General features: G+C 38.9%; 489 protein-coding genes, 7 tRNA genes, 2 other RNA genes, 9 pseudogenes, 2 riboswitches and 3 other annotated features (2 of these 512 running past the window's edge). Of the genes and pseudogenes, 354 read left to right on the forward strand and 153 right to left on the reverse strand.

Annotated elements, in window-relative coordinates:
* The 3 genes from IC619_RS04390 to IC619_RS04400 all read left to right on the forward strand — a co-directional run.
* Positions 1 to 1,348, forward strand: partial view of a transglycosylase domain-containing protein gene (locus IC619_RS04390; protein WP_191139293.1) — the 3' portion only. It extends 1,340 nt beyond the left edge of the window; 1,348 of the gene's 2,688 nt are visible here — the last part of the coding sequence; the start codon falls outside the window, past its left edge; it ends in the stop codon at positions 1,346 to 1,348.
* 118 nt (positions 1,349 to 1,466) lie between these two features.
* Positions 1,467 to 2,504 carry a YkvI family membrane protein gene (locus IC619_RS04395; protein WP_191139292.1) on the forward strand — a complete coding sequence of 346 codons (1,038 nt, stop codon included), beginning with the start codon at positions 1,467 to 1,469 and terminating at the stop codon, positions 2,502 to 2,504.
* Between the two features lie 17 nt (positions 2,505 to 2,521).
* Positions 2,522 to 3,088 (forward strand): glycerol-3-phosphate acyltransferase, encoded by a 567-nt coding sequence (locus tag IC619_RS04400; protein WP_191139291.1) that lies wholly within the window; start codon positions 2,522 to 2,524, stop codon positions 3,086 to 3,088.
* A gap of 9 nt (positions 3,089 to 3,097) precedes the next feature.
* Here IC619_RS04400 and IC619_RS04405 read toward each other — a convergent pair whose 3' ends face one another.
* Positions 3,098 to 3,892 carry a DUF2797 domain-containing protein gene (locus tag IC619_RS04405; RefSeq protein ID WP_191139290.1) on the reverse strand — a complete coding sequence of 265 codons (795 nt, stop codon included), beginning with the start codon at positions 3,890 to 3,892 and terminating at the stop codon, positions 3,098 to 3,100.
* Between the two features lie 120 nt (positions 3,893 to 4,012).
* The gene (locus IC619_RS04410) at positions 4,013 to 4,861 is read right to left on the reverse strand and encodes an alpha/beta hydrolase family protein (RefSeq protein WP_191139289.1); all 849 of its coding nucleotides are present in this window, start codon (positions 4,859 to 4,861) and stop codon (positions 4,013 to 4,015) included.
* 259 nt (positions 4,862 to 5,120) lie between these two features.
* Between IC619_RS04410 and IC619_RS04415 the strand changes: the two genes are divergently transcribed.
* The 7 genes from IC619_RS04415 to IC619_RS04445 all read left to right on the forward strand — a co-directional run bounded on the left by IC619_RS04415 (position 5,121) and on the right by IC619_RS04445 (position 10,956).
* The gene (locus IC619_RS04415) at positions 5,121 to 6,080 is read left to right on the forward strand and encodes an ABC transporter substrate-binding protein (protein ID WP_191139288.1); all 960 of its coding nucleotides are present in this window, start codon (positions 5,121 to 5,123) and stop codon (positions 6,078 to 6,080) included.
* A gap of 35 nt (positions 6,081 to 6,115) precedes the next feature.
* Entirely contained in the window at positions 6,116 to 7,114 is a 999-nt protein-coding gene (locus tag IC619_RS04420) for a FecCD family ABC transporter permease (RefSeq protein WP_249669719.1), read from the forward strand.
* Between the two features lie 19 nt (positions 7,115 to 7,133).
* Positions 7,134 to 7,916, forward strand: a complete 783-nt coding sequence (locus tag IC619_RS04425; RefSeq protein ID WP_191139286.1) for an ABC transporter ATP-binding protein — start codon at positions 7,134 to 7,136, stop codon at positions 7,914 to 7,916.
* 5 nt (positions 7,917 to 7,921) lie between these two features.
* On the forward strand, positions 7,922 to 8,464 hold the full coding sequence (locus IC619_RS04430; protein ID WP_191139285.1) for a cob(I)yrinic acid a,c-diamide adenosyltransferase: 543 nt from the start codon (positions 7,922 to 7,924) through the stop codon (positions 8,462 to 8,464).
* Between the two features lie 17 nt (positions 8,465 to 8,481).
* Positions 8,482 to 8,862 carry an arsenate reductase family protein gene (locus tag IC619_RS04435; protein ID WP_191139284.1) on the forward strand — a complete coding sequence of 127 codons (381 nt, stop codon included), beginning with the start codon at positions 8,482 to 8,484 and terminating at the stop codon, positions 8,860 to 8,862.
* Positions 8,863 to 9,057: 195 nt separating this feature from the next.
* Positions 9,058 to 9,228 (forward strand): hypothetical protein, encoded by a 171-nt coding sequence (locus IC619_RS04440; RefSeq protein WP_191139283.1) that lies wholly within the window; start codon positions 9,058 to 9,060, stop codon positions 9,226 to 9,228.
* 243 nt (positions 9,229 to 9,471) lie between these two features.
* Positions 9,472 to 10,956, forward strand: coding sequence for a glycine betaine uptake BCCT transporter (locus IC619_RS04445; RefSeq protein ID WP_191139282.1), 1,485 nt, complete (start codon positions 9,472 to 9,474; stop codon positions 10,954 to 10,956).
* A gap of 89 nt (positions 10,957 to 11,045) precedes the next feature.
* Here IC619_RS04445 and IC619_RS04450 read toward each other — a convergent pair whose 3' ends face one another.
* On the reverse strand, positions 11,046 to 11,807 hold the full coding sequence (locus IC619_RS04450) for an AIM24 family protein (RefSeq protein WP_191139281.1): 762 nt from the start codon (positions 11,805 to 11,807) through the stop codon (positions 11,046 to 11,048).
* 10 nt (positions 11,808 to 11,817) lie between these two features.
* Positions 11,818 to 13,413, reverse strand: a complete 1,596-nt coding sequence (locus IC619_RS04455) for a bifunctional metallophosphatase/5'-nucleotidase (protein ID WP_191139280.1) — start codon at positions 13,411 to 13,413, stop codon at positions 11,818 to 11,820.
* Positions 13,414 to 13,823: 410 nt separating this feature from the next.
* Here IC619_RS04455 and IC619_RS04460 point away from each other — a divergent pair, with 410 nt between their 5' ends.
* The 4 genes from IC619_RS04460 to IC619_RS04475 all read left to right on the forward strand — a co-directional run bounded on the left by IC619_RS04460 (position 13,824) and on the right by IC619_RS04475 (position 16,010).
* A complete protein-coding gene (locus tag IC619_RS04460) occupies positions 13,824 to 14,363 on the forward strand; it encodes a peroxiredoxin (protein ID WP_191139279.1) in 540 nt (179 codons plus the stop codon).
* Between the two features lie 67 nt (positions 14,364 to 14,430).
* On the forward strand, positions 14,431 to 14,877 hold the full coding sequence (locus tag IC619_RS04465) for a TlpA family protein disulfide reductase (RefSeq protein WP_191139278.1): 447 nt from the start codon (positions 14,431 to 14,433) through the stop codon (positions 14,875 to 14,877).
* Between the two features lie 16 nt (positions 14,878 to 14,893).
* Positions 14,894 to 15,277, forward strand: a complete 384-nt coding sequence (gcvH, locus tag IC619_RS04470) for a glycine cleavage system protein GcvH (protein ID WP_191139277.1) — start codon at positions 14,894 to 14,896, stop codon at positions 15,275 to 15,277.
* Between the two features lie 304 nt (positions 15,278 to 15,581).
* Entirely contained in the window at positions 15,582 to 16,010 is a 429-nt protein-coding gene (locus IC619_RS04475; protein WP_191139276.1) for a hypothetical protein, read from the forward strand.
* A gap of 45 nt (positions 16,011 to 16,055) precedes the next feature.
* Here the strand turns inward: IC619_RS04475 and IC619_RS04480 are convergent, their stop codons facing one another.
* Together IC619_RS04480 and udk are read right to left on the reverse strand one after the other, a co-directional pair.
* Entirely contained in the window at positions 16,056 to 16,817 is a 762-nt protein-coding gene (locus tag IC619_RS04480) for a DUF3050 domain-containing protein (protein ID WP_191139275.1), read from the reverse strand.
* A 79-nt stretch (positions 16,818 to 16,896) separates the two neighbouring features.
* The gene (gene udk / locus IC619_RS04485; RefSeq protein ID WP_191139274.1) at positions 16,897 to 17,526 is read right to left on the reverse strand and encodes a uridine kinase; all 630 of its coding nucleotides are present in this window, start codon (positions 17,524 to 17,526) and stop codon (positions 16,897 to 16,899) included.
* A 171-nt stretch (positions 17,527 to 17,697) separates the two neighbouring features.
* Here udk and IC619_RS04490 point away from each other — a divergent pair, with 171 nt between their 5' ends.
* Positions 17,698 to 18,162: a PTS sugar transporter subunit IIA gene (locus IC619_RS04490; protein WP_191139273.1), complete on the forward strand. Its 465-nt coding sequence runs from the start codon at positions 17,698 to 17,700 to the stop codon at positions 18,160 to 18,162.
* A gap of 31 nt (positions 18,163 to 18,193) precedes the next feature.
* Here the strand turns inward: IC619_RS04490 and pckA are convergent, their stop codons facing one another.
* Positions 18,194 to 19,765 (reverse strand): phosphoenolpyruvate carboxykinase (ATP), encoded by a 1,572-nt coding sequence (gene pckA, locus IC619_RS04495; RefSeq protein WP_249669755.1) that lies wholly within the window; start codon positions 19,763 to 19,765, stop codon positions 18,194 to 18,196.
* 220 nt (positions 19,766 to 19,985) lie between these two features.
* On the opposite strand from pckA, the gene IC619_RS04500 reads away from it, so the two are divergent.
* Together IC619_RS04500 and IC619_RS04505 are read left to right on the forward strand one after the other, a co-directional pair.
* On the forward strand, positions 19,986 to 20,387 hold the full coding sequence (locus tag IC619_RS04500; protein WP_191139272.1) for a S1 RNA-binding domain-containing protein: 402 nt from the start codon (positions 19,986 to 19,988) through the stop codon (positions 20,385 to 20,387).
* 174 nt (positions 20,388 to 20,561) lie between these two features.
* Positions 20,562 to 21,332, forward strand: a complete 771-nt coding sequence (locus IC619_RS04505; RefSeq protein ID WP_191139271.1) for an SDR family NAD(P)-dependent oxidoreductase — start codon at positions 20,562 to 20,564, stop codon at positions 21,330 to 21,332.
* Positions 21,333 to 21,340: 8 nt separating this feature from the next.
* Here IC619_RS04505 and mnmM read toward each other — a convergent pair whose 3' ends face one another.
* Together mnmM and mnmL are read right to left on the reverse strand one after the other, a co-directional pair.
* Positions 21,341 to 21,922 carry a tRNA 5-(aminomethyl)-2-thiouridylate-methyltransferase MnmM gene (mnmM, locus tag IC619_RS04510; RefSeq protein ID WP_191139270.1) on the reverse strand — a complete coding sequence of 194 codons (582 nt, stop codon included), beginning with the start codon at positions 21,920 to 21,922 and terminating at the stop codon, positions 21,341 to 21,343.
* A gap of 60 nt (positions 21,923 to 21,982) precedes the next feature.
* Positions 21,983 to 22,945: a tRNA modification radical SAM protein MnmL/YtqA gene (gene mnmL / locus IC619_RS04515; protein WP_224749459.1), complete on the reverse strand. Its 963-nt coding sequence runs from the start codon at positions 22,943 to 22,945 to the stop codon at positions 21,983 to 21,985.
* A gap of 289 nt (positions 22,946 to 23,234) precedes the next feature.
* Here mnmL and IC619_RS04520 point away from each other — a divergent pair, with 289 nt between their 5' ends.
* From IC619_RS04520 to IC619_RS04650, 27 genes are all read left to right on the forward strand, one after another.
* A complete protein-coding gene (locus IC619_RS04520; RefSeq protein ID WP_191139268.1) occupies positions 23,235 to 24,122 on the forward strand; it encodes a DUF6612 family protein in 888 nt (295 codons plus the stop codon).
* Positions 24,123 to 24,435: 313 nt separating this feature from the next.
* The gene (gene pdhA / locus IC619_RS04525; protein ID WP_191139267.1) at positions 24,436 to 25,542 is read left to right on the forward strand and encodes a pyruvate dehydrogenase (acetyl-transferring) E1 component subunit alpha; all 1,107 of its coding nucleotides are present in this window, start codon (positions 24,436 to 24,438) and stop codon (positions 25,540 to 25,542) included.
* A gap of 1 nt (position 25,543) precedes the next feature.
* Complete coding sequence (locus IC619_RS04530; RefSeq protein ID WP_191139266.1) at positions 25,544 to 26,524, forward strand: alpha-ketoacid dehydrogenase subunit beta; 981 nt, start codon at positions 25,544 to 25,546, stop codon at positions 26,522 to 26,524.
* A 20-nt stretch (positions 26,525 to 26,544) separates the two neighbouring features.
* On the forward strand, positions 26,545 to 27,831 hold the full coding sequence (locus IC619_RS04535; protein ID WP_191139265.1) for a dihydrolipoamide acetyltransferase family protein: 1,287 nt from the start codon (positions 26,545 to 26,547) through the stop codon (positions 27,829 to 27,831).
* Position 27,832: 1 nt separating this feature from the next.
* The gene (gene lpdA / locus IC619_RS04540) at positions 27,833 to 29,260 is read left to right on the forward strand and encodes a dihydrolipoyl dehydrogenase (RefSeq protein ID WP_191139264.1); all 1,428 of its coding nucleotides are present in this window, start codon (positions 27,833 to 27,835) and stop codon (positions 29,258 to 29,260) included.
* Positions 29,261 to 29,954: 694 nt separating this feature from the next.
* The gene (locus IC619_RS04545; RefSeq protein WP_347239770.1) at positions 29,955 to 30,437 is read left to right on the forward strand and encodes a RepB family plasmid replication initiator protein; all 483 of its coding nucleotides are present in this window, start codon (positions 29,955 to 29,957) and stop codon (positions 30,435 to 30,437) included.
* Between the two features lie 251 nt (positions 30,438 to 30,688).
* On the forward strand, positions 30,689 to 31,093 hold the full coding sequence (locus tag IC619_RS04550; protein WP_191139262.1) for an acyl-CoA thioesterase: 405 nt from the start codon (positions 30,689 to 30,691) through the stop codon (positions 31,091 to 31,093).
* Between the two features lie 15 nt (positions 31,094 to 31,108).
* On the forward strand, positions 31,109 to 31,798 hold the full coding sequence (locus IC619_RS04555) for a DUF3891 family protein (protein ID WP_191139261.1): 690 nt from the start codon (positions 31,109 to 31,111) through the stop codon (positions 31,796 to 31,798).
* Between the two features lie 37 nt (positions 31,799 to 31,835).
* On the forward strand, positions 31,836 to 32,222 hold the full coding sequence (locus IC619_RS04560) for a VOC family protein (RefSeq protein WP_191139260.1): 387 nt from the start codon (positions 31,836 to 31,838) through the stop codon (positions 32,220 to 32,222).
* Positions 32,223 to 32,284: 62 nt separating this feature from the next.
* On the forward strand, positions 32,285 to 32,764 hold the full coding sequence (locus IC619_RS04565) for a TspO/MBR family protein (RefSeq protein ID WP_213260836.1): 480 nt from the start codon (positions 32,285 to 32,287) through the stop codon (positions 32,762 to 32,764).
* Positions 32,765 to 32,915: 151 nt separating this feature from the next.
* Positions 32,916 to 33,929 (forward strand): LPXTG cell wall anchor domain-containing protein, encoded by a 1,014-nt coding sequence (locus IC619_RS04570; protein ID WP_213260837.1) that lies wholly within the window; start codon positions 32,916 to 32,918, stop codon positions 33,927 to 33,929.
* Positions 33,926 to 34,501: a class D sortase gene (locus tag IC619_RS04575; RefSeq protein ID WP_224749461.1), complete on the forward strand. Its 576-nt coding sequence runs from the start codon at positions 33,926 to 33,928 to the stop codon at positions 34,499 to 34,501. The genes IC619_RS04570 and IC619_RS04575 overlap by 4 nt, the downstream gene beginning before the upstream one ends.
* Positions 34,502 to 34,514: 13 nt before the next feature.
* Positions 34,515 to 35,426: a conjugal transfer protein gene (locus IC619_RS04580; protein WP_191139258.1), complete on the forward strand. Its 912-nt coding sequence runs from the start codon at positions 34,515 to 34,517 to the stop codon at positions 35,424 to 35,426.
* Positions 35,423 to 35,683, forward strand: coding sequence for a hypothetical protein (locus IC619_RS04585; protein WP_191139257.1), 261 nt, complete (start codon positions 35,423 to 35,425; stop codon positions 35,681 to 35,683). Before IC619_RS04580 ends, IC619_RS04585 begins: the two co-directional genes overlap by 4 nt.
* Entirely contained in the window at positions 35,680 to 36,075 is a 396-nt protein-coding gene (locus IC619_RS04590; protein WP_191139256.1) for a TcpE family conjugal transfer membrane protein, read from the forward strand. The genes IC619_RS04585 and IC619_RS04590 overlap by 4 nt, the downstream gene beginning before the upstream one ends.
* Entirely contained in the window at positions 36,076 to 38,535 is a 2,460-nt protein-coding gene (locus tag IC619_RS04595; RefSeq protein ID WP_191139255.1) for an ATP-binding protein, read from the forward strand.
* A gap of 16 nt (positions 38,536 to 38,551) precedes the next feature.
* Positions 38,552 to 40,015, forward strand: a complete 1,464-nt coding sequence (locus IC619_RS04600) for a CD3337/EF1877 family mobilome membrane protein (protein WP_191139254.1) — start codon at positions 38,552 to 38,554, stop codon at positions 40,013 to 40,015.
* Positions 40,016 to 40,044: 29 nt separating this feature from the next.
* Positions 40,045 to 40,611 carry a hypothetical protein gene (locus IC619_RS04605; protein ID WP_191139253.1) on the forward strand — a complete coding sequence of 189 codons (567 nt, stop codon included), beginning with the start codon at positions 40,045 to 40,047 and terminating at the stop codon, positions 40,609 to 40,611.
* On the forward strand, positions 40,595 to 41,734 hold the full coding sequence (locus IC619_RS04610) for a peptidoglycan DD-metalloendopeptidase family protein (protein WP_191139252.1): 1,140 nt from the start codon (positions 40,595 to 40,597) through the stop codon (positions 41,732 to 41,734). Before IC619_RS04605 ends, IC619_RS04610 begins: the two co-directional genes overlap by 17 nt.
* Before the next feature lie 55 nt (positions 41,735 to 41,789).
* Complete coding sequence (locus IC619_RS04615) at positions 41,790 to 44,411, forward strand: type IV secretory system conjugative DNA transfer family protein (RefSeq protein ID WP_191139251.1); 2,622 nt, start codon at positions 41,790 to 41,792, stop codon at positions 44,409 to 44,411.
* Positions 44,412 to 44,445: 34 nt separating this feature from the next.
* Complete coding sequence (locus IC619_RS04620; protein WP_191139250.1) at positions 44,446 to 44,766, forward strand: hypothetical protein; 321 nt, start codon at positions 44,446 to 44,448, stop codon at positions 44,764 to 44,766.
* A 66-nt stretch (positions 44,767 to 44,832) separates the two neighbouring features.
* Positions 44,833 to 45,540: a response regulator transcription factor gene (locus IC619_RS04625; protein WP_430624091.1), complete on the forward strand. Its 708-nt coding sequence runs from the start codon at positions 44,833 to 44,835 to the stop codon at positions 45,538 to 45,540.
* Positions 45,537 to 46,586 (forward strand): sensor histidine kinase, encoded by a 1,050-nt coding sequence (locus IC619_RS04630; RefSeq protein ID WP_191139248.1) that lies wholly within the window; start codon positions 45,537 to 45,539, stop codon positions 46,584 to 46,586. The genes IC619_RS04625 and IC619_RS04630 overlap by 4 nt, the downstream gene beginning before the upstream one ends.
* Positions 46,587 to 46,706: 120 nt before the next feature.
* A complete protein-coding gene (locus IC619_RS04635) occupies positions 46,707 to 47,483 on the forward strand; it encodes an ABC transporter ATP-binding protein (protein ID WP_191139247.1) in 777 nt (258 codons plus the stop codon).
* A complete protein-coding gene (locus IC619_RS04640; RefSeq protein WP_191139246.1) occupies positions 47,461 to 49,341 on the forward strand; it encodes an FtsX-like permease family protein in 1,881 nt (626 codons plus the stop codon). Before IC619_RS04635 ends, IC619_RS04640 begins: the two co-directional genes overlap by 23 nt.
* 136 nt (positions 49,342 to 49,477) lie before the next feature.
* Positions 49,478 to 50,530, forward strand: coding sequence for a type III polyketide synthase (locus tag IC619_RS04645; RefSeq protein WP_191139245.1), 1,053 nt, complete (start codon positions 49,478 to 49,480; stop codon positions 50,528 to 50,530).
* Between the two features lie 15 nt (positions 50,531 to 50,545).
* Entirely contained in the window at positions 50,546 to 51,118 is a 573-nt protein-coding gene (locus IC619_RS04650) for an isoprenylcysteine carboxyl methyltransferase family protein (protein ID WP_191139244.1), read from the forward strand.
* Positions 51,119 to 51,217: 99 nt separating this feature from the next.
* Here the strand turns inward: IC619_RS04650 and IC619_RS04655 are convergent, their stop codons facing one another.
* Both IC619_RS04655 and IC619_RS04660 read right to left on the reverse strand, forming a co-directional pair.
* On the reverse strand, positions 51,218 to 51,592 hold the full coding sequence (locus IC619_RS04655; protein WP_191139243.1) for a hypothetical protein: 375 nt from the start codon (positions 51,590 to 51,592) through the stop codon (positions 51,218 to 51,220).
* Entirely contained in the window at positions 51,589 to 51,924 is a 336-nt protein-coding gene (locus tag IC619_RS04660) for a hypothetical protein (RefSeq protein ID WP_191139242.1), read from the reverse strand. Before IC619_RS04660 ends, IC619_RS04655 begins: the two co-directional genes overlap by 4 nt.
* Positions 51,925 to 52,205: 281 nt before the next feature.
* Here IC619_RS04660 and yunB point away from each other — a divergent pair, with 281 nt between their 5' ends.
* From yunB to IC619_RS04685, 5 genes are all read left to right on the forward strand, one after another.
* Positions 52,206 to 52,952, forward strand: coding sequence for a sporulation protein YunB (gene yunB, locus IC619_RS04665; protein WP_191139241.1), 747 nt, complete (start codon positions 52,206 to 52,208; stop codon positions 52,950 to 52,952).
* Between the two features lie 253 nt (positions 52,953 to 53,205).
* The gene (locus IC619_RS04670) at positions 53,206 to 54,828 is read left to right on the forward strand and encodes an ABC transporter substrate-binding protein (protein WP_191139240.1); all 1,623 of its coding nucleotides are present in this window, start codon (positions 53,206 to 53,208) and stop codon (positions 54,826 to 54,828) included.
* Between the two features lie 66 nt (positions 54,829 to 54,894).
* Positions 54,895 to 55,905 carry an ABC transporter permease gene (locus tag IC619_RS04675; protein ID WP_191139239.1) on the forward strand — a complete coding sequence of 337 codons (1,011 nt, stop codon included), beginning with the start codon at positions 54,895 to 54,897 and terminating at the stop codon, positions 55,903 to 55,905.
* A gap of 34 nt (positions 55,906 to 55,939) precedes the next feature.
* Positions 55,940 to 56,758 (forward strand): ABC transporter permease, encoded by an 819-nt coding sequence (locus tag IC619_RS04680; protein ID WP_430624098.1) that lies wholly within the window; start codon positions 55,940 to 55,942, stop codon positions 56,756 to 56,758.
* A gap of 32 nt (positions 56,759 to 56,790) precedes the next feature.
* Entirely contained in the window at positions 56,791 to 57,570 is a 780-nt protein-coding gene (locus IC619_RS04685) for a TIGR00266 family protein (RefSeq protein WP_191139237.1), read from the forward strand.
* Between the two features lie 45 nt (positions 57,571 to 57,615).
* On the opposite strand, the gene IC619_RS04690 is transcribed toward IC619_RS04685, so the two are convergent.
* Complete coding sequence (locus IC619_RS04690) at positions 57,616 to 59,379, reverse strand: UbiD family decarboxylase (RefSeq protein ID WP_191139374.1); 1,764 nt, start codon at positions 59,377 to 59,379, stop codon at positions 57,616 to 57,618.
* A 228-nt stretch (positions 59,380 to 59,607) separates the two neighbouring features.
* Between IC619_RS04690 and IC619_RS04695 the strand changes: the two genes are divergently transcribed.
* The 3 genes from IC619_RS04695 (at position 59,608) to IC619_RS04705 (ending at position 61,548) form a co-directional block, all read left to right on the forward strand.
* On the forward strand, positions 59,608 to 61,128 hold the full coding sequence (locus tag IC619_RS04695) for a sodium-dependent transporter (protein WP_191139236.1): 1,521 nt from the start codon (positions 59,608 to 59,610) through the stop codon (positions 61,126 to 61,128).
* Entirely contained in the window at positions 61,118 to 61,228 is a 111-nt protein-coding gene (locus tag IC619_RS04700; protein WP_191139235.1) for a MetS family NSS transporter small subunit, read from the forward strand. Before IC619_RS04695 ends, IC619_RS04700 begins: the two co-directional genes overlap by 11 nt.
* A gap of 83 nt (positions 61,229 to 61,311) precedes the next feature.
* Entirely contained in the window at positions 61,312 to 61,548 is a 237-nt protein-coding gene (locus IC619_RS04705) for a glutaredoxin family protein (protein ID WP_191139234.1), read from the forward strand.
* Positions 61,549 to 61,562: 14 nt separating this feature from the next.
* On the opposite strand, the gene IC619_RS04710 is transcribed toward IC619_RS04705, so the two are convergent.
* Positions 61,563 to 62,585 (reverse strand): M23 family metallopeptidase, encoded by a 1,023-nt coding sequence (locus tag IC619_RS04710; protein WP_191139233.1) that lies wholly within the window; start codon positions 62,583 to 62,585, stop codon positions 61,563 to 61,565.
* Between the two features lie 119 nt (positions 62,586 to 62,704).
* Positions 62,705 to 63,673, reverse strand: a complete 969-nt coding sequence (locus IC619_RS04715) for an ABC transporter substrate-binding protein (protein ID WP_191139232.1) — start codon at positions 63,671 to 63,673, stop codon at positions 62,705 to 62,707.
* Between the two features lie 304 nt (positions 63,674 to 63,977).
* On the opposite strand from IC619_RS04715, the gene IC619_RS04720 reads away from it, so the two are divergent.
* The 3 genes from IC619_RS04720 (at position 63,978) to lipA (ending at position 67,180) form a co-directional block, all read left to right on the forward strand.
* Positions 63,978 to 64,976: a FecCD family ABC transporter permease gene (locus IC619_RS04720; protein ID WP_430624099.1), complete on the forward strand. Its 999-nt coding sequence runs from the start codon at positions 63,978 to 63,980 to the stop codon at positions 64,974 to 64,976.
* A gap of 3 nt (positions 64,977 to 64,979) precedes the next feature.
* Positions 64,980 to 66,026 (forward strand): iron chelate uptake ABC transporter family permease subunit, encoded by a 1,047-nt coding sequence (locus tag IC619_RS04725; RefSeq protein WP_191139231.1) that lies wholly within the window; start codon positions 64,980 to 64,982, stop codon positions 66,024 to 66,026.
* Positions 66,027 to 66,274: 248 nt separating this feature from the next.
* The gene (gene lipA, locus IC619_RS04730) at positions 66,275 to 67,180 is read left to right on the forward strand and encodes a lipoyl synthase (protein ID WP_191139230.1); all 906 of its coding nucleotides are present in this window, start codon (positions 66,275 to 66,277) and stop codon (positions 67,178 to 67,180) included.
* 150 nt (positions 67,181 to 67,330) lie between these two features.
* Here lipA and IC619_RS04735 read toward each other — a convergent pair whose 3' ends face one another.
* Entirely contained in the window at positions 67,331 to 68,389 is a 1,059-nt protein-coding gene (locus tag IC619_RS04735; protein ID WP_191139229.1) for a serine hydrolase domain-containing protein, read from the reverse strand.
* 203 nt (positions 68,390 to 68,592) lie between these two features.
* Positions 68,593 to 68,681, forward strand: a riboswitch (yybP-ykoY riboswitch).
* A gap of 118 nt (positions 68,682 to 68,799) precedes the next feature.
* Here IC619_RS04735 and IC619_RS04740 point away from each other — a divergent pair.
* Both IC619_RS04740 and IC619_RS04745 read left to right on the forward strand, forming a co-directional pair.
* Complete coding sequence (locus tag IC619_RS04740; RefSeq protein WP_191139228.1) at positions 68,800 to 69,555, forward strand: TerC family protein; 756 nt, start codon at positions 68,800 to 68,802, stop codon at positions 69,553 to 69,555.
* A gap of 51 nt (positions 69,556 to 69,606) precedes the next feature.
* Entirely contained in the window at positions 69,607 to 70,734 is a 1,128-nt protein-coding gene (locus IC619_RS04745) for a cation:proton antiporter (RefSeq protein ID WP_191139227.1), read from the forward strand.
* 139 nt (positions 70,735 to 70,873) lie between these two features.
* Here IC619_RS04745 and IC619_RS04750 read toward each other — a convergent pair whose 3' ends face one another.
* Positions 70,874 to 71,542: a YhcN/YlaJ family sporulation lipoprotein gene (locus tag IC619_RS04750; RefSeq protein WP_191139226.1), complete on the reverse strand. Its 669-nt coding sequence runs from the start codon at positions 71,540 to 71,542 to the stop codon at positions 70,874 to 70,876.
* Positions 71,543 to 71,754: 212 nt separating this feature from the next.
* Here IC619_RS04750 and IC619_RS04755 point away from each other — a divergent pair, with 212 nt between their 5' ends.
* Positions 71,755 to 72,030, forward strand: a complete 276-nt coding sequence (locus tag IC619_RS04755) for a YutD family protein (RefSeq protein WP_191139225.1) — start codon at positions 71,755 to 71,757, stop codon at positions 72,028 to 72,030.
* Positions 72,031 to 72,072: 42 nt separating this feature from the next.
* Here the strand turns inward: IC619_RS04755 and IC619_RS04760 are convergent, their stop codons facing one another.
* The 6 genes from IC619_RS04760 to IC619_RS04785 form a co-directional block, all read right to left on the reverse strand.
* Positions 72,073 to 72,324, reverse strand: coding sequence for a hypothetical protein (locus IC619_RS04760; RefSeq protein WP_191139224.1), 252 nt, complete (start codon positions 72,322 to 72,324; stop codon positions 72,073 to 72,075).
* A gap of 67 nt (positions 72,325 to 72,391) precedes the next feature.
* Positions 72,392 to 72,670 (reverse strand): DUF3055 domain-containing protein, encoded by a 279-nt coding sequence (locus IC619_RS04765; protein WP_191139223.1) that lies wholly within the window; start codon positions 72,668 to 72,670, stop codon positions 72,392 to 72,394.
* Between the two features lie 95 nt (positions 72,671 to 72,765).
* The gene (locus IC619_RS04770) at positions 72,766 to 73,383 is read right to left on the reverse strand and encodes a MerR family transcriptional regulator (protein WP_191139222.1); all 618 of its coding nucleotides are present in this window, start codon (positions 73,381 to 73,383) and stop codon (positions 72,766 to 72,768) included.
* A gap of 339 nt (positions 73,384 to 73,722) precedes the next feature.
* On the reverse strand, positions 73,723 to 74,004 hold the full coding sequence (locus IC619_RS04775; protein WP_347239760.1) for a spore coat protein: 282 nt from the start codon (positions 74,002 to 74,004) through the stop codon (positions 73,723 to 73,725).
* A gap of 14 nt (positions 74,005 to 74,018) precedes the next feature.
* The gene (locus tag IC619_RS04780; protein ID WP_191139221.1) at positions 74,019 to 74,267 is read right to left on the reverse strand and encodes a hypothetical protein; all 249 of its coding nucleotides are present in this window, start codon (positions 74,265 to 74,267) and stop codon (positions 74,019 to 74,021) included.
* A gap of 87 nt (positions 74,268 to 74,354) precedes the next feature.
* On the reverse strand, positions 74,355 to 75,236 hold the full coding sequence (locus IC619_RS04785; RefSeq protein ID WP_191139220.1) for a DUF4349 domain-containing protein: 882 nt from the start codon (positions 75,234 to 75,236) through the stop codon (positions 74,355 to 74,357).
* 191 nt (positions 75,237 to 75,427) lie between these two features.
* Here IC619_RS04785 and IC619_RS17030 point away from each other — a divergent pair, with 191 nt between their 5' ends.
* The 6 genes from IC619_RS17030 to IC619_RS04815 all read left to right on the forward strand — a co-directional run bounded on the left by IC619_RS17030 (position 75,428) and on the right by IC619_RS04815 (position 80,427).
* Entirely contained in the window at positions 75,428 to 75,856 is a 429-nt protein-coding gene (locus IC619_RS17030; RefSeq protein WP_191139219.1) for a HepT-like ribonuclease domain-containing protein, read from the forward strand.
* A 13-nt stretch (positions 75,857 to 75,869) separates the two neighbouring features.
* Positions 75,870 to 76,499: a helix-turn-helix transcriptional regulator gene (locus tag IC619_RS04795; protein WP_347239761.1), complete on the forward strand. Its 630-nt coding sequence runs from the start codon at positions 75,870 to 75,872 to the stop codon at positions 76,497 to 76,499.
* A gap of 14 nt (positions 76,500 to 76,513) precedes the next feature.
* The gene (locus tag IC619_RS04800; protein ID WP_191139217.1) at positions 76,514 to 77,248 is read left to right on the forward strand and encodes a methyltransferase domain-containing protein; all 735 of its coding nucleotides are present in this window, start codon (positions 76,514 to 76,516) and stop codon (positions 77,246 to 77,248) included.
* Positions 77,249 to 77,419: 171 nt separating this feature from the next.
* Entirely contained in the window at positions 77,420 to 78,388 is a 969-nt protein-coding gene (locus IC619_RS04805) for an MBL fold metallo-hydrolase (protein WP_191139216.1), read from the forward strand.
* A 135-nt stretch (positions 78,389 to 78,523) separates the two neighbouring features.
* Positions 78,524 to 79,306, forward strand: coding sequence for an SDR family oxidoreductase (locus IC619_RS04810; protein WP_430624092.1), 783 nt, complete (start codon positions 78,524 to 78,526; stop codon positions 79,304 to 79,306).
* 53 nt (positions 79,307 to 79,359) lie between these two features.
* On the forward strand, positions 79,360 to 80,427 hold the full coding sequence (locus IC619_RS04815) for a phosphotransferase (RefSeq protein WP_191139214.1): 1,068 nt from the start codon (positions 79,360 to 79,362) through the stop codon (positions 80,425 to 80,427).
* Positions 80,428 to 80,463: 36 nt separating this feature from the next.
* Here IC619_RS04815 and IC619_RS04820 read toward each other — a convergent pair whose 3' ends face one another.
* Positions 80,464 to 80,790, reverse strand: a complete 327-nt coding sequence (locus IC619_RS04820; RefSeq protein ID WP_191139213.1) for a DUF3899 domain-containing protein — start codon at positions 80,788 to 80,790, stop codon at positions 80,464 to 80,466.
* A 227-nt stretch (positions 80,791 to 81,017) separates the two neighbouring features.
* Between IC619_RS04820 and IC619_RS04825 the strand changes: the two genes are divergently transcribed.
* The 11 genes from IC619_RS04825 (at position 81,018) to opp4C (ending at position 94,590) form a co-directional block, all read left to right on the forward strand.
* On the forward strand, positions 81,018 to 82,667 hold the full coding sequence (locus tag IC619_RS04825) for a peptide ABC transporter substrate-binding protein (RefSeq protein WP_191139212.1): 1,650 nt from the start codon (positions 81,018 to 81,020) through the stop codon (positions 82,665 to 82,667).
* 229 nt (positions 82,668 to 82,896) lie between these two features.
* Positions 82,897 to 84,525 carry a peptide ABC transporter substrate-binding protein gene (locus IC619_RS04830; protein WP_191139211.1) on the forward strand — a complete coding sequence of 543 codons (1,629 nt, stop codon included), beginning with the start codon at positions 82,897 to 82,899 and terminating at the stop codon, positions 84,523 to 84,525.
* Positions 84,526 to 84,633: 108 nt separating this feature from the next.
* Positions 84,634 to 85,563, forward strand: a complete 930-nt coding sequence (locus IC619_RS04835; RefSeq protein ID WP_191139210.1) for an ABC transporter permease subunit — start codon at positions 84,634 to 84,636, stop codon at positions 85,561 to 85,563.
* Positions 85,564 to 85,570: 7 nt separating this feature from the next.
* A complete protein-coding gene (locus IC619_RS04840) occupies positions 85,571 to 86,500 on the forward strand; it encodes an ABC transporter permease (protein ID WP_191139209.1) in 930 nt (309 codons plus the stop codon).
* A 16-nt stretch (positions 86,501 to 86,516) separates the two neighbouring features.
* Positions 86,517 to 87,533 carry an ABC transporter ATP-binding protein gene (locus tag IC619_RS04845; RefSeq protein ID WP_191139208.1) on the forward strand — a complete coding sequence of 339 codons (1,017 nt, stop codon included), beginning with the start codon at positions 86,517 to 86,519 and terminating at the stop codon, positions 87,531 to 87,533.
* A 2-nt stretch (positions 87,534 to 87,535) separates the two neighbouring features.
* Complete coding sequence (locus IC619_RS04850) at positions 87,536 to 88,507, forward strand: ABC transporter ATP-binding protein (protein ID WP_191139207.1); 972 nt, start codon at positions 87,536 to 87,538, stop codon at positions 88,505 to 88,507.
* Positions 88,508 to 88,861: 354 nt separating this feature from the next.
* A complete protein-coding gene (locus IC619_RS04855) occupies positions 88,862 to 89,875 on the forward strand; it encodes an ABC transporter ATP-binding protein (RefSeq protein WP_191139206.1) in 1,014 nt (337 codons plus the stop codon).
* Positions 89,850 to 90,830 carry an ABC transporter ATP-binding protein gene (locus IC619_RS04860; protein ID WP_191139205.1) on the forward strand — a complete coding sequence of 327 codons (981 nt, stop codon included), beginning with the start codon at positions 89,850 to 89,852 and terminating at the stop codon, positions 90,828 to 90,830. Before IC619_RS04855 ends, IC619_RS04860 begins: the two co-directional genes overlap by 26 nt.
* 116 nt (positions 90,831 to 90,946) lie before the next feature.
* Positions 90,947 to 92,620, forward strand: a complete 1,674-nt coding sequence (locus tag IC619_RS04865) for an ABC transporter substrate-binding protein (protein WP_191139204.1) — start codon at positions 90,947 to 90,949, stop codon at positions 92,618 to 92,620.
* Positions 92,621 to 92,688: 68 nt separating this feature from the next.
* Entirely contained in the window at positions 92,689 to 93,651 is a 963-nt protein-coding gene (locus IC619_RS04870; RefSeq protein ID WP_191139203.1) for an ABC transporter permease, read from the forward strand.
* 15 nt (positions 93,652 to 93,666) lie between these two features.
* Positions 93,667 to 94,590 (forward strand): oligopeptide ABC transporter permease, encoded by a 924-nt coding sequence (gene opp4C / locus IC619_RS04875; protein ID WP_191139202.1) that lies wholly within the window; start codon positions 93,667 to 93,669, stop codon positions 94,588 to 94,590.
* A gap of 56 nt (positions 94,591 to 94,646) precedes the next feature.
* On the opposite strand, the gene IC619_RS04880 is transcribed toward opp4C, so the two are convergent.
* Positions 94,647 to 94,868, reverse strand: a complete 222-nt coding sequence (locus tag IC619_RS04880) for a NifU family protein (RefSeq protein WP_191139201.1) — start codon at positions 94,866 to 94,868, stop codon at positions 94,647 to 94,649.
* 240 nt (positions 94,869 to 95,108) lie between these two features.
* Here IC619_RS04880 and cysK point away from each other — a divergent pair, with 240 nt between their 5' ends.
* The 4 genes from cysK to IC619_RS04900 all read left to right on the forward strand — a co-directional run bounded on the left by cysK (position 95,109) and on the right by IC619_RS04900 (position 97,824).
* Complete coding sequence (gene cysK, locus IC619_RS04885; protein ID WP_191139200.1) at positions 95,109 to 96,035, forward strand: cysteine synthase A; 927 nt, start codon at positions 95,109 to 95,111, stop codon at positions 96,033 to 96,035.
* 4 nt (positions 96,036 to 96,039) lie between these two features.
* On the forward strand, positions 96,040 to 97,170 hold the full coding sequence (locus IC619_RS04890; protein ID WP_191139199.1) for a bifunctional cystathionine gamma-lyase/homocysteine desulfhydrase: 1,131 nt from the start codon (positions 96,040 to 96,042) through the stop codon (positions 97,168 to 97,170).
* Positions 97,171 to 97,185: 15 nt separating this feature from the next.
* Positions 97,186 to 97,503: a DUF1462 family protein gene (locus IC619_RS04895; RefSeq protein ID WP_191139198.1), complete on the forward strand. Its 318-nt coding sequence runs from the start codon at positions 97,186 to 97,188 to the stop codon at positions 97,501 to 97,503.
* Between the two features lie 81 nt (positions 97,504 to 97,584).
* Complete coding sequence (locus IC619_RS04900) at positions 97,585 to 97,824, forward strand: DUF1450 domain-containing protein (RefSeq protein ID WP_191139197.1); 240 nt, start codon at positions 97,585 to 97,587, stop codon at positions 97,822 to 97,824.
* 184 nt (positions 97,825 to 98,008) lie between these two features.
* Here IC619_RS04900 and mqnE (IC619_RS04905) read toward each other — a convergent pair whose 3' ends face one another.
* Positions 98,009 to 99,109: an aminofutalosine synthase MqnE gene (mqnE, locus tag IC619_RS04905; protein WP_191139196.1), complete on the reverse strand. Its 1,101-nt coding sequence runs from the start codon at positions 99,107 to 99,109 to the stop codon at positions 98,009 to 98,011.
* Between the two features lie 18 nt (positions 99,110 to 99,127).
* Positions 99,128 to 100,240 (reverse strand): aminofutalosine synthase MqnE, encoded by a 1,113-nt coding sequence (mqnE, locus tag IC619_RS04910; RefSeq protein WP_191139195.1) that lies wholly within the window; start codon positions 100,238 to 100,240, stop codon positions 99,128 to 99,130.
* Positions 100,241 to 100,611: 371 nt separating this feature from the next.
* Between mqnE (IC619_RS04910) and IC619_RS04915 the strand changes: the two genes are divergently transcribed.
* Together IC619_RS04915 and IC619_RS04920 are read left to right on the forward strand one after the other, a co-directional pair.
* Positions 100,612 to 100,869 carry an aspartyl-phosphate phosphatase Spo0E family protein gene (locus IC619_RS04915; protein ID WP_191139371.1) on the forward strand — a complete coding sequence of 86 codons (258 nt, stop codon included), beginning with the start codon at positions 100,612 to 100,614 and terminating at the stop codon, positions 100,867 to 100,869.
* Positions 100,870 to 100,890: 21 nt separating this feature from the next.
* Positions 100,891 to 101,247, forward strand: a complete 357-nt coding sequence (locus tag IC619_RS04920) for a HesB/IscA family protein (RefSeq protein ID WP_191139194.1) — start codon at positions 100,891 to 100,893, stop codon at positions 101,245 to 101,247.
* 575 nt (positions 101,248 to 101,822) lie between these two features.
* On the opposite strand, the gene IC619_RS04925 is transcribed toward IC619_RS04920, so the two are convergent.
* Positions 101,823 to 102,821 (reverse strand): NAD(P)/FAD-dependent oxidoreductase, encoded by a 999-nt coding sequence (locus IC619_RS04925; RefSeq protein ID WP_224749466.1) that lies wholly within the window; start codon positions 102,819 to 102,821, stop codon positions 101,823 to 101,825.
* A 476-nt stretch (positions 102,822 to 103,297) separates the two neighbouring features.
* Between IC619_RS04925 and IC619_RS04930 the strand changes: the two genes are divergently transcribed.
* Complete coding sequence (locus IC619_RS04930; protein ID WP_191139192.1) at positions 103,298 to 104,488, forward strand: NAD(P)/FAD-dependent oxidoreductase; 1,191 nt, start codon at positions 103,298 to 103,300, stop codon at positions 104,486 to 104,488.
* A 213-nt stretch (positions 104,489 to 104,701) separates the two neighbouring features.
* On the forward strand, positions 104,702 to 104,860 hold the full coding sequence (locus IC619_RS04935; RefSeq protein ID WP_191139191.1) for a YuiA family protein: 159 nt from the start codon (positions 104,702 to 104,704) through the stop codon (positions 104,858 to 104,860).
* Positions 104,861 to 104,901: 41 nt separating this feature from the next.
* On the opposite strand, the gene IC619_RS04940 is transcribed toward IC619_RS04935, so the two are convergent.
* Positions 104,902 to 105,666 (reverse strand): chlorite dismutase family protein, encoded by a 765-nt coding sequence (locus tag IC619_RS04940; protein ID WP_191139190.1) that lies wholly within the window; start codon positions 105,664 to 105,666, stop codon positions 104,902 to 104,904.
* A 244-nt stretch (positions 105,667 to 105,910) separates the two neighbouring features.
* On the opposite strand from IC619_RS04940, the gene IC619_RS04945 reads away from it, so the two are divergent.
* Positions 105,911 to 106,180: a YuiB family protein gene (locus IC619_RS04945; RefSeq protein ID WP_224749467.1), complete on the forward strand. Its 270-nt coding sequence runs from the start codon at positions 105,911 to 105,913 to the stop codon at positions 106,178 to 106,180.
* Between the two features lie 31 nt (positions 106,181 to 106,211).
* Here the strand turns inward: IC619_RS04945 and IC619_RS04950 are convergent, their stop codons facing one another.
* Together IC619_RS04950 and IC619_RS04955 are read right to left on the reverse strand one after the other, a co-directional pair.
* Entirely contained in the window at positions 106,212 to 107,048 is an 837-nt protein-coding gene (locus IC619_RS04950) for a helical backbone metal receptor (RefSeq protein WP_191139189.1), read from the reverse strand.
* 16 nt (positions 107,049 to 107,064) lie between these two features.
* Positions 107,065 to 107,550, reverse strand: a complete 486-nt coding sequence (locus IC619_RS04955) for a divergent PAP2 family protein (protein ID WP_191139188.1) — start codon at positions 107,548 to 107,550, stop codon at positions 107,065 to 107,067.
* Between the two features lie 406 nt (positions 107,551 to 107,956).
* On the opposite strand from IC619_RS04955, the gene IC619_RS04960 reads away from it, so the two are divergent.
* Positions 107,957 to 108,041 (forward strand) — tRNA-Leu (locus IC619_RS04960).
* Between the two features lie 70 nt (positions 108,042 to 108,111).
* Here the strand turns inward: IC619_RS04960 and IC619_RS04965 are convergent.
* Entirely contained in the window at positions 108,112 to 109,821 is a 1,710-nt protein-coding gene (locus IC619_RS04965; protein WP_191139187.1) for an aromatic amino acid hydroxylase, read from the reverse strand.
* A 391-nt stretch (positions 109,822 to 110,212) separates the two neighbouring features.
* Between IC619_RS04965 and IC619_RS04970 the strand changes: the two genes are divergently transcribed.
* Entirely contained in the window at positions 110,213 to 110,926 is a 714-nt protein-coding gene (locus IC619_RS04970) for a serine/threonine protein kinase (protein WP_191139186.1), read from the forward strand.
* Positions 110,907 to 111,344: a CoA-binding protein gene (locus IC619_RS04975; RefSeq protein WP_191139185.1), complete on the forward strand. Its 438-nt coding sequence runs from the start codon at positions 110,907 to 110,909 to the stop codon at positions 111,342 to 111,344. Before IC619_RS04970 ends, IC619_RS04975 begins: the two co-directional genes overlap by 20 nt.
* A 64-nt stretch (positions 111,345 to 111,408) precedes the next feature.
* Here IC619_RS04975 and IC619_RS04980 read toward each other — a convergent pair whose 3' ends face one another.
* Entirely contained in the window at positions 111,409 to 111,879 is a 471-nt protein-coding gene (locus IC619_RS04980) for an acyl-CoA thioesterase (protein ID WP_191139184.1), read from the reverse strand.
* 256 nt (positions 111,880 to 112,135) lie between these two features.
* On the opposite strand from IC619_RS04980, the gene IC619_RS04985 reads away from it, so the two are divergent.
* The 8 genes from IC619_RS04985 to IC619_RS05020 all read left to right on the forward strand — a co-directional run bounded on the left by IC619_RS04985 (position 112,136) and on the right by IC619_RS05020 (position 119,185).
* On the forward strand, positions 112,136 to 112,645 hold the full coding sequence (locus IC619_RS04985; RefSeq protein WP_224749468.1) for a DUF3907 family protein: 510 nt from the start codon (positions 112,136 to 112,138) through the stop codon (positions 112,643 to 112,645).
* A gap of 157 nt (positions 112,646 to 112,802) precedes the next feature.
* Positions 112,803 to 113,543, forward strand: a complete 741-nt coding sequence (locus IC619_RS04990; protein ID WP_191139183.1) for a tetratricopeptide repeat protein — start codon at positions 112,803 to 112,805, stop codon at positions 113,541 to 113,543.
* A 247-nt stretch (positions 113,544 to 113,790) separates the two neighbouring features.
* The gene (locus IC619_RS04995; protein ID WP_191139182.1) at positions 113,791 to 114,183 is read left to right on the forward strand and encodes a DUF309 domain-containing protein; all 393 of its coding nucleotides are present in this window, start codon (positions 113,791 to 113,793) and stop codon (positions 114,181 to 114,183) included.
* Positions 114,184 to 114,274: 91 nt separating this feature from the next.
* Positions 114,275 to 114,844 carry a hypothetical protein gene (locus tag IC619_RS05000; protein WP_191139181.1) on the forward strand — a complete coding sequence of 190 codons (570 nt, stop codon included), beginning with the start codon at positions 114,275 to 114,277 and terminating at the stop codon, positions 114,842 to 114,844.
* A 1,046-nt stretch (positions 114,845 to 115,890) separates the two neighbouring features.
* Complete coding sequence (locus IC619_RS05005; RefSeq protein WP_191139180.1) at positions 115,891 to 116,181, forward strand: hypothetical protein; 291 nt, start codon at positions 115,891 to 115,893, stop codon at positions 116,179 to 116,181.
* 119 nt (positions 116,182 to 116,300) lie between these two features.
* The gene (locus IC619_RS05010; RefSeq protein ID WP_191139179.1) at positions 116,301 to 116,987 is read left to right on the forward strand and encodes a response regulator transcription factor; all 687 of its coding nucleotides are present in this window, start codon (positions 116,301 to 116,303) and stop codon (positions 116,985 to 116,987) included.
* Positions 116,987 to 118,390 carry a sensor histidine kinase gene (locus IC619_RS05015; RefSeq protein WP_191139178.1) on the forward strand — a complete coding sequence of 468 codons (1,404 nt, stop codon included), beginning with the start codon at positions 116,987 to 116,989 and terminating at the stop codon, positions 118,388 to 118,390. The genes IC619_RS05010 and IC619_RS05015 overlap by 1 nt, the downstream gene beginning before the upstream one ends.
* A gap of 108 nt (positions 118,391 to 118,498) precedes the next feature.
* Complete coding sequence (locus tag IC619_RS05020; RefSeq protein WP_191139177.1) at positions 118,499 to 119,185, forward strand: hypothetical protein; 687 nt, start codon at positions 118,499 to 118,501, stop codon at positions 119,183 to 119,185.
* 343 nt (positions 119,186 to 119,528) lie between these two features.
* On the opposite strand, the gene IC619_RS05025 is transcribed toward IC619_RS05020, so the two are convergent.
* A complete protein-coding gene (locus IC619_RS05025; RefSeq protein ID WP_430624100.1) occupies positions 119,529 to 120,587 on the reverse strand; it encodes an isocitrate/isopropylmalate family dehydrogenase in 1,059 nt (352 codons plus the stop codon).
* Positions 120,588 to 120,770: 183 nt separating this feature from the next.
* Here IC619_RS05025 and nagZ point away from each other — a divergent pair, with 183 nt between their 5' ends.
* The 10 genes from nagZ (at position 120,771) to acsA (ending at position 131,279) form a co-directional block, all read left to right on the forward strand.
* Positions 120,771 to 122,456, forward strand: a complete 1,686-nt coding sequence (nagZ, locus tag IC619_RS05030; protein WP_191139175.1) for a beta-N-acetylhexosaminidase — start codon at positions 120,771 to 120,773, stop codon at positions 122,454 to 122,456.
* A gap of 85 nt (positions 122,457 to 122,541) precedes the next feature.
* Complete coding sequence (locus tag IC619_RS05035; RefSeq protein WP_191139174.1) at positions 122,542 to 122,967, forward strand: DUF948 domain-containing protein; 426 nt, start codon at positions 122,542 to 122,544, stop codon at positions 122,965 to 122,967.
* A complete protein-coding gene (locus tag IC619_RS05040) occupies positions 122,964 to 123,353 on the forward strand; it encodes a YtxH domain-containing protein (protein ID WP_191139173.1) in 390 nt (129 codons plus the stop codon). Before IC619_RS05035 ends, IC619_RS05040 begins: the two co-directional genes overlap by 4 nt.
* Positions 123,354 to 123,479: 126 nt before the next feature.
* Complete coding sequence (gene ytxJ / locus IC619_RS05045; protein ID WP_191139172.1) at positions 123,480 to 123,833, forward strand: bacillithiol system redox-active protein YtxJ; 354 nt, start codon at positions 123,480 to 123,482, stop codon at positions 123,831 to 123,833.
* Positions 123,834 to 124,093: 260 nt separating this feature from the next.
* Positions 124,094 to 125,164 carry a bifunctional 3-deoxy-7-phosphoheptulonate synthase/chorismate mutase gene (locus tag IC619_RS05050; protein WP_191139171.1) on the forward strand — a complete coding sequence of 357 codons (1,071 nt, stop codon included), beginning with the start codon at positions 124,094 to 124,096 and terminating at the stop codon, positions 125,162 to 125,164.
* Positions 125,165 to 125,547: 383 nt separating this feature from the next.
* Entirely contained in the window at positions 125,548 to 127,272 is a 1,725-nt protein-coding gene (locus tag IC619_RS05055) for a hypothetical protein (protein WP_191139170.1), read from the forward strand.
* Between the two features lie 104 nt (positions 127,273 to 127,376).
* Positions 127,377 to 128,411: a catabolite control protein A gene (ccpA, locus tag IC619_RS05060; protein ID WP_191139169.1), complete on the forward strand. Its 1,035-nt coding sequence runs from the start codon at positions 127,377 to 127,379 to the stop codon at positions 128,409 to 128,411.
* A gap of 19 nt (positions 128,412 to 128,430) precedes the next feature.
* A complete protein-coding gene (locus tag IC619_RS05065; protein WP_191139168.1) occupies positions 128,431 to 129,123 on the forward strand; it encodes a 5'-methylthioadenosine/adenosylhomocysteine nucleosidase in 693 nt (230 codons plus the stop codon).
* Between the two features lie 125 nt (positions 129,124 to 129,248).
* Entirely contained in the window at positions 129,249 to 129,401 is a 153-nt protein-coding gene (locus IC619_RS05070; protein ID WP_191139167.1) for a DUF1540 domain-containing protein, read from the forward strand.
* A gap of 159 nt (positions 129,402 to 129,560) precedes the next feature.
* The gene (gene acsA, locus IC619_RS05075) at positions 129,561 to 131,279 is read left to right on the forward strand and encodes an acetate--CoA ligase (RefSeq protein WP_191139166.1); all 1,719 of its coding nucleotides are present in this window, start codon (positions 129,561 to 129,563) and stop codon (positions 131,277 to 131,279) included.
* A gap of 44 nt (positions 131,280 to 131,323) precedes the next feature.
* On the opposite strand, the gene IC619_RS05080 is transcribed toward acsA, so the two are convergent.
* From IC619_RS05080 to rpsD, 4 genes are all read right to left on the reverse strand, one after another.
* The gene (locus tag IC619_RS05080; protein WP_191139165.1) at positions 131,324 to 133,438 is read right to left on the reverse strand and encodes a transglycosylase domain-containing protein; all 2,115 of its coding nucleotides are present in this window, start codon (positions 133,436 to 133,438) and stop codon (positions 131,324 to 131,326) included.
* Between the two features lie 309 nt (positions 133,439 to 133,747).
* Positions 133,748 to 136,279 carry a transglycosylase domain-containing protein gene (locus IC619_RS05085; RefSeq protein WP_191139164.1) on the reverse strand — a complete coding sequence of 844 codons (2,532 nt, stop codon included), beginning with the start codon at positions 136,277 to 136,279 and terminating at the stop codon, positions 133,748 to 133,750.
* A gap of 329 nt (positions 136,280 to 136,608) precedes the next feature.
* Positions 136,609 to 137,013 carry an NUDIX hydrolase gene (locus IC619_RS05090; RefSeq protein ID WP_191139163.1) on the reverse strand — a complete coding sequence of 135 codons (405 nt, stop codon included), beginning with the start codon at positions 137,011 to 137,013 and terminating at the stop codon, positions 136,609 to 136,611.
* A 203-nt stretch (positions 137,014 to 137,216) separates the two neighbouring features.
* Positions 137,217 to 137,822, reverse strand: a complete 606-nt coding sequence (rpsD, locus tag IC619_RS05095; RefSeq protein ID WP_191139162.1) for a 30S ribosomal protein S4 — start codon at positions 137,820 to 137,822, stop codon at positions 137,217 to 137,219.
* A gap of 328 nt (positions 137,823 to 138,150) precedes the next feature.
* Here rpsD and IC619_RS05100 point away from each other — a divergent pair, with 328 nt between their 5' ends.
* Positions 138,151 to 138,738 carry an RNA 2'-phosphotransferase gene (locus tag IC619_RS05100; RefSeq protein WP_191139161.1) on the forward strand — a complete coding sequence of 196 codons (588 nt, stop codon included), beginning with the start codon at positions 138,151 to 138,153 and terminating at the stop codon, positions 138,736 to 138,738.
* Between the two features lie 60 nt (positions 138,739 to 138,798).
* Here IC619_RS05100 and IC619_RS05105 read toward each other — a convergent pair whose 3' ends face one another.
* From IC619_RS05105 to IC619_RS05115, 3 genes are all read right to left on the reverse strand, one after another.
* Positions 138,799 to 139,779: a serine hydrolase gene (locus IC619_RS05105; protein WP_191139160.1), complete on the reverse strand. Its 981-nt coding sequence runs from the start codon at positions 139,777 to 139,779 to the stop codon at positions 138,799 to 138,801.
* 359 nt (positions 139,780 to 140,138) lie between these two features.
* Positions 140,139 to 140,783, reverse strand: a complete 645-nt coding sequence (trmB, locus tag IC619_RS05110; RefSeq protein WP_191139159.1) for a tRNA (guanosine(46)-N7)-methyltransferase TrmB — start codon at positions 140,781 to 140,783, stop codon at positions 140,139 to 140,141.
* Between the two features lie 72 nt (positions 140,784 to 140,855).
* Positions 140,856 to 141,479, reverse strand: a complete 624-nt coding sequence (locus IC619_RS05115; RefSeq protein WP_191139158.1) for a DUF2238 domain-containing protein — start codon at positions 141,477 to 141,479, stop codon at positions 140,856 to 140,858.
* A gap of 161 nt (positions 141,480 to 141,640) precedes the next feature.
* On the opposite strand from IC619_RS05115, the gene IC619_RS05120 reads away from it, so the two are divergent.
* Positions 141,641 to 142,231, forward strand: a complete 591-nt coding sequence (locus IC619_RS05120) for a histidine phosphatase family protein (RefSeq protein ID WP_191139157.1) — start codon at positions 141,641 to 141,643, stop codon at positions 142,229 to 142,231.
* On the opposite strand, the gene IC619_RS05125 is transcribed toward IC619_RS05120, so the two are convergent.
* On the reverse strand, positions 142,203 to 143,126 hold the full coding sequence (locus tag IC619_RS05125; RefSeq protein WP_191139156.1) for a diacylglycerol/lipid kinase family protein: 924 nt from the start codon (positions 143,124 to 143,126) through the stop codon (positions 142,203 to 142,205). The genes IC619_RS05120 and IC619_RS05125 overlap by 29 nt on opposite strands.
* A 175-nt stretch (positions 143,127 to 143,301) precedes the next feature.
* On the opposite strand from IC619_RS05125, the gene IC619_RS05130 reads away from it, so the two are divergent.
* Genes IC619_RS05130 through nagA form a run of 3 tightly spaced genes read left to right on the forward strand, consistent with a single transcriptional unit; the run spans position 143,302 to position 145,423 of the window.
* A complete protein-coding gene (locus tag IC619_RS05130; protein ID WP_191139155.1) occupies positions 143,302 to 143,778 on the forward strand; it encodes a PaaI family thioesterase in 477 nt (158 codons plus the stop codon).
* A gap of 8 nt (positions 143,779 to 143,786) precedes the next feature.
* Positions 143,787 to 144,221 carry an NUDIX hydrolase gene (locus IC619_RS05135; RefSeq protein ID WP_191139154.1) on the forward strand — a complete coding sequence of 145 codons (435 nt, stop codon included), beginning with the start codon at positions 143,787 to 143,789 and terminating at the stop codon, positions 144,219 to 144,221.
* Positions 144,222 to 144,238: 17 nt separating this feature from the next.
* On the forward strand, positions 144,239 to 145,423 hold the full coding sequence (gene nagA / locus IC619_RS05140; protein ID WP_191139153.1) for an N-acetylglucosamine-6-phosphate deacetylase: 1,185 nt from the start codon (positions 144,239 to 144,241) through the stop codon (positions 145,421 to 145,423).
* Between the two features lie 22 nt (positions 145,424 to 145,445).
* Here the strand turns inward: nagA and IC619_RS05145 are convergent, their stop codons facing one another.
* Positions 145,446 to 145,943 carry a GAF domain-containing protein gene (locus tag IC619_RS05145; protein WP_191139152.1) on the reverse strand — a complete coding sequence of 166 codons (498 nt, stop codon included), beginning with the start codon at positions 145,941 to 145,943 and terminating at the stop codon, positions 145,446 to 145,448.
* Between the two features lie 165 nt (positions 145,944 to 146,108).
* Here IC619_RS05145 and IC619_RS05150 point away from each other — a divergent pair, with 165 nt between their 5' ends.
* On the forward strand, positions 146,109 to 147,239 hold the full coding sequence (locus IC619_RS05150; RefSeq protein WP_191139151.1) for an aminopeptidase: 1,131 nt from the start codon (positions 146,109 to 146,111) through the stop codon (positions 147,237 to 147,239).
* A gap of 70 nt (positions 147,240 to 147,309) precedes the next feature.
* Positions 147,310 to 147,801 carry a PaaI family thioesterase gene (locus IC619_RS05155; RefSeq protein WP_191139150.1) on the forward strand — a complete coding sequence of 164 codons (492 nt, stop codon included), beginning with the start codon at positions 147,310 to 147,312 and terminating at the stop codon, positions 147,799 to 147,801.
* A gap of 62 nt (positions 147,802 to 147,863) precedes the next feature.
* Here IC619_RS05155 and IC619_RS05160 read toward each other — a convergent pair whose 3' ends face one another.
* The gene (locus IC619_RS05160) at positions 147,864 to 148,043 is read right to left on the reverse strand and encodes an H-type small acid-soluble spore protein (protein ID WP_191139149.1); all 180 of its coding nucleotides are present in this window, start codon (positions 148,041 to 148,043) and stop codon (positions 147,864 to 147,866) included.
* Positions 148,044 to 148,135: 92 nt separating this feature from the next.
* Positions 148,136 to 148,504, reverse strand: a complete 369-nt coding sequence (locus IC619_RS05165; RefSeq protein WP_191139148.1) for a hypothetical protein — start codon at positions 148,502 to 148,504, stop codon at positions 148,136 to 148,138.
* A gap of 150 nt (positions 148,505 to 148,654) precedes the next feature.
* Here IC619_RS05165 and glsA point away from each other — a divergent pair, with 150 nt between their 5' ends.
* Positions 148,655 to 149,566 carry a glutaminase A gene (gene glsA, locus IC619_RS05170; RefSeq protein ID WP_191139147.1) on the forward strand — a complete coding sequence of 304 codons (912 nt, stop codon included), beginning with the start codon at positions 148,655 to 148,657 and terminating at the stop codon, positions 149,564 to 149,566.
* A gap of 269 nt (positions 149,567 to 149,835) precedes the next feature.
* Complete coding sequence (locus IC619_RS05175) at positions 149,836 to 150,114, forward strand: Fpa/YlaN family protein (protein WP_430624093.1); 279 nt, start codon at positions 149,836 to 149,838, stop codon at positions 150,112 to 150,114.
* A gap of 281 nt (positions 150,115 to 150,395) precedes the next feature.
* Here the strand turns inward: IC619_RS05175 and cax are convergent, their stop codons facing one another.
* Together cax and IC619_RS05185 are read right to left on the reverse strand one after the other, a co-directional pair.
* Complete coding sequence (cax, locus tag IC619_RS05180; RefSeq protein ID WP_224749469.1) at positions 150,396 to 151,466, reverse strand: calcium/proton exchanger; 1,071 nt, start codon at positions 151,464 to 151,466, stop codon at positions 150,396 to 150,398.
* 62 nt (positions 151,467 to 151,528) lie between these two features.
* Positions 151,529 to 152,284, reverse strand: coding sequence for an NAD-dependent epimerase/dehydratase family protein (locus IC619_RS05185; RefSeq protein WP_191139145.1), 756 nt, complete (start codon positions 152,282 to 152,284; stop codon positions 151,529 to 151,531).
* Positions 152,285 to 152,635: 351 nt separating this feature from the next.
* Here IC619_RS05185 and IC619_RS05190 point away from each other — a divergent pair, with 351 nt between their 5' ends.
* Both IC619_RS05190 and IC619_RS05195 read left to right on the forward strand, forming a co-directional pair.
* Complete coding sequence (locus IC619_RS05190) at positions 152,636 to 153,454, forward strand: NYN domain-containing protein (RefSeq protein WP_191139144.1); 819 nt, start codon at positions 152,636 to 152,638, stop codon at positions 153,452 to 153,454.
* Between the two features lie 247 nt (positions 153,455 to 153,701).
* The gene (locus IC619_RS05195; RefSeq protein ID WP_191139367.1) at positions 153,702 to 154,088 is read left to right on the forward strand and encodes an Asp23/Gls24 family envelope stress response protein; all 387 of its coding nucleotides are present in this window, start codon (positions 153,702 to 153,704) and stop codon (positions 154,086 to 154,088) included.
* An 80-nt stretch (positions 154,089 to 154,168) separates the two neighbouring features.
* On the opposite strand, the gene IC619_RS05200 is transcribed toward IC619_RS05195, so the two are convergent.
* On the reverse strand, positions 154,169 to 154,510 hold the full coding sequence (locus IC619_RS05200) for a YugN family protein (protein WP_191139143.1): 342 nt from the start codon (positions 154,508 to 154,510) through the stop codon (positions 154,169 to 154,171).
* A gap of 217 nt (positions 154,511 to 154,727) precedes the next feature.
* On the opposite strand from IC619_RS05200, the gene IC619_RS05205 reads away from it, so the two are divergent.
* The 6 genes from IC619_RS05205 (at position 154,728) to IC619_RS05230 (ending at position 159,954) form a co-directional block, all read left to right on the forward strand.
* Positions 154,728 to 155,921: a M20 metallopeptidase family protein gene (locus tag IC619_RS05205; RefSeq protein WP_191139142.1), complete on the forward strand. Its 1,194-nt coding sequence runs from the start codon at positions 154,728 to 154,730 to the stop codon at positions 155,919 to 155,921.
* 71 nt (positions 155,922 to 155,992) lie between these two features.
* Positions 155,993 to 156,439: a CBS domain-containing protein gene (locus IC619_RS05210; protein WP_191139141.1), complete on the forward strand. Its 447-nt coding sequence runs from the start codon at positions 155,993 to 155,995 to the stop codon at positions 156,437 to 156,439.
* 307 nt (positions 156,440 to 156,746) lie between these two features.
* Positions 156,747 to 157,073 carry a cupin domain-containing protein gene (locus IC619_RS05215; protein ID WP_191139140.1) on the forward strand — a complete coding sequence of 109 codons (327 nt, stop codon included), beginning with the start codon at positions 156,747 to 156,749 and terminating at the stop codon, positions 157,071 to 157,073.
* A 129-nt stretch (positions 157,074 to 157,202) separates the two neighbouring features.
* Positions 157,203 to 157,679 (forward strand): stage V sporulation protein AC, encoded by a 477-nt coding sequence (spoVAC, locus tag IC619_RS05220; RefSeq protein ID WP_191139139.1) that lies wholly within the window; start codon positions 157,203 to 157,205, stop codon positions 157,677 to 157,679.
* A 17-nt stretch (positions 157,680 to 157,696) separates the two neighbouring features.
* Entirely contained in the window at positions 157,697 to 158,716 is a 1,020-nt protein-coding gene (spoVAD, locus tag IC619_RS05225) for a stage V sporulation protein AD (RefSeq protein ID WP_224749471.1), read from the forward strand.
* A 143-nt stretch (positions 158,717 to 158,859) separates the two neighbouring features.
* The gene (locus tag IC619_RS05230; protein WP_191139137.1) at positions 158,860 to 159,954 is read left to right on the forward strand and encodes a S8 family peptidase; all 1,095 of its coding nucleotides are present in this window, start codon (positions 158,860 to 158,862) and stop codon (positions 159,952 to 159,954) included.
* 36 nt (positions 159,955 to 159,990) lie between these two features.
* Here IC619_RS05230 and IC619_RS05235 read toward each other — a convergent pair whose 3' ends face one another.
* Together IC619_RS05235 and mgtE are read right to left on the reverse strand one after the other, a co-directional pair.
* Entirely contained in the window at positions 159,991 to 161,304 is a 1,314-nt protein-coding gene (locus tag IC619_RS05235) for a hemolysin family protein (protein WP_191139136.1), read from the reverse strand.
* A 49-nt stretch (positions 161,305 to 161,353) separates the two neighbouring features.
* Positions 161,354 to 162,715: a magnesium transporter gene (gene mgtE / locus IC619_RS05240; RefSeq protein WP_191139135.1), complete on the reverse strand. Its 1,362-nt coding sequence runs from the start codon at positions 162,713 to 162,715 to the stop codon at positions 161,354 to 161,356.
* 262 nt (positions 162,716 to 162,977) lie between these two features.
* Between mgtE and IC619_RS05245 the strand changes: the two genes are divergently transcribed.
* Positions 162,978 to 163,406 (forward strand): hypothetical protein, encoded by a 429-nt coding sequence (locus IC619_RS05245; protein ID WP_191139134.1) that lies wholly within the window; start codon positions 162,978 to 162,980, stop codon positions 163,404 to 163,406.
* Positions 163,407 to 163,465: 59 nt separating this feature from the next.
* On the opposite strand, the gene IC619_RS05250 is transcribed toward IC619_RS05245, so the two are convergent.
* Positions 163,466 to 164,035 carry a protease complex subunit PrcB family protein gene (locus tag IC619_RS05250; protein WP_191139133.1) on the reverse strand — a complete coding sequence of 190 codons (570 nt, stop codon included), beginning with the start codon at positions 164,033 to 164,035 and terminating at the stop codon, positions 163,466 to 163,468.
* A gap of 153 nt (positions 164,036 to 164,188) precedes the next feature.
* On the opposite strand from IC619_RS05250, the gene IC619_RS05255 reads away from it, so the two are divergent.
* Positions 164,189 to 164,608 carry a YlbF family regulator gene (locus IC619_RS05255; RefSeq protein WP_191139132.1) on the forward strand — a complete coding sequence of 140 codons (420 nt, stop codon included), beginning with the start codon at positions 164,189 to 164,191 and terminating at the stop codon, positions 164,606 to 164,608.
* Here the strand turns inward: IC619_RS05255 and IC619_RS05260 are convergent.
* The gene (locus tag IC619_RS05260) at positions 164,605 to 164,925 is read right to left on the reverse strand and encodes a hypothetical protein (RefSeq protein ID WP_191139131.1); all 321 of its coding nucleotides are present in this window, start codon (positions 164,923 to 164,925) and stop codon (positions 164,605 to 164,607) included. The two genes, IC619_RS05255 and IC619_RS05260, sit on opposite strands and share 4 nt — an antisense overlap.
* Positions 164,926 to 165,221: 296 nt before the next feature.
* On the opposite strand from IC619_RS05260, the gene IC619_RS05265 reads away from it, so the two are divergent.
* The 5 genes from IC619_RS05265 to IC619_RS05285 all read left to right on the forward strand — a co-directional run bounded on the left by IC619_RS05265 (position 165,222) and on the right by IC619_RS05285 (position 168,008).
* Positions 165,222 to 165,479 carry a YlbG family protein gene (locus IC619_RS05265; protein WP_191139130.1) on the forward strand — a complete coding sequence of 86 codons (258 nt, stop codon included), beginning with the start codon at positions 165,222 to 165,224 and terminating at the stop codon, positions 165,477 to 165,479.
* Between the two features lie 243 nt (positions 165,480 to 165,722).
* A complete protein-coding gene (locus tag IC619_RS05270) occupies positions 165,723 to 166,202 on the forward strand; it encodes a hypothetical protein (protein ID WP_191139129.1) in 480 nt (159 codons plus the stop codon).
* A gap of 44 nt (positions 166,203 to 166,246) precedes the next feature.
* The gene (locus IC619_RS05275; RefSeq protein ID WP_191139128.1) at positions 166,247 to 166,618 is read left to right on the forward strand and encodes a YkvA family protein; all 372 of its coding nucleotides are present in this window, start codon (positions 166,247 to 166,249) and stop codon (positions 166,616 to 166,618) included.
* A 248-nt stretch (positions 166,619 to 166,866) separates the two neighbouring features.
* Positions 166,867 to 167,667 (forward strand): septum site-determining protein MinD, encoded by an 801-nt coding sequence (gene minD / locus IC619_RS05280; RefSeq protein WP_191139127.1) that lies wholly within the window; start codon positions 166,867 to 166,869, stop codon positions 167,665 to 167,667.
* A gap of 68 nt (positions 167,668 to 167,735) precedes the next feature.
* On the forward strand, positions 167,736 to 168,008 hold the full coding sequence (locus IC619_RS05285) for a cell division topological specificity factor MinE (RefSeq protein WP_191139126.1): 273 nt from the start codon (positions 167,736 to 167,738) through the stop codon (positions 168,006 to 168,008).
* A gap of 52 nt (positions 168,009 to 168,060) precedes the next feature.
* Here the strand turns inward: IC619_RS05285 and IC619_RS05290 are convergent, their stop codons facing one another.
* Positions 168,061 to 168,828: a hypothetical protein gene (locus IC619_RS05290; RefSeq protein WP_191139125.1), complete on the reverse strand. Its 768-nt coding sequence runs from the start codon at positions 168,826 to 168,828 to the stop codon at positions 168,061 to 168,063.
* A 559-nt stretch (positions 168,829 to 169,387) separates the two neighbouring features.
* Between IC619_RS05290 and IC619_RS05295 the strand changes: the two genes are divergently transcribed.
* Positions 169,388 to 169,816, forward strand: a complete 429-nt coding sequence (locus IC619_RS05295) for a hypothetical protein (RefSeq protein WP_191139124.1) — start codon at positions 169,388 to 169,390, stop codon at positions 169,814 to 169,816.
* Positions 169,817 to 169,859: 43 nt separating this feature from the next.
* Here IC619_RS05295 and IC619_RS05300 read toward each other — a convergent pair whose 3' ends face one another.
* Positions 169,860 to 170,099, reverse strand: coding sequence for a hypothetical protein (locus IC619_RS05300; RefSeq protein ID WP_191139123.1), 240 nt, complete (start codon positions 170,097 to 170,099; stop codon positions 169,860 to 169,862).
* A 425-nt stretch (positions 170,100 to 170,524) separates the two neighbouring features.
* On the opposite strand from IC619_RS05300, the gene IC619_RS05305 reads away from it, so the two are divergent.
* The 4 genes from IC619_RS05305 (at position 170,525) to IC619_RS05320 (ending at position 174,234) form a co-directional block, all read left to right on the forward strand.
* Positions 170,525 to 170,689 carry a hypothetical protein gene (locus IC619_RS05305; protein ID WP_191139122.1) on the forward strand — a complete coding sequence of 55 codons (165 nt, stop codon included), beginning with the start codon at positions 170,525 to 170,527 and terminating at the stop codon, positions 170,687 to 170,689.
* Positions 170,690 to 170,715: 26 nt separating this feature from the next.
* Positions 170,716 to 171,456: a TlpA family protein disulfide reductase gene (locus tag IC619_RS05310; protein ID WP_191139121.1), complete on the forward strand. Its 741-nt coding sequence runs from the start codon at positions 170,716 to 170,718 to the stop codon at positions 171,454 to 171,456.
* Between the two features lie 344 nt (positions 171,457 to 171,800).
* On the forward strand, positions 171,801 to 173,540 hold the full coding sequence (locus IC619_RS05315; protein WP_191139120.1) for a PGAP1-like alpha/beta domain-containing protein: 1,740 nt from the start codon (positions 171,801 to 171,803) through the stop codon (positions 173,538 to 173,540).
* Between the two features lie 223 nt (positions 173,541 to 173,763).
* Complete coding sequence (locus IC619_RS05320) at positions 173,764 to 174,234, forward strand: Ltp family lipoprotein (protein WP_224749472.1); 471 nt, start codon at positions 173,764 to 173,766, stop codon at positions 174,232 to 174,234.
* 498 nt (positions 174,235 to 174,732) lie between these two features.
* Here IC619_RS05320 and IC619_RS05325 read toward each other — a convergent pair whose 3' ends face one another.
* A complete protein-coding gene (locus tag IC619_RS05325; protein ID WP_191139119.1) occupies positions 174,733 to 175,878 on the reverse strand; it encodes an acyl-CoA dehydrogenase family protein in 1,146 nt (381 codons plus the stop codon).
* A 285-nt stretch (positions 175,879 to 176,163) separates the two neighbouring features.
* Between IC619_RS05325 and IC619_RS05330 the strand changes: the two genes are divergently transcribed.
* Positions 176,164 to 177,198, forward strand: coding sequence for an acyltransferase family protein (locus IC619_RS05330; protein ID WP_191139118.1), 1,035 nt, complete (start codon positions 176,164 to 176,166; stop codon positions 177,196 to 177,198).
* Positions 177,199 to 177,267: 69 nt separating this feature from the next.
* On the opposite strand, the gene IC619_RS05335 is transcribed toward IC619_RS05330, so the two are convergent.
* The 5 genes from IC619_RS05335 to IC619_RS05355 all read right to left on the reverse strand — a co-directional run bounded on the left by IC619_RS05335 (position 177,268) and on the right by IC619_RS05355 (position 182,955).
* Positions 177,268 to 177,948, reverse strand: a complete 681-nt coding sequence (locus IC619_RS05335; RefSeq protein WP_191139117.1) for a response regulator transcription factor — start codon at positions 177,946 to 177,948, stop codon at positions 177,268 to 177,270.
* A gap of 42 nt (positions 177,949 to 177,990) precedes the next feature.
* On the reverse strand, positions 177,991 to 179,730 hold the full coding sequence (locus tag IC619_RS05340) for a sensor histidine kinase (RefSeq protein ID WP_191139116.1): 1,740 nt from the start codon (positions 179,728 to 179,730) through the stop codon (positions 177,991 to 177,993).
* A gap of 222 nt (positions 179,731 to 179,952) precedes the next feature.
* Complete coding sequence (locus tag IC619_RS05345) at positions 179,953 to 180,393, reverse strand: MarR family winged helix-turn-helix transcriptional regulator (RefSeq protein ID WP_191139115.1); 441 nt, start codon at positions 180,391 to 180,393, stop codon at positions 179,953 to 179,955.
* Between the two features lie 219 nt (positions 180,394 to 180,612).
* Positions 180,613 to 182,052, reverse strand: a complete 1,440-nt coding sequence (locus IC619_RS05350) for an NAD-dependent succinate-semialdehyde dehydrogenase (protein WP_191139114.1) — start codon at positions 182,050 to 182,052, stop codon at positions 180,613 to 180,615.
* A gap of 42 nt (positions 182,053 to 182,094) precedes the next feature.
* A complete protein-coding gene (locus IC619_RS05355) occupies positions 182,095 to 182,955 on the reverse strand; it encodes a LysR family transcriptional regulator (protein ID WP_191139113.1) in 861 nt (286 codons plus the stop codon).
* Between the two features lie 371 nt (positions 182,956 to 183,326).
* Here IC619_RS05355 and IC619_RS05360 point away from each other — a divergent pair, with 371 nt between their 5' ends.
* The 3 genes from IC619_RS05360 to IC619_RS05370 all read left to right on the forward strand — a co-directional run bounded on the left by IC619_RS05360 (position 183,327) and on the right by IC619_RS05370 (position 185,214).
* On the forward strand, positions 183,327 to 183,986 hold the full coding sequence (locus IC619_RS05360) for a type 1 glutamine amidotransferase domain-containing protein (protein ID WP_191139112.1): 660 nt from the start codon (positions 183,327 to 183,329) through the stop codon (positions 183,984 to 183,986).
* Positions 183,987 to 184,225: 239 nt separating this feature from the next.
* Complete coding sequence (locus IC619_RS05365; RefSeq protein ID WP_191139111.1) at positions 184,226 to 184,555, forward strand: PadR family transcriptional regulator; 330 nt, start codon at positions 184,226 to 184,228, stop codon at positions 184,553 to 184,555.
* A complete protein-coding gene (locus IC619_RS05370; RefSeq protein ID WP_191139110.1) occupies positions 184,552 to 185,214 on the forward strand; it encodes a permease prefix domain 1-containing protein in 663 nt (220 codons plus the stop codon). Before IC619_RS05365 ends, IC619_RS05370 begins: the two co-directional genes overlap by 4 nt.
* Before the next feature lie 171 nt (positions 185,215 to 185,385).
* Here IC619_RS05370 and IC619_RS05375 read toward each other — a convergent pair whose 3' ends face one another.
* The 4 genes from IC619_RS05375 to IC619_RS05390 all read right to left on the reverse strand — a co-directional run bounded on the left by IC619_RS05375 (position 185,386) and on the right by IC619_RS05390 (position 188,784).
* Positions 185,386 to 185,814 (reverse strand): N-acetyltransferase, encoded by a 429-nt coding sequence (locus tag IC619_RS05375; protein WP_191139109.1) that lies wholly within the window; start codon positions 185,812 to 185,814, stop codon positions 185,386 to 185,388.
* Positions 185,815 to 185,882: 68 nt separating this feature from the next.
* Positions 185,883 to 186,392, reverse strand: a complete 510-nt coding sequence (locus tag IC619_RS05380; protein ID WP_191139108.1) for a MepB family protein — start codon at positions 186,390 to 186,392, stop codon at positions 185,883 to 185,885.
* Positions 186,393 to 186,743: 351 nt separating this feature from the next.
* Entirely contained in the window at positions 186,744 to 187,841 is a 1,098-nt protein-coding gene (locus tag IC619_RS05385) for a cytochrome D1 domain-containing protein (protein ID WP_191139107.1), read from the reverse strand.
* Positions 187,842 to 188,244: 403 nt separating this feature from the next.
* Complete coding sequence (locus tag IC619_RS05390) at positions 188,245 to 188,784, reverse strand: GNAT family N-acetyltransferase (protein WP_191139106.1); 540 nt, start codon at positions 188,782 to 188,784, stop codon at positions 188,245 to 188,247.
* Positions 188,785 to 189,633: 849 nt separating this feature from the next.
* On the opposite strand from IC619_RS05390, the gene IC619_RS05395 reads away from it, so the two are divergent.
* The 4 genes from IC619_RS05395 to IC619_RS05410 all read left to right on the forward strand — a co-directional run bounded on the left by IC619_RS05395 (position 189,634) and on the right by IC619_RS05410 (position 193,362).
* Complete coding sequence (locus tag IC619_RS05395; protein WP_191139105.1) at positions 189,634 to 190,116, forward strand: hypothetical protein; 483 nt, start codon at positions 189,634 to 189,636, stop codon at positions 190,114 to 190,116.
* A gap of 672 nt (positions 190,117 to 190,788) precedes the next feature.
* Positions 190,789 to 191,757, forward strand: a complete 969-nt coding sequence (locus IC619_RS05400; RefSeq protein WP_191139104.1) for a hypothetical protein — start codon at positions 190,789 to 190,791, stop codon at positions 191,755 to 191,757.
* A gap of 53 nt (positions 191,758 to 191,810) precedes the next feature.
* Positions 191,811 to 192,095 carry a DDE-type integrase/transposase/recombinase gene (locus tag IC619_RS16720; protein ID WP_430624101.1) on the forward strand — a complete coding sequence of 95 codons (285 nt, stop codon included), beginning with the start codon at positions 191,811 to 191,813 and terminating at the stop codon, positions 192,093 to 192,095.
* Positions 192,096 to 192,978: 883 nt separating this feature from the next.
* Positions 192,979 to 193,362: a hypothetical protein gene (locus tag IC619_RS05410; protein WP_191139103.1), complete on the forward strand. Its 384-nt coding sequence runs from the start codon at positions 192,979 to 192,981 to the stop codon at positions 193,360 to 193,362.
* Positions 193,363 to 193,834: 472 nt separating this feature from the next.
* Here the strand turns inward: IC619_RS05410 and IC619_RS05415 are convergent.
* A pseudogene (locus tag IC619_RS05415) lies at positions 193,835 to 194,176 on the reverse strand (manganese catalase family protein); the annotation flags it as partial.
* A gap of 729 nt (positions 194,177 to 194,905) precedes the next feature.
* On the opposite strand from IC619_RS05415, the gene IC619_RS17465 reads away from it, so the two are divergent.
* The 3 genes from IC619_RS17465 to IC619_RS05425 all read left to right on the forward strand — a co-directional run bounded on the left by IC619_RS17465 (position 194,906) and on the right by IC619_RS05425 (position 195,858).
* Positions 194,906 to 195,091 (forward strand): hypothetical protein, encoded by a 186-nt coding sequence (locus tag IC619_RS17465; protein WP_488212618.1) that lies wholly within the window; start codon positions 194,906 to 194,908, stop codon positions 195,089 to 195,091.
* Between the two features lie 61 nt (positions 195,092 to 195,152).
* The gene (locus IC619_RS17305; RefSeq protein ID WP_430624102.1) at positions 195,153 to 195,419 is read left to right on the forward strand and encodes a RibD family protein; all 267 of its coding nucleotides are present in this window, start codon (positions 195,153 to 195,155) and stop codon (positions 195,417 to 195,419) included.
* A 250-nt stretch (positions 195,420 to 195,669) separates the two neighbouring features.
* Positions 195,670 to 195,858 (forward strand): dihydrofolate reductase family protein, encoded by a 189-nt coding sequence (locus tag IC619_RS05425; protein ID WP_191139101.1) that lies wholly within the window; start codon positions 195,670 to 195,672, stop codon positions 195,856 to 195,858.
* Positions 195,859 to 195,996: 138 nt separating this feature from the next.
* Here the strand turns inward: IC619_RS05425 and IC619_RS05430 are convergent, their stop codons facing one another.
* Positions 195,997 to 196,158, reverse strand: coding sequence for a hypothetical protein (locus tag IC619_RS05430; RefSeq protein WP_191139100.1), 162 nt, complete (start codon positions 196,156 to 196,158; stop codon positions 195,997 to 195,999).
* 79 nt (positions 196,159 to 196,237) lie between these two features.
* Here IC619_RS05430 and IC619_RS05435 point away from each other — a divergent pair, with 79 nt between their 5' ends.
* A complete protein-coding gene (locus tag IC619_RS05435; RefSeq protein WP_191139099.1) occupies positions 196,238 to 197,764 on the forward strand; it encodes a recombinase family protein in 1,527 nt (508 codons plus the stop codon).
* Positions 197,765 to 198,044: 280 nt separating this feature from the next.
* Here the strand turns inward: IC619_RS05435 and IC619_RS05440 are convergent.
* Positions 198,045 to 198,681 (reverse strand): annotated as a pseudogene (locus IC619_RS05440) (FMN-dependent NADH-azoreductase).
* Positions 198,682 to 199,197: 516 nt separating this feature from the next.
* On the opposite strand from IC619_RS05440, the gene IC619_RS05445 reads away from it, so the two are divergent.
* The 9 genes from IC619_RS05445 (at position 199,198) to IC619_RS05485 (ending at position 214,099) form a co-directional block, all read left to right on the forward strand.
* A complete protein-coding gene (locus tag IC619_RS05445; protein ID WP_191139098.1) occupies positions 199,198 to 199,968 on the forward strand; it encodes a 2,3-dihydro-2,3-dihydroxybenzoate dehydrogenase in 771 nt (256 codons plus the stop codon).
* A gap of 26 nt (positions 199,969 to 199,994) precedes the next feature.
* Positions 199,995 to 201,179: an isochorismate synthase DhbC gene (gene dhbC, locus IC619_RS05450; protein ID WP_191139097.1), complete on the forward strand. Its 1,185-nt coding sequence runs from the start codon at positions 199,995 to 199,997 to the stop codon at positions 201,177 to 201,179.
* Between the two features lie 26 nt (positions 201,180 to 201,205).
* A complete protein-coding gene (locus tag IC619_RS05455; protein WP_191139096.1) occupies positions 201,206 to 202,813 on the forward strand; it encodes a (2,3-dihydroxybenzoyl)adenylate synthase in 1,608 nt (535 codons plus the stop codon).
* A gap of 72 nt (positions 202,814 to 202,885) precedes the next feature.
* Positions 202,886 to 203,758: an isochorismatase gene (locus tag IC619_RS05460; protein WP_191139095.1), complete on the forward strand. Its 873-nt coding sequence runs from the start codon at positions 202,886 to 202,888 to the stop codon at positions 203,756 to 203,758.
* A 39-nt stretch (positions 203,759 to 203,797) separates the two neighbouring features.
* Positions 203,798 to 210,955 (forward strand): amino acid adenylation domain-containing protein, encoded by a 7,158-nt coding sequence (locus IC619_RS05465; RefSeq protein ID WP_191139094.1) that lies wholly within the window; start codon positions 203,798 to 203,800, stop codon positions 210,953 to 210,955.
* A 12-nt stretch (positions 210,956 to 210,967) separates the two neighbouring features.
* Positions 210,968 to 211,189: an MbtH family protein gene (locus IC619_RS05470; protein ID WP_191139093.1), complete on the forward strand. Its 222-nt coding sequence runs from the start codon at positions 210,968 to 210,970 to the stop codon at positions 211,187 to 211,189.
* Between the two features lies 1 nt (position 211,190).
* Positions 211,191 to 212,606: an MDR family MFS transporter gene (locus IC619_RS05475; protein WP_430624103.1), complete on the forward strand. Its 1,416-nt coding sequence runs from the start codon at positions 211,191 to 211,193 to the stop codon at positions 212,604 to 212,606.
* Between the two features lie 70 nt (positions 212,607 to 212,676).
* Positions 212,677 to 212,997 carry an antibiotic biosynthesis monooxygenase family protein gene (locus IC619_RS05480; RefSeq protein WP_191139091.1) on the forward strand — a complete coding sequence of 107 codons (321 nt, stop codon included), beginning with the start codon at positions 212,677 to 212,679 and terminating at the stop codon, positions 212,995 to 212,997.
* Positions 212,998 to 213,028: 31 nt separating this feature from the next.
* Positions 213,029 to 214,099 (forward strand): bifunctional 3-deoxy-7-phosphoheptulonate synthase/chorismate mutase, encoded by a 1,071-nt coding sequence (locus IC619_RS05485; RefSeq protein WP_191139090.1) that lies wholly within the window; start codon positions 213,029 to 213,031, stop codon positions 214,097 to 214,099.
* A gap of 582 nt (positions 214,100 to 214,681) precedes the next feature.
* On the opposite strand, the gene IC619_RS05490 is transcribed toward IC619_RS05485, so the two are convergent.
* The 8 genes and pseudogenes from IC619_RS05490 to IC619_RS05525 all read right to left on the reverse strand — a co-directional run bounded on the left by IC619_RS05490 (position 214,682) and on the right by IC619_RS05525 (position 221,679).
* On the reverse strand, positions 214,682 to 215,503 hold the full coding sequence (locus tag IC619_RS05490; RefSeq protein ID WP_191139089.1) for an alpha/beta hydrolase: 822 nt from the start codon (positions 215,501 to 215,503) through the stop codon (positions 214,682 to 214,684).
* Positions 215,504 to 215,524: 21 nt separating this feature from the next.
* Complete coding sequence (locus IC619_RS05495; protein ID WP_191139088.1) at positions 215,525 to 216,316, reverse strand: ABC transporter ATP-binding protein; 792 nt, start codon at positions 216,314 to 216,316, stop codon at positions 215,525 to 215,527.
* A 12-nt stretch (positions 216,317 to 216,328) separates the two neighbouring features.
* Positions 216,329 to 217,285: a FecCD family ABC transporter permease gene (locus IC619_RS05500; protein ID WP_249669764.1), complete on the reverse strand. Its 957-nt coding sequence runs from the start codon at positions 217,283 to 217,285 to the stop codon at positions 216,329 to 216,331.
* A 58-nt stretch (positions 217,286 to 217,343) separates the two neighbouring features.
* Positions 217,344 to 218,348 (reverse strand): FecCD family ABC transporter permease, encoded by a 1,005-nt coding sequence (locus tag IC619_RS05505; protein ID WP_430624104.1) that lies wholly within the window; start codon positions 218,346 to 218,348, stop codon positions 217,344 to 217,346.
* Positions 218,349 to 218,370: 22 nt separating this feature from the next.
* A complete protein-coding gene (locus IC619_RS05510) occupies positions 218,371 to 219,342 on the reverse strand; it encodes an iron-hydroxamate ABC transporter substrate-binding protein (RefSeq protein WP_191139085.1) in 972 nt (323 codons plus the stop codon).
* Positions 219,343 to 220,902: 1,560 nt separating this feature from the next.
* Positions 220,903 to 221,139, reverse strand: a pseudogene (gene cotJC / locus IC619_RS05515) (spore coat protein CotJC); the annotation flags it as partial.
* 16 nt (positions 221,140 to 221,155) lie between these two features.
* Positions 221,156 to 221,419, reverse strand: coding sequence for a spore coat protein CotJB (locus IC619_RS05520; RefSeq protein ID WP_191139084.1), 264 nt, complete (start codon positions 221,417 to 221,419; stop codon positions 221,156 to 221,158).
* Positions 221,419 to 221,679 carry a spore coat associated protein CotJA gene (locus IC619_RS05525; RefSeq protein ID WP_347239762.1) on the reverse strand — a complete coding sequence of 87 codons (261 nt, stop codon included), beginning with the start codon at positions 221,677 to 221,679 and terminating at the stop codon, positions 221,419 to 221,421. The genes IC619_RS05520 and IC619_RS05525 overlap by 1 nt, the downstream gene beginning before the upstream one ends.
* Positions 221,680 to 221,851: 172 nt before the next feature.
* Between IC619_RS05525 and IC619_RS05530 the strand changes: the two genes are divergently transcribed.
* The 3 genes from IC619_RS05530 to IC619_RS05540 all read left to right on the forward strand — a co-directional run bounded on the left by IC619_RS05530 (position 221,852) and on the right by IC619_RS05540 (position 223,309).
* The gene (locus IC619_RS05530; RefSeq protein WP_191139082.1) at positions 221,852 to 222,076 is read left to right on the forward strand and encodes an alpha/beta-type small acid-soluble spore protein; all 225 of its coding nucleotides are present in this window, start codon (positions 221,852 to 221,854) and stop codon (positions 222,074 to 222,076) included.
* A gap of 143 nt (positions 222,077 to 222,219) precedes the next feature.
* Positions 222,220 to 222,750: a hypothetical protein gene (locus IC619_RS05535; protein WP_191139081.1), complete on the forward strand. Its 531-nt coding sequence runs from the start codon at positions 222,220 to 222,222 to the stop codon at positions 222,748 to 222,750.
* 232 nt (positions 222,751 to 222,982) lie between these two features.
* Positions 222,983 to 223,309, forward strand: a complete 327-nt coding sequence (locus IC619_RS05540) for a hypothetical protein (RefSeq protein ID WP_191139080.1) — start codon at positions 222,983 to 222,985, stop codon at positions 223,307 to 223,309.
* On the opposite strand, the gene IC619_RS05545 is transcribed toward IC619_RS05540, so the two are convergent.
* On the reverse strand, positions 223,306 to 223,677 hold the full coding sequence (locus tag IC619_RS05545) for a hypothetical protein (protein ID WP_191139079.1): 372 nt from the start codon (positions 223,675 to 223,677) through the stop codon (positions 223,306 to 223,308). The two genes, IC619_RS05540 and IC619_RS05545, sit on opposite strands and share 4 nt — an antisense overlap.
* An 82-nt stretch (positions 223,678 to 223,759) precedes the next feature.
* Here IC619_RS05545 and IC619_RS05550 point away from each other — a divergent pair, with 82 nt between their 5' ends.
* Both IC619_RS05550 and IC619_RS05555 read left to right on the forward strand, forming a co-directional pair.
* Positions 223,760 to 224,893, forward strand: coding sequence for a S8 family peptidase (locus tag IC619_RS05550; protein ID WP_191139078.1), 1,134 nt, complete (start codon positions 223,760 to 223,762; stop codon positions 224,891 to 224,893).
* A gap of 118 nt (positions 224,894 to 225,011) precedes the next feature.
* Positions 225,012 to 225,578 carry a DUF502 domain-containing protein gene (locus IC619_RS05555; RefSeq protein WP_191139077.1) on the forward strand — a complete coding sequence of 189 codons (567 nt, stop codon included), beginning with the start codon at positions 225,012 to 225,014 and terminating at the stop codon, positions 225,576 to 225,578.
* 47 nt (positions 225,579 to 225,625) lie between these two features.
* On the opposite strand, the gene IC619_RS05560 is transcribed toward IC619_RS05555, so the two are convergent.
* Complete coding sequence (locus tag IC619_RS05560) at positions 225,626 to 225,850, reverse strand: gamma-type small acid-soluble spore protein (RefSeq protein ID WP_191139076.1); 225 nt, start codon at positions 225,848 to 225,850, stop codon at positions 225,626 to 225,628.
* 75 nt (positions 225,851 to 225,925) lie between these two features.
* Here IC619_RS05560 and asd point away from each other — a divergent pair, with 75 nt between their 5' ends.
* The 5 genes from asd to greA all read left to right on the forward strand — a co-directional run bounded on the left by asd (position 225,926) and on the right by greA (position 231,429).
* On the forward strand, positions 225,926 to 226,786 hold the full coding sequence (gene asd, locus IC619_RS05565; RefSeq protein ID WP_249669722.1) for an archaetidylserine decarboxylase: 861 nt from the start codon (positions 225,926 to 225,928) through the stop codon (positions 226,784 to 226,786).
* A 41-nt stretch (positions 226,787 to 226,827) separates the two neighbouring features.
* Entirely contained in the window at positions 226,828 to 228,060 is a 1,233-nt protein-coding gene (locus IC619_RS05570) for an MFS transporter (RefSeq protein WP_191139075.1), read from the forward strand.
* 155 nt (positions 228,061 to 228,215) lie between these two features.
* On the forward strand, positions 228,216 to 228,689 hold the full coding sequence (locus tag IC619_RS05575) for a gamma-glutamylcyclotransferase family protein (protein ID WP_191139074.1): 474 nt from the start codon (positions 228,216 to 228,218) through the stop codon (positions 228,687 to 228,689).
* Positions 228,690 to 228,725: 36 nt separating this feature from the next.
* Positions 228,726 to 230,093, forward strand: coding sequence for an aldehyde dehydrogenase (locus tag IC619_RS05580; RefSeq protein WP_191139363.1), 1,368 nt, complete (start codon positions 228,726 to 228,728; stop codon positions 230,091 to 230,093).
* An 856-nt stretch (positions 230,094 to 230,949) separates the two neighbouring features.
* On the forward strand, positions 230,950 to 231,429 hold the full coding sequence (greA, locus tag IC619_RS05585) for a transcription elongation factor GreA (protein ID WP_191139073.1): 480 nt from the start codon (positions 230,950 to 230,952) through the stop codon (positions 231,427 to 231,429).
* A 67-nt stretch (positions 231,430 to 231,496) separates the two neighbouring features.
* On the opposite strand, the gene IC619_RS05590 is transcribed toward greA, so the two are convergent.
* Positions 231,497 to 231,886 carry a hypothetical protein gene (locus IC619_RS05590; protein ID WP_191139072.1) on the reverse strand — a complete coding sequence of 130 codons (390 nt, stop codon included), beginning with the start codon at positions 231,884 to 231,886 and terminating at the stop codon, positions 231,497 to 231,499.
* A gap of 651 nt (positions 231,887 to 232,537) precedes the next feature.
* Between IC619_RS05590 and IC619_RS05595 the strand changes: the two genes are divergently transcribed.
* The 11 genes from IC619_RS05595 (at position 232,538) to IC619_RS05645 (ending at position 245,462) form a co-directional block, all read left to right on the forward strand.
* Positions 232,538 to 233,677, forward strand: a complete 1,140-nt coding sequence (locus tag IC619_RS05595; protein WP_191139071.1) for a metallophosphoesterase family protein — start codon at positions 232,538 to 232,540, stop codon at positions 233,675 to 233,677.
* On the forward strand, positions 233,674 to 236,469 hold the full coding sequence (locus IC619_RS05600) for an AAA family ATPase (RefSeq protein WP_191139070.1): 2,796 nt from the start codon (positions 233,674 to 233,676) through the stop codon (positions 236,467 to 236,469). The genes IC619_RS05595 and IC619_RS05600 overlap by 4 nt, the downstream gene beginning before the upstream one ends.
* Positions 236,470 to 236,518: 49 nt before the next feature.
* Positions 236,519 to 236,881 (forward strand): hypothetical protein, encoded by a 363-nt coding sequence (locus IC619_RS05605; RefSeq protein ID WP_191139069.1) that lies wholly within the window; start codon positions 236,519 to 236,521, stop codon positions 236,879 to 236,881.
* 141 nt (positions 236,882 to 237,022) lie between these two features.
* Positions 237,023 to 239,173 carry a RelA/SpoT family protein gene (locus IC619_RS05610; RefSeq protein ID WP_191139068.1) on the forward strand — a complete coding sequence of 717 codons (2,151 nt, stop codon included), beginning with the start codon at positions 237,023 to 237,025 and terminating at the stop codon, positions 239,171 to 239,173.
* Positions 239,174 to 239,267: 94 nt separating this feature from the next.
* The gene (dtd, locus tag IC619_RS05615) at positions 239,268 to 239,708 is read left to right on the forward strand and encodes a D-aminoacyl-tRNA deacylase (protein WP_191139067.1); all 441 of its coding nucleotides are present in this window, start codon (positions 239,268 to 239,270) and stop codon (positions 239,706 to 239,708) included.
* 320 nt (positions 239,709 to 240,028) lie between these two features.
* Positions 240,029 to 242,026: a transketolase gene (gene tkt, locus IC619_RS05620; RefSeq protein WP_191139362.1), complete on the forward strand. Its 1,998-nt coding sequence runs from the start codon at positions 240,029 to 240,031 to the stop codon at positions 242,024 to 242,026.
* Positions 242,027 to 242,557: 531 nt separating this feature from the next.
* Positions 242,558 to 243,169: a hypothetical protein gene (locus IC619_RS05625; RefSeq protein ID WP_191139066.1), complete on the forward strand. Its 612-nt coding sequence runs from the start codon at positions 242,558 to 242,560 to the stop codon at positions 243,167 to 243,169.
* 12 nt (positions 243,170 to 243,181) lie between these two features.
* The gene (locus IC619_RS05630; RefSeq protein WP_191139379.1) at positions 243,182 to 243,589 is read left to right on the forward strand and encodes a hypothetical protein; all 408 of its coding nucleotides are present in this window, start codon (positions 243,182 to 243,184) and stop codon (positions 243,587 to 243,589) included.
* Positions 243,590 to 244,223: 634 nt separating this feature from the next.
* The gene (locus IC619_RS05635) at positions 244,224 to 244,589 is read left to right on the forward strand and encodes a hypothetical protein (protein WP_191139065.1); all 366 of its coding nucleotides are present in this window, start codon (positions 244,224 to 244,226) and stop codon (positions 244,587 to 244,589) included.
* A 121-nt stretch (positions 244,590 to 244,710) separates the two neighbouring features.
* Complete coding sequence (locus IC619_RS05640) at positions 244,711 to 245,028, forward strand: hypothetical protein (protein ID WP_191139064.1); 318 nt, start codon at positions 244,711 to 244,713, stop codon at positions 245,026 to 245,028.
* 185 nt (positions 245,029 to 245,213) lie between these two features.
* A complete protein-coding gene (locus IC619_RS05645; RefSeq protein WP_191139063.1) occupies positions 245,214 to 245,462 on the forward strand; it encodes a reverse transcriptase domain-containing protein in 249 nt (82 codons plus the stop codon).
* A gap of 104 nt (positions 245,463 to 245,566) precedes the next feature.
* On the opposite strand, the gene IC619_RS17310 is transcribed toward IC619_RS05645, so the two are convergent.
* Positions 245,567 to 245,998: a transposase gene (locus tag IC619_RS17310; RefSeq protein WP_191139361.1), complete on the reverse strand. Its 432-nt coding sequence runs from the start codon at positions 245,996 to 245,998 to the stop codon at positions 245,567 to 245,569.
* Positions 245,983 to 246,264, reverse strand: a complete 282-nt coding sequence (locus IC619_RS17035; RefSeq protein WP_191139062.1) for a transposase — start codon at positions 246,262 to 246,264, stop codon at positions 245,983 to 245,985. Before IC619_RS17035 ends, IC619_RS17310 begins: the two co-directional genes overlap by 16 nt.
* 340 nt (positions 246,265 to 246,604) lie before the next feature.
* On the opposite strand from IC619_RS17035, the gene IC619_RS05660 reads away from it, so the two are divergent.
* The 4 genes from IC619_RS05660 (at position 246,605) to IC619_RS17315 (ending at position 250,266) form a co-directional block, all read left to right on the forward strand.
* Positions 246,605 to 247,084 (forward strand): hypothetical protein, encoded by a 480-nt coding sequence (locus tag IC619_RS05660; RefSeq protein WP_191139061.1) that lies wholly within the window; start codon positions 246,605 to 246,607, stop codon positions 247,082 to 247,084.
* A 693-nt stretch (positions 247,085 to 247,777) separates the two neighbouring features.
* Positions 247,778 to 248,806 carry a YncE family protein gene (locus IC619_RS05665; protein WP_191139060.1) on the forward strand — a complete coding sequence of 343 codons (1,029 nt, stop codon included), beginning with the start codon at positions 247,778 to 247,780 and terminating at the stop codon, positions 248,804 to 248,806.
* 341 nt (positions 248,807 to 249,147) lie between these two features.
* On the forward strand, positions 249,148 to 249,369 hold the full coding sequence (locus IC619_RS05670; RefSeq protein WP_191139059.1) for a terminase small subunit: 222 nt from the start codon (positions 249,148 to 249,150) through the stop codon (positions 249,367 to 249,369).
* 654 nt (positions 249,370 to 250,023) lie between these two features.
* A complete protein-coding gene (locus IC619_RS17315; RefSeq protein ID WP_191139360.1) occupies positions 250,024 to 250,266 on the forward strand; it encodes a transglutaminase-like domain-containing protein in 243 nt (80 codons plus the stop codon).
* A gap of 316 nt (positions 250,267 to 250,582) precedes the next feature.
* Here the strand turns inward: IC619_RS17315 and IC619_RS05680 are convergent, their stop codons facing one another.
* On the reverse strand, positions 250,583 to 250,960 hold the full coding sequence (locus tag IC619_RS05680; protein WP_191139058.1) for a DUF423 domain-containing protein: 378 nt from the start codon (positions 250,958 to 250,960) through the stop codon (positions 250,583 to 250,585).
* Between the two features lie 195 nt (positions 250,961 to 251,155).
* Positions 251,156 to 251,406, forward strand: a binding site (T-box leader).
* Between the two features lie 55 nt (positions 251,407 to 251,461).
* Here IC619_RS05680 and hisS point away from each other — a divergent pair.
* The 7 genes and pseudogenes from hisS to IC619_RS05715 form a co-directional block, all read left to right on the forward strand.
* Positions 251,462 to 252,724 (forward strand): histidine--tRNA ligase, encoded by a 1,263-nt coding sequence (hisS, locus tag IC619_RS05685; protein ID WP_191139057.1) that lies wholly within the window; start codon positions 251,462 to 251,464, stop codon positions 252,722 to 252,724.
* 12 nt (positions 252,725 to 252,736) lie between these two features.
* Entirely contained in the window at positions 252,737 to 254,509 is a 1,773-nt protein-coding gene (aspS, locus tag IC619_RS05690) for an aspartate--tRNA ligase (protein WP_191139056.1), read from the forward strand.
* 86 nt (positions 254,510 to 254,595) lie between these two features.
* A non-coding RNA gene (gene ssrS / locus IC619_RS05695) (6S RNA) lies at positions 254,596 to 254,773 on the forward strand.
* 170 nt (positions 254,774 to 254,943) lie between these two features.
* The gene (locus IC619_RS05700) at positions 254,944 to 255,507 is read left to right on the forward strand and encodes a 5' nucleotidase, NT5C type (protein WP_224749504.1); all 564 of its coding nucleotides are present in this window, start codon (positions 254,944 to 254,946) and stop codon (positions 255,505 to 255,507) included.
* Positions 255,508 to 255,684: 177 nt separating this feature from the next.
* Positions 255,685 to 256,260 (forward strand): GNAT family N-acetyltransferase, encoded by a 576-nt coding sequence (locus IC619_RS05705; protein ID WP_191139054.1) that lies wholly within the window; start codon positions 255,685 to 255,687, stop codon positions 256,258 to 256,260.
* Positions 256,261 to 256,496: 236 nt separating this feature from the next.
* Entirely contained in the window at positions 256,497 to 258,212 is a 1,716-nt protein-coding gene (locus IC619_RS05710) for an AMP-binding protein (RefSeq protein ID WP_191139053.1), read from the forward strand.
* 208 nt (positions 258,213 to 258,420) lie between these two features.
* A pseudogene (locus IC619_RS05715) lies at positions 258,421 to 258,867 on the forward strand (RNA-guided endonuclease TnpB family protein); the annotation flags it as partial.
* Positions 258,868 to 259,097: 230 nt separating this feature from the next.
* On the opposite strand, the gene IC619_RS05720 reads toward IC619_RS05715, so the two are convergent.
* The 3 genes from IC619_RS05720 to IC619_RS05730 form a co-directional block, all read right to left on the reverse strand.
* A complete protein-coding gene (locus tag IC619_RS05720) occupies positions 259,098 to 259,382 on the reverse strand; it encodes a hypothetical protein (RefSeq protein ID WP_191139052.1) in 285 nt (94 codons plus the stop codon).
* Positions 259,383 to 259,665: 283 nt separating this feature from the next.
* Positions 259,666 to 260,187: a hypothetical protein gene (locus tag IC619_RS05725; RefSeq protein ID WP_191139051.1), complete on the reverse strand. Its 522-nt coding sequence runs from the start codon at positions 260,185 to 260,187 to the stop codon at positions 259,666 to 259,668.
* A 909-nt stretch (positions 260,188 to 261,096) separates the two neighbouring features.
* Positions 261,097 to 261,567: a GNAT family N-acetyltransferase gene (locus IC619_RS05730; protein ID WP_191139050.1), complete on the reverse strand. Its 471-nt coding sequence runs from the start codon at positions 261,565 to 261,567 to the stop codon at positions 261,097 to 261,099.
* A gap of 96 nt (positions 261,568 to 261,663) precedes the next feature.
* On the opposite strand from IC619_RS05730, the gene IC619_RS05735 reads away from it, so the two are divergent.
* The 3 genes from IC619_RS05735 to IC619_RS05745 all read left to right on the forward strand — a co-directional run bounded on the left by IC619_RS05735 (position 261,664) and on the right by IC619_RS05745 (position 263,183).
* Complete coding sequence (locus IC619_RS05735) at positions 261,664 to 261,972, forward strand: hypothetical protein (RefSeq protein ID WP_191139049.1); 309 nt, start codon at positions 261,664 to 261,666, stop codon at positions 261,970 to 261,972.
* 136 nt (positions 261,973 to 262,108) lie between these two features.
* The gene (locus tag IC619_RS05740) at positions 262,109 to 262,711 is read left to right on the forward strand and encodes a TetR/AcrR family transcriptional regulator (protein WP_191139048.1); all 603 of its coding nucleotides are present in this window, start codon (positions 262,109 to 262,111) and stop codon (positions 262,709 to 262,711) included.
* A 28-nt stretch (positions 262,712 to 262,739) separates the two neighbouring features.
* Entirely contained in the window at positions 262,740 to 263,183 is a 444-nt protein-coding gene (locus IC619_RS05745) for an SRPBCC domain-containing protein (RefSeq protein ID WP_191139047.1), read from the forward strand.
* 20 nt (positions 263,184 to 263,203) lie between these two features.
* Here the strand turns inward: IC619_RS05745 and IC619_RS05750 are convergent, their stop codons facing one another.
* Positions 263,204 to 263,830: a spore coat protein gene (locus IC619_RS05750; protein ID WP_249669724.1), complete on the reverse strand. Its 627-nt coding sequence runs from the start codon at positions 263,828 to 263,830 to the stop codon at positions 263,204 to 263,206.
* A gap of 369 nt (positions 263,831 to 264,199) precedes the next feature.
* Here IC619_RS05750 and IC619_RS05755 point away from each other — a divergent pair, with 369 nt between their 5' ends.
* Complete coding sequence (locus IC619_RS05755; RefSeq protein ID WP_347239763.1) at positions 264,200 to 264,958, forward strand: alpha/beta fold hydrolase; 759 nt, start codon at positions 264,200 to 264,202, stop codon at positions 264,956 to 264,958.
* Between the two features lie 93 nt (positions 264,959 to 265,051).
* On the opposite strand, the gene IC619_RS05760 is transcribed toward IC619_RS05755, so the two are convergent.
* Positions 265,052 to 265,483, reverse strand: a complete 432-nt coding sequence (locus IC619_RS05760) for a ferritin-like domain-containing protein (protein ID WP_191139046.1) — start codon at positions 265,481 to 265,483, stop codon at positions 265,052 to 265,054.
* Positions 265,484 to 265,554: 71 nt separating this feature from the next.
* Positions 265,555 to 266,880 carry an AAA family ATPase gene (locus IC619_RS05765; protein ID WP_191139045.1) on the reverse strand — a complete coding sequence of 442 codons (1,326 nt, stop codon included), beginning with the start codon at positions 266,878 to 266,880 and terminating at the stop codon, positions 265,555 to 265,557.
* 310 nt (positions 266,881 to 267,190) lie between these two features.
* Between IC619_RS05765 and cymR the strand changes: the two genes are divergently transcribed.
* The 16 genes from cymR (at position 267,191) to IC619_RS05845 (ending at position 281,810) form a co-directional block, all read left to right on the forward strand.
* Positions 267,191 to 267,610, forward strand: coding sequence for a cysteine metabolism transcriptional regulator CymR (gene cymR, locus IC619_RS05770; RefSeq protein WP_191139044.1), 420 nt, complete (start codon positions 267,191 to 267,193; stop codon positions 267,608 to 267,610).
* 33 nt (positions 267,611 to 267,643) lie between these two features.
* Positions 267,644 to 268,786, forward strand: coding sequence for an IscS subfamily cysteine desulfurase (locus tag IC619_RS05775; RefSeq protein ID WP_191139043.1), 1,143 nt, complete (start codon positions 267,644 to 267,646; stop codon positions 268,784 to 268,786).
* 58 nt (positions 268,787 to 268,844) lie between these two features.
* Positions 268,845 to 269,333, forward strand: coding sequence for a hypothetical protein (locus IC619_RS05780; protein WP_191139042.1), 489 nt, complete (start codon positions 268,845 to 268,847; stop codon positions 269,331 to 269,333).
* Positions 269,334 to 269,389: 56 nt separating this feature from the next.
* Positions 269,390 to 271,645 (forward strand): SF1B family DNA helicase RecD2, encoded by a 2,256-nt coding sequence (recD2, locus tag IC619_RS05785; protein ID WP_191139041.1) that lies wholly within the window; start codon positions 269,390 to 269,392, stop codon positions 271,643 to 271,645.
* Positions 271,646 to 271,737: 92 nt separating this feature from the next.
* Complete coding sequence (locus IC619_RS05790; protein ID WP_191139040.1) at positions 271,738 to 272,235, forward strand: PRC-barrel domain-containing protein; 498 nt, start codon at positions 271,738 to 271,740, stop codon at positions 272,233 to 272,235.
* An 18-nt stretch (positions 272,236 to 272,253) separates the two neighbouring features.
* Positions 272,254 to 272,454 carry a hypothetical protein gene (locus IC619_RS05795; RefSeq protein ID WP_191139039.1) on the forward strand — a complete coding sequence of 67 codons (201 nt, stop codon included), beginning with the start codon at positions 272,254 to 272,256 and terminating at the stop codon, positions 272,452 to 272,454.
* 31 nt (positions 272,455 to 272,485) lie between these two features.
* On the forward strand, positions 272,486 to 272,680 hold the full coding sequence (mprA, locus tag IC619_RS05800; protein WP_191139038.1) for an MprA protease, GlyGly-CTERM protein-sorting domain-containing form: 195 nt from the start codon (positions 272,486 to 272,488) through the stop codon (positions 272,678 to 272,680).
* Positions 272,681 to 272,785: 105 nt separating this feature from the next.
* Complete coding sequence (locus tag IC619_RS05805) at positions 272,786 to 273,859, forward strand: AI-2E family transporter (protein ID WP_191139037.1); 1,074 nt, start codon at positions 272,786 to 272,788, stop codon at positions 273,857 to 273,859.
* A gap of 323 nt (positions 273,860 to 274,182) precedes the next feature.
* A complete protein-coding gene (gene alaS, locus IC619_RS05810; protein WP_191139036.1) occupies positions 274,183 to 276,810 on the forward strand; it encodes an alanine--tRNA ligase in 2,628 nt (875 codons plus the stop codon).
* Between the two features lie 69 nt (positions 276,811 to 276,879).
* A complete protein-coding gene (locus IC619_RS05815; protein ID WP_191139035.1) occupies positions 276,880 to 277,131 on the forward strand; it encodes an IreB family regulatory phosphoprotein in 252 nt (83 codons plus the stop codon).
* Between the two features lie 14 nt (positions 277,132 to 277,145).
* Complete coding sequence (gene ruvX, locus IC619_RS05820) at positions 277,146 to 277,598, forward strand: Holliday junction resolvase RuvX (protein WP_191139034.1); 453 nt, start codon at positions 277,146 to 277,148, stop codon at positions 277,596 to 277,598.
* Between the two features lies 1 nt (position 277,599).
* Entirely contained in the window at positions 277,600 to 277,899 is a 300-nt protein-coding gene (locus IC619_RS05825; protein WP_191139033.1) for a DUF1292 domain-containing protein, read from the forward strand.
* Positions 277,900 to 277,931: 32 nt separating this feature from the next.
* The gene (locus IC619_RS17320) at positions 277,932 to 278,120 is read left to right on the forward strand and encodes a DUF1292 domain-containing protein (protein ID WP_369411252.1); all 189 of its coding nucleotides are present in this window, start codon (positions 277,932 to 277,934) and stop codon (positions 278,118 to 278,120) included.
* Positions 278,121 to 278,231: 111 nt separating this feature from the next.
* The gene (gene mltG / locus IC619_RS05835) at positions 278,232 to 279,278 is read left to right on the forward strand and encodes an endolytic transglycosylase MltG (RefSeq protein WP_191139032.1); all 1,047 of its coding nucleotides are present in this window, start codon (positions 278,232 to 278,234) and stop codon (positions 279,276 to 279,278) included.
* A gap of 145 nt (positions 279,279 to 279,423) precedes the next feature.
* Complete coding sequence (locus IC619_RS05840) at positions 279,424 to 281,277, forward strand: peptidoglycan D,D-transpeptidase FtsI family protein (protein ID WP_191139031.1); 1,854 nt, start codon at positions 279,424 to 279,426, stop codon at positions 281,275 to 281,277.
* A gap of 197 nt (positions 281,278 to 281,474) precedes the next feature.
* The gene (locus tag IC619_RS05845) at positions 281,475 to 281,810 is read left to right on the forward strand and encodes a hypothetical protein (RefSeq protein WP_191139030.1); all 336 of its coding nucleotides are present in this window, start codon (positions 281,475 to 281,477) and stop codon (positions 281,808 to 281,810) included.
* 44 nt (positions 281,811 to 281,854) lie between these two features.
* Here IC619_RS05845 and IC619_RS05850 read toward each other — a convergent pair whose 3' ends face one another.
* The gene (locus IC619_RS05850; protein WP_191139029.1) at positions 281,855 to 282,595 is read right to left on the reverse strand and encodes a sulfotransferase family 2 domain-containing protein; all 741 of its coding nucleotides are present in this window, start codon (positions 282,593 to 282,595) and stop codon (positions 281,855 to 281,857) included.
* A 125-nt stretch (positions 282,596 to 282,720) separates the two neighbouring features.
* Here IC619_RS05850 and IC619_RS05855 point away from each other — a divergent pair, with 125 nt between their 5' ends.
* The 3 genes from IC619_RS05855 (at position 282,721) to IC619_RS05865 (ending at position 285,457) form a co-directional block, all read left to right on the forward strand.
* Entirely contained in the window at positions 282,721 to 282,999 is a 279-nt protein-coding gene (locus IC619_RS05855) for a hypothetical protein (protein WP_191139028.1), read from the forward strand.
* Positions 283,000 to 283,009: 10 nt separating this feature from the next.
* Positions 283,010 to 283,564, forward strand: coding sequence for a hypothetical protein (locus IC619_RS05860; RefSeq protein ID WP_191139027.1), 555 nt, complete (start codon positions 283,010 to 283,012; stop codon positions 283,562 to 283,564).
* 108 nt (positions 283,565 to 283,672) lie between these two features.
* Complete coding sequence (locus tag IC619_RS05865) at positions 283,673 to 285,457, forward strand: M3 family oligoendopeptidase (RefSeq protein WP_191139026.1); 1,785 nt, start codon at positions 283,673 to 283,675, stop codon at positions 285,455 to 285,457.
* A 35-nt stretch (positions 285,458 to 285,492) separates the two neighbouring features.
* On the opposite strand, the gene IC619_RS05870 is transcribed toward IC619_RS05865, so the two are convergent.
* The gene (locus tag IC619_RS05870) at positions 285,493 to 285,687 is read right to left on the reverse strand and encodes a YwbE family protein (RefSeq protein WP_191139025.1); all 195 of its coding nucleotides are present in this window, start codon (positions 285,685 to 285,687) and stop codon (positions 285,493 to 285,495) included.
* 213 nt (positions 285,688 to 285,900) lie between these two features.
* Positions 285,901 to 286,111, forward strand: a binding site (T-box leader).
* Between the two features lie 53 nt (positions 286,112 to 286,164).
* Here IC619_RS05870 and argS point away from each other — a divergent pair.
* Positions 286,165 to 287,850, forward strand: coding sequence for an arginine--tRNA ligase (gene argS / locus IC619_RS05875; protein ID WP_191139024.1), 1,686 nt, complete (start codon positions 286,165 to 286,167; stop codon positions 287,848 to 287,850).
* Positions 287,851 to 288,238: 388 nt separating this feature from the next.
* Positions 288,239 to 288,415, forward strand: a complete 177-nt coding sequence (locus IC619_RS05880; protein ID WP_191139023.1) for a hypothetical protein — start codon at positions 288,239 to 288,241, stop codon at positions 288,413 to 288,415.
* A gap of 777 nt (positions 288,416 to 289,192) precedes the next feature.
* Here IC619_RS05880 and IC619_RS05885 read toward each other — a convergent pair.
* From IC619_RS05885 to IC619_RS05900, 4 genes are read right to left on the reverse strand one after another with little or no spacing between them, the layout of a single operon-like run.
* On the reverse strand, positions 289,193 to 289,390 hold the full coding sequence (locus IC619_RS05885; RefSeq protein ID WP_191139022.1) for a YwbE family protein: 198 nt from the start codon (positions 289,388 to 289,390) through the stop codon (positions 289,193 to 289,195).
* 34 nt (positions 289,391 to 289,424) lie between these two features.
* Positions 289,425 to 290,231, reverse strand: coding sequence for a DUF4097 family beta strand repeat-containing protein (locus tag IC619_RS05890; RefSeq protein ID WP_191139021.1), 807 nt, complete (start codon positions 290,229 to 290,231; stop codon positions 289,425 to 289,427).
* A 1-nt stretch (position 290,232) separates the two neighbouring features.
* On the reverse strand, positions 290,233 to 290,784 hold the full coding sequence (locus IC619_RS05895) for an HAAS signaling domain-containing protein (RefSeq protein ID WP_191139020.1): 552 nt from the start codon (positions 290,782 to 290,784) through the stop codon (positions 290,233 to 290,235).
* Positions 290,777 to 291,100, reverse strand: a complete 324-nt coding sequence (locus IC619_RS05900) for a PadR family transcriptional regulator (protein WP_191139019.1) — start codon at positions 291,098 to 291,100, stop codon at positions 290,777 to 290,779. The genes IC619_RS05895 and IC619_RS05900 overlap by 8 nt, the downstream gene beginning before the upstream one ends.
* Before the next feature lie 244 nt (positions 291,101 to 291,344).
* Between IC619_RS05900 and IC619_RS05905 the strand changes: the two genes are divergently transcribed.
* From IC619_RS05905 to IC619_RS05935, 7 genes and pseudogenes are all read left to right on the forward strand, one after another.
* On the forward strand, positions 291,345 to 291,593 hold the full coding sequence (locus IC619_RS05905; RefSeq protein WP_191139018.1) for an antibiotic biosynthesis monooxygenase family protein: 249 nt from the start codon (positions 291,345 to 291,347) through the stop codon (positions 291,591 to 291,593).
* Positions 291,586 to 292,307: pseudogene (locus IC619_RS05910) on the forward strand (tRNA(His) guanylyltransferase Thg1 family protein). Before IC619_RS05905 ends, IC619_RS05910 begins: the two are co-directional and overlap by 8 nt.
* Positions 292,308 to 292,328: 21 nt before the next feature.
* Positions 292,329 to 292,766, forward strand: a complete 438-nt coding sequence (locus IC619_RS05915) for an ATP-binding protein (protein WP_191139017.1) — start codon at positions 292,329 to 292,331, stop codon at positions 292,764 to 292,766.
* A gap of 172 nt (positions 292,767 to 292,938) precedes the next feature.
* Positions 292,939 to 293,286: pseudogene (locus IC619_RS05920) on the forward strand (sigma-70 family RNA polymerase sigma factor); the annotation flags it as partial.
* Between the two features lie 53 nt (positions 293,287 to 293,339).
* Positions 293,340 to 294,266 carry an alpha/beta hydrolase gene (locus IC619_RS05925; protein ID WP_191139015.1) on the forward strand — a complete coding sequence of 309 codons (927 nt, stop codon included), beginning with the start codon at positions 293,340 to 293,342 and terminating at the stop codon, positions 294,264 to 294,266.
* A gap of 232 nt (positions 294,267 to 294,498) precedes the next feature.
* On the forward strand, positions 294,499 to 295,329 hold the full coding sequence (locus IC619_RS05930; RefSeq protein ID WP_191139014.1) for an aldo/keto reductase: 831 nt from the start codon (positions 294,499 to 294,501) through the stop codon (positions 295,327 to 295,329).
* Positions 295,330 to 295,567: 238 nt separating this feature from the next.
* Positions 295,568 to 296,953 carry an amidase domain-containing protein gene (locus IC619_RS05935; RefSeq protein ID WP_191139013.1) on the forward strand — a complete coding sequence of 462 codons (1,386 nt, stop codon included), beginning with the start codon at positions 295,568 to 295,570 and terminating at the stop codon, positions 296,951 to 296,953.
* 56 nt (positions 296,954 to 297,009) lie between these two features.
* Here IC619_RS05935 and IC619_RS05940 read toward each other — a convergent pair whose 3' ends face one another.
* Positions 297,010 to 297,447: a helix-turn-helix domain-containing protein gene (locus IC619_RS05940; protein ID WP_191139012.1), complete on the reverse strand. Its 438-nt coding sequence runs from the start codon at positions 297,445 to 297,447 to the stop codon at positions 297,010 to 297,012.
* Between the two features lie 156 nt (positions 297,448 to 297,603).
* Here IC619_RS05940 and IC619_RS05945 point away from each other — a divergent pair, with 156 nt between their 5' ends.
* From IC619_RS05945 to IC619_RS05965, 5 genes and pseudogenes are all read left to right on the forward strand, one after another.
* The gene (locus tag IC619_RS05945; protein ID WP_191139011.1) at positions 297,604 to 297,822 is read left to right on the forward strand and encodes a helix-turn-helix domain-containing protein; all 219 of its coding nucleotides are present in this window, start codon (positions 297,604 to 297,606) and stop codon (positions 297,820 to 297,822) included.
* Between the two features lie 74 nt (positions 297,823 to 297,896).
* The gene (locus tag IC619_RS05950; RefSeq protein WP_191139010.1) at positions 297,897 to 298,049 is read left to right on the forward strand and encodes a hypothetical protein; all 153 of its coding nucleotides are present in this window, start codon (positions 297,897 to 297,899) and stop codon (positions 298,047 to 298,049) included.
* Positions 297,994 to 299,490, forward strand: coding sequence for a recombinase family protein (locus tag IC619_RS05955; protein ID WP_191139009.1), 1,497 nt, complete (start codon positions 297,994 to 297,996; stop codon positions 299,488 to 299,490). Before IC619_RS05950 ends, IC619_RS05955 begins: the two co-directional genes overlap by 56 nt.
* A gap of 37 nt (positions 299,491 to 299,527) precedes the next feature.
* Positions 299,528 to 299,626 (forward strand): annotated as a pseudogene (locus IC619_RS05960) (flagellar biosynthesis protein FliA); the annotation flags it as partial.
* A gap of 73 nt (positions 299,627 to 299,699) precedes the next feature.
* On the forward strand, positions 299,700 to 300,167 hold the full coding sequence (locus tag IC619_RS05965) for a DUF6376 family protein (protein WP_191139008.1): 468 nt from the start codon (positions 299,700 to 299,702) through the stop codon (positions 300,165 to 300,167).
* Positions 300,168 to 300,205: 38 nt separating this feature from the next.
* On the opposite strand, the gene IC619_RS05970 is transcribed toward IC619_RS05965, so the two are convergent.
* Entirely contained in the window at positions 300,206 to 301,705 is a 1,500-nt protein-coding gene (locus IC619_RS05970) for a recombinase family protein (protein WP_191139007.1), read from the reverse strand.
* Positions 301,699 to 302,169: a GNAT family N-acetyltransferase gene (locus IC619_RS05975; protein WP_191139006.1), complete on the reverse strand. Its 471-nt coding sequence runs from the start codon at positions 302,167 to 302,169 to the stop codon at positions 301,699 to 301,701. The genes IC619_RS05970 and IC619_RS05975 overlap by 7 nt, the downstream gene beginning before the upstream one ends.
* Before the next feature lie 38 nt (positions 302,170 to 302,207).
* Between IC619_RS05975 and IC619_RS05980 the strand changes: the two genes are divergently transcribed.
* Positions 302,208 to 302,489, forward strand: coding sequence for a sigma-70 family RNA polymerase sigma factor (locus tag IC619_RS05980; protein WP_430624094.1), 282 nt, complete (start codon positions 302,208 to 302,210; stop codon positions 302,487 to 302,489).
* 114 nt (positions 302,490 to 302,603) lie between these two features.
* On the opposite strand, the gene IC619_RS05985 is transcribed toward IC619_RS05980, so the two are convergent.
* Complete coding sequence (locus IC619_RS05985; RefSeq protein ID WP_191139005.1) at positions 302,604 to 302,771, reverse strand: hypothetical protein; 168 nt, start codon at positions 302,769 to 302,771, stop codon at positions 302,604 to 302,606.
* 596 nt (positions 302,772 to 303,367) lie between these two features.
* Here IC619_RS05985 and IC619_RS05990 point away from each other — a divergent pair.
* Positions 303,368 to 305,128: an ABC transporter ATP-binding protein gene (locus IC619_RS05990; RefSeq protein WP_191139004.1), complete on the forward strand. Its 1,761-nt coding sequence runs from the start codon at positions 303,368 to 303,370 to the stop codon at positions 305,126 to 305,128.
* Positions 305,129 to 305,145: 17 nt separating this feature from the next.
* On the opposite strand, the gene IC619_RS05995 is transcribed toward IC619_RS05990, so the two are convergent.
* Positions 305,146 to 305,370, reverse strand: a complete 225-nt coding sequence (locus IC619_RS05995; protein WP_191139003.1) for a hypothetical protein — start codon at positions 305,368 to 305,370, stop codon at positions 305,146 to 305,148.
* 201 nt (positions 305,371 to 305,571) lie between these two features.
* Between IC619_RS05995 and IC619_RS06000 the strand changes: the two genes are divergently transcribed.
* Positions 305,572 to 306,663 (forward strand): M24 family metallopeptidase, encoded by a 1,092-nt coding sequence (locus tag IC619_RS06000; RefSeq protein WP_191139002.1) that lies wholly within the window; start codon positions 305,572 to 305,574, stop codon positions 306,661 to 306,663.
* A gap of 38 nt (positions 306,664 to 306,701) precedes the next feature.
* The gene (locus IC619_RS06005) at positions 306,702 to 307,298 is read left to right on the forward strand and encodes a DedA family protein (RefSeq protein WP_191139001.1); all 597 of its coding nucleotides are present in this window, start codon (positions 306,702 to 306,704) and stop codon (positions 307,296 to 307,298) included.
* Positions 307,299 to 307,333: 35 nt separating this feature from the next.
* Here IC619_RS06005 and IC619_RS06010 read toward each other — a convergent pair whose 3' ends face one another.
* Both IC619_RS06010 and comER read right to left on the reverse strand, forming a co-directional pair.
* On the reverse strand, positions 307,334 to 308,167 hold the full coding sequence (locus IC619_RS06010; RefSeq protein ID WP_191139000.1) for a DUF1259 domain-containing protein: 834 nt from the start codon (positions 308,165 to 308,167) through the stop codon (positions 307,334 to 307,336).
* Positions 308,168 to 308,357: 190 nt separating this feature from the next.
* Entirely contained in the window at positions 308,358 to 309,185 is an 828-nt protein-coding gene (comER, locus tag IC619_RS06015) for a late competence protein ComER (protein ID WP_191138999.1), read from the reverse strand.
* 133 nt (positions 309,186 to 309,318) lie between these two features.
* Here comER and IC619_RS06020 point away from each other — a divergent pair, with 133 nt between their 5' ends.
* Positions 309,319 to 309,921, forward strand: coding sequence for a helix-hairpin-helix domain-containing protein (locus IC619_RS06020; protein ID WP_191138998.1), 603 nt, complete (start codon positions 309,319 to 309,321; stop codon positions 309,919 to 309,921).
* Positions 309,922 to 309,982: 61 nt separating this feature from the next.
* Here the strand turns inward: IC619_RS06020 and IC619_RS06025 are convergent, their stop codons facing one another.
* Positions 309,983 to 311,176: an ornithine--oxo-acid transaminase gene (locus tag IC619_RS06025; protein ID WP_191138997.1), complete on the reverse strand. Its 1,194-nt coding sequence runs from the start codon at positions 311,174 to 311,176 to the stop codon at positions 309,983 to 309,985.
* A gap of 220 nt (positions 311,177 to 311,396) precedes the next feature.
* Between IC619_RS06025 and dcd the strand changes: the two genes are divergently transcribed.
* The 6 genes from dcd to IC619_RS06055 all read left to right on the forward strand — a co-directional run bounded on the left by dcd (position 311,397) and on the right by IC619_RS06055 (position 317,726).
* A complete protein-coding gene (gene dcd / locus IC619_RS06030; protein ID WP_191138996.1) occupies positions 311,397 to 311,954 on the forward strand; it encodes a dCTP deaminase in 558 nt (185 codons plus the stop codon).
* Positions 311,955 to 312,024: 70 nt separating this feature from the next.
* Entirely contained in the window at positions 312,025 to 314,421 is a 2,397-nt protein-coding gene (locus IC619_RS06035) for a DNA internalization-related competence protein ComEC/Rec2 (RefSeq protein ID WP_191138995.1), read from the forward strand.
* A 436-nt stretch (positions 314,422 to 314,857) separates the two neighbouring features.
* Complete coding sequence (locus IC619_RS06040; RefSeq protein ID WP_191138994.1) at positions 314,858 to 315,415, forward strand: RNA polymerase sigma factor; 558 nt, start codon at positions 314,858 to 314,860, stop codon at positions 315,413 to 315,415.
* Positions 315,397 to 316,110 carry an anti-sigma factor family protein gene (locus IC619_RS06045; protein ID WP_191138993.1) on the forward strand — a complete coding sequence of 238 codons (714 nt, stop codon included), beginning with the start codon at positions 315,397 to 315,399 and terminating at the stop codon, positions 316,108 to 316,110. The genes IC619_RS06040 and IC619_RS06045 overlap by 19 nt, the downstream gene beginning before the upstream one ends.
* Before the next feature lie 13 nt (positions 316,111 to 316,123).
* The gene (gene holA, locus IC619_RS06050; RefSeq protein WP_191138992.1) at positions 316,124 to 317,140 is read left to right on the forward strand and encodes a DNA polymerase III subunit delta; all 1,017 of its coding nucleotides are present in this window, start codon (positions 316,124 to 316,126) and stop codon (positions 317,138 to 317,140) included.
* Between the two features lie 13 nt (positions 317,141 to 317,153).
* Positions 317,154 to 317,726 carry a hypothetical protein gene (locus tag IC619_RS06055; RefSeq protein ID WP_191138991.1) on the forward strand — a complete coding sequence of 191 codons (573 nt, stop codon included), beginning with the start codon at positions 317,154 to 317,156 and terminating at the stop codon, positions 317,724 to 317,726.
* Positions 317,727 to 317,785: 59 nt separating this feature from the next.
* Here IC619_RS06055 and IC619_RS06060 read toward each other — a convergent pair whose 3' ends face one another.
* Positions 317,786 to 319,072: a phytoene desaturase family protein gene (locus IC619_RS06060; RefSeq protein WP_191138990.1), complete on the reverse strand. Its 1,287-nt coding sequence runs from the start codon at positions 319,070 to 319,072 to the stop codon at positions 317,786 to 317,788.
* A gap of 254 nt (positions 319,073 to 319,326) precedes the next feature.
* Here IC619_RS06060 and IC619_RS06065 point away from each other — a divergent pair, with 254 nt between their 5' ends.
* Together IC619_RS06065 and IC619_RS06070 are read left to right on the forward strand one after the other, a co-directional pair.
* Positions 319,327 to 320,277, forward strand: a complete 951-nt coding sequence (locus tag IC619_RS06065; RefSeq protein WP_249669725.1) for an arginine deiminase family protein — start codon at positions 319,327 to 319,329, stop codon at positions 320,275 to 320,277.
* Positions 320,274 to 321,563, forward strand: coding sequence for an amino acid permease (locus tag IC619_RS06070; protein WP_191138989.1), 1,290 nt, complete (start codon positions 320,274 to 320,276; stop codon positions 321,561 to 321,563). The genes IC619_RS06065 and IC619_RS06070 overlap by 4 nt, the downstream gene beginning before the upstream one ends.
* Here IC619_RS06070 and IC619_RS06075 read toward each other — a convergent pair.
* Together IC619_RS06075 and IC619_RS06080 are read right to left on the reverse strand one after the other, a co-directional pair.
* Positions 321,555 to 322,319 carry a YqcI/YcgG family protein gene (locus IC619_RS06075; RefSeq protein ID WP_191138988.1) on the reverse strand — a complete coding sequence of 255 codons (765 nt, stop codon included), beginning with the start codon at positions 322,317 to 322,319 and terminating at the stop codon, positions 321,555 to 321,557. The genes IC619_RS06070 and IC619_RS06075 overlap by 9 nt on opposite strands.
* A gap of 51 nt (positions 322,320 to 322,370) precedes the next feature.
* Positions 322,371 to 322,997 carry a LysE family transporter gene (locus IC619_RS06080; RefSeq protein WP_191138987.1) on the reverse strand — a complete coding sequence of 209 codons (627 nt, stop codon included), beginning with the start codon at positions 322,995 to 322,997 and terminating at the stop codon, positions 322,371 to 322,373.
* Positions 322,998 to 323,423: 426 nt separating this feature from the next.
* Here IC619_RS06080 and IC619_RS06085 point away from each other — a divergent pair, with 426 nt between their 5' ends.
* Positions 323,424 to 324,743 carry a hypothetical protein gene (locus IC619_RS06085; RefSeq protein ID WP_213260838.1) on the forward strand — a complete coding sequence of 440 codons (1,320 nt, stop codon included), beginning with the start codon at positions 323,424 to 323,426 and terminating at the stop codon, positions 324,741 to 324,743.
* A gap of 18 nt (positions 324,744 to 324,761) precedes the next feature.
* Entirely contained in the window at positions 324,762 to 325,205 is a 444-nt protein-coding gene (locus tag IC619_RS06090; protein ID WP_191138985.1) for a 2-thiouracil desulfurase family protein, read from the forward strand.
* On the opposite strand, the pseudogene IC619_RS06095 reads toward IC619_RS06090, so the two are convergent.
* Positions 325,188 to 325,418: pseudogene (locus IC619_RS06095) on the reverse strand (GNAT family N-acetyltransferase); the annotation flags it as partial. The gene IC619_RS06090 and the pseudogene IC619_RS06095 overlap by 18 nt on opposite strands.
* A 156-nt stretch (positions 325,419 to 325,574) precedes the next feature.
* Positions 325,575 to 325,913, reverse strand: coding sequence for a hypothetical protein (locus IC619_RS06100; RefSeq protein ID WP_191138983.1), 339 nt, complete (start codon positions 325,911 to 325,913; stop codon positions 325,575 to 325,577).
* A gap of 410 nt (positions 325,914 to 326,323) precedes the next feature.
* Between IC619_RS06100 and IC619_RS06105 the strand changes: the two genes are divergently transcribed.
* Both IC619_RS06105 and IC619_RS06110 read left to right on the forward strand, forming a co-directional pair.
* The gene (locus tag IC619_RS06105; RefSeq protein WP_191138982.1) at positions 326,324 to 326,494 is read left to right on the forward strand and encodes a hypothetical protein; all 171 of its coding nucleotides are present in this window, start codon (positions 326,324 to 326,326) and stop codon (positions 326,492 to 326,494) included.
* 112 nt (positions 326,495 to 326,606) lie between these two features.
* Complete coding sequence (locus IC619_RS06110) at positions 326,607 to 327,077, forward strand: GNAT family N-acetyltransferase (protein ID WP_249669726.1); 471 nt, start codon at positions 326,607 to 326,609, stop codon at positions 327,075 to 327,077.
* Here the strand turns inward: IC619_RS06110 and IC619_RS06115 are convergent, their stop codons facing one another.
* Complete coding sequence (locus IC619_RS06115; RefSeq protein ID WP_191138980.1) at positions 327,078 to 327,422, reverse strand: helix-turn-helix domain-containing protein; 345 nt, start codon at positions 327,420 to 327,422, stop codon at positions 327,078 to 327,080.
* A 108-nt stretch (positions 327,423 to 327,530) separates the two neighbouring features.
* On the reverse strand, positions 327,531 to 328,043 hold the full coding sequence (locus tag IC619_RS06120) for a CcdC family protein (RefSeq protein ID WP_191138979.1): 513 nt from the start codon (positions 328,041 to 328,043) through the stop codon (positions 327,531 to 327,533).
* 123 nt (positions 328,044 to 328,166) lie between these two features.
* Positions 328,167 to 328,370 (forward strand) — a binding site (T-box leader).
* Positions 328,371 to 328,411: 41 nt separating this feature from the next.
* On the opposite strand from IC619_RS06120, the gene trpS reads away from it, so the two are divergent.
* The gene (trpS, locus tag IC619_RS06125) at positions 328,412 to 329,389 is read left to right on the forward strand and encodes a tryptophan--tRNA ligase (RefSeq protein WP_191138978.1); all 978 of its coding nucleotides are present in this window, start codon (positions 328,412 to 328,414) and stop codon (positions 329,387 to 329,389) included.
* A gap of 88 nt (positions 329,390 to 329,477) precedes the next feature.
* Positions 329,478 to 330,089, forward strand: a complete 612-nt coding sequence (locus tag IC619_RS06130) for a sterol desaturase family protein (RefSeq protein WP_191138977.1) — start codon at positions 329,478 to 329,480, stop codon at positions 330,087 to 330,089.
* 50 nt (positions 330,090 to 330,139) lie between these two features.
* Here IC619_RS06130 and rpsT read toward each other — a convergent pair whose 3' ends face one another.
* Positions 330,140 to 330,406 carry a 30S ribosomal protein S20 gene (gene rpsT / locus IC619_RS06135; RefSeq protein ID WP_191138976.1) on the reverse strand — a complete coding sequence of 89 codons (267 nt, stop codon included), beginning with the start codon at positions 330,404 to 330,406 and terminating at the stop codon, positions 330,140 to 330,142.
* Between the two features lie 160 nt (positions 330,407 to 330,566).
* On the opposite strand from rpsT, the gene gpr reads away from it, so the two are divergent.
* The 17 genes from gpr (at position 330,567) to IC619_RS06220 (ending at position 349,772) form a co-directional block, all read left to right on the forward strand.
* On the forward strand, positions 330,567 to 331,661 hold the full coding sequence (gene gpr / locus IC619_RS06140) for a GPR endopeptidase (protein WP_191138975.1): 1,095 nt from the start codon (positions 330,567 to 330,569) through the stop codon (positions 331,659 to 331,661).
* A 253-nt stretch (positions 331,662 to 331,914) separates the two neighbouring features.
* The gene (spoIIP, locus tag IC619_RS06145) at positions 331,915 to 333,072 is read left to right on the forward strand and encodes a stage II sporulation protein P (RefSeq protein WP_191138974.1); all 1,158 of its coding nucleotides are present in this window, start codon (positions 331,915 to 331,917) and stop codon (positions 333,070 to 333,072) included.
* A gap of 121 nt (positions 333,073 to 333,193) precedes the next feature.
* On the forward strand, positions 333,194 to 333,571 hold the full coding sequence (locus IC619_RS06150) for a DUF3679 domain-containing protein (protein ID WP_191138973.1): 378 nt from the start codon (positions 333,194 to 333,196) through the stop codon (positions 333,569 to 333,571).
* A 94-nt stretch (positions 333,572 to 333,665) separates the two neighbouring features.
* The gene (gene lepA / locus IC619_RS06155; RefSeq protein ID WP_283770934.1) at positions 333,666 to 335,483 is read left to right on the forward strand and encodes a translation elongation factor 4; all 1,818 of its coding nucleotides are present in this window, start codon (positions 333,666 to 333,668) and stop codon (positions 335,481 to 335,483) included.
* Positions 335,484 to 335,598: 115 nt separating this feature from the next.
* On the forward strand, positions 335,599 to 336,762 hold the full coding sequence (hemW, locus tag IC619_RS06160; RefSeq protein WP_191138972.1) for a radical SAM family heme chaperone HemW: 1,164 nt from the start codon (positions 335,599 to 335,601) through the stop codon (positions 336,760 to 336,762).
* Between the two features lie 149 nt (positions 336,763 to 336,911).
* On the forward strand, positions 336,912 to 337,943 hold the full coding sequence (hrcA, locus tag IC619_RS06165; protein WP_191138971.1) for a heat-inducible transcriptional repressor HrcA: 1,032 nt from the start codon (positions 336,912 to 336,914) through the stop codon (positions 337,941 to 337,943).
* 21 nt (positions 337,944 to 337,964) lie between these two features.
* On the forward strand, positions 337,965 to 339,506 hold the full coding sequence (locus IC619_RS06170) for a TCP-1/cpn60 chaperonin family protein (protein WP_224749477.1): 1,542 nt from the start codon (positions 337,965 to 337,967) through the stop codon (positions 339,504 to 339,506).
* A gap of 21 nt (positions 339,507 to 339,527) precedes the next feature.
* Positions 339,528 to 340,100 (forward strand): nucleotide exchange factor GrpE, encoded by a 573-nt coding sequence (gene grpE / locus IC619_RS06175; protein WP_191138970.1) that lies wholly within the window; start codon positions 339,528 to 339,530, stop codon positions 340,098 to 340,100.
* 42 nt (positions 340,101 to 340,142) lie between these two features.
* Positions 340,143 to 341,978 carry a molecular chaperone DnaK gene (dnaK, locus tag IC619_RS06180; protein ID WP_191138969.1) on the forward strand — a complete coding sequence of 612 codons (1,836 nt, stop codon included), beginning with the start codon at positions 340,143 to 340,145 and terminating at the stop codon, positions 341,976 to 341,978.
* A gap of 99 nt (positions 341,979 to 342,077) precedes the next feature.
* Positions 342,078 to 343,208: a molecular chaperone DnaJ gene (dnaJ, locus tag IC619_RS06185; protein ID WP_191138968.1), complete on the forward strand. Its 1,131-nt coding sequence runs from the start codon at positions 342,078 to 342,080 to the stop codon at positions 343,206 to 343,208.
* A 43-nt stretch (positions 343,209 to 343,251) separates the two neighbouring features.
* On the forward strand, positions 343,252 to 344,196 hold the full coding sequence (gene prmA, locus IC619_RS06190) for a 50S ribosomal protein L11 methyltransferase (RefSeq protein WP_191138967.1): 945 nt from the start codon (positions 343,252 to 343,254) through the stop codon (positions 344,194 to 344,196).
* A 17-nt stretch (positions 344,197 to 344,213) separates the two neighbouring features.
* Positions 344,214 to 344,969 carry a 16S rRNA (uracil(1498)-N(3))-methyltransferase gene (locus IC619_RS06195; RefSeq protein WP_191138966.1) on the forward strand — a complete coding sequence of 252 codons (756 nt, stop codon included), beginning with the start codon at positions 344,214 to 344,216 and terminating at the stop codon, positions 344,967 to 344,969.
* Positions 344,962 to 346,305, forward strand: coding sequence for a tRNA (N(6)-L-threonylcarbamoyladenosine(37)-C(2))-methylthiotransferase MtaB (gene mtaB / locus IC619_RS06200; RefSeq protein ID WP_191138965.1), 1,344 nt, complete (start codon positions 344,962 to 344,964; stop codon positions 346,303 to 346,305). Before IC619_RS06195 ends, mtaB begins: the two co-directional genes overlap by 8 nt.
* 477 nt (positions 346,306 to 346,782) lie before the next feature.
* On the forward strand, positions 346,783 to 347,460 hold the full coding sequence (locus tag IC619_RS06205) for a glycosyltransferase family 2 protein (RefSeq protein WP_191138964.1): 678 nt from the start codon (positions 346,783 to 346,785) through the stop codon (positions 347,458 to 347,460).
* A gap of 16 nt (positions 347,461 to 347,476) precedes the next feature.
* Positions 347,477 to 348,160, forward strand: coding sequence for a glycosyltransferase family 2 protein (locus IC619_RS06210; RefSeq protein WP_191138963.1), 684 nt, complete (start codon positions 347,477 to 347,479; stop codon positions 348,158 to 348,160).
* A gap of 284 nt (positions 348,161 to 348,444) precedes the next feature.
* A complete protein-coding gene (locus tag IC619_RS16725) occupies positions 348,445 to 348,765 on the forward strand; it encodes a polymorphic toxin type 44 domain-containing protein (protein ID WP_191138962.1) in 321 nt (106 codons plus the stop codon).
* A gap of 413 nt (positions 348,766 to 349,178) precedes the next feature.
* Positions 349,179 to 349,772, forward strand: a complete 594-nt coding sequence (locus IC619_RS06220; RefSeq protein WP_191138961.1) for a hypothetical protein — start codon at positions 349,179 to 349,181, stop codon at positions 349,770 to 349,772.
* Between the two features lie 76 nt (positions 349,773 to 349,848).
* Here the strand turns inward: IC619_RS06220 and IC619_RS06225 are convergent, their stop codons facing one another.
* From IC619_RS06225 to IC619_RS06245, 5 genes are read right to left on the reverse strand one after another with little or no spacing between them, the layout of a single operon-like run.
* Positions 349,849 to 350,529 (reverse strand): glycosyltransferase family 2 protein, encoded by a 681-nt coding sequence (locus tag IC619_RS06225; RefSeq protein ID WP_191138960.1) that lies wholly within the window; start codon positions 350,527 to 350,529, stop codon positions 349,849 to 349,851.
* A 33-nt stretch (positions 350,530 to 350,562) separates the two neighbouring features.
* Entirely contained in the window at positions 350,563 to 351,237 is a 675-nt protein-coding gene (locus IC619_RS06230; RefSeq protein WP_191138959.1) for a glycosyltransferase family 2 protein, read from the reverse strand.
* A 43-nt stretch (positions 351,238 to 351,280) separates the two neighbouring features.
* Positions 351,281 to 352,300 carry a sugar phosphate nucleotidyltransferase gene (locus IC619_RS06235; protein ID WP_191138958.1) on the reverse strand — a complete coding sequence of 340 codons (1,020 nt, stop codon included), beginning with the start codon at positions 352,298 to 352,300 and terminating at the stop codon, positions 351,281 to 351,283.
* Positions 352,301 to 352,304: 4 nt separating this feature from the next.
* The gene (locus tag IC619_RS06240; RefSeq protein WP_191138957.1) at positions 352,305 to 353,018 is read right to left on the reverse strand and encodes a glycosyltransferase family 2 protein; all 714 of its coding nucleotides are present in this window, start codon (positions 353,016 to 353,018) and stop codon (positions 352,305 to 352,307) included.
* A gap of 24 nt (positions 353,019 to 353,042) precedes the next feature.
* The gene (locus tag IC619_RS06245; protein WP_191138956.1) at positions 353,043 to 353,726 is read right to left on the reverse strand and encodes a glycosyltransferase; all 684 of its coding nucleotides are present in this window, start codon (positions 353,724 to 353,726) and stop codon (positions 353,043 to 353,045) included.
* A 145-nt stretch (positions 353,727 to 353,871) separates the two neighbouring features.
* Between IC619_RS06245 and IC619_RS06250 the strand changes: the two genes are divergently transcribed.
* Together IC619_RS06250 and deoC are read left to right on the forward strand one after the other, a co-directional pair.
* The gene (locus IC619_RS06250; RefSeq protein WP_191138955.1) at positions 353,872 to 354,294 is read left to right on the forward strand and encodes an NUDIX hydrolase; all 423 of its coding nucleotides are present in this window, start codon (positions 353,872 to 353,874) and stop codon (positions 354,292 to 354,294) included.
* A gap of 18 nt (positions 354,295 to 354,312) precedes the next feature.
* Entirely contained in the window at positions 354,313 to 354,984 is a 672-nt protein-coding gene (deoC, locus tag IC619_RS06255; RefSeq protein ID WP_191138954.1) for a deoxyribose-phosphate aldolase, read from the forward strand.
* Positions 354,985 to 355,075: 91 nt separating this feature from the next.
* Here deoC and IC619_RS06260 read toward each other — a convergent pair whose 3' ends face one another.
* Complete coding sequence (locus IC619_RS06260) at positions 355,076 to 356,017, reverse strand: Na/Pi cotransporter family protein (RefSeq protein ID WP_249669727.1); 942 nt, start codon at positions 356,015 to 356,017, stop codon at positions 355,076 to 355,078.
* An 86-nt stretch (positions 356,018 to 356,103) separates the two neighbouring features.
* Entirely contained in the window at positions 356,104 to 356,403 is a 300-nt protein-coding gene (locus IC619_RS06265) for a hypothetical protein (protein ID WP_191138953.1), read from the reverse strand.
* Positions 356,404 to 356,498: 95 nt separating this feature from the next.
* On the opposite strand from IC619_RS06265, the gene IC619_RS06270 reads away from it, so the two are divergent.
* The 17 genes from IC619_RS06270 (at position 356,499) to IC619_RS16730 (ending at position 369,952) form a co-directional block, all read left to right on the forward strand.
* Positions 356,499 to 356,843 (forward strand): histidine triad nucleotide-binding protein, encoded by a 345-nt coding sequence (locus IC619_RS06270; protein WP_191138952.1) that lies wholly within the window; start codon positions 356,499 to 356,501, stop codon positions 356,841 to 356,843.
* A 276-nt stretch (positions 356,844 to 357,119) separates the two neighbouring features.
* The gene (gene rpsU, locus IC619_RS06275; protein ID WP_191138951.1) at positions 357,120 to 357,293 is read left to right on the forward strand and encodes a 30S ribosomal protein S21; all 174 of its coding nucleotides are present in this window, start codon (positions 357,120 to 357,122) and stop codon (positions 357,291 to 357,293) included.
* 16 nt (positions 357,294 to 357,309) lie between these two features.
* Positions 357,310 to 357,753: a GatB/YqeY domain-containing protein gene (locus IC619_RS06280; RefSeq protein WP_191138950.1), complete on the forward strand. Its 444-nt coding sequence runs from the start codon at positions 357,310 to 357,312 to the stop codon at positions 357,751 to 357,753.
* 130 nt (positions 357,754 to 357,883) lie between these two features.
* A complete protein-coding gene (locus IC619_RS06285) occupies positions 357,884 to 358,078 on the forward strand; it encodes an alpha/beta-type small acid-soluble spore protein (RefSeq protein WP_191138949.1) in 195 nt (64 codons plus the stop codon).
* A 227-nt stretch (positions 358,079 to 358,305) separates the two neighbouring features.
* Positions 358,306 to 358,563 (forward strand): sporulation protein YqfC, encoded by a 258-nt coding sequence (gene yqfC, locus IC619_RS06290; RefSeq protein WP_224749479.1) that lies wholly within the window; start codon positions 358,306 to 358,308, stop codon positions 358,561 to 358,563.
* Positions 358,564 to 358,577: 14 nt separating this feature from the next.
* A complete protein-coding gene (yqfD, locus tag IC619_RS06295; RefSeq protein ID WP_191138947.1) occupies positions 358,578 to 359,786 on the forward strand; it encodes a sporulation protein YqfD in 1,209 nt (402 codons plus the stop codon).
* Between the two features lie 4 nt (positions 359,787 to 359,790).
* Positions 359,791 to 360,765: a PhoH family protein gene (locus tag IC619_RS06300; protein WP_191138946.1), complete on the forward strand. Its 975-nt coding sequence runs from the start codon at positions 359,791 to 359,793 to the stop codon at positions 360,763 to 360,765.
* A 12-nt stretch (positions 360,766 to 360,777) separates the two neighbouring features.
* Complete coding sequence (locus tag IC619_RS06305) at positions 360,778 to 362,934, forward strand: HD family phosphohydrolase (RefSeq protein WP_191138945.1); 2,157 nt, start codon at positions 360,778 to 360,780, stop codon at positions 362,932 to 362,934.
* 2 nt (positions 362,935 to 362,936) lie between these two features.
* Positions 362,937 to 363,407, forward strand: coding sequence for an rRNA maturation RNase YbeY (gene ybeY, locus IC619_RS06310; protein WP_191138944.1), 471 nt, complete (start codon positions 362,937 to 362,939; stop codon positions 363,405 to 363,407).
* A gap of 38 nt (positions 363,408 to 363,445) precedes the next feature.
* Positions 363,446 to 364,135: a diacylglycerol kinase gene (locus IC619_RS06315; protein WP_191138943.1), complete on the forward strand. Its 690-nt coding sequence runs from the start codon at positions 363,446 to 363,448 to the stop codon at positions 364,133 to 364,135.
* 50 nt (positions 364,136 to 364,185) lie between these two features.
* Positions 364,186 to 364,590 carry a cytidine deaminase gene (locus IC619_RS06320; RefSeq protein WP_191139351.1) on the forward strand — a complete coding sequence of 135 codons (405 nt, stop codon included), beginning with the start codon at positions 364,186 to 364,188 and terminating at the stop codon, positions 364,588 to 364,590.
* On the forward strand, positions 364,583 to 365,482 hold the full coding sequence (era, locus tag IC619_RS06325) for a GTPase Era (protein ID WP_191138942.1): 900 nt from the start codon (positions 364,583 to 364,585) through the stop codon (positions 365,480 to 365,482). The genes IC619_RS06320 and era overlap by 8 nt, the downstream gene beginning before the upstream one ends.
* An 86-nt stretch (positions 365,483 to 365,568) precedes the next feature.
* The gene (locus tag IC619_RS06330; RefSeq protein ID WP_191138941.1) at positions 365,569 to 365,703 is read left to right on the forward strand and encodes a YqzL family protein; all 135 of its coding nucleotides are present in this window, start codon (positions 365,569 to 365,571) and stop codon (positions 365,701 to 365,703) included.
* A gap of 17 nt (positions 365,704 to 365,720) precedes the next feature.
* Positions 365,721 to 366,467, forward strand: coding sequence for a DNA repair protein RecO (gene recO / locus IC619_RS06335; protein WP_191138940.1), 747 nt, complete (start codon positions 365,721 to 365,723; stop codon positions 366,465 to 366,467).
* 310 nt (positions 366,468 to 366,777) lie between these two features.
* Positions 366,778 to 367,659 carry a glycine--tRNA ligase subunit alpha gene (gene glyQ, locus IC619_RS06340; protein WP_191138939.1) on the forward strand — a complete coding sequence of 294 codons (882 nt, stop codon included), beginning with the start codon at positions 366,778 to 366,780 and terminating at the stop codon, positions 367,657 to 367,659.
* Positions 367,660 to 369,744: a glycine--tRNA ligase subunit beta gene (gene glyS / locus IC619_RS06345; RefSeq protein ID WP_191138938.1), complete on the forward strand. Its 2,085-nt coding sequence runs from the start codon at positions 367,660 to 367,662 to the stop codon at positions 369,742 to 369,744. It abuts the gene before it with no gap.
* Between the two features lie 64 nt (positions 369,745 to 369,808).
* Entirely contained in the window at positions 369,809 to 369,952 is a 144-nt protein-coding gene (locus IC619_RS16730; protein WP_249669728.1) for a hypothetical protein, read from the forward strand.
* Between the two features lie 274 nt (positions 369,953 to 370,226).
* Here the strand turns inward: IC619_RS16730 and IC619_RS06355 are convergent, their stop codons facing one another.
* Both IC619_RS06355 and IC619_RS06360 read right to left on the reverse strand, forming a co-directional pair.
* Positions 370,227 to 371,198, reverse strand: a complete 972-nt coding sequence (locus IC619_RS06355; RefSeq protein ID WP_191138937.1) for a reverse transcriptase domain-containing protein — start codon at positions 371,196 to 371,198, stop codon at positions 370,227 to 370,229.
* Between the two features lie 284 nt (positions 371,199 to 371,482).
* On the reverse strand, positions 371,483 to 372,400 hold the full coding sequence (locus tag IC619_RS06360; RefSeq protein WP_191138936.1) for a hypothetical protein: 918 nt from the start codon (positions 372,398 to 372,400) through the stop codon (positions 371,483 to 371,485).
* 306 nt (positions 372,401 to 372,706) lie between these two features.
* Between IC619_RS06360 and ccpN the strand changes: the two genes are divergently transcribed.
* From ccpN to rpoD, 5 genes are all read left to right on the forward strand, one after another.
* Positions 372,707 to 373,342 carry a transcriptional regulator CcpN gene (gene ccpN, locus IC619_RS06365; protein WP_191139350.1) on the forward strand — a complete coding sequence of 212 codons (636 nt, stop codon included), beginning with the start codon at positions 372,707 to 372,709 and terminating at the stop codon, positions 373,340 to 373,342.
* 33 nt (positions 373,343 to 373,375) lie between these two features.
* Entirely contained in the window at positions 373,376 to 374,197 is an 822-nt protein-coding gene (locus tag IC619_RS06370) for a pyruvate, water dikinase regulatory protein (protein ID WP_191138935.1), read from the forward strand.
* Between the two features lie 5 nt (positions 374,198 to 374,202).
* Positions 374,203 to 376,845: a pyruvate, phosphate dikinase gene (gene ppdK / locus IC619_RS06375; protein WP_191139349.1), complete on the forward strand. Its 2,643-nt coding sequence runs from the start codon at positions 374,203 to 374,205 to the stop codon at positions 376,843 to 376,845.
* A gap of 622 nt (positions 376,846 to 377,467) precedes the next feature.
* A complete protein-coding gene (dnaG, locus tag IC619_RS06380; protein ID WP_191138934.1) occupies positions 377,468 to 379,297 on the forward strand; it encodes a DNA primase in 1,830 nt (609 codons plus the stop codon).
* Positions 379,298 to 379,307: 10 nt separating this feature from the next.
* Positions 379,308 to 380,435, forward strand: coding sequence for an RNA polymerase sigma factor RpoD (gene rpoD, locus IC619_RS06385; RefSeq protein WP_430624095.1), 1,128 nt, complete (start codon positions 379,308 to 379,310; stop codon positions 380,433 to 380,435).
* A 96-nt stretch (positions 380,436 to 380,531) separates the two neighbouring features.
* Here rpoD and IC619_RS06390 read toward each other — a convergent pair whose 3' ends face one another.
* The 3 genes from IC619_RS06390 to IC619_RS06400 form a co-directional block, all read right to left on the reverse strand.
* Positions 380,532 to 383,357, reverse strand: a complete 2,826-nt coding sequence (locus IC619_RS06390; RefSeq protein WP_191138932.1) for a 1,4-alpha-glucan branching protein domain-containing protein — start codon at positions 383,355 to 383,357, stop codon at positions 380,532 to 380,534.
* Between the two features lie 55 nt (positions 383,358 to 383,412).
* Positions 383,413 to 384,861: a right-handed parallel beta-helix repeat-containing protein gene (locus IC619_RS06395; protein WP_191138931.1), complete on the reverse strand. Its 1,449-nt coding sequence runs from the start codon at positions 384,859 to 384,861 to the stop codon at positions 383,413 to 383,415.
* Between the two features lie 67 nt (positions 384,862 to 384,928).
* On the reverse strand, positions 384,929 to 385,252 hold the full coding sequence (locus IC619_RS06400) for a hypothetical protein (protein ID WP_191138930.1): 324 nt from the start codon (positions 385,250 to 385,252) through the stop codon (positions 384,929 to 384,931).
* 263 nt (positions 385,253 to 385,515) lie between these two features.
* Here IC619_RS06400 and IC619_RS06405 point away from each other — a divergent pair, with 263 nt between their 5' ends.
* The 6 genes from IC619_RS06405 to rnpB all read left to right on the forward strand — a co-directional run bounded on the left by IC619_RS06405 (position 385,516) and on the right by rnpB (position 391,775).
* Positions 385,516 to 386,655 carry an acyl-CoA dehydrogenase family protein gene (locus IC619_RS06405; RefSeq protein ID WP_191138929.1) on the forward strand — a complete coding sequence of 380 codons (1,140 nt, stop codon included), beginning with the start codon at positions 385,516 to 385,518 and terminating at the stop codon, positions 386,653 to 386,655.
* A gap of 126 nt (positions 386,656 to 386,781) precedes the next feature.
* A complete protein-coding gene (gene hppD / locus IC619_RS06410) occupies positions 386,782 to 387,897 on the forward strand; it encodes a 4-hydroxyphenylpyruvate dioxygenase (RefSeq protein WP_191138928.1) in 1,116 nt (371 codons plus the stop codon).
* 92 nt (positions 387,898 to 387,989) lie between these two features.
* Entirely contained in the window at positions 387,990 to 389,414 is a 1,425-nt protein-coding gene (locus tag IC619_RS06415; RefSeq protein WP_191138927.1) for a M1 family metallopeptidase, read from the forward strand.
* Positions 389,415 to 389,471: 57 nt separating this feature from the next.
* Positions 389,472 to 390,176 (forward strand): tRNA (adenine(22)-N(1))-methyltransferase TrmK, encoded by a 705-nt coding sequence (locus IC619_RS06420; protein WP_191138926.1) that lies wholly within the window; start codon positions 389,472 to 389,474, stop codon positions 390,174 to 390,176.
* Entirely contained in the window at positions 390,167 to 391,273 is a 1,107-nt protein-coding gene (locus IC619_RS06425) for a Nif3-like dinuclear metal center hexameric protein (RefSeq protein ID WP_191138925.1), read from the forward strand. The genes IC619_RS06420 and IC619_RS06425 overlap by 10 nt, the downstream gene beginning before the upstream one ends.
* A gap of 95 nt (positions 391,274 to 391,368) precedes the next feature.
* Positions 391,369 to 391,775: RNase P RNA component class A (gene rnpB / locus IC619_RS06430), an RNA gene on the forward strand.
* A 44-nt stretch (positions 391,776 to 391,819) separates the two neighbouring features.
* Here the strand turns inward: rnpB and IC619_RS06435 are convergent.
* Positions 391,820 to 392,794, reverse strand: coding sequence for a beta-propeller fold lactonase family protein (locus IC619_RS06435; protein WP_191138924.1), 975 nt, complete (start codon positions 392,792 to 392,794; stop codon positions 391,820 to 391,822).
* 153 nt (positions 392,795 to 392,947) lie between these two features.
* Between IC619_RS06435 and IC619_RS06440 the strand changes: the two genes are divergently transcribed.
* The 4 genes from IC619_RS06440 to IC619_RS06455 all read left to right on the forward strand — a co-directional run bounded on the left by IC619_RS06440 (position 392,948) and on the right by IC619_RS06455 (position 395,448).
* Positions 392,948 to 393,238 (forward strand): hypothetical protein, encoded by a 291-nt coding sequence (locus tag IC619_RS06440; RefSeq protein WP_191138923.1) that lies wholly within the window; start codon positions 392,948 to 392,950, stop codon positions 393,236 to 393,238.
* An 82-nt stretch (positions 393,239 to 393,320) separates the two neighbouring features.
* Positions 393,321 to 394,385, forward strand: coding sequence for a M42 family metallopeptidase (locus IC619_RS06445; RefSeq protein WP_191139348.1), 1,065 nt, complete (start codon positions 393,321 to 393,323; stop codon positions 394,383 to 394,385).
* Between the two features lie 134 nt (positions 394,386 to 394,519).
* Entirely contained in the window at positions 394,520 to 395,134 is a 615-nt protein-coding gene (locus IC619_RS06450; protein ID WP_191138922.1) for a DedA family protein, read from the forward strand.
* 26 nt (positions 395,135 to 395,160) lie between these two features.
* The gene (locus tag IC619_RS06455; protein ID WP_191138921.1) at positions 395,161 to 395,448 is read left to right on the forward strand and encodes a 2Fe-2S iron-sulfur cluster-binding protein; all 288 of its coding nucleotides are present in this window, start codon (positions 395,161 to 395,163) and stop codon (positions 395,446 to 395,448) included.
* Positions 395,449 to 395,462: 14 nt separating this feature from the next.
* Here the strand turns inward: IC619_RS06455 and ftsW are convergent, their stop codons facing one another.
* A complete protein-coding gene (gene ftsW, locus IC619_RS06460) occupies positions 395,463 to 396,620 on the reverse strand; it encodes a putative lipid II flippase FtsW (protein ID WP_191138920.1) in 1,158 nt (385 codons plus the stop codon).
* Between the two features lie 216 nt (positions 396,621 to 396,836).
* On the opposite strand from ftsW, the gene IC619_RS06465 reads away from it, so the two are divergent.
* Complete coding sequence (locus IC619_RS06465) at positions 396,837 to 397,112, forward strand: hypothetical protein (RefSeq protein WP_191138919.1); 276 nt, start codon at positions 396,837 to 396,839, stop codon at positions 397,110 to 397,112.
* Between the two features lie 51 nt (positions 397,113 to 397,163).
* Here IC619_RS06465 and IC619_RS06470 read toward each other — a convergent pair whose 3' ends face one another.
* Positions 397,164 to 398,381, reverse strand: coding sequence for a cation:proton antiporter (locus IC619_RS06470; protein ID WP_191138918.1), 1,218 nt, complete (start codon positions 398,379 to 398,381; stop codon positions 397,164 to 397,166).
* A gap of 465 nt (positions 398,382 to 398,846) precedes the next feature.
* On the opposite strand from IC619_RS06470, the gene IC619_RS06475 reads away from it, so the two are divergent.
* The 6 genes from IC619_RS06475 to IC619_RS06500 all read left to right on the forward strand — a co-directional run bounded on the left by IC619_RS06475 (position 398,847) and on the right by IC619_RS06500 (position 403,386).
* Positions 398,847 to 399,536 (forward strand): zinc metallopeptidase, encoded by a 690-nt coding sequence (locus IC619_RS06475; RefSeq protein ID WP_191138917.1) that lies wholly within the window; start codon positions 398,847 to 398,849, stop codon positions 399,534 to 399,536.
* A gap of 81 nt (positions 399,537 to 399,617) precedes the next feature.
* Positions 399,618 to 400,181, forward strand: coding sequence for a YhcN/YlaJ family sporulation lipoprotein (locus IC619_RS06480; protein WP_191138916.1), 564 nt, complete (start codon positions 399,618 to 399,620; stop codon positions 400,179 to 400,181).
* A gap of 139 nt (positions 400,182 to 400,320) precedes the next feature.
* Entirely contained in the window at positions 400,321 to 400,599 is a 279-nt protein-coding gene (locus tag IC619_RS06485; RefSeq protein WP_191138915.1) for a DivIVA domain-containing protein, read from the forward strand.
* 14 nt (positions 400,600 to 400,613) lie between these two features.
* The gene (gene dacB, locus IC619_RS06490; protein WP_191138914.1) at positions 400,614 to 401,927 is read left to right on the forward strand and encodes a D-alanyl-D-alanine carboxypeptidase/D-alanyl-D-alanine endopeptidase; all 1,314 of its coding nucleotides are present in this window, start codon (positions 400,614 to 400,616) and stop codon (positions 401,925 to 401,927) included.
* 85 nt (positions 401,928 to 402,012) lie between these two features.
* Positions 402,013 to 402,483, forward strand: a complete 471-nt coding sequence (locus tag IC619_RS06495; protein ID WP_191138913.1) for a DUF4190 domain-containing protein — start codon at positions 402,013 to 402,015, stop codon at positions 402,481 to 402,483.
* Between the two features lie 264 nt (positions 402,484 to 402,747).
* Complete coding sequence (locus tag IC619_RS06500) at positions 402,748 to 403,386, forward strand: O-methyltransferase (protein WP_191138912.1); 639 nt, start codon at positions 402,748 to 402,750, stop codon at positions 403,384 to 403,386.
* Positions 403,387 to 403,450: 64 nt separating this feature from the next.
* Here the strand turns inward: IC619_RS06500 and IC619_RS06505 are convergent, their stop codons facing one another.
* Positions 403,451 to 403,723, reverse strand: coding sequence for a PGPGW domain-containing protein (locus tag IC619_RS06505; protein WP_191138911.1), 273 nt, complete (start codon positions 403,721 to 403,723; stop codon positions 403,451 to 403,453).
* 94 nt (positions 403,724 to 403,817) lie between these two features.
* Between IC619_RS06505 and IC619_RS06510 the strand changes: the two genes are divergently transcribed.
* From IC619_RS06510 to IC619_RS06545, 8 genes are all read left to right on the forward strand, one after another.
* Positions 403,818 to 404,384, forward strand: a complete 567-nt coding sequence (locus IC619_RS06510; protein ID WP_191138910.1) for a beta-class carbonic anhydrase — start codon at positions 403,818 to 403,820, stop codon at positions 404,382 to 404,384.
* A gap of 29 nt (positions 404,385 to 404,413) precedes the next feature.
* Positions 404,414 to 404,884, forward strand: coding sequence for a peptide-methionine (S)-S-oxide reductase MsrA (gene msrA / locus IC619_RS06515; RefSeq protein WP_191138909.1), 471 nt, complete (start codon positions 404,414 to 404,416; stop codon positions 404,882 to 404,884).
* Between the two features lie 75 nt (positions 404,885 to 404,959).
* A complete protein-coding gene (locus tag IC619_RS06520; RefSeq protein ID WP_191138908.1) occupies positions 404,960 to 405,748 on the forward strand; it encodes a ParM/StbA family protein in 789 nt (262 codons plus the stop codon).
* Complete coding sequence (locus tag IC619_RS06525; protein WP_191138907.1) at positions 405,745 to 405,975, forward strand: hypothetical protein; 231 nt, start codon at positions 405,745 to 405,747, stop codon at positions 405,973 to 405,975. Before IC619_RS06520 ends, IC619_RS06525 begins: the two co-directional genes overlap by 4 nt.
* Positions 405,976 to 406,126: 151 nt before the next feature.
* Positions 406,127 to 407,287 (forward strand): cysteine desulfurase family protein, encoded by a 1,161-nt coding sequence (locus tag IC619_RS06530; RefSeq protein ID WP_191138906.1) that lies wholly within the window; start codon positions 406,127 to 406,129, stop codon positions 407,285 to 407,287.
* Complete coding sequence (gene thiI, locus IC619_RS06535; protein ID WP_191138905.1) at positions 407,284 to 408,483, forward strand: tRNA uracil 4-sulfurtransferase ThiI; 1,200 nt, start codon at positions 407,284 to 407,286, stop codon at positions 408,481 to 408,483. The genes IC619_RS06530 and thiI overlap by 4 nt, the downstream gene beginning before the upstream one ends.
* A gap of 88 nt (positions 408,484 to 408,571) precedes the next feature.
* On the forward strand, positions 408,572 to 410,239 hold the full coding sequence (locus tag IC619_RS06540; RefSeq protein WP_191138904.1) for a M20/M25/M40 family metallo-hydrolase: 1,668 nt from the start codon (positions 408,572 to 408,574) through the stop codon (positions 410,237 to 410,239).
* Between the two features lie 44 nt (positions 410,240 to 410,283).
* A complete protein-coding gene (locus IC619_RS06545) occupies positions 410,284 to 410,973 on the forward strand; it encodes a TerC family protein (RefSeq protein ID WP_191139347.1) in 690 nt (229 codons plus the stop codon).
* A 63-nt stretch (positions 410,974 to 411,036) separates the two neighbouring features.
* On the opposite strand, the gene IC619_RS06550 is transcribed toward IC619_RS06545, so the two are convergent.
* Positions 411,037 to 411,108 (reverse strand) — tRNA-Gln (locus tag IC619_RS06550).
* Positions 411,109 to 411,336: 228 nt separating this feature from the next.
* Here IC619_RS06550 and IC619_RS06555 point away from each other — a divergent pair.
* From IC619_RS06555 to IC619_RS06625, 15 genes are all read left to right on the forward strand, one after another.
* Positions 411,337 to 412,458, forward strand: coding sequence for an ATPase, T2SS/T4P/T4SS family (locus tag IC619_RS06555; RefSeq protein WP_191138903.1), 1,122 nt, complete (start codon positions 411,337 to 411,339; stop codon positions 412,456 to 412,458).
* Complete coding sequence (locus tag IC619_RS06560; protein WP_191138902.1) at positions 412,412 to 413,455, forward strand: type II secretion system F family protein; 1,044 nt, start codon at positions 412,412 to 412,414, stop codon at positions 413,453 to 413,455. Before IC619_RS06555 ends, IC619_RS06560 begins: the two co-directional genes overlap by 47 nt.
* A gap of 16 nt (positions 413,456 to 413,471) precedes the next feature.
* Positions 413,472 to 413,801, forward strand: a complete 330-nt coding sequence (locus IC619_RS06565; RefSeq protein WP_191138901.1) for a competence type IV pilus major pilin ComGC — start codon at positions 413,472 to 413,474, stop codon at positions 413,799 to 413,801.
* Positions 413,789 to 414,238 (forward strand): hypothetical protein, encoded by a 450-nt coding sequence (locus IC619_RS06570; RefSeq protein ID WP_191138900.1) that lies wholly within the window; start codon positions 413,789 to 413,791, stop codon positions 414,236 to 414,238. The genes IC619_RS06565 and IC619_RS06570 overlap by 13 nt, the downstream gene beginning before the upstream one ends.
* Entirely contained in the window at positions 414,231 to 414,596 is a 366-nt protein-coding gene (locus IC619_RS06575; RefSeq protein WP_191138899.1) for a type II secretion system protein, read from the forward strand. Before IC619_RS06570 ends, IC619_RS06575 begins: the two co-directional genes overlap by 8 nt.
* Positions 414,536 to 415,060, forward strand: coding sequence for a ComGF family competence protein (locus IC619_RS06580; RefSeq protein ID WP_191138898.1), 525 nt, complete (start codon positions 414,536 to 414,538; stop codon positions 415,058 to 415,060). Before IC619_RS06575 ends, IC619_RS06580 begins: the two co-directional genes overlap by 61 nt.
* Positions 415,050 to 415,430, forward strand: coding sequence for a hypothetical protein (locus IC619_RS06585; RefSeq protein WP_191138897.1), 381 nt, complete (start codon positions 415,050 to 415,052; stop codon positions 415,428 to 415,430). Before IC619_RS06580 ends, IC619_RS06585 begins: the two co-directional genes overlap by 11 nt.
* Positions 415,431 to 415,465: 35 nt before the next feature.
* A complete protein-coding gene (locus tag IC619_RS06590; protein WP_191138896.1) occupies positions 415,466 to 415,942 on the forward strand; it encodes an NUDIX hydrolase in 477 nt (158 codons plus the stop codon).
* 152 nt (positions 415,943 to 416,094) lie between these two features.
* A complete protein-coding gene (locus IC619_RS06595) occupies positions 416,095 to 416,292 on the forward strand; it encodes a tautomerase family protein (RefSeq protein ID WP_191138895.1) in 198 nt (65 codons plus the stop codon).
* A gap of 111 nt (positions 416,293 to 416,403) precedes the next feature.
* Positions 416,404 to 417,150, forward strand: coding sequence for a MerR family transcriptional regulator (locus IC619_RS06600; protein WP_191138894.1), 747 nt, complete (start codon positions 416,404 to 416,406; stop codon positions 417,148 to 417,150).
* A gap of 2 nt (positions 417,151 to 417,152) precedes the next feature.
* Positions 417,153 to 417,680 carry a shikimate kinase gene (locus tag IC619_RS06605; RefSeq protein ID WP_191138893.1) on the forward strand — a complete coding sequence of 176 codons (528 nt, stop codon included), beginning with the start codon at positions 417,153 to 417,155 and terminating at the stop codon, positions 417,678 to 417,680.
* A 197-nt stretch (positions 417,681 to 417,877) separates the two neighbouring features.
* Positions 417,878 to 418,078, forward strand: a complete 201-nt coding sequence (locus tag IC619_RS06610) for a YqzE family protein (protein ID WP_191138892.1) — start codon at positions 417,878 to 417,880, stop codon at positions 418,076 to 418,078.
* A gap of 191 nt (positions 418,079 to 418,269) precedes the next feature.
* Entirely contained in the window at positions 418,270 to 419,358 is a 1,089-nt protein-coding gene (gene ispG / locus IC619_RS06615; RefSeq protein ID WP_191138891.1) for a flavodoxin-dependent (E)-4-hydroxy-3-methylbut-2-enyl-diphosphate synthase, read from the forward strand.
* A gap of 260 nt (positions 419,359 to 419,618) precedes the next feature.
* Complete coding sequence (locus tag IC619_RS06620) at positions 419,619 to 419,828, forward strand: DUF378 domain-containing protein (RefSeq protein WP_191138890.1); 210 nt, start codon at positions 419,619 to 419,621, stop codon at positions 419,826 to 419,828.
* Between the two features lie 251 nt (positions 419,829 to 420,079).
* The gene (locus tag IC619_RS06625) at positions 420,080 to 420,523 is read left to right on the forward strand and encodes a hypothetical protein (RefSeq protein ID WP_191138889.1); all 444 of its coding nucleotides are present in this window, start codon (positions 420,080 to 420,082) and stop codon (positions 420,521 to 420,523) included.
* Between the two features lie 374 nt (positions 420,524 to 420,897).
* Here IC619_RS06625 and IC619_RS06630 read toward each other — a convergent pair whose 3' ends face one another.
* On the reverse strand, positions 420,898 to 421,281 hold the full coding sequence (locus tag IC619_RS06630) for a hypothetical protein (RefSeq protein ID WP_191138888.1): 384 nt from the start codon (positions 421,279 to 421,281) through the stop codon (positions 420,898 to 420,900).
* A gap of 398 nt (positions 421,282 to 421,679) precedes the next feature.
* Between IC619_RS06630 and IC619_RS06635 the strand changes: the two are divergent.
* From IC619_RS06635 to IC619_RS06700, 14 genes and pseudogenes are all read left to right on the forward strand, one after another.
* Positions 421,680 to 422,153 (forward strand): annotated as a pseudogene (locus tag IC619_RS06635) (VOC family protein).
* A 25-nt stretch (positions 422,154 to 422,178) separates the two neighbouring features.
* Positions 422,179 to 423,165, forward strand: coding sequence for a hypothetical protein (locus IC619_RS06640; protein ID WP_191138887.1), 987 nt, complete (start codon positions 422,179 to 422,181; stop codon positions 423,163 to 423,165).
* Between the two features lie 121 nt (positions 423,166 to 423,286).
* Positions 423,287 to 423,997: a gamma-glutamyl-gamma-aminobutyrate hydrolase family protein gene (locus tag IC619_RS06645; RefSeq protein ID WP_191138886.1), complete on the forward strand. Its 711-nt coding sequence runs from the start codon at positions 423,287 to 423,289 to the stop codon at positions 423,995 to 423,997.
* An 83-nt stretch (positions 423,998 to 424,080) separates the two neighbouring features.
* Complete coding sequence (locus IC619_RS06650; protein ID WP_191138885.1) at positions 424,081 to 425,169, forward strand: beta-propeller fold lactonase family protein; 1,089 nt, start codon at positions 424,081 to 424,083, stop codon at positions 425,167 to 425,169.
* Between the two features lie 152 nt (positions 425,170 to 425,321).
* Positions 425,322 to 425,511, forward strand: a riboswitch (cobalamin riboswitch).
* A 146-nt stretch (positions 425,512 to 425,657) separates the two neighbouring features.
* Positions 425,658 to 426,167 carry a DUF4430 domain-containing protein gene (locus IC619_RS06655; RefSeq protein WP_191138884.1) on the forward strand — a complete coding sequence of 170 codons (510 nt, stop codon included), beginning with the start codon at positions 425,658 to 425,660 and terminating at the stop codon, positions 426,165 to 426,167.
* Entirely contained in the window at positions 426,095 to 427,558 is a 1,464-nt protein-coding gene (locus IC619_RS06660; RefSeq protein ID WP_191138883.1) for a prenyltransferase/squalene oxidase repeat-containing protein, read from the forward strand. Before IC619_RS06655 ends, IC619_RS06660 begins: the two co-directional genes overlap by 73 nt.
* Positions 427,555 to 428,262, forward strand: coding sequence for a DUF4430 domain-containing protein (locus tag IC619_RS06665; RefSeq protein WP_191138882.1), 708 nt, complete (start codon positions 427,555 to 427,557; stop codon positions 428,260 to 428,262). The genes IC619_RS06660 and IC619_RS06665 overlap by 4 nt, the downstream gene beginning before the upstream one ends.
* Positions 428,262 to 429,122, forward strand: coding sequence for an energy-coupling factor transporter transmembrane component T (locus IC619_RS06670; RefSeq protein WP_191138881.1), 861 nt, complete (start codon positions 428,262 to 428,264; stop codon positions 429,120 to 429,122). The genes IC619_RS06665 and IC619_RS06670 overlap by 1 nt, the downstream gene beginning before the upstream one ends.
* Positions 429,123 to 430,730, forward strand: coding sequence for an ABC transporter ATP-binding protein (locus IC619_RS06675; RefSeq protein ID WP_191138880.1), 1,608 nt, complete (start codon positions 429,123 to 429,125; stop codon positions 430,728 to 430,730).
* A 113-nt stretch (positions 430,731 to 430,843) separates the two neighbouring features.
* On the forward strand, positions 430,844 to 431,407 hold the full coding sequence (locus tag IC619_RS06680) for an ECF transporter S component (protein ID WP_430624105.1): 564 nt from the start codon (positions 430,844 to 430,846) through the stop codon (positions 431,405 to 431,407).
* A 128-nt stretch (positions 431,408 to 431,535) separates the two neighbouring features.
* Positions 431,536 to 432,507: a VanW family protein gene (locus IC619_RS06685; RefSeq protein WP_191138879.1), complete on the forward strand. Its 972-nt coding sequence runs from the start codon at positions 431,536 to 431,538 to the stop codon at positions 432,505 to 432,507.
* A 144-nt stretch (positions 432,508 to 432,651) separates the two neighbouring features.
* Positions 432,652 to 433,644 (forward strand): 3D domain-containing protein, encoded by a 993-nt coding sequence (locus IC619_RS17045; protein WP_191138878.1) that lies wholly within the window; start codon positions 432,652 to 432,654, stop codon positions 433,642 to 433,644.
* A gap of 146 nt (positions 433,645 to 433,790) precedes the next feature.
* A complete protein-coding gene (locus IC619_RS06695) occupies positions 433,791 to 435,230 on the forward strand; it encodes an SEC-C metal-binding domain-containing protein (RefSeq protein ID WP_191138877.1) in 1,440 nt (479 codons plus the stop codon).
* Between the two features lie 114 nt (positions 435,231 to 435,344).
* The gene (locus IC619_RS06700; RefSeq protein WP_191138876.1) at positions 435,345 to 435,527 is read left to right on the forward strand and encodes a hypothetical protein; all 183 of its coding nucleotides are present in this window, start codon (positions 435,345 to 435,347) and stop codon (positions 435,525 to 435,527) included.
* Between the two features lie 47 nt (positions 435,528 to 435,574).
* On the opposite strand, the gene IC619_RS06705 is transcribed toward IC619_RS06700, so the two are convergent.
* Positions 435,575 to 435,901, reverse strand: coding sequence for a hypothetical protein (locus IC619_RS06705; RefSeq protein ID WP_191138875.1), 327 nt, complete (start codon positions 435,899 to 435,901; stop codon positions 435,575 to 435,577).
* Between the two features lie 165 nt (positions 435,902 to 436,066).
* Here IC619_RS06705 and IC619_RS06710 point away from each other — a divergent pair, with 165 nt between their 5' ends.
* Positions 436,067 to 436,927: a PHP domain-containing protein gene (locus tag IC619_RS06710; RefSeq protein ID WP_191138874.1), complete on the forward strand. Its 861-nt coding sequence runs from the start codon at positions 436,067 to 436,069 to the stop codon at positions 436,925 to 436,927.
* 35 nt (positions 436,928 to 436,962) lie between these two features.
* Here IC619_RS06710 and IC619_RS06715 read toward each other — a convergent pair whose 3' ends face one another.
* Together IC619_RS06715 and IC619_RS06720 are read right to left on the reverse strand one after the other, a co-directional pair.
* Positions 436,963 to 437,397: a GNAT family N-acetyltransferase gene (locus IC619_RS06715; protein ID WP_224749487.1), complete on the reverse strand. Its 435-nt coding sequence runs from the start codon at positions 437,395 to 437,397 to the stop codon at positions 436,963 to 436,965.
* 13 nt (positions 437,398 to 437,410) lie between these two features.
* Positions 437,411 to 437,920, reverse strand: coding sequence for a 2'-5' RNA ligase family protein (locus tag IC619_RS06720; protein ID WP_191138872.1), 510 nt, complete (start codon positions 437,918 to 437,920; stop codon positions 437,411 to 437,413).
* Between the two features lie 154 nt (positions 437,921 to 438,074).
* Here IC619_RS06720 and IC619_RS06725 point away from each other — a divergent pair, with 154 nt between their 5' ends.
* Positions 438,075 to 438,596, forward strand: coding sequence for a phosphatidylglycerophosphatase A family protein (locus IC619_RS06725; protein WP_191138871.1), 522 nt, complete (start codon positions 438,075 to 438,077; stop codon positions 438,594 to 438,596).
* Positions 438,597 to 438,754: 158 nt separating this feature from the next.
* Positions 438,755 to 439,699: an RNA polymerase sigma factor SigJ gene (sigJ, locus tag IC619_RS06730; protein ID WP_191138870.1), complete on the forward strand. Its 945-nt coding sequence runs from the start codon at positions 438,755 to 438,757 to the stop codon at positions 439,697 to 439,699.
* Between the two features lie 62 nt (positions 439,700 to 439,761).
* Here the strand turns inward: sigJ and IC619_RS06735 are convergent, their stop codons facing one another.
* A complete protein-coding gene (locus IC619_RS06735; RefSeq protein ID WP_191138869.1) occupies positions 439,762 to 440,556 on the reverse strand; it encodes an ankyrin repeat domain-containing protein in 795 nt (264 codons plus the stop codon).
* 508 nt (positions 440,557 to 441,064) lie between these two features.
* On the opposite strand from IC619_RS06735, the gene IC619_RS06740 reads away from it, so the two are divergent.
* The 5 genes from IC619_RS06740 (at position 441,065) to IC619_RS06760 (ending at position 441,504) form a co-directional block, all read left to right on the forward strand.
* A tRNA-Met gene (locus IC619_RS06740) sits at positions 441,065 to 441,140 on the forward strand.
* Between the two features lie 4 nt (positions 441,141 to 441,144).
* Positions 441,145 to 441,221: transfer RNA gene (locus IC619_RS06745), tRNA-Asp, on the forward strand.
* A gap of 30 nt (positions 441,222 to 441,251) precedes the next feature.
* A tRNA-Met gene (locus IC619_RS06750) sits at positions 441,252 to 441,327 on the forward strand.
* 10 nt (positions 441,328 to 441,337) lie between these two features.
* A tRNA-Ile gene (locus IC619_RS06755) sits at positions 441,338 to 441,413 on the forward strand.
* 16 nt (positions 441,414 to 441,429) lie between these two features.
* Positions 441,430 to 441,504: transfer RNA gene (locus IC619_RS06760), tRNA-Val, on the forward strand.
* Positions 441,505 to 441,599: 95 nt separating this feature from the next.
* On the opposite strand, the gene IC619_RS06765 is transcribed toward IC619_RS06760, so the two are convergent.
* The 10 genes from IC619_RS06765 to IC619_RS06810 all read right to left on the reverse strand — a co-directional run bounded on the left by IC619_RS06765 (position 441,600) and on the right by IC619_RS06810 (position 447,678).
* Entirely contained in the window at positions 441,600 to 442,760 is a 1,161-nt protein-coding gene (locus IC619_RS06765) for a site-specific integrase (protein ID WP_191141183.1), read from the reverse strand.
* A gap of 16 nt (positions 442,761 to 442,776) precedes the next feature.
* Positions 442,777 to 443,817: a replication initiation factor domain-containing protein gene (locus IC619_RS06770; RefSeq protein ID WP_191141182.1), complete on the reverse strand. Its 1,041-nt coding sequence runs from the start codon at positions 443,815 to 443,817 to the stop codon at positions 442,777 to 442,779.
* A gap of 468 nt (positions 443,818 to 444,285) precedes the next feature.
* A complete protein-coding gene (locus tag IC619_RS06775) occupies positions 444,286 to 444,435 on the reverse strand; it encodes a hypothetical protein (protein WP_213260839.1) in 150 nt (49 codons plus the stop codon).
* Positions 444,436 to 444,589: 154 nt separating this feature from the next.
* Positions 444,590 to 446,014 (reverse strand): FtsK/SpoIIIE domain-containing protein, encoded by a 1,425-nt coding sequence (locus IC619_RS06780; RefSeq protein ID WP_191141180.1) that lies wholly within the window; start codon positions 446,012 to 446,014, stop codon positions 444,590 to 444,592.
* A gap of 12 nt (positions 446,015 to 446,026) precedes the next feature.
* Positions 446,027 to 446,176, reverse strand: coding sequence for a hypothetical protein (locus tag IC619_RS06785; protein ID WP_191141179.1), 150 nt, complete (start codon positions 446,174 to 446,176; stop codon positions 446,027 to 446,029).
* Positions 446,177 to 446,188: 12 nt separating this feature from the next.
* Positions 446,189 to 446,353: a hypothetical protein gene (locus IC619_RS06790; protein ID WP_191141178.1), complete on the reverse strand. Its 165-nt coding sequence runs from the start codon at positions 446,351 to 446,353 to the stop codon at positions 446,189 to 446,191.
* Positions 446,354 to 446,380: 27 nt separating this feature from the next.
* Positions 446,381 to 446,734, reverse strand: a complete 354-nt coding sequence (locus IC619_RS06795) for a single-stranded DNA-binding protein (RefSeq protein ID WP_191141177.1) — start codon at positions 446,732 to 446,734, stop codon at positions 446,381 to 446,383.
* A 246-nt stretch (positions 446,735 to 446,980) separates the two neighbouring features.
* Entirely contained in the window at positions 446,981 to 447,145 is a 165-nt protein-coding gene (locus IC619_RS06800) for a hypothetical protein (protein WP_191141176.1), read from the reverse strand.
* On the reverse strand, positions 447,146 to 447,349 hold the full coding sequence (locus IC619_RS06805; RefSeq protein ID WP_191141175.1) for a hypothetical protein: 204 nt from the start codon (positions 447,347 to 447,349) through the stop codon (positions 447,146 to 447,148).
* 35 nt (positions 447,350 to 447,384) lie between these two features.
* Positions 447,385 to 447,678, reverse strand: a complete 294-nt coding sequence (locus IC619_RS06810; protein WP_191141174.1) for a helix-turn-helix domain-containing protein — start codon at positions 447,676 to 447,678, stop codon at positions 447,385 to 447,387.
* A gap of 237 nt (positions 447,679 to 447,915) precedes the next feature.
* On the opposite strand from IC619_RS06810, the gene IC619_RS17180 reads away from it, so the two are divergent.
* Together IC619_RS17180 and IC619_RS06820 are read left to right on the forward strand one after the other, a co-directional pair.
* On the forward strand, positions 447,916 to 448,704 hold the full coding sequence (locus IC619_RS17180) for a GntR family transcriptional regulator (RefSeq protein ID WP_191141185.1): 789 nt from the start codon (positions 447,916 to 447,918) through the stop codon (positions 448,702 to 448,704).
* Entirely contained in the window at positions 448,704 to 449,249 is a 546-nt protein-coding gene (locus tag IC619_RS06820; protein WP_191141184.1) for a 2-C-methyl-D-erythritol 2,4-cyclodiphosphate synthase, read from the forward strand. Before IC619_RS17180 ends, IC619_RS06820 begins: the two co-directional genes overlap by 1 nt.
* Positions 449,250 to 449,522: 273 nt before the next feature.
* On the opposite strand, the gene IC619_RS06825 is transcribed toward IC619_RS06820, so the two are convergent.
* From IC619_RS06825 to IC619_RS06870, 10 genes are all read right to left on the reverse strand, one after another.
* On the reverse strand, positions 449,523 to 450,683 hold the full coding sequence (locus IC619_RS06825; RefSeq protein ID WP_191141183.1) for a site-specific integrase: 1,161 nt from the start codon (positions 450,681 to 450,683) through the stop codon (positions 449,523 to 449,525).
* Positions 450,684 to 450,699: 16 nt separating this feature from the next.
* The gene (locus IC619_RS06830) at positions 450,700 to 451,740 is read right to left on the reverse strand and encodes a replication initiation factor domain-containing protein (protein ID WP_191141182.1); all 1,041 of its coding nucleotides are present in this window, start codon (positions 451,738 to 451,740) and stop codon (positions 450,700 to 450,702) included.
* Positions 451,741 to 452,208: 468 nt separating this feature from the next.
* Positions 452,209 to 452,358, reverse strand: a complete 150-nt coding sequence (locus IC619_RS06835; protein WP_213260839.1) for a hypothetical protein — start codon at positions 452,356 to 452,358, stop codon at positions 452,209 to 452,211.
* 154 nt (positions 452,359 to 452,512) lie between these two features.
* On the reverse strand, positions 452,513 to 453,937 hold the full coding sequence (locus IC619_RS06840; RefSeq protein WP_191141180.1) for an FtsK/SpoIIIE domain-containing protein: 1,425 nt from the start codon (positions 453,935 to 453,937) through the stop codon (positions 452,513 to 452,515).
* A 12-nt stretch (positions 453,938 to 453,949) separates the two neighbouring features.
* Positions 453,950 to 454,099 carry a hypothetical protein gene (locus IC619_RS06845; RefSeq protein WP_191141179.1) on the reverse strand — a complete coding sequence of 50 codons (150 nt, stop codon included), beginning with the start codon at positions 454,097 to 454,099 and terminating at the stop codon, positions 453,950 to 453,952.
* 12 nt (positions 454,100 to 454,111) lie between these two features.
* A complete protein-coding gene (locus tag IC619_RS06850) occupies positions 454,112 to 454,276 on the reverse strand; it encodes a hypothetical protein (RefSeq protein ID WP_191141178.1) in 165 nt (54 codons plus the stop codon).
* A 27-nt stretch (positions 454,277 to 454,303) separates the two neighbouring features.
* Positions 454,304 to 454,657 carry a single-stranded DNA-binding protein gene (locus IC619_RS06855; protein ID WP_191141177.1) on the reverse strand — a complete coding sequence of 118 codons (354 nt, stop codon included), beginning with the start codon at positions 454,655 to 454,657 and terminating at the stop codon, positions 454,304 to 454,306.
* 246 nt (positions 454,658 to 454,903) lie between these two features.
* Positions 454,904 to 455,068 carry a hypothetical protein gene (locus IC619_RS06860; protein WP_191141176.1) on the reverse strand — a complete coding sequence of 55 codons (165 nt, stop codon included), beginning with the start codon at positions 455,066 to 455,068 and terminating at the stop codon, positions 454,904 to 454,906.
* Complete coding sequence (locus IC619_RS06865; protein WP_191141175.1) at positions 455,069 to 455,272, reverse strand: hypothetical protein; 204 nt, start codon at positions 455,270 to 455,272, stop codon at positions 455,069 to 455,071.
* 35 nt (positions 455,273 to 455,307) lie between these two features.
* Positions 455,308 to 455,601 (reverse strand): helix-turn-helix domain-containing protein, encoded by a 294-nt coding sequence (locus IC619_RS06870; RefSeq protein ID WP_191141174.1) that lies wholly within the window; start codon positions 455,599 to 455,601, stop codon positions 455,308 to 455,310.
* Between the two features lie 237 nt (positions 455,602 to 455,838).
* On the opposite strand from IC619_RS06870, the gene IC619_RS17185 reads away from it, so the two are divergent.
* From IC619_RS17185 to IC619_RS06890, 4 genes are all read left to right on the forward strand, one after another.
* A complete protein-coding gene (locus IC619_RS17185; RefSeq protein ID WP_191141185.1) occupies positions 455,839 to 456,627 on the forward strand; it encodes a GntR family transcriptional regulator in 789 nt (262 codons plus the stop codon).
* Positions 456,627 to 457,172 (forward strand): 2-C-methyl-D-erythritol 2,4-cyclodiphosphate synthase, encoded by a 546-nt coding sequence (locus IC619_RS06880; RefSeq protein ID WP_191141184.1) that lies wholly within the window; start codon positions 456,627 to 456,629, stop codon positions 457,170 to 457,172. Before IC619_RS17185 ends, IC619_RS06880 begins: the two co-directional genes overlap by 1 nt.
* Before the next feature lie 664 nt (positions 457,173 to 457,836).
* Positions 457,837 to 458,235 carry an ArsI/CadI family heavy metal resistance metalloenzyme gene (locus IC619_RS06885; RefSeq protein ID WP_191139967.1) on the forward strand — a complete coding sequence of 133 codons (399 nt, stop codon included), beginning with the start codon at positions 457,837 to 457,839 and terminating at the stop codon, positions 458,233 to 458,235.
* 39 nt (positions 458,236 to 458,274) lie between these two features.
* Positions 458,275 to 458,622: an ArsR/SmtB family transcription factor gene (locus IC619_RS06890; protein ID WP_191139968.1), complete on the forward strand. Its 348-nt coding sequence runs from the start codon at positions 458,275 to 458,277 to the stop codon at positions 458,620 to 458,622.
* Positions 458,623 to 459,060: 438 nt separating this feature from the next.
* Here the strand turns inward: IC619_RS06890 and IC619_RS06895 are convergent, their stop codons facing one another.
* From IC619_RS06895 to IC619_RS06905, 3 genes are all read right to left on the reverse strand, one after another.
* On the reverse strand, positions 459,061 to 459,207 hold the full coding sequence (locus IC619_RS06895) for a low molecular weight phosphatase family protein (protein ID WP_191139969.1): 147 nt from the start codon (positions 459,205 to 459,207) through the stop codon (positions 459,061 to 459,063).
* Positions 459,208 to 459,306: 99 nt separating this feature from the next.
* Positions 459,307 to 460,020, reverse strand: a complete 714-nt coding sequence (locus tag IC619_RS06900) for a sulfotransferase family 2 domain-containing protein (protein WP_191139970.1) — start codon at positions 460,018 to 460,020, stop codon at positions 459,307 to 459,309.
* A 95-nt stretch (positions 460,021 to 460,115) separates the two neighbouring features.
* Positions 460,116 to 460,673: a putative glycolipid-binding domain-containing protein gene (locus IC619_RS06905; RefSeq protein ID WP_191139971.1), complete on the reverse strand. Its 558-nt coding sequence runs from the start codon at positions 460,671 to 460,673 to the stop codon at positions 460,116 to 460,118.
* 99 nt (positions 460,674 to 460,772) lie between these two features.
* Here IC619_RS06905 and IC619_RS06910 point away from each other — a divergent pair, with 99 nt between their 5' ends.
* Positions 460,773 to 461,210, forward strand: coding sequence for a DMT family transporter (locus IC619_RS06910; RefSeq protein WP_191139972.1), 438 nt, complete (start codon positions 460,773 to 460,775; stop codon positions 461,208 to 461,210).
* 14 nt (positions 461,211 to 461,224) lie between these two features.
* A protein-coding gene (locus IC619_RS06915) for a CPBP family intramembrane glutamic endopeptidase (protein WP_191139973.1) crosses the window boundary here: on the forward strand, positions 461,225 to 461,373 show its 5' end (the start). Its footprint extends 685 nt past the window's final position; 149 of the gene's 834 nt are visible here — the first part of the coding sequence; the start codon lies at positions 461,225 to 461,227; its stop codon lies beyond the right edge, outside the window.

Genomic DNA, 461,373 nt, shown 5'->3' on the forward strand with positions numbered 1-461,373 from the left:
TATACTGAAAGATATTGATTATCCTACAGATGTTCGGAATTGGAATCCCTCAAACTACACGGGTGGAGCGCAAGGTAATGTGACGATGGAGAAAGCCGTCCTAAAATCATTGAATAAATCAGCGGCTTGGACACTTGCTGAAAAAGTTTCTCTGTCACGAGCTGTTGATGTGGGAAAAAAACTGGGGCTCCCCATTTTAGAGGCGGATATCGGCTACTCACCGCTAGCATTAGGTGGGATGTCAAAAGGTGTAACGACGGTGCAGATGGCACAAGCATACTCCGTTTATCCAAACTTTGGATCATATATTCCGGCACATGCTGTCAAGCAAGTGACGTACAATGATGAGGATAAAGAAGAAATTAAGCCTGACAAACCACTAAAAAAGGTAACCGTATTTGACCCGAAGTCTACGTACTACATGACACGGATGCTTGAGAAAAATATACAAAGTGGTACCGGGGTAAAAGCAAAAATAGCTGATGGTAGGGCATTAGCTGGTAAAACAGGGACAACTAACGGAAATAAAGAAGGATGGTTTGTTGGATATACGCCTAATTTAGTTGGTGCTGTGGATGTTTTTTATCCTTTAAATGATAAGCCAAAAAATCTTGGTGTAGGTGGTGGGGGTGCTCCAGCCGCCATCTTTAGTGAGATTGTTTCAGAAGCAGTTGCAGGTACAGAAAAACAAAGCTTTAAAAAGCCTAAAGATGTAGCAGAACCTAAAAAACCATTTAAATTAGAAGCACCACAGTTAAAGGCTTCTAAAGGTGATGCTGTCGTCCATCTGAGCTGGCAAAAGCAAAACGAACGTGTGAGCTATCGGATAGAACGTTATGATGATGAGGGGGGGAATTGGCAAGAGATCGGTCAAGCTCCTGGCGGATCAACGGCTTACTCCGACACCAATATTCAAATCCCTGAATTGGAAGATGGCTTTCTAGATGGGCTTGAGAATATGTTTAGGAAAAAGGAAAAAACATATCATTATCGTGTGATTGCGATTGATACACAAGCGAAAGAAAATGATGAGCGTGAATTGACTTCCAATGAAGAAAAAGTAACTTTTAAAGCTAAGAAAAAAGGAAATGATGATAACGACGGCGGAAACGACGGCGGAAATGACGGCGGAAACGACGGCGGAAATGACGGCGGAAACGACGGCGGAAATGACGGCGGAAACGACGGCGGAAACGACGGCGGAAACGACGGCGGAAACGACGGCGGAAATGACGGCGGAAACGACGGCGGAAACGACGGTCGTGGAAATGACGGTCGTGGAAATGACGGCCGTGGAAACGGCGGCGGAGGAAACGGCGGCGGAGGAAACGGCGGCTTTGGATTTTAATCTATAAAAAGAAGCGGTTGACAGTTGATGTCAACCGCTTCTTTTTATCTAAGTGGTTCTAAGTTCGTCCCTCTTTTCATAATTTGGTTGCAGGACAAGTCGCGTAGGGGGATGAATAGTGACGAACCGATGGATGAATTCGCTAAAAATAGGTTTTACTTATATTGGTACAGTAGTAGGGGCTGGTTTTGCATCAGGACAAGAAATCTTACAGTTTTTCAGTTTATTTGGATGGTGGGGTACAATCGGCATAATGGTGAGCACCGTGTTGTTTATCTGGTTAGGCACACGGATGATGTTAATGGGGCATCTATTACAAGCCAAATCTTATGAAGAAGTGAATCACTATCTATTTGGAGAGCGTATAGGACACTGGGTTTCTATATTTGTGGGTATTACATTATTTGGTGTAACGACAGCAATGATGGCAGGAACAGGTGCGCTATTTGAAGAACAAATCGGTCTCTCATTCCATGTGGGTGTTATCGGGACAGCTGTGTTAGCTTACATGGTCATCATTCGTGGCATGGAAGGAATCTTGTCTATCAATGCACTGGTTGTGCCACTTATGCTCCTTTTTATGTTATTGATTGGGATTCATAGCTGGCAAACGAGAGACTTTTCTCAATTGGCCCAATTGGAACCGAGCAATCATACTGGAAATTGGTTGTTTTCAGCTTTAACCTATGTCGCTTTTAATCTCGCGATGTCACAAGCTGTATTGGTACCATTAGGGGCCGAAATTTCCGACAAAATTACAATTCGAATTGGTGGATGGATAGGTGGAGTAGGGCTAGGACTGATGTTATTGATCGGTCATATCGCTATGCAGCTACGTCTTGATCAAATGATATCGTTAGATATTCCGATGGCTCTTGTAATTGAAGTATTAGGAGTAGGCATTAAAATGTTTTTTTTACTTGTGATGTGGGGAGAAGTATTTACGACATTGATCGGAAATGTTTATGGTTTAGCGGCTAATCTCGAATCTGCTGTACCCATGGGAAAGAAAAGATTAATGGCCCTCATCTTTATTTGTGCATATGCGTTTTCATTACTAGGCTTTCCAACATTGGTTAGTTATTTATACCCCTTATTTGGATATTGCGGCATGTTTATCATCGCTTTGTTAATTGTTCGGAAGTTACCAGCTTAACAATTGAGGTGTTTTCTTTGTTAAATTTTTTTGCTATCATCATCGCTTATTTAATCGGAGCGATTCCACTTCATTGGTGGGCGTTATCACAGCATCGAAATCCATTCGGGGTGATTCAGGTGGAATCGCTCCATAAAGAGGAAAGTTTTTTACTGGTATTAATTGATTTTGTGAAAGGGATGGTAGCCGCTCTATTGGGGTTGCTATTGGGCAGTTGGTTAACGGCTAGCTTATGTGCAGTTGGAGTGGTCTTAGGGAGCATGTACCCCATATTTGAGCAGTTTCGGGGTCGTCCAGGGCTTCCTACAGCAGGTGGAGCATTATTTATATTAAGTCCGATCTTAATTGGAATTGGGATTTGTATTTATATGCTTAGCTTATTTTCCACGCGGTATTTGTTTTTATCTACCCTACTTACCACAATCTCCATTATTATTTTGGGGATCGGGTTAGCTACAAATCTTTATGTGTGGTTTCTGATTATTACAATAAGTATATTGGTTTTATATAAGGAACGTGACCAATTTAGTAGGTGGAGGCGCAGATGGGATATGCCTATTCGCTTTCGTAATCCTTTTAAATAGCGGTTAGGATCAGTCTGATCCTAACCGCATATGAACACGATAACCACTATGTTTACGCATATTAAATACGCCTTTATCAAAAATAAGATATTGCCCTTTGATTCCAATTAAAGTTCCCGTAATTTCAGGCTGTTTATCTAGACTGAGGGATGTGATTTTAGGCGGTGGATTAAAATGAGGGAAGTTAAAGGTATAGAGATGAGGGTGATCTATGATAAAAGAACGATAGGAATTTGGAATATGTTGGATTATTTCCGCTCTTTTAGCGACTAAATCAATCTGATCATCATATTCATTTTTTAACATTTTACGCCAATTTGTTTTATCCTTTATAATTTGGGCGAGTTTTGATTCAATCACACCAGAATCCAGGCGTGTTGGAACTTCCATTATTGGAATTGCGCGAACCGCGCCTTGGTCAATCCATCTTTTTATCCTATTTTCTTTACGCGTAATGCCTACTTTCATATCACTACTTAATGATAAATAAACAATATGTGCCTGCATACATGTGGAATCGCCAAAAGCGGTATCACGACAAGTCCCATGATGATAGTGGCATTGCTCGGGCTTAACCATGCATAAATCGTTTTGTGGCAATGATTTAAAACAGGGGTAGCAAGAACCGCTATTATACGTTTTAGGAATCAGGCGATTACAGTGTATACAACGAATTTCATTCTGAAAAGTAAGGGTAATGGGTTGCTGGATATAGTCATTTAAATAGATAGATCGGTTAAGAAAATAACGAATGGGATTATCTATTTCATAAGTCATAGCTGTTAAATAGTCAGAATAAATCATGAATAATTGTCTCCTTTGACGGACTTTCATTTTATTGTACCTGAAGTTATGTATCGTATGGAGATGAAAAATGTGACTACTCATTGAGCATGTCACATTTTGTGGAATGATTCGATTCTTTTACGATGATGAGGTTAAATGAGATTGGAAAAAGTTAATGGTCTCATGAATCGCTTCTGCTAAAGGTTTTGTGATCTCTTTAAAAGGATGTGTGGCACCAAAGGTGTGACCCGTTTCCTCGATCCAGTGTAAGATGGAAGATGGACATTTTTGATGGAGTTGAGATACACCTTCGCGAAGCTGGAGTACATCTTGATCTGCCTGAATAAACTGTAATGGACAAGGGAACTGATGGATGCGCGCTAAAATTGAAAATGCATCTTGATTCTTCTCAATATCTTCAATGATCTCTTTTTTCATGGGCATTTTTTGATTGGTTCGGGCATTTTCAATATAGGCCTCTCCGTTACGATTAAGCTCTTCTATTAGCGCATTACTAAAAAACTTCGCTTGACTAATGCTATTCCAAACCGTTACCGCTTGAATCATTGTGGGATGATTTAAAGTATAGATTAAACTATTCCCTCCTCCACGACTATGCCCCATTAGACCGATTGCATTTAAATTCATATGACTTGTAAAAGGAAGTTCGCTATTTTTGAGGGCTTGTAACACGCGGTGCAGATCTTCTTGTTCACTAGAAAAGGTCAGCATGCTAAATTTGTCTAGTTCTGTAAAGTGTTCTAAATCAGCACCTACACCATTCATAGAAAAATTAAAAGTGATTACAGCGAAGCCAGCTAACTTTAGTTGATCGGCTAAGGAAGGAAAGAAGCCCCAATCTTTAAATCCTTTGAAACCATGACACAAAACGAGGACAGGCACATGTTCGGCTTCTGTGGGAATGTGTACGTCTCCACGAATGGTTCGATCCTGACCGGAATATTTGATTTCAAATGCTTTTTTCATGCGAATACACTCCTTCTAGTGTAAATTGAAACGCTTTCATCCTTACTATATAATGAATGAGTATACGATGAATAGATCGAAATATTTTGTTTAGATCAATATGATATCAATTGATCTTTAGGATGGGTTCAGACCTCCACTTCTATAAGTGGAGCTTTAATCAGGTGGAGTAGCGTCTCCACCTGATTCCCCGATGTTTCAGACTTGGCTGAAACGGGTTTACTAGCTATTTGTAGGAATGAAGGAGAGAGAATACAACATGTACAATTTACAGCAGAAACGTATTTTTGCACTAATGATGACATTCGTTCTTATGCTAAGTTTGGTAGTAGGATGTACAGCTCAAGAGGGCGAATCAGTACAGACTAAAACCCCACAGAAACCACGCTCCATTCAGTACCCTATCCATCTTACGGATCAGGCGAATCATAAAATTACGATTGAGTCGGAGCCGAAACGAATTGTTTCTCTCATTCCAAGTACGACAGAGATTGCTTTTGCACTCGACTTGAAAAATGAAGTGGTAGGGGTTACGGCAAACGATGACTACCCTGAAGCGGTAAAGGATTTACCTAAAGTAGGAGACTTCACTATTAATACGGAGCAGGTCGTAGCGCTTAAGCCAGATTTAGTTTTAGCCAGTAATTTAAACAGCAAGGAGACCATCGATCAACTGGGGAATTTAGGTCTTAAAGTGATTGTAACAGATGCAAAAAGTATAAAGGATGTTTATCAATCGATTAATGTGATTGCACAAGCAACCAATCGCAAAAAAGAAGCTGACGAATTAGTTAAGCAAATGGAAGATAAAAAGCGTGAGATTTTTACAAAGGTGCATCAGATTGCTCCACAAGAAAAGGATCGTAAACAAGTATGGATAGAGATTGATCCGACTCTGTATACTGCTGGTGGTGGGACGTTGCTCAATGAACTACTAACCATTGCTGGAGGGGAAAATGTGGCAGAGCAGGAGCAAGGGTGGCCCCAAATTAGTGCAGAACAAGTGGTGAAATGGAATCCAGATGTCATATTTTCTACATATGGATCAGATAAAGAAATATATAGCCGTAAAGGTTGGAATGCGATTACTGCGGTTAAAAATAAACAGGTTCACGTGATTGATCCAAACTTGGTCAATCGCCCTGGCCCGCGTTTGGTGGAGGGATTAGAGAGGATGGCCCAAGCACTCTATCCTGAACATTTCCAAGCAACTCAGTAATTATGAAAAGAACTTATTTAGTTGGAGGGGGATTATTGATCGTTCTCCTCTTTTCCATTTCATTTACGGTATCATCAGGCTCTGCTGATGTTGCCTTTCATACCGTATGGCAGGTAATCGGATTTGAAATATGGGGAGACGTTCGGACGGGTATCGAAGTGGACGAAGCGATAAGCGCAATTATTTGGCAGATTCGACTACCGCGTGTTTTGTTAGCAGCTTTAGTAGGTGCTAGTTTAGCTTTGGCAGGTGTGATTTATCAAGGATTGCTCAAAAACCCATTAGCAGATCCCTTTGTACTAGGTGTTTCATCTGGTGCCGCACTTGGGGCCGCGATGGCCATTTGGATCGGTTGGGGAATCAACTGGCTGGGGCAATGGCATGTGCCAACCTATGCTTTTGTCGGTGCTTGCTTGGCGTTGTTGATGGTATTGAAATTAGGGCAAGGCCCTTATATTAAATCGGAAAGCTTCATCTTGGCTGGAGTGGTGATACAAGCTTTTTTAGGCGCTGTTTTAACGTTTGTATTATCGGTTACACCTGAAAATTTGTTTCGTCGCATTCAGTTTTGGTTAATGGGGAGTTTATCTTTTAGAAACTGGGAACATTTATTTGTGCTCTCAATTGTATTATGTATTGGCTTTATTGTGGCTTTGATCTATAGTCGCGAGTTAAATTTATTCTTACTCGGAACTCGTTCAGCGGCCCATTTAGGGGTGTCCGTAAATACGATCTACTGGGGATTGCTATTATTAGCTTCCGTTATAACAGGAGCTGCTGTCGCGGTATCTGGAACAATTGGCTTTGTAGGGCTTGCGATCCCACACATGATCCGCTTGGTCACAGGAGCAGATCATCGTAAGCTAATCCCACTCGCAACGCTTTCAGGTGCTATTTTTCTGGTGTGGTGTGATTATATCGCACGTACCGTACTCAGTCCGATTGAGATACCATTGGGGGTTATAACCGCTTTCTTTGGAGCCCCATTTTTTGCTTTTCTTTTAAAAAAACGTCAAGATCGTTTATCAGCATAAATAAGGAGAGGTATTTCATTTGTTGGTAGCGAAAGGTTTACAAAAATCTTATGACCATTTACCTGTTATCAAAAATGTCAACTTAAGTATAGATGTTGGCAAAAGCATAGCCATTATTGGTCCGAATGGCAGTGGAAAAAGCACCTTGCTGAAACTGCTTATTGGTGAAGAACGACTCGATCGTGGAATGATTTCATTTTTAGGAGAACCCTTAACTCGCTTTTCTCATAAAGAACGAGCCAAATATATCGGTGTTTTACCACAAACAGGACTGCCTGAAATCTTGTTTACTGTTTCTGAGATTGTCGAAATGGGTAGATATCCATTACAGGGGAATAAGCTGTGGTTGTCAGCTGACGATAAAAATAGGGTAGCAGATATGATGGATGAATTGGAGCTAACGGCTTTTACGCATCGATTTTTAACCGAAATGAGTGGCGGTGAAAGGCAAAGAGTTGCCTTGGCAAAAACGATGGTTCAAGAACCGAAGTTAATTGTACTCGATGAACCCACTACCTATTTAGATTTGCAGTACCAGCTTAGTATTTTAGATAAGTTACACCAGTGGAAAAACCAGCGAAATACCACCTTACTAATGGTTTTACATGATATCAATTTAGCCGCGCTATATTGTGATGAAATCATCATGTTGAAAAAGGGCGAAATTTATCAGCAGGGTTCACCTAATGATGTGATCCAAACGGACCATATTAAGGCTGTATATGGAATTGAGCCCCTAATCATTGCACATCCAACCAAAGGAGTACCACAAATTTTTTTAAACGGGTATGCAGGAGGGTGAGTTATGTGAAAATATATACACGAACTGGCGATGAGGGAAAGACGGCTTTGGTAGGCGGGAGAGTTAGTAAAGATGATATTCGTGTTGAGGCATACGGAACAATAGATGAGTTGAATGCTTTCGTAGGTAATGCGATTTGTAAAATGGCTATGGATAAGCATAATGATCTTAGACAACATTTAACTGAAATCCAACATGAACTATTTGATGCAGGCGCCGATTTGGCCCAAGTGAGCAAAAAAAGAACTTATCAAGTCACTGCAGATAAGGTAACACGATTAGAAAATTGGATCGATCAATATGATACAGAATGTGCACCTTTGCAACGTTTTATACTGCCAGGGGGAACCGCTTTAGCGGCTGCTCTTCATATTTGCCGTGTTGTGGCACGAAGAGCAGAGAGAAGAACGGTTACACTAACTGAGGCAGGAGATACAAATGTGGAAGTGAGACGCTATTTAAATCGTCTATCTGATTTCTTCTTTATCGCTGCTCGCGTGGTAAATGTGAGAGCACGAGTACAAGATATTGAGTATGATCGATCCTAAATTAGAGGAGTGGTGGTATGAACGTTACGATGTATCTTTATCCGAAATGCGGCACGTGTCGTAAAGCGAAAAAATATATGACAGAGCATGGCGTTGAATTGAACGAAATTCACATTGCAGAAAATCCTCCGTCTAAAGAAACCTTGGAGGATCTGATTGAAAAAAGTGGGCTACCAATTAAAAAATTCTTTAATACGAGTGGAAAAAAATATCGTGAACTTGGTTTATCGCAAAAATTAAAGGATATGAGTCAAAATGAGCAAGTTGAACTGTTAGCATCGGATGGCATGTTGATCAAACGTCCAATCGTTACCGATGGGAAATGGGTAACAGTTGGATTTAAGGAAGAAGAGTTTGCTGACGTGTGGATTAAGCAAACGGCTCATAATGATAGATGAATCCGGTAAACCTACCCATAAGAATGATTATGGGAAGGGAACGAATGATTGATGAGAATAAAAATATGTTTAACCTGGCTTTGTCTATTATTAAGCTTCTGTGTTTGGAGTGTTCCAGCGTATGCTGAGCAGCAGGACCCACCATATGAAGATCGAATGTATTCACCTGAGGATTTCAAACGAAGTGAAATAAATTTGCGTAAACAAAGGATAAATAAACATCCTGATGTGAATCCAACTCAAGTTGCCTTACGTGAGCAGCAACAGCGCGCCATCCGAAATAAAGGTTGGATGTACGGATTTCTACTTCTGGCAGGTGTTATTGTATTTTTTGGTATTCGCTATATGGTGGCAAACAGAAAATAGAGCAGAGAAGCTAAGATGCTCTGCTCTATCCTATGAAAACGAATTATTTTAATAATTCAAAGTGAGGGGGTAACCATATCCAGGTAAGAATAGGAGGAATTGCATGTTTTCCGCACCAAGCGGGTACGATATGAGAAGTGAGTGCTTATTATGTCAATTTAGCTAATTATAACTTCATTATCGGGTGTGTTACAATAAATACGTTTAATTATACCTTATATTATAATCGGAAAGGATGTAATGATGTCTAAAAAGTTTACAAGTGTGTTTATAATATCAGTAGCCATAACTATGATCTTTGTGTTGTGGGGCGTCATTTCGCCAACTGGCCTAAATGATATGACTTCAAACGTGCAAAATGAGCTAAAAGATAAATTTGGGTGGCTGTTTTTACTAGGGGCTTCCATCTTTCTATTTTTCTGTATCTATTTGATTTTTAGTAAGTATGGTCAGATTAAACTGGGTAAAGATGATGAGAAGCCAGAGTATCATCTATTTACTTGGTTTGCCATGTTGTTTAGTGCTGGAATGGGAATTGGCTTAGTTTTTTGGGGAGTTGCGGAACCGCTTTATCATTATTTTTCACCTCCGGAAGCTACACCGGAAACAACACAAGCAGCTCGGGAAGCGATGCGGTATACCTTTTTTCACTGGGGATTACATCCATGGGCGATTTATACTGTACTCGGATTAGCACTTGCGTATTTTAAATTTCGAAAAGGAGCGCCTGGCCTGATTAGCGCTGTGTTTTATCCTGTGCTTGGAGATAGAGTAAAAGGCCCAATCGGCGTATTCATTGATATTATTGCTGTATTTGCTACAGTTTTTGGTGTTGCTACTTCGCTAGGGTTTGGCGCATCGCAAATCAATGGCGGGCTCTCCTATTTATGGGGGATTAACAATTCATTTGGAGTTCAAAGTGGGATTATTATCGCAATCACGCTCCTCTTTATGCTATCCGCTACAACAGGTTTAAATAAAGGCATTAAAATGTTAAGCAATCTAAATATGTGGTTTGCACTTCTATTGCTCGCATTTGTCATCATAGTGGGCCCAACTAAGTTTATTATGAATACTTTTACCTCTTCTCTAGGTACATATATACAAAATCTACCTGTCATGAGTCTTGATTTAGGGGCATTTAATTTAGCGAAACGGGATTGGGCGCAAAGTTGGACGATCTTCTATTGGGCTTGGTGGATTGCATGGGCTCCTTTTGTAGGTATGTTTATTGCGAGAGTGTCCAAAGGAAGAACAGTACGAGAGTTTGTACTCGGTGTTTTGTTTGTTCCTACGCTTTTTGGTGCCTTGTGGTTTTCCGCTTTCGGTGGTTCAGGTCTCTTTTTGCAAATGAGTCAAGGAGTAGACTTATATGGGATTATGTCACAAAACGGTACAGAATCAGCACTTTTTGCGATGTTAGATCAGTTTCCATTCAGTATCATTACCATGCTCCTCTCATTGGTTTTAATTAGTACCTTTTTCATCACTTCAGCTGACTCAGCTACATTTGTACTGGGTATGCAAACGACAAATGGATCGCTAAATCCATCAACAGGAGTTAAGTTAACATGGGGCTTCATCATTGCTGCATCTGCCATTGTATTACTCCTTTCAGGTGGATTACAGGGATTACAAACGGCTTCTATTATTGCCGCTTTCCCCTTCTTATTTATCTTGTTGGGCATAGTCATTTCTTTAATGAAGTCGTTTCGTGAAGAGTTGTGATGAAGTGAACTGGTTTCAGCCTTGGCTAAACCGATCCCTAAAGATTAAAAGCAAGCGCCTGCGCATGATGCTCGCAGGCGCTTGCTTTTTTAGGGTTGAAGATTTCGATTCGCGCGTTCGTATAGAAACTGAGTAGGAGCTAGCCAAACTGTACCTGTACCCGTGAAGGTTTGTAGGAGACCTTCGCCGCTAGTAACGGAACCGATAATGGATTTGCTCGACTTTTCTACCGTAAATTGAATATTACCAGAACGTAGCAATGCAAAGTTACCGTCTACTTGGAGTCGCTCATTATCAAGCTCTAGCTTTACAATTTCTTGATAAGGTACTGGTGATTTCAAAATACAGATCCCTGTCCCACTTAACTTGGTTTGGAATAAACCTTCTCCACCTTTGACGGCTGAAGAGATGTTCTTTTGTGTTGCAAGACCAACATGAATAGCAGAATCACAGCAGTAAAACATACCTTTATCCACAATAACTTCCTCATTGTTTAATTCATAAGGAATAAAATGGTGAAAGCTCGGTTCTAAATAAATTTCACCTTGCCCCGTGTAAACGGGTTTAAAGAGGGATTCATTTGTCAGCATAGATGTCGTTAATTTATTAATGAGCCCCTTGGTTCCTCCCATTGAGTTATCCATGCTGATTTGACCTTTGAGAAAGTGTAGCGAGCCAGCTTCGATCATGACGGCTCCATTGTTTAGTTTGATTCGTACTTGTTTTAAGCGCATCCCGCTATTTTGTGAATAGTAAAAGTCCCCAAGTTCGAGTGGCTTGTATTGTAGTACCTCAAATGTACTATAAATACTGGGAACGGTTTCAATGATGTCAAATGGCTGTTTTTCCATGTTGACCTCCTTATGTTTGAGGAATGTATTTCTGAATACGACCTTCAATATCAGCAGTAAACGGCTGTGGTTGTTGCTTAATATAAGATATGATGGCATCTAGATCTACAGGCCCTATTTCTTTATTTTTCGCCTCCTTAAAAACGGTAAAGTTATCACCTCCACCAGCAAGGAAAGCATTTGCAGTTACGGTATACGTTTCTGTATCATTTATAGTCGTGCCATCAGTTTTCTTCAAGGATAGGATTCGATCCTCTGACGGGGACTCATCCCATGTGTAAGAAAAGCCTGAGATTTGTAGCATATGAATACGATTGGGATCGGCCCATTGCTGGTTTAATAGCTGACGAATTTGCTTCCCTGTTAACTCCATTTTTACAAGATCATTTCCAAAAGGTTGTACGGTGTATAAATCACCCCATGTCACTGCACCTTTATTAATATCCGCACGAATACCCCCAGGATTCATAAATGCAAAATCAGTTCCCATCTGTACACGTTGCGAGTCTGCGATCAAGTTGCCAAGCGCTGATTCACCAGCCTCATTGCCGATCTTGGTAATATCTTGTGCAGCTTGTCCAATTTCTTGATTAATAATGGGTTCCACTCGTTTTTTTGCACGATCTACAATTTTTTGAACGCGCTTATGTGGTTGTTTTCCTTCATGGAAGGTGGTAACGATCTCACTCTTTTTCTGAATAATATCTTTTGTCTTCCGATCTAATACGAGATCTACATCAGCAAAAGCAGTTCCATAGCTATAGCTTTGAACGACTAATTTGTTACCAATTTTACCATTTAAAACAGAATGGGAGTGTCCGGCGAAAACGACATCTACTTCATCATCCATCTTCTCTACAATCTCTTTAATCGGCCCTGTAATTTGATCGTCAGTTTGTTTTCCACCTTCATGAGCGAGTACGATAATCGCTTCTACACCTTTCTTTTTCAGACGCTTTACTTCACGATTGACAGCATCAGCTTCATCTGTGAACGTTACACTCTTAACATGTTCGGGTATCACAACACTTGGTGTTGTTTGCGTGACAATCCCGATAAATCCAACTTTAATGCCATCTACCTTCTTAATGGTAGATGGTGGCAAGATGTGCTTACCTGTCTGATTATCTACGACATTAGCGCATATGTAAGGAAATTTGGCGCCTTTATAGTAACCTGTTTTTTCATGGTAACCACCATAAATGAGCCTTTTCATTTCAGCTACACCTTCATCAAATTCGTGGTTTCCAATACCACCTACATCAACCCCGATTTGATTAAAGAAGTCGACCGTAGGTTCATCTTGTAGTAGTGAGGAGGTAGGGGAACTTGCACCCACCATGTCTCCAGCGGTTACAATGAGGGAATTACGAACTGCTTTTTCTCTTTCTTTAATATAACGGGCTAAAATGGGTGCGGTTCCCACAGGTTGATCATTTACTTTACGAACGGTGTCTAATTGCCCATGGAAATCATTTAAACCTATTAATTGAAGGTCAACATAGCGGTTATCTTGCTTGCCATATGGTGTTGCAGCGATGAATAAAGGGGATACGAAAATCGTGATGAATGCAAGGGTCATGATAGGAAAAGATCGTTTGAACATAATAAGTCTCCTTTAATCATAAACTTGGACTCCATATCTAAGAGGATAGCGCTTAATCTACGAAGGCCCTTCATTATATTACCAGTAATTTTCACATTACTAAATATCCTTTTATAAAATGAAGCCCACTTTTTGAAAGTAAGATCACTTACCTTACATATCTTTTAAACGAGAAGGGAAATCCTATAAATAGAGTAGATTTGCGTAGCTCGTGTATTGACAAAGTTTTTCATATTATAATGACTATAAGATAGTATTGACTTTAATTTTAGTGACATGATATCTTAGAGTTATGTCAAGATGTGAAACGAATTTTGCTATCTCTGAACAAGGGATATGAAAATTCTTGACATGTGTACCTGCATAACTGCTTTTGAAAAATACATAACAATAAGAGGGGGAATCACCTTATGACACAACGTCTTGTAGGACTTCCAGCTCCAGATTTTTCAATGGAGAGCACTAAAAACCTAGAAACATTAGAAGAGAAAGTATCACTTAAAGATTATGAAGGAAAATGGTTAATCCTTTTCTTCTATCCATTAGACTTTACATTTGTATGTCCAACGGAAATTACGGCACTCTCTGATCGCTTCGAAGAGTTTGCAGACCTTGATACAGAGATCATTGGAGTAAGCACAGATAGCAAGTTCTCACACCGTGCTTGGATCAACACGCCACGTGATGAAAATGGTCTCGGAGAGATTAAATTTCCATTAGGTGCAGATACGACACATCAAGTAAGCCGTGATTACGGTGTATTAATTGAAGATGAAGGTGTCGCGTTACGCGGTTTGTATATTATCGATCCAGAAGGTATCGTACGTTACCAAGTGGTTACAGATAATAATATTGGACGAAGCGTTGATGAAACCCTTCGTGTATTGCAAGCACTTCAAACTGGCGGCTTGTGCCCATCTGACTGGAAGCCAGGTCAAAAAACACTTTAATTTTAAAAGCTACAAAGGGCCTAACGCTATTCGTTAGGCCCTTTGTCACTACGAGGAGGGGACAATTATGGCGCTCAGATTGCGAACTGATATGCCCAAAATTGAAAATGTGACAGAATGGGTAAATGGAAGTATTTCGAATGAAGATTTATCAGGTAAAATCGTTTTGGTCCATTTCTGGTCTATTAGTTGTGGGTTGTGCAAGGAAAGTTTACCAGATATTAACCAGATGCGGGAAGACCTCCCACATGTTTCTTTTGTTGGAATTCACATGCCTCGCTCTGAAAAGGATACAGATATTGATGCGGTTAAAGAAACCATTTCAAAATATAACTTGAAGCATCCACAAGGCATTGATAATATGCATAGTGTAGTTGATGCTTTTGAAAATCAGTTTGTTCCTGCTTTCTTCTTGTTTGATAAAGAAGGTAAACTAAGACATCGATCAGCGGGTGAAAAAGCATTATCTATGTTGAAAAAGCCATTAGAACGCGTTTTGGGAGAATCTGAATAAGCGGAGGTAGCAAACGATGAATTTACCAAATGAACTACGCTACAGTGAAGAACATGAATGGGTAAAATCCGAAGATGAAAATAAAGTCCGTATCGGAATTACGGATTTTGCCCAATCTGAGCTTGGAGATATTGTTTTTGTGGAATTGCCAGAAGTGGGCGATGAAATAAAAGTGGATGATCCATTTGGTAGCGTAGAGTCTGTAAAGACCGTATCAGAGCTATATGCACCAGTAAGCGGTAAAGTAGTTGCAATAAATAGTGAGTTAGAAGATTCACCAGAAAATGTAAATGATTCTCCTTATGAGGGTGGTTGGATGATCGTAGTTGAATTATCTGATGCCTCCGAAATGGAAAATCTGCTCGATGCCGAAGGCTATAAGCGTGTTATTTCCGAGTAATGATAGTCAACATACTCGCTTTCTGATAAGAAGGCGAGTATAGGGTTCTACGATGTGGAGTCATACGGCAATACGAAAGTGAATAATATGAACGAAGGAATCGTTCTAGTAAACGGCAGAAAAGTACATACATGAAAGTTCATAAAATAAAAGGAATGAAAATTTAAAAATTAAGAAAATATTGAATTTGTAATCTTTTCCATAGGGTTTATCCTACCGTTTTTTATGATACAATAGAGACATAACGTAAAACGTTATGAAGTGTTATAATATTTCGATCATCATTGGGAAGAGGAGGGGTTACATGAGTTATTGTTGTGGAGCATCGATGATTGGTTTTATTGGTTCATTACGAAAGCAGCAAGTATTGGTTCATCATGTACCTTTGCTTTACTGTCCGGTATGTCATGATGTAAGCGTGAATCCAAGTGTACGAGATGAATTTGAGCTAGTTGTGGAACATGCGAATCAGGATCGTGTAAAAGAAGTGACCCTTCGAGATGAGATCACTCCCGATATGATCAATGAATGGAGAACGGTCTGCGTCAGCTTTCAGGAAGACGATGATTTTCTGCCTATTCTATATGAACAAATCGATTCTGCTTTAGATCTGCTTCGGGTAGCTAAGATTATACAGGATAAGAAGTGGAGCGAAGAGCTTAAATTTCGTTTAAAAGTACTGACTGAACGATTGAAAACATCTGGTCGTTCCGAGAAAATGGTCGATAGATAAGGGGACAGCCAACACGCTTTTTCAGGTGTTGGCTGTTATTTGGCTTTAAAGGGCTTTCTCTTTAATTTCAGTAAGTACCCCATCCCATAGATGGATGCGTGCTGTAAGAGCGGTTTGTGCGATTTCCTCTGCATCACGATAAAACTGCGGTTTTTCTTCACATAATGAATGAAGCAGCTTTTGCGCCAAAGGCCCATGTTCATCCCCATCTAACTCAATATGGCGATTTAAATAATATTTTAGTCGAACAACGGAGGATTGTTTTTGTTCCATCTCATGAATTAAGATGGAAAACATATCGGGTATGAGATCCTCTCGTCCAAAAAAGAAAGCAGATGCGACTTCATGCGGCTTTCCATGTAGGGCAAGTTCAATATTCTGTTTGACAAAAGAAGCACATGATTGGGGAATAAGTGGATGATCTAAGGCTTTGATGGGGTCAATGCCCTCTTGGAGGCGCTTTAGATATTGAGTAATGGGTGTGGTATCAGCTCCTACTTCGGTCATGGCCTCGATATAGAGTTCGAAGTGACTGATATATCCTCCGTTTCCGTCCTCATCGGTTTCTTCTCCGATTACGATTTCATTAATGAAGCGGGCATAATTTGCGTGTGGAGCGGGTAGCCAAGGAATAGACATGCTGGTAAGCGAATTTTGTAGCTTTTTTAGTAAACTCATAAAATCCCATACTGCAAAAACATGATGCTTCATAAAAACGCGGATGCGTTCTGGTGTATCAAGGTGTTTATACATAGGATGTTGTAAAAGTTGACTACGTATCGATTCAATTTGATTCATTGCTATCATGGTTTAAACCTCCATCACAGAAATTACCCATACAAAAGCTAGGCTCTTTTTATCATAAAAAAACCAGCTCCAGCTGGTTTTATACGGTATCTAAGGAATGTAGGTGTGTGCGAATTTGATTGATGAGTAGATTAATCGCGACTACATTACGTCCACCTTCAGGCACAATTAAGTCAGCGTAACGTTTACTCGGTTCAACAAATTGTAAGTGCATAGGGCGTACCACTTTTAAATATTGTTCCATCACGGATTCAAATGTTCGGCCTCGTTCTTTAATATCTCTATCAATGCGACGTAATATGCGTACATCTGCATCTGTATCGACAAATACTTTAATATCCATTAAATCCCGTAATCTTTCATCGTCTAAAATGAGAATGCCTTCTAAGATGATGACGTTTTTAGGTTCTAAGGTGATGGTTTCTTCAGCGCGAGTATGCATTTTATAGTCATAGACAGGCTTTTCGACGCTTTCATATTTTAATAGACCATATAAGTGTTCAATGAGAAGGTCATTGTCAAATGCAAGTGGATGATCGTAGTTTGTTTTAATGCGTTCCTCTAGGGAAAGATGTGATTGGTTTTTATAATAGGAATCCTGTTCAATGTAAACAACAGATTCACTAAACTGCTCCACTAGTTTTCTTGTTACAGTTGTCTTACCAGATCCGGTTCCACCGGCAACTCCAATTACAGCAGGTCTTTGCATAAAAGATACCCTTTCTATTCTTCCGTTCTATATATCACCTTGCTGATCATACCAATAAACCTTTTTTTTTTCAAGAATAATGAATAAGAAGAACTTGTTTTTTGTGTGACATCAGTAGATGTGGGATATGCTAATGGTGAAGTCAAGTGATCTAGATGAGGAGGAATGACCATGTTGGAGAATTATGTACAACAAGATTTGCTTTTACTTGAAACACAGGCAGAGACCAGAGAAGAGATCATTGATCGTTTAGCTGAATTGATGGAGCAGAGAGCGTGTATGCAAGATACAGAGTCATTCTTAAATCGTGTATATGAAAAGCAGAAACAAGGTGTTTCATTGGTCGGAGATATAGCGGCAGTGGCATATGCTACTTCGGATACTGTACCAGAGACACGTATCGCTTTCGCGCATTTGACCAATCCGATTTACTGGGAAGGTAATGCTAATGTGTCTTATGTCTATCTAATTGCTTTTTCGCAAGATTTACGTGATGAACAAAAAGATTTAATACATCGTGCCTTGTCACAGCAATTGATGGATGAAGCATTTATCAAAGCGTTATATGAGGTTGAAGAGGTAGATGATTGGATGGCACTAACCACACAGCAGAAAAAACAAACAAGCGGTGTGTGAGAATAAACTCCGCTTGTTTACATATTAAGCATTATACTTTAGGACCAGCGTTTTTAATCGTATCACTCGCTTGTGTGAACTTAGCAAAATGCTGATGAAACAGACCTGCTAACTCTTTTGCTTTCATATCATAAGCTTCAGGGTCTTTCCAGGTGTTGCGCGGGTTTAATAACACACTTGGAACACCTTCGCATTGTGTTGGAATTTGTAAATTAAAAATGGGGTCTGCGATATAGCTTTCCTTTACTAAAGAGCCCTCAATAGCGGCAGAGACCATACGTCGTGTATATCTTAAATTCATCCGTTTTCCCGTTCCATACGGTCCACCTGTCCAACCTGTATTAACGAGATAAACTTGCACTTGGTGCTCTCTGATTTTCTCACCCAGCATTTCTGCATACACATGGGCCGGACGTGGTAAGAAAGGCGCGCCAAAACAAGTGGAGAATGTCGCTTCGGGCTCGGTTACGCCACGCTCAGTACCTGCTAACTTACTTGTATAGCCGGACAAAAAATGGTACATAGCTTGATCGGCATTTAATTTAGATATTGGTGGTAAAACACCAAAAGCATCAGCGGTTAGAAACAAGATGACATTGGGTGTTCCTGCAATTCCAGGAATTACGCTATTGGGGATATATTCAATAGGATATGCGGCACGTGTATTTTCAGTTCGTGTACCATCATGAAAGTCGGGCGTACGTGTATCGTCAAGAATGACGTTTTCTAATACAGTACCAAAGCGAATAGCTTGCCAAATTTGCGGCTCTTTCTCCTCGCTTAAGCCGATACATTTAGCATAACATCCACCTTCAAAGTTAAAAACGCCTTTTTTTGACCAACCATGCTCGTCGTCTCCGATTAGCGCACGTTCAGAGTCGGCAGATAAAGTTGTCTTACCGGTTCCTGATAGCCCGAAAAATAAGGCAACATCATCATTTTTACCTACATTAGCAGAACAGTGCATAGGTAACACACCTTGTTCAGGTAACAAATAGTTCATTACACTAAAAATCGATTTTTTCATTTCTCCTGCATAATGTGTTCCGGCAATAATCACTAATTTTTTAGTAAAGGATACTGCAATCAAAGTTTCCGAATTCGTATCATCTTCTTGCGGATTAACTTTAAAGTTTGGGACATTAATAACAGTAAAAGCAGTCTGGTGTTCCTGTAACTCTTGTTCAGATGGTCGAATAAACAATTGATGCGCAAACAAATTGTGCCATGCGTATTCTGTAATCACTTGGATCGGCAAGCGATGGTCAGGATCTGCTCCTGCAAAACCATTGAAGATATACAGTTCTTTTTCTAACAGATACTGCTGTAAACGTTTATAAATGCGTTCAAACTTCTCTGGTGCCATGGGTTGATTGACTGCACCCCAATCGATCTGATCAGAGACGGAAGAATCGTTTACTGTAAATTTATCTTTTGGAGAACGACCTGTAAAATGTCCTGTAGTCGCTCGGACTGCTCCATTTGCTGTCAGTATTGCTTCTTCACGTCCGACTGCGTGCTCGATCAGTTCCGCCGGAGTTAAGTTAACATGCGTTTTACCTTTAAGGTTAAACAAAGAAATATTTGTCATGGGTGTCATCATACTCATTCCTTACGTCCACCTTTTTCTATTCTTTGAAGGGGTTATGCGAAATGTGTTATATCAATTCAAGAAAAAGTATAACATATATAAGGAAATTTGCACCACATAAATTTCATTGCGTATGAGTATGATGTGAAAGAAGTACGGATATGGCCCATTGACTTTTCAATGAATAAATGGTACTTTTGAACAGAATGAAATCCACTTCGGGAGTGTTATAATGAGTGAGTTAAAGGAAGGGGCCGTCGTACAAGGTGAAGTGATTTCCACAAAACCTTTTGGTGCCTTTGTAAAATTAGAATCAGGTGAAACTGGTTTGGTTCACATCTCACAAATTTCTGCAAAGTATGTAGAAAAAGTTGAAGATGAGTTAGCAGTAGGTGCAACAATTAAAGCAAAAGTTTTATCCATCGATTCTTCAGGAAAAATTTCCTTATCGATAAAGGCGTTAAGTGATGATCGACCTGCACGTGAGAGCAAAGGCGGAGATCGCCGAGGTGGAGATCGTCGTGGTGGGCGTGGCAAAAGCCCTGGCGACTTTGAAGATATGATGAAAAAATGGATGAAAAGCAGTGAAGAACGCTTAAGCGCACTTGCAGCAAAACAGAAAAAAAATCGATAATTAGCTTGCTTACATGTATATGATTTCGGGCATCTTTCCTTTTAGGGAGGATGTTTTTGTTTGTTTTTTTTGTGATATTTGACTAGCTTCATTCCAATCGATCCAACCTTTTGGTTTAAATGTTTATTAGTACATGGAGATAAAGGGGATAATAAATCAAGAGGAGTGTTATTAATGCGTAAAACAGCTTTAATTACAGGTGCGACGACAGGGATTGGATATGAATTAGCAAAATTTTTTGCAATGAATGATAACGACTTAATCTTAGTTGCACGTGATCGGGGCAAGTTGAGCCAAATTGCAAGTGAATGGAGATTGGAGTATAAGGTTTGTGTTGACATAATCGCTGTAGACTTACGTGATTCGCAAGCTCCTCAAGTGATTATGGAAAAATGTGCAGATAAGGAAATTGATATTTTGGTTAATAATGCCGGAATGGGTGTATATGGCAATTTTACAACAAATAAATTAGAAGATGAACTTAGCCTAATACAAGTAAATATCTCGGCGCTCACGCATCTTACAAAAGAAATAAGCAAGCAAATGATTAAAAGAAGACAAGGGAAAATTTTAAATGTAGCGGCGGCCTCTGCTTTTATACCTAGAAGCGTAATGGCTGTGTATGATGCAAGTAAAGCTTATGTGGTCGCTTTCTCGGAAGCATTAGCTCATGAATTGAGTAAGGATCATATTACAGTAAGTGTGCTTTGTCCAGGACCTACACAAACGGAATTTGATCGGAAAGCCAATATTGGAAATCATTCACAAACGAAAATGACAGCAGAGGAAGTAGCTAAAATTGCTTATCGCGGTTTAGTTGAAAATAAAAGGATCATTATACCAGGAACGCAAAATCGCTTGCGTACGGGTACAGTAAGCATTTTACCACGAAAAGTAATTGCGAATATTTCACGTAAGATGCAAATATCATCCAAAAGAAAGTAAGCTAAGCTTTAACCTTTCTTCTGGATGATAACAAGTGAGGGAGCGTGTTTGCGATTCAGCATTTGATGCCATACAATATCAAACTGCTGTGGAGCAAGATGGGAAGCCCATGCGACCACTGCTTCCGTTTCTTCTTTGCCTCCAGGGTGTCCAGTATACAGCGCGACTGTTATGACACCACTAGGTGCTAGCCACTCAGTGCTCGCTTGCAATGCAGCTAAAGTAGATGTCGTCTTTGTGACCAGTTCTTTATTGCCACCAGGTAAATACCCCAAATTGAACATGATGGCTTCCACTTTTCCTTTATAGGATTGTGGAAGTTCTTTTTCTAAATATTGATGGCTAGCCTGAATCAACTTCACAGGATGTGAGGGTGCTTGGGAGCTTAGAAGAGCTAGCGTTGAATCAATTGCTAGGGATTGAATATCAAATCCAAAAACGATTCCTTCCGATCCCACTAATTGTGCTAGAAAAAGGGTATCGTGTCCATTCCCTACTGTCGCATCAATGGCAATACCCCCTTTGGATAAGGATTGCTTTACATAGGCATGAGCGGTTTTTAAAATCGCGTGTAAATGCAAAATAAACATCCTTTCCCAGTGGAATCACAACTTTCAAATGAAAAAACATCAAAATCAACCGGATTGATTTTAGCGTGTGGTCGCTTTTATGCCTTGCCACGAGTTGCGTTTTTTCATTTCATCATCAATCGCGTTTAATACTTCCCATTTTTTTGTACTCCACATCGGTCCAATTAATAAATCGGGCGGGCCATCTCCGGTGATGCGGTGAATAATCACATCTGGAGGAAGTTTTTCTAATGAATCTGCAATCAGACGTACATACTGATCTTTTTCTAAAAATTGCAGTAAACCATCTTCATATTGTTTTACCATGGGCGTGTTTTTTAGTAAATGCATCAAATGAATTTTAATTCCTTGGATATCCATTTTCGCGCATGCATCGACGGTCTCCATCATCATTTCCTCGGTTTCTCCTGGAAGCCCATGGATAATATGTGCGCAAGTACGAATACCATGTTTGCGAAGTTTTTCAACTCCCTCTAAGAAACAATCGAAATCGTGACCACGATTAATCAGATCTGAAGTCTCTTCATGGATCGTTTGTAATCCCAGTTCTACCCATAAATAGGTTCTTTGGTTTAATTCAGCTAAATATTCCACTACATCATCGGGTAGGCAATCAGGTCGCGTGGCAATATTTAAGCCAACTACGCCTTCTTGTTCTAAGATCACTTCATACATGTCCCGTAATTGTGCAACTGGCGCATAGGTATTACTAAATGCTTGAAAATAGCCTAAGTATTTTGCTTCGGGCCATTTGGTATGCATACGTAATTTCACATCATTAAATTGTTTTAGTAAATCATCTCTGCGGTTGCCTGCAAAATCACCAGAACCACGTGCACTACAAAAAGTACACCCGCCTATGGCTGATTTTCCATCACGGTTTGGACATGTAAAGCCACCATCTAAGGCCACCTTAAAAATTTTTTGACCAAAGATTTGGCGAAGATGATGATTCCATGTATGGTAACGCTTATCCCCCCATAATAGAGGTGTATCTTGTGCAGGTAAGTTTTGAAGCGTCAAAGCAATCATCCTTTTTGCTGAAGGTTTATCGTCATATGTTATAAGCGGGTAGCAGAACCTATTATACATGATTTTTTAGGATTATGTTAATGGCGTGTATCATAAGGGAAATCAGAGACGAAAAACGAGAGGGCTCTTGATGGTATTCAATTTATAAATGAATTCAAAATTGGCTAATATACAAAATGCACGACACATAGAAAAATCATGCGAATAAAAGATTATAAAATTCATAATTTCTGATAAAATAATCTAGAAGCCATTTTCATAAAGGAAAGCAGGAGATAGGATGCGTGATAAACACCGTTTGATTTATGCCGCAATTACCGTTTCATTATTCTTATTGTCGGGCTGCGGTCTGCTATCCAATAGCGATGGTAGTCATGCAGAAACAGTGAAGTCAGAGAAACCGGAAAACCCAAAGGAACTAGGTGTAATAACAGTAATTGATCGAGCGGTCAAACAGCAAGAAGAGAAAAAAGGTTTAGAACTCGAATTTAAAATGGACCAAAAGATGGATATGATGGTAGAAGGCCAAAAGCAAAACTTAGATATGAGTATGGATATGTGGATGCAAGGGAGCCAGAATAGTGAAGATTTACATATGAAAGGAAACGCCAAGATTAATGGAGGGCCGATTCCGCTAGATATGGAAATGGAAATTTATCAAGTAGACGGCATGGTGTATACCAAAATAGGAAAGATGGGTTGGATGAAGGAGAAAGAGGATCAAGAAGGTGAAAGTGTCCAGTCACCACAGTCTTCTGATATAATGACCACTTTAGCTAAAATGTTTAAGTCAATTGGTGGAGAAGCGATACCTAAAGGGATTATTATGACAAAGGAAAATGGACATTATCGGGTAGAAATAACAAAAGCGTTCTTTCTCAAAAATCAAGAAATGCAAAAAGAATTGCTGTCAATGGTGGAGTCGCGTATAGAGGATTTAAAGAAAGACGGCGTGCAAATTAAAGAGGACCAAATTCAGTTTAACGAATTTAATCAAGTTGTCTATATAGATGAAGATACCTTTGAATATGACCGTATGGAGTTGATTTCAAACTTTACGATTCCTACGGAAAAAGACGGGGATGTTAATCTTGAGCAAAAAATTGATGCTCAATTTAAAGGTGAATTTAAAGGAGAAATCGTTGTTCCTGAAGAAGCGAAAAAATAAGATTAAAAAGCTCCGTTTCCTTAAAGCGGAGCTTTTTGTATGTATACACGGGAAAGAAGTTCCACAAAAAAGGTTTTGTGGTCTAAATTTTGGGAAATCATTGGTAGAGTAATGAAATATACCCGTTAGGTAAAGGATAAGAGATGAAGGTGTATTGACAAAAAAGGACTAAACTGTAATATTAAATATAGAATAGTTGTTACATATAAATCATTGTTATTTATAGCTTTTTATCCATCTGTTATAATACAGATTTAAAAATAAATAGTACAGATAGGAAGAAAGATGCAATTCAAACAGGGGTGAATAATTGATGGCAAAAACCAAACAAAGAACGGAAGGTTATGGCAGTGCAGAAGTAAAATTGCATGAAATTGAAGCACTTACCATACTATCACCAGAGGGTACTGTTCAAAATGAGGCATTAATGCCTGAATTAACGGATGAACAACTGATCGAGTTGATGAAAAGGATGGTCTTTACAAGGGTATGGGATCAGCGGGCAACAGGGCTTGCGCGTCAGGGTCGTCTTGGGTTTTATGCGCCTGTAGCGGGACAGGAAGCGACGATGATCGGCAGTCAGTTTGCGCTAGAGAAAGAGGATTTCATCCTGCCGGGCTATCGAGATATTCCTCAGTTATATTGGCATGGCTATCCCATGTACCAGGCTTTTTTATGGTCACGTGGTCATCAACATGGAGGAGAAATACCAGAAGATGTAAATGTCATGCTTCCACAAATTATTATCGGCGCACAATATGTACAGACAAATGGCGTGGCAATGGCATTTAAGCGTCGCAATGAAAAGCGTGTAGCGATTACATATACAGGTGACGGTGGGAGTTCACAAGGAGATTTTTATGAAGCGTTAAACTTTGCTGGAGTTTATGATCTGCCTGCCATTTTTGTCGTTCAAAATAATGGGTACGCAATCTCCACACCACGCGAAATACAAACCAAAGCAAGCTCTATTGCACAGAAAGGAATTGCAGCAGGAATTCGTAGCATACAAGTAGATGGTATGGATGTATTGGCTGTTTATAAAGTAATTGCGGATGCGGCTGAACGCGGTCGTAATGGAGAAGGACCTACTTTGATTGAAGCGATAAACTATCGTTTAGGCCCACACTCTATGTCAGGAGATGATCCAACACGCTATCGTAGTAATGATGAACAAACGGAGCATGAACAGACAGAACCACTGGTACGCTTCCGTAAATTTCTAACTGAAAAAGAGTTATGGAATGATGAGTTGGAAGAGCAAATCATTGAAGAAGCCAAACAAGAAGTAGCAAATGCAGTCAAAAAAGCAGATAAATATAAAAAAATGAAGATGGAAGATCTAATTGATTCTATGTTTGAAACCACTCCTCCCCACTTAGAAGAACAAAAGAAGCGCTTTTTAAAGGAGGATCAGTAAGATGCCACAAATGACAATGGTGAAAGCGATTAATGATGCGCTACGTGTAGAGCTAAAACGAGATGAAAATGTATTGATATTTGGTGAAGATGTTGGGAAGAATGGCGGTGTATTTCGCGTTACAGAACATCTACAAGAAGAGTTTGGTAATGATCGGGTTATGGATACACCACTTGCGGAATCAGGAATTGGGGGATTGGCAGTAGGATTAGCTGTACAAGGCTTCCGGCCAGTGGCTGAGATGCAGTTTATCGGATTTATCTTTGAGGCATTAGACTCCATTGCTGTACAAGCACCGCGGATGCGCTATCGTTCAGGTGGCCGATATCAAGCTCCGATTACGTTTAGAGCACCATTTGGCGGTGGTGTGAAGCCACCAGAATTACATGGGGATAGCTTAGAAGGAATCCTTTGTCAGACACCAGGTATAAAAGTAGTGGTACCGTCCAATCCTTATGATGCGAAAGGACTTATGATTTCAGCGATCAGAGAAAATGATCCTGTTTTTGTATTGGAACATCTTAAATTATACTTCTCTCAAAAAGGTGAGGTACCTGAAGGTGAGTATACGGTTCCGATTGGCAAGGCGAATACAGTAAAAGAGGGATCAGATGTAACGATTCTTACATATGGAGCCATGGTTCATACGTCGCTTAAAGCGGCTGAAATAGCAGAAAAAGAACGTGGTACGAAGGTTGAAGTGATCGATTTGCGTACCATTAGCCCATTAGATACGGAAGCTATTGTAGCATCCGTTAATAAAACAGGCCGTGCGATTGTCGTACAAGAAGCTCAAAAGTCAGCTGGGATTGCGGCTGAAGTGATGGCTCAAATAAATGAGCACTGCATTTTAAAACTAGAAGCTCCCGTAGAGCGTGTCACAGGTCCAGATACGGTTTTAGGATTTCCACTTATTGAGGAAGAGTGGCTACCAAGTCCAGCCAAAATTGTAAAGGCAATCAATCGAACACTTGATTTCTAAACGTTGGGAGGATATGGAATATGGCATACGAATTTAAATTGCCCGATGTAGGAGAAGGAATTCACGAAGGTGAAATCGTAAAGCTACATGTAAAAGAAGGCGATACAATTAATGAATTTGATATCTTCGCTGAAATTCAAACAGACAAGGCAGTGGTAGAAATCCCCTCCCCTGTAACAGGTACTATAAAAGAGCTAAAAATACAGGAAGGAGAAATCGCAATTGTTCATTCTACGATTGCGATTATGGATGTTGAGGGTGAAGAAGTAGAAGAAACAGAAGAAGAAACAGAAGAAGAGACAGAAGAAGAGACAGAATCTAAAGAAGCAAAAAAAGAAGAGAAAAAAGAGAAGGCAGAAGATAAACAAACTTCTTCCGCTCCAAATCAAGCGCATTCTGCCACGCATATCTATGCGATGCCCTCGGTTCGTAAATTCGCACGTGAGCAAGGAATAGATTTAAGCCAAGTTAAAGGTTCAGGAAAAAATGGACGGATCTTAGCAGAAGATGTAAAAGGCTTTAAAAACGAAGAACCAGCAGGAAAAGAAGAAAAGCAACAAACGAAGACAGAAGTAAATACCAAATCGACAGCACCTATAGCTGGAGAAGAGGAGCGCGTGCCATTACGTGGTATACGCCGAGTAATTGCTAAACGAATGGTGGAAAGTAAGCACACATCTGCCCACGTCAATATATTAGATGAAATTGACGTTACAGAATTGATTGAGCTAAGATCTTGGGGCAAAACAATAGCCAAAGATCGTAATACCAAGCTAACTTATCTTCCATTCATTATGAAAGCGGCGATTGCGGCCTTACGCGAATTCCCTATGTTAAATGCTTCAATTGATGAAGAGCGGGAAGAGATCATTTTCAAACATTATTATCATATCGGGATGGCGGCTGCTACTGATCAAGGTCTTGTTGTGCCTGTCATTCACGATGCAGATCAGAAGTCAATCTTTGACTTGGCTGATGAGGTTACCGATCTAGGCCTTCGTGCACGTGATATGAAGTTAAGTCCAGATGAAATGAAAGGAAGTACGTTTACAATTTCTAATCTAGGTGGATATGGAACACAATTCTTTACCCCTGTCATTAACCAGCCAGAGGTCGCGATTCTAGGAGTTGGAACTATTCAAGAAAAGCCGGCTGTGCGTGAGGGAGAAATCGTGGTTAGATCCTTAATGTACCTTTCTTTGACGTTTGATCATCGTTTAATAGATGGTGATGTTGCTGCTCGCTTTTTAGGTAAACTGAAACAGCTATTAGAAAACCCAAAACTCTTGATGATGGAGATGAGATAATATGGTAGTAGGAGATCTGGCGCAAGAAGTTGATGTGATCGTTATTGGTGCTGGACCTGGAGGCTACGTAGCGGCTATTCGTGCAGCACAGTTGGGGAAAAAGGTTACGATTGTGGACAAAGATACAGTTGGAGGCGTATGTTTAAATCGAGGTTGCATTCCTTCAAAAGCGTTTATTAGTGCAGGAGAACGTCTAGTGGGGATTCAATCAGCCGGTGAGATGGGCATAGAAGTAAGTGGTGAAGTCCAAGTGAATATGGAAAAATTAGTGGCTTGGAAAAATGGAGTTGTTAAAAAGCTCACCAATGGCGTTCAGCAATTACTAAAAGGAAACCAAATTGAAGTGGTTTCAGGCGAAGCTTATTTTAGTGGTTCAAACAGTGTTCGGGTTTCAAGTGACGACGCAAGTCAAACCTATAAATTCCAAGACTGTATTATTGCTACGGGTTCTAGCTCAGCTGAATTAAAATCTTTACCTTTTGATGGAAAAAGAATACTTTCATCCACAGATGCCCTGAACTTAACAGAAGTGCCTACTAAATTAGTGGTAGTGGGTGGCGGATATATTGGACTAGAACTGGGAACTGCATTTGCAAAATTAGGAGCAGAAGTGACAATTTTAGAAGGTACGAAGTCGCTCTTGCCCGGTACAGATTCGATGTTGACGAAAATGGTTGCGAGAAAGCTAAAAAAATTAGGCGTTAAAGTGGTTACAGAGGCGATGGTGAACAGTGGAGAGGTAGACGGTGACACGGTTTCGGTTGAAGCTGACGTGAAAGGTGAAACACAAACTTTTACGGCTGATTATTGTTTGGTAGCGACAGGGCGTAAACCAAATACGGCTGAGATTGGTTTAGATGTTGCCGAAGTTCAACTGGATGAGCGTGGCTTTATACAAATCGATAAACAATGTAAAACCAATATCGACCATATTTATGCAATTGGAGATTGTGCTGGTGGGGATCTACTTGCCCACAAAGCCAGTTATGAAGGCAAAGTGGCGGCTGAAGTGATTGCAGGTCAAAATAGTGAAATCGATTACCAAGCGATGCCGTATGTGATTTTTAGTGATCCAGAAATCGCTTATACCGGTTTGTCTGAAGCTGAAGCCAAGGAGCAAGGATTCACACCTGTAACGAGTCGTTTCGCTTTTCAGGCAAATGGGCGTGCACTTTCGATGAATCAGACAGATGGTTTTGCGCAAGTGATTGCCGATGAGGAAAGTAAACAAGTATTAGGGGTTCAAATTGTAGGTCCAGAAGCATCTACATTAATAGCAGAAGCAGTATTCGCCGTTGAAATGGGTGCACATGTTGATGATTTAGCACTCACGATCCACGCCCATCCAACCCTATCAGAAGCCTTAATGGAAGCTGCTGAGGGCATATCGGGGCATGCGATTCATATGGTAAACAAGAAGAAAAAATAATGGACAATTGAAAAGTGTGATTAAATATTAGTCGTTTCGATCGAGGGAAATATCGAGCGTGCCACATGAAAAAATCATGAACATCGACACGCTTGCTTGAATATGCAGATCAGCCCTATTCTTAGGTGTGATCTGCTTTTTTATTGATATAAAACAAATACCTATAACAATAAAATTCAATAGTGTTGATTATCCAAATTTAGGAAGTGTATTTTGAGCGGAAATGCCTTTGAGCCGTACCTAGCGAAGCCAACAACCTGTTTGACCGATAGGGAGTTTTGGGAGCGCTGTAAGGTTTTGGCGGAGCGGTCTTTTTAGCTGCTTTGCAAGGCGAAAGTGCATGGAGAGCAAAGTACACGACGCTGAAATGGAAAAATAATGCAAATGAATACGCTTGAATAAAATTATAAAAAAAATAGCTTGTAAAATCTCTAAAAAGAGGAAGGAAATTGATCATCGTTTATGGAAATGTGTAAGTCCCTAAATGAAATACTGTAAACAGCTTGTTGATCGGCAAATTAACTGAGGTGAGTAAGGTATTATTTCAGTCGTGTTGATGACTCAAAATACACCACAGTCAAATGGGGAAATCATGCAAAATACTTCCTTATTCACTTAAAGAAGAGACAGATGACGAATGCAGGAAGCACTTCTATTTAACGGAATGAATGAAGGAGGAAAATAAACAGTGAAAATGGGAGAGCTCATTCCAGTTTTGAATCAGTGCAACGTGAAAATTCGTAATCTAGAAGTTAATAAAATGGACAAAGCTCAATTGCGATTTGTTTTTCAATTGGTAGATATTATTTTAAAAAGTCAAATTGATGATTCCAACTGGGGCAGGCAGGAATTTAAACAATATCAAAGTAGCTATACACGCAAGAAAATTTTAAGTATTTGGAAAAACGGCCGTGGTCAATGGCTTTCACGTATACACTTTGCGAATAGCTCGGAAGAAGTATTAATTGACTTATATGAAGAAATAGAACCATTACTTTTTCATTGTTGTCAGGAGGAGTATACGAAAGTAAAACATAAAGATAAGTGGATCGCTTTCCGTATATTTTTGTGGCACCAAGAATGGATTACTCATCATTTGCGTCTCTTTCAAGATAAAAAATATTGGACAGAGTTGATTGATGTGGTAGAGAAAATGGATGAAAAAATAGCGAGATAGAGAAAAATAAAAGAGGGTCAAGTTTCTTGTAGCGCACATGATGATGTGGATTCGTGTTAGTGGTTAAACTTTGTGTTTTAGGTGTGTATGAACCAAGGGTAAATAGGCATCGTCGATCAAATGGACAATTCATACACTTGTAAGGCTTACTTATGTATAGGTTCAAAGATTTGATCAGAGTTTTTACGTGTATCATTAAGTAGAAAACTCTGTTTTTTGGTATGCTAATTTATAAAAGAAGGAGAGAGAAAATGAAAACAAAAATAATGATTGAAGTTAGGCCGACAGAAATTGATAATATGGGACATGTGAACAATGCCAAATATCTTGAATATATGGAATGGAGCCGTGAAGATTGGTACAACAAGTCCCATTTGCCGTTTCAAACTTTTGCAGATATGGGAATTGGAACGGTTACCGTTCATATTTCGATTAATTATCGTAAAGAAGCTACTTTGGGACAACATCTAACGATATCGACTGAGCCGATAAGAATAGGAAGAAGTAGTTATGTACTAAAACACGAAATAGTTAACGAGAAGGACGAATTAGTAGCAGATGCAGAAGTAACGAGTGTAACGATAGATTTAGCATTACGTAAATCAGTAGCACTTCCTGAGCAACTGCGCACCCGATTCCAGTCAAGTGGATCATAAATAGGAGGCGTATCTATGATTGTGCGATTGATGAGGGAACGTTTTATAGTTGTTGAGCAACATAAACATGGCTTAATAGCCGGAGAACTCGCGCGCCATATGTCTTTCACACCTGTACCGTTAAATTCTGTTTTATATGCGATTGCACAACATGATCGAGGTTGGCAAAAACTAGATGAAGAAATGAAGTGGGATGAAAAAAAACAAATGCCCTATTCTTTTGCTACTTATCCACAAACACCCAAGATAGCTGCCTATACAAATGGCATTGCGGAAGTTGAATCTGTAGATGCATATGCGGCATGTTTATGTAGTCTTTTTTATGCTACTTTTTTTAAAGAGAAATCAGATCAAGAGGCGATACAGTTTAGGGATAGAGAGCAAGAAAGACAATTGCGTTTAATGACACATATGCCAAAAAAGGATCGTGACCAATTAAAGACCAATTTGGAGCTCCTTCAATTTTGCGATGATCTCTCACTCTCTTTATGTTTTAATCCATTTGGAGAAGCTGAGCATCCTTGGTTTAAAAATGGGATTATGTTCCAAGGAGAAACATATAATTGGAAGTGGATAGATGCAAACCACTTAGTATTAACCCCTTCTTGTTTCGGTTCCTTGTTTTCTGTGTGTATTCCTTATCGAATTGTAAATCAAAAACGTCAAATTGTAGAAACGGGTATGAAGCGTTTATATATAGAATAAAAGGACTCCAAACTAAACAGCTAAAAGAGGTTGAAAGGTGAATATATCTGGCTTTAATCATCTCACTTTAAGGGTAAATAACATAGAGAAGAGTTTGTCTTTTTATATAGGGATTTTAGAAGCACAACTGGTACATCGTGGTAGGCGAGACGTATATCTAACATGGGGAGATATGTGGATTTGCTTACTTGAAAAGCCAGATCTTCAGCAGGTACCTAGCTTAGGGCTGGACCACATTGCATTTACGGTAGATGAAGCTACTTTTCATACTTGGAATCGGGAATTACAAAGGAAAGGTGTATCCATCGTGAGAAAAGCAGTCTTTCGTGGTGGGGGATGGTCATTGCAATTTGAAGATCCTGATGGTATTTGTTTTGAGTTGTTTACAGGAAATCTGGAGACACGCATGAAAGATTGGAATTAACCACTTCAGCTGAAATGATGTTGTGCACGATTGTACGGTACTTTAAGGGAAGAGGGGTTTCATTGATTAAACAAAAATGGCTTTCACTCGTCGTATTTATCGTTTTATGCTTCACTGTTTCGATCTTAGGCGCTCTATTTACGGAAACGGGTGCTGGCTCTTGGTATGATCAATTGGTAAAACCAAGCTTTAATCCTCCTAATGCGGTTTTCGGTCCAGTCTGGACCGTGCTATACTTATTTATTGCGCTATCTGGCTGGTTGATTTATCTCAAAGAGCCGAGTCCACTCCGTACCAAAACAATGGTTATTTTTATCGTTCAGCTATTGTTAAATTTCGCTTGGTCCCTCATATTCTTTGGTTTTCAACAAATTGGAGTGGCTTTCTTTGATATCGTGGTGCTATGGCTTGTTATTCTCTTATATATACAGACTGCGCGGCAACTTTCTAAAGTGGCAGCATGGTTGTTTGTTCCATACGCATTATGGGTGAGCTTTGCTACCTTGTTAAACGGCGCAATCTGGTTATTAAATGTTAGCTAATTATACTAGTTGTTGAAAATCGCGGATGCGTTACTGGAAAAAAATACACAATTTAGACCAGAAACTTGTGGGTTTTTGTTGAAGCAAACTTAATTTTTGTAATATTATAGGAGGTATAAGGTACTATGGTAGTTGCCAAGGAGGGCAAAAAATGAATACTTCGAAAGGAAGAAATCGTAATCAAACGTCTTTGATCAGAACGCGAGGTTCCTCCTATCGTGACTTATTGAGACAATTTGATTTAGAGGAAAATGACCCGAACCGTAGGAACCGCAGAAAAAAACAATTCATACGACCCGCACGATTATCCAATGCTGCCGCCACGGTCTCCCTTTGTCTTGCAACAGGTATGTCGATTGGTATCGGAACAGCTTTTGCGGATAAAGAAGTCGTTCCAAGTGAGAAGCCACTGGATGAAGCACCTGCCAAAATTAAAGTAGAAGAGCAACAAGTTGAATCGGTAGAAAGAGAGGTAGAGCGTTCAATCTCAGAAACAAAACCGAGTGAAGGATCGGACAAAAAAATAAAGGAAGAACCAACTACACAACAAGTGAAAGAAAAGCCTGTTGAACAAACGCAATCTAAGCCTATCGAAGAGATTCCAAAGCAAGAAAATACAGCTAAGCCGGAAGCATCCAGCACAGAGACTGGAAATACAGCTAAGCCGGAAGCATCCAGCACAGAGACTGGAAATACAGCTAAGCCGGAAACATCCAGCACAGAGACTGGAAATACAGCTAAGCCGGAAGCATCCAGCACAGAGACTGGAAATACAGCTAAGCCGGAAACATCCAGCACAGAGACTGGAAATACAGCTAAGCCGGAAACATCCAGCACAGAGACTGGAAATACAGCTAAGCCGGAAACATCCAGCACAGAGACTGGAAATACAGCTAAACCGGAAACATCCAGCACAGGGACTGGAAATACAGCTCAAACGGGTCAATCAGATAAAAACGATGGAGCAAGTGCAACCAACCCAAGTACCCCTACAGAGTCAAGCACAGCCGATGAGCCGAACTCGGATCATGATATACAAACAGTGGATGGCGGGGAACTTCCAGATACCGCTGGTAATGACATGAATGGTGTGTTAATCGGAGGGGTCTCGGCGTTAATTGGTGGTGCATACTTTTTACGGCAGCGAAAGGTTGAAAAAAATTGAATGTCAAAAAGTGGGCCGCATCCCTGATGATTATAGTGGGAGCGGCCTATGCGAGCTATTCGGCCCTTCATTTTATATGGCAGAGGCAAATTGTGAATGAGATAAAACCTGTAGCTTCTAAACCTGTTGTGATCGACAAGAAAAAGCAGTTGATATGGGAGGAAAGACCTACACAAGGGGAGCATTTTGCTGATCTGATCATTCCAAATCTAAATGCACAAATTCCGATTATTGAAGGTACAAATGAAGATGAGTTGGAACAAGGAATCGGGCATTATGCAGGAAGTGTATTGCCAGGTGAACATGATAATTCAGTGTTATCAGGACATCGGGATACCGTTTTTCGGCGGATTGGAGAACTTAAAGTGGGTGATGAAATTCATGTGCGTGCACAGCAAGATACATTTGTTTATCGCATTACAAAAACATGGATTACCAAGCCTGATGATCGAACGGTGATCGTATCTCATGATGAACCCATCCTAACACTAACCACTTGTTATCCATTTCAATATGTAGGAACAGCACCAGAACGTTACATCATTCAATCTAAGCTTGTAACATCGAAATAGGGGAGGGAGTATATTGCGATCCCATATGAAGCAAAAAGGAATGCGTTTCCTTTTTTGGGGGGTAATTTTATACACAGCGTTAAGTACAACCGTGGTCTGGTTGTTGCAATTTCAATTAATCCCTAGCCCATCATCCTCAAACCCAGTGCAAGCAGAACAGCAGGAGCAAAAGCCGGCTATAAATGTGAGTGAGACCGCTTTTGCAGAGCAATTTACACGGGAATATCTATTTTGGACGAGAGGGAATGAAGAGGCCAGAGCAGAACGGTTAAAAAGCTTTTGGAAACCGAAGATGGATGTGCAAGGTGGACTGTCCTTTGATGATGCCGCATGGAATTCTTATACAAGGAACGTAGATGTATGGGAAGTAAAAGAACGAGCGGATGGGAGTAGTATCAAAGATTTGATCGTCTTCGCAGAGACTGTGCTAACCAACGTTAACAATGAACAACAACAAAAGCGTGTAGATCGCTATCTAGCCGTTGCGATTAGGCCAGCAGGAGAAACTTATATAGTAGTGGAAACGCCTCATTTCGTGCCAGCTCCGATTGCTACAGTGACAGAGTCAGTTGTAACCGAAGAAGAAGTAAAAAAGGCTGTACCTGATCAGATTCGTCTCGAAGTAGAAAAATTTGTTACATCATATTGGAAAGTATATACAACAGGTAGTCCAGAAGAAATTGGGTATTTTCATAAAGATAATACACCTGTAGAAGGTTTAACCGGGGTCGTTCGTTTTGAAAAACTGGAAAATTTAAAGGTATATCAAAATGAAGAAGATATATACGATGTTGAATTTGACGTACGGTTAACGGACTTAGCATCTGAAGCTGAGCTGATCACGCATTACACCGTTCATCTCATACAAGAAGGGGATCGCTGGTATCTCACACAAATAAGAGAAGGGGAGGTTGATTCGAAGTGAATTTTTATACCATGTGGTTACTGGCTGAAGGACCAGGTAAAAAGTTGCAAGAAACGGTTGGGGGGGAAGTGGGCGCGCTTTTTTTTCTAGCTGTGATTATCATTAGTTTAACTTTATTTTGGAAACGTGCATTTACAGCATTTATTGGATTTGCCTTATTTGCGATGCTGGTTAGTGTTTTTATCTTCCAGCCACAATTAATCTCTTCCTTGGGGTCAGATGCATTTAAATGGTTGTTTGAGGCGTATCTCAAATGAGGCAGATACGTATTTATAATCAAGTTTTTCGTGTAGAAAAAACGGTTTATTCCATGCAAGGCGTCCATCTACCATTTCCAGTCTCTTATCGTCAGATGGCCTTTTTTGTGGGGGCATTGTTTATCATGATCCTTTTGAATAAATTTCCACCCATTAGTTGGATCGACTTGTTTTTGGTCAAATTTATTGCGATTCCGGTACTTGTAGCATGGTTTTTCACACGAAAAACATTAGATGGAAAAGCACCACATCGGTTCCTATTACGTTATCTCGAACACTTTTTTGCTGCACATCATTTTGCACGTTATCGTGAGCTCGAACACCCGCATAGAAGCGGTTATCAATATGCGCATGATATCGCATACAGAAAGACAACGCGAGGTGAGTCATAGATGGCGCGTATCATATTTCCAGTTAAATATTTTGAACATAATTTAGTGTTTGGGGTAGACGGTGCTGTTTATGCCTACTATGAACTTCAACCCTATCACTATGATTATCGATCAGAAGATGATCAGCTCAGCTTACATGCAAACCTAGAAGCTTTTTACTGGAATATCCATTCAGAAACGCATGCATTGGTGGTACCTGTTAACCAAAGTTTAGCAGAGCTGCGAAATGATATGAACCGGCAATTATCGGAAGAACTAGCAGAAACCGGAAATCAAATCATTGATTTAAGTGTGGATCACCTTCAAGGAAGGGAAATTCATCAAAATCGCTTTTTTATTGGTGTAAAACTAAAACCAGCTTCAATTCGGGGAGAGTCATTTTTACGTCAATTCTTATATAACTTGAAAGATTTTAAGCGCTATCTTCTCAATCAATCGGGGACAGATATGGATGAGATATATGAAGAAGAAATTCATGCTTATCAGATTCAAGAAGAGCTGATTTATTCACGTTTAACAAGCTATTTACGTGCGAGACGGGTAGTTAGCGAAGATATCGAATGGCTAATCCGACGTAATTTTTATCGTGGGATTGGCGAAGCACCGATCAGAAATGATTGGCAGCCTTTTACTCAGACCATAGAAATAGATGGACGCCGCGCTAAGCGTCCAGACCGAGATGTTTTAACCTTGACAGAAGGGCGATTTGATGACTCGCATGGACGGCGTCTAATTGTAGAACAACATTTAGATGGTGGAACTAAAAAAGGATATATGGCGTTTCTTACGATTTCGCATATCCCTGATAAAACCAATTTTCCAGGAACCGAGTGGATATACCAACTTCAAAAATTGGCTTTTCCAGTTGAAGCCTCCATACGGACTACTACAATCGAACACGGTAAAGCGTTAAGTCATGTTTTAAATAAGAAAAAAGAATTAAAAGCCGAAGATGAGCATGCGATTGAGAGCGGTGAAGAAACAGCCTATCACATTTTAAATAGCCGCCAAGAAGCAAGTGAATTAGAAAGTAATTTACGAACAGATAAATTCCCGCTACTTCGTACCTCTATTGTGATTTGTCTATCGGCAACCTCGATGGAAAAATTAGACTTACGCATTCAACTGGTAAAAGACTTATATAGTGATGATATGATTCAAGTTGAAGTTCCCTATGGGGATCAGTGGAGAGGATTTAACGAGTTCATTCCCGGTGCAGATCGTCTGATCACCGATTATATTCAATATATGGAACCAGCAGCCGTAGCGGCTAGTATGCTGGGTGCAACCAGGCAGTTAGGAGATGGACAAGGACATTTAATCGGGATGTCTGGTAACCTACCAGTCTTCTTTCAGCATGATCGAGGTCCTAAAGATGAGAAGTTAAGTTCTACTGCTTCAGCGGCTTTTATTGGTTCGCTGGGAGCAGGAAAGTCCCTAGGTGCTAATTTATTGGCCTATCAAGCGCTATTAAATGGTTCTAAAGTACTCATTTTTGATCCCAAGGATGAACGCGCACATTGGCCCCAAATGTTACCTGAGCTGCGTGGGATTACAAACGTTGTAACCTTGCGTGCGAGTGAAGAAGACAGAGGGAAATTAGATCCCCTTATGGGGGTGCGTTCGCATAGTGATAAAGTAGCTGCAGCAGAAACGGCCAAACGCATTTTACAATTTATCGTGCGCGCAGCTGATGGCACTTATGAAGCGATTGTCATTGGAAAAGCGGTCGACTATGTGTTAAAGCAACCCGCACCCTCAATGATGAAAGTGATTGAAACGTTACAAGAGAGTAAAAAAACAGCGCCGGAAAAAAGACAAGATGTGTTAGAAGAGATCATTGATGTTTTAAATTACCTTGCTATTTCTGGACAAGGCCAACTGCTCTTCGGTGATGGGAGCCAAAAGGCAATCGATTTATCGCAACCGCTCACGATTTTACAAGTAGAGGACTTAAAACTTCCAGAAGAAAGTCAAACCAACTATGGTCGGATGTCTATCGCCTTACTAATGGCCATATCTGATTTTTCACGGCGGTTCTCTAATCAATCATCTGATCATTTTAAGTTGGTCTTATTTGATGAATCGTGGCGATTAGCTAAGGTTCGCGAAGGTAGATCGATCTTGGAAGAGCTGGTGCGAACCGGCCGCAGTAAAAATGCAGGAATCTATCTGATTAGCCAAAACGCAAAAGATATGTTGGGTGAAGAGATTCGTTCCAACTTAGGCTGTCGGTTTGTGTTTCGATGTCGCGATCAAAAAGAGGCAGAAGCGGCCTGTCAAATATTAGGTATAGAAGCTAACGAGACGCATATTGAACTCGTTCGTAACTTACCTACAGGTCATTGTCTAATGGCAGATCTTGAAAAACGAGTCAATGAACTCGAAATGATGGTACTGGATCAACGACTCTTCCGTGCATTTGATACACGTCCGGGCACACCCAAAATACAGATATGAGAAAGGAGGGAGGGTCATGTGGAGAAAGTGGGGGAAACGGATTGGTATCATAAGTGCGCTATGTATTCTCTTCATTTGTAACGCGAGTACGGTATATGCCGAGCCAGAGACAGAAAGTGAAGGATACAATTTAATTACGGATGTACTAACCGTATTCCCCGATGAACAGGTAAAAGAGGCTGAAAGCAAAGGGTATGAAACGCAGTTTGTCCAATATGAACCGAGCCGCTATAACTTAGAAATTTTTGTGGAGGAAAAATCATTTACTGATTTTGATGGCAAAATTAGTGATCAAGCTTATGTCTTTATGAATGAGTTGAACAACTTTATTTGGCAAGGGCTGGTTACGTGGAATTTTACGGTGATCATGATCGTCGAAAATGCTTTTTCACTAGATATCGTAGATCAATTTGCAGATGCGGTTGAAAAAGCAGTGCAACAATTGGCAGGTTTTACGGGTTCAGGATATGGAAGCACAGGGATAATGGGTAATTTTTTAACCCTGATGATTATTATCGCGGGTGCGTGGATTGCATATACCGGCTTAGTGCAAAAAAAGGCGGGCGATGCCCTCACGGGGATGTTATCCAGCGTTTTGATTTTAGTGTTAGGGCTCGCGTTTTTTGCTAATGTAAGTGGTGTCATGCGCTATTTTAACGATATTAGTAGTGGATTAAGTCAAGAGTTGATGGGGGTAGGCATCCAGTTTCAAGAGGAGCTAACGGATGATGAAAATAGTTATCCAGCTGAAGTATCTTCATTAGTCATCTCCGATAAATTGTATGACATGATGATTTATGAGCCTTATCTCATGCTGCAATACGCCAAAACCTCTGAAGATCCACTCCTGACAACCGATCGGATCCAAAAAATTTTAAAGCATAAGCCGGGAAGTACAGCACGTGATCAAGCGGTTAAAGCGGAATATGAAGGAACTGCTGGAGCAGGACCCAATGGTATGGTGAGTACGCAAGGTGTTTTTCAGCGCTTAACACTGCTCATGTTGCTTTGTGTTTCACACCTTATTTTGGGGTTACTATTTTTTATCATTGCAGGAACGATGCTGGTTTACCAATTTTTATTTGTCCTCATCTCACTCTTTGCTCCCTTTGCCTTTCTAATGGGTTTAAATCCAGCTTGGTCTAGTGTGGTGACCAATTGGTTTAAAAAATTCATCGGTTTTCAACTGATTAAACTGATTATCGGGGTGTTCTTTAGTATGCTCCTCACCGTTTCCCAATTTTTATACCAAATGGCGCCACCATCAGATACGGGGTATGTGTGGACCATTTCGATGCAACTCATTTTAGTGGTTGGAGTGATCTGGAAACGCGATGAACTCTTCAGCATTATGAAAGCGCCGATGGGGAAAGAGAAGAAGGGTGGAGGCGATTTAAATGTCGAAGTGCCGATACAATATGTGACAAAATATACGGATCGTATAACAGATCAAATTCAGAGGTTTAAAGTGAGAAAATAGCATTCTCGATGAGAATAGGGAGGATATCGATGTTTAACACCCAATTACCAAGTGGAAGGAGGCGTTTGTTCCTCCTGATCTTATTCGTCTTTATTATTGTGGGGTTTTCAACTAAATATTTTTTGTATGAATGGGGTTTAGTCGCTCAAGAAGAGTCACGGCCAGTTGAAAATGAGGTTGAGCCAGAAGCGGCGTCATCAAGTAGCGGCTATACGGATATGGAAATTACGGAGGCTAAACAACAAGCTGAGATTTTTTTACGCTTATACACCACCGATCAAGCTAACTCCGAAGCTAGTCGCCTATCTGCTATACAAGAAATCACGACGCCTGACGTATATGAATGGATTGTGGCTGAAACAAAAAATGGCCGACCGCTTGCGGAAACCCCGATACGATCTTTTCGCCAATTTGGGCAAGTGGGATGTACAGCCGAGCGGTTAGGGGTAGTATGTTTAATCGAAACAATTATCGAAGAAAAAAAGCAAGCAGTGGATCCCATCCTAATAGAACGTGTATATCAATTACAGTTAGAAAGAAAAGAAGCACAGAAATGGGTAATCAAGGAGGTGGAGGTACGTGGGAGCTTGGAATAATCAAGTGAAGCAGTTGCAAAGGCGGATGCAGCCTCTCCCACCTAAAAAAAATGTTGGCATAAAAGGAGTTGTCGGTGTTGTCATTTTCATTCTCCTGGGTGTGCTATTTGTCTTTATTCTACTCGTCACGAACTTATTTCTTACGCTGTTTACAACACCGCCTCCGATGTCGTCCTATAAAGACTGGGAAATAACATCCGATTTTCCAGCTGTGGGCCAAAAATATCTGCCTATTTATCAAGAGGCTGGCCAAAAATATGGTGTCCCGTGGCATATATTAGCAGCGATTCATAAAGTGGAGACGGATTTTGGTCGCAACTTGAGCAAAAGTAGTGTAAATGCAGAAGGTCATATGCAGTTTATGGATAAAACGTGGGTAGGGTGGAGTTATCCCGGCGGGACACGTTTAGGCGACTTACCTGATCATGTCGATGTAACGAATCTTGACTTAATCAAAAAATATAAAGGATACGGTGTTGATGCAGATGGAGATGGTGTAGCGAACCCCTATGACCCTGTCGATGCGATTCATGCTGCTGCCAAATATTTGGCGGCCAATTACCAAGATGGAGAAGATTGGTTTGCCCGTGACGGTGCGATTTGGCAGTATAACCACGATTATGAAAATTATGTACTGAAAGTAAAATCTTATGCGGAATCCTATGCAATGCCTGTTCAGAAGGGGCAAGATATCGAAGTAGCAGCAGGTTCATTTATCTGGCCGCTGGAAGGCGGAAGGATTACATCTAAGTTTGGTAATCGATTTCATCCCATCAAAAAAGTATATCAATATCATTCGGGGATTGATATAGGAAAACCGGCGAATAGTCCGATTTTTGCTAGTCATAGTGGCGTGGTGATCGAGTCGCGTTCTTCAACGGGATATGGTTGGAAAATAATCATTGATCACGGGAATGGCTATCAGACCCTGTACGCCCATATGGAAGATCACGACGTGAAAGTGAGGGCAGGGCAACGTGTACAAAAAGGAGATGTGATCGCCTTAGTGGGAAGTAATGGCTGGAGTACCGGCCCGCATTTGCATTTTGAAGTGCGGCTTAATGATCAGTTATTAGACCCACTTACTCTTGTTCAACCAACGATTACCACACAGCGGGAGTAGAAAATACACAACTGGCAAATGGATAGGCGGATAAAAAATGGAAAGGTGGGAGATGATGTTTCCGTGGAATAATTTGCCCAATGGTGAAGATAAAGTGTTGGGATGGGTAGCTAAAATCTTTATGGGGTTGCTCGTAATAAGTGGAATTGGATTAGGCTTGTTTCAATTGTGGGTGTTTCTCGATCAAAAATTAGATAATGCCAAAGACTCACCTACAGCGACCGCAGCACTGGACGACATGTTGAGCTCCGCGTGGGGTTTTATCTTATTATGGTGGCCGCTTCTTATGTTTATTTTGATTATCGGCGTTTGCATTTCGGTCGGCAGTCGGTATGTGATGAAATCAAAGTATCGTCAGCGAGCTACAAAGGGTGTTAAATATTTGCAAATTTTGCCGTCTAAAGATGTCCGGCTAGAGTTAGAAAAAATTTCGGAGCTCACCCGTACTTTTGGCCGGATGGCTAGACCGTGGCAGTTACGCTGGAAATATGGCATTCCTTGGTTTCGCCTGCGGTTTGCGATTCCGCCAGATCGAAACGAAATAGGGATCTATCTGGCTTATCCACAAGACAAAGAAAATAGTGTGAAAGATACCTTACGAAGTGTATATGCTTCGGCAGAAATACACGATTTAAATGCGGATCAGTTTCCTTCACCAACGACAGGTGGGACGGGTGGTCATTTTCTCTTTCACTTTGGTCGACGTAAAGGGTTACCACTGGCATCACTTCATCAGCAAAAACAGAGTCAGTTGGGAAGTATTTTAAACTGTTTGCGTCCTGGGACATATCTCGATCTCCACTTTGCACCCGTACGTTGGAAAGACCTAGAGGATCGAACAGATGATGCGTATGACAGCTTAAAAAGTAAAAAAATGAAAGATATGGATCCCGAAGAAAAAGCACGTCGCGTAAGTTTGACACAACGTATGACAGGGCGTGAGCTTACTTTTACCGTGAGACTCTCCTTGTGGTCTAATCACGAAAAGGCTGATTCTGTGGTTCGTTCTACAGCTGAATCGATTGAAACAGCGGTGAACTACGATGGTGCGATTTGGTTTTTACGCCAAAAATATTGGAATCCATTAGCAGATCAAAATTTAGTCCCCCTTCCATGGCCATTTACAACGATGACTTGGACATCGGATGAAATTTCAACCTTATTTCATATTCCACCGGGGGATCATTATATTTATACGGAACCCAAAGAGAGCAGTGATGCTCGTGGATATGTGCTTCATTTGCAAGAAAATCAACGTTCAATCGCTGCCGATGAGTTAAATGAAGGTGTTTTAATTGGAAATATTCATCATCCGATGGGGAAACGTGAGGTGCGTGTCAATCACGAACAATTAGCAAAGCATTACATCTTAACAGGTGCTAGCGGTATGGGAAAATCGAGCTTATCTGTAGAAATGATTCAATCGATATTAGATGATTGGTTAGCCGATCCAGACCAACACCCCGGCTTCACCATTATCGATCCAGCGCGTGAACTTGTTCCCATCATCGAAAATCGGTTACGTATTGCTGAAAAAATGGGAGTCTCGCTGCCTAAAGACAAAATTCATCACTTTAACTTGGCTCAAGATACGAAATATGTACCCGCCTTAAACCTGCTGCACAAAGTAGAAGGTATGACGAGTAACATGCTGGCCCAACAAACGGCAAAAGTGCTGGTCACAGAATTGAGTAGCAATGAAGAATCTTTACTCCGGTCCCGCCGGTTGATGGGCGTAGCGATACAAAGCTTACTAGAAGATGAGGAGCCACATACGATTCTAGGGATCGATGATCTATTTCGTAATTTAGACTTCCGTAATAAAGTCCTGAAAAAAGTGAAAGATCCGTATGTGAAGCGGTTCTGGTTAAACTCAGATGAACAAGAGTTGAAACGCGACGCCGAGCCGGTACTACACCGAATCGATCGATTACTGCAAAAACCAAAAATGCGTCGTATCTTATGTCAAAAAAATATGACACTTGATATTCAAAAATATATGGATGAAGGTCACTTGGTATTTATTGATACTTATGGCATGAAAGATTATGATTTGCGTGTGACTGTAGGTCATCTGATTAATCAGTATCACCAAGTCTCTAAACGAAGAGAAGCAGGGGCTAGATTTCATCATTTATTGATTGATGAAGCACAAATGTTGGAGCTACCATTGCTGACCGAAATTTTATCAGAGGATCGTAAATATGCATATGGAATTGGGATGATCACCCGTGAAATTGATCAGCTCAAAAACCAAGACTTATTACAAGCGATCCGGACCAATATTGGGATGATTATAAGTTGTGGTCAGACCGAAGGATCTGATGAAGTAGAGGCATTGACCAGAGGATATCTAAAAGCTCCTTTTTTGGAACGTTTACCGGAGCGACATGCAGCCTTATATATGCGTGGAAAACGGAATCAACGTAGCGAAGTCAAAACATGTGTCGTCCAAAATGAACCCCCGGATGTTTATAAAGCAGATGGGACGAAGGCGGATTATCGTACACATGAAAAGGATCAACTGATGCTGTGGGGACTGTCATGGGGTGAAGAGATGATGGAGACCGCTACAGAAGTGAGACCGATTGCAGATGTTGATGAAGAGATAAAAGATTATATGAGCAAGACCCTACTCTCACCACGTCAGTCTACAGATACAGCAGAAGGTTCGTAATAAATTTTCTAGTAGTGAAATGGGGTGAGGCAGAATGTTTGGGTTTTTTAAATCTCTCTTTCGTTTCTTAGGTAGTTTATTTTCAGTTGTAGAAATGTTTTTTTTGTCTTTTTTAATAGGTAGAAGTTTTCATTCGGCCTCTTTAGCGATAGTTGTATTTGTTACATTAGCGGTTACCTTATATTTTTGGGCTATCTTTACACGTATGATTGCATGGGGAATCGTTGGTTTTATTGTCCCATTTAATCAAACCCCCGATGAGTTTTTTTACAGTGTATTTATCGGTGTGCTATGTGTAGGCATACGCTTTGCAGTTGGATATGTTTATCAATATTTACGAAAATTAACGGCATAGTTTGCGTAAATCCCCTCAATTCACTTTGAATTGAGGGTAAATTTTGAGTAAAAAGGGAGTATGAAAATGTCGTACAAAGTACTTATTGTAGAAGATGAACGCAAAATTGCGGATGCCATTCAAATTTACTTACAACCATATGGTTATGAAGTTTATGTGGTAGAAGATTTCACCTGTGTGGAAACGTATTTTGCTGAAGTAAACCCTCATCTTGTACTCTTAGACGTGAACTTACCCTATGTGGACGGGTTTTATCTGTGTCGTAAAATACGAGAATCTTCAGCAGTACCGATTCTATTTTTATCAGCTCGTAATGGAGATATGGAAAAGATTATGGGGATGGATAGTGGTGCGGACGATTATATGACCAAACCCTTTCTATTAGAAGTGCTACATGCTAAAGTAAAAGCTTTACTTCGCCGTACTTATGGAGAGCTAGCTCACGTAAACCCGTCCTATTTACAGATTGGGGAATTAAAACTAGGGATAGAGACCTTGCATCTTTGTTATCGAGACAAAGAGGTGCAAGACTTAAGTAAAAATGAATGGAAGCTACTTCATTTGCTGATGAGTAAACCGGAGCAAGTGATAACCAGGGAAGAATGCTTAACCGCCTTATGGGATGATCAGACATTTGTCGATGATAATACGCTCACTGTAAATGTTACGCGAGTTCGTAAGAAGTTAAGGGCGTTAGGATTAACTGATGTTATTGAGACGAAGCGTGGAATCGGGTATCAGTTCCATTCTGTACTAGTAGGTGTAGCCCAATGAGCCAGGTATTATATGTATGGCTACAAGCAAACCGCTCCTATATGCTATTTTATTTGGGACATACCTTTTTCCTACTCTCTTATTTTTTATTGCTATTTTCTTTCAAACCTATTGTTTACAAACAGGTATGGGAACAGCTACCATACCTCTTTATGGCTTCCTTTGTTTTTTTTGTCCTATTTTTTACTGTGCAATTGATGCGCAAATATGATTTTTATAAAGGACTGCTTCAGATGCACAGCGAGAAACCTAAATTTTCCCAGATGCTTTTTCCAAATGTCGTGCATGTAGAAGATAAATTGACTGTGCAGGTGTGTCAATCTATTTGGCAAGTTTCGCAAGGCGAAATGGAAAAGATCAAGCAACAACAGAGTGAGCAATTAGAAATGATTTATTTGTGGATTCATCAGATGAAGACCCCGTTAGCTACGTTATGGCTAACGATGCAAGCCAAACAAAATTTGGTGGCTAGTGATGTTGAAGAAGAGGTGCATGCACTTTCGGAAGGATTCGATCAGATGCTCCATGTAGCACGGATTGCTGATTTTCGAGCCGATTACCAAGTAGAGCTCTATCATCTTCAGCCTTTGCTTCGAGCAGCGATTCACGACAAGAAAAAACAGTTTATCAAACATCAAATTTTCCCGGAATTTAAGCTTCCTGATGACGATATCTATATTTTAACCGATGAGAAATGGATACAATTTATTTTCAGTCAGATCATTCAAAATGCGATTAAATATACATCATATATAAATAAGAATAGCAAGATTCGGTTTACCTGTAATGTAGAGCGGGATCAGGTGCAAGTGAAGATTACAGATAAGGGACCCGGTATTCCAGCACATGACTTGCCACGTGTATTTCAGCCCTCATTCACCGGAGCAAATGGACGAGAATATCCGCAAGCCACAGGGTTAGGGCTTTATTTAGTCAAACAAATATGTGATCGGCTGGAGCATGGAGTGGAAATTGAATCGATGGTAGGAAGCGGAACAACTGTTATACTTTCTTTTCAGCGTGGCAATATGGAGCTACATCGATAAGTTTTCATCAGGCTTACAAATCTGTAAGGGAACGCGAGTAGCTTGTAAGTCAAATCGATGGGAGGAGTAGCCCTTTCCATTGTAAGATAAGGTTATCTTCTTAGGAAAGGTAGTGATACCATGAGCGTACTCGTGGCGAAACAGGTGACGAAAACATATGGACAAGCGGGAATCGGTGTTCCATATCAAGCGTTAAAAGGAATTGACTTAACCGTAAATAAAGGTGAGTTTGTAGGAATCATGGGGCCTTCTGGAAGCGGGAAGAGCACATTGCTTCAGATACTAGGATCCATCGAACAAGCTACAACAGGGGATGTATACATACAGAATCAACATTTGGATGAATTAACTGATGTGAATCGAGCACAATTTCGCAAGTCACACTTAGGATTTATTTTTCAAGATTTTCAGCTATTAGATTTTTTAACAGTAGAAGAAAATATGCATTTACCACTGGCGTTAAATCAAATCAAACATAAAGATAGTCAGCAAAAAATAGCAAAAATGGCAGATATTTTAGGTGTTCGTGAGATATTAAAACATCGCCCGCATGAACTATCAGGTGGACAAAAACAACGCGTTGCTGCGGCACGTGCACTCATTCATACTCCTGCTGTCGTCCTTGCGGATGAACCAACTGGTAATTTAGATTCCAAGTCAGCCAAGTCGCTGATGCAAGCACTCGTAAAATTAAATCAGCAAGAACTGGCTACGATTGTGATGGTAACGCATGATCCTTACACGGCTAGCTTCTGTGATCGTGTGGTTGTAATCAAAGATGGACAGCTTTTTCATGAACTCTATGCGGAAAAAGAGCGCAGCAGGTTTCATCAACGCATCGTACACGTGATGACTGCGCTGGGAGGTGAACACGATGCATTATCGTACCTTGGCTAAAAAAAGTTTACTTTTTCATGCACGGTCTTATCTCGCTTATTTTTATAGTTGTATCTTTACCGTAATCCTCTTTTATCTCTATACTGCGCTGTTATATCACCCGATATTGGAGGATAGTATGGTTTCGGAGGCATTTGTGGGACTCATTTACATGGTTGAGGTAATCATTGGACTATTTGCGATTCTGTTTTTAGGATACTCTCAATCTGCTTTTTTGCATAATCGCAAGAAAGATTTAGCTGTTTTCCAAGTGTTAGGGATGTCTGTGAAACAAATGACACGATTGGTGTTCTGGGAAAACTGTATGATCGGTTTCATTTCAATTGTAATCGGTATCGGTTTAAGTATAGCTTGTTCTAATTATTTTTTTCTAGGGATTTCTAAGGTATTGCGATTTCAAGATCCGATTGTGGCATCTTCCCCTGGGGTACCGGCTTTGGTTACTGCAATCACCTTTTTGTTTATTTTCATTTTGTTGTCGTGGTGGAGCCGTTTTTCATTCCGTAAAGTATCGATTCGTTCCCTTTTTCATGTGCAGACGGCAACCAAAAAGGAGCCTCGCTTTTCAATCTGGTTGGTCGGATTAGCACTAATCAGCATTGCGACAGGATATGGATTAGCCTTAAGCAGTTCTCTATCACAGCTTGCACAGTTGTCATTAATGATTGGGGTACTTTTACTCATTGGCACCTACTTTCTTATTACACAAACAAGCGTATGGTTTGTGGATCAGATGACCAAAACGTCAACGGTACAAGAGCGATCTTTGTGGTTTTTATTTTTTACCAATCTCAGGTATCGTTTAGCCGATCATACCAAGATTATTTTTATGGTATCAATCTTAACAAGTATCGTGCTAAGCGTGGTGGGGATTTGTATTATGTATGGAGTAGAGTCTGAACGTGTAGCGGAAAAACAAGCCCCTTTCCATTTATCTGTGATTGATAAGGAGAAGGTGATGAATAAACAGGTTGTGGCTTTAATGAATAAGCATGAAATGAAAGTAAAAGAGGAGATTCATCTCCCAATCCTTACGGATGTAGATGAGTATAGCCAATACGCCGTCATTTCAATTCAATCGTTTAATCAATTGCGGAAAAACCAGCGCCAACCCCTTCTTCAGATTGGAGATAAAGAAGCTGTCTTGGCCAAAAATAGTGGAATATGGAAAGATGATCTGCAAAGCGTCACCCCTTATAGGTATCAGCTTTCTGGTTTAAAACAAAAACCAGCGCTTAAGATTACCCATGAATTAACAGGAATCTACTTTAATGAGCATGACCAAACGAGGTTTTTATTGATTGTTTCAGAGGCGCAATTTCATGCATTCAGTCAACAAGTTCAGCAAGCTGACCAACAAGTTCAAATACATGGTTATCAATTTAATGACTGGCACAAAAGTAAAGTCCTATTTGAGGAACTGAGTGATCAAACAAACTTGATTAATGGTACTTATTTATTTCATTCCTTTTTGCTAGCGGTTATTTCACCCCTTACTTTCGTGAGTTGCTTTATTGGGGCATTACTACTACTTGGATTGGGTAGTATCTTATACTTTAAATCTTTTACAGAATTAAGTTTAGATCGTAATCAGATGCAAGTTTTAAATAAGATGGGCTTAAGTTTTGCTGAAATACTTCGTGTGTATCGTAAGCAAATCAGTGTATTATTCTATAGGCCATTTGTGGTGGGGAGCTGTCATGCGGTGATTGTCATGTATGCATTTAGTTTCTTATTTGATCAAACCCCATGGCTCATGATTGGATTGGTGATGGGCGGGTACTTGATCCTTTATAGTGGCTACTATAAATGGACGGTCTATCATTATCGGAAACAAGCTTCCGTATTTTTAACGTAGATTTGGTGATGATAAAGGTATCTGAATTCAGAAGTATCGATTATCCTAAATATCCAGCGATTGAACTCGTTTCAGCCAAACCTGAAACATGCAAATCGATACGCTTGATCTGAATGGATATAACTGGGGGATTTATATGTCTAGGATTATTTCTGTAGGTACCGCTTATCCACCACATGTCATGAATCAAAGTGAGGCACGAGCATTTGCTAAGCGCCATTTTCAACATTCATTTCCACACATTGATCGTTTACTACCTATCTTTGAACATACAGCAATCGAAGAGAGAAGATTTAGTAGACCACAGGAATGGTTTGAAAAAGAACCTTCTTTCTATGAGCGGAATCAGGCTTATATTGAAGTCGCTTGTCAACTTGGAGAAGAGGCGATTCGGAAATGTTTATCTTTATCTAACACCGATCCGACTGAAATTGATCACATTTTTTTTGTCTCCACTTCGGGGTTAGCTACACCGAGTATTGATGCTCATCTGATCAACCAGCTTAAAATGAAATTGAATACGAAAAGAACACCAATTTGGGGACTAGGATGTGCGGGTGGGGTAGCAGGATTAGCACGAGGGTATGAATATGTACAAGCTTTTCCCCATGCCAAAGTTTTGGTGGTGGCACTTGAATTATGTAGCTTAACCTTTCGTTCTCAGGATTTTTCTAAAAGTAACTTAGTAGCGACTGCATTATTTGCAGATGGAGCTGCAGCTGTTCTATTAGCAGGAGAAGAAGCAGGCATTGAGATTGGCCCACGTATTTTAACGACGCAAAGTCATCTATGGCCAGATTCATTTGATGTAATGGGATGGCAGTTACAAAACGATGGATTAGAGGTTATTTTTTCGCGCGATATTCCTTCACTTGTGCGACAAGAGGTAACTCCTGTAGTCGATCGCTTTTTACAAGAAAATCGGTTATCACGATCTGATATGAGTCGATGGGTGATGCATCCAGGTGGATTAAAAGTGTTACAAGCTTATGAAGATGCTTTTGAATGCCCGCGGGAGGTATTTGATCATGCTTATGAGGTATTACGACAATTTGGGAATATGTCATCAGCTACGGTGCTGTTTGTGTTAGAAAAGGAATTAAAAGAAAGTCATCAATTTGGCAGTTATGGGCTTATGGCTGCATTAGGACCCGGTTTTAGTGCAGAATTACTATTATTACAATGGTGAGAGGGGGGTTCAAATATGGATATGAAGGGATTGCTAATTTTATGGTTGGTCGTCATCATGCAAAGGCTATGGGAGCTTGTCAGAGCAAAGCGAAACGAGAACTGGATACGAAAACAAGGCGGTATTGAAATCGGACAGGGGCATTATCCACTCATGATGGCGTTGCATGTATGCTTTTTTATTTCTATACTTATAGAAGCTCGCTATGTAGCGACTGAAGTCCCATCGTGGTGGATGATCCCCTTACTATTGTTTATGGCGACACAAGGACTTCGTATGTGGAGCATTCGTTCATTAGGCCAGTATTGGAATACGCGTATATGGGTGTTGCCGGGAAAACCGCCGCAAGTACAAGGACCGTATCGCTTTATGCGACATCCCAATTATGTGGTGGTTATGCTGGAGATGATTCTCTTTCCAGTCATTTTTGGAGCGGTTTATACAGCCTTAATATTTTCAATCTTAAATGCCGTAATCCTTGTTTTTATTCGGATACCTATGGAGGAAGAGGCACTTGCACGATTTTGTGGATATGAAGAAGTAATGATTGCAAAACGTCGCTTTTTCCCAATTAGAATTAAAAAATAACAGGGGTGTCGATATCCATCATTTTCGTCAAAACCTTACCGTTATTTCAAAAGACCCTTTCAGACAAATCATTTTTCACATTTTGGTTAAACGACATGACTATTCTTTCTTATATAATTGATCGTTTCGATTTCGAATGCGCTGATAAATATCTTTTGTATTACGCGGTTTTTCTGTCAATCGGATACCTACTGCTAGAAAGTAGATGGTTTGATTATCAGGATTGTACTTGTAAATTAAGCGCATATTAGGACGCTGTCTTTTCCCCGGTCGTGCGATGGGGAAAAATTTTTTTTTACGGTAATCCGTCAAAGGTGGATAAATTAGTTTTGCTGCTTTATGAGGGAATCGAATAATATGTTCAATCGTTCGATCGATTTGCAGAAGACATTCATGTCCCTTTTTCTTACCTAATTCATGAAGTAAAAAAATCAGGTCATCAGAAAAATGTGGATGATATATTTCGTGTATCATGGGGATGAATCATCTCTATTCGTAAAGTGTTGCAAAAAGGTAAGTCGAGAAGTTGATCCTGATCTCCTGATCCAGTGTTCATCAGGTAAATCCATACGATAGGCAAACTGGTTTGCATATTCAATATCTTCATAGCGATTTTCTAATTCTTTCAGTCGTTGAATCATCTGCTCATATACATCGATATCGAGCAAAACAGCACGAAGCTTATCGTTATGAATTAATCCCATGGTATGATATAAAGTGAGCATCTCATCAAAAAGTTGGTGCATACTGAGTATTGCTAATTCATTCGATGAGATGACTCTCTTATTTGTAAATGGATTAGACAAGAAGATCCCTCCCTCTTCTTCATATATGCAGTTTGTGAGGATATTGTGAGAAAATGAATGGCTATCAAGAAGGTAAATATCTCATACAATGGGGTATTTTAGATAATCAACTGTGTTACCTAATACTAGTATACAGAATGAGATTGAAATTTGAAATAATTAATTATTTTAACGCATTAGTGTATTGTAGTATAAAAATAACCTTGTACTAGGATCACATAAAGGATAAATGGGGATATATTTCCTTCCTGTAGCATAATGATGGACGAGGAGGAAAAATGATGCGTTTTAGACGAAGCAGAGGGATTATCAGCCAACGTCCACATTATTTTAAAGTTAGAAAACGAAAAAGTTTTTGGGTATTTATTTTTGTTATTATTATTGCGATCCTTTTTCAAGTATTATGGATGATAGAAAAGAATTTACAGCCTATTCTCATTGTAATTGCGAAAACAGAGGTGAAAAAAATTGCACAAACAGCTATGACTAAGGGAATACAAGAGATTCAAAAAGAGCATGGTGAAGAATTGAATCAAGCGATGCAAATTGAAAAAGATCGCAATGGTACCATATCCTCTATTCAAATTAACAATGCTGTTCAAGCCAAAATTTATAGCACGATGACCAATACGATAAGTAGCGAGATGAAGCATTTGGATGATCACCCGATTAAAATATCGATTGGACAAATGTTAGAGAGTAATATTTTTTCGGAATTTGGGCCGGATATACCCATTGAAATGTGGCCTAAAGGTGCAGCTATCGTTAATGTGGTGCCCAAGATGGAGGCACAGGGCATTAATATGGTTCGTGTAACTTTGATGGTGAACGTGCATACTGAAATGGGAATGGTTGTTCCTTTTTCCAAAGAGAGTATACCCGTAGATTTTCAATACCCAATTGCAGATGCATTGGTGGTAGGTGATGTGCCAGAATATTATTTTTATAATGATCAAAATGGCGTTATGCAAAGAGGTGAATTGAATTCGCCTGTTGTCCCACCCACACCAGAAATTAAAAATCCTTGACGAAGGGGTTAACATGCAAGAGTAGTAGTGTCTTAAACTGCCTTGCATAAAATAGAAAAATCATAAAAATCGACGTACCTAATTCGAGCAGTGCTGCTTAAAACTGATAATGTTTTTACGTGAGTAAAAAAGATTTACAAATAAAAAGGATTTTTATCGGAAAATATAGAATATAACGAGTGGGATAGGTATGTAAATTTTCAAGCAGGTGCAAGGTTTACTTAGAAATTTTTGTTGATAGGAGGAAAAAGAGATGTTTAAAAAGAGTTTTCTGATCATTTCGATTGTCATGATCATGATTTTATCTGCTTTTGTTACGGGTTGTGTAGATAAACAAAATGCAGGCGATGCTGCTGCAAAAACGCTCATTTATGGACGGGGAGCGGACTCCATTTCTTTAGATCCTGCTCAGGTAACAGATGGGGAATCGCTTAAGGTGACAAGACAAATTTTTGATACGCTTGTTCAATATAAAGAGCACAACACAGAAGTAATTCCAGCACTAGCCGAAAAGTGGGAGCAAAGTGAAGATGGGAAAACCTGGACTTTTTATTTGCGTAAAGGTGTCAAGTTTCACGACGGTACGGACTTTAATGCAGATGCTGTAGTCTATAACTTTAATCGTTGGATGGATCCCAAACATCCAGAGCATAAGGGTGGAGAATTTCCATATTATGCGTATATGTTTGGTGGTTACCTAGGTGATGACGGTCATGTGATTAAAGCTGTCACAGCGGTCGATGCCCATACTGTGAAATTTGAGCTAAACTTTACTTCAGGGCCGTTTTTAAATAACTTGGCAATGCCACCCTTTGCGATTGCTTCGCCAACTGCTGTCAAAGCAGACCCTGTTGAATTTAATCAAAATCCGGTTGGGACAGGTGCCTTTAAAATAGCGGAAAATGGTTGGAAAAAGAATGACGCAATTACATTGATCAAAAATGATAACTTCTGGCAAAAAGGCTTTCCACTCATGGATAAACTCATTTATAAGTCAATTCCAGATAATGCAGCTCGGTTTACTGCACTACAAGCTGGAGATATTGATATGATGGATGGCATGAATCCAGATGATTCCAAAACTGTCAAACAAAATGATGCCCTAGCACTTCATATACGTCCAGGAATGAATATTGCCTATTTAGCTTTTAATACGGAGAAAAAACCATTTGATAATCCCAAGGTGCGTCAAGCCCTCAATATGGCTGTAAACAAACAGGGGATTATTAATAGCTTTTATGCCAATATGGCAGAGCCAGCAATTAACCCAATGCCAAATGTATTGTGGGGTTACAACGATTCGGTAATTGATTATGAGTACAATATTGAAAAAGCAAAACAATTACTAGCTGAGGCAGGTCATCCAAATGGCTTTGAAGTGGAATTTTATGCGATGCAAGATCCGCGTCCTTATATGCCAAATGGTAAAAAAGTAGCTGAGTATATGCAACAGGATTTTGCTAAGATTGGTGTTAAAACTAAAATCGTATCTTATGATTGGCAAACCTATAAAGATCGAGTTGGAAAAGGTGAGCATCAAATGGCTTTATTTGGTTGGATCGGAGATAACGGCGATCCTGATAACTTTTTGTATGTGTTATTAGATAAGGATAATACACGTACACCTGATGCTGGTAACATCTCGTTTTATCGAAGCGAACCGCTTCATAGCATTTTAATTGAAGCACAACGATCGACGGATCAGAGTGCAAGATCTGCTCTTTATGAAAAAGCACAAGATATCATCAAAAAGGATGCCCCCTGGATTCCGCTTGTTCATGCGACAGTACCAGAAGCAGCGCGCTCTGATGTGAAAGGTTGGAGACCACATCCAACTGGATCGGAACCCTTGTATAACGTATCTATCTCAAAATAAAGCGTAATGGTGTGGTGGCATTGCTGATTTATGGGCAATGCCATTTTTTCAAAAGGAGTGGTAGGTTTGTATGCTTATATCATAAGAAGAATGCTCATGTTAATCCCTGTTTTGATTGGGATGTCTATTATTACGTTTTCAATCGTACATGCTATACCTGGTGATCCAACTAAAGTCATACTAGGAGATAAAGCGACACCAGAACAAGTTGCACTGGTTAAAGAAAATCTGGGTTTGGATAAGCCATGGTATACGCAATATTTTCAGTATATGAAAGGAGTCTTAACGGGAGATCTCGGAACTTCTTTAATTACGAAGAGGCCCATTTCTGAAGAAATACGCCCTTTTTTAGCAGCAACTTTTGAATTAAGCATGGTGGCCATGCTGTTTGCTTTCATCTTCGGAATTAATTTAGGGGTTCTTTCAGCGTGGAGACATAACTCTTGGTTAGATTACGGTACGATGATCATCGCACTTATTGGGGTCTCGATTCCAGTGTTTTGGTTAGGTTTAATGGAGTTGTGGTTCTTTGCTCAATATCTGGATCTTCTTCCTTCCTACGGGCGCGTTGATCCACGACTTGGATTTGTAGGAATTACGAATTTTTATCTATTAGACTCGATTTTATATGGAGATGTTACATACTTAAAAGATGTAATCATGCATCTCATTTTACCAGCGATCGCTTTAGGAACAATACCAATGGCGATTATCGCACGAATGACACGCTCCAGTATGCTTGAAGTCATGCACTCGGACTATATTCGGACTGCACGAGCCAAAGGTTTATCAGAATTTTGGGTGATCTATAAACATACTTTAAAAAATGCATTTATGCCTATTTTAACCGTAGTTGGATTGCAAATGGGATTATTGCTTGGTGGAGCCGTATTGACAGAGACCATTTTTAGTTGGCCGGGTGTTGGAAGTTATATATATAACGCGATCCATGCGCGTGATTACCCTGTAATTCAATCTGGAATTTTGGTTTTAGCGACGATTTTTGTATGTATAAATCTACTTGTAGATCTTTTATATGGTTGGATCGATCCTCGGATTCAATATGAAAAGGAGTGAATTTATGACTACCCCAACAACCACACGAGCGATTATGGGAAAACAATTTCTAAGCCATCGTTCTGCAATGATTGGTGCTATGATTGTTACCCTATTTTTGTTGCTAGCTATTTCAGCTCCTTTGATCACACCATACGATTATACGGAGCGTAGTCCAGATTTACTTACTGCGCCATCGGCACAACATTGGTTTGGTACAGATGAGATGGGGCGTGATATATTTACAAGGGTGATATACGGTACCCGAATTTCACTGTGGGTAGGTTTTTTTGCAATATCGGGTTCCATCCTAGTAGGAAGTTTACTCGGTTTAATTGCTGGATATTATGGTGGTATTCGTGATACATTCATTTCAAGATTATTTGATATTTTATTGGCATTTCCCAGTATCTTACTCGCCATTTCAATTGTAGCGATGCTAGGGCCAGGCTTAAATCATGCACTCTTAGCCATCGCAATCATTAATATCCCTACTTTTGGGCGATTAATGCGCGCACGCGTAATAAGTGTTAAAACGGAAGATTATATTGCAGCAGCACGTGCGATTGGAATGAAAGATGCACGCATTATCATGCGTCATATTCTTCCTAATAGCTGGACCCCTATACTGGTCCAAGGAACATTAGGTTTTGCAACTGCAGTAATTGAAGCAGCAGCTCTTGGGTTTCTAGGTTTGGGAGCTGAACCACCTGCGCCAGAGTGGGGTACGATGTTGTCGGATGCACGACAATATATCCAATTAGCACCATGGACGATGATTTTTCCAGGGGTTGCGATTATGCTGACTGTGCTCGGATTTAATTTGTTGGGAGATGGCTTACGCGATATATATGATCCCAAAATGAAAGTGTAAAGCAATCAATACGCCAGAGAGGAAAGCTGAATATGGGAAGTGCACATGAGATCGAATATAAAATTTACGGTGAAGATATGCAGTTTGTCGAAATTGAATTGGATAATAATGAAAGTGTGATCGCAGAAGCGGGAAGCTTGATGATGATGGAAGATGGCATACGGATGGAAACCATTTTTGGTGATGGAAGTGGAAAAAGTGGAAATGGATTAGTAGGGAAGCTTTTCGGAGCTGGAAAACGCTTATTGACCGGTGAAAGTTTATTTATGACCGTATTCACACATGAAAAGGAAGGGAAGAGCCATGTTTCATTTGCAGCACCCTACCCTGGCAAAGTGATTCCACTTAATTTATCAAACTATGGGGGTAAAATTATCTGTCAAAAAGATGCTTTCCTTTGTGCTGCTAAAGGAGTTTCCATCGGAATAGCCTTGCAGAAAAAACTTGGGAAAGGTTTTTTTGGTGGTGAAGGATTTATCATGCAAAAATTGGAGGGCGACGGTTTAGCCTTTATTCATGCTGGGGGAGCGATCATAGAAAAAGAGATTGCTGTAGGGGAGAGCTTACGAATTGATACAGGTTGCTTGGTCGCCATGACGAAGACCATTGATTACAATATTGAGTTTGTAGGTGGTATCAAAACCGCCATGTTTGGTGGCGAAGGTTTATTCTTTACAACATTGCGAGGCCCAGGTAAAGTTTGGATACAATCTTTACCCTTTAGTAGACTGGCTAGCCGTGTGTTTGCTGCTGCTTCTGGAGATAAAGGTGAGGGGAGTATACTTGGATCGATTGGAAATCTATTTGATTGAAAACAAGCCCAGTAGGAATTGGATCTTGCTGGGCTTGTTTGATCTTTAACTTTTAAAATAGGTATTCCATCGATCATCGACAAGTTTCACAACGTCTGAGTCTGGTACTAATTCATCTGGATACCCCGGCTTCATACGAGCATCGATGATAAGCGGGAATGTGTAACTGGCATGATTTCGAATCAGTTCTGCTTTTGCATAGATATCATGAGCTGGATCAAAACGTGTAAATACCGTCCAAAGAAAGGGCGTTTGACCTGATGCAATGGAGATATCATCTACGATAAAGATGAGAGGCCATTCTTTAAGTGATTCATGTCCTTGTTGCAAAAGTTCATTTGCAATCTCTGGTGCATCTGAGAAGGGAGCTGTTTCTAGTAAGAGTACACCTTTACAGTAGGAAGCAATGTGATGAACACCTCTTAGATCGGGACCGCTGTATTTTACAGGGAGTTCCCGTTTTTTGTCACCTGTGCCAAGTAAAATGGCCTTACTCCCATGATTCAGTCGACGGCCTGTATAATCGAGTGTATCGATTGATGTGTTTCCAATCACAAATAAGTCGGTAGCTGGATCAAATCTTTCCAATACGGTTTCTATGAGAAGTGGGAAATTTTCCAATGGAACGGATTGATCGGTTACGATTAGGAATTTGGTTAGCGTTAGTTGGCCTTCTCCTAAAATCCGAAAAGCATTTGCCATTGCTTCACGTTTATAGCTTTCACGAACTACAGCCGCTGCTAAGGCATGAAAGCCAGTCTCCGCATAGGTCCATAAATCCCGAACACCAGGCATTGCCATTGGAAATGCTGGGGAAAGAAGTCGTTGTAAAAATTCGCCCAGGTAGTAATCTTCTTGTCTGGGTTTACCTACGATAGTAGCAGGGTAAATAGCATCTTTGCGGTGGTATACTTCATTTACTTGCAAGATGGGAAAGTCATGCGCTAAGGAGTAGTAACCGTAGTGATCACCAAAGGGCCCTTCTAAACGCCTTTCATGTGGCAATACGGATCCTGAGATGACAAATTCTGCATCCGCAATATAGGGATATTGCCCTCCTTCTGGACGGACAATCGGCAATTTTTGCCCCACAATCAAGGATGTGAGTAGTAGTTCGGGCAACATTTCAGGTACAGGTGCGATGGCAGATGCGATAAGTGCGGGTGGCCCTCCTAAATGAACGCGTACAGGGAGTGGTTCATTACGCAATTCAGCTTCATGATGGTGAAAGCCCCCCCCTTTATGGATTTGCCAATGCATGCCTGTCGTGTTTTCATTAAATACTTGCATACGGTACATGCCTAAATTATGTTGCTTTGTAATAGGATGCTCCGTATAAACCAATGGCAGAGTGAAAAAAGGTCCACCATCCTCCTGCCATGAGGTGAGGACAGGTAGTTGTGTTAAATCAGGACTAGTTTGTTTTATTTCCAGTACGGGTGCTTGAGAAGCAGGTATTTTTTTTAAGCCTACTTTAAGTAAGTCTTTAATTAAGCCACGCTCTGACCAGATTGCTTTAGGTGAAGGGGGCATTAGTTTGTGCATGAGATCAACGGTTTGTTGCATCAACAGTTCCGGCCTTGTCCCAAAAGCAAGCTGAACCCGTCGTGAGGTGCCAAATAAATTGGTTACCACTGGAAAAGAACTTCCTTTTACATTCGTAAAGAGGAGCGCAGGCCCTTCATCTTCGATGACTCGGCGGTGGATTTCTGCTAGTTCCAGATGGGGATCAACTGTTGTTTCAATCTCTACAATCTCTTTCTCATTTTTTAATTGGTTGATAAAGCTTCGTAAGTTTTTATGCATGATGTACCAACTCTCCTGTGTGAGATTCAATTGTTATTATAACGAATGATCATACACTAATGTAATGGGAATGGCATAAATCAATATTCCTTGAAATAATTATTTTTTGTGATTTTAAAAAAATGAGTGATTAATGAGATAAATAGTAGTATAATTCTGATTAAGGGGTTTTATTCTGATTAATCAACCTTAACAAATAATTTAGTTTAGTCAAACTAAGGAGGATTGGAAATGGAACAAAAAGAACAATGGGGTTCACGTTCAGGCTTTATTCTAGCCGCAGTTGGCTCCGCTATCGGCTTAGGAAATATCTGGAGATATCCCTATGTCGTCTATGAAAATGGAGGGGGTGCTTTTCTACTTCCCTATTTAATCGCTTTGTTTACAGCGGCGATCCCAATCTTATTAATGGAATATGCAATTGGTCATAAAAAGAGAGGATCAGCACCACTCTCTTACAAACGATTATCTGATCGCTTTGAATGGATCGGTTGGTGGCAAGTACTTGTTTCTTTTGTCATTATCACCTACTATATGGTAATAATTGGTTGGGCGGCAAGTTATACGTACTTTTCTATGGGAACACAATGGGGTGATGATACCCAATCTTTTTTCTTGAGCCAATACTTAAATGTGGGTGAAGATTTCTGGAGTTTTGGCGGTATACAGTGGCAAATTCTTATTCCTGTTATTCTGGTTTGGGCACTTGTATATTGGGTTTTGCATCGTGGTGTAAATAGAGGAATTGAATTAGCAAGTAAAATATTAATGCCATTACTCATCGTCCTTTTGATTATTTTTACCATAAGAGCGATTACCTTGCCAGGTGCAATGGACGGGTTAGATGTCTTATTCACACCTGATTTTAGTAAAATGTTGAATACGGATGTGTGGTTTGCAGCATATGGTCAAGTATTTTTCTCTTTAAGCTTAGGTGCTGGTATAATGATCACCTATTCTAGCTACTTAAAAAAGAAAAGTGATTTGGCTAATAGTGGTATGATTGCTGGTTTAGCAAATAGTGGGTTTGAGTTTTTAGCTGCCATTGCCGTTTTTGGAGCACTAGGCTTTCTGGCTGTTCAGCAAAATGTAGCCGTTACCGAAGTTGTATCCAGTGGACCAATGCTAGCTTTTGTTGTATTCCCCAATATTATTAATGCTTTTCCAAGTCTTAATTCACTTTTTGGTGTGTTATTCTTTGGGACGCTCGTTTTCGCAGGGTTTACATCAGCAGTTTCTTTATTAGAGCCAGGTATATCCGCCTTTAAAGAAAAGATGAATATAAGTCGTAAAGCAGCTGTGAATTGGATTTGTGGATTAGGGTTATTGGTTAGTATTGCTTATACAACACGTAGTGGTCTTAGTTTACTCGATATCGTCGATAATTTTGTGAATAAATTTGGTATTTTGTTTAGTGCACTCGTTGCGATGATTTTAATCGGATGGGTTGGAAAACAATTAAATCCGCTACGCGATCACATCAATTCAGTATCTGATATTCAAGTGGGTAAATGGTGGATTGTCATGTTGAAATTTATCAGTCCGCTCATCCTCAGTTACATTTTGATCAGTGGTACAATTAGTGAGATTAATGAACCTTATGGTGACGGTGGCTATCCAATTAGTGCACTCTCGATATTTGGTTATGGTTTAGTGATTGCCTTAATTATAGGTGCATTTTTATTACAGATGAAAAAATGGCCACCTATACAATCTTCTGATGAAAAGGAGAGACATAAACATGGGGCTTAGTGCTTGGATTATGTTTATTCTAGGTGCAACTCTGCTCTGGGGCGGATTAGCCTATTTCCTATTTGTCGCTTATAAATCTGATAAATCGAAAGCGAATTAAGATGTAATGCGAACACCTTTACGCCGTACGGCGTAAAGGTGTTCGCATTTGTGCTAAAATAATGCTTAGAAAGGAGGAGAGCAATGGAGACCATTATTGTTTATTCAAAGCCACATTGTATTGAGTGTAATGTTTTAAAACGGTTCTTAAATGACCACCAAATTCAATATGAAACAAGGGATTGTAGTTTGAACTCCGCTTATTTGGAAGAAGTTAAAGCACTTGGTTTTTTAGGCGTTCCCGTAACAGTCATTAAAGGAAAAGCGATTCAAGGGCTTCAACCGGATCTTATTTTAGAGCAGATCAATCGAAATCAATAATGCGGCTGTGTAGATTATTTATGAATAGAGGTGTTGCGACTTTCCTTTCTCTTTTTATGCGCATTTTTTTCCCACTGTTTTAATTGTGGATAAGGATCAAATGAGTAGGTGTTTTTTCCGTTAAATTTATAAATACCATAGTGCAGATGGGGAGGAAATTTACCCGCAGTTCCAGGAGGGCCATAACCAGATGAGCCTACTGAACCAATTAGTTGACCGGGCTTTACAATGTCTCCCTTTTGCAATCCCTTTTTAAAACCGTTTAAATGCGCAAAGTAGTGGTAGTTGTTATTCGTATCACGAATACCGATACGCCAACCTCCAAAGCGATTCCAACCGATCAACTCCACATACCCGTAACATGTGCTTTGGACAGGCGTACCATAGTTTGCAAAAATATCTGTTCCTTCATGAATGCGTCGCCCTCCCCACCCCCGCTTCGCACCCCAAGTGTTTCGATAGGAGTAAGAATAACCAGGTGATATAGGGAAGGTGTGTTCGTTTAATTGGAGTCTAGGATACTTTTGGAATATCTTAGCAATATGCGTAATGACATCAACTGTAGTAGGATGAAGGTAATAATGCCACAGTTGACTACGAACATGACTTTCAGTCATTCCATTTTTGGTTAGGAATTTAGATACACTAATGAGTATATCTAAATCATGGTTGGGATCTGCGATGCCATCTCCGTCACCATCATGACCTATGCCATTGAAAAATCGGATAGACGCTGTATTTTTGTCATTCAGATCGGGATTTAATAAACCTGCCCATTGATGGCTCGGCACTTCTATCGCGATTGTTCGGCTATTTTTTTGAGGGTCCTTTGGGTGTAGATGGATATTTTTTTCATAAATATCCATTGCGGCTAAATACTCCCATGGGACACCCGTGATTCCTTGCATCGTTTCAAACATTTGGCGTTTTGTCTCGTACGGATCATTTTCAACTGCATAAAGTGAAGCGGGTGAAAAAAGTGTAAAAAGGCACACCAGTGATACGAGGCTAAGCCATAGATAACATTTTTTATACATGCTTAATCACCATCTTATTAGGAAGCTATTATGCTTAGTCTGCCTTTTTCTACGCCAAAATATGAGATACATAAAAAACCAAGATGCCATCTGCATCTTGGTTTGTGATTGGGTAATGCTTATTTTGATTTCAATTCTGTGATTGTTTTATTTAGATCTTCTAACATGATTTGGGCAGCTAACACACCACCAGCTGTGTTCCAAATGACGTCATCTACACGGAATGCCTTTTCATTTTTAACCGCATTTAAATTTTTCCACAGCGGATTTGAGGTAATTTCTTTTTCTGTTTGATCTCCAGTTTCACCTGCTTTTGGTGAGTATGTGAAGTAGAATAGGATATCGCCATCCATTTGAGGAATTTGCTCATGGGTTACTTCTACAGCTAAGTCTTCTTTTTGCTGATTTTCTGGACGAGCAAATCCTAAATCTTTAAGCAAAACGCCAGAAAAACTTGCTGATTGATAAATACGCATGGTTCCAGGTAAGAAGCGGACAACTGATACTTTTTCATTTAATAAATCACCAGCATTTTCTTTCGTTGCTTTGATTTTTTCGTCGTATTCAGCTAAAACTTTCTTACCTTCTTCTTCTTTATTAAGGGCTTGAGCATAAAGTTGGAAGTTATTTTTCCAATCGCCACCCAATGATTCGGCGAAAACAGTCGGTGCGATAGCGGAAAGTTGTTCATACACTTTTTCCTGTCTTACTTTATTACCGATAATTAAATCTGGTTTAAGTGTAGCAATGGTTTCTAAGTTAGGTTGCATTTCAATTCCAACAGGCTTTGTGTCGCCTAGTTTATCTTCCAAGTGTGGATACCAGGTTTTACCGGAGAATGATTCTACGGCACCGACAGGAGTTACTCCCATGGATAGTACAGCTTCTAATCCTTCATTAGTCAAAACAACAATTTTTTGCGGGTTTTCTGGTACTTCTGTTTTACCCATTGCATGTTCAATCGTTCTTGTTTTACTACCTTCATTAGCTGGTGTTGCTTCATTCGTCGTATTGCTACATCCTACTACCATGATGGATAAGATCGTTGTTAGGATAATTGCAGATAACCATATTTTTTGCTTTCGCATCTTTCAGCGCTCCTTATGTATCATATCAATGATAATCATTATCATTTATCTATAATCATATTATAGGGTAGATCGTGCAAATGTCAATCTTTTTATTACAATGATTTTCATTTTCATTGACAGTTTTTATGCCTGTAACATAGACTTAATTCGCGTGGTTATAATAGAAAATTGTTGCATTTGCTCAGCAGTGTTGATTAATCAAAAATATGCGATAAATGATGGGGTGAAATCATGAAAATCGACACACTAATCCACGAGATTCACTTTGAATGGATAAAAAGAGGTGAAAAATTTGAATGCGATACTAACTTCTAAAAAACAGCTATGGAGTGGGCTTGTGATTGGAACACTACTTGTCCTCATCTTAATGGCACTCAGTATAAGTGTTGGCATCACAGAGATTCCGATGACAACGGTCATTGAATCATTTATTAACATGGATGGTTCTAATGAGCATTTAATTATTCAAGATACACGAATTTCTCGTACCCTTTTGGCAGTAATTGTAGGAGCGAGCTTAGCGATAGCAGGAGCTATGATGCAGTCCATTACGGGCAATCCACTCGCTTCACCGGCAACATTAGGCGTGAATGCTGGAGCGAGCTTATTCATTGTATCTATGGTGGTATTCTGGTCGATATCAGCTATATCCATCTTAGTTTATGCTGGATTTTTCGGCGCTTTTCTATCAATGGTCATTGTTTATATATTAGGATCAGGAGGAAAAGAAGGCTTAACACCTCTTAAATTAACACTAGCAGGGGCAGCTATCGCTGCTTTATTTACTTCTATGACACAAGGATTGTTAACAACAAATGAACGAGGCTTAGAAGAAGTGTTATTTTGGCTAACGGGTTCGGTACAAGGAAGAAAACTAGAATTAGTGGCACCGATCTTTCCATTCATGATTGTGGGTATGATTTTGGCTTTTATGTTAGCTAAATCACTTAATGTAATCACAATGGGAGATGATGTCGCTAAAGGTTTAGGACAGCGTACTGGATTAACCAAATTATTGGGAGGACTTGCTATCACATTATTGGCGGGAGGGGCAGTTGCTGTAGCAGGGCCTATTGTTTTTGTTGGCTTGACCGTACCGCATTTGGTGAAAGGGCTGGTCGGGCATGATCATCGTTGGATCATTCCGTATTGTGTCGTTGTGGGTGCGATTTTGCTATTGGTATCGGATATTGGTGCGCGATTTATTATGAATCAAAAAGAAATACCAGTCGGAATCATGACTGCAGTAATTGGTACTCCTTTCTTCATTTGGATTGCACGTCGGAAGGTAGGTGAATAAAAGGTGAAAAAATATCATTCCTTCCGGATAGGAGATGATAAAATCTCCTATTTATTAGATAAGAAAGCAGTAGGTGTCATGGGGCTACTCACTATATCTACCTTTGTTATTCTAATCCTTTGCGTTGCCATGGGTACTGAATATATTCCTTTTCTAGATGTTTTACAGGTCTTATTGGGACAAGATTCAACATCGACCTTTATTATTAAGGAACTTCGCTTACCAAGAATTTTGGTTGCGCTATTAATTGGTTGTGCTTTAGCTGTTTCGGGTGCCATTTTGCAGTCGGTTGTTCGCAACCCGTTAGCAGCACCTGATACACTCGGAATAACAGGGGGGGCTGCTGTAGCTGCTGTCTCTTTAATTACTTTTTTTAGTGATGGGATGAATGGATTTTCGATTAGTGAACAGTGGATTCCAGTTGCTGCTTTTGTAGGGGCAACAGTAGTTGCTGCACTTATATATCTATTTTCTTGGAAAGATGGCGTATCTCCATTTCGTTTTATCTTAATTGGTATTGGGTTTTTCACATTGACGCAAGCAGTTACCAATCTCATTATGCTACTAGGGCCGGTTTGGAGAGCTTCACAGTCACAAATCTGGCTGACCGGGACAATATACGGAAGTAAATGGGAACATGTGTATATTTTATCACTCTGGCTAGTCATACTATTATTACTCACCTTTTTACTCGGTAGAAAAATAGGGGTACAAGAATTTGGTGATTCCGTAGCAATTGGTCTGGGCAGTAAAGTACAGAGAGAGCGATTTATTTTATTGTTGATCAGTACAGCACTGGCAGGAGTAGCCGTTGCTTTTGCAGGTGCAGTCTCTTTTGTAGGGTTAATTGCTCCCAATGCAGCAAGACGATTAGTGGGTGGATCGTTCGGTCCTTTCGTTTTCACCTCAGCATGTTTAGGTGCGATGTTTGTCTTGTTAGCTGACTTGCTGGGTCGTACCTTAGTAGCAAATGTAGAAATACCGGCTGGCGTTTTTACAGCACTGATCGGGGCACCTTATTTTATCTACCTACTATATCGGTCAAGATAAAAGGAAAATTTTGATTAATAAACAGGACTGCATAGATGTTCTTTGAATATGTTATGATGATATAGAAGTTCTATTTCGGTAGATGAATTGATCAATTTCCTACAGTAGTGTGGAAGGTGTGATCTCCCTACTTTCATTTTGGCGATCGAAAGGGAGAAGCTTTTGTGTAGCAATCTTATTAACTTCTTTGCATAATTTTATATCACGATTGTGATAAACGGTAGGATGAACGAGAAGGAGGTAGTGTTGTGACTACTGAACAATCTACACAAAAAAGAGAACGAAAACCAGAATGGTTAAAAGTTCGATTAAATACAAATGAAAATTTTCAAGAACTAAAAAAAATGATGCGCAACAAAACGTTACATACTGTTTGTGAAGAAGCAAGATGTCCCAATATCTATGAATGCTGGGCAAATCGAACAGCTACTTTTATGATATTAGGGGATATTTGTACCCGTGCATGTCGTTTTTGTGCTGTAAAAACAGGTTTACCTACTGAATTAGATTGGGCTGAACCAGACCGCGTAGCTGAAGCAGTTGAGCAGATGGGAGTTAAGCATGCTGTTGTAACATCAGTGGCACGAGATGACTTAGCTGATGGGGGTGCGGCCATTTTTGCTGAGACCATTAAAGCAATTCGTAGTCGAAGCCCACTTACGAGCGTAGAAGTGCTTATTCCTGATTTTATGGGGAATTGGGATGCATTGAAAGTCGTCATGGATGCAAAACCAGATATCCTGAACCATAACATTGAAACGGTAAGACGGCGCTCTGATCGTGTGCGGTCCAAAGCGAAGTATGATCGTTCGTTGGAACTGTTAAGACGTGCTAAAGAAATGCAACCTGATATTCCAACTAAATCAAGTATAATGGTTGGTGTAGGAGAAACCTTTGAAGAGGTGATTGAATCTATGCAAGATCTGAACAATCACCAAGTAAATATTGTAACACTGGGGCAATATCTACAACCTACACGGAAACACCTAAAGATCGAGAAGTATTATACACCAGATGAATTTAAACAATGGAAAGAAATTGGGTTAGATTTGGGCTTTTCGCATGTTGAATCAGGCCCGCTTGTACGAAGTTCATATCATGCACACGAGCAAGTTAAATCAGCAAAAGCACAAGATGAACAAAATATGGCTTAAAATGGACGGCAGTAAATGGATGATATATCTCATTTACTGCCGTTTTTAATGGTTAAAGATCAGACGCGTCGATTTAACAAAATAAAGAAGTGTGTTTTGAGCGGAGTAGTCTGGAACAAGTGTATGACGGTAAGATGGAAAAATATGTGGCTAAAGATAGTCAATTAGATGTTTTTTGATATGATAGAAGAGCGTGAGCGGAAATTGCTTGGCTAGCATGGGCCGTATATTAGAAAAGTAGATAAGACTAATTCTACGCTTTAGGAATACAGAGTTTACACAATAACATCCGCCCATTTCACCTATATGTCGCCAATAGGTTTGATTATTCGCGATAACGCGCCCGTAACCATAATAGTAACGCTTTGAGGAATTTAAAGAAGTTTTATTTTTTTGAAACATCATGTAAATGGTATCTGGACTAACTAACTTTGTCCAATTCAGATTAAACTTAAATAGATCCGTTACAGTTGAATACATGCCACCTGCTGCTTGTAAATGAAAGCGGGACTCATCAATTGGAACAAGTATATTGCTAAATTGTACGTATTCTTCTGTCTTTCTTGAAATGCCTTGCATGGTATTACTAAAACCAGTCTCATGTAACTGTAGCGGCTGTAGAATACGCATTTTAATATAGGACTCAAATGAATAACCTGCTACTTTCTCAATGATCTTTCCTAAAATCATGTAATTAGAATTACTATAGATATAACGTGTTCCTGGTTTTGCTGAAAAACCGAGTGAATGAATAGATTTGTATGAAGGGTTAGCAGTTAAACCGGATGTATTGGTTAACAGCTGATGAATGGTGACTTGAGATGAATATAAGGACTTAGGTAATAAATGTGGCGTATACAGATTAACACGATCATTGACATGTAGCTTTTTTTCTTGCTGTAAAATCATAATAGCCAGTGCAGTAAAAAGCTTGGTATTTGAAGCAATACGAAATTTGGTATTTGTTGAAAGTGGGATTGAAGCTTTGTAATTTCTCATTCCATACTGATTTAATGACAGGATTTTTCCTCCAGATCCCAACTTTCCGATGAGGATCACGCCACTAAATTTTTGTGGATGGGAAACCCCTTTTTTGGTGAATTCTGTAGTTGTACGGTTGTTTAAACGATACTTCTTTTCAACGATGCTTGTCATAGGGTGTGTAAAGGGGCGCATAATCATGTCTAATTGTTTAGAAATGATAAGCATAACCTCCTCAGCAAATAAAGAAACTTCTATAAGTGGAACTTTAATCAGGTGGAGTAGAGTCTCCACCTGATTTTACTATGGGAAAATCAACCCACTGGAACTTATATATATGTATATGCTAAAAAATCTTAAAAGATTGTGCTTTATTATGTATATTCATCTGATTAGGTTTCAACCAAGTGAGAATTGGGAACAGTTGATATGAACATGTCAAAGGGGAGTAGCTCATAAACAAAGTCGTCATTACGGGATGAATGTCCCCGGCTTTGTTGGCAACGGATAATCAGTTGTTGGCGAGACCTTTGCTCAAAGAGCAAAGGTCTCGCTTTGTCTTTTTATAGAGATTTGAGCTCCCGCTTCTGTATATGGAGTACGTTTTATGACTTAAGCAAAATAAAGGGGTAGATGGTATGGATTATGCAGTCTTGATAGAGTACGGTTGGATTTTGCTTGTGCTGATTATATTGGAAGGAATTTTAGCAGCTGATAATGCCTTGGTGATTGCGATCATGGTGAAGCATTTGCCAGAGAAAGAACGGAAAAAAGCACTATTTTATGGATTAGCTGGCGCTTTTGTTTTTCGATTTCTCTCTCTATTTGCCATTTCGTTTCTCATCCATGTGTGGCAACTACAAGCGATCGGTGCATTTTACCTCTTTGCGATTGCCCTTAACCATATCATTAGAAAATGGTATTTTAAAAAATCAACAAGTACTACAAATACAAAGGCCAATCAATCTGGTTTTTGGATGACTGTATTAAAGGTAGAAATAACAGATATTATTTTTGCTGTAGACTCTATCCTGGCAGCAGTAGCATTAGCAGTAAGTTTACCTCGTACATCTCTACCACCTATTGGAGGTATTGATGGCGGACAGTTTCTCGTTGTTTTGGCAGGGGGACTAATAGGCTTGATTGTAATGCGATTTGCTGCTACTTTTTTCAGTGGTCTATTAGAAAAGAGACCTGGTTTAGAAACCGTAGCTTTCTTAATAGTAGGATGGGTCGGTGTGAAATTAGCAGTCTTTGCATTTTCGCACCCTAAAGTAGCCATATTTTCTGAATCATTTCCGAGTTCGTTCGGATGGAAAATCACCTTTTGGTCCGTTTTGCTCGGGATTGCGATTATAGGTTGGTTCTCATCAAAAGATAAGCGTGCTGCATAGTGCATGATTTGGAGGTAACTGAGAAACATATACAAAAGGGGAGATAAAGATATGCTCATTATCGAATTAGCAGTGATTTTATTTGCTTCTAAAGTTGCGGGAGACGTGAGTGTAAGATTGGGCCAGCCTGCAGTTTTGGGGAAATTACTCGTAGGTATTGTATTGGGACCTGCTGTATTAGGGATTATCACTAATACCGAAATTCTGAGTGAGCTTAGCCAAATTGGTGTGATCCTTTTGATGTTTATCGCAGGTCTGGAAACGGATCTGGCACAATTAAAAAGTACACGTAAAGCTTCAAGCTACGTTGGGGTACTTGGTCTTATTTTCCCTTTATTAGCGGGATATGGTGCGGGTATTTTAATGGGATTACCTCAGCTCCAGGCGATATTTTTAGGTCTCTTACTTTCAGCAACCAGTATTAGCATTTCCGTTCAAGCATTGAAAGAAATGAACAAACTTAAGTCACGAGAAGGAGCGACTATTCTAGGAGCAGCAGTAATTGATGACATTTTGGTTATTGTTTCGCTTGCTTTTCTGATGAGCTTTGCTGGTAGCGATGTTCATATGGGAGAAGTGATTCTTTTAAAAGCAGGTTTCTTCATCATTGCCATTGTCGCTGCTTGGAAAGTGATTCCTTGGATAATGAAAGTTTTAGCTCCTTTGCGTGTTACTGAATCTGTGATTTCAGCTGCGCTTATTATCTGCTTTGTCTATGCATTTGTAGCTGATTATGCAGGGGTAGCTGCCATAATTGGTGCTTATATTGCTGGGGTAGGAATTAGTCTTACGAACTATAAGCACGAAGTTTTTGAGAAAGTAGAAACGATTGGGTATTCCATTTTTGTCCCTGTTTTTTTCACTTCGATTGGTGTTACCGTAGAATTGATCGGTATTGGGGATCAGTGGGGGCTCATCTTACTCCTAAGTATAATTGCGATTGCTACTAAATTGATTGGACCGGCCATTGGGGCAAAGCTCGCTGGGTTTGGGTGGCGTAGTTCTCTTGGCATTGGTGCAGGAATGGTATCTAGGGGAGAAGTTGCGCTTATCATCGCAGCAATCGGCTTAGAAACAACGCTTCTCAGCAAAGAATTATTTGCTGTAGTGGTCGTCGTGATCCTCATTACCACTCTCGTTACCCCCCCGATGATGAAAAGGTTTTTTATGGCGCGATAAGGTGTAGTCAGGAAGGGGTCAGACCCCCACTTGATTCCCTATGTTTCAGCCTTGGCTGAAACAAGTTCACTTATCGACACCTCTAACAATAAACAAAAGAGATGAGGTCAGTAATGGATCCCATCTCTTTTTATGATCATTATTTTTGTTTAGGATTAATATCAATAATCCCTTTTGGTTCTAGGGAACGATTTAACTGAGGTGGCGATTCATCGCCCATCTCTCGCAATAATTGTTCTAAATCACCGCGCACACCCTCTACATCAGCAGAACCTCTCATTCGCATTCCGACGGAATCAATTTGGGATTGGAGTTCTTTATCACTCGTACAATTAATTTTGTAGAAGCGTGGCGTTAAACTTTCAGCGGTTCGGATCGCCTCTTTCGTTGCATTAGTGGCAACTTGTGCGTTTCTAGGTTGTATTCCAATAAACACATGATCATCGGTTACTAAAGTGGTTGCTTCTTTGACATCAGGATGAACGGTGATCAGTTGAGCGATTTGTCTTGCTAGCAACGGCCGATCGATTGTAATTTTAGGGGCAACTGCTTCACCTTTCACTTCGTTTGTAGGGCTATAGTGAAAGTACCCGATTTGATTCTGACCACTACCGTTTACATTTTCTTGACCATTCATCTGATCATGATTACTTGTGCGGTTAAAACGAGATGGTGCTTGATCATCATGATAGAGAGACTGTACATTATCGTTCGAATTTGCTTGATTCATATTTGAATCTGTATTAGGAGAGCAAGCGATCATGGTAATAATGAGTAAAAATGTCATGAAAGGTGATAAATAGCTCATCTTTGACTTCATCTCCTGTTTTAAATATTGACCTTTCGATTAGACTTAGCATGTCCGTTATTTTGATTTATACCCCAGATATTTTTCACTAAGTAGATGATGGATAAACAGGATATAAACATTTATACGTAGAAGATGAGGAAAGCCATCTTGTATGGGAAATATGTTAAAATAGGGAAAGAAGTTGAAAAGGAAAGTGAAGGTTGAATGGAATGGATCGAATCGATATACAAGGGCTTAAATATGAACTGATTACGGATCATAAAGATGCTTTTAATACGGTAATGTTTAAGAAGCGATATAGTGAAATATTATCGAAATATGATTATATTGTAGGTGACCTTGGGTATGGTCAATTACGTTTAAAAGGATTTTTTGATGATAGTCACCAAAGTGCTACGAACGAATCTAAAATTACGTATTTACAAGAATATCTAAACGAATTTTGTAACTTCGGATGTGCTTACTTTGTTTTAAAAAAGATATAAGCAAAGTCCCGCCTAGCTGAGCGGGACTTTGCTTATATCGCGCTATTCATCTTGGGGATCATCATGTGTGGGGTGACTACCAGGGAACTGTCGTTTTAACCCTGCATGAAATTCACGAACTTCATAGGTGAAACGTGGTGAAGCATGTTGTCCTTCACGCCAAGGAGAATCTTTTCCCAATCGCGCTTCATTCGTAGCAGCCCCGACTGGTCCTTCTGGAAACTCTTCAGGAACCAATTCATCTCGTTGTGACTCAACTGTGCCTAAATCACGCCACTTTTTTTGTTCATTCATGTGTGTACGCACTCCCCCCTCTATATATAACATAACCGATTTTGCTGAAATTATGTTCTACATAGGGTTAAGAGAGTGTATATAAAAATTGTCGTAACTCTTCTGCCTCTTCATCCGCCATTTGGTAAACATGTTCTAAGTAGCCAGGTTCATCTAGATCATCTTTCCCAATAATTGCAAACCGATTTGACAAAAGATTTAGTACGAGCAATTTGCCGTAAAATCGACCCGACGACGTTATGGCTAAGTCAAATCGGGCAGTCTCTCCCATAAAGCTTACGAATCGCGTTTTTGTATTTTCTGCTTCATCATATAAAAACATCAGGTTATCCACTGTTATGATCATGCTCCTTTTTCGATTGTTCGGTTCATATTATAACATGGAAATTGTAGATAAAAGCGTATTATCCCTCTGGAAGGAGATGAATATGACCAAAACATCTAAAATATACCTAGAAAGCGTGCTTTTTTCTGGCGACGTGGGAGTAAACCTTGCTCACTAGCGGATGCAGTTAAACGCTGCGTAAAAGTGGCATTGCGAAGCTCCATTCTAAGCTGATCTTGTCTTTTTCGAATATCATCAAACATTTGTTGCACTTCATTGGCATGAACCGTTTCATATGAGACAGAGACTAATTTATGTTCCATATCTTCTAATGAATCGAATAAGCCATACATATGTCCTTCTAGTCTCTCCATACGTTCAAACAAATCTTCCATCATATCGCCAACGCTTTCCATCGTCTCCATTAAATGATTTAATGATTTTTCAGTATCTTGTTGCAGATTTTTATAACTTTCTACTGCTTCTACTTGCATCTTACCTTCGCGCATTAAATCTTCTCTTACTTGTTTCATTGAGGCTTGCGGCTCTTGTAAGCGCGCTTTGATTTCTGTTAATCGCACTAAACTTTGTTCATCTAGAATATAGTGACCTCTCTCATTCCAATCTGGCTTAACATACTCTTCAAAAGTGTCAATCCATTTTCTAATTGTTCTTGCATGTACACGAAGGTGATCAGCAGCTTCTCTTGTTGAAATACATACTTCTTTTTCCATTAGGTCATCCTCCTGAAAGTTTTATTTCACCCTACATTTGTCAAATGATTGTAATTCCAGTTTTGTAGTTAGATATTTGTGTGCGCTAGAAATCATTTATTTTATTAGCAGATTGGTACAACTTTAAATAAAATACACAGCCTATAAGAGGAATTGGACAGTTGTAAATCTTCATTTCTCTCGATTTATATAAAGTAAGTAGAAGTACTTGTGTCTACGATTTCGATGTATGTAAAAAAATTCCTTCTTCATGACAAAGGAAGCCACCAGTTGACAAAATTAGTGATGTAAAAACAAAAGACCGGATTCTCTTAGGGAATCCGGTCTACATAAAAAGGCTCATGCATAGGGAAATTGCGCTTGGTCTTGTGTAAATTGGTTTGCTTTATCCGTAATCTTTTGCTCTTCCACCGGTTCGATTTGATACCAGCCTTTTTGTTGCATTAAGTTAAATAGATCTCTTTGCGTTTGATGAACGCTACTTAGTATTTGAAATTGAGATTGATAAAGTGTCTCATTACTTGCTTCTTGCGTTGCGATGTTATAACCATTAGCCAAATACTTTTCCAGTGACAAAATATCTGTTAAACGATCACGATCAGACATCTGCTTCGATTGCACGATAAAATCACTCCTTATTGGGTGTAGGTATGATTGGGTGAGTTTTGTTGTTGCATCGTTGCCATAAGTCCACCCGTAGCTGACTGTAGTTGTTGTAGTAGCGTGATATAATGTTGTTGATGCATTTGTCCCACACTGTCAATCATCTGTTTTACTTCTGTGTCTTGGCATTCATTAGCATAATGTGCGCATTTTTTCATGGCTAACATTTCCCACGAAAGCTCATCAGCTAAATAGTTTAGGTCTTTACTTGTGATCTGCAAATTAAACCCTCCTTTAATCCATTACAACTGTAATATTTACCCTTCAGTCCAAAAGTATGCTTTTGACTTGAACGGCTTTAAGCGTGGTTATTTACTTTTGCGCAGATAACGTATGAACAGGTAGGTGATTAAACCAAGTAGAGAAATCGTAATGAACCATGGAAGAAGTTTAACCATAAAGATTAAACTGCTGGCAATTGCCGATTTAAAATTTACCCAACCTGAAGCTAAAGCTTCATGAAGTTGTTTATTTAATGCAGTGTCGGTGTTCAAAGCATTCTTAGGCTGATGAATTGAAATATGAAAAGTGGCGTAGTCGACTTGGTTAGTCAGATATTGGATACGCCCTTTAATCTGTTCGATTTCACTTTGTGTCATGTCAAGTTGTTTGGAAATGCTAAGCAAATCACTCGTCTTATCTGCTTGATTCATTAAATTGAGTAATCTTTTTTCCATCGCTTCTTTCCCATTAAGACGTGATTTCAGATCGACCATTTCCTCTGTGACATCGGTTCCTGTAACATGGATGTTCGGTCGTTGCGTTCCAGACATTTTTTGAATATCAGTTAGAAAAGATTGGAAATGTTGATGTGGGATGCGGATGGTTAAATGACCAGATATGGCTTCAGTCGAATGGTTTTCTGAGCTGTTAACAAGATACCCTTGATAAGCAGGAAACCTTTTTTCTAGTTCCCGTTTACTTCTCTCAAAGTTGGTAACAGTAAGTTGGATATTAGCGGTATATACCACTTGCGTTGTAGGGGACTGTTTAATCGGCTGCTGACTAACAGATAGGGGCTCTTGTTTGATCATCTTGTCAACTTGATCAGGAGAAGTATCCGATGGCTGCTGGACAGATTGCTCTGTGCTTTCTAGACTCATTTCATTACTTGACTGCTCACAACCTATGGTTAAGAAAAACAACAAAATAATCAGCATAGGGGTGTACCTTAGTTTATAATGAGACATAGAATCCTCCTTATTTATGAAAGTGGAGTGGGTTCAGACCCCCGCTTATAGAAGTGGGGCTTTAATCAGGTGGAGTAGAGTCTCCATCTGATTCCCCGATGTTTCAGCTTTCGCTAAAACGCGTTCACTTTACTATTAGACGCATTGATATGAAGTTTAGTTGCACAATAACCAGTGGAGGTCATAATACTGTGATATATGAAGTAGATGTAAACCGCATAAAGAAACAACTAGAGGTATTACAATTGTGTGGTCTTGTGATTTCTGATTTAGAAGGTCAACCTGTCAATCACATAAATCGATTTGCGCTTGAACGTGCTTTGCATGTTGCGGTTGAGTGTATGATTGATGTAGGAACTGTAATGATAGATGGCTTTATAATGAGGGATCCCGGAGGATATCATGATATTGTTGATATCTTAGAGGATGAACGTGTGATAACATCCAAACTAGGGGAATGGATGAAGGAGCAAGTAACAATTAGAGAGCAATTGGTACGATATTACCATGAACTAGACGAGGAAAAGGTAGAAAAGATGGTATCGGATCATAAACTGTATGCGCAATTTTGTAGTGAGGTACTTCATTATATCGAGCAAGAGCTGAATGAGATGATGTGAAGGAGGTTGGATGATGAAAGAAGGAGGTACTAGAAATGAGATTTTGTACATGCTAAAAGTGGAAGCGCCACTTACAGTGAGTGAAATGGCTGAAAAACTAGGCATTACAGAGATGGCGATCAGGCGTCATTTAAATACCCTGGAAGCGGAAAACCTCATTTATGGTAAACAATTTCGCCAGTCAATGGGTCGACCGACTAAACGATACTATTTAACATCAGATGCCGAAGAAGTGTTTCCTAAAAGTTATCAAAGCTTTACACTCGATCTTTTAAAAGATATCGAAGAGGAAGGTGGAGAGCATAAAGTCGATCGCTTATTTAAGCGCAGAATGAAACGGATAACAGATCAATACGATGCGACATTTTCAAATTTGACATTGGAAGAACGTGTAAGCAAATTAGCCGAAATTCAAGATCGTAAAGGGTACATGGTAAAATGGAAAAAGCTTGAAGATGGAAGTTATGAACTGATTGAATATAATTGTCCGATTTCACAAGTAGCCGATCAATATCATCAAGCTTGTGATTGTGAACTGGGCTGGTTCAAGAATTTGCTTGAAACCGATGTTACGCGGTTGGAATGTAAGGCCAAAGGTGGACAAAATTGTATCTATCATGTTAAGCAACAGACGAAAGAATAGAAGGAGGAAAAACAGTGTCACATTGGTATGAAAAAAGCTTCGGTGAGGATTATTTATTGGTGTACAAGCATCGTTCTAAACAAGATGCTTCTTTCGAGGTGAGTCAAATTATCGAATGGATCAATCTGACAAAAGAAGACTTTATATTAGATTTGTGCTGTGGTACAGGTAGACACACGCTAAATTTTGCAAATCAAGGCTATAATATTATGGGTATGGACTTATCAGAAGTATTACTTTCATACGCTGTACATGAAAGAGATAATCATGGGGTTCCTTTTATACATGGAGATATGCGTCATCTCCCATTCGTGGCAAACTCATTTGATGTTGTTTTAAATTTATTTACTTCATTTGGTTACTTTCAATGTGATGGTGACAATCAGAAAGTATTGACGGAGATGGCACGTGTCCTAAAACCAAACGGACGCTTTTTTATTGACTATTTAAATCGAGATGCCGTTATCGACAATCTAGTTCCAGAAAGCTCAAGACAAGAGGGTGAAACATATATTAAAGAAAAACGCCGTATTGAAGGGAATAGTGTGATTAAAGATATAACCATTGTGGATCATAAAGGGCAACGTGAATATTTAGAACATGTAAAAATGTATACAATCGATCAAATGAAAGAAATGTTAGATAAGGCAGGTTTAACAATTGAACATGCTTTTGGTAATTTTAGTGGTGCGTCCTATTCAGTGGATAGTGAACGTATGATTATGATGGGGAGCAAGCAGACAAGATAATCAATCTAATAAACGGCAGTCGTGAGGCAGTCTATTTTGAGCCAAAATAGACCGATTGTAAAGTTTGGTTAAAGTGCATGAAATGCAAAGTACATGAGATTTCATATGGGAAAACCACGCAAATTACAATGCTCAATAATTTATTAGATAGAATCAATAGGAGGGAACAATTTGAATAGATGGGAAGATATTATTGAAGTTCAATTACCGCTACCTTTTGCATTAAAAATAATTAACGCATTTTTAATAAAAGGGAAGAATGGCTACACCATAATAGATACAGGGCTACATATTCAGGAAGATGTTGATAAATGGGAAGAGGTCCAATCTCAGTTGGGCTTCAAATGGGATGAAGTCGAAAAAATTGTGCTCACCCATTATCATCCTGATCATTATGGTTTGGCAGGAACTTTACAAGCGTGGACAGGTGCACCTGTATATCTATCAGAGACTGACTATAAGCATGCACAATTGTTTCTAAGCGATAATGGTGATATGCCTGAAGCGATGGCTTCTTTTTTTTCTAGGCATGGATTAGAAGTCGAATTTGTCGAAAAAATTCCTGCTCATTTACGAAGCTATCATCGGTTTGCTGAGCCTCATCCTTCTCCATCTTTTATTAAAGCTGGCGACACCATTTATTTAGGAGACTATGAATATCAAATTCTACATACACCGGGTCATGCTGACGGACACTTAAGTTTCTATGATCCTGCTCGTAAGTGGCTGATCGGTGGAGATTTTTTATTACCCCGTATTTCACCGAATATTAGTTTATGGCCGAGATGTGATCCCAATCCGCTAGAAACCTATCTTTCTACCTTGCGTCAGATGAAGGAAATCCCCGTACAAACGGTTTTTCCGTCGCATGGTAAAGTGTTTCATCACTATGAAAAACGGATCGACACGTTGTTGGTACATCATAAACATCGGTTAGAGGAAATGAAGAAAGTATTGTTGCGTACGAAAGCAACAACTGCCTATGAAATATGCAAACAGGTATTTGGTGAGAAATTAAGTATTCACAATTTACGATTTGCTTTATCGGAAGTTCTTGCGCACTTAGAATATCTACGTGTGCAAGGTGAGATACAATCCATCACAAAAGATGGCAAGGTCTTATATCGCATCGATTGTTAAAAAGCAGGGTCACATAACCAGCGTGTTGATTCACTATTTAAGATCAGTAGTGTCCATTAACCAAAATATACGGGCTACATGGAAAAATCGACACGCTTGTTTTGTAATGTGTATCGACTATGACCATGGAAGGAAATGGATAATATGAAAAAAGTGGCTCTAATTACAGGGTGTTCTGGAGGGTTAGGTAAGCTGGCAGCATTGATACTAGCACAGAACGATTGGCAAATTGCTTGCAATAGTCGTCATCGAGATCAGAAAATGGACAACTTACTGCAGCAAATAAAAAACACAGGTAATAAGGCATTTCCGATATATGGAGACGTGAGTAAACGTGAGGATAGCTTTAGAATCGTACAAGAGACATTCAAACAGTTTGGTAAGATTGATAGTCTCATCCATACGGTTGGACCATTTATTAGAGAAAGAAAAATGTTTGTTGAACATTCAGATGAAAATATCATGGAAATGATTAATGGTAATCTGTTAAGTGCATTATGGATGGCTAAAGCGGTTCTTCCACACATGCGTGAGCACAAACAAGGAAGAATTATTTTTTTTGGTTTTGGTCGTGTGCAAGAAGCTCCTGCATGGCCAGATCGTTCCGTTTATGCGGCTGCCAAAAGTGGTCTAGCTTCATTTACGAAGACGCTTTCGGTAGAAGAAGCGCCATTTGGAATTACGGTAAACATGGTTTGTCCAGGTGATATCGTAGGTGAGAATAAGGAGAAGTATATTGATCAGATAAATGGATTACCAGATGGAGAAACACCACGAGGAAGACCGGGATCAGGAGAAGATGTGGCGCGTGTAATCCGGTTTTTAGTTGAGGATTCATCTGATTTTGTAACGGGAAGTTTGATTAATATAACGGGAGGATTAGACGTCATACATCCGATTTCCAAACGATTGAAGTAGGCACCTCTCCCCATGCTTTGCATAACATAATGCAAAATGATGAGGTGACTTAAATGACCAGCTTAAACCGGAAGATCGGAGCGTGGACTGGAGAAAAAAGATTGCCTGAACTACTTTCAGTCCAATATGGATTAAAATTACAAGAAGTAGAGCCGGTTGAAGGTGTATTGAAATTATATACCAATGAAGGCATATATGTGCTAAAACGGGTACCTAAGGAGATGACGGAATATCTATATCTGCTTATTGAGTTAGCAGAGCATACACCATTTGTAACCGTTCCGATCCATACAATCCGAAATAAACCGTATTTTGACGGGTTTTGTCATCGGTATTGTTTATTATCGTGGACGGATACATACTCGCCGCGGAGTTTTCAACATGTAACGGATTGGATCGCAGCGACAGAAGCAATAGCAGACTTGCATGCGCAAACACGTAATTTTAAAGAAAAGAAAAATTATAAATTAATCCAGAAAGATCATACATGGAAAATAGAATGGGAAAAAGATTATAAACAAATCGAAATATTCAATGTCGCAGCGAGGTATACACCCAATCCTACGCCACTTGATCATCATTGGTTAAAAGCCGCAGCCTATACGACTGGTTTAGTAGAAAGTATTATCCAGCATTATGAAAAGTTAAATGGAGACGAAGCGTGGCAAAATTCCTATGCATTAGGGAAGGTTTGTCACGGTAATTTACATCGGAAAAATATTTTGTTTGATCAGCAGAATCAGATCAAATTTATAGATTGGAATCAAGTGCGACTAGATAGTAGGATGTACGATCTCACAAAATGGATATGGTATGCGTACGGAAAAACAGGATCATTACCAATGATGAAACAAATCCTACAGCGGTATCATCAAAATGTTCCCATACAAGAATCAGAATTTACTTTGATGTACCTACGAAGTTTATATCCTGAGCAACTTATTCACACTTTGAAGTTGGCCTACCATGAAGGGAGTGACAATAGCAAGGATTGGGGAAGTAAAATGAAACAAATTATGGAACAAGAAAAACAAAAGGTAGATGTCCTCAAGCAATTGATGCCACAAATAGAAGAAAATTTTGTTGTACAGATTCCACTTGTTACTTGGATACATCAATGAAATCCTAAGGCTCTAGAGCCTTAGGATTTCATGCTTTTAGTCCATATAAAAGAAAAGAGAGCTGAAGCAAAAAAGGAGGCCACAAACGAAAAAGATAATGATAAGTGGGCTCATCCATTCTGTATCCGCTTGCTCTTGAAAAGATTCCTTTTTTTTACTCATCAACATACGCCAAGATTTTTTAAAAATAGTAAAAAAACCACCATGCACTACATAAAAAAATCCTGCAAAAACTAAAAATAAAAGACCCAGTAGGAATATATAATTGGCAAAAATGAGGGGATTGAAATCTGAAGCCAACCAAGTAATAAGCATGGTGAGGCTGGTGATCCCCATGATGTATAGCAATAATTTTTTTGGCACAAGCAGGACCTCCGCAGATTGGGGATGAAATCGATGAACTTATATTACACCCTGCATTAAAAATGATGGAGATGATATGCCACCTGATGAAGACTTGGGGGCTTCATCCCACTACAAAAGATCAATAAACTGATTTCCATCATAGCTTTTCATAGACCTGACATCAATTATTATTTATACTAGGGAGAAAGAAATCAAGTTTAAATGCATAGAGAGGAGAGAAATGTTTGTTCACACGAAAATTTTGTATAGGACTTGCTCTAAGCATCGTGCTCACAGGATGTAGTTTTTCTTCAAACGGTAAAGCGGATATAAAGGGGTTTGCGGAAAATCAAACCTTGCGCCTTACGGAACAAAAAAATATTGCTACGTTAGATAGTGTGAAAGCATCCGATTCAACTTCTATGAATGTACTAAATAATGTACAAGAAGGCTTAATGAGAATGGGAAAAGACAAAAAACTTGTTAATGGTATTGCAGAGGATGTTGAAACGAACAAAGATAAGACAAACTACACTTTTAAGTTGCGTAAAGACGCGAAGTGGAGTGATGGCACCCCTATTACAGCCCATGATTTTGCATATGCATGGAAACGAGCGATTAATCCCAAAGAACCTACGGACTATGGATATATATTCGCACCCATTGTCAATGCAGAAAATTATTCAAATGGGAAGGTTAGTGTAGATAAAGTCGGAATTATGGCACCAAATGACCACACTTTGCAAGTTAAGTTGGTGAAACCGCAAAACAACTTTTTAAGTTTGACGACCTTGCCTGCTTTTTTACCGCAAAAAAAAGATTTAGTAGAGAAGGCGAAAACGAAATATGGAACGGTAGAGGGTTTACAGAATATGGTTTATAGTGGCCCATTTAAAGTAGATTCGTGGGCTAATAATAAAGTGGTCTTATCTAAAAACGAAGAGTATTGGGATCGTCCAGCAGTCAAGTTAGAAAAAGTAGAATTATATATTGGGATGGATATTCCAACGGGTATCAATTTATATAATACCGATCGAATTGATGCTACCGCTCTCGATCAAGCATATGTAGAAGTTTATAAACAAACACCAGATTTTATCTCCGTAGAACTTGCAAGTTCGAATTATATACTACTACGCATTAATCACAAAGAAGGAGAAGCGTTTTTTAAGAATACGAATATCCGCAAAGCGATTAATTTAGCAATTGATCGTGATGTACTGGCTAATAAGATCATGAAAGACGGCTCAAAACCTGCAGGTGGGTTTGTTCCTCCTTCACTAAATGGTGTCGGCAATGAATCATTTCGAAAACATGGTGAAGTGGTTAAATATGATGTGAGCAAAGCGAAAGAATATTGGAAAAAGGGATTGGAAGAATTAAAGCTGAGCAGTGCACCTGAAGAGATTCAGATGATTTCCTATAACAGTACGGCGAAAAGAGACATGGCTGTTGCCATTAAAGAACAATTAAGACGAAACTTAGGTCTAAATGTTTTGTTGGATGCCCCTCCTTGGAGCGTTCATTTACAAAATTTAAGAGAAGGTAATTATCAAATGGGCATGTTAGGCTGGGGAGCAGATTATAATGATCCAATTAGCTTCTTAGAGATCTTTCAATCGGATGCGGGTATGAACTGGGCAGGTTTTAGTAATGCTGAATACGACAAATTGCTTGAACAGGCGAAGTCAGAATCGAATCAAGCCAAGCAATATGAGTTATTAAAACAAGCAGAACAAATCCTTGTGGGAACAGAAGGAAAAGGGCAATCTGCTATTATTCCGCTTATTTACGCATCCAATGCTTATATTCAAAAACCGCATGTTAAAGAACTTTACAGACATGCTTATGGACCAGAATACTCACTAAAATGGGCTTATTTAGTTAATGAATAAGATTTTCCAAAACATAGGTCTTTACAAAATGGGTATTTATGTTTTAAATATTACTAAGGCAAAGAAATGCGAGTGTAAATTATTTGTTTGAATTATGTGAAATTTACACTGATTTCAAACAGATTATGACAAGAAGTCAGGTCATGTAGCAATAATTTTCTTTGTTTCGGTAAAACCTAATTTCGAAAAGGTTATACCATACTTCATAACATTTTAAGGGGGAAACAGAATGAGAAATTGGAGAAAGCTAACATCCACATTTGCTATTTTATTAGTAGCATCCTTAGTATTGTCTGCTTGTTCTTTTGGCGGTGGAGATAGTGGTGATGCGAAAGGTAACGTAATCAATTTAATTGAAACCGCGGAACCACCTAACTTAGATAGTGCAAGATCTACTGATAGTGCATCTTTCACAATCTTGAATAACGTAAACGAAGGACTTTATCGTTTAGATCAAGATAGCAAACCAACACTTGGTATGGCAGCTGAAGAACCAACTAAAAGCGATGACAATAAAACTTATACGTTTAAACTCCGCGATGCAAACTGGAGCGATGGCAAACCTGTAACAGCGAAAGACTTTGAATATGCATGGAAGCGTGCGATGAATCCAGACACAGCTTCTGAATACGCATTTATCATGAATGCAATTGACAAAGCTGAAGAATACAATGCCGGTAAAGCGAAAGCTAAAGAAGTTGGCGTTAATGCAATTGATGACAAAACACTTGAAATCAGACTTAAGCAAGATGTTCCTTATCTAAAAGACCTACTTACATTTGGTACTTTCCTACCACAACGTCAAGATATTGTTGAAAAACATGGTGAGAAATATGCACTTGATCCTGACAAGATGGTATTTAACGGTCCATTTGTATTAAGCGAATGGAAACATGAAAGTAGTTTCACATATAAGAAAAACGATCAATACTGGGAAAAAGATGTTGTGAAATTAGATACGGTTAACGTAACGATTTCTAAAGACGCAACAACCAGCATGAACTTGTACAATACAGGTAAAGTGGATTACACAGGTGTTGGTTCAGAATTTATCGATTCAAATAAAGACAAGCCAGAGTACTTCTTACAACCTGAAAGTACTGTATTCTACACCGAAATGAACCAAATTAAAGAAGATAGCATCTTCAAAAATGCGAAGATCCGTAAAGCGGTTATGATCGGGATTGACCGTCAAACAGAAATGGATAAAATCTTAAAAAATGGAGTTCCAGCAGCTGGTTTTGTAAGTCCTGCTATTCGTGGAAACGATGACAAGAAATTCCGTGAATTAGCGAAAGTAAATATTGAGTACAACCCGCAAGAAGCGAAAAAATTGTTTGATGAAGGTTTGAAAGAATTAGGTCTTGATAAAGCACCAACAGTTGAGATTGTTGGGGACGATACATCAGGAGCGAAAGATGATTTAACTTTTGTTAAAGAACAATTAAAGCAAAACCTTGGATTAGAAGTGAAAATTACTTCTGTACCCTTTAAAGAGCGCTTAGAGCGTGGTAAAAAAGGTAACTTTGACTTACTTCTTGGTGGATGGGCCGCTGACTACAACGATGCGATGTCCTACCTCGAAATCTTTACAACAGGCTATTCTTATAACCGTGGTAAATGGAGCAACAAGCAATATGACGAGTTAGTTAAGAAGGCACAAGCAAATGAAAACTTCGACGAGCGTCTAGAGCAACTGTTAGAAGCAGAAAAAATTATGATCGAAGATGCTGGTATTGCTCCAGGATATTTCAGAAGCTCACCATCCTTAATTAACCAAAAGATTAAAGATATGCATTGGCATGCAATTGGTCCTGATTATAGCTTGAAATGGACTTATGTAGAAGAAGGTAAGTAAATCAATCTATTTAATTAAATAGAGAACGACCATGTGAGCTGAAGGTATATATCGCGGTTTGATATATACCTTCAGCCTTGCACTTAATTTGAAAGGATGTGAGGGAATGTGCTAAAGTACACACTGAAACGCTTATCTTATATGGTTGTAACCTTATGGATTATCGCGACAGTAACGTTCTTTTTAATGCATCTATTGCCTGGTACACCACTTAAAAATGAAGAGAAGTTACCAGAACACATTAAAGAGCAAATCATGGAAAAATATGGATTGAATGATCCGCTACCTGTCCAGTATTTAAACTTTATGGGTGGACTCGTGCAGGGTGATTTAGGTGCTTCGTATACGCAAGACGGCCGTGAAGTATCGGGTATGATTGCTGAAGGCTTTCCAGTATCCGCATTTATTGGTGGACAAGCGGTTGTATTTGGCTCTATTGTCGGCTTACTACTTGGTTTAATTGCCGCCTTAAAACGGGGAACTTGGATGGATAACTTATCTACAATGATTGCAGTGTTTGGGATTTCAATTCCGAACTTCGTTTTAGGGGCCTTGTTAGCCTACTTTGTGGGAGTTAAATGGGGGATTTTACCTGTTGCGCTATGGGAATCATATGCTTCCTCTATTATGCCATCGTTTGCACTTGCACTCGTGGTTGTTGCCATCATCTCTCGCTATATTCGAACGGAAATGGTGGAGGTATTAGATGCTGAATATATGAAAACCGCAAAAGCGAAAGGTCTGCCACGTCGTACAGTCGTATTTAGACATGCTTTGCGTAATGCACTTATTCCTGCTATTACCATCTTAGGTCCATTGACTGTCAATATTATTACGGGGTCACTTGTGATTGAACAAATCTTTGCTTTACCTGGAATTGGAGAGTACTTCGTAAAATCAATTGTAAACAACGACTATACGATGATTACAGGAATTACAATTTTCTATAGTATATTAATCGTCTCGGTCATTTTCATAGTAGATATCTTATATGGAATTATTGACCCACGGATTCGACTATCTGGAGCAAAGGAGTGATCATAACATGAATACGTCTGAAAAATTATCTCCAGATCTGTTTAAGCCCGCACAGCTGGATAGCAGTGAAGGCGAACAGATCCGCAAAGAATCAGTCAGCTATTGGCAAGATGTGATACGCCGCTTTCGCACCAATATTGGGGCGATTGTTGGACTTTCCATTATTATTCTGTTTATTGTGATGTCCTTCGTCGGTCCATACATGAATTCGTATGATATTTCAACGCAAAACTACGATATTCAAAATCTCGAATCGTTTTCTGGTGATCATTACTTTGGAACAGATAAATTTGGTCGTGACTTGTGGACCAGAGCGTGGTACGGTGCAAAAATTTCGCTTTTAATCGCTTTTTTAGCAGCTTTTCTGGATGTGACGATAGGCGTTACGTATGGGGGAGTCTCAGGATATTATGGTGGACGAGTCGATAACATCATGCAACGTTTCCTAGAAATTTTGTATTCGATTCCTAACCTGATTATTATTATTTTGATGCTACTGGTATTTGAACCTGGAATTATACCGATTGCTTTGGCATTATCCATTACCGGGTGGGTACCCATGGCTCGAATTGTACGGGCACAAATGATGAAATTAAAATCACAAGAGTATGTACTTGCGGCACGTACACTTGGTGCGAGTACCTATCGCATTATGACGAAGCATCTAATTCCAAACGTGATGGGTCCGATCATCGTAGCGGTAACCTTTGCAATCCCAAGTGCTATCTTCTTCGAGGCGTTTTTAAGTTTTATTGGATTAGGTTTACGACCGCCTGGTGCTAGTTTAGGGGTACTATTAAACGACGGAAATAAATTATTACAAATTTATCCTTACCAACTATTTTGGCCCGCACTGATCATCAGTTTAATTATGTTGTCGTTTAACTTATTAGGTGATGGTTTGCGTGATGCACTAGATCCTAAAATGCGGAAATAAAAAGGGGGGAGATTTAATGACTAAGGTATTAGATGTGAAAGACTTACATGTTTCGTTTAATACATTTAACGGAGAAGTACAAGCAGTTCGAGGCGTTACATTTGATGTAACAAAGGGTGAAACGGTCGCTATTGTGGGTGAATCAGGTTGTGGAAAGAGTGTAACCTCACAAACGATTATGCGTCTTATTCCAAACCCACCTGGCTTTATTAAAGAAGGTCAAATCGTGTTTGAAGGACAAGATTTGGCCCAGTACAGTGAGAAGCAAATGGAAAAGGTACGTGGAAATGATATCGCGATGATTTTCCAAGATCCTATGACTTCCTTAAACCCTACGATGACAGTAGGTCGACAGATCACAGAAGGGCTTATCCAACATCAAAATATGAGTAAACAAGAAGCCCATGAAAAAGCGATTGAAATGTTACGTTTGGTAGGCATTCCATCTCCCGAGTCGCGTATAAAACAATACCCACATCAATTTAGTGGTGGAATGCGGCAACGTGCCATGATTGCGATTGCACTTGCGTGTCAACCGAAACTTTTGATTGCGGACGAACCGACAACAGCACTTGATGTTACGATTCAAGCACAAATAATTGACTTGATGAAAGATCTTCAGAACAAGATTGATACCTCTATTATCTTAATCACACATGATCTTGGTGTTGTAGCGGACATTGCTGATCGTGTTGTGGTAATGTATGCAGGTAAAGTGATTGAGACTGGAAAGCTGGATGAAATCTTTTATCAGCCGAAACATCCATACACATGGGGTTTGCTTGCTTCCATGCCGAGATTGGATCAAGATGACAATACGGAGTTATTACCGATTCCAGGTTCTCCCCCTAATTTACTCAATCCACCTCCTGGTTGTCCGTTTGCAGCGCGTTGTCCACATGCCATGAAGGTGTGTACGGAACAAATGCCAGAGACAACAGAGGTTTCGACAACGCATCAAGTAGCTTGTTGGTTGGATCATCCACTGGCACCGGATGTTAAACCACCTGCTGGCGCAGTGAGGGGGGAATAAGGATGGCATCTAAAGAAAATGTCATATTAGAAGTAAAAGACTTGAAAAAACATTTCCATATTGGTAAACAAGTTGTACAAGCAGTAGATGGTGTCACATTTGATGTTATCCGTGGTGAAACATTGGGACTTGTAGGAGAGTCAGGTTGCGGAAAGTCGACCATCGGTAGAACTTTGATTCGTCTATATGAAGCGACTTCTGGTTCCGTTAAGTTTAATGATCAAGATGTTTATAAATTAAAAGGTAAAGGGTTAAATCAGTTTAACCAAAAAATGCAAATGATTTTCCAAGACCCTTATGCCTCGCTTAATCCAAGGATGAAAGTTTTAGATATCATTGCTGAAGGTATCGATATCCATGGCTTAGCTAAAGGCGAAGAGCGTCGTAGGCGTGTGGTTGAATTGCTTGAAGTAGTAGGGTTAAACGCTGAGCATGCTGACCGCTTCGCACATGAATTTAGTGGTGGACAACGCCAGCGTATTGGTATCGCACGGGCCTTAGCGTTGGAACCTGATTTTATTATTGCGGATGAACCGATCTCTGCGTTAGATGTGTCGATTCAAGCACAAGTTGTGAACTTGATGAAAAAACTACAAAAAGAACGCGGACTTACCTATTTATTTATTGCCCATGATTTATCCATGGTGAAATATATATCTGATCGTATTGGTGTCATGTATTTGGGTAATTTAGTGGAGTTATCGGATAGCGATAGTTTATATGATGAGCCGCTACATCCTTATACACAGGCCTTGTTATCTGCTGTACCTGTGCCAGATCCTGAGGTTTCGCGTACACGTGAGCGAATTATTCTAGAGGGGGATGTACCAAGTCCAATTAATCCTCCGAGTGGTTGCCGCTTCCGTACACGTTGTCCACATGTGATGGATATCTGTGCGCAAGAGGTTCCAGAATGGAAAGAAGCTAGACCAAAGCATTGGGTTGCGTGTCACCTATATAATGAGGATAAGTAAAATCAAAAATAAGCCTATTTCTCTATTGTACATTGATAGAGAAATAGGCTTATTTAAGTAGATTACGAAGCTATCTGATACTTTATTTTGATTTATTACCATAATAAGGTTATAAATAAAGACTTGCAATTTGGTACAAACATTCTTAAAATTACTGATAATAGTTGAATATGAATAGCAAAACAGGCATATGAGTTTAATAACGAATTTAATTTCTGATATATTAAAAATGTGAGAAGGAATTTGTCGAAATGGGTAGAATATAATAATTATATGCCAGTTTGTTTCTTATATTCATAATTTTATTTCATTATATGTGATGAGATGATGTATAAAATGACAGGAGGGTAGCAGATGATAGATGAAAAATTGCTCATAATAAATGATTTAAAAACGGCTTTTTCAACTAGTATGGGATCCGTTACAGTAGTTGACGATGTTTCTCTTTATATTAAAAAGAAAGAAACGCTTGCTCTGGTGGGTGAGTCGGGATGCGGAAAAAGTATGACCTCACTATCTATTATGCAATTATTACCAGTTAATGGAAAAATTATGAATGGCGAAATTATATTTAATAATCATAATCTAGTTGAACTGTCTGATAAAGAAATGTCGAAAGTTCGTGGAAATGATATTGCAATGATATTTCAAGAGCCTATGACTTCGCTAAATCCTGTTTTAACGATTGGAGATCAAATCACGGAAGGGTTGCTTTTGCATCGAAAATTATCAAAAAAAGAAGCAAAAGATCGAGCGGTTGCCTTGTTAAAACTAGTCGGATTTTCGCGTGCAGTAGAAGTGATGAAGGAATACCCCCATCAATTATCAGGAGGAATGCGACAAAGGGTGATGATTGCGATGGCGATGAGTGTGGATCCATCATTACTAATCGCAGATGAACCCACTACAGCCCTTGATGTAACCATTCAAGCACAAATACTTGAATTAATGCAAGAATTAAAAGAAAAATTTGATACCTCTATTCTGTTAATTACACATGATTTAGGTGTTGTAGCAGAAATGGCCGATCGGGTTGTGGTGATGTATGCTGGGGAAGTTGTTGAAGAAGCGGATGCCCTTTCCTTATTTGAAGATCCTTCCCACCCTTATACGCAGGGATTGATCAAATCCGTACCCTCATTAGATGTACAGCAAGAAAGACTGTATTCTATTCCTGGAACCGTTCCTGCTCCTAATGAGGTGACTGTGGGGTGTCGCTTTGCACCACGCTGTGCTCAAGCATGGGAAAGATGTTCTAAAGAAAAACCTAGTCTATATCAAAGAAAAAATGGACATCAAGTACGTTGCTTTTTGTATGAACTAGGAGAAGGGACGAATTACAATGAGTCAGGCGCTACTCACAGTTAAAAATTTATCTAAACATTTTCCGATAAAAGGTGGAGTATTTAGACGTACGGTTGGACAGGTAAAAGCAGTCGATAACATCAGTTTTTCAGTAAATAAAGGAGAGACTTTCGGCTTGGTCGGAGAATCAGGATGTGGTAAATCTACAACAGGCCGAACGTTAATCCGGTTATTGGAGCCTACTGCGGGAGAAGTTTTATTTGAAGGCAAAGATATTGCACGATTAGCGAGGAAAGAGATGCAAGCGGTAAGAAGAGATCTTCAAATGGTATTTCAAGATCCCTATGCATCATTAAATCCGCAAATGACGGTAGGAGAACTAATAGAAGAGCCTATGAAAGTACACGGGCTATATAATAAGCAAGAGCGTCAAAAAAGAGTGAAAAAGATGATGGATCTTGTAGGATTAAATGCACAATACATCACTCGTTATCCTCACGAATTTTCTGGAGGACAACGACAAAGAATTGGTATTGCGCGGGCACTGTCGCTAGAGCCGAAGTTGATTATAGCAGATGAACCGGTGTCAGCATTAGATGTATCGATTCAATCACAAGTGGTCAATTTAATGGATGATTTGCAAAAAGAGTTGGATTTGACGTATATCTTTATTGCACATGATTTAAGTGTGATTAAACATATTTCTGATCGTGTTGGTGTCATGTATTTGGGGAGAATGGCCGAGATTGCACCAAAGCAAAAGATTTATGATCAACCACTCCATCCGTATACAAAGGCTTTACTATCAGCAGTACCCGTTCCAGATCCAAAGGTGAAAAAAGAACGAATCATCTTATCTGGGGATGTACCAAGCCCATCTAATCCCCCTAGTGGATGCGCCTTCCATCCACGATGCCCTAAAGCGTTTGCACGTTGTAAAACAGAGAGACCACAGCTTCTTGATATCGGTGAGGAACATTTTGTAGCCTGCCATTTATACGATGTTGATGAAGGCTAAAACATCGGGGGATCATGGGATGAAGCGTTTTGATCCTATTGTAAGGAGGTGATAGAACACGTATTTCGACTATAAAGTGTACTACGATTTGAATCAATCATTAAGGGGGAGTAATTGTGAAAAAAAAGTTATCATTTCTGAGTATTTCATTTATTTTGGTTTTATCGGTATTTTTATCAGCTTGTGGTAACAAGCAAGATGCAGGAAGTGGTAATGGTGCCACTGGTGAACCCCAAGATGGTGGCAAAGTCACATTAGCAATGTTTAGTGCACCTCAAGGGATATTTAATCCGGTGTTTTATGAAGATCAGTATGATGCCTATGTGCTGGAGTATACTTTTGATGATTTATTTGGCTATGATAGCAATTTAAATATTTCGACGGAGAAATCATTAGGAGATAGCTACAAGTTTGAAAATGATAATAAAACACTAACCATCAAAATGAAACAAGAGGCGAAATGGCATGACGGTAAACCGGTCACCATAGACGATATGATTTTTGCTTGGGAAGTGATTGCGGATAAAGAATACACCGGTCCTCGTTTCTCCAATATCTCCATGATTAAAGGGGCACAGGAAAAGAAAGATGGTAAAGCAGACAAAATAGCAGGGATAACAAAAATAGACGACTATACAGTTAAACTTGAATTGAATCAAGCACAGGCTAACACCATTTCGGAAATATGGGACTATCCACTTGCGAAGCATTTATATGAAGGCGTTCCGATCAAAGATATGCCAAATGCTGAACCAACGAAGAAAAATATAGTAGGAAATGCCGAGTTTAAAGTGAAAGAAATTAAGGCGAATGAGTATGTCGTATTGGAACGTAATGATGATTATTGGAGAGGAAAAGCGCATTTAGATCAAATTGTATTAAAAGTAGTTAACCAAGATGTTGCAATTGGGGCATTAAAGAAGGGTGACGTCGATTTTGTACCTCAAATTCAACCAAAAGAGTTCGATGATTTAGATAAAAATGACAATGTAGAGATCAAAGAAATTGGTGACTTCGGTTATCAGTATATGGGGATTAACCATGAAAGCACCAAATTACAAGATCAAAAGTTACGCCAAGCGTTAGTATACGGGATTGATCGTGCTGCTATGGTGAAAGGACTACTGAAAGGACATGGATATGTACTCAACCAACATATTCCTAAAGTAAGCTGGGCTTATAACGAAGGCTTAGATGATGCTTATCCTTATGATGTTGAAAAAGCAAAATCAATTTTGGCAGAGGCTGGATATAAGGATTTAAATGGGGATGGCTTTGTAGAAGGTAAGGATGGAAAAGCATTTTCACTTAAATTAGATTATCCAACCGGAAATCCAGTGCGTGAACAATCAGCGCCGATCATTAAAGAAAATCTAGAAAAAATAGGCCTAAAGATTGATTTACAACAACCACGTGAAGTCGCTTCACACTATGATGCTGTCGAACAAGGAAAAACAGAATTGTATCTAGCGGGATGGGGTTTAGTTCCTGATCCTGATCCATCTGGTATTTTCCTCAGTACCGATACATTTAACTATCTACGTTATAAAAATGCGGAGAGCGACAAGTTAATTAAAGCGGCAGTAACAAGTTCAGATGCTTTTGACCAAGCCAAACGAAAAGAAATGTATAAAACGTGGACTGAAAAAATTAATGAAGATGTGCCACAAGTATTCTTATATGGTCAAAACCGGATTGAAGCTTGGAATAAGCGTGTTAATGGCGTAACCTTCGACTGGAGAGGTGCGATTGAATCACCTGATGCGATTGATTGGTGGGTAGCGAAGTAAGCTGAATCGAAGGGTGGATGTAGAAGGTTTAAGGGCTTCTACATCCCTTGTATATAAGGAGGGTTGATATGTCTCAATATATCGTGCGTAGATTTCTAATCTCTATTCCAGTCATCATTCTTATTTCTGTTATCTTGTTTAGTTTAGTGCAATTAGCACCAGGAGATGCCTTCAGTGGGCAATTTGACCCGAATATTGATGCTTCATATTATGAGAAAATGAGAAAAGATTTTGGATTTGATAAGCCTCCAGTTGAGCAATACTTCATGTGGGCGTCAAACTTCATACAAGGAGATTTTGGTATCTCGTTTCGGCATAAAGTTGAAGTCTCTGAAATGATTGGCAATCGAATTGGAAATACTTTTTTTCTTGCGATTACGGCTATGATTATCACATATATATTGGCTATCCCGATCGGAATTTTTTCTGCAGAACGTCCTTACAGTAAAATAGACTATACCATTACGGGGATTTCGTTTGTGGGTTTGTCTATCCCTACGTTTTATGGGGCACTGATTGCCATCTATCTCTTCTCTTTTTATTTAGGATGGTTTCCGTATAGTGGTACTGAAACAGTGGGAAATGACTATACCGGAATGGCCTATATTTTGGATAAATTACATCATGTTTTATTGCCTGCATTTACTTTAGCCTTTCTATCGATTGCAGCCTATACCCGTTATATTCGTGCAAGTGTTTTAGATGCCAAGCAACAAGATTTTGTACGTACTGCTTTTGCTAAAGGTTTAGATCAAAAAGTAGTCCTTCGTAAACATGTGCTACGCAATGCATTGTTGCCTCTAATTACCTTATTCGGTTTAGATTTAGGCTTACTCGTTTCAGGGGCTATTATTACAGAATCCATCTTTTCTTGGCCAGGATTAGGTCGTTTATTATATGAAGCAACGATTAATCGTGATTACCCGATTCTCATGGCGGGATATATGATTATCGCGATCTTTGTTTTAATTGGGAATCTGATCGCAGATATTTTGTACTCTGTAGCAGATCCACGCATTCGATATGATTAAGGTGGTGACGGATACATGTCAAACCCCAATATAAAAATAGATGAGAATACGAAGACACCTATAGGGTCTCATAAAGCGATTAAAGGACAATCCCCTTTTCAACTTGCTTTTACTCGTTTTCGTAAAAATAAAGGAGCTCTAATTGGATTGATCATCTTAACGTTGATCACATTGATTTCAATAGCAGCTCCAATCTTGATTCAAGTAGATCCATCAGCGACAGATCTTTATAATACAAGTGCTGAACCAAGTAGTGAGAAATGGCTAGGAACAAATGATGCTGGACAAGATGTATTTGCCCGCTTAATATACGGTGGGCGTATCTCCTTATTGATCGGATTTGCCACGATGATGCTCACCGTTTTGATTGGGGGGACATTAGGTGCTTTAGCAGGCTATTTTGGGAAATGGGTAGATATGGTTATTATGCGTCTGACAGATGTATTGTTAACCTTGCCGACACTATTAATGGTTTTATTTTTAGTGGCACTACTCGAACGTACCAATGAATGGATTCTCATCATTGCGTTAGGATGTACGGCTTGGGCTTCAACAGCTCGTATTATTAGAAGTGAATTTTTATCACTCCGTGAGCGAGAGTTTGTTTTAGGTGCAAAAGCGATTGGTGCCAATGACTTTTACATCATTGCGCGTCATATGATACCCAACGTGTTGGCTCCACTAATTGTGGCAGCAACATTGCTAGTTGCAAATATGATCTTGGTAGAATCAGCACTTAGTTTCCTTGGTATGGGAGTTCCACCTACTACGCCAACATGGGGTAACATGTTAAATGAAGCGCTAAATATGCGTGTGATTGAAGAACAGCCATGGTTATGGGTACCGCCTGGTATTATGGTTGTACTTACCGTATTATGTATTAATTTTATCGGTGATGGGTTAAGGGATGCTTTTGATACCAAGTCGACACGACGTTAAATTCCAATAAAAAACCACTTTCGCTATTGTGAAAGTGGTTTTTTATTGGGTCGGGCTTATAAGACTTGTTCTACTTCTTTTACTTCCGGGATTTCTTCCATTAGTGCACGTTCGATTCCTGCTTTAAGGGTAATGGTTGAACTTGGGCAACTACCACAAGCCCCCAATAAACGTACACGTACAACACCATCTTCGATTTCTACCAATTCTACGTCTCCACCATCACGTTGAATAAAAGGACGTAATTTATTCAGTACTTCTTGTACTTGATCTTCCATGTTTAAATAGGCTCCTTTCGTCTATGCAAGTAAACCCAATACCGGATACTAAGCAACTTAGGTTAGTGAGAATATCTATCAGTTTAATTGTAGATATTTTTACTAATAAAATCAATGGGTTGAACAGGATAATATCTGGAAGAAACCATTCTTTTTTATGTAGCTACTTTTCTCGCCACATAATAATTGTTAAGATAAAGGCTAGAAGGAAGCGAATCGAAAAGCAGAGGAGGTACATAGATGGGAAAAAAGGTTGAAGATATAAGAGAATTAATTGGAGATACACCCCTTATTCGTTTAAAGAGAATGGGGTTGCCAGAGTCTGTGTCTTGTTATGCTAAACTAGAAGCATTTAATCCTGGTGGCAGTGTGAAAGACCGCTTAGGTTTAGCTCTAATTCAAGCCGGTGAACGTAGCGGAAAACTAAAGCCAGGTGGTTCTATTATTGAACCAACAGCTGGAAATACAGGTATTGGATTAGCATTAGCAGCTGTAGGTACAGATTATCAAGTTATTTTTGTGGTACCACAAAAATTTTCCGAAGAAAAGCAAGAACTGATGCGAGCTTTAGGTGCCAAAGTAATCAATACACCAACTGAAGCCGGCATCAAGGGTGCAATTGCTAAGGCGCAGGAGCTAGCGGCTGAAATTCCAAATTCTTACTGTCCGCAACAATTTAGTAATCCAGCTAATCCAGAAGCGCACTATGAGACAACCGGGCCTGAAATTTGGGAGCAAATGGATGGAGAAATTGATATCTTTATCGCTGGAGCAGGATCTTCAGGAACGTTTATGGGAGTGGCTAAGTTTTTAAAAGAAAAGAACCCCAGCATTCGAACGGTGATCGTAGAGCCAGAAGGTTCAATTATAGCAGGAGGAGAGCCTGGTCCACACAAGACAGAAGGAATAGGAATGGAAGTAATACCCGACTATTTTGATCGGTCTTATATAGATGAAGTATATACAGTAACTGATGAGGAAGCATTTCCTTTGGTCAATCAATTAGCCGGGCAGGAAGGGTTATTGGTAGGTAGTTCTTCAGGTGCGGCGATGTATGCAGCATTAAGAGAAGCAGAGAAAGCACCTACAGGATCAAATATTGTGGTGATCTTTCCTGATAGCAGCGAACGTTATCTAAGTAAAAAAATATATCAAGGCGGGGTGTAAGAAGATGAAACTGGATACAAAAATGATACATGGCGGCGTGTTTGGTGATCCGCATACTGGAGCGGTAAGTGTACCGATCTATCAAGTATCAACTTATAAACAATCTAAGGTTGGAGAACATGCGGGTTATGAGTATTCTCGTACCGGTAATCCGACGAGAGATGCTTTAGAAAAATTAATTGCAGATGTTGAAAACGGTGCCCGCGGACTCGCTTTTTCATCAGGAATGGCTGCGATCTCCACATTGTTATCCTACTTTAGTCAGGGAGATCACATTATTATCGGGGATGATGTATATGGTGGCACCTATCGTGTGATTACGAAAGTGTTTACGCGATTAGGCCTTGAAGCCTCCTTTGTGGACACGGGTGATATAAACGCTGTGAAAAAGGCGATCAAGCCCCATACACGCGCCATCTATATGGAAACGCCAAGTAATCCGCTTTTAAAAGTAACAGATATTAAAGAACTTTCCACCTTAGCAAAGCAAGCAGGGCTATTTTTATTTGTAGATAATACTTTCTTAACACCGTATTGGCAAAACCCTCTGGATTTAGGTGCTGATGCTGTATTGCATAGTGCGACTAAATATTTAGGTGGTCATAGCGATGTTGTGGCTGGTCTCATTGTTACGAAAGAGGAGAAATTTGGAGAGGAATTACATTTCCTTCAAAACTCAATCGGTGGTATACTTGGACCGCAGGACTCATGGTTACTCATCCGTGGAATGAAAACATTAGGGCTTCGGATGAAACAACATGAGCTAAATGCTCAGCAGATTGCCAAGTGGTTACAAAATCATGACCAGATTGGTCGCGTATATTATCCTGGTTTGGCGGATCATCCAGATCATCATACTGCTAAGACACAAGCACGTGGTTTTGGCGCAATCATCTCCTTTGATGTTGGAAGTGCTGAAGCAGCAGATCGTTTACTTGAACAGACAAAGTATTTCACCTTAGCTGAGAGCTTAGGAGCTGTGGAAAGTTTAATCTCGGTTCCAGCACGGATGACACACGCATCTATTCCTGCTGAAAGAAGAGCTGAACTTGGAATTGTGGACGGGCTAGTAAGAATTTCTGTAGGGGTTGAAGATGTAGAAGATTTGATTGCTGATTTAGATCAAGCGTTATGATAAAAGGGGTATATCATGACAGTTGAAATCATTGTGTATGGTGCAGAAGAAATTTGTGCGAGCTGCATAAACTTACCTTCATCAATCGAGACGACCTCTTGGTTAGATGCTGCCTTAGGGCGAAAGTATGGAAACCAAGTTAGGGTACGCTATGTAGATATTGACCAACCTATAACAGATGAAGAAATTGAAATGGCAAATAAAATTAAAAGAGAAGATTTGTGGTATCCCGTCGTGGTGATTGATCATCAAATTGTTACAGAAGGAAACCCGAAACTGAAAGCTATCTATCAAGTATTGGATAAGATAGGTATTGTAGACAGGCATGAATAAGAGATAGCTTGGTCATAATTGACCAAGCTATCTCTTATTCGGAAAAGATCATCATAAATGGATGAAGAGAGGGATAGGGGCATGCGACCACTTGTCGAGTTTTGTGTAAATAACTTAACCGAAGATGTACTCGCAATTAAAAAAGAATTAGAGAAAGATTTTGAATTAGATGTGCTAGAATATGGATGTTTAGGCAGTTGTGGAATCTGTGCAGAACAGCCGTTTGCGATGGTTGACGGTGAAGTGATAAGAGCTGCTACAGGTGCGGAGCTACTCGAGCGTATTTACAAACTGATTGATGAGAAGGAAACATATATTTAAAAACAGTCGTGTTAATTTGCACGATTTTTCTATTTTACCGTCATCGCAAAAGTCCCTGTCATTCAAATCTTTCAGGTTTTGGCTATGCTAATAAGTTACGGAGAGAAGGTATTTCCTCCACTCATTGGACACGACTCTTTTTGTTCATAAAAAAAGCAGGTATAAATGAATATACCTGCTTTTTTTATGAATAGATTTTGATGGGATGATAAAAAGTATCTCTTTCGACTGCAGTACGGTTAGCGCCATGAATTAACCAAACCAATTCATCTATGGTTAGTGCAGTTTGTGTTAAAGCGCCTGCTGCATGACTAATTCTTTCTTCAATTAAGGTGCCATGTAAATCAGATGCACCAAACTGGAGAGAAAGCTGAGCGAGTTGCGTACCAATATTGATAAAATAGGCTTTGATGTGCGGGAAATTATCCAGCATGAGTCGGCTAATGGCCATCGTGCGCATATCATCCATTGCAGATGTGCGACGACGAATGGACGCATTTACACTTTTAGGTTGCATAGCTAGTGGTATGAAAACCATGAAGCCACTCGTTGTATCTTGTAACTCACGCAATCGAATCATGTGTGTTAACCGTTCTTCTGGTGTTTCTATTGAACCATATAGCATCGTTGCATGTGTCTTGAGTCCAAGCTCATGGGCAATTTGATGCGCTTTTAGCCAATCATCCGTACTTGCTTTATCAGGACTCATTTTTGCACGATAACGCTCAGTTAAGATTTCGGCGCCACCACCAGGCAATGTATCAAGTCCCGCAGCAATCAAATCTTGTAAGACCTCTTTCATTGTGCGACCCGTAATACGAGCAAAAAATTCAATTTCAGCCCCAGTATAAGCTTTAATGGCAACCTGAGGGTAATGTTTTTTTAAGATCGATATTGTGTTGAGATAATAATCAAAATCAACTTGGTGGTTATGTCCACCTACAATATGAAATTCTTTTAAACCTTCCGTATATCTCTCCCCAACATACTGTAATAATTCTTCAGGTGACATTGTGTACGCAGCCTCAGAATTTGGATCTTGACGAAAGCCGCAAAAAGCACACTTTGCTTCACAAACATTAGTAGGGTTAATATACAAATTTTGTATAAAATAAACGTTATTTCCGTTTTTCTTTAAGTTAACATGATTAGCAAGTTGCCCAATTGTGAGCAAATCAGGTGATTGATATAAAGCTAGTCCGTCTTCGAGTGTTAGACGTTCCCCGCTTTGAACCTTGGCAATAATATCTGTCAAGGTAGGGTCAGCAGAAGCAATCAATGACATCTGAAGTCCTCCCTCATCTTATTCATATCTTTTTATTTCATGATATAATGTATCTCTTTCCACAGGGATACGACCAGCTTCAAGAATCATATTGATAAAATCTTGCTTGGGTGTGACATGACTAGATCGAGATCCTGCAGCATGTACGATCTGTTCTTCCATTACGGTTCCATCCAAATCATCTACTCCAAATTGAAGAGAGACTTGTGCTAACTTAAGACCAATCATCATCCAAAAAGCACGGATATGTGGAAAATTATCTAGCATTAAACGAGCCACAGCTAGCAATTTTAAATCGTAGATACCAGTTGTATCACGGCCATGCAGATTAAACTCATCAGCTAACTTCGTATTGTCAGGATGAAAGGCAAAACCAAAAAATGCTTGGAAGCCATTTGCTCGATCTTGGTGGTCACGTAAGCGAACGAAGTGGTCAATGACATGCTCAGGTTTTTCAATATGACCGTACAAGATAGACGCATTTGATTTCATACCAAGTTGATGTGTAATCTCGTGAATTTCAAACCATCGATCTGCACTTGTTTTGTGACCTGATATGACCTTACGTATTTCTGGATCAAAAATCTCAGCTCCACCGCCTAAAATAGAACCTAGGCCTGCATCACGTAGACGGGTTAAAGTTTCGTCAACACTTAATTTGGAAACACGTGCCAGATAATCGATTTCCACTGCAGAAAAAGCTTGTACATGGATATGGGGATTATGTTTTTTGGCAAGTCGAATCATTTCTTCGTAATAAGAAAAAGGGAGTTTTGCATTGACACCCCCTACAATGTGTAACTCAGTAAATGGTTTAGTTGCAATTTCTTTCATTCGTTCTTCAAGTTGTTCAAGTGATAAAGTATATGAATTTGGATGATCAGGCTTTACTCCGAAAGCGCATAATTTGCAATCTAAATAGCATACATTTGTATAATTTAAGTGTGTATTCACAATAAAATATGCTTTATCTCCATTTTTCCTTTTTCTCACTAGATCAGCCATTTGACCAATTGTAAGTAGGTCCGGAGATTTCATTAGACGAACGCCATCTTCAAAAGAAAGCCTTTCTCCTTTTTCCACTTTTTCTTTAATATCTTCGAGATCATGCCTAATATGTGTGGTTGACATTCGACAGAATTCCTTTCGACAGTAGATATAAGTGATGGTCATCACTCAATACGACGAAGTCTATCTCATTCTATCATAAAGAGTGCGTGAAAGAAATCACATTCTAAGTTTAGGTGGGGTATCGCTAACAATATAACCCGTACAGAAAAATAATCACACATCAGAACGTGAAAGGGGTCAGAATTTAGAGGGATGTGTCAAGAGTGAATTGCAATTGATGTCAAAAAAAAAGAACTAGTCTATTAAATTGTAAAAATTAGGGCTTTTATTTTGTGATTTGTCTGTGTATACTAATAATAGTACATTTGTTCGAGTTGCTGGTACAAAAATAGAGAAAAAAGGGTCATAAGGAGGCGGATCCATTGTGGACGATGGATTTAGAGGAGCAAATTGAAGGGTTGCGAATGGAAATGGAAGATACGGCTATGCGGTTGGGACTAGGTCATCCCAAGGTATACCAGTTAAGTTTAGAGCTTGATCGTCTTCATAATTTATGGGAAAAAGAAAAGCAAGGCCAAGTTTGTCTATACGCTTTTGGAACGCACGATTCTAAAATAAAAGAACCAGCTGTTGGAGAATGGGTACATCTGATGGTGGTTGTATCTGAAGCGAAATCCCCTGTATACTAAAAGTGAAAGGGGGCATGAAGAATGATCACACTTACAGAGCCTGCTGCTCATAAAGTAAAAGAAATGCTTCAAGGTCAAGATAATCCGGGTGAACTATATCTCCGTGTTGGTGTACAGTCCGGAGGTTGTAGTGGTTTTTCTTATGGAATGGGATTCGATAGCGACCGATCCGAACATGATATCACTTTGGAGATTCATGGTGTCAAAATTATCGTTGAAAAAAAGAATGAACCTCTGCTGAAAGGCACCATTATTGATTATAAAGAATCGATGATGGGTGGGGGCTTTAGTATAGAAAATCCCAATGCAAGTGCGACTTGTGGTTGTGGTTCGTCGTTTCGAACTTCAGAACATGCAGGTACACCTGGCGATTGCTAAACACGAGTGGCGAAATGCTCCTTTTCAATATTGAAAAGGAGCATTTCATATTTAGGCGAAAATAGACTAACTAAAATATTTGATTTGTGAGATAATGAACATGTATAGGAGATTATAAAACGTTGTAACATGAATCAGACTAGTCTCTTAACAAGTGTGTTGATTGACTAATCGAACCACTTGGTGTTTGAAAGTGATTGAAAATCCTTTAAACGGGAAAATGATTAATTATGGAAGTGTTGATTCATTTGTGAATGAATTCACTTGTAGTAACTTTTGGTCATAACAGTTGGGACAATAGGTTAGATGCACACAAGGGGAATGACTGGATAGGACTGTCTCATATGGACTGTAGTCCGACCAAAACTGAGAAACAGGACCATCGTCGTGCATAGCATTACCACAATGGGAACATATAGCATGAAACAGCTGTAGCCCATTACAGAGCGGACAAATCATCCTTGTTGAATCTCCTTCCATGATGAGTGTAGCAAAAGGTAGTAATAAATAACTAACACATACCAAGATATGGGTAGTGTTAGTTATTCGAATGATAAGTATACAAATAGTGGGAGTTAAAGTTTTAGATTGGAACTGTGAGCAGGTTGGAGTCTGGCATCTGGATCGATATATAACTTAGCGTGATTTACTGCGATGGGAGCTTCCCCAAAACCGGTAGCGATTAGCTTTACCTTCCCAGGATAAGAAGCGATATCGCCAGCACTATAAATGCCAGCAATATTGGTTTCCATCATGGAATTGACCCGAATACTACCTTTTTCAATATTTAGCCCCCATTCTTTAATCGGGCCTAGCGATGAAATAAAACCGAAACTCACAATGACTTCATCCACAGCAAAAGTTTCACATAGTTCTTTTTGATGAGATAAAGTGACGCCTTCAATGCGGCTATTACCATGGAAACAATTAATTTCTCTAGGTGTTATCACTGTAATATTTGAATTTTTTAATTGTTCCACACTATGTTCTTGTGCACGAAATTGATTGCGACGATGAATCAATTTAATACTTTTAGCAATAGGCTCCAGCATGAGCGCCCAATCTAATGCAGAATCTCCTCCACCAGCAATCAAAACGTCTTTGCCTACAAATTTGGATTGATCATTAACAAAATAGTGCAAATTTGTCTTTTCGTATTTTTCGCAATTTAGCAAGTCGATCTTTCGTGGTTCAAAAGCCCCGCAACCAGCTGTAATAATGATCGATTTGGTAAAGTAAGTATTCTGGGTTGTATTTATTTCAAAATGGCATTCCTCATGCTTCGTAATATTGATTACTTTCTCATTTAAATGGTATTGGGGTTTAAATAGGCTAGCTTGATCGATAAGATTATCGATAAGTTGTTGCGCAGTCACTTTAGGAAAGCCTGCGACATCATAGATATACTTCTCAGGATAAAGTGCAGATAATTGACCACCTAATTGAGGCATACTCTCTATTACTTTCACAGAAGCGTGTCGAATACCAGCATAAAAGGCAGCAAATAAACCAGTTGGACCTCCACCAATAATAATAATATCAGTTAATTCGGCATTTTTTTCAGCTAAATTCAATAAATGCACCTCCAAGTAAATTGAATAAAAATTGAGAAAGTAGGTGATGCGTATCGATTCACATGAATTTTCCATCCTACTGTCGTGTATTTTGCTCTCCTTGCACTTTCACCAAAAACCTTACGACGAGCCCCCGAATTGCCTGTCAGTCAAATCGGAAGGGATTTTGGTTCAAAATACACTGCCTAATCTTGGTTCATCGACACTATTGATGCAACATACTAGGAACTTGTCTATCTTATAACTTTATTGTAACGTATTTTCTAGTTTTTTCCGAGGGATATAATTACCAGTCTATATTGCAGGCAAAATCGGATAGGAAGAAAAGAAGTGGATACAATGTGAACAAAAACTCTTGCCAAAAGTACGTGAAAAACATATCATATACAATGGCATCATTTTATATGAACGTTGATTTAATAGAAGTAAAGTTTGTGATAACTTAATCATACTATGTAGATGGATGTGAGTGAACAATGAGTACACCCAAAATCGTTATTCTTGGAGCGGGCTATGGTGGTCTGATGACAGCCAAAGGGCTACAAAAAGAATTAAATTATAATGAGGCTGAAATTACCCTTGTAAGTAATCATAGCTATCATTACATTACGACTAAACTGCATGAACCGGCAGCAGGAACTTCGCATCATGATCATGCACGGATTCCGGTGCAATCAGTCATCAATACCAAACGCGTTAAATTTGTCCAAGATCGTGTAACAGCAATTAAAACAAATGAAAAAGCTGTTCATTTGGAAAGTGGTAAAACGCTAGCATATGATTATCTAGTAGTTGGAATCGGGAGCGCTCCTGAAACGTTTGGTATTAAAGGCTTATTGGAGAATGCCTTCTTTATCCGTAATATAGATGGTGTGCGTGTGTTACGTGAGCACATGGAATACAGCTTTGCTAAATATCAAACTGAGAAAAAAGATGATTTAATTACCATCGTTGTGGGCGGCTGTGGTTTTACAGGAATTGAATATGTGGGAGAACTGGTTGATCGCATGCCAAGTCTCTGCCGAGAGTACGATATTCCTTTAGAAAAAGTTCGTATCGTCAATGTTGAAGCAGCGCCTACTGTACTACCTGGATTTGATAAAGATTTAGTCGATTATGCGGTTAAATACTTAGAGAGTAAAGGCGTAGAATTTTTACTGAGCACACCGATTGAAGAATGTACAGAACAGGGTGTAATGCTTAAAGGTGGCCAGGAAATCAAGGCAGCAACGGTTGTGTGGACAGGTGGTGTGCGTGGAAATAAGATGGTTGAAGAGGCAGGCATCGAAACGATGCGTGGTCGTGTAAAAGTAGATGAATTCCTACACGCACCAGGTTTTGATAATGTCTTTATTTTAGGAGATAGTTCTTTGGTTTTCCCGGCAGATGGAGAGCGTCCATACCCTCCTACAGCTCAAATGGCAACACAACAAGGACAAGCGCTAGCTAAAAACCTATCTGCTAAGATACGTGGACGCGAGATGAAACCTTTTAAATATGAAGCTAAAGGAACCGTAGCATCTCTAGGAAGCAAAGAAGCGATTGGCATGGTAGGGAATCGCAAATTGATGGGTGGTTCAGCTTCATTTATGAAGAAAATTATTGATATGCGTTGGCTGTTTTTACTGGGCGGTATTTCGCTAGTAATTCGTAAAGGGAAATTTTAGGTTAGGATATAAAAAGCTTTGTAGGATGCATACTTCCTACAAAGCTTTTTCACATAATCAGTAGCTTTTCTATAAAAAAAGAAGGAAAAAAGAAATGATAACGCTTACATAAACGTTCATAACATTTAAAACTTAAATATGAAACTTTGCAATGGAGGTTATTTTCGGTATAATGTTCAGAAAATACAAATATTAATTTAGGGGGATTTATATATGTCAACGAAGACATTAAAACAAGCTGGGAAATGTACGTACTGCAATGGAGAAGGTTATGTACAATTACTTTTAGGTGGATCAGAAACCTGTCATGCTTGCCATGGAACAGGAAAAAAAGAAAAACCCATTTCATATAAATTTACGGAATATTTATGATAGAAAAAATGAATCAGCCTTAAGAGGCTGATTCATTTTTTTTATAGCGTATTTAAGGTGCTATCAATATCTTCTTTGCCTATACAAGTAAACATGGGCACATCACGTAATGTGTAACGGCTTGCTTCTGTTTCTCGTAATTCCTGAACTAAATGTAAAAAGTCTTTGGCATCGTCTGTTTCAAAGGCAACAACGAACTCTTGATCGTCTATACCAAAGCTATAAGTTGTGTTTAGTTTCACACTTGGGTATTTACTTCCGACTTGAATATGCTCGTCCATCATGCCTTGACGGGTTGGAAAAGAGAGTTGATACCAATCTCTTGTTTTAATAAATGGATAAATAAACAAGTATTTGCTACGGCCAGGTATAATATGTGTTCTAGGGTTTTGGTGTTCAGGGTCCATTTTATCTACATAAACACTTCGCTTGGTAATTGAAAGATAGGAATACGTAATGGTTAAGTATTGTCCAAGGCCAGTATGCATTAATTGACTCGTCATTTCATGAAAAACTTCTAGATCATTGGCAATTCTCCATAGCATAAACTCTGCATCAGAGCGGATACCTACTAGAGAATATGGCAATACAAATATGCCAGAACGTTCTTGGTACTCTTTTACGATTCCAGCAAACTCATTCTTACCTTTGGTTTGTTCATCTATGGGTAAACGACGCCAAGCTGGGTCTACCTTAAAAAAAGTAAAGTTGACAAATTGAGTGGGAAGACTTGGACGACTTGCTCCTTCCGTGTTTGCTTGAGCTCCAGGTCTTCCAGTAAATGGGGGTCTTCCTTGTGGACGCATGCTTATTCCTCCTTGATTTCATTCCATTTATAAGTGAACAAGAAAGTAAACGTTTTATTACTTTAGTCACATAAGTATGGCTTGCAATAGGCAAGTTTTCTTTATTGTAACGGACTAACAGGGAACTAGCAAACCTCCACCAGGCGATTGTCAACAGATTGTCGTTGTTTTGAAGACCAATTCATTGACCGTCTTTGGTCTGGTTTAGTAAAATAAATGACATGAGAAAGAAGGAGGAAATGGCATGCCTGGAATACAAATTGCTCAGATCATCATTTCTATACCGCTATTGTTTGTCCTCTTTTTTGGCATTGGCTTTGTGCTAAACATGATTTTAAAAACAACATGGCTACCGCTGCTCGTATTTTTGGGAGTAGTTATTTATATCGGTATGGGCTTAACACAAATTTTTACTGTCATTAATGCAATCTTTTTCTTTTCTGGTTTAGCAGGTGCAATCGGCGGAGTTTGGACAATTAAAATACTGAGAGAAAAAGGGTATCGCATGTTTTAAAAGATGATCACTTTAGTAGAAAACCTTTTCGTTAGTGTTTGCGATGAGGTTTTTTTCTCGTGTCTACAAAAGGGTTATCTTCAGTCAGTGCTGTAAATCGATCTGGATATAACAGATGTGCTAGATGCTTAATTCCCATCAATAGGCGGGGGGACGGGCGACAATACCACCCTTCTTCTAAGATGTGAATGTTTTTTTTATGAGATAAGTTAGTATGATTGAAGGGTGGTCTTTCGATAATCATAGACTTTTTTATGCGATGGATCGGTATCCCTGTCCAAACGATCAATGCAAGATCAGGCTGTCTCTGTGCGACTTCTAACCAAGTGGTTTGATATGCTTCAACGTCTTGATCCGCAAAGATGTTTTCAGCTCCAACTAAGTTACTGATTTCGGTCAACCAATTTAAACGACCAGGGGAAAATACAGGTTTTGGCCACCATTCCCAGTATATGTTAGACTTAGCGTGATCGCGTGGAATGTGGTCTTGTATTTGCCTAATTTCCTGTAAAAACGCGTTTGCCATGTCAGCTGCTTGTGTTTGCATCTTCAACGCCTTTCCGAGTGTATAAAAATCATTTGCAATTTCGGAGAGCCGCTTAGGGTTTAGAATGATGTAAGGGATATGCTCTTGTTGTAGGCGCAGTATGTTTTTTTCCATACCTGGAACGGATAAAGAAGCAATAACAAGATCAGGTCTTAATTTTTTTATTTTTTCGATATCAATATCTAAATCCGGACCCAACCGAGGAAGTTCACGCCATTCCTCAGGCCAGTCGGAATAATCATCCAATGCGATCACTTGATCTCTTATTCCAAGATAATACAACATTTCTGTATTGCTTGGACAGATTGAGACGATTTTCATATTAAGCCTCCCTGTATCATAGATACCATATCCAATAGAGGAGCAATGCAATGGAAATGCCAAACCAAGCACCAGTAAATACTTCAATGGGCTGATGGCCAAGAATTTCTTTTAATTTCACGGTTGTTTCTTTAGATGGACTTTCTTTTAAGTTTTTTAGTTCGTTGACAAGGGTAGTAAAATCATTAACTAATTGATTTAATATTTGGGCATGCATCCCAGCTTGTCTACGAACACCTGTAGCATCGTACATGACAATGATTCCTAAAATCATGGCAATAGCAAAAGAACTGGAGTCCCATCCCTTTGTTAATCCAATAGAGGTGGCAAGTGATGTGACGGCTGAAGTATGACCGCTAGGCATACCGCCAGAACTTAATATCCAATTCCAGTCCCATTTTTTTGAAACCGTATAGTTCCAAGGAACTTTTAGAAATTGCGCTAAGAAAATAGCGAGTAGCGCAGTCCAAAGTGGAAAATTGTTTAGAAGCTGGTCTAACATTACGCGATAGGCATCCTTTCATTGTTCATACGTAAGTCAGGATTTGTATGATTAAATTATGATTCATATGACGCAAAAGGAATAAGTGTGGTAATTTGCATGATGTTTCCATTGGATCGTCGTGCACGCCTATAAGGCGGCTCTGCAAAACCTTTACGGCGCTTTCAAAACGATCTATTGGTGAAACCTATTTTTTAGAACTTGGCAATGGGAAGTAAAGGCTCAAAACACACTTCCTAATCAATAAGAATGAAACAGGAACGACTTTATTATAACGTAACTTGAGGCTTTATTGTTTATTGACTTTATTAAATGTCGTTTAATTTTGGAGTAGCAGGCTTCAATCTAAGTATAGATTGACAAGTTTTTCTCTTCGTGATAGTATATATCCAGTTGTTAAATTTATGCCAGTGTGGCGGAATTGGCAGACGCGCACGACTCAAAATCGTGTTCCTTCGGGAGTGTCGGTTCGACCCCGACCACTGGTACCAAAAAAAACCAAGATGTGGCTATGGCCGCATCTTGGTTTTTTTATCATAGAGAGTAGGATAAAACTACTCTCTATGATTGTTTCAATAAATCTAGTCCACGTTCAATCCACATTTTCAACTCCGGCTTTTCCTCTGCAATACGATGTAGGGTTCGATTTACATGTTGTTCGAGTCGTGCATGCTTGTGGTTAGAAGTTTGAGCAAAAAGCTCTAAAATTTCAATTCGCAAAAGCCAATCTTGAGGGTATTGATCATCTAAGGTTTGAATGATATTTTCGATAGCGTGCATATCTGCCTCTCCCTCACGAATTTCGCGGATGGCTTGATACAAATGATCCAGTGTAGAAAGAGATACACAAGATGTCGCATCTAATTTTGTGTCAGTCGCCTCTGTTTCATCTTGAAAAAAATGCTCTGGATCGGCTGCACCTGCAAAAACAGATGAAATATGGCTACCGATAGCTAAATCATAGGTTCCCCACTCAGGATGAAACAGAATTTGCTCTTGGTAAGAAACCGTACAATCGATTAGCGATAAGAGAAGAACTTGTCCATTTTGTTCAAACCATTGCACGATTCGTCCTTCTACACAAACACCACTCTCATATTGAATGGTTATTTTACTATCGGGCTTTAAATCGGTGCTGATAGGCGTAATGCACTTGCCTATTGGGGCTCCAAATCCATCAGCATGTGTTTCTTTCCCATGATGCGGGATTTGAGAGCCGTGGTAAGATAACGATGTTGGCCCTGTCGTTTTTAGATAAATAGCTTCTCCAGTGCCATCATAAATAAGATCAGTAAATGTCCCAGTAACTTGTAATCCGGTATGATACTGTGCTGTTGCCGTGTCTGCTGAACGAAGTGCTTTACGTAGGCCTTCTGTTCCGCCAGTTTGAAAAGCCATTCTTTTACTTAGTTGTTCAACAGCATCTACTAATTGTTGGAAACTGTCGCATACAAACAATTGTGGTTGAGGTCTGGTCACATCATAATCTGTATCAATGATTTTTTCGAGGTCAAATGGTATTTTTTTTATTTGATCTGATAAACAGTTTTGTCCTTCTCCCATTGATGACAGTAGACCTGCTCCATAAATTTTAGGTTGTTCACAGCTACCAATTAATCCATACTCTACAGTCCACCAGTACAGCCTTGAAATAAGAGTAGCCTCAGACACTTCAGTTACTTGTGCGATTTTTTCTTGCAGGAGTTGCTCTGCTTCTTTTATTTGATCCGGTGTTGAGTCCGGTTTCTCCATTAACTGTGATAATAAACGGGTTGCCTTAAAAACTTCTAATTCTTCTTGATTGGAAAGTGCTTTAGCACCAATCTCTCCAAAACGTTTAACATAATATGCGTATTCAGGATCACACAAGATCGGTGCATGTCCTGCAGCTTCATGAATAATATCTGGCGTAGGTGTATATGCAATATGGTCTAATGTCCGCAAATCGGTTGCGATTGGGAGCAGCCCATGGGCCTGGAAATCAAAAAACGCAACACCGGGTATTAATCCATCTATGGGGACAGCGCCCCAGCCAAAAGGTTTTAAACACGCGTCCATCTCTTCTACTCGTGGGATGCGATCGATTAAAATACCAGATTGAAACAATCCATCTTGATAAGAGGCGTGTGAATGCTTTTTAAAATAGTGGTAATTTTGCCGCATTACATAACGCCAGACGGCCTGATTAATGGGTGTATATTGTTCATAGTCCTGCTTGGAAACATAGCGCTTTAGATGAGCTGGTATGGGATTGACTAAAGTTGTTGTCATTTTCTGCACGCTCCTTTTAATGGTCAAATAAAAAAAACTTTCTTCCCAATTAGGGGCGAAAGTTTCCGCGGTACCACCCTATTTGACAAACTATTTCTAGCTTGTCCACTCTTATCGTGATTCATCCTGATAGCGCAAGTGTAATTCAATCGTGATCTTACCCGGATTCGCAGCAACCATCCGGTCTCTGGGGCTGTAAGCAATCAGATCTAATGAGCTTGCAGATGAATGTACTATTTGATTTAATGCTTGTGTGCTTCTAAGTGTTAAAGTGATTATAATCGAAATTAGGTTGCTTGTAAAGATGTACATACAAAAAAACACACTACTCCTTTCGTATAAAGATTTGTTATGCTATTTGTATCAAGAGCCTACACACAGGGGGAACGAAATGGACTTACATGATATAGAGGAGAAGTTAAAAGAGATTCGCTTTCGCGTAAATCCTAAAAATCAGTTGGTAACCATTCATGCCATTCCAACTGAATTTAATCTGATCGGATTTGGGACAGATGCAGTAGTCGTACAGCCGAATCGTGCAAAGCAACTTGTATATAAATTGTTTGCAAATGAGAATACACAAATCAAAAGAAGAGAAGCAGAAGTGTATCGGAAACTAAAATTATCTCCTTATTTCCCTAAGTTTCACAAAGAAGGCGATAATTATTTAGTCTTAAGTTATGAAGCTGGATTAACCCTTTACCAATGCTTGGAATTAGGTGTTGATATTCCAATTACCTTAATTGAGGATGTGACAGCAGCAATCGATTATGCCAAAAAACAAGGATTAAACCCAAGAGATATTCATTTAAAAAATGTAATACTACAAAATGGTAGAGGGAAAATTATTGATGTATCAGAATACAGTCAAAAAGGGAATGATTATCGCTGGGAGCATCTTGTGGAAGGGTATCATCAATACTATTCGCTGATACGCGGAAAAAAAGTGCCTAAATGGTTAATAGAACGGGTAAAGAAAAAATATCTGTCCATCTCAACACATGAGGATGTGCCTCATAAACTGTTTGAAAAAATAAGTAGTGTGTGGAGCGGCGTAATCATTCCAAGGGAAAGGAAAGATATAGATGCACAACAATCCAAATGAGTTAGAAAGAAAAAAAATGCTTGATGAGGCTCGCCATATTGCAGTTGTAGGATTATCAGATAAGCCTGAAAGAACAAGCTATATGATTGCAGAAGCTTTACAAAAAGCAGGTTATCGCATTTTTCCAGTAAACCCTAAACTTACGGACTTTGTACTAGGTGAGAAGCCATATGCTTCTCTGACTGATATTGAGGAGAAAATCGATATTGTAAATGTTTTTCGGCGTAGCGAGACCGTATTTCCAGTAGTAGAAGAGGCTGTAAAAATAGGTGCAAAGGTAGTATGGATGCAACAAGGTGTTCAACATGAAGAGGCAGCAACTTATGGTGAAAATCATGGTCTTACAGTGGTTATGGATCGTTGTATCAAAGTGGATCATGCCATTCTTCTAAAAAAAGGGAAGCAGTATCAAAATTAACTTAGCAATACCATTCCTGTTTATAATATGAAGGGGAGATGATTTGACTGTCTCCCCATTTGTACTATAGCTCAATAAGTTCGTATGTGCGAATAGCATTTCTTACGTCCTCAGAAAACGGCTTACCTTTACCGATGGTAGGATCAATATGTACGATGGTTCCACGTCCGATGGCTGCAATAGTCTTTCTTTGTGGAAGCGTAAGTGCATATTCAATATCCAAGCTGCTTTTGCCAATCCTACTTGTTCGAATACCCAATAATAACTCGTCATCAAAGTGTGCTTGCTGTAAATATTGACATTCGAGGCTAGCCGTAACGATCGTGCCTTCTTTCCCATCCGGATTCATAAGTGAAGTAAGCGAATTTAATTCTTTAAAATAAGCGAGACGGCCATATTCAAAATAACTGAAATAACTGACGTTGTTGATATGTCCAATCATATCCGTATCAGAAAACCGTACTTGAATAGGGGTATAAAAGCGAAACTGTGTGATCCACTCTTCTAATTGGAGTGGTGGCCATTGTGATGACATATGTAACCTCCAGTTATTGTATCTAGATTAACTTTTATCTATGCGAAACTATACCTAGTATAACATTTTTTCGCAAAACACATCGAGGCTTCCTCACTTACAGAAATGGGAATCTGAGCCGACCTCAAAGGACAAAAGGAAAAAGGGGAAAATCGATACACTTGAGATAAAATCCCTTTTTTTAAGCTGTGTAATTGTGTAATGTGTTATACTAATTTGAGAGAAAAGGAATGAAATCAAAGGGGGCAATTTAATTATGCCTGCGGAAGATACAAAACAGTTGTGCTGTACTGTAAAAGAAAATATGAAGAAAATTAATACACTACTTGAAAATTTCCTGAATGAATATTCAGTGAAACATATTTTAGATCATTCAGTAGATGGAGATTGTAATAATGAAGCATATATTCGTCAGTTTCTATCTGACTTAAGGCACTTAAGTGTAGCGTGTGAACTTGGCTATGAGCGAGTGAGCTTAGTGCTTAGGCGAGCGCACTTTAATCCCGAATTTGCCGATAAGGTGTTAAGCGAAATTATGCATACGAGCATATACAAATTCTACTACCCCAAAAATGAGGTTTATGAAGAAGATGGTCGGTATTCATATACCAGCTTTGATGCCATTAAATTTAGAGAGACACCGCCTAAACCCTTAAGGGAATTGATCATACAGCTGTCCAAAATTTTTGAGGTATTACGTGATGAGCTGGACTACTATGAAACCGATTATATTACGCGAACAACAATGCGAAACATGAATCCTTAAGATACAAAATCAGGCATTTTAATTAATCGAAATAAAGAAGTAATTTTTTTTCCGCGACTTAGCCAAGCTGATCATGCGATCGGATATGGAAAAGAAGCTATACTGTTCATGACTAACACGCTTATCGATTAGATTTTGATGCTGAGGGGGTATATGGATGGACCATTTGATTTTAGATATATATTCTGAATCTACAACGGAAAAAAAATTTGTAAGGTCAAGTAGTTATAAGAGACGCAGAAATCGCATTGAACGTTTAATACAAAAAGACCCTAAGATCGATCACTTTTTAATGCTTGCACAACTAGAAATTCGCAAACAACAACATACTGAGGCATTAGAGGTGCTAGAATCTGCTCTTCAAATCGATCCTCATTATGAACCGATATTGGTACTTTATGCCCAGTTGTTAGCTTGGAATGAGGATGAAAAAGCAGAACAAGTTTATCAGAAGTTGTTAACCCTTCAGACTAATCGTAGCGAAATATACCGAGAGTATGCAAGATATTTGATAGAACGGGAAGGAACAGTCAACCAAATTCAGCAATTATTATTTAAAAGTCTTGAATTAAAACCTCAGGATGCGGTTTCTCATATTTTACTGGCAGAGCTGTTCTTGAGAGAAGGAAGATCTAGCCAAGCACTTTTGCATCTAGGCTTAGCCAAACAATATCGCATTCACCATTCGGTTTATTTTGTTAAAATCGCTCACATTTATAGAATGCTAGGTGTACACGATGAAGTAAGAAATCATTTACGCATGGCGATTCAAAAAGATCCTAAGAATAAAAAAATACGCAACATAGCAATGCAAATTTTAGGAGAAGAAGAACAATTTAAGCGCCATTCGATATGGAAGCTTTGGAAGAATGAAAAATCGGATAAAATGTTGAAATGAACATTTATTTGATTGACTTAAAAAGGGAATAAAAATAGATGGAAATGGCGCAGACTAACATCGACAAAATTCGGATTACATGGTAAAATGAGACTTGTAGGCAAGATTGACCTTCTTGCTTACGCTACCATGCTTCTTTTTACTCCTTAATCTTGACCCTCTTTAATGTGACCAGGGACTGAAGCCTGGTCTTTTCTTTTTTTCTTGATGAATATGAAATTGAAGAAAGTAAAGGGATGTGTTGGCTTTGTCTCAAAACTATCACCCGTTATATAAAGCTTTTTTTGAAAATTACCATGCTGAAAAGTATTGGGATGCGCATGAAGTGTTGGAGGAGCTCTGGCAAACACAAAGAGAGAATGATTTTTATCATGGACTGATTCAAATTGCAGCGATTATGCATCAACTTCGCCGCGGAAAAGTTCGCGGGGCACGTAAGCTAGCAGAAAGTGCAAAACGTTATTTAAAATCTTATGCTCCGGTGACAGAGGGTGTAAATGTTAGCCGAATACTCTTGTGGTTAGATGATTGTTTGCTTCGATTGCCTCATCATGTTGAACGGATGGAATTAATAGAGCTAGATCAATTAAATATACACATTTGTGATTTGCCACATATACATGCACAAAATCCAGAATAAACCGGTCGTTCTTGCGCTCGGTTTTTTTATTTCTAACATAAATAGTAAAGTCTTTTTTGACATATATATGGAGAAAGGATGGTGATGAAGAATGAAAGGAAGACGGTGGACTGATGATGAAGATTATGTTTTGAAGGATAAAGTATTACGATACATTCGTTCTGGTAAATCACAACTTGATGCATTTGAAGAAGTAGGTAAACAACTTAATCGCACTCCGGGAGCATGTGGATTTCGATGGAACGCAGTTTTGCGGGAGAAATATTTAAAAGCATATCATGAGGCAAAAAAGACACGTGTACGTGTGCAATTAGAGCGAGATAAAAGTCAAAAAATTAAATCGATAACCGAAGCCATACATCACTTAAAGCAGTATGAATTAGAACGTCACACTTTAATCACCAATATTGAAGATTTATCAAAAAAAATCGAAGATGTAGAGCAAGAACGCCAACAATTACTGTTGGAAAAACAAGCACTTTCAGGTGGAAAAAAACAACTGAAATGGCAACAAGAAGGTGAGATCCAACCTTATCAAAATCTCCTCAAGTTATTGGAGTGGTTAAAAAAGATGGAGGATAAAAGCGAAAATCAAGAACAAAGAAATATAAAATTGGCAGTTTCAGCTGAAACGATTGATAAGGATAGACAAAAATATTAACAAATTGTGGTGTTATCGGTGTACGCTCCATCGTTTAAATCATGGGACATCAATAAATGAGAAGCCTGAGCTACAGGCTTCTCATTCTGATTCATTCGACTATTTAGCAACCACCGCCATAATATCCCCAGCCGCAAGCGAAAACGAAGATAACTGGGATTACTAGTAAGAAGATGAGTAGCTGTCTCCAGCCGAAGCCTCCATAACCTCCCATTTTTCAACCTCCTTTCTTTAAATTTATTTTTTTAGAAGGATTAACATCCTCCCTTATATCCCCAACCACAAGCGAAGACGAAGATTACAGGGATAATTAATAGAAAGATGAGCAATTGTCTCCAACCGAATCCATAACCATAACCATTACCCATTAGAATGATCCTCCTTTCATCATCTCATGATGTCCCGTTTAGCAACCACCGCCGGCGTAGCCCCAACCACAAGCAAAGACAAAGATTGTTGCGACTACAAGTAGATAGATGAGCAGCTGTCTCCAACCGAAGAAACCATAAGCTCCGCCCATAAATATCCCCCTTATCAAATAATTTAGTATCTGCACTATTGCACGCATCCAGATGTTTACTCGCCAAAATGATTGTTAAATCCTAGCTGATGAGGAGTTTTAGCACGTAGCAAAATACTGAAGATTGATGAGTAGCAACTCACGCAGACCTACTTGACCTGATGCTAAACTGGATGTTGAAATCTGAGTTTATTTGAGTTGTGTATTACTTAAGAGAATTATTGGCAGAATCTAATCAGTCCCACTTCTGTTTTGTCATCCAGCTTGCTCTACATTATGCCTCAAATGTACTTGAGGTACAGGCGCACGCCCTAAATCCCAAAATTAGACGATGAACTAGCAGAGAGGAAAGGATGAATGAGTGAATGGATAGAGAACATTCTTCATCTTGGGGCGACCAACATGCTTGGTTACAAATAAAGTATGTTGTGTTTTTAATTTAGTTCATTGTTATCTAGATCAGTGCCCAAGCAAAGTAGTGTAATTATTCATATGTTAGGGAGAGAAAAGCAAAGGAGGTTCGTTTATGAATGAAAATTTATCTATGAAAGATCTTACCCAAATGATTAATGGGATTATGGGCCAAAAAGTCCTCTCTGAACAACAATTAGAACGTATCATGGATGGTGCTAAATTAGCACATCAAAAAGGTGGTATGCCATCCGTTTTAGAATATTTAATGAAAGTGACGCAGGCTGATGTTGATATGAAAGATTTAAAGAAATTTGCAGATGATGTTCAGCACAATCCGAATATGGGGATGGATATTTTAAAGGGGAATAAAAACATCAAACCGAATAAAAGAAAAAAACGGTAGGACTATACCTACCGTTTTTTATTTGGCATAGCACTCGTGAAGACACGAGATGAATGATGAAGATTTGTTTACCTATGATAAAATAGGTAAACAAATCTGGCAGAGCGGGGGAATGAAAATTGAGGTTACTTATTGCTGAAGATGATACGAGTGTATGTGAAATGTTAGATTTATTCATGAGAAAAGAAGGATATCAGGTTAGCTTTGTACATGATGGACAAGCTGCGCTTGATCATTGGAATAATCAAGATTTCGACCTCATTATTTTGGACTGGATGCTCCCCAAAATGGATGGTGTAAGGGTTTGTCAAATCATTAGACAATCGTCAGATGTTCCGATTATCCTCTTAACAGCTCGAACTGGGGAATCTGATCAGGTGTTAGGATTAGAGCTCGGAGCGGATGATTATGTCACAAAGCCATTTAGTCCACTTGCCCTTATTGCGCGTATTAAAGCAATCCTAAGACGTTCTCAACGTGAGCAGACATCTCTCACGGAGCATAAATTGAAATCAAAATATTTTTTAGTTAATGAGGAAATGCGTGAAATCCTCTATGATGGCGAAGTCATAGAGGATTTGACCCCTAAAGAGTTCGAGTTACTAAAACTTTTTATTCAGCACCCTAAACGCGTGTTCTCTAGAGAAGAGCTGTTATCTCGTGTATGGAACTACGACTTCTATGGAGATGAGAGAACGGTTGACGCGCACATTAAGCGATTACGAAAGAAAATTATCCGAGATCATCATCAATGGATTCAAACTGTCTGGGGTGTAGGCTATAAATTTGTAGAGGATGAAGACTAATGACGCTTTTTCGCAGAATGTTTTTAGGTCACGTCACAGTCCTCATAGTGGCTATTTTTTTAATCTCGACACTCCTTAATTACAATGTGGAACGCATTTTAATGAACGAGGATCAGCGCAAGGTCTCGTTAGGGATGAATCGACTAGTGAGCAAAGCTGAAAGAAGAGCAGGAAATAGAGGGGCCATACGTATAGAGAAACTAAAAGAGCTTGAGTATGGCTTACAAGTGGATGGGATTTACCTCATCATTTTAGATCCAGATAAAAATCCCTTATATTACGATGAGAATTCAATATCAAATAACGAAGTGCGTGAAGTGATCGATCAGATTCGAAAAAATGAAGACAGCCATAGTTTGAATCAAAAATTACAAGGTGAAAATTTTCAATCTCAGCCCCTTCTATTAGAAGAAGGTATGGGAAATTTAATCCTATATCTTCCTAATGGTAGAAATCAACAAGTAATGTCAGAAATGCGGTACGCTTTGTTCGTAGGTGCTATGATTGCCCTTCTGGTATCTGTCATGATCAGTTTTTGGTTATCTAAAAGATTATCAGTTCGTATAAAAAGCTTGCGTGATGGGACAAAAAGTATTAAATACGGCAACTATGATGTAAGAATTCCGACATTGGATGAAAACGATGAAATCAAAGAACTTGCAGAAGACTTTAATGAGATGGCCAACCAACTTGCATTAACGCAGCAAGAATTACAAGCCTTTGAACAGAGTAGAAGTCAGTTTTTATTAGATATTTCACATGAACTTAGAACCCCACTCACTTCGATACGGGGATGGTTGGAGGCGCTAAGAAAGGGATATGTAGAAAAAGAAGAGCAGTCCCGTGTATTTGCCAATATGGAAAAAGAGACTTTACGCCTAACAAGATTGATTCAAGAGTTGATGGATCTTGAAAAAATAAGATCGGGAAAAATGGAACTAAATAAGCAATTGTATCATGTGGATCAACTCTTTTCGCTTGTACATGATCAGTTATACTGGATGGCAGAAGATAAGGGGCTGAAAATTAAGCTTGAATTGCCCACTGGAGAGCAAACAGCGATTTTCGGAGATTACGATCGTATCTTACAAATATTAGTTAACTTAACGCGTAATGCCATCCAATTTACCGAACAAGGAAGGGTTACATTGAGAGCGGAGCAAAGAGAAACAGAGACGATTGTATCTATTTGTGATACAGGTCAAGGCATGTCGAAAGAAGAGCAAAAAAAGATTTGGGAGCGCTTTTTTAAAGTAGACCCATCACGGGTACGTAAAGGTGGAGAAACGGGTCTTGGACTAGCTATTGTCAAGCAACTTGTGGAAGCACACGGCGGTAAAATATTTGTTCAAAGCGAAAAAGAAAGCGGCAGTTGTTTTATATTTGTCTTACCAATGTCTTAAAGGTTACCGATGTGTGTCATTTAAAAGTCATAATTGGTGACTAAGATAGAAGCATATCAAACAAAAAGGATGTGCTTTAGATGTTATCCATGAAAAGCTGGAATTGGATTGGCAACAGTAGGCTTAGGTACAGCTTCTATGACATTTGCAGACTCCACGATACAAACAGAACAAAAAAGTAGCGATCATAGAAGCAAACACCTTGAAAAGAAAGAGGAGAAAATGTCTGAAACCATTACAAAAGTTGCTTCCTATTTGAATAAAAGTGAAGAAGAACTGAAGCGTATGATTGAAAAAGATAAAACTTCATCCCGTGCGTTAGCACTGTCAGCCATTCTTTCAAAGAAATCTGGGGAATCATTAGAGGATATGATGACAAACGTACAGGAGCTGAAGGGTAAAAAAGAACGAAAAGAACTTGTTGAAAGCTATGGCATTTCAGATGAAGAATTAAAAACTGAGATGTTTAAAGTACACCCTGTATCGGAAGTGGCCTTGAAAAATGTCGCCACTTATATGGGAATCACTGAAGAAGAAGCAAAAAATCTTGTGACTAAGCAGAAAGTATCTATACGTCAATTAGCCTTAGCAGACATTATTTCCAAGAAGTCGGGTCAGTCGCTCGATCAGGTATTTACTAAAATGGAAGAGCTGAAAGGTCAAAAAGAACGTAAAAAAGCCTTGCTTGAAAGCTATCAACTTGACGCCAACGAAATTGAGGAAGAAATGAAAAAGGCATTACCTCACGCAAAAAGAAAAAAGCATGGCGAGAAACGCGGGGAGAAGCATAAGTGAACGACTCACCACTAAAAGCATAGCATCCTACACCCATCCACGAAGGCACATTCCATGATTCGCTACACAGGCATCATTTTACGGTCGGACTGTTTCTTCCAACCAACCCAATAGGATTCAGTTATTAAAGATCACTCGTTTTTAGTGTTTTCGCACTATGGGACTTATCATAGCAGATTTTGTTGCTCTAAGCACCTCAAAAAAACAGGAGGTATCGAGCAACGCTCACTTTCATCTATCCCATTGAAATGGGAAGGATTCTCGTTCGCAAATCCTAAATTAAAGTAAGCGTGCGCATCATTAATGATGCGCACGCTTTTTAATTGGTGGTTAACAAGCGGAATCAAAAACCTTGTAAGGTATTCCAAACTTCCAATTTGGTTTGAACTTTATTAATGACTTCATTGGTAAACTCAGTAGTGGTTGCATTACCTGTTAGATCAGAAGTGCGAATTCCGTCACGAACAGTTTCGATTACAGCTTCATAAATGGCTCGTGATGCTGCAGTTGCTTTACTATCGTTAAAGTATGTTAAAAGTGATGCTGACGCAAGGATCATGGCCATTGGGTTGGCTACATTTTTTCCAAATAAGGATGGAGCGGTACCATGAGGTGCTTCAGCCATCACGACCTGGGGATTAAAATCTTCATCAAAGCCCATGAGAATCGATTCAGAACCAGCAATAGAGCCAAATAATTGTAAAACAAGGTCACTAAGGCAGTCTCCATCACGATTTAGAGCTGGAATAACCATCGGATCTCCAGCATTACTAATTAATAATGCATATGTGGCATCGATTAACTGCGGTTCATAGCGTACTTCTGGGTAACGTTTACTAGCGGCGTCCATTTCTTCTTTTAACATCCCCTCATACACAGGACTTACTGTATACTTAGGGCCACCAAAGACTTTTGCGTTGGTTTTTTTAGCATGACGGAAAGTAAACTCGGCTACAGCACGACATGTTTTACGGTCGATCTTTTCTGTACGATAAGCATACTCTTCTAAACCATCACCTTCACGCCATTCTTCTGCACCGTATGCATCCCCCGTAGCCATACGAATAACAGAAATAGGTGCATTTGTACCTGCTACAGGACGCACGCCTGGGATTCGACGTCCTGTGCGAATAATGACTTTACCATCGATTTCTTTTCGTAGGATGGCGTTGGGGCTTCCGACATCCCCTTGTTCTTCTGGTGTAACGGTTGCTGCTTTTAATCCAAAGCCTGTACGTGTCATCGCTTGGGCAGCCTCATGTACCACTTGATTATCTGTTTTTCTACGATTTTCTAAGCTTAGGTCATAGGTTAAAAAATCAATTTCAAACCCAATGACGTTTGGGTCTAGTACACGTAGGGCTTCATCTAGCAACTCCTGACCTGTTTGATCACCTTTCATTACTACAACTGATTTGATGCTCAACAATCTCACCTCTGTCTATATTTGCGTCCTTGTCTATTATACTCTGCATAAACCGTAGTTACTAGACGAAGATAAGTAAGACAAATTTTGATCATTTTCCGAAAAATGATTCATTGCCGGATTATATGGGTTAAAATGGGTAAAAGGAGTTGTGGAAGGGTGAAAAAAAGAAATATAGGCTTACGGGCTACATATCTAGTAGTCACTATTATCATACTTATTTCTCAGACCTACTGTAGTCAGCAACAGCAAAGCCAAACTAGAATCGAACCAGATACGACACAAGAGCGAAGAGAGATGCTATCTTTAGACGAAAAGATTGGGCAAATGTTATTAGTCGGATTTCAGGAGGAGGACGGTGTACCTTCTACCCAATTTAATGCACATGCCGAGCGCTTAATCGAAGAATTACATGTAGGCGGTATTCTCTTATTCGGGCGTAATGTTGATGAACCGATGCAAATCGCTCAATTGACAAACAAACTTCAAGATAAAGCTAAGATTCCACTCTTCATTGCGACTGACCAAGAAGGAGGAAAAGTAGCGCGCATTCAAAAAGGCATAACAACTTTCCCAGGAAATATGGCGATTGGTGCAACTGGTGACCCTCAATTAGCTGCTTTAGCTGGAAAGGGAATGGGGGCTGAATTACAGGAAATAGGAATTAATTTGACATTGGCACCGTCAGTTGATATTAATAATAATCCTAAAAACCCCATAATCGGTGTGCGTTCTTTTGGAGAGCGTGCAACTCATACTGCTGAAATGGCAGATGAAATGATAGCCGGATTTCATGAAAGCAATATATTAACTGCAATTAAACACTTTCCTGGTCATGGAGATACAGACGTCGACTCGCATATTGATCTGCCTCAAATTAATCATTCGCTTGAACATCTGATGCAAAATGAGTTAATCCCCTATCAAAAGTTGATCGAGCAAAATCAAGTAGATATGATTATGAGCACACATATTACATTCTCTCAAATCGAGCAATCTAAAAAATTACCTGCAACGCTCTCACCTGCCATTCTCACTGACTTATTACGAAAAAAGATGGGTTATAATGGGGTTGTGGTAACAGATGATATGGAGATGGGGGCGATCGTAAAAAATTTTGGAGTTGAGGAAGCGGTTGTTAAAGCGGTTGAAGCAGGTGCTGATATCATTCTTATCGGACACAGTTGGGAGCACCAACAGAAAGCGGTGAAAGCGCTGAAGCAGGCTGTAGACAGTGGTCGTATCTCAGAAGAACGGATTGATTTGTCAGTAAAACGGATTCTGGATTTAAAAGCGAAATCATTAAATAGTCGTTCAATTGATCACCAAAAACGCCAGATTGATGTAGAGCGAGTAGCCACTCGATTGCCATTAACCGCATCTCAAAAGTATGCGCAAAAGATCGCAGAAAATTCCATTACGGTGGTGCAGGATCGACAGAAAGTGTTACCAGTTGAGAAAGATCATGATGTTACTTTTTTCACCATGAAGAACGAACAAACTTGGAATACTGTGCTTGCAGCAAGTGGGGTACAAAATAAGGTCCATTTAATTGACAAAAATTTTGTTGTGCCAACTTCGCTGAAATCAAATACGGTGGTAATTGGAACTTATCAATTGGATGCGAATGAAAAGATAACAAACTGGATTCAACAGTTAGTAAAACATAAAAAAAGAGTGATTGTTTTAGGTTTAGATACACCGTATGAGCAATCCTATCTACCTGAAGAGGTGACTTACATCGCATTATACAGTACTACAAAAGTATCACTTGAAGCCGGCTTGAGGGTTGTTTGGGGGGATTTAAAAGCGAAAGGAAAACTTCCAGTAACCCTTGATCAGTGAATTTTTTTGAATTTGGAAGAATATCTAATCATTGTTTTTTATTCGCTGTGAGTGGGTAATAAGTAGTTAGAGGAGGAGTATAAATATGATTATTGAAATAAGTATTGCGGTTATTGCATTTGCAGTTGTCATATTTGTTATCTTTGCCATTAGATCTCTTATATCCGTAAATAAGACCTTGGAGAGTGTAGACAAAACATTAAATGACTTAAAGGGAAAAGCTGAAGCGGCGGTAGAAGAATCAACGCACACATTAGCAGAAACACGGATGTTAGTAGAAGATATTCGGCAAAAGTCAAAGCAGACAGATCAGATTTTTCATTCTGTTTCCGAAGTAGGAGAGACGATTCAAGGCGTTTCCACAAGCATTTCTAAAAATGCCGAATTACATAAGGATCGTCTAGCTAATGTGATCGCGTTAGTTGGAGCGGGTCTTGATCTTACTCAAAAATGGAGGAAAGATAGGCATACACAGGGGAAACAAACTGCAAACGGGAGGAATTTAAAATGAGTAGAAAACCAGATGCTTTGAAAGCGAAAGATTTTATAGCCGGTGCGGTTATCGGCGGGGTTCTGGGTGCTGCTCTCGCATTGCTTACTACACCAAAAAGTGGTCGTGAAATGCGAGAAGAATTAAATGAGAAGTGGGACGTTGCCAAAGATAAAGGGCTTAAAGTTTATCATCAAGTGAAAGAACAAGCAGATGAGGTAAAAGAGCAAGTACAAGATAAAAAGATCGTTTCAAGTGGTTGGATGGATCTTCCTACATCAAAGAAAGAACCAGAACAACAGGATGAAGTTCAGGCGCACACAGAAACCGCATCAAGTGAACCGGAAATAAAAATGGAACCCACATCAAGTGAACCGGAAATAAAAACGGAGACTAAACGCGTGTGATCTTTTAAAGTAAGAGGGTGGGAGATGACTCCCACCCTCTTATCCATCTATTTTTACGCGTAGGATGAATGATTCCCCTGATTATGCTCAGCGAGTGGCTCATGTATCAAATGAGGAGGATTAAAATTGAATAAGACATTGCGGCTTGAAGATCAAGAGCAACTTGAACAAATTTTACAGCGTTCTGAAGAAAACCATATACTTCTTTTTAAACATAGTACCAGATGCCCAATAAGTGAAAGAGCATATGGACAGCTCAATCAATTTATACAGAGGGAAGAAGCCAAGCAGGTAGAAGTTGCACTTGTCTATGTCGTAGAGGATCGTGCTCTTTCTAATGAAATTGCAAGTAGGTTTGAAGTGAAGCATGAATCGCCACAAGCTCTTCTTATACACAAAAATGATGTCATATGGCATACTTCACATGGTAATATTACAGATGAAAACTTGGCAAATGTAGTTAAGAAAATGATTGGATAAGAGTTGATACAGTAGATATGTTAGATCATTTTAGTCGTATGAGGAAGTTTATTGTGCCTCTATTTAGCCTCAAGGAGGGGATCTCAACGCACAATAGACTTCCTTATTTTGGATGATGCATATTGGTTTGTGCCGAAAAGTGCTACACTTAAGCAATATACTAGTTGTTTAAATTTTCACGCAACGAAAAGTAGATGACAAACCCTTCTTTTTTCGATATAATTACCAAAATCTTAGTGGAGTTGAGAGGAGCTAGAAGGGTGAGTAATCGACCATTAGAAGAATTACGTACTCAGTTAGATGAGATCAATATGGAATTGTTACATTTGTTAAGTAAAAGAGCATCATTGGTACAAGAAATTGGAGAGGTAAAGAAAAGGCAAGGCGTAAATAAATTTGACCCCGAACGTGAAAAAAAGATGTTAGATCAATTAGTGGCGCAGAATCAAGGGCCATTTGACAACCATACCGTTCGCTATTTATTTAAACAAATCTTTAAAGCATCTTTAGATCTTCAGATAGATGATCAGAAAAAAGATTTACTGGTAAGTCGTAAAAAGCAAGCAACAGATACAATGATTCAACTGGGAACGACAAAGGTAGGAAATGGAACGCCTCAAATTATTGCGGGACCTTGTTCGGTTGAAAGTGAAGAACAAGTTTTTGCTGTAGCGAAAGTACTTAAAGAACAAGGTGTTTCGATCATGAGAGGTGGTGCATTTAAGCCACGCACATCACCATATGATTTCCAGGGCTTAGGGGTAGAAGGCTTAAAGATTTTACGAAAAGCAGCGGATCATTATGACTTACAAGTAATTAGTGAAGTTGTAAGTCCCAGTGATATTGAGATGGCGACTGAATTTGTAGATGTAATTCAAATTGGAGCTCGTAACATGCAAAACTTTGAATTGTTGAAGGCTGCTGGAACGGTTAACACTCCTATATTGTTAAAACGTGGATTGGCAGCCACGATAGAAGAGTTTTTATTTGCAGCAGAATATATCGTGAGCAATGGTAATGCCAATGTGATGTTATGCGAACGGGGAATACGTACGTATGAGAAATGGACTCGTAACACACTTGATATTTCGGCTGTTCCAATCTTAAAAAATGAAAGTCATTTACCTGTATTTGTAGATGTCACACATTCTACAGGAAGAAGAGACATTCTACTTCCATGTGCAAAGGCTGCGCTTGCTGCAGGAGCAGATGGCGTGATGCTCGAAGTTCATCCTAATCCTTCGGTGGCATTGTCAGATGCCAAGCAACAATTAGACATTCCATCTTTTGAAGCTTTTATGGCAGGAATAAAGCAGTCTATAGACGCTTAACGATAAAAAATACAGTGGTTTTTAGCTATGTTAAAAAAGTGGACAGCAAAAGTCTGTCCGCTTTTTTGCTATACAATGATTCATTTTGTGCTACACTTTACATAACAAAAGATACCAATAAAACCAGTGGTACTAGCTGATTGTAATGAGATGAGATGAAATGAAATCTATTTCGGCTGGAATGTCTACAAGTGTCACTTCTTTGTCAGGCCAGCGTACATGGTAAACGAAATCACACATTCACGCTATACCACAAATGACTTGTATGTTGAAGCCTCTGTACGATACGTATTCATCTTTGAGGCAGGTTCAGCCAAGGCTGAAACGTGTTCACAATACATACATGAACGATATGGGATATGAGCATGGAGGAGGAGATATGAGTGAATATAAGGAGTATATTGGAAGAAGCTTCAGCAAATCTATTAACACCACATGAGCTGTATCATTATTTTTCCAAACATGTACCGAAAATATTTGTATTATATCAAGTGTTAAATGGAAACAAAAAACCATTTCTAGCGAGAGGAAATGGCCCACACAGTAAGTATGTAATGGGTTTCACAGATATAGAAGCTGCGCGACAGGTAAGCGTAGCCCATCCTTCATATGTAAAGATGTATGAGGAGCCTATGTTACCGTATTTAATCAAAGCTTATCGTTCAGAAGCTGATGGCATTGTTTTAAACGCTGGTTTACCGTCGCGGTTATTTATCATGAAAAAACATCTTCTTATGCTCATCCAAGTTTACGCCGTGCAGCAACTTGCTCATTCATTTGGAGCATATGTACCTTGTCAGAATGAAAATATGTTACTTGGTGAGTATACTAATGGAAAGTATAGTGTCGCGATTTATTTGACAGAATCGGATGCCCAGTTTATCACACAAAAAACAGGTGGAAAAGTTCAGTTGAAATCTTGGCAAACCATTCAAGAGCGTTGTCTTCAATTAGAGGCTGACGGTCCTTTCTTGCACTATGGGTTACCAGAACAAGCCATGTTGCAGATCGAGCAAATGAAAACAATAATGAATGGGACTCATCAAGGGTATACGGTGGGCACTGCATCAGAAAGAAATTTTATAGTTATTAAAGACACAAATCAACATGTGAAAAAGTCAGAGACCTCACACGATAGTGAAAATCGTCTGCTTTTACAAGAGGATCACTCGGTTCAAGAAATTCAGCGTGTAGAAAAATCGAACCCAAAAGAAGAGATGGTCACTACAGCTGAAAAAGATATTGTACAGCAAACGGCAGTTACAGCTGAAAAAGATATTGTACAGCAAACGGCAGTTACAGCTGAAAAAGATATCGCACAGCAAACGGACGTTACAGCTGAAAAAGATATCGCACAGCAAACGGACGTTACAGCTGAAAAAGATATCGTACAGCAAACGGCAGTTACAACTGAAAAAGATATCGTACAGCAAACAGAAGCTTCAACTGAAAAAGATATCGTACAACAAACAGAAGCTTCAGCTGAAAAAGATATCGCACAGCAAACGGCAGTTACAGCTGAAGAAGAAATCGTACAACGCTCATCTGCAAATCGTGATGTAATACCACAATCCGATTCGATTAAGCACGGTACATCGCTGATTGACTCGGATAGCAATATGGATGTAGATCAGGATGAGAGCAGAAAAAAGAATGATGAGCTTTCTCAGCCAACTAATCACTACGATCATCATCGTGATGAAATAAACCAAAAGCTTCTCATCTTAGAACAAGCCGTTATCGAAGGACAGGGAACTGCAAACGGCTGGGAAATATGCCGGGCTTTAGCAGAATTGAAAAAGATTTGGGTAGTAGTAGATCCAGATCAAAATATGGTGATATTAGCAGGGCAAGATCAAAGTCCGATTGTAGACTTTTTTACTTCAAAAGAGAAAGCGCAGCGTCTAATTGATAATGCGATCGCAAAAAACAGTAGCTTGCCTGAAATGAGCCCAAAGTTAATTACAGCGAAAAAACTGTATCAGGCTTTGGCCCCACGTCAACCGATTGTATGGATTAATCGGGGATCTAATGATGGATGGACCAGTGTAATGGGAGATACTTTACCCTATGTTTTGCAATTAATTTCACAGCTGAAATCTGTCTAAAAGAGCAGAATGAGAATTCTGCTAATGCGCGAACCAATTGTTCCTGTATGATTGGATGGAACAACAAAAGGAATAAAACAATCAAAAATTAGGTGTGATGCATGATGGAAAAAAAAAGTGAAGCCATTACCATATATGATGTTGCTCGTGAAGCTGGGGTTTCTATGGCGACTGTATCACGTGTAGTTAATGGAAATCCAAATGTGAAGCCATCCACCCGTAAAAAAGTTCTAAATACAATTAGAGAATTAGGGTATCGCCCTAATGCGGTTGCGAGAGGGCTAGCAAGTAAAAAAACCACAACAGTAGGTGTTGTGATCCCTGATATATCAAATGCCTTTTATGCTGAATTGACACGAGGTATTGAAGATATTGCTACGATGTATCACTATCATATCATTTTAAGTAATTCTGACCTGAATCAGGAAAAAGAATATCAATTGATTAATGCTTTCTTTGAAAAACAAGTAGATGGTTTATTATTTTTGGGTGGGGAATTGACCAATTTGCATCGTGAGACTTTTTCTGCGAGTACTGTTCCAGTTGTTTTAGCAGCAACTGAGGATGATACGGCTCAGCTCCCATATGTAACCATCAATCAAAAGGAAGCAGCAAAAGAAGCAACACAAGTGCTACTTGAAGAAGGTCATGAGCATATTGCTTTTATTGGTGAAGCTTTATCTGATCCTGTAACTGGATATCCTCGTTATTCAGGTTATAAGGAGGCCTTACTAGAGCAGGGGAAACCCATATCCGAAAAGCGAATTCGTATAGGAGATGGTCGTTATCGTTCTGGATATCAATTAATGACAGAGCTGATAAATGAAAATCCGGATCTTACTGCAGTATTTGCTACCAGTGATGAAATGGCAGTTGGAGCTATACATGCCGTACAAGATCAGGGGAAAAAAGTTCCTACCGATATATCGGTAATCGGGTTTAATAATATTCCTTTGTCATCCCAAGTAAGACCGCTGCTTAGTACAATAAATGTGCCTATGTATGACATTGGAGCAGTAGCAATGAGGCTACTCACAAAGTATATGAATCAGGAACAAGTTGACACGAGTCAAGTATACTTACAACATCATATCGAAATTCGCCAATCGAATCGAGTGATGCTAAAAAAAGAAACCTAGTTGAGATGGAGAGAATAAGATGCCGATTGGAATTATTGGAGCGATGGATGCAGAGATTGTACGTTTGCTAGAAAATATGGATGATGTTAAGCAGATACATATACAGGGGAATACGTATCATCAAGGACAGCTTGCTGAACAAGAGGTTGTATTATGTAAATCCGGTGTAGGAAAAGTGAATGCAGCGATCTGTACACAGCTTTTAATTACACAATTTAAGGCAAAAGAGATTATCTTCACTGGAGTAGCAGGTGCGATTCATGAAGATCTAGATATTGGTGACATTTGTATATCAAGTGAGTGTCAACAGCACGATGTCGATGCGAGTTCGCTAGGTTTTGAAAAAGGAATCATTCCTTATCAGGAAAGCTCTATTTTTAAAGCTGATCCTGAGTTGATTCGTTTGGCTGAAGAAGCAGCAAAATCGATACCAGATGTAAAGGTGCTTACTGGAAAGATCTTATCGGGTGATCAGTTTATTTCTAATGTGAAGACTGTGGAAAATTTGTACCGGGCTTATAATGGGATTTGTGTAGAAATGGAAGGCGCTGCAGTAGGACATGTGTGTTCACTTGCAAACATTCCATTTGTCATTATTCGTTCGATGTCAGATCGAGCAGATCATTCTGCTTCCTTTAACTTTGTGGAGTTTACCAAGCTAGCGGCTGAACGTTCATGTCATATGGTACAACAAATGTTAAAAGAAGCTTAATGCGTAACACTTCGATTGTTATGGAAAAGAATGTATGGAGAGCAAAAGCACGCTTTTATCACATGTAGAGGATTAAATTGTTCATAACTGTACATACTACTTAATAGTCGAAGGGAGGGTTTTAGATGCCAAGTAATGTAAGTTGCGAAGTGGCTAATTGCACATTCAATATGCAAGGTAACCGCTGTGGTGCTGATGAAATCATGGTTATCAGTCATGTTGGAGGTCAAGCACGTGAGCAAAAAGAAACTGATTGTAAAACCTTCCAGCCTAAGTAACCAGATAGAGACCTCACAGATTTTTTGTCTGTGGGGTCTTTAATGGTTATAGAGAGTTGTTGGTGCTTACTAAGATGAAAATTTAGATTAATTATAATTGTGTTATAATAGAGTTGTGTCGCATCATTCTAAATGGATTAGATGATAGGGGTGTACATAATGGATCATTATAATCGCTATAAAGTTCAGACTAAAGATAACCAATTGATGGATTACGAAGAAAAGACGAAAACATTTGATTGGTCGCAGGTAGAAAAATCATTCAGTTGGAATGAAACAGGAAAAGTAAATATTGCATTTGAAGCGATTGATAAGCATTGTGAATCAAATAAAAAAAACAAAATTGCGCTAATGTATAGTGATTCAATACGGAAGGAAGCTTATACTTATCAAGCATTAAAAGAGCATTCCAACCGAATGGGAAATGTTTTTCGTGATATTGGTATACGTAAGGGTGATCGCATTTTTATCTTTATGCCGCGGGTGCCCGAACTATATTTTAGCTTTTTAGGCGCACTTAAGATCGGGGCAATAGTAGGACCCTTATTTGAAGCTTTTATGGAGGAGGCAGTTAAAGATCGACTTGCAGATAGTGAAGCGACCATGCTGATCACTACACCAGAATTATTAAAGCGTGTTCCACTTCATGAACTACCTCATCTTAAACATATCTTACTATATGGAGAGAATATAGAGGTGAAATCAGGTTTTTATGATTTGAATGCAGAATGGCAACAAGCTTCACCACAGCTCAAAATAGAGTGGATGAACTTAGATGATCCAATGCTGATTCATTATACTTCTGGATCCACTGGAAAGCCCAAAGGCGTGCTACATGTACATCGTGCGATGATACAGCAGTATCAAACCGGCAAATGGGTACTTGATCTAAAAGAGGATGATATTTATTGGTGTACAGCGGATCCTGGGTGGGTTACAGGAACGAGTTATGGTATTTTTGCACCATGGCTAAATGGTGTGACAAATGTAATTCGAGGAGGCCGTTTCAGTCCAGAGGATTGGTATAAGACCTTAGAAAAAAATAAGATTTCAGTATGGTATAGTGCACCAACGGCATTTCGGATGTTAATGGCGGCTGGAGAGCAGATTGTAAAGCAATATGATTTATCAACGGTGCGTCATATATTAAGTGTAGGTGAACCATTAAATCCTGAAGTCGTACGGTGGGGGCTGGAGACATATGGAAAACGCATTCACGATAATTGGTGGATGACTGAAACAGGAAGCATCTTAATCGCTAATTATCCGCAGATGGAAATTCGAGCTGGATCTATGGGAAAACCAATACCTGGTATTCATGCTGCCATCATTGATGATGATGGTACAGAACTTCCGCCCTATACCATGGGCAATCTCGCTATTCGTACCCCATGGCCTTCTATGATGCGTCAAATTTGGAAAAATGAAGAAAAATATAAAGCATATTTCCGCATTTCGGGCTGGTATTTATCAGGGGATTCAGCCTATATCGATGATGATGGTTATTTTTGGTTTCAAGGTAGGCTAGATGATGTGATTAATACATCTGGTGAACGTGTGGGACCTTTTGAAGTTGAAAGTAAATTAGTCGAACATCCAGCTGTAGCTGAAGCAGGTGTGATCGGCAAACCGGATCCGATTCGGGGACAAATAATAAAAGCATTCATATCATTAAGACAAGGTTATTTTGAATCAGAAGAACTAAAGGAGGAGATTCAAACCTATATCAAACATGGTTTAGCCGCCCATGCGGTTCCTCGTGAAATCGAATTTAAAGATAAGTTGCCTAAGACGAGAAGCGGAAAAATTATGCGACGGGTTTTAAAGTCATGGGAACTGGGGTTACCTACGGGAGATTTATCAACAATGGAAGATTAAAAAAAGATGCTCTCATTTGTGAGGGCATCTTTTTTGGTATTATGTTATGGATTATTTGAGCGATTTTCTTCTTTTTTCTTATCTTTTGGTTCTTCTTTTTTCACAACACGATTACATTCAAAACAGCGGAATGGTAAGCTTGGTTGTGGTTTAAATTGAGAACCGCGCTTAATAAGATCCGGATTTGCTTTAGCTGCGGCCTTAAAAAAGATGGTCCATGCATTCTTGGCTAGATTTTGATTGCCTGGGGTATTGTAGTCATAACCAGACCATACACCCATAGATACTTCTGGTGTATAACCTACGAACCATAAATCATGCTTGCTTGTTGTAGTCCCTGTTTTACCTGCAACATTGTAGCCACTTACTTGACTACCGATCCGTCTACCCGTACCTGAAGTCACAACATTTCTAAGCATACGTGTAAGTTCATAACTCGTTTGTGGGCTAAAGATTTTCTTAGGCGAATGTGATTTTGCAAAGTCATAAATGATTTCACCATCATGAGAAACAATTTTATTTATGGTGTGTGGCTTATTATACATGCCATTATTGGCAATCATAGCATAAGCAGCGGTCATATCGGAAACTCTATACCCAACGGTAGCGCCACCCAGTGCGGCTGCTTCATAGTCATTCTTATGGCGAGTAATATTCATGGGGCTTGTGTAGCTATACCCCTTATTAATACCCAGTCTACGGAAAACTTTGATGACAGGAATATTATAGGAGTGCTGTAAAGCTTGTGCAGCAGTAACACGACCATGATTGTTATTCCCACCTGAATTGTTATAAGGTTTATTTGTACCGGCTTTCATAATGGGTTCATCTATTATAATTGAACCTGAAGATAGTAAGCCCTCTTCCATGGCAGGACCATATACCAGTAAAGGCTTGATTGCCGATCCGGGCTGGTTTTTAGCTTCAAAAGCATGATCCATCTGATTTTGATCAAAATTGGGTCCTGCATAAAATGCGAGTACTGCACCTGTTTTATTTTCCATCATGACGGCACCGACTTGTTCTTGGCGTGTGGCACCTTTAATTGGTTTAGTAGGAAAGCTTAAGGATTGATCCGCATTATTTATGGCTTCATACATTTTTTGATCAATTGTGGTATAAATTTTATAACCACCTTGACGAACTTGCTTCCGATAATCTTCCCGATCTTTTTTACCGTCATCTAATTGACTTAAAATTTCAATGGCTTCGTTTTCAACAGCTTGGATAATAAATGGATATTTTTCATATCCGTTCGGGAAATCACTTCTTTTGGCCAATGAAGATTTTATATCGAAGGCCATGGCTTCGTCGTATTCAGATTTTGTAATTTTATTGTACTTTAGCATTTGATCTAGGACGAGACGTTGACGCTCTAATCCGAGCTTCAGTTTGTTTTCAGCGTCTTTTCCAAATGGGATATATGCATTGGGACGTTGTACCATGCCTGCAATATAAGCCGCTTGAGCAAGATGCATTTTATCAATGGATTGATTAAAGATTCCTTTAGCTGCAGCTTTTACACCATACATATTCTTACCGTGTGCTCCATTTCCGAAGTAAGCACTATTCATGTAAGCGACAAAGATCGTTTCTTTTTCATAATATTTCTCAATGCGGATTGAATTTACAATTTCCACTGCTTTTCGCTTGTATGATTTTTCTTTCGTAAGCAATTCATTTTTTATCAGTTGTTGTGTAATTGTACTTCCACCGGTAGAGACATCACTGTCTGAAAAATCTTGCCATGCTGCACGAAGTAATGAGCGTGGATTAACACCATTATGCTGATAAAATTCCCGATCTTCAATGGCAAGAAATGCATTTCGCAAATGAGGACTAACTTCGTCAATGTCTTTAATCAGTATTCGTTCGTCAAAGGTGATCATATCACCAATTTTAACCGGTTGTTTTCCTGTAAAGTAAGCAGAACTGGTTTGAGACCAACCGGTCAGCTCTTTTTCAAAATCTTCTTTCACACGTATTTTTTCATCTTTTGTTAGGGCTGACACGAGTCCTGCACCTACACCAACAACCCCAACAGCCGTGCACAGGATTAATACAAACATGGTAAAAAGTATCGTAGTAGTAATTTTGAGAACCTTTCTCCATCCACGTCGTTTTGGATGTTGGACAGATTTGGATTCATTATTCTGCATGCAACCATCCCTCTCTTTCAATGCGATTATCATTATATCACAGGATTTTTCGTATAGTTTATGGCAAATTATTAAGAATTTTATCTTCCTAACCCAATATCGTAGAGACTAATTGAACAGGCTTAGCCGTTCAATTTGATAAAATATCAGAAGATTTATGTGTCCATTAAACCATGATAGGAGAACTGACCTTTTAGAGATAAAGGGGGAGATTAGTGAATCAAGTGTTCGATATTTGAGGAGCAGCAAGGTCGAAGCGTAAAGTGAATAGAGATGTGATGGGGGACTTAGCCCCACCACAAATAGATTTTAAGCAAATCTTCTCAAGGCTTTATGCGATGAGGAGTTTTCTAGCTCCTCGGTAGAAGAATCAGATCCTTCGACCGTATCTTGCTCGGAGAGCGTTTCACTATCAGCTGTATCACCATTGCCAGGTCCGCCTGGTGTATTTCCGCCGTCGTCACCGCCGCCGGAACCACCATCATTACCACCGCCGGAACCACCATCGCTACCGCCGCCGGAACTACCATCGTCACCGCCGCCGGAACTACCATCGTCACCGCCACTGGAACCACCATCGTCACCACCGCCTCCTAAATCATCACCAGGGCCACCAGGACCACCGGGAGGGGTGGGGGGACGAGGATTTGTGGGTGTTGGAGTGACAGGAGAATCACCGTTTTCTTCCTCATTCTCTTTCTCTTCTTCTTTTTTCTTTTCTTCCTCTTCTTCTTTCTTTTTCTTTTCTTTATATTTGGTTATGCTTTCGCAATCCAAGCAACTGACATATTTTAAGCTACCACCAGGATTTGTAAAGCTAGCATTTTTGTCAAAATAGTTGGGTGATGCAGTTGCTGCAGCTTTAAAAATATTAATCCACGCTGTTTTAGCAATATTCTTGTTCAGAGTCAGCTTATGGTTATAATCATAACCGCCCCAGACCCCCAGCGAAATTTGCGGCGTGTATCCTATGAACCAAACATCACGATATTCATTCGTTGTACCGGTCTTACCCGCGATTGGATAACCGCTTAAGCTCGCTCCAATCCGTGATGCTGTTCCGCCCGTAACCACCTGTCTCATAATTTGGGTGGTGGCGTAAGATGCTTGTGGTGAATAAATTTGTACCGGTTTTTCGTTATAATTCCAAATCTCTTCCCCGTCTTGATCGACAATTTTGGAAATGAGATGAGGTTTATTATAAGAACCATTATTGGGAAATGTTGCAAATGCAGCGGTCATTTTTGCAACGGTGAAACCATTTGTAACCCCACCAATTGATGCGGATTCTCCATCATTTGGATGAGGAGGGATCCCCAATTTACGCATATAGTCAAAGCCAGTTTCGTGACCTAATGCATTAAATATTTTAATGGCAGGGATGTTAATTGAATGTTTCAGAGCTGTTGTAACAGACATAATTCCGCTGTATCTTCCATTTGCATTTTTATAAAACTCTGATGTACCACTTTTTTTGATCGGTTCATCTAAAATGTTCGTGCCAGAAGAAATAATGCCTTGGTCCATTCCAGGTCCGTATACAAGTAGGGGTTTGATGGTTGACCCTGGCTGGTTCGTTGCATTTAAGGCATGATCTTTTTGGTTTTCATTAAAATCTTTGTTACTACCAGAAACAAAAGCGAGTATGGCACCTGTTTTGTTTTCAATAATGGTAGCGCCGATTTGCTCTTGTCCCTCTACACCTTTATGCGTTTTTTTATGAAATTGAATTCCTTTAGTCGCTTCTCGGTTTACGGCTTCATACATCTTTTGATCAATCGTAGCGTATATATGATATCCGCCAGTCATCACTTTTTTCTTATATTCCTGTAACGTAACCCCATATTTTCCTTCTTTACTTAGGGTTGCAATATTAAGTCCATCTTTCTCCATCAAAATTTCGGCTGCTTCAGCTTCTAGTTGATGCATAATAAAGGGATACTCAGAGTAGCTGTTTTTAAAAGCTTCGGGCTTAGCTAATGCGCTTTTCAGATCAAACTGAAGGGCTTCGTCGTGCTCTGCTTGCGTAATCTTTTTGTTTTCTAACATCTCATTTAAAACGAGCTTCATACGTTCTAATCCAAGTTTCTGCTGTTTTTCTCCTTCAAATGGATTATAGTCTATCGGACGTTGTACCATTCCTGCTATGTATGCAGCTTGAGGGATGGATAGATCTTTCACTTCGACATTAAACAAGCCTTTTGCAGCGGCCTGGACGCCATACAGGTTCTTGTTATTTGCACCTGAGCCAAAATATACACTATTCATGTAGTGAACTAAGATTTCATCTTTTTTGTAAAGAGACTCTAATCTCAAGGATAGTATGATCTCTTTTGCCTTACGTTCTATACTTTGTTCTCTGTTGTTTAAAATCACGTTTTTGACTAATTGTTGTGTAATCGTACTACCACCAGAATTAGGAAAGATATCACTTACTTGTGATAAGGATGCTCGGATGATAGAACGGGGTACAATTCCATTGTGTTCGTAAAAATCACGATCTTCTGTCGAGATAAAGGCATTCACTAAGTGAGGACTGACGTCCTGAGTAGATTCAATCAAATTTCGATTATTACCTTCTAAACGGAATGATCCAATTAGAATTGGATTTCCATCTTTATCTGTGTTTTGAAAATAAGCATAACTATTTTGAAAAAGTCCATCTAATTTTTTCTGGAAATCGTCAGCTTCTCTTACTTGTTCATCTTTAACGATTGCTGTGACCATACCCGTTCCGACACCAATACCTCCCACGCCTAGGACAAGTATAGCTACCAAAAGTGTAATAAAAGTATAAAATGTATAACGTGCGATCCGCTTACCACGGGATAACTTATACATGGTGATGTTAACCTCCTTCAGGATTCGTTCATATTATATCACAACAGTATATACTGATAGATTCGTGAAAATACAAGTGATGAAAAATTTTATTCACCAGAGTTGGCCAGTCGTATCGATTCACTAAAATGAGGAAGTGCATGGAGAGCAAAATACAAGACCGTAAAATGGAGAAACTGCGGCAGCTTTTGCGAGTGTAATTCATCCTTTCAGTTATGCGATCGATTAATGCTTCTAAGATCTTATTCGTAGCGCGAGTTCATTTTGATGTAAAGTATACAAAAAAAACCAGTCATATGACTGGCTTTCGGGTATATTTATGGTAATTGTTAAAATTCAACAAAAAAAGGTTGTTTCGATTCATCGAGGCAGTATAAAATACGTTGCTTAATATTTAACAAGGGGATGAGACGTATCGCAGTTTCAATTGGAAAAAAAGCCACATCTTCAAAATGACTTCCCGGTTTAATTTTGCCGCCTATTGATTTAGCTACAAATAAGGTGTAACTATTTCCTGCTTTCACATGTTGAAAAATTCCGCAATAGCGGAGTAACCTAATTTCTACACCTGTGCTCTCACGTATTCTGCGAATGGCAGCAAAGCGAATTGATTCTCTCTCATTTACGTGCCCGCCTGGTAATTCCCAACCTCTCTGGGCGTGCTTGACAAGGAGAATCTCACCATGAAGATTGAGAACGACCACGCCAGCAGTCAAAATGTGTCGAGGAGTCATCAGATCACCTGACCTTTGGGTGGGTTCTAATATCTGCTTGAAAAGAGTGGAGGTATAATGGAAAGGGGAAATAGGAGAATAGACTATATATTCATTTTAACAAATTTGACAAGTTTTGTGAATATGAATTATCTTATTTCACATGAGAATAAAAGAGAAGAGCCAATGTCTCGAGAGACATTGGCTCTATTTTATTAAACAGCTTAACGAGAGTAAAACTCAACGATTAAGGTTTCATTTATTTCAGATGATAATTCTGAACGTGCTGGAAGACGCGTATAGGTACCTTCTAATTTGTTTTCGTCAAAGGAAACATATTCTGGTAAATAAGTACGTTCTTCTAAGGATTCTTTTACAATAGTAAGATTGCGACTCTTCTCGCGTAGACCAATCACATCACCTAATTTAACTTGGTATGATGGACGGTCTAATTTCTTACCATTTATTGTAATATGACCATGAACAACTAATTGACGTGCTTGGTTACGTGTACGTGCAAATCCAAGGCGGTATACAAGATTGTCTAGGCGAGACTCGAGAAGTTGCATAAAGTTTTCACCATGAACACCTTGAATCTTACCCGCGCGATCAAAAAGATTGCGGAATTGCTTTTCATTCATTCCATACATTAAACGAAGCTTTTGTTTTTCTTGCAATTGAATACCGTATTCGCTTAATTTTTTGCGTTGTCCGCCAGCCCCGTGTTGTCCAGGTGCGTAAGGGCGTTTAGCTAACTCTTTCCCTGTTCCTGATAGTGAGATTCCGAGACGACGACTTAGTTTCCATTGAGGTCCAGTGTAACGTGCCATAATTAAATAGCTCCTTTCATCATTTGCCAATTGTATTTTGCAAATGACAGGTTTTTTTACTCGCATATTTACCACGGATTTCCGGATAGCGGCGAAAAACCGGGTACCCATAAAGGGGCGAATAAGTGAGGGTGATCCCTTCACCTATCTTCTGCGTGCTATCCTCAGTACCTACAAGGAGGGTGTTGAGCCATACAAACCATTATTATATCTGTTTTGGAGAAAAAGTCAAATGAGCAGGGGGGCATAGATACTTTACATGTTTTTCATAAACAAAAGCGATTCTGTTTAATTTTTGTTAAAATGAATGATAATAGAGGTGTTATAAATGCGTAATCATAGCGACATGATTAGAAAAAGTAAATTTTTGAGTAAGGTTATGCGTCACGAACCAAGTATCATTGGGGTCTTACCGGATAAGAATGGGTGGATTGATGTAGATTTACTTCTCGATAGATGCAATCACTACGGTATAGAATTGGATCTGAAAACATTAAAATATATCGTAGAAAGTAATGATAAAAAAAGATTTGCTTTTAGTAAAGATCAGACAAAAATTCGTGCTAGTCAAGGGCACTCGATCAAGGTCGACTTAGAATTAAAACCGCTCACTCCTCCAGAGTATTTATACCACGGGACAGCTAAACATTTTTTGAAGTCAATTTTTAGAGATGGATTGCTACCTGGCAAAAGAGAGTATGTACATCTAACACGAGATATCAAAGCTGCAAGTCTCGTAGGAAAAAGACATGGAAAACTTATCTTGTTAAGGGTTTTAGCGGAAGAAATGCATCATGAAGGGTATTTTTTTTATCGTTCAGAAAACAATGTCTGGTTAACCGCTACAGTTCCTGCTCGATTTATCAAGCAAATCGAGCAGGAGTTGGATGGCGTGCATCTCTCTACTAATCCCTAGGTCTAAGTCTTGCCATGTGATACATTACTGCTTGCAGATCATAAACACACATGGGATGAATTAGAGTTGCTTTAAGTAGGCACTTATTTTATCTCTAAATGATGAATTTACAATTAATTGTTTGATTAGTTTTTTATAACTCAGTTCAACTAATTTAGCACGTAGAACATCTTTTTGGTCTGAAAAGAAAACAAATTCGATTAAGTTTCCTTTTATATCTTCCACATATAATGCAATTGTGAGAACGAAAGCTGTAGATCCACCTTTACCTCCCATTGTACGAATTTGATCCATATGATGATTCATCTCTAATAAGGATTGTAAATGGATTTTCTCACCTTCGGTAAAGTTCGTTCCACGATTTATAGTGGCCATTATTTTTGCATAATCGCTAGTTGAAGCACGAGGAAGTCGATCTGACCATAGTTTTTGAAATGACAATGAGGTATTCAAATTCTCTGCTGGAGCAATACGATTTTCATTTTTTAATTGAAGGTGTATGATTTTCGTTGTATCTCGATAAGTATCCATTGACATCTCAGCCATGTTTTTAAAGATGATATCGTCTGACAAGTTAGTTTGTTCTCTTAGATAATGAGGGACAAGATTAGCTGACGGGCTTAGGAAAAACAAGGGATCGTGTGAAGGTAAGTCAAGATCGATTATTAACTGATTAATATTAGAAATACCTAGCCTGTCTAATAGGTACTCTGTGTTGGCGTTAGAACTGTATTTGACCATCCCTATGACGACTTCATCTAAGGATACGGATCCTTTTCCAACTGATTGAGTCGAAAGCCATTCTTCATGTGCACCGCCATCTGTACCTTGTATGTAGTATTTTCGTAAATCATTTAATGGGATTTGCTCATTGGGATCTAATTTTTTGCGATGCACTTCTCGAATATAGGCGATTGCAAGGATAATTTTTACTGTACTAGCTAGTGGCATGGATTGATCAGCATTGTGAGAGATATGATTTTTACCATTTATATTCACCGTAAGACCAAATCGATCAGGTGTTTTTTTTACCAATTTCATGATGAGATAGGGATTTCTTAGATATATTCTAAATGATATATATAATATAAAAAGGCAGAATAAGAGAAGTGTAACCCAGAGTATACCTATCATGGAATCAAACCCTCCATTATTGGAAGTCTTTTAATTTCAATAAATCCCCACTGTATGAGGCACTTACTTTACTAGATGCTGTGGCCGAGGTTGTTTATTTTTGACATCATAGCTACCCATTTTCTGACCGAGAGCATAAGGTCGTTTATGGCCCATTGGATGGAGCACTATGGATTTTATGGCAGCCACATATTGCAAGAAAAGTATACACAAATATGTATTAAGCTTTGAGAAAGGGAGGCGTAAAGATCTCTCCCTTACTGTATTTACTTACACGGTTTCACCTTTACGTAGTAAATGGGGTTACCACGACTAGCAAATTTTTCTTCATATTCTGTCGTAATGTTTTCACTAGCATAGATGGAGTGATGTAGATCACGGCTAGACGCTAAGAACTCAAATCCATTGTCTGTAAACATTTCGAGTGAGTACTCATAGAGGGATAAACTGTCGGTTTTAAGAATCAGATCACCATCAGGATGCAATAATTGTTTATACTGATTCAAAAAAGATGGTGCGGTCAGACGGCGTTTAGCATGACGAGCTTTGGGCCAAGGGTCGCTAAAATGAAGATAGAAACGGTTTACTTCTCCTTCAGCAAATACTTCAGTAAGTTCAAGGATATCCATCCATAAATAACGCAGATTTTCGTTTTCTGTTTCAGTTCCTTTCAGTACGGCCTTAACAAGTGGTTCTTCAATTTTCTCGATGCCGATCCAATTCATTTCAGGATATGCAGAAGAAGCCTTTGCTAAAAACTGACCTTTTCCAGTTCCTAATTCAACATTTAACGGATTATGGGGGTTGGAGAAACGACTCTTCCAACTCCCTTTATGATGATTTGTTGCAACATCAACCAGTGGATGATTCATTAGAATTTCTTTTGCATGTGGGTTTCTTCTTAATCGCATTTCATTCTACAACCATTTCTGTAATTATTTTTTTTCGTTACTAGTGTAACATGAGTCCCTGTTGGATTCACTTCAATTTTTTTCTTTTGATTTAAATGATGCCAGTTGTTGGTTTTGTAAGGGTTGCCAGGCAAGGTAGGAGATCATAGCCCCCACAATAGCCATTACAATGTCCCAGTGAGAATCCCATACGTCGCCTTGTTCAGCAAGAAAAACGTGTATATTGGTTCCCGCTATATAGGGTATAGAAAATTCAACCAGTTCATATCCTGCTGCAATAGCTAGCGTATAAACAAAAGAAGAAAGGGTAACCCAATTGGACTTCATAATTTGTTGGCGTATGAAATATTCGCGAGCACATAAGTAAGTAAACATACCTAGAAAAATATGACCAAAACGATCAAAATGATTACGTGATTCTCCAAAGCGATCACTTAGGAAGTGAAAAAATGGCATTTCTGCATAGGTGTAGTGGCTACCGATAAGCATCGAAACGATACTAAAAAATGCGATACAATATGTGATGTTTGTCCATTGGAAAAAGCGATAGCTAACGACAAAAAGGAGGAGTAGAATAAATGTAAAGCTGGCTTCATAAAACCACATCGTTCTGTGAAGTGGACCATAGCCTGACCAGATCATGATACCGATTATAAGAAGTAAAAGAATAGGGGGGAGCTTTCTGTCCAAATGCATGGTGTACTCCTTATCAATGATTCTCTCTAACCATTAGCTTAGCCTAATGGATACTTGCTTTATGCATGGACATTTTTGACATACGAAAGTTGTACAGCTAAACGACAGATTAAAGTAGAGGCGTATCTTTTTCACTCATTCAGCATAGAGGAGAATGCAAAATGAAAACAGAGTTATATTTGATTCGACATGGTGAAACCACATGGAATGCTGAACGTCGCTTTCAAGGCCATGCAGATATTCCGCTTAGTACAGACGGCATTAATCAGGCAAAGCGACTAGGAAAATATTTACTTAACCAAACCATTGATGTTGTATATGCTAGTGATTTGATGCGAGCTTATCAAACGGCGCAACATGTAGCTGTTTTGCATGGACTAAAGGTGAATAAGACGGCACATTTCCGTGAAAGAAATGTGGGAGAATGGGAAGGGCTGACGATAGACGAGCTATCATCGCGATTCCCCGATTGGGAACAAGTGAGTCCCCATGGTGGTACATACGGTGTAGAAAAAACGGTAGATGTAGAGAAGCGAATGGTAGATCAGCTGAATCAAATCGTGACGAATAATACTGGGAAACGGATTGTAATTGTAAGTCATGGTATGGCTTTAAATGTATTACTAACAGGGATTTTAGGAGAAAGTCAAAAACAACGAATACAAAATACAAGTATCACACATCTGATACATTCGGCATCGTCTGGTTATACATTACTACGGCTTAATCAGATTGATCATCTTCAGAATTGATAGGATTCAAATAGTCGTCTCCAACCCACATCCGTAAATGTCCCGGCAAAGTGCGAATGAGCGAAGGGGTTTTTGTGGTTTTTTCTCCATCACAATCGATTTGTTGTGCTGGTGTCGTACTAATTTTGATTTCTTTTGTCCGAAAAAAATCTAAACTTTCATTTTGAGGTTGATCACGAGTAATATGTGAGGAAAACATAGCCGTTATCGCCTCTAATGAAAATGTTTTAAAAACGAGCACATCTAATTGACCATCTTCTACGGAGCTTAGTGGAAAGTAAGCTTTTAGTCCACCAACATAGGCTCCATTTCCGATCAGCACCATTTGGGCTGGCCCTTGGTATTGATAATCGTCACTTTGAATTTCCACTTCAAATGATTCAGACTGGTCGAATTGTTTCCATGCACTCAAATAATAAGCAAGTCTCCCCCATTTTTTTTTCATTTCTGGTTCTATCTCATTTGAAACCTGGGTAATTAGACCGATTCCCCAAAAATTGAGGAAGTAACTATCATTATGCTGGGCAACATCAATCTTTCTTTCATTTCGCTTCATGATTTGGTCGATCGCCTCTACTGGATCTTGTGAATAACCTAATGTACGTGCAAAGTCATTACATGTACCACCAGGTAGGATGGCTAGCGGTGGGCGTCTAGATAGCGAAGCTAAACCATTTATACAAGTATGTACCGTCCCGTCTCCGCCTGCAATGATCAGCAAGTCTGTATAGGGGGCCACTTCCTGAACGAATCTAAAACCATCTTCCTCTTGCTGAGTGTAATGTACCGCTACTTCTGGAGCGATTGTTTGAAGCTTTTCTAAAATAAAATCTAATTGATCGTGTAATTTTTGATTTCCGGCTTTTGGATTCATAATGAGTGTAATATGTTGCATCAGAATTCACCTACTTTGAAGGATAGGATATATTTTCTTTACCTTCTTATTCCCTAAAAAGAGGAGTTCACACCTTAATCTGAGTAACTGTTCATAATGATCAGTTGCGAACCCGTCATTCATCCGATAAGATAAGAAAGAGAATATGTTAAAAAGATAGGACGACAAGGGCATTATGACATTACAAGGATTATATCAAGAACTATCAGATCTAAATGAAACGGAAGTACAGACGATTTTTAAGATGGTGCAAGCACTGAAGCGAACTCGTGTTAGTCCGCTCGCATATATTGAAGAGTTGATGAATTTTCGAGCACTTGGTTTTGATCATGAGAAGAATAAATATATCCATCGTATGTTAATTACGGATGAACTAACAAATCGCTATCAGATACTACACGGTGGTGTAACGGCTACGTTCATTGATACTGCAATGGGCTCGACTGTTTTTCAAGATATGGGTGATGATACGCGAGTCGTCACGCTTGACATGTCTGTTAACTTCTTAGCTCCTGGCGAAAATGGGTGGTTAGATGCTGAGACTGAAATCATTAAAAAAGGCAAGACGGTACTCGTCATGGAAACTAAAGTAAATGATGAAAGGCAAAGACTGATTGCCAGTGCGTCGGCCACCTTTTTTCTCTTGAAATAGGTGAAAAAATGAAAAAAAAACCGTATAAAATTGCTGCCAAGGCGATTATTTTTCAGGGAAGTAAAGTTTTAATTCTACGAAAATCGTTTGCAGAACGAAATGCGAAAGATACACATGGTTGGGATTTTCCTGGTGGTGGATTAGAGCCAGAAGAGCCTCTGATGGAGGCGTTAGCTCGTGAAGTAATGGAAGAGACTGGGCTACAGGTGAAAGTGATTGCACCTGCTTATGTTTATGATGAAATTCAGGAAGAAAAGCATTTGTTAATCATTAAGTTTGCTTGTGATAAACCACAGGGAAGTGTTGTATTAAGTCCCGAGCACGATAGTCATCATTGGTTTTGTGTGGATCAATTAGATCAAACGCGTGTGCCGGAATGGATGAAAGAAGAAGTGCGACGTGCATATCGCGTTTATAATGAATTTCGCCGTAGTCATCGCTAATACAAGGAGTGCTTCGTATGGCGTATCTCAATTCATTTTCACTTGTTAATGGTGAAATTTATGCTGAAGAACGCTGGATTCCTCATGGATTTGTACGTGTTAACGCAGGTAAAATTGTATCGGTGGGATCGATGTCTGAATATGATCGAGCCCCGTATGAAACCGTGATTGAGATTCCTGTCCGTGCAAAAGTTGTACCTGGATTTATTGACGTACACCTACACGGAGTAGCAGGATCAGACTTCATGGATGGAACACAACTTAGCTTGCACACGATAAGCGAGGCATTACCAGAAGAAGGTACGACTAGCTTTTTAGCAACAACGCTTTCACAAAGTCCAGCGATGATCGAGCGAGCAATGGTGCATATCAGGCAATGGATGACGCAGTCAAATTTTAAGGGTGCACAATGTTTGGGCCTTCATCTAGAAGGTCCTTTTCTGCATCCGCAAAAAGCAGGTGCACAACCTGTGCAGTGGCTGACTACTCCTGATCTTAGTCTAATCAGAAAATGGCAAAAAATGGCTCAAGGTGCTATAAAAATTGTAACCCTAGCACCAGAACTAGAAGGCGGAATGACGCTTATTCGTATGCTTACTCAGATGGGAATAAAGGTTTCGATAGGTCATTCAAATGCTACTTATCAAGAGGCAATGTTTGCCTTAAATTGCGGAGCCTCTCATATCACACATTTGTATAATCAGATGAGTGGACTCCATCATCGTGATCCAGGCATCGTAGGAGCTGCTTTTTGGCATCCTAACTGTACCGTAGAGTTGATTGTAGATGGCATTCATGTATGTAAAGAAATGGTTCAGTTGGCTTATCAGCAGATAACAAGTGAACGCCTAATTTGTATTACAGATGCGATGCGTGGAAAAAAACAAGCGCCAGGTATGTATGATTTAGCTGGTCAACAAGTACAAGTGAAGGGTAAACAAGCCATGCTTCCTGATGGGACATTGGCAGGGAGTTTATTATCGATGAATGAGGCATTAAGAAGTTTGTATCAAATGACAGGGTGTTCTTTAAGCGATGTGATCCATACTGCAACCAGAAATCCAGCACAAATGCTGGGTATATATGGACGAAAAGGTAGTATAAAGGTAGGAAAAGATGGTGATTTGGTGATCATGAATGAAAATTTTGATATACTAGCCACGTTTATTATGGGAAAAGAAATATATACAAAAAATCAGTAGAGCAACTCGGTGCTCTACTGATTCACAGAATAGGATCCCAATTTGTATGCTCTAATAATATTTGGCAGTATGCTTCTAAGAATTTCTGATCTTCTTCACTAAAACGATCGGGTTGTGGGCTATCGATATCAAGAACCCCAATCCATTTTCCATTAACAGAAAGTGGGATTACGATTTCTGCACGAGATGCGGCATCACATGCGATATGACCTGGAAATTGATGGACATCTGCAACACGCTGGATTTCCTTTTTTTCAATAGCGGTACCACAAACTCCTCTTCCAGGTTGAATACGGACACACGCAGGTTGACCATTAAAGGGACCTAATACCAATTCGCCTTCTTTTAAGAGATAGAAACCAACCCAATTTACTTGATCCAGTGCATGGAAAAGATGTGAGGATGTGTTTGCTAAATTTGCTAACCAATCGGTTTCATCCTCAAGTAAATGTGAAACTTGATCCAGGATATTTTGATAGCGAGATGCTGAATCCGTTTTTGTTTCTTCAAAGTAAAACATATTTACCCTCCTCTTTCGTTATATGAATCATACCCTACATTCATTCATTACAAAACTTATCTGGTAAACATTCACTAATTTTCACTACACATGTTAAGATAGAAATAGTTTCATGTAAACCATGATGCTTAATAGAAAGATTTACATAACAGAAAGGTGATAAAAATGAAAGATGGACGTGTAACCAAGTTAGCCAATATTTTAGTTGAACATTCTTGTCAAGTGAAAAAGGGTGAGAAAGTATTGATTGATGTTTTTGGACCTGATCGTGATCTTCCGAAAGCATTAGTTGCAGCCGTTTATAAAGCAGGAGGATTTCCATATGTCCAACTGAACGACCATAGTATTCACCGCTCCTTACTGCAAGGGACGAGTGAAGAACATATGAAGACGTGGTCATACCATGCTTTAGAACAGATGAAAGATATGGATGGCTACATTGGCATTAGAGGGGCCAACAATGTAAGTGAACTAAGTGATATTCCTGATGATAATATGCGTATTTTCCAAAGTGTATTTAATCATCCTGTCCATAGCGAAGAACGTGTCAAGCGAACAAAGTGGGTAGTTCTTCGCTATCCAAATGATTCGATGGCGCAGCTTGCCAATATGAGTACGGAAGCCTTTGAAGATTTTTATTTTAATGTTTGTAATGTGGACTACAAACGTATGGCCATTGCCATGGACCCATTAGCAAAGCGGATGGAACAAACAGATCGAGTACACATTAAAGGACCGGGTACCGACTTGAAATTCTCTATTAAGGATATTCCGGTTGTTAAATGTGCAGGCGAAAATAACGTGCCAGATGGTGAAGTGTATACTGCACCTGTTCGTGACTCGGTTAATGGTGTCATCACATTTAATACCCCTATGGTATACATGGGATCTACTTTTGAAAATGTTCGTCTGGCGTTTAAAGACGGAAAAATTATCGAAGCAAGTGCAAATAACACCGATCGGATAAATGAAATCCTTGATGCAGATGAAGGTGCTCGATATATTGGTGAATTTAGTCTAGGTGTAAATCCTTTTGTTGATCATCCAATGAAGGATACATTATTTGACGAAAAAATTAATGGGAGCTTCCACTTTACACCAGGCCAAGCATATGAAGAGGCTGATAATGGAAATCGTTCCTCTATCCATTGGGATATGGTATGTATCCAACGTGCGGATTACGGTGGTGGTGAAATTTATTTTGATGGTGAACTCATTCGTAAAGATGGTCAGTTTGTTACGGAAGATTTAATTCCATTAAATAAAGAACATCTGAAACAAAGTGATTCATTTTAAGAAAATGTTGTAGGATGAGGCCTTCGGTGTGAAGGTCTTATCCAATTGTAGATCAAGGAGAAGAAATCAAATGGAGCTTCAAGATGAACTATTACAAGTCATAGCAGAGGGATCCGATGAAGAAAAAGAAGTGTTGGCATTAGCGATACAAGCAATCAAACAAAAGCGGGATCGCAACAGTGCTTTTCTGTCTGGGTTTATGGGCCTTAAAGGTGAATTTGTCGACGAAGATACCTATGAATTTCAGATTCCAATCACTTCTTATTTATTGAATCGGGCTGGTATTGTGCATGGAGGTATGACTGCTACACTAGCTGACTCAACCATGGGCTCATTAATTAATAAAAAACTACCAGAAGGTTATGTGGCTTTAACCTCCGAGATGAAAATCAATTATTTAAAGCCAGGTGTTGGTGAAAAGTTGATCTCACGAGCGAAAATTTTGCAGTTAGGAAGTAGTCTCGCAGTTGCAACATGTGAGGTCACAAACGAAAAAGGAAAGTTGATTTGTTTTGCTAGTGGTACATTTTTTGTGTTCGCAAGAAAAAAGAACGGAAGATAAAAAACCATGCTCCAATATTGGAGTATGGTTTTTTATCTCTTATGGGATGATTGTGATTTCGATTAAACTTCTTTCAGATCATCAACTTTCACCTGCATTTGGTGTACAGGATTCAAGATGGAATGTACAAGTGCCGTTTGGCTACAAGAATCAAACTTTTTAATCCAAACAGGTGTACCGTGAAAATGGACTTCTATTTTTTTCTTCTCTCTCAGGATTTCCTTCAGACGTTCGCTATCCATCTTTTAACCCCTTTCTTTGTAAGGTAGCCTACGCAAAAAAGCATGTTGATAAACACCTATATTTCCCAGGGAATCAATCTATATATCCGCAATTATTTTACGATTTCAAAATAGGAGATATGGTCGATTGGTTTTTCTTTGTTTCGTCCATCTGCATAGTATAAAAGAGCAGGTCCTCCAGCTGAGATGGGCTTGCCATCTTTAGCAAAACACATCCAAGCCTCTTTTGCTTCTTCGTGTGTAAGTGTGACAGAAGGTTGTCCATGACGATGACATATTACTTGGCTTGCTTTAGGATCAGGTTCAGCATTACTTAAAAATAGGCCTAATTTCACTGCTAATCCTTCTACTTGAGTAAGATAGTCAGACAGTTCAACTTTACGATCATCAATGATCCAAATAGAGGGATCGAGTGTGATGGGGTATTTGACAAGCCCTTTGACTAGGATAATCTCATTCATTTTATCACCTTTTCAATATGAATCTGTACACATTATACAGGAGTATAAGGCATATGAAAAATATACGCCATTATCGGAAAGGATATTTATGAGTACAGATGGTGGTCACGATAAGAAAAATTAAAAATGCCGGAGGAGGATGGATGAGAGATGAAAAACGAATTACAACAATTAGTTGAGAAATATCGACCGTTATGTGAACAAGGCAAGTTAGCAGACTATATACCCGTATTAGGAAAACAAGATCCACGAAGTCTAGGTATAACTGTTATGACAGCAGATGGACAAACCATATCGGCAGGGATGTGTCCGACTCAATTTACATTGCAAAGTATTTCTAAAGTCATTACGCTCATTTTAGCAATCATGGATTGTGGAGAAGAAGAGGTTTTTTCGAAAGTAGGGATGGAGCCAACAGGTGACCCGTTTAACTCCATATATAAAATGGAGGTATTTGCACATACACGTCCACTTAATCCAATGATTAATGCGGGAGCGATGGTGGTTTCTTCATTGATAAAAGGGGATAGCATTGAACAGAAAGTGACTCGAATCATTGCGTTAGTCAAACAACTTACGGGTATCAGTCAGGTGGGTGTAATGGAGGAGGTATACGAATCAGAATTAGAACATGCACATCGTAACCGCGCATTGGTACATATTATAAAGGAAATGGATCTAATTAAAGATGTAGATATGACCTTACATACTTATTTGCGGCAGTGTGCCATCCGTGTGGATTGTGAAGGATTAGCCAAAATTGGTCTATGTCTCGCACAGGATGGAAAAAATGAAATGGGTGAGCAAATTATTAAACCTACGATCGCTCGTTTAGCAAAAACTTTCATGGTAACTTGTGGGATGTACAATGCGTCTGGAGAATTTGCAATTCGGGTAGGAATACCTGCTAAAAGTGGTGTTTCTGGAGGGATACTTGCAGCAGTTCCACATAAAATGGGAATAGGGATTGTAGGACCAGCTCTGGATCAAAAAGGGAATAGTATTGGTGGTGTTGCACTTTTAACTGAACTTGCAAAAAGGTGGAACTTAAGTATATTTTAAAGGAGTTATGTTCTTATATTGATGTATGATTTTGCTAACTGTCAACCTAGCATCCGACACGCTTAATTTTGGTTAAACGAAGCAAACCGTAAATGAGCGATCTGAGTATGTGCAAACGGGTATGGCTATGATAAGATGAGGGTGTACAGGAATTAATTGGTTTGCTAGACATGCTATATAACCTTTTGCAAACAGGTGTTTATCATGATAAACTAGCTTTAACGTAATGGAGACCGTTTGTCTGGAAACGGTCATGGGGGGGCTTTAAATTGACCATGCCGACACAGACCGATTTGAATTTGCGTGCTATGCAACTCTTAAAAGAAGACGCAGAAAAAATCGCGCAACTGATCGCAGTACAACTAGATAACTTAACATTACCAAAGTGTCCATTATATGAAGAGGTACTAGACACGCAAATGTTCGGACTTTCTCGGGAGATTGATTTTGCTGTTCGAGCGAGACTAGTGAATCGAGATGAAGGTCAACAAATCATTCATGATTTAGAGCGGAAATTGGCCGATTTATATTCTAAAATTCTCCCCTAATCGATAAATAAATGAATGAGTACGAATGAAAAGACCCATACTGTAGCGGGTCTTTTTTTGTTTTCATGAATCATGGGTAACATGATCTAGTAGTTGAATCATACTTTTTGTTAAGTATTGTTGATCTAGTGTATATAGTTTGATGGAGCTTTTTTTTCAGCTGCTTCGCAAGGCGAAAGTGCATGGAGAGCAAAATATACGACGTTTAAATGGGGAATAATGTAAATCAATATTCTTGCAAAAAAAGACTTTCTTCTATTCAAAGGAACTGTCTTTTTTGTTTAGACAACAAAAAAGACAGTTCCTAAAATGACATAAACGATCAATAATAGAATGCCTTCATACCAGTTGGTAGAACCATCACGCGAGATTGATGAAGCAATGAAAGCCGCTACAGCAATTGCCACAATTTCATATGTGGTAAAGATAATATCCATTGGTTTACCCAAAAAAAGACTGATAAATACGAGAGCAGGAGCCACAAAAAGCGCGATTTGTAGACTACTTCCAACTGCAATTTCTACCGCCGCACCAATCCGATTTTTCATGGCTAAAAAAATGGCTGCACTATGCTCAGCGGCGTTACCGATAATCGCAATGAGAAATGCCCCTACAAACAATTCCGACCAGCCAAGTGCTTCAGCTACGGATTCGATATTATGAACTAGCCATTCACTCTGAATCGCAACAAATACAGTGGAAATGACAAGAAGGAGTATGGAAGTACGTTTTGACCATTCCAAATGGGCATCTTTTTCTTTTTCGTCAAAGTTAGGTATGCCATCAATGGAATCACCTAGCTCTTTTTTGTGTGTAACCATTGAGAAATACAGCCATAAAAAATAACCGATTAGGAGTACTGACGCAATCACGATACTTACCGTATTGACGGTATCAGTTGTCATGTTTTGTAGAAACACGGCGGGTACAAACAAAGCGATTACAGCAAGCATCATTAAGGATACATTGTGTCCAGCGAGCATCGAATTAAATTTTTGAACTTTGAATTTTAGTCCACCAAAAAAGAGACTAAGACCTAAGACGAGTAACAAGTTTCCGATAATTGACCCTGTAATACTAGCTTTGACCATATCAAATAAGCCTTCTTTTAACAGGAAGATCGAGATGATTAATTCAGCGGCATTACCAAAAGTGGCATTTAAAAAACCACCTAGTCTTTCACCAGCATATAATGCCACGCTTTCAGTTGCCTTACCGAGCAAAGTGGCCCAAGTGAGCAAAGATAAGCATGCCGTGATAAATTGCATAACTTCACTTTCAATAAAAAAATGGGTGAAAACGCTGAGTAGTGTGGTAGTGAATATCAAGATATATAATGTTTTCTTGTTCAACAAACTCACCTCACCCATATTGTTCGCAAAGGAGTTATGTCAATATACGCTACGGTGTATCGTTAATCGAATAGTTCAATTTGGCATAACTCAAATGCATCTGATTGTGGATTGTATCCTACTAGCTCTTTGGTCTCTTCAAGGCTTAAGCGTTTGAATCGGTTATTGGAAACCCCATTTAAGATGCAAAAAGGTGGTAAATGTTTAGCATTTAGCGTTTGAATGATGAGGTGGTTAAAATCTTCTGGACTTATGTAAGCACTCATATCTCTAGCTGACATCGGTTCTTTGCTACTCTTGAAGTCATCATAAGCCGCAATTCGTATTGCTATAGCTTGCATGCCCTCTGAATATGCGAAGTATGAGGCAACAGCCTCTGCAAAGCTCTTACTTACACCATACATGTTTTTAGGTCGAATAGGGGAGTGACTATTGCTCTGATAATCAAGTGGATGACCTTCTACTACCTGTGCACTCGATGCGACAATCACTTTAGAGACCTGATTGTCTTTTGCGGCCCTGAAGATATTATAGGTACCCTTAATATTATTTTCTAGTAAAGAGTGATAAAAATCAGCATCTGGTGAAGGATCGCCTGCTAGATGTATGACAATATCAACTCCTTCACAAGCTTTTTTACATGCGGATAAGTCAGCAACGTTAAGATCGACTAGATCTGAAGTGACATCTTTTAGGTGGTTCAATTCGGTCGTATTTAAATCGGCTAAGCGAAATACATGTTCTGTATTCGCTTTAAGTGATCGACTCAAGTTGCGTCCTATTTTTCCAGCTGCACCGGTAATTAAAATTTTGGACATGTGTATAGCTCCTTAATCGTAATAGATTTGTAGTCAAAAACTGTGCATCAGAACCTACTATCTTATAAAGTGGTATACTATGGTTCAATTATTACGAATATAAATGCAAGTTACAAGTATTTGCAAGTCAAAAAATATGTCGTGTTGATAGAGGAAAAAATAGGATTAACCCAGTAGAAGTATAAATACAGGTGTATTTGGAAATAATAGGTATAAGCAAGTGTTTTGTCGTATTTTATATGTTTTTTACCCATTTTGTATTACCAAATTTTAGAGCAGGAGATAATAGGGATAGCTCGAAATAGTGAGATATACAAAAAATAGGAAATTGTAGCAGAGAGGAGGGTCTACATGGACGCACGAATAAAAGATACAGCAATATTTATTGACCTTGAAAATGTTTACTACGGGTTAAAGAAATATCATATGGACCCAGATCACCCTGAGGAGCAACATAATTTATTTTTACAATTACAAAACCATTATAGTAAAGAGTCGATTCGCATGATAGAAGCCTATGCTGATTTTGAGCAAATGGAATTATCGATGATGAGTCTACAAAAAAAGCGTGTACACATTCATCAAGTTTATGGAAATGGTCGTGAAGGAAAAGAACGAAAAAATGCTGCAGATATTCAGCTGTGTTTAGATGCGATGGAGGTTTTATATCAAATTCCAGAAATCAAAACATTTGTTATCGTAAGTGCTGATCAAGATATGATACCGCTTCTGGATCGATTGTGGTCAAAAGGGAAACGAGTGGAGTTGTTTTGTCTCTGTGATGAAAGTTTATCAAAGACTGCACAATTACATGAATTTTGTGATGATACTCATAATTTGTTTGAGTTTCTTAATATCCACCACTTTCAAAACCTATCTTCACTAGATCGATTAATTCATAATGCTGTTGTACACATTTATGAGTGGTATCATGATCCGAATAACAGGGGTAAAAGTTATGGCAGTACCTGGATAAAAAATGATTTTGTAAAGAAGTTTCATGTCAGTGAAATTGAAGCAAATCAGCTATTTACGAAACTTTTGAAAGGGAAGTATATCTCTCCAATTGAGATTGAGATGGAAGCGCGTGTATACTATGGTTATAAAGTGAATTTAGGACATCCTCAAGTTGAAATGATTGTTAAAATTGCAGGGTATAAAGTAAGTTAGGTGGGAATCAGGTGGAGTAGAGCTTCACCTGATTCTCCAATGTTTCAGCCTTGGGTGATATGAGTTCACCTAAAAAATCATGAAAACGACATGCTTGGTTGGGAATATATTCTTCTGAATGGATATGTGTTAAACTAGTTTAAAGGATGATGTATTTCCTTATCGTTTCACATTCCATGATTTTATAAGAAGAATAATTGTCAGTCAGATGAATTAGAGTTGTTAGGAGGTTTATTTCTTGGCAGACATGAATGAAAATAATAATGGATTTGTACGGATTTCGGATGATGTCGTTGCTGTAATTGCCGGTTTAGCTGCTGGGAAGACAAAAGGTGTCTCCAGCATGTCAGCAGGAGTGACAGAAGGTTGGGCGAAACGAGTAAGTGGGAAAAACATGACTAAGGGCGTTATGGTCGAAGTTGGACAAATGGAAACAGCAATTGACTTGCGAATTGTGGTCGAATATGGCGAAAAAATTCATGAAGTAACGAGAAACTTACAAGAAGAAGTGAAAGAAGCGGTAGAAACGATGACAGGGCTTCGCGTTGTAGAAGTAAATGTTAAAGTTGAAGGGATAGAAATGAAAGAGCCTACAGAAGAGAGCAAAAAAGTAGTAGAACAAAGAGTGAAATAAGAGAGAGCCCTTTTTTCAAATCAGTTTTTGAAAAAAGGGCTCTTGTTCACATCAGATCGGGAAGTTTTCCTTAGCATACCTTATATGAGGGCAGCTTCCATCTCTTTTAACTTTTCATTTACTGTCGTTAGCAGATCTTTAGGGATTTCTACAGAGTCATCTAAGCCGTGAGGGAAGAAATGACGTGCAAATACGGGTGTACCAAGCTCTAATAAGGCTTTGGGGTGTTCTAGTTGCTTGTCATTAATCACGGTACCACGAAGGCGTAAATAATACTCTTTGCCATCATGATTATACTTATAATCATACGTGGCTTTTTCGTAATCCCAAGCCCAGCGTACGAAACCTAAGCTTTTGAGAACTTTTTCAGTCTCACGAAACTCTTTTTTTATCCCTTTTGTTTTGATTTCATTTAATATCATAATTGTCAGACCTCCCATAGCCGAGTGCTATTCTTACTAATGATAGTATGAACTTTTCGTTCATGCAACTCATGGAACGTGACAGATGTGCGAAAATGATCGTTTTCCTTCAAAATCTGTTTATGATTTAAAGGTGAAATGTGCTAAGCGTTTCATTTCGTCATGCTTGTGCTTTGTGAATTTCTAAGCTGTTTACTTCATAATAAGGAGCGTCATTATGATCAATCTAGAAGTAAATATCAATCAGTTATTTCCACAGTTAGTTAAATGGCGGCGTCACTTTCATCAATATCCAGAGTTGTCATTTCAAGAAATTCATACGGCTGAATCGATTAAAAAACATTTATCAGATTTAGGTTTAGTTGTAAAAAAACATGTGGGAGGTGGTGGCGTTACAGGGTTTTTGCAAGGTGGAAAACCTGGACCGACCATTGCACTCAGAGCAGATATGGATGCTCTTCCGATTCAAGATGAAAAAAAATGTGACTATCACAGTCGTGTGCCAGGTGTGATGCACGCCTGTGGCCATGATGGTCATATGGCGATGCTAATGGGAACAGCAAGTATTTTAACTTCTGTGAAAAAAGAGCTAAGTGGCAATGTATTATTTTTATTTCAGCATGCAGAGGAGCAATTACCCGGTGGTGCCATTCAAATGATTGAGGATGGGGTATTGGATGATGTCGACTTAATTTATGGCATTCATCTGTGGACGCCTTTGCCAAGTGGTGTAATCGGTGTTTGTGAAGGAGAAATGATGGCTGGAACCGATTCTTTTGAAATTGAGATTATGGGAAAAGGTGGGCATGGTGGATTACCACACGAAGCTGTTGATGCAGTTGTTGTGGCAGCACATGTTACGGTTAATCTACAAACCCTCATTTCCCGTTATACAGATCCTTTACAAGCAGGTGTGATTTCGATTGGAACCGTTGTAGGGGGACAAGGTTTTAATGTCATAGCAGAACGTTGTAAGCTAACAGGTACTACACGTTCTTTTAGTCGTTCAATGCGCAGTGAAATATTAAGTAAGATGGAGTTGGTCATTAAGCATACATGTGAAATGTATGGTGCTACTTACCGATTCTCTTTTATTGAAGGTTATCCACCGGTTGTTAACCATCTTCAAGAAGCTAGACAGGTTGCTAAATCTGCTAGTAAGATTTTTGAACAGAAGCAGATTTGGGAACTGCGCCCAGTCATGGCAGCAGAAGATTTTTCTTATTATTTACAAATTAAGAAAGGGTCTTATATCTTCATAGGAGCAGGAATGAAGAACGAAAGTGCAAATCAACCACATCATCATCCTCAATTTGATTTTGACGAACAAGCAATGAAAACGGGCGTAAAATTATTTTGTCAAATCGTTCTTGATCATTTGAAGAGCGGAATGAATCCAAGCATAGAATGAACCTGGTAGAAGTGGACAGGTATCTTTTTTGAGCATATGGAAAGTCTAAGCGATAAGGAGGTGTATGCATCATGGCAACTTTACGTGATGTAATGACAAGCAATATTCAGTCTGTTACTGCACAAGATAATGTGTATGAAGTAGCGAGTATGATGCGCCAAAATAATATTGGTATGGTACCTGTTTTGGAGAATGGCGTATTAAAAGGTGTCGTAACTGATCGTGATCTGGTGACACGAGGAATTGCCAATAAAAAAGCAAACTCAAGCTCCATTTCAGAAGTGATGTCGAATCAGTTAGTGGTGGGAACGCCAGATATGACAGTAGAAGAGGCTGCGCGTATCATGGCTGATGCCCAGGTGCGCCGCTTACCCGTTGTCGAAAATAATCAGATCGTAGGTGTCGTCTCTCTAGGTGATTTAGCTTTACAACCTACTGCGCAAGATGATGCCGCGGTAGCCTTGAATGAAATATCTGAAACACATAATCCACAAGCGTCAAATGACTTGCAGGCCTAATCTTGCTATAAAATTTCACTCTTCCGCCGAAGAGTGAAATTTTATAGCAAGATTAGTTTGTATATAATAAATAATTAGAAATATATTAGCGTATGCGTTCAGACACCTACTTTTACAAGTGAGTCTTTCATCAGATGGAGTAGAGTCTCCACCTGATGAAAGGCTTAGCTGAAAGGCGTTTGTTTTCCGACGTGTCAAAAAGCATCTCTTTCTTTTGTGTAAAATGAGGAAAAAGGTCTAGATCACTTGAATCTGAATTGAAATTCAAGTTAAAATGTAAGCAAAGAGACCTAGGAGGTTGCTACAGATGAAAAAACCCTATGTCATCCATAAGGATGATCGGGATAGTATTCAGATGGGAAGTAATGTTAAGATTACATATCTACGAAAATCGGAAGGCGAGTACAGTATTTTAGTACATATGAAATCTGGTGGTTCCTTCCCGATGCACGAGCATGTGGGTGGAGAGGAAATCTTTGTGGTTGAAGGTACTGTGCAAATTGGAGAATTAGAACTTACGCAAGGAGACTATTTTTACTCACCGCCAGGTTATTGTGAAGAAGCTAAAGCAAATCACGAATGTACCATGCTGATTAGCTCAGCTAAAGGTTTACAGACGTCCTTAACAAAATAGATCAAAATAAAGGAATCCGAATTAACATAATGGTTAATTCGGATTCCTTTATTTTGTGGAGATACCACACATAAAGCTCTACTCGTAGTCACATATTAAGATTGTAAGTTGAATTGAGGAGAGATCAGGATGCCAGATACAAACGATCAAATGCAAAAACAACGTGAAGAACAATACAAAGTAATTGCCAAGAAACATCAGCCCAAACCAAAAGTGTGGATCAATTCACTGAAAGCTTTTGTGGTGGGGGGATCTATTTGTATGTTGGGACAAGGTATTTCGAACATGTATGTCACCTTTTTTGGGTTTAAACCTGAAAAAGCAGGAGATCCAACTGTAGCTACATTGATTTTTATATCTTGCTTATTAACGGGATTGGGCGTGTATGACAAGATTGGACAATGGGCAGGCGCTGGGACGTCCGTACCTGTCACAGGTTTTGCTAACTCAATATGTTCAGCTGCATTAGAGCATCAGTCTGAAGGTTATGTTTTAGGCGTTGGTGGCAATATGTTTAAGCTAGCAGGAGCTGTTATTGTTTTTGGAACCGTCGCTGCTTTTTTTGTAGGCATTATTCATACGCTAATCATTCCTATATTTCAATAACCATGAGGAGATAAATGATGCAAAATACGCGTAAAATTGGTAAAAGCTCCTGGGTGTTTAAAGAAAATATACGTATTCAAGCAAGTGCAGCAGTTGCAGGGCCGATGGAAGGTAATGGTAAATTAAGTCATAGTTACGATTTGATTTATGATAATCTATATGCGGGCCAAGACACCTGGGAACAAGCAGAGCGAAAAATGTTAGAAGATGCAGTGGAAACAGCAATTAAGAAAGCGGATCTGACTTCTGAAGAAATTGATGTTTACTTGGCTGGTGACTTACTTAACCAAAATATCAGTGCTTCATTTTCAGCTAAAGCAGAAAAAATACCCTTTATTGGCATGTATGGTGCCTGTTCATCATCCATGTTGACCTTATCCGTCGCTGCTACATTAGTAGAAGGTGGATTTGCTCGCTATGCCTTGGCCGGTGTAAGTAGTCATAACTGTACTGCAGAACGACAGTATCGTTATCCTACCGAGTATGGAGGTCAAAAGCCAAATACTGCACAATGGACAGCAACCGGGGCGGGAGCAGCGATTATCGGGATCGGTGGGACAGGACCTCGCATTCAATATGCTACAATTGGAATCGTGACAGACCTAGGTATTAAAAATCCGTTTGATATGGGGTCTGCAATGGCACCAGCAGCTGCAAAAACAATGCAAACCCATTTCGAAGATACTGGAAGAAAACCGAAAGATTATGATTTAATTGTAACGGGAGATTTGGCCTCAATTGGTGCTCCAATTCTCAAAGAACTACTAAGTAATGAAGGCTATAAATTAGGTGAACAATACCAAGACTGTGGTTTGATGATTTATTCGCAAGACCAAGAAGTGTTTGCAGGCGGCAGTGGCTGTGCAAGTAGTGCAATTGTCACATATGGTCACATCTTACAGCAAATGATGCTCAAAAAATATAAAAAAGTGCTCGTAGTAGCAACCGGGGCGTTGTTAAGTCCCATTTCGTACCAGCAAGGTGAGCCAATACCATGTATTGCACATGCTGTAGCAATAGAAATGGATGAGACATAGGTTTGTGGTTATACACATTCCTATGTTTTTATTTTCTTTAACAACGAACCAGTAACTTATTCTTTCGTATATTTTAGATGAGTTTGCACATCCGTACATACCATATTCTCCTTTCTATCATAAATAGATATAGAGGTGATATTATGGTAGGGAGTGCACCCAAAGAATTTATGTATCATTTTATTTACCGTAATATTCCTGATATAAAAAATATAAAAAAAATAGGCGGCAATATCCAATATATTGGCAAATATACAAATAGTGTTCAGGCTAGTTTTACAGCACCACTATCACTTAAGAATGGCTTTCAAGACCCCAATTTAGTCCATATTGAAAGAGATGATCAAATTTCCTTGCCCGCTTATCAAATACTAAATCCTAGCCTCTATCAAGAAGAAATAAGAATCGTACCTGCTCAGAATGCGAAAATGATATGCCCGTGGCATATAAAAAAAGTGATAGGTCTTAAAAGATTGGCAAGTGGATCTGGTGTACGAGTGGGGGTTGTCGATACCGGTATTGACCTCAGTCATCCAGATCTAGCACAAAATATTAAGGGTGGGATTAATATTCTTTCACCCTCCCGAGCACCCTATGATTTTAATGGTCATGGTACACATATAGCGGGAACAATTGGTGCTGCTTATGGTAAGGGATTAGTAGGTGTTGCTCCCAGAGTTTCACTATATCCCATTAAAGTGCTAAATCGGTTTGGATCGGGTAGTGTTAGTAATTTAGTGAAAGGTATTGAATGGGGTATCGCGAACCATATGCACATTTTAAATGTAAGTATAAGTGGGGGAATGGTGATCCCGACAGTTTTGGTAAAAGCGATTCAAACAGCAACACAAAAAGGAATCATCATTGTGTCTGCAGCAGGAAATGGCGGGAACGCAAGAGGTGAAGGAGATTCTGTAGAAATTCCGGCACGAATTCCTGGAACGATTTCGGTGGCAGCTGTAACCAAAAATATGAAGAGAGCAACTTTTTCAGCGACTGGAAGAATAGATATTTCTGCGCCTGGGGTTAACATACTAAGTGCTTATTCTAGAGGGCGTTATGCGATTTTAAATGGGACTTCCATGGCTGCAGCACATGTAAGTGGTGTACTTGCAATTTATAAACAGATTTTACCGGAAATTGGAATTCACCAATTGAAGCGCGTTCTTTTTAAACGCTCTATACCCTCTCACGGAAAAACAAGACATTATGGACATGGATTTGTACAAGCAAGATAGGGATTAACCCCAACTAAGTTTTACAAATAGTTGGGGTTAATTTGTATCTAACGGTTTCACTAATAATTGTGTAATGCTTCTCCCATTCATCTCATGGACAATAAATTTGTAGGAGCCATAGGAGACTGTAGATCCTACTTCAGGCATTGTTTGTAACTGAGAAAAAAACCAGCCTCCAATACGGTCATTATCAGTATCTTCTATGGATAGTTGAAAATGATCATTCACCTCTTCGATAAGTAAATGTGCATCTACAAGTGTACCCTCTTGTGCTAATTTGAAAAAAGGTTGTTCATCATCAAATTCATCTTGAATTTCGCCTACAATTTCTTCAATGATATTTTCTAATGTAATGAGTCCAGATATGCCCCCATATTCATCTACTACAATGGCCATTTCGGTTCTCTCTTGTTGTAACGTACGCAAGACATCTTTAATTTCTAAAGTCTCGGGAACGAAGACGGGTGTACGCGTGATCGCTTTTAAATTGGGTTCGTTACCTTCCAGAATTTGTTCATAAACATCGCGTATATGTATAATGCCGTGCACATCATCTTTATCTTCTCCACAGAGGGGGAAGCGAGTAAAATGTGATTTTTTGATCGTCATTAAGTTTTCTTGAAAGGGATCGTTCTGATAGATACAGATCATATCCACACGAGGAACCATAATTTCACGAGCAACACGATCACTAAAATCGAATATGTTGTCAAAAAGTGAAAGCTCAGTTTGGTCAATTATGCCGCTATGGTGGCTATGTTGAACCAACATACGAATTTCTTCTTCGGTATGTGCCGATTGATGGTCGGGTGCTAATTCTACTTTCAACCACTTTAATATTTGATTTGCAGATTCATTCAAGAACCAAATGGTTGGCTTAAAAATAATGAAAAAAACGCGTAAAGGATATGCGATCCACAATGTTGTCGCTTCAGAACGACGAATGGCTAGTGACTTGGGTGCCATCTCACCTATTACAATGTGTAAGAAAGTGATCAAGGAAAACACGATACCGAATGAAATGACATGGGTGATCGTTTCTGAGATGTGGAGTTGACGTAATAAAGGCTCTATTAAACCTGCTAGGAAGGGCTCTGCAACCCAACCTAAGGCGAGAGAAGCTAGTGTAATACCTAGCTGTGTTGCAGATAGATAAGCATCTAAATTTTTCACTAGCAGTTGTGCCGTTTTTGCTTTCGCATGACCTTCACGTACCAATTGTTCGATACGAGTTGCTCTTACCTTTACGATGGCGAATTCAGATGCCACAAAGAAGCCGTTTAAAAGGACTAAAAATAATACCAAAATAAGCTTTAAAGTGATGATGAGTATATCTTGAATTTCAGCCATGAGAAATACCACCTTTTACTTTCTTTGATCGTAACGGTCGAGCAACTTTTTATAATAGGTACTGAATGAAAAGCGTGGCAAGACCATAATAAACCATTAACGATAAAACATCATTTAATGTTGTGATCAGGGGTCCAGATGCTACAGTTGGATCAATTTTAAATTGATTGAGAACAAGTGGAATTAAAGTACCAACTAAGGTACCAATTAATAAGGTGAAAAATAAGGAGCCACCAACTACGACCCCTAATTCAATGCTATTTTTCCAAATAGAAATCATAATGATGATGAATACACTACATATAAGGCCAATAATACCGCCAACAAATCCTTCTTGGCGAATAATTTGACGGTAATTCTTTTCACTAACTTGTTGATTCGATAATCCTCTAATAATTAGACCGAGTGATTGTGTAGCCGTATTACCTGTCATACCAGCAATCATAGGCATAAATAGCACCAAAACAGGTAATGCGTCCATTGTCCCTTCAAAAAGAACGAGTAGGTTAGCAGTAGCCATACCAATTACTAATAACAGCAGTAACCACGGAATCCTACGTCTTGCTGAAAGGAGTGGATGTACAAAAATTTCTTTATCTGTTACACCCACAGCCGATAGATTTGAAATATCTTCTTGCGCTTCTTCAATGAGTACATCGATTACATCATCTACAGTAATAATCCCTAACAATCGATGATGTTCATCTACAACCGGCAATGCCAAAAAATCATACCGCTCTAATATTTGAGCAGCTTCTTCTTGATCCATATCAGCAGGGACTGAGATCACACGTTCATACATAATGTCATCAATTGTGGTTTCCGGAGAGGAAATTAAGATATCTCTTAATGAAACAACACCAACCAGGGTACGATCAAAATCAAGCACATATAAATAGTAAACAGTTTCAGCTGTAGGAGCTTCTTTTCGTAAAAAAGAGATGACGGTTTCTACAGTATGCGAACGAAATATGCTGACATATTCGTTAGTCATAATACCGCCAGCTGTATCCTCTGGATAACGAAGTAACGCCCTAACTTTATCAGCTTCACCAATTTCCATATCGGTAAGCAATTTTTGTGCTTTTGTATCATCTAATTCAGCTAATAGATCGGCTGTATCATCAGATGGCATGAGATTAAGTACATCTGCCGTTTTCTTGGCACCTAAGGCAATAATGACTTCTTTTTGTTCTTTGAGATCTAATTCTTGCAGTAAATCTGCAATTTCGTTGGACATAAGTACAGTAAGCAAACGTCGACGATGAATTTCATTTAAGGAAAAAAAGTATTGGCCTAAATCATAAGGATGAAGTTCATCGATAAAAGTTCGAATCGATTTTAAATCACGCTGTTGTAAATAGCTAATAAGTTCCTTCATTTCTTCTAGTTCTCTCGTTTTAACTTCCATAAGGCTCCTCCCCCTTGAAAGTAGTCACCATTCATCAGAAGAGAAAAACATCTTGAAATAGTGTGTATCACCTAGCATCAGCTTATCCGATAGGATATTTTGAAGTACATAATTGCAAGCTTTTTTCTCTTCCCTGAGTACCGCTCTTATTTTTCTGTAAAAAGTAAGCCAGTGTGCTTCGTTATACATAACCAACTTAACATAAGACAAGTTCAAGAAGACATATAGTGAATAAGAGATATTTTGATTAGGAGGTTTTATCATGTATAGTAAGCCACCCTGGCAAGGCTATCAACCATTTGTTTCAGACTATGGATACGCAAATTTTCAATATCCTTCGATGATGCCGTACTATCCAACAAATTATGGTTATGGCATACAGCCACATTATGGATCATATTCAGGTTTTGGACAACAACCTCATTATGGACAAGGAAATATGCCCTATTATCATGGACAAGGGAATATGCCCTATTATCCACAACAAATGGGGGCACCATTCATACAAGAAGGACAACCGTGTGGTCGATGTGGTGAGCCGACTCAAATGACTTCATCTCCTTCTATCATGCCTCCAAATCCTATCCATACTCATCAGGAAACAGAAGATTTTACTCAGGTATGGGAGTCTCCTGAGTCTCCACAATCACCATGGATTAGAGCATACCAACAATTGGAGAAAAAAGAATAGATTAGCATCCTGATTGACATAAAAAAAGGAGAGCTACTTGTGCTCTCCTTTCTCCTTTATCATTTGCTGTTTGGTTGTGAAAGCATTAAATCTACTTGATTCCATTTTTGAATCCCTTCTATACAAACAGTGGTAATTGGATAAGAGATCACTTGTGGAACAAATGCACCTTTAGGTGGTTTTTTTTCCTCGGCCATGATGGTCAGTTGATCTCCACTCTCAACTAGGTCATTTACACGTACGGAAAATCCACCCGTGTTCCTTTCACCTAAGGCTACAACAATATAGGTGTTTCCTTCATGATGAATTACTTTCGTTCCGCCATTGCCAGAGCGCTGTAACTTCTTCGCTTCGGGCTTTATAGCATCAGGTAACTTAGAAAAAGTGAGCTCTTTATATGGTATCTGCTTTGAAATATCACCCATTTTTTGTTCACTTCCCTTAGCGTCAGTGGTTTGATCTTCTTTTTCTTCAACTTGATCAGCTGGCATTGTGCTTGTTGTCTCTTGTTCTTGCTTATCTTCTAACGCCGCATTTTCTGATTCAACAGGTTGGGGTGTTTCTGTTGATGTATTTGAACATCCGATCATGAAAAATAAGAAAACACATAGACATATGAGTCTCTTCATGTTGGACTCCTCCCAATCTTCTCTCATTTACTATAACAGACGGAGCGCATGAATAGAAAGTTGCGCTGAGGAGAAAGTTTATCACAATGCGATATAACAATTTAATCATAATAGAACAATTATGTTACTATTAAGGTCAGAGGAGGGGAGAACGTGAACCATCTCAATATGACAGATATTCTGTTAGATGTATATGATTTAGCAGATCAAATAAATGAATCAGATGAAATGCATCATTATTTAAGGTGGAAGATGGAAGTAGAGAGAGATGAAGAGGCACAGAAGTTAATAAAGAAATTTCAACATGTTAAAGAACGTTTTATGGAGGCACAGCGATTTGGTATTTTTCATCCCAATTACCATCAGGCTAAAGAAGAAATGGAAAGCTATCAATCTGAATTAAAGGGACATCGTAGTATTGGTCAATATTTGGCTGCTGAGGATGAGTTAGATCGATTACTATCTGAAGTGATGAAAATCCTTGCACATACGGTTTCCCGTACAATTAAAGTGCCACTTCATGATCCTAGTTTAGCCGGACAAGCTAAACGTTCTTGTAGTAGCGGCTCTTAATCACGAAATAAAATACAATTGGGGCACTGATTGCCACAGCAGAAACTCTTTTGATTTGGAGATCGGATCGAGAATTTGTAAACCAATCCGTTCGAGCTAGAGCGGATGTATAACCATTGGATTGTCCAAATTGTGCCAGAGGTAAATCCCTCAATTACCTTATCTAACCAGACTTCTAATGCATGCTGACCACTATGATCTTGAAGCTTAAAGTATAAAAAAGGTACGCCGGCGAAAATTTTCATGTCTAAGGATTGATAAGGGATATCCGGTTGTACGAGTAAATATTGAACAAAAGGCTGGATTGGATGAATCATCTTATGTACTCCTTAGTGGATAAGTAAATTGTGTCTGCCTCCTCTATACATGTCAGAATAGACTTGCCCGTAGCCAAAATGCCCCGTAACGGGTTCGTACGAAAGGGTATGGCGAGCAAAGATCAACTCGTCCCTCCTACTTATCATAACGCGAGTGAAGCATAAAGGGAATACGAAGAAAGAATCATGACTGATCTCACATCTTCTTGATGTTTATATTTTTGAATGATACGATGAAAACAGTACGAAACGTTCCCATCGGGCTTTTTCGCCACGTATAGAAGGAGAAGTGAGTTATGAATATGGCGCACAGAATGGGTTTAGTGGTTTGGATGAAAGACTTAAAAGCCGCACATTCGTTGGGACGCTTTGGCAATGTACATTACGTATCTAAACGAATGAAATATGTTTACCTATATATTGACGGTGATAAAGTGGATCAGGTCATACGTCAAATCGATCGACTTTCATATGTACAGAGAGTAGAAAAATCTCAACGATCAAACATCTGCTTAGATTTTGAGCGGAATGAAACACAACTTTATACGAAGTAATTAGGGAAGGAAGAACACTTGTCATATCAGATTAGGGCAAGTGTTCTTCCATTTGTAGACTTTCTATATTTAGAGGACGGATACTGAATTGCATATTTTATGTTCTTCACCTGTTTAATTATGATTTTTTGTTGAGAATGTAGCTAGTTGTTTTACAATGGAGATTGAGCATAATCCTGCACGGTTAGCATGGAAGCTTACAACCACCTGGAAACGAAATATAGAGCTAGAGGAGAGAGTGAAATGAGTTTTTTTAACGAATTGAAGCAAAAAATTGAAAAAGGTGTAGAGACGGCAGGGAAACAATCGCAAAGAATGATTGAAATCAGCCGATTAAACATAAAGATTAAAGGGAAAAGAGATAACCAAATGGAAGAAATGCTTTCGTTAGGAAGGGAACTATATGAAAATTGGGAACCTGATAAAGAACCGATTATTACGAAGAAGGTGAAAGACAAGCTAAAGCATATCAGAGAAATTGAAGGTGCGATTAACCAACTCACACAAAATTTAGAAAAACTTAAAGCAGCTGAAATCAGAGTAAAGGCAGAAACAGTAGAAATAGAAAATGAGGTAGGCGCACGTGTCTCTTCTGTAAATAGTGAGTCAGAAAAAAAAGAGCATGTTTTACCCGAATCAATGGTTTATATCTGCCCATTTTGTGTAAACCAAATCAATATGAGCGATGCGAAATGTTCACATTGTAATCAGCAATTTTATTAGAATCAAGGGATGTATAAAAATATTTTTCAACCGAGGTGAGTGGTATGAAAAGCAAAATACTAACATTGCTGAATTCATTACGAGCAAAAGCGCTAACTTCATCAGGAGAGAAGAAAATTGTAGATGGATTTAATATCAAAGTGAAAGAAGCAGGTGGCATAGAAAAAATTGTGGATAAATTAAAAGTCATGTATGCCTACTTTCGTGATAAAGATACGAGCTCCATGAAAAAAGGGCTTGTGGGAGCTGCTTTACTTTACTTTTTATTACCCACTGATGTTGTCATGGATTTTATTCCAGTCGTGGGATATATCGATGATGTAACAGCTGCAATGTTTGTGTGGAATATGCTATCAAAAGAACTGGATGATTATCGAGAGAAAGCAGATCGACAAATGATTGATATTAAGAATTAAAAGGACAGTGGTGTTGAATATCCAAAATAAACGACGATCAAATGAGAAGATCATGCAAATCAACATGCTTGTTAAAAGAAAGAATTGGAGGGAGAAAAGACTCTCCAATTCTTTCTTTCGTTATGATGCCATCTTTGCTAAAATAATGGTAAAATGAAGCAGTAAATTGGACTATTTTTGTCGAAATTTTATAAATAAATCTTTGCGCTTGAATTCATTAAGTGGGTAAGAAAGGGGAATGTGGCGTTATGAATCATAGAGCAGTTGCCATTACTGTGACTAGTGGAAAAGGTGGTGTTGGTAAGTCTACGACTGTAGCTTCTCTTGGGCTCGGATTAACACAACTGGGTTATAAAGTTTGTCTAGTAGATACGGACATTGGGCTACGGAAACTAGATCTCATGCTAGGTTTGGAAAATCGAATCGTTTATGATCTCGTTGATGTTATTGAAGGTGTAAGTAATCTGCGCCAGTCACTTGTAAGACACAAAGAGTATCCCGGATTAGCACTTCTTCCAGCTGCGCAGACACGGTACAAAGAAGAAGTTTCACCTAATCAAATTATTCATTTAATTGAGGACTTAAAAAAAGAATTTGATTATATCATCATCGACTCTCCAGCTGGTATAGAGGGTGGTTTTCGCAATGCAATTGTGGCAGCGGATCGAGCGATACTTGTAGTAAATCCTGAAATTCCTTCAGTGCGTGATTCTGACCGTGTGATCGGTTTGCTTGAATCTGCTAACTTAGCGCATATCGATCTGATTGTAAACAGGATCGAACCGGGTATGGTGAAAGATGGGGATATGTTAAGCGTAGAACGTGTACAAAATCATTTAGCTATCAATCTTCTAGGTGTAATCCCCGAAGATAAGCGTATTATTCGGTCATCTAATACAGGCTCACCTGTCATCCTAGATGAAAAATCCTTGGCAGGGAAAGCTTATGCAAATATTGCTAAACGGATTATAGGCGAAGAAGTTCCTTTTTTGGAATTAGAATCCCCTACATTAATTAAGCGATTAAAAAAAATATTTCATATCGCATAATTGGAGTTCCATGAGACTAGAGGTATCGTTCGTACTAATCGTTTGAATAACAGGGAGGCGTATTGTGTATGTCGTTTTTAAATATGTTTAATCGGGGGGATAAGGAGCAACCTTCAGCTGTCACGGCTGATGATCGCTTATCTTTAGTTTTGAGCTATCAACGTACTGATATTGACGAGCGTAAGATCAAAATGTTTCAAGCTCGCTTAATCGAACTATGCGATGATTTTGGCTATGATGTAGTAGGGCAAGTAGAAGTCATACCACAAGCCCGAGAACGAACTACGATCATTAATGCAAGTATACCGGTTAGGAAAAAAGATACAGTGGAAGAAACATAGCAAGCATGAATCGACTCATCGGTTCGTGCTTGCTATGTTTTTTTGTTCTTTTTTAAAGAAAATTACGATTTTGTAAGTGGAGCTCAAGAAAATCGGTAATGACATTTGGAAATGTTTTATCTGTGGGTAGTGTAAACAACGCGATTGTTACTCTTGTACATCCGAAAACACGCATGAGATTTAGTAGTTTATCTTGTGCAATTGTATTCGGTTTTCCATATCGATCTTCAAAAGCTTTTAAGACCATCTTCTGCTCAAGTGAAATCTCCAGATTGGGAGATAATTCAGGATTGTTCTCTAAGAATGAATGCTCTAATTCTGCATTTACTTGTTGATAAGCCTCATCAATAGATCGAATTGTAGGTGGATTAATTTCCCAATCGGGAATGGTACGCTTACGACGAGGCCGTTGTGAAGGAAGTTTGGAAAACAGGTTAGGAGATTTTTTTCGTAGCGTATAAATTCGTTGATATATAGCACCGCTTGTACGTTGTAATTTATCTTCTATTTCACGAATCGCTTCAGCTAAAGGGCGATTTTCATTTAAATACTGGTTTACTATTTCAATTACTACTTTCTCTTCGGAATCATCCCAGCTGTTTGAGCGATCTTTATCTGTTTGTTTAAGGAAAAGATCGGGGCGTTCCAGCTTTAATTTACGTATATGCGACATCACACCCGCATAACCTCGGTTTAATTTGTCTGCAATTCCTTTAATCGTATCTCTTTCACGTAAACCTGCTTGCATCGACTGATTAATGGTGTCGATGATATATGTATTTTCCTCCTCTGAATATTTTCCCTTTTTTGTATCGATCATGAATGATACTCCTTCCGAAAATCAGGTTGCGCACTTTTCTTTTAATATAACAGATGCAATTGCCTACAATCTACTATTGCTATAAAAATTACATAAAAAAAAGATATATATAAATTAGATACAATTAATTAGATGTTAATAAATATAAAAAATAGACTAAGACCATCCTTTTATAATAGACGTAAGGTGGACTTATCGATCCTCAGTGGATCGATTGAACAAAATGAGGAATTGGAGCATCCACGACGTGGCATATTGAAAAATCATGTAAAAGAACACGCTTGATAGGCCTTAAGCGGGTTTTAGTGAATTTATTATCTCAGATTATGAAGAAAAGAAGTATAAGTTCGTTTCAAAATGGTTATACACTTATAATAGAATTTACTCTTGAGCAATAAAAAATTACTCTATCTCTTTCATCCACAAAATCGTTTCACTTCGATCAAATGCTTTATCTTATTTGTGGGTCAGCAATACGTTTGCTATTTGGTTTGACGATGTAGAGCACACATCTGACTGAGATAGATTTGTTTATCCTGATCATAAAGGAGTCTTAGTTATGGAGCAATTATCTGTCAAAGAAATTAGCTCTCTACTCAACACGAGGCGGTCAATTCCTCAAAAAAATCCAAAGATCCCCCATAAAGATTGGGGAATAGCTATGCATGCTGCCATTGTTATTTTATGGGGATTACTCATTTATCCTGACCTGGATCCTAGTATAAAATCAGAGAAGAAACATAGAACGGTCTCGGTAGAGCAACTACTCTTCTTATTTCGTGATTACTTCGGTGATAAGCAAGAGTGTATGGAAATGTTAAATCTGCTAAAAAATCATGATTACATTCGGATGAAAAATGAAGATGAAATCGAAAGTGGTACAGGCTTGTATGTAGCAGTAGATGCGGCCAAAATGTATACTTATTTGCGTTCATCAGTACTCGTTAGACAGCTGAATCAGACACTTGAGCGTAATAGAAAGCATTAAAAAAAGTAGCCTTGTCCATGGATTGAGTGATCATGGTGCAAGGTTACTCGTTTTTTAGTGAGTCCAAAAATAACTTTAGCGCATGACGCTGGGATGGGGATAGCTGTAGAGCGACTTCAACTAAATGTTGGATATCTTGAGGTAAACTTGATATAGGCTCGGATGTTGACGATAGATTACTCTGCTCTTGACCAAATTGATTAATCAACTGTTCGATTAAGTTTCTAGATTCATTAATATGCGTATATGTTTGAATTAAAAGCTTCTCAGTGGGTTGCTTCATAACGATTCATCCTATTTCTCATTTGTATGAAGTAGATTTTCAATTTCCTTTCTGATACGAATTAGCTCGTCCGGACTTAGCTTATGGAGATCTCTTATCATCATCTCCAATTTAAGGGAACGAAACTCTTCCAAAAATGATGGTAAGTATTGTGGATTCACAGACACGACCAAAACTCCTTTCATGATTCAACATAAAAAAATGAAATCTATCATATATAGACTATCGGAATTTCATTCTATCAAAAAAACGACAAAATGCAATGCAGAACATTTGTACTTTATGTCGCAATTCTGATATAATTGAGTAAATTCAGAAATATAAATTGCACAGGTAAATGGTTTGAAAACATATTCTAACGGGTATAGAAACGATGGGTACATGCTGGGGCTATCTTTTTTAAACTTATGAAAAGAGGTGCTTTCATGTTAGAGCAACTAAAAGTGCTGGAAGAACGATTCTATACGATTAAACAAGAATATCTCTTAGCGAAAGAGCGACATGAGTTTTTAGCACAATACGATCTTTTCGAGGAGTTAAAACAATTGAATAAACAGAAAAAAGAGTTAAAGAGTAAACTCTCGGAGTGATAGATTGAATTGTATTTTGTAACCAAATGATTGTCTTTGATTATAATAGCAAGCGTAATGAACCACAAATCATCTATAAAGATATGGATCATGCTTACCAATTGAACGAACCGCCATCTGACAAGGAAAATGGCGGTTTTTGTCATGAAAAGAATAGATGTGATAGTATTGTAATAGATGACAACCAATATATGAGTGGAGATGCGCGTGTGAAAATGATTCGAACGATGGCTTATCTGGTACTATTTGCAGGTCTACTAGGTATAGGATGGCTAAATATATATAAAGAAAATGATACATCTGATCCTATAAGCATGGCAGAATATTTGGCAGAACAACAACAAGAGTGGCAAGGGACAAAAGCCCCGGCTTTCACGCTACCCACACTTACAGGAGAGCAAGTTTCATTTGATTCAACTTCTTCCAAGCCTACTATTATTAACTTTTGGACGACTTGGTGTGCGGAATGTAAAAAAGAAATGCCTGTGTTTGAAAAACTGTATCAAGAGTATGGAGCAGATATAGATTTTATGATGGTTAATATGACGGCTGAGGATAATCGTGAACAAATTGATAAATATCTGAAAGAAAATAGATTGACATTTCCAGTCTTATTGGATGAGCAGGCAAAAATGAAAAATGCTTATGATATACCGGCCTATCCCACGACATATGTCATCGATCAAGATAACGAAATTATAGCTTTGCGCATAGGTGCATTAGAAGAATCACAACTAAGAAATCAGATACAGCAGCTACTAAATTAAGAAGAGGGAGGCCTCTTTTTTTTGGATATAAAAACTAGTAGTCAAATCATGTTGTGCATGGTAGAATGAAAACGCTTCCAATACAGGGATATTGCTCAGCAAACAATAGCTTAATATTAAGGCGTATCAGAAATGAGATTCAATTTAAGTGAACGGGTTCATACGTATTGATTAGAAGGTAAAGTCCAATCAATCGACACGTCAGAAAATGAATGATGATGAAAACAGCCCTAGTATTTTTGTTTAGAAAATATGAAAAAAGCAATTGATCATTTCATATTCATTCATTATAATGTATTTATAATCAATAGATTATAAATTAAATAGAGGAGTTGGTATATTTGGTGAATTGGTGGAAAAGAGCATTGCTCTTCTTTTTTATTGTGGCACTTGTTTTCCCTATCTCGACAACAGAGGCTGGTTCAGGTGAAGAAGTAGATCTATCCAAATTAAATGGTGTGATTGAACAAGGAAATGTATTAAATGCCAGCGAAATTGCAGACTGGGAGAAAAAGACAAAAACGGGCTTAATTCCAGGAACTTGGTATGTAGGGAAGACGCCTCCTAATGTGGATGAGAGCAAGCCACCAATTTTATTTGTATCTGGCTTAACTTCCAATGCACTTACCTTTATTGATGAAAAAGGTAGCATGTATGATGTAGCCTATGAGAAGGGGTATCGGACTGCATTTGTTCAACTCAATGATGCCGCGGGATCTTCATTTGCTGCTTCGCAGTGGGCAAATGGTGAAATTTTAGCGGAGCAAATTAAAGAAATTTATGAATATTATGGTGAAAAAATTAATGTAGTTGCACATAGCAAGGGTGGAATTGATACGCAAACTGCACTTAATTATTATGATGCTGATGATTATGTAAATCATGTCGTTACGTTAAGTACTCCCCACTATGGTTCGAATTTAGCGAATTTATCTTATAGTTGGTATGCCAGTTGGTTAGCGGATTTGATTGGACAACAGACAGATGGTACCTACAGTTTACAAACAGGTGAAATGGATAAATTCAGACAACAGACTGACAATCTTGAAAGCGTTTACAATAATCAATTTTATACTGTAGCGGGTAAAGGTTGGGGGAAATTTGGTTCTAGCTTATGGTTGGGTGGAAGTTACCTATGGGCATATGGATCTAATGATGGAGCTGTAAATGTTTGGAGTGCCAAGCTTCCTTATGGAACGCACTTGCATACTGGAAAAAAACTCAATCACAATACTGTGAAAAATGGAGATGCTGTTTTTTCAAAGATAGAGTCTGTCCTAAGTCAACCTTCTACGAAACAAGTAGCAGTCTTGAAGTCCCTAGCATCAGCAGCGATTTCTACTACAAATCAAACAAAATCATTTATGTCTAATACAAATCAAACAGAATCATTTATGAGTGAAGGTCCAGAAGCTCAAAAAGATGAGCAGTATATACAAGGAGGTCAACTTCGTAAGAAAAAGTGGTTAACAAAAGAAGTGGCCGTTCAAACGGGGATTACAGAAGCGAATTTCTCAATCTTAACGAAGCATAATGCGAAAGTGGTTCTCATTTCGCCAAGTGGTAAGAAGTATACGAAAAGAAGCAGTGCTTATCAAAGCGGTGAAGCTGGCGATGTGTTTAAAGGGGCACGCTTACAAGCATTTAAAATTGTAAATCCCGAAGCCGGCACATGGTATGTAAAGATCAAAAATCAAGTGCAAAAGAAAGATGCTTATTTACTTATCGTGAACTTCCAAGGTGAGGACACGACAAAAGTTTCGATTCAAAATCAACCGAATCAAGAAGAAGTTCCTGTAGAAGTTGAACTAAAAGATGCTGTAGATTATGACTTAGATACCATCAAGGTAAAAATGAAGGTGATTAATCCAGATGGGAAACGCGCCAACAAAGTCTTAAAAAACACAGATTACATCAATTTAGAGAAGAAGAGTAAGAAGGGTAAGAAAAGCAATTTCACAGGTAAGTTCAATAAAAAGAATAAATCAGGTGTTTACAACATTACGACAGAAGTTGAAGGAAAACTAAAGAATGGAAAAGCATTTAAACGCACTGTAGTTGAATCAGTATATATCGATAATTAAAAATGAAACAGCTCACTATTTTATTCAAGTAGTGAGCTGTTTATTATTCTTTTATTCATAGGATTTTTGTGTGTCATCATCATAAAATATAAGTAGTGTTCCTACCCTTTAGCTACCATTTAAGAAGATCATTAATTTATTTATTGAACTAAGAGGGGATTTTTGGTATTATAATATATAACAGAAAATTGTTTACATAATAATAAAATTGGAGGAGTCTGAATTGAAAAAAGGTTTATTGATTGGTTGCGGATCTATTATCTTATTATTAATTCTTATGGTAGCATGTACGGCGGCAATCATGGGTGATGATGAGCCGAATTCGACACCAACCACAAGTAGCGAAAACAAAAAAGAAGAACCTGCTTCTACTGAGGAAACGAAAAAAGAAGAACCTAAATTGTCTGTATCAGAAGAAAATGCACTTAAAAAGGCAAATTCTTACATTGACTATATGGCCTTTTCAAAAAGTGGTCTTATCAAACAGTTAGAATTTGATGGTTTTAGTAAAGAAGACGCTACTAAGGCTGTTGAAAGTATTGAAGTGGATTGGAAAGAACAAGCTGGATTGAAAGCAAAATCTTATTTGGACACGATGTCGTTTTCAAGAAGTGGTCTTATCAAGCAACTAGAGTTTGACGGGTTTACTAAAGAACAAGCTAATTACGGTGCTGATCAAGTCGGCTTGAAATAATTAAAAGCGATGAATAACGAATCAACTAAGGCTGACTGTCAAAGTCAGCCTTCAGATTGTGGCACAACGGAATCACCAACCGATGCTTGTCAGAGGGATCGTAATGCTAAAAATTATCCAATATAGCTGAGAATACTCTCACCTCTTAGCGTTAGCGAAGGTGGTGAGTCGTTCACTAGTGGTATTTGGAAGTTGCGTATTCATAAGGTGATCGACTGTTCCATTGAGCATGCAACCTTTGTACCCTTAATATATAGTTGTGGTGCATATATCACGTGTGTCAAAGGTAGATAGTTAACCGAGTTAAACGAATAAGCTTGATAAACAGCTCCTTGAGTTGGTCGTAAGTATATCCAATGGACTTAGACGACCCACAAGAGGGACACCTAAGTCCATTACAATAGATTTTTTAGATAAAGAACTTGGGTATAAATTTGTGATAAACCCACTTATTCCATTTTATCAGTGGAATTTATTTTGAATTATAAGGATCACATGTTACAAACCCAGGTTTTTAGCTATGATCATTTTCATGATTTCATTTGTTCCCGCGTAAATTGCAGAGACAGGAATATCTCGGTATCTTCTTGCAATTGGATATTCTTCCATATAGCCATAACCTCCATGTAGTTGCAAACATTCCCCAGTTACACGTTTGGCCATCTCAGTAATCCAAGCTTTAGCCATTGATACTTGGGTAACGACATCGACTCCCTGCATATGCTTCACAATAAGATCATCGATATAGGTTCTACCTATGGATACTTCAGTAGCGAGGTCAGCCATTTTAAATTGGATATGCTGTTGTTTACTTAGGGGTTTGCCAAATGCTGTACGGGTTTTTACATAAGCGAGTGTCATCTCCAATGCATCTTCAGCGGATACTTGAGCCATTAACGTAGCTAATAATCGTTCTGGTTGTAGTTTTTCCATTAAATATTTAAAGCCTGAACCCTCGATTCCAAGTAAATTTGCTTTTGGAACTCTACAATCATCAAACATAAGCTCAGCTGTATCTTGTGAATGAAGCCCGATTTTATCCAACTTTCTTCCTCGCGAAAATCCGGGCGTGTCCGCTTCAACCACCAACAGGCTGATTCCTGCATGCGCTGGTACTGCATGAGGATCGGTTTTGCAGACGAGGATAATTAAATCAGAATGTATACCGTTAGAGATAAACGTTTTTTGGCCATTAACGACGTAATGGTCTCCATCAAGAATGGCTGTCGTTTTAATATTGGCTAAATCTGAACCCGTACCTGGCTCAGTCATTGCAACGGCAGTAATCAATTTTCCGCTTGTACAACCGGGCAACCACTTCTTTTTTTGCTCTTCATTCCCATAATGATAGATATAGGGTACACAAACGTCACTATGTAAACTAATTCCCATCAGTCCGGTACCCATACGCTCCAATTCTTCTACCAGAACGACAGAATAGGCGAAGTCTGCTTCAATTCCACCGTATGATTCTTCTAACCATGGACAGAGGAAACCTTGTTCACCCATCTTTATCCAAAAATCACGAGGGACAATCCGATTTTTTTCCCATGTATCAAAGTAGGGCTTAGCCTCTTTATTTAAGAATTTTCGTACGGATTCGCGTAAAATCTGGTGTTCACTTTGTATATAGGGTGTGTTCAAATTGATCGACTCCTTTGGAAGATTTGAATGTGAGCTGTTCTTATTTTATCAATTTAATAAATAAATAAATAGATTAATTTTCGGGTCTTTCTATACTGTATTTATCCAATCCTTCTCCCGATAAATACATTCATCAAATATAGGTGTATAAAAAACAACGAAAGTTGGATACAAACTTAACTTTATTGGAATTGGAGTCATTTTGGACATCGTTACCTGAAAAACACAAGGAATACACATTTACGCTATACAGTAGATGAAGAAACTTGAAGGGAGATGTTCCAAATGAAAAAATTAAAGCTACTACAATCTTTTCGTGCCATTGCACCAGTCATGATCCTTTTACTTCATGCATCACATCTATTTGAAGTGAACTTCATGTACATGTTAGATATAGAAAAGACAGGGGGAGTTGATTTATTTTTTGTCATGAGCGGTTTTCTCCTCTATTACATTTATCAGCGAAAATTTGGTGTGCAAGGAGAGACAAAGCGCTTTCTTATAAAAAGGGTTTCTCGTATTTATCCCCTTGTATGGATTCTTACGATCTTCTTTTTTATTGTATCTGCCATGTTAGGAACAATCTTTCCAACGTGGACTAGCTATTCGTGGAACATGCTACTTGATTCGATGTTAATATTACCCAACACTGAACATATTTTAGATACGACTTGGTCTCTTTCCCATATTATATTTTTTTATGGGATTATCGCTTTAATCATATGGAAACCTGTATTAAGAATACCGTTCCTAATCATTACGTTGTTTTGCAGTATTTTATTTCTTATGCCATCAGAATTGGAAATGGGTTGGCTAGGATTAGTACTTAACTTATACAACTTAGAGTTCTTGCTCGGATGTTTGGCAGCACAAATTGTACTAAAAAAAAGATTGGCAGGGGGATATGCATTCCTTATTGCAGGTATTAGTGGGTTTATGTTTACGTGGTACTATATGATGGATGGAGAGTGGGAATTTATCCCTTTAGAAGTACTCTTTGGTGTTTCTAGCTTTTTCTTAATTTTGGGTGGGGCAGCTTTAGATCGAAACAAAGACATTCGCATACCAAAATTGTTTCAAGTACTTGAAAAGTCTTCTTTTGCAATTTATTTAATTCACTATCCGCTATTATTAATCTTTATCTATTTCTATGATTTGCATGGTGTAGATGAATATGTTTCATCTACATTTGTGTTTACAGCTAGTGTTATGATAACGATTGCGATCTGTATTGGAGCGCATTACTGGGTAGAGCGCCCTCTGGATCAAATGGTACAACGATGGATTAGACCAAAACTAGATAAAGTTGATTCAAATTGACCACAATTCAAATCACCAGCTTTGAGCCATGGGTTTAAGCTGGTGATTTGAATTGCAGTCTCATATTATTTAACAGTCCTTTTCAAATTGGTATCCAAATCCAAAAACCGTTTTGATATGGAAAGACTCATCAGCAAGATGATTTCGCAGCTTTTTTATATGCGTATCTACGACGCGTTCATTCCCTATAAAATTGATTCCCCAGATGTGGTTCAGGATATTCTCTCTAGTAAGTACACGTCCAGGATTTTTTATTAAATAAAGTAAAAGTTCATACTCCTTTTTGGTTAATATCAAAGGTTTATCTTTTACCCATACTTCATGGGTTTGGAGGTTGACGCGAATATTGCCTGCTATGAGTTGATGCGTAGGTTGGATGTAGTCTGCTTTTACACGCTCAATTAAAACTTTTGCTTTCGCTACTAAAATAGCTGGTCGAAAAGGCTTAGTCACGTAGTCATCAGCCTTTAAATCGTATCCTTTAAGATGATCTTCATCAGTAGACAGAGCGGTCAGTATGATGACGGGTATATTCGATTTTTTTCGTATAATTTCTAATATATCCCATCCACTCATTTTGGGTAACATAATATCTAATATAATAAGGTCGATTGCATGTTTTTCCAGAATATGAAATGCCTGCTTGTCATCCATGGCTTCAAAAACTTCAAAGTTAGCGTGAAGGAAATAGTCGCAAATGATGGTTCTTAACTTTTGATTATCTTCAATGATTAAAATGGAGTCGGGCATTATGCTTTGCTCACTTTCTAGAACAAGATTAAAAATAAATGATTATGTGATCGTATTTGTATGTTTATTTGATCGAAAGATGATATAAAACAAGAGCCCTGAAGAAGTGTTTTTTACACCATACTCGTAAGTATGTTGATCCAGTATTTGTTTGACAAGATAGAGTCCGATTCCTGTTCCAGTAGGGATTCGCGTTCGTGATAGATCACTTCGATAAAATAATTTCCAGATATGTGTTTGCTCTTCTTCAGTTAGGTGTACCCCAGTGTTTTGAATTGTAAAATAACACCCTTCTGTCAATGGTTTCATTTCAATATAGACGGAAGATTTATTAGGTGAATGTTGAATCGCATTTAGATACAGATTAACTAAGACTTCTTCAATGTTTTTTTTATTGGCTTGCAGTTCAAAAGGATACAGTTTGACAGAGGTATGGATCTCATGTTTATCAGCTAAGTACTGTAAGTTAGCAATGATTTCCTCGATAAGGGCATCGAGACGAAAATCTGATCTCTCTTGCTTTGTCACAACTTCTTCGATTTTGGAGACGTGGAGAATTTGTTTTATTTTACCCTCCATTTCGTCTATCTCTGACATGAGTTGGCTTAGATATCTACTGTCCTTTATATCATATATCCCATCTAGTAAACCTTCTAACATCCCTCGAATAATCGCTAAAGGTGTTTTCATTTCATGTGAAAAGTGAAGCATATACTCTTTACGTAATCTTTCACTACGTCGTTCCAGTGCGATTTCTTCTTTCATCTGCGTATTCGCTTGGTGTAGTTGTTTAAGCGTCTGGTTAAGTGTAATAGATAACGTATTTAGATTCGTAGCTAATTGTCCGAGTTCGTCTTCTGACCGTATGTCTAATTGCTTATCAAAGTTCATTTGTGCCATATATGATGCGGTTTGATTCATCTGAATAATAGGCTTTGTTACTTTCCGTGAAAAGAATAGCGCAATTAGAATCGATAACAATAGAACAGCACCCAGGAGATAGAGTGTAAATTGACGTAAAATAGCTAGTGAATTATCAATCTGTTCTTGCGGAATCAAACTAAACAATAGTGTTTCGTCATCTTCTGTTTCGATGGGGTGCATCACAATTACAAATGCTTCTCCATGGTGGGTAAAGGATTTTTCATCTACTTCTTGAACGTCTTTGTGGTCTTGTAAGTAGGACATAGCGTTATGGATTAAGATTGCATCTAGATCGCTGTTGGCATTCTGTCTCATTGTTTTTTTAACAATGGTTCCTGTGAGTTTCACGGGTGCGAAGCGCGTATTTTGTACGAGCGTTAAAGGCTCTGTTTTGGAGCTATATTGGGACATGTAAATCACATTATTATCCATGATATTTCCTGTCACAACAACTTGATCTCCAGGTTGAAGTTCGGCAAATGCAGCAGCAAAGATATTATCTCTAGGAAACAAAGTATACTGCTCATCTGATTCTAACGTTTGAAATATAAAATGCGTCTGCTGTATCAGATCAGAGTGGTCATTCTCAATTGTACCCTCACGATAAAGAAGCACAGGAGTATCTGTACTTTCCTCAAGTTCTTCCAAAAATAGATCAAGCCCCTCATTATTTTCATCTTCAAAAATGGCGGGCAATTCAAGAGAAGCGATGTAAAGCTCTTTTTCTAATATCTCTACCTTTGCATTAATATAATAGTCTTTTAGAAAAGTGTGTTGTAAAATCAATTGGAGGGCGATAAAGAATAAGAAACTGGATAGAGTGAGTATAAACAACTTGGCAGTAATTGATTTTCTCATTTTTTCCTCGCAATTTAGTGTGATGGGTGACGGCAATATCCTGGCTAAAACAATTCTAACAATTGGATTGGAATTAAGTATGTAATAGATATGTGCAGGATCGTGTTCATGCAAGAGGGATTTGAAACTTCACTTGTAGAAGTGGGGCTTTAAATCAGGTGGAGTAGCACCCCGATTTAAAGCCTTAGTGTCGACTGAGCCCAAACGAATTAATGGGTGTTCTTAGGAACTTTGTCTTAATTGATGCAGTAATATCTTGATACTGCGATTATGCTCTTCAAATTGCTTTGGGGTTAAACCTGTTTTCTCAAAGATTTGATGTGGTACAGTGCTCACTTCTTTTTGTAAGTCAGCCCCTTTATCAGTTAACGAAACAAGTACACGCCTTTCATCATCTTCTGAGCGCTTACGTGTCACCATTTGTGCTTCTTCAAGTCGCTTTAACATAGGCGTTAATGTACCAGAGTCGAGATAAAGCGCTTGTCCTAATTGCTTTATCGATAAAGTTCCATTCTCCCACAGGGCAAGCATAACGAGATACTGAGGATATGTGAGATTAAACTTTTTTAGATAAGGAGTATAAAGTTTGGTAAATTCCCGGGAACAAGCGTATATCGAAAAACATAAATGATTGGATAACAAGAGCGGATTTTCTATTTTCATGATATAAACCCTCCATACAATGACTCCTCTTATATGATACCCTTATTATAACGATCACAATAGAATCGTGCAAAATGCATTTTTTGTAATGAAAGGTACTGACACACTACAAAAATAAGATGGATCACCAAGTCAAACATTTAGGATAAGGGGTGGATTACAAAATTTTGCTTAGTTGATCAGACTCACACTTGCTCCTACAATCATCTTCTTTCTTTATTATAAAAAATTTGGGCTTCGTAGTGATACATATTTCGTTTCTAAATAAGCTTCTAAACCCTCCTGGCCACCTTCACGTCCTAACCCGGATTCTTTGTACCCACCGAATGGTGCTTGTGCAGTAGAAGGAAGACCGTCGTTCAGGCCTACAATGCCATATTCAAGTCCTTCTATAAGACGGGTAGCTCTTCCGATGTGATTGGTATAGACATAAGCTGCTAATCCGAAAGGTGAGCCATTTGCTTTTTGAATCGCTTCTTGATCAGAAGAAAAGGTTTGGATAGGGACGACTGGACCAAACGTCTCCTCTTGTTGAATGAGCATATCGTCATTTACATCAATGAGAACAGTGGGTTGGAAAAAGTAAGAGTCTTGTGCATGACGATTCCCACCTGTAGTAATAAGTGCACCTTTTTCTACTGCATCTTTAATTTGCTGTTCAATTTTTTGTACAGCATTTTCATGAATGACTGGTCCTATGTCAACACCAGCATCTAATCCATTCCCCACTTTAAGATGGGCTACTTTTTTGGTAAATAATTGAATAAAATCTCCTGCAATCTTTTCATGAACATATATGCGATTCGTACTAATACAGGTTTGCCCTGCATTACGAAATTTATTTTGTAGCACTTGATTTACAGTATCTTCGAGATCAGCATCTTCTAATATAATGGACGGTGCATGTCCACCTAGTTCTAAGCTTAAGTTTTTCATAGTGGTAGAAGCTTTTTGCATGATTTCCTTACCAACAGGTGTTGAACCTGTGAAGGTCACTTTTCGAACGCGAGGATCAGTTAAGAATACATCTCCGACCTTTCTAGATTGAGTTGATGTGACTAGATTTATAACACCTTTTGGCACCCCAGCTTCAACAAATAATTCGATGATACGGATAGCGGTAAGTGGTGTTTCGGCTGCTGGTTTTACAATTGCTGTGCATCCAACTGCTAGAGCGGGCCCGATTTTACGTGTAATCATAGCAGCAGGAAAATTCCATGGCGTTATAGCAGCAACTACACCCACCGGTTCTTTTTTGACCATAATTCTTTTATCTGTTTGGGAAGCCGGAATCGTTTTTCCATATACGCGCGATGCTTCTTCACTATACCAGCGTATAAAATCTGCGGCATATTGAATTTCTCCACGTGCTTCTTGTAAGGTTTTCCCTTGTTCCAATGTCATTAAGTAGGCGAGTTCTTCTTTGATAGCCACCATTTTATCGTAAACGTCTCTAAGCAGCTCTGCGCGTTCCAATGCTGTTTTACGAGACCAAAGTGGAAAAGCATCAGAAGCGGCCTGTATGGCTTTTTGCACATCTGATTCTCCTGCATCTGCTACATGTGCAATAACTTCTTTCGTAGCAGGATTATAAACAGGAAATGTTTTCCCTTCTTTCGCTGGAATCCATACACCATTTACGTATAATTTTTTGTTCATTTATAATCGCTCCTTTATGAAATGGATGTTGTTGTAAGGTTTTCATTCATGCATGAATGTGTACATTTTCTCAACTAATGCCTCGTCTTGTGCGATCAGTGAGATTTTCCTTTGAATATTAAATCCAGTAATAGGGAGAACCCGGATCATTTCGGAATGTAGGCTTTCTTTAAAAATAGTTGGCAGTATAGACTTTCCTAAATTAGCTGAAATAAACCCTAGAATGCTTTGACCAAATTCTAATTCAGTTGAAACATTAAATTGTGTATTCCGTTGTTTAAAGCCTTGTTCGATCAGAAGTCGTATATCACATGTAGAAGGAAGCGTTACGAAAGATTCATGTTTAATTTGTTCAAATGAAACGGTACTCTTTTCTTGAGCTAAAGGATGACTAGCATGTACAAATAGTTGAAATGCTTCTGTGAACAAGGGTGCTGAGGTATATGGATGTGAAAGAACAGTATCATCACATAAAATAACATCAATATCACCTTGTTCCAATCTATCGATCAATTCTGTAAAACTGTGCGAGATTTTAATGTTAAATTTGATATCTCGTGTACGACTATTGAGTTGAGCCAACTTTCTTGGTAAATAAAAAGTTGAAATACTCGGCCATGATCCGATCGTGATGGTTTTGCTTTGTTCGGAGCTTGTAATTTCTTTACGTAATTGTTGTACCTGATATAAAATTTTGGGAATATATCTTAATAAAATTTCTCCTTCTGGAGTTAACGCAACGCCAGTTGCAGATCGAAGGAACAATTGAGCGTTTACATCTCTTTCTAAACTACGTATTTGTTTGCCAAGGGCAGGTTGACTAAGATGTAAAACCTCACTCGCTTTGGTGAGACTCCTTAACTCAGCAGTAGTTTGAAAGGCGATCAGCCAATCGATTCTCATGGGATTCACCTAAATTTCTATCACCATCATCCTAGTGAGATCATGGCTTATAAGTTGTCTGTTTACGAAGGGAAATCATAAAAATAGCTTATGCATTTTTATTAAATCTTATAGTTAATCATGAATCAAAATAGCATGTTTAAATGCAAATGATGTTGCATATCCAGATTATAAGTAAATGAATATGGTTTTACCAGAGGGGGAAACGTATTGTTTGTACTCCTAAAACCTATTGGAAGTTCTGGTCTATTGGTCATGATGATAGAATGTACTCATGCCAGACATTCACACATGTGAAATGAGCATGTTGGTCTAATTTTAATAAGAGTGATTGGGGATAAATCAACTCACTCCATAGGAGGATTATAGAAATGGCAAAAATTTTAATGGTAATTTCCAATGGTGTGCAAGTGAAGAATTATAAAACAGGTTACTGGAGTGAAGAATTTAGAGTCCCTTTGACTAAATTCGAAGAAGCAGGTCACCATGTCACGATTGCATCATCTAGAGGTGGAGACGGTACTGTAGATCAAATCAGCTTAGATAAGCAATTTGATCCTAATAGAGAATCTTATGAATTTGAAAAGCTAGGCAGAAACAAAGATACCGTTAGCATGTCCAGTTTAAATGGTAGGGACTTTGATGTCATTCTCTTTGTAGGTGGACATGGACCCATGTTTGATGTAGCCTATGATCCCAATGCACATCGTTTAATTAATGAAGTTTACGATAATGGTGGAATTGTAGGTGCCGAATGTCATGCACCAGCTGTACTCGCTTTTACCTATCGTGATGGAAAATCTATCATTGCGGATAAAAAGGTGACTGCGTATCCAGATGCATATGAACCAGACGGTGTGTTTGAATTTTTACCATATAGCGTGGAGCAGGAGCTAACCAAAGTAGCCACTTATGTAGCAGAATTAGATCATCCAGCTTTAGCAATCTGGGCAGATGCTCAAATCGTCACCAGTCGTGACCAAAATTCATCCGAAAAGATTGCGGATGAAATTCTTAAGAAGCTTCAATGATAGGTAGCGTCGCTATAAAAACCTAAGCTTTTTTAATAAAAGCTTAGGTTTTTTCTATTTAGTGGATGTTAAAAACTAAGGATGGGTTTGGACTCCACCCATAGAAGTGGCGCTTTAATCAGATGGTGGTTCCCCCAGAAAGAATTCCTTATTCTGTTTTTTGAGAGATGAACTTTGTTAAACATATGTTGCTTTACTACATATGTTGTTATACAATCTATATAACAGGAGGTGAATTCATGAACAAGGAGATTATGAAAGGAAGTATCGATATACTTATTTTGTCAGTTATTCAACAGGGAGATACATACGGATATGAAATCATGCAAATGATACGGCAAAAAAGTAACGACCTCCATCAAATGACCCAAGGTACACTATATCCTGCTCTAAAAAGATTAGAAAATAAGGGATACCTTACGTCATACTGGGGTGAAGCCCCGGATACGGGTGTAAAGCGAAAATTTTATTCTCTAACGGAGGGTGGAAAAAAAGCATTGGCCCAAAAAGTAAAAGAATGGGATCAAGTAACAAACATTATAAAACAAGTTCGAGGAGGATATGCATGAGAAGCTTTAAAGCCTATATTAATAAAATCTTAAATCATATCGATGCACCTCAAAATGTCAAAGAAGAATTAGCTCATGAATTTATGGACCATCTTCTACAGATTAAACGAGATAAAATAGAAAGCGGTTATTCCGAGGAAAAGGCCATTCAGCTAGCAAAAAAAGAATTTGGTCAATCCTCGGAACTTGCTCCAATGCTACAAAAAAGTATCACACCTTTTAGAATATTTGGAAAAGTGATGACATGGATACTTTTTGGTATGTACTTTACTTTATTGATCTATTGGTTTAGTAATTCAATTTCCAACTATGGCATGCATGATTTTAACCCATTTGATGATGTGAAATATTTGATGTTACATCCTATTAACGTCATGGCTGTAATAGTGGGTTATGGAGCACTTAGTGTCTTTTTAGCTATTTTATTTAAATCAATGAGGAAATTCACACTCAATCTAACAATGAGTATTCTTATCATACAGCTGATCAATACCCCTTATTATGTATTACACATACGTTCGTTTACGATGTCAGGTTTTATTGATCAATTGGGTGGTTTTATAATCGGTTTTCTGATTTGGTCAGTTGTAAATTATTTGAGTGTGATTTTGAAGCGAAATAGAGCAAATAAAAGTGATGAACAAATGAAATCGGATTAAACTAAGGATAAGCAATAGTTAATTTCTTAATTTTTTGTTTTATATTACTTAGTTAACTTTATATAAATTATATTCATTAAAGAGGTGAAGCAAAAGCCTAATTCCTTGAAAAATAGAATGAGGAATTAGGCTTTTGCTCTGTAACAATCACGTCCGATTGATGAAATAAACTTATTTTTTTATCCATTCCATTATATACTCTTGCTTATTTGTTTGCTCATCTGTTAATTCTTTTTTTATCGTAAAACCATTCTTTTCGTAAAAACGTACTGCTGATAAGTTTTCTTTATACACCTTCAACTGAATGATATTTCTTCGTCTTTTTTCAAAATTCAAAAGTTCTTTTCCAGCCCCCATATTTTGATAGGTGATATCAACGAAGAGCGCTGCCAAATAATCTTCTACCATCGAAATAAATCCTACAACTTTTTTCTGACGAGTCATGACATGTGTTTCTGACATCGGAATATACTTTTCTTTCATTTCTTGTAATTTAGATTCCCAATAACTGGAATCTATAAAATCGTGTGCTTGCAATGAACCTTTGTACCAAATGTCAACCAAAGTATCAATATCATTATCGCTATATGGTCTTATCATAAAATCCCTCTATTCCTGGCCTTGTTTTGAAATCATAGTTTTTTGCAACTGCTCTCATTTGCATAGGGTTAAAGTGAATACAGCTCTATTAATCTATCTCTAGGTAATTTACTCGGATCGCGCATATCAATAAAATAGGGTAACTGCCATCTTTGGGTTTTCATGGCTTGTTTACTAGTGAGTTTATCCCAGCTGGGATAAACTCTTATTGCCATCTTTCCCTTTGTTGAACTGGATCTAAGAATACTTTGTTTGAAAAGAATGTCTTTTGGGAAAACAAATTGTCCAAACGCATTATTATCTTTAAAAGTAGTGATAACGAATAAATCAGGCGCTTCTTCATAAATATAAGGTTGGTTTTTATTATTTTCATCTTTTTGCCATAATGCAACAAACTGTCCTGCTTTAGTAGGTGTTGCATTCGCAACTCTGAAACGAATTGTTCTCGAAGATAATCGAAAAATACCAGCTCCATACTTAGCATTTTGCTTTTCTTCTTGGACCGACTCTACCGTTAAGTCATGTGGTTCATAAATCAATTTTGTTACATAATTTAATGCAGTATAAAATTCATTCATTAAGCTACCCTCAAATTTCCAATAAAATGGCCCGATTATTGAACAATGGTCCTATTCTAGCGGGCATAGAACACGATGATGCGACAGGATGTATTTGCTGTAAAAGTAACAAATCCACCAAAGGCAGTACCTGTGAAAAAGGAGCTTCTGGCATTTGTAATGAAACGACTGTATCCATAGATAATGGGAAGTATGCCATCATCCGCTTAGGCGAAGCGTTCTTTAACTTACACTTTTAGAAGAATAGCGAACACTATACCGCTTGGAAAGCGTATCGGCGTTCCAGTGATAACAAGACCGTTCCAAGTCGCGTGGCTGGATAGAATCCTAGCGGCTTCAGCCGTGGGAGTGTCAAACCGAAGTAAATGCAATTGCTCCTGCCCCTATAAATCCACCAGATATGCTAAGGTCAATTAAAGCAATGACTGCATGCGTCTTCACATCTATTACGATGATGCTTCCAGATCCACTAATATCTATGATATAGGCGTACTGGCTATCCGGTGTAAACGCAACTGGACCACCACTTAACAGTCCTGGAATGCCACTACTTGCAATCACAGCATGTGTCTTGGTATCAATTACAAATACTGTGCTGGCAGTTATATTTGCTAAATATGCATAGTGCCCATCTGGTGTCACTGTTAATTCAACAGGAATTTCTCCAAAACCAGGTCCTGCTGCAACTGTCGCAATCACTTGTTCTGTTTTTGTATCAATCACTGAAACAGAGCGTAATTCACCCGGAGCACCGACATTGGACACATAAAGTGTCTGACCATCTGGTGTAATATCAATATAGTAAGGAGATATATCTACTAAAATCGTAGAAACAATGGCATGATCCTTTGTGCTAATCACAGAAATCGATCCTATTACACCCAATTCACCCGTATTGATCACATAGACAAACTGCCCATCTGGTTTCATCACAATAAATTTAAAGGGAGTAATACCTATAGATTGAATATTAACGTTAATCGTGGCAATAATCGTGTTTCTTTTCGTCTCAATGACAACAACTGTACTATTATTCACATCAATCACATAGACAAATCGACTGTCTGGCGTAATACTAATGTCACTAGCTCTACTATATATTCCTAATGTTACCGTTGCAATCAGAGAAAAATTCTTTGCATCCACCACCGTGACTATTCCTTCTTCACTGGCAGCTACATAAATATATCTCCCATCTGGTGATACAATCACTTTTAGTGGATTACTTCCTACTGGTACACGTGCAATCAATTGGAAACTTTTAATTTCAAATACGACTAAAAAAGAACCGCCATCACCATTTGTCGTCACATACAAAAATTGGTTATCTGGTGAAATCGCAACATCTGTCGCCATATCAAGCGTATTAAGTGTCGCAATAATTCGTTGCTGGGCAACATCAATTACGGATACATTGTTTCCAGAACCATTTGCGGTAAACCCGAGCATCTGATCAACCCCTTGCTTTCATGATTTTTGTCTGATTTTTCTACATATCGATATATGCCTCGTTTTACAAATATACAGGAGTAAGCTACTCGACATGACACTGAGTTGGCTCTGGTGCAAAAAAATAGAATAAAAAAGCAAGCAATATCTCCTGTAGATTAGGATGATCAAACTACTGCACAGTAGGCTAATGGTGGTACGTTTTTTGAATTAGATGATTTAGATCCATTCTTTGAATTAACTTCTATTGCTTCAATTTTATGAATTCATAGCACGATGGATCAACAAAGATAGATGGAGTGAGGTATTTTGTTAGCATGGGACCTTATATCTTCTCATAAAAAAGAAGGCTTCTTCCTCGGCCTTCTTTATAATGCAACATTGCGAAAATGTGTCAATAGGATTATCTTATTTTATTAATTCGTTTTTTTTCTCGACTCAAATAATAATAGACCAGATTTTCTCGCAATTCAGAAGCTCTTTGAAAGCCAAGTTTATTCATTAACTTTTGTGATCGTTCGTTCGCTTGTTCAACTGTTGCATCGATAACATCTAACCCCATTTGTGTAAAACCAAACGCAATGATTTGCTGTAGAACTTCGAACATAATTCCTTTTCCCCACTGATCTCTAGACAGGTCAAATCCAATTTCTGCGGTAAATATGTTGTTTGAATTTCTAAGATAATGGAAACCACATGTTCCAATAAATGTATCGTCTTCTTTAGTAAATATCCCCCAACGACATCCTGCATCTTCCATATGATATTGAATGATAGTTACAGCCTGTTCAATATCCTTACAAGGTTCAATATCCAAGTATTTTGTAATATGCTCATCAGAAAAGTGATTATTTATTACTTCAGCATCAGCTAAGGTTAGTACTTTTAAATAGAAGTTATTTATTTCAATAAGTGGAAATTCAGTTTCTTTAGGTAATAACACGGTCTTTCTCACCTTTCAATTTTGAGCAATGCTTGTCGCTTAACCCCAAATAGGAATTTTCCGGCTAGCGTATTCCAGTGGTGTTGATTATCCAACATTTACACCGCTAAAATGAAAATTATTCAAATAAAAATGCTTGTTATTGCATTTTTTCTGAAAAAATAAGAAAATGTTCCAGAAAAGAGGGGGAGCTCATTTTTTAAGTGAAAATCGCGTAATCGTTGTCGTTACTGGCGTTCTCGAACATATATCATATCACAGCGTGTTTTGTTAGGGAAATCTAGCCAAGCGAGTATCTTACATCGTATCATAAAATAGTAGCTTAATATATTATGAGGTAAAATGCGTTTAAATACCTCTGACATTCGACTCAAGACGCTGTATTGAGTTGAGTGGAGTGTATGGGGGAGGTTTTCGAAATGATTGTAAAATACCTTAAAATCAACTTCATAGGTTCATTTTCATGAATTTTCAAGAAAAGGAAATAAAATTGGGATTGGATAGATTAGCCGACCTCTCCTGGGCTACATCTATTTTTCGTCTAATATTGTTTCTTGGGTAGTCGTTTCTAATTTCGATTTCCGTATTCCACTTGTGGTTGCCTGTGGAGATGTAACACTTCCGTCCTGATTGTTGTTTTCATTACTCAGTACACTTTTAGAAATAGAGTCTACAATATTTTCGTGAGCATTTTCATCATCTCTAGCTTGGACAATTCTTTGGTTGTGCCCTGGTTTGTATTGAGATGAGGATCAAATGTTGAAAGGCGTTACATTTTAATTCCTACGACATACAATACATGTATAAATTCAAAATTTACCAAATCTCATTATCGAAGGAGCCTTAGACATGAAGAAAATAACCAAAACAAACACTTGTCCTGTTGGAAAAATAAAAGACGACTATTCCATATTAGGATCCAAACCCCCTAATATCCAAGGGTTTTGGCGGCAACAACTACTTGGCATTCGAAGAGAAACACCTCAACAAAAAGTGACTCCTTATAGCTTACAGAGTGCCTTTGGGACGTGGGATATATGTCAAAACAATCGATTTACGACAATCGATTTGTTAAATAACATCGAAGCTGACGAGGTATTTATTGGAGTATGGCAACCCATTATTTTAAAAGGAGAGGTAGTAGATTGGCAATTGATTACCGCTGCTGACTCTGACAACGGAATATTTTTCGTATCCGTTCTAAAAAGAGATCAATTTCAAACACCTGTACAGTTAATGTTAACTTATACTGAGTCTGGTTTCTCTTTTCAAAATCAGATTCCCGATCAGAAACAAACTGTATGGTCAGGAACTCTTAATCGTATTAAATAAGATTATGATCTTTACAAACAAGAAAGTCTGGTTCTCTTCTGCGGCAAAACGAAACAAGCGTTCCTTTAAAGGAACGCCTTCATAATGGCTTCCTCAATCTTGGAACGAAAATAAATCCCACCATGGTATCTAGTCTGCGATTTGGTACACGAAAAGAAGCTAGAATATTAATACTTTCACCAGCAAGAAAATGAAAAGACTTTTCCTGTCAGCAGTCATAAGACTTCGCAAATTTAGGTGTAATTTCAATTGGCATCTTATCCTTAATTTGCACTATAATTGTTAGACACCTAATAATTGGACAATACAAGGTTTGAATTGTAATATCAGGAGAGATATACTTCGATTTCAAATCATTCCTTTGCTTCTTTCATCTCCGAATTGATCCTCTGCTTTCTTTGCCTATCCAATTCACCGCATTTATTCATAAAATATTTAAAATTCAGCATTGAAGAAGGATAAGTATTTATACAAAGTATACCTATAAAAACCAAGGGAATTGTGCTTTCAATGAGTTATTTAGGTAGAGTCCGCTTGTTTTTTGTGCGATTACCGATATAGAAATAGTGAAAGCATATACTGTTTTGATTTGAATGGATATAAACGATTAATTGATATCATCCGAGATTAATATGAATTAATTACTTCATATAAGAAGAGAGTGGGTTGGTAATGGACCGTATTAATTTTTATTATGGTGCTCAAAACCAGTATGAGGATGTAACAGATGTTGTGAAAAAACGATGCTGTATGGATAATATAATCGGCATTCACAAAAACGATTATAAAAACCTATTTTGTAACTATTCTGCTGGAGACCATAAGCATTTAAAAGTTAATATCCCTTATCAACATATAGGTCCTGTATATATCAAAAATGAAACTAGCTTTACTTTAAATTTAAATCACTTCAATACGATGCCTCCTATTCATATTGTTTATTTTATTAACACATTCATCTCCCCTTACTATGAAAATTTAATGCGGACGCATTTAGAAGAGCTAATTGCTACAGGGTTGTGTAAATATGGAACGCTCTATGTTGAGGCTTGCGGTAGTGACTTCGCAAAAATAAAGAAGATCGTTTATTCTGTGCTGCCTACTGCTCGCGTTACTTGTCATTCAGAAAACAATCATGAGTATTTTGGAATACGCAAAGTTTGGCAGTTAGCCCAAAAGAATGCTGGTGTGGTTCTGTATTTTCATTCCAAAGGAATTAGTAAGCTTCACCTTACGCCACGTAATCCATATGAGTCTAGATACCTGTTTCCTTTAGTTATTAAACAATGGAGAAGGAATATTTCATTAATGATGATGTTTGAGTCTATAAATAAATTAGGCATTTCAGCTGGTGGTCTTGGATGGATATGGATGAATTATATGTGGGCGAAATGTTCTTACCTAAGGAAGGTAGAACGTCCAATCATTACGGAGCGACGTCATTATTATGAGGATTGGATTTCTAGGAAATTATCAAACATAGCCCCAAATGACACCCCAGGCTATGATTGTTTTTCACTAGTCTACAGCGTGAAAAATAACTTATATCATATTGGATCTACTTCAAGCCCGAAGGAATTGTTCTCTATCCTTAAAAAAAGGAAGAATGTGGACAAGGTTAGGTACTGGTATAAAAACTGAAAAAGGCATGATTTAATGGGAATGTCTCTACCAAACCGTGGATTCAAAAGGGAATACAGTGTGAGCGAGCAAAGAGTTTAAAAAGTAGGTTTATAAAGGCATTATCTTTTCCACATCACCCAACTCCTTATGCCATTGCTACAGATCAAAATCTGGCGTACTCTCCAGCGGTTGAACAATTGAAGATAGAAAAAATAGTCTCTAAAAGTTATAAGCACAGAAAAAAGAAATACTTGAACAATATTGAAGAACAGGACGATCAATTCATCAAAAGGAAAATGCGCTTAATGTTAGGCTCTAAATCCTTTCGAACCATCTATCCTCTAGTGAGCAGATAGGTGGATCGAAAGGGTTTAATTGATCTGTGCCAAACAGGTAATTACACGATAATAGAGGTAGAGTAGGGCGGATTGAAAGATACGAGCTTATTTTGCTACTTATATTTAGAATGATTCGATAAAAAGATATAAAATTAAATATTTATATCTTTTAAGCATTCAATTCCATATAGGTAACATCAGATTTTTCTATCTCAATTCACAGTTTTTGCGAGCGGGAATTAGGCTGGGGATGAAAGTGAGGTTGCTCGGTATCCTCTATGGGGATGCTTAGAGCAACCCTTTTTGGTAATATGAATTCATGAGCGGTGCTTATCGTGCTTGTCTTAGGCTTTGTTCCTTGAAATGTGATCGTACTGGGTTTCAGTGGGAAAAGAAGCTACTACTGTGTAAAACGATTAGCGTTTGAAAAAAAGGAACTAGAACACGGATAACAGGTGTTCCGCCCATGTGGGTACATTTCTAACTACCCAAGATAAGGGGTGTTGTGAGGCCCAACATAATGAATACTACAGGTACATGGATGATTATCTTAATGGATGGAACCTAGCATCGCCCATTGACCACCTTGGAACTTGGAACTAGCTATATTGCAGGGGTTCCCTCTACTTCTACACAATGGTTAATCGTTAAGCCTCGCTGGAAACAGTGTTCAGAGGTGGCGAGAGCGGATTGGAAACGCTGTACCTCCTTCTGCTGTGCACAAGCAATTGGAGTTACTATGCTCAGAACTCTGATGTCAGCACGTGATGGTGTTTGGCTCATGGATAGCTGAGACATCTGGATAAAGCTAACAACAATTGAGGACGATGCATATATCCATCGGGCATAAATATCTGAAATATGGTAAAATAATAAAAAATAGGATCAGGAGCGGATCGGCATGGGTGAGCTGAACGAGATTAAAAAATTGATTATGAATTTACAGCATGATATGAATGAGCGTTTGGATAGCATTGAGGAAAAATTAGATCATACAGCACAAAGAGAAGAATTAAAAGCTGTTGCAAATACTTTAGAATATATTAGTGAAGAAACTGCGGTAAGTCTGGAACAAAAACAACAAACAGGAGATGTGCTTCTGAAGGCTCATATTGATTATGTTCAAAAGGACATCAAAGAACTAAAAGAAATTGTCGTCAGTGGTTTTGAGAGAACCGGGGAGAATTTTCAACAGATATACGAAATCATGCAGACGCTCTCGCAAACACAAGATAAGCACCAACAAGAGATTAACATATTAAAACGAGCTAGCGGTAATGAATAGGGAGCAAAAGTAATCTTTTTCACTTGAAACAGAGTGTGATTTGTGTTGAGAGTCCCTAAAAATAGGGCCTCTCTTATTTTAAGTTGCTCGGTATTTAATCTACAATCTCGATCATGCCAAACTCTTGATGCAGCACGTGGAGCTAATCCCATTTCTTTCTGTAAATCTATTCTACTTTCGATCTTGTGTTGCGTTTCAAACTACCTAAGAAAAAGAGCAAAGGATTTCTAAGCGAAAATATTCTCACTTCATTTGAATGATAAATATACTTTAGTATAAACTGAATGATAACAAATACAAGGAATTACATAAACGAGGTGCTGGAGTGGAAATGATTTACAATATATTTCAAAAATTATGATATATAATATTCCAGGCATCAATTATGATTTCAATGAGGTTAATCGTGTATATGCAAATTTCAAAAAGCGTAATTTAAATCGCTACGTTATAATTAACGGGATTGTCTGACCTAATAAAATCGCTTCTGATCTTGATATTCTTTTACCAGTTCCACTGCTTCTCGGAACCGCTGAGCATGAACCACTTCTCTCTCTCTTAGAAATTTGAGGCTATCATTGATATCGGGGTCATCAGATAAATTGATTATATTTTGATAAGTGGCTCTTGCTTTCTCTTCTGCGGCAATGTCTTCATACAAATCCGCTATGGGATCCCCTTTTGCTTGAATATAAGTGGCAGTAAAAGGATCACCGGCGGCATTTTCGTAAAAAAGCGCATTCTCATGGTTGGCATAGCGGGCACCAAGTCCGGCTTCTTTTAGTTGATCCGGGGTTGCATCCTTGGTTAACTTATTTTCGTGTGTGTTATGGATACCTTTGAAAAAGCCCTTAATTCTTGATGTTTTGAGGTTCAACACTTTTTTTGACCTATTTCGAGCATGTGAAAGATATGATCAAGTTTTAATCGAAGGAGGAGAGATGAAGATAAAAAAATAGTTCATCTGCAAAGTTTGTAATAAAGAGATTGCGATTCAATCGTACATTTATGAAAAGTTGTACTACTACCTTAGCCTATGCTTGTCATGTAGAGGAAAAGAGAAACCACGATTTTGTAACCGTGGTGAATATGTCGACTTTAACAATCTAAGATTAATGGCAGCTAATCATTCCATCACCATAGAGGGCCGAATATGGAAATGCAATAATTTCACTTTCAGTACGAGCTATAGGGTATGTCAATGGAATGAAACAAGTAAAACCAACATGGAAGTGTGTAGGATTCATAATGATGCACCGTGTAAAGGCAATTTTTAGTTTTATTGTTCTCCACGTGCTGGAACGTATCAAGTCATGAAATGGAATTAAACAGCTACAACGGTTACGTGAGTAAAAGGTGTTGAAGATACAAAACGTATCGGAACACAAGCAGTAGGTAACTTTCCTAAAAAAAGCTTACAGGGCCTGTAGTAATATGGACGGATCGAAGAATTGTAAAATTTCCATAAGGAGGGTGATGGAATTAGCGACATTCCTATGTAAATGCGGTGAAACTCTTTCAAACTCAACTGGCACCTAATGATGTGGAAATACATGTTTATACGGATAAGGAATGGGATGAAATCATAAATGTGGATGTCACAGATCCTATTGATATTCAAGATGATGAATACGATGGATGGCGATGTCAAAAATGTGAGAGAATCTACGTTTTTAGATCAGGAGAAAATACAGTGATAAGAGTATACAAAATTGAGGAATCAAATTAAAGTAGATTGCTAATATATATATAAATTACCATGTCTATATTTCTAATATTTTCTTTTTATGATGGAGCATGATAATACGCAAAGAGAAGCAGTGGAATTTCACAAACGGACCGGCTTACCTCTTGTGACTTTAAAGACTGCTATGTCATTAGATGGAAAAAGTGCGAGATCAACAGGAGACAGCAAATGGGTAACTAATGAGTCATCAAGAGAAGACGTTCATTTCATGCGTCACTATAATGACACGATTATGGTTGGGATTGGGACTGTTTTGAAACACCGTCCAAAGCTCACCACACGTTTGCCACATGGTGATGGTAAAGACTAGATATGTATTGTAGCGGATAGCTTGTTACGTATTCCGCTTGATGCTCCTCTGATGAGCACGGCAAAAGAAACACCGACTTGAGTTTTTTGTACGAATCAAGCAGCCAGGGAAAAGGAATAACAACTTTTGGAGAAGGGTGTAAGCGTGATTCGTATAGGCGATGATTCACATGTGAATTTGAAGGGAGTAATGAAGTATTTAGGAGAAAACGGAGTAACATCTATTTTGCTGGAAGGAGGGGGCAACTGAATTGGTCAATGATTGCGTCCCAAAAGTTGTGATTTTTATTGCTCCTAAGCTACTTGGTGGAAAAGAAAGCATTACCCCTATTTCCGGTATAGGGTTTAACCGAATGGCTGAATCTGTACAATTAACAAATATAACTGTGCGTAGATTAGGCGAAGATATTTGTATTACTGGAGATGTACAAGGCATATAAATAAATGATAAATAGAAGGATGTATCTATAAATAGGAGATACATCCTTCATCCTATAGATTCTCAAATAACGATGTACTTATTAAAAGTTAATCGCTCGTATTAATGGTATTTTCAATATTTATAGTGATGATGTGGGTTAATTATTTGTATTTTTGGATAATAGGACTTCGATTAAGCTAACGATTTCTTTTAACTGCTGTTTTTTTTCTTCTTCAGTTTGCTTAATGGCTACGATATGAATAGTGGAACTTCCGATTTGATATGTTTTGTCAAAGTCCAAAAGATTGCTGGGGGTCATTTTGGTCACCTCTGTACAATACATATGCAGGAAGTAGGTCGGGACTAGCCTATCAATTACGATGGTGAGGTGATTTATTATGGATCGAGTTTGCATGTACTTACGCAAAAGTCGAGCTGATGTTGAAGCAGAGGCCCGTGGTGAGGGAGAGACATTGACGAAGCATAAAAAGGCATTGCTTCAAATTGCTAAGCGCCAAAAGCTAAACATAATCAAAATCTACCATGAAATTGTTTCAGGTGAAAGTTTGGTTAATCGCCCAGCAATGATGCAGCTACTGCATGAAATTGAAAGAAAGAAGTATGAAGCTGTTCTTGTTATGGATATGGATCGATTAGGGCGTGGGAATATGCGTGAGCAAGGGATTATACTCGAAACCTTTCAGAAGTCAGGCACCAAAATTATAACGCCACGCAAAATGTATGATCTACAAGATGAATTTGATGAGGAATACAGTGAATTCGAAGCATTTATGGCTAGAAAAGAGTTGAAAATCATTACGCGACGCCTCCAGAGTGGACGCGTGCGGTCTGTTGAAGATGGGAATTATGTAGGGCCAAGACCACCATACGGGTACCAAATTAAAAGTGATCAGTCAGGAAGGTATTTAATCCCCGATCCGGATCAAGCGCCGATCGTAAAAGAAATATTTAATTGGTATACAGAAGAAAGAATTGGAACACTACATATCGCCAAACGCCTAAATGAAATGGGTATTCCTTCATACAGTAAGACGAAATGGAATTCAAATGGGGTATTAAGTATTATTAAAAACGCTGTTTATATTGGAAAAATCCAATGGAAGAAAATAGAGCGGAGAAAAACACCTGATCATACGGGCCGCAAATATATGATGCGTCCAACAACGGAGTGGATTGAAGTAGAAGGGAAGCATGAGGCGATAGTAGTTTGCACTGTTTTTAATAAAGCCCAGGAAATTCGAACCAACAGAAGAAACTCTCCTTATCAATATGCATTGAAAAACCCATTAGCCGGTCTTATTATATGTGATCAATGTGATGCAACAATGGTTTTAAAGTTTTCACGCTACAAAGTTGCACATCTTGTCTGTACCAACAAAAAAAGGGGGGAATCATGTAACAATAAGAGCATCCGTTTAAATTATGTGGAGTCACGCCTATTAGAGGCTTTGTATGACTGGCTTAAAGCATATAAAGTACAAATAAATGTGAAAGAAAAAAAAGATCGTGGTAAATCCCAGATATTTGAGCTGGCACTACAGAACTTAGTACAACAAGAGAAAGAGTTAGAAATTCAAAAAGGTAACCTTCACGATTTACTGGAAAAAAATATTTATGATGAGGAAACGTACATGGAGAGATCGAAAAATATTGCACACCGATTAAAAGAAGTGCGTACAAAAATGGAAGAGAATAGAAAGAAACATAATTTTGAAAAAGAAAAAGAGCGAGCTAAAAATAATGTCATACCCAAAATTACGCACATCTTAGACACTTACCATCAGATTGAAGATCCAAAACATAAAAATGCGCTCCTCAAAAGTGTAATCGACCGCTGTCTGTATCATAAGGAAAAAAATCAAAAAAATGATGAGTTTACGCTAATTGTTTACCCTAAAATTTAGGTATTCATTATATACATACGTCACCTTAAGAATATGTGTATAATGAATACCTTTAAAATAAATAAGGGGATTCAATGAAGTAATAACGATCTAATGGCTACGACTAAAAACATCACGGAATGTGAGCACCACTCATGAAGTCCTATTCCCAAAATAGTTACTCTAAGCTTCCTCAATAGGGAGAACGGAGCATCACTCGTTTTCATCCCAACCTTTAAGAAGTTGGGCTTCTCCGCTCGCCAAGTCTGTAATTTTTGGTTAATCGGATACTTTTAGCTGATTAGAATGTCTCAGCCGCTTTTATGGCTTTTCCTATCGCTTCCTCTTTAATTTGCTCTGCTTTATCAGGCATGTAGGCCATCCCCTCTACAAATATACCTTCAAACGATTGTATACCCATAAACTTCATGACTTTTCCTAAATAGGCATGTCCAGTTTCCAAATCCTTACCAGGTCCTTCCGAGTAAATACCACCACTTGCTTGGATATGGAAAGCTTTTTTATCTGTTAAAAGTCCGACTGGTCGATTTTCCGTATATTGAAATGTCTTGCCTGCTATACAGACTGCATCGATATAGGCTTTTAATATCGGTGGAAATAAAAAGTTCCACATGGGTGATACGAAGATGTATTTATCTGCTTGTACAAACTGGTCAACGAGCTCGTTTAAACGACTGACTTTCGCCTGCTCTTCTGCTGTTAATAAATGAAAATCATTTCCGTTTTGTAACTTTCCCCAGCCTGAAAAAACGTCTTTATCAATTTAGGGGGTAATGTTCTTGGTAAAGGTCCAAATGGATAATCTCGTCTTCAGGGTGGTGTTAGCGATACGAATCAATTAGAGTTTTTCCTACAGTTAAACTATAAGATTGAATATGCTCATGGGGGTGGGCTGTGATATAAAGAACTTGGCTCATGTTCTTTCTTCCTCACAATGTAAAATATTTTTGATACAAAGACACATCGTTGCACCTTGTTTATTAGAATGAAAGTATATACGTTACCCTTTTTGAACAGAAGTATACGTCCATTTTAACAGAAGAAACACATTTAATCTTCTCATGTACACTGACCAAACTAAAAATGAACGGTTGTAACAGGTGCAATGTGTATACGAATCAAAACTTGCAACGAAAAGTGTTTGAATAAATCTTTTGACATTTTTTGTTGAGATTGTTATTATATACATATGGTGATAATGAGAATCGTTATCATAAAATCGCACTATACGTCTAACAGTTAATTAAACACGAGATAGATGAACCAGTCCCATTGTCTGCAATCAAACTTTAATCGAGTTTATTAGGGCTTCAAATACCATATAAAAAATATTGTTCCGCTTATAGATTTATGAAGAGGATTTGGATTTACTTCGCATGACTCGTGTAATGTTCACTTGTAGATGTCATTAAACATGAAAGAGGTAATATTTTATGAGATCTAAAGTTGCTTTAATTACAGGAGCTGCAAGAGGTATTGGAAACAGGGTTGCAAGTGAACTGGCTAAGAGTGGAATGCATGTCGCTTGTTTAGATCAAGATAGTGGATTGTTACATAAGCAGGTAAGAGACTTACAATCTAACGGTTATACTGCTTTTCCATATGAAATTGACGTGAGTGATCCGGATCAAGTGGAGCAAACGATTGAAAAAATTGAGCGAGATGTTGGTCCGATAACGTATTTAGCTAATGTGGCGGGTGTTATGCATATGGGAACTGTCGATGCTCTTTCAAATGATGATTGGACCCATACGTTTTCAGTAAATGCAACGGGAGTCTTTAACCTTTGTCGTGCCGTGAGTAAGCGGATGATTCCTCGTAGGGAAGGTGCCATTGTAACTGTCGGATCAAATGCAGCCAGTACACCTCGAATTGGGTTTTCTGCCTATGCTGCTTCAAAAGCTGCAGCTACAATGTTTACCAAATGTTTAGGGTTGGAACTTGCTCCTCATAACATTCGTTGTAATGTTGTATCTCCAGGTTCGACTGAAACCGAAATGCTTCAGTCTGTTTTGACTGGTGAAGATAGCGTACAACAATTTATTAAAGGTGTACCGGAGTCCTATCGATTAGGAATCCCTCTACAGAAAATCGCGCAACCGATTGAAATTGCAAATACAGTGCTTTTCTTACTTTCTGATCAAGCATCACATATTACCATGCAAAATATTTCCGTAGATGGGGGAGCAACGCTAGGCGTATAAAGAAAATAATGGTGGAGGTAAGATAGATGAATCGTTTAACAATGGTTAAAGATAAACCAACTCGGTTGGTAAGTGACTACGAAGAAGGGGATTTTTATTTAGCTTCACCCGAAGGAACGATTTTGGGTAAGGGGTGCGTTGAAAAAGTAGCTGTTGCATTGAATAAGGGAGAGAACGAATCATTAAGCAAGGAAGTCCGAAAGGCACTAGATAGGGCACAAAAAAATGGATTTCATAACCCAATTGTAGTAGGAGCAGTTCCATTTGAGTCTGGAATAGACCCAGAACTTTCGATTCCAGAAAAGGTTGCATATGCTAAACCGTATCGAGGTGATCGAACCTCTTTTAAAACCGAAATGAAGTTTGATCATAATGAGCTAAAATCCGTGCCCAGCTCAGAGGTATACATAGATGGAGTAAAGCGAGCACTAGAGCAAATTAAAAATCAAGACTATCAAAAAGTAGTCCTATCAAGATCCCTACAGGTCCAAACGAAGGGTCGAATAGAAGTTAAAGAAATTTTGAAAAGATTATCGGACCGGAATGCAGATGGCTATACATTTGGTGTTCATTTATCTAATAAACAAAATAGTACAACATTTATTGGGGCAAGCCCTGAACTTCTTGTCTCTCGACGTAAGAACCGGGTAATCGCCAATCCACTTGCTGGATCGAGAGCACGCAGCCTTGATCCAGAAGAAGATGAAAGAAGAGCAGCCGAACTCATGATATCCGAAAAAGATTTACATGAACATGCTTTAGTAGTAAATGAAGTATGCAAAGGATTAGAGGGACTATGTCCTGAATTGGATGTTCCAGAAAATCCGTCATTGATAAAAACGGAAACCATGTGGCATCTATCAACGGTGATTACAGGAAAACTTTCTAATCCCGAAATGAGCTCTCTAGATTTGGCAATGGCTTTACACCCCACACCTGCAGTTTGTGGATATCCAGCTGAAGCTGCCTATCAAGCGATTCGTGAAATAGAGCCATTCGATCGCAATTATTTTACTGGCATGGTAGGCTGGTGTGATGCACAGGGTGATGGTGAATGGGTGGTTGCGATCCGTTGTGCAGAAATAAATGAGAATTCAATGACTTTATATGCGGGTGCCGGGGTTGTTGCTGCTTCTAAACCAGAAGAAGAATTAGCTGAAACAGGTGCTAAATTCCAAACCATGTTAGATGCAATGGGATTACAAAAGTAGATGGCAAGGGGAAGGTGAGAATTAAAATGTTAGCAGGATGTACAGCATGGCCCCTTGAGATTGCAAATGCATATCGTCAGGCTGATTGTTGGCGTGATGAAACATTTGGTTCCATGTTAAGAAATAGGGCTCAAATCTATGGTGATCGCATTGCCATTACCAGTGAAAATCAACATGTAAGTTATCGAGAGCTTGATGCTAAAGTAGATCAACTAGTAACCGGGTTTGTCAATCTAGGGATAAGAAAAAATGATCGTGTTATTGTACAGTTGCCTAATGATATTGAATTTTTCCAAGTGTGTTTTGCATTGTTCCGTTTGGGGGCTCTACCTGTACTAGCTTTACCGACTCATCGTTATAATGAAATTTCGTATTTTAGTCAATTTGCTGGAGCAGTTGCGTATGTCGTACCTCAAACTTATTTAGGTTATGATTATATGCCGATTGCACGGAGAGTACGAGAAGAGGTTTCTAGTTTACAACATGTAATAGTAGCCAATGGATATACGACGGAATTTACGTCTTTGTCAGAACTATACGTTCAAGCACAAATGAATCAATGTGAAGTGAAAGCAGGAGATGTTGCCTTTTTTCAGCTATCTGGTGGAAGTACGGGATTATCCAAACTTATTCCTAGAACACATGATGATTACATATACAGTTTGCGTATGAGTAATGAAGTTTGCCAAATAACAGAAGAGAGTGTTTATCTAGCGGTGCTCCCCGTCGCGCACAATTTCCCTCTTAGTTCTCCTGGCGTTCTAGGAATCTTGTATGCTGGTGGCCGTGTGGTGCTTTCGACTAGTCCGAGTCCAGATGTTGCTTTCCCACTTATTGAGCGAGAACGTGTGACCATTACGGCTATGGTTCCACCGATTGCACTTATCTGGTTAGAGGCGATAAAAACGCGAACCTTTGATTTTTCTAGTCTAAAAGTATTACAAGTGGGAGGGGCTAAATTGAGTGAGGAGAGTGCCAAGCGCATTCAACCTGCTTTTGGCTGTGTTTTGCAACAAGTATATGGAATGGCAGAAGGGCTTGTAAATTATACGCGTTTAAATGATTCTGAAGATGTGATTTTTCAAACACAGGGGCGTCCAATGTCTCCTTTCGATGAAATCCGAATCGTGGATCATAATGATCAAGAGGTAGAGCAGGGAGAAATTGGAGAATTATTAACGAGAGGCCCTTACACGATACGTGGATACTACCTTGCGGAAGAACACAATGCGAAATCCTTTACGACGGATGGCTTTTATCGTACGGGTGATTTAGTGCGTTTGAGTTCAGAGGGTAATATTATTGTTTCTGGACGTGCTAAAGACCAAATTAACCGTGGAGGAGAAAAGTTTGCAGCTGAGGAAGTCGAAAATCATCTCCTTGCACATGCTGATATTTTGGATGTAGCCATTGTTTCAATGCCGGATGCTTTTCTAGGAGAGCGCTCATGTGCTTTTATTATTAAACGCGGGCAAGCACCTACGCTTGCAAAGATTAAATCATTTTTACAAGAACGTGGTCTAGCTATATATAAGATTCCTGATCGTGTTGAGATTGTAGATACTTTTCCGTTAACACCACTTGGAAAAGTAAGCAAAAAAGCACTGCGACAGCGCTTTTTTAAACAGACATAAAAAATGAATTACAGATGGGGAGATTTTTCTCATCAAAAAAATGAAATCATCAAGTAAAAAGGAAGTGAATGTATGGGAATTCCAACAATTAAGTCCTATCCAATGCCAAAAGAGAATGAACTACCCAAAAATAAAGTGTCATGGGATATCGACCCAAACCGCGCAGTATTACTTATTCATGATATGCAAAAATATTTTTTAAAAACGTTTGAAAGTGAACAATCACCAGTTGTTCAGTTAATACAAAACATTCAACTCATAAAAGACGAATGTGTAAAAAATGGGGTTCCTGTTGTCTATACGGCCCAACCCGGGAATCAAGACCCTGGAGACCGTGCCTTATTGCAAGATTTTTGGGGGCCGGGGTTAAGAGATATCTCCGAACATACAGCCGTTGTCGATAAACTAGAACCTACTGAGCAAGATCTTGTACTGACAAAATGGCGTTATAGTGCATTTCAAAGAACAGACCTACAAGAAATCATGCATAAACAGGGGCGTGATCAGCTCATTATTTGTGGTGTGTACACTCATATCGGATGTCTCCTAACAGCGTCTGAAGCATTTATGAGAGATATCCAAACTTTTTTTGTGGCCGATGCAGTAGCGGATTTTTCTTATGAGGACCATATAATGGCTTTGAAGTATGTGGCATCGCGCTGTGGATTTGTTACAACAACGAATCATCTATTAGAAAAATTCAAGTCAGAACCGCAGATCATTACATTAGATCAATTAAAAGAGCAAGTTGCAGAGCTTTTAGACGAACCGCCCAATGCTCTTTCAGAATCGGAAAACTTAATCGATCGCGGGCTAGATTCAATTCGTATGATGAGTTTAATCGAGGAATGGCGCCAAATTGGAATACAAGTTGATTTTATGTCCATGACTGAAAATCCAACCTTATTGCACTGGATGAATTTATTATCCTACTCGAAAACATAGATCTAATGTTTAAAAGTCATTTAATTAGGAGGCGAAGATATGTCACAGACAGAACACCATCGACGTGCCCTTACAGGTGCTCAATCTGGTATATGGTACGCACAAAAGCTAGACCCCCACAATCCGGTTTATAATACGGGTGAATATGTAGAAATAAAAGGATTCATTCATGAGCAACATTTTGTAGATTCCATCCAACAAGTTGTTATGAATGCTGATGCCTTGCATATGAAATATGGAGAAGATGAAGAAGGCCCTTGGCAGCAAATACAAACAGAAAAAAAATTCCATTTTTCGTATCGAGATTTGAGTGAAGAGCCAAATGCTTGTAAAGAGGCGATGGATCAAATGAGAAAAGATCTACAAAAGCCGATAGATCTTTTCTCGCAACCCTTGTATAATCAAATACTCTTTAAAATAAATGAGGATCATTTTCTTTGGTTTCAGAAAATGCATCACATTGCACTGGATGGGTTTGGATTTACGCTACTGGCTCAAGCTGTTGCGAAAGTATATTCTGCAACGATTTCAGGAAGAACGTATACAGAACCATTGTTTGGTTCTTACCAAGATGTATTAGAAGAAGATTTTCAATATCGAGCGTCTACTAAACTTTCCGAGGATCGCCTCTTTTGGAAGAAACAATATGCGGATCAACCAGAAGTAGTTAGTCTTACAAATCACACTCTGAAATTGCCTAGGCAAACGATTACGGTGTCAGGTCTATTGGCACATGCTGATCAGGAAAACTTACGTAAACTAGCTTCGGATTGTAAGGCGAGTTGGCATGAGATTCTCATTGCATCTATGGCAATCTATATCCACCGCTTAACCGGATCGAAAGACGTGATTTTAAGTCTTCCGATGATGGGACGATTGGGTTCCTCTGCTCTTAAAGTACCTGCAATGGTCATGAATTTACTCCCTTTGCGTTTACGCATAGGTACAAGTATGAGTATGAGGGAACTGATCAAGCATATTCAAATGGAAATGCGTACGATAAGAAAATATCAGCGCTATAGACATGAAGAAATGCGCAGAGATCTACATTTGCTAGGAGATAATAAGCGACTATTTGGGCCGCAAATCAATATTATGCCATTTGAGTACTCGCTTGATTTTGCTGGTGTAAAAGGAACAACACATAAATTGGCAACAGGACCAGTAGAAGATTTATCTTTCAATATCTATGATCAACAATCCGGTTCTGGTCTAAGGATTGACCTTGATGCCAATGCGGATATGTATGAGGAAGAAAGTATACGGTTACACTTGCAGCGATTTATACATATGGTTACAAGCATGACACGGGTAAACACTGATGTGAGTGTCGGTAAGGTTAATTTATTATTACCAGAAGAGAAAAAATGGGTGATTGAGGACTTCAACCAACCTTTAATGTCATTACCTGAACAAGACTTAGTCCAGATGTTTGAAGCGCAGGTATACGCAGATGGTAAAGCTGAAGCTCTAATTTGTAATGATGTAACATTGAGCTATAACGAATTGAATCTACAGGTGAACCGTCTAGCTGGTTTACTTACGGATCATCAGATAGGTCCAGGCCAGTTTGTTGCAATTGCTCTGCCGCGATCGGTTGATATGGTTGTGGCGATGTTAGCTGTTTTAAAGACGGGAGCCGGTTATTTACCGATTGACCCTACTTATCCAACGGATCGCATTGCTTATATGTTACAAGATACAAAGCCTGTTTGCGTTATTACCAATAAGGATACGCATACCGAGTTACCTCACTATGAAGGTAATCACTTCATTTTGGATGAAGTGGAGTTTATAAACAAACTGACACAATCTGATAAAAAGACATTTGTACCGGCTCATTTGATTTCCCCATCACATCCTGCGTATGTCATATATACTTCGGGTTCGACTGGAAAACCGAAGGGCATTATGATTAATCGAGGAAGTTTAATTAACTTTTTGGAAGATATGCGACTGAAATTTCATTTGGATCAAAGGGATCGCTTTTTGGCTGTTACGACGATTTGCTTTGATATTTCCATACTAGAAATTTTTCTTCCACTTTTAAGTGGAGCTACATGTGAGATTGCACAAAGAGAAATAGTTCAAACCCCTGCACTACTTGCTAAGCAAATTGTTAATCGAAAAATAACTATTATGCAAGCAACTCCCACACTTTGGAAAACGCTTGTAGCAGATTATCCTAGTGCGCTACATCATTTAAAAGTATTAGTTGGTGGAGAGGCACTCCCGCATGCATTAGCTCAAGCGTTACGGGAGCTTAACTGTGAAGTCACCAATCTTTATGGTCCTACTGAAACAACAATTTGGTCATCTGCATATCACCTTTCAGAGTATCCTGATGATCCACCTCCTATCGGAAAGCCGATACTAAATACACAAATGTATGTATTGGATCATGCTTTAAATCCACTTCCACCCGGAGTAGCAGGCGATCTTTATATCGCTGGAAAAGGCTTGGCAGATGGGTATCTCGGTCGTCCTGACTTAACAGCAGAACGCTTTGTAGCCAACCCATTTGGTCCTCTAGGTACAAGGATGTATCGCACGGGTGACATTGCACGTTGGAGCAAAAATGGAACACTTGAATATATAAACCGTGCAGATCATCAAGTGAAAATTAGAGGATATCGAATCGAACCTGCTGAAATTGAAGCAGCGATTGCAAAATACAATACCGTGCATCAAGTGGTCATTATGGTTAGAGAGGATACAGCGGGAGATAAACGAATTGATGCCTATATAGTTCCAGTTTCAAAAAGCGAGCTGGACGTAAACGGACTTCGTCAATTTTTGGGCTATTCTTTACCCGACTATATGATTCCAAGTACATTTGTGGAGTTAGAAGCGATGCCACTTACGCCTAATGGAAAATTGAATCGTAAAGAGCTTCCAGTGCCTTATATTCAAACGCATGATAGGGGGCGTGAGCCAAGAACGCCTCAAGAAGAGATATTATGTGATTTGTTTGGCGAAGTACTGGATATAAAGCGAGTAAGCATTGATGATCGATTTTTTGATTTAGGTGGTCACTCCCTCTTAGCGGGTAAACTGATGAATCGAATTCGAGAAATTTTTGGTGTTGAACTTGGAATTGGGACATTGTTTGCTTCTCCTACAGTATCTGAACTGGTGAAACAATTGAGCCGAGGAAAACCATTGCGACCTCCTATCGTAAAAGTGGAAAAACCGTCTAAAATTCCACTTTCGTTTGCACAAAATCGTCTCTGGTTTCTTCATCAAATGGAGGGGCCAAGTCCTACATACAATATTCCTGTTGTAATGGAATTAAAAGGGAAATTAGATCGTGATATCTTAGATGATGCCTTATTTGATTTGGTAAAAAGACATGAAGTTCTTCGTACTATTTTTCCGGAACAAAATGGCGTGGCACAACAAATGATTTTGGATCCAATGGATGCTAAACCTCAGATTCATGTTACATCTTGCACAGAAGAATCATTACAGAGTGACAAAAAAGCAGCGGTTGGGTATGCATTTGATTTGGCTAAAGAACCATCGTTTCGTGTTGAATTGCTAGAACGATCAACTGATCATCATGTTCTAATTCTACTACTCCACCATATTATTGGTGATGGCTGGTCACTTCATCCATTAATCAAAGATCTGGAATATGCTTATAAAAAACGTTATCAAGGACAGGCGCCTGATTTTGAAAAACTTTCTGTGCAATATTCCGACTATGCGATATGGCAGAATCAGTTACTAGGGAATGAGGAAGATCAAAATAGTTTAATATCCTCTCAGATGGATTACTGGAAGCACACCTTGGAACATATACCTGACGACCTAGAATGGAAACGAGATTATCCACGTCCTGCAGAATCGACTTATCGGGGAGAAACGCTAACTTTTCAAGTGAAACCCGTACTTCATCGTTGTCTTATCGAGTTGGCTCGTGAAAATGGAGTCAGTTTATTTATGGTGTTACAGGCTGGTTTAACCGCACTAATGACTCGACTAGGAGCGGGATCTGATATTCCATTGGGCAGTCCAATTGCAGGGAGAAATGATGATCATATTAACGATTTGGTCGGATTATTTGTTAATACACTTGTGTTACGTACAGACACATCCGGCAATCCGAGTTTCCGAGATCTAATGGGCCGAGTACGAAAAGTAAACATTGCAGCTTATGAAAATCAAGATCTCCCATTTGAACGAATTGTAGAAGTGTTAAATCCCCCTCGATCTCGGGCAAAGCACCCTTTATTTCAGATCATGTTAGCATTACAAAATACGCCTGACCTTGAATTGGATTTACCTGAAATAGATACGGACATTTCGATATCCCATACAGGCACAGCCAAATTTGATCTTACCTTAGAGTTTAGAGAGACTACAGATGAGGATGGAATGCCGAATGGATTAGATGCTTTTCTAGAATATAGCACGGATCTATTTGAGAAAAGCTCAATGGACGAATTTGCTGAGCGGTTGATACGATTTTTGACAGCTGTAAGTGAAAATCAAGATCAACCTATTGGGCAAGTTAAAATCCTAGGTGACTCTGAATACCAGGCCCTCGTTCCAATCGTACAGGATTATGAAAAAGTAGATCATACGCTGATCTCTTTGTTCGAAGAACAAGTTAATATCCACCAAAATGAAATTGCACTTTTTTTTGAAAACGAAAAAATTTCATATACGGATATAAATACAAGAGCAAATCAGGTTGCGCACCGCCTCATCCAAATGGGAATAGGACCGGAGCAGTTTGTTGCTCTCGCTGTACCCCGATCAATTGAAATGGTTGTAGGTTTGCTAGGGATCTTAAAAGCTGGAGCTGCTTATGTTCCACTAGATCCTGCCTATCCAGTCGATCGGCTAGCATTTATGATTGCGGATGCTAAACCAACATGTTTGCTAACGATGACGGAGACAAAGACCAGCTTGCCGGATATCAAAGACATTCCAGTGGTTGATCTGAGAGTAGTTCAACAAGAACAATTTTTACTCTTGCACAATCCAAACAATCAGGATCGTGTACAGCCTCTTATGTCAGCTCATCCAGCTTATGTCATTTATACTTCCGGATCGACGGGAGTACCTAAGGGGGTTGTGGTTCCACATCAAAATGTCATGCGGCTCTTTGAAGCAACAAAGAATTGGTATCAATTTAAGTCAGATGATGTGTGGACCCTTTTTCACTCTTATGCATTTGATTTTTCAGTTTGGGAATTGTGGGGAGCGCTACTTTATGGTGGTCGGCTTGTAGTTGTACCACACGATGTAAGCCGTTCACCCCGTGATCTACTTGCTCTATTGGTGAAGGAAAAGGTTACCGTTTTAAATCAGACTCCCTCAGCTTTTTATCAATTAATACAAGCGGATCGAGAGAACACTGAAATTGGTCAATTTCTGCAATTGCGCTATGTGATTTTTGGAGGAGAAGCACTAGAAACTAGTCGATTAAAAGATTGGTATGACCGGCATCCCGTAAATCAACCCAAATGTATTAATATGTATGGGATAACTGAAACAACAGTACACGTTAGCTATTTAGAATTGAATTCTCCAATTGATGATATGAATGGCAATAGTCTAATTGGAAGTCGCATACCCGACTTAGGTGTGTATGTATTGGATGAGTGGTTACAGCCTGTACCGATTGGTGTTAAAGGTGAGATGTACATATCAGGGAATGGATTAGCACGTGGCTATTTAAACCGTCTAGGATTAACTGCTGAAAGATTTATTGCTAACCCCTTTGGTCCTCCTGGATCTAGGATGTATCGAACGGGTGATCTTGCACGCTGGCAGTCCATCGGTAAGTTAGATTATCTAGGTAGAGCGGATCAACAGATTAAGGTTCGAGGTTTTCGGATTGAATTAGGAGAGATTGAAGCAGTTATGAATGACTTTTCTGAAATAGACCAAGTGGCTGTGGTTGTTAGAGAAGATCAACCTGGAAATCAGCGTCTCGTAGCTTATTTTGTAGGTTCATCTACATCAGAGTGTGATCGTGGACAACTGCGTCAATATCTATCCAGCCGTTTACCTGAATATATGGTTCCTTCTTCCTTTGTGCAGATTGGATCTTTACCGTTAACGCCTAATGGAAAGTTGGATCAGAAAGCTTTACCAGCTCCTGACTTTGCAGCAGAAGTGTCAGAAAGCTTACCCAGAACCCCGCAGGAGGAAATGTTATGTCATCTCTTTATGGAAGTTCTGAATCTACCGCGCATAGGAATAGAGGATAGTTTTTTCGAATTGGGCGGGCATTCTCTGCTTGCAGTTCAATTAATGACACGTATTCGTGATGAGATGGGAATTGATCTTAATATTGGAACCTTGTTTACTTCTCCTACTGTAGCAGGTCTTGCAGAAAAGTTAGAGATGGGAAATAATCAAAGCTCATTAGAAGTATTACTCCCCCTCCGAGAGAAAGGTGAACGATCACCGTTATTCTGTGTTCACCCTGCAGGTGGACTCAGTTGGTGCTATGCAGGGTTAATGTCATCACTTGGTCGAGAGTATCCGATTTATGGTCTACAGGCACGTGGTATTGCTCGAAAATCAGATCTACCACAGTCTATCAATCAGATGGCAGAAGAATATATCAGACAGATCAAAACGGTTCAGCCTGAAGGGCCATACTATTTGTTAGGTTGGTCGTTAGGCGGCAATGTGATTCATGCTATGGCGACGCACTTGCAAGCACTGGGGGATGAAGTTGCCCTTGTTGCAATGCTTGACGCTTATCCTAGTCATTTTCTGCCCATTAAGAATACACCTGATGACGAAGAAGCATTGATTGCACTCTTAGCTCTTGGAGGTTACGATTCAGAGGAGCTTGGAAATCAACCCTTAGACTTACAAGGTGCCCTCGACATTCTACGAAAAGATGGCAGTGCACTCGCAAGCTTGAAAGATGAAAACATATTAAACTTACGAGAGACCTATGTGAATTCAGTAGGAATCTTAAGTCGTTACAGTCCAACGGTTTACAATGGTAATCTTCTGTTCTTTCGATCAACGATTATTCCAGAATGGTTTGATCCCATTTCACCAGATTCATGGAAGTCTTATGTGAATGGTGAGATCGAGCAATATGATATCGTTTGTCGACATAAAGATATGTGTCAACCGGAGCCGTTAGCCGAGATTGGAAGCATTTTAGAAGAGAAATTAAGAAAACTAACAAGCAACTTTACGGTCAGTCAAGTTTAGGAGGTTAATAAGATGAGTAATCCATTTGATGAGGTTTCAGGTCATTTTGTTGTCCTGATGAATAAGGAAGGACAGTATTCACTATGGCCAGCATGGATTGATATACCAGCAGGATGGAATGTTCAATATGGGGAAGATAGTAAAATAAACTGCCTTGAATATATTAATACACATTGGAAAGATCTGGCCCCTAGGCATTTGCAGAAAGTAAAAGAGATTTCTTATGAAAATTAGTATACAGAAAGATGTTAGTAAAAAGCGTATAGTCATGATAGTTTATGTACTAGCGATGTTTATGGCTGCACTTGATGCAACGATTACAAATGTAGCATTGCCGTCTATTGGAGCGACTTTTCAAGTGCCTCCTGCAGCAACAGGTGCAATAAATGTCGGCTACCTAGTGAGTCTGGCCATGTTTTTACCCGTTTCGGGTTGGCTGGGTGACCGGTTTGGCACAAAACGTGTCTTCTTATTTAGTTTAATGACGTTTACGATTGCTTCTTTATTGTGTGCAGTGGCACCTAACCTTTTTATGCTTAATGTATTTCGTGTGATTCAAGGTGCTGGTGGAGGATTACTTACACCTGTGGGAATGGCTATTCTTTTTCGAACATTTTCACCAGCAGAACGTCCAAAAATTGCTCGTATGCTTGTGCTTCCCATTGCGGTTGCACCAGCGCTTGGGCCGATAGTGGGTGGAATACTTGTAGATTCACTTTCATGGAGATGGATTTTTTATATCAACTTACCCATTGGTCTATTGGCTATTTTCATAGGTCTATTATTTTTACATGAGCATGTGGAAGAAAAACCAGGGCGTTTTGATATAAAAGGTTTTCTCTTATCTGTACCAGGCTTTTCGATGTTGATCTATGCATTAACACAGGGTGCTTCAAAAGGGTGGAACGCTCCTGAAGTCGTCATTACGGGAGTGATTGGTCTTATATTAATGGTAGTGTTGTGTGTCGTGGAATGGAATACAAGTGAACCGATGCTAAACTTACGGTTGTTTAAAGATCCTGTGTTCCGAAATATGTGTATGATTTCATTTTGTTCGGCAGCCGCATTATTTGGGATGTTGTATGTGTTTCCCTTAATGTATCAGAATGCATTACAAGCTTCGGCTACGGATACAGGGTTAACAACATTTCCTGAAGCACTAGGGTTAATGCTTTCTTCCCAAATGCTTCCTCATTCATTAAAAAGACTAGGTGTCAAACGATTAATGATTGTTTCATTGATAGGATCTATCGTTGTCTTTACACTAATTGCAATCTCAGTCTCTGCAAACCCTTGGTTTATTCGTTTTCTTATGTTCAATGTTGGGATATTTTTAGGGCATGCGGTTGGAGCAGTACAGGCAACTGCATTTCATAACATTTCTCTTTCTTCTATGGGAAGAGCGACGACTTTGTTTCAAGTGCAAAATCGTTTAGGATCAGTAGTAGGTGTAGCTATTCTAGCAAGTGTGATGGGAGTAATGGAGGGACAAGTGGGAAGTCAACAAATCGATTTAATGACGTATCAGTGGTCATTATTTGGTTCTGCAATATTTTTATCCCTTGCTCTTGTTGTAGCAATTAACTTGAAGCAGCTGGATACAGTACCTACAAAAGCGATGCCTGTAAAAGCTCCAGCTAAAGCCAATTAATTTGTAATAATTAAGTGTTTATAAGCTCTACGCAAAGAAGAGGTTCTGATAAATAAGGGAGGATATCAATATGTATGTACAAATAAAAAAGATAAAAGTGACAGAAGGTAATGCAGAATTATTTGTTCAACGCTTTTCAAAAGAAGGCATTATTGAAAAGCAGGATGGTTTTGTAGATCTACAAGTTATGGTGAAAAAAACTAGAAAAGAAGAAGAAGTCATTATTATGGTTCGCTGGGAATCATACGACTTATGGAAAAAGTGGGAGACAAGTGAAGAGCATTTAGCAGGTCATCGAGCGAATCGTGGAAAACCAAAACAAGATTATGTAATTAGCTCTGAGAACGCTTACTATGATCTAAAGGTGAATAAAAAACACAGTAGCAGATAATAGAAAAGCTTTACAATGTGTGATAAAGGGGATGATATCATTGTCTAGCATGATGGGTTTGAAAGATCGGATTGACGAGATTGATAAAGAATTGTTACATCTTGTGTATAAAAGATGGGAACTGGTTCGGGAAGCCGATCAAAACATTAGCCCGAATATGGGATATACTTCCATGGATAGTTGGACACGATTTGTAAATGATTTTTCCGATACCGATCGGGCAAAAGCAATTAAACACTTTATGACGGAGTGTGGGAATTTCAAGTGGGAGTCAAATAATGGAGTAGAAACACAGCAAAGAACCATGCTATATTCTCGAGAGTATCAACCAGAGAATACAGTAGTTAAGGTAAATGGAATATCAATTGGAGATGGCTCTTTCAGTTTTATTATGGGACCATGTGCAGTAGAGAGTGAAGAGCAAGTCTATCAAGTTGCAGACAAACTAAAAAAAAAAGGTGTACGATTTTTAAGAGGTGGAGCGTATAAGCCACGGACATCTCCTTATGATTTTCAGGGCCTTGGTCTAGAAGGCTTAAAAATACTGGCTAAAGTAGCGCGAAGGAAAGGTATGTCTGTGGTTACTGAAATCATGTGTGAAGAGCAACTTTCTGCTGCATTGCCATTCGTAGATGTCATTCAAGTGGGCTCGCGCAATATGCATAACTTCCCTTTTTTAAAAGCGCTTGGCCGGACAGATAAGCCAATTTTACTTAAAAGGGGACTTTCGGCAACAATTGAAGAATTTAAATTGGCTGCAGAATATATCCTGTTAGAGGGAAATGCTAATGTGATTTTATGTGAGCGAGGTATTAGAACCTTTGAAACTGCAACTCGTAATACATTAGACATTTCGGCTGTGCCGATTTTATTACAAGAAACACATTTACCCGTTATTGTAGATGTTACGCATTCGACAGGTCGAAAAGATTTATTAGCTGCAGCAGCCAAAGCTTCAATAGCCATTGGTGCTGTAGGTGTTATGGCTGAAGTACATCCGAACCCATCAGCCGCTTTATCGGATGCCAAACAACAAATGAATTTTAATGAATTGGATCTCTTTATGAAAGATATCCACGACTATATGTATTCAAAGGTGTAAATGGATCATTGCCCTTTGAATAGAAAGTTGAGGAGGAAAGACTTAACCTGTTTTTGAAAACGGCTCTTTGTAAGCTAAGAGCCGTTTTTCTGTACGTCTAGTAACACTTCTCGTCGACTTAAGACTCACGATTTTTGGAAGGGAGAATAATGGGATAGTTTCATCCACTAATAAAAATTCATAATAATAAATCTAATGAAAATATCAATCATTTATAGATCAGTAATGTCAAGATGATTCACGAGTAAACATTTAAAATGTTTATATTATAATGATTTTATAGGAAAAATAAGTTAGGGAAGAGGCCGCCATTTAGAGACACTAGCCACAGAAATCGACTCTTTATTCAGAGAAGAGCTTGACTTGTGCAAATACCCGTTATCTAAACAAGATAGGGGGATAACGCACTATCAATGTTTATGGTTATCAAGAGTTGAAACGAATTGTATAAGCTAACAACGTAAGTGTTCTGTATAATGGATGAAATTAGTCGCTTATAAAAAAGGGAATTTCATCACATGTAGTGGAATCTCCTACAGATTCCACGGTGTTTGATCTGTGATCGAAGTAAATTCATGGGTATTATTTGTGTTTTTGTTCAATAAACCGTAAGGCTCTACTTAATATGGTAGGAACAACAGATAGGTGATTTTCTTCTCCAGCATTATAAAACCCTACTTTAAAGTAAGGGTGTGTAATGGAGGTTAACTGATCGTATAAAACCTTTGCGTCATGAATCATATGATCTCTCTCTAAGGCACCAACGGATAAAAAAAGGCCAATCTTAGAATTGAGAGATGGCAGGAAAGCCGAGAAACTACTATTTCTTTTTAGGATGTTTCTATCATTCCACCATATGGAAGGGCTGCTTGCAAGATAGGTTTGAAAACAGTTAGGTCTGGAATAAAGAATCTCTAAAGCCAATAATCCACCAAGAGAATGACCAAAAATAGATTGCTGGTTTTGGTCCACAGGGTATTTCTGGCTAATAAACGTTTTTAACTCGTTTTCAATAAAAGATAAAAAGTACTCTGCACCACCCGTTTCCGGCCAATCCATGCCTTTAGGATGAGGAGGTAAGTTTTCCTTTGTTAGGAAAGTAAAATCATAAAATCGACGCTTATGTTCAAAATCTTGATCATTCGGATATCCAATACCTACCACAATGGAAGGTGGAATTTTTGTTCTATCGGGTCTTGTTGATTGGAGTCTGACTTGTTCTTTCACAGTGTAAAAAAATGCGTTACCGTCTAACACGTAGATAACGGGAAAACCTGCTATGGGAGGTTCAACTTTAGGAACTGAAACTAAAATATGATAGGGTAGATTTTTATGTTTGGATTGTACATGCCAATAGGTTATAGGGTTAGAGAGTGGTTCCGTTTCTTGAAAAACATGGTTCATGTGGTATCATTCCTCCTTGTTCTAAACAGGCAGAGTACTTTCGTATCCATAGCAAACGGGTGAACCATTATGTGGATCAGTCATTACTCGAGCACGAATCTGAAAAACCTGTTCTAAAATCTCTGTTGTAATCAGTTGAGCGGGGGTTCCCTTTGCAACAATGCTCCCTTTTTTCATAGCGACAATCTCATGCGAAAATCGAGCAGCATGGTTAATATCATGTAAAACCATAACAATTGTACAATGAAAGTCAGCATTTAAGCGTTCTATAATTTGTAGTACTTCTAATTGATGAGCGAGGTCCAAAAATGTTGTTGGTTCATCCAATAAAATAATCTCTGTTTTCTGTGCTAGTGCCATAGCCAGCCATACTTTTTGTCTCTGTCCGCCTGATAAATTATGGAGTTGTCGATCTCGAAAAGAGAGCGTGTGGGTGATTTCCATCGACCATTCAATAATATCCTTATCTTCCGAGGTCAGCTTATTTATATTCTTTAGATGAGGATATCTTCCATAGGATATGAGCTCTTCTACATTTAGCTCAGAAGGTGCTATTGGATTTTGAGGAAGAAGAGCTAGGTGCTTTGCAATTTTTTTTGTTGGAATTGTTGTGAGTTCTTGGTCCTGTAAATAAATTTTTCCACTTTTGGGTTTTAAGATACGGCCTATAGTTTTAAGAAGTGTTGATTTTCCACATCCATTTGGACCAATAATGCTAGTTACGACTCCTTTTTTGATATCTAAGTCTAAGTCTTGAAAAACTAAATTTTGCTCATAACGGGTTGTTGCTTTTTGTACACTTAGGATACTCATACTAAATCCCTCCTATTTTTTAACTTTGATTAACAAATATAGAAAATATGGGACTCCAACAATTGAAATTACAATTCCTACTGGTAATTCAATGGGGCTGAAAATTGATTTTGCAATATAATCACTTGTAATAACAAGTAGCGCTCCAATGATACCACTAATAGGTAAAGCATAGCGATGCTTTATTCCGACAAGTTGTTTTGCAATATGTGGAGACATTAGACCAATGAACCCAATGCTGCCAGATACAGAGACACATGCGCTAACCAACCCTACACTACTTAGTAATAAGATGGATTGCTCTTTTTCCACTGAAACACCAAGGTTTTTTAAACTGGTTTCTTCTAATTGAAATAAGTCGAGTAAATATGCTTTTCGAAAAATAATAGGAATGAGAAGGAATAACCAAGGGAAGATGGATAAAATATAGTGCCAATTTGCATTGTAAACACTACCGGAAATCCACACTGTAGCCATTTCAAAGTCAGTAGCTTTCATCTTCAGTGATAAAAACACGGTGAATGCACCAAATCCTGAACTAATTGCAATTCCTGAGAGTAATAAGCGTTGTGGCTCGATTCGTCCTGCTTTCCACGAAAAAAAATAAATCAATGTGGTTGCGACGATTCCACCAATGAGACCAAAGAGAGGTTGGATCATAATAGCTTGCCAACCAGTATCACTAATCTGATATTGAAAGAAAAACATAAAAACGACGATGGCAGCCCCTGCTCCAGCGTTAATTCCTAATATGCCAGGATCAGCTAAACCGTTTCGTGTAATCCCTTGAACGACCGCTCCAGCTATTCCAAGTGCAAATCCGACTAATCCTGCAAGTAGAATTCTGGGTAGTCTAAAGTCAAAGATGACCGCATCATGCTCTGGACTAGAATTGAGACGCAGAAGCGTATTAAATACTTCGCGAATTGTAAGATCGAATGTGCCACTTGTGAGGCTGATATAAATCATGATGAAAATGAACAAAATGGTTATGAAAAGTATACGTACATAGCGAAAGCGTTCCGGGTTAATCATGGCTCTTTCCTCCTTTGATGCGAATTAAATAAAGGAAGAAAGGGATACCAATCATGGATGTTACTACTCCTATAGGTGTTTCAAATGGGTAGTTCACAAACCGGCTGAGCACATCGCATAATGCTAAAAATACTCCACCTATTATACCCGTACATGGAATGATCCACTTATAATCGACTCCTACTAGATAACGTGTAATATGTGGAATAATCAGCCCAACAAACCCTATCTTTCCTACTAGTGCAACAGCAGTCCCTGTTAACAAAATGACAGCTAGCATCGCCATACCTTTGACAAGGGTGGTGCGTTGCCCTAATGTTGTTGAAATGTCTTCTCCTAACGAAAGAATGGTAATTGATTTACTAATAATCAATGCAATAAGGATTCCGATAAGGCCAAACCATAAGCCAAACTCGATTGAGGCGATATCCATCTGATGTAATCGTGCATGATACCAAAAGCTTATATTTTGAGAGATTTGAAAATAAGAAGCGATAGCTGCCGAGATGCCGCTTAAAAATGAACCAATCACTGTGCCAATTATGGCTAATCGAACGGGAGATAAACCATGATGTAAAAAAAATCCAAAACCAAATACGATACTTGCTCCTAATGCAGAGCCGAGCATTGAAAATATAATTAATTCAAGTGGAGTTGGAGAAGGAATAAACACCATACAGAGTGTGATGACAAATGCTGAACCGTCTGTCACTCCCATAATAGAAGGGGATGCAAGATAATTCCTTGTCATACCTTGCATAATGGCGCCTGATATTGCGAGCAATGCTCCTACAAGTAAGGCTCCTAAAACACGAGGTAGCCTAGATGTTATAATAATTGCATGATCAACGTTTTCTTGGTCATAATGAAAAAAAGCATTCCATACGGTGTAAAAATCAATAGATTTAGCACCGTATAGAATCGAGAGTATTACGGTTGTAATAATTAATATAGGTGATGTTATGATAATTGTTTTTATAGTGTTTTTTTTATTTATCATAATAGGAATGTACCTAACTTTATTTTGTTGACATAGCTTTTACAGCTGCGTCAATAAACTTGCTTTTGCTCCAAGCTGTACCACCTTGAGCCATCGGATCCACACTATTTATATAAACTTGGTTATCTTTGACGGCTTGGATATTTTTCCATATCGGATTGTTTTGCAATTCTTCAAGTGCTTTTGGGCTTTTTGAGTTTTCGTGTTCAGCAAATTGTAGAAATAAGTAATCTGGGTTCAATTCTGCAAATTTTTCTAATGAAATCATATCTTGAGCTTTTACAGCTTTTATTTCTTTTGGAATCTTAATCCCTAGATCATTATAGAGAACAGGGTTTAAATAGACATCGGAATGATAAAGGTAGATATTACCGCGTCGGATACGTGCAACGACAACCTTTTTATCACCAATAGACTCTTGGATTGACTGTTGTATTTCTGCTGCTTTGTCTTTATATTCTTTAATCACTTGATCAGCTTGATCTGTTTTACCTGTAAGTTGACCCATCAATTTAAGGTTGTCTTCCCAATTGATTGAAACGTGAGATACTGGAATCATAGGCCCAATTTTTTCTAACTTTTGTTTTACATCAGGCTGGAATTTTGTTGTTCCTAAAATAACATCAGGTTTTAACGATAAGATTTCTTCATAATTGGGTTGCATTTTTTCTCCAATTGATTTGGCACCTTGCAAATCACTAGCTAAGTATTCGGGGAGCTTACCTCCAATTGTAGTCGCTCCTATTGGTTTTACTCCAAGAATGGCCGCATCTTCCATAGCTTCTAAGCTTGCAGTTACAATTTTGTCAGATGGTTTAGGTAAGGTGTATTCTTTTTCTAAATATGTAACTGTCTGTGTTTCAGATTTCTGAGCTTCATTTTTGTCAGTGCTTTCTGTGATTGTCTCTGCATTATTGCTACAAGCCACTAGTAGTAAAGAAAATACCACGATGAGGCTCGATAAATAATAGAATTTGCTAAATTTCTTCATAAGTTCTCCTCCAGAACAATCTAGTATTTAATCAGGTCTTCATCTATTCCTTTGTCCAAGCTAAAATGGAATAAAGTGTAATGCAAATAACTCCTCAATGCACATACGCTTTGATTAATGTGTAGTAAAATGGATAGCCCATATTTGCACTCATCCATATTAACACCGCACAATAAACAATAGTGATAATCATTATCAATGATACATATAAAAATGCCTATAGTCAATATAAGCTTAAAAATTAACCTTAATAGAGATGAATAGATAAATAAATAAATATTAAATAACTTGAGGTGAGAAAATCGCTTTGTAAAAATTGGATTATCGTAGCTCAAGTAAGGTTGTGCCTATGTTTGAAGCGCTCACACGGTAGATATTCTCTGGCTGTCACTACCGTAGGAGCAACGCTTCCATCTACCATGCTTCACTTTGATCCTAAGGTTTTTTAGGTCATCCAACTTTAATTGGATATTTTTGTTAGCATATTTGCTCATGTGCTGTAAAATATAATATTTTGATTCATGTATGATGAATTTGCGAAAACGGACAACCGTACAATGGACGATGTAAGAGTAAAAACTGGGTACAAATGAAACTCTTAAAATTAGATGAGTGATTCAGAAATGAGCGTGTTTGATTACGTTTATAGGGTGGGTTTTATAACAGAAATACTTAAAAACTAAATTTTACATTAAATTGGTTATTATTAATCTTAAAATATGCCCTATTGATAAAGAAAAGCAATACATTTATTAAAGGTTAAGGGCTATGGTATGGCTGAATCTGTACAATCATGAGATGTTTTTTATAAAAAATTTTGCGAAGATCTTTTTATCACTGGATATGTACAAGACATAATAATAGTTGGTAAATAAAAGGATATAACAATCAAGTAGGAAATACTCCCCTAATTTTATATTATTATAAATATTTAAAAATATGAATAGATTATATATGCATCTACAATATGTAAATAGTATTTAAGGCTTGATTATGTGTATTTTTAGATAATCACATTTTGATTAAGTTAACGATTTTTTAACTTCTGTTTGCTTAAGGGCTACGATATAAATGGTGGAATTTCCAATTAGATACGTTTTGTCAAAGTCCAAAAGGTTGATGAGGACACTTTGACCACCTCTGTACAATATGTATGCAGGAAGTAGGTCGGGCTATTATATCATTTACGATGGTGAGGTGTTTTTTTATGGATTGAGTATGCATGTACTTATGCAAAAGCCGAGTTGATGATGAAGCAGAGGCCCATTGTGAAGAGACACAATGACCAAGCATAAAAAGGAATTCCTTCTAATTGCTAAAAACCAAAAGCTAAACACTTTATATAGTCTATCACGCAATTGTTTCAGGTTAAAGCCTGCTCAGTCGTCCAGAAATGATACAGCTATTACATGAAGATAAAAGTAAGAAGTGTGAAGCTTTGCTTGTTAAGGAACGGATTAATTGGGGCATGGGGATATGTGTGAGCAAGGGATTATACAAGGAATTTTCCAGAGTTCACGCTAATTGTTTATCCTAAAATTCAGGTATCCATAACACACACGTTAACTTATACACCATTGTCGCAATCATCTCTAAATGTGCAAACTCTTCCGTTCCGATATCGGTTAGTAAACCTTTTACTTTATCAGGTAAGGTATATCGTTGATTCAGGTAACGTAAAGCTGCTGCTAGTTCACCATCGGCACCACCATATTGCTCTATTAAATATTTAGCCAGCGTAGGATTGCACTGGCTTACACGTACAGGATACTGTAATTTCTTCTCATAAACCCACATAGAAATACTACCCTCCTTAGATTTCCCATGGCCAGGGGCCTGTATTCCAACCATTTGGATATTGATTGAAACTATGTCCATAATTCATAAGTGGACCGTAACAGGACTCATAGTTGTGGGCAATCTCAGTTCTTTTTTGTGCATACCAATTGTATTGCTTTAACGCATCTGGATCGTTTGGATGTGTATCAAGATAAAGATTAAGTTCTAGGAGTACGAAATCAACTTCTTGCAATTGTTTCAGCATGCGTAATTGTTGTTCTGTCTGTTGTTTGTCCATTAGTCTCCTCCTTTACCACTTGCTTGATCATAAGGACTGTAAAAAATAGGCCACAAAGTGCCATAACGTAATGCTTGCTTTGGAGAATATTGAGGTAAGTGAGGAGGTTGGAAGCCGACATATTGGTTAGGAGCTACAATATACGATCGTCTGTAAATTGGAGGACAAGGGTCATATGGACTTGCATAGGGATACCAATAACGAATCTGATCTAAATAAGGATTGGGTGGTTTTGCACCAGGTTGAGGTGATTGGGTCACTTTCATCACTCCTTGTAGTTTCAAATTAATTCCTATGATAAGAAAATGACTTTAAGTTATGTTTATGTGTAGCCTTACTGTTCATTCCACCCTTAATATCCATATTTTCCTATGCATGGTTTTCTCCGAAAATCACATTCTATAGGTAGAAACAAACGAGGAGGTGAACAACATGCAAACACAACAACCGCAACAAAATCGTCAAAGTAGCTCTAACCAACTAGTTGTGGCAGGAGCTGCACAAGCACTTGATCAAATGAAGTATGAGATTGCTCAAGAATTTGGTGTACAGCTTGGACCTGATACTACAGCTCGTGCAAACGGGTCTGTCGGTGGAGAAATTACAAAACGTCTTGTGTCTATGGCGGAACAATCGTTATCTGGTGGGCAATACTAACAATTGAATAATTGGATTTAGGGGAGTGGTGATGACCATTCCCCTTCTCTCTTTCAAGGGATTGACAAGGAGAGCTATTGAATCATTTCTGTTCCTTAGCTTATACTTAAAGCATCTTGTACAAGTTGAAGGAGCAAATAGATATGAAAGTTTTCCCGCATGCCTGTAAGATTAATATCCATCGATCGGTTCGAGAGATGACAGCTGATAAGTTGCAAGCTTTACTTAATCGACTGCTGAGTGAGCAACAAATGACATTATTTGGCTCGCTTGATATTGACAAAGAAGAGTTGAGAATTTATGGATATATGCAAACTGCTGATATAAATGAAGAGACGGATCAAGCGTTATTCGAATTTATTACACTTGAAGATCAAACAAGAATGGATATAAAAGAGAGCTTTGATCAATTAAGGATTAGTCATGAAGCACATTTTGATATTATCGATGAAAAATATGGGGCACTTTCTTATGGTGTGCATTACCTTACATTTGAAAACAAGCAAGATGAAGGTGAAACGACTTACTTCTTGGCCGAAACGGATGGCGTTTCTGAGCCCCTTGCTTGTGTTGCGGAGTTTTGGCCCAAAGTAATGGAATTAGGAAGAGATACGGATTTTGGGACAGGTTGCACTTCATCTATAGATTTCCGAGAACAATTAAAAAATATGTAAGGGGCTTAGTCCATCTCCTAAGATCAGTAGTGTGGATCAACCAAAATACATGTCGATTTATATGATGAAATCATACAGATTAAGACGCCTTTCATAAGATCAACTTTCACAAAGAGGCTGTAGCATTTCCGCTACAGCCTCTTTTGGTTTTCGATGGGTAAACAACGTGTGCATCTCCCTATCGGTTACATACAACTATTGGTAAGTCGACTATGACAAAGGAGAGAGATTAGTGGAACAAAAACCTTCACTACAACCGTTTGTAGATATGATTAATTCTTTGACTGGTCAAGAAACGATGACCCCTCAAAAAATGAATCAATTTTTACAGGGGGCAAAACGTCGATATGATAAGGCGGGAATGGATGGGTTTATAAACTATTTGCAGAAAATGATTCAAGCGCCTGTTTCAGATGATTATATAAAAAATATTACCAATCAAATGAAAACACCGGAGGGGTTAAAAGATTTGGTGAAGAATATGGATGTCCCCCTCGATATTCCTGTGAAACATAATAATAAAAAGGTCAACCTTCGGAATAGAAAAAAAGGAAATTAAATTTTTGATCTCCTATTCTTCATTACATCCGATACAAGCTGGCGTAATCCTGGTGTAGAGACCATATTAAAAAAAGGATCTAGGTTTTGTGTGCTTTTACTGGTACTGCTACCTGAAACAGGTTTGGTTTTTGCTCCGTCTTGGGCTTTTGCTTGTGTCTGGTTTAACTTGGCTAGAGAAGTAATTAGTTGTTTAAGTACATCTCGATTTTTAGAGGCGACAGATAGTGTCTGAAGTGCTTGCATAAATTCATCGGCTTGACCAGCTCGTTTTGAAAATAGGTTTGTGATGCTCTGTAGCTCTTTTAAAGATAATCCTTCAGAAGAGCCAGAAGTAGCGTTTGTCTCCTTCTTGTTTTGTTGATTCACTTTGTCACTCAGCTCCTATCCAGTTCAAGTTAGTTAACTATATTCACACAGAAAAGAAAGAGTGAAAGTGGGAGTGAAGCGTATGATTAATCCACATTGGTTACTCCCCACAATGAGAGTAAATCAAAACCATACAAGGGTGAAAATGAGGAAAATATTTAACATAAAAAGTGGGGTTCACTTAGACCGCTATTTACAAGAAATGAGAAGATCAGGTGTGCACCCAATTCGTTATCTCTCTCATTTGGGTATGATGATCGGGGAGTATGTTTCACCGACATCTTCATATGGGATTGAAAGACATCCTGATATTGAGCACATGGAGGCAGATATACGAATTACCATTAATGAACCTTATATAGGTGATGTAACAATGATTCAACAGCAGACATTGCCGTGGGGGATTGAACAGATACAAGCTCCTAAGGCATGGTCTTATTCCAGAGGTAACGGGGTACGAGTTGCGGTGATTGACACTGGTATAGCAAGTGAACATCCGGCAGTTCGCGATAATTATCGAGGCGGAATTAATATATTGTCTCCTTATTATGCTCCAAAAGATTATAATGGTCATGGTACGCATGTAGCGGGCATCATAGCGGGGCGTGATGCAGATTTAGGATTAACAGGGGTTTCACCACGAACACATATCTATGCTGTAAAAGCCTTTAATCGGAAAGGAAGTGCCAACCTATCTGACTTATTAAGCGCTATCAATTGGTGTATTGATAACAATATGCAAGTGATTAATATGAGCTTTGGCATGGAAAAGCTGAGTGAATCATTACGACAAGCGATCCAAATCGCGTATCAGAAAAAAATCATCATGATTGCTGCAACAGGAAATCGCGGATTCACTTCAAAGATCGACTTTCCAGCTCGTTATAACGAAACAATTGGCGTATCTTCAATTTCAAAAGAAGGCAAACTTTCGACGTTTAGTAATATGGGTCAAGGATTTGATATCGCAGCTCCAGGTGATAAAATACCGTCTGCATGGTTAAATAATACCAAGAGAGATATGAGTGGAACTTCGATGGCCGTTCCGCATGTAAGTGGAACTGTAGCACTACTCCTTTATTTAAACCGTAATCTATCCCCAGAAAACATGCGCCATTTATTGAAGAAATCTTCTAAATCATTACAAAAGAAAAATCGAATTCCTACGCTTAATGCTTATCAGGCTGTTCAACTATATGATAAATCATATCGATGACCAATTAGAGCTGCTTCGACAACGAAGCAGTTTTTTACATAGGTTCATCTTTAAATATATGGTAGACTAAGAGAGTTCAAATTTAGCTAAACATGTATATGCCATATGAGGTGGATAAATGAAACGCTTAAGCCTTTATTTTTTTAATGGATTGTTGGTTATCCTTCCGATTGCATTAACCATCTATTTATTGCACTATTTCTTTAATCTCATCAATGGATGGGGTGTATACTGGTTAGGTAGCTTTCCAGATCAATGGAAATTTCCTGGAATCGGCATGATTATCATCATTTTATTTGTGTTGTTCGTCGGATTTTTAACCAGAATCTGGGTTACAAAGAAGCTGATCGATTGGTTAGAGGGGTTGATTGGACGGGTTCCTTTAGTTAAAAGTTTGTTTCAACCCTTGAAAGATACCATTACATCACTTTTTGGGGAGAAAAAATCGTTTGATACAGTGGTCTTAGTACCTCTTGCAGATTCAAAACGTCTCGGGTTTTTAACTGTGAAAACACCTATTTTTAATACACATGACGGAAAAGAGTATGTAGGTGTTTATTTTCCACAAAGTATGCAGTTCGCAGGAGATTTACACTGGTATTTGCGCGAACAGGTAGAAGTTATAGATATCACAGTAGATGAGGCTTTACGAATTTTGATATCAGCAGGAGTAGCTAAAAAATAAATCATTCCATCTGCTTGGGGCAGATGGAATGATTGGGAAACCGTGATCTAGTACTGATTAGGCTGATTTTGCGTAGCATTTTGGTTACGGTTTTTAGCCGCTTGAGATTGCTGGTTTTGTTGGCGCACTTGTTGTGCGTTTGTTTCAGAAGCATACTCTTCTTGATAGCTGTTGTAACCACCAGCACTTTGAGCAGCTTGTTGATTTTGTTGACGCACCTTTTGTGCGTCTGTTTTTGAAGCTTGTGGTTGTTGTTGATTGTAGTTTGCCATGTGTATCACCTCCCCGTCAAATATCATGCCCCCTTCTGCATTTAATATTCTTTTTTTTATGAGAGGAAAATAGAGATGAAAATGAACGATAAATTCATAATGTACGGGCTAAAGCTATTGCCGAAGAAAAGATTATCCCGCTTTATCGGTAGTATGGCTAGAAAGTCCTTTAGTCGTCACTTTATTCGTTTATACATGCGCCTTTTCTCAATTGACCTATCGGATGTGAAAAAACCCATTCATGAATTTGAGCATTTATTAGACTTTTTTATCAGGGAACTAAAGCCAGGCAGTAGGCCGATCGCATCGGATCAGAATGCAATTGTGAGCCCAGTTGATGGAGTGATCTCCCAATTTGGTACGATTCGTAATGGGGAACTCATTCAGGCAAAAGGGATTAACTATACATTAGAAGAACTACTAGACGGAAATCGAGCATACATTGACCAGTTCAATGGTGGGCAATTTATAACCATATATTTAAGTCCAAAAGATTATCATCGCATTCACGCCCCTGTTTCTGGACAAGTAAAGCAGATTTCTTACTTTCCGGGCGCACTATATCCTGTAAATGAAGCGGGGGTACGCTTAATTCCAGGATTATTTGCGAAAAATGAACGCTTGGTTACATTTATTGAAAGAGAGAGTGGTCCTGTTGCATTAATTAAAGTAGGGGCAACGAATGTGGGGAGTATTCGTTTATCTTTCGATGATGAGATCATTACCAATCCCGCACGGGAAAAGCAGAAGCTAGATAAATTATATCAACCCCCCATTCCATTTGCTAAAGGTGATGAGGTAGGCTGGTTTGAATTTGGATCAACCATTATTTTGTTATTTAGACCAAATCAAATGAAGTGGATGAACGCTATTGAAGAAGGCAAATCAGTTCGAATGGGTGAGTGTATTGCTCAATCGGATATCTCGAATTCATAAGAAGTAGATGAATGGGTAACCCTAAGACTGGTGATTTGAAGATGAAAATCTTAGGGAATATTGATCGCTTGGATAAAGAAGCATGGTTATTACTACTTGAAAATGGCCTATTTCACATTGCAAGTGCACTTTCAGACACTTTTGTAAACGTATATTTGTGGAAAATTAAACACGACTGGATACTGATTAGTTGGTTTAACTTTACCCATTACTTAGTTGGGGCACTTACTTTTATTTTAGCTGGATGGTTAACCAAAAAGGTAGATCGTGTTATCGCTGTGCGCCTTGGGGTGCTCATGTTATCGATTTTTTATGTAAGTGTACTATTTCTTGGAAAACAGTCCGTTCACTATGTTATTTTGCTTGGGGTAATAAAAGGACTGGGGTCTGGCTTTTTTTGGATGGCCTATAATGTTCTTTATTTCGAGATTACTGAAAGACACAATCGTGATATTTATAATGGAATAAATGGGCTTATCTATTCAACTGCGGGAATTATTGCACCCTTTATATCGGGGCTCATTATTACGAAGATTAATCATTTCACAGGCTATCGCATCATATTCTCCATCTCTCTATCTGTTTTTATAGCGGCCGTGTTTGTTAGTTTTTTATACAAACGACGACACGCAAATCGATCCTATCAATTGAAAAAGGTGATTGATCTTTTAAAAGATAAGAAAAACCATTGGTATTGGGTTAGTTTAGCGATGGTTGCACAAGGATTACGTGAAGGTAGCTTTATCTTTTTAATCGGGCTTTTGGTCTATGTAACCACAAAAAGTGAGCTTACTTTAGGGACTTATTTAACGATTGCATCACTAGTTTCTTTGCTGTCTTTTTATGTTGTAGGTAAATATTTAAAACCAAAAAGGCGGAATGCATTTATTTTTTTAGGTACCCTGATGATGGCATTTGCTTCAGTGCCTTTAGCTTTTCATGTAAATCAATGGACTGTATTTATTTTTGGAGTTGGCTCAGCGCTTTTTTATCCTTTTTATATGTCTCCCCTTACCTCTACCGTGTTTGATGTGATCGGTGAGAATCAAGACACGGCTAATTTAAGAATTGAATATGTGGTGGTACGAGAGTTGGCACTCACACTTGGAAGACTGGTAAGCATACTCCTATTTATCTGGTGGGTGAATGAGTCTTCAAGCTTGTTACACATCAGATGGTATGCTTTTGTGATCGGGTTTGTCCAATTATTTGCATGGTTAGCCATAAGAAAAGTACCATTGCTTGCAGAGTCTTTTTCGAGACCCAATCGTTAAAAACCGCTTTTAATCTTTTCACGGATTAGAAACGGTTTTTGCTTTTTTATATATGAAGTCACGTAAATCGATATACAGAGAAGTGGATGTAATAGGGATTGAAATCGAAATATGGTAAGATGAGGGTATATAGAATACATATGAGGAGGTTAGGCATGTTATATTTTGCTTATGGATCTTGTATGGATGAAAAGAGCTTTGCTGAAACTGTTGGAATGAATCATTTTACAACATTAGGCAGGGCTGTTCTATCAGATTACACACTCGTATTTAATTGGTGTAGTCAAAAAAGTGGAACTGGGGTAGCAGACATCATACCGAAACCCGATGAATGGATGGAAGGGGTATTATATCAGTTAGATGATCTTGCCTTACCACCATTAGATCGACGCGAGGGTGTCCATGAAGGGATTTATTACAGAAAGCGTATACAGGTAAAGTACAATCATCAAGATCTTAAAGTAATGACCTATTCAGTAGTCAATAAATCAGATCAAGAGATCAAACCAAGCGTCTCTTATTTACAAAAAATTTATAATGGTACAAAAAAGCACTTGAGTCCAAATTACTTACAAAAATTAGTGGAAAAATGGGAAAAACAATTTGGCATTTCTAGCTTTAGAGGATAAGATAATAAGAACATATTGAGGGAGGGAAGTGTAGTGATGGATGTTAAACAGATAGTCAGTGAACAGAAAAAGTTTTTTGATCAAAAAGGAACACGTGATATAGAGTACCGTATCCGTAATTTGGAAAAATTAAGGGATGCGATTAAACGTTATGAACCAGATATTGTTAATGCGATAAAAAAAGATCTAAATAAGTCTGAATTTGACACTTATTTGACTGAGATTGGGTTTGTGCTTTCAGAAATTAAACATACGATTAAGCATTTACGTCGATGGGCAAAACCTGAGCGTGTAGGGACTTCTAAGCTATTATTAGGATCAAAAAGTACTATTTATAAAGAACCTTACGGTGTAACCCTGATTATTTCACCATGGAATTATCCCTTTCAGCTATTAATATCACCGCTAGTCGGTGCGATTGCTGCAGGGAATTGTATCATCATGAAGCCATCAGAATTTACTCCACATGTTTCACAGTGTATCGGTCAGATGATTGAAGGGATTTTTGACCCCCATTATATTACTGTAATTGAGGGTGATGCTGAAGTTAGTCAAGCCATTATGAAAGAACCTATTGATCATATTTTCTTCACAGGAAGTGTGCCAGTAGGGCGTATCATTATGGCTGAAGCAGCTAAAACATTAACACCGCTTGTGTTGGAGCTCGGTGGTAAAAGTCCAGCTATCGTAGAGTGTGATGCCAATCTAAAGTTGACAGCTAAACGCTTAGTTTGGGGAAAGTTTGTCAATGCTGGTCAAACATGTGTTGCGCCAGATTATTTGTTGGTACATGAGCGAGTGAAGGATGAGTTATTAGTATTGATGAAAGAAGCGATCATTGAATTTTATGGTGATAAACCTTTAGAAAATGAGAACTACACACATATTGTAAATGAAAGACACTTTGATCGTTTAGCAAAGCTACTTGAGGGAGAAAACGAATTTTATTGGGGAGGAGATAAGAATAGAGAAGCGTTAAGTATTGAGCCGACCATAATAGATGGTGTGGATTGGAAGCATATTACCATGGAAGATGAAATCTTTGGGCCTATTCTACCTGTCCTCACTTTTAATGATTTGGACAAAGCGGTTGCCGAGGTCAAACAATTACCTAAACCGCTGGCACTCTATATTTTCTCAGAAGATCGACGCAAACAACAATTTATATTGGAAAGTGTACCCTATGGTGGTGGATGTATAAATGACACCCTGATCCATCTGGCAACGCCACATTTACCTTTTGGTGGAATAGGACCAAGTGGAATGGGTGCTTATCATGGCAAGTTCAGTTTTGATGCTTTTACACATCAAAAGGGGATCGTAAAACAGACGACCCGATTTGACGTTCCAGTTCGTTATCCCTCATTTAAAGACGGATTGAAGTGGTTAAAAAAATTACTATAGCAGATGTATATAGTAAAATCATGTAAATCGATAACTTGCTTTTATGACATGTATTGAATCGATCTAAAAATAGTCATTCAATTGACCGCTTACAGCATACACGATTCTTAAAGTGTAGTTGGGCGGTCAATTATGGATCTAAGATAAAAGATAAAGTTGAATAAATGGAAAATTTATATTTATATAAATAATTCCGTGAACAAATAAACATTAAATAAGTTGACCTTTATTATTTGATCTTGGGAGTGGGATATCCCTGAAGCGATTTGAACGGTGCAAATGAGCTCACAGAGTTACTTTTCGCATAGATAAAAAGGAAATAGGCACGAACTTGTCGAATGTTATTGTAATTTTTATGGATCGAAGATGTTAAGAATGTATATATTGAATAAAATCGGCTTTGTAGAAGGGATGATGTCACATATCAGTATAAAAATTTTTTTGATAATACTTGGATCAATAACGTAAATGTGCTAATATATTCAGCAGTCCATCTGGTGAGCTGATAAGATTTTATTTGGATCCATTTATGCCTGCAAACTCGTGATTTTAATCGTGAGGGAGGGGTATTCCATTCGCTCGTAAACGGTTCAGACGGGTTGTCTGGTGGCTAACAAGATTATGTATAAACTTTAGGAGCTGTGGAGCTAGCCTACTTGGTGATCGTAGGAATCATTCGACTTTAGTCGTGTGAGGTTCATTGTGTATAAAAAGTACCTGTTTGCATATGCATATAAAATTGAAAATACCTGCTCATACAATGTTAATTTTGGATCTTCATTTTTTGAAGTAGTCATTCTTTGTACGAGAACATTTACAAGCCGTAGTTTGCTTCATTTACAAGGAGGAAGTCTAGATGTCACAAAACAACAAAGATGTTTTTTTCACTGAAGAGGGCTTAGAAAAAGTTAAGCAGGAACTGGAGCATTTGAAAATTGAGAGAAGACATGAAGTAGCACAGCGATTAAAAGAAGCAATTGCACAAGGTGACCTAAGTGAGAATGCGGAATATGATTCAGCTAAAGAAGAGCAAGCCTTTATCGAATCACGTATCCATACCCTTGAAAACATGATTCGTAATGCCAAAATCATCAGTCATGAAAACCAAGATAAAGATACGGTTAATGTGGGATCAAAAGTCACCATTCAAGAGGTGCCAGATGGCGAAACTGAAGTTTATACAATTGTAGGTAGCGCAGAATCAGACCCGCTTTCGGGTAAGATCTCAAATGAATCCCCAATCGGCGCAGAATTAATCGGAAAGAAAATCGGAGATATTGCCAATGTACCTGCTCCGGCTGGAACGATTGAATTTAAAATTGTGAAAATTGATTAGACGACATGCCCCTTTTATGAATAAAGGGGCATGTTTAAACTAGATTAGCCATAGAAAGCTAGACCACTTATCTTTTCGTTTTCAGACTTTTTATGATAGGTGCTAACGGTTGTTTAGAATGGAATCTTAACCATTCACCTGTCGGTTTTCTTAGCCACAGTTGATGGGGCTCGTTCCAAGTTTGTGCCGGAATGATGATGACCTCTTTTACAGGAAAAGGAATAGAGGATTGAGTAGGTGACACAAACGGGAAATTGCTCTTAATGAGATAATATTGACTAGGTTGTGAAAATGAAGCAGCGATAGGTTGATCGACAGCAGATAGGATTTTATCAACTTCCGATGATATGACATAAGATTGTGAAACTAACTGTTTATGATGATTATGGATGTGATAAGCTTTGATGGATTCTAGAGAAAGATTGTGGGCTGTAATTGTATCAGGGTTGGATGACAATACAATGCTAAATGATAAGATAATTGAGATATAGTAAATAGCTTGTTTTATACGGATCACCTCATAATAGATTAAATCAGTCGTGTTGCTTAACCAAAATACAGGACGGTAAATTTGAAAAATCCAGTAAATGAATATCCTTGCTGTGAGGGATATCCTATGTGCTTAGCACACATGTACCATTAATTTGGAGCAATTCGTGACCTGATTAAAAAATAGTCACAAATTGCTAGAGAAAATATGTTATTATTATATAGTATGTATAAATTTTAAAACATTATACATGGAATCTTGTAGGTGTAAGTGTTTAGATATAAGGCCTTATTTGCTATGAAGTTTAGTTTTGCATGCCATATTTCGTGGTTTTGATCATTGAATAAACTTGAGGTGCTGATTACCTAAAACACATCATGTTTAGATGATGAAATTGTGAAAAACAACATGTTTCCTAGGAAAGGGAGTTGGTAGTAGTCAGATAGGTGCATACCCAATCCAAAGATCCGTGTTCGTTAATTATTTAAATGAGCCTTGCATTTATTTATACATAAATAAACGATGTAGGAAACCGACTGTGGTAGCATAATTGTGTTCAAAATTTTAATGATTTTGTAATGATTATACACAATAGGGGACAGAAAGGGTGAGATCAACTTGAAGTCGTTAAACTTTGTACATACAGCGGATTTGCATCTTGATGAACCCATCCGTGGCTGGAGGGGGACAAAGGAAGAGGCATGGCAGCGAATGGAGGAGTACCGACTTACTTTCCAGAAAATAATATCGTATGTTGAGGAAAATCAAGTTCCTTTTTTGTTCATTGCGGGCGATTTTCTTGAACATGGTCATGTGAGTCACTCAACTTTTGAATTCGTTCGAGATCAGTTTAAGCGGATTTCAAATACAAATGTATTGATATCACCAGGTAACCATGATCCACTTCGATCTGATTCGATTTACTTGTTAGAAAAATGGCCGGAAAATGTTCAAATTTGTTCTACAAAATGGGAAAAACACGGATTCCAAACGTACAACTTAAATGTGTATGGCAGGGGGTTCTCTGACTTTTCAGAACCAAATTGGATTGTACCTCCTCGTATAGAGAATGAAGGGTATAATGTATTGCTTTTACATGGTGATTATCATAAAACATACACAGGCTCATCCTATTTTCCATTCTGTGAACAGAACATTTTAAACCTATCCATAGATTACGTTGCGTTGGGGCATATTCATAAGGCTACTCAATATCAATTAAATAATCTGCGAAATACAGTGATTCGCTATCCTGGATCACCAGAAGCACTAAATTGGAAAGAGACAGGAACCCGATCGATATCACATATTCGTATTGAAGGTGAAAACGTATCTGTACAAGAAGTTCCGATTCAAACTCGAACCTATGAACGATACATACTGAATATACAAGGTATTAAGACAAAAGAAGGGCTGTTAAACCATATCTTACAAAGTGAAGCATGGGAATTACGAAATGGCTATCATTTGATTGAGTTAAACGGAAGACGGGATCTGGATTTAAAACTAGATCGTTATTCATGTCATTGGCTAAGTGCACAGCTCCTTAAAGAAGGGTTTCATGCTGCACATTTTGTTGACCATACAAAACCTGACTTTGATCTGGCATATTATCGCGCGCAACCAGGTGTGATCGGGATGTTTGTTCAGAAAATGGAAAAAGAGATACGAAATCAACCGGAAAAAAGCAATTTTTATGAGCAGGCTTTATATAGAGGACTTGATGCGTTGTTGTCAAAGGAGAAGATCATGGCATGAAATTAAATCGTGTAAAATTTCGTGGCTTTGGTCGTTGGGTCGATCAAGAATTCCGTTTTGAAAAAGGAATTAACCTGGTGGAAGCGCCAAATGAGGCAGGGAAATCTACCTTAGTACAAGGAATCTTAGCATTATGGTTTGGTAGTAAAAAAGAAGGATCTCTCCTCAGAAAAAAAGCGGATTGGTATGATCGTTATCTCCCATGGGAGTCGGATCAATACGGTGGGGAGATTGAGTATGTATTAAATGAAGATCGTTATCGTTTAATTCGAAATTTAATATTAAAAAAAGAGTCGGAGCAGCTAATTAATTTGACATATGCCAAGGATGTTACGAATGATTATCAGATGGATCGTAAAAAAGATCACCGTTTCCTAGAGACAAAACTAAAGTTGTCAGGTGAAAGTTTTCGTCAGATTGCATGTTTAAACTCGATTACACTTGGACAAGAAAAAAACAGGCAATTACAACATCACGATGCCATGATGGTAGAAAAGTTAAAAAATGCGACAAATCAAAGTGGCCATATCGATGTCCAAGCTACGATTACAGAGATAACAAAGCAAATTAATGATTTGGGTACGATAAAAGCAGAAGGAAAACGGATTGCTCAATTGAACAAAAGCATAGAAGAAAAAAAAGCAAGCCTGGATTTCTTGAAAGAAAAGTATACCCAGTATCATCAGGAAAAAGCAACATTAATTCGTACACAATTGATATGCCACAATCTCGAAACGAAATTAAAGGAATATCGTGTTTATGAAGAAGGATTAAAACAAGAGGAAAAATTACAATATGAAATAACGCATCTACAATCTATACTTAATCCATTTAAAGAGAAAGTGGCACAATATCAAAAAAAATGGGCAGAGATTCAAAAATTAAAAGAGGAGCTAGAGAAAGCGAAACCCCCTCACTTTGTGCAATATGAGGAGTATTACGAGCTCGTACAAAACCAGAAGAGAAGAAGAGAATTAGAAAGCGCAATCGAGGAAATGTCTATTCGCTTACAAGAAAATAAAGTTTCTATAGCAGAAATTACAAATCAACAAGATGGATCGTTTCCATTTGATTGGGAAAAAGCACAAACTGTTTTATATCAATTAAAAGAGTTTAGTAAGCTTGATGTACAAAACCAGGAACTATTGGATCATCTCGAGCTGAATATGAAAGAAGATGCTCCACTAACAGAGTTGCAAAAAGACTTAAATAAACTAGATGAGCTCCGTCGAGAAGAAGCTTCCTATCGTACTAAAAAGAAGGTACTCAATCATCAAATTGCAATAAAAATTGAAAAAGATAGTGAGCCATTACTGGATTCGTCAAATGGAATGAAATGGTTCTATTTTTCAGTAGTTGGATTTATCATTACATTATATGTGATGATAAAAATCCCATTAGCTTTTATATTCCCTGCTATTCTAACCTACTACACCATTACAAAATGGTCCCGACTACGAGAAGGATCTGTTTTACAAAACGAGAAGGATTTAGAAAAATTTAGTGACTTACAATATGATGTTAAAAATCTAGATGATAAATTATGTGTCAACTTCCAAAAACAAGATAATTTGCTAAATAAGTGGAATGTAAAAACAGTGGATGATTTATATCGCAAAAGAGATCTACATCAAGATGCCTCTCGCGTACGGGAGCAAGGAAAAAGAGTTTTAGCGCATAATGAAGCCGAGATGAATCGCATTCGGTATGAAGTGGAGCATTGGATGAGTCCATATGTCAATCAAATACCACAATTTGAAGTGGACAAATATATGCTACTTACTCAATCTATTATTGACGAACAATATCAAAAAAAGGTCGAATTCTCTAGATTGGAAACCGAAAGAAGACAAATTGAAGAAGATTTAAATCATAGTCAAATGAGATTACAAGCATGCATGCATTTTCTCAATGACTGGAAAGTTAGATATGGGGAAGATCGCCTTGAGCAGGTGAAGTTTTGGTTGGAGCAACAAGATATTCAGAATCAGTTATCGATTCGATTAGAAGAACATGAAAAGCAATTTCAAGATATTGAACGAATTTACACGGCAGAGAAATGGAAAGAGAGATATGAAGATATCAGTTTACAAATAAAAGAAATAGAACAACGACTAGCAAAGCTGAAACATAATCGTTTGGATATTTCTGATCAACCTCATGCAGGTCAGGCATTAAAAAAACAGTTAGAAGAAGAAAAGCAGAGATTAAACCAAATTGAAGGCAGCTTAAGTAAATTATCCGAATGGGTTGAGGATATATCTAAAATAGAAACAGAAATTAATGTAGCACAAAGAGAACTGGATGCTTTGAATGAAGAACGAGACCTGCTTATCTGTGTCAAAAACACCCTGTTAGAATCTGTGGGGGAAGTAAAGGATCAATTATTACCGCAAATTGTTCCTCATGCTAACTTTTGGATCGATAAGATCACGGATGGTCGTTATCAAGAGATATTCTTACAATCGGGAAATCAAATTAAGATGGATACAGTCGTTCCTGAAACGGGAGAAAATAAGTCGATCGAACATTTAAGTAGAGGCACGATAGATCAAATGTTTTTTGCGTTTCGACTCGGTTTAGTTCAATATTATTCAGAACAAACCTCAACACCGCTCCCCTTATTTTTAGATGACTGTTTTATTCATTTTGATGAACTACGCATGCGAAAAGCGTTGATATTATTAGGTGAGCTATCTAAAGAGCATCAAATTATGATATGTACTTGTCAATCTCGTGAGCGGAAGTTATTAGAAGAAATGAGGATTAAGTTTCATTCCATTCACATATAGCACCTAATCATATAAGATATATAGGAAGATGAAGCAAAGGAGGGTGTGTGTGATGGAAACAATAGGTGAATTTTTATATAGTTTATTAGCAGGTATCGGTAAGCTTTTACTAGTAGCTGTTATTGTATGGATGATCGGACTGATTATATTATTATTTCGAGAATTATTTCGAGCTGGTGACTTAAATATTCGTACTTATTTATATAAAGTATGGAAAATGTTGCTAGTGTGTAATGAGTTTATCGCATATGGTTCTTTAATTGTAGGACCTATTATGGCTTATCGCACAGAAGGAGATGAACGACTTGGATATATCATGTTATCCATTTCTGGATTAATCCTATCTGGTATCTACATCTATATCCGAAAACGCGTAAAAGGCATAGATTTATTTAAATTCAACCAAAAATAATTTGATGAGAAAAAGCCCTTCCCATCATTGGGAAACGAGAAGGGCTTTTTCTATTGTACGATGAACTTTTCACACCTTTACTTTCCGAAACGGTTGAGTAATAATAGTAGGAAACTTAAGTAGAGTGCGGATGTGAATGAAATGGCGATCGAGCAATTGATTACCAAGGCAGAAAATTATTTAGCAAAAGAAGATATCAATTCTGTAAAGAAAGCATACCAATTTGCTGATGAATCTCACGATGGTCAGATGCGAAAATCAGGGGAGGCCTATATCACGCATCCAGTAGCGGTTGCGGAGATTTTGGTCGACCTGCGTATGGATCGAGCTACGATTGTAGCGGCTTTATTACATGATGTGGTAGAAGATACCGGCATTACATTAGATGAAGTTGAAGCGCAGTTTGGTAAAACCGTTCGCTTATTGGTAGACGGTGTGACAAAGCTAGGAAAAAGAATGAAGTATAAGTCAAATGAAGAGCATCAAGCAGAAAATCATCGTAAAATGTTTGTAGCTATGGCTCGTGATATTCGTGTGATCTTGATTAAGCTAGCCGATCGTTTGCATAATATGCGAACGATTAAACATATGCCGGAACATAAACAAAGAGAGAAGTCGCGTGAAACTTTAGAGATATTCGCACCCCTTGCGCACCGGCTTGGAATTTCCAAGATTAAGTGGGAACTTGAAGATATTTCACTTCGCTACTTAAAGCCCCGTCAATATTACCGAATCGTCCATTTGATGAAACAAAAACGTGCTGAACGTGAACAATATATGGATGTCATTATCGATACCATTAAACGAAAGCTTGATGAGATGGATGTAAACGTCCAAGATATTTCAGGTCGTCCCAAGCACATCTACAGCATCTATCGAAAAATGACCATTCAGAAAAAAGAGTTTAATGAGATATATGATTTAATGGCTGTTCGCGTTATTGTAGAAAGTATTCGCGATTGCTATGCTGTGCTGGGTGTTATACACACCGTCTGGAAACCCATGCCCGGCCGATTTAAAGATTATATTGCAATGCCTAAAACCAATATGTACCAATCTTTGCATACAACAGTGATTGGTCCAAATGGTGAGCCGATTGAAGTGCAAATTCGGACGATGGATATGCATCGTACTGCGGAATATGGTATTGCTGCGCACTGGGCCTATAAAGAGGGCGAAACGATTGAAAAAGGAAATTTTCAAGAGAAACTAAAGTGGTTTCGGGAAATGATGGAGTTACAACAAGAGTCGACAGATGCCCAAGAATTTGTTGAAAATCTTAAAGTGGATTGGTTTTCAGATGCTGTTTTTGTATTTACCCCTAAAGGGGATGTCATTGAATTGCCAGTGGGATCGGTTCCACTCGATTTTGCTTATCGTATTCACACTGAAATTGGAAATAAATGTATTGGAGCAAAGGTGAATGGCAAGATCGTTCCGTTAGATTATAAATTGAATACGGGAGATATCGTCGAAATCCTCACCTCGAAGCATAGTTATGGTCCTAGTCGTGATTGGGGAAAGCTTGTTAAATCATCACAAGCACGCAATAAAATTCGTAGCTGGTTTAAGAAGCAACATCGTGAAGAAAGTATTGAACAAGGAAAAGAAATGGTAGAAGCATTACTGAAAAAATATGATTTTGATCTGAATAAAGTATTAACACCTGAACGGATATCAGAAGCAACACAGAAGTTTAACTTTAACGAAATTGAAGATCTTTATGCGGCAGTTGGCTATGGAGGCATTTCTACTGCACAGGTTGTTCATCGCTTAACGGATGGATTAAAAGTAGAGACGCCGATTACCTTACCTGAAGTTAAGGCGTTGCCACCAGGGAAAAGGAAAGAAAGTCAAGGGGTCCGTGTAAAAGGTGTCGACAATTTATTGGTTCGGTTATCGCGGTGTTGTAACCCTGTTCCAGGGGATGATATTGCAGGATTTGTAACACAAGGTCGCGGTGTTACTGTTCACCGTACAGATTGTCCTAACTTTAATGATGTACCAGTAGAGCGTCAGATTCCAGTCGAGTGGGATAGTACCTCTGTGCATCAATACCAAGTAGATGTGGAATTATCAGGATTTGATCGAACAGGGTTACTAAATGATGTCTTACAGGCGATTAATGATTCGAAAGCTTCTCTTGTTGCGGTCACTGCTAAATCCGATAAACGGGGTATGGCAACCATCCATACACGATTCAGTATTCAAAATATGCACCACTTAAAATCGGTTGTAGAAAAGCTTAAAAAGGTACGCGATATTTATAGTGTGAGAAGGATTATTCAATAAAATATCTAGACTGAGGGGTTATTTTTCAGTGTCGACTGAAAAATAACCCCCTCGCTGTGTGTAGTCACATGGATCAATAAAGGGGGATATCCACATGAAAGTCGTGTTACAACGGGTAAAAGAAGCAAAGGTTTCCGTTCATCAAAAGATAGTGGGTTCGATAGGTCCTGGTTTTCTGTTGCTCGTCGGTATTACAGAGACGGATACCTTGCACCAAGTACGGTTTTTATCCGAAAAAATTGCGCATTTGCGTGTGTTTGAAGACGAAAATCAAAAAATGAATCACTCCATTTTAGATGTAGGTGGGAGTATTTTGTCAGTATCCCAATTTACGTTGTACGGTGATTGTCAAAAAGGTCGACGTCCTAACTTCATGCGAGCTGCTCGGCCTGAGCAGGCATTACCGCTATATGAACAATTTAATGAAAGTTTACGTTCATTAAGCATTCCTGTTGAAACGGGCCAGTTTGGCGCTATGATGGAGGTGTCACTTATAAACGATGGCCCTGTCACGCTAATTTTAGAGAAAGATTAAGTGCAGACAAAGGATATGCTATAATGACGGAGGGTATTCTAAGAAAAATGATATGAAGGCAGTAGTGTTGATTATCCAAATTTAGGAAGTGTATGTTGAGCGGAAATGCCTTTGAGCCGTACCTAGCGAAGCCAAAACCTGAAGGAATAAGCGGACAACCAGCTTGACCGATAGGGAGTTTTGGGAGCGCCGTAAGGTTTTGGCGGAGCGGTCTTTTCAGCTGCTTTGCAAGACGAAAGTGCATGGAGAGCAAAATACACGACGCTAAAATGGAAAAATAATGCAAATCAACACGCTTGATATGAAGGGGGAAATCGTTGATGCATACTGACCAACTAACGATTAACACACTACGTTTGTTGTCGATTGATCAAATCGAAGCAGCCAACTCTGGACATCCAGGCTTACCGATGGGGGCTGCACCAATGGCTTATGAATTATGGGCTAAGCATATGAATCATAATCCGAAAAACCCAGACTGGTTTAATCGTGATCGCTTTATTCTTTCTGCAGGACATGGATCAGCTCTCTTATATAGCTTACTACATGTTTTTGGATATGGCGTAACGATCGATGATTTAAAGCAATTTCGCCAATGGGGAAGTCTTACTCCTGGGCATCCAGAAGTAAAACATACCCCAGGTGTAGAAGCGACAACCGGACCACTCGGACAAGGCATTTCGAATGCAGTGGGAATGGCTATGGCTGAAGCACATATGAGAGAAACTTATAATCGCGATCAATTCTCGATTATTGACCATTATACATATGTTTTATGTAGTGACGGGGACTTGATGGAAGGTGTGGCTTCAGAGGCATGTTCGTTGGCTGGACATCTTAAATTAGGCAAGTTAATCGCATTATATGACTCAAATGATATCTCGCTTGATGGCGATTTAGAGCAAGCTTTCACAGAAAGCACGCAAAAAAGATTTGAATCTTATGGTTGGCAAGTCATTCGTGTAGAAGATGGAAATGACACAGCTGCAATCAGTCAGGCGATTAAAGAAGCAAAATTAGATGCTGAACGTCCGACATTGATTGAAGTTAGAACGGTTATTGGTTATGGTAGCCCTAATCGTGCAGGTTCATCTGAAGCTCATGGTAAGCCATTAGGTAAAGAAGAAGTAGTAGAAGTACGTAAATCCTATGAATGGGAGCATGAGCATGATTTTCATGTGCCAGATGAAGTGAAACTTCAGATGGAGTCGTTTCAGCAAGAAATGTCCAGTAAAGAGGATGAATGGAATCGCTTGTTCGAACAATATTCAGCTCAATTTCCTGAATTAGCACCGCAACTCAAGTTAGCGATGAAAGGCGATTTACCAGCAAACTTCAAACAAGAGCTACCAAGCTATCAAGTGGGAGATAAAGCACTGGCAACACGTGTTGCCTCTGGAAACGCCATCCAGGCATTAGCAAAGAAAATTCCATTCTTTTTAGGCGGATCAGCGGATCTCGCCTCATCCAATAATACGATGATTAAAGCGGACCGTGATTTCTTAAGCTCTGACTATGCAGGGCGTAATATTTGGTTTGGTGTGCGAGAGCATGGAATGGGAGCGGCTTTAAACGGGATGTTGTTACACGGTGGTATACGTGTATACGGTGCCACATTTTTAGTGTTCTCGGATTATCTTCGCCCAGCAATTCGATTAGCTGCACTATCTAAGCTACCGGTTGTCTATGTCTTTACTCATGACAGTATAGCCGTGGGAGAAGATGGACCAACACATGAACCCGTTGAGCAAATTGCTTCGCTCCGCCTCATTCCGGGACTAAGAGTCTTACGTCCAGCTGATGCAAATGAAACGACTGCAGCTTGGGCTTACGCGATGGAACAAAAAGAACATCCAGTCGCTTTAATTCTAACCAGACAAGGACTACCCATCCTGCCTGGAAGTGTAGGTATTGAAAGTGAAACGATTGCAAAAGGTGCATATATTGTATCTGAAGCAGAAAAGAATAACCCGGATGCCATCATTATTGCAACGGGATCAGAAGTAAGCTTAGCAGTCGAAGCACAACAACAGCTCGCTTCACAAGGCACACAAGTTCGTGTTGTCAGCATGCCATCACGAGAAATGTTTGATGCACAACCAGAAACTTACCGTGAATCGGTTTTACCAAGCTCAATTAAAGCTAGAGTTGCAGTAGAAGCCGCACATCCAATGGGTTGGGATCGTTATGTAGGTGACCATGGCCGTGTCATTGGAATTGATCAATTTGGGGCCTCTGCTCCAGGGGGCTTTGTGATGGAGAAGTACGGGTTTAGTGTGGAAAATGTGGTGAAGCATGTAAAGGAAGTATTAGCTTAATCATAATGGAATGAATAAAAGACGATTGAAGTGATCTACTTCAATCGTCTTTTCAATGTGTACCCAACAATGGCATGTTTGATAAGGCGAAAGTATTGAGTGATGAAGGTAGGGATAACCAATAAACATAGGTAACAAAATCACATTATGAGTTAGTCTAAATTGTAAATTATGATTAGTATCTATTTTCACATGTAATTTATCGTTGTGAATTAATTTTCATCCTAACTGCTACATATTAGGTTATTTACAATTAACACCATCCAGAGTAGAATAAATTGCTATTAAACGATGGATTATTGATTAGACACATTTATAGCACTAGTATGGTTATTACGTAAGCATTTCTTCTCCATTTTTTCGTTTAGGTAAATAGGATTCTATTTTCTGTCATTGTTTATCTGTAAGTTCTTGTCTATTCATAATTTATATCATACTCTATTTCTTATATTTTTTAAAAGAAGTATATATATGATTTTTGAAATAGGCTCTCATTAATGATTAGCAGGTTAATAAAGGAGATAATCGTAAGTGAATAAAAGTAAAAGGATTAAGGATATCATCTACCAGTATTATCCTCAGAATTATAACTGGGGAACTGATTACATCAACTCACTAGAATATCGAAAGCAGCTTCAAGTAAGGAAGAACATGCAAGAAAATGTGGAAAGAAAAGGTAAGATAACGAAATTATTAGCCCAAATCTTTAAAAGGTTTATGGTTGTAGATTGGAGTAATATAGAAGAATACAATTGCTACGAATTTAGAATCTTAATTCACCAAGATCAACCTATTTGGGATGATGATATACAATTAATCAAAAAATTAAATGGAGTTCGATATGATTTGATGCTTTTCATTAGTATTCTAGAAAAATATTATCACTTCTTTTTTGTGGAGACTACTTTTGACGAAAGGAAGAAAGATACATGGTCTTTTCGAAGATTTTTCGAGTGCCCTGACCATATCGTATCATTAGTAGATGTTATGAACACAAAGCTTAAGAAAGATGGTTATTGTGAGCTATCTTATAAGGATGTAAATGAAGTAGTGGATGATGTAGAAACAGAATTATTAAACCGCGGGGAAGTAAAAGTTTTTTCATGTTTATTTACAGATCTTTATCCCTATGAAGATCTGTAAAGTTGAAAGATCATGGATCATGTTAAAGAGCAGGAAATTGTAGAATCATTTTTTGTCAACCGTGTCAAAGCTCGTGTCAATTTTGAATTGTCATCATCTAAGAAAAGATATAGCGCCTTAAGTAGGTTATGTGGATATCCGTTTTCAATAAAAGAGAAGTATTTGATTAAGGTATCGGAATCAAATTTTCATGGTATAGTTCTGCTAAAATTGTTGAAAAAGTATGGTGCCGGTGATCAATGTTATGTTATATCATTTAATGATGAAATTGATGGTAGGTATTTAAAATTAGAAGAGGCAATAGAAAAAGCAGTAGGAAGTGGATTTCCTTCACTTATTTCATGTATTCCGGACAAACTTGCTTATGTAGAAGGTGAACAAAGTTATGGGCCGCCAGGACGCTATATCATTTATAAATAGTAAGTCTATTAACGTGGAGTATAGTTCGTGTGGAGTTTCTATCAAGAAATATTTTAAAAAAGCAAGACGGTCATCAAACACACATCAGCATTGGAATGGATCATTACTTGTGAAGTGGTTTGCGAAATCTTTCCAAATGGGAAAGTAACGCTTTTAGATTATGATGAAAATAGCATTATCTATACACTTACCTATGAGTCATGGATGAGTAAGGAAAGATTTATGATACGCATGAAGAGTAAATAAAAACCCCGAACTTCCATCAAAATGATAAAAGTTCGGGGTTTTTCATACCGCCATTATGAAGGTAAGATGGGTTATCGTATGATTCAAAATCACTTGGCCCATGAGGGCCATCACTACAGCAAATACATGAAGGAACTTGGTCTCTGTTCGATTGTTCACAAGAGAAAACCTTCTTACCAGAAAAGAAAGCGCCATCAAGCTTTTCAAAATCATCTTCTTAACCACATACGGGAGTATGTTGCATCTAAGTGTGAAACAAATGTAGATGCAATAGTAGAAGAATTCTCATATCAGTAAGAATGATGGTATCGTAATTGCTAGTTACACCTATTCGTATGACGAAAATGGCAACCTAACCGATGATGGCGAGAAGAACTATGCATGGGATGTGGCAGGACGACTGACTGCCATCAAGAAAAAGTCGGATGGAAGTACCATCGCTAACTATGACTATGACTATGACGGACGTCGAATTCGTTCCAATGTAAATGGAACCATCACCAATTACGTCTATGATGGGGATAGCATCCGTGTTCTCTATGAGACCAATGCATCCAATCAGATTACACGTTACTACACCTATAATAAAGGAAGAGGGTGGAAGCATAGCTTATTTAAAATTTATCCTAATCATAATAATCATGGAATACACTGGCAAAAAAATAAATGGAGCTATTATAAAGGTAAGTATACAAGGAGTAGCAAAGGTACAAAAAGATGGACATGGTGGGGAAAAAGAATTCGGGGTCGCTGAGTTACATTTAAAGCATCGGTTTGTGAACAGATAGGGATAGCGGTGTAACTGATTACAGACGAATTTAATTTTGGAGTGAGTTGTGGTGTTGTCAATTGAAAAGTAGGAAAAAAAAATATGCATGGGAATTTTAGGTTTTTGTAATGAAGACGAAATGAACTTAAATAGTCTAGATGTTTTTTGGTTCGAACCAGATGATTTCTATATGGCAACATTATGTGAAAATGGAGATTGGGTGGTATGGAGAAATACGGGAGATAATTTATGCCACGATCCAATTTCATTCTCAGCATGGATAGAAGCTGCTATTTTTTTACATAATGAGAGTAGGAGGTTAGATGCAGAATGGAACCCAATTTTCTTCGGCTTTAAAGAAGGCATTGATCCATTTGAAAATGAACCAGATTTTGAGTTCTATCGAGAAATATCAGGTGATTGAACAACTGAAATCATTTAGTAAGTTTATAATATCGAAAACTTATGAATGCTACATGCTATGTAATGAATAGTGGTGCAGATATTTAAGAAGATTTATGATATGCGTGAAGAACAGATAGCAAAACCGAACTTTTATCGATATGACAGAAGTTCGTTTTTTTTTCATACTTAAAGGCACCCATACAAATGCCTGATGGAGAATTAAGAGAGCGGAATACTGGTGGACCCCCCCAAGGTGGAGTGATTAGTCCAGTACTCGCAAATCTCTTCATGCATTACGCATTTGACAAGTGGATGGAGAAACAGAATTTACGGAATCGATGGGTGAGATACGCTGATGACGGAATGATACACTGTTTCACTAAAACAGAAGCCGAAAGGCTTCTCTCATTGTCGGGAAAGTCTCTTTTTTATTATGGAGATAGTTTCCCCTGATAATAAGGCAATCAAATATGTCTCGAAAATTAAAATACAGGCCTTAAAATCGATTTTAGAAAGTCAAAATTGAAATGAGTGACTCGTACAATCAGTAGTGTCGATTAACCAAAAATTGGTGAAAGACTTTCTTCCGCATTGTAGTACCGTAAGGCATTGTAAACAGAGACAATCCAACTTGTTGGAAGAGTTCCATGCTGTAATACGAAGAGGAATATGATCCGATTAAGTTTTTCAAATTGATGATTTGACTTGCAATGGAGGTAGAGCCATTGTCCTATAAAATAGGTAATAAGAGCCGCGTACATTTGACCATAAACAGCATTAGGTGTGGCTCCAAATAAACGAGTTACGTTTAGGTTTTGTTTGATCCACCGAAAAAAGATCTCCACACTCCAACGCATACGATAGAGATCTGCGATCTCTTTTGGAGTAAGATTGATTAAATTTGTGATAACGCGAATAATTTTCCCGCGATTATCTACAAAACTAATGATTCGAAAACGGACATCTGTCGGTTTTATGCCTGACCCGATGTTGGCATAACTATCTCTGTAACATTATCCTCATCTTCAATAATGAGATTGTTCTCATCGTGAAGGATCACATTATTTTTTAAGCGAATAACAAAGATTCGTCCAAATTTTTTAAGTGTTGTAAAATCCTTATATGAGCTATAATCGCGGTCAGCGACTAATACTTCTTTTTGTCTAGCGAAGTTCGTTAGATACTTTGATTCATGTTTTTTGGCGTTTGAAACATCCATGTCTACAGGTAATTCGGTTTGCAGGTCAATTTTCACGAATATCTTGCAAATTAAATTAACAAAAAATGAAATAAGAGATATTACTAAACATGCCGGTCATCAATGTTCTTACCGAATCCCTTCTCACAGATCATTTCATCAATGCCGTATCAGTTTAATACTTCGATCTGTAAATCAAGGTCTTGGTGTGCAGTTGACACATGGGCAGAACCATAAATGGTTCCTCTAACATCCCTCCATATGCTTAATTTTAGATGTTGTTTTAGGGGGATTTTTCTACTGTGACCAAAATTACATCATTATGTGATTAAATATGTTAAATTGAATCGAGTGAAAAAGTGTATTCGTAACTATACATACTAAGAGGAGAATACGAATGAAAAAAATCATTTCAAAATATGTTAGTGTGTTTGCTGTGACTACGTTGTTGCTGACTAGTGGTCTAGGGTTTACACAAAATGAAGTTTTAGCTAGTGAATTTAATTATGCACATTATGCCGAAGCGGTTATTGAACCCGGTATGTACAAGGCTTTTAGTGAGACTCAAGTCAAGTTTACGGAAGGAGATGTCGTCACAATCAGGTATTCAAATCCGGGCGAGCGTAGTTTCCGTGTGTATCTAGGAAGAGGAGAGAACACTAATGAAAAACCGTATTATGCATACCGGAGTATGACAGATAAATATGTCCCAAGAGAGTCAGAGCTTGGTTTATATAATTTCACCATACCGAAAACTGGAACATACACAGTATTTATTCAATGTGTTCAAAGTGAGCGGAATCTATACCCTCGTAACGACAATTGCGCTGGCTGGGTTGACGTAGAAAAATATGTAAATATAGAAGATTTGGGTTGATAATAAATTTTTTCAATAATATATGATATTTATGCATTATTTCATTTACATATAGTGAATGATGAAAAAATAATTTTTCATAATGACAGTGCGAGCAGTCATAAGAAAAATTCCTATGCAAGCGCACTTTCATTTTAACAGACTGACAGAATCTCTTATATAGTAATGAGAAACAGAGTTCTTAGTCATATATAATCGCATGGATATTCGAGATAAAACCAGCAAGCAACCGTAAATACTTGTAACACAAGGACTTTATTCTGCTCAATCAAGGTATACCTTACCTGAATAATTTGAAATGTAGTAGTTTCAAAGCTTGGATTTGTTCAAAGTGGGTTGTTTATTTTACATTTTATGGTTGCGTCTCAGTCGTCAGTGTCTGGTTCTACTCCTAATAAAAAAGGTGGGATTCTTCTATTTCTAGAGGACAACCACCTTTTTTTGAAGCGTGATTCCATTCCTTATTCATCGTCACTGACTCTCTTCTTCAATATCTCGATATCTTCTTGTTGGTATCCCTGCACTTTTTGCACAGGAATATACGGACTCGCATTCCTTTCGCACAAGACGGATACCATCAACGATAACCAATCGCTCACTTTTTCTACGCAATCAAATAGAGCTGACAATTGCAATATAGGACATCTCTGCAGCACATATAATGTTATAACAATGTGTATCGGAGGAATGAAGATGTCTTTTGTTTATGTTTTGAGTCAAGAGAACATAGAAAATCCCCCTGGTAATGTATATGTAATCGATACGAGCACACATGCTGTTATTTCAACGATAAGAATGAGTGAAGTACCGAACTCAATTGCCATCACTCCAAACGGACAATTTGCCTATGTCGGAAACACAGTTTTAATGGGTGGTATACAGACTATTTCTGTAATCGATATTAAATCGAATTTCGTAATCGCTGTCGTTGAATTAGATAGTTTACCAAGTTTCATCGTCATTTCACCCGATGGTCAATTCGTATATGTGGAAACGAATGATGGAATCACTGTGATTGATAGCAAAAAAAACTTGGTAACAGCTACAATAACGATAAATACGGGAATAGCAGTGACATTTGCAATTACTCCAAATGGAAAATTCATCTACTTTCCAGGTTTTGATACTGTTTCGGTGATCGATACCAAATCAAACCATATCATCGCTACCATAGAGACAGCAGGTAATACAGAAGAATTAGCCATCACTCCCAATGGAAAGTTTGTTTATGTTGTAGATGAGGCAGAACAAATCGCAGTGATTGATACAAAGACGCAATCCATAATCGCCACAGTAAATATTGAGGAACGGATTCAAAATATTGTCTTTACTTTAGACAGTCAGTTTGCTTATGTGTCAGATAATGATACAGACACAATTTTCGTTATTGACGTCAAAACGCATGCCCTCATTGCAAGAGTTCGAGGCAAAATGGGAACTGGCAACCTAATCATTACTCCGAATGGGCAGTTTGTTTACGTAGTGAATGAGTTTTCTACTGCTATTACAGTCGTCGATGTCAAAACACATGCTGTTATTGCTACTACTCAGGTTGTTGGAAATCCCATAGATTTAGTCATTACTTCAGATAGCCAGTTCGTTTACGTAGTCAGTATATTAAACCAAGCAGGCATCGTATCGGTCATCGAAGTCAAAACACACTCCGTTATCGCAACCGTTGAAGTGGGACTAAATCCAGTCGCCATCGCTATCACGCCATGAACCAGCCGGGGATTGACGAAACGAATTCATCTTAAAGAGGCGAACTTAACCGTTTTTTTTATTTCTATATAAAAATCAAAATAGATATAATGGGAAATTTGGGTATTTAGTGGCTATGTAAGCTGAATTTTCGTTTTTTTTCAATAATTTGTTCCATAATTCATCCCTAGACCTACTCGTCCATGATTGTGAAAGCTCCTCTCTTTTTCTCCATTCTGGATAAATATTTTTAGTGTATCAGTACAAGCACTGTATGAATTCGTAGGAGAAAACGGAGAAGCAATAAAGCTCAATAGAAATGTCAAAAGTGCTAGAGATAAGGAGGAAAGGTGACATGTGATATGACAAGACTGACACCGAAACAGCAAGCGTTTGTGAAAGCGTACTTGGTTGATTTATACACAACACAAGCGGCTATTCGAGCAGGATACAACACAAAAACAGCCGATCGCATTGGGGCTGAAAACCTCAGAAAACCTCAAATTGAAACTACCATTCAGCAAGCATTGGACGAACATGAAGCTCGAACCGAAGTCACAGCAGACATGGTACTAAAACAGTGAGCAAAGATGGCGTTTGCTGATATCAAGGACGTTGTGACATCGGAGAATGGGGACTACAATCTTGTACGAAGCATTGACTTCCTTTAATATCCTGTCGAATAACCTTTGTACTTGCTTCAGTGGTCTGTTAAAACCAAAGTACTCTTGCATGAGAATCCTCCTTATGGCTGTTCGCACTTCCATTATGATGGATTCTATTTGCAAGGGCTATTCTATTTATTTAACTAGCACCACGGGTTCTAGTTTATTCGATACAAATTAAATGTCTTTTTCAGTTATGAGCTTTTGTAAACTTTAAATAAGCATGTTAGTCTGTTTCATGAGGCTACCTCGCTTTGTTGTGGTGTGGGAACTAACAACTTATACAGCGAGTGGCCTTTTTCCTTTGTATAAAATATCCATAGTATGCCTAATCGACACTACTGTTGTAATATATACCTTTTACACGCTTAACTTATATAGAAGCAAAGGTGCTACAAAAGTATTTGACTATTTAGATGAAATAGAACCGAACTATTGTATACCCATTTCAATTGACGTAAACGAGTATTTACGTACTAGAAAGGTAGCTTCGTGGGTACAAACTTTTATCCAATATAGCTGAGAATACTCCTACCTCTTAGCGTTAGCGTAGGTGGTGAGTAGTTCACAAACATATTCTCTAAAAAAGCATTATGTCTTGAGAGGGCTGTAGCCGTTTGTGCTTCACTACTAGCTTTAGGGTTTCCAACTCAAGTGGTAATTGGAAGAAGAGCAGCCGTGAATGCCTCAAGGAGCTTTGAATGTCAGGCTTGGGTAGAAATAAAATCCATCCCTATAAATGACAACTTTCATGATTTGGTACAGCAAAAGGGTGTATATCAGCAGTTGTATACGCAACAATTTCAAAGTACATAGAAGGAGCAGTCCCAGGATGAGTATTTCTATCTAGGGAACTGCTTAAGTCTTCGTCTTAAATGCTCGTAAATCTGCAAGTTTTCATTGATGCGGGGCATACTAAAAAGAAAACAAAAAGGAAGTGGTGAAAAAATGTGGCGAGCACCGCGTGAAATTGATTTTATGGAGGAAGTTCATTTTCATGGGAGCTATATCCCAAGAAATCTTAACCGATACACGCCAGTCCAATGGGAGTCCCCGATCTTCACGTCGATAGAAAAGGTTCATATAAGAGATGATGATTCAAAAATGCCTTGACCATGGTGCAAGGCATTTTCTAATTGAGCTGCTTTACTGCACTTATGGCTACAAGTACCCAGGCCGCAATAAACGCAAGTCCGCCTATCGGGGTAATCGCGCCTAGTTTTGTGACATCGGTGAGAACCATTACGTATAAGCTACCGGCAAAAAGGATTATGCCTGCGAAAAGGAGCCAGCCAGCCCAAGTAAGTAATGATGTTTGCGAAGGCATCTGAGTCATCAAAATTCCGATCGCAACTAGAGCTAGTGCGTGAATGATATGGTAATGGGCACCGGTTTGCCAATTGGCCAGCATTTTAACAGTTACTTTAGAAGCTAAGCCATGCGCTCCAAAAGCACCGATGGCTACGGCTAGCGCCATGTTTATACTGCCTAGCATTACAAATAGTTTCATGGGGATCACCCTTTCATAAAACAATCCTGTCTATTTTTTAATCCTATACGGTCGTGATCAAGCTATACTATATCACATTCTCTCTGGTGAATTGTATGGCAATAATGGATGGACACATACGTTTTAAAAATAAACCAACTTTTTCTTGACATTTATGAATAAGATCATTAAAATATTTTCTTAAATACAACTTTATTTACACCTGTGAAAGGAAAAGTACTTGTCTATCGAACATGAAGAGAGGAAAATTCGTGGCTGCAAGATTTTCCATGAAACGAGACGAGGAAAGACACCTGGAGGTTCTAATCGAAAATCAAGCAGATGAGTAGAATTAGACGTATTCTTGGCGTTAACAAGACCAAAGTGAAACGCATTCGGATTGCGTTTTAATTAGGGTGGTACCACGGGAAGATTAAACTTCGTTAATCCAATCTCTCGTCCCTGACCATAGCGTCAGTGGCGGGAGATTTTTTAATACTTAAGATTAGGGGTGTGAGTATAGTGGCATATCAGATTCCGCGCGGTACATATGACATTTTGCCTGGCGAGGTAGAGAAGTGGCAATGGGTGGAGGAGCAAATGCGTCATGCTTGTCGGCTATTTCATTACGAAGAAGTGAGAACGCCGATGTTTGAGCAGACTGAACTGTATAAGCGTGGTGTCGGGGAAACGACTGACATCGTAGAAAAAGAGATGTACTCTTTTTCAGATCGCGGAAATCGCCAACTGACATTGCGACCGGAAGGGACAGCAGGTATGGTGCGCTCATTTGTAGAGCACAAAATATATGGCCAACCCCAACCAACAAAATGGTATTATATCGGGCCGATGTTTCGTTACGAGCGACCTCAAGCAGGGCGATCACGTCAATTTCATCAGTTTGGTATTGAAGCATTTGGCAGTATGGACCCTGCGCTTGATGCAGAAGTAATCGCTTTGGGAATGCATTTATTTCAATCACTAGGTCTTGAAGGTGTACGTGTTGAGTTAAATAGTGTAGGCGATGCTGAATCGCGTGCCCGTTATCGTGAAAAATTAATTCAATACTTTGAGCCATATAAAGATGAATTGTCCCCAGAGGCCCAATCACGGCTATATAAGAATCCATTGCGTATTTTAGACAGTAAAGATGCACGCACCAAAGAGATTGCCAGCGCGGCCCCTTCACTATTCGATGATCTTTCTGAAGATAGTAAAATGCATCTCGATCGTGTAAAGCAGTATTTAGATGAAATGGGTGTCCACTATGTGATAAACGACCGCTTAGTGCGTGGTCTAGATTATTACACACAAACCGCATTTGAATATATGCTTGACCTAAAAGGAGCACAGGCAAGTACGATTGGTGGTGGCGGTCGCTACAATGGATTGGTGAAAGAGATAGGTGGCGATGATGTTCCAGGAGTCGGATTTGGCATTGGCATTGAGCGTGTCATGCTTGCATTAGAAGAACAACAAATTCAAGTTCCGAATCAGAATCGATTAGATGGCTACCTAATCACGATGGGAGAGCAAGCAAAGGCAGCTGGGATGAAAGTATTACAAGTTTTACGTGAAGCTGGCTTCCAGGTTGATCGTGATTATTTGGATCGTAAGATGAAAGCACAGTTTAAAGCTGCTGATCGCGCTGGAGCACGTTACGTGTTTATCTTGGGTGAGGAAGAAATCGCCGAAAATAAGATCAAAGTAAAATCGATGGCGACTCAATCGCAAGAAGAAGTTTCGCTGTCAAACTTATTGGATTGGTTAAAGGAGAAGGCATAGGAGGGAAAGATCATGTCACAGATTCGAACGCATCAGATGAGGGATTGTACACGAAAAATACTTGGAGAAACGGTTGTTTTAAATGGTTGGGTGCAGAAAAGACGTAGCTTAGGTGGACTTATTTTTATTGATTTACGTGATCGATCTGGAATCGTCCAAGTGGTCTTTCACCCTGAAACAGCATCACAGGCAGCGGAAATTGCAGAACGTGTCCGTAGTGAATACGTTCTGAGTATAACAGGAAAAGTAGTGGCACGAGAAGCAGGAAACATCAATTCGAACATGGTGACGGGTGAAATAGAAATTGAAGCGGAACACGTTCATATTTTCAATCAAGCAAAGATGACGCCGTTTCTCATTCAGGATGAAGGAGAAGTAGAGGAAGCTCTTCGCTTAAAGTATCGTTACTTAGATTTACGACGCCCTGTGATGCAAAATACCATGATGATTCGTCACAAAGTCATGCAATTTATGCGCCGTTTCCTAGATCAAGCCGGGTTTATTGAAATGGAAACACCTGTACTTACAAAAAGCACACCAGAAGGTGCGCGGGATTACTTAGTGCCAAGTCGTGTGCATGATGGTGAATTTTATGCATTGCCACAATCACCACAGCTGTTTAAACAGTTGTTTATGGTGGCAGGTATGGAGCGGTACTTCCAATTTGCACGTTGTTTTCGTGATGAAGATTTAAGAGCAGATCGCCAACCCGAGTTTACACAACTCGACATAGAAGCCTCTTTTTTACCCATGGAGCAGCTTCTTCCACTGATGGAAGAGATGGTAGCTTCATTATTTAAAGAAGTACTTAATGTAGAAATCGCACAACCCTTTTTGCGTATGACCTATCAAGAAGCGATGGAGCGATTTGGCTCAGATAAGCCCGACTTACGATTTGGAATGGAATTAATTGATTTGTCAGAGGTACTCAAAACGACAAGCTTTAAAGTATTTAGTGGAGCTATCGCAAATGGTGGGCAAGTTAAAGCGATCAAAGTCCCAGAAGCGGCAAGCTGGAGCCGAAAAGAAGTAGAAAAATGGGATCAGATCGCTAAAGACCTCGGAGCGAAAGGGTTAGCTTGGATTGCACTCAAAGAAGAAGGTGTAAAAGGTTCTGTTGCTAAATTTTTATCACGTGAGGAGATTGAGCAGATTACATCTGCCATAAGTGCGCAAACCGGAGATATTCTCTTCTTTGTAGCAGATCAAAAACAGGTTGTCGCTGATGTTTTAGGTGGACTCCGCACGCGCTTAGGGAAAGAACTGGGCTTAGTAGATGAAAAAACGTACCGATTTGTATGGATCACCGAATTTCCATTACTGGAGTACGTTGAAGAAGATGAACGCTATTATGCCATGCATCATCCGTTTACGATGCCGATGGAGTCAGATATTCCATTATTGGAATCCACCCCAGACCAAGTTCGAGCTGAAGCATACGACCTCGTATTAAATGGCTTTGAAATTGGTGGTGGAAGTCAGCGGATTTATCAAGCTGATATTCAAAAGCAAATGTTCCGTGCATTAGGCATTTCTGATGAAGAAGCACGAGAAAAATTTGGCTTCTTGCTCGATGCATTCGAATTTGGAGCACCTCCACATGGTGGCATTGCATTTGGATTTGATCGTCTCATCATGCTGATGTCTGGTCGTAACAATTTACAGGAGTGTATTGCTTTTCCGAAAACTAGAAGTGCAAGATGTTTAATGACGAATGCACCTGCTAAAGTTGATGAAAACCAACTCCAAGAGCTTCATATTCAACTTAGAGATGGAAAAAAATAGCGGAAATCATGTGCTTTTTCCAGATAGGAAACTATTGAAACCAGGGCTCGATTTTGATATTATAAGAACAACAGCAAGAACGTAACAATGTCCTGCGATGTTAGTGATCGCCTTATAGTTTTGAGCCAACACTTTTTATGCGGGAGCTTGAGTCATCTATGTGAGCAAACGCCGTTATTAAAGCGGACTTGTAAACCTAGGTGCAGGGCACCCACCTGCGAGAGCAGGTTCAAAACTTGAGGTGCACGGCATAATGGGACTTTGTTTTTTTTATATTGTTTTTTTAATTTTATTACAACACGATCATTTGATCTTATTTATCTTGGTATTGAATAGATCCATTAATCAGTGGGAACATAAGGAATAAGATTGTTCTTTGAGGGATTAAGTTTATAGATTGCTGGTGGCACAAGGAAACGGAGCGGCGGTTGAATATGAGATTAGGTATTGATATTGACGGTACGATAAAAAACACGCATGAAGCGGCACGAAGCATTTATAATGAAAAGTTAAATCGGAATGTTCAATCCGAGGATATAACCGATTTTTATTTAGATCAAGCCTATGGACTTACACCACAAGAAGGGAAAGCGTTGTGGAGGAGTTTAGAAAGTAAGATTTATACGGTGGGGCTGCCAATGCCCCATGCTTCGGAAGTGTTAAATGATTTAGCATCACAAGGGCACCAAATTACATATATTACAGCACGTCCTGGATTATATAAAATTGAAAAAATTACCAAGCACTGGTTACAGCAACATGGTTTTCCTTATACAGGAGAAAATTTAATTATGAATGCGCAAGATAAAGCAGAAGTAGCGCATAAACTTCAAATTGATTTATTTTTTGAAGATGCGCCTGACCACTTGCAAAACCTAATACGCAAGGGGATCCGTACAGTCATTATGGACGCGAATTATAATCGTGATTTTCCTCACAAAGCTCAGCGTATGGATGATTGGCGTCAAGTTTATGATTTAATAGATCGCTACCGCTAACGGTGGCTTTTTTTGTTGTTCCTGCTAAAATAAGAATAGAGATAGAACATAAAATATCATGCGTGTCGATTAACTAAAATGAGGAAGTGCATGGAGAGCAAAATACACGATGCTAAAACCGAAAATCATGGAAATCGACATACCTAATAAAATAGAGATAAAGGTGCTGAAAAATATATGCTTCTGGGGAAAATTGTCCATCTAAAGTTACTGATGCATACTGATGTAGAAAAATTATATCGAATTATTCAAAGAGACCCATCTATTACCTCTTATTTAATAGGTGGATTGAACACACTAAGGGATTATGAGCGCATTGTAAAAAAAACACTAGCGGAGCATCAAGCAGGCACGGTATTTCCATTTGTGGTCATCGATAACCGCTTTAATCAAATCATTGGCTCTAGTAGGCTCTACAATTATCAAGCGAAAGAACGAACGATTGAGTTAGGCCATACATGGTACGCACCTGAAGCGAGAGGCACATTGGTTAACACGGAATGTAAATGGCTACTCCTTCAGTATGCCTTTGAAACCTTAAATGTGGTACGTGTACAAATAAAAACCGATTTACGTAACCAAAGAGCGCAACGTGCTATTGAGAAATTAGGGGCGGTAAAAGAAGGCGTGTTACGGAATGAAAGACAGCTCGATGACGGATATGTTCGTGACGCCGTTATATATAGCATCATAGCAACGGAATGGTCTGAGGTGTCTGAAAATTTGCAAGCAAGACTGAGCCAATTGATTTAATTCGGATCTAAGAGGGTAGAAGAGGTATACAAAATTCAGATTGTGAACTGCTCACCACTTATGAGCGGAGTAAAGGTGGTGAGCAGATTTGCTTTCAGGAATAATATATTGAAAATACGCAAGAAATAATCTTGAGTAGGCTTCAAATTCGATGATAAACAGGTTAAAATAAATATAGGAGGAATAATCATAAATTTTAAATAATAATCATTCAATTGGAGAGGATGAAAAGATAAATGAGTGAAATAGAAAGATTATGGCACCAAAATTATCCACCTGAAGTGCCTTATTCAGTAGAGTATCCTAAGGTTCCTCTTCCGCAGCTTCTTATCCAAACCGCAAGTGACTTTCCTAACAAAATTTCTATTCGATTTCTAGGTAAAGACCTGACTTTTCAGGAATTATTAAAAGATGTATACCGTTTTGCGCACGCATTAAAGCGGATCGGTGTAGAAAAAGGAGAGCGTATCGGTATTATGCTACCCAACTCCCCACAAGCGGTGATCGCTTATTACGCTTCTCTCATGGTGGGAGCAGTTGTGGTGCAGGTAAATCCCTTGTATACAGAGCGAGAATTAAGGCATCAACTGACCGATTCTGGCATGAAAACCATCATTTGTTTAGATTTGGTTTACAATAAAGTAAAGCGCTTACAATCTGAAACACAATTAGACACGATCGTGGTGACCAGCATGAAAGATTACCTTCCTCCGCTCAAAAAAATATTGTATCCCATAAAAGCCAAAATAGACGGCATGTATGTGAAGTTATCATCTAAGGGAGAGTTTTATCCATTTATGGAACTGATCCAATCATCAGATGATACGCCCATACAGCCTGTATATCATTCATCAGATGACTTAGCTTTGTTACAATATACAGGAGGAACTACTGGACTTGCTAAAGGTGCGATGTTATCTCATGGGAATTTGATTGCCAATATGAGGCAGGCTAGAGCTTGGTTTTACAAAACGGAGCGTGGACAAGGTTCCATTATGGCTGTCATTCCATTTGTGCATGTGTATGGAATGACTACAGTAATGAACTTTGCGATTGCAGAAGGTTTAACCATGGTGATCGTCCCACGTTTTGAAAAAGATTTGTCGCTAATTTTGAAATTAATCGATAAATATAAGCCATCCTTTTTTCCGGGTGCACCTACCACCTATATCGGACTGATCAATCACCCCAAAATTCATCAATATGATTTATCTTCCATTGAGGCTTGTGTAAGCGGTTCATCTTCGCTTCCACATGAAGTACAAGAAAAATTCGAAGAAATAACCAAAGGATTTCTTGTCGAAGGATACGGTTTGACTGAAGCATCTCCCGTAACCCACTCTAATCTCATTTGGGACCGGAAGAAAGTGGGTACGATCGGACTACCGTGGCCAGATACGGATGCGCGGATTGTGAACCCGGAGACGGGTGAACCCGTAGATGTAAACGAACAGGGTGAATTACTGGTAAAAGGGCCACAAATCATGTTAGGTTATTGGAATAATCCGAAAGAGACTGATCAAGTTCTACAAGATGGTTGGCTAAAGACAGGAGATATCGCTCGAATGGATGAAGATGGGTATTTTTACATTGTAGATCGCAAAAAAGATGTAATCATTGCAAGTGGGTTTAATATTTATCCTCGCGAAGTAGAGGAGGTCTTATTTGAACATCCATCTATTCAAGAAGTAGTTGTAATAGGTGCTCCGGATCCTTATCGCGGTGAAACAGTTAAAGCAGTCGTTGTATTTAAAGAAGGGGAATTAGCTTCAGAAGAAGAATTAGATCGATTTGCAAGGGAACGCTTGGTAAAGTATAAAGTGCCGCGTATTTATGAATTCCGCTCTGAATTACCTAAATCTTCTGTTGGTAAAGTATTACGCCGCACGTTAAAGGAAGAAGCACGTCAGCTTTATGAACAACAAGTCGCTGAATCCAAATTAGGTTCATAAATTATCTTCGGGAAGAGCGTATGATTGGTGAACACATCATACGCTCTTCTGTCTGGTCATACAGCAAAACGACGACAGAAAACGAGCTATTCACATTGATTTTGGTATAATAATATAAATGTTCAAGTCTGATGATTATCCCAAAATAGGAATTTCATTTAATTGGTATCTCTCCAAACATGCAGATAAAACCATCTTCCATTCCATTGAAAGGTCCTCCAGTAATCATAATCGAACAAATCGTTTAATAGATAAAGATTTCAAAGTGGCTCGTATCCATGAAAAGATTGTAAATGCTCGCCATGACTTCCTACATAAGCTGTCAACAAAGCTGATTCGTGAAAACCAAACGATCAGCATCGAAGACTTACAGGTAAAAAACATGGTAAAGAATCGCAAGTTGGCGAAATCCATTACATATGCTTCATGGTCGGAGTTCGTTTCCATACTGGCGTACATGGCGCAATGGCACGGAAGAACCGTTGTTAAAGTAGGTAAGACGTTTCCATCTAGCCAACTCTGCTCTTGTTGTGGTTATAGAAACAAAGACGTGAAGAATCTGAACCTGAGAGCGTGGACATGTCCAGAGTGCCAAACTGGGCATGATCGGGATATCAACGTTGCGACTAACATTTTGCAAGAAGGTTTAAAATGAATCGCCGTAGGAACTACGGTCTGAGCGTCAGTAGGTGGGACTACTCAAGAATAAACCACCTCTTAGTGTTAGCGTAGGTGGAGGGAGCTATAACAGCATCACTATAGCCAAACCCTAGCGAGTCAACTTGCTCACACTTCTTTGATGGGATCCTGATAGGCATTCGTTGCCAGCTTATGTAATTTTTTAATCACTTGATTGATCAACTGAAGTTCCAGTTTAAAGTGCATTTATGCCAATTCAATGGGATACATGCTCAGTTCCGAAATATACGAGGTGCCATTTTGTGGCCATATCTGATATTGCGCTGACAACCTATCGGTTCGCTTTTTACGCCCCTTTAAATGGTGAAATAATGTCTCATGATGAAGGTCTGCACCTGCAAAAATCATTTTGACAATCAGTTTATATCTTATAATCGGGTAAGCAGGATTTTCTTCAATCCACTGATATAATTGATCCCATCCATACGAGGTTAATACAGTTTGCGCCCACTTGTTTCTTCTTGTTTGCATAACACCTTCTGTTCTTCTTCCTTTTTTTTAATCGAGGATAGATGCTTTCGCAACAAATGGTGCCGATATACTGATCTCTACCCTCTACTTCAAGCTCTGCTTCGATTTCATAGCCAGTCTGCGGTCCACAACTCATATAGTCTATTTTCAATTTAAACCTCCATGTATCATATTAATGTATGACAACAATACATATATCAAGTTAAATAAATAAGACTTGCCACCTGACAAGTCTTTAAACTATATATATTAAGGGGGCTAAATCTTGTACGCTTAAAACGATTTATGAATGGCTTGTGCCTTCAAATGGTTTACAAATGAGATAGTTGACATTTAACTCCACGGTAAAGCGGACGAGATCACTACTCGTATTACAAAGCTCCAATCGATCTAGGTTTTCTTCTTCCAGAGCAATAACAGTTCCAGAATTTAATACGTAGGTTTTAGTGGTATTATCCTTGGTTATTACTTTCAATGTTATCGTCGCTGTATCAGGATTAAATCCAGCTCCAACAGAAAACACTGTAGGATAATCTCCCATAACCTGATTAATGAATATCGTTCGATTTCCTTCCGACTCTAAATCGAACTCTAGGATAAATCCACTAAAAAGTGTAGGCGTAAAAGAACACACAGGCGTACTTTTATCCTTACTTTCGTTACAATGAACAAAGACATCCCCACATTTTTTCTTTGAAACCAATTTAGGTTTTTTTTGTGGCATATGTTTCGCATATGCATTTTTCTTACCTTTTATTTTTTTTTTACCAATCCCCGAAGAAGCCGTAGAATCTGCTTTTTTCAAAAACATCAACCCTCTCGTTTATATTTATACAAAACTTATTTTGAAATGCTCTACTACTTCTATCTTATTTTCAGATATATAATTTGACTAAACCTCTATACATTGAATCAAACCCCAATTTTTTGTTATGCCGCTATTCCTCTTCCCACACAGATAGGTATCGATACAATTGTATATTTAAATCAGTCCAAGACTGGAGATTAACCTGAATAGGCAATTTGAATAGCGACGATTTTTAATCCTAAAGGAATTGAAAGAAGATCGAACTCCAATTAAAATGATTGTGTCTAGCAAACAGTCTAAGGAGGACGATCTCATGAGCAAGTCTACTATGTTTACGAATTACATACGTAATGAAAGTGCAGAACCATCGGTTTTGCGCTTCAAATCTTTATCTATTAAACGATTTGTTCGATTATGATTACTGGAGGACCTTTCAATGGAATGGAAGATGGTTTTATCTGCATGTTTGGAGAGATACCCATTACATGAAATTCCTATTTTTGGATAATCATCAGAGCTGATAAATGCTATTTATAAACGAAGTACAAACATAAGAGGAATTATTTATGCAGGAGTGAAATAATAAGAAATAAAGAAGATGCGCTTGCCGCTGGTACTAGTGAGGAAGCGAAGGCTGGAACCCATAGGAAACTTGAAAGCGAGAAACTTCAAAATTACTGGAGCAAATAACGATGATGGTCATGCGCGTATGTTAATTTGGGATCTTAACAGCGAAAATTTAGATCAGGTCACGATTCTTGTAGATGAAAGGGGTAAAAGATAGCGGTGGTGGTATCGCTTATGGCGTTAAAACTTATTTTAATGTAGTTTCAACGGATAGTATGAATACCTACACCGTGACGCCTTAATCTATAACAAAGAGGGGGGATCGAAACTCCCTCTTCGCTATAGTGGCTTAACGTATTTAATGGTCTCTGCTTGATAACCTGCTCTTTCGTATCGTGTTTTAGCTCGGCTATTGTTGGCGAAGACATTTAAGACGATCGTTTTTAAACCTTGTTTTCTGCTCCATGTTTCAGCAAAATCTAAGAGTTTCATACCAACACCACGCCCTTCAGCCTGCTTTGTAACGGCCAATGATTTAATAAATCCTTGGGTCTCTTTGGTGAAAAAATCTACTGAAATGCCAATATAAATGTAGCCGAGAAACAATTGGTTGGTATCGATTGCGACAAAATGTTTTGATTGTTCTTCGAGGCAATAAATGTCAGCCTGATGAAGTTCTTTTTGTGCTTGTTCAAAAGAAGGACGGTCGCGCCAGTTCGGAAGGTCAAACTCAGCATACCGGCTAGTTAGTTGTAGGATGTCCTCAATATCCGTTTCAAGCAGGGGCCTAATTTGAATATCTGTTTTCAATACTATTTCAACTCCTGTATCTATTAAATATAACAATCACATATTATAAATTTTAGCATATATATATAGAAGTGTTTATAAAAAGGAGGTGTTCATATGTCACTGACAGGTACATGGAATGGAAACGATGGTTCTGTAACGCAAATACGAGAACTTGAAACGGATACAGCAAAAACGATTATTTGGTATTCAAGTAACGGTGGTAGTTCCCCCTTTTCAAACATTTTTACGGGTTCATATCTACCAGACGGAACTGGAATCATACTAGGTCAATGGGATGATGTACCACCAAATACCTTATCGAATTCAGGGACGCTGCGCCTATCTGTTAATGCTGCTGAAACACAAATTTCACAAGTAAGTGCTTCAGAAGGTTATGGTACCACGTTATGGACGAAGGCTTGATAAACATGTAAGGCAGTTAAGTGGGAATCCTTAACTGCCTATTTAAAAAATAGAAATAAAAAGGTTTATGATATTGATTGAACGACCAATTAATATTATAATAAATGTGCACCCACTTGACGTTTGGAGGGTTAACATGAATATACAAAAAAGTACAAAAGATAATCGTAAAGAAAGAATATTGAGTGCGGGCTATCGTCTGTTTGGTCGCTTTGGTTATGCACATACATCAATGAAACAAATTGCTAAGGAAGCTGATGTTGCCCAGGGGCTCATTTCGTATTATTTTGAGAACAAAGAAGGGCTTTTGGTAGCCATCGTGAGAGAACGTATGATAGGAAAAGGGATTCCTAATACCATGCGTCAGTTATCAGAAGTCTCTAATAAAGATGAGTTACTTGCTAAGGCGTATACTTACATTGTATCTTTGCGTCGTGAACATCCTGAATGGTTTACGATGTTACTCAGTTTGTGGTTAGAAAGCCGATTACAACCTAAACTAGCGATTGAATTGGATGCCATCTACCGCGAGATGCAGGCTGGTGTTCAAGAAGTTTTGGAGCAGTGTGGCTTTACAGGGAAAGAGGATGAATTACATACATACGCGGCGATTATTCAAGCGATGGTCGATGGGTTAACCATTCGATCTAGTTTAAATGATGATGAACTCTCGATGCTTCAGGGAGAAGGTTGGAAGGGGATACAGTGGTTGTTGTCGGGAAGAATGCTTGGCAAATAAAATAAATACTTTGGGCGAGGAGCAGGATATGAAAGAGATAAAGACGACAATTGAAATCAATGCTTCTAAAGAAGTGGTATGGACGCATTTAATGCATGTTGTATCTTATCCGGAGTGGAATCCCTTTATGAAAATTACAGGAGAATTGAAAGTGGGAGAAAGGATACAAGTAGAAATTAGCCCACCTCAAGCCAAAAAAATGACTTTTCGCCCCAAAGTATTGGTAAGAGAAGAAATGAAAGAATTACGATGGTTGGGACGAGTTCTTCTGCCAGGTATTTTTGATGGGGAGCATATCTTTGAAATTGAAGAGATGGATCATAATCATGTAATATTGGTGCATCGAGAGATTTTTAAAGGAATCTTGGTACCATTTATGAAAAAACAATTGGATCAAAATACGAAGCAGGGTTTTATATTGATGAATGAAGCATTGAAAGAACATATAGAAGGAAAAGTGCTGTCTGCATAGACAGCACCAGTGAAACACATTTAATGTAAAGGTGTCGACTGAAAATGAGCGGGTTCAAATGATTGGATGAGTTGTGTAGATTGTTCTTGTGTAAATTGAGGAACACAGTAGAAGCCATTTTGGTTTTGATACAAGAAAATTTCATATGCCATTTCGACACTGTTTGGTATACTTGCAGATAACACACGGCGTACAACAGGATTGGTTACTTCACAAGCTGCTCCAGCTTGTAAGAGAGAGCGAGATTTTTGCAGATCTAACATTCCAGCTGCGATCTGTTGGTCTCCAAATTGACTAGCATCTTGACAGGGTTGATGCGGAGCTGTAGATTGCATGCCAAAAGTGACATTATTTTCTTGTTGCATGTTATAAGCTTGAGTTGGAACTTGGGGATCTTGACCGGTAGAGAAGCAGTCTAATAAAGTATTATATTCTTGTTGTACCGCTTGGTATTGTCGTTCGATGATGTCACGTAATTCCGGGCTTTGACAATGTTGTTTATACAATGTGTACTGATCCATACAATTGATACAACTAGATAATACTTCATGTATATCTTCAATTTCATGTGCACCATGGTTTAAATGGGCTGGTACTTGTCCGTATTGGATACTTTCAGATCCACTCATTTGTGATTGCTGTTGCATTGTATCTCCTCCAAGTTGATATTAAAAAACTTAGTTATTAATATGTGATGTGTCCTTCTTTTTTATCCGATTGATAACATAAAATGGCTCGCATGAAGAGGGTTTTTGCAGCCATGAAAAAATGGGTATGTCGATTCCGGTTTAAAAATAATTATTAATTATAAATATATGAAAGATAGAGGCGCCTCCTATGTTTACATAATGAAGGTCAATTAAATGAATCTGCATCAATAGCTACTAAAAATAAAAAGGCAAGCGGTTCCAAAGTGGGGAATTAAACGGACAACAAGCATATGTTGGTCATACTGTGTATCGTATTCTTAAATCAGAATGGCAGTATATGCACATATGAAAAAGGATGAATGGAGGATGAAATTGGATTTATATTATGAGAGATATGGAAAGGGAGAACCTATCGTTTTTCTTCATAGTGGGGGTGCAGATTTGCGGGACTGGATGTATATAGCGCCACTATTATCAAAGCACTACGAGGTGATCTCATTTGACGGTCGTGGAGCGGGTCGATCCCCATCACCAATTAAATATGCAAACTATGTAGAAGATGTAGGTTTACTCTTAGACCATTTAAATCTGAAAGAAGTGACGCTCGTGGGTCACTCAATGGGTGGACAGATTGCCACTGATTTTGCAATGCATAAACCGGATCGTGTATCAAAATTGGTATTAATTGCACCTTCTTTATCCGGGTATACGTATTCCAATGAATTCAATAATGAAATGAAGGAAATATTGAACGAAGCGCCAGATATTGAAAAAATGGTCACACGTGCTCTACGTGCACCCATGTATCAAATCATTACTAAACATCCACAGCTGGATTTAATGGTTCAGATGTTATCTGACCATTGTAAACGCATGTTGACTTGGCCAATTTTTGAAATGATTTGGCCTCAACCTCTGACAGCAGAAAGATTAGAACGATTAGAAGCGGAAACGCTTTTCATTATAGGTTCTGAAGATTCGAAAGAAAACTTTCGAGTTGCTACCTGTTTTCAGGTTGTTCCTCATATTCGATCGGAACAAGTTTCGGGTGCAGACCATATGGTAACACTCACTCATCCAAACGCTGTCTACAGATTGATTAAAGGATTTATGGATGGATCATAAAATGAAAAAAACTTCCTCTCATCTATAGATGAGAGGAAGTTCAGATTGCTGGAGAGTTCATTTTCTGATTTTGGATTTTTAGTCTTTTATGGTTTACAGGCGACTATCTTGTAACAGACGTTCCATCTCTTCTTTATGCCTGGTTTCATCTGCAATAAGATCTTCCAGTTTAATTTTTAACTCAATTTCACCACATGCTTCAGCTTGTTGAATACGCTCTGTATAGCGCTTAATCGTGTCAATTTCAGCTTGTAAAGTGACCTCTAACATTTCTTTTACATCCCGAGTTCTCTTTACCTCATAAGAATTAACAACCGGTTCACCACCTAATGTGGCGATTTTATCTGCTAAATACTGTGCATGACTTGCTTCATCAGAAGCTTCTGCTTCAAAAAAATCTTTCAGTGTTAAGCGGGCCAAGCCAGTAACAACAGCAGCATTATAGATATACTGATGAATGGCTGTTAATTCTTGTGCTAAATCTTCATTTAGTCCATCGAGTAATTGTTTTTTATTTGCATCCATTTCTGATCCGCTCCTTTAAAAGTGTCTTCTATTAGACATTACCCGATTTTAATATTTTCATGCATTAATTTTTAAAGATCCTCCTTCATCCATTCCAGAAACCGCATTAATTTCCCTTCATATCCTTGGGAAGAAGGTTCATAAAACTGTTTTTGCAAATGTTCATCAGGCAAATATTGTTGTTTTACATAATGACGAGGATATTCATGCGGATATAAATAACCGATACCACGATCGGAAGAAACAATGTCTTGCGAAGCATGTGTATCACGCAAGTGTGAAGGGACATGTGCAAATTGCTCGGATTGAACAGCTTTAGTCGCTTGATCGATTCCTTTGATTACACTGTTACTTTTAGGTGCAGTAGCGATGTAAAGTACAGCTTCAGCTAATGGAATTCTTGCTTCTGGCAACCCGATATAATCAACTGCATGCGCAGTGGATGACGCGATAAGCAGAGCGCGAGGATCAGCCATTCCTACGTCTTCAGCAGCATGTACAAAAATACGTCTTGCAATGAAGCGAGGATCTTCCCCCGCTTGTAACATTTTTGCTAAATAATATAGAGCGGCATCAGGATCAGAACCGCGCATACTTTTGATGAAAGCAGAAATGGTATCATAGTGTTGATCTTTATCTTTGTCATAGCGAATTCTTTTTTGTTGAATGGATTCCTCCGCAATTTGCAGAGTGATGTAACGAATGCCATCTGAATCAGGTGGAGTCGTTAGTATGGCTAGTTCTAGGGCATTTAAAGCATCGCGGCAATCTCCTCCTGCTACACGAATCAAATGCGTAAAGGCCTCATCCTCCACATGTACTTTATATTCACCCATTCCTCGCTCTAAATCGGTTAGCGCCCGATCAAGAATCGCTCTTACATCTTTATCACGAAGAGGATGAAGTAAGAAAATACGCGATCGTGATAACAGAGCTTGATTCACTTCAAAAGAGGGATTTTCAGTGGTCGCACCGATGAGTTGAATTGTACCCTCTTCTACATGTGGTAAAAGCGCATCTTGTTGTGCGCGATTAAAGCGGTGTATTTCATCAATAAATAATAGCGTGCGTTGATCGTGTAAAGTAAGTCTTTTCTTTGCATCTTCTACAATTCGTCGAATATCTGGAATGCCAGCCGTAACCGCATTTAATTGTTCAAAGTAAGCTTTTGTGGTTCCAGCTATAACATGTGCAAGTGTTGTTTTTCCTGTTCCAGGAGGACCATGTAAAATGATCGATGAAATTTGATCTGCTTCGATCGCTCTACGAAGTAATCTTCCTTTACCTAATAGATGTGCTTGACCAACCATTTCATTGATATGGCGTGGGCGTATCCGGGCCGCAAGTGGTACTTTCGTTTTATGTGTTTGTTGACTACCAAATTCAAAAAGATCCACGAATCATCACTCTTTCACTGACGGTTAAATAGAAAAATTATGGATATTAATTCACTTGTAATTAAAATAGATATGGGATAATTGAAGGGATTTGTATCCAATCCTAAAAGTAATTATACCACCAGTCTTAAACATAAGAGATCATCGGTGGTCGATTTGTTCTGTTCATACTATAATAGGAACAGAAAGCATTTGTAAATCCATCTACAAATTGAACCTCTTATAAATGGTTTTTTTAGGACGTAAGAAGACAATAGAAAATGGTTTGTGAATTAAGTATGAGCATTTATGACTAAAATGAGGTGGAAATGTGAAAATATCTACAAAAGGTCGCTATGGACTTACGATTATGATGGAATTGGCACTCAAAATAGGAAAAGGCCCCATTCCCTTAAAAAGTATTGCTGAGCAACACGAGCTATCAGAACATTACTTAGAGCAACTGATCGCACCATTACGGAACGCAGGATTAGTAAAAAGCGTTAGAGGTGCATATGGTGGCTATAAATTAGCACATCCTCCGGCAGAAATAACCGCTGGTGACGTGATTCGTGTCTTAGAGGGGCCTATTAGTCCAGTTGAATTTACAGAAGAAGAAAATTTAGCACGTCGCGATCTATGGAAGCGTGTAAGAGATGCAATTGCGCACGAATTAGATTCTACTACGTTGGCAGATTTGATTGATTATTCCAGTGAGGGAAAGAATGATCAATATATGTTTTATATATAGAGGCTGTGCCTCATAGAGAAGGTGGAAGATAAAGTGAATGTTTATTTAGATCATGCAGCGACAACACCGATACACCCTGAAGTTCGACTTGCTATGCTACCTTATCTAGAGGATAGCTTTGGAAATCCTTCAAGTATCCATTCATTTGGAAGAAGAGCGCGACATGCGATTGATCATGCACGTGATCAAGTAGCAAATGGGTTAAATACAAAAGCAAATCATATTGTATTTACAAGTGGAGGTACAGAAGCAGACAATCTGGCTGTTATGGGAGTCGCTCAAGCAGAGCGTAGTAATGGGAAAAACCATATTATTACAACTCAAATTGAACACCATGCCGTGTTAGATACCTGTAGATACCTTGAGACATTGGGATATGAGATTACTTACTTACCGGTTGATCGAACCGGACGTATGGATCTAAACGACTTAAAGACTGCAATAACAGAAAGAACGGCTTTAATCTCGATTATGTATGGAAATAACGAGGTCGGGACGTTACAGCCAATTAGAGAAATCGGCGAATTAGCTAAAGAAAAAGGGATTATTTTTCATACAGATGCTGTTCAAGCCCTGGGTGTGAAAAAATTAGATGTCAATGATTTACCAGTAGATTTACTTACGATTACGGGACATAAAATAAACGGGCCAAAAGGAATAGGAGCCCTCTATATAAAAGATAATTTAAAGATAATTCCGCGTACCTTTGGCGGATCTCAAGAACGGAGAAAACGACCTGGTACTGAAAATATCTTGGGAATTATCGGTCTAGGTCAAGCGGTTGAAATTGCAGTGAAAAATCAGGAACAAAATGAGCAACGTTTAGATGAACTCCGCAACCATTTCTTGCAAGCGTTAGACATACACCATATACAGTATGTGATGAATGGAAATAGGGAGTTGACTCTTCCTCATATATTAAATATAAGTTTTCCTGGTATGGACACCGAAACACTTCTCATGAACCTGGATATGGTTGGTATTGCCTGCTCAAGTGGCTCAGCATGTACTTCTGGCACTTTAGAAGTCTCACACGTACTAGAAGCAATGAACTTATCGAAGCAAATTACAAAATCAGCAGTCCGATTTAGTCTCGGTTTGGGGACGAAAACGGCAGAAATTGATTATACCGTTCAACAAATACAACGGATTATGAATCGCCTTCAAGGCAACTAAGTCGTGGTAGCACGAATATACATACGTAGGTTCATGTTTAGAGGAAGGGAGAGCGATGATGAACTTGAATCATAAAGAATGGGAACAGAAAATGGATAATATTAATTGGAAAGAGATGTTAGAAGACGTAGAAGCTGCACTAATGGACAATTTAGCTGCTGAAATCGGCTTTCCCACATATGATCGGTTGCTACAATCTTCCGAACTGATTTCCGGAAGATATCACCTTACATATTTATCTGATGGACGTTTTGCTTGGTGGAATCCAGATACCTATGCGACAGGAGAAGATCCATGTTTTTTTTCGAATAAGGAAGAGATGGTGGCGTATATCGCCAGCGTGATACAATTAAATCAAGAGCAACAAGAGAAACTACGGTTTAACTTACAATCTTTTCAACAGATGAAGCGCTGTGAAACATGTGATCATGAGTATAATCCGAAAGATCCCATCCGTTATGAATGGGATGGTGACAAAGACAATCAAGCGTATTGCTCTTTTGAATGTGCGGTTGAATCCGTTTTAAAAGAAGAAAAAGATTTTTAGATAAACTTAATAAGTAGTAGGATAAATGTTCTGCTATTTAAAGGTGTGCATGAGAATTGAATCCATCACAAAATGAATTGTTTGAAAAAAGTTATCTGATAGGGTCTTTTATCCAGACGATTTATTATAATGAAGAAAATGGGTATGGTGTGTTTACGATGTTGGTCAGTAAAGCTTCCATTACTTTGGAAGATGAGCGTGTCACTGTCGTTGGACATATGTTACGTCCGCATGAGGATGAAGTATATCGTTGCCAGGGGGAGTGGCGTGAACACCCTAAATTTGGGAAACAATATTATATAGAAAGCGTAAAAAGAGAGTTGCCTCAAACGAAAGAGGCGATTGTTAAGTATTTATCAAGTGGTCTTTTTGAGGGGATTGGTAAAAAAACAGCACAAAAAATAGTAGACATCTTGGGGATTGAAGCCCTAAATGAAATCACAGCCAATCCGGATATACTTATGGAAATAAAAGGAATATCACCTAGTCGCGCTCAGAAGCTTGCAGAACAACTATATGAAAATCAAGTGCTTGAACAAGCATTAGTTTACTTATATCAAATTGGACTTGGACCAGCACTTGCTCTAAAAATTGTGCAGACTTATAAACATCAAACCATTTCGCTCATAAAAGAAAATCCTTATCGCATGATTGAAGATATAGAAGGAATTGGCTTTCGACGTGCTGATGAAATGGCTAAAATACAGGGTTTAAGCGCTGACGCGCGTGAAAGATTAGATGCGGCTTATTTATATACATTACAAGATGCTTCGATGACAAATGGTCACGTATTTGTGAATCAGGATGAGCTTCACTCCTTGGTAGATGCTTTACTAGGTGATGAGGCAACGGCTCTATTTCCATTAGAACGAAGAGAATCATCATTACAGTATTTACTCGATGAAGAAAAGATCTTATCTGAAGAAGATCGTTATTACTTGCCTTCGTTATATTTCGCAGAGTACGGGTTGGCGACTAGAATAAAAGCGCTTATTCATGATGAAATGGACCATGAATTTTCTGTTGCAGATTTGTACGGGGCTATTGGTGAAGTCGAGGAGAGCGAGCAGGTTTGTTATGCAGATCAGCAACGTGAAGCGATTACGACAGCACTCTCATCATCACTAATGATCTTAACCGGAGGGCCAGGAACTGGTAAAACAACCGTGATTAAAGGGATTTGTCAAGTATATGCCAAGTTGCATGGACAGGAGCTAGATCAATCAGCTAGCGGAAATGATGAGGCGCATGCGATTCGTTTGGTAGCTCCTACTGGACGGGCTGCAAAAAGAATGCAAGAGACTACTGGATTACCTGCCATGACGATTCATCGCTTACTAGGATGGCGTGGTGATTTTTTTGAGCATGATGCAAATGAGCCAATCTCGGGGGCGCTCCTGATTGTAGATGAAGTTTCTATGTTAGATATCTGGCTAGCTAACCAGCTTTTTCGAGCGATACCTCAGGGAATGCAGGTGATTTTAGTAGGAGATCAAGATCAATTACCATCAGTTGGACCAGGCCAAGTGCTGCAACAATTACTGGCAGTACCTAAGATTCCACGTGTTCAACTAAATGAAATTTTTAGACAAGCAGAAGGCTCATCCATTATTGAATTGGCACATGGATTAAAAAAAGGTGAAGTGCCAACTGATTTACTTACGCCGACTGCGGATCGCCGTTTTTTTTCTTGTTCGCGTGATCAAGTTTTAGATGTTATTTTAAAAACTTACCAAAATGCGGTTCACAAAGGTTACTCACTCTTTGATATTCAAGTGCTTGCTCCTATTTATAAAGGACCTGCTGGTGTAGATCGCATCAATCAAGAAATTCAAGCGATGATTAATCCTAAACATGTAGACAAAAAAGAATTGATGTGGGGAGATAAACTCTTTCGTTTACATGATAAAGTATTACAACTACAAAATCATCCTGAACATTCCGTTTATAATGGTGATATGGGGATGATTACAGCAGTTAATGAGAAAGCAGATTCCGATAGCCCTGCTTTATGGGTCCAATTTGACAAGCAAGAAGTTCCCTATAAAAGGAGTCAGCTTTCGCAAATTTCACTTGCATATGCCTGCTCTGTACATAAAGCACAAGGTTCTGAATTTGCAATTGTGATTTTCCCTATTTTGTATACGTATCGTCGCATGTTGCAGAAAAAGCTAATTTATACAGGGATAACAAGAAGTAAGTCATTTTTAATTTTATGTGGAGAACATGAAGCACTCCGTATGGGAATAGAGTCAAAGTACACAGATCAGAGAAATACCTGTTTGACCCAAATCATCTTAGAAGAGCATTAAGTTACCAGATCTTTTCAACAGCGGGAATAAGTAGTCCGTATACCTCCTTTTATACGTTACATACTAGATGTAGCGGGAGGAGGTTGAACTCTTTGCGCAACTCCCAGGAAGTGATTGGTTTATCAGTGATTCATTTAAAATCAGGTAAAAAGATGGGGACGGTCACAGATCTTTTATTTAATGAACAGCAAAAATTTCAAGGAATATTACTGGAGACGGATGGTTTTTTTCATAAACGTAAGTTTGCTCCAGCTGACCACATTCAGATCGGGCAAGATGCTGTCATGATACAACATGGGGATGCGATTCAGCCGCTTCGATCCGAGATAGAGTCTTACACAGGTATTTTATCAGGCAAAAAGAAACTACGCGGTCAAGCTTTTATGCTCAGTGATGGACGTGAAATAGGGCTGATTGAAAATGTCTACTTCATGGAAGAACTGGGCACCCTGATAGGGTACGAAGTCTCTGAAGGATTGATTCACGACTTTCGCTATGGTCGCAAACTGGTCCAAGCAACGGAGCCTCTACTGTGGGGTGATGATGTTTGTATTGCATCAGCAGACCATGTACGGATTAAAGATAAGTAGTGAAAGAAGGTAAAAGCGGTGTTGATTCGTTGTCCAAATTGTAATTCGCACGACCTGGGAAAAGTTAGTACCAATCAATTATATTGTTGGCATTGCTTTATTGAGCTGACAACCAACAAAAATCAAATTTCTTCCGTTTATCAAGTTGAAGAAGACGGGACTTTGACCTCTCTAAATGACCTATTTTTAGATGAATCACAGCAACAAGTAAATGGCTGAAAGGTACTTGAACAACAAAGGAGAGAGTACCATGGGACGTCAAAAAACGATTACAATGTTGGCGGGTGGTTTACTTGCAATGGCAGGGATCATGGGGATACAAAGACGTCGTCGTCGAAAAACGATACGTTATCAGCTGGAACGAGCGATGCGTGGTATGATGCCAATGGGTATGATGAAGAATCAATTAAGGCATTGGATGAAACGTATCCAGTTTGTTCGTTAGAGAAAAAGCCTTCAAACCTCACTCTGGTTTGAAGGCTTTTTTGGACATAATTTGTCCGTCATTATCGTATGCTAGTTAAGGAGAAGTGTACGGGGGTGTAGCACTGTGAAATGGTGGCAAGAGTATCGAATTCTGATTTGGTCGGTATTTGTACTGGTAATACTTGCAATTCTTTACTTTTTAGCACAGCTTGCACCCTATTTAGAAGTGATTTTTATCTTTATAAAAGCTGTACTCGGGCCTTTTATCATTGCGATGATCATTTCCTATTTACTTAATCCGATCGTGAACATATTAAGCTATCGTGCTGTGCCGCGTGCACTGTCTGTCCTTTTAATTTACACGATCTTTATTTTTTCCTTAGTCATACTTATTTTAAATACACTTCCTTTGCTGGAAGAACAACTGCAAGAGATGGTTGAACAGATTCCGCAGTGGAGTAAACAAATACAGCTTATGATAGAGGAATACAATCATCATGGTAAAGAACTACTGCCAATAAGTGTACAAGCTGGGATCGAGAATTTGCTCACACGCATTGAAAGTGGAATTACCAACTATGTAGGTAATATGATGGGCGGACTTAGCAGTACCATTAACCAAATTTTTATCGCATTTGTGGTTCCATTTTTGTCATTTTATATGATGAAGGATGCCAAAACAATCGAGAAATCAATGATAGCCATATTGCCAGTGAGCAGTAGAAAAAGCTGGATCCGCTTATTTAGAGATATTGATCGTGCATTAGGAAATTATATTAGAGGGCAGTTGCTCGTTTGTATGGTTGTCGGCATACTAGCTTATATCGGGTATCTTATTATTGGTCTGAAGTATGCACTGGTTTTAGCTATGGTTATCGCTGTTTTTAATGTTATTCCGTATCTAGGTCCAATATTGGGGGCGATACCTGCTGTTCTTGTAGCACTAGGTGATACCAATCAAATGGTTATCGCTGTACTCATTGTCAATTTGCTCGTACAGATTTTAGAAGGAAATGTGCTATCGCCTCAAATAGTAGGTCGAACTTTACATTTACATCCTCTTTTTATTATTTTAGCATTGCTTGTAGGAGGTCAACTAGGAGGTGTACTAGGTTTAATCTTAGCAGTTCCCGTATTTGCAACAGGTAAAGTGATAATAGAGCACAGTATGGAGCATTTTTCAAAGTATAATGTTTGAAACGAGCAACTGATTTATGTATAATGGAATTAGAAATTGAATATAAGAACGTTTTGATGAAACAAAGAACGATTTTGGTTCACTTACAGAGAGAGAAACGAATTGCTGAAACGTTTCTCAAGATCGAGCGAAGTCGTGGCCAGTTTCTGAACGCAGTTAATCGCTGCCGGTGGTAAACATCGTTATGTAAATGAAGAGACCTCTCATCTGAATAGATAAAGAGGTAAACAGGGTGGTACCGCGGGAAACCAACTCGTCCCTTTTAATGTAGAGAACAGGACGTTGGTTTTTTTGTTGTGTAAAAAAAGATGGAGGAAAGAATCATGAAATCAGCAGATATTCGTAATAAGTATCTTGATTTTTTTAAAGAAAAGGGTCATAAAGTTGAACCGAGTGCGTCACTCGTCCCAGTGGATGATCCAAGTTTATTATGGGTGAACAGTGGCGTCGCAACCTTAAAAAAATATTTTGATGGACGCGAAACACCAGCTAATCCACGTATTGTAAATGCACAAAAATCGATTCGAACCAATGATATTGAGAATGTAGGTTATACAGCACGTCATCAGACTTTTTTTGAAATGCTTGGTAATTTCTCGATTGGTGATTACTTTAAAGAAGAAGCGATTATATGGGCTTGGGAATTTTTAACGAGTAAGAAGTGGCTAGGCTTGGAAGAAGATAAACTTTATGTAACGGTTCATCCAGAGGATGAAGAAGCGTTTCAGTTATGGCATGAAAAGATCGGCTTAGATAAGAACCGGATTGTAAAATTAGAAGAAAATTTTTGGGATATTGGAGAAGGGCCCAGTGGTCCCAATACTGAAATCTTTTATGATCGTGGACCTGAGTTTGGAGATATAAGTGACCCTGAATGTTATCCGGGTGGTGAAAATGAAAGATATTTAGAAATTTGGAATTTGGTCTTCTCACAGTTTAACCATAATCCGGATGGGAGCTATACCCCACTTCCTAAGAAGAACATAGATACTGGGATGGGTTTTGAGCGTATTACGTCAATCTTGCAAAATACACCCACAAACTATGAGACCGATTTGTTTATGCCCATCATTTTAGAAACTTGTAAAAAGACAGGTAAAAGTTATGGGAAAGATCCAGAGGTAGACATTGCCTTAAAAGTAATCGCAGATCATACGCGGACACTCGTTTTTGCTATAGGAGATGGTGTTCTTCCTTCCAATGAAGGTCGTGGCTATGTCCTTCGCCGACTGCTAAGACGAGCTGTTCGTTACGGGCGCACGCTCGGCATTCAGGAGCCTTTTTTATATACTTTAACCGATCATATTGCTGAAATGATGAAATCCTATTATCCAGAACCAGCCTCAAATAAAGATTTTATTGCACGTGTGATTCAAGGAGAAGAAGAACGCTTTCTTGAAACGTTATCAGAAGGACTTCGTATTTTAGAAGAAGTTGTGGATAAAGCGAAGAGCAAGAATGAAGAAAGAATTGCTGGAAAAGACGCATTCCAGCTTTATGATACCTACGGTTTTCCAGTAGATCTTACAGAGGATTTTGCTAAAGAACACGGCTTAGATGTTGATCGTGATGGCTTTGATTTAGAGATGAAGTTGCAGCGTGAACGGGCACGTATTGCTAGAAAAGATATGGGGAGTATGCAAGTTCAAGGTGGTGCACTTACCGAACTAAAAGAAGCTTCTGAGTTTGTAGGGTATCGTGATCTCTCAGTTGAAACAAAGATTACCTCCATTATCTTTGAAGATCAGTTTGTCGATATTTTGGGTACGGGAAAAAGTGGATATGTATTGCTAGAAAAAACACCTTTTTATGCTGAAAGTGGCGGTCAAGTTGCAGATCGTGGAACCATCATGACAAACGATACAAAATTAGTCGTCCAAGATGTACAAAAAGGGCCGCATGGGCAACATGTGATGAAAATAATGGTAGAATATGGAACGATTCGCCACGGAGATAAAGTGCTTGCGCAAGTAGATCATGCACACCGTGGCAACACAGTACAAAATCACACGGCTACCCACTTACTTCATAAAGCGTTAAAAGAGGTGCTAGGTGATCATGTCAATCAGGCTGGATCGCTAGTTGGGCCAGATCGTTTACGCTTCGACTTTAGTCATATTGGGGCAATGACTGAAGATGAGATTCGCCAAGTTGAATCACGAGTAAATGAACAGATTTGGGCAAATAATAAAGTGGAGATATTTATTAAATCGCTGGATGATGCTAAAATGATGGGAGCAATGGCATTATTTGGTGAGAAATACGGTGAGGTTGTTCGGGTAGTGAAAGCAGGTGCATATTCCATAGAGTTATGTGGTGGTACACATGTGCAGTCAACTGGTGAGATTGGACTTTTTAAGATCATAAGTGAAAGTGGTATTGGTTCCGGTACCAGAAGGATTGAGGCAGCTACCGGTGAGCGCGCGTTTCTCCATTTAGAGCAACTGGCAAATGAGTTTAACAAGATTGCTGAAAAACTGAAAGTAAAGCCGGCAGAAGCTCTAAATAAAGTAGATCAGATTCAAAGTCAAATTCGCCAATTATCTCGGGAGAATGAGTCGCTTCGCAATAAATTAAATCAGTTTGAAGCTGGCGATCTGCAGTCAAAAGTGGAAGATGTTGCGGGAATCCAAGTTTTAGCTGCACAAGTGGAAGTAAAAGATATGAATCAATTGAGAAAGATGGTTGATGACTTAAAATTGAAGCAAGAAGATGGCATTATTGTACTGGGTGCAAGTGTCAATGGTAAGGCTCAAATTGTGGCTTCTGTTTCAAAAAAACAAGTTGAGAATGGACTACATGCGGGTAAACTAGTTAAAGAGATTGCTGAGCGATGTGATGGTGGTGGCGGTGGCCGTCCAGATATGGCTCAAGCTGGAGGGAAATCTCCGGAGAAATTGCAATCTGCACTTCAATATGTAAAAGAGTGGGTTACGCATGAATTAAAATAAAGGTGATTTTACAGACCAAGACGAAAGATCTATTAAATGGGCATCTAGTGAAAAGGGGTGAGTTCATCAATGGATGAGACAATGAAGTTTAAGTTTCGGGGAGATCAAGAAGCCGATCCAAAGCAAGTGTTACAATTGGTATATCATGCTTTAAAGGAAAAAGGATATAACCCGATTAATCAGATTGTCGGATACCTCATTTCAGGAGACCCAGCATATATTCCAAGACATAACAATGCACGTACCTTAATACGTAAGCTGGAACGGGATGAACTAATTGAAGAACTCGTTAAATCTTATTTAGACCAGCCTGATGAGTGAGAAAGGATATTATCATGAGTTTGGATGAATTTGCGACGTCATCAGGAGAAGTGACACGCATTTTAGGACTTGATATTGGCGATCGCAGGATTGGCGTAGCGATCAGTGATTCCTTGGGCTATACCGCTCAAGGAATTGAGGTCATTGACCGTAAGCAGGTAGATTGGCTATTGCGTATCAGTGAGTTAATTAAGGATATGGATGTCGGTGCAATCGTTGTAGGCCTTCCTCGAAATATGAATGGATCACTGGGTCCAAGAGGACAACTATGCCAGGAGATGGCAGATGAACTTAAAGCACGCTTTCATATACCTGTTCATCTATGGGATGAACGTTTATCTACTGTGGCAGCAGAGAGGACGTTAATCGAAGCAGATATCAGCCGTAAAAAAAGGAAAAAAGTGATTGACCAGATGGCAGCTTCGTGGATATTACAAGGATATTTAGATTCAGTAAGGAGGGTCTGATATGACAGACCATGAACAAGGACAGATAGAGTATTTATATATCCCAAATCAAGATGGGGTGGAAGAAAAATTTGAGATTATTTTTGACTTTGTGAGTGATGAAGGACAAAAATATATGTTTGTTACACCGGCGGAAGTAGAGAGTGATAGCGAAGATGAGGCTAGAGAGGTTTTAGCTTTTCGTTATGAAGAAGCCGATGATAATTTGACTTTGGAATTAATTGATGAAAACAATACAGAAGAATGGGATATGGTAGAGGAAGTTTTTGAGACGATGATGGCTGAGGCTGACGAATTATAAAACAGTCACAGAAATCCATTTCACAAACTGAAATTGGGGAATCGTATCAAGTTCTACAAACCATCGAAGCAAATGGATATCAATATTGTATTCTTCGAAATCCTGATCATCACCCTTCAATTGCTTATTTAATGCGTGTTCATCAAGATGGAATGAAGTTTATAGAGGATGACAGAGAATGGCACGAGATCGCAGATTATGTGGATCATTTGCTCGATTAAAAAATAACAGAGACCATCTCTGTTATTTTTTTTGTGGAAATATGCTAACATAGAATATGATTTAAACAAATAAATTATTTAGCTTTGATAGAAACCAAAAGGAGTTAGGGCATGAAGTGGTTGCTAAGAATGATCTTTACACTGGTTATTATTGTAGGCTGGGTCATTGTTACCTATGTTTATGCTAATTTTACATTAGGGTCGGAGAAAAGAGATCAGCCTGTAGAAGTGGAAATTATTAAGGATATGACGATTGCAGAGATTGGAACGCTGTTAAAAGAAAAAGGGCTGATCAGAGAAAAATATTTTTTTCGATATTATGCCATGTACAAAAAGAAAACAAATCTGAAGGCTGGTGTATATGAAGTAGAGCCGGGTGAATCACTTGATCAGATGTTAGATCGCTTTGTGGAAGGGAAAGAGAGTAAGATTTCGGTAACCATTCCAGAAGGGTTAAATGCAGCACAAATTGCCGATAAGCTAAAAGAGGAGGGCTTGGATAGTGAAGGCTTTTTAAAAGCTTTAAATACAAAAGAACCGAAATATGCTTTTGAGAAACAGATTCCAAACGATAGACAAAGAAAATATAAGTTAGAAGGCTATCTATTCCCGAGCACTTATAAATTTCGCAAAGACGAAAAACCAGAAAATATCGTAAATGCGATGTTAGAACAATTCCAAGTCAGGTTAGATAAATTAAATTGGGATCAACAACTTAAAAATGAATCGTTACCTAAGAACTGGAGTATCGATCAAGTCATTATTGTTGCTTCTCTGATTGAAAAAGAGGGACAAGTTCGCTCAGAACTACCTCGTATAGCGGGTGTCATTTATAATCGCTTGGAAAAAGAGCCGCGACTTTTGCAAGTAGATGCTTGGTATCATTATTACTTGAGTATGCGGGGAGAAGCATTAAAAAAACCGGATAAGCATACTAAAAATATTGAGAGCCCATATAATAACTATAAAAATCCAGGGCTACCACCAGGTCCGATTTGTAGTCCGAGTGAAAAAGCAATACATGCAGCACTATCGCCCGAAAATCATCAGTATTTTTTCTATGTGACCAAGAGTGACGGATCACAAGAACATTATTTCGCAAAAACAAATGAAGAACACCTTAAAAATATCAAAAAAAGTAATGCTAATGAAAAATGATTGATTCACTGCAAAAGAGCCTCTAATCGGGCTCTTTTGTGCATGAAATCCGTTTATTTTCCGAATCATACAATCTTTATAGGTGAGGTATACCCCTTTTTCTTGATGACCAAGATGAAAGTAGAAGCGCGAGGGGGGATTCCTGATGAGTAGATGGCGTACATGGTTGGTAACATTCGCATTTGTACTTTTCTTTGCTTGTTTGATTATGCGTTTATATGTAATCCAAATCAGTTCACCGCGTTCTTTATCCGTGTTTACACATAATCAAACGGTTGATTTAGTGGAACGTGCTCATCAAACACAAACGAAAGAAGTCATTATCGATAGTGGCCGAGGCAAAATATTAGATCGTAATGGTGAGGCATTAGCTGGAGAGTTAGACACGCATTTGTTAATTTTTCCACATACACAAGAGCAGATTAACGTACAGCGCGAAAAGATTAGACAACTTGCTGTTACGCTCTCTTATTCTGAAGAGAAATTAATCCAAATTCTTTCCACAGTGAAAAAACCTTATATTTTATCAAGCGAAGAAGAAAAAGAACTGGTCTTATCATCAGAGCAAGTGTCAGAAATTGAAAAATTAGCTTTATCTGGAATTGAGGTCGTACAATCTGACCATCGTTTAGCGTATCATCAAATTGGTAAACATATTTTGGGACAACTTCGACATTATCCAGCATTAGTTACAAAATTATATCCTGAAGAAGTAAAACAGGGTCAGATTTCGATTGATTCTTTAGTCGGAGTTTCTGGATTAGAATACACTTTCGACTCTTTTTTACACGGTTCAAACGAAAATATCTTACACTATACGACCGATGCGAATGGTACAAGGATGAATGGTATTCAGATCAAAGTTTCGCAAAATGTAACCCATACGAATCGAGAACCGTTAACAATTAAAACAACACTGGATAAAGACATTCAATTTCGAGTCGAAGAAGCGATGCGGAATGAAAAAGTTTTGAAAGGAGTAGCTGTCGTTCAAGAAATTAAAAGTGGGAACATCGTTGCGATAGCCAGCTATCCAACAGAGCAAACGATCGATACCCCACTAAGACACGGAGCTTTAACTGATGAAATACCGGGTTCAATTTTTAAAATGGTGGTAGCAGCAGCTGCATTAAATGAAGGTGTTGTAAAGCCAGATACGAAATTTCGCTGTGACGGTAACCTTGATGGAGCATTAAATAAACATGAGCATCATGGTGATTTAACTTTTAAAACTGCGTTTGCTAAATCATGTAATGTGGTTTTGGGAACGGTAGCGAAACAAATTGGAGCGGAAAAATTAGAAGCATATGCAAAGCGATTTGGATTGGCGCAACCGATTATGTGGCAAGGCCAAGTAAAAGTAGCTGGTTATTGGGCTGAAAATGAAGATTTTAGTCAAATTGAGCGTTCACAAGAAGAGCCAGGAATTATTTTTTCTGAAACGGGTAAGGAAAATATTGAAAGGGGAGATCAAAACAGTTTGGCGCGAACGGGAATTGGACAACAAGATGTACAGATGACGCCATTGCAAGCGTCCAATATGGTAACGGCTTTATTTCATCAGGGAAAAGCTCCACAACCCAGGTTAGTGACAGAGATTTTAGATGAAGAAGGAAAAGTGCGTTTTGCCTTCAAACCACAAAACATATCAGGTGCAAAAGGACTTAAAGCAGATACGATTTCCAATCTAAAAAAGATGATGCGTATGGTGGTGACAGATGGGACTGCTACGCCGCTTCGCTCTGCTACATGGTCACTTGCTGGTAAAACGGGCACGGCACAAAGGGAGAAGGAAGCGGATGGAACGCGCAATGTAAATAGATGGATAATTGGCTATGGACCAACACAGGCTCCGCAGTATGCGATGTCAATTGTATTACTAGATGTAGAGGATGCTAATGATCCACGTGGACTACGGATTTTTCAATCTGTTTTTGATAGATTAGCGGAATTAGAAAAGAAAAATAAAGAAAATAAATCAGCTACAAAAAACAAATAACCTTCGTTCGATTTCATTATGATGTGATTAAATATTCCATGGTATTTATCATTTATTCGATTAAATTAGACGATTTTTTGATAACAACCTGACTAAACGCTGGTTGTTTATTTAATTGTATGAGATTATGATATAGAGAGCGATTACATTTACCGAGAATCACATGTTGGTTTGTAATAATTAAAGGGGTAGGTAGAATGAAAATCACCGTTAATTTGACAAAGGCAGAGCTAGATTTGATTGAGGAAGCGATTCTTCAATATCAAAACTTATTGATGAAATCAGAAGAAGAAGAAGAAATTATTAAATATGAATTAGGTCTAGCGAAACGGGTGTTAAGTGAATTTGGTATGGAAGAGCTAGAAGAAGAAGTTGAAGAGGAACAAGCAGTACAACAACAGCAACAGATGGCATCAAATCACCCATATCCGCCACAAGGCGGAATGCCTTATGGACATTCAAATCATCCACAACAGAATTACCAAGGACAAAATACATTTGTTCCACCTAATCAATATCCGTTCTCTAGATAGTATAAAGCATTAGCTGTTTTATTCAGCTAATGCTTTATACCATTTCATCCTCCGTGGTAAGATACAAAGCGTCTTAACTGTAAGCGTTGTAGCGGGGAGAGTTGATCTATTTCTTGTTTGAGTCGTTCCAAAGCCGTCTGGTACAGCTGATAATCCATCGCATTTTTTTGTTTAATATATGAAATGGTCTTGGATGAAAGTGGTGTATGTTTAGGCTTTTTCCTCGTCACATTTTCTTTAGAATAAGCGCGTTGTTTCCAGTGCATTTGGTGATTTAATAGAAAAACAGAGTGCGGGTATAACTCCGTAATCCCTACAAAGGAAAAGTACTTATCCATGTTGTGTAGTGCTAAGGTCAGGTCAGGGTTATTTTTACCGGATAAAAAACGAGTTTGATGATTGCTGACCGAATTTGCAATGCGCGGAATTTTAGATTGGATAAAGTCTTCAAAACTCATTTGACTAACCACTGCTTTTAAATTATTGACTCGACTTGAGCGAATAAAATAGTAGGCGGATAAGATTCTACTCAAGGGATCTCGGAGCATGGTCATATATTGCACATGCGTATGTGGAAAGTAGTGATGAACACCAAAACGACTATGTCCATAGGCACACTTAATTCGAGCAGCCATCATAGGGCTCATATGATTTAGTTTATTAATCTTGGCATTTATAGGGATATGAAGGATTTCATGCGGTTTAAATTGCTTGTGCACAATGCTTCGCATTGTTATGCCACCGGTTTTGGGAATGTGAGTGAAAATGAGTAGCTTCTTAGACATCACATGATCCCCCTTTTTTTCTGATACTACAAACATATGGTTTTCTGGTGTAAAATGCATCTGGTATTCGGCTATGTTAGCGAAAATAGACTCTTATTTACGAGATAATCGAAAGGAAATGTGGGATGAAGGAACTAGAAATCAAAGTGTTATTACAAGAGATGAAAGTGGGAGAACCCTTACACTTTACAACTTCAAAAAAAGGAAAATATATTGAAGTAGATCGAATTTTTCAAGGGATGTCAGTTAGCTGGATCATTCGCTATGAAAACGATCAAACAAGGGTTAATCATATTGATGAAGCAGTAAATATGATTGCAAAACATTGGAATATGTATTTAGAAGATGTATTAGATCAGCAGTTTGCGGAATTGGAGAGTATTACAGACTTAGGAGAGTATTGAGGAGGATTTGGTGCTAAACTTTATCTTAGAATCCAAAGAAGAGATCTCTTGTGCATTTATCCGTATGGGTATATCTGATTTTACAGCAGCGATTCAATTTGTGTATCAGCTTCCCTATGCTCGTAACGCACAACCTGACTATAGGTTGGTCTTACTGGAGAAAAGAGGGACATGTAGTTCCAAACATGCGCTGCTAGCTCAGCTTGCAAGAGAACATCGAAAACCAGTTGATTTATACATGGGAATATATATGATGAATGCGCATAATACACCAGGTGTCGGAGAAGTTTTAGCTAAGTATCATCTGGACGCGATTCCTGAAGCACATTGCTATTTGCAATATGAAGGCTCACGTTATGATTTTACCAGACGGATTCAACCTGAAGAGAATCCTTTGGACATGATCATAGATGAATGGAAGATTGGTCCTGATCAAATTGGAAGTTATAAAATAGATCAACATCAAAAATATTTGCAAAAATGGTTAGCTAAGCAGCATGAACCCTTTGATTTCAAGGAACTATGGAAGATTAGAGAGTTGTGTATACAAGCGCTAAGTCAATGAATCTTCTCTTGTGAGAATCCTCCTAATAATGATAGAATGGGCATAATTCATAAATTATACATACGATCTCTTGTGCTTTCTAAAAAATTAAAGCTAGGATGATGTACATTGCGTAAATTCCCACTTAACTGGAACTTAGAAAATATTTATGCTGGAGGTAGTGCTTCACCAGCACTTTTAGAGCGAATTGAAGAGACCAAGCTCAGCTTATCTGAACTAAAAGAAGTGGTGCAAAAAATCGATGATCAAATTACAGCATCTACCTTATATGAAATCTTACAAAGACTGCAAAAGTATGGTAGTTACTACGCAGACATGTATTCCTTTGTAGAGTGTTTAATTGCCCAAGATGTCAAAGACCAGCAAGCTAAAATTCTGCTTGGTCAGATCCATGAAATTGGCGCTATCTTTAATGCAGTAAACGCGACGTTAGATAGTAAACTCATTGATATTTCATCTGAGGTTTGGACTAACCTATTAAAATATCCAGAGATGGAGAAAATTGCATTTGTGCTTTCAGAAAAGCGCGCTCAAGCGAAAGAGAAGCTTTCTCCTGCACAAGAAGAGTTAGCCGGAGATTTAAGTGTAGATGGCTACCATGCTTGGTCAGGGATGTACGATACAATCGTTGGGCGTATGCAAATCCCTTATGAGGAAAATGGAGAAACCACATCCCTCTCAGTAGGACAACTATCAAATAAGTTTGCTACGAAAGACAACGGAGTACGTGCTAAAGTAGCGGAAATCTGGGAGAGTGCTTGGGAGAACGAAGCAGAGTTGTGCGCAACCTCTCTTAACCACATCGCAGGATATCGTTTGCAATTATATAAGCATCGTAAGTGGGATCATGTTTTAAAAGAGCCGTTAGCCAATAATCGGATGACAGCAGATACATTAGATGCGATGTGGAACTCCATTGTACAGGAAAAGCATAGACTTGTGCCATATATGGAACGGAAAGCGAAAATGCTTGGTATTGATAAATTAGGCATGTTAGATATCTATGCTCCACTAGGTAGTGAAGGTAAATCGTTCACCTATGATGAGGCATGTGAATTTATCATTAATCATTTCCGCAAATTTAACACGGATATGGCTGATTTTGCTGAGATGGCCCTTTCCAGTGGTTGGATTGAAGCAGAAGATCGTAATGGAAAACGTCCCGGTGGATTTATGACCGAGTTTCCAGTTGCTTCTGAGGGACGCATTTTTATGACTTTTAGCGGATCTTCTAACTGTGTATCTACACTAGCTCATGAATTGGGTCACGCTTATCACTCCTACGTGATGAAAGATCTGCCTCTGTTTGCACAACAGTATCGCATGAATGTGGCGGAAACTGCCTCAACTTTTGCTGAAACGATTGTAATTGATGCAGCAATTAAAGCAGCAAAAACGAAAGAGGAAAAGATTACCTTATTGGCGGAGAAGATCGATCAAGCTGTAGCGTTCTTAATGGATATACATGCTCGCTTCTTATTTGAAAATCGCTTTTATGAGGCCAGAAAAGAAGGGGCTGTCAGCACTGAATCATTATGTGAATTAATGATTGCCGCACAAAAAGAGGCATTTGCGGATACACTCGGTAGCTATCATCCTCATTTTTGGGCTTCAAAGCTCCATTTTTACGGGACGGATGTTCCTTTCTATAATTTCCCATACACCTTTGGTTATCTCTTCAGCTCCGGGATTTATGCACGAGCTATAGAAGAAGGGACAGGATTTGGAGAAAAATATGTGGATTTGTTACGTGATACTGCAAGCATGACTGTAGAAGATTTAGCAGAGCGACATTTACAGATCGATCTTACTCAACCTGACTTTTGGAAAAATGCCATCGATTTAGTGATGACAGATGTTGAAGAATTTTTAGCACTTACTGATGAACAGTAAAGTAAAAGCCTCAGCTCACTATAGAGCTGAGGCTTTTACTTTACAATTTCTTTTACACGACCGACTTGACCATCGGTCAGTCTTACTTTGATACCATGCGGATGTGTAGGCGAATTGGTTAAAATATCTTTTACAATACCAGTTGTTAGCTTTCCAGTGCGTTGATCCTGCTTCAAAACGATTTTCACAGTAAGCCCACTGTGAATTTCATTTCTCTTTTGTCCGTCCATTTGGGCCTCCATACATATTGATGTAAGTAATATTAATATGTATGGAGATCTCTTCGAACAATTGAACCGTTACATGCAATGCCATAGAGCTATAATCCATTCAACAGTTTTTCTACAACTTCATCTAAAGTTTGTTTTTGAGAATGCACGTTAACCACTCCTTTACATATCTATTTGATTTTGATAGAATGCTTCTAATAATTACATCTAAATAAAATATCTATGACTGAGAGAGTAAGAATCTGAACGTTTTTCAGCGAGCTAGGGTTGCTGTGAGCCTAGTAACCGTACGATTCTGAACCGCACTCACGAGATATTACGTTGAATCGAGTAGGCGTAATCGGGGATCTAACCCGTTATTAATAGATGAAAGTGGCATTTGAAATGCAACCGGAGTGGTACCGCGGGTAAACTCGTCTCCTTTTTGATAAGGATGACGAGTTTTTTTAATACGATTTTACCCAGGAGGAATAATTGATGGATTTGAAAGGAACCTTGACTCAAATCATACTTGCAGCTATGCCTATTCCTGAAAAAGAAGACTCACCGCCCCTGATTTTAGAGACACCAAAGAATGCTGATCACGGTGACATTGCCGTTCCCTGTTTTTTGCTTGCCAAACAATTGAAGCGGTCTCCACATGATATTGCAAAGGAAGTATCAACCAAGATCCAGGATCCTTTAGTTACTGATATTCAAGTTATTGGTCCTTACCTCAATCTCTTCTTAAATCGAAAGGAAGTGAGTGGTGGTATTTTAGATCAGATCATCACGAAAAAAGGAAACTATGGCTCTAATACAGATGGATCCAATGCCTATGTACCGATCGATTTGTCTGGACCGAATATTGCCAAACCTTTTTCGATGGGACATCTCCGTTCAACAATGATCGGAAATGCAATTGCAAACCTTTCAGCGAAGAATGGATATCGTCCAGTTCGAATTAATCATTTAGGCGATTGGGGTACTCAGTTTGGAAAACTCATTGCCGCTTACTTAAAATGGGGCGAGAAAGAAAAAGTGAAACAACACCCCATTATCGAGTTGCTTCGTCTCTATGTGAAATTTCATGATAAAGCGCAACATCATACAGAGTTAAATGATGAAGGACGACGCTACTTTAAATTGCTAGAGGATGGAGATCCACAAACACGAGAGCTTTGGGAGTGGTTCCGGGAAGAATCAATACAGGAATTTTCTCGTATTTATGATCTGTTGGGAGTGTCTTTTGATTATCTACAGGGAGAGGCATTCTATAATGACAAAATGGATGAAGTGGTAGATATCCTAACAAAGAATCAGTTACTCCAAGAGAGTGAAGGAGCCCTCGTTGTCAGATTGGATGAACATGATATTCCTCCTTGTATCATTCAAAAATCTGATGGAGCTACCATCTATGCCACGCGAGATTTTGCTACTGCCTTATACCGAAAACGTAATTTTGATTTCTCTCGTTCTTTGTATGTTGTGGGTAGCGAACAATCCTTACATTTTGAACAACTCAAACTAGTGTTAGAGAAAGCAGGGTTTGATTGGGCAAAGGATATGATCCATGTTCCTTTTGGTATGATGCTTCAAAATGGAAAGAAAATGTCAACGAGAAAAGGTCGAGTCATCTTGTTAGAAGAAGTGTTAATGGAATCGGTTGAACTCGCCAAACAAATCATCAAAGAAAAGAACCCATCTTTGGAAAATAAGGATGAGGTGGCGAGACAGGTGGGAATTGGTGCCGTAATCTTCCAAGATTTAAAACACTTCCGTACGAATGATGTCGAATTTTCCTTTGAACAAATGCTGAACTTTGATGGAGAGACAGGACCTTACCTTCAATATACACATGCCCGTTGTCATTCCTTATTACGAAAAGCCGGAGATTTTACGCCATCAATAGGTCAGACGATTGATGAGATCGAAGCATGGCCAGTTATCACACATCTTTCTCAATTTGGTGAAGTTGTAAAACAGGCATGGAATGATTATGATCCATCAAAAATTTCACGCTATTCCTTAGACCTCGCACGTACATTTAATCACTACTATGCTAAGGTACGGATCTTGGATTCCGATCAAAAAGAAGTGAGGCTACATTTGGTTTATGCAGTTGCCACAGTCTTAAAAGAATGTCTAAGATTACTCGGGATACAAGCACCAACTGCGATGTAAGAATAAGAAAGAGAACAGTCTGAGAAATAGCTGTTCTTTTTCTTACTCATAAGTGAGATATATTTTTCCATACTTTTGAATCCCTCCAAGTTCTAGTATTTTCTTAATTAAACAACTTGGTATCGAATGAATTGATGGATTGGGCTTATAACTGGTTGAGGTCAAGACAAAGTTAGGACTAATCACGATTTCATAATCCTCCCCAGGGAAAAATACAATCGACTGAAACTCTTGGAATTCTTGAAATCGGAAGTTGCTTCAGTGAGAACGCCCCCTGACACCAATACAACGGAAGGAGTACCATTCGTTCCTTTTGCAAGGGTTTTCCATATAACGTAAGGACGATTGGTTTTCTTTAGATAGGATAATAACTGTACAGGATGGGGTAATGGCACAACCCCATAGCTTGAGTGTTGTCCAAAGCGGAAACGAATTGCGGATGTTAACCGCTCAAGAATCCCAGCGGCTTCAGCCGTGGAAGTGTCAAAACATTCCTCTAGTGCCTTATTATGAATCTGAAGTCATCGATCTAATTCTACTGAATGAGGAAACAGACTCTCTTTGATAAGTCAAAAACTATTTTATAGGGTGAAAGCACTGAATAGTGAAAGTGGCCAGTAATCATTAGCTTAAGACAAGTGTGTCTACCGTTAGGTAGAATCTGAAGGAAATGGGTAGAAAACCTCTGGTCCGACGAACAGGAATCTCATATAAGGCGAACTCTGGTTAGATGCGTCTATAAAACAAGACAAAGTCTTTGCTTCCAAAGGGTAGAGAATGTAAATGAGGTGGGTAGATGGAGGGAAAGAATGGGTTCATACCTGGGGGATCTGACTAAAATGCCGTGCACACATGGTAATGGAGCTGTTCCTTAAGTAGTACATCCACTTAAGGAACAGCTCTTCTTTAATAGCAAAATTTAATTTTCAATCAAGCACTTAGTAAAAATATTTTAACCCCTGCTATACATCGCAAAGGGTATCAGCCACCAGCAGTGAGGAGAGTTTGGATATCAAAATCAGGAAAAAAACGCCTCTTAGGCGTATACCTTCTGTGACAGATCGAGCATTACAGAGATATACAATTGATATTTTCTCTGCGGTATATGAACAGGATTTTCTCCATTGTTCCTTCGGGAGTAGATTGCTGGCGACGAATGCTTAGTAGATGCAGTCAGAAAAGTAAAGTGCCATGGGATCAATTCCAGCAAATAAAATCATTGTTTCTAATTGCACAACCAATAATTTCATACCTTTTCACAGATTGAATACATACGCCGTGTTGTGAAACCATTTCTGAAGAGCTCTGTACGGAAAATTCGCACGCGGGCTTCCACCCTCTACTACTCGATTACAATTTCTTTTACACGACCGACTTGACCATCGGTCAGTCTTACTTTGATACCATGCGGATGTGTAGGCGAATTGGTTAAAATATCTTTTACAATACCAGTTGTTAGCTTTCCAGTGCGTTGATCCTGCTTCAAAACGATTTTCACAGTAAGCCCACTGTGAATTTCATTTCTCTTTTGTCCGTCCATTTGGGCCTCCATATATATTGATGTAAGTAATTTATTATTCTTGTAAGACATCAATGCTACCATTTGTAGTTTTAAGTTGAACTCTGTGATCACCTTCTCCAAAAAAGGCACTTCCTGTATATTGATCGAATAAGTTAATTCTACCATTAACTGTTTGTGCATGAATAGTATTATTAACAGGCTTTTGTTTTGTTTTAACGAGTATCGATCCATTTTCGCTCGATAGCGTTAATGTGCGGTTTAGGTCAGACAAAGCTAGATCGATTTCTCCATTTACAGTCTCCCCATTGATGTTTCCGGTTACGTTTTGCATTTGAATTTGTCCATTTACTGACGAAGTTTCAATTTGACTAGATTCAATCTGCTTAAAAATGATCGCACCATTAGCAGCGTGAATATTCATCTCCTTAATTTGTTGTTGCGTTACTTCAATTGACCCATTATGGTTTTTTATGTAGAGTGACTGATAGATTTTTTTGGGTAATTGTACATGTAAAGATGGAGTTTGTTCCCATGTATAAAAATCATACCACTTGGAATCCTCTATTTGAAAGGTCACTTTAAGTGTTGAATCTGAAGTGTTTACTACAAATTGTTTCTCATTGAACTTGTCCCCCTTCCCGCGTAAAGAAAGTTGAATGTCTGAATGATCTGTGGGCACAATAGTGAGATTGGCTTCTGTTGAATCAAAGAGGATTGTATCGATTGGCTTTCCAGATATCACTTTGTCCACCTTGAAAGGAGCACTTGTGATTGAAATAGGAAAAGTGAACCATGCCCCTAGCACACCGATTACTATAAGTGAGAAAGCGATGATGACGAACATACGCCTGTTAAACATCTTATAATCCTCCTCTAATAACAGAGATATTAAATTTTAAGTATCGAATAAATAATTTCCAAAGTGCCTTCGTTGCGAAATACATACCCCACATAGCCAAAATACCTAAACCGCAACTAGCTATAGATATAAATAATTCAAAGTACAAAAAATTTTCTGGAATGAAAATGTTTTTAAGTAAAAGGAAGAAGGGAGCGATTAAAAGGATGAAACTAGCTAACCAGCCGGATAAAACCGAACCTAATATTGTAAATAAGGGGCCTAAAACAAAAATGAAATTGAAAAAACCGAGTGCAATCACAGCTAAGATGGCCCGAAGCAAATTTTGTGTGTTTACGTTTGCTTCTACTTTTTCAACATGATAAGTTGCAAGCAGCTCTTTCGCGATTTGCGAGGGAGAGCCAAGTGATTGAGTAATTTCCTCTTCTTTTTTTCCGGTCGCTAATCCAATTGAAAAGTATTCTTCATAATCTTTTAAGATATCATTTCTCTCTGTATCAGACAAAGGATGTAACGCCGTTTCCAATCTGTTTAAAAAATGATCTTTATTCATAGTTCCCACCTTCTTGAATAATTTGATTAACGCCTTGTGTAAATAAATTCCATTCATCGAGCAATTTTTGTAGATAAATACGCCCTTTTTCAGTCAGACTGTAATACTTTCGAGGAGGACCTTCACTAGATTCTTTTAAATAAGTCGTAAAATATTCCTCTTTTGTTAATCTGCGGAGCAAAGGGTATACCGATCCTTCAGAAATCTCAATTTGATTAGAAATAATTTGTACCAATTCATAGCCATAACGCTCATGTTTATCTAATAATACGAGGACGCATAGCTCTAAAACACCCTTTTTAAATTGAATATTCATTTTACATCCACCTATTCAATTATTGATCAGTATGAACTTCTCTATTGTACGGATCAATATTGTAATATGACTTGAGTATAAAATAACATACAGTATTATTTATTGCAAGGTACTAATATTTTTATATATGCTAAAATAAGACAAATCGACTTGATAGTGCCAAAATCATGAAATGAGGAACTGTACAGATGAAACAAGCCCCTTATTATGCTGTAGAACAGAGGATTTAACAGGGGATGATGACATGCGGAATGAGATAGAAAGTATTTTGGTGAACCAACCAGGTTATCTAGGAATGGATAGCGCGAAAGGAATTACAATATCGTATTGGAAAAATGAACAAGCCCTAAGAAATTGGAGGCAGCAATCAACACATCAAATCGCTCAAAAACAGGGTATAAAAAGATGGTATCAATCTTATGAAATACAAATTTGTAAAGTAGAGCGTACATATCGATTTAATCGAAATGAAGGGAAGCAAGATAATGAATAAAAAAGATCACTTTGGTGACCGTATGAAAGCGTATGAAAATGCATATCGAACTTACTTACCACGTCGACTCCCCGTTCTCATTCGTTTGGATGGTTGCCATTTTCATACTTATACGAAAGGAATGGAAAAACCATATGATGAAGGGTTAACTCTACATATTTGGGACAGAAGATCATGGGGTGTCAGTTAATCTATCATCAAAGCGATGAAATATCCCTCCTCCTTACAAATAATCAAAAATTATCATCTGAATCTTGGTTCAAAAATAACTTACAAAAAATCGCTTCTGTATCCGCTTCAATGGCCACTGCGAAGTTTAATGAAGAAATGAAAAAGATATATCCGGAGTCCCCTCTGGCAATCTTCGATAGTAGGGCTTGGGTGTTGCCACCAGATGAAGTAATGAACTATTTCATTTGGAGACAAAAGGATGCTACTAAAAATAGCATTTCAATGTTGGCGCAAAATCATTTTTCTCAAGGAGACCTAACTGGACTTGATCAGTTCAGACTTCAAGATAAGTTAATGAAAGAAAAAGGGGTAAATTGGAATGATTTACCTATATGGAAAAAGAGAGGAGTTTGTATTCGCAAGATGCCATTTCAGAAAGGAGACGTGACACGTAATCGATGGGAAGTGGATCATGATACACCCATCTTTACGAAAGAGCGAACATACATTAATCAGTTTATCTATCGAAACAACGGAGATTAAAAGAAATAGGTGGTTAATAAATTGGAAATCGTAATATTTATGGGCATACAAGCAAGTGGAAAATCAACCTTTTATAAAGAAAATTTTTTTCGTACCCATGTTCGAATAAATCTAGATATGTTACGTACTAGACACCGTGAAAATATTATCTTAGATGCTTGTTTTCGTGCTAAACAACCTTGTGTAGTAGATAATACGAATCCGACAATCGAAGACCGTAAAAAATATATCACATGGGCTAAGCAACATGATTTTCGCGTAATTGGTTATTACTTTGAGCCGGACTATAAAGGATCAGTTGAACGTAATGCGCAACGAATTCAAGATGAACAGATTCCGATTATTGGTCTCAAAAGTACACTTCACAAATTACATTCACCTCATTATGATGAAGGCTTTGATAAGGTTTACCATGTCAAAATGTTAGATCGTACTTTTTCTGTTGAGAGGAAGTCGTAAGGTAAGTTTGGAAATGGAGACACTGCTCGACCATATATAAAATGAAATTCTGATTAAAAGCAATAGGACAATTGCTGTTTGACATATAAGTGTAAAGAGTAAATCACAAATGTGTTTCCAACTTCATAGGCTAATAACGGTATAGGAGGTAGTGGATGGAGGGGTTCGGTAAATGGTGGGGATGTTGACCGCTTTGGCAGTATTATTTAAAGAAATATTCGTGTTTGTTTCGTACATTAAGAATAATGCTTTTCCACAGCCTTTATCTGAGAAGGACGAGGAACAAAATTTAAAGTTAATGGGTGAGGGAGACGAAATTGCCCGTAACTTATTGATTGAACATAATTTACGGTTAGTAGCTCACATTGTAAAGAAATTTGAAAATACGGGTGAGGATACAGAGGACTTAATTTCAATCGGTACAATCGGCTTAATAAAAGCAATTGAATCTTATCAAACGAATAAGGGAACCAAATTAGCCACTTACGCAGCACGGTGCATTGAGAATGAAATCTTAATGTCAAGCGTGCTACAATAAAGGAAATGATATGACTGAAAGCAGGTGAAGGTGTAATGGCTCATTCTTCCTTTTTCTTTGAAGCTACAGATGGTAAATCAATTTTTGTAAATAAATGGATATCAAATGACAATCCCAAGGGAATTATTCAATTGGCCCATGGCATGGGTGAGCATTCTGGAAGATATGCTCATTTTGCAGAAGAACTAAATCGAAATGGCTACATCGTATATGCAAATGACCATCGCGGACATGGACAAACTGCTGATTCGAAAGAAGAGTTAGGTCATTTTGGTGATGAGAATGGATGGGAGCAAACGGTCTCTGATATGGGGCATCTGTCAACGATCATCAAAAAAGATCATGTTGGCCTTCCGCTATTCTTATTCGGGCATAGTATGGGATCATTTTTAGCAAGAAGATATATACAACGATTTGGTGATGAAATTAAAGGACTCATTTTATCAGGTACAGGGAGCGATCAGGGGATAGTAAGTACACTAGGTATACAGGTAGCAAAACTAGAAGTTGCCATAAAGGGGGGGCGTACGCGTAGTGTGTTAATGAATGAGCTCTCTTTTGGACAATTTAACCGTAAGTTTAAGCCCACCCGTACACCATATGATTGGCTAAGTCGTGATGAAGAGGTTGTGAATCAGTATATTCTGGATCCGCTCTGTGGTGAAATTTCTACAGCTGCTTTTTTCAGGGATTTATTGAATGGAGTGAAAAAATTAGATCAACCCGATTTGCTTGCGCAAGCTCCAAAATCACTTCCTATTTACTTCTTTTCAGGTGAAGAAGATCCAGTGGGCGCTAATACTAAAGGGGTATACAAAACAATTGATCATTATAAAAAAGCGGGATTTAAGCATATAGAGTATCGATTTTATCAGAATGGACGACATGAAATGTTAAATGAATTGAATAAAGAAGAGGTTTACCAAGATATTATCGAATGGTTAGGTCGATACAATCATTAATCTGTGGTGCTCGTTGATTGTAATTTAGAAATGATATTTTTGAATGAAATGCCTAGAAGAAGCTACTTAATAGCATAGACAAAAACTAAAGGAAGAAGCGGATGCCGTCAGGTTTTAGCGGAGCGGACTTTCTATTCCTTTGTCAAGCATGCGTGCATGTAAAACGAAAGGCTATGCTGCAAGTAACTTCAAATTTAACTAGAACCTTGCGTAACCACTGGAGCTGTATAAAATGAACAGAGATGACTCAAAAATAGTAACTTTATATAATCAGGTAAAAATGCCAGTAGTAGGTCTTGGGGTATGGAAAGCAGATGTTGGCGGTGATGTTGAAACAGCTGTTAAAATAGCAGTAAATGGTGGCTATCGCTTAATCGATACGGCCACGATTTATGAAAATGAGATAGGTGTAGGACAGACACTGAGAGAATTAGACATCTCGCGAGAGCAACTCTTTATTACGACTAAGGTGTGGAATACCGATCAAGGTTATGAAAACACGCTTCAAGCATTTGAATTGAGTCGTAAAAATTTAGGTCTTGAATATGTTGATCTCTATCTGATTCATTGGCCTATAAAAGCCACGGTTATCGAAACATGGAAGGCAATGGAACATTTATATCAACAAGGTTATGTAAAAGCAATTGGCGTCAGTAATTTTGAAATTGAACACTTGGAATTCCTCATGGAAAACTGTCAAGTTAAACCTATGGTAAATCAGGTCGAGTTTCATCCTCATCTCACACAAAAAAAATTATTACAGTATTGTAAACAACAAGAAATTCAAGTACAGGCATGGAGTCCTCTCATGCGAGGGAATATATTTGAGGTACCTCTGATTCAACACTTGGCACATAAATATCATAAGACACCTGCACAAATTGTACTTCGTTGGGATCTACAACATGGTGTGGCTACGATCCCCAAATCCATAAAAAGTAGTAGAATTCAAGAGAATATTGACATTTTCGCATTTGAAATCGAACAAGCTGATATGGATCGAGTTGATGCGTTAAACGAAGATAAACGATATGGTTCAAACCCCAATCGTTATTATGAATAAAAATGAATGCCACCTCATTGGTGGTTTTCTTATTTAAGGGGGTGCTTAAATAGGGATGTCTTGGTATACTAAGGTTTATAGTGTACATATGCACTATTGAATTGCTTCATATGTTGCCATAATATGTTCTTATGTGGTTGGGCTGGAATTAATCTAGATGAATAGGTTTTTTCAGGCAAACAGAGAAATTCTGCAGGGGATAGCGAGATTTACATTAATTATGGAAGAGGGAATTTGGATGAAAAAAATGTCACTAGCGTCTTTGGTTATTGCTAGCGTAGTATTAGTGGCTGGTTGTGGGCAAGGAGCGACATCAGAAGGATCCTCTGATGCAACAACAAAACCTAAAAAAGAAGTAGCAGCAGATACTGTTCAGGTGGATATCATGGACGGAATGATCGATGAAATCCCTACTGAAGCAACTTCCGATTTGACAGCAAGTATGCCTCAAGATGGTGAAAAGGGAGAAGTAGATCCAGAATTAAGCAAAAAGGTAGACTATTATGAGGTGCCTAAAACAAGCGAAAAACCAAAAGTAAGTAAAGAAGTAGAAAAAATTATTAAAAAAGAAGCAACTGAGAATAAGTTAAACCTAGATGGATTTGATGTCAATAATAAAGAGAGTCGTTTAGCTGTTCAAATCGCTTTGTCAAATTTGAACGAGTACAGTTCAGAAGAACAAAAGATGATTGTGAAACTGGCTGAAGAAATCGATATCTATGAAAACAAATCTAAGAATGATTATATTAAAGTAATCGATAACAAAATTAAAAATGGTATTGTACTTTCAGATGATGAGAAGGCATTACTAGATGGTTTGGTACCTATTGATGCTGGTACAGAACTAGAGAATGACAAAGGTACAACTGACGGAGGTACAACTGACGGAGGTACAACTGACGGAGGTACAACTGACGGAGGTACAACTGACGGGGGTACAACTGACGGAGGTACAACTGACGGAGATACAACTGACGGGGGTACAACTGACGGAGGTACAACTGACGGGGGTACAACTGACGGAGGTACAACTGACGGAGGTACAACTGACGGGGGTACAACTGACGGGGGTACAACTGACGGAGGTACAACTGACGGAGGTACAACTGACGGGGGTACAACTGACGGAGAGTATGATGGTAAGGCAGCTGCTAATTATGCTAAAACATGGTGGGATAAGCGAAATAATGAACAATATCCATACTATAGCAAAGTGAGCGGTGGTTGCTACGATTGCTGGCCTGACTGTACAAACTTCGTGTCACAAGCCATCAAAGCTGGTGGTATTGAAGACCGCAGTGAATCAGGACTTTGGTGGTATTACAATGATACAAAGCCAGCTTACGCGTGGGGATTAGCAAACAGCTTCTACAAACATTTTAAACAACGTGCGGATGAAATTAAAAAAGTGAAAAATTTAGAGATCGGTGATGTTGTCAACTTTGACTTTACCGGTGATGGAGATATTGATCACACTGTTATCGTAACGAAAAAGGATCGTTGGGGTAATATTTATGTGACTCAGCATACAAGTGATCACAAGAATCGACCGATTAGCCAGCTATTTGTAAGTTCTAAAACCAAAGCATATGCATGGGATATGAGTACTGCTAACCAAAGATAAGATGGATTTTAAAGCCACTTGGATTTTATCCAAGTGGCTTTTATTGCTTTAAGCAATTAGCACAATTCCTTTTTTACAGCGTGTAGATGAACCAGTAGTATTTTTAAAGCATGTGAGGATAGTTGTTGATTATTTACTACGATTGCTTGAAAAATATCAAATAATTCTTGTTTAACTTGTTGGTGAGCGAGTTGTGACTCAATAATTACCGGATCTTGTATCAGTGCATCCACTTGCTCAATCAAGGAAGTCTTATATAATTCTAGATCCTCTTGAATTAATATGCTCTGAGGTTCGGTATAGAGACCAAGTAAGAAATCAGTAGATACCTGAAAATAGTAAGCTAATTTAACAATACTAGAAGCATCAGGTTCGAACACGCCTGTTTCCCATTTGGATATGGTCGAGTTATCTACTCCTACTTGTTTGGCGAGTTCAAGCTGCGTTACTTTTCTATCTTTACGAAGTTGACGAAGGCGTGTAGGAAAATTCATGCTAAATTCACCGGACCTTTTTGAGGATTTCTCAAAATTATTATACAATAAAAAGCTTGTGAAAGATATTGATATTAATAAGGTTTTAAATTGACAATAATCTATCTCTTATATATGATATGCTCAAGATTAATGTAAATCATTAGGAGTGGACAGGTGAATACGAAACTATTGCAATCTTATAGAGAAAGTAAGCGCATCACACTTTTAGAGATGGCAAGAGAATTGGGATTAAAGACAGCAGGGGGTTATGCACGAATTGAAAAAGGTGAGGTGAAACTAAAAGCCGAACAAGTTCCGATAATTGCTAATAAATTAGATTTGAGCTTAAAAGAGGTTGTTGCTCTTTTTATAGAAAAAGAGGAAGTTAAGTGAGCACCAAGCGTGTAACGGAGTAAACGACTAGGACATCTGTTGGGTACATATCTTCTCCATAGGAGGGGATATAAATGGAAATTGAGTTATTGGAAGGAGATCAAGCTGATCAACTTCGTGTTTATTGTTATTTATATTTACTTGAAAAAATGAAGGAGGAATGTTTTACAGATGATCGGGATTTATGTAAGAGTGAGTACGGAAGAACAAGTCAAGAAAGGGTTTAGTTTACAAGATCAAATTAGGGCTTGTCAACTAAAAGCCGGTGCAAACGAGACACATATTTATATGGATGAGGGGCAATCAGGAGAATTTTTAGATCGTCCAGCCTTAACACGTTTGCGAAAAGATATTCAAAGAAAAAAAATCAGACAGGTGGTTTGTCTTGATCCAGACCGCTTATCACGTAAATTGATGAATCAACTTATTCTGGCAGATGAATTTGAAAAACAGGGAGTTACATGGACTTTCGTAAATGGAGATTATGCGAAGACCCCAGAAGGTAATTTATTTTATAGTATGCGGGGTGCAATATCTGAGTTTGAAAAAGCAAAAATTACGGAACGAATGAAGCGTGGACGATTAGCGAAGGCGAGGCAAGGTAAGGTGTTAAGAGATTTTAGAATATTTGGTTATGATTATGACAAAGAACAGGCTCAGCTTGTCATTAATCACGCCGAAGCACAAGTCGTTAAGCTGATATTTGAACGGTTTTTGCGCCCGCGAACTCGAAATGAAGGAATTAACGGAATTGCAAAATATTTAACAGAAAAAGCGATTCCTACAAAAAGAGGTGCATCAGTATGGCATCGACAGGTTGTGAGGCAGATATTAATGAATCGTACTTATATCGGTGAGTTTTATCAAAATCGATGGAACAGTGAAGGAATGATGGGAAATGCTTATCGAGATACCGATGAAAAAGTATCCATTACAAAGCGACCACAATCGGAGTGGCAACTCCTTTCTTGTCCAGCTATTATTGATCAAAACACATTTGAACAAGTACAATCTTTACTAGCAACATCTAGACGGCGCTTTGCCCAAAAAAGCAAGCATTTCTATTTACTAAGTGGTCTATTAAGATGTATGCACTGTGGGAATACCTTAACGGGAAGGAAAAATAAACACTGGGGAAAAGTTGTTTATGTATACAGTGATCGAAAAAACACAGCAGGTGCAAGCCGGAAGGGATGTGGCATGCATATAAAATGTGAGGAATTAGATCAAATGGTGTGGAATCAGCTGAAAGAATGGTTAAAGAACCCCTGCGACCTCACTTTTTCTGATCGGTTATTTCAAAAATTAAATCGATGTAGTGAAGATCAGGTTGAATATGACCAGATTAATCATGAATTACAAAAGATAAAAAAAGGGAAGAAAAGAATGTTGCTCCTCTATGCAAAAAACAGTCAATTAGCGGATGAAAATTTTAGAGAGATATATACGAAGCTTACGAGTAAAGAGAAACAGTTGTCTAAACAGTTGACAAAAATGAAGATGGAAGTTAAGCCATATCAAAACGTGCAACTTCAAAAATTATTAATGAAATATTTTGATGAAAATAAGATTGACTTATTGTCAGATATAGATAAGCGGGAGCTTATAAGAAAAGTGATTTGTGAAATTATGGTTAGTAAAGAGAAGATAACACTACACCTGTTTTGAATACGGGGAATAGCGATCGAACAACCAGACTTCTGACATTAATTTGGAAATCTTAATGCATCTACGCTCGTTAAAAAAAGCACGAAAAGATGTATCACTGCATGATCCGATCGGAACGGATAAAGAGGGGAATGAATACATATGTTGATCATATAGGTATTTTTCTCTAAATGGGTTAAAATAGAAAGAAAATGTGGGAGAGATAAAACATGAGAAAAATGATTTTGCTCTTGTTTGTAAGTGCCAGCCTGGGATTGGTAGGTTGTGAGGCAGTTCAAGAAGTATCAAACACAGTAGACAATGTGACCAATGCGGTAGATTATTTTGATAAGGCAAGTAATTATGTTAGCTTTATGTCTGACTTTTCAAATGAAGCTCCTGGATTAATTGAACAAGCTTTACAAGATGAAAACGCACGTAAAGAATTAGAGGCGAAACTAACAGAACTTCAAACACAGATTAGTACCTTTAATCAACTAACTCCGCCTGAAGCCGTTACTGGCTTACATCAAGAAATATTAGGATTTAATCAGAGCTTAGAAGAGAATGCAAACCTTTACTTACAAAATGTAAAGGATGGTAATCTAGATATGGAACAATTACAAAACAATGACTTCTTTAAGAATATCAATGAAATTAATCGATTGTATCAAGACATAGAATCTTTTAATCAGTAGGAAGGGAAGCCAATATCTGAGGATATTGGCTTTTAACATTACAAATGAGGGTAAATCATTAAAGTGAATGCTTCCCCGCGGAGCTGTTTTTCTTTACTATAAGTGCATTTTTTTATTAATATTTTGAGTAAATTATTTTTGTGTTTGGGGCTCTGTAATGCAATATATAGATCATATGGATTGGATACCATCGAAAGTGGAATGTCAACCTGCTTAGAAGTAGCTGCTACTTGCTGATCGCACTTTTGCAATGCTTTAAGATTTTGTTTGATCTCTTTTATTTCGTTTAGAAGTAGTTGCTTTCGCATCCGATAGGTTTCTAGTTGATAAATACCCGTTTCAAGCAATTCATGTAGATTATTTTTTTGGACGTTTAATTGAGCTAGCCTGCGATGTAATTGTTTAATACCACGCTCTTCCCATGTGTGACTCATTAAGTCTTCTTCTGATAGCGGAATGTCTTGCCATGTAATGGGATGGGTCTGGAAACGCTTATGAATAAAAAGAAGCAACTTTTGTTCAACTACTTCAAATCGACTACTTCTGTTTGGACAACTTGTAGTCGGGCAAATTAAGTGTGGTTTTTGTTTTGTATAGGGGCGGTATACCATGGTAGAAAAACAGTAAGCGCATTTTATAATTCCGGCTAGTGGGTTTCTTACTTCTTGCTTCGTTTTTACAGGTGAATGGGATCGGTTTTGTAGTCGCGCTTGTGCATCTTGGTATTGTTTCATCGAGATAAGAGGTTCATGCTTACCTTGTACATTAATTTCAGATTTCGACGCTTGATTTTTCTGAACCTTCCACTGAATACGACCTGCATACACGGCATTTTTTAAAATATTTAATACATGGTTACCAGACCATTTCCTCTTATAATAGGTTTGAAACCCTCTTTCATTTAAGCGTTGTGCGATACGAGTAGACCCCCAGCTTCTAGTTGGATCAGGATGCGTGTACCAATCAAAGATCATTTTAACAACATGTGATTGTTCTGGATGAGGAATGAGGTATCGTCCATGTTGATCTTGTTTGATTAGATAACCGTATGGTGGTCTTGTTCCAATATAGTTACCTTCTTCAACAGAGCGAATTCGACCACTTTGTAAACGTCTCGTAATCACTTTTAGCTCTTTACGGGCCATAAATGCCTCAAATTCACTATACTCTTCGTCAAATTCATCCCCTAAATCATATACTTTACGGGGTGTTATAATATAAGTTTGAGATTGTTTAAAGGTCTCTAAGATGAGGCCTTGCTCGCGCATATTACCGCGACCTAGGCGGTCTAAGTCCATGACCAATACAGCATCATAAAGATTGGCCTCTACTTCCTCCAATAACTTTAACATCTCAGGTCGATGAATCAAATGTTCTCCTGATGCAATTTCTTGACGTATGCATACTACTTGATCATTACGTGTTTTTGCTAACTGTAATAATGCTTTTTTATGTTTAGCTAATGTTTCTCCTTCTCCGCGAGCTTCTGCTTCTATATCAGCACGTGATTTTCGCAAGTAAATACAAACTTTTAACACATGTTTTTTCCTCCTTCCCTTCTCAAAAGGCTCATTTTTAAATCTTTTGCTACGGTTTTTTCACCTGTAATGTGAAAGCCCATTGATTGATATAACCGTATAGCAGGGGTATTACGTGTTCCTGTCTGGACCTCATAATGGAGAGCCTCTTGTTCACATACATACGCGAGTAGTGATTGTCCAATACCTTTACGAAAGTAAGTAGGGTGTACAACTAAACGATGGATGCAGAGGATGTGATTTTGTATTTCGAATGATAAGACGCCAGCTAATGTACTTTCTTTCATACATCCAATAAATACTTCCGAGCAGTTCTGGATATGATTAATCGATTCTTTTAAATAGGGAATATGATCAAATTGAATCCATTTCGCTTCTACGCGATAAGAAACGATTTGAACATCTCGTATTTGTTGTGCCACTGCTCTATTTTGATGATTAAGTAGGGTAATGGGATGGTTCATATATAGCTCTCCTTATAGCATACAGATAAGATCATGATGTGTATGAGATCACCTTAATTGATGTATTGGGAACAGAACGCGATGAAGTAATGAATTTAGTGGAAATGAAGATCGAAAAGAAAAAAATATACAATCATATACACATATTAGACAAAAGAGAACAAGAAGTGGTACGTTGCCGTTTTGGCTTAAATGGGGGTAAAGAAAAAACGCAACGTGAAATCGCCAAAGAACTTGGAATTTCACGTTCTTATGTATCAAGGATTGAGAAGCGAGCCTTAATCAAATTGTTCCATGAGTTTTATCGTGTAGGGGAATGAAGGAGGCAAATGCCTCCTTCTTTTTGATCCCTCCACTTCCATAATTGGGGCTTTAGCCTCCACCTGATTCCCTGATATCAGCCTTGGAACCGAAGTGCCCAAGAAACGGCATAGTCAGTATACAGGTATATCATACACCTGATTTTCAGGTGAAAAAAGTCCAATTTCGGTACCTCCAAGGATAAGTCCATCAAATTGAAAATCATAATTTTGAATGGCATATACATAAGCTTGTTTCGATTGTACGGTTACAATTTGTTTACAGAACTCATGATAAATCATGTGATGGGTACGTTCTTGCGCTACTTTTGTGGATACAGACGAGTTCGAAAATATTCGTTCATATCCTATAGATAAAGAGATTATTCCATCGTAAATGGGGTTGCTAAAAGCAAAGCTTTTCTCATACCGCAGTAGCATCAATGATGTGTAGAAATGGAATATGAACTGATTCCACAATGGAACGGTAAATGAAATGCATGGTATTGGTTGCAAGGAGGATACTATTTGTGCCCGTCACTTGGATCGATCTAGCTACTTCAGTGTTAGTGAATTACCTTTTTTTTAGAAATTTTGCACCAATCTTTTCATCGAATAAACGGTAATAGAAGTGGTTAGATCACCAGCTCATCCCTCCTAATATGCCGATGGTTTTCATCTTATCCTTATGTGTCTTCGAGTTGCTATAAGGAAGAGGAATAGACAATTTGTTTGGTATTGAAACAAACATGTTCTGTCAGTAGCAAGTGTATTATACGATATCAGTATAATGAAAAGTAGCGATCGTATACATTTACTTCGTTATTTTAAGAAACTACTCAGTCCAAGCTTATTCAGTGGTATAATCAAACTGCATTAGAAGGAGGTACAAAAGTGATATGAAGGAGTCATCAACCGTATCGGTTAAAAGTTTGCTTAAAATAATTGATATAAAAAGTATTCCGTGGTACATGTACGTTTTTATTGTGAGCTTAAGTCTGATTTCAACAGTAGCGAGCCTATTTGTGCCTTGGTTTACAAAAAACATCGTGGATGTGTTGACGGAGCAATCCTTTAGCTGGGTTCCCGTTTTATTCGTCATGTGTGCATTTTTAATAGATGCAGTTGCAGGTGCATTTTCTACCTATTTTCTAGCATTTGCCGGTGGTAAAATGGTAGCCTCATTAAGAAAACGCTTATGGGAAAAAATTTTACATCTACCTGTTTCGTACTTCGATCGTCACCGAACAGGTGAAACGATTAGTCGAGTTAGCAATGATACAGCAGTTATAAGAGAGTTGATAACCAATCATGTCGTATCTGTTTTCTCGGGACTGATTTCATTAGTAGGCGCTATTTCCATTCTGTTTTACTTAGACTGGCAAATGACGTTAGTAATGCTTACATCAGTACCGGTTATCTTTTTGATCATGCGTCCAATTGGCCGTAAGATGTATCAAATATCAAAGAATCTACAAAACGAAACGGCTAAATTTACGAGTTCAATTACTCAAGCAGTATCTGAAATGCGCTTAGTGAAAGCATATGTTGCAGAACCTGTTGAGAAGCGAAATGGAGGACGTGGCATACAACATCTGTTTGAGGTCGGATTAAAGGAAGCGCGCTTGGTAGCAATTTTACAACCATTTATGTCATTTTTAGTCATGTTTATGTTGGTCGTCATTATTGGATATGGTGGTTATCGTGTTTCGGTAGGGTATTTAACAGCTGGAGACCTGGTTGCATTTATCCTCTATATTTTCCAAATTATATTACCGCTAACACAATTAACACAGTTTTTCACAAGCTTACAGAAATCTTTAGGTGCAACAGAACGGATCTTACAAGTGCTATCTCATGAAGAAGAAGATCACACATCAGAACGGACTGCTTTTACGACTTCAAAATCCATCTCCTTTGAGCATGTCCATTTTTCCTATACAAAGGGGGAACCTGTTTTAGATGATGTCAGTTTTGAAATCAAACCTGGAAAAGTGACAGCAATTGTAGGGCCAAGTGGCAGTGGGAAGACGACTTTGTTTTCTCTATTAGAACGCTTTTATGCGCCTACATCTGGTATGATTAAATATGGAAAAGATGAGATTTCGTCATATGCACTCTCCTCGTGGCGTTCACATATTAGTTATGTCTCGCAAGAAAGCCCATTACTAGCGGGTACGATAAGGGAAAATATATGTTATGCTATGCCAAGAGAGGTAAGTGACGATGAAGTACAGCGGGCAGCCCAACTGGCATATGTGGATGAATTTGTAGCAGATTTACCAGAGGGTTATGAAACTGAGACAGGAGAGCGTGGGATGATGCTTTCTGGCGGTCAAAGACAGCGTATTGCAATTGCACGAGCGATCCTCCACAATCCGCAAATTTTAATGCTAGATGAAGCCACTTCAGCGCTTGACTCCACATCAGAGAAAAAAGTCCAAGAGGCATTATCTAATCTCATGATAGGGAGGACGACACTAGTGATTGCCCATCGCTTGTCTACTGTGATTGATGCAGATCAAATTGTAGTAATGGAAAAAGGACGTATTACGGGTATAGGAAATCACCAATCACTACTAGCACAGCATCAGCTTTATCAACAGTTGGTGGATCAACAATTAAAAATGGAGTTAGGGACTCCTATAGCGCAAAAATAAAGCCTTTGCACTTTAAATTAAGTTTCTTTCGGATTCGTGTGATGTTCAGATGAATCTTGAAGCCAACCCATATGAGGGGTTTCTGAGATAGATGAAGATGTTTGTTTTTGACTCATTGCTTGTAGACAAGGTAGACATACTAAAATATTTTTACGACGATTTAAAGATGACCGTGATTCATATTTGGCCGGTTTCTCGTGGCATCTTTCGCATAGATAGCCTTTTACATGCCATTTTTTCATAAGTAACTCTCCTTTCATTTTATACCCTCAATATATGCTAAAAGGTACAATAAGTATGTAATACCCTTAATATATACTGTTGAAACCAGATTTTTTTGAAAGTTAATATCATAAACTGAGCCAGAAATAGGCGTGCCCCATCTACCAATCCATGAATCGTATGTTTGGTGCGTAATGTGAGATAACAAAGGAGCGAAATAGATGAGACTAAATCAATTACAACAATGGTTAAAAACAGAACAACATGACCTTGCATTTATCCATTCTACAGAGAATGTATTTTATCTCACAGGTTTTTATTGTGAACCACACGAACGTCTGATGGGAGTTTTTGTTTTTCCTGAAGATGCCCCCTTTCTTGTTTGTCCCAAAATGGAAGTGAGTCATGTTAAGCAAAGTGGATGGGAAGCTGAAATCATTGGTTATGAGGATCATGAAAATCCTTGGGACAAAATTGCTACCGCTTTTCAAGTGAGAAAGTTGAGTGAACAACAATCTTTAGCCATTGAAAAAGATACAATTCCCTATGCCAGAGTAGAAGCTTTCTTGCAAGTGATACCGAAAGCGCAATTTGTATCTGTCGAGTCTATACTGAATCAAGCTCGCTTAATCAAGGATGAGGCGGAGATTACCATCTTACGCCGTGCGGCAACCATGGCAGACCGTGGCGTCGAGATTGGAATAGGGGCTCTACAAGAGGGAAAAACTGAGCTAGAAGTGATTGCTGAAATTGAATATGAACTAAAAAAACAAGGAATACGACAAATGTCATTTTCAACCTTGGTTTTATTTGGTGAAAAGACGGCTCAGCCACATGGAATACCAGGTGAGAGACGCTTGCGTAAGGGCGACCTTGTTTTGTTTGATCTAGGTGTTGTTTTAGATGGATACTGCTCAGATATCACACGAACTGTTGTTTTTAATTCTATAACAGAGAAACAAAGGGAAATTTACAATATTGTTCTTGAGGCCCAACAACAAGCGCTTATACAATGTGTTAAAGATAAGCCGATGTCAGCTCTCGATCGTACAGCACGCGCGGTTATTGCAGATGCAGGCTATGGCTCTTTCTTTACACATCGATTAGGTCATGGACTAGGGATTGATGTACATGAATTTCCATCACTTCATGAGAAAAGTGAGGGGATTTTAAAGCCGGGGATGGTGTTTACGATTGAACCGGGAGTTTATGTGCCAGAAGTGGGTGGCGTTCGAATAGAAGACGACGTATTCATTACAGACAATGGGTATGAGTTATTAACTCGTTTTCCAAAAGAACTACGAATTGTGTGATATAAAGCCGGATACGAAAAGTGGCAGGGAGTGGAGATATGCTGCAGTTTGCTTTAGATTTATTGGAAAAAATTGGGTTGTGGGGTTTATTTACAGCAACTGCGATTGAGGCTTCTTCTTTGCCTTTTCCAGGAGCCGTTTTTATTTTAATATACGGGTATCTCATCCCAGCGAGCCCATTTAAAATTATGATCATCGCGGTCTTAAATAGTTTTGTCTATGTTTCATTTAGTTTGATTCCCTATCTGATTGGCTATCGACTAGAAGGTTTTACAAAGCGTTGGTTAGATTCAGAAAAAGTAGAGAAAGCACAAGAAAAATTTAGGAAATACGGGGAATGGAGTATCGCATTGTCACGACCTACTGGTTTCGGAAATTATATCTCATATTTATCCGGCATAAGTAAAGTGAAATTGTGGCATTTTATTTTGTTTTCCTTTATTGGCGTGCTTCCTTGGAACTTGCTACTGCTATTCATTGGCAGTCTTGGGACGCTGGATACGGTACAACGCTTTTTAGATATCTCGGAGAAATTCGGCTATGTCATAGTTGGTGTAATCGGAATTGTAGTCATTGCTTGGTGGGTAAACAAAAGAGAAAAAAAACAGCGCGATCAAATGTATAAGGATGAATAAAAGCCGGTATTGTGGACCGGCTTATTTTTATTAGTTTAAAGCTTTAACACCTGTAAAACTTCCCTCGTTTGAATGGCAAAGGTGATTGGATTGGCGATCGTGATATACCGTAAGAGCAATACCTCTGGATTTGTAAACCAACGACTGATTAATACAGAGTAGACAACGCTGGTTTGTTTACGTAAAGTCTGTAAGTAAGGCTTTACTTCTTTTCTTAAAAGACCAACTGAGCCGATACATAGGGCGTTCCCTTGGGGATCTAGGGATTGAAAGGAAAAGTTTAAAAGTCCAATACTTCCAATTGTAGTGGGGATTCCGTTTACTTTAACTTTTAAATTCCTCGATTGAAGTACATCGCAAGAAGTATTAAAAAACTCTGCATTTCCACCAATGCCAATGATGTTTTGGAAAGTTGTACATAGTTTTTGTAATGCGGGGTTCGTTGGAGTTTGAGATTGCGATTGAGGAAGAGAGTTCGTTAAATCGCTTAATATACGGGCTTTTTGTGCAAATCGAATTGGGCTTTCAATAGATTGAAAGAAGACATCTATGATCCGAGGCGTTGTAAATGTACTGTATTGCGAAATGTCAGTTATGGTAAATCCTAACTGTGTGAGTGTATTTACTAGAGGCGTTACTTCTGTTTCGAGTAAAGCGAGGAAACCTAGATTTAAGGTTTTATCAGGAATAGAGGTGCGAGCTATCCAAAAAGCGTTATTTATGGGGTCTGTTGAATTGCGTCCTAATACGTTGACCTGAAACTGCCGTAGATTAGTAATTAAGCAATTATTCTTTGTATCTCCAAAGCTACTTACATTGCCGTTAATGATACGACTTAATCTTAAACAAAGCTGAGGTGTGATATTCATTTTTCACGCTCCTTCATGTGAAAAGCAAATACTCCTTTCTATACTATGTCCGTATTCGAATAAAGTGTGTATAAGATCGTCACTTCTGCCGAAATTGTGAATAAGCCCAAAAATATATGGATTTTTGAGCTTATTGAATGTACCATCTTGCCTAATTTTATCTGATTATTTAAAATGGAATTAATGGACACTAAGCTTTTTGTGATTGAAAATCTTTTAACTGAATAAGATCTGATTCGTGCTTTTCATGTGTTTTATCAAATAATTTTTCAAAAATAGGCATGAGCTCATCTTCTAACATATTTAGCCCTTCTTCTGTTACCCCACCGGGAACAGCCACGCATTGTTGGACTGTTTCTAAATCATAATCACCAAGTAAAAGTAATTCAGAAAGACCATATAACATTTGTGTCGTGATTTGTGTGGCAACGTCTTTGGAGACCTCTCTTTTTTCAGAAGCAACTGTAATCATTTGTTCTATGATTTTTGCAAGAAATGCGGGTCCACAGCTAGAAAGATCTGAGCATATACGTGCTTGGTTTTCTTCGATTTCGATCGGTTGGCTAATGGATTCAAGCATCTCTATAAATTGCGTACGCTCTTGTGTAGAAAAAGCATCATTGAGGGTGTACAATGTGTTACCAGCCAAGACTTGATTTGTAATACTTGGAATCACTTTAGCAATTTTACAAGAAACCCAAGACTCTAAATCTTTTATTTGGATGGGACTAGTGATGGAAATCAGTATTTGTTCTGGCTTGATAAAGGAGTTAATTTCTGAAAACAAATCCTTAAACTGGTGTGGTTTTACACAAATAAAGATGATATCCACATTTTCAACGAGTTCTTGATTTTGTTGGGCAATCTTTAAACCAGGAAACGCTTTGGCGAGACGATTTGCTTTCTCTTCTGTACGATTACTAACCGTGATATCAGAGGGGTTAAATGTTTCAGCTGTAAGGAAAGCTTCGACCAATATGCTTCCCATGTTTCCAGTTCCAATAAACCCTGCTTTCATTATGCATTCTCCTCTAGCTGGAAAGGTATATATGTAATCTTATGTATGAAAAATATGATTATGTGGTCCTTTTTTGAATGGACAGACTAGAAAGAAAGGTCATGATAAATCATTTTGAAGGAGAGAGCGCGAGATGTTTGAAATGATGTGGAGTACACGTGAAAAGGTGCTCGTAAGTATCATTATTATTCTGGGGGTTGCACTTGGCATTGTGCTATGGTATCCAACACAAAGCGATCCACCTTCAAATCAATCATGGCAAACCTATTCTGAACAAGATGAGGAGGAAGTGAATCAGCAGAAAGAGGAGGAATCGAATACGATCGTCATTGATGTGAAAGGCGCTGTACAAGAACCGGGTTTAGTCGAACTCGAGCAAGGTGCTAGGGTATCAGATGCGATCGAACAAGCTGGGCAACTAACGGAAAAAGCGGATAGTAATCAAATCAATTTAGCTGCACGATTGCAAGACGGCGAAGTCGTTTATGTTCCTCAGATGGGGGAAGAAGTGTCGATTTTAGTCCTTCCAGACAAAGCAAACACCACAGTGAACTTAAACCGAGCTACAATAGCGGAACTGGAGCAGCTTACCGGGATCGGACAAGCTAAGGCTGAAGCTATTATCCAATACCGAGATGAAAATGGTTCCTTTACCACGATTGAAGAGGTGATGAAAGTGAGTGGGATTGGGGAGAAAACTTTTAAACAATTTAAAGACGAAGTATCTGTTAAGTGAAATCTAGCAATACCGATTAGCCAGGTTCTCCAAATAAAGAACCTGGCTAACCTTGCGGTGATTATACCGATAATACTTCACGTACTTTAGTTAATGCCTCATCTAACTCTGCTGCTGTGATTGTAAGAGGTGGAGCAAAACGAATGGTGTTCTCATGAGTCTCTTTACATAATAACCCCTTTTGCATGAGCGATTCGCAGTAAGGGCGGGCTGATTCGTGTAGCTCAACCCCTATAAATAACCCTTTACCTCTTACCTCTTTGATAATCGGATTATTTATTTTCTTCAATTCATCCATAAAGTACTGACCTAATTCTCGTGAACGCTTAGGTAGCTCTTCTTCTTTGAGTACATCTAATGCAGCAATTGCGACCGCACAGGAAAGGGGATTCCCGCCGAATGTAGAACCGTGTGAGCCTGGCTCAAATACACCTAAGATATCCTGGTTAGCGGCTACAGCTGAGATGGGAAGAACGCCACCGCCCAATGCTTTTCCCATGATGTAAAGATCAGGGACAATATTTTCCCAATCAGAAGCAAAAGTTTGTCCAGTCCGTCCAAATCCAGTCTGAATTTCATCAGCAACAAACAAGACGTTCTCTTCCTTGCAGATTTGATAAGCTTCAGCTAAGAATCCTTCTGGTGGGACGATTACGCCTGCTTCTCCTTGAATGGGTTCTACAAGAAATGCAGCGGTATGAGGCGTGATGGCTTCTCTCAATGCGTTTACATCACCATAAGGAATTACTTTAAAGCCAGGTGTTAGCGGGCCAAATCCACGCTTGTATTCATCGCTAGAAGAGAGAGAAACAGCTGTAATGGTTCTTCCATGGAAATTTTCTTCACATACAATAATCTCTGCTTGATCAGTAGGAACTTGCTTCACATCATATGCCCAGCGACGTACAGCTTTAATGGCAGTTTCAACTGCCTCAGCACCAGTATTCATCGGTAAGATCATATCTTTCCCTGTGACTTCAGCTAGTTTCTCATAAAAAGTGCCAAGCTGATCATTGTGAAAAGCACGTGAGGTTAAGGTTACTTTGTCAGCTTGTTCTTTTAATGCTTTAATCAGGCGAGGATGACGATGACCGTGATTTAATGCAGAATAAGCACTAAGCATATCCATGTAGCGATTCCCATCTGCATCTTCAACCCAGATTCCTTCTGCTTTTGCAATAACAATCGGTAATGGATGGTAGTTGTTTGCCCCAAACTTTTCAGTAAGTTGTATAAACGTTTCATTGGTCGACATATGTATACCTCTCTTTCAAAAATCTTACACTCATTGTACGGGAAGCGAATGAAGAAAAGCAATCAAATGTATGCTTAGCCATTTTTTTGTATATTATTAACTCGTCTTATATACTTTTAACCATTTTCTGATGATTTTCTCATGATCTAAAATTATTTGGCTTTTATGTAGAATCGTGTAAAATATGTAGTGAGAAGGAAGGAAAGAAGGGATTTTAAAGATGAGTTTAAAATCAGATAAGTGGATTCGGCGACAATCAGAACAGCATCAAATGATTACGCCTTTTGTAGATCGGAATGTGGGTAAAGGAGAAGCAGTAAGTTATGGATTAAGTAGCTATGGATATGATCTCCGTGTATCCGACGAATATAAAATATTTCATAATGCACTAAATCCGATTATTGACCCTAAGAAAATCGATGAGGATTCTTTTATCGATTTTAAAGGGGATGTGTGTATTATACCACCTAATTCATTTGCATTGGCGCGCTCAGTTGAATACTTTAAGATTCCAGATAATGTACTAGCTGTCTGTGTCGGTAAGTCTACCTATGCAAGATGTGGGATTATCACCAACGTCACACCATTTGAACCCGGATGGGAAGGTTATGTGACACTTGAAATTTCTAATACCACACCACTACCGGCTAAAATTTATTCAAACGAAGGCTTGTGTCAAGTGCTTTTCTTTGAGAGTGATGAGGCATGTGAAGTTTCTTATCGGTTAAAGCAAGGAAAGTATCAAAACCAGGTTGGAATCACCTTACCTAAAGTTTGAGGTGAATAGAGGTGCGAGAAGGCACCTCTATTATAAATAGATAAAATATTCTAATAACAAGGAGGAGCCGATGCTACGTAGACCCTTTGTTTGGCTAGCATGTAGCTTTATAATAGGCGTTATTGGCGCATATTGGAGTTATCAAGATTGGATGAGTTACATGATTTTGTTTTTCATAGTAGCAATCGTTGGGGGAGTCGTTTACTATCATCAAGCACGTGGACTTTTACTTACGATCGTTTGTCTAGGTTTTTTACTCGGCGCTATGCGCATATCTTTTGCGGAATGGGATGCTGAGGCGGAAATGCGGGCTACAGCAGTTGAAGATAAGCGCCTTGTCCAAATGACTGGAGAAATCATCACTGATCCTGTTATTGACGGAGACCAGATATCCTTTATACTTCGCTTGCAAAAATCACAACGAATTCAAGTGCGAATTTATTTGAAAACAGAAAGTGAATGGAAGCAGGCACATCAACTACGCCGCAAAATGATGATAAGCCTTGACGCTCAACTACAACAACCTTCTCTAGCACGTAATCCTTATGGGTTTGATTATAGAGCATATTTGAAGCAGAAAAATATATACTGGGTAGGATATAGCGATCAATTTGAAAGTCTAGATATCATTGCATCGCAGCCTACTCATATCCAACGTCAGTTGGACGAGCTGAGAAGAGGTTTAGCCACTCAAATCAAATCTTTATTTCCTACACCATACGAGGGTTTTATACAAGGTATATTATTGGGATATCGAAATCAAGTCGATCCAGAATTAATTGAAATTTATCAAAATTTAGGTATCATCCATGTGCTAGCGATATCTGGTCTGCATGTGGGAGTTTTAATAGGTATTTTGTATTTTATTCTTAAAAAATTAGGATTGGCACGGGAACATGCTGCGTGGCTTGTGATGATTAGCCTTCCCATATACGTTATTCTAACTGGGGCAGGCATTCCAGTCATTCGGGCGGCTATTATGGGAGGATTTGTGTTGTTATCAGTCGCGCTCAATCGTTGGAAAGATCCGTTATCTTTCTTAGCGATTGCGTTATTGTGTCAACTTATATGGAATCCCTATCAATTATTTCAAGCTGGTTTTCAACTTTCGTATGCCATCACAACCAGCTTGATTCTTGTTGTGAATAGAGTAGATTTTCAGGAAAAGAAAATAAAAAACAGACTATATCAAGCCGTGTTCGTGACCATCGTTGCTCAAGTCAGCTCTTTCCCATTTTTACTTTATCATTTTAATCAATTCTCGATGGTCGCATGGGCATGTAATTTATTATTCGTTCCGATTTTCAGTGGAATCATCTTTCCATTAGCTTGGTTAAGTGTGTGCATGAGTTTTATATCATTTGATCTAGGTGGTTTCATAGCCAAAGTACTTATTTTTCTACTATCATTATTCGATCAGCTCGCAACTTGGGTTGATGGTATGCCAGGTTTACAGTATGCGTGGGCGACTCCATCTCTGGCATGGTTTAGTCTATACGCCTTTGCTATCCTATACATAGGGTTGGCGTGGAACCAATATTTTTATGATTGGAAAAAGCATGTGCTGAGGGCCATGATTTGTTTTGTACTCGTCATGGGATCTTTTATTGCCTTCTCAAACCCGAAGCAGATTGGTACCAAGGTGACGTTTCTCGATGTCGGACAAGGTGACTGTACCGTCATTGAGACACAAGATGGGAAAGTGATTCTAGTTGATGGCGGCGGAAAGCCCTTCTATGCTCAAGCAAAATGGAAGCAACGCAACCACCCTTTTGAAGTGGGGCATGATGTTGTATTCCCTTTTTTAAAAGCAAGTGGTATAAATAAAATTGACTATCTCATTATGACACACGGTGATTATGATCATATCGGAGGGTTACAAGCTATTGCTGAACGTATCCCTATTACGACAGTCATTCGAAATAATCAATTACCTATCCATTCATCTGAGCAAAAGTTGATGGCTACCTTACGAGATCAAGGAAGTAGCATAAAAGTGCCGCAATTGGGATTGAAAGAAGTGATAGAACCAGGCATCGAATGGGAATTCTTACATCCATCAATGAAAAGAGATGATCACAACCAGATCCGTACAAATAATCAATCGATCGTTTTTATGATGAACTTATATTCTTCTAAATTATTGATGACAGGTGATATAGAGGTTGATGCTGAGAAGGAGATAAATGCACGCTGGCAACTGCCAAGGGTGGATGTGTTAAAAGTAGCGCATCATGGTAGTGCTACCTCTACACAAAACGATTGGGTAAATAGGCTCAGACCACAACATGCTATCATTTCGGTAGGACAGCACAATCGATATCAACATCCTTCCCCAGAGGTATTAACAAGACTTACCAGTGTAAACGCGAACATATGGCGAACTGATGAACAAGGAGCCATCGTGATTCATTTTGATGAAACTGGATACAACATTCAGCCGAATATTGTAAAAAGTACAGAATAAAGCGGTGCCCCACTTACTAGCAGGGTAGGTGGATCGGTCAGTATTTAGAGCGTATTTATTATGCGTGCTCATCAGCAAGGGAAACTGCATCGATACATAGGCACAGTCCGTTCTGCTACTAAATAATCTTACCAAGCAATATTGTTGTTTCCTTTGTCTTACACTTTGTGCATCTAGTTCTCACTTTTGACTCATTCGATATGGTATAGTTGTAATACAATTTAATACTGATCTAATAAATAAACTACTCATATGTATATAGATCCTCAACATGAAAAACACCCGTAATGAAATGTGAGTTGGGTGTTTTTTGTTGATCTCTTTTAAGATTCATACTAGTTTGTTCTTTATAGAAGATAGAGGGCTGATGATAAGATTATAAAAAGACGCAACTCATACACCATTTGAAATGTCTATAAAAAGAGGAGGAAGTCGGTTGAATGATTTAGCATTAATTTCACGTGCTCAAGCAGGTGAACGAGAGGCAGTTATCGAGTTACTGCGAGAACTTGAGCTTCCTGTATATCGAACTGCTTTTTATTTGATGAAAAATGAACATGATGCGCGCGATGCTTCGCAAGAAGCATTGCTTAAGATATATCGTTATTTACCGACGTTTAAAGGTGAAGCGAGCTTTTTGACATGGGTACAGCGAATCGTATCAAATGTATGTATGGATATGTATCGCAAGCAAAGCAAGGTGGTTCCTATCGCAGAAGATGGAGCACAGCTTGATTATAAAGGAAGTAAAGAAGTGGAGAGCGGTGGGATTGCAATCGATCTGAAATCGGCGATTAACGCTTTGCCTGACTTACAGCGGCAAGCGATTGTCTTACGATATATTCATGACTATAACTATCAAATGATTGCAGAAACGATGGATCTTCCACTAAACACGGTTAAATCACACTTGTTTCGTGCTCGCAAAAAACTACAAGAGTGTTTACAAGATTATCAAGATGAGGGGGGAACATCGTGGACTATGAAAAGTTAATGGAGTTGATTCAAAAAGAGCTTGACGGTGACTTAAGTGTTGATGAAAAGTTGCAGTTAGAAATGCATTTCAAACACTATCCAGCTGATCGTGACTTAGCTGATCGTTTTAATCGTTTACATGATCGCTTGATACATCTACCTCAGGTGTCACCAAAAGAAAGTATAGTTGATTCTATCATTCCACAAATTGATGAGGAACTGAGTCCCCCAGTAAGGCGTATATCTAAATCGTGGAAGAGAATAAGTATAGGAGCTGGAGCAGGAATTGCGGCAATGATTGCGGTTTTTTTCCTATGGCAAAGCATTCCGATTCCAACAGAAGAACATGCTCAAATCTCAATGGATACAGCATTTGAACATAAACAACAACAAGAATTAGCACCTGAGACTAAACTTGAAGGAAAAGCAGATAAATCTAATGGAACGATGGGTATTGCGCAAAATGATCATATCGAAAACGTCATCTCTCCTACAGGGGAGTATATCGCCACATGGGAACAAAATCGACTTGTGGTGAATCACAAAAATGGAGCGATTCAATTTGAAAGTGAGCCATTCTCTGAAAATCGTCAATTAAAAAAGCTGGAGTGGAAGACGAATGAAATTGTTCGCGTAATCTTAACGAATCCTAACCCAAACGAAGTACTAGATCCCTTAGAATTTGATATGATAAGTGGGACACAGTTAAAGTAAGCGTGGTGAAGACATGGAACAAAAGTGGATGACACAAATAAAAAATAAACAGTGGTCTCCAGTCTATATCTTTTATGGTGAAGAAACTTTTCAGATGGAGGAAACGATTAACTGGATGAAGCATCAGTTAGGAGCATCTGTTGATGAAGCTTTTGGATCTGTCGTTGTGATAGATTTACAAGAAGTATCCATTCAGTCTTTGATACAGGAAGCTGAAACAGCTTCATTTCTCGGTGAGAGGCGGTTAGTTATTGGAACCTACGCTACTTTTTTGACGACAACAAAACAGAAAAGTATTGATCATAATTTAGATGCTTTAATTGCTTATCTGAATGACCCATTTCAACAGAATACGGTGGTTTTGACTGTAACCACCCCTAAATTAGATCATCGTAAAAAAGCAGTAAAAGTAATTGAAAAAGAGGCGATTACGCATCAATTTGAACGACTGCAGGGACAATCTCTCATTCGATGGGTAGAAAAGCGGCTGAAGAAATATGGTGTGCACGCACAGCAAGGTGCTTTGATTGAACTTTGCACTTTGGTGGGAAATGATTTGCGCTTACTGGATCAAGAATGTCATAAAATCGCAACCTTTATGCAAAATCAAGGGGAAGTGAGCAAAGAAACCGTATCCGCTTTAGTTCCACGTACGTTAGAACATGATGTTTTTAAATTGATTTCTTTAATCGCGCAACAAAAACTAGAACAAGCGTTTCAGATTTGGTTGGATTTAATCTATCAAAATGAGGAGCCTGTAAAAATACTGGCCTTAATTATGCGACAGTTTCGGTTGATCTTACAAGTTAAGTTGCTAAGTAAAAGAGGAATGAATGATAAGGAAATGGCATCTCAACTTAAAGTTCATCCCTATCCAGTGAAACTAGCTCGTCAACAAGCGCAATCATTTACAGATGAAGCGTTACGACAGCTTTTGATGCAAGCAATTGAAGCAGATCAAGGCATTAAAACAGGTAGACTCGATAAGCATTTAGCCGTAGAACGGTTGCTTTTTTCATTGAAAAAATAGAAGGAGATTAAATATGGAAAAGAATCGTTTGCAGGAACTTCGGAAGAAGCAAGTGATTTATCTCAATACACTATTTATCTTATTGGTCGGTGTTCTTCTTACACTTATTTTGACTGGCGTACAAAGTAGCATGATATACATCTTATTGGGAATTACATTTCTAATTCCCGCGCTCTCTGTACAGATTTTTAAAAAAGCAAATCCGTTGTTAGAGCTCTTTCCAGCGATGAAGGAACTACATTTATACGAGCGGGAGAAACTTAAAAAGAGTTGGCGAAACTATTATACTGCTAGCTCCATCTTACAAGTAGCAGTTAGTCTTTTCTTTTTTTCACAAGTCATTGTACGTGATCAATCTGGCGCTTTTATCGATGGTATTCCACTTTGGTATTTGTTTGCGATTCCACTGTTGTTTTTGATCTTAATGAATAACAACTTACGATTACATGCCAAGAAAATTGACCTCAAAACAGAAGAGCAACTACAGGTGTATGCTTATGAGCGCAGATTGTTTGCGATTGTATTTGCTTCAGTAGCATTAGTCATGATCGTGCTCGGCTCCATCTTTGTCATATTAGTAAGCTAAAAAACCAAGCATTCCGTTAAGGGATGCTTGGTTTTTTAGCCTTTATTCTTCTCAAGTGCTCAGTCTATTGATCCCTTCAAAATGCGACTCGTTACATCATAAGCAGATGTAAAGGAAAGTTCCGATAGTTGACCTTCTCCTTGACACCAATCACCAGCAAAGTATGTGTTAGGCAAACTGTACATCTTAGTTGGCATTAGCATTTGCTCATCTTTACACTTGATTTCCTGTACAGTAGCACGTTTAGAAACACGCTTTGCACCAAGACGATCTCGCCAACCTGGAAAATGCTTGTCATAAACAGCTTCTATCGTTTCTACTTTCTCATCCTGCTTCTTATTGGCAATTTCCTCATCATTTAAATAGGCAATCGCTTGTAACAGTTGCCCGCCAGCAGGTACACAAGTTGTATCATAATGTGAAATATCGGTAATAAAAACGCGTTGCGCTTTTTGATAAATATACGTATAGGGGCTTTCAATGCGCTCACTTAAACCAATATCATATACGACCACTTGTGTAGGTGAAAATGACGTATAGCGTTCAAATATTTTCTCATATGAAGTTTCTGCAAAGATTTGTAATAGCTCTTTGGGCGGAATGCAGAAAATAAACTGGTCAGCCTCATATTTTTCCTCTTTACCAAAAATGGCTGTAACGCGGCTTTGGTCCATCTCTACACCCGTTACTTTTTCTTTGGTGACGATATTTCCGCCATTTTTTTCAATAATTTGCTGAAAAGATTCGACAATGGATTGCCATCCACCACCAATATAGGCCACCGCACGTTGTGTTGAGAAAAGACGGCGGTAATATCGGAAAAACAAAGGGGATGGAATTTTTTCGGGCTCATTGGTAAAAAAGTTGGATGATGCGACTGTTAATAAAATATCGCGAACCGGTTCAGGCTCTTTCTGTAAGTATTCTCCAATGGGAACCCCTTCTTCACCACGCTCGATGGCGGACATTGTTTTAAAGATTTCATATGCAAAGCGAAACTTATTTTGTGAATCTAAAATCTTTGTTTTGTAGAGACCATCTAATGTAGCAGGCATCCGGGTGGTATAAGAACCCATATCATAAAATGCTTTTTCAGGCGAAAAGTCTTTCCAATCGACTTGTAAATCAATTTCACTTTCAAATTTGCGCAAAATTGATTTATCTCGTGCATAAATGGCATGTGCTCCAAAATTAAAATTATACCCTTTTAGCGGAATCGTGATCGCTCTTCCTCCCAGTTTGGGAGACTTTTCTAAAACGGTAACGTTATAGCCATTGTGAGCAAGTCGAGCTGCAGCACTAAGGCCTGCTAATCCTCCACCAACCACAACTACTTTTTCAGACAAAAGAAACACGCTCCTCTAATTCATGCATCTATTCATAGAATCTGCGAGTTAAACGCTCGATATCCATAAAGGTCAAAGACAACGTTCTTATTGTACCAAGTTATGAATGATTCGAGTAGGCTTTCACTAGTGTTCAAAAATTTCATTCTACTACTATGTGAAATGACTACATTTTTTTAGGTGAATCCACTTGTATATTCGAATATAAAAAAGGAAAAAACAAGGAAAACGTGTAGCGAAAGGTGGTTTAATAAATGTTAGATAAGGTGCCCCAATGCTGCTCTGAATTAGGGGAGTTAGAGATCGTTATGCTTTGTAAGCCATCCGAGCTTTCGATTCCGGATATGAAGACCGCATACCAAGTAGGGTGGAAAGCACCAGTAGATCAGCGAAAAGCACTTGCGTCTCATCTGCACATGCGACAAGTTTTAGAGGAACAAGGTATACAAGTGATTGATTATTCAGAGTATCTTTCTGCAACGGAGCTTAAATTAAATGACCAATTGATCAATCGTTGCTATGTACGTGATCTGGCAGGTATAGTCAGGAAGCAAGTGATTACAGGTCGACCTGCGATATCGATGCGTCTACCGGAGTATGATCAGGCGCATCAAGTCATGCAATCATGGTTTAACCCAGATCAGTTTTTTACGCCAAATGGAACAAAAGGGGCTACATTAGAATTTGGTGATGTATCTATTTTAAACCGCGATGCGATTGTAATCAATGTAGGGAAACGAACGAGTATAGGGGCAATCGAATCGATTAAGCAAGCGATATTTGATGCAGGCTTTTCAGAAATAGCTGTGATCGATTTGCCGCGCCATGATGACACCATGCATCTTGATTTTAATTTTAATGTGATGGCGGCCAATCTTGTTGTAGCTAAATCATTTTTACGCTTCTTTCCACTTCGCGTTATTTGTAGAGAACATACGCGTTACGCTATGTTTGAAGATTATATGCGCTATCATGGATATGAAGTGCATGCTTTGTCATCCTATGACACGATTCCAGATATAAACTTTTTAAATATAAATCCGGAAACAATTTTGATTAGTCAACAAGCGAATACCGCGCGCGTATTGGATCATCCCAAATTGAAACAAAAGAAAGTAATAAAAGTAGATGTAACCGAATTGGAAAAAGGGGGCGGGGGAATCCGCTGTATGACTTTACCGCTAAGAAGGAGGGAGATTTCATGAGGACCATGACTTGGTGGCAACTCTCCTTACTTGGGGTAGGTTGTACGATTGGTACAGGTTTTTTTCTCGGCTCCAGTATCGCGATAAAAAAAAGTGGACCAGCCGTCTTCATTCCTTTTTTGCTTGCTGGAATCGGGACATATATCGTATATGATGCGTTAGCTAAAATGTCAGTGAACCATCCAGATCCAGGGTCATTTCGTACCTACGCCCAGAAGGCGTTTGGGAGATGGGCTGGTTTTGGCAATGGTTGGATGTATCTCATAGCAGAAATGTTAATTATGGGGAGCCAATTAATCGCATTAGCAATCTTTACCCGTTTTTGGTTTCCCGATGTTCCGCTATGGTTGTTGGCAACCATCTATGCTATCTTAGGACTACTCCTGATATTGACGGGCTTAAAAGGATTTGAAAAAGCGGAAAATCTATTTGGACTATTAAAAACAGCAGCAATCATGATGTTTATTTTGATTGCACTTGCGATTTGGGCAGGTTGGATTGGTGATCGTACGGCTGTGCAGATGCAATCCTTTGATCTTTCCACCATTTTTTCAGAAGGTTTAAAAGGAGTGTGGTTGGCCTTACTTTATGCTTTTTATGCTTTTGGCGGAATAGAAGTGATGGGTTTAGTGGTGATTGATCTAAAAGACAGGCATGAAGCTCCCAAAGCTGGACGTGTTATGATTTGGTTGTTATCGATCCTATATCTCGGATCTATCCTATTGGCCCTCATTCTTGTTTCATGGACTCAAATTAGTAGCAAAGAAAGTCCTTTTACTACTGCATTAAAAAGTGCTAAACTCCCATACGTTACGGATATTTTTAATGGTATTTTAATCATTGCTGGATTCTCAACTTTAGTAGCGTCACTCTATGCTGTGGTTACCATCTTGATCTCACTTGCAGAAGACAAACACGCCCCCGCAACTTTTGCTAAAAAAGGAAAGGGGAAAATACCACCAACTACTTTTTTGTTTGCTTTGTGTGGGCTCTTTGTGTCGATTGTGATTGCTTTTTTACTACCCAATCAGATATTTGAATATATGACGACAGCTGCTGGGCTTATGTTATTATATAACTGGTTATTTATTTTATTTACCTATGCGAAATGGATGAAATTAAGTAAAGTAGAGTGGTTAAAAGTTGGGGTGGGAACCTTATTCATATTGGTAACGGTATCAGGTACGCTAGGGGAGCAAGCAAGTAGGTACGGATTCTATGTTAGCTTGCTTTTCATGGCCATGGTGGTTGTAGCAACAGGTATCAGGAGCAAGAAGTTAGCGTAGAAAAGTTTGTTTTTCTTTCAAACGCTGGAATGGACACTTTGATGGACTAAGGTCATCATCACTTAAAAAATATTGCTTCCACTCTAGGTTATCCCCTTCGCCGTACCATTTTAGATCTGGATGAGCGGGCTTACCATCATACTGAATGAGCCGTTTCCGAATCGCTTGCTTCATCGTTTTTCCTAAATGAGTGGATTGATTGATATGAGTAAACACCCAACGAGGTTGAAAGGCGATTAAAAAGTTCTCAGCACGGCGACTCTTGCGTGTTTGATGTGCAGGTGTAGCACAGAAAGCAAAATAAGGTTCGCCACCAAAGCAAAATTCCCATTTGGGATCAGTGGGCTGGGATGGAATTTCAGCTGGCCAAGGAGATGGATCTAATGGTGTTAGTTGATTTAAAAGGTTCCAAAAAAGTTGACGATAATCTTCAATTGTATACTGGGTTTGCATATCTTGTGGGGTTTCAAATAGCGTGACTAAAGAGGCATAGGTTCCTGTATTGCGGGAACACATGCCATATGTTTGTATGGCTGTAGCTAATTGGTGTGGAGCGCTTTCTGTGCGTGGATCAGCGATAAAAGAAAACCGTAAATGATTAGCCAGAAATCCTTGTCTACCGGGTATGCAGGGATAGGTATTCTTATCATCTGCAATCATGGTTGTAAATGCTTGGTAAGCGGTTTGTTGCCATGGTGCGAGAGTGGAAAAATTGTCTTCAATCCATTTTTTATCTAATATGGGATTCACTTTCATTCCTCCTCTATACCCGATAGCCTATTAAGGAAGAGTAAGGAGGGTGTCTGTCTACCAACCAAATAAGAGCAGTGCTTTATACCCGAAGTAAAGTCCAAATCCAATTAAGGATAATCCAGCTCCCATAGAGACCCACTGTAAAAGTTTTGAATGGAGCATTTTTTTAAAGCTGGAAGCGATAGTAGCCATAATAATATCCCAAAGAAAAATACCCACAAAGATAGCGCCTGTATACAGAATCATTTGCATAGGTTTGTATTGACTACTTGCTTGTGCGAGCACAGATCCATAAATACCGAGCCAGAATAAAATATTTAAAGGATTGGAGACTGCCATAAAAAAACCGGTACGAAACGATTTTCCAAGTGTTTCAGAAGGAGCCGAACGAACCTCCATTCTTTTTTTAGAAGTGATCATACTTTCAATTCCTGTATACGTTAGGACAAAAAAACCAAATAGAAATAGGAAAGTTTTCATAAACGGTGTTGTTAAAAATTGTGCAATACCAAAATAGATGAGAACCATAAACAGCCCATCTGCTACCATCGCACCCATCCCGACTAACCAGGCATGGAGAAAACTATATTGAATTCCCTTATTTAGTTGTGCTGCATTAATGGGACCGATCGGTGCAGAGAGGGAGAGACCTAATAGAATATAGCTAAAAAATGGATTCATAAGCGACCTCCTCAAGCTTGTACATGATGTATATTATGGTATCTTATTCTGAATTATACATATATAAAAGAAAAAAAGAGTAAGTTGAGCGGTCTACACATTATACTAAAAGGGAAAAGTTATTTGGCTCCCCTTCAAAATCAAATGATTGCAATACAATGTAGGGATACGAACTTCAACGCATAACGATTCGTATACCATTTTTCACAGATGTCGATTTTTATGATTTTTCCATATAAAACCTCATCTATTTTGCTCTCCATACCCCTTCAATAATAAGATGATTGATCCCCACTTTATAAGTGGGAATTTAAGAGTTCCTACTACATAAGATAAGAAGGTGATTGATCTCATGAGATCGGGTGAAGGGGGATTAAAATCAGATGAAGACTATACGCCATGGGATAACGGGGGATGGAACGAGTGATGGATAAGATGGATATGCTCCAACAATATAACTATGTACTGGGTACACAGACGATTGGACCTGCTTATCAGTTTACGTCTTCAAATCAATTAATGGAGACGGCCAATCGCATCTTACAGATGGGTTCCAATATCATTAAATTTAATTTAGATCCATACTCCTACCAATTAACTGAATTTTACGATTTAACTAATCGATATTTAGAATTACTACAGCAAGATACGCCTTTTCACCAATTACTAACTTTGGACTTTCAATACTACTTTTTCTGGATTGAAACAGCAGGTTCGATTTACTTGACGGAAGAGCTATTTCTTCAGTCCTTAGAGTTGGAATATACACGTGTAAAAGAAGTGACGAAATATCTGCTAGAAACATTTCCGGATAAATATTTTTTTATGGGTCACTGGGAAGGAGATTGGCGCTTAGTAAACGATCCCGGAAGCTTTCCAATTTGGGATGTTTATCGCAGGGATATTCCAGAAGAACGGATTAGAAATATGCGACGTTGGATTGAGACGAGACAACGAGCGGTAGATGATGCCAAGCAAGAGGTGAACCCAGAAGGAAAGGTATTTAACTATCTTGAAGTTAATATTGTAAAACCAGTTGTTGAAGACCCTACTTTTCAACGCCTTGTAAATGAAGTACTTCCACATGAAGATGTAGATTTAGTGTCCTATTCTTGCTATTTGGCAACACAGGAAATTAAGACGTTAGCGGATATGGAAAGGGAACTGCCGATCTACTTAGATTTTATTGAGGCGAATCTAAAACCTAAGGCAAATATTCCTTTTTCTAAACGGGTGTTTATTGGTGAATTTGGTTACCCGGTATTACGTGGACGATCATTTGACCCTGCCACACCAGTGGAACAAAAAGAACGGAGTGAAATTTTGGCACGCGTTGCATTACAATGGGGGACACCATTTGTTTTATACTGGCAAATGTATGATAATGAGTGTGAATGTTTGTTAAATCCACCCGATTGTAGAGCGGAACAGCTAAGTTGTAATGGTTTCTGGATGATAGACAATCAAAATCGAGAACAGCCTATTTACGAACTTTATCAATGCTACCATACACTTGCGAAGAACTGGCTGATTGAAAATAATTTTCCATCACAGGAGCAGTTAATGGCTGAGTTGCCTCGCTTTTTAGCTGAAGCGAATCAAAAAGTAGTGGGTTCAAAACCTCCCCATTCTTCAATCAAGAAAATGAAACGATTAAAGCGCTTGAAACGACCGAAACGGCTTAAGCGTCTTAGTCGTTTAAAGCGTAAAATTTTGATAAAGAAATGTAAGCGAAGACCTGGATAATGTCAAGGAGAACTGAACATGCATAAAATCGTAAGTGCTTGCTTTGCGGGTGTACAATGTCGATATGATGCTAAACATAATCAGGTAACAAAGATCCAACGACTGGTACAAGAGGGAAAAGCAATTCCAGTCTGTCCAGAGCAGATGGGGGGATTAACGACGCCTCGCAATCCCGCTGAAATTGTAGGTGGCGACGGAAAAGATGTATTAGCAGGAAATGCTCAAGTAATCGACAACCAAGGGAATGATGTGACAAAAGCTTTTATTCGCGGTGCCTATGAAGCTTTGGCCATGGCACAGCGTGTGGGTGCTAAAGAAGCCATTTTGAAAGAGAGAAGTCCTTCCTGTGGGAGTTGTATGATTTATGATGGCAGCTTTACCGGTAATAAGAGAGAGGGGCTTGGTGTAACTGCGGCATTATTGGAACAACACGGTATTCACGTGTCATCTGAAGAAACTTGAAGGATTCTGCCCGTCATATTGTCCATCTGAGCGTTTTTTGTCCTGTTTTAAAATGCCGTCCACTTCAAAGCCATGCTTCTTATAAATGGAGATGGCTTTTTCATTTGTTGCAATTACTTGCAAACTTATTTTATGAATATTATGAACATCGGCCCACTTAAGAGACGCTTGTAAAAGTGCTTTTCCAATCCCATATCCCAATAAATCTGATAATTTATTCCTGTACATGTGCCACTAAAAATAAGTGGTTTGCTTTGATTTTATGTGGTGGAGCTTTAATCCGCCTAATTCCCCGATGTTCCAGTCTTGGCTGAAATAAAACATACCGTCCTCTAATATGAGGACAGTATGTTTCTTAATTTCTTCATCTTATCTTCTTCGACGTAGCAGATTTTTCATCAGTGGCATGTTCCTAAAACTTGGCTTAAGATGTTTCATAAGTTCGTGGGCAGCAGTTGGACTCAGATTAACCGTTCGAGTAGATAATCGAAGGAGAGCACGTTCGAAACCGCTTTGGGTTTGAACCAATTCAACCATAGCCATTTCAGATTGACCTCCAGCTAAAACTGTACTTAACTCTTGTGCGACAGTTGCAGACAATGGGATTGGCTTTCTTCTTGCCGTTATCAAAGCGATACGCCCATTTCGACGTGTGATTTGTACACTGACTTTCACTTCATTTCGGCTAGAAGCTTTCATTTTTTTCATGTATACACCCCTTATATAAATCGCAAGTCGCTTTATACTATGGCGTACTAATACATTTCGGATAAACAGTTGTACAAAAAAGCGCTTACTGGACGGCCTAAATTGAAGTGAATCATAATAAGAGGAAGAGATATAAGAAATTTCTTAATTGACTATGTATATATAAGCATGTATACTGACTGAATCCATTTAGGGTAACGTACACATCATGAACAGTAGCATAAGGAGAGAAAAAATGGAGCGGATCATTGTATTATTTTCTCCTTCTTCCCTTTTTATAATGGATTACCCTTACAGATAGAGGTGTTATCACGTAAAGGATACCTCCTGTTCTCGCTCGATATGCTTGACATGATGGTGCAAAAAATAAATTTGACTCATTTTCCAGATAGAAGAAAAGGGGTACCATTATGAGAATAATTTTGAATCTAATCCTGCTGATTAATATTGTCTTTTATTTGGGATATTTATTAATGAAATATGGCTTTGAAATGAAAGTTAATGTGCGATTTTGGGATTGTTATCTACTGATGGGACTGGTTATTTCATTTGTGGTTACTTGGTTAAAAGAAAAAATATAGAAAATTGTTACATATACCAATGTTTGTCTTTATAGCAGATGAACGAACAAATGTGCTATGATGATAGAACGATAAAGTGTGATCATGATTCATTGATGAGGTGGATATAAATTTGATACAACTTGCCCATTACAAACCAGAGTACCGGACAGTCTTAAATAATTTTGACTTACCAAAAGAGCAATTGCAATTCACGGCTTTGCCTAAAGATGCACTTCATACTTGTAGTCATGAGGTGCACCGTTTTCCAATTGTAATCTTGCATGAAACAATTCCCGTTGGTTTTTTTGTTTTAAATACAGGACGTGACATACAAAAATATACGCTGAATTTAAAAGCCATCTTTGTGCGGGCGTTATCGATCAATTATGCCGACCAAGGAAAGGGCTATGCCGAAGCCGGGATGAAAAAGCTACCCCAGTTTGTGTCTCAATACTTCCCATCCTTCACCGAAATCTTGTTGGTAGTGAATGATAAAAATGAGCCTGCGCGACGTTTATACTTGAAGGCAGGGTTTACAGATACCGGCCGAAAAAGCGAGGGGCCGATAGGAAGACAGTCGATATTTTCATATGCACTTTGACTAATCTTTCTTTTTCTCTGCGATGTAAGCGACCATTTGCCTAATAAAGGCGAGATCATTTTGGTCTAATGGTATGTCATCATACAGAATGGGGCCTTCTGCTAGATAAGTTTTGAGATCTTTAATTTTGCTTGGGGGATGTAGATACGCTTGTCTGCCAAGTAAATAATCCATTGAAACTTGGTGGTAGTCGGCAAATTTTTCAATCAGATCAAAAGGTGGTTTTCGGTAGTTTCGCTCATAATTGGATATGGATTGATTTGGGATGCCCAGTGTTTGTGCTAACTCGGTTTGACTTAATCGTTTTGCTTCTCTTAAAATGCGCAAGCGATCCCCTAGTGTCATTTGTAATCCTCCGTAGTACGATTCACTTTACTTTTATTATAGCTTGATCCGCTTATTTTCTCCATAAAGGAGAATAGATATATAAATAAACAAAGACAAACCCTGCTCCTATCTTAGAGCGAGGGTTTGTTTCATATGAAGCTTTGTTTGCAGTTGTTTATACTGAATATACATAGAGATACGCCAAGGAAGTAACATGCCAAAAGCTAAGATAAAAAACAAACCTGCCGTTTGGAATATACTCAAATATTGTTCGATATAGCTGTGCAAGGAAAAGCGAACAATGCCCAGTAATAGAAGAATGAAAATAAATGCACGAGATCGCTTTAAGTAAATCTGATCCTCAACAATGTGAAACTGTGAGGTCCGGATCAGAGGAGTAGCTAAAAAAATGGCTCCTATAGCAAACGAAAAAAAAGCCCAACTCCAAGGGATGCGTGTTGTGGGAAGCAATATAAACATGAGAAATCCAGTACTCATCGCAAATGGCGGTAGTATGATCTTTTTGGCTGATGTTGGTTTTTGTGTTGCACGTATCCTTAACACCATTATCGTAATGCCCATACAAATGGCTGTAATCGGAATAAGTGTTTGAATCTGAAACGGAATCATTTGTCCCATTGGACTCCCTCCTGCTTCTAGTGAAAAGCTAGCACAATTTAGGTCGTTTGTAAATATCATTCCCTTGACTTTCAATGAAAATACAGGATATGATGGGTCTAATGTGTATGTGTACTATTCATTGTAACAGCATTGAAGAAGAAGAGTAGCATGACTCATCTTGTTTAGAGAGTTGGCGGGTGGTGAAAGCCAATCAAGATGCCATGTGAATGGACTTTGGAGCTGCTTTTGAAAAAGCCGGTTGATTGCCGTTATCAATCTGAAAGTGTGTTTGATTCATATCAAGCAAACTAGGGTGGTACCGCGAGTAGAAAGCTCGTCCCTATTGGGGATGTGGCTTTTTTTATTTGGAAAAAGGGGTGTTATAAATGGAACGTGTATTGTCTGGTGTACAACCTACAGGTGATATACACATTGGAAACTATTTAGGGGCGATGCGTCAATTTGTGCAACTGCAAAATGAAGCAGATTGTTATTTTTGTATTGTAAATTTGCATGCTATTACAGTCCCACGTGATCCACAAGAACTATTACAAAAAACATATGACCTTGCTGCGTTGCATTTAGCAATCGGATTAGATCCAGATAAAGTCACCTTATTTGTCCAGTCTGAAGTGAGGGCGCATGCCGAAGCTGCATGGCTTCTTCAATGTGTGGCTCGCATGGGTGAGCTTAATCGTATGATTCAATTTAAAGAAAAGGGGAAAGGGTCCGAATCGGCAGTGGCTGGACTTTTTACCTATCCTGTCTTACAAGCAGCAGATATCTTACTTTATCAAGCGAATCGTGTTCCAATTGGTGAAGATCAAAAACAACACTTAGAATTGACACGTGAAGTAGCCGAAAGATTTAATCGTGATTATCAAGATGTGCTTAAGATACCTGAGCCTTTAATCGGTAAAGTAGGTGCACGGATTATGGCATTGGATCAACCTGAGAAGAAAATGAGTAAAAGTGCAGATAGTGACTTCAACTATATTACGCTTCTAGAAGATCCGAAAAAGATTGAAAAGAAGTTGAAACGTGCAGTCACCGATTCAGAAAATGTGATCCGCTATGATCCTGAAACCAAGCCCGGTGTAAGTAACTTGCTCGTTATGAATAGCTTGTTGACTCAAACGCCTATCCATACGTTGGTACAGCAGTATGAAGGAGAAGGGTATGGACGGTTGAAGAAAGACTTAATTGAAATAATGATGGATCATCTTACACCGATTCAACAAAAATATGCGGAAATTAGACAGTCTGAAGAACTGGTTCGCATCTTAAAAAATGGCGCCGAGAAAGCAAACGCCGTTGCTGAAGATACGCTACGTAAAATGAAAGATGCGATGGGGATTGTATAAGAGATGATCAGCCACACAAACAAGTGTGGCTTTACCCTTACAGGCTCAAAGGATTTGTTATAAAATAGAGGAAAAGGAGGAGGCGTCAATGCGAAAATATATAAGGGAGTTCTTCACTTTCCCAGATATTATGTTTGCATGTTTTTTATTTAGTAGTGGCTTTATCTATCTGTTGTTTCAGCCAAATAAATTGATTCATATCGGATTGTTTTTGGTTGGGGGGATTGCCTTCGCCATAACGGAATATATGACACATCGATACTTGTTTCATTTAAAACCACCAAAGAATAAAACGTTACACCAATTATTAAAGCGCTTACATTATCAGCATCATGAAGATCCGGAAAATTTAAAGTTGCTATTCTTGCCCGCTTGGTATTTTTTACCCCAATTTATTTTAGTGGGAGCAATTGCCTATGCGATCCTAGGTCAATGGGGAGGTACAGTAGCCATTCTTACAGGTGTGATTGCCTATCATTTATATTACGAATGGAAGCATTATATTGCCCATCGCCCGATCAAACCGCTGACCCGATGGGGAAAATCAATTAAGCGCTATCATTTATTACACCATTTTAAAAATGAACATTATTGGTATGGGGTAACAAATAGTGCCATGGATAAAATTATGCATACTTTCCCAAAAGAAAAAGAGATTGAAACGAGTGCAACGGTTAAAGAATTAGATGCCAGCAAATGAAAATCCATAAGAAAAAACGGTCCTGAGTGGACCGTTTTTTCTTATGGATTTTACGCTTCTAATAACTGTAATTTTTTAACCAAACGAGATTTTTTACGAGCTGCAGCGTTTTTGTGGATAAGACCTTTTGTTACAGCCTTATCTAAGCTACGTGATGCAACTTTAAAAAGCGTGGTCGCTTGTTCTTTATCCTTTTGATCAATAGCCGTAATAAACTTTTTCACATCTGTACGCATAGCTGATTTTTGAGCAGCATTGCGAATACGACGATCTTCGTTTGTTTTAGCGCGTTTAATCGCAGATTTGATATTAGCCAATCCGTTCACCTCCCGCTAACAGGATAACGCATCCCATTACATGCAACATGCAATATTCTAGCATGTGAGTGTACAAAAAGCAATAAGAAGCCATATAGAATAATCCAATTACGAACGAGTAAAGAATAAGAACGATAGAATGATGAGGGAGGATTTGGGAATGAATGAACATCAAATTGATTTAAGTCAATATGCTGTCCGAACGGATTTAGCACGTGAAGGACATGAAATGGCAACACAACGACGCGGTGAGGATTCACCTATTCCTGGTGTTTATATTGAAGAAAACACACAAGATGGCATTACCACGAGTTGGATTCGTATCGAAAATCAAGAGGGTGCTGCTGAAATTGGTAAGGTGCCAGGACTATACTTCACTTTAGAAGTACCTGGATTACGATCTGGAGATTCCGGATTAGAACAGCGTGTTTCACAACATTTTGCAGAGCAATTTCATCATTTTATGGATGAAGTAGGAATTGCACCAAATGCAACCTGTTTAGTGGTTGGTTTAGGAAATGTGAATGTTACAGCGGATGCATTAGGACCGATGGTGGTTAGACATACAATGGTAACCAGACATCTTTTTGAATTAGCACCTGACCAAGTTTCAGATGGCTATCGATCCGTATGTGGTGTTGCACCGGGTGTATTAGGTACTACGGGAATAGAAACAAGTGAAATTGTACGCGGAATTATTGAAAAAGCCAAACCAGATTTCGTCATTGCATTTGATTCGCTCGCTTCTAGAGCTTTGTCACGTGTAAATACAACCATACAAGTAGCAGATACGGGTATTCATCCAGGATCGGGAGTAGGAAATAATCGGCAAGCATTAAACAAAGAATCTTTGGGAATCCCTGTGATTGCGGTGGGTATTCCCACTGTAGTTGATGCCGTAACCATCGCACATAATGTCATTGATTTTGTAATGGCACACCTAAGTCGAGAAATTGAAGGGATAAAAAATAATCCGCTCGATCCCTATAATCGACCATCGATCCAAGAGCTTGAGCTTCATGAACCATCGCCGGAGAGTAAAAGTAAAATGCTAGGCATGTATGGAGAACTAGAACAAAATGAAAAAAGGCAGTTAATTCATGAGGTGTTGCAACCGCTAGGGCAAAACTTAATTGTAACTCCCAAAGAGGTGGACTCTTTTATAGCGAACATGGCGAAAACGGTTGCCAATGGATTAAATTGTGCTTTACACGAAGCTGTGACTATGGATAATGTAGCCTCACACACTTCCTGATCGTGATTACGAGGAGAGAAATCTCCTCTTTTTTATTTTTAGGGTGGGTTCAAACTCGCAATGATAGAAGTGGAGCTTTAATCAGATCAAATAGAGAATCTACCTACTTTCTCGATGTTTCAACTTTGATTGAAACGAGTTCATCTGTTCGAAATCAGTAGTGTCAATGATCTAAAATATATGATGTCCCGTTCTAAATCTATCAACCTATTCATAGGGTAGGAAAAGAAAAGTTGATAGAGGTGGGATAGGGATGAGGAAAAAATATAGAGGTTTTACCACTGTAAATATGTCAGGAGAAAAGACGCGTAAAAGCCTTGTGTTATTTGCTTTTGGTATCGCTATTCTATTTCTCATTGTAGGGGCAATTTTTATGTCACATGCCAAAGGTGCCATGCAAAAATCAGATATCCATAAAGTGACCAGTCGTATATCTGAACAATCTCTCCTTATGGTCATGGCTGAAAATATACCTTATTTACAGGAACAGTCCAATGGTAAACAGTTAGAACATACATTATCACGTATATTATTTGAAGCGGCAACTAGTATTAACTTTCGTGATCCTAGAACTTTCTTAGGAAAAGAAATGCCAATGTTTGCTCTTTTTGATAGTGAAATTATTTTAGCTAGTGAAGATGTAGATTTCACATCCATTCCGATTGAATCAGCGCCTCCTCCAGAATTAGAAAAAGAAATTCAAAAAGCAATGGAAGATCCAGAACAAAAAAATGAAACAGAAGATGTAAATAACGGAAGTGTTGAAGAGAAGAAAGTCCTTATTTATACCACACATTTCTGGGAATCTTATCTACCTGAGCTAGGAAAAAAAGCACATCCTAATGCCAATCAGGCTACTGATGTACACAATAATATTACTAAGGTTTCTACGTACATGGCCAAAGCCTTAGAAAAAAAAGGAATTGGTGCAGTCGCTACTCAGAAAAAATATTCTGCTAAAGGTTCGTATAATTCATCTCGTAAAATGGTAACAACTGTAATGAAGCAGCACGAAGATGTTACTTATTTAATCGACCTACATCGTGATTCCCAACGAAGAGCCAAAACGACAAAAACAATTCATGGAAAAACATATGCACAAGTTGTTTTTGTTGTTGGAAAGTCCAGTAAAAACTATCAACAAAACTTAAAACTCGCAAAAGAGATGCATCAGGCGATTAATCAGAAATACCCGGGCTTATCAAAAGCGGTGATCACCAAAGCGAGTGAAGGTGGAAAAAATAACGGGGAATATAATCAATCATTATCTCCCAATAGTATGCTGGTCGAAGTTGGTGGAGTCGATAATACATTTGAAGAGGCTTATCTTACAGCAGATGTATTAGCTGAGGTATTAAGTGCACGTCTACAAAATGCTACACCTGTGTTAGGGAAACCCAAAAAGCCGTAACCCAGTGGTGTTGATTAACCAACATACATGACGAACGATAAAGTGAAATCATGAAATTCAACATGCTTGAGCGTAACCTGCTTATTTTATTGTTACTTGGCATGAGATGGAGTGGAAAATGATGCGAGAATTATTAAAAATAGGTGCTTTTGTGGTGGTTTTACTCATAGGAGTCTTTTTGGGGGTTTATTCAGCAGAAAAGAATATGCAAAAGATGGCAGGGATTGAGGGGGCGACACGTACCATACAAATTACACCACAAGGAGATAAAGTTGAGATATCCGTTTTAGGACAAGATATTAAAGCTGAAAATCCAGTGGAAAACGTGGAGCCAGTGAAAGAAGTAGTCGAGATGCAAGGAAGTAAGCTAGCTGTGATCGGAAACCAAATTGGAAATCATTTGCGAACGGGAGCGCGTAAGGCGATCGAGTTTATGGTCGGGTGGATGGGGCAATCAGACACGAAAGAAGATGTTGAAATCAAAATTGAACAAGGTTAGGAATGCGCAATAAAAGGTTTCATTGAAGCGTACCTTGTTGCCTGCTATAATGAGGAGATGCAGTTCGCCTTTTAAGCAGGAGGGACGGGAATAAATGATGGATAAAAGAAAAAAACAAGCTATGATCCGTAACTTTTCGATTATTGCTCATATCGATCACGGAAAATCAACATTAGCTGATAGAATATTAGATTCGACAGGAGCGATTCAAGAGCGGGAAAAACAAGAGCAGTTTCTCGATAAAATGGAACTTGAGCGTGAACGGGGAATTACGATTAAGCTCCAATCTGTACGATTGCCCTATCGAGCAAAAGATGGACAAGAATACATTTTGAACTTAATTGATACGCCAGGACATGTGGACTTTGCATATGAAGTATCGCGAAGCTTACAAGCATGTGAAGGGGCTTTACTCGTAGTAGATGCAGCACAAGGAGTAGAAGCGCAAACTTTAGCAAATGTTTATCTCGCTATGGAAAATGACCTTGAAATTCTACCAGTCATCAATAAGATTGACTTGCCAAGCGCTGAACCAGAGCGTGTTAAACAAGAAATTGAAGATGTAGTCGGTTTAGATGCGAGTGATGCGGTCTTAGCATCTGCGAAATCAGGGATCGGGATAGATGAAATATTAGAACAAGTGGTTGAAATGGTACCTCCTCCTGATGGAGATCCTGATGCGCCGCTTCGTGCGCTCATTTTTGATTCACTCTATGATTCTTATAAAGGTGTCATTGTATATATGCGTGTTGTAGATGGTACAGTCAAAAAGGGTATGAAAATTCGAATGATGGCTACTGACACAACGTTTGAAGTAACTGAAGTAGGAGCATATACGCCACACCCGGTTATACTCGATGAATTATCAGTTGGTGAAGTTGGTTTTATTGTAGCGAGCATAAAAAATGTGCGAGACACACGTGTTGGTGATACGATTACAGATGCGCTAAATCCCGCAAAAGAGCCATTGCCTGGATATCGTAAAGTAAATCCGATGGTGTTTTGTGGCGTTTATCCTGTCGATTCTAGTGACTATGAAGATCTACGTGAAGCACTGGAGAAATTGGAACTAAATGATGCTTCCTTATCGTATGAAGCAGAAACATCAACAGCATTAGGATTTGGATTTCGCTGTGGTTTCCTAGGGCTCTTACACATGGAAATTATTCAAGAGCGCATTGAACGAGAGTTTAACATTCCAATTATTACTACAGCGCCTAGTGTTATATATAAGATTTTTCAAACAGATGGGACTGTAATCGAAATCGAAAATCCTACATTGATGCCCGAAACACAAAAAATTGATCATGTAGAAGAACCCTATGTGAAAGCAAGTATCATGGTACCCAATGATTTTGTTGGAACAGTGATGGAATTGTGTCAAAATAAGCGGGGAAATTATGTAGATATGAAATATTTGGATGAAAATCGTGTCAATATCGTCTACGAATTACCTTTAGCAGAAATTGTATATGACTTTTTTGATCAACTTAAATCAAGTACAAAAGGCTATGCCTCATTTGATTATGAATTAATTGGATACCAAACTTCGCATCTTGTTAAGATGGATATTTTGCTAAACGGAGAATCAGTTGATGCCCTTTCATTCATTGTTCACCGTGATCGAGCCTATCATAGAGGGCGTATCTTAGTTGAGAAACTGAAAAAGTTGATCCCCCGGCAAATGTTTGAAGTACCTATTCAAGCCGCAATCGGCCATAAAATCGTTGCACGAGAAACGATCAGTGCCATACGAAAAAATGTATTGGCCAAATGTTATGGTGGAGATATTAGCCGAAAGCGTAAGCTACTAGAGAAACAAAAAGAAGGTAAAAAGCGAATGAAATCAGTTGGAAATGTGGAAGTTCCGCAAGAAGCATTTATGGCTGTATTACAAATAGACGAAAACTGATGATAAAACGACTTTTTCTATGCGGAGCGCTTACCTAGAAAAAGTCGTTTTTAACATCGTGTGCACTCGCCTAATCAGTCGGTGGAAATCACCACTTAAGAAAGAGATGATCAAAATGCGACCACGAGCAGTTTATATTCATATCCCCTTTTGTACACAAAAATGTCATTACTGTGATTTTACTGCGTATGTTGTAGATGGACAACCGGTGGATGATTACCTCACAGCGCTTGAAAAAGAAATGAAAATGATCACGAAAGAGGTTCCACCAGGCCAGATTGAGGCGATTTTTATTGGTGGAGGAACACCTACTGTTTTAACGCCAACGCAAATGGAACGGCTACTAATGGGAATTCAGAAGCACTTTCCTGAACAATCTCCTTCTATTGAATTTACAATTGAGGCTAACCCTGGGACAACAACCCCTGAACTATTAACCGTGATGAAAAAGGGGGGGATCAATCGAATCAGTTTTGGTGTGCAAACTTTTCGAAATACATTGTTGAGAGAGATTGGTCGGATTCATGATAATGCGGACATTAAAAGGAGCGTACAACAGGCACGCCAGGCAGGTTTCCAAAATATATCCCTCGATCTGATGTTTGGACTTCCTCAGCAAACTGTAGCGGATATGGAAGAAACACTGATTGAAGCGATGAAGCTATCACCAGATCATATTTCATGTTACAGTCTTAAAGTAGAAGAAGGTACCTTATTTCATCATTTGCAAGAACGGAAAGAGTTGCCCTTGCCTTCAGAAGAAGAAGAGTTTGAAATGTATCAACTGGTCAGATCATTTCTGGTACAACAGGGTTATCATCAATACGAAGTTAGTAACTTTGCTAAACCTGGATATGAAAGTACACACAATTTAACATACTGGAAAAATGAGTCGTACTATGGATTAGGTACAGGCGCACATGGTTATGTAAAACCTACACGCTATATGAATATAAAAGGGGTTAAGGAATACATTCGGCAGATAGAGGGCGAACAACGACCCATTGCTGACCAATTTAGCGAGCGATTAGAAGAAGAAATTGAAAACTTTATGATGTTGGGTCTGCGCTTACTAGACGGAATAAGTAAACAAACCTTTTATGAACGATTTGGATTTGATGTGGATCAAATATTTCAAGCGGAAATTTCCGATTTAATCAATCAGGGATTCCTATATCTTGAGGGTGACAGGATCAGTTTAACGGAAAAAGGGTTAATTTTTGGTAATCATGTATTTGGGACTTTTATTGGAACGTTGGATAAAATTGAGCATAAATAAGGTTTTAACGGATATTCAAATAAAAGAATATGGAATAGATCACTTCGAAATATGGCTTAGGGTGATTGACATGAATATTATCGTTTGGTACCTTTATGGTAGTATTTTAGCACTCAGAAGAATCGAGTGCTAACAAGGAGGGGAGGCAGATGTTAACCAAGCGGCAACAGTTGATACTATGGTCTATTATTGATGACTATATCGTTTCGGCGGAACCTGTAGGATCACGTACTTTGTCTAAAAAAGAAGATATTCAATTTAGTGCAGCTACGATCCGGAATGAAATGGCAGATCTAGAAGAAATGGGTTTCCTTGAACAACCGCATACATCTGCCGGTAGGATACCTTCGCAAAAAGGTTATCGATTTTATGTGGATCATCTTTTAAAACCCTATATGTGGACCCAACAAGAGGTGATTTTACTTCATGAACTTCATCAACAGAAGGTAGACCGAGCAGAGAAAGTATTTGAACATGCTTCCATATTGTTGTCCCGGTTTACCAACTATATGACGTTCGTGTTAGGTCCCAAAATGTCTGAATCCAAACTTAGACATTTTCAAGTTATCCCCCTGTTGGATCGCACAGTGGTTTCGATATTGGTTACTGATCAAGGTGATGTACATCAACAAAGGCTTACAATGCCAGAGGGAATCTCTTCTGATGTGATGGGAAAATTGGTTAATTTTATTAACCATCATTTATCAGGGATGCCGTTACAGAACCTAAAAAAAGCGATTGAAAATGAATTAAAAGATGAATTAATTCTTTATGTAGAACGATATGATCGAGTAAGTCACTTTTTAGATCAAGTCTTATTTATGAACGCACAAGAGAAGCTCTTTACGAGTGGCGCAAATAGAATGATGGATTTACCAGAATTTCGCGACGTAGATAAAGTAAAATCCCTACTAGATTTAATTGAAGAGTCTGATGTACTTGTCAAGCTATTAGAACCACGTGAAATAGGTGTCCAAGTTAAAATTGGCTATGAAAACCATATTGATGAAATTCGTGATTGTAGTATTATCACGACATCCTATTTGTTTAATGGTGAACCGGTCGGTACGATTGGTATATTGGGACCTACACGGATGGACTATGGAAAAATTATTGGACTAGTGGACTTTTTTGCGAAAGATTTTTCGAAGCAACTCATGAACTTATACGAAATAGAGTAAATAAGAAGGGGATGAATTCCGTTGTCTAGTCGTGTAAATCTCAATTCCGATCGTGAAATAGCTCGAATGAATGCATTAAAGCAAAATTCGGATGCTGTCAATATGGTTGCAGCAGCAGTTGAATCTACATTGGGCCCCAAAGGCTTGGATACCATGCTCGTAGGTGAACATGATGAAGTGCTGGTTACCAATGATGGTGTCACGATCTTGGATAAAATGGAAATGCATCATCCAGCTGCACGTATGATAAGTCATGTAGCCAAAGCACAGCAACAAGAGATGGGGGACGGTACCACAACATCTACCATTTTAGCGGCTGCAATTGTAGATGAAGGTGTGAAACAAGCGATGCGTGGTGTCCCCATCATTAAAGTGATTGAAGGGGTTCGCAGAGGCGTTCGCTTTGCACTTAACAAAATGAAAGAGAAAGCCCAACCGATTTACTCTCTTGATGATGACTGGTTGCAGCGCATTGCATTTACAGCGAGTCGCGAGAATGAAGATATTACGTTGTCCGTCATAGAGGCTGTTCATTTATTAGGACGAGAGAAGTTGCTTGAAAGTGGCTTTAAACTGTCAGATACAGTGCTTGCACATCCACAGACGGAAAGTAATGTCGTAGCAGGATTATTAATTGATCGCTCCGAATTGAGTGCGCATGTTCCTACATTAGGAGATGAGATACGCGTACTTACACTTGCCGATAACTTAGAACCTGAGTATATTGAAGAATTGGCAAAAGGTACTGATGCAGGTTTTGCGAAACAAGAGCAACTTAAAGAAGAGTTTTACGTTGCACTTGAACATTTGATTCATCTACAAGTAGGACTTATCGTCACGTCTGGACACGTAGACCCCCATGCTGAAGAGGTATTGATGGATGCAGGGATGATGATTATTCAGCGTGTGAATGCAAACGACCTCAAAAAGCTTTCTGAACATACGGGCTCACGTCTGATGAAAAAAAGTGGACTTTTTAAGCCGCTTGAAGAGTTAGAAAAAACGTTGGGCCAATGTCAAGAAGTAGAAGATGTGGATTTTCTGAATCGCGTTCGTGTGAGCGGGGGAGCGGGAAAGCCATTTGCCACTATACTGGTCGGAGCAGCTACGACCGATACGGTGCAAGAGAGAGAACGTATTTGTAAAGACGCTGCATCTGCTGTGCAAGCCGCTATACGTGGTGGATATGTACCAGGTGGTGGGGCAGTTGAATTATCGTTAGCTCGCGAACTAGAACAATTTCGTGAAAAAGTGCAAGGCTCTGAGCGTTTTGGCGTATCCGCGGTCGTGGAAGCATTGCAACGGCCGATGAGTCAAATTATTATTAATGCAGGTTTTAATGTATTAGAAAAAGTAGAAAATGTTAAGACCATGCAAGTAAAAAAACAGAGTAGTTCACTGGGTATCGACTGTGATCGTGGCGTAGTGGCTGATATGGTAGAAATGGGTGTAGTAGATCCATTGCTTGTTAAATATCATGCCTTACGTGCAGCAGGTGAAGTGAGTTGTGCCATCTTGCGCATTCACAATGTGGTATCCATGAAAAAAGAGGCAAATAAATAACTTGGAAAGGGGGAGTAGGAAGTGACTTCCAATCAAGAAGAATCCGTAGAAATGAATCAACATGAGGATGTAAAAAGTGAAGAACATGTTGATGAGGGTTTACATAGTGAGCTCGCTCAATTACGCAAAGCACTTGAAGAAAGCGAAACAGCGTCTCAAAAATGGAAGGCGTTAGCCGAAGAAAATGAAAATAAACATCTCAAAGCAGTAGCAGAGTTGGAGAACTTCAGACGTAGAGCGCGTAAAGACCGGGAGGATACACTTAAATATGCCAGTGTTCCTTTGCTTGAATCGTTGTTGCCGGTCTTAGATAACTTTGAAAGAGCGTTAGATGCTGCTGATCAAAGTGAAGACACAAATGTGTTAAAAGATGGCGTGGAAATGGTATACCGACAATTTTTAAACGCGTTATCAGAAGCAGGACTTGTTCTGATTGAAGCAGAAGGAAAACCGTTTAATCCACACGAGCACAATGCAGTAGCTAGAGAAGAGCAGGATAAAGTGGAATCGGATATCGTGCTTGAGGAATTTCAAGCAGGGTATCGCTATTTAGATCGTGTGATTCGACCATCAATGGTAAAAGTAAGTAACTAAATCAATCAATTCAAACAAAGTCTTTGTAGGAGGGCATTATAAATGGGTAAAGTGATTGGAATCGATTTAGGAACAACAAACTCTTGTGTTGCTTTTATGGAAGGAAAAGAACCGACTGTAATTCCGAATGCTGAAGGCGGTCGTACAACACCGTCCGTAGTAGGGTTTTCCAAATCAGGGGAGCGTCTTGTAGGTGAATCAGCTAAACGTCAAGCGATTACGAATCCTGACAAGACCATTATTTCTGTAAAACGCCATATGGGTACAGATCATAAAGAAAAAGTAGAGGATCAATCATATACACCACAAGAAATTTCAGCTATGATTTTACAAAAACTGAAAGCGGATGCTGAAAGTTATTTAGGTGAAACCGTAACACAAGCTGTTATTACGGTGCCTGCTTATTTTAATGATAGCCAACGTCAAGCAACAAAAGACGCTGGTAAAATTGCTGGCTTAGAAGTACTTCGTATCATCAATGAACCAACCGCAGCTGCACTTGCATATGGTCTCGACAAAAATGAAGAGCAAAAAATTCTTGTTTTCGACTTAGGTGGCGGTACATTTGACGTTTCCATCATGGAAATGGATGAAGGGTTCTTCCAAGTCATTTCAACTAGTGGGGATAATAAACTAGGCGGAGATGATTTTGACCAAGTCATTATTGATTTCCTAGTTGCAGAGTTCAAAAAAGAACATGGTATTGATATTTCTAAAGATAACATGGCCTTACAGCGCCTAAAAGATGCGGCTGAAAAAGCGAAAAAAGATTTGTCAGGTGTACTCACAACAACAATTTCTTTACCTTTCTTAACTGCAGATGCATCAGGACCTAAGCACTTAGAAGTGACCCTTACACGAGCTAAGTTTGAAGAGTTAAGCAGTACATTGATTGAGCGTACGATGGTACCTACTCGCCAAGCTTTGAAAGATGCGGGTTTAAGTGCCAGTGAAGTGGATAAAGTGGTACTAGTCGGTGGTTCTACACGAATTCCAGCCGTACAAGAAGCGATTAAAAACTTGATCGGCAAAGACCCAAGTAAAGGTGTAAATCCTGATGAAGTGGTAGCGATGGGAGCTGCTATTCAAGGTGGTATTATTGCTGGTGATGTAAAAGATGTTGTGTTGGTAGACGTGACACCTCTATCACTTGGAATTGAAACGTTAGGCGGGGTCTTTACAAAAGTAATTGAACGTAATACAGCCATTCCTACAGACAATTCGCAAGTTTTCTCTACAGCCGCTGATAATCAAACCAGTGTAGATATTCATGTGCTACAAGGTGAACGTCAAATGGCTGCCGATAACAAAACACTAGGGCGTTTCCAACTAACGGATATTCCACCAGCACCACGTGGCATTCCACAAATCGAGGTTACCTTTAGCATCGATCGTAATGGTATTGTCAATGTATCAGCTAAAGATAACGCGACCGGTAAGAGTCAAACGATTACGATTCAATCCTCTAGTGGCTTAACGGATGAAGAAATTGATAAAATGGTGAAAGATGCTGAAATGCATGCTGAGGAAGATGAGAAGCGCAAAGAAGAAGTAGAGATTCGTAATAATGCCGATCAACTCATTTTCACTACAGATAAAACAATTAAAGATTTAGGCGATAAAGTAGATGAGGCTGAAGTAGAAAAAGCAAATGCGGCCAAAGAAGAATTGAAAAAAGCAATTGAGAGCGATGATACAGAGGCGATTAAAACAGCTTCTGAAGCCTTACAAAATGAGGTACAGCAACTTTCTGTGAAGTTGTATGAGCAAATGCAAAAAGAAGCAGAAGCTGCACAGGGCGCTGAAGGTGAAGAAGCGAAAAAAGATGATGTAGTAGATGCTGACTATGAAGAAGTAAAAGAAAACGAAACCAAATAGATAGACCAAGTCAAGCTTTGAGAACGGAAGGTCAATTGCGGGTATGCTCGACTTGACTTTCTGTTTCTCTATTTTTATTAGGAAGGGGAGGTGACCGAAGTGAGTAAACGAGACTATTATGAGGTGCTTGGAGTTGAGCGTGGTGCTTCTGAAGACGAAATCAGAAAAGCTTATCGCAAGCTGACGCGTAAATATCATCCAGACGTCAATAAAGAGGCGGATAGTGAAAAGAAGTTTAAGGAAATTAAAGAAGCTTATGAGGTTCTTGGAAATCAACAGAAAAAAGCACAGTATGATCGCTTTGGGCATGCAGATCCATCTGCTGGTTTTGGTGGTGGTCAAGGATTTGATGGTAACGACTTTGGATTTGGTGACATCTTTGATATGTTTTTCGGAGGTGGAGGTCGTCGTAACAACCCAAATGCACCACGACAAGGGGCGGACTTAGAATACCGTGTTCAGATTGAATTAAAAGATGCGGTGTTTGGGAAAGAAGTAGATGTGGTCATTCCGCGTTCACAAACTTGTGATACGTGTCATGGCTCTGGTGCAAAAGAAGGAACAAAACCGGAAACTTGTTCAACATGTCAAGGGACAGGTCAAGCCGAAGTGGTACAAAACACGCCATTTGGCCGTGTGGTAAACCGACGAATTTGCCATACTTGTGAAGGTAAAGGAAAAATCATTCAGCAAAAATGTACGGCTTGTAAAGGTGAAGGTCGCGTTGAGAAGAAGAAAAAGATCAATGTGAAGATTCCTGCAGGTATACATGAAGGTGCACAACTACGCGTCTCTGGGGAAGGAGAAGCAGGAGTAAATGGTGGTCCTCCAGGAGATTTATATATCACGATACTGGTTAAGTCACATGAGTTCTTCATCCGAGATGGCGATGATTTAACATGTGAAATCCCCATTACATTTGCGCAAGCTACACTCGGGGACGAAGTGATTGTACCGACACTTAATGGTAAAGTGAAACTAAAAGTGCCTGCCGGAACACAAACGGGCACTGAATTTCGGATGCAGGGTAAAGGAGTCCCACGCTTAAATGGATATGGTGAAGGTGATCTCCGCGTCAAGGTACGCTTAGTTACCCCGCGAAATTTAAATGATGAACAAAAAGAAGCGATGAGAGCTTTCAATCGCGTATGCGGTGAGTATGTCAATCAAGAGCAGCATGGTGGCTCTAACTTTTTCGATAAAATGAAACAGGCATTTCGAGGAGATTAACGGGTGATATACCCGTTTTTCTTTATAAAAGGAGAATTTTAAAGTGAACTGGATTGAAGTAAGTGTACACACCTCACATGAGGCTTTAGAAGCAATAAGCTTTCTCCTTCAAGAGTTAGGGGCAGAAGGTGTAGCGATAGAAGACTCTAACGTAGTGAGAGAAAATTGGGAACAAGGATACGGAGAAATCATTGCCTTAAATGCATCCGATTATCCGCTTGAAGGAATTCGTATCAAAGCGTATTTATCAGAACTGGTTGGACTGAATATCGATGATTTTCTCAAACAAGTAGAATCCGGTTTAGGACGTATCCAAGCGGCAGGCATTGTAATTGAACCTGCTACGATTGAGCATCGCGTGATTCATGAATCCTCATGGGAAAATGAATGGAAAAAATACTATAAACCAGTCCAAATCAGTAATCGGTTAACCATAAAGCCGACTTGGGAAGCATACACGCCGTCGCATTCGGATGAGATGGTAATTGAACTTGATCCAGGGATGGCTTTTGGGACCGGAACGCACCCAACGACTAGACTTTGTTTATCCAGTATGGAAAAATATCTAAAACCAAATATGAAAGTGATCGATGTAGGATGTGGAAGTGGTATACTAAGTATTGCTGCTGCTAAACTAGGTGCCCAATCTGTTCTAAGCTTAGACTTAGATCCGGTAGCAGTGGAAAAAGCGAAGGAGAATGTATTGCAAAACCAGGTTCATTCTATCATTACAGTTAAAACAGGTGACCTGTTAAAAGAAGTATCAGAGTGTGCAGACCTGGTGGTATCCAATATATTAGCAGAAATCATTATCCAGTTTGTTCATGAACTTCCGCGTGTGTTACGGCCGGGGGGTTTCTTTATTGCTTCTGGTATTATTAAAGGGAAAGAAAAAGAAGTTAGTGAGCGAATTCAAACAATGGGGCTCACGATACTGGAAACCATTCACCAAGACGACTGGGTAGCGATTGTGGCAAAAAAATGGTAGACTGGTAGGAGTGTCAAATGCAAAGATACTTTGTTGCAGAACATGCAGTCATTGAAAATGAGCAAAAGATTTTCATTTCTGGAGATGACTATCACCATATAAAAAATGTGATGCGTGCACAAATCGGCGATTCGATTATTTGTACGAAGGGTCTAGGAAATGATTATTACTGCGAAATTATGGCGATTAATCAAGATGATATTGAAACGCAAATTATAGAGAAAACGCCTTCTCAAGGCGAACCGCTTACAAAGGTGACGATTGCACAATCATTACCTAAAGGTGACAAGTTAGAATGGATTTTACAAAAATGCACTGAACTTGGTGCTACAACTTTTATTCCATTTACATCAAAAAGAACGATTGTTAAAATAGATGAACGAAAACAAGCAAAGAAGCATGATCGTTGGATGCGGATTGTCAAAGAAGCTGCTGAACAAGCTCATCGCGGGCTAATTCCCACTGTTACAACCCCCTACACGTGGGATCAACTGCTCTCAGAGATGGATCAGTACGACGAGGTTTGGATCTGTTATGAAAAGGGTGGAGAGTCACTTGTTACAAGCGTAAAGAATGTAAGTGGTAATCACATCCTCCTTATAGTCGGTCCTGAGGGCGGTTTTGTGGTCGAAGAGATAGAAGCGGCACGAGAAGCCGGAGCAATTCCGATTAGCTTAGGAACGCGTATTTTAAGAACTGAAACAGCCTCCATCATGGCACTTTCTTGTATCTTATTCGGACGAAATGATTTAGGAGGTGAAGTCCATGAGTAAAATTGCTTTTCATACATTAGGGTGTAAAGTAAACTCTTATGAAACCGAAGCAATGTGGCAAATTTTTAAACAAGCAGGTTATGAAAAAGTTTCTTTTGAAGCCGTTGCTGACGTATATTTGATTAACACGTGTACTGTAACCAATACAGGTGATAAAAAAAGCCGACAAACGATAAGACGGGCAATTCGTCGTAACCCAGATGCTGTGATTCTCGTTACGGGCTGCTATGCGCAAACCTCACCAGATGAAGTGGCTGCGATACCTGGAGTCGATATTGTCGTTGGAACACAAGGACGCGACAAGCTCGTTGAATATGTGGATCAATATCGCAAACAGAGAGAACCAATCAATGCTGTGGGCAACATTATGAAGCAACGTGAGTTTGAAGAACTAGATGTTCCGGCTTTTGCTGATCGTACACGAGCATCACTCAAAATTCAAGAAGGATGCAACAACTTCTGTACGTTTTGTATCATTCCGTGGGCGAAAGGATTATCGCGTAGTCGCAAACCGGAAAGTGTGCTCGCACAAGCACGTCAACTAGTAGAAGCAGGTTACAAAGAAATCGTACTCACAGGTATTCATACGGGCGGCTATGGGGATGACTTTGAAGACTATAAATTAGCCGACTTGCTGTGGGATTTAGATCGAGTTGAAGGCTTAAATCGTATTCGGATTAGCTCGATCGAAGCCAGTCAAATTGATGAACGCGTGATAGAAGTATTAAATCAATCAGATAAAATGTGCCGGCACCTGCATATTCCCTTACAGGCTGGGAATGATGAGGTCTTAAAGCGTATGAGACGAAAATATACCGTTGCTGAATTTAAAGAGACGATAGAGCGATTGCAAATTGCGATGCCTAATTTAGCGATTACAACGGATATTATTGTCGGTTTTCCAGGAGAAACGGATGAACAATTTGAAGAGGGGTATCGCTATATCGAAGAATTGGGCATGTATCAGTTCCATGTTTTCCCCTATTCAAAACGTTCAGGTACGCCAGCTGCACGCATGGAAGATCAAGTACCTGAGGAAATTAAAAATGAGCGTGTTCAACGTTTAATTGAACTGTCAAAACAGTCCACGTATGCGTATGCGAAACGCTTTGAAGGAGACGTCTTGGATGTCATTCCAGAGCGTCCTTATAAAGAAGATCCGGACAGTGGACTTTACATGGGTTATTCCGATAACTATCTTCAAGTCGTTTTCCCTGCCACTGAAGATATGATAGGCAAAGTGTGTCGTGTGAAAATAGATGAAGCAGGTCCTGAATATAACAAGGGTACTTTTGTACGCATTGTAGAAGAGGTGCCTCGTCCTGCATCTGCATAATAATGAATATAAAGTCAGTGGCAATCCTAATGTCACTGACTTTCTTATGCGATTGACGATATTTTGCGCTATGACCTGCATGCACTTTTACGTTAGAGTTGATGTGAAGACTGGTCAAATGGGAACTATCTAAAACGTAGGGACGATCAATTTCAATGAACGTTTAAATTCAAGCGGAGATACAACTTACAAAGTGCTTTTGAATGATAATTATCTAATTATTTGGTTTTATCCATCCGTTTAGATTGGCAAGGAGTTGCTTGTATGGTGATGTAGGATCAGTTTGAAATAGATGAAGATGAGCTATTCATACAATCAACTTAAGTGACAATTACATAAGTTATAACTGATCGCGTTTCGATTGAATGAGTTTTATTACACTTTAACCTTGATTTAGATCAGATCACTCCCTTTTTATAAATTATAGCCCCTTTATGGGGATAGGTTGTAATTAAAAGCGAAGATAGGAGGAATGGCATGTCTATTCTGCGAAATGGTGTGTCTGTTATTCAATGTACCAATAAGTTTAATGTTATGGAAAATATCTTCTCTAATTACGGTAGGCAAACATTTAAAAACAAAGAGATGATTTTGATTTTAAATCACGATAATTTTGATGAAAGGGAATGGAGAATTAGAGCGGCTCATTATCCTGCGGTCCGTGTATTTAAAGTACCAGGCGCATATACATTAGGTCAGTGCCTTAATTTAGGAGTGCGCAAAAGTAGATATGAAGTGCTTGCTAAATTCGATGATGATGATTACTATGGAGAAAATTATTTAAGAAGCTCTATGCGTGCCTTGCAAAATACTAAAATTGACTTTGTTGTTCGAAAAAATTATTATCTCTATCTGACAGAGCGACAGGCGCTTTATATCCATCGTAATGGGAGACACGGCGGATGTTTCGTGTGGAGACGATGGATTAGTAGAGAAATTCCTTTTATTAATCAAAATACAGATGAAGACGTGCAATTTATCAATGCGGCACTTGCTAGAGGATGTCAGCTGTTTCGTACGACAGACTTAGATTACGTTTATATACGAAATAACTTAGATCAACATACATGGAAAGTGGGTGTTGATGAACTGATCAGCTATGGCTATCAATTTGTAACAAACACCAGAGATTTTACTCGTTATCTTTCTAAGTAATATGGAGAGGTGTCGAATGGCCAAATCTATTGATGGAGAAGGTATTTCTATCATCATGTGTACAAATAAGCCGCATACTCTTCGAACTGTCTTTGCAAACTATGATCGAGTAAATTATGTGAATAAAGAGATGCACATTATCTTGAACCAACTACAAGATATGAATCCACAAGAATGGGAAGCAGAAGCGGCTAAACATTGTAATGTCTTTGTACACCAAGTATCGTGTGAGTTTACGCTAGGCTACTGTTTAAACTTTGGGGTAGGAAAGTGTCAGTTTGATTATATTGCAAAGTTCGATGACGATGATTACTATGCGCCATCTTTTCTTCAAAACTCAATGAAAGCATTTCAAAATCAAAAGGTTGGAGTGGTTGGTCGTATAAGTTATTATATGTATCTAATAGAACGTGGAGAAATGTATCTAGATTACAACCCCTATTTGCGTGGAGGAACCCTCCTGTTTAGGCGTTGCGTGCATACCAAAATTCCATTTGAAGATACATCCTTAGGGGAGGATGTTAGATTTGTTCAACAAGCTGTAGAACAAAACATTCCGATTGCTGGACTTGATCATCGTGACTTTGTTTATCTAAGGCAAGATAATTTAAAGCATACCTGGCGTGTCGGATTCCAAGATCTCATAAAGAATGCCATATTAATTGCACGTACAGATGACTATAAAAGCTATGTATCCTAGCACAAAAGCCCATTAAGTGTACAAGATAACTCAGCAAGGCAAATGTTGCTCTGTGTTCCCTGCTTTTGGGGGCGTACTTGGAGCAATTATTTTTTGTCTTTAGGGTGGGTTCAGACCTCGACTTCTATAAGGGAGGCTTTAATCAGGTGGAGTAGAGTTCACTAATGTTGTGGTATCATATAAAAAAATGCAATTAAATAGTGGATAAAAATAAATTGTAAATTGAAAAAAATGGAACGAAAAATCGCCAAAATTATAGATGTAAGTGGAGAAATGGAACGTGTGTGGAAGTTAAGGATGGAGAACGTGTTATTACTGAGAATATACGAGAAGCTAGAGATTATAAAAATGCAGTAGGGAAAGATATTCGCTTTGCATATAAAAACCGTCCTGGTGGTCCGTGGGATCCTAAAGAAATGAAAGATTTTATTGGAAAGGAAATTCTCGTGCACGGAAAGTTTTATAACCCTGCAGACTTTGGAAATATCCATTTTGGTGTTATGGCAAAAGTAGCAGGTTTTACACTAGATGAAGCAATTAGTGGTGCCAATGTTGCTCAAGCAGTGTCAGATCCAATACTTAAACAACAAAAGTGGTGCCAATAGGGACCGAATAAAGACCAGTGCGATGATCCTTCCGATACAGCATTAATTATACATGGATACAATGATTATCACTTAAATTATTAATTTTTGTAAAAGAATTGTCTTGAGAGAGATTTCAAGACAATTCTACCTATAACAAGAAAGTGGTGGATAATTCTTTGGGTGATTTTAGGGATTATATGAAATTTTACTTATCATACATTTTAATTTATTTTTCCATATACTTTGTAATATACAGATGTTTTTATATTGCTAATGCAGATGGTTCAATTTATAATTTTATGGGATTAATCTTTCTGTTATTTATTAGTACTATTCTTCTTCCGCTTACATTAGGTATGGGTACCGTGGCTAAAAGGTATCAAAGTGAAATCGCTCGTTTATTCATTTACTGTTCAGGAGGCCTTATCCCTTTGTTGCTCTATTATGGACTTCTCACCTTGCAACTATTTTTAGGGCATACACGTGAAAATCCATTGAGTTTTTATTATACTCCTTTTGTTTTATGGTTAGCTGTTTTGTGTATTTCTTTTCCATTACTATTGGGGGTGACTGATTGTGTGTACCGTTATTTATCAAAGTCATCTAGTAAAATCGTTGAAGAATTGGTCGTTTATATCCGGTTAGCTATCCGTTTTTCTATTATTATGGCGTCCTTTGGTGCTGTACTGTTAGCTGGGGTTACATCTTCAGAGCATTTAGATTCCATTTATTTTATGGTTTTTGTTTTTCTATTGTCCGTTATATTCTTTTTAACGTTTTTCGTCACTTGGAACCTCGTGCTATCCTTCATTATGATCGGCTTGTTATGGTTAGTAAACATATTTAGGCGCACGAGTAATCATCGTCTGTCTTTTATTGCGATTGCATTCGTTCTCACGTTAGGATTGGTGGTTGGGTTCCAGTATGGATATGGATGGAATCAGGTCCACAATCGTGAATCGTGGCAGTATATAGGACTCGTGTTTACGCCGATGCTATATTATTTGTGGGTTCAGTGGCGATAAACTGATATTGTTGCATGAATAGAAATAGACCAGTCGTGATCACTCTCCCGACTGGTCTTCGCTTTAGTATCCATTCCTATTTTACAAAAGGAACATAATTTCTGGTATGAGCTACAAAGGTAGAACTACCGGTTATCTCTTCAAAACTTGCGCGCCAGGTATGCTGTAAGTTGTCATTTCTTACATATACAAAATCACGGTGATCTAATCCTTTAATTGAGATACCTCGATCCATTGCCTCTTGCACAAATGTAATATCTTCTCCAAGTGAGATATCTTGAAATGGGATTTCAGAATTAACCCAGCGACGGAACATCAGTGTACCGCCACGCATTAAGTTATGGTAGTCTAAATATAATTCATTTCGTTCTATGAAGTACAAGTAATACCAACGGCGGGCAACGATGTCTACGTTCGTATTACGAAATTCTTGCATGGAATTTTGCAGATAAGAAGGGCCATAATAGTCATCATCATCAAACTTTGCAATATAGTTATACTTACACAACGTAACACCATAATTCAAGCAATGTCCTAAGCTAAAATTATCTGGTGCCTTGTGCACATGAATATTTTCATATCCAGAGGAAAAGTTTCGCCAACTGTCTAAAAATTCTGGAGAGTCATGATTAACAATGACATGCATCTCTTTTTCACTAAATTTTACACGAAGAAAGTTCGCGATCGCATTCCTTATTAAGAATGGCTTATTCGTGCAAAGGATAATCGACACGCCGTTAGTATACGCAATAGTCATAAAAAACTCCCTTTCTCTATGGTTTTATAAATTTTAAGAAAGGTATTGATAAAAGTAGTCTGTGTGCGTTACATATTTTGTGCTATAATACAAAGATTCTTCGTCTGGTTGCCAAGTATGCTTGTTATTAGGAGAATTACGAATATATACAAAATCATTATAGTGACTAGGCATTTGCACATTAAAACCACAACGATGAGCATCCTCATAGAATCGATTATCTTCCGCTTGACTTACATCGTGGAATCGAACGGCTGATAAGATGCGCTCATGAAATGCGATGCTCCCACCAATCATGTGGTCGGACGTATGTCTGATATGAAGAGTTTGCTTGTCTGCTACATACATAAAGAAATCTTGACGTGCGACAACATCAGCATGATGCTCTTGGAAGGTTTTCATGGTGTTTTGTAGGTAGTTGTAGCCGTAAAAATCATCATCATCCATCCGGGCAATATAATGGAATTTTCTGCGATCAATTGCAAAATTGAGGCATGTTCCTAGTGTAGTATGCTGGGGTAGTTTAAAGATGGATACGTCACCAAAGCGGCTACTTGTATGACGCCAGTGATTTTCGTCCATATGGTCGTCATTTAACACAACAATCAGTTCTTTATTCCAATAATCTTGACGGACAAAGTTATCCATAATATTTTGTAGTGTGTGGTCTTTATTCGTCACACATATTACTGAAAATCCAGTATTCATTATACCCCTCTTTTCCATAAAAATGATGTTCATCTTTCCTAACTTAATAATTGATTTGTGTATCTTGACTCACGATAAAGCGAGTAATATGAGGATCGCTAGTGGTGTGAATAATTTTCGTATTTTCTCCGATGATGCTTTGAGCAATGACAGAGCGGATATCTTGTAGCGTGGAGTTGGCTAAAATAATGGAATCGTTCACTTTGCAATTTCGGATAGTTACATGATCGCCAATCGAAACATTTGGCCCGATTGTTGCGTTTTCAATCACACAGTTCTTGCCGATTACGACAGGGGGAATAATTTTCACTTGCTTAGAAATAAGTGTTTGTGGAAACGGAGTTAAGGGGATTTGTTCGAGCTCTCTTTGATTAGATTTGAGCCAACGATCAAATGTACCTACATCAGAAAAATATTGATCGGTAATGGAATAGGCGATTTGAAATTGGTTTTGAATGAGCCAATGAATGGCGTCAGTTATCTCATACTCTCCACGATGTGAGGGTTGAATAGATTGAATCGCTTGAAAAATAGAGGAGTCAAATGCATATGCACCGATTACAGCTAAATTTGAAGTGGGTGACTTGGGTTTTTCTTCTATATGAGATATCACATTACCATTTAATGTAGCAATTCCAAAATCTTCGGGGTTTGGTACTTCTGTGAGCAGGATAGAACCGTTTTTATGGTCATGAATGATATGATCAACCAGAGGTTGAAGCGGCTCGTAAATGATATTATCACCTAGTACGAGCAGAAAAGGTTCATCTTGGATAAATTCTTGTGCTTGTTTCACAGCATCTGCTAGCCCTTTGGGTGAATGTTGATAGATATAAGATATGGAGATGTCGTCAATAGACAGCTGTTTAAAAAATAACGCATACTTTTCCTGATCTGTAGGATTAATGACGATCCCAATTTCTTTAATCCCACATTTTACTAAACTTTCGATACCGTACTGTAAGATCGGTTTATTTGAAACAGGGAGAAGTGATTTAGGTGTGGAGTGAGACAAAGGATATAATCTGGATCCTCTTCCTGCTGAGAGAATGAGTCCTTTCATAAGATCACCTCTTTTCAATGGGGGTAGAATCTAAATAAGGAAGGAAACTGTCTGTATGTGCAATATATTTTGTATCATAATACAGTTCATCATCATGAACAGGCTTCCATGTGTGATGAAAATTTTGGGAGTTTCTCACGTATACAAAATCTTTTAGATGCGAAGGTTCTTGAATATTAAAATGATGCTTTTTACAGTCGTTATAAAAGACAATATCTTCACCATTGGTAATATCTGCGAAACGCACCTTTGAGAAAACATTTTTATGATAAAACAGGGAGCCACCGATCAAATGATTATCTGTATAACGGGTGTGTAAAGTTTTCAGATCGGCAATATACATATAAAAGTGTTGTCTGCCCACTACGTCAGCTTTTGTTTTTAGCAAGATCTCTAAAGAGCTTTGTAAATAATTGAATGAGTAATAGTCATCATCGTCAAAACGTGCGATAAACGGAAAGTTGCTTTTATCTACTGCAAAATTGAGACAAGCTCCCAGACTGAAATGTCCAGGTAAACGATATACTTTTATATCATTATGTTGAGCAGCAGATTTACGCCAGTGCTCTTCATCCATTTCGTCTGAATTTAAGACAATAATTAATTCTTTCAAAGCGTATTGTTGACGACTATAATTTTGTAATATATTAGATATCATGTGATCTTTGTTTGAGGGGCAAATGATAGAAATTCCTTCAAAATTTTTTGTTTTGGTCATTTTGAATCCTCATTTTATTAAGATTTAAGAAATATAAGGGTGAAAACTATCGGTGTGTGTAACGAACGTAGTATTGTAGTATAGGGTATGTTCATCCGGTTGCCAGGTGTGGTGTTTGTTGTTACTTTGGCGAATATACACAAAATCCTTAAAGGTGGGTTGAGCCATTGGAATTTTGTTTGCTACGCAGCCGCTATAAAAAGCGTCATCTTCTCCTGTGGATCGGTCTTCAAATGGTATTTTTTTCCATATTTTTTTATGGAAAAGGAGTGATCCACCTATAAGGTGGTTATCGGTATGACGAATGAGAAGTTCTTGTTTATCTTGAATATACATATAGAAATCTTGTCTTCCTACCACACCTGCATTTTCATTTAGAAGTGTATGCATAGAATTTTGTAAGTAGGTTGAAGCATAGTAGTCATCATCATCAAACTTGGCAAGATAATTAAACCTGCTTTTTCGGATTGCAAAATTTAAACATTTTCCTAAGGAGAGTTCTTCTGGTAATTGGTATACAGTTACATTGTGTGAGTTGGATTGATGAGCAAACTTTCTCCATTTTCTTTTATTAATGCGGTTGTGATTTAATATTATAATCATTTCTTTATTCCAGTAATCTTGCCGCTGATAATTATTGAAAATATTGTGCATCATATGCGGTTTATTGGTACAAACAATGACAGATACCCCAGTATTTTTACTCACAATGGTCTCACCTCATTTGCGTTTCATATTGTCTGGTTCATCATGATATTCTCACCTGTATTCTATGTTATTATATGATTAGTTTTACACTGTGACTGTTTATCTGTACTGTTAAAACTACTTTTGGGATAGAAGGATGAAAATAATGAAGGAAATATCAGCTGGTGGTGTCGTGTTTCGAAACACGGAAAAAGGGATTGACCTATTATTGATTGAGGATCGGTATGGAAAGTGGACATTACCGAAAGGGAAAAGAGAAGCAGGAGAAACGTGTGAAGAAAATGCTTTACGAGAAATAGCGGAGGAAACAGGGATTCAAGGAGAGATTGTTTCTTTTATTCAAAAAGTGCATTATCAATATAAACACGACATTTTGGAGACGATAAATAAGGAAGTAACGTATTATTTGGTAGAAGCAAAGGTGGGGATTGAGCGACCTCAGCTCGAAGAAATTTCTGATGTGACTTGGTTTTCACCTAAGCAAGCATGGCTTAAACAGATTGAAAGTGGTTACAGCAATAATCAAGTTGTATTCGAAAAAGCATATCATTTATTAGGATTACGATGATGAAGGAGAGCTATACTTATGGATTCCCAAAAAATTGTATCAATGATTGATCACACTTTATTAAAGCCCGATGTGAAAGAGGACCAAATACATAAGCTATGTGAAGAAGCGAAGACATATCGATTCGCATCCGTATGCATTAATCCATATTGGGTGCCCCTAGCAAAAAAAAACCTTCAAAACAGTGACATTATGGTGTGTACCGTAATCGGATTTCCGCTTGGAATCAACACCAAGGAAGTAAAGGCATTTGAAACCAAGAATGCAGTAGAAAATGGTGCAGATGAGATTGATATGGTCATGAATATCGGTGCCTTTAAATCAGGTTCTGATCAAGATGTAAAAGAAGATATTCAAGCCGTTGTCGCAGCAGCACAAGGGAAAACAGTAAAGGTGATTTTAGAGACCGGATTGTTAAATGAATCAGAAATTAAACGCGCTTCACAGATTGCAAAAGAAGCAGGCGCACACTTTGTAAAAACATCGACTGGTTTTGGATACGGTGGTGCTACGGTGGAAGCTGTGCGTGCGATGAGAGAAACTGTAGGCCCATCTTTAGGGGTAAAAGCATCTGGTGGTGTACGTGACTTGACGTCAGCTGAGCAGATGGTCGATGCTGGTGCGAATCGGTTAGGAGCAAGTTCTGGTGTCGCAATTGCGAAAAGAGAGCGTGCTGACTCGTCTTATTAAGGAGCATTTCAGAGATGGGATCGGACTAAACCATTCATGCAAATGAGATGAAGATCAGTCGGAATTTCGATTCCATCTGATCTTTTTTAGATTATGGTCCCGCTTTTTCAGGGACAAGTAATGAGACCCCTTGCGCAAACGGATGGATGAAGGGTAAAACAACGATCGAACAAATAATATTAAATAGGGTTTGAATGTGCGCAATCTGAGTAGCGGGATCTGATGAGAGAAGTGGAGCGTACTCGCTAATAGGATATATAAATGGAATAAATATGGCTACACCTGCTACATTTAAGATGAAATGTGCGAGGGCGACCCGTTTGGCAGCGATACCCGTTTGTATAGCTGCCAGGATCGCTGTCACACAAGTCCCTACATTACTTCCAAACACGACCGCAATAGCAAATGGCAATTCAATCACACCTGTAGCGTAAAAGCCCATCGTAATCGCAATACAAGCACTACTGCTATGTATGAGTGCGGTTATCACACATCCAACAAATAATCCCATCCAAACAGGAGAAATTTGATGATTAAGTAGCCAAGCAAGCATTCCATGTTCTTGCAAGGGGGTTGCGACCCAACGCATGGCATCCATACCTAAAAAAATGCAACCAAACCCAATGGAGGCTAGTCCTAGATTTGAAATCACTTTTTGTAGCGGGAGCAACCATAAGAGAACACCGATTATGATTAAAGGAAGAGCAAAATCCTCTATATTTAAAGCCATCACTTGTGTCGTTACTGTTGTGCCAATATTGGTTCCAAGTATGATCCCGATTGAATGTGTAAAGGTAAGCATACCTGCGTTGACAAAGCCGATGGTAAGCACCGTTACGGCGCTACTACTTTGTAGAAAAGCAGTCGTGGCAATGCCTGTACTAAAACTTCTCAGTGGTGTTTTGGTAAATCGTAGTAAGGCAAGACGTAATCTTTCACCAGCCATTTGTTCCAATCCAATACGCATCACTTGTAAACCGAACATGAAGATGGTCAACCCAGTGGCAAATGGAATAATGATTTCCCTCATCATAGGCGTTCACTCCTTATACTTCTTTATATATGGTGGACAAAGTAAGATCATGACAAGGAGTGAACTGGGGACAAATCAGAATGTGATTATTTATTCTGAGTAGGGAGATACGGCGTAGATTCAAGCCCATTAAACTCGGGTCGATAAGGTTGTGACCAACCGGGTAGAGCACGAGGGCGTTCTTTCTTTAACGTATTTTGATCACCCTTGACCGGCTCGGGCTCTCCAAAAATGGCCCATGAATTTGGATGTGAATGATGACAAGGTTCAACTTGTACCGTCTCAGTCGTGTCATTTTCTTGTTGTTGAAGATAATGGATCACTTCTTCGCGTACGATCGCACGAATTGTACGAAGCAAACGGGACCGCTCATTCGAATTGTCCATGTTCGTTCCTCCTCAAACCGTTTTCGTGGTATATTATATGCAAAGAGATGCTTTAGGTGTTTGTGTATGCATATTACTGAAGGAGGTATACAAAATTGAGTGATTGTATTTTTTGCCACATTGTTTCTGGAAACATTCCTTCTAATAAAGTGTATGAAGATGACGATATTTTAGCTTTTCATGACCTACATCCTGCGGCACCGACACATGTTTTGATCATACCTAAGAAACATATTGCCTCATTAAGCGAATTTCCCGTTGAAGAAGAAGCGCTTGCTGGTAAGCTATTACTACGTATTCAACAAATTGCAAAAGAGCTAGGCTTACAAGAAGAGGGTTACCGCGTTGTGAATAACATGGGTGAATTAGGTGGGCAAACGGTGCATCACATTCACTTTCACCTATTAGGTGGTCGAAGTCTGATGTGGCCACCAGGTTGATCGTTTTGACAAAATCGTAGACATTATAGTATAATACATTTTGACTTTTTCTGTCTGAAGGATTGTTATAGTTGCATACATGGAAGTCGTAAAGATTGTGCTATAAACGATTTGGACAGTTACATGAAACTAAGCTCCACTTTTGAATTGAGGTAGAGTTTAGGAAGTCATGCAGGTGTTTATGGGGCTACTGTTGCTCATGTGCAAAGACCCATAACTTGAGCATAGGTTAGCTTTCTAAGGCGGCCTAGCTGACCCGTGGAGGGAGGGAATAGCATGGTCGAGACACGTGTTCGTAAAAATGAATCGTTAGACAGCGCTTTGCGCCGTTTTAAACGCTCCTGTTCCAAAGACGGAGTTCTCTCCGAAGTTCGTAAACGTGAGCGTTATGACAAACCGAGCGTCCGTCGTAAGAAGAAATCGGAAGCAGCTCGCAAAAAGCGTCGTTAGGTGAGGTGTCGTACGAGTGAGTCTTCAAGAGCAACTAACACAGGACATGAAGTCTGCTCTTAAAAATAAAGAGAAGACAAAGCTGTCTGTGATTCGCATGTTACGTTCTTCGATCAAAAAAGCTGAAATTGATAAGCGTAGTACATTAGGTGACGACGAAGTGCTCGATGTGATTGTCAAAGAAGTAAAACAACGTCGGGATTCTATACGTGAGTTTGAGAAAGCAGGTCGTGATGATCTTGTTCTGAACGAACAGGAAGAGATGAAAGTATTAGAATCCTATCTTCCTGAACAACTCTCAGAAGAAGAACTCCGACTCATTATTCAATCTGCTGTATCAGAAGTAGGAGCAACTTCAAGAGCTGATTTGGGGAAATTGATGCCTGTCATTATGCCTCAAGTGAAAGGCAAAGCGGATGGCAAAAAAGTGAACCAGATTGTGATGGAGTTTCTAAGCTAAGTGAATACGATATAAAAGTTCCTTTTCTATTTCTAGAAAAGGAACTTTTTTTGTTAAAACTTGGTTATTTACAAAGCTGATAGAAAGAGAGATCGAACAAATACTAAATGAAATGAAGGAGGTGATATCTATGACGTCTAGATCGCGAAGTAATGCGTTACTTGTTCCTGGTGCGAGTAATGTTTTAAACCAATTTAAAGAAGAAGTGGCACAAGAATTTGGTGTAAACCTCGGATCAGATACAACGGCTAGGGCAAACGGATCAGTAGGTGGCGAGATAACCAAACGTCTGATTGCGCAAGCACAAGGGGGACTAAAATCTTAGTCCTTCCCAAATCGGGTACCTCCCCTCATATCATTAAAGGGAGGGGGGAGGGCTAAGATAAATAAAATGATATTTCTAAAAAAACAAATGATTAATAAGGTGATGAATTGCGTAATCCCAACATAAATGAAAAGGGAGATGCATAATAGTGAAAAGAGAAATCAGTAACACCACGACTTATATGGTAAAACATAGCATTTGATGCGTAGGAGAGGATGGTGGGGGTTTTGCGTAAATGGGCAACAGAATGGCTTGACTTACCACCAGACGTTACGAGTGATGCACCCCGTATCGAAATGATTGGGGCGCATCGACTACAAATTGAGAATCACAGAGGGATACAACAATTTAAAGATACAGAATTGAAGTTAGGTGTCCATGGAGGTGCGCTCTCTATTATAGGTGAACAATTAAAAATAAGAGCAATTGATTCTGAGAGTATTTACATAGAGGGAAAGATTGATCAGTTGAAATATCTTACGTAAGGAGAGGAGAGCAATTGCTTGATATACAATTACCACCCGTTTTATTAGGCCGAGTTGTCGTTGAGTGCAGAGGCATGAAATTGGCTTCTTTTTTAAACTTAATCACAAAAGCAAATATACGGGTCTACGATATTTATTGGGTGGACGAGCACAGGTTAAAAATGACCGTACTTTTGTCGCAGTTTTACGAGTTGGTTAAATTGATGAAACAGAATCAAGTCCGTATGAGAATACTTCATAAATCAGGTCTCCCATTTTATATGGAGAAAGCTAAAAAAAGAAAGTGGTTTTATGTGGGTGCCATTTTGTTCCTTTTCTCACTGTATGGCCTCACTTCTTTTATTTGGAATGTCGATATTGAGGGAAATAAAAAAATACCTGCTAGTCAAATTCAAAACATTTTGAAGCAAGAAGGTGTATTTGTGGGTCAGTGGAAGAGAAGATTGCCAGACACTGTACTGCTCCAAGAAAATTTGCTGAGAAAAATGGATGATACTTCATGGGTGGGTGTGCGTACAGAAGGGACACGCATGATTATTACCATCGTAGAGAAGAAAGTACCTGAACCAAATGATGATCAAGCGAAAATTCGCGAACCTGTCCATCTGATTGCCAAAAAAAATGCACTTATTTATGAAATGAAGGTAGATCGTGGAAATCCCAAAGTTAAAGTAAATGATATGGTTAAAAAAGGTCAAATTTTAGTATCCGGTATATATGGAGATGGAGAGCAGAATAACACAAATCAAATTGCGGGTGCAAAGGCTAGTATTTTAGGTGAGGTATGGTATGAGTCTGAAATTGAAATTCCGCTTGTACAAAAGAAAAAGGTTTACTCGGGTTATCGTGAAAAAGGACGCTTCCCCTACGTATTTCGGTTTCAATTAAAAAATCCTTTTTTTTCACCCCCGTATAAACAGTATGAACAAATACAACAAATAGATCGTATGCGTGTTGGGAATTGGGAACTTCCTTTTGGTATTATAGAAGAACAGTATCTTGAAATGCAATGGGTTCGTTCCCAACTATCAGAAGAAGAGGGAATTAAGTTGGGATTGGAACAAGCCAAGTTAGAATTATTAGCAGATTTAGGAAAGGGTAGTCAAATCGTTGCTGAAAAAATTTTGCACCACCGTCAAGAAAATGGTAAAGTTTATGTGAAAGTACACTTTGACGTGGTAGAGAACATAACCGAAAAACAACCGATTTTTCAAGGAGAATGAGCCATTGCCATATCAAAATAAAACCGTACGGGTTAAATTGAGAGATCATAGCGAGGCAGCTAGTTTATTCGGCCCACAAGATGTTTTTTTGAAGCAGATCGAACAGAATAGTACAGCCAAGATTGTTTCAAGAGGCGGAGAAATTTTGCTTGTCGGATCAGAAGAAGAGCTACAAGTATTAGAACAGTTATTTGTGGCTTTACTCGGATTAATTAGACAGGGGATTACGTTGACTGAACGTGATGTGAGCTATGCCTATGGCTTAGCTCAAGCCGGCAAAATTGATGAACTACAGGAATTGTTTCAAGAAGAAGTGGGCGTAACTTTAAAAGGACAAGTAGTTCGTGTGAAATCACTTGGTCAAAGACATTACATTACGGCGATTAAGAAATCAGATATTGTTTTTGGTGTGGGTCCTGCGGGGACCGGTAAAACTTTTTTAGCAGTAGTCTTAGCGGTAATGGCTTTAAAAGCACAACAAGTGAACAAAATTGTACTTACACGACCAGCGGTTGAAGCGGGTGAAAATTTAGGTTTTCTACCTGGTGATTTACAAGAGAAGGTAGATCCTTATTTGAGACCGTTATATGATAGTCTATATATGATGCTAGGTATGGAACAAGTAGGTCGTATGATGGAGCGCGGATTGATTGAAGTTGCTCCACTCGCATATATGCGTGGGCGTACACTGGAAGACGCTTTTGTCATTCTAGATGAAGCACAAAATACCACTCCTGAACAAATGAAAATGTTTTTGACAAGACTAGGGTTCGGCTCAAAAATGGTGATTACAGGGGATGTGACACAAGTTGATTTGCCTCGTGGCAAACGTTCTGGTCTAAAGGAAGCGGAAAAAATACTGAACAATGTATCAGAAATACGCTTCGTTCATTTGGGGCAGGACGATGTTGTACGACATACGCTTGTACAAAAGATTATTGACGCCTATGAGCAAATTGATAACGAGGCGAGTTCATAAGGAGACGGTTCGATGAGAGTAATGATAAATGAACCGCTGGGAAAGATTAAACGGTTACTTAGCTTAAAATGGGTTTCCATCAATCGAATGCAGTTCCTCATGTACGCGATCTTTGGGATCGCGTACTATTTGTTGTTAATCAACCATGTGTTACCAGAACAGTATGATATTCAATTGGGGGATGCAAGCCCACAAACCATATCTTCTCCGGTTAATACGATTGATAAATATGCAACCAGTCAAGCGAAACAAGCGGCAGCTGAAGCGGTAGAACCTGTATATGTGATTGATGAACAAATAAAGCCAAAACAAATAGAAAGAATTGAGCGTATTATTCAAGGAGTACGTGAAGTAAATAAAACGACCCTTCCAGATGAAGAGAAAAAAGTGCGATTCCGCGTTATTTTTAAAGATGCGATGGATCAATCTTTCAGTGAAGGGTTTTATCAAACTTTGCTTGAGATGAATGATGGGCAATTAACCAAAATTCGCAAAGGTACAATTGAGATTATCTCGCAAATATTTGAGAATGGTGTTAAGGAAAGTAATTTGGAAGAGAGTAAACAGAAAGTAGATGCTCATCTTTCCAATAAATTTTTTGCTGTGGATGGTCTAGATCGTAATGCGGCATCGATTGTAAGCGAATTGAGCAAACGCAGTGTGATCGTCAACTCGACGTATAACGAAGAGAAGACCAATGAACGGCGTCAAGTAGCTCAAGATAATATTAAATCAGTCGTTATTGATAAAGGTCAGCTCATTGTAGCGAAAGGGGAGCAGGTGACAGAGGACCAGTATCGAAAGCTATCGGAGTTAGGTCTCTTAAAAAATAAGCTAAATATTGTTCCCTACATCGGCCTAGCGCTTTTTATTTTTTTGTTACTGATTTTTCTACATGTATATGTAAATCGATTTCATCCTAAAATCTATGACGATAACACCGGTTTACTTTTATTTTTCAGCGTGCTAATGCTCACGCTAATTGGAATGAAGTTTGTTACAATTGGACAAAATGCGGAGTGGAGCACGATTGGCTATATTGCACCAGTTGGTTTAGCTGCGATGCTGATCACATTGCTTCTCAATATTGAGTTAGCGTTAGCCGCAGCTGTTTGGATCGGTCTTTCTGCCAGTATGATGTACAATGGGGATACGCATTTGTTATTTGACTTCCGTTTTGGGTTAGTAGCAGTGGTAAATGGGGTTACGGGTGCATTTGCACTGGCTAGTGTAAGAAGACGAAGCAATATTTTGATTGCGGGCATTATCGCTTCGATCACGAGTACATTGGCAATTGTAAGTATGTACCTGATGGTTCCTACACAGGGTTCGTGGGAACAAACGATTGAACTAGTTGGTTTTGGATTGATAAGCGGCATGCTATCTGCTGTACTTACAATTGGTTTTTTGCCGTACTTTGAAACCTTATTTGGGATCTTGTCTCCGCTTCGCTTACTAGAATTAAGTAATCCAAACCATCCTTTACTACGTAAGTTATTAATCGAAGCGCCTGGAACCTACCACCATTCTATTATTGTAGGGAATTTGGCTGAAACAGCGGCAGAAGCTGTTGGTGCTGACGGTTTATTATCTCGTGTAGGTGCCTATTATCATGATTTAGGAAAGACAAAGCGTCCACAATTTTTTATTGAAAACCAGATCTTCAAAGATAATCCCCATGACAAAATTTCAGCTCAATTGAGTAAAACGATTATCGTATCTCATACCAAAGATGGTGTAGCGTTACTGCGTCATTATAAATTACCCAAGCCACTCCAAGATATTGTGATGCAACATCATGGGACTACTTTAATCAAATACTTTTATTATAAAGCGCTCAATCAAGAAAAAGATGGAAAGCAAGTTGTGGAAGAAGATTTTAGATATCCTGGTCCAAAACCTCAATTTAAAGAGGCGGCTATCGTCGGGATATGTGATTGCGTGGAAGCAGCTGTCCGTTCATTAGCAAAACCAACACCGAAACGGATTGAAAACTTAGTACGCAAAATCATTCGAGAGCGTCTGGATGATGGACAGTTTGATGAGTGTGATCTCACTTTTAAAGAATTAGATCAGATTGCGATTGCGATTTGTGAAACTTTACAAGGGATATTTCATAATCGAATTGAATACCCAGACGAACCAAAAAAGGTTAAAGGGGAGCAGTAAGTATGGCATTACAGATTGCGATGGAGTATGAAACTGAATGGAATGAGAACGAACGCGATGCAATAGATTGGATGAAAAAAGCATTGGCACAAGCGGGAGTTACAGAGCAATTACCCCCATCAGAAGTTGTTGTTACACTGGTAGATAACGAACGCATTCAGCAATTAAATCGTGAATACCGTAATATAGATAGACCAACTGACGTTTTATCATTTCCACTATGGGAGCCGAATGAAGACTGGGTTTTGAATGAAGAAGAAGAAAGGGTTCCATTAGGAGATATTATCATTTCCATAGACAAAGCGAGAGAACAAGCAGAAGCTTATCGCCATTCTTTTAATCGAGAATTAGGATTCCTAGCTGTACATGGTTTATTACATCTACTGGGATATGATCACGAAACAGAAGAGGAAGAACACGAGATGATTCGAAAACAAGAAGAAATTTTAAATCACATTCAGTTAAGTCGATAAAATCATTCCTCCAATCCGAACACGAGGGAGGTACCCTGATGTGGTTCAGTAAATTGATAAAAAGCTTTGGCTATGCTTTAGAAGGCTTAATGTATACATTAGTTACACAGCGCAACATGAGAATTCACTTTTCAATCGCCCTGCTCGTTCTGCTCTTCAGCTTATATTTGCCCATTCGAAAAAGCGAAGTTTTAATCTTATTTGTATCGATTACTTTGGTATTATTTGCTGAATTGATTAATACGGCGATTGAGGCTGTAGTGGATATGGTTTCACCAGAATATCATCCACTCGCTAAAGTGGCCAAAGATGTTGCGGCAGGTGCGGTATTATTGACGGCTGGCTTATCCATTATAGTGGGGGCTAGCATTTTTTATCCATACTTAAATATGCTCTTTACGATATTAGTCGGGAATTATACGCACCCTGTTGGTATGGGGATTGCAGCGATCATTGTATTTAATTTTTTCTTTACGATGTTTTTAAAAGCTTGGTCACATCGAATGGGAAAAGCGGAGCTAGAACCTAGTATGACTACTTCTAGTGGTTTTTGCATTGCTACCTTGATTGTTCACGTCATTCCTAACTTAGTGGTTGCTTTCTTGGTACTTTTACTTCTCATCATGCTTATATCTTTACGCATTCGGTTGAATCCCAAACGAATGCCAATAATAATCGGCGCTTGTCTGGGAACAATTGTGTCATGGATTGGCATGTTACTGTTGTAAATGGAGCTAGCACTTCTTATAATAAAAAAACAGACTAGAGGGAGGTAATCATATTGGCAAAAGAGCTGGTAAAAGCTGCGATAGAAGCGAGTACATATGCATATGTACCTTATTCGAAATTTAAAGTAGGAGCAGCATTACGAACAGCAGACCAAGATATCATAACGGGATGTAATGTGGAAAACGCATCGTATGGGCTGTCTAATTGTGCTGAACGCACGGCAATTTTTAAGGCAATCTCAGAAGGAAAAACAAAATTCACCGGGATTGCGATTGTAGGTAAAACAGATGGCCCAATCTCTCCATGTGGAGCGTGCCGACAAGTACTAGCAGAAATGTGTCCTCCAGATATGAAAGTGTGGTTAGCAAATTTTTCAGGAGAGGTATTGGAAACAACTGTGAAAGCCTTACTTCCGGGGGCATTTAGTAAAGGGGATCTGACAACCATTGAGTAATTTCAAATCAGGATTTGTTGCTTTAATCGGGCGTCCTAATGTAGGGAAGTCGACATTGATGAATCACGTAATTGGTCAAAAAGTGGCTATTATGTCAGATAAAGCACAAACGACTCGTAATAAAATTCAAGGTGTATATACGGATAATGATGGACAAATCGTTTTTTTGGATACACCAGGCATCCATCGTCCGCAATCTAAATTAGGTGAGATTTTAGTAAAAACTGCTACTGATGCACTAGAAGAAGTCGATATGATCTTATTTTTAGTAGATGTGGAAGCAGGATTAGGTGCTGGCGATCGTTTTATTATTGAGAATTTAAAAGGGATCGAAACGCCTGTGTATCTCGTATTAAACAAAATTGATCGCGTGCATCCAGAAGCATTGCTTCCATTAATCGATCAATATCAAAAGTTATATTCGTTTACTGAAATTGTACCGATTTCCGCTTTACAAGGTAATAATACTTCTACATTGCTTGAGCTCATTTTTAAACGTCTGCCAGAAGGTCCTCAATTCTACCCCAGTGATCAAGTAACCGATCATCCAGAACGGTTTATTGTTGCTGAATTTATTCGTGAAAAGGTGCTTGAACTGACCCGAGAAGAAATACCACACTCTGTGGCAGTGGTTGTGGACCAAATGAGTGAGCGTGAGGGTCAAGATATCATTGATATCTATGCGACGATCTTTACAGAGCGAAAATCACAAAAAGGAATATTAATTGGCAAGAACGGTGTCTTGCTTAAAGAAGTTGGAAAGCGTGCACGCATTGAAATGGAGCGTTTGCTTGGCTCTAAAATCTATCTCAACTTATGGATTAAAGTGAAAAAAGACTGGCGTAATGAAGAAATGATGTTAAGACAATTAGGTTATCGTGATGAAGAGTAAATGATTGACAATATTTCCATCTCATACTCCATTCGAAGAAAGGTCATTCTAAGTACGAAGATATCTTTGCGAAAGGATGAGGCTAGTTGCTACACTTTAGTTGGAATTGCTTTGAGGTAACTGGCGATTTAGATGCCTATCTACTGTACAAAGATATAGAATCGTATACGAAGTTACGTGATGACCTCAACAATGGAATGGAGGATGATGATAGTAAATAGAAAGGACGACCTTGGTTGTGTTAATAAAATTTGAGGGGATAGTCCTACGTGCACGAAGTTATGGGGAAAGTAATCAGGTGTTGACCATCTTTACTGAACAGCAAGGAAAAATGGCGATTATGGCGCGAGGTTCTAAAAAAACAAAAAATCGCTTTGGTGCAGTAACAGAGCCATTTACAGAAGCCATTTTTGTTTGTTATAAAAGTACGGGTATGGGAACATTATCGCAAGCTGATCCGATTGCTTCTCACTATCGTATTCGCGCTGATTTATTACTTACTTCTTATGGTGCTTATTGGTTGGAGTTAATAGATAAAGCAACCGAAGAGAACCAATCACATCGGGTGCTTTATCATTTCCTAGTGGAAGGATTAAATCGATTGGAAGAAGGAGTTGATCCTGATATCCTTACGCGGATGATGGAATTACAGATTTTGCGTACCATCGGTTCAGCTCCGATCTTAAATCGATGTGCAAGTTGTACAAAAGAAAAAGTACCCATTCGATTTAGTGTGAGTCAAGGTGGTTTTCTTTGTCAGGATTGTGCATTAGAAGATCCGTATGCGTTTCACATCACCAAACCTGTCGCGTATATCATGCGTACTTTGGCAGAAGCGCCACTTAATCGTTTAGGGCATATACAGGTGAAATCTGAAACAAAAGAACAAGTAGAAAGATTGATCCATGCATTTATAAATGAATACTTCCCTGTTTCCTTGAAGTCATTTATATTATTAAATCAGATTCGAAATACATGGAAATGAATACCTTATATATTGACTCTTCTTCTGATTTATGCTATACCTTTAACATAAAGTAAAGTGCATTGATAGAAAAAAGTAACATGGCTTCCTTAAGCATGAAGCGAACTAGGGATGGTGCGAGCCTAGTCTTGGAGCGATGTGAATGGCAATTCTTGAGCACAAGTTGGATAGATAAAAGTGGATGGGTAATGATTGCCGATCAAATAGGGTGGAACCGCGGGAATGAAAGCCTCTCGTCCCTATGACCATGGATATAGATGGTCATAGGGACGAGAGGCTTTTTTAATGAAAGAAGAGGTGTATATATAAAATGAATATGCAACAAATGATTCAACAATTAAAAGATTATTGGGCCGAGCAAGGTTGTATCTTAGTCCAGCCATACGATGTAGAAAAGGGTGCGGGGACTTTAAATCCGATGACTTTTCTTCGTTCTTTAGGGCCAGAACCTTGGAAAGTTGCTTATGTAGAACCATCAAGACGACCTGCTGATGGCCGCTATGGTGAAAATCCAAATCGTTTATACCAACACCATCAATTTCAAGTGATTTTAAAACCTTCCCCAGATGACGTACAAGATCTTTATTTGCGTAGCTTAAAAACTTTGGGAATCGATCCATTAAAGCACGATATTCGCTTTGTAGAAGATAATTGGGAAAATCCTACATTTGGCGCTGCGGGCTTAGGTTGGGAAGTTTGGTTGGATGGGATGGAAGTAACGCAGTTCACTTATTTTCAACAAGTAGGAAGTATGGATGTGTCGCCGATATCAGTTGAACTCACCTATGGCTTAGAGCGACTTGCTTCTTATATTCAAGATAAAGAGTCAGTATACGATCTCGAGTGGGTACCCGGTGTAAAATACGGCGATGTATTTCAACAACCAGAATATGAACACTCTAAATATACTTTTGAGCTATCCAATCAAGATTTACACTTTCGTTTATTCGATGCATTTGAGGAAGAGGCCATACGCGCTTTAGATGAAAACTTAGTTTTTCCGGCATATGATTATGTACTCAAATGCTCCCATCATTTTAATTTGCTAGATGCCCGTGGTGCGATCAGTGTTACAGAAAGAACAGGATACATTGGCAGAGTCAGAAATCTATCTAGACGACTTGCCAAAGCTTATGTAGAAGAACGTGAAAAACTGGGCTTTCCGCTTTTACAGCGAAAGGAGGGAAAATAGATGCAATACCATCAATTATTGCTAGAAATAGGCTGTGAAGAAATTCCTGCTCGTTTTGTGGACGATGCGATACAGCAATTACAAGAAAAATTATGTGCTTGGCTTAGTGAAGCGCGTATTTCTTATGGTGATGTAAAAGTCTTTTCCACACCGCGTCGACTTGCCGTTTTGATTGAGCGTGTTGCGGAAAAACAAAATGATCTGGAAGAAGAGATAAAAGGACCTCCAGAGCGAATTGCCCGTACATCTAAAGGTGAGTGGTCAAAGGCGGCAGAAGGCTTTGCCCGTAAACAAGGTATCTCGACAGAGCAACTTACGATTAAAGAATTAAAAGGAGAAAAGTATGTATATGCCAATGTGTATCATAAAGGTAAGCCTACATCATCGCTTTTATTAGAGGGTGTACCTGTGGTACTTAGCCACTTACACTTTCCTAAAACGATGCGTTGGGGTGACAATCCAACTCGTTTTATTCGTCCGATTCGCTGGATGGTATGTATGTTAGATGAACAAATCATACCGATTAGGTGGGCTGGTGTTGTTGCCGGAAATCGAAGTAGTGGGCATCGTTTCCTAGGAGGTCAAGTGGAGCTGAAGTCTGCGGTAGAGTATGAAACATGCTTAGCAAGTCAATTTGTTATTGCAAATTCAAATCAGCGTCGCCAGATCATATTGAACCAAATCAAAAAAATTGAAGAAGATCAGGGTTGGGTCATTCCGGTAGATGAAGATCTACTCAGTGAAGTTGTACAATTGGTAGAATACCCCACTGCTTTGTATGGTGAATTTGATGATAAATATTTAGGTTTACCCAAACCGGTACTCATTACGACAATGCGAGAGCATCAAAGGTATTTTCCAGTAGAAGCTCAAGCGGGCTCTTTGCTCCCATATTTTGTGACGGTGCGAAATGGGAATGAATTTAGCTTAGAGCAGGTTGCGAGCGGAAATGAAAAAGTGTTGCGAGCACGATTAGCAGATGCGCAATTTTTCTATGATGAAGATTTAAAGTTATCCATTGCGGATGCACTTGCGAAGTTAGATCATATGATCTTCCAAGAGGAGTTGGGTACGGTAGGGGATCGTGTAAGACGTGTGTACGACCTTGCTGTCACATATGGCAAGACCTATGGTCTTAATGAAGAGGTAGCCGTACATTTGGACCGTGCTGCCCAAATATGTAAGTTTGATCTATCTACGCAAATGATCGGTGAATTTCCTGAATTAGAGGGAATTATGGGTGCGGATTATGCAAAACATGCGGGTGAAGCGGAGGCGGTTATAGAAGCGATACATGAGCATCATTTACCGCGCACTGCTGGCGGCGCATTACCTCAATCTGAGCTAGGCACGATCTTATCACTTGCCGATAAAATAGAAGTAGTCGTTGCCAGCTTTAGCATTGGAAATCAGCCAACAGGTTCACAAGACCCATATGGATTGCGAAGAAAAACAGCGGCCGTAATTCAACTTTTACTACAACCATCTTATCATCATTTATCTTTACGTTTCATGCTCTCTAAAGCAGTGGATCGATTTGAAGTGCAATCCTTGCTTAAGGTGTCGCGAGATGAATTGATAAACGATTTAAATCAATTTTTTGCATTGCGATTAAAAGTGATTTTTCAAGAGAATCGAATTCGCTATGATGTGATTGATGCAGTGTTAGAGGCAGATATGGATCGTCCAGCATTTATGTTAGAAAAGGCTAAGCTGATCATGGATCAAGTAGACCGAGAAACGTTTAAGTATGAAGTAGATGGTTTTACCCGTGTTTCCAACTTAGCTCAAAAAGCAGATCATCTTGTACTTGATCCATCACGCCTAAAAGAGACAGCCGAAAAAGATTTATACCAGACTTGGTTTAAGGCTAAGGAGCAATTTACCCTCGCCGAACAAGCGCAAAATGCTTCTCAAATGTATGAAGCACTGGTTACAATGGTACCTGCTATCCATCAATTTTTTGACGAAGTGATGGTCATGGTTGACGATCAAGCCACTCGTCAAAATCGCTTGTCTTTATTACGTGAAATTGATCTACTGACACAACGCTTTATGGTATTTAATCAGATCGTATTTGCTTGATTGTAAACAGGGCTTTAACTGAAGCCCTGTTAAATTTTTACTTATTCATAAAGGAGAAGATAAGATGTTTGTCCTACCTGTGGATGCAGAGATAAACCTACAACTGGTTGCCTTAAAAGATCGGGAGGTGGATCGTGATCGGAGCTATTTACGAGAATGGCTCCAGTGGGTGGATAGAACATTAAGTCTGTCATTCAGATATGGTTAAATCAATTTGCAGAAAATAATGGTTTTCAGGCTGCGATAAATTACTAAGGAGATACGGAATTAACTGGAGCAACAAATCTACTTCTTTAGGGTATTGGCTCGTTTCAGGCTATCAAGGGAAGAGCGACTGCTATATGTGTTGAGATGAACTTCATCGTGTTGAAATTCGTTGCGGGGATAAAAATCACAAAAGCCGCCCGATTCCGGAACGTTTAAATTTTACTTTAGAAGGCATGATTCGTGCAGGTGAGTATTTGAATGAAGAATTTCATAACTTAGCCGTATATGGAATGCCCAGAGAGGAGTGGAGAGCGCGTATATCCAGGTGACGATATTTTCTTTTGAGGTAAAAAGAGATTACGTTTTTTTTGATTCAAGTGGGTAGGAGTAGATTGAAACTTATAGCCTAAAAACTCAAAGGATGTATGCTTATAGTGAGCCGTTCTTCTGTCATCTTTGCAATAAATGATTTTTGTTTTTTCTGTATTTAAATTTAACTGATAACGGTAAAAGTGTTGCTTGATATGGTCGTGCAATTTCTGGGCGTCCGTTTCATGCGGACAGTGAATAATGATATCATCAAGATAGCGTTCGAATGCAAAGTTAGGATGTATTCGCTTCATACGTTGATCAAATAGGTGATGAAGAAAGAGGTTGCCCAGTGTATTTGTCAAAATCAAACCAGTGGGAACACCTTGTTTTCGTCGTAATCGCTCCCCATTAGGCATAAGAAAAGGAACTTGGACAAATCTTTGCATACATTTCTGGAAGGATGGCGCTTTTATGTGAATGGCTAATATATGCTCCAAGAATGTCCAATTTAGACTATCGGCGAAACTTTTAACATCGATACATAATACCCAATTATATCGATTACAGTGAATGGCGGCCATTTTCACCGCATGAATATGCCCCCTTTTTTGAAGCTGATAAGAATGGGGATGGAAATGAGGTGAAACGAATCGGTTCAAGTAATGGAGTAGTGTTCTTTCAGCAATACTATCTCGTACTGTTGTGATCCCAATCATGCGATGGCCACCACTTTTTTTAGGTTTATAGAATACACGCAGGGGTGATGGTTCATAGCTACCTGCATTTATATCATGCCAGATCTGGTATAAATTAGATTCAAGTGAGGATTCAAAATCGGATATCGTTTGTTTATCTATTCCTACTGACTTTTTTCGTGTTCTCACTCTGTCATAAGCAGCACGCACGACATCTTTTGAGACTGAAAATGGTTTCATCTTAAAGATAGCCTCCTAATCTACTGTTAGGACTATCCTATGAAAAAAATGGAAGAAGTGGTTGTACGCTTTTCAGTTGTGTCGCTTAGGCAAAACACACCAGGAATCATAAAAAATCATGTGAATCGACGTGGTTGTCCGCTTCTGCGAATGCTTATGATGTTAAAAATCCGCAAAAAATCGATAGAAAATTCCTATTACCTGCATAAAATAGTTAGCATATAAAAAGAAAGTATTCGACTGCCCACAAGAGAGCGTAGTCGAATACGCATTAAAAAAGCGAGTTAGCTTTTCTTTAAAAAATGAATCATATCAAGTTGTTGTTTTAAATTTTGCGGATGTGTTCCACTATGGAGTGCGATCGGAATAGTGGGATTTACGCACTCTGCAAAATCGATGATTTCACTGTATCGCTCTTGTGGAAAAGGAATATGAGTTGTAGTTGGTGTATCACCAAAGCTTACGGCATATGAGAGTTGTATGAGTCCGATATGATCTTCAATTTGGTGATAAAAGTCAATCCAATTTTTTGTCGAATTTAAGATTTCTTTTTCGGTAGCACCAGCAAACATACTACGTGAACGATGCATATAAGTTAAAACGTGTGAGGTAATACGGGCATGCGCAGTATCAAAGCAAATCTTCACTCCGGTTGCTTCCGCAATTTGTATTAAATGGCGTGGTGTACGTAAAGCAGGGTGAATAAATGCTTGTCCCGGTTCAAAATAAGTCATCCCACCTATAGCCGCATTTTCAATTAAAAGGGTGAGTTCGTATTGCTTTGCTAATTGTTGAAGCTGTGATAACTGCGTAATCATGTTTTCCACATAGTGCGTTTTAAAGTCGTGTAAAGCATTAAAATCACTTGCATGGTCATCTAAGTATTCAAAGATCGAGCCCAGTGCAACCTGTTGTCCATGCAGAATGATAAAACGATGATTGTCATTAAAAGTAGGAGAAATACATGCAAACCACTTCTTCCACTCTGCTTCTGTAGGTTTGCTTCCTAGTGCCATAGAAAGAGGCATGCGATAACCAATCGGACGTATCGCGCTTGAGTTAATTAATTGAACCAGCTCGTCTGACGAATACTTTTCATCGGGTAGCTGGATGATTACCTGATTTAGATCTAATTCAGAAGCGTAGTGAAAGTGATGAAAATCAAGCTTCACATATGAAGCAATCGGATTTGAAAATAACATAAGAAAACCTCCAATGATCAATTCATAATTCATGTAGTGGACACGACATAAAATAAACATGAAACACGTTTAAAAGCATACAACGATATTTTAGCTGATGGCAACACCCAGAGACGATTCGTCGTTTCGATTAACTAAAATACACAACGGCCAAATGGAAAAATCATGAACATAAACAACTGGAACCCCGACGTAATTTATAAAAGGGCAGTGACAAGCACCTTAATATATGGTATATACTATATAGGGTTAAACACAAAAAAAGTATGTCACATATAGCATGAAGTTTTGGGTCTTAGGAGGTGCATTCAGATCGAGTTATCAAAGCGCCAAGAAAAAATACTAGAAATTGTCAAGGCTGGAGGTCCCATAACGGGGGAGCAAATCGCTGAAAAGCTCCAACTGACAAGAGCAACATTACGTCCTGACTTAGCCATACTTACGATGGCAGGTTTACTCGATGCACGTCCACGTGTAGGTTATTTTTATTCAGGCAAGACGGCCAACCAATTACTGGGCGAACACATACGTAATTTATTTGTAAAGGACTATAAATCACGCCCGATCATCGTAAAAGAAAATTCATCCGTCTATGATGCGATATGTACTTTATTTCTAGAAGATGTGGGGTCGCTTTTTGTAACGAAAGAGTCCAGCCAATTATTAGGTGTTGTATCTAGGAAAGATTTATTACAGGTCTCGATGGGAAATAACGACTTATCAGCTATGCCCGTCGGTGTGATGATGACACGGATGCCTAATATTATAACAGTTAAAGAAGAAGATACACTTTACTACGCAGCAAGTCAAATGATGCGTCATCAAGTAGACTCACTACCTGTGATTCGACCTGCTCAAGATGGAGAGATAGACGTTGAAATCGTGGGTAGAATCAGTAAGACAACGATTGTGAAAGCATTTGTGGAAATTGGACAACCTTGAGGAAAAAGGAGGGGCGGGGATTTCCCCATACCTATGAGCGGTGATTTACCAGTAGTTTACGTCATATCAGATTCGGTAGGAGAGACAGCCGAGTTCGTCGTGAAAGCGGCTTCTAGCCAATTTAATGGACATAGTGATAGCATTGATATTCGCCGTGTACCTTACGTTACAGATCAAGATATACTAATTGAAACGGTGCAAGCTGCAAAAGAAGAGAAGGCTTTAATTGCTTTCACCTTAGTTGTACCACAACTACAACAAAAACTCGTGGAAGAGGCTAGACGAAAAGGGGTTCCATACGTAGATATCATGGAGCCGATGATTAATGGACTATCTCATTTATTTCAAATGAAACCGAAGCGTGAGCCGGGCTTACTTCACAAGTTGGATGAAGATTACTTCCGCAAAGTTGAAGCGATTGAATACGCAGTAAAATACGATGATGGAAAGGATCCGCGCGGTTTATTAAGCGCAGATGTCGTATTAATCGGTGTGTCACGAACCTCCAAAACGCCTTTATCCATGTACTTAGCTCACAAACGTTTGAAGGTAGCCAATGTACCGATCGTACCAGAAGTAGATCCACCAGATGAACTCTTTATGATTCCAGCGAATCGATGTGTAGGGCTTACTATTGATCCGAATCAATTAAATAACATCAGACGAGAGAGACTAAAATCATTAGGGTTAGCCTCCGGAGCCAATTATGCAAACTTGGAGCGTATTTTGCTTGAATTGGAATATGCAGAGAAGGTGATCCGAAAAGTCGGATGCCCACGCATTGATGTTTCCAACAAAGCTGTGGAGGAAACTGCAAATATCATTCTAGATATGCTGAAAAAAGGGGAGTCCTAGAAATGATAAATAAAATGGTTTTTGCGTTTCATGAGGGAAATAAAGATATGAAAGACATTCTAGGAGGAAAGGGAGCGAATCTAGCTGAAATGACGAATGTTGGATTACCTGTACCTCCTGGCTTTACAATTACAACAGCTGCGTGTAAGCAGTTTTTTGCTGAAGGTGAAAAAATTACAGCGCCAATACAATCACAAATAGAAGAGGCCATCAAAGCATTAGAACTCAAAACGCAGAAAACACTAGGAGACCCTGCCAATCCATTATTGCTATCCGTGCGATCTGGCTCTGTCTTTTCGATGCCAGGCATGATGGATACGATCTTAAATTTAGGGTTAAATGATGATACTGCGGCCGGACTTATACGTCTATCGGGTGATGAGCGATTTGTGTTAGATAGCTATCGTCGTTTTATACAAATGTTTAGTGATGTCGTTTTAGGCATTGAGCATTATCATTTTGAAAGTATTATTCAACGTCAAAAGCAAGCGAAAGGGATTCAAAATGATATCGAAATGACTGCTGCAGACTGGAGATTGGTAGTAGAAGCTTTTAAAAAATTAGTTTTGTCGAAAACAAAAGAGCCATTTCCACAAGATCCGAAGATGCAATTACAGAAAGCGATCATAGCCGTCTTCTCTTCTTGGAATAACCAAAGAGCGAAAGTATACCGTAAGATTAACAGAATATCAGATGATTTAGGGACGGCTGTTAATATTCAAATGATGGTATTTGGGAACTTAGGAAATGATTCGGGAACTGGCGTCGCCTTTACACGTAATCCGTCTACTGGTGAAAAAAAGTTATACGGAGAATACTTGATTAATGCGCAAGGTGAAGATGTTGTAGCAGGGATACGCACACCGCAAGCGATAAATCAACTGCAAGAACAAATGCCACATATCTACCAAGAATTTATTCAGATTTCATCCCGCTTGGAAAATCATTATCGTGACATGCAAGATATTGAGTTTACAGTCGAAAAAGGGAAGCTATACATCTTACAAACACGTAATGGAAAAAGAACCGCACAAGCAGGTGTGAAAATCGCCGTTAATATGGTGGAAGAAGGCATTCTTTCACGTGAAGACGCGATAAAGCGAATCGATCCTGATCAGTTGGATCAGTTACTTCATCGAAGAATTGACACCAATGTTTCGCTCACTGTTTTGGCTAAAGGTCTTCCTGCTTCACCAGGTGCAGCCTCTGGTAAAATTGTGTTTCACGCAGATGATGCTGAAAAATGGAGTCAAGCGGGTGTAGATGTGATCTTGGTTCGCCCTGAAACGACTCCTGAAGACATACATGGTATTTTGGCTGCACAAGGCATTTTGACGAGTCGTGGTGGCATGACAAGTCACGCCGCTGTAGTGGCTAGAGGGATGGGAAAAGCTTGTATTTGTGGCTGTGAAGAGCTGAAAATAGATTTAAAAAAGAAAGAAATACAAGTTCAAAACCAGCTACTTAAAGAAGGCGATTTAATATCTATTGATGGGAGTACAGGTCGTGTAATCACAGGTCAAGTACCGCTGATGGACCCTGAATTATCAATCGAATTTAAGCAACTGTTAGAATGGGCAGATGAGCTTCGCACTTTAAAAATCCGAACAAATGCAGATAATCCGGAGGATTCAAAAAAGGCTAGAGAATTTGGAGCTGAAGGGATTGGGCTATGCCGTACAGAACATATGTTTATGGAAGCAAAGCGTATTCCGATTGTACAACAAATGATATTAGCTGAATCGCTTGAAGAGCGTAAGCTTTCACTCAATCAATTATTGCCAATGCAAACAGAAGATTTTAAAGGTATTTTTCATGCGATGAATGGTTTACCCGTAACGATTCGTTTATTAGACCCTCCACTCCATGAATTTTTGCCCAATATGGATGAACTGCTCATTGAAGTGACGAAATTAAACATGGCGCAAGATGTAGATGAGAAACTCCGAGCAGAGAAGGAAACCTTATTAAGAAAAGTGAAGGCACTACATGAAATGAACCCCATGCTTGGACACCGTGGCTGTAGACTTGGCTTAATGTACCCAGAAATATATCAGATGCAAGTCGAAGCCATTTTTATGGCGGCACGAGAGGTCATTGCCTCGGGTGTAGAAGTACAGCCAGAGATCATGATTCCTTTAGTCGGTCATGTTAATGAATTGGCACAGATGAAGCAGCTTGTAGTCGATATTGCCAATAAAATGCAGCAGAAGTCAGACATTCCGGTCTCGTATACAGTAGGAACCATGATTGAATTACCAAGAGCTGCACTTACCGCTGATCAGATTGCAAATGAAGCCGACTTCTTCTCATTTGGCACAAATGATTTAACACAGACAACTTTTGGATATAGTCGTGATGATGCGGAAGGGAAATTTTTACACGCCTATGTTGATCAAAAAATATTATCTGACAACCCATTCATTACAATTGATGTAGAGGGCGTAGGTGCTCTTGTGCAAATGGGAGTGGAGAAAGGACAACAAACGAAACCACATTTAAAAACGGGAATATGTGGTGAACATGGAGGCGAAAAACGATCCATTCAGTTTTGTCATCAAATTGGTCTGGATTATGTAAGTTGTTCTCCGTTCCGTGTCCCGATCGCAAGATTAGCAGCAGCGCAAGCAGCCATAGCGAGTAACTAACTAGGATAACTAGACATTTAATACACACTAGTGATAGTATATAGTTATATAGAAATAGGATAATAATAGATATAGATAGGACGATTTAGAAGCAGTCATAGATAGAAATTCGGCGAAGGTATAATGTCATACGTATATGAGATGACATTGTTCCTTCGTTTTTTGGCGATCTGATGAGTCTCAATTACATAGTGTAAGTAATTGAAGTATGGATTAAGAGCCGCTTTTAGTGTAATCAGGTGAATGGATGCATCAGATGGAAATGGATTATCACTACTGAATTTCAGAAGGAGAACCTATTTTTATGTAGAATAGGAGGGTATGATGTTTTAGTAGATTGTACAGCGTTTCTTCAAGATATAGGGATTTATAGACATCCTAAAAACGAGGATACGTGCAAATTGACGCTACCGATCTGGCACCAAGCATGAATAAACCGTATCCAGTGTATAATGAAATATGTAAACTTCCCCAATACGACGAATGAACACGTAAACAAGCAAGCAGGTTCTGATGAAAATATTACCATTTTTAAAGGGGAGGATTTTCATTGTTTATGTAGAATATCTATTGGGTTGTCTCCATGAATAGACATTTTTATTAGATAGAAAGCTGTGGTTTTATGGGTGCGAGAATATCAGATGAGATAATGGATCAAATTAGAAACCACTTTGATATTGTTGATGTAGTGGGACAAGTGGTTCAGTTGAAGAAAAGCGGAAAAAACTTCTTTGGCCTGTGCCCTTTTCATGCGGAGAATACGCCTTCATTCACTGTATCTCCAGAAAAACAGATCTATCACTGTTTTGGCTGTAAAGCAGGTGGTGACACGATTAAGTTTGTGATGGATACAGAACAAATGTCATTTATCGAAGCGATTCGTCACCTAGCTGATCAGGCGGGCATTATCTTACCCGATCAAGAGAGTAAGCGTTATAGTCCAGAAGACGATTTAAGGAATAAAATGCGTGAAGCGCTTGAGCTCTCTGCTAAGTTATTTCATCATGTTCTCCTACAGACAGATTATGGGCAACATGCACGTCACTACTTGGAAAAGCGTAAAATTACGATTGAAGCAATCCGTGAATTCCAGATTGGCTTTGCTCCATCCTCTTATGATTTTTTATTATCTTTCTTGAAGGGAAGACAAATGAATGAGGAAGTGATGGAAAAAGCAGGTTTGATTGTGAAAAAAGAAACACAATCACGGCATCGATACTTTGATCGTTTTCGTGGTCGAATTATGTTTCCACTTCATGATGCTCAAGGCCGTATCGTTGGCTTTGGCGGAAGGCTAATCGACTCTGGACAACCTAAATATCTTAATAGCCCTGAAACTGTATTATTTCACAAAAGCAATCATTTGTTTAATATTCATCGAGCTCGTCCATTTATACGTAAAGACGATCAAGTCATCTTATTTGAAGGGTACATGGATGTTATCTCTGCATGGCAAGCTGGAATTCGAACTTCAATTGCAACACAAGGAACATCATTAACTTCTGATCACATCAAGGTGATCAAGCGAAACACGAAAAACGTATATCTTTGTTTTGATTCAGATCATGCAGGACGAACTGCGTCGGATCGTGGGATTGAGTTACTAAAAAATGAGTCTTGTACGGTAAAAGTTGCTTCAGTACCGGTTGATATGGATCCGGACGATTATATACGTCGTTTTGGAGCAACGTCTTTTAGGGAAGAAATATTAGGAGGAGCGCTTTCTGTTACAGCGTATCAATTAGAAACGCTAAAGAAAAATTACGCACTCGAAGACTCAGATGATCGCATGCAATATCTAAATGAGGCTATCACGATTATTAGTGAGTTACCTGTAGCAATTGAGCAAGATCATTATATTAGAAAGTTATCTGAGGAATTTCGTATTTCATTAGATGCGATGAAAGAAGAATTAAGAAAGAAAAAGAAACAGAAGCATATAAAAAGGGATAAACATACGGCTCGGTGGAATAATGGTTATCAAGAGGGAAGCAAACACACGCTCGGAATAGCGAAAACGATTACAGTTACTGAGAAATCGGAACGGCTACTTATTGCTTATATGATGCGCGATAGATCCATTATTCAATGGGTAAGAGATGAAATAGGCGCAGATTTTAATACCGATCTTTACGCGGCTCTAGCTGCATATCTTTATTACTACTGTGAAGAAAACGACAATGAGATGGACACAGGTCGTTTTATTAGTTCGCTCTCTGATCCTGCTTTAATACCCGTCGCAACAGAATTAGCCATGCTAGAACTGCCAGCGGAGCCTTCTGCAGAAGCACTTACGGACTATGTTCGGCATATCCGAAATTATCCTCTTTTACAAGAGATTGAAATGAAAGAGAAACAAATTGAACAATTATCGCGTGCTGATGAACCTGTGAAAGCGGCTAAGTTGTCTGTAGAAATTACGCAACTTAGAAAGAAAATAAAAATGGGGTAGCGTCTTACACATGTTCATCAGAAAGGAGGAAATAACGTTGGCGAACGAACAAACCGAATTAGATCTCACACTTGATCAGGTAAAAGCTCAACTAGTAGAAGCTGGTAAAAAACAAGGGGTACTCACATATAAGACAATCATGGAGAAGCTTTCTCCATATGATCAAGACACACAGCATATTGATGAGTTTTTTGAGTTTCTCGGAGATCAAGGGATTGAAATATTGAATGAAGAAGACGAGTTTAACCCGAATACAGCTGAATCGGGAGATGAATATTTACACGATGATTTAAGTGTACCACCTGGTGTGAAAATTAATGACCCTGTTCGAATGTACTTAAAAGAGATAGGTCGTGTTCCACTCCTATCAGCAGCAGATGAAGTAGCGTTAGCAAAGCGGATTGAAGAAGGCGATGATGAGGCTAAGAGGCAGTTAGCTGAAGCAAACTTAAGATTAGTGGTAAGTATTGCAAAAAGGTATGTAGGTAGAGGGATGCAATTTTTAGACCTCATCCAAGAGGGGAACATGGGGCTGATCAAGGCAGTAGAAAAGTTCGACTACCAGAAGGGCTATAAGTTCAGTACTTATGCAACTTGGTGGATCAGACAGGCGATTACGCGTGCGATTGCAGATCAAGCCCGTACGATTCGTATTCCCGTGCATATGGTCGAGACGATCAATAAACTTATTCGGGTTTCTAGACAGCTACTGCAAGAACTAGGTAGAGAGCCTGCACCAGAAGAAATTGGTGAGGAGATGGGTATCTCCCCTGAAAAAGTACGTGAAATTATGAAGATCGCACAAGAGCCTGTATCACTCGAAACCCCCATTGGTGAAGAAGATGACTCTCATTTAGGCGATTTTATCCCGGATGATGATGCACAAGCACCGGCTGACGCTGCAGCTTATGAGTTATTGAAAGAGCAACTTAAGGATGTGTTAGATACATTATCTGAGCGTGAAGAAAATGTGTTACGTCTTCGGTTTGGCTTAGATGACGGACGCACACGTACACTAGAAGAGGTAGGTAAGGTATTCGGTGTTACACGTGAACGTATACGTCAGATTGAAGCAAAGGCATTGCGTAAGTTACGTCATCCAAGCCGCAGTAAGCGTTTAAAAGATTTCTTAGAGTAATCATTTTTAGCGCCTCCATTTTGGAGGTGCTTTTATTTTGATTTGTTGAGTTAATTTTATCCCTTTTTGATACGAATAGCAAATCGAGGAGTGCGTTCACTCTATTTGCCCAATTTGTGAGGGGGACTTATGCTGGAGACTTTCATAAAGTTTTTTGGTTTGCTCGCTATTCTTACTCCAGCTATATTGGTTAAGGGTACGATAAGCATTTTGGGTCAATTTTTTTACATGTGCGGGATTTTCTAAAATCCAATTGACTTGGTCACTAAGTGATTTGCTATGACAATTCATCATGGTTAAACCATTTTCTTTATGTTGGACGATTTCAGCTAATCCCCCAACGCTTGAAACAATTAATGGGAGTTTGTAAGACATTGCCTCTAAAGCGACGAGTCCAAAAGGCTCACTTAAGCTCGGAATCACACATATGTCTGACATACGATAAAACATATTGCGCTGGTCGTCTGCAACAAAGCCTGTAAAAATGACATTTTTTTGTATATTCAAATGTTTGATCTTACTTTCTAAAAATGACTTTTCACTGCCTTCACCTGCTATAATCAGTTTGATATGAGGTTGTTTTTTTAGAATAGTGGGTATCGCTTCGATTAAAATGTGAACGCCTTTTTCATAAACCAAACGACCTACGAACAAGAGTATCTTCTCTTCAGGCTTTGCGTATTTTAATCTCAAGTCGCTTACTTTATCATTTTCACTGGAAGTAGGGGGTGGTGGGATTTCAATGCCGTTGGCAATAACGCTTGTTTTATTACATGCGATCGGAAACAATTCGCATACTGTATTTTTCATAAATTGACTACAAGTGATGATTTGATCTGATATGGTGACTAACTTTTGATCACCACGATGTGCGATGGTTCCAAAGGATGCTTGATCATTTTGATAACGAACATATTCTAAACCATGTATGGTAGAAATGAGTGGAAATTGATATCTTTTTTTTAAGGCTTCAGCTACAAATACAACCAACCAGTCGTGGGCGTGGACAATATCGACTTTTAAGCCATGATTTAATAAAAATTCTACTTTTTGAAAGAGGGAAGTATTCATCTGAAATACCCAATCAAAAAAACTTTGACTACTACTTTTTGGCTTAGGACGAAGCGGCTTTACACGGTGGATGTGTATGCCATTTAGTCTTTCATCGCTTGCATCTCGATCAAATGCACAAGTGATAATGTGCACTTCGACGTTTTGTTTTACAAGCTGCATAGACAATTCATATACAGCTCTGGAAATGCCACCAATTGTAAATGGTGGAAATTCCCAACTTAAGATGATAACGCTCAGGGAGGTGTTTGTTTGATTTTGTATACTTCTGGAAGAGGGCGCATGGAAATGATTCAAGTTAAGAGTAGGAAAGATAGGAAATTGGTTCTCATAATTGGTGAGTTGCTCTTCCGAAATCATTTGAGATTGCATCATTTTGGATAAATCATAAAAGCGCTTCAAATGGAATCGTGTCTTATGAATAGCACTTTGGGACATTTGTTTCCCAGTCATAATAAACGCCCAATCACTTGCTTGTGCTAACATTAACTCTCGACCTAGTTGTTGTAGTAAGCGTTTTGTTAATTTATCGGGATGATCATGCTTTTTTAATAGCGCTACATATTTTCGTTCAGCTGTGTGTAATAATGGATAAATCCAATCATTTTTTTTATTCACCCATACGTGACTATATCCACCAAGCCCCCAACTACAAGTGGAGAGTTGTGCTTGCTCATTTTGCGGATGTTTATCTAAATATTCAGTCGGATTTATGGATTCAATCTCATTATTTTCGGATAGATTTCTTAATAATTGTTCAAGAAATGTGGGTCCTTCATACCACCAATGTCCAAATAATTCAGCATCAAACAAAACGGTAATGAGGGGCTGTCTCTTGTCCGACATTTTCACTTTTGAAGTTAATTGTGTTAGATATGAGACATAATCTGTTGCGTGTTCGCTCGCTTGATGTAGGGCACGCTCAGGTTGATAATATTTTTTGTGTACCGTTTTTCCAGTGATCTGAAAATATTTAAACCCGGTATCTGTACGTACTCCTGTAGGGTGAATATAGGGCAATATATACTGGTAATCGAGATCATAGCCAATATCACGATAAAAATCACGATAATTATAGTCGCCTGGATAGCCATATTCAGAGCACCAAATGCGTTGAGATGCTTGACGGTGTCTACCGAAGGCATGAACGCCATGAGTGGTTCTTATTGGCGCATAAACATTGTTTTTTGGTTGGGGATTGGCATTTTGTAGTCCATGGCTATCTAACAAAAAATATTGGATATTCACTTGTTTAAGGATAGAATCAATTTCAGGTGTGTAAGCACATTCTGGCAACATAAAACCTTTGGGATTGGCTTGAAACATTTGCTGATAGGTTTCAATACCTGTATAAATTTGTGCTTGCTTCAACTCATACGTGTCGATATGGGGTAAGTATGCGTGTGAGGCGGCACAAACAATCCATTCAACTTGTGGGTGTTTATGAAGATTTTTGAGTACTGTTGTTAAGTTATAATGATATTGTTCTAAATAAGAGCGTATGGACCGTAAGCGTTTTTCGTACATCGTAGCGAGAACATACTCTTCTTTGTGAATCTTCTCCGTTCTTCTCTGTTCGGACTGAGCTAGTCGAATGGCTTGTGCGATGAAGCTTTCACATCTGGCTTGAATCAAGGGATCCGCAAGTAATGTTAGTAGCGTGGGTGACCAAGATATCGTAATTCTAAATTTAACATGATCATTTATCATAGATTCAAGGGCTAATAGCTGTGGCACATAAGACCATATTATAGCTTGATATAGCCAACGTTCTTCAAAGGTGTCATCTTGATCATGTCGCACATATGGCATATGCGCCGTAAGGGCTAATGAAAAATATCCATGAGGCATATGGGATTTCCCTCCTTTTCATCGTAATGATTGTGTATCAAATCATCAGGTAATATTATATTTCGCCACTTATATCATCAGTGCGGTAAGGTGATTCAACTCGATTTGAAAATAAAAGTGGAAAAAACTGATTATGTGCATAATAACCCCATTCACATTGATATTGCGTATTAGGCCTGATGCAACTTAAGTAAGCAGAGCTATGGTCGTGAGGAAAGGGGCAGGATAGGGGGGGCATATCTGGATTCATCAGATTGTGTAGTTGAATCCCTTTTTCGATCTTTTCATAAGGTTTTTCAAGATAGGATGATATCATGTCCTTTAATGTAGGATGAATTTGAACATATATAAATGCTTTATTTGGGTGTTGAATCATCATACGAATGACACTATCATAATCATGCTCGAGCGGAATAAGTTGTTTGGTAGACAGATGCTCAAAATCGTTTAGGTAGCCTTCTAATTGCTGGAGTAGATTGTCAAAGTGATCGCCACCATGTGCGGTTCGAAAGGATTGATTTCCCCATATCTGTGTTAAAAAATGATGGGGATTCATTACACTTGCTTCAAAGTGAATCTGACCTTCATGATGATTCATAATATTATTCGCGAATGAATCGGATGTTAAGCATAAGGGCCCGACGGTGTTTATATCATTGTTTTTTGCATTTTGTCGCAATAGTAATCCAAAATCCTCATTTTCGATAAGTTGGTTATCTTCAATCTGATTATTGGTCGAAGAATCAATCACAATACCTGAATCCATATTTTTCGTCAGTATATTCTTCTTGAACTGATTATGAGAAGAAAAATATAGTTGAATACCAGCGGAATCATTGTGGGCTATTTTATTATGCGCAAAATAATTGTGATTAGAACATAATTGGTCAATACCTTCATCCTTATTTCCTATAATTTGATTATATTTAAATTGATTCGAATCGGCATAATACAAAAAAATACCATCATTATAATTACTCAATATTTGATTGTGGTTAGATTGATTGGAACTTGCATAGCGATAGATCACCCCATGATCTGTATTCCGCATAATGGTATTTCGCTGAAGTTTGTTTATATGAGCGTGTGTCAGTGAAATGCCTGCTCCGGTATTCGATAGGATTTCATTTTTCGAAATTCGATTTTCATTTGCTTGGTTGAGTGTGATCCCGGTCTCATTCTCTAGTAAGCGGTTTTTTCGAATTAAATTCTGGCGTGATTTTCTAATCATAAATGCACTTTTACCAAATCGCATCACTGTAAAGCCGTTTATGACTACATTTTTCACATGATCAAGTGTGAAACCACTGGCATCTGCATTTAGCGTTTTTCCATGGAGGATGGGATTTCTAATCCCAATAATTTTTATGTGATCTGTTGTAATATGGACAGATTCAAAATATGGACTGCCCTCCAATTCGACAAAGATCGTATCACCGGGGTTGGCCGCATCTACGGCTGCTTGGATCGTTGAGTAATCTGTAGGTACTTTAATGTTCAACAACTTTTTCACCTCCATATAAATAAGATATGGATAACCAAGCGTGTTGATTTGCATGGTTTCACCATGATTAGTCGGAAAGTTTGATCCATTTCTTTGTGCCATATGAGGAAGTGGATTTAATTAATGTTAAGACCCCCACATTTAAATCTACTTCTAACTGTAATTCGCGCAGCGGTATTAAGTGGGAATGATACGGGATATCAATCCAATACCCTTTTAAAGTATTGGAATCTGAGAAATACAAACCGCAAAATGCATTTAAAAAGATGGGTGGTATTGTGCTTCTAGAGATCCAAATGACTTGACTTTCTGTAGGGGATAATTGTTTTTCCTGAATCAATGTAATGGATTGGTCGTTTTCACCTTTCCACATACCAGCTAAATCAACCACACAAATTCAGTCCCTTCTCAAATATAGATCAAGTGTCATCTTACGAGGTGGGTTTTAATTAGATGGAATTCCAAGAGGCTTTTATTTATCTATACGTACGTCAATTGCAATGGAAACGGTGTTTGTCTATTGAAAATTAACATTTCAAGCAGGTGGAACCAATAACTTATATGCATCTAATCAAGAATAAAGATTGTATTATGATCATTTGCATTATTATAATATAGATGAAAACGTTTGCAAAAAAGAAGGGGGAGCACAATGTGAATTTTGAACTGACAGCTGAGCAAAAAATGATACGAAAAATGATGCGTGACTTTGCAGAGGGAGAAGTAGCACCTGGTGCAGATGAGAGAGATCGAACCAAAAAGTTTCCACTTTCGATTTTTAAAAAAATGGCAGACTTAAATTTAATGGGGCTCCCTTTTCCGGAAGAATATGGTGGTGGAGGAGCTGATGCGGTTTGTTTCGCTATAGCAGTGGAAGAACTGAGTCGCGTGTGTGCCTCTACCGGAATCACCTATTCAGCTCATATTTCACTTGGGGGTGCCCCGCTCCATTTATTCGGTACTAAACAGCAAAAAGAAAAATATCTAACGGCAATATGTAGGGGGGAGTCACTAGGCGCATTTGGGTTAACAGAACCGAATGCGGGATCAGATGCAGGGGGGACACAAACAAAAGCAATTAAAAAAGAAGACAAGTGGGTGCTTAATGGATCCAAATGTTTTATTACAAATGCCAGTTATGCGAACTTTTTAGCTTTGACAGCAGTTACAAATCAGGTGGGCAATCAAAAAGAAATAACGGCCTTTATTGTCCCGACCACGACACCTGGTTTTCTAGTGATTGATCAATACGAAAAATTGGGACTCCATAGTTCCAATACTACGGAATTAATATTGGAAAATGTAGAAGTAGATGGAGATGCGATCTTAGGTGAGATCGGTAAAGGTTTCAATCAATTTTTGGTTACTTTAGATGGCGGTAGAATTGGCATTGGGGCAATGGCAGTTGGGATTGCACAAGGTGCGTACGAACAAGCACTACGTTATGCGCAAGAACGGATTCAGTTTGGGCAGTCGCTATCAAAATTTCAGGCGATTAGTCATATGTTAGCTGATATGCATATGCAAATTGAATTGGCTCGAACTATGGTATACAAAGCTGCTTGGCTTAAAGATCAAAATAAAAAGTATACAAAGGAAGCTTCAATGTGTAAGCTATTTGCTTCAGAGATGGCGATGAGAGTGTGTGATAAAGCGGTTCAAATCCACGGTGGTTGGGGGTATATGCGGGATTTTAAAGTGGAGCGGTTTTTACGTGATGTAAAGTTGACAGAAATTGGGGAGGGGACTTCTGAGATCCAACGGAACATTATTGCGCGTGAAATTGGTTGCTAATCAAATAAATAGCAAAATATTCGTTTCATTGCATAAAAGCATATATGTGTTAATATACATTCTTGCCGCTCTTTTTTGAATTATGTACGCTAAAGATAAATAAGGTTTTGGAAAGGGGAATAATTAATGCAAAATGAGACAAAGCCAGTATCACTCGAACAAGATTTTTTTCCTGTGCAGGAAGTAGATTACCTAGAGTATTATAGTGGCAATGCGAAGCAAGCTGCGCATTACTACTGTACCTTATTTGGATTTAAGCCGGTTGCTTATCAAGGATTGGAGACAGGGAACCGAGACCAAGTCTCTTATCTCATTGAACAAGGAAAAATACGCTTGTTAATTAGTGGGGCTTATCACCCCGAGCATGAAATCACGCAATTTACCAAAAAACATGGTGATGGCATTAAAGATATCGCATTACGTGTCAAAGATGTGGAGCAATCTTATCAAGAAGCGGTAAGTAGAGGTGCAATCGAAATATCTAAACCACAAACGTTCTCTGATGAACATGGTTTCATTAAAAAAGCACAAATTGGCACATATGGTGATACCGTTCATACATTAATTGAAAAAAGGGAATACCAGGGTTGTTTTGCGCCTGGGTTTAAACCACTCAATTGGGAGTTTCCAGTACCTAAAACAGGTTTGACTGGCATCGACCATGTGGTAGGAAATGTTGAAAATATGCAAGAGTGGGTATCTTATTATGAAAAAGTAATGGGTTTTAAAGAACTCATTCACTTTGACGATAAAGACATCAGCACAGAATACTCTGCACTCATGTCTAAGGTGATGCAAAATGGAACAGGTAGAATTAAGTTTCCAATTAATGAACCAGCAGAAGGAAAAAGAAAGTCGCAAATCGAAGAGTATTTACAGTTTTACCAGGGAGCGGGCGTACAACATGTAGCACTTATGACAAGTAATATTGTAAATACAATTGAAGAATTAACGCGTAATGGTGTTGAATTCTTGCAAACACCGGACTCTTATTATGAGGAACTAAAAGCGCGTGTGGGAGAGATTGACGAAGAAATAGAAGATTTGAAGCGACTAAAAATACTAGTTGATCGTGATGATGAGGGCTATTTACTGCAAATCTTCACGAAGCCACTGGTAGATCGACCTACACTCTTCTTTGAAATTATTCAGCGTAAGGGCGCCAGAGGATTTGGTGAAGGGAACTTCAAAGCTCTTTTTGAAGCGATTGAAAGAGAGCAAGAGAAGAGAGGAAACTTGTAGTAAAGGTGTCTGGGATGCGAACTGTTATATTTCCATCTACTATGGGCAAGCTATGTTGAGAGCAAACCTATAGTGATAAGGAGTTATGACAGATGAAGCGTCCCCTTTTTTCGTTTAGCTTAAGTTTTGTATTAATCATCATGGCAATCAGCCATCTTTTTCAATTTGATCACGAGAAATCCGTAATTAGACCACAGTATCAAATTGAAGCCCGTTATAATCCGGATCAGCAGGAAGTGGCGGGTAATATGAATGTCACCCTACATAATAATGAAAAAAACGCGATGAAGGAAGTCTACTTTCGCGTTTATCCCAATGCTTTTCGGGATTGGAAGTATGGAAAAGAGTACAAGCCGAATGAGCCAGGTTTTATTGATATAAGTGATGTCGAAGTGAATGGGCAAAAAGTGAAATCAGAGATAAACGAAACGGTGATGCGCATTCAGCTTAACAAGCCACTTCAACATGGGGACAAAGTCGCAATTAAAATGAAATATCAACTCCATCTACCTGAGGGGGGTACGAGATTAAACACCTTTAAACATACTGCCTTTTTGGCGCAGTGGTATCCTATGTTAGCCGTTAGAGATCAAGATGGATGGCACACAGAACCTTATACCACGACTGGAGACCCTTTTTACACACAAATGTCTGATTTTGAAGTCACTTTTCATACGCCAAAGGGTTACCGTGTCATTTCCAGTGGGAATGATATAGATCACTCAAAGCAAAAGATAACACTTAAACAAAGCAATATCCGTGATTTTGCAGCTGTACTTACAACAGATTACAAAGTAAAACGTGCTCAAAGTGGCAAGACAAAAGTGAATTTATGGTATTTAGATGGAATGGAAGATGTAGTGCCCACTTTACTAGAATCAGCTGTTTCGGCCATGAAATTTTATGGAGAAAAATTTGGTGAATATCCCTATGAAGAAATTGATGTTGTGCTGGGCGAAACGGGTTATGGAATCGCGGGAATGGAATATCCGGGTCTTGTTACCTCTGTACCTACGATAAAATCGGCTAAGGGAGAAGTGCCTGCTGTAAATGTAGTCGTTCATGAACTGGCACATCAATGGTGGTATGCAATGGTCGGAAACAATCAAGTGAAGGAACCGTGGTTAGATGAAGGCATTACCACATTTTCTGAGTTCTTTTATATGAAAGAGAAGATGAAGCAAGATGAGCAAGACTTGTTAATTCGAGCTTCAAAGCGATCCGACGAAATTAATGATGCAGTAGGCATTACATCAGTTGAAAACGTATATCGCTATCCAGATGCAGCTTATGCACTGATGGTATATATCAGACCTGCTGCCATGATGTTTGACTTAATGGATCAAGTCGGCGAAGACAAAGTGATGGAAATACTAAACCGCTACTTTCACACTTACCAATATAAAACAGCGACTACAAAAGACTTCATTCAAATCGCGAACCAGACCTTGGGTAAAGATTATACACCCTTCTTCGAAAAATGGCTGTACTTCAAGGATCAAAAAGAGTCGTCTTAGACGGCTCTTTTTGGTGTTATACTATTAGCAGAACCAGATGAAGGAGCGATTGATGAAGTGGAAGAGCAGTATGTGATATCGGACCGGCTTAAAACGATTGCCAGTTATATACCTGAGCATAAACGAGTAGCAGATATTGGTGGAGATCATGCTTTGCTTCTGATGTACTTGGCTAAGCGTCACCAATTGCAACACGGGATTGTGGGTGAATTAAATGAAGGCCCCTTTCAAAATGCGAAGACGCGTGTTCAGGCCTTTCAGTGTGATTCTTTAATAGATGTGCGGTTAGGGAATGGGCTATCTATCCTTTCACCTCATGAAGTGGATGTTGTCGTTATCGCTGGAATGGGTGGAAATTTAATTACACAGATTTTAGAAGAGGGGAAGCCATCTCTTATCGGAGTACATACTTTAATTTTGCAACCGAATATTAGTAGTGGTTTAATTCGGAAATGGTTGGTTAAAAATGGCTTTCGTATTCATCAAGAGACAATCGTGAAAGAGAATGATATTTTATATGAGATTATTGTAGCGATACAAGAGACAAGTGATGAAATCAAACCTGAAATCTTATACGATATGGGGCCGATGCTATGGAAAGAGCGCCATCCTTTATTGAGAGAAAAAATCGAATACGAAATCAATAGTAGAAAGCGTGTACTGAATCAGTTAGAAAAAGGAAAAACAGCGCAGGCGATCAGTCGGAGGCAACAAATACAAAATGAATTATATCAGTGGGAGGAAGCTTTAACATGTCTTTAAACGGTCATATGCTAATCAAAACCTTGAATCAGCTGGCACATCCTAAATTAGCTGTTCCTAAGGATAAAATTGGATTGCAAGTAGGTCGTCCGGATGCACCAGTTGATGGCATATTCATTACTTTAGATGTGACAGAAGCAGTAGTGGATGAGGCGATAGCACTAGGGGCCAATTGGATTGTAGCTCACCACGCCGTAATTTTTAATCCATTAACAGAAATTCGAACAGACCAGGAAAAAGGGAGATTACTCGCAAAGCTCTTGCAACATAACATGCAAGTGTTTATAGCGCATACCAATTTAGATACAGCATTGGGCGGAGTAAACGACGTATTGGCTGAGAAGCTCCAATTAGCGCATACTGAAGTTTTGATCCCACATTATCATGAACCATTGAAAAAACTGGTTGTGTTTGTACCTGAGACGCATATTGAGCAAGTAAGGGAAGCGATCTCAAAAGCAGGAGCAGGTCATATCGGGCGTTATAGCCACTGTACTTTTAATCTTGCTGGGGAAGGTACGTTTATGCCACAAGAAGGTACTTCGCCTTACATCGGTCATGAAGGTAAACTTGAACAGGTACGAGAAATTCGATTGGAAACCATTATTACCGGGGAAATAGAAGATCAAGTCCTTCAACATTTGTATGAAGCACATCCCTATGAAGAAATCGCTTATGATATTTATCTCCTCGAGAATAGGGGAACTGCATATGGATTGGGGAGAATCGGAGACCTTCCTCGAGAAATGACGGTCAAGCAGTTCGCAGCATACGTAAAAGAGTGCTATGGTGTAAAAGGTTTACGTGTCGTTGGTCGGTCGGATGGTTTAGTCCAAAGAGTGGCGGTACTGGGCGGATCAGGAGGGCGTTATTTTGATCATGCAAAACAAAAGGGTGCAGATGCTTATATTACAGGTGATATCGACTTTCATACCGCACAAGATGCACTTGCATCAGAAATGGTTATGATTGATCCTGGGCATCATATTGAGCATTTAGCCATGGCACAATTTGCAGAACATATAAGAGAAAAACTAAAGCAGACGATACCCATTCACGTTTCTAAAGTAGACACCAATCCGTTTTGGTTTGTATAAGATGATGATATAGAAAAAACATGAAAATGAACACATGGTATAGGGTCAGGTTGATTAACTAGTCTAAATTTGTTACAATGACATCTGTTATTGGGAAAGTAAACGAGGTAATCGCCGGTGGACAACCGCAAGGTGCCACGGGAGGAAAGTCCGGGCTCCATAGGACAGGGTGCCGGCTAGCGGCCGGTGGGGGCGACCCTAAGGCTAGTGCCACAGAAATGTAGACCGCCGATGGAGACGATTTGTCTCACAGGTAAGGATGCAACGGTGCGGTAAGAGCGCACCAGCAGCATGGAGACATGCTGGCTAGGTAAACCCCACCTGGAGCAAGACCTGATAGGGAATCATATGCTGTGGTCCGCAGCGATTCCGGGTAGGTCGCTTGAGCTATATAGCAATATATAGCCTAGACAGATGATTGCCACTCCATGAGGTGGGAGGTATACAAGCTACCACTAAAACCACTAGGAGTACAGAACTCGGCTTATTGTTTGCTTTCCATAGTAGCTTGTACAGACGAGACGCTCATTCGGCGTCTTCTTTAATTTAAGGACAGTAAGTCGGTGATAAGACAGCCACACCACGTGGGAATTTCCCTACAGGAATGGTTCTGAGTTCGGTTCGTTTCACGGTGTCTATTACATAAACACTATTTCTGATTGAATTCGGAATATAGGCTCTTTTTCCATCCTTAGTAAAAGCAATATCTTCGGGCCGACCTGCAGTCAAATCAAAGCCATCCACTACTGTCTGGGCCTTAATTATCGCGATAGCGGGCTTAGAAATATTGGGATTTTTTGAGGTGGTTCCGTATCCGACATATAATTCATTCTCTACAGCTGGATTAAAGCGAACCCCAATGGGATCGTTACCAATTCCTTGATTGATATTAATTACATTTTGACTACTGGTGATAAAAGCGACACTCGATTGAAGATTCAGGGTTGTATAGGTTCGCGTTCCATTGGTATCTACTAAAATGGGAAATACACCTGCTGTTATGCGATTGCTTTCCATGTTGATAGATGTGTCAACAACGGAAACGAAGCCGGGTAAACGATCTGAGTTTTCATTGGAGCAAGCTACATATAATGTCGATCCATCTGGAGAAAGTGCACTGCCATTGGGATTGGGAGCAACGGGAATTTTTTTATGCTCAAGGAGTTGATGATTTATCACATCAATAACGCCAACGGACGAATCATTAAAATTGGTAACGAAAGCTAAAGTTCGGTATCGATGATCTTCCTGCAAAACAGAGCCGATCGAAATATAGACGGGACCTGAAAAACCGTCGATTTTTTGTATCACGGTGTTGGATTTTGTATCAATAACAGCTACATTGTTATCTAAAAAGTTGGCTACGAATGCTTTGCGACCATCGGGGCTAAAGGCAATACCAGCTGGATCATTCCCCACATTTTTAATCGTTTTAACTACCTTTTGACTTTTATCACTAATAATAGATACAGAATTGCTATTACTGTTGGTAATATATATGAGCGTATCCGAAATGGGCATTGTGATCTCCTCCTTTTTATTTGTGTACATGATTATTTCTATTCCGTATGTAAAGATAAGGTATAAGCAAATATATAGCAAACAGGTAAATGAGGTATTTTAATAAGTAGTCTTGTCTATACTATAGAAAATACGAATAAAGGTTGCATGCCTATGCATTCACAATTTTTCACATACGATGCGTATAAAGAGCGCTATCAATTATTTTATAGTGATCCAGATACAGAAAAGCCAAATATGTTAGCTCCAGCGCAATTTACAGAACAACTGCAACTGCTTAAGGATAGCTATCAAGTGTACGATGATTTAGTACAAATGGGTCGCATTCAGCAAGCATCGACTTATTTTTATTCTGTCGTCAACCATCTAGAAAATCAACTGGCGATAGCAGATGCATCTGATAATTTAAATATTCAAGTTGTTGATCCCGAGTCTCTCACCTGAGAGGCTTTTTTTTAGGAGGCTGAAGTATAAAACGGATAAATCGGCAGAGATTATAAATAGACGATAAGGAAGGGTGATGTTGATGCGTTTGTTGCAAGAATTAACAGAAGCGAGTGGAGTTCCTGGTTATGAAGGGGAGGTGCGTCAAATTGTACATCGGGAACTGAAAAAAATTCAATCTGAACTGATTACAGATGGCTTGGGCAGTATATTTGGTGAAAGGAAAGGAACCGAAGCTGGACCACGAATCTTATTAGCTGGTCATCTCGATGAAGTAGGGTTTATGGTAACGGAAATCACAAAAGGTGGGTATTTGCGTTTTTCGCCACTTGGCGGTTGGTGGAGTCAAGTGTTATTATCACAGCGAATTCATATTGTAACGGAGGAACGAACATTTACTGGAGTTATTGGATCAAAAGCACCCCATATATTAACAGCAGAGGAACGTAATAAAGTTTATCCCATGCGGGAAATGTTTATCGATGTAGGAGCTCATAGTGATGAAGAGGTAAAAAAATGGGGAATCAGAGTGGGAGATCCGATTGTGCCTGTTTGTCCTTTTGAAATACTACCCGATCAGGATACCATATTAGCTAAAGCTTTAGATAATCGCGTTGGTTGTTATATGGCTTTAGAAGTATTACGTCAATTACAGACTGAACCCCACCCAAATACAGTTATAGCAGGTGCGACTGTTCAAGAGGAAGTTGGTTTACGAGGAGCCACAACTGCGCCCTATCGTACAAAGCCAGATATCGCTTTTGCTTTAGATGTAGGTGTGGCAGAAGATGGGCCAGGAAGTGAAGGGAACCAGAAAGCGAAGCTAGGCAAAGGTCCTCTCATTACTTTTTTAGATGCAACCATGATTCCCAACATTCAGTTGCGAAATTTTGTCATACATGTCGCTGAAGAGTTGGATATTCCCTATCAAGTTGATACGATGCTGGGCGGGGGAACTGACGCTGGCAAGTTTCATATTTATCATGGGGGAATTCCGGCGCTGGTGATTGGAGTGGCGGCTAGATATATTCATAGTCATACCTCAATGATTAGTAAAAAAGATTTAGAGTTATCTATTCAGCTATTAGTAGAAGTAATTAAAAGAATAGATGGCGAAGAGATGAATAAAATGATTAAATATGTGTGAACACACAAATATCTCCTTCAGGGAGATATTTGTTCCATTTAGGGAACATCGTAAGTAAAAGCGTGCATCTTTTTTGCTATTAAAAAATATGATATCCTAAGAGCAGTCGATGAATTAGTAAATGAGGTAATTCCATGGAACAATCATTAATAGATTTGTTACAGCAATTTGGTTATATCGGTATTTTTTTATTTTTAGTTTTAGGAATTGTCGGGTTGCCACTGCCTGATGAACTGATGATGACGTTTCTTGGCTATTTAACCTCAATTGGTCAATTAAATTTGTTTCTAACTTATATGAGTGCACTATTGGGGTCAGCTTGTGGTATTACGATCAGCTATCTATTGGGAAAAAGATTAGGCTATCCATTTCTTAAAAAGTATGGAAGTAAGTTTTTCATTACGAGAAGACGGATGTTGATCACGCAAGTTTTGTTTCGCAAATATGGTACTTGGCTACTTTTTGTAGGTTACTTTATTCCAGGAGTACGTCATGTTACAGCTTATATAGCTGGCATAACACGGATATCATTTCTTAGGTTTTCCATATTTGCCTATACAGGAGCCATCGTTTGGTGTTTTACGTTTATTGGTTTAGGTCATGTTCTTGGAGCGAACTATGAGGTTGTATTTATGTTTCTACATAAATATGGCACCCGTGCGTTGTTTATCGTGGTGCCGATTGCAGCAATATGGACAGGCTGGTATTTCTGGAATCAAAACCAAGGAAAATCACTCCAGTCCAAATAAACAGATTGTTAAAAGGAGAGGGGAAAATGCCGACAGTAAAAATCAATCATGCAGATGCATGTGATGAAATAGAAGTTGAGGAGCAATCTAATTTACTGCTTGCCGCAATATCACAAAATGTACCCATTCCTTTTCGCTGTACGACGGGTCGATGTAAGACCTGCCTGATCGAAGTTGTGGATGGGATTCAAAATGTAAATGAGATGACTGAAATTGAAATCGCCTATAACGAGGAGCATCAATTATCAGATGATTTCCGATTGGCATGTCAAACTTTTGTGTATGGAGATATAGAAATAAAGCCTACAAAATAGAATTGTAGGCTTTTTTAAGTGATGGGTAGTGGTTGTTGAGTAGGTTGTTTACTTTTATTCTTTTTAGCGGACACACGCTGACGTGAGATATTAAGTAAAATTCCCAGTTCGACTAGCTTTAATATAAGTGCTGTTCCACCATAACTAATAAGGGGGAGCGGAACGCCCGTAACTGGTAACAATGCCGTTACCACACCAAGATTTGCGATTGTTTCGATCGCAAATAGGGAAATAATACCGATTCCTAGCAACGTTCCAAACTGATCAGGCGCTTGAATAGATAAAAATACACCACGTAAAATAAATGCAGTTGCAGTAAGAATAAATAATAAACCGCCGATAAAACCAAGCTCTTCTGAAATGATAGCGAAAATAAAATCGGTGTGTGCTTCCGGTAAATAATCCAACTTTTGAATACTTTCACCGAGACCAGAACCAGTAAGTCCACCAGGTCCTACGGCCATCAATGCTTGCTGGATTTGATATCCATCACTACTTGAATTGGAGAAAGGATCTAAAAATGTGAGGACACGTGCTAGTCGATACGTTCCGGATAGCATGACAACTGTTAATACAGGAATAGCGGATAGCATTAACCAGGTTAAATGCTTCATTTTGATACCTGCACAATACATCATTACACTACAAGTCGCAAATATAAGTACGATTGCACTAAAGTGGGGCTGAAGGATTAATAAGAAGCATATAAAACCGATTACAAAAATTGGCGGTATAACGGCTCTTTTAAATTGGTCAATTATGGGCTGTTTTTTGACCATAATGGAGGCTGTATAAATAATTATGCCGAGCTTTACATATTCAGATGGTTGAAAAGAAAAAATACCTAAATCAATCCATCGGGTAGACCCATTCACTTTAAATCCAACCAATTTAACCATGATCAATGAGAAAATGCAAAATAACAGAATCGCACCGACATGCTTTTGATAGATCTGGTAAGGGATTTTGGAAACAATAAAGAAAAGGACAATTCCTACCAATGCAAAAGATAATTGCTTCTTAAAGAAATAGGACGAATCATTAATTGCGGGATCAGTATAGCCTTCGAAAAAACTAGCACTAAATATCATTACAAGTCCAAATCCGAGCAACAAAAAGGTTAAAAATATAAACCAGTAGTCGGGTCTCCCCCATTTTTTTTTCTTTTTCAAATCAAAAACCCCTTCGTACATTTAATATGGTGTGTATGTATGAGATTATAGTAACATGAATAGATAGGTTGAATAAGCAACTTATTATCGGTATGATTTTTATTAACAGTGTAGCCTGTTCAAAGATCATTTACACATGATGCATGCTTTGAATTTTTCGCTTTTCACACTGGAATCTCCTTTGAAAAAATAAAATGAAAGGATGGACGAACGATCATGCGCATAACAAGTTTAAGCTTAAATATTAAAGAGGATGACTATGAATTATACGAGAGCGAGCTATGCAAAAAAGGCTGGCAGAAAATAGGAGGCCAGCATGTATATCGAAAAGCTTTTCAAGATACTGAAGTTGAATTAAAAGAACACGTTCCAACCTTCGGCACTGAAATCACTTTAAAAGTTTCAGCACGAAATGAGGACGGAATTGAATTGAATATTCTATCCGATTTATTAGCAGAATTAGCAAACGCAGATAAAACAGAAGATGAGTAAAAAAGCATGTCACTCAATCATTTCAAAATGGAATTGAGTGACATGCTTTTTTCATTTTGAAACCGTTTTAGAACCACTTTTTGTGTCTGTGAAAAATAGCTTTAATAAAGGTGGCGTAACTAAAGTTGTGGCCAATACGATAACGACTGTTGTCGTAAATAGTTCGTCACTGATCAGTCCTTTAGATAAGCCAATCGTCCCAACGATAAGTCCAACTTCCCCACGTGCAATCATGCCTGAGCCGATTCCAAGCGAGCTACGATTACTAAAGCCAGCGATCCTGGCACCAATGGCACCACCAACCAATTTAGTCAATATCGCCACAATGGTTAGTGCGACGATGAGTAATAAGTTTGAAGCGTTAATACCGGCTACATTTGCAATTAAACCGATACTTACAAAGAAGATGGGAACGAAAAAGGAGAATGATATCGTTTCAACTTTTTCAAAAAGCTCATGGTTAAACTTTGTGAGACTGAGCATTAGCCCAGCAAAGTAGGAGCCTACAATTCCAGCGAGCCCAAACATTTCTGCAGAAAAAGCAAAGCCAAGTGCACACACGATTCCAAATGTCAAAATGACTTCTGTTGTTAGTAACCGTTTTCCCCATTTGAATAAAGGTGGTAGCACAAAACGTCCCACAATGACAACCAAGAAGAAAAAGGTTAATATTTTTAAGACAAGGATGACGATATCCATTACACTGCCGCTTTCTCCACCAGCAAAACCAATCACGACAGATAATATGATGATGCCAAGTACGTCATCTAAGACGGCAGCACCTAGAATCGTCACGCCCTCTTTCGATTGCATTTTCCCCAATTCTCTTAACGTCTGTACTGAAATACTTACACTCGTTGCTACCAGCAGTGTTCCCATGAATATTGATGTGGTAACAGATAAGTCAAACAGAAGACCAATGAGGAAACCGCCAATAAACGGTAGAATCACACCATTTACTGCAACTAAGGAGGATCCATATGCTGTTTTTTTGAATTCATCAATGTCTGTTTCTAAACCAGCCAAGAACATGAGCAAGATAACACCAATCTCAGCTAATTCCTCGATTAGAGGGGTGATTTCAAGCCATCCAAGTAGGCTTGGTCCTAATATCACACCAATAAGTAATTCACCCATGACAGCTGGTTGTCCCAATTTCTTGCTGATATGTCCTGCTATTTTTACTGCAAATAAAATAAGAACAATTTCATACATAAAATGTACTTTATCAAAAGTTTCCGTGTCTACGAGTTGATTGAATATATCCATACCATACCTCCTTTTTTGCGTTTATTATATGTAGGGACTTATATTTAGAAAGACAGGATCATCAGAGGTGATGAATCTCATTTTTCCACATGCTTAAGTATGATGGTAATGGGTTCGAAAATCACTCCTTATGCAATAGATCATCAATCTCTAAGTTATAATATATATTTACCCAAATCGAGGGGTGAAAATCCACTTTAAGAGTTGATATCCGTTTTTGAAAATAGTTCTGCCTATTATAACAAATTCACAAAACTTAATCCAAAGGAGCTGATATGCGTTTCTCTATTTGAGGTTTCATATCTTTCCAATTATGTTTGTATGCTAGCTTAATTAGAAATATTGACAAAATCACCAGTACAATCTAACTAAAAATAGAAAAAATAAGATGTTGGAAGAGAAATGGTTTTAAAATGATGATTGTAAGGAATATTAACTGTATAGTATCTAAAGGGGGGGAATCATATGGCAAATCTCCTATTTATCATCTCCATGGTATTTGGACTTGGGATTACCTTATGGGCACAATTCAAAGTAAAGCGCAATTTTAATAAATGGTCAAAAGTTCAAGCTAAATCGGGTTTGACTGGATATCAAGTCGCACGGGAAATTTTAAATCAGAATGGCTTAAGTGAAGTGTATGTCGAGCCGGTACGCGGAAAGTTAACCGATCATTATGATCCTACTTCTAAAACCATTCGTTTGTCTGAGTCGGTCTACGATTCACATTCCATTTCAGCGATCGCAGTCGCTGCGCATGAATGTGGTCATGCGATTCAGCATCAACAAGGATATGGGGCGCTTGTGTTTCGACATAATATGATTCCGATATTAAATATTACTTCCGGAATGGCTCCCCTATTTTTGATTGCGGGTATTTTGTTTCAGTTATCTGGGATGCTTGTTTTAGGAATTGCTTTCTTTGCCGTTGTCGTTTTGTTTCATGTGGTAACTTTACCTGTAGAGTTTAATGCCAGCTCGAGAGCAAAACAAATTATGACTAAAAGTAATATGATACGCGGAATAGAAGAAGAACGTGGTGTAAATAAAGTACTGGGAGCCGCTGCATTTACTTATGTCGCAGCAGCATTAGTTGCACTGATGGAGTTACTTCGTTATCTATTTATTCTTTTCTTACAGCAAAATGATGATTAGTGATCCAAAAATAGGGATTAGACTTTTTACATAACCCGCTTTGTTCTTCAAATAATAAAGAACAACAAAGGGGGTTTTTTTATGGGTAATAATCAAAAGAAAATGATCATCTCAGTTCTGGCCACAACATTTCTGTTAGGAGCAGTGGGCTGTGCTAAAGAAACAACTGAAGAAGCACGTCAGCTCGACAATGACAAATATCAGCAAGTTCGCTTTGACGATTACCAAAATAAAGAACGTTATGGTGTTCGGAAAATGGTAGAAACAAATCGTCCTGAAAGAATGGGAACCAACGACATGATGGCGCGAGATGTTTACACAGCAGATCGTGTATCGACAGCGGTAAAAAAACTACCAAGCGTTCAATCTGCACAATCATTAGTGGTTGGAAATAATTGTTATGTAGCGATTATGTCTAAGGATGGATCTACCAATGTAGAAATGACAGATCAAATGAAAAAAGAGGTAGCAGACAAAGCACGTGCCGCTGATCCAAAAATCAAAGATGTATACGTATCTGCTAACCCAGAATTTATGGCTCAGATGCGTTCTTATGCGAATGACCTGCGTGATGGTAGTCCAGTTGATGGGTTGATGTCCAATTTAAAAGAAACCATTAAGCGCACCTTTCCTGAAGCAAAGTAATTAAATATCTATCTTACTACAGACAAATGGCATATCAATGATATGCCATTTGTCTGTAGTAAGATGTTAAATCACTTGAGCAAATGAAAATATCATATATAATGAAGTGTATGAATATATATTATGTAGGAGTGAAATAATGAAACGTTTAACACCAATGGATATCTTTAACAAAGACTTTAAACATGTAATGAGAGGTTATGACATAGAAGAAGTGAACCACTTTTTAGATGTCGTCATTCGGAACTATGAACAATTAATCCAAGAGAATGAACAATTAAAAGAGCAGATTAGTTTACTAAAGAAAAATCAAAATAATACTACTTCACGACAGTCATCCAATCAAGGTGATTATGATGAGGTTATTCACGATATTTTACGACGGCTTGATCGAATTGAACAACATTTTAGACGGTAAAAAGGGGTATCTGTATGATTCATGGTTTGCGAGAGCTCGAATCCAATTGGCGTAGGCAATTTGGAGAAGCTGAAGCTTTGGTCGGATACGCATTACGAAAGATTGATGATAACAAGATATATCGATCAAATGCACAAATATGGATGATACCTGCTTCTAACTTAAAACTATTTACATCGATTATCGCTTTACAGGACTTAGGTAAGTCATTTCGGTGGCATACTGCTTTTTATTTTAGCGGCACGACAGTTTGTGTAAAAGGGGCCGGGGATCCTACATTAAATTGGGCTCAACTTCTTGATATTGTGAAACAACTAAAGAAACAAGGTTTAGCTGAGGTTAATCACATCGTGATCGACGACTCAAATCATACTGACTCTAATTGGGGAGAAGGTTGGATGTGGGATGACTTAAATACTGGTTTTGCTGCCCCGATACACGCCATTAATTTTGCTTTTAATGCCATTCCATTTCATATTGCAGGTGATCTTAGATCGTACTATCAAGCGGATCTTCCATATCTGGAAGCGACATTGCGTAATGATGGTATCGTTAAAAGCGATAGTAAAGATAGTCATTATAAGATTAAACGATTGAGGGGTGATTATGCATACGCCATAAAAGGAACCATAGAACAACGTCATACATACATAGAAGTTGCAGTACCCGCTGGTCCTGAATTTTTTGTGCATGCATTTAAGCAGGCACTAAATCGAGCAAATATAAAAGTAAGTACATCATTAAAAGTTGAATATCGTGCACTGGAAAGAAAGGAATTTCGTAAGGATTCTGATCAACTATTACATACTTCTGCTCCTCTTTCGCAAATGATAAAAGACGTGAATCAAGATAGTAAAAACATAGTGGCTGAACTTTTGTTACGTTCTTTAGACCAATCTTCCGCTGGAACTTTATCTTTACAAATCGGATTAAAGAAATTGAAACGATTTCTACTGGCGAGCGGTTTTAAAAATGAAATTCGAGCGGTTGATGGGTCTGGTTTATCTTTTCATAATCGTGTGACAGCGCAAATGACTGAAAAGATACTTTATAATATGATGGAAAGCGCTCATTTTCAATTGTTTTATGAAAGTTTAGCCACTTGGGGTCATACAGGAACCCTAGCTGAACATAAACCGTTTCCTAAACCTTGGAATGTCATCGCTAAGACTGGATCATTAAAGGGTGTGAAAACATTATCTGGCTACATTTGCAAAAATTCTAAAATTCGCTTTGTATTTTCGCTTATGCTCAATGGATTGCATCGTAATCTGAGTGGGGAAGCTTTTCAAAAAATATGGCTTCAAAAAGTAATGGACAGCGATTAGAGATTATACTGGCGGATATTTACTCTGTTTTTTCGTCGAGATTGTCACATACTAATGACTAGATCGGGCGAAAAGGAGGGTGAACATGGCAAAAAATAAACGTAATAAAAAATCACAGCATTTAGCTGAGCGTATGGAAAGTCAAAAATACGGGATGGATATAGCACCCATTCAATCAGATGTGGCTGTAGATGAGGAAGTCGCTGCTGAAATTGCACCTACTGGTAGAGAACATCATGAGGATCAAGGTGATTACAAAACGGAATTTGCTCAAGATGTAGCACCGATGCCTGCCGGGTTTTCTGGAGACAGAGAAGGTAGTGAAGAACAAGAAGTTGACGAAGAAACAGACAGTGGACGTGGACTTGGTATTGCAGCAATTGTTCTATCCCTGTTATCGTTCTTCTTTTTACCCTTTATCATGGCATCCGCTGCTATTATCGTAGGGATAATCAGTGTACGTAGAGGAAGTGCACTAGGCTGGTGGGGCATTAGCATTGGAGTCATCGCAATGATAATCATGTTAATCGCAGCACCATTTAGAGCCATATTTTAGCGACAGGAGGCTGTTCAGTTTTGGACAGCCTCTTCGTTGTGTGAGTCATTCCATATCAATGACCTATATGCAACCATACGCTGGTTAGGGCGTTTCAGACCATCGTCTGACTTCATCGTGTCATATATAGAAAAATCGTGAAAATCGACAATATAAGTGATGTGAAGCATTTTTATTTGGTAAGCGTCCTTGGTAAAATTTATTGCTGACTGATTCACATTAGCGTTACAATGAGTGTGAGATTGCATATAGGAGGATAACAAGATGAAAAATGAAGTGAACTACATAAATGACTTGTTTGTACAGGAAGACGACGTCTTAAAAAACATTATTACGGGGCTAGATGAAAGAGAACTTCCTCAAATTTCGGTATCACCAGAAGTAGGTAAAGTGTTATATATGCTCGCCAAAATTTCTGGGGCAACACATGCACTGGAAATAGGTGGACTCGGTGGATATAGTACCATCTGGATTGGACGTGCCCTTCCAGAAACAGGTGAGATTCTTTCACTTGAATTAAAACAGGAACATGTTGACTTTGCCTTAGAAAATGTGAAAGCTGCTGGCATGGAAGATCGTATTTCCTACCTAGTGGGTGATGCAGTAGAAAGTCTAGACCAGCTGACCACGGAAGGTAAAAAGTTTAATTTCTTCTTTATTGACGCAGATAAGCCTAACTATATGTTTTATCTAGAAAAAGCAATTCAGCTAGCCATGCCTGGTGCGCTTATTGTGGCGGATAATTTATTTCAAGGTGGGAGAATATTTGATGAAGAGGATGATAATCCGTCTCCAGTGGCTATCCGCGCTTTTAATGAGAAAATCGCGGTTGATCCACGTCTAGAGTCCACCATATTAACAGTTGGAGATGGACTTGGAATTTGCCGTGTGAAATCGGTGTGAGATCAGGGGTGTTCATTATCCAAAATACACGATGTATTTGATAGATATGAAAAAAAGAGGGCGTTTATCTAACCCTCTCTTTTTGAAAAGCAAATGGGACAAGTCGCTTAACCTTACGAACAAATGCTTGGGATTTCGTCGAAATTGCTGGATACCTTTGATTTAAATGGGTTAATAACTTCTTCGCTTTAGGAGAATTAAAGGATAAGAAATATAACCCGATAATCAGGAAGAGAATTCCTTGTAAGACAGGCAAAAATAGACCTAAGATTCCCAGGAAAATAAAAATCCAACCCAACGTATTTAAGATGATTCGTTTGATGTTTGCAGCTATCAATTGCTCTTTTCTCCTTTGGAATCCATTATTGTATAGCCTAAGTATAAACAAGTTTGTCCAATCTTTCAAAAAAAATTAAAGGCTGGTGTGATGTATGGAGAAGTTAAAACAAATCCTTGCTTTTAATGAACAATTTGTAGAAACTAAGGGATATTTGCCCTATATGAGCGATAAATTTCCCAATGCTCGATTATTAATTGTAACATGTATGGATACGCGGTTAACTGAATTATTACCGCAAGCGATGAATATAAAAAACGGTGATGCTAAAATCTTACGGGTAGCAGGAGCGATGATCACTGAACCCTATGGTAGTATTATGCGTAGTGTATTAGTGGCTGTTACCCAACTCAAAGTAGAAGAAATTATGGTGGTCGGACATCATGATTGTGGGATGGTGGGACTTGAAGGAGAGCAGATGATTCGATCGCTACAGCAAAAAGGAATTTCACTTGAAAAAATGAAGCAATTTGATAAACCAGGAGAAACCGTTGAAGCGTGGCTAACGGGTGTAAATAGTGTAGAAGGTGCGGTATTAAGGAGCGTTCAGATGATAAAAGAACATCCTTTGTTCCCGCATGATATTCCAGTACACGCCTTAACCATCACACCAGATACTGGGAAATTAGAAGTGATTCATGTGGAAAACAGCGTATCATAATAAAAACCAATCTGAATAGAGGGATTAACATGCAAAAGGCAACATTTGGAGCAGGGTGTTTTTGGGGGGTTGAAGAAACATTTCGTAAGATACCAGGTGTAGAAAGTACATCTGTTGGTTATATGGGTGGAGATAAAGAAAGTCCTACTTATGAAGAAGTGTGCACGGATCGTACAGGACACGCAGAAGTGGTTCATATAAGCTTTGACTCAGAACGCGTGGACTACCATCAATTGTTAAAAGTTTTTTGGGAAAATCATAATCCGACCCAGTTAAATCGTCAAGGTCCAGATGTGGGAACCCAGTATCGTTCTGCCATTTTTTACTATAGTGAGGAACAAAAAGAGCAGGCTGAAAAATCTAAACAAGCATTAGCTGAATCCGGACAATTTGCGAAACCGATCGTTACGCAAATTGTACCTGCAACTAAATTTTGGAAAGCAGAGGAGTACCACCAGCGCTATCTACAAAAAAAAGGACTTGATTCCTGCGGAATCTGATCTGATAGATATGTAAATAAGCTAAACATAATTTGATCCCTCCGCTCATAATATGGGTAGCGGAGGGATCAAATTATGTTGGTAGCTGTAGATTGTGGCCGTAGTTATGTGAAAGTAAAAACAGAGTTCGAAACTTTTATGTTTCCAAGTAAAGTAAGTGTTTGGCGTAAACGAAATTTCAAACAAGATTTAAAGGGTGACATGGAGCTTTCTTATCGAAATCAATGTTGGTTTGTGGGCGCACTAGCAGAACGAGAAGGCGAGTTTACGCGACAAGCGATGCAAGATACCAAAGCGGTAGAAGAAACACTACTGCTTACTCTGACAGCGATCCATCAAGCAGGTGGAGTAGGAAAGATCACGTTAGTGACAGGATTACCGATCGGCTCCTATACAGATAATGAACGAGAAGCCCTACGGAATTTACTGGAAGGTACCCACGAAGTAACTGTAAATGATCAAGTAGCTCGTTTTACGATTGAACGTGTCTATACCACAATTGAAGGTGGGGGGGCCTTTTTTTCTTCACCCCGATCCGGATTGGTTCGTATTGTAGATGTTGGAGGGAAAACAACGAACTATGTCACATTTTGCGATAAGGTGTTTATAGATCGAGAGTCTGGCACTTTACCCATTGGCTGGGAAACCGTTCGTGAATCAAACGAACGTGAAATGGCTGATTTGATCGCAGGTACGGTATCTAAAACTTGGCATGCAGATGATATTGTCGTCTTAATTGGGGGTATGGCCAAAAAATTGGAACGCCATATGCAAATGCACTTTCGCCACGCTTTTGCCATTCAAGATCCACAAATGGCTAATGTGAAAGGGTACTTTGAAGTTGGAAAGGTTATGATTACATGAGTCGTTCTGCGAAAAAAATGCTAGGTGTCACTTTTCACATGTCGGATCCACTAGATCGGGAATTATATCATTACGTTGAAGAAAAGTCAGATAACTTCAGTGATTTAGTGAAACATCTTATCTTTGCTTGGCGTCATGGATACCAAATTTCCACTGAATCCAATGGTGGACCAAGTGAATTGGAGCAAAAAAAGGAAATTAAAAATAGCGGGCTCCCATTTGGTTAGATAATCAAACCCTTTTGTTGGAAAATGACTTGATAACAAAAGGGTTTTTTCCATATGGCAGGAATATGCATTCATGGATAGTCGAACCGATAGAAAAATTATATGATAGAATGATGAAGTTATTGAAAAGAATAGAGAGGGGGGACAATTCATGATCTATCTAGATAATAGTGCTACGACCCGAGCGCATGACGGTGTGATAGATGTGGTACAAGATGTGATGCGTAATGTGATTGGTAATCCATCATCTCTGCATGGACTGGGTGGACAAGCTGAGCGTTTAGTTACACAAGCGAGAGAGGTAATTGCACGCTTTGTTGGCTGTGACACACAAGAAGTGTTGTTTACATCTGGCGGAACAGAAGCAAACAATTTGGCGATTAAAGGAATCGCAAAAGCATATCAAAATCGTGGGAACCATATTATTACCAGTTCAATCGAACATCCATCTGTATTTGAAGTTTGCAAGCAATTAGAGAACGAGGGATGGAAGGTTTCTTATTTGCCTGTTGATCAAACTGGGAGAGTTAGAGCACAAGATGTTGAAAAAGAGATCACAAAGGATACGGTGTTGGTATCCATTATGCATGTAAATAATGAAGTAGGTTCGATTCAGCCGATCCATGAAATCGGTCAATTATTAAAACGCTATCATAAAATTTTTTTTCATGTCGATGCAGTGCAATCTTTTAGTAAAATTCCTTTATCAGTTACAGAATGTGGTGTTGATCTGATGTCTGTATCCGGACACAAATTTCATGGGCCAAATGGGATTGGATTTTTATATAAAAGGCGGGGGGTAATGCTTGATCCTTTACTTACGGGTGGAGGTCAAGAATTTGGGTTTCGGTCAGGTACACACGATGTAGCAAGCATTGCCGGGTTGGCGCGTGCGATTGTACAAGCCGAAAAAGAGAGAAAAGCGTTCTTAATGAGAAGTAGGACTTGGAAAGAAATGCTAATCGATCGCTTTCGCCAAGATCTTTCCCACTTTACTTTAAATGGTTCATTGTCCGCATGCAGTGCACCTTATATCTTAAGCATATCATTTCCCGGGTTAAAAGCAGAAGTATTGGTTCATGCTCTCGCAAAGCGGGATTGCTATGTATCCAGTAAATCGGCTTGCTCTTCGAAGCTAGAAATGCCGAGTCGCATATTAAAAGCAATGAAAAAAACAGATCAAGAGGCACTAGGTTCTATACGAATTAGTATGGGCTTTGATACAACAGAACAAGATATTTCCATGTTTGCAGAAACTTTAATAGACGTCGTACCGCAATTACAACATGTTATGAAGGTGTATACGAAATGAGAAAAAATTGCTTATTACTCCGTATTGGTGAATTAGCTTTAAAGGGAAAAAACAAACGTGATTTTGAGCACCAGCTAATGGATAATATAAAAAACAAATGTAAGAACATGACAGGGATTTCCGTCCTGAAAACAGAAGGTAGGATCTTTGTAGAGTTTGATGATCAAGATTTGCTAGACCCTGTCATTGAGGAGCTTAAAACCGTATTTGGTCTCGTAGGTTTTGCACCTGCATTACGCGTTCCATCTGATGTCGAGATGTTAGAAGAGACAGCGCTTGAACTTGTTCGTCAACAAGTGCCAGAGGTGAAAACATTTAAGGTAGCCAGTAAACGTGTAGATAAAAGATTCCCAGTACGTTCGCAGGAATTAAATCACCGCCTAGGGGGCTATTTGCTTCAGCACTATCCAGGTTTAAAAGTAGATGTACATCAGCCCGACTTAATTGTACATGTTGAGATAAGAGGGAAGCACAGCTATGTTTATGGAAATGACATTCCTGGGATTGGTGGACTTCCTGTGGGATCAAGTGGACGGGTGCTCTTACTCTTATCGGGTGGAATCGATAGTCCTGTTGCGGGCTACTTAGCTCTGAAAAGAGGAGTGGAATTACAAGCGATTCATTTTCACAGTTATCCCTATACCAGTGAAAGAGCCAAGCAAAAAGTACTTGATTTAGCGAAGCAACTAACGACCTATGGAAACCATATTCGCATCCATGTTGTCCCTTTCACTGAGATTCAAACAGAAATTAATAAACACTGCTTTGAGTCGTACTCGATTACCGTTATGCGTAGAATCATGCTAAGAATAGCTGAGAGAATAGCGCAAAGCCAAAATGCGTTAGCACTTGTTACAGGTGAAAGCTTGGGACAAGTTGCAAGCCAAACCTTAGAAAGCATGAATACCATTAACGAAGTGACGCATATGCCTATCTTACGCCCAGTGATCGGGATGGATAAGCATGATATTATGGAGATTTCACGCCGTATTGGGACATATGAAACCTCTATCTTGCCATACGAAGATTGTTGTACCGTCTTTTTGCCAAAAGCTCCCAAAACAAAGCCCGATCTTCATGTAGCTAAAAAGCAAGAAGCAAAATTGGATCTAGAGCGGTTAATTGATGAAGCTGTGATTGGAACGGAAGTGATAGAGATCAGCAATGAAAAAGAACGAGAGTTTTCTTACTTCTAAAATTAGGTCATCAGGTGAGCGGCTACTCGACCTGATGACCCCCCTTAGTGGGGTCATAAGAATTAAAACTTTAGGAGGAGGGCACGAGATGATTGCTTTTCAAGAGCGCGTACTCGAACTAACAAAAAAACTGGTTCAGCACCCTAGTATTGTAGGTACGATTGGTGAACGTGATATGGCCTACCTCATTCATGAAATCTTAAATGATTTCTCCTATTTTCAAGAACATCCACATCTTTTAAAATTAGTACCTACAAGGCAAGATGAATGCGAACGTTATAATGTATTGGCACTCGTAAAGGGGACTGCTTCCCAATCAACAGAAACTGTGATACTAATGGGGCATATGGATACGGTTGACGTAGATGACTATGGACGCTGGAAACATCTCGCATTTTCACCAGATGAACTAATGAAAATATGGAAAAAAAATGATATTCCTAAATTAGTGGCGCAAGATATTGAATCAGGAGATTATGTTGGTGGTCGTGGAGTACTCGATATGAAAAGCGGAGTAGCGATTAATCTAGCCCTCATTGAGTATTTTTCGCAAAATCCTGAGCAACTGCATGGCAATTTATTATTTGTATCTGAGTGTGATGAAGAAGATAATTCAAAAGGAATTTTATCAGCGCTCAATGATATCCAACGTTTCGCAGATGATGAAAATTTGAAGTACATAGCGGCCATTAATTCGGACTATACATCTCCTCGCTATGATCAAGACCCGAATCGATATGTGTATCTGGGGACAGTTGGAAAATTATTACCCACGTTTTATGTGGTTGGAAAAGAGACTCATGTAGGGCAAGCGTTCGAAGGTTTTGATCCTAATTTAGTCATTTCGGAGTTGACAGCGCGCTTAAATTATAATACTGATTTTTGTGACGAGATGTTTGGAGAGGTTACCTTGCCCCCTGTCTCTTTAAAACAAAGTGACTTAAAGAAAAAATATGATGTACAAACACCTAAATCGGCCTTTGTATACTATAATTTTTTTGTGCATAGCTGGTCTCCTAAAAAGGTATTAGAACGATTAAAAGAAGCAGCTACTGGAGCTTTTGAGCTCGCGATAACTAAGTATCATACCCAATATCGCCAGTTTTGTGAATTGAGTGGACACGCTTATATACATGAGGAGATTAAGCCGCGTGTATATACTTATGACGAATTTTATCAACAATGTTTGGAGCGCTTTGGCGTGGAGTTTGAACAAAAAATGTTATTATATGCCATGAACCTGCTGAATGATCAACACTTAGATATTCGCGACTACTCGATCAAAATGGCAGAGGAGCTGTGGAAAGAAGGTGGCGATGCAGAGCCGGTCATCATTCTTTTATACGCATCCATATATATACCAAGAGTTGTATTGGATGAAACGGATCACCGTGACCAACGTCTTATTGATGCTGTGAATCAAGGGGTTAGTGAGATAGAACCGCATTGCGAACATCCGATACATGTTCGTAAGTTCTTTCCTTATATCTCTGATATGAGTTTTGTAGCGATTAGTGATGATGAAGATGAAGTGCAGGCTTTTGAGCGAAATATGCCAGCGTGGGGCGTAAAACATCAAATTAATATGGATGCGATTCGTCAATTAGATGTTCCTGTCATCAATATTGGTCCCTATGGAAAAGATGCACACAAACAGTGGGAACGGGTAGAACTTCATTATTCAATGGAAGTTGTTCCAAATCTAACCCTAAACGTGTTAAAGCATTTGCTAGGGCGATTGAAGCCTTCGAGTTGATAAGAAATGGAAAGAATTGAAGGGGCGCTTTTATTTTGGAAAACATGGCTTTTGACTCCGTATTTTGGATTGGTTTTGTTAAGATCATTATTCTGGACTTAATTCTAAGTGGAGATAATGCGGTTGTGATTGGGATGGCGGCTCGTCATTTACCAGAAGAGCAGCGAAAAAAAGCGATCCTCTTTGGTGCAGGTGTTGCGGTTCTACTTAGGGCTTCACTCACAGCGATAGCTGCCTATTTGCTCAAAATTCCCTTTTTGATGACCGCTGGCGGCTTGTTGCTATTATGGATTGCTGTGAAGTTACTATTAGAAGAAAAAGAAGATGATACAGGTGTTTCAGTTGGAATGGGTATGAAAAACGCAATTAAAACGATTGTAGTAGCGGATGTCGTAATGAGTTTAGATAATGTCGTAGCAGTAGCTGGTGCAGCGCAAGGGGATATCGTATTGGTGTTGTTTGGATTAGCGCTTAGTATCCCCTTAATTATGTGGGGAAGTAAACTGATTGCTAACATCTTAAACCGTTTACCTTGGTTAATTTATGTAGGTGCTGCGATTTTAGGTTATACAGCTGGAGAGTTAATCGTAAAAGATCCATTAACTTCACAATACCTCTTTCATTCTCAATCCATATTTACACATTTCATACCTTTTATTTTGGCAGGCCTTGTGCTTTTAATTGGCCAAATTCTAAAAAGCAGAGCAGCATCTAAGAGATTAGTAGACCACTAATCGATCCGCTCATAAAAAAGCGAGCAATCCTCCTAGGCATTAGTGGATTGCTCGCTTTTTTTACTGGGAAGGTAGGGATCGAACCTACGAATGACGGAGTCAAAGTCCGTTGCCTTACCACTTGGCTACTTCCCATCGCCTTCATAAAATAGTATGTACAGAGAGGTGTAAAATCATACAGATAAGTATGCGCGTACTTCGTGAAGATGAAAGCGAGTCCGCTCCGCCCAATCACATCAATCAATAGGATGGATCATAAAAAGCGCTATGATGCACATTTTAGACAAAATATTACAAATTATCACAATAAAAAGAAGGGTTTTTAGAATAGATGATGGAATTTTAAGTTATAGGAGGGATGGTGTGAATCCAAAAGACTTTGTAAATCGATTATTTCAAGAGGCTGTTCGACTACGGGCGAGTGATATCCATATCGAGCATCAGATCAAGCAACTCCGTATTCGAATGCGAATTGATGGCTTATTGATGGAAACAGAGGATGTGAAGCTAGAACTTGGGGCTGGTATCGTGTCTCGACTGAAAGTAATGAGTCAACTTGATATTGGTGAAAAACGAAAGCCTCAAGATGGTGCAATGACCGTTCGTACAGGAAATCATCAACTTGATATTCGGATTTCTACACTGCCCACATTTCACGGTGAAAAAGTGGTCTTGCGCATCCTTGATCGTCATGCAACCTTGTTTACATTTGCAGAACTAGGTTTTACAACTGATCAACAGAGCACTATTCATCGATTCATGGCACGTAAAAGTGGGTTATTAATCGTTACAGGGCCGACAGGATCGGGTAAAACGAGTACATTGTATAGTTTGTTACAAACGATTAATCACGTTGAGAAAAATATTGTTACATTAGAGGATCCGATTGAACGTCAATTAGACGGCATAAATCAAGTGCAAATTCAGCTTAAAGGAGGTTTTACCTTTGCAGAAGGATTACGTGCCATACTCAGACAAGATCCCGATGTGATGATGGTTGGTGAAATTCGCGATTTAGAGACGGCTACCATTGCCATTCGTGCCGCATTAACGGGGCACTTGGTCTTATCCACGTTGCATACCGTAGATGGTGTAAGTGCGATCATGCGACTACTTGATATTGGGATTGAACCTTATCGTGTTGCAGCTGCCTTAAATGGAGTAATTGCGCAAAGGCTGGTTCGGCTCAAATGTGAACCATGTACAGGGATTGGATGTCCACGTTGCAAATTGAGTGGAGCATATGGGCGGACGGGTATTTTTGAAGTGATCTCAGCCGAAGATGAAACTTTTCAACGCATGATTATCGAAAAGAAAGCGCGAACGGAATGGAGGTCCTATCTCGAAAAGCGAGGATTAGTCTCCTTAAAACAAGCTTTGCTCGTGTTGTATCAGAAAGAAAAAATAAGCAAAGGTGAGCTGATACAGGTGATGAATGATGTCGATACGTCTGAGATGGAACATGGAGCGTTACGCTCTTTTTAGTGAGCAAATGGCTCACTTGCTTAAAAATGGGATTCCTTTATTAAATGCGATCATGATTTTAGGTGAGCAGCGAATTGTACCACCTTCTTTCTCACATCATGTTTCCAGCTTATTGCAACACGGTTATAGTTTATCAGAAACATTGCATGCCGAAAAATTCCCAAGCATGTTTCTCTCATTCATGCGTGTGGCGGAGGAACATGGAAATTACCAACTGGGGTTTGAGCAATGCACCCGATATTATGAAGCGCGCTCTAGATGGATGAAAGAGTTAACCAAAGCGATTACTTACCCACTATTTTTACTCCTATTTGTGATTATAGCGCTTTTCTTTCTATTTATCATTTTACTCCCGCGCTTTCATGAATTATACCAAGTTATGGGGATTCCACTGCCTCCTTCTACACAACTCATTTTTCAACTACAAGGTTATATGGTGTATATACTATGGGGCATGCTTATCACCCTATTGATTGGTTTACTCTCTTGGCTAAGTCGCGAATGGATTCCAGTGCAGATGCGCCACAACTGGGGACGGCTGATGAGTAAAATGCCATTTGTGCGCGTAATCTATCGATACAGAATTTCACATTTTTTTGCCTTGCAACTCGGATCGATGCTAAAGGCTGGTGTGCCACTGTTAAAAGCAATTGTAGTCATACGGGAAGGAGCGCCATGGCAACGTTTGTCCGACCACCTGAAATGGATAGAACAAGGGCTGCTGAAAGGGAGAAGCTTTCATTCGCTTGTGCAAACTTATGAAAAAGATATATTTATCCATGCTTTACCCACTATGGTAGCAATCGGTGAGCAAAGTGGTTCGCTTGCTGAAATATTATTAACTTTTGCTAAGCAGACAGAGCAGTTGATGAAAAGTTTAATGGATAAAATGATCAAAATATCAGAACCATTATTTATCCTCTTGATTGGAGTAGGCATCGCTTTTATGATCATCAGTCTATTTTTACCGATGCTACAACTTGTTCAGGCCATTTAAGAGAAGGGGGTTTGTCATGCATTTACAAGATGACGAAGGGTTTACGCTAATAGAAATGTTGGTGGTCTTGTTTATTATCGGCTTGATTTTGGCTATTATGATACCCAACTTACGCTCTGCCGGAGAAAAAGCACAAACACAAGCGGATCAAGCGAATCGTCAACTAATCAGTTCACAGTTAGACCATTACTATTTAGAATTCGGAAAATACCCCGTTCAACTATCTGAGTTGGTGGAGACGGGATATTTAAAGTCCATCCCAAATTGTCCCGGGGGAAAGGGGAAATACAGTATAAATCCAGATCCTAATGCAAATGAGGATCAGCGAGTGGTGTGCAAGCAGTGAAAGAAGAACACGGATTTACAGTGATCGAAATGACAGTAACTTGTATGATCATTGGTTTGTTTTTTGCTTTAGCTGTTCCTGTCTGGCTTGAAACAAAAGTGCGGCTTGAGCGTGACTTGTTCTTGCATCAGATGGCTTCTACGATACAAATGGCACAGGTAGAAGCGCGGACACGCGAAGAGACAGTCACCATGATCCTATCTAACGTTAACCAAACCGTTCGCGTGCAGCAACAGAACAAGGTGATCCATTCCATTACAATTCCCCATGCATATCAACTCCGTAGTAATTATCCTGATCAAGTATTAACTTTTCACAAAACCGGACACATCAGAGGCGGGACGATTACATTTTGGCGTGACCAACTAGAAGTGGGAAAATTAGTGGTTGGTGTTGCAGCGGGTCAGGTTAGAATTGAGGTGAAGCCATATGAGTGATGAAAAAGGCTTTACTCTTATGGAGACATTGGTTGCGCTGATGATATTAGGATTATTCGTATCTTTTGCATTACCTATCCATGATGAAATCAAAGCGCAACAACAAGCGCTTCTAGTCGAATCTGAAGCCCTACAATTGCTGAAAATGAGAGCGGAACAGTGGGTTTCCAACACAGATAGGCAACAAACAAGTGTTGAGACGATTCAAAGTCAGCATGACGTAAATACGATTTATCAGGTGACACATGCTGTGGAACAGATTAAACCGCATTTAATGCGATATACGGTGGAGATTGAATGGAAAAACAACCAGCAAAGCAAAAGAAAACAACTGACGGTCGAAAAATTCAGTCCTTAACAAATGAATCTGGCTACACGTATATAGAGGTCGTCCTATCCTTATTCATTTTTACATTATGTATCCCCATATTGCTGTCACTACTATATTATTTTACCCAAGCAGGAACAGAATTACCGCTTAAACAAATGCAAATGGGCGCCAGAGACACGTTCTTGTCCATTGTGGAGCAAGATGTAAAAGAAGCGCAGTCACTCCAAGTCAATCAAGATCGTTTACAAATGCAATTATTAAATAATGATTGGATTCAATATAAAAAGAAACATAATCAATTGATACGGCAAGTAAAACACCCCCAAAATGATCACTTTAGTGGACACATGATTGTGCTTAATGCGGTTCAAGACCATCAGTTTATCCTTGATGAGAAAGGCGTTTTAATCACAATTCGGATGGAAGGAGATTTAAAAGAGCATACAATGGTCACTTACTTGGCAAAAAGGAGAGAAATCAGTGATCCATAAAGAGGAAGGTGCAATACTGCCGATGGTACTAGGAGTTAGTATCATTATTTTTTTTATACTGAGCTATCTCATCGCGCAAATGATCGATACGACTAGGGCTCAACATCTGATACAAGAACAAGCGATTGTCACTTATGTAGCTGAAAGCGGAATTGCGCGCATGCAGGAACAACTCAAGAAAAGTCCAACTCACATGGCATCGCAAAATATAGTGATTAACCAGCGGCAAGTGCAAGTCGAAGTCGTAAACGTAAGTGAACGATCTTACACCATCCGTGCTATCGCCATTGGAAATCAAGATGTGAAGCAAACCCTACAGGTAATTTGCGACAGAGAAAGCTTAGCAATTGACAGCTGGCAGGAAGAGTGATTTTCGATTATGATAAAAAAGAGGAGGGTACAAGTTTGAAAGCACTTTTACATACAGAAACATACCAAATCTATACAAATGAAGAAGACGACATTGTGATCCAAGATAACTTTCCGGAATCAGCCGTTGTGTTTGCGATATATGAAGGGAAATTAGCTGTAGTTAAACAATTTCGGTCGGGAATAGGCACAGCCACGGTGGAATTACCTGGATGTGGCGTAGAAGAGAATGAAACTGAGATCGAAGCTGCAAAACGTGAATTGTTGGAAGAAACGGGTCTTATTGCAGGACATATCCAATATCTAGGCCGATCGATTCCACAACCTTACTTTTCGAATCATGTTTGCCATCTGTTTTTCGCAACCATCTCCGATCGAACAACGAAATCAGAGGAGATGGAGGTAGTGCTTGTTCCACTCGAACAAGTAGAAGATCATATTCGAACTGGAAAATGGCAACATAGTGAATTGGTACATGCTTATTCACTTGCTAAATTGAACGGGTTATTGTAAGGCGACTGATGGGCTAAAGTAGTAGATGAGATCAGTAGTGTCGATTAACCCAAATACACGACGGTAAACCGACACGCCTGAGATGTGATGGTCGATCGGCATAAAACAGCTGGAGAATCAGAATCTATAAATCACTGAAGGGAGTATAACCAATGCCTTATATGAATGTAAAAATTACCAAAGGAGCAACACGCGCTCAAAAAGAAGAACTAGTAAAAGCTTTTACGACAACACTTGTTGATGTTTTAGGAAAGAAACCAGAGCATATTCATATTGTGATCGATGAGGTGGAAGAAGAGAACTGGGGTTATGCAGGTATGCTAACGGATGATTATCGCAAACAGATATAAAATCGAACGATGCATATCTCAGTAATGAGGTATGCGTTTTTTATTAACAAAAAGGCTTGCGTCTGACGTTACGTGATAGCGTAGCATGGACTGTGTGGAGGAGGTGCAAGGATGGGGTTAAAAGTGAAGGAATTAGCTGATCTTGCAGGTGTAAGTGTTCGTACACTTCACTACTATGATCAGATCGGTCTACTAACTCCTAGTGAAGTAAGTGCAAAAGGCTTTCGTATCTATGATGGGATTGACCTAGAGCGTTTACAACAAATTTTGTTTTTTCGCGAGCTAGATTTTTCATTACAAGAAATTAAAGCGATTTTAGACAACCCGGCCTTCGATCGGAAGCGTGCATTAATCCTTCACAAAGAAGTTCTACTCCAGAAAAAAGAACGTTTAGAAAAAATCATTCAAACGGTAGAAAGAAGTATTTCTGCTATGACAGGAGGTGCAACTATGCATAAAAGTGATCTATTCGAAGGATTTGATAAACACCAGCAACAATACGCAGATGAGGTAAGACGGCGTTTTGATCCGAAACGGGTAGCAGAAGCAGAACAAAAAACGAAACAATATAAACAAGCGGACTGGACTGAAATCATGCAAGAATGGCATGCTATTTATGAGCAGTTAGCGGGACGTATGCATGCAGGACCGGATGATGCAGAAGTGCAAAACTTAATTTCAAACTACCAACAACTGATTACTAAGCGTTTTTATCATTGCACACCAGAGATTCTACAAGGGCTTGGGCAGATGTATGTACAAGATGAACGGTTTACAGAAAATATCGATCGCACACAAGCGGGTTTAGCCCAGTTCTTACATGAGGCAATCGAAATTTACGTTAAAAAGGAGGCATAAATTTGCAGGATGGAAAAAGACATCTGATTTTGATCGGCTTTATGGGAACGGGGAAAAGTACGGTAGGTAAAGCGGTAGCTGAGTTACTTCAAGTTCCTTGGAGAGATACCGATCTAAGTTTAGAAACAGAGTGGGGACATTCAATTCCAGAATACTTTAAGCGATATGGAGAAAATGCTTTTCGACAAGCAGAAACCGGTATGTTAGCAAAATGCTTAGCAGAAAAACCAGCTGTGATTACGACGGGTGGAGGAATTGTACTTCATCCTGGTAACCGAGATTTGATGATTCAAAATGGATATGTGATTCATCTACAGGCGGATGCGAATACGATTATAAAAAGAGTGAAACAAGATGATCCCAAACGTCCTTTACTAGCAGGGAATCAGGTGGAAAAAAAAGTGCAAGAGCTCATGCAGGAACGAGAAGGATATTATGATTTTGCTGATTTCACGATTGATACGACTGCATCCTCATTACAAAAAATAATAAATGAAGTAGTTCAGTATTGGCCAAAACAAGCAGTTTAAGATTCGTGAGGCTGACGTTCAAATAGAACTACTTGAGCGTTAGCCGATTTGTGTTCTGATTCATATGATAAAATCATACAAATCGATACGCTTGATGTGAGCAATGATCCATTATTACTTAAGTTTCCAGCTTTAGTAAAACCTTCAGGTTTAAATCTATTGCGACTCGGTGACGCTATAGACAGGGGTGGAATAACATGTCCTTTAAAGATTGGTTTCAGTACCTGTTGGAGCGTTTCGTTTGGTACTTAGAGACACCTAAAGGAGAACGTAAAGAGATTAAGCAACAAAACAAGCAACCATGGACCTATCAATGGTTTGGTATGATGCCATTTGCGATGAAAATGTTTGTACGTAAACAAAAAGGACGAATGCGTGGACGTTTAAGTGAAAAGTAGAAAGTTGATGAGGGATGGTTTATAATGCAAAACCATTTTTCAGAGGTGTTGAAAGTAAACACACTTGATAATTTTTTGTTAAAAGGAGCCTACTGGCTCCTTTTTTGTTTGGATTCTGTGATATACTGAATCATTGAGAAAGATGTACTTATCTATCGATATTTTTTTATCTCCAAAGGGGCGAATGTTTCATGTATCATCGTACGGAAACAAAACCGATTCAAGTGGGAAACATACAAGTGGGTGGCAATGATCAAGTTGTGATTCAAAGTATGACCACTACCAAGACACATGACGTAAAAGCAACAGTAGCAGAAATTAAACGTTTAGAAGAGGCCGGATGTCAGATCGTACGTGTCGCATGTCCTGACATGCGCGCTGCGGAAGCGATTCCATATATAAAAAAAGAGATTTCGATTCCGCTCGTTGCTGATATCCATTTTGACTATAAGTTAGCATTAAAAGCGATTGAAGGCGGAATCGATAAAATTCGAATTAACCCAGGTAATATAGGACGCCGTGAGAAAGTAGAGGCGGTTGTAAAAGCAGCAAAAGCAAAGGGTATTCCGATTCGAATCGGTGTGAATGCAGGCTCATTAGAGAAACGTATTTTAGATAAATATGGTTATCCTACAGCAGATGGCATGGTGGAGAGTGCATTGTATCATATTGGTATCTTGGAAGAATTAGATTTTCACGATATAATCGTATCGCTGAAAGCATCTGATGTAAGACTTGCAATTGAAGCCTATGAAAAAGCAGCGCAAGCATTTAGTTATCCGCTTCATTTAGGGATTACAGAATCAGGTACTTTATTCTCTGGAACGGTAAAAAGTGCGGCAGGATTGGGTGCCATTCTTTCTAAAGGAATCGGCTCTACTGCTCGGATCAGTTTAAGTGCTGATCCAGTGGAAGAAGTAAAGGTGGCCAGAGAATTACTTAAAACGTTTGGTCTAGCTGCCAATGCGGCTACTTTGATTTCTTGTCCAACGTGTGGAAGAATTGAGATCGATTTAATCAGTATTGCAAATGAAGTGGAGGAATACATCTCCAACATTAAAGCACCGCTTAAAGTTTCAGTTCTAGGGTGCGCTGTAAATGGCCCTGGAGAAGCGAAGGAAGCAGATATCGGAATTGCGGGTGCCAGAGGAGAAGGGCTTTTATTTCGCCACGGTAAAATCATTCGTAAAATCCCCGAAGCACAGATGGTCGAGGAACTAAAAAAAGAGATTGATAAATTAGCTGAAGAGCATATACAGAAGAGTTTAGCTCAATCCTAAGTAAAGGCCCATATGGGTCTTTTTTTTATGCATAAATAAAAAAAGATTGTAAGAAAATAACAGTAGTCTCAGTAGTGTAGATTAACCCAAGTGAGGGAGTGTGTCTAGCAGAAATGCCTCCTCACCTTCACTTAGCGTAGGAGCGCTGTAAGGTGTTGGTGGAGCGGACTTTTCAGCTGCTTTGCAAGGCAAAAGTGGAAAAACCATGCAAATTGACACACCTACATTAATTTATGCTCCTAAAGGAGGGAGAACGCTTTATGAAAAAACTCGCATTAACATTGGTCATTATCGGTGCGATCAATTGGCTCTTGGTTGGATTTTTCCAATGGGATCTCGTTTCAGCAATATTTGGAGGAGATTCCATCCGTGAATCCTCTATATTTAGCCGTATTATATATGTTCTAGTAGGTCTATCTGGGATCTACTCGATCCGCTTCTTATTTGATTCCAACGAAAACGCGCGCTAAATATTTATATTTGACCGAAACTCCGGAACTGCTTCCGGAGTTTTTTCGTCTTGTCCCGAATCAAAATCCAGCATTATTCGGAGGATAACCTTTCAACACATATACGAGATAAGAGTTTAATGGATCAAGCGAATTGTGTGATTTGAAAAGTTTCATTATTCGATGCTATAATTAACTAAAATAATAATAATTACTAAGGGATCAACTATGATAAATAATGCATAACATATTTGAATTAGGAGCTTACATAAATGAAAAAAATCATCCTGATATTCATTTCCCTTTCCCTAATCATTTTCACTACATATTTTTTAATGTATAACAAACATAAACACAATAAGGGCTTAGAGTCATCGCTTAACTCAGCTATTAAAACTGAGATAGATGCTACCCGGAGAGGTCATACGGCAAACATCAATATAAATGACTTAACAAATTTTGATTGGGATGAGGCCCATATCGTTTCTCCCTATACAAATCAAGAAAAACTTAATGAACAATTAGGCATGGAATTTAGAGATCCTAGCAATATGAAATCAAGGGATGACATTTACTTAATGGTGTTCATTCTTAATCGCGAAGTGATTGAATATGTAGAGATAGATAGAGTAGATGGAGAAATAACAGCTAACAATAATGACTCCGATATTTTAACGCCTGACAATCCAAAACTAAACATCACACTTTATAAGTAGTGTTGGATTGTCAACATTTACATCCAGCAATCGAGTTAATAAAGAGTTCATGCTAATGAACTAACCCAAGGGTAGATAGTGAGCTCGTTTCAGTCAAGGTTGAAACATCGGGGAATCAGATGGAGACTCTACTCCACCTGATTGAACCCTACTCTACCCATCTCAAAATATATAGCGTTTTCTGGGGACATCCGGATAATGATAAGTCCATCCATCATACCTAGCATCTAGATATAGAAGAATGTCACCATAGGAAACATAAAGACTCCCATCGCGGGAGTCTTTATAATCGATTTTGATTGCACGAAGAGTTTTGCATGATATCTACCACTCGCATTTCCATCGAATGGATTTTTCTGAGAGTCGCTTTCAACCTAATAGTAACGCTTATAGGTTCCAGTTACCAAATCTAAGCCATCAAATTTGCCGATTTTCACTTTATAAACAATGGTTTTATCGAATTCAAAATATACTGAATTGGTTTGCCCATCTAAGATAACCGTTTCTTTTACTTCATTTGTATTTGAATCAATAAGAGAGACTTCTAATCCGTTTAAATTTTGGTGATTATTAAATGTATATTTAATTGCATCATATTTTGATCCATCAAGATTTAAAAAATAACTGTCGTTTGTAGTATGACAAGTAAAGCTTATTGGGAACCAATCATCTGCGGATGCTATAGGTGTAGAAAAGGAAAAGACAAGTACAATAGCTAACATGGATAAAACAAACTTGTTTGATTTGACATTTGTCATTAATAACACACTCCCTATTCATTTATTTCCATAATCATAACACAAAACAAATATTTTTAAAAGTTATCATTTGTTAAAAATATTATATTTTAATTCTTTTATATGGTCATTATTCCATTGGTGCTTAGAATGATATAATCTCTCACGCAGATGGTGGTTCAATTCAAGGTGAACAACGATAAATGGCTGTAACACATGCGCTTGTTACAGAAGTGATTTGTAAGAGTCGTTCAGCCTCTCTGAGTATAATATTTTTTAGATCATACTAAACAAGGTTTAATAAATGATTTAAGTTTTACGTATGAAAAAATAGTTTGAATTATGATATGGTCGGTTCATTCAATTGAAGTGAAGGAGATATAAGGGGCTATAGCAAACGATTGAGGAGCTAAAACAAAATGAAAATCATCGTGACCAGTGTTTTCGTACAAGACCAGTCCAAGGCATTGACATTTTATACGGAAATACTCGGTTTTGTAAAGAAGGAGGATGTTCCTGCGGGAGATTTTAGGGTTTGCGAACGAGAATCCTTCCCATTTCAATGGGATAGATGAAAGTGGCGTTGCTCGGTACCTCCTGCTGCGCAAGCATATCAAAAGAAGAACAACGAAGAAGGCATTCCAGCTACCATGTTTGCCGTTTCTGATGTGCGAAGAGCATATCAGAAATTGCGAGAGCAAGGCGTCAAGTTTACCATGGAGCCTACGGATCATTGCAGTTTTCGATCATACATGTGGGGATTTAATCCAAATGATACAAAAGTAAATGGAGGGCGAGAAGATTTTCCAGATATTTCTATAGAAAATGATATCATTTCCTTTACTAATCAACACCAAATTAATCTGATTGTACGAATAAATATCGTAAGATGATTAATTTTTGAGGGAGTTGTATTTGTTGAGACGAATTGTATCATTTATGATGGCACTGGCCTTAATACTTTCAATTATGCCTATGGGATCAGTCGTGTTTGCTGAGAAACGTAACGATGATCTAACGGAGATTCATACACCAGATGCAGATGAACCTAAAAAAGAAGATGACGGGACAGTCGTAGCACCACATCCGGATGAACCTAAAAAAGAAGGTGACGGGACAGTCGTAACACCACATCCGGATGAACCCCAAAAAGAAGATGATGGGACAGTCGTAATACCAGATGCGGATGAACCCCAAAAAGAAGATGACGGGACAGTCGTAATACCAGATGCGGAAGAACCTAAAAAAGAGGATGAAGCAACAGATATTTACATTGATGAGGAAATCCCAGCAGAAAAAATGAAAGCACTCGAGGAATGTGAAGTTCAGTATCATAATCCAGAGAAACTTAAACTTTCCATAAATAAAAATATGAATGGGACCGAATTTACAGTGGCAGCCTCTTCAGAAGGGGATCAAATAGAAGGATTGTGGCTATTTGCTGTGTCACATTTAGATGATTTCACTCATAAAGATGAATTTGACAATCAATATTATGAGGCAACTTTAGTGCAAAAGCAGTATAAATTTGGAAATTCTGCAACGTGGTCTTTTGCTGTAACGGATCTGGAAAATAGAAAAGGTAAATATGAAGTTTTCGCCCAATTCTTAGGTACAATTGATGGTGAAAAGTGCATCACCAGAGTAAGCTCTATTGAGACGGAATTGATTGAAGATGAAGACAACGAGAAGCCTGAGAATACTGAGGTTCAAGTAGTTAAGATTAACAATCCAGGGACTCAAGCTAGTGCTGAGGAAAAGCAAAAAGAGGAGATAGTAGAAAGTGCCAAGGGTGGACCACTGCCTCAAACTGCGAATGATTACCATAACGCGATGTTAGTTGGCTTTTTCATCACGCTCATCGGTGCTTCAGTCCTGATCATCAGCAATGTAAAAAGTAATTAATGCGGTCGTTTTTTAAAGGCGTCTTCCGAATAGGAGAGGCGTTTTTTTTATGCGTCTGTCTACGATCATGTAAGTGACCTTGCATACATATGGTAATAAAAATGGATGGGGTGAAGCGTATATGAAACCGGTTATAGGGATCACGATGTCGTTGGAGGATGAGCAGAAGCAAACTTTGCGAAAAGATTATTCAGATTCTGTAATAGTTGCTGGTGGTATGCCGATATTACTACCGTATTGTACAGAGCAAGAGGTGGTCATGCAGATGGTCGAACAAATTGACGGACTGGTGCTGTCTGGTGGTGGAGATATTGATCCGAGCCTATTTGATGAAGATCCACATCCAGAATTGAGAGAATTAACTCCACAACGCGATCATATGGAAATGCAACTGATTAAGCAGTGTCAAATTGCCCAAAAACCCATATTAGCTATATGTAGAGGTTGTCAAATTTTAAATATCGCATTAGGAGGAGATATGTATCAAGATTTGGGAACACAAAAAGACTTCGTTATACAACATACGCAACAAGCACCTCGTTCCTACGCTTCTCATCAGATTACGATTCAGAAAGAATCTGCTTTATACCAAATTCTAGGTAAGTCGAGACATAAGGTAAATAGTTATCATCATCAAGCGAATCGGCGACTCGCACCTTCGCTACGGGCAGTAGCTTGGTCGACGGATGGCGTGATTGAGGCGATTGAACAGCAAGAAGGGGCGCCTATTATGGGGGTGCAGTGGCATCCAGAGTGTATGACACAAACAGATATAGATGCACGTAAACTATTTGCTTGGTTTGTGCAAATTTGTCAGCCTATCTCTAAATAGCCGTATAGATCACACAGTAAGATAAAGGCTTATATCTAGCAAAATCTTTTTTAAAAGTGACAAAATAGAAGGGAGGAGTGATGATGTCATTTGTATATGCAGCTAAAATAATGACAAATACGATAAATGTCATTGATGTGAAGACTAATTATATTATTGCTAATATTCAATCAAACTTACTTCCATTAGATATTAAAGTGATACCAAATGGACAGTATGTCTATGTTTTAACAGCATCTTCAGTTCTGACAATTGATCATAAAACACATCAAGTAGTCTCTAACACACGTATCATTAACGTTGGGTTTGACCGTTTTATTCAAGTTCAATTTGCGATTACATCAGACGCTCAGTTTATATATGTAATCAACAACGTTTCTACAGTTGTATCGGTAATTGATACAAAAACAAGTGCAATAATTGCGAATATAGATGTGGGTTCATCACCTAGAAGTCTTACTATTACTCCAGATGACAAGTATGTCTATGTCGTCATCAGCCAAGCTCCCAATGTGGGGGATACGGTATTTGTTATTGACATCAAGAAGAATGTCGTCATTGCAACGGTTGTAGTCGGGCATACACCTACTAATATACTTGCTGATCCTAGTGGTTGCTATGTGTATGTGATTGGGACTACATCAGACCCTTTACCAAATACCCTCCCGCTCTTATCTGTAATTGATACAAAGGTTCACCAAGTTGTTTCTACTATTCAGTTAAGTACAACAACTAACAACTTACTAGCAATCACTTCAAATGGTCAATATATTTATGTAGCGAATGGTGACGGAGTTATCACATGTATTGATGCCAAAAAACATGATGTGAGCGCTTCTATTATGATCAACGTTATGAGTCCGGGTATTGCTTTTTCGGCCATAGCAGTAACACCAAATAATAAGCAGGTTTATGTAGCAAGTAGAAGTAATAACAGCGTGATCGTAATGGATACAAAAACAAATACTGTTACCAGAAGTATAGACATTGGAGAGACACCTAGTAGCATGGCAATTACGCCAGATGGAAGATATGTGTACGTGGGTACTGAATCTTCTATTTCTCCATTTGATAGTAGTATATATGTAATTGACTTAAAAACAAATGCGATTAAATCCACCATTTTTATTGACAGAAGTATGGTAAATGCATTGGCTGTTGTTCCATTTTAAAAGTGTATGTGATTGGAATACTGTTGATAAAAGGAGAAACAGCGTTCAGTTTTTTTGTCCTATACGATTTATTTTATTTATTAAAAGGTTTTTTTTCGTTTAAAGAGAATAGTTACATAGATCGGAATTGATTTTCATTTTTTGATCACAAAACAGAATATGGTGATATAGGTGTAAGCTGCATTTTTTGTAGCTTACTTAAAAGGGAAGATCGGTGTAAATCCGACGCGGTCCCGCCACTGTATATGGGAGCCAGCTATCAAATCCACTGTCTAGTGAGATGGGAAGGGATAGTAGGTGATGAGCATGAGCCAGGAGACCTGCCTATATCAGCAACGCAAAATTCCTACGCGGATAGGAGGTGTTGAATGCTACCTATGTATGGCAATGATAGGCTGTTATTAGTGTGCTTTCTCAACGTACTTTCCGCAAAGATGGAGAGTACGTTTTTCGTATGTAAATAAGAACACGTATGGGAGGAATTTGTAATGCGTTATTTTCAGCGTAGCCTAACTGTTTTATTCGCTTTTGTACTGATGTTCACCATGTTCCCAAGTATGGCTAAGGGTGAAACTACTGCCAAAGTTTTGACCTCACAAGTGAAATTGTCTGTTACGGGAGATTCCATTCATGGTGTGATACAACCCAAAACGGATGTCAATATTCAGACCGGTGATACGGCTTTTGATGTATTAATCAATACACTAGGTACGAGTGAAGTCGATTATATGGGGTCAGGAAGTTCAATTTATGTAAGGGGTATAAACAATCTATATGAATTTGATCGGGGTCCACTAAGTGGGTGGCTTTATCGTGTAAATGGGAGCTTCCCCAACTACAGTGCGGGCAGTTATGTATTAAAAAACAGTGATGAAGTTGAATGGTTGTATACGACAAATGGGGGAGCCGATGTAGGTTTTAATCCGTGGGGCCTTCGTTCTTTCAATCTGACACAAAACATAAAAAAAAACAAAATGATGAAGCAACAACTTCAGTAAGTGTAACTTGGGAAACACCACAAACGCTTATTCAGACAGCGTACACCAGCCCTGGTGAAACGACAACTTTGCTCGATCGCGTTGTGCAATGGATTCAGACAAGTGATACGATGTCTGATTGGAAAGTCGTTGGATTTAAGCAAGCGAGGGTTGATATTCCAAGTGATTATTTACAGCAACTAACCGAAACCATTCAAGCTAAAAATGGGGAATTTCGTAAAGTGACGGATTATGAACGCATGGTCCTAGCGATCTTAGCTTGTGGCGGTGATCCTCGCAATGTGGCTGGTTACGACTTGATCGAGAAAATATATAACAACGAAAGAATGACGAATCAGGGGGCAAATGGTGTCATTTTTGCGCTTGTCGCACTGGACGCCTATCAATATGAAATTCCAGATGATGCACAATGGAATCGAAAGAAACTGACACAGTGGCTACTTGATAATCAAAATGAAGATGGAAGTTGGAGTCTCGCTCCCGGCTGGGGTGGAGATGTGGATATTACGGCTATGACTTTAACTGCTTTAGCGCCCTACACGAATGATGGGGTGATACAGGCACGGGAGCGTGGATTTTCATGGCTATCTAGTCAGCAGACAGAGTCAGGAGGTTTTCAGTCTTGGGGTGTGGAGACGAGTGAAAGCGCTTCCCAAGTGATCATAGCCCTAGCTTCAAATGGTAAGTCCTCATCCTCTCCAGCCTTTACCAAGGCTGGAGGAGATGTTTTACAAAATTTACTTCAATACCAAAACGATGATGGTGGCTTTGCACATCTATTAAATGAAACCTCCAACTCGATGGCAAGTGAACAAGCATTACTAGCATTGGTCGCGCATCAAAATGTGATAGACGGCAAGCGAAGAATATATGACTTTACACCCGAAATAGAGGAGCCAGAGGAACCAGAGGAACCAGAAGTGCCAGAGAGCCCAAGCCAACCCACAGAACCCACTTCTTCTCAGACACAAACGGTAGTGGTGCAAAGTCCGCAAACTGTTCTTTATCAGATTTATCATGCTGAAGCACCACCGCAAAATACAAGTAATCAGTGGGGCGGTAGACAGGCGATTAATCCAGGAAACAAGCCAATTACGGTACAAAATTCACCCGTCATAAAAACAGAAGTTCCGATCAGTCAACAATCAGATCGTCAAGAAACTGTTCCGTCGGAATTATTAACTGAACCCACACAGCAGTCGTCTGACATTTCAAATACCTTAGCGGATTCCGCAGTCCAAGAGCAAATAGAAGCAGAGAAAAATGTTAGACCCCAATTGCCGCAATGGGAAGAAATGCAGATACCGCTCCTCTTCTTTTTGTGCGGAATACTGGCGGTTTTAATGGGTGGAAGTTACTACGTTTACGATAAACGGAGGAAGTGGCAATGAAACGCAAACTATCACTTCTTGTAGTCATCTTTGGATTCATTAGTATGGGAATGGGGATTGGACAAGCGATCCAGGTTTGGTCTCCGCTTGCATGGATAGCTGATACCCAACAGGCTAAATCGATTGCAGGCGAAGCTAATCATCGTGAAGAAACGATCCAGGTTAAGCCTGAAAAAGAAAGGAATACAACTCAAAGCAAAAATGAGACACCTGAAAAGGGGATTGAGATAAATGAAAATCAATCACCAACAGAACCTGATCGATCTAAAAGTATCACTTCTGTAACAGAAGAAAAACCACAAATAAAGACAACACCACCAACATCAACAACACCCTCAACGCCCACGACTTCAAAGTCTACTACTCAGGCCATCACACTCTCGATTACGGGTAGTGACGGAGCGCGTTTTTTAGCGCCGGCTCAGATTTCGCTTCGTGATGGAGATACGGTGTTTGATGCCTTAAAGAGAGCTACAGATCAAAATGGCATTCAGATGGAGTATCGAGGGGCTAAGCATACGTTATATGTAGAAGGTATTCACAACTTATATGAGTTTGATAAAGGTCCACAAAGTGGTTGGATGTATCGAGTAAACGGTGTTTTCCCTAATAAAAGTGCAGGAATATTCACCATTAAAAATGGTGACCGCATTGAGTGGTTGTATACAAAAAATTTGGGTCGCGACATAGGAGCTGAGTTTTGATGAGCTCTGGTTTTCGAGCCCTACATCCATTTGTAATTTTTATCTACTATAGCGGTGCTATCCTGCTACTGTTATTTATGTTTCACCCTGCTTTTATTGTGGTCGCCATGATCGTGATGTGTGCAGTGAACGTCCTTTATGATGGTGGGCGTCAATTGTGGCGATGGAAAAAAATGATTCTCATCACTAGCCTATTATTTGTTGGAATTAATATTTTCACATCCCAGCGTGGAAGTCACCTCTTGTGGCAAGTGGGTGATCATCGGATTACGTTAGAGGCGACCCTATACGGTATGATGATGGCGGGTACAATCTTTTTAGTGCTTGCTCTATTTGTTTCCTATCAACAAGTTTTAACTATGGACCAGTTTTTTTACTTGTTTGCGCGTATTACACCCCAGTGGGCACTACTTTCTGCCTTGGCAATTCGTTTTGTACCTCTGATGAAATTGCGTTTAGAAGAAATACAAAAAGTACAACATCTTCAGCATCGGGGTTCACTTAAATCATGGAAATTAAAAATAAAGGAAAAGATGAAGCGACTAGAAGTGTTAATGACATGGTCACTGGAAGGGGGATTACAGACAGCGGAATCAATGAAAGCACGTGGATATGGAACGGTTAAACGACGAACTGCCTACACTTTATATAGGTGGCGGATTAGCGATTTTCTTTATTTCGTATTTCTTTCCGTACTATTCACTCTGTGCATTTGGGGATGGATACATGGATTAGGGAGACTTGAGATCTATCCAGTTATGGAAAATGGAGCACTTTCCATGTACGAATGGATCGTCTTAGGCGGTTATCTTACTTATTTAAGTTTTCCCATTTATGTGGAGATAGGAGCCGATGCATAAATGACCACACTCGCATGCAAACATGTAGGTTTTACTTATGCAGGTGAAGAGGCGGCAGTACTAAAAGATGTCTCTTTTTCGATTAATGAAGGAGAGTTTGTCCTATTATGCGGGGCATCAGGAATGGGTAAAACAACGCTATTAAGATTGATTAAGCGGGAGTTATGCCCTGCGGGACAGCTGGCTGGTACTATTTTCTATGGGGATAAACCGCTTATCGATTTGCCTGCTGCACAAGCGGCAGCAGAGATCGGGATGGTCTTCCAGCATCCCGATCATCAAATTGTGATGGATGGATGCCTACAAGAGCTAGCCTTTGGTATGGAAAATCTAGGTTTTTCAAATCATGTAATGAAGAGAAGGATTGCAGAGACAACTGCTTTTTTAGGCATAGAATCTTGGTTGTCCCAAGATGTTCAGACATTATCCGGTGGACAGAAACAATTGCTTAATTTGGCAGCAGTACTGGCACTTCGTCCTAAGCTACTATTACTAGATGAACCGACTGGAATGCTTGATCCGATACATGCGCGTCAGTTTTTAGATGCATTAAAACGCATAAATCAAGATACTGAGATGACGATGATCATAACCGAGCATCGCCTGGAAGATGTGTATCCAATAGCCAGTCGTGTTTTGATTTTAGATCAGGGGAGCATCGGGTTTGATGGTTCACCCATAGATAGCATTCAATGGATGAACGCAGCAGGAACGACACATCGTGATTGGGTGCCTACTGTGCCAGCATATGCCTTACAACTAGATCCGCAATTAAAATCCCCTCCGTTAACTGTGAATCAAGGGCGACGTTGGTTGCGGAAGCAGATAAATCAGTTGAAAGAAGCTCCTATAGAACTTGCTACTGCGAAAGCACAGGTTAGTAAGCCATTTATATCGATCAAACGCGTTCATTTTGGTTATCATCCGGAAAAAGGCGTATTTCATCACTTACATTTTCAAGTTTCTCAATTCGAATGTGTAGCCATTTTTGGTGGGAATGGTTCAGGAAAGTCCACATTACTACAGATAATGGCTAAGTTATTGAAACCTAAACGAGGCTATGTACGTTACGACAAGAAACGATTACAAATTGGTTATATTCCCCAAAATCCAGAAGCTTTCTTTATGCATGAGACGGTTAGAGATCAAATACAAGCAGCGGTGAGAAGTGATGAAGCGTTACTTAACGATTTAGTAGCTGATTTTGACCTTAAACAGCTGTATGACCGACATCCACATGATTTAAGTGGCGGTGAGATGCAAAAGGTAGCCTTAGTCACTGTATTGCTGCAACAACCAGATGTTTTATTACTCGATGAGCCCACAAAAGGTGTTGATCCGCATACCAAAAAAAAGATGGCGAAATGGATGCAATATTTCATTCAAAAAGGGCGTGCGATTGTATGTGCGACGCATGATATTGAATTTGCTGCCATTGTATCAACGCGTTGTGTATTATTGTTTGATCGTGAATTAGTCGTATCTGAAAGCCCAGATGTCTTTTTTGCGGACAATCATTATTACACGACTGTGTTTGCAAGGTTAACACAAGGACATGATTTGAATTCAGCCCAACTGCTGAAACTTAAGGAGATGAATCATTTGTGAAATATTCGAATGCGTTACTTGGATTGATCCTCCTTATTCTAATCAGTGTTTTGGTATGGATGGACCCGATTGATCAATCTCCTCTATTTATCAGCTTGTTATTTGTAGGATTAATGGTTATCCCACTACTTTTACGTTTTGAACGGAAGCAATTAGGGAGCAAGGAATTGGTATTGCTCGCCTTGCTCACCGCTTTTGCCGCCGTGAGTCGCGTACCCTTTGCAGGAATACCAAGTGTTCAGCCAACGACCTTTGTCATAATTGTGGCTGCATTCATATTTGGAGCAGAGAGTGGTTTTATAATCGGTGCAGGAGCAGCGCTTGTTTCTAATATTTTCCTAGGGCAAGGTCCTTGGACGCCTTGGCAAATGGTGAGTTGGGGACTTGTAGGACTATCTGCGGGCTTGCTTCGTCAACCCCTGCTAAAATGGAAATGGATACGACTTCTTTTCGGTTTCATATGGGGGTTTTTATTTGGGTGGATTATGAACGCTTGGGTATTTCTTTCTATGGAAGAGCAAACGCTAACCTCTTTTTTAGCTGTATATGCGGCCAGCTTTTATTTTGACTTAGCACATGCTTTATCAAATGTATTCTTTCTCGCATTATTTGCGAAGACCTGGATCCGTATCTTGGAACGGTTTAAACAAAAATATGGGATTAGTAATGTGGCCTAACCAAAATAAATGAGGGTAAAATGGTAAAATCGCGCAAATGAACTTGCTTGGAATGGAATAATTGAGGTGGACACTGACTAAAATTCCATTTTTAATACACAATAAAAGTGGAGAGGACGGTGTCGTATGTGAATCGTAAGCAGCTGTTTCTTATGGTGATTTTGATCACCAGCATCTTGTGTATCTCTTTAACCTCATTTCCTGCACAGGCAAATCATGCACAAACACAGATGAAACTTCGATATAAGGAAAAAACATGGAACGTTGACTTAGCTCAGTTTGGATTTAATGGCATTGATCCAACTACATTAGACCACTCTCAATTTTGGGTGTGGTTTATCAATCATGTTGAGAAAAAAATAAATAAAGCCCCACGTTCTGCCTATTACCATAAACGCAAAATTGTTCCTCATCAGATGGGACAGTTAGTAATTCGTGGTCAATTGGATGATTGGCTCGACGTAATCTATGCGCATTTAGACGGTAAAGAAGAAATCCCAGTAGCGGATGTTCGACCGATTCTGACGACAGAACAATTAGGTACATTAAAACAAAAACATTTGGCTACTTATCAAACTGTTTTTAATCCGTACAATCGTAATCGCAAGCATAACATCGATTTATCGGTGCAAGCGATTGACCATGTAGTCGTACAACCTGGAGAAATTTTTTCGTTTAATAAAAGAGTAGGCCCTCGTTCTGCTCATAAAGGGTACCGTTCTGCCAAAATTATCGTAAGGGGAGAATATAGCGAAGGAATTGGCGGTGGCATTTGTCAGACGTCTTCTACATTATTTAATGCAGTAGATCGAGCTGGACTAGAGATTAAGCAGAGGGCAAGTCATAGCAAACAAGTAACCTATGTACCACTAGGCAGAGATGCAACCGTTTCTTGGCATGGACCAGATTTTAAGTTTCAAAATCAACTGAATCAGCCTATTTTAGTAAGTGCTATGAGTAAATACGGCCGTCTAACGATTTCCATATATGGACCTCAAAATATTGTTTATCATACAAAACGTGTACCGTCAGCGCCATATTCTAGAGTGATCGAAAAAGAAATTGAAACCATTCAATATAACGATAAAAAAATGAATTGATTAAATGTATATTGAGCGATCCGTGTGCATAAAACTGTATTAGTTTACACGATCGCTTTTGTTTTTCCGATAATAACCATAGATTCCTACTCACTAGTTTGCTATAATATTAATCGTATTTTAGCTAGGAGAAGGAGGGGTAAAGTGAGAAAAGTCCTTCTAAGTGGCTTTTTACTCAGCTTAATAGTAGGACTGTTAACGGGGTGTTCTTCTGAAGTTGTGAAAGTAACTTTCGCAGACGAGAGTAAACAAATTGTACTGAATACATCGAAGAATACGTTAGCAGAAGCATTAGTAGAAGAAGGATACAAATTAGAGGATTTAAAAAACAGATATAAACCCAGTTTTGCTTGGGACAAGGAAATTGATGGTCCTTTGGATGTGAAACTTGCATGTAAGTGTGAAGTGAGACTGCAAGATGGAGCCAATGGGATTGAATCTTATATCACCACAGCGGCTACTGTGGGAGAATTCTTAGAAGAAGAAGATGTAAAGCTTGGTGAATTAGACGAATTACAAATTGCAGCTGATACGAAAATAGAAGATCAGATGGTTATCGTAATCGATCGTTTAGAGAAAAAAACGAGCGAAAAAATTGACAAAGTACCTTTTAAAACAGTGAATAAGAAAGATGATAGTTTAGAAAAAGGAAAGAAAAAGACAGACAAAAAAGGTAAAGAAGGTCAAAAGATATACGAAGTTACACAACTTTATAAAAATGGGAAACCTGTAGAAAAAGATGGCAAGCCCGTAATAACGGAAAAATTGATTAAAACGATTGAGCCAATTGATCAAATTGTTAAAATTGGTACAAAAGAAAAAGTAGTTGCATCAACGCCAGCGTCCGCTTCAGCATCTTCTCCGGCAGGTAAGAAGATTACGGTGAAAACAACGTGGTATACCGCAACAGGAAATCAGACTGCAACTGGCACATGGCCTAAGAAAGGTACGATTGCAGTTGACCCTAATGTGATCCCTCTAGGAACGCGTCTATATGTTCCGGGATACGGATATGGTGTTGCAGAAGACACGGGTGGTGCAATTAAAGGAAATAAAATCGATTTGTTTTTCCCAACAAGGAGTCAAGGACAGAGTTGGAATCATAATCCGACACTCACGATTACAATACTAGATTAAACACCTCGATCGGGGTGTTTTTCTATATATGGAAATGCCCATGAATCATCTGCTAAATAAGTTGAATTTTTAAGCGAACTCACTAGGAAAATCTGTCCAATTTTTATATACTAGTAGACAAGGATAACAACATATGAGGTGTCATAATGGTAGGTCGGAATGAAGCATGCCCATGTGGAAGCGGAAAAAAGTATAAAAAGTGCTGTGAGCGTGTAGTGGCTATTGCATCTGCTGAGCAGGCGCGTCAAAAGAGAGATCATCGTTTGAAAAAAGAAGTCATGACGGAACTGATTCAGTGGTACACCCAAAACATTTCCTCAGATCAAGAGAAACAATGGACAAAATATTTCAAAGAAATGTTTAAGCTTTCACTATCGCAACCCATTCCCGAACATTTAGAACGCACGTATCGTTATTGGCTACTGTTTGATGTTCCATGTCAACAAGGAAAAAGACCGATTGAAGAATGGATCGGTCATACAAGGCTTTCTCCACCTAAAGCACGTTTAGCAGAAATGATTGCGAATTCGAAGTTTACCTGCTATGAAATTAAGGAAATAAGAGAGAAAGAAATGATTCTATGTTCAATTGTAAAGACAGAACCGATTATCGTAAAAAGAGAAGAAAATTGCTCCGTAGGACAACTCATCTTCGCTCGACTGATTAAGCCAGGAAGTATGTATGAAGTGTTTGGTCCTTATACTGCCATTCAGTCGGCTTTGAGAAGGGAGATACTCGTGCAACTAGAGAAATTTTTACATCCAGACACATCGCAATTAAAGAGGCAGACATGGGACGAAGGTTGGAAAGCACTAGGGTTAGCTATACAGCAAACAAAATCTTTCCATGCCTTACAAGAGAATCAAGCATTGAATAATGAACAAAATTTTGTAGTGGAAGATGGATATTGGCCAGTAGTCGACTTCATCGGTTCAGGAGATGTCCCCTCCGAGATCATTCAACATATTGAGCAGTTTTTTCTCAAATATGTGGCATCGTTACAAACGAAAACACAAGCACTATATAGTGAATCAGTTGAGTATCTATACAAATATATTACGTTACGCTATGGTCAAACCTTTAGATGGTCGCTGATTGATGAGGAAATGTTGAATCACTTCTTGGCGGTTTGGTACTTAGACCAGCAAAAAAAACCTGTACCGAATGGGGCTCGTGTATTTTTAAATACGCTGAAGCAGTTGTTTCGATGGTTAGCTGAAGAACATATCTGCGAGGTATATAAAGCGTATCAGAATGTTTACAAACAGTTAGTTCGTGCACTTCCTAGTGCTATTGAGATTGGAAGATGGATAGAAAAAAATGTGGATATAGTAGAAAAACCAGGCTTTACTGTCGAAGTGGATCGTTCCCTATTTACAACTTCAGCAGTGGGTTCGATGGTTTCTGTAAATAAAAAGTGGATACCGATACAAATGAATGGTTTTCCTTCTCTGTGGAAAGGTGATTATTTCTGGATTTGTGGGAAGGTTGTCACAGATTCTTCACATGCCTATATCACCGAGTTTAAAGGAGTGTATCCATTTGTTGTATGTGATTCACCACTTCCTCTACTCAAACAACCTTAGTTAGACAGCAAACACATAATTGTGATGCTGTCTTTTTCATTTGTACGCATAGTTGTGAAAGTGTTGGTCATACTAACGTTGCACTCACAAAATGGCTGAAGGGAGCGAATTCACATGTTCGGGTTTAATAAACAGTCAGATCAGGAGAGAAATCGCAACCAAAATCAAGACATCGAAGAATTAATGAATGAGGTAGGTAGTGAACTAGGTGTAGATGAAGACACCCGTTCACTAGATCAGGATCCTGAACAGTTTGCCGAGCGTTTGAAGCAAGCGATCAAAAAAAGAACGACCTAAGGCCTTTTATGAGCGTGAAGAGAGCACCCCATGAGGGTGCTCTCTTCTTAGGAATGCCGAAGATAAGAAGCTAATTCTTCTATTTTTTCATGAGCTGCTGTAAGCACCTCGCTAGGAATATGCTCACTAGCAGACGGATAGTTTTCACCTTTTAATTCTAAGATGGGCTCTTCTAATCGTAAGCCCTCATCTACTTCCGAAAATTTAGTCGGAACACTAAGTCGGTATACATTTCCGGAGCAAAGATCTGTCAGAGGAGCCCGATAAGTGGGCGGCTGATTGTGACATCTTTGAAATCCTTGCTTGCCAAACATTTGATCAAGATCAGTTGTAGATTTGACCACACCAGCTAAAGCTTTCATCCTTAATTTCACAAATAGCCCTCCTGTTAAAAACGAGTTAAGTAGTCTTTACCCTTCTAGAAGAAAGATCAACCCTATTTTAGTGAAAAAAAATTATAGAATTTGTAAAGGGATATAACGCGATTTGCTATAATCGATCGAGGTTGTTTACAATCGTATTAAATGGGAGGGTGAATAATGGAAAGACGAGTTGACTTACATACACATACAACAGCTTCAGATGGCATATTAACACCTGAGAAAGTAGTAAGACGAGCGGCATCAAAAGGTTTATTGGCGATTGCGATTACAGATCATGATACCGTGAGTGGTATAGAAGAGGCACAAAAAACAGGTGATGAAGTTGGCGTAGAAATACTGCCTGGAGTGGAACTAAGTACGCTATGGAAAGGAACTGAAGTCCATATCTTGGGATATGGCATAGATTTTCACAATACAGAGTTTAAACGCTTACTGGAAAAACAACGTAATGTACGTAAAATGCGCAATGAAATGATGATCGCTCGGTTAAATGATTTAGGTATCCCTATTACCTTAGCTGAAGTAAACGCCAGAAAACGTCCTGAAATGAAAGACTTAAATGTAGGTCGTCCCCATATTGCAGAAGTTTTAATGGAACGAGGGGTCGTCTCATCAGTAACTGAAGCTTTTGAACGATTCTTGGGCAAAGATGGAATGGCATATGTTACACCTAAACGCATATCTCCTCTTGATGCGATTAGTCTAGTTCATCAATTTGGGGGAGCAGCGGTTCTTGCTCATCCCGGATTATACGATCAAGATGAGATCATTCCTATATTAGCAGAGCAACAATTAGATGGTATGGAAGTGGATTACCCAGAGCACAATGAAAAGAAGCGAACACAATACCGTCAGTTAGCTGAAAAGTATCAGTTATTACAGACTGCTGGCTCTGATTTTCATGGAGAGCGCCATGGGAAAATGTATCATGCTGATATCGGGAGTGATTATGTTACATATCAAGTTTACTTACAGCTCAAAAAACGTATACAACGATTAAATCATATGCATAAATAAACGCTCGGCTATCCGTGCCGAGCGTTTCATTCTATCTATAGCCTTTTTTCCATGTGATAATGTTTGATGTTGGCATCCATAAAGGGTTCACCTACAATACGATACCCTAATTGCTCGTAAAACTTTTCTACACGTGCTTGTCCGTTTAAAACCATTTGAGTGGCTCCAAGCTCTCGTGCATACTTTTCCATCGCATGCATTAAGCGTTTCCCTGCTCCTAAGCCGCGAGCATCAGCCAGAACAGCAACACGTTCAGCCTTGGCTGTTTTTTCATCAAGCATACGAAGGCGAGATGTGCCAAGAACCTTCTGACTGTCTTGATACAGCAAAAAATGAGTTGCTTCTTGTTCCCACTCATCTATTTCTAATTCGTGGGGAACCTGTTGTTCCGCTACAAAAACAGCAGTGCGAATGGAAAAAGCTTGTTCTAACTGTTTTTGAGTAGAAACGACTTGAACTGAGTACGACAAATTACACACCTCATTATCTTGAGAGTAAGAAAGTTTGATAAATATTCCATGCTTCATTCTCGAGTTGATACATCAGATGAAAGCGTGTGATTTCCGTTTCCAGATCAAATGAATTCATGCGTAAGCGACCATATACATCATGAAGTTCCTGTTCTTCCATTTTTTGTCCTATTGTAAGATGGGGTTGATATTCATATGGTTTTTGAACCGAGCCAAACTCTTGATCGATGCGATCGTGGAGTTCAATTAAAGGGGTTGGATTATCGATCGCTAAATAGATGGTATTGCTAGTCGGATAAAAATGACTCACTTTGTTAAAATTAAGTTTAAAACATGAGGTTTCTTTTGCGATTTTCTCTAAACATAACACGGCATCTTCTAGCTGATCCTCTTTGAGTTCAAATTTATCTCGAAGCGTAATGTGTGGAGGTATCAAACTATAATGTGCATCATATCGTTTACGATACGAGTTAATCTTATCTTGAACTGACTTTTGTGGAAAGGCAGCAATTCCAAAGTCCATCTCTTTCCCTCCTCAATTAATATTGCAGACCTCTTTATTATATCTTTTCTTCATTCATTTCGCACATCTAGATAAGAATGACCAAAGAGGTCCGCTAACATGATAAAATAGAGGGAAGATATATTCAACTTAAATTTGGGAGGGATGCAAATATATGTCAAGAGTGCATAGTAACGAAGTTAAACGAGCTGCCCTGACAAGACTCAAAGAACGTGGTGTGACGGTGGAAGTGATTGCTGAAATTGTTCACATGATGCAAAATCCTTATAGTCCTAATTTAGATATGGATTACTGCATGGAGAGTGTCTTGGCGGTATTAGATAAAAGAGAGATCCAGCATGCTATTTTAGTAGGAACGGAACTGGACATATTAGCGGAGAAAAAGATGTTATCTGATCCACTACAACAGATCGTAGAATCCGATGAAGGCTTATTTGGTTGTGATGAAACATTAGCGCTTGGTTCTGTTTTTGGTTATGGTAGTATCGCAGTGACGACTTTTGGCTATTTAGATAAGCATAAAGTGGGTATTATCAAGAAACTAGATACCAAAGGGGATGGTGGGCCTGTACACACATTCTTAGATGATTTGGTAGCAAGCATTGCATCCTCAGCATCTAGTCGTTTAGCGCATCGCATTCGAGATGATGAAGAGCGTATCTCTTCTGAAAAATAATAACGGACAAACCGCTTCTCATCGTGCTGCAAGACACGATGAGATTTTTTTGTGCTGATATTGCAAATGCATACATTAAAATATGATGTTACGATTGTAGATGAAGGCTTGGTGAAAATAGCTTTTAATTATTTATATCACGCAACAAGACCATCATCATGAAAAACGAGAATATGACTGGACTTGAGCTTGGAAAGGAAGAGAAAACGATACATACTATTGAGAACATGTATCAGGCTTACTATCCCTTGTTATTCTCCATTGGCTATCGAATGACAGGGAGTGTCATGGATACTGAAGATTTAATACAAGATACCATTTTCAAAGCAATTCAGTCTGTTGAGTGGAAAGTAATTGAAAATAAGCAAGCTTATTTATGTAAAATGTTGAGTCGTCGTTGTCTGGATTATTTAAAATCTGCTACGAAACAACGAGAAACTTATATAGGAGAATGGTTACCAGAACCAATATTATATAATGAATCAAATGATTTTCCTGAGCAAAAATTGGAAGAAAAAGAGTCGATCGGTTTTGCTTATCTACACATGCTCGAAAAATTGACAGCAACGGAGCGCGTTGTGTTTTTGTTGAGAGAAGTTTTTCAGCATGAGTATCAAGAAATTGCAGATGTCGTGAATAAATCTGAAGTAAATTGTCGAAAAGTATATAGTCGTGCCAAAGCTAAACTACACAATATCGAAAGGGATCCCTTAATTGATCATCGCCAAAATCAGCAACTGATCCATCAATTTATATCTGCTTTGAATAGCGGAGATGAAATCAAATTAAGCCAATTGTTGGCAGATGATGTCGTGATCTATTCGGATGGTGGAGGTAAAGTGATGGCGGCCACTCGCCCGATTAATAACTTATCACGGGTGTTGCCGTTCCTCCTGGGAATTGTAAGAAAAACGAGGGATTATACCTATGAGATTAAGGTGATCAATGGACAACCTGGGGTATTGTTTTTTCGAGATGAGCAGTTAGTAAGTGTATGTCAGTATACTTGGATAAATCAACAGATCAAGCAACTTCATTTTTTACTGAATCCAGATAAATTACGGTATATCGCTACACAACTTGAAACCAGTAAGTTCATCTGAAAAAATGGGCAAGTGACCAGGATACATGATGTATCCTGGTCTGTTCAAATGATGGTTCACTACTACATAACGGCTTCTAAAATCGTAGTGATTTCGATATAACCTTTGTCCTGAGCATGCTTAAGCGGGGTTTCACCAGTATTTGTTTCTAGCCAGGGGTTTGCGCCTGCTTCGAGTAACCGTTTTACCATCTCAGGATTATTCGCCTTTACTGCAAGCCAGAGGGCTGTTTCACCATCTTTCCCTTGGAGAGTTGTATTCGTTCCATATTGGAGAAGGGGAGCGATTATATCCATCCGATTCTTCATTACTTCCTTCATGAGTACTGTATGTCCGTTATCATCTTGTATGTTGGGGTTGGCTCCTCCGTGCAGTAATGTGGTCAGTTTTTCGTGATCATTTACTTCTAGTGCAAAATCTAACGCGATTTTATCATCTACTTTTGTATTGGCGTCAGCACCAGCTTCTAACAAAATTTTCATCATTTCGATCGTTCCATGTAAGATTTGCTGAGTGAATACAGTATGACCAGTTGCATCTGGTGTATTCGGATTAGCACCACCTTCCAGTAATGTTTTTATTAGATCGATCTGATTAGAATCGACCGCAATTGATAAAGGCGTTTTTTCATCAGATTCAGGGTAGTTGGCATCGGCGCCGTATAGGAGTAACAGCTGGATCATATCTAATTGACTATTACGGATGGCATGGGTAAGAGGTGTAGAGCCATCTAGGTTGTGAAAATTGGGGACGGTTCCCAATTTTAAGAGTTTTTTGACGGTATCTAACTCTTGCATTTGTACAGCCTTAAACAAATCTGCTTGTTGATCACTCATTTCTATCTGTTTATGATTCACTTTACACCAACTCCTCATATTCATCATAAAAGGGGGGGATAATAATGGAAGTCATCTGTGTTGGCAACTTCATTACACATGCTACAACAGGTACACCGTACTTATTGTTGTGTTTAATCAAAATAAGAAAGTGTTGCCCACTATCAGCTCGTGTAACTTCATAGCTTCACTCACTTTTCTTTCAGTGTATGATGCAATATGGGGTTAGTTTACAGGAATAAAAAAATTAGATTCGTACCTAGCATGAGGAGCATATTTTCATGGAAAAATGGATTTATTGGGTGCATTTGTTTGATGCTCGATTTCAGGCATCTTGTTTAGCAACAAGGCTGAGAGAAGATTGGTGGTTGTATGGCTATAATAGTCCTGAATAAATTGAAATCTATCAGTCAAATAAAGGTAAATTTGGTGTTCGGTACACTTGGAAGAAAAAAGATTAAAAAAAGGGTTGCGTTTTTATTAAATATGGGTTATATTATTAATTGTCGCTAACACAAACGATAAACGACGCGGGGTGGAGCAGTTGGTAGCTCGTCGGGCTCATAACCCGAAGGTCACAGGTTCAAGTCCTGTCCCCGCAACCAATGTGGAGCTGTGGTGTAGAGGCCTAACATGCCTGCCTGTCACGCAGGAGATCGCGGGTTCGAATCCCGTCAGCTCCGCCATTTTAATTAAATACAAAATTAAAAGTATGTCGCGGGATGGAGCAGTTGGTAGCTCGTCGGGCTCATAACCCGAAGGTCATAGGTTCAAGTCCTATTCCCGCAACCAATTTTTATGGGGGCCTATAGCTCAGCCGGTAGAGCAGTCGGCTCATAACCGATCGGTCACAGGTTCGAGTCCTGTTGGGCCCACCACATAAAAACTACATAAGGGCAGTTAGCTCAGGGGGAGAGCGCTACCTTGACACGGTAGAGGTCGCTGGTTCGATCCCAGTACTGCCCACCAGTCGGAAATCTTGCAGATGCAAGGTTTTTTTATGTTTTGGGATTTGAGAAACAGATGTGAAAATGGGATATTGCAAACAGATTGCAAACGTCTAGTTAAATTTTTTCATTTTCCCGATCGCGAAGCAACATTTTTTCAAATCGGTCTACAGCTTCTTGTTGCATATTAGGTAAAACATGACTGTAAATATCCATGGTAATTCGAGTATTTGAATGACCTAACCTCTCTGAAACGATTTTGGGATGTTCTCCCTGTTTCAACATCAGTGTAGCATGTGTATGGCGTAAATCATGAAAACGAATATTGGGTAGACCTGATACTTTTAATATTCTCTTAAAGCTTCTAACTAGGTTAGTGGGATCAACTGGAGTTCCAAAAGAAGTTGCTATGATCAATCCATTATCTTGATAGGCTTCACCAGCTTGTGATTTTTCTTGATTTTGAACCTTCTTATGATCTTTTAATACCTGCATAATCATAGATGGTAAAGTGATTAATCTAACACTCCCGTTTGTTTTTGGTTCTTGCAGTGTGGGTTTTCCCTTGACTAAAACTAGATTTTTGCGGATGCTTGCAGTGTTTGTTTCCATATTAATATCTTTCCAGCGAAGTCCTAGTATTTCACCTCTCCTAAGTCCCGTAGTGATAGCGAAAACAAATGCAATGTAAAGTCTATCATCTTTTGAATGTGTTAAAAATTGTTTCACCTCTTCAATCTCAAAAGTAGTAATTTCTTTCTTTCGAACCTTTGGGGGTTCTGTGAGTAATGCTACATTACGGGTTAGCAATTGCCATTTTACTGCGTGACCTAGTGCTCTCCTTAAAACAGAATGAATACGTTGGATGTAAGCTGGTGATACACCACCATTCCCATCAATTCTACCCTTTTCCAACATGTTATTGTAAAATCGTTGTATATGTGGAGCCTGTAGTTGTTCTAATGTTATAGCCCCAAGTGATGGAATAATGTGAGTTCTTATAAGAGTGGAATACAACTGGAAAGTAGTTGGTCCAACGGATCCTTTTGCATAATCTTGTAACCAGTTGTCTAGGTATTCGCTAAACGTTAGTTTTGACGAAGAAATAAACGTACCCTTATCTAATTCATTCATTTTATTAATCATTTCTTTTTCCGCTTCTTTTTTAGTGCTAAATCCTGAAAACCATTTTTGTTTTCGTTTTCCTGTTTTCGGATCTCGACCAATATCTAATACAAAACACCACTTCTTTCCTCGCTTACGGACGTGACCTCTCATCTTTTTATTCCTCCAATTATCCTGATAAGGTTGTCGTTTTTTGGTATTGCCTAATCATCGCTTGATCTCGTGGTTTCAGCCTACTCATACCGTCCTGGATCAAATCATATATAGCGGACATTTCGCCATCCATAGCACGAATGACCACTGCAAGTGTTGGGGCAACCTGTTTCCTCATCCAGGTTAAGCGTTTCTCAACACTCGCCTCCATTTCGTTATTTTGTTTCAAAGCAAGCGGTTCTACATTTCGTAAAAAGTGTTCCCACCACTTTACTACTGGCCAGCGTCTTTTGTTTGAGTCTGTCTTTTGTTTGACAACAAACCGTAAGTAGTATTTCAAGATTCCTTTAATGATTGTTCCGATCTCAATGTCGTTTGCGATTAAACCAGCGATTGTTTGCGCTCTTTCTTTTCTTGATTGAATTTCCGTTCGGTTCCATATTTCGGGGACCGTATCAGGATTTACACCTTCACGCCCTAATTGTTCTAGTGCTTTGTTATACATTCGAATAATGATAAGAGAAGTTGATGCTCCAAAATAAACTGTCTCACCAGATGTTGATCCATCCCCGATTTTAACTTGTTCTATCCGTTTGGCTGACCTAAATCGAGAAACCAGTTCATTTCGCTTTACCTTTGCAATCACCTGATTAATCGACCAACAACCCATGTGATCATCTAACGCGATATCTAAACGGGAGAATTGCGCCTCGACCGCGAGCATGACACCAAATAAAGCTTTCCAAGGCACTTTTCCGATGTTTTCATATTCACGGCAACCCTTGCCGGTCATAGATAGATGGACTCCCATTTCCTTTCGTCCCCCATATAAGATTGAAATATTGCCAAGTCGTAGGGATAAAGGATAACCATACATTCCGATATCCATTTCGGTAAAATCATCTGGATTAAGGAGTAAAACTTCTTCAATGACTTGTCGTTCGGTGAGGTTTTGAAAAGTAACACCAAGCCAGTCACAGCAAGCGATTAAGCCAGTTGGTTTCGTACGTTCTGCCCCCGTGTTACTAGACGGGGGTGCTAGCGTTCTGGTTGACATCGGAACGCTCCTTTCCGTGCTTGTTCTTTTTTTAAAAGAATAGAGTGACATCATGAAGGGTTCTTTGTAAGAATGATGATTGTTACAGTCTGCTGTAGGTATCATGCATTCCAAAGGCATCAAGGGGGATAAAAAAAGAAGAACGCTTTTTTGATCCTAAAAACACCCTTGACTCCTTTTCCATTCCTGATCTGGGCTGTTCAAGACGCTAAGCCATAGAGCGCTTAGCGCCTCTTTTTCACACAAACTTAAACGGTTATCATTACTGGAACCACCTATTTCATTACATCGCCTTTTTCATAAGCCATCCAACGCTCAAAATCATGTGTGATTCCACTTTTATACTTGCATCTAAAGTAACAACAGACCCAATAACCTCGGTAGTCATGGAATAGATCCTGTTGAAAGATCATTTCATTTGAACACTTAGGACAGTTCACAATGTCATCTCCCTTGTTTTTGGTTAGATTACCAACCGTAATGACCTTCTAATTCCCGATCATTTCCCCAACCAGTAGGGCTTTCTCTACGATCCCAACCATAATCAACTTTTAGAGCTGCTTCATCGTTCTCTTTCAATTCATCAAAGACAGAGCCATTAAGCCAACCTAACATCATCGACACCAACCTTTCAGAACCATTGATTTGTAAGACGGGATATCAAATGGGTATATGTTTTTGTGATGCATCTTCTCTTGCCAGCGGTATAACTTCTCTTTATCTAAGGCTGGGATTCCTTTTCCCTTCGGACAGTCTCCCAGCCAGATAGAGATTAAAGACCTGTTTCGATGGTTGTTCCAAGTTCATTTGTTTTCGGGTTCGCTGGCTTTTGTTGTGGTAACGTTTCTTGCATGTTTTTTTCTTGCGTTGCTAGGCTACTTCTTTGTTGTTCAAGATCATCAAGGAATTTAGACTGGGCATAATCTGGAAAGCGGAATAATTCGATTCTCCCGTCACCGATACAGGCATACCCGTGACCGAGTGTGACGGAATCAAGTTGTTTCGACTTATCTCTTCCAAATGCCATTTCAAGCGCCGTTTCGGAACCACCAAGCACAATTTTAGCGGTTAGGTTGTCGCGAATGACGGTTGGCATAAAGGTGCTGTCTGGACGTTGAAAGATCATTACCAATTGGACACCTGCGGCACGACCTCGCAAGGAGATATCGCGAATTAAACCTAAAATTCGGTCTCTTTCGGATTCACCGGTTTCTTTATCCTTTTTTGTGGATAGAGCTTCCAGTAGATAGATGGCTTCATCAATAACGAGGAAATAGGGTTTTTCATTGATCTGGGAATAGTGGTTTTTTCGCTGTGTTTCCATGGTTTTAAAGCGCTGGTCTACTTCTGTTTGGGCTTCCTCGACTAAACGGATAAATCCTGACGTATCTGTTGCGACATCAAAGCCAAGGTCTTGCAGATGAGTAAATTCAACTTGTTTTCCGTCGGCTACTTTAACGATCCACTCTGATCGCAGTTGAACCAATAGGTTACGGATGAAAGTACTCTTACCTGTTCCTGTCGGTCCAATGATTAAGGCATGGGGGAAGTGTTCAAAATCCCAGACGAGTTTTCCACCCGTTGCATAGCCAAGCGCTAAATTGTGATCGGTGTCGGTTTTGTATGTTACAGAATTGGCTTGAATTTCTCCATACTGCAAAGTGATTTCTACTATTCCGCGGCTAATTTGAAAGGAGACGAGCGAACAGCCCAGGGAGTGCGCAAATGCATTTACTTTTCGTTCCCATTCTTGCTCGGTTTGACCAGGTATCATTTTGAATTCGATGTAGATATTCACTTTATCTTTGTGGATTTGGGCACAGGGGTAATGGAGGATTTCTTGTCGACGCGTTCGCCCCTCGGAACCTGTGATCTCTCGATGCTCTTTTTTAACCAATCCTGCATGGAGAAGGGTTTCCCGCAGTCGTTTTGACACCTGTCTTGAAAGTAGGTGGTGACGAAATTGTCCCCAAAAGAGTTGATGAACGGAATGAACAGCTTTTCTGCTATCTGGAAAAGTACTGATGATCGCTATGGATGAATAGGAGATGAATGAGATAGCACCTGCTGTGCTTCGATCACTGATAATCGCCAGTGGGAGAATGAGTGGAGCCAGCCACGGTGTGATCCCGTAGCTTAGCCACCCCATGAAACGGAAGACACCCGGTTTTTTCTGATAAAATGTAATGGTTTTCATAGGGAATCCTCCTTATCTGTACCAATTTGCATGTTTCTTACAGTAAAAGTCACCGAAAACCTTATATTCACCATCCACTTTTTTTCCTTCATTTGCACAATCCGGACAATACTTTCTTAAGGCATCATCCATTCCATCCTTTTTACTTTTAGACCAAAACATGTTTTCCACTCCTTATATCCAAAAGTTTTTCTTTCTTCTGACATCTTTGATTTCACGATGTGTATAAGCGGCTAACTTCCCCTCGCCTTCTTTTTTCCAGTAATCGTACTCTTTTTCTAGCTTTTCTAACTTCTTTTCTCGTCTGTCTTCTCTTTGATCTTTACTAAACCAGCCCATTTTAACGCCTCCTCAGGATAATTGAATTTATCTGGCAATGGCTTGCGTATTTCCCATGGAACTACGGGGTTTACTCAGAAACTGAACTTCTTCGGCTACAATGTCTGTGTTGTATTTGGTTTCACCTGTTGCTTTGTCTGGGTACTTGGAAACGCTGATCCGACCCATAATGGAAATGAGAGAACCTTTGACCAGATGTGCGCATCGTTCAGCTTGATTAGACCATAGCTTTATTGAGATGAAATCGGAGGTCATTTCTTTTTTCTTGCGGTCATAGTAGCCATCTACGGCTAGTGTGAGAAACATAAATGGCTTTCCTTTACCCGTCTTGTGTAACTTTGGATCCCTTACGACACGACCAATGAGGTTAACTTGATTCATTTTGTCATTCCTCCTATTTTTCACTTTTTAATGTGGCTAACTTTAACAACATGTTGAAGGTTAAACATCCCATCATCAAAAACTAAGTTACCGGAATAGCCATTCTTAGAGATCAATTTCAATACTTGAGTAGCTTGGTTCCCTGAAAGCCTAACAACATCGCCAGTGGCAAAGTGGAGTAATACACTCTTTATCTCATCCAAACTCCTCACATCCCTATTTGTTTGGTTCGGAATCTTACTCAAACTAATCTGATGAAACTTCAACTTTTGCACCTTCACGCAGCAAACCTTTTACCTTTTCTACCGCTTGATCCAAATTTCTTGCATAGATGGTTAGCTCCAGCGAATCTAATTCTGTCATGAACACGAATTGATTGCCTATCATGTTTGATAGATGCCATTTCATCACTTACCACCACCCCTTGCTACGACCATCTACATAGACTTGCTTCTTAGAGCAGTCGCGCGCTTTCAGATATTCTTTTTGAGCTTTTCTTTTCTTCCCTAACTGTTCATACCGTTCCATTTCTTCATAATGGTAATCTGCCATATGACCTAATTGTTTGATTTTTTTCTTGCCTTCTGCTTCTGTGCCTTCCCAAAACCAACCCATTTTAACTCCTCCTTAATTGATTTCACATTGCGCGTTCATCCTGTAAGATGGTTCACTTCACATCCGTTTTGAAGTTGCTGATCCAACCATTGTTCGAGCTGTCGTCGTGGGATTAATTTTCGATGACCGATATCTACTACAGGGAAGTCTGGACGATGTAAAAGGTCGTACAGCTTAGAGCGGCTAATACCTAGAATCTTTGCGGTTTGTTCTACACTGTAAGTTAATGATTCGGATGAAGGCTGTTCCATTCTTTGCGTTAGTTGGAGTACTTTTTCATTTAGATCAGCTAAAGATCTAAGAAGAGAAAGAAATGATTCTTGATGCATTGAAAAACCTCCTTATCGAATTAATTGTTTACCGACTGTTATTAAATCCATTTGTGTGTATTTAGTACAAAAAATGCTCTTGATATGTTCAACTGGTATATACCTCTTTAATCAAACTATACCAAAGATATATACCATAGTCAATGATTTTTTTTGATTTTTTTGGTAAGATATTTATAACATCTTTGGTATCGACCACTTAGGTTTTACTGGTTTTGATTCTGGGAGGGAATAACAGTGGAAAAAAACACAAAAATTGATGAGGTTGTAGAAACCTTACGCCAGCGAATTATAGAGGGGATATATGTTGCTGGTAAAAAATTACCATCAGAAAGGGAATTGTCACAAGAACTAGGAGTGAGTAGAGGTACAATACGAGGCTCTCTTTTAAGGCTTCAAGCAGCTGGTTTAATTGACATAGTTCCTCGAGGAGGAGTTTTTGTACGCTCTAATATTTCAAAGCTGATAATAGGACAGCTTGATTTGCCAATAGCAGAAGGGTTGGAATTAAAAAGAGCAGGTTCATTTGTTCAAGAAATGAAAAATAAAGGTAGAGACGTCTTGGTGCGTTTTTTGGTGCCATCTACGATTATGACACTTGGAGATCAACTTGGAGAAAAAATGAAAAAAGATTCAAATGAGGAGGTCTTGCGCCGTTACAGGGTACATCTTGTAGATCGAATACCATATCGGATTCTGGATAGTTATTATCTGGCAGAATATTTAGGTGATCTTGTAGGACAAGACAATAATTACATTCCTCTTTTTAAGTGGCTTAGAGAAAATAAGGGGATAAAAGCAAACCGGGCTTTCGAGAAAATTTCATGCAGGATGCCAACTATGGAAGAGGCAGAGATACTTAATATTGCAAGGAATCAGCCGGTTGTAGAATTGGATAGATGGGTGTGGGGAGAGAAAGAAGTTGACAGAGAAGAAGTCTTATTTGAATACACAAGAATGATAGCTGATGCTTCACGTCATGATTTTACTTATTCTTACACCATTGAGGAGGAGGCAAGTGTTTGATGAATGAAAAAGATAAAAAAGAGATAATTCAAGAAGTAATATTAACACTTTCAAAAAAACACCGTATATCGTGGGCTTCAGATTTTCACGCGTTTGAAAAAGGTAGACAATTAACTCTTGCTGGGGTAACCTTTGATAATTTTCCTAAAGGACCTAATACAAAAAGAACGGATGGGGATGTAGTAGCACATGCAATAGTGATGGCTCTTGGTTCTGCAACTAAAACCGGAGATATTGATGATTGGTTTCCAGATGAGGGGGAAACTGGTATAAAGTCTATTGAATATTTAACTAGTATGAGAAAACGTTTGATAGAGCCGAAAAATCTAATTATTGGGCAGGTTGATGTGACAATAATTTGCGGCGAGTATCCCCGAATGAAGAAAAAAGTTCCATTGATGGAACAGAACATTGCACAAGGACTTGGAATTAATTTAGAACAAGTTCATTTAAAAGTTTCAAGCATGGATGGAAATGATGAGTTTGCCCGATTGGAAGGAATAGAAGCTAGAGTGATTGTCAGCCTATGGGAAGATTTTATGTAATCCTCTGTTTGCAAACAAATTGCAAACACAAGACACAAACAAGAAGAGTGTTTCTAATCAAATAGAACACTCTTCTTTTGATTTTTATACACATTGGACATTATTACGCACTATGAATTGAAGGTCTTATATATTGACACGGTAGAGGTCGCTGGTTCGATCCCAGTACTGCCCACCAGTCGGAAATCTTGCAGATGCAAGGTTTTTTTATGTTTTGGGATTTGAGAAACAGATGTGAAAATGGGATATTGCAAACAGATTGCAAACGTCTAGTTAAATTTTTTCATTTTCCCGATCGCGAAGCAACATTTTTTCAAATCGGTCTACAGCTTCTTGTTGCATATTAGGTAAAACATGACTGTAAATATCCATGGTAATTCGAGTATTTGAATGACCTAACCTCTCTGAAACGATTTTGGGATGTTCTCCCTGTTTCAACATCAGTGTAGCATGTGTATGGCGTAAATCATGAAAACGAATATTGGGTAGACCTGATACTTTTAATATTCTCTTAAAGCTTCTAACTAGGTTAGTGGGATCAACTGGAGTTCCAAAAGAAGTTGCTATGATCAATCCATTATCTTGATAGGCTTCACCAGCTTGTGATTTTTCTTGATTTTGAACCTTCTTATGATCTTTTAATACCTGCATAATCATAGATGGTAAAGTGATTAATCTAACACTCCCGTTTGTTTTTGGTTCTTGCAGTGTGGGTTTTCCCTTGACTAAAACTAGATTTTTGCGGATGCTTGCAGTGTTTGTTTCCATATTAATATCTTTCCAGCGAAGTCCTAGTATTTCACCTCTCCTAAGTCCCGTAGTGATAGCGAAAACAAATGCAATGTAAAGTCTATCATCTTTTGAATGTGTTAAAAATTGTTTCACCTCTTCAATCTCAAAAGTAGTAATTTCTTTCTTTCGAACCTTTGGGGGTTCTGTGAGTAATGCTACATTACGGGTTAGCAATTGCCATTTTACTGCGTGACCTAGTGCTCTCCTTAAAACAGAATGAATACGTTGGATGTAAGCTGGTGATACACCACCATTCCCATCAATTCTACCCTTTTCCAACATGTTATTGTAAAATCGTTGTATATGTGGAGCCTGTAGTTGTTCTAATGTTATAGCCCCAAGTGATGGAATAATGTGAGTTCTTATAAGAGTGGAATACAACTGGAAAGTAGTTGGTCCAACGGATCCTTTTGCATAATCTTGTAACCAGTTGTCTAGGTATTCGCTAAACGTTAGTTTTGACGAAGAAATAAACGTACCCTTATCTAATTCATTCATTTTATTAATCATTTCTTTTTCCGCTTCTTTTTTAGTGCTAAATCCTGAAAACCATTTTTGTTTTCGTTTTCCTGTTTTCGGATCTCGACCAATATCTAATACAAAACACCACTTCTTTCCTCGCTTACGGACGTGACCTCTCATCTTTTTATTCCTCCAATTATCCTGATAAGGTTGTCGTTTTTTGGTATTGCCTAATCATCGCTTGATCTCGTGGTTTCAGCCTACTCATACCGTCCTGGATCAAATCATATATAGCGGACATTTCGCCATCCATAGCACGAATGACCACTGCAAGTGTTGGGGCAACCTGTTTCCTCATCCAGGTTAAGCGTTTCTCAACACTCGCCTCCATTTCGTTATTTTGTTTCAAAGCAAGCGGTTCTACATTTCGTAAAAAGTGTTCCCACCACTTTACTACTGGCCAGCGTCTTTTGTTTGAGTCTGTCTTTTGTTTGACAACAAACCGTAAGTAGTATTTCAAGATTCCTTTAATGATTGTTCCGATCTCAATGTCGTTTGCGATTAAACCAGCGATTGTTTGCGCTCTTTCTTTTCTTGATTGAATTTCCGTTCGGTTCCATATTTCGGGGACCGTATCAGGATTTACACCTTCACGCCCTAATTGTTCTAGTGCTTTGTTATACATTCGAATAATGATAAGAGAAGTTGATGCTCCAAAATAAACTGTCTCACCAGATGTTGATCCATCCCCGATTTTAACTTGTTCTATCCGTTTGGCTGACCTAAATCGAGAAACCAGTTCATTTCGCTTTACCTTTGCAATCACCTGATTAATCGACCAACAACCCATGTGATCATCTAACGCGATATCTAAACGGGAGAATTGCGCCTCGACCGCGAGCATGACACCAAATAAAGCTTTCCAAGGCACTTTTCCGATGTTTTCATATTCACGGCAACCCTTGCCGGTCATAGATAGATGGACTCCCATTTCCTTTCGTCCCCCATATAAGATTGAAATATTGCCAAGTCGTAGGGATAAAGGATAACCATACATTCCGATATCCATTTCGGTAAAATCATCTGGATTAAGGAGTAAAACTTCTTCAATGACTTGTCGTTCGGTGAGGTTTTGAAAAGTAACACCAAGCCAGTCACAGCAAGCGATTAAGCCAGTTGGTTTCGTACGTTCTGCCCCCGTGTTACTAGACGGGGGTGCTAGCGTTCTGGTTGACATCGGAACGCTCCTTTCCGTGCTTGTTCTTTTTTTAAAAGAATAGAGTGACATCATGAAGGGTTCTTTGTAAGAATGATGATTGTTACAGTCTGCTGTAGGTATCATGCATTCCAAAGGCATCAAGGGGGATAAAAAAAGAAGAACGCTTTTTTGATCCTAAAAACACCCTTGACTCCTTTTCCATTCCTGATCTGGGCTGTTCAAGACGCTAAGCCATAGAGCGCTTAGCGCCTCTTTTTCACACAAACTTAAACGGTTATCATTACTGGAACCACCTATTTCATTACATCGCCTTTTTCATAAGCCATCCAACGCTCAAAATCATGTGTGATTCCACTTTTATACTTGCATCTAAAGTAACAACAGACCCAATAACCTCGGTAGTCATGGAATAGATCCTGTTGAAAGATCATTTCATTTGAACACTTAGGACAGTTCACAATGTCATCTCCCTTGTTTTTGGTTAGATTACCAACCGTAATGACCTTCTAATTCCCGATCATTTCCCCAACCAGTAGGGCTTTCTCTACGATCCCAACCATAATCAACTTTTAGAGCTGCTTCATCGTTCTCTTTCAATTCATCAAAGACAGAGCCATTAAGCCAACCTAACATCATCGACACCAACCTTTCAGAACCATTGATTTGTAAGACGGGATATCAAATGGGTATATGTTTTTGTGATGCATCTTCTCTTGCCAGCGGTATAACTTCTCTTTATCTAAGGCTGGGATTCCTTTTCCCTTCGGACAGTCTCCCAGCCAGATAGAGATTAAAGACCTGTTTCGATGGTTGTTCCAAGTTCATTTGTTTTCGGGTTCGCTGGCTTTTGTTGTGGTAACGTTTCTTGCATGTTTTTTTCTTGCGTTGCTAGGCTACTTCTTTGTTGTTCAAGATCATCAAGGAATTTAGACTGGGCATAATCTGGAAAGCGGAATAATTCGATTCTCCCGTCACCGATACAGGCATACCCGTGACCGAGTGTGACGGAATCAAGTTGTTTCGACTTATCTCTTCCAAATGCCATTTCAAGCGCCGTTTCGGAACCACCAAGCACAATTTTAGCGGTTAGGTTGTCGCGAATGACGGTTGGCATAAAGGTGCTGTCTGGACGTTGAAAGATCATTACCAATTGGACACCTGCGGCACGACCTCGCAAGGAGATATCGCGAATTAAACCTAAAATTCGGTCTCTTTCGGATTCACCGGTTTCTTTATCCTTTTTTGTGGATAGAGCTTCCAGTAGATAGATGGCTTCATCAATAACGAGGAAATAGGGTTTTTCATTGATCTGGGAATAGTGGTTTTTTCGCTGTGTTTCCATGGTTTTAAAGCGCTGGTCTACTTCTGTTTGGGCTTCCTCGACTAAACGGATAAATCCTGACGTATCTGTTGCGACATCAAAGCCAAGGTCTTGCAGATGAGTAAATTCAACTTGTTTTCCGTCGGCTACTTTAACGATCCACTCTGATCGCAGTTGAACCAATAGGTTACGGATGAAAGTACTCTTACCTGTTCCTGTCGGTCCAATGATTAAGGCATGGGGGAAGTGTTCAAAATCCCAGACGAGTTTTCCACCCGTTGCATAGCCAAGCGCTAAATTGTGATCGGTGTCGGTTTTGTATGTTACAGAATTGGCTTGAATTTCTCCATACTGCAAAGTGATTTCTACTATTCCGCGGCTAATTTGAAAGGAGACGAGCGAACAGCCCAGGGAGTGCGCAAATGCATTTACTTTTCGTTCCCATTCTTGCTCGGTTTGACCAGGTATCATTTTGAATTCGATGTAGATATTCACTTTATCTTTGTGGATTTGGGCACAGGGGTAATGGAGGATTTCTTGTCGACGCGTTCGCCCCTCGGAACCTGTGATCTCTCGATGCTCTTTTTTAACCAATCCTGCATGGAGAAGGGTTTCCCGCAGTCGTTTTGACACCTGTCTTGAAAGTAGGTGGTGACGAAATTGTCCCCAAAAGAGTTGATGAACGGAATGAACAGCTTTTCTGCTATCTGGAAAAGTACTGATGATCGCTATGGATGAATAGGAGATGAATGAGATAGCACCTGCTGTGCTTCGATCACTGATAATCGCCAGTGGGAGAATGAGTGGAGCCAGCCACGGTGTGATCCCGTAGCTTAGCCACCCCATGAAACGGAAGACACCCGGTTTTTTCTGATAAAATGTAATGGTTTTCATAGGGAATCCTCCTTATCTGTACCAATTTGCATGTTTCTTACAGTAAAAGTCACCGAAAACCTTATATTCACCATCCACTTTTTTTCCTTCATTTGCACAATCCGGACAATACTTTCTTAAGGCATCATCCATTCCATCCTTTTTACTTTTAGACCAAAACATGTTTTCCACTCCTTATATCCAAAAGTTTTTCTTTCTTCTGACATCTTTGATTTCACGATGTGTATAAGCGGCTAACTTCCCCTCGCCTTCTTTTTTCCAGTAATCGTACTCTTTTTCTAGCTTTTCTAACTTCTTTTCTCGTCTGTCTTCTCTTTGATCTTTACTAAACCAGCCCATTTTAACGCCTCCTCAGGATAATTGAATTTATCTGGCAATGGCTTGCGTATTTCCCATGGAACTACGGGGTTTACTCAGAAACTGAACTTCTTCGGCTACAATGTCTGTGTTGTATTTGGTTTCACCTGTTGCTTTGTCTGGGTACTTGGAAACGCTGATCCGACCCATAATGGAAATGAGAGAACCTTTGACCAGATGTGCGCATCGTTCAGCTTGATTAGACCATAGCTTTATTGAGATGAAATCGGAGGTCATTTCTTTTTTCTTGCGGTCATAGTAGCCATCTACGGCTAGTGTGAGAAACATAAATGGCTTTCCTTTACCCGTCTTGTGTAACTTTGGATCCCTTACGACACGACCAATGAGGTTAACTTGATTCATTTTGTCATTCCTCCTATTTTTCACTTTTTAATGTGGCTAACTTTAACAACATGTTGAAGGTTAAACATCCCATCATCAAAAACTAAGTTACCGGAATAGCCATTCTTAGAGATCAATTTCAATACTTGAGTAGCTTGGTTCCCTGAAAGCCTAACAACATCGCCAGTGGCAAAGTGGAGTAATACACTCTTTATCTCATCCAAACTCCTCACATCCCTATTTGTTTGGTTCGGAATCTTACTCAAACTAATCTGATGAAACTTCAACTTTTGCACCTTCACGCAGCAAACCTTTTACCTTTTCTACCGCTTGATCCAAATTTCTTGCATAGATGGTTAGCTCCAGCGAATCTAATTCTGTCATGAACACGAATTGATTGCCTATCATGTTTGATAGATGCCATTTCATCACTTACCACCACCCCTTGCTACGACCATCTACATAGACTTGCTTCTTAGAGCAGTCGCGCGCTTTCAGATATTCTTTTTGAGCTTTTCTTTTCTTCCCTAACTGTTCATACCGTTCCATTTCTTCATAATGGTAATCTGCCATATGACCTAATTGTTTGATTTTTTTCTTGCCTTCTGCTTCTGTGCCTTCCCAAAACCAACCCATTTTAACTCCTCCTTAATTGATTTCACATTGCGCGTTCATCCTGTAAGATGGTTCACTTCACATCCGTTTTGAAGTTGCTGATCCAACCATTGTTCGAGCTGTCGTCGTGGGATTAATTTTCGATGACCGATATCTACTACAGGGAAGTCTGGACGATGTAAAAGGTCGTACAGCTTAGAGCGGCTAATACCTAGAATCTTTGCGGTTTGTTCTACACTGTAAGTTAATGATTCGGATGAAGGCTGTTCCATTCTTTGCGTTAGTTGGAGTACTTTTTCATTTAGATCAGCTAAAGATCTAAGAAGAGAAAGAAATGATTCTTGATGCATTGAAAAACCTCCTTATCGAATTAATTGTTTACCGACTGTTATTAAATCCATTTGTGTGTATTTAGTACAAAAAATGCTCTTGATATGTTCAACTGGTATATACCTCTTTAATCAAACTATACCAAAGATATATACCATAGTCAATGATTTTTTTTGATTTTTTTGGTAAGATATTTATAACATCTTTGGTATCGACCACTTAGGTTTTACTGGTTTTGATTCTGGGAGGGAATAACAGTGGAAAAAAACACAAAAATTGATGAGGTTGTAGAAACCTTACGCCAGCGAATTATAGAGGGGATATATGTTGCTGGTAAAAAATTACCATCAGAAAGGGAATTGTCACAAGAACTAGGAGTGAGTAGAGGTACAATACGAGGCTCTCTTTTAAGGCTTCAAGCAGCTGGTTTAATTGACATAGTTCCTCGAGGAGGAGTTTTTGTACGCTCTAATATTTCAAAGCTGATAATAGGACAGCTTGATTTGCCAATAGCAGAAGGGTTGGAATTAAAAAGAGCAGGTTCATTTGTTCAAGAAATGAAAAATAAAGGTAGAGACGTCTTGGTGCGTTTTTTGGTGCCATCTACGATTATGACACTTGGAGATCAACTTGGAGAAAAAATGAAAAAAGATTCAAATGAGGAGGTCTTGCGCCGTTACAGGGTACATCTTGTAGATCGAATACCATATCGGATTCTGGATAGTTATTATCTGGCAGAATATTTAGGTGATCTTGTAGGACAAGACAATAATTACATTCCTCTTTTTAAGTGGCTTAGAGAAAATAAGGGGATAAAAGCAAACCGGGCTTTCGAGAAAATTTCATGCAGGATGCCAACTATGGAAGAGGCAGAGATACTTAATATTGCAAGGAATCAGCCGGTTGTAGAATTGGATAGATGGGTGTGGGGAGAGAAAGAAGTTGACAGAGAAGAAGTCTTATTTGAATACACAAGAATGATAGCTGATGCTTCACGTCATGATTTTACTTATTCTTACACCATTGAGGAGGAGGCAAGTGTTTGATGAATGAAAAAGATAAAAAAGAGATAATTCAAGAAGTAATATTAACACTTTCAAAAAAACACCGTATATCGTGGGCTTCAGATTTTCACGCGTTTGAAAAAGGTAGACAATTAACTCTTGCTGGGGTAACCTTTGATAATTTTCCTAAAGGACCTAATACAAAAAGAACGGATGGGGATGTAGTAGCACATGCAATAGTGATGGCTCTTGGTTCTGCAACTAAAACCGGAGATATTGATGATTGGTTTCCAGATGAGGGGGAAACTGGTATAAAGTCTATTGAATATTTAACTAGTATGAGAAAACGTTTGATAGAGCCGAAAAATCTAATTATTGGGCAGGTTGATGTGACAATAATTTGCGGCGAGTATCCCCGAATGAAGAAAAAAGTTCCATTGATGGAACAGAACATTGCACAAGGACTTGGAATTAATTTAGAACAAGTTCATTTAAAAGTTTCAAGCATGGATGGAAATGATGAGTTTGCCCGATTGGAAGGAATAGAAGCTAGAGTGATTGTCAGCCTATGGGAAGATTTTATGTAATCCTCTGTTTGCAAACAAATTGCAAACACAAGACACAAACAAGAAGAGTGTTTCTAATCAAATAGAACACTCTTCTTTTGATTTTTATACACATTGGACATTATTACGCACTATGAATTGAAGGTCTTATATATTGACACGGTAGAGGTCGCTGGTTCGATCCCAGTACTGCCCACCAGTCGGAAATCTTGCAGATGCAAGGTTTTTTTGTGTTTTGGGGCAAATAAAATCGATATCATTCGTAATCAAGTTGATCGTCACCCCACTGCTATGGATTTCGTGCTGGTGATCTGCGGTGATCAACAAGATGTCTTGGTATTTCTCCTTTCGTAGATGGCACATGGTCACCATTTCCAAGACGAGTCTCACGATGAACAAAATCGACAGGAGGAAGATGATCAAAGCTTAGGGGTGCGATTTTCGTATCAGGATGTATTGGAAATGGGTTGTATAGACGATAGATATTAGCTAAGGAAGTTTGATGAATTAAATGAAACGTGTCGATTAGCCGAAGTGAGGATTTATATAGCAAAATCAACACGCTGTATGCTTGTGTAATAACTAATCAACTTTATTTGATTTATGTCTTGACTAATCAATAATTTTTGATGTATATTTATATCAATAAAAGTTGATTTAAAAAACACCAAAGGAGCGTTTAATCATGACTTTAAAGCCGCATGTAGCCGTAAATGTAAAGCAATTAGATCAATCGATCCATTTTTATACCCATCTTTTTGGAGTAGATCCTGTCAAAGTGAAGCCTCAATATGCTAAATTTGATTTACAAGCACCACCTCTAAACTTCACCTTGAATGAAGGCGGAGAAGTTTCAGGAGGGATTAATCACTTGGGTATTCAAGTTTCTTCTACAGAGGAGGTTTTACAAGCTAAGGAGCGATTGCAAGAATCTGGGGTGGCAACATTTGATGAGATGAATACGAATTGTTGTTATGCGCGGCAAGATAAAATCTGGGTTACGAGTCCAGATGGTCATGAGTGGGAAGTATTTACGGTACTAGAAGATATAGAACATAAAGAATCATCATCTTGCTGTACGTAATGGGATGAGGGATTCAGATGAACACTGGAGGTTTTTCAGATGGCTCTAACAATTGAACAACTCGCACTTGTAGCTAAAGCATTGAGTGATCCTATCCGCCTTCGCATCTTGGATTTGGTTAAAGCAGGATATGATGAGCTATCAGCTTCGCCCCCAGTTGCTTGTTGCAGTGGAGGAGTTTGTGTTTGTGATATTCAGGATGCCTTAGATATGGCACAATCTAAAGTTTCCTATCACTTAAGAGAGCTCAAGCAGGCAGGCTTGCTTCATGAAACGAAACAAGGAAAGTGGAATTTTTATTCGATCAATAGCCAGACGCTAGATGCATTTCTACAAAACATGCATATGCGCTATGTGAAGGATGATGAGCGTGAATCTAATCCATAAGGTTTAGGTTCGAGAGGTAACTCCAAATGATCTTCATGCGATATGATCTATCTACAACCAAGGAATAGAAGGTCGAATTGCCACTTTGGAGGTAGGACCCCAATCATTCGGTGACATAAAGAAGTGGTTCGAGGGACGCGAAGATCGATATGCCATTCTTGTTGTGTATTTGGAAGAAGAGATAGTGGGCTTCGCATCACGCAATCCTTACGCTCATCGTTTTGCTTATCGTGTTGGCTCTTAACTTTTACGAGTATTACACTTTCATAAGCTCGTATTATTCGCGGTCTAAAATTATATCGTAAAGTAGGATTTCGAGAAGTTGGTGTTTTCCATAATCAAGGAGTAGTAGATGGACCGTTTGTTAATGTAATGGCATTGGAAAAAGTCTTATAATGAGAGCAAGCATCCTTTCGTAAAAGAGGAGGCTTGCTTTCTTTATATTGTAGCGGTTGCGAATGGTTGGTTACGTGTTTTGATTTGATGGCGTACTTGCTGAAACACTACCCCTTTTTCTTCTGATGTATCTGCTACTCTAGCAGGATCTTCAATTCCCCAGTGGTGGAGTAATCGGGCATTTATCATTCGCATCGCCACAAGCACGGATGAATGATGTCAAAGGCTTGGATGGAAATATCGATTCTTTGATGTTTTAAGTCTTGGCTGAAACGAGTGTGTATATGATCAAAGTTGATTAAAATCTTGTAAAAGCTTTTCCTTTGCAAATTGATAGAGGTTCACATCATTTTGGTTCTTACTTTGGAGGTGTGAAATAAGATCAGATGACATTTCTCTTCTCAATTTATCTGAATGACCTGGATTTAAATGTGGGAACGTGTTTATTTTCCAATTAAATCGTTTCTTCATTAATTTAAAAGATTCAGCGTACCTATCTGTCACGCCAACAACAGCATACTTGTGTAGGATGTTTTCCTTAGCTTCTTTTAAAGCAGTGTTTGACTTCCCTGAGATCATGTAGGTTTGAAGGTTCTCCCTACAGTGTTTAGTATAGACAAATTGTTCGAATGTCATATGTGAAGGTATGCGTCTTTGTCTTTGGAAAGCAAGGTATAATGATAATATCTGATCTACAGGATTTCGAACCATGGCTAGATACGTGATAGGTCGTTCAGTGGTTACTAACGCTAATGCTGGTTTGTTCAGATGAGGGAATGTGATGCCATAACCGAAATGACCACTTATACATTTGATTTTGGGTAGCACATGATTAATTCGATTCCCAATCTGTTGCGTATCCCTAAAATGTACACCATGATCGTTGTATAAAAATAATGCCTGTGCTTTATATTCTCTTTCTAATAATGTTCGTAATGTTGTACCGCCTGTTTTGGGGATATGCGTGAACAAAATAAGCTCTTGCTTGTGTCCAACAGACATATATAACCCTCTTTCCTAGTATACGGCTTCTATAAATATCGTATGAGGAAAAAGTAGGAAAGGTACGCCTTTCTTTGGTAGATAGCGTCTGGTCATTAATATAATCTGATGTACAACTGAGGATAATCTACCACAAGTCCAGACTGATCTACTATAATTTCGGATGAAAACCCACTCGTATAAGAGAGATAAGCATAAGTAATCGGACAGTTTTGTGCTCCTAGGTGATGATACTGTTGCTTTGCGGGTACAATTTGACCTGAGATAACGTCAATATAGACAACCTGAATGTCTGCACTTTGATGTGGATACAGGTTGAGTCGTCTGATTGGGAGCGTATTTGTAAAGGGTGTACAAGATAGATCGATGTCGATGCATTCGCTTAGATGTGGTAGGGGTTGTCCATGACCATCAGTCCAGCTCCCGTTTCCATTCGACTGTAAATGAAAGAGGGTTTCCTGCTCAGATCGAACTTTACATTCTAGAACCTGCCAATCCTTATTGAGGTGGATTTGATAGTGTATGTAGAGTGGCTTATCTTCTTCAACACCAATGATAATGCTTTCGATTAAGATGTGATCAGGATGCTCTGTTAAGGACAGAGATTCAATCGTTTGACCACTTGCGGATTTCCAAATGACTTTTTTGGTCATTTTACACACCTTCTTTATTTTCAAAAAGTTTTCTTATATTATACTGTAGGAAGTACAAAAAGTAATGCTTCTGTTAAATGGATTGGAAAGGATGAAAATATGAATCGAGTGGCGTTATTTATACCGATCATTGGCGGAATTTGTGTAGCTTTTCAAGCAGGCGTAAACGGGGCGTTGGGGAGGAAGATCGGTACTGTAGAAGGGGCATTTATCTCATTTTTTGTCGGAGCATTTACTTTGTTGATAGCGATGTTAGTCATTGGCAAGGGGGATGTGATGCGTGTTTTTACAGTTCCCAAATGGCAATTATTAGGTGGAGTGCTAGGTTCAATTTATGTTGTATGTATGGTGATTGCAACTCCACGCATTGGCGTTGCTTCCGCTATCGTGGCACTCATTTTTGGACAAGTCGTAGCGAGTATGATTATTGACCATTTTGGATTGATCTCCGGTCAAGCGATTCCCATCAGTGGAAAACGGATTCTGGGTGTGCTCCTGTTAGGTGTTGCCATGTATCTATTTTATAATGGAGACTGAGAGGTGGATTGTTATTGGATTTTATACAAGAAACAGATAAAGGAAGATATATTCCTCATCCGATTTTAGCGATATTTCTGATTTTTTCATTCTTTATGATGAGCGAATTTGTAGTTATACTTTTAAATGAATGGGTCTCACCCATTTTTTATGAAAATATGTT

This window comes from Polycladospora coralii, from assembly GCF_014773435.2.
Classification (GTDB): Bacteria; Bacillota; Bacilli; order Thermoactinomycetales; family Thermoactinomycetaceae; genus Polycladospora; species Polycladospora coralii.

Bases quoted from the DNA above. Each gene is read 5' to 3' on its own strand.
- IC619_RS04405 (WP_191139290.1), bottom strand. From the start codon at position 3,892: ATGATTTATTCTGACTATTTAACAGCTATGACTTATGAAATAGATAAT.
- IC619_RS04410 (WP_191139289.1), bottom strand. From the start codon at position 4,861: ATGAAAAAAGCATTTGAAATCAAATATTCCGGTCAGGATCGAACCATT.
- IC619_RS04415 (WP_191139288.1), top strand. From the start codon at position 5,121: ATGTACAATTTACAGCAGAAACGTATTTTTGCACTAATGATGACATTC.
- IC619_RS04435 (WP_191139284.1), top strand. From the start codon at position 8,482: ATGAACGTTACGATGTATCTTTATCCGAAATGCGGCACGTGTCGTAAA.
- IC619_RS04445 (WP_191139282.1), top strand. From the start codon at position 9,472: ATGTCTAAAAAGTTTACAAGTGTGTTTATAATATCAGTAGCCATAACT.
- IC619_RS04450 (WP_191139281.1), bottom strand. From the start codon at position 11,807: ATGGAAAAACAGCCATTTGACATCATTGAAACCGTTCCCAGTATTTAT.
- IC619_RS04455 (WP_191139280.1), bottom strand. From the start codon at position 13,413: ATGTTCAAACGATCTTTTCCTATCATGACCCTTGCATTCATCACGATT.
- IC619_RS04460 (WP_191139279.1), top strand. From the start codon at position 13,824: ATGACACAACGTCTTGTAGGACTTCCAGCTCCAGATTTTTCAATGGAG.
- IC619_RS04465 (WP_191139278.1), top strand. From the start codon at position 14,431: ATGGCGCTCAGATTGCGAACTGATATGCCCAAAATTGAAAATGTGACA.
- gcvH (WP_191139277.1), top strand. From the start codon at position 14,894: ATGAATTTACCAAATGAACTACGCTACAGTGAAGAACATGAATGGGTA.
- IC619_RS04475 (WP_191139276.1), top strand. From the start codon at position 15,582: ATGAGTTATTGTTGTGGAGCATCGATGATTGGTTTTATTGGTTCATTA.
- IC619_RS04480 (WP_191139275.1), bottom strand. From the start codon at position 16,817: ATGATAGCAATGAATCAAATTGAATCGATACGTAGTCAACTTTTACAA.
- udk (WP_191139274.1), bottom strand. From the start codon at position 17,526: ATGCAAAGACCTGCTGTAATTGGAGTTGCCGGTGGAACCGGATCTGGT.
- IC619_RS04490 (WP_191139273.1), top strand. From the start codon at position 17,698: ATGTTGGAGAATTATGTACAACAAGATTTGCTTTTACTTGAAACACAG.
- pckA (WP_249669755.1), bottom strand. From the start codon at position 19,765: ATGATGACACCCATGACAAATATTTCTTTGTTTAACCTTAAAGGTAAA.
- IC619_RS04500 (WP_191139272.1), top strand. From the start codon at position 19,986: ATGAGTGAGTTAAAGGAAGGGGCCGTCGTACAAGGTGAAGTGATTTCC.
- IC619_RS04505 (WP_191139271.1), top strand. From the start codon at position 20,562: ATGCGTAAAACAGCTTTAATTACAGGTGCGACGACAGGGATTGGATAT.
- mnmM (WP_191139270.1), bottom strand. From the start codon at position 21,922: ATGTTTATTTTGCATTTACACGCGATTTTAAAAACCGCTCATGCCTAT.
- IC619_RS04520 (WP_191139268.1), top strand. From the start codon at position 23,235: ATGCGTGATAAACACCGTTTGATTTATGCCGCAATTACCGTTTCATTA.
- pdhA (WP_191139267.1), top strand. From the start codon at position 24,436: ATGGCAAAAACCAAACAAAGAACGGAAGGTTATGGCAGTGCAGAAGTA.
- IC619_RS04530 (WP_191139266.1), top strand. From the start codon at position 25,544: ATGCCACAAATGACAATGGTGAAAGCGATTAATGATGCGCTACGTGTA.
- IC619_RS04535 (WP_191139265.1), top strand. From the start codon at position 26,545: ATGGCATACGAATTTAAATTGCCCGATGTAGGAGAAGGAATTCACGAA.
- lpdA (WP_191139264.1), top strand. From the start codon at position 27,833: ATGGTAGTAGGAGATCTGGCGCAAGAAGTTGATGTGATCGTTATTGGT.
- IC619_RS04545 (WP_347239770.1), top strand. From the start codon at position 29,955: ATGGGAGAGCTCATTCCAGTTTTGAATCAGTGCAACGTGAAAATTCGT.
- IC619_RS04550 (WP_191139262.1), top strand. From the start codon at position 30,689: ATGAAAACAAAAATAATGATTGAAGTTAGGCCGACAGAAATTGATAAT.
- IC619_RS04555 (WP_191139261.1), top strand. From the start codon at position 31,109: ATGATTGTGCGATTGATGAGGGAACGTTTTATAGTTGTTGAGCAACAT.
- IC619_RS04570 (WP_213260837.1), top strand. From the start codon at position 32,916: ATGAATACTTCGAAAGGAAGAAATCGTAATCAAACGTCTTTGATCAGA.
- IC619_RS04590 (WP_191139256.1), top strand. From the start codon at position 35,680: ATGAGGCAGATACGTATTTATAATCAAGTTTTTCGTGTAGAAAAAACG.
- IC619_RS04595 (WP_191139255.1), top strand. From the start codon at position 36,076: ATGGCGCGTATCATATTTCCAGTTAAATATTTTGAACATAATTTAGTG.
- IC619_RS04600 (WP_191139254.1), top strand. From the start codon at position 38,552: ATGTGGAGAAAGTGGGGGAAACGGATTGGTATCATAAGTGCGCTATGT.
- IC619_RS04605 (WP_191139253.1), top strand. From the start codon at position 40,045: ATGTTTAACACCCAATTACCAAGTGGAAGGAGGCGTTTGTTCCTCCTG.
- IC619_RS04615 (WP_191139251.1), top strand. From the start codon at position 41,790: ATGTTTCCGTGGAATAATTTGCCCAATGGTGAAGATAAAGTGTTGGGA.
- IC619_RS04620 (WP_191139250.1), top strand. From the start codon at position 44,446: ATGTTTGGGTTTTTTAAATCTCTCTTTCGTTTCTTAGGTAGTTTATTT.
- IC619_RS04625 (WP_430624091.1), top strand. From the start codon at position 44,833: ATGTCGTACAAAGTACTTATTGTAGAAGATGAACGCAAAATTGCGGAT.
- IC619_RS04630 (WP_191139248.1), top strand. From the start codon at position 45,537: ATGAGCCAGGTATTATATGTATGGCTACAAGCAAACCGCTCCTATATG.
- IC619_RS04635 (WP_191139247.1), top strand. From the start codon at position 46,707: ATGAGCGTACTCGTGGCGAAACAGGTGACGAAAACATATGGACAAGCG.
- IC619_RS04640 (WP_191139246.1), top strand. From the start codon at position 47,461: ATGCATTATCGTACCTTGGCTAAAAAAAGTTTACTTTTTCATGCACGG.
- IC619_RS04645 (WP_191139245.1), top strand. From the start codon at position 49,478: ATGTCTAGGATTATTTCTGTAGGTACCGCTTATCCACCACATGTCATG.
- IC619_RS04650 (WP_191139244.1), top strand. From the start codon at position 50,546: ATGGATATGAAGGGATTGCTAATTTTATGGTTGGTCGTCATCATGCAA.
- IC619_RS04655 (WP_191139243.1), bottom strand. From the start codon at position 51,592: ATGATACACGAAATATATCATCCACATTTTTCTGATGACCTGATTTTT.
- yunB (WP_191139241.1), top strand. From the start codon at position 52,206: ATGCGTTTTAGACGAAGCAGAGGGATTATCAGCCAACGTCCACATTAT.
- IC619_RS04670 (WP_191139240.1), top strand. From the start codon at position 53,206: ATGTTTAAAAAGAGTTTTCTGATCATTTCGATTGTCATGATCATGATT.
- IC619_RS04680 (WP_430624098.1), top strand. From the start codon at position 55,940: ATGGGAAAACAATTTCTAAGCCATCGTTCTGCAATGATTGGTGCTATG.
- IC619_RS04685 (WP_191139237.1), top strand. From the start codon at position 56,791: ATGGGAAGTGCACATGAGATCGAATATAAAATTTACGGTGAAGATATG.
- IC619_RS04695 (WP_191139236.1), top strand. From the start codon at position 59,608: ATGGAACAAAAAGAACAATGGGGTTCACGTTCAGGCTTTATTCTAGCC.
- IC619_RS04700 (WP_191139235.1), top strand. From the start codon at position 61,118: ATGGGGCTTAGTGCTTGGATTATGTTTATTCTAGGTGCAACTCTGCTC.
- IC619_RS04705 (WP_191139234.1), top strand. From the start codon at position 61,312: ATGGAGACCATTATTGTTTATTCAAAGCCACATTGTATTGAGTGTAAT.
- IC619_RS04710 (WP_191139233.1), bottom strand. From the start codon at position 62,585: ATGTATAAAAAATGTTATCTATGGCTTAGCCTCGTATCACTGGTGTGC.
- IC619_RS04715 (WP_191139232.1), bottom strand. From the start codon at position 63,673: ATGCGAAAGCAAAAAATATGGTTATCTGCAATTATCCTAACAACGATC.
- IC619_RS04735 (WP_191139229.1), bottom strand. From the start codon at position 68,389: ATGCTTATCATTTCTAAACAATTAGACATGATTATGCGCCCCTTTACA.
- IC619_RS04740 (WP_191139228.1), top strand. From the start codon at position 68,800: ATGGATTATGCAGTCTTGATAGAGTACGGTTGGATTTTGCTTGTGCTG.
- IC619_RS04745 (WP_191139227.1), top strand. From the start codon at position 69,607: ATGCTCATTATCGAATTAGCAGTGATTTTATTTGCTTCTAAAGTTGCG.
- IC619_RS04750 (WP_191139226.1), bottom strand. From the start codon at position 71,542: ATGAGCTATTTATCACCTTTCATGACATTTTTACTCATTATTACCATG.
- IC619_RS04755 (WP_191139225.1), top strand. From the start codon at position 71,755: ATGGATCGAATCGATATACAAGGGCTTAAATATGAACTGATTACGGAT.
- IC619_RS04760 (WP_191139224.1), bottom strand. From the start codon at position 72,324: ATGAATGAACAAAAAAAGTGGCGTGATTTAGGCACAGTTGAGTCACAA.
- IC619_RS04765 (WP_191139223.1), bottom strand. From the start codon at position 72,670: ATGATCATAACAGTGGATAACCTGATGTTTTTATATGATGAAGCAGAA.
- IC619_RS04770 (WP_191139222.1), bottom strand. From the start codon at position 73,383: ATGGAAAAAGAAGTATGTATTTCAACAAGAGAAGCTGCTGATCACCTT.
- IC619_RS04785 (WP_191139220.1), bottom strand. From the start codon at position 75,236: ATGTCTCATTATAAACTAAGGTACACCCCTATGCTGATTATTTTGTTG.
- IC619_RS04795 (WP_347239761.1), top strand. From the start codon at position 75,870: ATGAAAGAAGGAGGTACTAGAAATGAGATTTTGTACATGCTAAAAGTG.
- IC619_RS04810 (WP_430624092.1), top strand. From the start codon at position 78,524: ATGGATAATATGAAAAAAGTGGCTCTAATTACAGGGTGTTCTGGAGGG.
- IC619_RS04815 (WP_191139214.1), top strand. From the start codon at position 79,360: ATGACCAGCTTAAACCGGAAGATCGGAGCGTGGACTGGAGAAAAAAGA.
- IC619_RS04830 (WP_191139211.1), top strand. From the start codon at position 82,897: ATGAGAAATTGGAGAAAGCTAACATCCACATTTGCTATTTTATTAGTA.
- IC619_RS04840 (WP_191139209.1), top strand. From the start codon at position 85,571: ATGAATACGTCTGAAAAATTATCTCCAGATCTGTTTAAGCCCGCACAG.
- IC619_RS04845 (WP_191139208.1), top strand. From the start codon at position 86,517: ATGACTAAGGTATTAGATGTGAAAGACTTACATGTTTCGTTTAATACA.
- IC619_RS04850 (WP_191139207.1), top strand. From the start codon at position 87,536: ATGGCATCTAAAGAAAATGTCATATTAGAAGTAAAAGACTTGAAAAAA.
- IC619_RS04855 (WP_191139206.1), top strand. From the start codon at position 88,862: ATGATAGATGAAAAATTGCTCATAATAAATGATTTAAAAACGGCTTTT.
- IC619_RS04860 (WP_191139205.1), top strand. From the start codon at position 89,850: ATGAGTCAGGCGCTACTCACAGTTAAAAATTTATCTAAACATTTTCCG.
- IC619_RS04870 (WP_191139203.1), top strand. From the start codon at position 92,689: ATGTCTCAATATATCGTGCGTAGATTTCTAATCTCTATTCCAGTCATC.
- opp4C (WP_191139202.1), top strand. From the start codon at position 93,667: ATGTCAAACCCCAATATAAAAATAGATGAGAATACGAAGACACCTATA.
- IC619_RS04880 (WP_191139201.1), bottom strand. From the start codon at position 94,868: ATGGAAGATCAAGTACAAGAAGTACTGAATAAATTACGTCCTTTTATT.
- cysK (WP_191139200.1), top strand. From the start codon at position 95,109: ATGGGAAAAAAGGTTGAAGATATAAGAGAATTAATTGGAGATACACCC.
- IC619_RS04890 (WP_191139199.1), top strand. From the start codon at position 96,040: ATGAAACTGGATACAAAAATGATACATGGCGGCGTGTTTGGTGATCCG.
- IC619_RS04895 (WP_191139198.1), top strand. From the start codon at position 97,186: ATGACAGTTGAAATCATTGTGTATGGTGCAGAAGAAATTTGTGCGAGC.
- IC619_RS04900 (WP_191139197.1), top strand. From the start codon at position 97,585: ATGCGACCACTTGTCGAGTTTTGTGTAAATAACTTAACCGAAGATGTA.
- mqnE (WP_191139196.1), bottom strand. From the start codon at position 99,109: ATGTCATTGATTGCTTCTGCTGACCCTACCTTGACAGATATTATTGCC.
- mqnE (WP_191139195.1), bottom strand. From the start codon at position 100,240: ATGTCAACCACACATATTAGGCATGATCTCGAAGATATTAAAGAAAAA.
- IC619_RS04915 (WP_191139371.1), top strand. From the start codon at position 100,612: ATGGATTTAGAGGAGCAAATTGAAGGGTTGCGAATGGAAATGGAAGAT.
- IC619_RS04920 (WP_191139194.1), top strand. From the start codon at position 100,891: ATGATCACACTTACAGAGCCTGCTGCTCATAAAGTAAAAGAAATGCTT.
- IC619_RS04930 (WP_191139192.1), top strand. From the start codon at position 103,298: ATGAGTACACCCAAAATCGTTATTCTTGGAGCGGGCTATGGTGGTCTG.
- IC619_RS04935 (WP_191139191.1), top strand. From the start codon at position 104,702: ATGTCAACGAAGACATTAAAACAAGCTGGGAAATGTACGTACTGCAAT.
- IC619_RS04940 (WP_191139190.1), bottom strand. From the start codon at position 105,666: ATGCGTCCACAAGGAAGACCCCCATTTACTGGAAGACCTGGAGCTCAA.
- IC619_RS04945 (WP_224749467.1), top strand. From the start codon at position 105,911: ATGCCTGGAATACAAATTGCTCAGATCATCATTTCTATACCGCTATTG.
- IC619_RS04950 (WP_191139189.1), bottom strand. From the start codon at position 107,048: ATGAAAATCGTCTCAATCTGTCCAAGCAATACAGAAATGTTGTATTAT.
- IC619_RS04955 (WP_191139188.1), bottom strand. From the start codon at position 107,550: ATGTTAGACCAGCTTCTAAACAATTTTCCACTTTGGACTGCGCTACTC.
- IC619_RS04965 (WP_191139187.1), bottom strand. From the start codon at position 109,821: ATGACAACAACTTTAGTCAATCCCATACCAGCTCATCTAAAGCGCTAT.
- IC619_RS04970 (WP_191139186.1), top strand. From the start codon at position 110,213: ATGGACTTACATGATATAGAGGAGAAGTTAAAAGAGATTCGCTTTCGC.
- IC619_RS04975 (WP_191139185.1), top strand. From the start codon at position 110,907: ATGCACAACAATCCAAATGAGTTAGAAAGAAAAAAAATGCTTGATGAG.
- IC619_RS04980 (WP_191139184.1), bottom strand. From the start codon at position 111,879: ATGTCATCACAATGGCCACCACTCCAATTAGAAGAGTGGATCACACAG.
- IC619_RS04985 (WP_224749468.1), top strand. From the start codon at position 112,136: ATGCCTGCGGAAGATACAAAACAGTTGTGCTGTACTGTAAAAGAAAAT.
- IC619_RS04990 (WP_191139183.1), top strand. From the start codon at position 112,803: ATGGACCATTTGATTTTAGATATATATTCTGAATCTACAACGGAAAAA.
- IC619_RS05000 (WP_191139181.1), top strand. From the start codon at position 114,275: ATGAAAGGAAGACGGTGGACTGATGATGAAGATTATGTTTTGAAGGAT.
- IC619_RS05005 (WP_191139180.1), top strand. From the start codon at position 115,891: ATGAATGAAAATTTATCTATGAAAGATCTTACCCAAATGATTAATGGG.
- IC619_RS05015 (WP_191139178.1), top strand. From the start codon at position 116,987: ATGACGCTTTTTCGCAGAATGTTTTTAGGTCACGTCACAGTCCTCATA.
- IC619_RS05025 (WP_430624100.1), bottom strand. From the start codon at position 120,587: ATGAAAGGTGATCAAACAGGTCAGGAGTTGCTAGATGAAGCCCTACGT.
- IC619_RS05035 (WP_191139174.1), top strand. From the start codon at position 122,542: ATGATTATTGAAATAAGTATTGCGGTTATTGCATTTGCAGTTGTCATA.
- IC619_RS05040 (WP_191139173.1), top strand. From the start codon at position 122,964: ATGAGTAGAAAACCAGATGCTTTGAAAGCGAAAGATTTTATAGCCGGT.
- ccpA (WP_191139169.1), top strand. From the start codon at position 127,377: ATGGAAAAAAAAAGTGAAGCCATTACCATATATGATGTTGCTCGTGAA.
- IC619_RS05065 (WP_191139168.1), top strand. From the start codon at position 128,431: ATGCCGATTGGAATTATTGGAGCGATGGATGCAGAGATTGTACGTTTG.
- IC619_RS05070 (WP_191139167.1), top strand. From the start codon at position 129,249: ATGCCAAGTAATGTAAGTTGCGAAGTGGCTAATTGCACATTCAATATG.
- acsA (WP_191139166.1), top strand. From the start codon at position 129,561: ATGGATCATTATAATCGCTATAAAGTTCAGACTAAAGATAACCAATTG.
- IC619_RS05080 (WP_191139165.1), bottom strand. From the start codon at position 133,438: ATGCAGAATAATGAATCCAAATCTGTCCAACATCCAAAACGACGTGGA.
- IC619_RS05085 (WP_191139164.1), bottom strand. From the start codon at position 136,279: ATGTATAAGTTATCCCGTGGTAAGCGGATCGCACGTTATACATTTTAT.
- IC619_RS05090 (WP_191139163.1), bottom strand. From the start codon at position 137,013: ATGACTCCTCGACACATTTTGACTGCTGGCGTGGTCGTTCTCAATCTT.
- rpsD (WP_191139162.1), bottom strand. From the start codon at position 137,822: ATGGCACGTTACACTGGACCTCAATGGAAACTAAGTCGTCGTCTCGGA.
- IC619_RS05100 (WP_191139161.1), top strand. From the start codon at position 138,151: ATGCGTAATCATAGCGACATGATTAGAAAAAGTAAATTTTTGAGTAAG.
- IC619_RS05105 (WP_191139160.1), bottom strand. From the start codon at position 139,779: ATGAAATTGGTAAAAAAAACACCTGATCGATTTGGTCTTACGGTGAAT.
- trmB (WP_191139159.1), bottom strand. From the start codon at position 140,783: ATGCGATTAAGAAGAAACCCACATGCAAAAGAAATTCTAATGAATCAT.
- IC619_RS05115 (WP_191139158.1), bottom strand. From the start codon at position 141,479: ATGCATTTGGACAGAAAGCTCCCCCCTATTCTTTTACTTCTTATAATC.
- IC619_RS05120 (WP_191139157.1), top strand. From the start codon at position 141,641: ATGAAAACAGAGTTATATTTGATTCGACATGGTGAAACCACATGGAAT.
- IC619_RS05125 (WP_191139156.1), bottom strand. From the start codon at position 143,126: ATGCAACATATTACACTCATTATGAATCCAAAAGCCGGAAATCAAAAA.
- IC619_RS05130 (WP_191139155.1), top strand. From the start codon at position 143,302: ATGACATTACAAGGATTATATCAAGAACTATCAGATCTAAATGAAACG.
- IC619_RS05135 (WP_191139154.1), top strand. From the start codon at position 143,787: ATGAAAAAAAAACCGTATAAAATTGCTGCCAAGGCGATTATTTTTCAG.
- nagA (WP_191139153.1), top strand. From the start codon at position 144,239: ATGGCGTATCTCAATTCATTTTCACTTGTTAATGGTGAAATTTATGCT.
- IC619_RS05145 (WP_191139152.1), bottom strand. From the start codon at position 145,943: ATGTTTTACTTTGAAGAAACAAAAACGGATTCAGCATCTCGCTATCAA.
- IC619_RS05150 (WP_191139151.1), top strand. From the start codon at position 146,109: ATGAAAGATGGACGTGTAACCAAGTTAGCCAATATTTTAGTTGAACAT.
- IC619_RS05155 (WP_191139150.1), top strand. From the start codon at position 147,310: ATGGAGCTTCAAGATGAACTATTACAAGTCATAGCAGAGGGATCCGAT.
- IC619_RS05160 (WP_191139149.1), bottom strand. From the start codon at position 148,043: ATGGATAGCGAACGTCTGAAGGAAATCCTGAGAGAGAAGAAAAAAATA.
- IC619_RS05165 (WP_191139148.1), bottom strand. From the start codon at position 148,504: ATGAATGAGATTATCCTAGTCAAAGGGCTTGTCAAATACCCCATCACA.
- glsA (WP_191139147.1), top strand. From the start codon at position 148,655: ATGAAAAACGAATTACAACAATTAGTTGAGAAATATCGACCGTTATGT.
- IC619_RS05185 (WP_191139145.1), bottom strand. From the start codon at position 152,284: ATGTCCAAAATTTTAATTACCGGTGCAGCTGGAAAAATAGGACGCAAC.
- IC619_RS05190 (WP_191139144.1), top strand. From the start codon at position 152,636: ATGGACGCACGAATAAAAGATACAGCAATATTTATTGACCTTGAAAAT.
- IC619_RS05195 (WP_191139367.1), top strand. From the start codon at position 153,702: ATGAATGAAAATAATAATGGATTTGTACGGATTTCGGATGATGTCGTT.
- IC619_RS05200 (WP_191139143.1), bottom strand. From the start codon at position 154,510: ATGATATTAAATGAAATCAAAACAAAAGGGATAAAAAAAGAGTTTCGT.
- IC619_RS05205 (WP_191139142.1), top strand. From the start codon at position 154,728: ATGATCAATCTAGAAGTAAATATCAATCAGTTATTTCCACAGTTAGTT.
- IC619_RS05210 (WP_191139141.1), top strand. From the start codon at position 155,993: ATGGCAACTTTACGTGATGTAATGACAAGCAATATTCAGTCTGTTACT.
- IC619_RS05215 (WP_191139140.1), top strand. From the start codon at position 156,747: ATGAAAAAACCCTATGTCATCCATAAGGATGATCGGGATAGTATTCAG.
- spoVAC (WP_191139139.1), top strand. From the start codon at position 157,203: ATGCCAGATACAAACGATCAAATGCAAAAACAACGTGAAGAACAATAC.
- spoVAD (WP_224749471.1), top strand. From the start codon at position 157,697: ATGCAAAATACGCGTAAAATTGGTAAAAGCTCCTGGGTGTTTAAAGAA.
- IC619_RS05230 (WP_191139137.1), top strand. From the start codon at position 158,860: ATGGTAGGGAGTGCACCCAAAGAATTTATGTATCATTTTATTTACCGT.
- IC619_RS05235 (WP_191139136.1), bottom strand. From the start codon at position 161,304: ATGGCTGAAATTCAAGATATACTCATCATCACTTTAAAGCTTATTTTG.
- mgtE (WP_191139135.1), bottom strand. From the start codon at position 162,715: ATGGAAGTTAAAACGAGAGAACTAGAAGAAATGAAGGAACTTATTAGC.
- IC619_RS05245 (WP_191139134.1), top strand. From the start codon at position 162,978: ATGTATAGTAAGCCACCCTGGCAAGGCTATCAACCATTTGTTTCAGAC.
- IC619_RS05250 (WP_191139133.1), bottom strand. From the start codon at position 164,035: ATGAAGAGACTCATATGTCTATGTGTTTTCTTATTTTTCATGATCGGA.
- IC619_RS05260 (WP_191139131.1), bottom strand. From the start codon at position 164,925: ATGATTCATCCAATCCAGCCTTTTGTTCAATATTTACTCGTACAACCG.
- IC619_RS05265 (WP_191139130.1), top strand. From the start codon at position 165,222: ATGAATATGGCGCACAGAATGGGTTTAGTGGTTTGGATGAAAGACTTA.
- IC619_RS05270 (WP_191139129.1), top strand. From the start codon at position 165,723: ATGAGTTTTTTTAACGAATTGAAGCAAAAAATTGAAAAAGGTGTAGAG.
- IC619_RS05275 (WP_191139128.1), top strand. From the start codon at position 166,247: ATGAAAAGCAAAATACTAACATTGCTGAATTCATTACGAGCAAAAGCG.
- minD (WP_191139127.1), top strand. From the start codon at position 166,867: ATGAATCATAGAGCAGTTGCCATTACTGTGACTAGTGGAAAAGGTGGT.
- IC619_RS05285 (WP_191139126.1), top strand. From the start codon at position 167,736: ATGTCGTTTTTAAATATGTTTAATCGGGGGGATAAGGAGCAACCTTCA.
- IC619_RS05290 (WP_191139125.1), bottom strand. From the start codon at position 168,828: ATGATCGATACAAAAAAGGGAAAATATTCAGAGGAGGAAAATACATAT.
- IC619_RS05295 (WP_191139124.1), top strand. From the start codon at position 169,388: ATGGAGCAATTATCTGTCAAAGAAATTAGCTCTCTACTCAACACGAGG.
- IC619_RS05300 (WP_191139123.1), bottom strand. From the start codon at position 170,099: ATGAAGCAACCCACTGAGAAGCTTTTAATTCAAACATATACGCATATT.
- IC619_RS05305 (WP_191139122.1), top strand. From the start codon at position 170,525: ATGTTAGAGCAACTAAAAGTGCTGGAAGAACGATTCTATACGATTAAA.
- IC619_RS05310 (WP_191139121.1), top strand. From the start codon at position 170,716: ATGATTGTCTTTGATTATAATAGCAAGCGTAATGAACCACAAATCATC.
- IC619_RS05330 (WP_191139118.1), top strand. From the start codon at position 176,164: ATGAAAAAATTAAAGCTACTACAATCTTTTCGTGCCATTGCACCAGTC.
- IC619_RS05335 (WP_191139117.1), bottom strand. From the start codon at position 177,948: ATGCCCGACTCCATTTTAATCATTGAAGATAATCAAAAGTTAAGAACC.
- IC619_RS05340 (WP_191139116.1), bottom strand. From the start codon at position 179,730: ATGAGAAAATCAATTACTGCCAAGTTGTTTATACTCACTCTATCCAGT.
- IC619_RS05345 (WP_191139115.1), bottom strand. From the start codon at position 180,393: ATGAAAATAGAAAATCCGCTCTTGTTATCCAATCATTTATGTTTTTCG.
- IC619_RS05350 (WP_191139114.1), bottom strand. From the start codon at position 182,052: ATGAACAAAAAATTATACGTAAATGGTGTATGGATTCCAGCGAAAGAA.
- IC619_RS05355 (WP_191139113.1), bottom strand. From the start codon at position 182,955: ATGAGAATCGATTGGCTGATCGCCTTTCAAACTACTGCTGAGTTAAGG.
- IC619_RS05360 (WP_191139112.1), top strand. From the start codon at position 183,327: ATGGCAAAAATTTTAATGGTAATTTCCAATGGTGTGCAAGTGAAGAAT.
- IC619_RS05365 (WP_191139111.1), top strand. From the start codon at position 184,226: ATGAACAAGGAGATTATGAAAGGAAGTATCGATATACTTATTTTGTCA.
- IC619_RS05370 (WP_191139110.1), top strand. From the start codon at position 184,552: ATGAGAAGCTTTAAAGCCTATATTAATAAAATCTTAAATCATATCGAT.
- IC619_RS05375 (WP_191139109.1), bottom strand. From the start codon at position 185,814: ATGATAAGACCATATAGCGATAATGATATTGATACTTTGGTTGACATT.
- IC619_RS05380 (WP_191139108.1), bottom strand. From the start codon at position 186,392: ATGAATGAATTTTATACTGCATTAAATTATGTAACAAAATTGATTTAT.
- IC619_RS05385 (WP_191139107.1), bottom strand. From the start codon at position 187,841: ATGCTCGGGTTTACCGCAAATGGTTCTGGAAACAATGTATCCGTAATT.
- IC619_RS05395 (WP_191139105.1), top strand. From the start codon at position 189,634: ATGAAGAAAATAACCAAAACAAACACTTGTCCTGTTGGAAAAATAAAA.
- IC619_RS05400 (WP_191139104.1), top strand. From the start codon at position 190,789: ATGGACCGTATTAATTTTTATTATGGTGCTCAAAACCAGTATGAGGAT.
- IC619_RS05410 (WP_191139103.1), top strand. From the start codon at position 192,979: ATGGGTGAGCTGAACGAGATTAAAAAATTGATTATGAATTTACAGCAT.
- IC619_RS17305 (WP_430624102.1), top strand. From the start codon at position 195,153: ATGGAGCATGATAATACGCAAAGAGAAGCAGTGGAATTTCACAAACGG.
- IC619_RS05430 (WP_191139100.1), bottom strand. From the start codon at position 196,158: ATGACCCCCAGCAATCTTTTGGACTTTGACAAAACATATCAAATCGGA.
- IC619_RS05435 (WP_191139099.1), top strand. From the start codon at position 196,238: ATGGATCGAGTTTGCATGTACTTACGCAAAAGTCGAGCTGATGTTGAA.
- IC619_RS05445 (WP_191139098.1), top strand. From the start codon at position 199,198: ATGAGATCTAAAGTTGCTTTAATTACAGGAGCTGCAAGAGGTATTGGA.
- dhbC (WP_191139097.1), top strand. From the start codon at position 199,995: ATGAATCGTTTAACAATGGTTAAAGATAAACCAACTCGGTTGGTAAGT.
- IC619_RS05455 (WP_191139096.1), top strand. From the start codon at position 201,206: ATGTTAGCAGGATGTACAGCATGGCCCCTTGAGATTGCAAATGCATAT.
- IC619_RS05460 (WP_191139095.1), top strand. From the start codon at position 202,886: ATGGGAATTCCAACAATTAAGTCCTATCCAATGCCAAAAGAGAATGAA.
- IC619_RS05465 (WP_191139094.1), top strand. From the start codon at position 203,798: ATGTCACAGACAGAACACCATCGACGTGCCCTTACAGGTGCTCAATCT.
- IC619_RS05470 (WP_191139093.1), top strand. From the start codon at position 210,968: ATGAGTAATCCATTTGATGAGGTTTCAGGTCATTTTGTTGTCCTGATG.
- IC619_RS05480 (WP_191139091.1), top strand. From the start codon at position 212,677: ATGTATGTACAAATAAAAAAGATAAAAGTGACAGAAGGTAATGCAGAA.
- IC619_RS05485 (WP_191139090.1), top strand. From the start codon at position 213,029: ATGATATCATTGTCTAGCATGATGGGTTTGAAAGATCGGATTGACGAG.
- IC619_RS05490 (WP_191139089.1), bottom strand. From the start codon at position 215,503: ATGAACCATGTTTTTCAAGAAACGGAACCACTCTCTAACCCTATAACC.
- IC619_RS05495 (WP_191139088.1), bottom strand. From the start codon at position 216,316: ATGAGTATCCTAAGTGTACAAAAAGCAACAACCCGTTATGAGCAAAAT.
- IC619_RS05500 (WP_249669764.1), bottom strand. From the start codon at position 217,285: ATGATTTATATCAGCCTCACAAGTGGCACATTCGATCTTACAATTCGC.
- IC619_RS05510 (WP_191139085.1), bottom strand. From the start codon at position 219,342: ATGAAGAAATTTAGCAAATTCTATTATTTATCGAGCCTCATCGTGGTA.
- IC619_RS05520 (WP_191139084.1), bottom strand. From the start codon at position 221,419: ATGGACAAACAACAGACAGAACAACAATTACGCATGCTGAAACAATTG.
- IC619_RS05530 (WP_191139082.1), top strand. From the start codon at position 221,852: ATGCAAACACAACAACCGCAACAAAATCGTCAAAGTAGCTCTAACCAA.
- IC619_RS05535 (WP_191139081.1), top strand. From the start codon at position 222,220: ATGAAAGTTTTCCCGCATGCCTGTAAGATTAATATCCATCGATCGGTT.
- IC619_RS05550 (WP_191139078.1), top strand. From the start codon at position 223,760: ATGATTAATCCACATTGGTTACTCCCCACAATGAGAGTAAATCAAAAC.
- IC619_RS05555 (WP_191139077.1), top strand. From the start codon at position 225,012: ATGAAACGCTTAAGCCTTTATTTTTTTAATGGATTGTTGGTTATCCTT.
- IC619_RS05560 (WP_191139076.1), bottom strand. From the start codon at position 225,850: ATGGCAAACTACAATCAACAACAACCACAAGCTTCAAAAACAGACGCA.
- asd (WP_249669722.1), top strand. From the start codon at position 225,926: ATGAAAATGAACGATAAATTCATAATGTACGGGCTAAAGCTATTGCCG.
- IC619_RS05570 (WP_191139075.1), top strand. From the start codon at position 226,828: ATGAAAATCTTAGGGAATATTGATCGCTTGGATAAAGAAGCATGGTTA.
- IC619_RS05575 (WP_191139074.1), top strand. From the start codon at position 228,216: ATGTTATATTTTGCTTATGGATCTTGTATGGATGAAAAGAGCTTTGCT.
- IC619_RS05580 (WP_191139363.1), top strand. From the start codon at position 228,726: ATGGATGTTAAACAGATAGTCAGTGAACAGAAAAAGTTTTTTGATCAA.
- greA (WP_191139073.1), top strand. From the start codon at position 230,950: ATGTCACAAAACAACAAAGATGTTTTTTTCACTGAAGAGGGCTTAGAA.
- IC619_RS05600 (WP_191139070.1), top strand. From the start codon at position 233,674: ATGAAATTAAATCGTGTAAAATTTCGTGGCTTTGGTCGTTGGGTCGAT.
- IC619_RS05610 (WP_191139068.1), top strand. From the start codon at position 237,023: ATGGCGATCGAGCAATTGATTACCAAGGCAGAAAATTATTTAGCAAAA.
- dtd (WP_191139067.1), top strand. From the start codon at position 239,268: ATGAAAGTCGTGTTACAACGGGTAAAAGAAGCAAAGGTTTCCGTTCAT.
- tkt (WP_191139362.1), top strand. From the start codon at position 240,029: ATGCATACTGACCAACTAACGATTAACACACTACGTTTGTTGTCGATT.
- IC619_RS05630 (WP_191139379.1), top strand. From the start codon at position 243,182: ATGGATCATGTTAAAGAGCAGGAAATTGTAGAATCATTTTTTGTCAAC.
- IC619_RS05640 (WP_191139064.1), top strand. From the start codon at position 244,711: ATGGGAATTTTAGGTTTTTGTAATGAAGACGAAATGAACTTAAATAGT.
- IC619_RS05645 (WP_191139063.1), top strand. From the start codon at position 245,214: ATGCCTGATGGAGAATTAAGAGAGCGGAATACTGGTGGACCCCCCCAA.
- IC619_RS05660 (WP_191139061.1), top strand. From the start codon at position 246,605: ATGAAAAAAATCATTTCAAAATATGTTAGTGTGTTTGCTGTGACTACG.
- IC619_RS05665 (WP_191139060.1), top strand. From the start codon at position 247,778: ATGTCTTTTGTTTATGTTTTGAGTCAAGAGAACATAGAAAATCCCCCT.
- IC619_RS05670 (WP_191139059.1), top strand. From the start codon at position 249,148: ATGACAAGACTGACACCGAAACAGCAAGCGTTTGTGAAAGCGTACTTG.
- IC619_RS05680 (WP_191139058.1), bottom strand. From the start codon at position 250,960: ATGAAACTATTTGTAATGCTAGGCAGTATAAACATGGCGCTAGCCGTA.
- aspS (WP_191139056.1), top strand. From the start codon at position 252,737: ATGTCACAGATTCGAACGCATCAGATGAGGGATTGTACACGAAAAATA.
- IC619_RS05700 (WP_224749504.1), top strand. From the start codon at position 254,944: ATGAGATTAGGTATTGATATTGACGGTACGATAAAAAACACGCATGAA.
- IC619_RS05705 (WP_191139054.1), top strand. From the start codon at position 255,685: ATGCTTCTGGGGAAAATTGTCCATCTAAAGTTACTGATGCATACTGAT.
- IC619_RS05710 (WP_191139053.1), top strand. From the start codon at position 256,497: ATGAGTGAAATAGAAAGATTATGGCACCAAAATTATCCACCTGAAGTG.
- IC619_RS05720 (WP_191139052.1), bottom strand. From the start codon at position 259,382: ATGCAAACAAGAAGAAACAAGTGGGCGCAAACTGTATTAACCTCGTAT.
- IC619_RS05735 (WP_191139049.1), top strand. From the start codon at position 261,664: ATGTCACTGACAGGTACATGGAATGGAAACGATGGTTCTGTAACGCAA.
- IC619_RS05740 (WP_191139048.1), top strand. From the start codon at position 262,109: ATGAATATACAAAAAAGTACAAAAGATAATCGTAAAGAAAGAATATTG.
- IC619_RS05745 (WP_191139047.1), top strand. From the start codon at position 262,740: ATGAAAGAGATAAAGACGACAATTGAAATCAATGCTTCTAAAGAAGTG.
- IC619_RS05750 (WP_249669724.1), bottom strand. From the start codon at position 263,830: ATGCAACAGCAATCACAAATGAGTGGATCTGAAAGTATCCAATACGGA.
- IC619_RS05755 (WP_347239763.1), top strand. From the start codon at position 264,200: ATGAAATTGGATTTATATTATGAGAGATATGGAAAGGGAGAACCTATC.
- IC619_RS05760 (WP_191139046.1), bottom strand. From the start codon at position 265,483: ATGGATGCAAATAAAAAACAATTACTCGATGGACTAAATGAAGATTTA.
- IC619_RS05780 (WP_191139042.1), top strand. From the start codon at position 268,845: ATGAACTTGAATCATAAAGAATGGGAACAGAAAATGGATAATATTAAT.
- mprA (WP_191139038.1), top strand. From the start codon at position 272,486: ATGGGACGTCAAAAAACGATTACAATGTTGGCGGGTGGTTTACTTGCA.
- alaS (WP_191139036.1), top strand. From the start codon at position 274,183: ATGAAATCAGCAGATATTCGTAATAAGTATCTTGATTTTTTTAAAGAA.
- IC619_RS05815 (WP_191139035.1), top strand. From the start codon at position 276,880: ATGGATGAGACAATGAAGTTTAAGTTTCGGGGAGATCAAGAAGCCGAT.
- ruvX (WP_191139034.1), top strand. From the start codon at position 277,146: ATGAGTTTGGATGAATTTGCGACGTCATCAGGAGAAGTGACACGCATT.
- IC619_RS05825 (WP_191139033.1), top strand. From the start codon at position 277,600: ATGACAGACCATGAACAAGGACAGATAGAGTATTTATATATCCCAAAT.
- mltG (WP_191139032.1), top strand. From the start codon at position 278,232: ATGAAGTGGTTGCTAAGAATGATCTTTACACTGGTTATTATTGTAGGC.
- IC619_RS05840 (WP_191139031.1), top strand. From the start codon at position 279,424: ATGAGTAGATGGCGTACATGGTTGGTAACATTCGCATTTGTACTTTTC.
- IC619_RS05845 (WP_191139030.1), top strand. From the start codon at position 281,475: ATGAAAATCACCGTTAATTTGACAAAGGCAGAGCTAGATTTGATTGAG.
- IC619_RS05850 (WP_191139029.1), bottom strand. From the start codon at position 282,595: ATGTCTAAGAAGCTACTCATTTTCACTCACATTCCCAAAACCGGTGGC.
- IC619_RS05855 (WP_191139028.1), top strand. From the start codon at position 282,721: ATGAAGGAACTAGAAATCAAAGTGTTATTACAAGAGATGAAAGTGGGA.
- IC619_RS05870 (WP_191139025.1), bottom strand. From the start codon at position 285,687: ATGGACGGACAAAAGAGAAATGAAATTCACAGTGGGCTTACTGTGAAA.
- argS (WP_191139024.1), top strand. From the start codon at position 286,165: ATGGATTTGAAAGGAACCTTGACTCAAATCATACTTGCAGCTATGCCT.
- IC619_RS05880 (WP_191139023.1), top strand. From the start codon at position 288,239: ATGGCACAACCCCATAGCTTGAGTGTTGTCCAAAGCGGAAACGAATTG.
- IC619_RS05885 (WP_191139022.1), bottom strand. From the start codon at position 289,390: ATGGACGGACAAAAGAGAAATGAAATTCACAGTGGGCTTACTGTGAAA.
- IC619_RS05890 (WP_191139021.1), bottom strand. From the start codon at position 290,231: ATGTTTAACAGGCGTATGTTCGTCATCATCGCTTTCTCACTTATAGTA.
- IC619_RS05895 (WP_191139020.1), bottom strand. From the start codon at position 290,784: ATGAATAAAGATCATTTTTTAAACAGATTGGAAACGGCGTTACATCCT.
- IC619_RS05900 (WP_191139019.1), bottom strand. From the start codon at position 291,100: ATGAATATTCAATTTAAAAAGGGTGTTTTAGAGCTATGCGTCCTCGTA.
- IC619_RS05905 (WP_191139018.1), top strand. From the start codon at position 291,345: ATGCGGAATGAGATAGAAAGTATTTTGGTGAACCAACCAGGTTATCTA.
- IC619_RS05925 (WP_191139015.1), top strand. From the start codon at position 293,340: ATGGCTCATTCTTCCTTTTTCTTTGAAGCTACAGATGGTAAATCAATT.
- IC619_RS05930 (WP_191139014.1), top strand. From the start codon at position 294,499: ATGAACAGAGATGACTCAAAAATAGTAACTTTATATAATCAGGTAAAA.
- IC619_RS05935 (WP_191139013.1), top strand. From the start codon at position 295,568: ATGAAAAAAATGTCACTAGCGTCTTTGGTTATTGCTAGCGTAGTATTA.
- IC619_RS05940 (WP_191139012.1), bottom strand. From the start codon at position 297,447: ATGAATTTTCCTACACGCCTTCGTCAACTTCGTAAAGATAGAAAAGTA.
- IC619_RS05950 (WP_191139010.1), top strand. From the start codon at position 297,897: ATGGAAATTGAGTTATTGGAAGGAGATCAAGCTGATCAACTTCGTGTT.
- IC619_RS05955 (WP_191139009.1), top strand. From the start codon at position 297,994: ATGATCGGGATTTATGTAAGAGTGAGTACGGAAGAACAAGTCAAGAAA.
- IC619_RS05965 (WP_191139008.1), top strand. From the start codon at position 299,700: ATGAGAAAAATGATTTTGCTCTTGTTTGTAAGTGCCAGCCTGGGATTG.
- IC619_RS05975 (WP_191139006.1), bottom strand. From the start codon at position 302,169: ATGAACCATCCCATTACCCTACTTAATCATCAAAATAGAGCAGTGGCA.
- IC619_RS05985 (WP_191139005.1), bottom strand. From the start codon at position 302,771: ATGATTTATCATGAGTTCTGTAAACAAATTGTAACCGTACAATCGAAA.
- IC619_RS05990 (WP_191139004.1), top strand. From the start codon at position 303,368: ATGAAGGAGTCATCAACCGTATCGGTTAAAAGTTTGCTTAAAATAATT.
- IC619_RS05995 (WP_191139003.1), bottom strand. From the start codon at position 305,370: ATGAAAAAATGGCATGTAAAAGGCTATCTATGCGAAAGATGCCACGAG.
- IC619_RS06000 (WP_191139002.1), top strand. From the start codon at position 305,572: ATGAGACTAAATCAATTACAACAATGGTTAAAAACAGAACAACATGAC.
- IC619_RS06005 (WP_191139001.1), top strand. From the start codon at position 306,702: ATGCTGCAGTTTGCTTTAGATTTATTGGAAAAAATTGGGTTGTGGGGT.
- IC619_RS06010 (WP_191139000.1), bottom strand. From the start codon at position 308,167: ATGAATATCACACCTCAGCTTTGTTTAAGATTAAGTCGTATCATTAAC.
- comER (WP_191138999.1), bottom strand. From the start codon at position 309,185: ATGAAAGCAGGGTTTATTGGAACTGGAAACATGGGAAGCATATTGGTC.
- IC619_RS06020 (WP_191138998.1), top strand. From the start codon at position 309,319: ATGTTTGAAATGATGTGGAGTACACGTGAAAAGGTGCTCGTAAGTATC.
- IC619_RS06025 (WP_191138997.1), bottom strand. From the start codon at position 311,176: ATGTCGACCAATGAAACGTTTATACAACTTACTGAAAAGTTTGGGGCA.
- dcd (WP_191138996.1), top strand. From the start codon at position 311,397: ATGAGTTTAAAATCAGATAAGTGGATTCGGCGACAATCAGAACAGCAT.
- IC619_RS06035 (WP_191138995.1), top strand. From the start codon at position 312,025: ATGCTACGTAGACCCTTTGTTTGGCTAGCATGTAGCTTTATAATAGGC.
- holA (WP_191138992.1), top strand. From the start codon at position 316,124: ATGGAACAAAAGTGGATGACACAAATAAAAAATAAACAGTGGTCTCCA.
- IC619_RS06055 (WP_191138991.1), top strand. From the start codon at position 317,154: ATGGAAAAGAATCGTTTGCAGGAACTTCGGAAGAAGCAAGTGATTTAT.
- IC619_RS06065 (WP_249669725.1), top strand. From the start codon at position 319,327: ATGTTAGATAAGGTGCCCCAATGCTGCTCTGAATTAGGGGAGTTAGAG.
- IC619_RS06070 (WP_191138989.1), top strand. From the start codon at position 320,274: ATGAGGACCATGACTTGGTGGCAACTCTCCTTACTTGGGGTAGGTTGT.
- IC619_RS06075 (WP_191138988.1), bottom strand. From the start codon at position 322,319: ATGAAAGTGAATCCCATATTAGATAAAAAATGGATTGAAGACAATTTT.
- IC619_RS06080 (WP_191138987.1), bottom strand. From the start codon at position 322,997: ATGAATCCATTTTTTAGCTATATTCTATTAGGTCTCTCCCTCTCTGCA.
- IC619_RS06085 (WP_213260838.1), top strand. From the start codon at position 323,424: ATGGATAAGATGGATATGCTCCAACAATATAACTATGTACTGGGTACA.
- IC619_RS06090 (WP_191138985.1), top strand. From the start codon at position 324,762: ATGCATAAAATCGTAAGTGCTTGCTTTGCGGGTGTACAATGTCGATAT.
- IC619_RS06100 (WP_191138983.1), bottom strand. From the start codon at position 325,913: ATGAAAAAAATGAAAGCTTCTAGCCGAAATGAAGTGAAAGTCAGTGTA.
- IC619_RS06105 (WP_191138982.1), top strand. From the start codon at position 326,324: ATGAGAATAATTTTGAATCTAATCCTGCTGATTAATATTGTCTTTTAT.
- IC619_RS06115 (WP_191138980.1), bottom strand. From the start codon at position 327,422: ATGACACTAGGGGATCGCTTGCGCATTTTAAGAGAAGCAAAACGATTA.
- IC619_RS06120 (WP_191138979.1), bottom strand. From the start codon at position 328,043: ATGGGACAAATGATTCCGTTTCAGATTCAAACACTTATTCCGATTACA.
- trpS (WP_191138978.1), top strand. From the start codon at position 328,412: ATGGAACGTGTATTGTCTGGTGTACAACCTACAGGTGATATACACATT.
- IC619_RS06130 (WP_191138977.1), top strand. From the start codon at position 329,478: ATGCGAAAATATATAAGGGAGTTCTTCACTTTCCCAGATATTATGTTT.
- gpr (WP_191138975.1), top strand. From the start codon at position 330,567: ATGAATGAACATCAAATTGATTTAAGTCAATATGCTGTCCGAACGGAT.
- spoIIP (WP_191138974.1), top strand. From the start codon at position 331,915: ATGAGGAAAAAATATAGAGGTTTTACCACTGTAAATATGTCAGGAGAA.
- IC619_RS06150 (WP_191138973.1), top strand. From the start codon at position 333,194: ATGCGAGAATTATTAAAAATAGGTGCTTTTGTGGTGGTTTTACTCATA.
- lepA (WP_283770934.1), top strand. From the start codon at position 333,666: ATGATGGATAAAAGAAAAAAACAAGCTATGATCCGTAACTTTTCGATT.
- hemW (WP_191138972.1), top strand. From the start codon at position 335,599: ATGCGACCACGAGCAGTTTATATTCATATCCCCTTTTGTACACAAAAA.
- hrcA (WP_191138971.1), top strand. From the start codon at position 336,912: ATGTTAACCAAGCGGCAACAGTTGATACTATGGTCTATTATTGATGAC.
- dnaK (WP_191138969.1), top strand. From the start codon at position 340,143: ATGGGTAAAGTGATTGGAATCGATTTAGGAACAACAAACTCTTGTGTT.
- IC619_RS06195 (WP_191138966.1), top strand. From the start codon at position 344,214: ATGCAAAGATACTTTGTTGCAGAACATGCAGTCATTGAAAATGAGCAA.
- mtaB (WP_191138965.1), top strand. From the start codon at position 344,962: ATGAGTAAAATTGCTTTTCATACATTAGGGTGTAAAGTAAACTCTTAT.
- IC619_RS06205 (WP_191138964.1), top strand. From the start codon at position 346,783: ATGTCTATTCTGCGAAATGGTGTGTCTGTTATTCAATGTACCAATAAG.
- IC619_RS06210 (WP_191138963.1), top strand. From the start codon at position 347,477: ATGGCCAAATCTATTGATGGAGAAGGTATTTCTATCATCATGTGTACA.
- IC619_RS06225 (WP_191138960.1), bottom strand. From the start codon at position 350,529: ATGACTATTGCGTATACTAACGGCGTGTCGATTATCCTTTGCACGAAT.
- IC619_RS06230 (WP_191138959.1), bottom strand. From the start codon at position 351,237: ATGAATACTGGATTTTCAGTAATATGTGTGACGAATAAAGACCACACA.
- IC619_RS06235 (WP_191138958.1), bottom strand. From the start codon at position 352,300: ATGAAAGGACTCATTCTCTCAGCAGGAAGAGGATCCAGATTATATCCT.
- IC619_RS06240 (WP_191138957.1), bottom strand. From the start codon at position 353,018: ATGACCAAAACAAAAAATTTTGAAGGAATTTCTATCATTTGCCCCTCA.
- IC619_RS06250 (WP_191138955.1), top strand. From the start codon at position 353,872: ATGAAGGAAATATCAGCTGGTGGTGTCGTGTTTCGAAACACGGAAAAA.
- deoC (WP_191138954.1), top strand. From the start codon at position 354,313: ATGGATTCCCAAAAAATTGTATCAATGATTGATCACACTTTATTAAAG.
- IC619_RS06260 (WP_249669727.1), bottom strand. From the start codon at position 356,017: ATGATGAGGGAAATCATTATTCCATTTGCCACTGGGTTGACCATCTTC.
- IC619_RS06265 (WP_191138953.1), bottom strand. From the start codon at position 356,403: ATGGACAATTCGAATGAGCGGTCCCGTTTGCTTCGTACAATTCGTGCG.
- rpsU (WP_191138951.1), top strand. From the start codon at position 357,120: ATGGTCGAGACACGTGTTCGTAAAAATGAATCGTTAGACAGCGCTTTG.
- IC619_RS06285 (WP_191138949.1), top strand. From the start codon at position 357,884: ATGACGTCTAGATCGCGAAGTAATGCGTTACTTGTTCCTGGTGCGAGT.
- IC619_RS06305 (WP_191138945.1), top strand. From the start codon at position 360,778: ATGAGAGTAATGATAAATGAACCGCTGGGAAAGATTAAACGGTTACTT.
- ybeY (WP_191138944.1), top strand. From the start codon at position 362,937: ATGGCATTACAGATTGCGATGGAGTATGAAACTGAATGGAATGAGAAC.
- IC619_RS06315 (WP_191138943.1), top strand. From the start codon at position 363,446: ATGTGGTTCAGTAAATTGATAAAAAGCTTTGGCTATGCTTTAGAAGGC.
- glyQ (WP_191138939.1), top strand. From the start codon at position 366,778: ATGAATATGCAACAAATGATTCAACAATTAAAAGATTATTGGGCCGAG.
- glyS (WP_191138938.1), top strand. From the start codon at position 367,660: ATGCAATACCATCAATTATTGCTAGAAATAGGCTGTGAAGAAATTCCT.
- IC619_RS16730 (WP_249669728.1), top strand. From the start codon at position 369,809: ATGTTTGTCCTACCTGTGGATGCAGAGATAAACCTACAACTGGTTGCC.
- IC619_RS06355 (WP_191138937.1), bottom strand. From the start codon at position 371,198: ATGAAACCATTTTCAGTCTCAAAAGATGTCGTGCGTGCTGCTTATGAC.
- IC619_RS06360 (WP_191138936.1), bottom strand. From the start codon at position 372,400: ATGTTATTTTCAAATCCGATTGCTTCATATGTGAAGCTTGATTTTCAT.
- IC619_RS06370 (WP_191138935.1), top strand. From the start codon at position 373,376: ATGAGCGGTGATTTACCAGTAGTTTACGTCATATCAGATTCGGTAGGA.
- dnaG (WP_191138934.1), top strand. From the start codon at position 377,468: ATGGGTGCGAGAATATCAGATGAGATAATGGATCAAATTAGAAACCAC.
- rpoD (WP_430624095.1), top strand. From the start codon at position 379,308: ATGTTCATCAGAAAGGAGGAAATAACGTTGGCGAACGAACAAACCGAA.
- IC619_RS06390 (WP_191138932.1), bottom strand. From the start codon at position 383,357: ATGCCTCATGGATATTTTTCATTAGCCCTTACGGCGCATATGCCATAT.
- hppD (WP_191138928.1), top strand. From the start codon at position 386,782: ATGCAAAATGAGACAAAGCCAGTATCACTCGAACAAGATTTTTTTCCT.
- IC619_RS06415 (WP_191138927.1), top strand. From the start codon at position 387,990: ATGAAGCGTCCCCTTTTTTCGTTTAGCTTAAGTTTTGTATTAATCATC.
- IC619_RS06425 (WP_191138925.1), top strand. From the start codon at position 390,167: ATGTCTTTAAACGGTCATATGCTAATCAAAACCTTGAATCAGCTGGCA.
- IC619_RS06435 (WP_191138924.1), bottom strand. From the start codon at position 392,794: ATGCCCATTTCGGATACGCTCATATATATTACCAACAGTAATAGCAAT.
- IC619_RS06440 (WP_191138923.1), top strand. From the start codon at position 392,948: ATGCATTCACAATTTTTCACATACGATGCGTATAAAGAGCGCTATCAA.
- IC619_RS06445 (WP_191139348.1), top strand. From the start codon at position 393,321: ATGCGTTTGTTGCAAGAATTAACAGAAGCGAGTGGAGTTCCTGGTTAT.
- IC619_RS06450 (WP_191138922.1), top strand. From the start codon at position 394,520: ATGGAACAATCATTAATAGATTTGTTACAGCAATTTGGTTATATCGGT.
- IC619_RS06455 (WP_191138921.1), top strand. From the start codon at position 395,161: ATGCCGACAGTAAAAATCAATCATGCAGATGCATGTGATGAAATAGAA.
- IC619_RS06465 (WP_191138919.1), top strand. From the start codon at position 396,837: ATGCGCATAACAAGTTTAAGCTTAAATATTAAAGAGGATGACTATGAA.
- IC619_RS06470 (WP_191138918.1), bottom strand. From the start codon at position 398,381: ATGGATATATTCAATCAACTCGTAGACACGGAAACTTTTGATAAAGTA.
- IC619_RS06475 (WP_191138917.1), top strand. From the start codon at position 398,847: ATGGCAAATCTCCTATTTATCATCTCCATGGTATTTGGACTTGGGATT.
- IC619_RS06480 (WP_191138916.1), top strand. From the start codon at position 399,618: ATGGGTAATAATCAAAAGAAAATGATCATCTCAGTTCTGGCCACAACA.
- IC619_RS06485 (WP_191138915.1), top strand. From the start codon at position 400,321: ATGAAACGTTTAACACCAATGGATATCTTTAACAAAGACTTTAAACAT.
- dacB (WP_191138914.1), top strand. From the start codon at position 400,614: ATGATTCATGGTTTGCGAGAGCTCGAATCCAATTGGCGTAGGCAATTT.
- IC619_RS06495 (WP_191138913.1), top strand. From the start codon at position 402,013: ATGGCAAAAAATAAACGTAATAAAAAATCACAGCATTTAGCTGAGCGT.
- IC619_RS06500 (WP_191138912.1), top strand. From the start codon at position 402,748: ATGAAAAATGAAGTGAACTACATAAATGACTTGTTTGTACAGGAAGAC.
- IC619_RS06510 (WP_191138910.1), top strand. From the start codon at position 403,818: ATGGAGAAGTTAAAACAAATCCTTGCTTTTAATGAACAATTTGTAGAA.
- msrA (WP_191138909.1), top strand. From the start codon at position 404,414: ATGCAAAAGGCAACATTTGGAGCAGGGTGTTTTTGGGGGGTTGAAGAA.
- IC619_RS06520 (WP_191138908.1), top strand. From the start codon at position 404,960: ATGTTGGTAGCTGTAGATTGTGGCCGTAGTTATGTGAAAGTAAAAACA.
- IC619_RS06525 (WP_191138907.1), top strand. From the start codon at position 405,745: ATGAGTCGTTCTGCGAAAAAAATGCTAGGTGTCACTTTTCACATGTCG.
- IC619_RS06530 (WP_191138906.1), top strand. From the start codon at position 406,127: ATGATCTATCTAGATAATAGTGCTACGACCCGAGCGCATGACGGTGTG.
- thiI (WP_191138905.1), top strand. From the start codon at position 407,284: ATGAGAAAAAATTGCTTATTACTCCGTATTGGTGAATTAGCTTTAAAG.
- IC619_RS06540 (WP_191138904.1), top strand. From the start codon at position 408,572: ATGATTGCTTTTCAAGAGCGCGTACTCGAACTAACAAAAAAACTGGTT.
- IC619_RS06545 (WP_191139347.1), top strand. From the start codon at position 410,284: ATGGCTTTTGACTCCGTATTTTGGATTGGTTTTGTTAAGATCATTATT.
- IC619_RS06560 (WP_191138902.1), top strand. From the start codon at position 412,412: ATGTCGATACGTCTGAGATGGAACATGGAGCGTTACGCTCTTTTTAGT.
- IC619_RS06565 (WP_191138901.1), top strand. From the start codon at position 413,472: ATGCATTTACAAGATGACGAAGGGTTTACGCTAATAGAAATGTTGGTG.
- IC619_RS06575 (WP_191138899.1), top strand. From the start codon at position 414,231: ATGAGTGATGAAAAAGGCTTTACTCTTATGGAGACATTGGTTGCGCTG.
- IC619_RS06580 (WP_191138898.1), top strand. From the start codon at position 414,536: ATGGAAAAACAACCAGCAAAGCAAAAGAAAACAACTGACGGTCGAAAA.
- IC619_RS06595 (WP_191138895.1), top strand. From the start codon at position 416,095: ATGCCTTATATGAATGTAAAAATTACCAAAGGAGCAACACGCGCTCAA.
- IC619_RS06600 (WP_191138894.1), top strand. From the start codon at position 416,404: ATGGGGTTAAAAGTGAAGGAATTAGCTGATCTTGCAGGTGTAAGTGTT.
- IC619_RS06610 (WP_191138892.1), top strand. From the start codon at position 417,878: ATGTCCTTTAAAGATTGGTTTCAGTACCTGTTGGAGCGTTTCGTTTGG.
- ispG (WP_191138891.1), top strand. From the start codon at position 418,270: ATGTATCATCGTACGGAAACAAAACCGATTCAAGTGGGAAACATACAA.
- IC619_RS06620 (WP_191138890.1), top strand. From the start codon at position 419,619: ATGAAAAAACTCGCATTAACATTGGTCATTATCGGTGCGATCAATTGG.
- IC619_RS06625 (WP_191138889.1), top strand. From the start codon at position 420,080: ATGAAAAAAATCATCCTGATATTCATTTCCCTTTCCCTAATCATTTTC.
- IC619_RS06630 (WP_191138888.1), bottom strand. From the start codon at position 421,281: ATGACAAATGTCAAATCAAACAAGTTTGTTTTATCCATGTTAGCTATT.
- IC619_RS06645 (WP_191138886.1), top strand. From the start codon at position 423,287: ATGAAACCGGTTATAGGGATCACGATGTCGTTGGAGGATGAGCAGAAG.
- IC619_RS06650 (WP_191138885.1), top strand. From the start codon at position 424,081: ATGTCATTTGTATATGCAGCTAAAATAATGACAAATACGATAAATGTC.
- IC619_RS06655 (WP_191138884.1), top strand. From the start codon at position 425,658: ATGCGTTATTTTCAGCGTAGCCTAACTGTTTTATTCGCTTTTGTACTG.
- IC619_RS06665 (WP_191138882.1), top strand. From the start codon at position 427,555: ATGAAACGCAAACTATCACTTCTTGTAGTCATCTTTGGATTCATTAGT.
- IC619_RS06670 (WP_191138881.1), top strand. From the start codon at position 428,262: ATGAGCTCTGGTTTTCGAGCCCTACATCCATTTGTAATTTTTATCTAC.
- IC619_RS06675 (WP_191138880.1), top strand. From the start codon at position 429,123: ATGACCACACTCGCATGCAAACATGTAGGTTTTACTTATGCAGGTGAA.
- IC619_RS06680 (WP_430624105.1), top strand. From the start codon at position 430,844: ATGGTTATCCCACTACTTTTACGTTTTGAACGGAAGCAATTAGGGAGC.
- IC619_RS06695 (WP_191138877.1), top strand. From the start codon at position 433,791: ATGGTAGGTCGGAATGAAGCATGCCCATGTGGAAGCGGAAAAAAGTAT.
- IC619_RS06700 (WP_191138876.1), top strand. From the start codon at position 435,345: ATGTTCGGGTTTAATAAACAGTCAGATCAGGAGAGAAATCGCAACCAA.
- IC619_RS06710 (WP_191138874.1), top strand. From the start codon at position 436,067: ATGGAAAGACGAGTTGACTTACATACACATACAACAGCTTCAGATGGC.
- IC619_RS06720 (WP_191138872.1), bottom strand. From the start codon at position 437,920: ATGGACTTTGGAATTGCTGCCTTTCCACAAAAGTCAGTTCAAGATAAG.
- IC619_RS06725 (WP_191138871.1), top strand. From the start codon at position 438,075: ATGTCAAGAGTGCATAGTAACGAAGTTAAACGAGCTGCCCTGACAAGA.
- sigJ (WP_191138870.1), top strand. From the start codon at position 438,755: ATGAAAAACGAGAATATGACTGGACTTGAGCTTGGAAAGGAAGAGAAA.
- IC619_RS06765 (WP_191141183.1), bottom strand. From the start codon at position 442,760: ATGAGAGGTCACGTCCGTAAGCGAGGAAAGAAGTGGTGTTTTGTATTA.
- IC619_RS06770 (WP_191141182.1), bottom strand. From the start codon at position 443,817: ATGTCAACCAGAACGCTAGCACCCCCGTCTAGTAACACGGGGGCAGAA.
- IC619_RS06775 (WP_213260839.1), bottom strand. From the start codon at position 444,435: ATGATGTTAGGTTGGCTTAATGGCTCTGTCTTTGATGAATTGAAAGAG.
- IC619_RS06780 (WP_191141180.1), bottom strand. From the start codon at position 446,014: ATGAAAACCATTACATTTTATCAGAAAAAACCGGGTGTCTTCCGTTTC.
- IC619_RS06785 (WP_191141179.1), bottom strand. From the start codon at position 446,176: ATGTTTTGGTCTAAAAGTAAAAAGGATGGAATGGATGATGCCTTAAGA.
- IC619_RS06790 (WP_191141178.1), bottom strand. From the start codon at position 446,353: ATGGGCTGGTTTAGTAAAGATCAAAGAGAAGACAGACGAGAAAAGAAG.
- IC619_RS06795 (WP_191141177.1), bottom strand. From the start codon at position 446,734: ATGAATCAAGTTAACCTCATTGGTCGTGTCGTAAGGGATCCAAAGTTA.
- IC619_RS06805 (WP_191141175.1), bottom strand. From the start codon at position 447,349: ATGGGTTGGTTTTGGGAAGGCACAGAAGCAGAAGGCAAGAAAAAAATC.
- IC619_RS06810 (WP_191141174.1), bottom strand. From the start codon at position 447,678: ATGCATCAAGAATCATTTCTTTCTCTTCTTAGATCTTTAGCTGATCTA.
- IC619_RS06820 (WP_191141184.1), top strand. From the start codon at position 448,704: ATGAATGAAAAAGATAAAAAAGAGATAATTCAAGAAGTAATATTAACA.
- IC619_RS06825 (WP_191141183.1), bottom strand. From the start codon at position 450,683: ATGAGAGGTCACGTCCGTAAGCGAGGAAAGAAGTGGTGTTTTGTATTA.
- IC619_RS06830 (WP_191141182.1), bottom strand. From the start codon at position 451,740: ATGTCAACCAGAACGCTAGCACCCCCGTCTAGTAACACGGGGGCAGAA.
- IC619_RS06835 (WP_213260839.1), bottom strand. From the start codon at position 452,358: ATGATGTTAGGTTGGCTTAATGGCTCTGTCTTTGATGAATTGAAAGAG.
- IC619_RS06840 (WP_191141180.1), bottom strand. From the start codon at position 453,937: ATGAAAACCATTACATTTTATCAGAAAAAACCGGGTGTCTTCCGTTTC.
- IC619_RS06845 (WP_191141179.1), bottom strand. From the start codon at position 454,099: ATGTTTTGGTCTAAAAGTAAAAAGGATGGAATGGATGATGCCTTAAGA.
- IC619_RS06850 (WP_191141178.1), bottom strand. From the start codon at position 454,276: ATGGGCTGGTTTAGTAAAGATCAAAGAGAAGACAGACGAGAAAAGAAG.
- IC619_RS06855 (WP_191141177.1), bottom strand. From the start codon at position 454,657: ATGAATCAAGTTAACCTCATTGGTCGTGTCGTAAGGGATCCAAAGTTA.
- IC619_RS06865 (WP_191141175.1), bottom strand. From the start codon at position 455,272: ATGGGTTGGTTTTGGGAAGGCACAGAAGCAGAAGGCAAGAAAAAAATC.
- IC619_RS06870 (WP_191141174.1), bottom strand. From the start codon at position 455,601: ATGCATCAAGAATCATTTCTTTCTCTTCTTAGATCTTTAGCTGATCTA.
- IC619_RS06880 (WP_191141184.1), top strand. From the start codon at position 456,627: ATGAATGAAAAAGATAAAAAAGAGATAATTCAAGAAGTAATATTAACA.
- IC619_RS06885 (WP_191139967.1), top strand. From the start codon at position 457,837: ATGACTTTAAAGCCGCATGTAGCCGTAAATGTAAAGCAATTAGATCAA.
- IC619_RS06890 (WP_191139968.1), top strand. From the start codon at position 458,275: ATGGCTCTAACAATTGAACAACTCGCACTTGTAGCTAAAGCATTGAGT.
- IC619_RS06895 (WP_191139969.1), bottom strand. From the start codon at position 459,207: ATGATAAATGCCCGATTACTCCACCACTGGGGAATTGAAGATCCTGCT.
- IC619_RS06900 (WP_191139970.1), bottom strand. From the start codon at position 460,020: ATGTCTGTTGGACACAAGCAAGAGCTTATTTTGTTCACGCATATCCCC.
- IC619_RS06905 (WP_191139971.1), bottom strand. From the start codon at position 460,673: ATGACCAAAAAAGTCATTTGGAAATCCGCAAGTGGTCAAACGATTGAA.
- IC619_RS06910 (WP_191139972.1), top strand. From the start codon at position 460,773: ATGAATCGAGTGGCGTTATTTATACCGATCATTGGCGGAATTTGTGTA.